General features: G+C 71.4%; 394 protein-coding genes, 1 tRNA gene, 3 rRNA genes and 10 pseudogenes (2 of these 408 cut by a window edge). 162 read left to right on the top strand and 246 right to left on the bottom strand.

The window, feature by feature from the left end:
* On the top strand, positions 1-348 hold the final stretch of the coding sequence (locus tag WBK31_RS09580) for a class I SAM-dependent methyltransferase (protein ID WP_378790055.1). 504 nt of this gene lie to the left of the window's left edge; the window shows 348 of its 852 coding nt (coding positions 505-852); its start codon lies beyond the left edge, outside the window; it ends in the stop codon at positions 346-348.
* Between the two features lie 131 nt (positions 349-479).
* A complete protein-coding gene (locus WBK31_RS09575) occupies positions 480-1,670 on the top strand; it encodes an FAD-dependent monooxygenase (RefSeq protein ID WP_364065271.1) in 1,191 nt (396 codons plus the stop codon).
* Here the strand turns inward: WBK31_RS09575 and WBK31_RS09570 are convergent.
* The 5 genes from WBK31_RS09570 to WBK31_RS09550 all read right to left on the bottom strand — a co-directional run bounded on the left by WBK31_RS09570 (position 1,636) and on the right by WBK31_RS09550 (position 5,618).
* The gene (locus tag WBK31_RS09570; protein WP_364065274.1) at positions 1,636-1,884 is read right to left on the bottom strand and encodes a hypothetical protein; all 249 of its coding nucleotides are present in this window, start codon (positions 1,882-1,884) and stop codon (positions 1,636-1,638) included. The two genes, WBK31_RS09575 and WBK31_RS09570, sit on opposite strands and share 35 nt — an antisense overlap.
* 62 nt (positions 1,885-1,946) lie before the next feature.
* Positions 1,947-2,174, bottom strand: coding sequence for a hypothetical protein (locus WBK31_RS09565; RefSeq protein WP_364065277.1), 228 nt, complete (start codon positions 2,172-2,174; stop codon positions 1,947-1,949).
* A 14-nt stretch (positions 2,175-2,188) separates the two neighbouring features.
* Entirely contained in the window at positions 2,189-3,526 is a 1,338-nt protein-coding gene (locus tag WBK31_RS09560; protein ID WP_364065280.1) for a TRAP transporter large permease subunit, read from the bottom strand.
* Between the two features lie 53 nt (positions 3,527-3,579).
* Entirely contained in the window at positions 3,580-4,434 is an 855-nt protein-coding gene (locus WBK31_RS09555) for an HpcH/HpaI aldolase/citrate lyase family protein (RefSeq protein ID WP_378790056.1), read from the bottom strand.
* Complete coding sequence (locus WBK31_RS09550; protein ID WP_364065938.1) at positions 4,431-5,618, bottom strand: CoA transferase; 1,188 nt, start codon at positions 5,616-5,618, stop codon at positions 4,431-4,433. The genes WBK31_RS09555 and WBK31_RS09550 overlap by 4 nt, the downstream gene beginning before the upstream one ends.
* Before the next feature lie 68 nt (positions 5,619-5,686).
* Between WBK31_RS09550 and WBK31_RS09545 the strand changes: the two genes are divergently transcribed.
* A complete protein-coding gene (locus tag WBK31_RS09545) occupies positions 5,687-6,340 on the top strand; it encodes a GntR family transcriptional regulator (RefSeq protein WP_364065286.1) in 654 nt (217 codons plus the stop codon).
* A 186-nt stretch (positions 6,341-6,526) separates the two neighbouring features.
* On the opposite strand, the gene WBK31_RS09540 is transcribed toward WBK31_RS09545, so the two are convergent.
* Complete coding sequence (locus WBK31_RS09540) at positions 6,527-7,363, bottom strand: Scr1 family TA system antitoxin-like transcriptional regulator (protein ID WP_364065289.1); 837 nt, start codon at positions 7,361-7,363, stop codon at positions 6,527-6,529.
* A gap of 135 nt (positions 7,364-7,498) precedes the next feature.
* On the opposite strand from WBK31_RS09540, the gene WBK31_RS09535 reads away from it, so the two are divergent.
* From WBK31_RS09535 to WBK31_RS09525, 3 genes are all read left to right on the top strand, one after another.
* Positions 7,499-8,224, top strand: a complete 726-nt coding sequence (locus WBK31_RS09535) for a hypothetical protein (protein WP_364065292.1) — start codon at positions 7,499-7,501, stop codon at positions 8,222-8,224.
* The gene (locus WBK31_RS09530) at positions 8,221-8,919 is read left to right on the top strand and encodes an HAD family hydrolase (RefSeq protein ID WP_364065295.1); all 699 of its coding nucleotides are present in this window, start codon (positions 8,221-8,223) and stop codon (positions 8,917-8,919) included. Before WBK31_RS09535 ends, WBK31_RS09530 begins: the two co-directional genes overlap by 4 nt.
* Positions 8,920-8,983: 64 nt before the next feature.
* Positions 8,984-9,724 (top strand): GntR family transcriptional regulator, encoded by a 741-nt coding sequence (locus WBK31_RS09525; RefSeq protein ID WP_364065298.1) that lies wholly within the window; start codon positions 8,984-8,986, stop codon positions 9,722-9,724.
* On the opposite strand, the gene WBK31_RS09520 is transcribed toward WBK31_RS09525, so the two are convergent.
* Entirely contained in the window at positions 9,698-10,315 is a 618-nt protein-coding gene (locus tag WBK31_RS09520) for a DedA family protein (RefSeq protein WP_364065301.1), read from the bottom strand. The two genes, WBK31_RS09525 and WBK31_RS09520, sit on opposite strands and share 27 nt — an antisense overlap.
* Before the next feature lie 159 nt (positions 10,316-10,474).
* Here WBK31_RS09520 and WBK31_RS09515 point away from each other — a divergent pair, with 159 nt between their 5' ends.
* The 10 genes from WBK31_RS09515 (at position 10,475) to WBK31_RS09470 (ending at position 21,148) form a co-directional block, all read left to right on the top strand.
* Positions 10,475-12,325 carry a glycoside hydrolase family 127 protein gene (locus WBK31_RS09515; RefSeq protein ID WP_406674649.1) on the top strand — a complete coding sequence of 617 codons (1,851 nt, stop codon included), beginning with the start codon at positions 10,475-10,477 and terminating at the stop codon, positions 12,323-12,325.
* A complete protein-coding gene (locus tag WBK31_RS09510) occupies positions 12,322-12,423 on the top strand; it encodes a hypothetical protein (RefSeq protein ID WP_406674648.1) in 102 nt (33 codons plus the stop codon). The genes WBK31_RS09515 and WBK31_RS09510 overlap by 4 nt, the downstream gene beginning before the upstream one ends.
* Positions 12,420-14,105 carry an ABC transporter substrate-binding protein gene (locus tag WBK31_RS09505; RefSeq protein ID WP_364065306.1) on the top strand — a complete coding sequence of 562 codons (1,686 nt, stop codon included), beginning with the start codon at positions 12,420-12,422 and terminating at the stop codon, positions 14,103-14,105. The genes WBK31_RS09510 and WBK31_RS09505 overlap by 4 nt, the downstream gene beginning before the upstream one ends.
* A 68-nt stretch (positions 14,106-14,173) precedes the next feature.
* On the top strand, positions 14,174-15,043 hold the full coding sequence (locus tag WBK31_RS09500) for an ABC transporter permease (protein WP_406675469.1): 870 nt from the start codon (positions 14,174-14,176) through the stop codon (positions 15,041-15,043).
* A 33-nt stretch (positions 15,044-15,076) separates the two neighbouring features.
* The gene (locus WBK31_RS09495; RefSeq protein ID WP_406674647.1) at positions 15,077-16,036 is read left to right on the top strand and encodes an ABC transporter permease; all 960 of its coding nucleotides are present in this window, start codon (positions 15,077-15,079) and stop codon (positions 16,034-16,036) included.
* Complete coding sequence (locus WBK31_RS09490; RefSeq protein ID WP_364065314.1) at positions 16,033-16,833, top strand: ABC transporter ATP-binding protein; 801 nt, start codon at positions 16,033-16,035, stop codon at positions 16,831-16,833. Before WBK31_RS09495 ends, WBK31_RS09490 begins: the two co-directional genes overlap by 4 nt.
* The gene (locus tag WBK31_RS09485) at positions 16,830-17,642 is read left to right on the top strand and encodes an ATP-binding cassette domain-containing protein (protein ID WP_364065317.1); all 813 of its coding nucleotides are present in this window, start codon (positions 16,830-16,832) and stop codon (positions 17,640-17,642) included. Before WBK31_RS09490 ends, WBK31_RS09485 begins: the two co-directional genes overlap by 4 nt.
* On the top strand, positions 17,639-18,916 hold the full coding sequence (locus tag WBK31_RS09480) for an alpha/beta fold hydrolase (protein ID WP_364065320.1): 1,278 nt from the start codon (positions 17,639-17,641) through the stop codon (positions 18,914-18,916). The genes WBK31_RS09485 and WBK31_RS09480 overlap by 4 nt, the downstream gene beginning before the upstream one ends.
* Positions 18,909-20,249: an aminopeptidase P family protein gene (locus tag WBK31_RS09475; RefSeq protein WP_364065322.1), complete on the top strand. Its 1,341-nt coding sequence runs from the start codon at positions 18,909-18,911 to the stop codon at positions 20,247-20,249. Before WBK31_RS09480 ends, WBK31_RS09475 begins: the two co-directional genes overlap by 8 nt.
* A complete protein-coding gene (locus WBK31_RS09470; RefSeq protein ID WP_364065324.1) occupies positions 20,246-21,148 on the top strand; it encodes a dihydrodipicolinate synthase family protein in 903 nt (300 codons plus the stop codon). Before WBK31_RS09475 ends, WBK31_RS09470 begins: the two co-directional genes overlap by 4 nt.
* Before the next feature lie 137 nt (positions 21,149-21,285).
* Here the strand turns inward: WBK31_RS09470 and WBK31_RS09465 are convergent, their stop codons facing one another.
* Complete coding sequence (locus tag WBK31_RS09465; protein ID WP_364065327.1) at positions 21,286-22,275, bottom strand: ACT domain-containing protein; 990 nt, start codon at positions 22,273-22,275, stop codon at positions 21,286-21,288.
* 98 nt (positions 22,276-22,373) lie between these two features.
* On the bottom strand, positions 22,374-24,446 hold the full coding sequence (locus tag WBK31_RS09460) for an alpha-galactosidase (protein ID WP_364065329.1): 2,073 nt from the start codon (positions 24,444-24,446) through the stop codon (positions 22,374-22,376).
* A gap of 172 nt (positions 24,447-24,618) precedes the next feature.
* Between WBK31_RS09460 and WBK31_RS09455 the strand changes: the two genes are divergently transcribed.
* Positions 24,619-25,515, top strand: coding sequence for a siderophore-interacting protein (locus WBK31_RS09455; protein WP_364065331.1), 897 nt, complete (start codon positions 24,619-24,621; stop codon positions 25,513-25,515).
* A 621-nt stretch (positions 25,516-26,136) separates the two neighbouring features.
* Here WBK31_RS09455 and WBK31_RS09450 read toward each other — a convergent pair.
* The 10 genes from WBK31_RS09450 to WBK31_RS09405 form a co-directional block, all read right to left on the bottom strand.
* The gene (locus WBK31_RS09450; protein WP_378790060.1) at positions 26,137-26,331 is read right to left on the bottom strand and encodes a hypothetical protein; all 195 of its coding nucleotides are present in this window, start codon (positions 26,329-26,331) and stop codon (positions 26,137-26,139) included.
* A gap of 937 nt (positions 26,332-27,268) precedes the next feature.
* On the bottom strand, positions 27,269-27,850 hold the full coding sequence (locus WBK31_RS09445) for a TetR/AcrR family transcriptional regulator (RefSeq protein WP_378790061.1): 582 nt from the start codon (positions 27,848-27,850) through the stop codon (positions 27,269-27,271).
* 560 nt (positions 27,851-28,410) lie between these two features.
* Complete coding sequence (locus tag WBK31_RS09440) at positions 28,411-30,156, bottom strand: ABC transporter ATP-binding protein (protein WP_406674646.1); 1,746 nt, start codon at positions 30,154-30,156, stop codon at positions 28,411-28,413.
* A gap of 585 nt (positions 30,157-30,741) precedes the next feature.
* Positions 30,742-33,465, bottom strand: a complete 2,724-nt coding sequence (locus WBK31_RS09435; RefSeq protein ID WP_406674645.1) for a DEAD/DEAH box helicase — start codon at positions 33,463-33,465, stop codon at positions 30,742-30,744.
* 90 nt (positions 33,466-33,555) lie between these two features.
* Positions 33,556-34,443, bottom strand: coding sequence for a YegS/Rv2252/BmrU family lipid kinase (locus tag WBK31_RS09430; RefSeq protein WP_364065343.1), 888 nt, complete (start codon positions 34,441-34,443; stop codon positions 33,556-33,558).
* A 39-nt stretch (positions 34,444-34,482) separates the two neighbouring features.
* A complete protein-coding gene (tatC, locus tag WBK31_RS09425) occupies positions 34,483-35,316 on the bottom strand; it encodes a twin-arginine translocase subunit TatC (RefSeq protein ID WP_378790062.1) in 834 nt (277 codons plus the stop codon).
* A 104-nt stretch (positions 35,317-35,420) separates the two neighbouring features.
* Positions 35,421-35,774, bottom strand: coding sequence for a Sec-independent protein translocase subunit TatA (gene tatA, locus WBK31_RS09420; RefSeq protein ID WP_364065348.1), 354 nt, complete (start codon positions 35,772-35,774; stop codon positions 35,421-35,423).
* 66 nt (positions 35,775-35,840) lie between these two features.
* A complete protein-coding gene (locus WBK31_RS09415) occupies positions 35,841-36,008 on the bottom strand; it encodes a hypothetical protein (RefSeq protein WP_364065350.1) in 168 nt (55 codons plus the stop codon).
* Positions 36,005-36,979, bottom strand: coding sequence for a helix-turn-helix transcriptional regulator (locus WBK31_RS09410; RefSeq protein WP_406674644.1), 975 nt, complete (start codon positions 36,977-36,979; stop codon positions 36,005-36,007). Before WBK31_RS09410 ends, WBK31_RS09415 begins: the two co-directional genes overlap by 4 nt.
* Before the next feature lie 61 nt (positions 36,980-37,040).
* Positions 37,041-38,003 (bottom strand): WYL domain-containing protein, encoded by a 963-nt coding sequence (locus tag WBK31_RS09405; protein WP_364065355.1) that lies wholly within the window; start codon positions 38,001-38,003, stop codon positions 37,041-37,043.
* A gap of 38 nt (positions 38,004-38,041) precedes the next feature.
* Between WBK31_RS09405 and WBK31_RS09400 the strand changes: the two genes are divergently transcribed.
* Positions 38,042-39,115 carry a DUF3866 family protein gene (locus tag WBK31_RS09400; RefSeq protein WP_364065357.1) on the top strand — a complete coding sequence of 358 codons (1,074 nt, stop codon included), beginning with the start codon at positions 38,042-38,044 and terminating at the stop codon, positions 39,113-39,115.
* Here WBK31_RS09400 and WBK31_RS09395 read toward each other — a convergent pair.
* The 9 genes and pseudogenes from WBK31_RS09395 to prcB form a co-directional block, all read right to left on the bottom strand.
* Positions 39,055-39,540: a DUF3291 domain-containing protein gene (locus tag WBK31_RS09395; RefSeq protein ID WP_364065359.1), complete on the bottom strand. Its 486-nt coding sequence runs from the start codon at positions 39,538-39,540 to the stop codon at positions 39,055-39,057. The genes WBK31_RS09400 and WBK31_RS09395 overlap by 61 nt on opposite strands.
* Positions 39,541-39,606: 66 nt before the next feature.
* Entirely contained in the window at positions 39,607-40,296 is a 690-nt protein-coding gene (locus WBK31_RS09390) for a helix-turn-helix transcriptional regulator (RefSeq protein ID WP_406675468.1), read from the bottom strand.
* A 24-nt stretch (positions 40,297-40,320) separates the two neighbouring features.
* Positions 40,321-40,671: a hypothetical protein gene (locus WBK31_RS09385; protein WP_364065363.1), complete on the bottom strand. Its 351-nt coding sequence runs from the start codon at positions 40,669-40,671 to the stop codon at positions 40,321-40,323.
* A 15-nt stretch (positions 40,672-40,686) separates the two neighbouring features.
* Positions 40,687-41,589, bottom strand: a complete 903-nt coding sequence (locus WBK31_RS09380) for an FKBP-type peptidyl-prolyl cis-trans isomerase (RefSeq protein ID WP_364065365.1) — start codon at positions 41,587-41,589, stop codon at positions 40,687-40,689.
* Between the two features lie 330 nt (positions 41,590-41,919).
* Positions 41,920-42,852 carry an FKBP-type peptidyl-prolyl cis-trans isomerase gene (locus tag WBK31_RS09375; RefSeq protein WP_364065368.1) on the bottom strand — a complete coding sequence of 311 codons (933 nt, stop codon included), beginning with the start codon at positions 42,850-42,852 and terminating at the stop codon, positions 41,920-41,922.
* Positions 42,853-43,017: 165 nt separating this feature from the next.
* Positions 43,018-44,375, bottom strand: a pseudogene (gene pafA, locus WBK31_RS09370) (Pup--protein ligase).
* A 355-nt stretch (positions 44,376-44,730) separates the two neighbouring features.
* Positions 44,731-45,255 (bottom strand): hypothetical protein, encoded by a 525-nt coding sequence (locus WBK31_RS09365; protein ID WP_406674643.1) that lies wholly within the window; start codon positions 45,253-45,255, stop codon positions 44,731-44,733.
* 1,088 nt (positions 45,256-46,343) lie between these two features.
* Positions 46,344-47,168: a proteasome subunit alpha gene (gene prcA / locus WBK31_RS09360; protein WP_364065941.1), complete on the bottom strand. Its 825-nt coding sequence runs from the start codon at positions 47,166-47,168 to the stop codon at positions 46,344-46,346.
* A gap of 21 nt (positions 47,169-47,189) precedes the next feature.
* Positions 47,190-48,038, bottom strand: a complete 849-nt coding sequence (gene prcB, locus WBK31_RS09355) for a proteasome subunit beta (protein ID WP_364065374.1) — start codon at positions 48,036-48,038, stop codon at positions 47,190-47,192.
* Between the two features lie 215 nt (positions 48,039-48,253).
* Here prcB and WBK31_RS09350 point away from each other — a divergent pair, with 215 nt between their 5' ends.
* The gene (locus WBK31_RS09350) at positions 48,254-49,360 is read left to right on the top strand and encodes a DNA polymerase IV (RefSeq protein ID WP_406674642.1); all 1,107 of its coding nucleotides are present in this window, start codon (positions 48,254-48,256) and stop codon (positions 49,358-49,360) included.
* 10 nt (positions 49,361-49,370) lie between these two features.
* On the opposite strand, the gene WBK31_RS09345 is transcribed toward WBK31_RS09350, so the two are convergent.
* The 8 genes from WBK31_RS09345 to WBK31_RS09310 all read right to left on the bottom strand — a co-directional run bounded on the left by WBK31_RS09345 (position 49,371) and on the right by WBK31_RS09310 (position 60,257).
* The gene (locus WBK31_RS09345) at positions 49,371-50,372 is read right to left on the bottom strand and encodes an endonuclease VII domain-containing protein (RefSeq protein ID WP_406674641.1); all 1,002 of its coding nucleotides are present in this window, start codon (positions 50,370-50,372) and stop codon (positions 49,371-49,373) included.
* A gap of 32 nt (positions 50,373-50,404) precedes the next feature.
* Positions 50,405-50,614 carry a ubiquitin-like protein Pup gene (locus tag WBK31_RS09340; protein WP_364065382.1) on the bottom strand — a complete coding sequence of 70 codons (210 nt, stop codon included), beginning with the start codon at positions 50,612-50,614 and terminating at the stop codon, positions 50,405-50,407.
* Positions 50,615-51,242: 628 nt separating this feature from the next.
* Positions 51,243-52,757 carry a depupylase/deamidase Dop gene (gene dop / locus WBK31_RS09335; RefSeq protein ID WP_364065384.1) on the bottom strand — a complete coding sequence of 505 codons (1,515 nt, stop codon included), beginning with the start codon at positions 52,755-52,757 and terminating at the stop codon, positions 51,243-51,245.
* An 86-nt stretch (positions 52,758-52,843) separates the two neighbouring features.
* Complete coding sequence (locus WBK31_RS09330; RefSeq protein WP_364065386.1) at positions 52,844-53,923, bottom strand: acyltransferase; 1,080 nt, start codon at positions 53,921-53,923, stop codon at positions 52,844-52,846.
* Between the two features lie 66 nt (positions 53,924-53,989).
* Positions 53,990-55,018: a pyridoxal-phosphate dependent enzyme gene (locus tag WBK31_RS09325; RefSeq protein WP_406674640.1), complete on the bottom strand. Its 1,029-nt coding sequence runs from the start codon at positions 55,016-55,018 to the stop codon at positions 53,990-53,992.
* Between the two features lie 10 nt (positions 55,019-55,028).
* The gene (gene hypF / locus WBK31_RS09320) at positions 55,029-57,287 is read right to left on the bottom strand and encodes a carbamoyltransferase HypF (protein ID WP_364065392.1); all 2,259 of its coding nucleotides are present in this window, start codon (positions 57,285-57,287) and stop codon (positions 55,029-55,031) included.
* A 150-nt stretch (positions 57,288-57,437) separates the two neighbouring features.
* Positions 57,438-59,201 (bottom strand): proteasome ATPase, encoded by a 1,764-nt coding sequence (gene arc, locus WBK31_RS09315; RefSeq protein WP_364065395.1) that lies wholly within the window; start codon positions 59,199-59,201, stop codon positions 57,438-57,440.
* Positions 59,202-59,405: 204 nt separating this feature from the next.
* Complete coding sequence (locus WBK31_RS09310) at positions 59,406-60,257, bottom strand: tRNA (adenine-N1)-methyltransferase (protein ID WP_364065398.1); 852 nt, start codon at positions 60,255-60,257, stop codon at positions 59,406-59,408.
* A 55-nt stretch (positions 60,258-60,312) separates the two neighbouring features.
* Between WBK31_RS09310 and WBK31_RS09305 the strand changes: the two genes are divergently transcribed.
* From WBK31_RS09305 to WBK31_RS09295, 3 genes are all read left to right on the top strand, one after another.
* Positions 60,313-61,404: a GNAT family N-acetyltransferase gene (locus WBK31_RS09305; protein WP_406674639.1), complete on the top strand. Its 1,092-nt coding sequence runs from the start codon at positions 60,313-60,315 to the stop codon at positions 61,402-61,404.
* A 273-nt stretch (positions 61,405-61,677) separates the two neighbouring features.
* Positions 61,678-62,181 carry a hypothetical protein gene (locus WBK31_RS09300; protein WP_406674638.1) on the top strand — a complete coding sequence of 168 codons (504 nt, stop codon included), beginning with the start codon at positions 61,678-61,680 and terminating at the stop codon, positions 62,179-62,181.
* A 633-nt stretch (positions 62,182-62,814) separates the two neighbouring features.
* Positions 62,815-63,576 carry a sugar nucleotide-binding protein gene (locus WBK31_RS09295; RefSeq protein WP_406675467.1) on the top strand — a complete coding sequence of 254 codons (762 nt, stop codon included), beginning with the start codon at positions 62,815-62,817 and terminating at the stop codon, positions 63,574-63,576.
* 557 nt (positions 63,577-64,133) lie between these two features.
* Here WBK31_RS09295 and WBK31_RS09290 read toward each other — a convergent pair.
* Together WBK31_RS09290 and WBK31_RS09285 are read right to left on the bottom strand one after the other, a co-directional pair.
* A complete protein-coding gene (locus WBK31_RS09290) occupies positions 64,134-65,627 on the bottom strand; it encodes an FHA domain-containing protein (RefSeq protein WP_406674637.1) in 1,494 nt (497 codons plus the stop codon).
* Positions 65,628-65,972: 345 nt separating this feature from the next.
* On the bottom strand, positions 65,973-67,067 hold the full coding sequence (locus tag WBK31_RS09285) for a site-2 protease family protein (protein WP_364065411.1): 1,095 nt from the start codon (positions 67,065-67,067) through the stop codon (positions 65,973-65,975).
* Positions 67,068-67,309: 242 nt separating this feature from the next.
* Between WBK31_RS09285 and WBK31_RS09280 the strand changes: the two genes are divergently transcribed.
* The 3 genes from WBK31_RS09280 (at position 67,310) to WBK31_RS09270 (ending at position 70,031) form a co-directional block, all read left to right on the top strand.
* Positions 67,310-68,083, top strand: coding sequence for a RecB family exonuclease (locus tag WBK31_RS09280; RefSeq protein ID WP_406674636.1), 774 nt, complete (start codon positions 67,310-67,312; stop codon positions 68,081-68,083).
* Positions 68,084-68,178: 95 nt separating this feature from the next.
* Positions 68,179-69,351: a sensor histidine kinase gene (locus WBK31_RS09275; RefSeq protein ID WP_364065944.1), complete on the top strand. Its 1,173-nt coding sequence runs from the start codon at positions 68,179-68,181 to the stop codon at positions 69,349-69,351.
* Positions 69,348-70,031 (top strand): response regulator transcription factor, encoded by a 684-nt coding sequence (locus tag WBK31_RS09270; protein WP_364065417.1) that lies wholly within the window; start codon positions 69,348-69,350, stop codon positions 70,029-70,031. Before WBK31_RS09275 ends, WBK31_RS09270 begins: the two co-directional genes overlap by 4 nt.
* A 36-nt stretch (positions 70,032-70,067) precedes the next feature.
* Here WBK31_RS09270 and WBK31_RS09265 read toward each other — a convergent pair whose 3' ends face one another.
* The 8 genes from WBK31_RS09265 to metH form a co-directional block, all read right to left on the bottom strand.
* On the bottom strand, positions 70,068-71,054 hold the full coding sequence (locus WBK31_RS09265) for an ABC transporter ATP-binding protein (RefSeq protein ID WP_378790272.1): 987 nt from the start codon (positions 71,052-71,054) through the stop codon (positions 70,068-70,070).
* Positions 71,055-71,086: 32 nt separating this feature from the next.
* Entirely contained in the window at positions 71,087-72,112 is a 1,026-nt protein-coding gene (locus WBK31_RS09260) for an ABC transporter ATP-binding protein (protein ID WP_364065420.1), read from the bottom strand.
* Complete coding sequence (locus tag WBK31_RS09255) at positions 72,109-73,122, bottom strand: ABC transporter permease (protein WP_364065422.1); 1,014 nt, start codon at positions 73,120-73,122, stop codon at positions 72,109-72,111. Before WBK31_RS09255 ends, WBK31_RS09260 begins: the two co-directional genes overlap by 4 nt.
* An 87-nt stretch (positions 73,123-73,209) precedes the next feature.
* A complete protein-coding gene (locus WBK31_RS09250; protein WP_364065425.1) occupies positions 73,210-74,970 on the bottom strand; it encodes an ABC transporter substrate-binding protein in 1,761 nt (586 codons plus the stop codon).
* Between the two features lie 50 nt (positions 74,971-75,020).
* Complete coding sequence (locus WBK31_RS09245) at positions 75,021-76,013, bottom strand: ABC transporter permease (protein ID WP_364065427.1); 993 nt, start codon at positions 76,011-76,013, stop codon at positions 75,021-75,023.
* Between the two features lie 238 nt (positions 76,014-76,251).
* Positions 76,252-76,749: a cellulose synthase gene (locus tag WBK31_RS09240; protein ID WP_364065430.1), complete on the bottom strand. Its 498-nt coding sequence runs from the start codon at positions 76,747-76,749 to the stop codon at positions 76,252-76,254.
* Positions 76,750-76,849: 100 nt separating this feature from the next.
* Positions 76,850-77,494: an HAD family hydrolase gene (locus tag WBK31_RS09235; protein WP_406674635.1), complete on the bottom strand. Its 645-nt coding sequence runs from the start codon at positions 77,492-77,494 to the stop codon at positions 76,850-76,852.
* Positions 77,495-77,599: 105 nt separating this feature from the next.
* Entirely contained in the window at positions 77,600-81,064 is a 3,465-nt protein-coding gene (gene metH / locus WBK31_RS09230; RefSeq protein WP_364065433.1) for a methionine synthase, read from the bottom strand.
* Positions 81,065-81,497: 433 nt separating this feature from the next.
* Between metH and WBK31_RS09225 the strand changes: the two genes are divergently transcribed.
* The gene (locus WBK31_RS09225) at positions 81,498-82,352 is read left to right on the top strand and encodes a PAC2 family protein (protein WP_364065436.1); all 855 of its coding nucleotides are present in this window, start codon (positions 81,498-81,500) and stop codon (positions 82,350-82,352) included.
* 220 nt (positions 82,353-82,572) lie between these two features.
* The gene (locus tag WBK31_RS09220; protein ID WP_364065439.1) at positions 82,573-83,058 is read left to right on the top strand and encodes a TetR/AcrR family transcriptional regulator C-terminal domain-containing protein; all 486 of its coding nucleotides are present in this window, start codon (positions 82,573-82,575) and stop codon (positions 83,056-83,058) included.
* 148 nt (positions 83,059-83,206) lie between these two features.
* On the opposite strand, the gene WBK31_RS09215 is transcribed toward WBK31_RS09220, so the two are convergent.
* Both WBK31_RS09215 and WBK31_RS09210 read right to left on the bottom strand, forming a co-directional pair.
* Positions 83,207-83,926, bottom strand: a complete 720-nt coding sequence (locus WBK31_RS09215; protein WP_364065441.1) for a CbiX/SirB N-terminal domain-containing protein — start codon at positions 83,924-83,926, stop codon at positions 83,207-83,209.
* An 83-nt stretch (positions 83,927-84,009) separates the two neighbouring features.
* Positions 84,010-85,176: a uroporphyrinogen-III synthase gene (locus WBK31_RS09210; protein ID WP_364065444.1), complete on the bottom strand. Its 1,167-nt coding sequence runs from the start codon at positions 85,174-85,176 to the stop codon at positions 84,010-84,012.
* Positions 85,177-85,405: 229 nt separating this feature from the next.
* Here WBK31_RS09210 and WBK31_RS09205 point away from each other — a divergent pair, with 229 nt between their 5' ends.
* Complete coding sequence (locus WBK31_RS09205; protein WP_406674632.1) at positions 85,406-85,885, top strand: peptide deformylase; 480 nt, start codon at positions 85,406-85,408, stop codon at positions 85,883-85,885.
* On the opposite strand, the gene WBK31_RS09200 is transcribed toward WBK31_RS09205, so the two are convergent.
* The 3 genes from WBK31_RS09200 to WBK31_RS09190 are packed head-to-tail and all read right to left on the bottom strand — an operon-like array spanning position 85,827 to position 87,655.
* The gene (locus WBK31_RS09200; RefSeq protein ID WP_364065449.1) at positions 85,827-86,105 is read right to left on the bottom strand and encodes a WhiB family transcriptional regulator; all 279 of its coding nucleotides are present in this window, start codon (positions 86,103-86,105) and stop codon (positions 85,827-85,829) included. The two genes, WBK31_RS09205 and WBK31_RS09200, sit on opposite strands and share 59 nt — an antisense overlap.
* A gap of 30 nt (positions 86,106-86,135) precedes the next feature.
* Entirely contained in the window at positions 86,136-87,065 is a 930-nt protein-coding gene (locus tag WBK31_RS09195; RefSeq protein WP_406674631.1) for a glycosyltransferase, read from the bottom strand.
* Positions 87,062-87,655 carry an HAD-IIIA family hydrolase gene (locus WBK31_RS09190; protein WP_364065455.1) on the bottom strand — a complete coding sequence of 198 codons (594 nt, stop codon included), beginning with the start codon at positions 87,653-87,655 and terminating at the stop codon, positions 87,062-87,064. The genes WBK31_RS09195 and WBK31_RS09190 overlap by 4 nt, the downstream gene beginning before the upstream one ends.
* A gap of 181 nt (positions 87,656-87,836) precedes the next feature.
* On the opposite strand from WBK31_RS09190, the gene WBK31_RS09185 reads away from it, so the two are divergent.
* The 10 genes from WBK31_RS09185 to WBK31_RS09140 are packed head-to-tail and all read left to right on the top strand — an operon-like array spanning position 87,837 to position 97,004.
* Positions 87,837-89,468: a carbamoyltransferase C-terminal domain-containing protein gene (locus tag WBK31_RS09185; protein ID WP_364065458.1), complete on the top strand. Its 1,632-nt coding sequence runs from the start codon at positions 87,837-87,839 to the stop codon at positions 89,466-89,468.
* Entirely contained in the window at positions 89,465-90,397 is a 933-nt protein-coding gene (locus WBK31_RS09180) for a glycosyltransferase family 2 protein (protein WP_378790076.1), read from the top strand. The genes WBK31_RS09185 and WBK31_RS09180 overlap by 4 nt, the downstream gene beginning before the upstream one ends.
* Positions 90,394-91,422: a glycosyltransferase family 9 protein gene (locus WBK31_RS09175; RefSeq protein WP_406674628.1), complete on the top strand. Its 1,029-nt coding sequence runs from the start codon at positions 90,394-90,396 to the stop codon at positions 91,420-91,422. Before WBK31_RS09180 ends, WBK31_RS09175 begins: the two co-directional genes overlap by 4 nt.
* Positions 91,419-92,606 (top strand): glycosyltransferase, encoded by a 1,188-nt coding sequence (locus WBK31_RS09170; RefSeq protein WP_364065466.1) that lies wholly within the window; start codon positions 91,419-91,421, stop codon positions 92,604-92,606. Before WBK31_RS09175 ends, WBK31_RS09170 begins: the two co-directional genes overlap by 4 nt.
* Before the next feature lie 2 nt (positions 92,607-92,608).
* Positions 92,609-93,178, top strand: a complete 570-nt coding sequence (locus tag WBK31_RS09165; RefSeq protein ID WP_364065468.1) for an SIS domain-containing protein — start codon at positions 92,609-92,611, stop codon at positions 93,176-93,178.
* Positions 93,175-93,705, top strand: coding sequence for a PfkB family carbohydrate kinase (locus WBK31_RS09160; protein WP_406674626.1), 531 nt, complete (start codon positions 93,175-93,177; stop codon positions 93,703-93,705). Before WBK31_RS09165 ends, WBK31_RS09160 begins: the two co-directional genes overlap by 4 nt.
* Positions 93,612-94,511 carry a D-glycero-beta-D-manno-heptose 1-phosphate adenylyltransferase gene (gene rfaE2 / locus WBK31_RS09155; RefSeq protein ID WP_406675466.1) on the top strand — a complete coding sequence of 300 codons (900 nt, stop codon included), beginning with the start codon at positions 93,612-93,614 and terminating at the stop codon, positions 94,509-94,511. Before WBK31_RS09160 ends, rfaE2 begins: the two co-directional genes overlap by 94 nt.
* A complete protein-coding gene (locus tag WBK31_RS09150) occupies positions 94,508-95,182 on the top strand; it encodes an SDR family oxidoreductase (protein ID WP_364065474.1) in 675 nt (224 codons plus the stop codon). Before rfaE2 ends, WBK31_RS09150 begins: the two co-directional genes overlap by 4 nt.
* Positions 95,173-96,045, top strand: coding sequence for a glycosyltransferase family 9 protein (locus WBK31_RS09145; RefSeq protein WP_364065476.1), 873 nt, complete (start codon positions 95,173-95,175; stop codon positions 96,043-96,045). Before WBK31_RS09150 ends, WBK31_RS09145 begins: the two co-directional genes overlap by 10 nt.
* Positions 96,042-97,004, top strand: coding sequence for a UDP-glucuronic acid decarboxylase family protein (locus tag WBK31_RS09140; RefSeq protein ID WP_406674624.1), 963 nt, complete (start codon positions 96,042-96,044; stop codon positions 97,002-97,004). The genes WBK31_RS09145 and WBK31_RS09140 overlap by 4 nt, the downstream gene beginning before the upstream one ends.
* Positions 97,005-97,186: 182 nt before the next feature.
* On the opposite strand, the gene mshC is transcribed toward WBK31_RS09140, so the two are convergent.
* The 5 genes from mshC to WBK31_RS09115 are packed head-to-tail and all read right to left on the bottom strand — an operon-like array spanning position 97,187 to position 101,108.
* On the bottom strand, positions 97,187-98,410 hold the full coding sequence (gene mshC, locus WBK31_RS09135) for a cysteine--1-D-myo-inosityl 2-amino-2-deoxy-alpha-D-glucopyranoside ligase (protein ID WP_406674622.1): 1,224 nt from the start codon (positions 98,408-98,410) through the stop codon (positions 97,187-97,189).
* 10 nt (positions 98,411-98,420) lie between these two features.
* Positions 98,421-99,071 carry an NRDE family protein gene (locus tag WBK31_RS09130; protein ID WP_406674620.1) on the bottom strand — a complete coding sequence of 217 codons (651 nt, stop codon included), beginning with the start codon at positions 99,069-99,071 and terminating at the stop codon, positions 98,421-98,423.
* 32 nt (positions 99,072-99,103) lie between these two features.
* Positions 99,104-99,868, bottom strand: a complete 765-nt coding sequence (locus WBK31_RS09125) for an SCO1664 family protein (RefSeq protein ID WP_364065488.1) — start codon at positions 99,866-99,868, stop codon at positions 99,104-99,106.
* Complete coding sequence (locus WBK31_RS09120; protein ID WP_364065491.1) at positions 99,865-100,413, bottom strand: DUF3090 domain-containing protein; 549 nt, start codon at positions 100,411-100,413, stop codon at positions 99,865-99,867. The genes WBK31_RS09125 and WBK31_RS09120 overlap by 4 nt, the downstream gene beginning before the upstream one ends.
* Entirely contained in the window at positions 100,308-101,108 is an 801-nt protein-coding gene (locus WBK31_RS09115; protein ID WP_406674618.1) for an MSMEG_4193 family putative phosphomutase, read from the bottom strand. The genes WBK31_RS09120 and WBK31_RS09115 overlap by 106 nt, the downstream gene beginning before the upstream one ends.
* 64 nt (positions 101,109-101,172) lie before the next feature.
* On the opposite strand from WBK31_RS09115, the gene WBK31_RS09110 reads away from it, so the two are divergent.
* Positions 101,173-102,120 (top strand): aldo/keto reductase, encoded by a 948-nt coding sequence (locus WBK31_RS09110; RefSeq protein WP_364065497.1) that lies wholly within the window; start codon positions 101,173-101,175, stop codon positions 102,118-102,120.
* A 148-nt stretch (positions 102,121-102,268) separates the two neighbouring features.
* Positions 102,269-103,126: a hypothetical protein gene (locus tag WBK31_RS09105; protein ID WP_364065500.1), complete on the top strand. Its 858-nt coding sequence runs from the start codon at positions 102,269-102,271 to the stop codon at positions 103,124-103,126.
* Between the two features lie 315 nt (positions 103,127-103,441).
* Here the strand turns inward: WBK31_RS09105 and fabI are convergent, their stop codons facing one another.
* Positions 103,442-104,206 (bottom strand): enoyl-ACP reductase FabI, encoded by a 765-nt coding sequence (gene fabI, locus WBK31_RS09100; RefSeq protein WP_364065503.1) that lies wholly within the window; start codon positions 104,204-104,206, stop codon positions 103,442-103,444.
* Position 104,207: 1 nt separating this feature from the next.
* A complete protein-coding gene (gene fabG, locus WBK31_RS09095; protein WP_406674616.1) occupies positions 104,208-104,903 on the bottom strand; it encodes a 3-oxoacyl-ACP reductase FabG in 696 nt (231 codons plus the stop codon).
* A 77-nt stretch (positions 104,904-104,980) separates the two neighbouring features.
* On the opposite strand from fabG, the gene WBK31_RS09090 reads away from it, so the two are divergent.
* Together WBK31_RS09090 and WBK31_RS09085 are read left to right on the top strand one after the other, a co-directional pair.
* Positions 104,981-106,474 carry a TldD/PmbA family protein gene (locus WBK31_RS09090; RefSeq protein ID WP_364065509.1) on the top strand — a complete coding sequence of 498 codons (1,494 nt, stop codon included), beginning with the start codon at positions 104,981-104,983 and terminating at the stop codon, positions 106,472-106,474.
* A complete protein-coding gene (locus tag WBK31_RS09085) occupies positions 106,471-107,841 on the top strand; it encodes a metallopeptidase TldD-related protein (RefSeq protein WP_378790082.1) in 1,371 nt (456 codons plus the stop codon). The genes WBK31_RS09090 and WBK31_RS09085 overlap by 4 nt, the downstream gene beginning before the upstream one ends.
* Positions 107,842-108,632: 791 nt before the next feature.
* Here WBK31_RS09085 and WBK31_RS09080 read toward each other — a convergent pair.
* Positions 108,633-108,845, bottom strand: coding sequence for a dodecin (locus WBK31_RS09080; RefSeq protein ID WP_364065515.1), 213 nt, complete (start codon positions 108,843-108,845; stop codon positions 108,633-108,635).
* 98 nt (positions 108,846-108,943) lie between these two features.
* On the opposite strand from WBK31_RS09080, the gene WBK31_RS09075 reads away from it, so the two are divergent.
* A complete protein-coding gene (locus WBK31_RS09075; protein ID WP_355429547.1) occupies positions 108,944-109,258 on the top strand; it encodes a DUF3099 domain-containing protein in 315 nt (104 codons plus the stop codon).
* A 306-nt stretch (positions 109,259-109,564) separates the two neighbouring features.
* Here the strand turns inward: WBK31_RS09075 and WBK31_RS09070 are convergent, their stop codons facing one another.
* The 5 genes from WBK31_RS09070 to WBK31_RS09050 form a co-directional block, all read right to left on the bottom strand.
* Complete coding sequence (locus WBK31_RS09070; protein WP_364065518.1) at positions 109,565-110,368, bottom strand: NTP transferase domain-containing protein; 804 nt, start codon at positions 110,366-110,368, stop codon at positions 109,565-109,567.
* 870 nt (positions 110,369-111,238) lie between these two features.
* Positions 111,239-112,228, bottom strand: a complete 990-nt coding sequence (moaA, locus tag WBK31_RS09065) for a GTP 3',8-cyclase MoaA (protein ID WP_364065521.1) — start codon at positions 112,226-112,228, stop codon at positions 111,239-111,241.
* A 999-nt stretch (positions 112,229-113,227) separates the two neighbouring features.
* A complete protein-coding gene (locus tag WBK31_RS09060; protein ID WP_406674613.1) occupies positions 113,228-113,731 on the bottom strand; it encodes a hypothetical protein in 504 nt (167 codons plus the stop codon).
* A 150-nt stretch (positions 113,732-113,881) separates the two neighbouring features.
* A complete protein-coding gene (locus WBK31_RS09055) occupies positions 113,882-115,168 on the bottom strand; it encodes a hypothetical protein (RefSeq protein WP_406674612.1) in 1,287 nt (428 codons plus the stop codon).
* 70 nt (positions 115,169-115,238) lie between these two features.
* On the bottom strand, positions 115,239-117,074 hold the full coding sequence (locus WBK31_RS09050) for an AMP-dependent synthetase/ligase (RefSeq protein ID WP_406674611.1): 1,836 nt from the start codon (positions 117,072-117,074) through the stop codon (positions 115,239-115,241).
* A gap of 146 nt (positions 117,075-117,220) precedes the next feature.
* Here WBK31_RS09050 and WBK31_RS09045 point away from each other — a divergent pair, with 146 nt between their 5' ends.
* Positions 117,221-118,702 carry a peptide MFS transporter gene (locus WBK31_RS09045; protein ID WP_378790085.1) on the top strand — a complete coding sequence of 494 codons (1,482 nt, stop codon included), beginning with the start codon at positions 117,221-117,223 and terminating at the stop codon, positions 118,700-118,702.
* Positions 118,703-118,713: 11 nt separating this feature from the next.
* Positions 118,714-119,322 carry a trimeric intracellular cation channel family protein gene (locus WBK31_RS09040; protein ID WP_364065535.1) on the top strand — a complete coding sequence of 203 codons (609 nt, stop codon included), beginning with the start codon at positions 118,714-118,716 and terminating at the stop codon, positions 119,320-119,322.
* Positions 119,323-119,354: 32 nt separating this feature from the next.
* Here the strand turns inward: WBK31_RS09040 and WBK31_RS09035 are convergent, their stop codons facing one another.
* Positions 119,355-120,788 carry a PLP-dependent aminotransferase family protein gene (locus tag WBK31_RS09035; RefSeq protein WP_364065538.1) on the bottom strand — a complete coding sequence of 478 codons (1,434 nt, stop codon included), beginning with the start codon at positions 120,786-120,788 and terminating at the stop codon, positions 119,355-119,357.
* Between the two features lie 63 nt (positions 120,789-120,851).
* Between WBK31_RS09035 and WBK31_RS09030 the strand changes: the two genes are divergently transcribed.
* Both WBK31_RS09030 and WBK31_RS09025 read left to right on the top strand, forming a co-directional pair.
* Entirely contained in the window at positions 120,852-121,454 is a 603-nt protein-coding gene (locus WBK31_RS09030) for a hypothetical protein (protein ID WP_364065541.1), read from the top strand.
* 80 nt (positions 121,455-121,534) lie between these two features.
* Positions 121,535-123,289, top strand: coding sequence for a glycoside hydrolase family 15 protein (locus WBK31_RS09025; protein ID WP_364065544.1), 1,755 nt, complete (start codon positions 121,535-121,537; stop codon positions 123,287-123,289).
* A 3-nt stretch (positions 123,290-123,292) separates the two neighbouring features.
* Here the strand turns inward: WBK31_RS09025 and WBK31_RS09020 are convergent, their stop codons facing one another.
* Positions 123,293-124,228, bottom strand: coding sequence for a transglycosylase SLT domain-containing protein (locus tag WBK31_RS09020; RefSeq protein WP_406674610.1), 936 nt, complete (start codon positions 124,226-124,228; stop codon positions 123,293-123,295).
* A gap of 307 nt (positions 124,229-124,535) precedes the next feature.
* Between WBK31_RS09020 and WBK31_RS09015 the strand changes: the two genes are divergently transcribed.
* Entirely contained in the window at positions 124,536-125,780 is a 1,245-nt protein-coding gene (locus WBK31_RS09015; RefSeq protein WP_364065550.1) for an AMP-binding protein, read from the top strand.
* Between the two features lie 679 nt (positions 125,781-126,459).
* Here WBK31_RS09015 and WBK31_RS09010 read toward each other — a convergent pair.
* A pseudogene (locus tag WBK31_RS09010) lies at positions 126,460-127,702 on the bottom strand (IS256 family transposase).
* Between the two features lie 423 nt (positions 127,703-128,125).
* On the opposite strand from WBK31_RS09010, the gene WBK31_RS09005 reads away from it, so the two are divergent.
* Positions 128,126-129,394 carry a serine/threonine-protein kinase gene (locus WBK31_RS09005; protein ID WP_406674609.1) on the top strand — a complete coding sequence of 423 codons (1,269 nt, stop codon included), beginning with the start codon at positions 128,126-128,128 and terminating at the stop codon, positions 129,392-129,394.
* Positions 129,388-130,530 (top strand): WD40 repeat domain-containing protein, encoded by a 1,143-nt coding sequence (locus tag WBK31_RS09000; protein ID WP_406674608.1) that lies wholly within the window; start codon positions 129,388-129,390, stop codon positions 130,528-130,530. The genes WBK31_RS09005 and WBK31_RS09000 overlap by 7 nt, the downstream gene beginning before the upstream one ends.
* Positions 130,531-130,567: 37 nt before the next feature.
* Here the strand turns inward: WBK31_RS09000 and WBK31_RS08995 are convergent, their stop codons facing one another.
* Complete coding sequence (locus WBK31_RS08995; RefSeq protein WP_364065556.1) at positions 130,568-131,824, bottom strand: cation:proton antiporter; 1,257 nt, start codon at positions 131,822-131,824, stop codon at positions 130,568-130,570.
* A gap of 559 nt (positions 131,825-132,383) precedes the next feature.
* Between WBK31_RS08995 and WBK31_RS08990 the strand changes: the two genes are divergently transcribed.
* From WBK31_RS08990 to WBK31_RS08930, 13 genes are all read left to right on the top strand, one after another.
* Positions 132,384-134,204, top strand: a complete 1,821-nt coding sequence (locus WBK31_RS08990) for an aldehyde ferredoxin oxidoreductase C-terminal domain-containing protein (RefSeq protein WP_378790088.1) — start codon at positions 132,384-132,386, stop codon at positions 134,202-134,204.
* A gap of 250 nt (positions 134,205-134,454) precedes the next feature.
* On the top strand, positions 134,455-135,213 hold the full coding sequence (locus WBK31_RS08985; protein ID WP_378790089.1) for an SDR family NAD(P)-dependent oxidoreductase: 759 nt from the start codon (positions 134,455-134,457) through the stop codon (positions 135,211-135,213).
* 2 nt (positions 135,214-135,215) lie between these two features.
* The gene (locus WBK31_RS08980; RefSeq protein ID WP_364065565.1) at positions 135,216-136,562 is read left to right on the top strand and encodes an adenylosuccinate lyase family protein; all 1,347 of its coding nucleotides are present in this window, start codon (positions 135,216-135,218) and stop codon (positions 136,560-136,562) included.
* Complete coding sequence (locus WBK31_RS08975) at positions 136,555-137,502, top strand: thiamine pyrophosphate-dependent dehydrogenase E1 component subunit alpha (RefSeq protein ID WP_364065568.1); 948 nt, start codon at positions 136,555-136,557, stop codon at positions 137,500-137,502. The genes WBK31_RS08980 and WBK31_RS08975 overlap by 8 nt, the downstream gene beginning before the upstream one ends.
* Positions 137,495-138,469, top strand: coding sequence for a transketolase C-terminal domain-containing protein (locus tag WBK31_RS08970; RefSeq protein WP_364065571.1), 975 nt, complete (start codon positions 137,495-137,497; stop codon positions 138,467-138,469). The genes WBK31_RS08975 and WBK31_RS08970 overlap by 8 nt, the downstream gene beginning before the upstream one ends.
* Before the next feature lie 37 nt (positions 138,470-138,506).
* Positions 138,507-138,968, top strand: coding sequence for a VOC family protein (locus WBK31_RS08965; RefSeq protein WP_406674607.1), 462 nt, complete (start codon positions 138,507-138,509; stop codon positions 138,966-138,968).
* Positions 138,969-139,002: 34 nt separating this feature from the next.
* Positions 139,003-139,848 carry an amidohydrolase family protein gene (locus tag WBK31_RS08960; RefSeq protein WP_364065577.1) on the top strand — a complete coding sequence of 282 codons (846 nt, stop codon included), beginning with the start codon at positions 139,003-139,005 and terminating at the stop codon, positions 139,846-139,848.
* The gene (locus tag WBK31_RS08955) at positions 139,845-140,933 is read left to right on the top strand and encodes a Gfo/Idh/MocA family oxidoreductase (protein WP_364065580.1); all 1,089 of its coding nucleotides are present in this window, start codon (positions 139,845-139,847) and stop codon (positions 140,931-140,933) included. Before WBK31_RS08960 ends, WBK31_RS08955 begins: the two co-directional genes overlap by 4 nt.
* On the top strand, positions 140,930-141,943 hold the full coding sequence (locus WBK31_RS08950) for a LacI family DNA-binding transcriptional regulator (protein ID WP_406674606.1): 1,014 nt from the start codon (positions 140,930-140,932) through the stop codon (positions 141,941-141,943). The genes WBK31_RS08955 and WBK31_RS08950 overlap by 4 nt, the downstream gene beginning before the upstream one ends.
* A 498-nt stretch (positions 141,944-142,441) precedes the next feature.
* The gene (locus WBK31_RS08945) at positions 142,442-143,401 is read left to right on the top strand and encodes an arabinan endo-1,5-alpha-L-arabinosidase (RefSeq protein WP_364065586.1); all 960 of its coding nucleotides are present in this window, start codon (positions 142,442-142,444) and stop codon (positions 143,399-143,401) included.
* Positions 143,402-143,548: 147 nt separating this feature from the next.
* Positions 143,549-144,574 (top strand): LacI family DNA-binding transcriptional regulator, encoded by a 1,026-nt coding sequence (locus WBK31_RS08940; RefSeq protein WP_406674605.1) that lies wholly within the window; start codon positions 143,549-143,551, stop codon positions 144,572-144,574.
* Positions 144,571-146,577: a beta-galactosidase gene (locus WBK31_RS08935; RefSeq protein ID WP_406674604.1), complete on the top strand. Its 2,007-nt coding sequence runs from the start codon at positions 144,571-144,573 to the stop codon at positions 146,575-146,577. The genes WBK31_RS08940 and WBK31_RS08935 overlap by 4 nt, the downstream gene beginning before the upstream one ends.
* Before the next feature lie 93 nt (positions 146,578-146,670).
* The gene (locus tag WBK31_RS08930) at positions 146,671-148,065 is read left to right on the top strand and encodes a GH1 family beta-glucosidase (protein WP_378790093.1); all 1,395 of its coding nucleotides are present in this window, start codon (positions 146,671-146,673) and stop codon (positions 148,063-148,065) included.
* A 27-nt stretch (positions 148,066-148,092) separates the two neighbouring features.
* Here the strand turns inward: WBK31_RS08930 and WBK31_RS08925 are convergent, their stop codons facing one another.
* The 4 genes from WBK31_RS08925 to WBK31_RS08910 form a co-directional block, all read right to left on the bottom strand.
* A complete protein-coding gene (locus WBK31_RS08925; RefSeq protein WP_378790094.1) occupies positions 148,093-148,926 on the bottom strand; it encodes an SAM-dependent methyltransferase in 834 nt (277 codons plus the stop codon).
* Between the two features lie 98 nt (positions 148,927-149,024).
* Positions 149,025-149,660: a nitroreductase family protein gene (locus tag WBK31_RS08920; protein ID WP_364065601.1), complete on the bottom strand. Its 636-nt coding sequence runs from the start codon at positions 149,658-149,660 to the stop codon at positions 149,025-149,027.
* A gap of 66 nt (positions 149,661-149,726) precedes the next feature.
* On the bottom strand, positions 149,727-150,830 hold the full coding sequence (locus tag WBK31_RS08915) for an arabinogalactan endo-beta-1,4-galactanase (protein ID WP_406674603.1): 1,104 nt from the start codon (positions 150,828-150,830) through the stop codon (positions 149,727-149,729).
* A complete protein-coding gene (locus WBK31_RS08910; protein ID WP_364065606.1) occupies positions 150,827-152,824 on the bottom strand; it encodes a beta-galactosidase in 1,998 nt (665 codons plus the stop codon). Before WBK31_RS08910 ends, WBK31_RS08915 begins: the two co-directional genes overlap by 4 nt.
* A 178-nt stretch (positions 152,825-153,002) precedes the next feature.
* On the opposite strand from WBK31_RS08910, the gene WBK31_RS08905 reads away from it, so the two are divergent.
* Genes WBK31_RS08905 through WBK31_RS08890 form a run of 4 tightly spaced genes read left to right on the top strand, consistent with a single transcriptional unit; the run spans position 153,003 to position 157,088 of the window.
* On the top strand, positions 153,003-154,319 hold the full coding sequence (locus WBK31_RS08905; protein WP_364065609.1) for a sugar ABC transporter substrate-binding protein: 1,317 nt from the start codon (positions 153,003-153,005) through the stop codon (positions 154,317-154,319).
* Positions 154,316-155,218 carry a carbohydrate ABC transporter permease gene (locus WBK31_RS08900; RefSeq protein WP_406674602.1) on the top strand — a complete coding sequence of 301 codons (903 nt, stop codon included), beginning with the start codon at positions 154,316-154,318 and terminating at the stop codon, positions 155,216-155,218. Before WBK31_RS08905 ends, WBK31_RS08900 begins: the two co-directional genes overlap by 4 nt.
* Entirely contained in the window at positions 155,215-156,096 is an 882-nt protein-coding gene (locus tag WBK31_RS08895; protein WP_364065615.1) for a carbohydrate ABC transporter permease, read from the top strand. The genes WBK31_RS08900 and WBK31_RS08895 overlap by 4 nt, the downstream gene beginning before the upstream one ends.
* Positions 156,093-157,088 carry a LacI family DNA-binding transcriptional regulator gene (locus tag WBK31_RS08890; RefSeq protein WP_364065618.1) on the top strand — a complete coding sequence of 332 codons (996 nt, stop codon included), beginning with the start codon at positions 156,093-156,095 and terminating at the stop codon, positions 157,086-157,088. The genes WBK31_RS08895 and WBK31_RS08890 overlap by 4 nt, the downstream gene beginning before the upstream one ends.
* Before the next feature lie 74 nt (positions 157,089-157,162).
* On the opposite strand, the gene WBK31_RS08885 is transcribed toward WBK31_RS08890, so the two are convergent.
* From WBK31_RS08885 to WBK31_RS08875, 3 genes are all read right to left on the bottom strand, one after another.
* Positions 157,163-157,540, bottom strand: coding sequence for a YchJ family metal-binding protein (locus WBK31_RS08885; RefSeq protein ID WP_364065621.1), 378 nt, complete (start codon positions 157,538-157,540; stop codon positions 157,163-157,165).
* Positions 157,541-157,545: 5 nt separating this feature from the next.
* Positions 157,546-158,379: an NAD-dependent protein deacetylase gene (locus WBK31_RS08880; RefSeq protein ID WP_364065624.1), complete on the bottom strand. Its 834-nt coding sequence runs from the start codon at positions 158,377-158,379 to the stop codon at positions 157,546-157,548.
* A 69-nt stretch (positions 158,380-158,448) separates the two neighbouring features.
* Entirely contained in the window at positions 158,449-161,481 is a 3,033-nt protein-coding gene (locus tag WBK31_RS08875) for a hypothetical protein (protein ID WP_406674601.1), read from the bottom strand.
* A 1,313-nt stretch (positions 161,482-162,794) separates the two neighbouring features.
* Here WBK31_RS08875 and WBK31_RS08870 point away from each other — a divergent pair.
* Positions 162,795-163,847 carry a PP2C family protein-serine/threonine phosphatase gene (locus WBK31_RS08870; protein ID WP_364065630.1) on the top strand — a complete coding sequence of 351 codons (1,053 nt, stop codon included), beginning with the start codon at positions 162,795-162,797 and terminating at the stop codon, positions 163,845-163,847.
* A gap of 206 nt (positions 163,848-164,053) precedes the next feature.
* Here the strand turns inward: WBK31_RS08870 and WBK31_RS08865 are convergent, their stop codons facing one another.
* Positions 164,054-164,416, bottom strand: a complete 363-nt coding sequence (locus tag WBK31_RS08865; RefSeq protein WP_378790096.1) for a YybH family protein — start codon at positions 164,414-164,416, stop codon at positions 164,054-164,056.
* Between the two features lie 113 nt (positions 164,417-164,529).
* Here WBK31_RS08865 and WBK31_RS08860 point away from each other — a divergent pair, with 113 nt between their 5' ends.
* Positions 164,530-166,833: an ATP-binding cassette domain-containing protein gene (locus tag WBK31_RS08860; protein ID WP_406674600.1), complete on the top strand. Its 2,304-nt coding sequence runs from the start codon at positions 164,530-164,532 to the stop codon at positions 166,831-166,833.
* 91 nt (positions 166,834-166,924) lie between these two features.
* Here the strand turns inward: WBK31_RS08860 and WBK31_RS08855 are convergent, their stop codons facing one another.
* From WBK31_RS08855 to WBK31_RS08845, 3 genes are read right to left on the bottom strand one after another with little or no spacing between them, the layout of a single operon-like run.
* Positions 166,925-167,806 (bottom strand): hypothetical protein, encoded by an 882-nt coding sequence (locus WBK31_RS08855; RefSeq protein WP_364065639.1) that lies wholly within the window; start codon positions 167,804-167,806, stop codon positions 166,925-166,927.
* Between the two features lie 32 nt (positions 167,807-167,838).
* The gene (locus WBK31_RS08850; RefSeq protein WP_378790098.1) at positions 167,839-168,741 is read right to left on the bottom strand and encodes an LD-carboxypeptidase; all 903 of its coding nucleotides are present in this window, start codon (positions 168,739-168,741) and stop codon (positions 167,839-167,841) included.
* Entirely contained in the window at positions 168,728-169,465 is a 738-nt protein-coding gene (locus WBK31_RS08845) for an NAD-dependent deacetylase (RefSeq protein ID WP_378790099.1), read from the bottom strand. The genes WBK31_RS08850 and WBK31_RS08845 overlap by 14 nt, the downstream gene beginning before the upstream one ends.
* Before the next feature lie 30 nt (positions 169,466-169,495).
* Between WBK31_RS08845 and WBK31_RS08840 the strand changes: the two genes are divergently transcribed.
* Entirely contained in the window at positions 169,496-170,380 is an 885-nt protein-coding gene (locus WBK31_RS08840; protein WP_364065646.1) for a sulfotransferase, read from the top strand.
* Positions 170,381-170,394: 14 nt separating this feature from the next.
* Here the strand turns inward: WBK31_RS08840 and WBK31_RS08835 are convergent, their stop codons facing one another.
* From WBK31_RS08835 to WBK31_RS08785, 11 genes are all read right to left on the bottom strand, one after another.
* Positions 170,395-172,287 carry an ABC transporter ATP-binding protein gene (locus WBK31_RS08835; RefSeq protein ID WP_406674599.1) on the bottom strand — a complete coding sequence of 631 codons (1,893 nt, stop codon included), beginning with the start codon at positions 172,285-172,287 and terminating at the stop codon, positions 170,395-170,397.
* A 387-nt stretch (positions 172,288-172,674) separates the two neighbouring features.
* The gene (locus WBK31_RS08830) at positions 172,675-173,490 is read right to left on the bottom strand and encodes an enoyl-CoA hydratase/isomerase family protein (RefSeq protein WP_364065652.1); all 816 of its coding nucleotides are present in this window, start codon (positions 173,488-173,490) and stop codon (positions 172,675-172,677) included.
* A 134-nt stretch (positions 173,491-173,624) separates the two neighbouring features.
* Entirely contained in the window at positions 173,625-173,840 is a 216-nt protein-coding gene (locus WBK31_RS08825) for a helix-turn-helix domain-containing protein (protein ID WP_020547488.1), read from the bottom strand.
* A 113-nt stretch (positions 173,841-173,953) separates the two neighbouring features.
* Entirely contained in the window at positions 173,954-175,555 is a 1,602-nt protein-coding gene (locus WBK31_RS08820) for an ABC-F family ATP-binding cassette domain-containing protein (protein WP_406674598.1), read from the bottom strand.
* 109 nt (positions 175,556-175,664) lie between these two features.
* Entirely contained in the window at positions 175,665-178,241 is a 2,577-nt protein-coding gene (locus tag WBK31_RS08815; RefSeq protein WP_364065658.1) for a Tat pathway signal sequence domain protein, read from the bottom strand.
* Positions 178,242-178,268: 27 nt separating this feature from the next.
* Positions 178,269-179,144, bottom strand: coding sequence for a carbohydrate ABC transporter permease (locus WBK31_RS08810; RefSeq protein WP_364065661.1), 876 nt, complete (start codon positions 179,142-179,144; stop codon positions 178,269-178,271).
* A 9-nt stretch (positions 179,145-179,153) separates the two neighbouring features.
* Positions 179,154-180,116, bottom strand: coding sequence for an ABC transporter permease (locus WBK31_RS08805; RefSeq protein ID WP_406674597.1), 963 nt, complete (start codon positions 180,114-180,116; stop codon positions 179,154-179,156).
* A 50-nt stretch (positions 180,117-180,166) separates the two neighbouring features.
* Positions 180,167-181,597 (bottom strand): extracellular solute-binding protein, encoded by a 1,431-nt coding sequence (locus WBK31_RS08800; protein WP_406674596.1) that lies wholly within the window; start codon positions 181,595-181,597, stop codon positions 180,167-180,169.
* 125 nt (positions 181,598-181,722) lie between these two features.
* Positions 181,723-182,352, bottom strand: coding sequence for a YesL family protein (locus WBK31_RS08795; protein ID WP_378790101.1), 630 nt, complete (start codon positions 182,350-182,352; stop codon positions 181,723-181,725).
* A gap of 932 nt (positions 182,353-183,284) precedes the next feature.
* Positions 183,285-184,304, bottom strand: coding sequence for a LacI family DNA-binding transcriptional regulator (locus WBK31_RS08790; RefSeq protein WP_364065669.1), 1,020 nt, complete (start codon positions 184,302-184,304; stop codon positions 183,285-183,287).
* Between the two features lie 181 nt (positions 184,305-184,485).
* Positions 184,486-185,058: a TetR/AcrR family transcriptional regulator gene (locus WBK31_RS08785; RefSeq protein ID WP_364065671.1), complete on the bottom strand. Its 573-nt coding sequence runs from the start codon at positions 185,056-185,058 to the stop codon at positions 184,486-184,488.
* Between the two features lie 88 nt (positions 185,059-185,146).
* Between WBK31_RS08785 and WBK31_RS08780 the strand changes: the two genes are divergently transcribed.
* The gene (locus WBK31_RS08780) at positions 185,147-185,965 is read left to right on the top strand and encodes an NAD(P)H-binding protein (protein ID WP_364065674.1); all 819 of its coding nucleotides are present in this window, start codon (positions 185,147-185,149) and stop codon (positions 185,963-185,965) included.
* A 133-nt stretch (positions 185,966-186,098) separates the two neighbouring features.
* On the opposite strand, the gene WBK31_RS08775 is transcribed toward WBK31_RS08780, so the two are convergent.
* Positions 186,099-186,755 (bottom strand): acVLRF1 family peptidyl-tRNA hydrolase, encoded by a 657-nt coding sequence (locus WBK31_RS08775; protein WP_364065677.1) that lies wholly within the window; start codon positions 186,753-186,755, stop codon positions 186,099-186,101.
* A gap of 121 nt (positions 186,756-186,876) precedes the next feature.
* On the opposite strand from WBK31_RS08775, the gene WBK31_RS08770 reads away from it, so the two are divergent.
* The 3 genes from WBK31_RS08770 to WBK31_RS08760 are packed head-to-tail and all read left to right on the top strand — an operon-like array spanning position 186,877 to position 188,185.
* Complete coding sequence (locus tag WBK31_RS08770; protein ID WP_406674595.1) at positions 186,877-187,335, top strand: hypothetical protein; 459 nt, start codon at positions 186,877-186,879, stop codon at positions 187,333-187,335.
* A gap of 32 nt (positions 187,336-187,367) precedes the next feature.
* On the top strand, positions 187,368-187,823 hold the full coding sequence (locus WBK31_RS08765; RefSeq protein WP_364065680.1) for a hypothetical protein: 456 nt from the start codon (positions 187,368-187,370) through the stop codon (positions 187,821-187,823).
* Positions 187,796-188,185: a CBS domain-containing protein gene (locus WBK31_RS08760; protein WP_406674594.1), complete on the top strand. Its 390-nt coding sequence runs from the start codon at positions 187,796-187,798 to the stop codon at positions 188,183-188,185. The genes WBK31_RS08765 and WBK31_RS08760 overlap by 28 nt, the downstream gene beginning before the upstream one ends.
* Positions 188,186-188,206: 21 nt before the next feature.
* Here the strand turns inward: WBK31_RS08760 and WBK31_RS08755 are convergent, their stop codons facing one another.
* The 6 genes from WBK31_RS08755 to WBK31_RS08730 all read right to left on the bottom strand — a co-directional run bounded on the left by WBK31_RS08755 (position 188,207) and on the right by WBK31_RS08730 (position 193,027).
* Positions 188,207-188,812 (bottom strand): response regulator transcription factor, encoded by a 606-nt coding sequence (locus tag WBK31_RS08755; RefSeq protein WP_364065686.1) that lies wholly within the window; start codon positions 188,810-188,812, stop codon positions 188,207-188,209.
* Between the two features lie 31 nt (positions 188,813-188,843).
* A complete protein-coding gene (locus WBK31_RS08750; RefSeq protein WP_378790103.1) occupies positions 188,844-189,983 on the bottom strand; it encodes a sensor histidine kinase in 1,140 nt (379 codons plus the stop codon).
* Positions 189,980-190,714, bottom strand: a complete 735-nt coding sequence (locus WBK31_RS08745) for an ABC transporter permease (RefSeq protein WP_406674593.1) — start codon at positions 190,712-190,714, stop codon at positions 189,980-189,982. The genes WBK31_RS08750 and WBK31_RS08745 overlap by 4 nt, the downstream gene beginning before the upstream one ends.
* Positions 190,714-191,598: an ABC transporter ATP-binding protein gene (locus tag WBK31_RS08740; protein WP_406674592.1), complete on the bottom strand. Its 885-nt coding sequence runs from the start codon at positions 191,596-191,598 to the stop codon at positions 190,714-190,716. Before WBK31_RS08740 ends, WBK31_RS08745 begins: the two co-directional genes overlap by 1 nt.
* A 258-nt stretch (positions 191,599-191,856) precedes the next feature.
* Positions 191,857-192,702 carry an ATP phosphoribosyltransferase gene (hisG, locus tag WBK31_RS08735; RefSeq protein ID WP_364065698.1) on the bottom strand — a complete coding sequence of 282 codons (846 nt, stop codon included), beginning with the start codon at positions 192,700-192,702 and terminating at the stop codon, positions 191,857-191,859.
* Between the two features lie 61 nt (positions 192,703-192,763).
* Positions 192,764-193,027: a phosphoribosyl-ATP diphosphatase gene (locus WBK31_RS08730; protein ID WP_345386086.1), complete on the bottom strand. Its 264-nt coding sequence runs from the start codon at positions 193,025-193,027 to the stop codon at positions 192,764-192,766.
* Between the two features lie 564 nt (positions 193,028-193,591).
* Between WBK31_RS08730 and WBK31_RS08725 the strand changes: the two genes are divergently transcribed.
* The gene (locus tag WBK31_RS08725; RefSeq protein WP_364065701.1) at positions 193,592-193,774 is read left to right on the top strand and encodes a hypothetical protein; all 183 of its coding nucleotides are present in this window, start codon (positions 193,592-193,594) and stop codon (positions 193,772-193,774) included.
* Positions 193,775-193,955: 181 nt separating this feature from the next.
* Here the strand turns inward: WBK31_RS08725 and WBK31_RS08720 are convergent, their stop codons facing one another.
* The 10 genes from WBK31_RS08720 to WBK31_RS08675 form a co-directional block, all read right to left on the bottom strand.
* Complete coding sequence (locus tag WBK31_RS08720; RefSeq protein WP_364065704.1) at positions 193,956-195,791, bottom strand: DEAD/DEAH box helicase; 1,836 nt, start codon at positions 195,789-195,791, stop codon at positions 193,956-193,958.
* 306 nt (positions 195,792-196,097) lie between these two features.
* The gene (locus WBK31_RS08715) at positions 196,098-196,460 is read right to left on the bottom strand and encodes a metal-sulfur cluster assembly factor (RefSeq protein ID WP_378790106.1); all 363 of its coding nucleotides are present in this window, start codon (positions 196,458-196,460) and stop codon (positions 196,098-196,100) included.
* Positions 196,457-196,897, bottom strand: a complete 441-nt coding sequence (sufU, locus tag WBK31_RS08710) for a Fe-S cluster assembly sulfur transfer protein SufU (protein WP_406674591.1) — start codon at positions 196,895-196,897, stop codon at positions 196,457-196,459. Before sufU ends, WBK31_RS08715 begins: the two co-directional genes overlap by 4 nt.
* Before the next feature lie 2 nt (positions 196,898-196,899).
* Positions 196,900-198,156 (bottom strand): cysteine desulfurase, encoded by a 1,257-nt coding sequence (locus tag WBK31_RS08705; RefSeq protein WP_364065713.1) that lies wholly within the window; start codon positions 198,154-198,156, stop codon positions 196,900-196,902.
* On the bottom strand, positions 198,153-198,899 hold the full coding sequence (gene sufC, locus WBK31_RS08700; protein ID WP_364065716.1) for a Fe-S cluster assembly ATPase SufC: 747 nt from the start codon (positions 198,897-198,899) through the stop codon (positions 198,153-198,155). Before sufC ends, WBK31_RS08705 begins: the two co-directional genes overlap by 4 nt.
* A gap of 4 nt (positions 198,900-198,903) precedes the next feature.
* Positions 198,904-199,224: a non-heme iron oxygenase ferredoxin subunit gene (locus WBK31_RS08695; protein ID WP_364065719.1), complete on the bottom strand. Its 321-nt coding sequence runs from the start codon at positions 199,222-199,224 to the stop codon at positions 198,904-198,906.
* Positions 199,221-200,345, bottom strand: coding sequence for a Fe-S cluster assembly protein SufD (sufD, locus tag WBK31_RS08690; RefSeq protein ID WP_406674590.1), 1,125 nt, complete (start codon positions 200,343-200,345; stop codon positions 199,221-199,223). The genes WBK31_RS08695 and sufD overlap by 4 nt, the downstream gene beginning before the upstream one ends.
* Positions 200,345-201,757 carry a Fe-S cluster assembly protein SufB gene (gene sufB, locus WBK31_RS08685; RefSeq protein ID WP_364065725.1) on the bottom strand — a complete coding sequence of 471 codons (1,413 nt, stop codon included), beginning with the start codon at positions 201,755-201,757 and terminating at the stop codon, positions 200,345-200,347. The genes sufD and sufB overlap by 1 nt, the downstream gene beginning before the upstream one ends.
* Entirely contained in the window at positions 201,754-202,452 is a 699-nt protein-coding gene (locus tag WBK31_RS08680; RefSeq protein WP_364065727.1) for a helix-turn-helix domain-containing protein, read from the bottom strand. The genes sufB and WBK31_RS08680 overlap by 4 nt, the downstream gene beginning before the upstream one ends.
* A gap of 92 nt (positions 202,453-202,544) precedes the next feature.
* Positions 202,545-203,801, bottom strand: coding sequence for a multidrug effflux MFS transporter (locus WBK31_RS08675; protein WP_364065730.1), 1,257 nt, complete (start codon positions 203,799-203,801; stop codon positions 202,545-202,547).
* 321 nt (positions 203,802-204,122) lie between these two features.
* Here WBK31_RS08675 and WBK31_RS08670 point away from each other — a divergent pair, with 321 nt between their 5' ends.
* On the top strand, positions 204,123-205,028 hold the full coding sequence (locus WBK31_RS08670) for an ABC transporter ATP-binding protein (RefSeq protein WP_406675465.1): 906 nt from the start codon (positions 204,123-204,125) through the stop codon (positions 205,026-205,028).
* The gene (locus tag WBK31_RS08665; protein ID WP_364065733.1) at positions 205,025-205,813 is read left to right on the top strand and encodes an ABC transporter permease; all 789 of its coding nucleotides are present in this window, start codon (positions 205,025-205,027) and stop codon (positions 205,811-205,813) included. Before WBK31_RS08670 ends, WBK31_RS08665 begins: the two co-directional genes overlap by 4 nt.
* A gap of 15 nt (positions 205,814-205,828) precedes the next feature.
* Here the strand turns inward: WBK31_RS08665 and WBK31_RS08660 are convergent, their stop codons facing one another.
* Positions 205,829-207,019 (bottom strand): MFS transporter, encoded by a 1,191-nt coding sequence (locus tag WBK31_RS08660; protein WP_364065736.1) that lies wholly within the window; start codon positions 207,017-207,019, stop codon positions 205,829-205,831.
* A gap of 122 nt (positions 207,020-207,141) precedes the next feature.
* On the opposite strand from WBK31_RS08660, the pseudogene WBK31_RS08655 reads away from it, so the two are divergent.
* A pseudogene (locus WBK31_RS08655) lies at positions 207,142-208,061 on the top strand (EamA family transporter).
* Positions 208,062-208,383: 322 nt separating this feature from the next.
* Here WBK31_RS08655 and WBK31_RS08650 read toward each other — a convergent pair.
* The 8 genes from WBK31_RS08650 to WBK31_RS08615 are packed head-to-tail and all read right to left on the bottom strand — an operon-like array spanning position 208,384 to position 215,829.
* Entirely contained in the window at positions 208,384-209,052 is a 669-nt protein-coding gene (locus tag WBK31_RS08650) for a GntR family transcriptional regulator (RefSeq protein ID WP_364065742.1), read from the bottom strand.
* Between the two features lie 13 nt (positions 209,053-209,065).
* Entirely contained in the window at positions 209,066-210,151 is a 1,086-nt protein-coding gene (locus tag WBK31_RS08645) for an ornithine cyclodeaminase family protein (protein WP_364065745.1), read from the bottom strand.
* On the bottom strand, positions 210,148-211,113 hold the full coding sequence (locus WBK31_RS08640) for a proline racemase family protein (protein WP_364065748.1): 966 nt from the start codon (positions 211,111-211,113) through the stop codon (positions 210,148-210,150). Before WBK31_RS08640 ends, WBK31_RS08645 begins: the two co-directional genes overlap by 4 nt.
* Before the next feature lie 10 nt (positions 211,114-211,123).
* On the bottom strand, positions 211,124-212,125 hold the full coding sequence (locus WBK31_RS08635; RefSeq protein WP_364065750.1) for a proline racemase family protein: 1,002 nt from the start codon (positions 212,123-212,125) through the stop codon (positions 211,124-211,126).
* On the bottom strand, positions 212,122-213,015 hold the full coding sequence (locus WBK31_RS08630; RefSeq protein ID WP_364065753.1) for a dihydrodipicolinate synthase family protein: 894 nt from the start codon (positions 213,013-213,015) through the stop codon (positions 212,122-212,124). Before WBK31_RS08630 ends, WBK31_RS08635 begins: the two co-directional genes overlap by 4 nt.
* Positions 213,015-214,424, bottom strand: coding sequence for an FAD-dependent oxidoreductase (locus WBK31_RS08625; protein ID WP_406674589.1), 1,410 nt, complete (start codon positions 214,422-214,424; stop codon positions 213,015-213,017). Before WBK31_RS08625 ends, WBK31_RS08630 begins: the two co-directional genes overlap by 1 nt.
* Positions 214,421-214,663, bottom strand: coding sequence for a (2Fe-2S)-binding protein (locus WBK31_RS08620; protein WP_364911482.1), 243 nt, complete (start codon positions 214,661-214,663; stop codon positions 214,421-214,423). Before WBK31_RS08620 ends, WBK31_RS08625 begins: the two co-directional genes overlap by 4 nt.
* Entirely contained in the window at positions 214,660-215,829 is a 1,170-nt protein-coding gene (locus tag WBK31_RS08615; protein ID WP_406674588.1) for an NAD(P)/FAD-dependent oxidoreductase, read from the bottom strand. The genes WBK31_RS08620 and WBK31_RS08615 overlap by 4 nt, the downstream gene beginning before the upstream one ends.
* An 87-nt stretch (positions 215,830-215,916) precedes the next feature.
* Here WBK31_RS08615 and WBK31_RS08610 point away from each other — a divergent pair, with 87 nt between their 5' ends.
* Both WBK31_RS08610 and WBK31_RS08605 read left to right on the top strand, forming a co-directional pair.
* Positions 215,917-216,903, top strand: coding sequence for a COX15/CtaA family protein (locus WBK31_RS08610; protein ID WP_406674587.1), 987 nt, complete (start codon positions 215,917-215,919; stop codon positions 216,901-216,903).
* Between the two features lie 221 nt (positions 216,904-217,124).
* Positions 217,125-217,850 carry a vancomycin high temperature exclusion protein gene (locus WBK31_RS08605; RefSeq protein WP_406674586.1) on the top strand — a complete coding sequence of 242 codons (726 nt, stop codon included), beginning with the start codon at positions 217,125-217,127 and terminating at the stop codon, positions 217,848-217,850.
* On the opposite strand, the gene WBK31_RS08600 is transcribed toward WBK31_RS08605, so the two are convergent.
* From WBK31_RS08600 to WBK31_RS08585, 4 genes are read right to left on the bottom strand one after another with little or no spacing between them, the layout of a single operon-like run.
* On the bottom strand, positions 217,826-219,016 hold the full coding sequence (locus tag WBK31_RS08600; RefSeq protein WP_378790111.1) for a PrsW family intramembrane metalloprotease: 1,191 nt from the start codon (positions 219,014-219,016) through the stop codon (positions 217,826-217,828). The two genes, WBK31_RS08605 and WBK31_RS08600, sit on opposite strands and share 25 nt — an antisense overlap.
* Positions 219,003-220,007: a cation diffusion facilitator family transporter gene (locus WBK31_RS08595; protein WP_364065773.1), complete on the bottom strand. Its 1,005-nt coding sequence runs from the start codon at positions 220,005-220,007 to the stop codon at positions 219,003-219,005. Before WBK31_RS08595 ends, WBK31_RS08600 begins: the two co-directional genes overlap by 14 nt.
* Complete coding sequence (locus tag WBK31_RS08590; RefSeq protein WP_364065776.1) at positions 220,004-220,387, bottom strand: metalloregulator ArsR/SmtB family transcription factor; 384 nt, start codon at positions 220,385-220,387, stop codon at positions 220,004-220,006. The genes WBK31_RS08595 and WBK31_RS08590 overlap by 4 nt, the downstream gene beginning before the upstream one ends.
* Before the next feature lie 53 nt (positions 220,388-220,440).
* Positions 220,441-221,385: a heme o synthase gene (locus WBK31_RS08585; protein ID WP_364065779.1), complete on the bottom strand. Its 945-nt coding sequence runs from the start codon at positions 221,383-221,385 to the stop codon at positions 220,441-220,443.
* Between the two features lie 434 nt (positions 221,386-221,819).
* Here WBK31_RS08585 and tkt point away from each other — a divergent pair, with 434 nt between their 5' ends.
* From tkt to pgl, 6 genes are read left to right on the top strand one after another with little or no spacing between them, the layout of a single operon-like run.
* Entirely contained in the window at positions 221,820-223,850 is a 2,031-nt protein-coding gene (tkt, locus tag WBK31_RS08580) for a transketolase (protein WP_378790273.1), read from the top strand.
* A gap of 6 nt (positions 223,851-223,856) precedes the next feature.
* Positions 223,857-224,948, top strand: a complete 1,092-nt coding sequence (gene tal / locus WBK31_RS08575; protein WP_364065783.1) for a transaldolase — start codon at positions 223,857-223,859, stop codon at positions 224,946-224,948.
* Positions 224,948-226,561: a glucose-6-phosphate isomerase gene (locus WBK31_RS08570; RefSeq protein ID WP_406675464.1), complete on the top strand. Its 1,614-nt coding sequence runs from the start codon at positions 224,948-224,950 to the stop codon at positions 226,559-226,561. Before tal ends, WBK31_RS08570 begins: the two co-directional genes overlap by 1 nt.
* 1 nt (position 226,562) lies before the next feature.
* A complete protein-coding gene (gene zwf, locus WBK31_RS08565; protein WP_364065785.1) occupies positions 226,563-228,200 on the top strand; it encodes a glucose-6-phosphate dehydrogenase in 1,638 nt (545 codons plus the stop codon).
* A gap of 1 nt (position 228,201) precedes the next feature.
* Positions 228,202-229,119 carry a glucose-6-phosphate dehydrogenase assembly protein OpcA gene (locus WBK31_RS08560; protein WP_364065788.1) on the top strand — a complete coding sequence of 306 codons (918 nt, stop codon included), beginning with the start codon at positions 228,202-228,204 and terminating at the stop codon, positions 229,117-229,119.
* A 5-nt stretch (positions 229,120-229,124) separates the two neighbouring features.
* The gene (gene pgl / locus WBK31_RS08555; RefSeq protein ID WP_364065955.1) at positions 229,125-229,898 is read left to right on the top strand and encodes a 6-phosphogluconolactonase; all 774 of its coding nucleotides are present in this window, start codon (positions 229,125-229,127) and stop codon (positions 229,896-229,898) included.
* A gap of 260 nt (positions 229,899-230,158) precedes the next feature.
* Here the strand turns inward: pgl and add are convergent, their stop codons facing one another.
* Complete coding sequence (add, locus tag WBK31_RS08550; protein WP_406674585.1) at positions 230,159-231,181, bottom strand: adenosine deaminase; 1,023 nt, start codon at positions 231,179-231,181, stop codon at positions 230,159-230,161.
* 144 nt (positions 231,182-231,325) lie between these two features.
* Entirely contained in the window at positions 231,326-232,096 is a 771-nt protein-coding gene (locus WBK31_RS08545; RefSeq protein WP_364065794.1) for a hypothetical protein, read from the bottom strand.
* A gap of 73 nt (positions 232,097-232,169) precedes the next feature.
* Between WBK31_RS08545 and WBK31_RS08540 the strand changes: the two are divergent.
* Positions 232,170-232,706, top strand: a pseudogene (locus WBK31_RS08540) (Clp protease N-terminal domain-containing protein); the annotation flags it as partial.
* 244 nt (positions 232,707-232,950) lie between these two features.
* Here the strand turns inward: WBK31_RS08540 and WBK31_RS08535 are convergent.
* A complete protein-coding gene (locus WBK31_RS08535; RefSeq protein WP_406674584.1) occupies positions 232,951-234,168 on the bottom strand; it encodes an ROK family protein in 1,218 nt (405 codons plus the stop codon).
* A gap of 63 nt (positions 234,169-234,231) precedes the next feature.
* Positions 234,232-235,254, bottom strand: a complete 1,023-nt coding sequence (locus WBK31_RS08530) for a GNAT family N-acetyltransferase (protein ID WP_364065800.1) — start codon at positions 235,252-235,254, stop codon at positions 234,232-234,234.
* A gap of 1,255 nt (positions 235,255-236,509) precedes the next feature.
* On the opposite strand from WBK31_RS08530, the gene WBK31_RS08525 reads away from it, so the two are divergent.
* Positions 236,510-238,111 carry an amidohydrolase gene (locus tag WBK31_RS08525; protein ID WP_406674583.1) on the top strand — a complete coding sequence of 534 codons (1,602 nt, stop codon included), beginning with the start codon at positions 236,510-236,512 and terminating at the stop codon, positions 238,109-238,111.
* A gap of 88 nt (positions 238,112-238,199) precedes the next feature.
* On the opposite strand, the gene WBK31_RS08520 is transcribed toward WBK31_RS08525, so the two are convergent.
* The 13 genes and pseudogenes from WBK31_RS08520 to WBK31_RS08460 all read right to left on the bottom strand — a co-directional run bounded on the left by WBK31_RS08520 (position 238,200) and on the right by WBK31_RS08460 (position 249,924).
* A complete protein-coding gene (locus WBK31_RS08520) occupies positions 238,200-238,556 on the bottom strand; it encodes an RNA polymerase-binding protein RbpA (RefSeq protein WP_364065805.1) in 357 nt (118 codons plus the stop codon).
* 71 nt (positions 238,557-238,627) lie between these two features.
* Positions 238,628-238,858, bottom strand: a complete 231-nt coding sequence (gene secG / locus WBK31_RS08515) for a preprotein translocase subunit SecG (RefSeq protein ID WP_364065808.1) — start codon at positions 238,856-238,858, stop codon at positions 238,628-238,630.
* Positions 238,859-238,957: 99 nt separating this feature from the next.
* Positions 238,958-239,737, bottom strand: coding sequence for a triose-phosphate isomerase (tpiA, locus tag WBK31_RS08510; protein ID WP_364065811.1), 780 nt, complete (start codon positions 239,735-239,737; stop codon positions 238,958-238,960).
* Between the two features lie 3 nt (positions 239,738-239,740).
* Positions 239,741-240,928: a phosphoglycerate kinase gene (locus WBK31_RS08505; protein ID WP_364065814.1), complete on the bottom strand. Its 1,188-nt coding sequence runs from the start codon at positions 240,926-240,928 to the stop codon at positions 239,741-239,743.
* 66 nt (positions 240,929-240,994) lie between these two features.
* Positions 240,995-241,999, bottom strand: coding sequence for a type I glyceraldehyde-3-phosphate dehydrogenase (gene gap / locus WBK31_RS08500; protein WP_364065817.1), 1,005 nt, complete (start codon positions 241,997-241,999; stop codon positions 240,995-240,997).
* 579 nt (positions 242,000-242,578) lie between these two features.
* Complete coding sequence (locus tag WBK31_RS08495; RefSeq protein WP_406674582.1) at positions 242,579-242,812, bottom strand: hypothetical protein; 234 nt, start codon at positions 242,810-242,812, stop codon at positions 242,579-242,581.
* 331 nt (positions 242,813-243,143) lie between these two features.
* Complete coding sequence (gene whiA, locus WBK31_RS08490; RefSeq protein WP_364065822.1) at positions 243,144-244,124, bottom strand: DNA-binding protein WhiA; 981 nt, start codon at positions 244,122-244,124, stop codon at positions 243,144-243,146.
* Between the two features lie 71 nt (positions 244,125-244,195).
* Positions 244,196-245,058, bottom strand: a pseudogene (gene yvcK, locus WBK31_RS08485) (uridine diphosphate-N-acetylglucosamine-binding protein YvcK).
* A gap of 155 nt (positions 245,059-245,213) precedes the next feature.
* Positions 245,214-246,080 (bottom strand): RNase adapter RapZ, encoded by an 867-nt coding sequence (gene rapZ / locus WBK31_RS08480; RefSeq protein WP_364065828.1) that lies wholly within the window; start codon positions 246,078-246,080, stop codon positions 245,214-245,216.
* An 82-nt stretch (positions 246,081-246,162) separates the two neighbouring features.
* Positions 246,163-248,073, bottom strand: coding sequence for an excinuclease ABC subunit UvrC (uvrC, locus tag WBK31_RS08475; RefSeq protein WP_406674581.1), 1,911 nt, complete (start codon positions 248,071-248,073; stop codon positions 246,163-246,165).
* A gap of 121 nt (positions 248,074-248,194) precedes the next feature.
* Positions 248,195-248,659: a Rieske (2Fe-2S) protein gene (locus WBK31_RS08470; protein ID WP_364065834.1), complete on the bottom strand. Its 465-nt coding sequence runs from the start codon at positions 248,657-248,659 to the stop codon at positions 248,195-248,197.
* A 46-nt stretch (positions 248,660-248,705) separates the two neighbouring features.
* Positions 248,706-249,182, bottom strand: a complete 477-nt coding sequence (locus WBK31_RS08465) for a Rieske (2Fe-2S) protein (RefSeq protein WP_406674580.1) — start codon at positions 249,180-249,182, stop codon at positions 248,706-248,708.
* A 337-nt stretch (positions 249,183-249,519) separates the two neighbouring features.
* Positions 249,520-249,924 carry a Rieske (2Fe-2S) protein gene (locus tag WBK31_RS08460; RefSeq protein WP_364065840.1) on the bottom strand — a complete coding sequence of 135 codons (405 nt, stop codon included), beginning with the start codon at positions 249,922-249,924 and terminating at the stop codon, positions 249,520-249,522.
* Between the two features lie 457 nt (positions 249,925-250,381).
* Here WBK31_RS08460 and WBK31_RS08455 point away from each other — a divergent pair, with 457 nt between their 5' ends.
* The gene (locus WBK31_RS08455; RefSeq protein ID WP_406674579.1) at positions 250,382-251,203 is read left to right on the top strand and encodes a DUF2306 domain-containing protein; all 822 of its coding nucleotides are present in this window, start codon (positions 250,382-250,384) and stop codon (positions 251,201-251,203) included.
* A gap of 175 nt (positions 251,204-251,378) precedes the next feature.
* On the opposite strand, the gene uvrA is transcribed toward WBK31_RS08455, so the two are convergent.
* On the bottom strand, positions 251,379-254,219 hold the full coding sequence (gene uvrA / locus WBK31_RS08450) for an excinuclease ABC subunit UvrA (RefSeq protein ID WP_364065846.1): 2,841 nt from the start codon (positions 254,217-254,219) through the stop codon (positions 251,379-251,381).
* A gap of 195 nt (positions 254,220-254,414) precedes the next feature.
* On the opposite strand from uvrA, the gene WBK31_RS08445 reads away from it, so the two are divergent.
* Positions 254,415-255,227, top strand: a complete 813-nt coding sequence (locus WBK31_RS08445) for a maleylpyruvate isomerase family mycothiol-dependent enzyme (protein ID WP_406674578.1) — start codon at positions 254,415-254,417, stop codon at positions 255,225-255,227.
* Entirely contained in the window at positions 255,224-255,880 is a 657-nt protein-coding gene (locus WBK31_RS08440; protein ID WP_364065852.1) for an MBL fold metallo-hydrolase, read from the top strand. The genes WBK31_RS08445 and WBK31_RS08440 overlap by 4 nt, the downstream gene beginning before the upstream one ends.
* 18 nt (positions 255,881-255,898) lie before the next feature.
* Here the strand turns inward: WBK31_RS08440 and WBK31_RS08435 are convergent, their stop codons facing one another.
* The 14 genes from WBK31_RS08435 to WBK31_RS08370 form a co-directional block, all read right to left on the bottom strand.
* Positions 255,899-256,174, bottom strand: coding sequence for a hypothetical protein (locus tag WBK31_RS08435; protein WP_364065855.1), 276 nt, complete (start codon positions 256,172-256,174; stop codon positions 255,899-255,901).
* 44 nt (positions 256,175-256,218) lie between these two features.
* The gene (gene pssA, locus WBK31_RS08430) at positions 256,219-257,058 is read right to left on the bottom strand and encodes a CDP-diacylglycerol--serine O-phosphatidyltransferase (protein ID WP_364065858.1); all 840 of its coding nucleotides are present in this window, start codon (positions 257,056-257,058) and stop codon (positions 256,219-256,221) included.
* Positions 257,045-257,656: a phosphatidylserine decarboxylase gene (locus WBK31_RS08425; RefSeq protein WP_364065861.1), complete on the bottom strand. Its 612-nt coding sequence runs from the start codon at positions 257,654-257,656 to the stop codon at positions 257,045-257,047. Before WBK31_RS08425 ends, pssA begins: the two co-directional genes overlap by 14 nt.
* A gap of 138 nt (positions 257,657-257,794) precedes the next feature.
* Complete coding sequence (locus WBK31_RS08420; protein WP_406674577.1) at positions 257,795-258,778, bottom strand: TerC family protein; 984 nt, start codon at positions 258,776-258,778, stop codon at positions 257,795-257,797.
* 940 nt (positions 258,779-259,718) lie between these two features.
* Positions 259,719-260,084, bottom strand: a complete 366-nt coding sequence (locus WBK31_RS08415; protein ID WP_406675463.1) for a glycosyltransferase family 4 protein — start codon at positions 260,082-260,084, stop codon at positions 259,719-259,721.
* The gene (locus WBK31_RS08410) at positions 260,024-260,776 is read right to left on the bottom strand and encodes a glycosyltransferase family 4 protein (RefSeq protein WP_406674576.1); all 753 of its coding nucleotides are present in this window, start codon (positions 260,774-260,776) and stop codon (positions 260,024-260,026) included. The genes WBK31_RS08415 and WBK31_RS08410 overlap by 61 nt, the downstream gene beginning before the upstream one ends.
* Before the next feature lie 125 nt (positions 260,777-260,901).
* The gene (murJ, locus tag WBK31_RS08405) at positions 260,902-262,509 is read right to left on the bottom strand and encodes a murein biosynthesis integral membrane protein MurJ (RefSeq protein WP_406674575.1); all 1,608 of its coding nucleotides are present in this window, start codon (positions 262,507-262,509) and stop codon (positions 260,902-260,904) included.
* An 87-nt stretch (positions 262,510-262,596) separates the two neighbouring features.
* Positions 262,597-263,457 (bottom strand): hypothetical protein, encoded by an 861-nt coding sequence (locus WBK31_RS08400; protein ID WP_364065870.1) that lies wholly within the window; start codon positions 263,455-263,457, stop codon positions 262,597-262,599.
* Position 263,458: 1 nt separating this feature from the next.
* Positions 263,459-264,439, bottom strand: coding sequence for a copper transporter (locus tag WBK31_RS08395; protein WP_364065873.1), 981 nt, complete (start codon positions 264,437-264,439; stop codon positions 263,459-263,461).
* A complete protein-coding gene (gene steA, locus WBK31_RS08390; RefSeq protein ID WP_364065876.1) occupies positions 264,436-265,632 on the bottom strand; it encodes a putative cytokinetic ring protein SteA in 1,197 nt (398 codons plus the stop codon). The genes WBK31_RS08395 and steA overlap by 4 nt, the downstream gene beginning before the upstream one ends.
* 73 nt (positions 265,633-265,705) lie before the next feature.
* Positions 265,706-267,415, bottom strand: a complete 1,710-nt coding sequence (recN, locus tag WBK31_RS08385) for a DNA repair protein RecN (RefSeq protein ID WP_364065879.1) — start codon at positions 267,413-267,415, stop codon at positions 265,706-265,708.
* A gap of 90 nt (positions 267,416-267,505) precedes the next feature.
* The gene (locus WBK31_RS08380) at positions 267,506-268,405 is read right to left on the bottom strand and encodes an NAD kinase (RefSeq protein ID WP_364065882.1); all 900 of its coding nucleotides are present in this window, start codon (positions 268,403-268,405) and stop codon (positions 267,506-267,508) included.
* Positions 268,402-269,214 (bottom strand): TlyA family RNA methyltransferase, encoded by an 813-nt coding sequence (locus tag WBK31_RS08375; RefSeq protein ID WP_378790118.1) that lies wholly within the window; start codon positions 269,212-269,214, stop codon positions 268,402-268,404. Before WBK31_RS08375 ends, WBK31_RS08380 begins: the two co-directional genes overlap by 4 nt.
* A complete protein-coding gene (locus WBK31_RS08370; protein WP_364065888.1) occupies positions 269,211-269,417 on the bottom strand; it encodes a hypothetical protein in 207 nt (68 codons plus the stop codon). Before WBK31_RS08370 ends, WBK31_RS08375 begins: the two co-directional genes overlap by 4 nt.
* A gap of 126 nt (positions 269,418-269,543) precedes the next feature.
* On the opposite strand from WBK31_RS08370, the gene WBK31_RS08365 reads away from it, so the two are divergent.
* Positions 269,544-269,891 carry an SCP2 sterol-binding domain-containing protein gene (locus tag WBK31_RS08365; RefSeq protein WP_364065891.1) on the top strand — a complete coding sequence of 116 codons (348 nt, stop codon included), beginning with the start codon at positions 269,544-269,546 and terminating at the stop codon, positions 269,889-269,891.
* A gap of 108 nt (positions 269,892-269,999) precedes the next feature.
* Here the strand turns inward: WBK31_RS08365 and WBK31_RS08360 are convergent, their stop codons facing one another.
* On the bottom strand, positions 270,000-270,971 hold the full coding sequence (locus WBK31_RS08360) for an HAD-IIA family hydrolase (protein ID WP_364065894.1): 972 nt from the start codon (positions 270,969-270,971) through the stop codon (positions 270,000-270,002).
* A gap of 161 nt (positions 270,972-271,132) precedes the next feature.
* A complete protein-coding gene (locus tag WBK31_RS08355; protein ID WP_406674574.1) occupies positions 271,133-271,555 on the bottom strand; it encodes a tetratricopeptide repeat protein in 423 nt (140 codons plus the stop codon).
* A gap of 71 nt (positions 271,556-271,626) precedes the next feature.
* On the opposite strand from WBK31_RS08355, the pseudogene WBK31_RS08350 reads away from it, so the two are divergent.
* The 3 genes and pseudogenes from WBK31_RS08350 to WBK31_RS08340 form a co-directional block, all read left to right on the top strand.
* Positions 271,627-272,610: pseudogene (locus WBK31_RS08350) on the top strand (DUF1015 domain-containing protein); the annotation flags it as partial.
* Positions 272,611-272,773: 163 nt separating this feature from the next.
* Positions 272,774-272,995, top strand: coding sequence for a hypothetical protein (locus tag WBK31_RS08345; RefSeq protein WP_378790293.1), 222 nt, complete (start codon positions 272,774-272,776; stop codon positions 272,993-272,995).
* A gap of 714 nt (positions 272,996-273,709) precedes the next feature.
* Positions 273,710-274,042: a hypothetical protein gene (locus WBK31_RS08340; protein WP_364065903.1), complete on the top strand. Its 333-nt coding sequence runs from the start codon at positions 273,710-273,712 to the stop codon at positions 274,040-274,042.
* A gap of 635 nt (positions 274,043-274,677) precedes the next feature.
* Here the strand turns inward: WBK31_RS08340 and WBK31_RS08335 are convergent.
* Positions 274,678-275,094 (bottom strand): single-stranded DNA-binding protein, encoded by a 417-nt coding sequence (locus tag WBK31_RS08335; RefSeq protein ID WP_364065905.1) that lies wholly within the window; start codon positions 275,092-275,094, stop codon positions 274,678-274,680.
* A 109-nt stretch (positions 275,095-275,203) separates the two neighbouring features.
* On the opposite strand from WBK31_RS08335, the gene WBK31_RS08330 reads away from it, so the two are divergent.
* Positions 275,204-276,133, top strand: a complete 930-nt coding sequence (locus WBK31_RS08330) for an MBL fold metallo-hydrolase (RefSeq protein ID WP_364065908.1) — start codon at positions 275,204-275,206, stop codon at positions 276,131-276,133.
* Positions 276,134-276,250: 117 nt separating this feature from the next.
* Here the strand turns inward: WBK31_RS08330 and WBK31_RS08325 are convergent, their stop codons facing one another.
* Entirely contained in the window at positions 276,251-277,288 is a 1,038-nt protein-coding gene (locus WBK31_RS08325; protein WP_364065911.1) for a hypothetical protein, read from the bottom strand.
* Here WBK31_RS08325 and WBK31_RS08320 point away from each other — a divergent pair.
* Both WBK31_RS08320 and WBK31_RS08315 read left to right on the top strand, forming a co-directional pair.
* Complete coding sequence (locus tag WBK31_RS08320) at positions 277,193-278,227, top strand: hypothetical protein (RefSeq protein WP_378790119.1); 1,035 nt, start codon at positions 277,193-277,195, stop codon at positions 278,225-278,227. The genes WBK31_RS08325 and WBK31_RS08320 overlap by 96 nt on opposite strands.
* A 343-nt stretch (positions 278,228-278,570) precedes the next feature.
* On the top strand, positions 278,571-279,341 hold the full coding sequence (locus WBK31_RS08315; RefSeq protein WP_406674573.1) for a methyltransferase domain-containing protein: 771 nt from the start codon (positions 278,571-278,573) through the stop codon (positions 279,339-279,341).
* 1,101 nt (positions 279,342-280,442) lie between these two features.
* Here the strand turns inward: WBK31_RS08315 and rrf are convergent.
* The 4 genes from rrf to WBK31_RS08295 all read right to left on the bottom strand — a co-directional run bounded on the left by rrf (position 280,443) and on the right by WBK31_RS08295 (position 286,977).
* Positions 280,443-280,559 (bottom strand): 5S ribosomal RNA (rrf, locus tag WBK31_RS08310).
* A 79-nt stretch (positions 280,560-280,638) separates the two neighbouring features.
* Positions 280,639-283,749: ribosomal RNA gene (locus tag WBK31_RS08305) — 23S ribosomal RNA — on the bottom strand.
* Between the two features lie 315 nt (positions 283,750-284,064).
* A 16S ribosomal RNA gene (locus WBK31_RS08300) occupies positions 284,065-285,588 on the bottom strand.
* The 16S, 23S and 5S rRNA genes sit together here, the layout of an rRNA operon.
* A 789-nt stretch (positions 285,589-286,377) precedes the next feature.
* Positions 286,378-286,977 (bottom strand): HAD family hydrolase, encoded by a 600-nt coding sequence (locus WBK31_RS08295; RefSeq protein ID WP_378784027.1) that lies wholly within the window; start codon positions 286,975-286,977, stop codon positions 286,378-286,380.
* A gap of 106 nt (positions 286,978-287,083) precedes the next feature.
* On the opposite strand from WBK31_RS08295, the gene WBK31_RS08290 reads away from it, so the two are divergent.
* Positions 287,084-288,604, top strand: coding sequence for a glycosyltransferase family 39 protein (locus WBK31_RS08290; RefSeq protein WP_406674572.1), 1,521 nt, complete (start codon positions 287,084-287,086; stop codon positions 288,602-288,604).
* Between the two features lie 98 nt (positions 288,605-288,702).
* Here the strand turns inward: WBK31_RS08290 and tyrS are convergent, their stop codons facing one another.
* Positions 288,703-289,971 carry a tyrosine--tRNA ligase gene (tyrS, locus tag WBK31_RS08285; RefSeq protein WP_364070281.1) on the bottom strand — a complete coding sequence of 423 codons (1,269 nt, stop codon included), beginning with the start codon at positions 289,969-289,971 and terminating at the stop codon, positions 288,703-288,705.
* Between the two features lie 86 nt (positions 289,972-290,057).
* Here tyrS and WBK31_RS08280 point away from each other — a divergent pair, with 86 nt between their 5' ends.
* A complete protein-coding gene (locus WBK31_RS08280; RefSeq protein WP_364070283.1) occupies positions 290,058-290,459 on the top strand; it encodes a PH domain-containing protein in 402 nt (133 codons plus the stop codon).
* On the opposite strand, the gene WBK31_RS08275 is transcribed toward WBK31_RS08280, so the two are convergent.
* The 12 genes from WBK31_RS08275 to WBK31_RS08220 form a co-directional block, all read right to left on the bottom strand.
* On the bottom strand, positions 290,399-291,088 hold the full coding sequence (locus WBK31_RS08275) for a DNA-3-methyladenine glycosylase (protein WP_364070286.1): 690 nt from the start codon (positions 291,086-291,088) through the stop codon (positions 290,399-290,401). The genes WBK31_RS08280 and WBK31_RS08275 overlap by 61 nt on opposite strands.
* Positions 291,070-292,500, bottom strand: a complete 1,431-nt coding sequence (gene argH, locus WBK31_RS08270; RefSeq protein WP_364070288.1) for an argininosuccinate lyase — start codon at positions 292,498-292,500, stop codon at positions 291,070-291,072. Before argH ends, WBK31_RS08275 begins: the two co-directional genes overlap by 19 nt.
* A gap of 159 nt (positions 292,501-292,659) precedes the next feature.
* Entirely contained in the window at positions 292,660-293,163 is a 504-nt protein-coding gene (locus WBK31_RS08265) for an arginine repressor (protein ID WP_364070290.1), read from the bottom strand.
* The gene (gene argF, locus WBK31_RS08260; RefSeq protein ID WP_406674571.1) at positions 293,160-294,080 is read right to left on the bottom strand and encodes an ornithine carbamoyltransferase; all 921 of its coding nucleotides are present in this window, start codon (positions 294,078-294,080) and stop codon (positions 293,160-293,162) included. Before argF ends, WBK31_RS08265 begins: the two co-directional genes overlap by 4 nt.
* The gene (locus WBK31_RS08255; RefSeq protein ID WP_364070294.1) at positions 294,077-295,243 is read right to left on the bottom strand and encodes an acetylornithine transaminase; all 1,167 of its coding nucleotides are present in this window, start codon (positions 295,241-295,243) and stop codon (positions 294,077-294,079) included. The genes argF and WBK31_RS08255 overlap by 4 nt, the downstream gene beginning before the upstream one ends.
* Positions 295,240-296,115 carry an acetylglutamate kinase gene (argB, locus tag WBK31_RS08250; RefSeq protein WP_364070297.1) on the bottom strand — a complete coding sequence of 292 codons (876 nt, stop codon included), beginning with the start codon at positions 296,113-296,115 and terminating at the stop codon, positions 295,240-295,242. Before argB ends, WBK31_RS08255 begins: the two co-directional genes overlap by 4 nt.
* Positions 296,112-297,263, bottom strand: coding sequence for a bifunctional glutamate N-acetyltransferase/amino-acid acetyltransferase ArgJ (gene argJ / locus WBK31_RS08245; RefSeq protein WP_364070300.1), 1,152 nt, complete (start codon positions 297,261-297,263; stop codon positions 296,112-296,114). Before argJ ends, argB begins: the two co-directional genes overlap by 4 nt.
* 67 nt (positions 297,264-297,330) lie before the next feature.
* Positions 297,331-298,353 carry an N-acetyl-gamma-glutamyl-phosphate reductase gene (gene argC, locus WBK31_RS08240; protein WP_364070303.1) on the bottom strand — a complete coding sequence of 341 codons (1,023 nt, stop codon included), beginning with the start codon at positions 298,351-298,353 and terminating at the stop codon, positions 297,331-297,333.
* Between the two features lie 251 nt (positions 298,354-298,604).
* A complete protein-coding gene (locus tag WBK31_RS08235) occupies positions 298,605-300,647 on the bottom strand; it encodes a bifunctional aldolase/short-chain dehydrogenase (RefSeq protein WP_406674570.1) in 2,043 nt (680 codons plus the stop codon).
* Positions 300,648-300,653: 6 nt separating this feature from the next.
* Positions 300,654-301,811, bottom strand: coding sequence for an L-rhamnose isomerase (rhaI, locus tag WBK31_RS08230; protein ID WP_364070307.1), 1,158 nt, complete (start codon positions 301,809-301,811; stop codon positions 300,654-300,656).
* Between the two features lie 10 nt (positions 301,812-301,821).
* A complete protein-coding gene (locus WBK31_RS08225) occupies positions 301,822-302,139 on the bottom strand; it encodes an L-rhamnose mutarotase (protein ID WP_378784035.1) in 318 nt (105 codons plus the stop codon).
* Between the two features lie 292 nt (positions 302,140-302,431).
* Complete coding sequence (locus tag WBK31_RS08220; protein WP_364070312.1) at positions 302,432-304,363, bottom strand: beta-galactosidase; 1,932 nt, start codon at positions 304,361-304,363, stop codon at positions 302,432-302,434.
* Positions 304,364-304,652: 289 nt separating this feature from the next.
* Here WBK31_RS08220 and WBK31_RS08215 point away from each other — a divergent pair, with 289 nt between their 5' ends.
* From WBK31_RS08215 to WBK31_RS08180, 8 genes and pseudogenes are all read left to right on the top strand, one after another.
* Positions 304,653-305,654, top strand: coding sequence for a substrate-binding domain-containing protein (locus WBK31_RS08215; RefSeq protein WP_364070314.1), 1,002 nt, complete (start codon positions 304,653-304,655; stop codon positions 305,652-305,654).
* An 82-nt stretch (positions 305,655-305,736) separates the two neighbouring features.
* Complete coding sequence (locus WBK31_RS08210) at positions 305,737-307,161, top strand: rhamnulokinase family protein (protein ID WP_364070317.1); 1,425 nt, start codon at positions 305,737-305,739, stop codon at positions 307,159-307,161.
* 105 nt (positions 307,162-307,266) lie between these two features.
* Positions 307,267-310,492, top strand: a pseudogene (gene fdh, locus WBK31_RS08205) (formate dehydrogenase).
* A 4-nt stretch (positions 310,493-310,496) separates the two neighbouring features.
* Positions 310,497-311,316 (top strand): annotated as a pseudogene (locus WBK31_RS08200) (4Fe-4S dicluster domain-containing protein).
* A 109-nt stretch (positions 311,317-311,425) separates the two neighbouring features.
* Complete coding sequence (gene nrfD, locus WBK31_RS08195) at positions 311,426-312,427, top strand: NrfD/PsrC family molybdoenzyme membrane anchor subunit (RefSeq protein ID WP_364070323.1); 1,002 nt, start codon at positions 311,426-311,428, stop codon at positions 312,425-312,427.
* The gene (locus WBK31_RS08190; RefSeq protein ID WP_364070326.1) at positions 312,424-312,552 is read left to right on the top strand and encodes a hypothetical protein; all 129 of its coding nucleotides are present in this window, start codon (positions 312,424-312,426) and stop codon (positions 312,550-312,552) included. The genes nrfD and WBK31_RS08190 overlap by 4 nt, the downstream gene beginning before the upstream one ends.
* Positions 312,553-312,573: 21 nt before the next feature.
* Positions 312,574-313,110 carry an NUDIX hydrolase family protein gene (locus WBK31_RS08185; RefSeq protein WP_364070328.1) on the top strand — a complete coding sequence of 179 codons (537 nt, stop codon included), beginning with the start codon at positions 312,574-312,576 and terminating at the stop codon, positions 313,108-313,110.
* A 129-nt stretch (positions 313,111-313,239) separates the two neighbouring features.
* Positions 313,240-313,707 (top strand): hypothetical protein, encoded by a 468-nt coding sequence (locus WBK31_RS08180; protein WP_406674569.1) that lies wholly within the window; start codon positions 313,240-313,242, stop codon positions 313,705-313,707.
* 60 nt (positions 313,708-313,767) lie between these two features.
* On the opposite strand, the gene WBK31_RS08175 is transcribed toward WBK31_RS08180, so the two are convergent.
* Together WBK31_RS08175 and WBK31_RS08170 are read right to left on the bottom strand one after the other, a co-directional pair.
* Positions 313,768-315,363: an arylsulfatase gene (locus WBK31_RS08175; RefSeq protein WP_364070333.1), complete on the bottom strand. Its 1,596-nt coding sequence runs from the start codon at positions 315,361-315,363 to the stop codon at positions 313,768-313,770.
* 232 nt (positions 315,364-315,595) lie between these two features.
* Complete coding sequence (locus tag WBK31_RS08170) at positions 315,596-316,480, bottom strand: MurR/RpiR family transcriptional regulator (protein ID WP_364070335.1); 885 nt, start codon at positions 316,478-316,480, stop codon at positions 315,596-315,598.
* 82 nt (positions 316,481-316,562) lie between these two features.
* On the opposite strand from WBK31_RS08170, the gene WBK31_RS08165 reads away from it, so the two are divergent.
* The 9 genes from WBK31_RS08165 to WBK31_RS08125 are packed head-to-tail and all read left to right on the top strand — an operon-like array spanning position 316,563 to position 325,857.
* Positions 316,563-318,110 carry an ABC transporter substrate-binding protein gene (locus WBK31_RS08165; protein ID WP_364070337.1) on the top strand — a complete coding sequence of 516 codons (1,548 nt, stop codon included), beginning with the start codon at positions 316,563-316,565 and terminating at the stop codon, positions 318,108-318,110.
* A 10-nt stretch (positions 318,111-318,120) separates the two neighbouring features.
* Positions 318,121-319,086, top strand: a complete 966-nt coding sequence (locus tag WBK31_RS08160; RefSeq protein ID WP_364070340.1) for an ABC transporter permease — start codon at positions 318,121-318,123, stop codon at positions 319,084-319,086.
* On the top strand, positions 319,083-319,907 hold the full coding sequence (locus tag WBK31_RS08155) for an ABC transporter permease (RefSeq protein ID WP_364070342.1): 825 nt from the start codon (positions 319,083-319,085) through the stop codon (positions 319,905-319,907). Before WBK31_RS08160 ends, WBK31_RS08155 begins: the two co-directional genes overlap by 4 nt.
* A gap of 8 nt (positions 319,908-319,915) precedes the next feature.
* Positions 319,916-320,815, top strand: coding sequence for an N-acetylmuramic acid 6-phosphate etherase (gene murQ / locus WBK31_RS08150; protein ID WP_406674568.1), 900 nt, complete (start codon positions 319,916-319,918; stop codon positions 320,813-320,815).
* Complete coding sequence (locus WBK31_RS08145; RefSeq protein WP_406674567.1) at positions 320,812-321,984, top strand: anhydro-N-acetylmuramic acid kinase; 1,173 nt, start codon at positions 320,812-320,814, stop codon at positions 321,982-321,984. The genes murQ and WBK31_RS08145 overlap by 4 nt, the downstream gene beginning before the upstream one ends.
* Entirely contained in the window at positions 321,981-323,105 is a 1,125-nt protein-coding gene (locus WBK31_RS08140) for a serine hydrolase domain-containing protein (protein ID WP_406674566.1), read from the top strand. The genes WBK31_RS08145 and WBK31_RS08140 overlap by 4 nt, the downstream gene beginning before the upstream one ends.
* On the top strand, positions 323,050-324,642 hold the full coding sequence (locus WBK31_RS08135; protein WP_364070354.1) for an ABC transporter ATP-binding protein: 1,593 nt from the start codon (positions 323,050-323,052) through the stop codon (positions 324,640-324,642). Before WBK31_RS08140 ends, WBK31_RS08135 begins: the two co-directional genes overlap by 56 nt.
* Positions 324,643-324,689: 47 nt before the next feature.
* On the top strand, positions 324,690-325,118 hold the full coding sequence (locus WBK31_RS08130; protein ID WP_364070423.1) for a helix-turn-helix domain-containing protein: 429 nt from the start codon (positions 324,690-324,692) through the stop codon (positions 325,116-325,118).
* A 4-nt stretch (positions 325,119-325,122) separates the two neighbouring features.
* On the top strand, positions 325,123-325,857 hold the full coding sequence (locus WBK31_RS08125; protein ID WP_364070357.1) for a carbon-nitrogen hydrolase family protein: 735 nt from the start codon (positions 325,123-325,125) through the stop codon (positions 325,855-325,857).
* 113 nt (positions 325,858-325,970) lie between these two features.
* On the opposite strand, the gene WBK31_RS08120 is transcribed toward WBK31_RS08125, so the two are convergent.
* The 5 genes and pseudogenes from WBK31_RS08120 to WBK31_RS08100 all read right to left on the bottom strand — a co-directional run bounded on the left by WBK31_RS08120 (position 325,971) and on the right by WBK31_RS08100 (position 332,939).
* On the bottom strand, positions 325,971-328,775 hold the full coding sequence (locus tag WBK31_RS08120) for a S8 family serine peptidase (RefSeq protein ID WP_406674565.1): 2,805 nt from the start codon (positions 328,773-328,775) through the stop codon (positions 325,971-325,973).
* An 88-nt stretch (positions 328,776-328,863) separates the two neighbouring features.
* Positions 328,864-329,454 (bottom strand): annotated as a pseudogene (locus WBK31_RS08115) (S8 family serine peptidase); the annotation flags it as partial.
* A gap of 394 nt (positions 329,455-329,848) precedes the next feature.
* Positions 329,849-330,670, bottom strand: coding sequence for a carbohydrate ABC transporter permease (locus tag WBK31_RS08110; protein WP_364070363.1), 822 nt, complete (start codon positions 330,668-330,670; stop codon positions 329,849-329,851).
* Positions 330,667-331,581, bottom strand: a complete 915-nt coding sequence (locus WBK31_RS08105) for a sugar ABC transporter permease (protein WP_364070366.1) — start codon at positions 331,579-331,581, stop codon at positions 330,667-330,669. Before WBK31_RS08105 ends, WBK31_RS08110 begins: the two co-directional genes overlap by 4 nt.
* Complete coding sequence (locus WBK31_RS08100) at positions 331,578-332,939, bottom strand: extracellular solute-binding protein (RefSeq protein WP_364070369.1); 1,362 nt, start codon at positions 332,937-332,939, stop codon at positions 331,578-331,580. The genes WBK31_RS08105 and WBK31_RS08100 overlap by 4 nt, the downstream gene beginning before the upstream one ends.
* Positions 332,940-333,026: 87 nt before the next feature.
* Here WBK31_RS08100 and WBK31_RS08095 point away from each other — a divergent pair, with 87 nt between their 5' ends.
* On the top strand, positions 333,027-334,196 hold the full coding sequence (locus WBK31_RS08095) for an ROK family transcriptional regulator (RefSeq protein ID WP_406674564.1): 1,170 nt from the start codon (positions 333,027-333,029) through the stop codon (positions 334,194-334,196).
* 7 nt (positions 334,197-334,203) lie between these two features.
* On the opposite strand, the gene WBK31_RS08090 is transcribed toward WBK31_RS08095, so the two are convergent.
* Positions 334,204-337,200, bottom strand: coding sequence for an alpha-mannosidase (locus tag WBK31_RS08090; RefSeq protein WP_406674563.1), 2,997 nt, complete (start codon positions 337,198-337,200; stop codon positions 334,204-334,206).
* A gap of 189 nt (positions 337,201-337,389) precedes the next feature.
* On the bottom strand, positions 337,390-339,015 hold the full coding sequence (locus WBK31_RS08085) for an endo-1,4-beta-xylanase (protein ID WP_378784057.1): 1,626 nt from the start codon (positions 339,013-339,015) through the stop codon (positions 337,390-337,392).
* A 299-nt stretch (positions 339,016-339,314) separates the two neighbouring features.
* Here WBK31_RS08085 and WBK31_RS08080 point away from each other — a divergent pair, with 299 nt between their 5' ends.
* From WBK31_RS08080 to WBK31_RS08070, 3 genes are all read left to right on the top strand, one after another.
* Complete coding sequence (locus WBK31_RS08080; RefSeq protein ID WP_364070378.1) at positions 339,315-340,976, top strand: class I adenylate-forming enzyme family protein; 1,662 nt, start codon at positions 339,315-339,317, stop codon at positions 340,974-340,976.
* A gap of 620 nt (positions 340,977-341,596) precedes the next feature.
* Positions 341,597-341,950: a nuclear transport factor 2 family protein gene (locus tag WBK31_RS08075; protein WP_364070382.1), complete on the top strand. Its 354-nt coding sequence runs from the start codon at positions 341,597-341,599 to the stop codon at positions 341,948-341,950.
* A gap of 101 nt (positions 341,951-342,051) precedes the next feature.
* Positions 342,052-343,356, top strand: a complete 1,305-nt coding sequence (locus WBK31_RS08070; RefSeq protein ID WP_364070385.1) for an MFS transporter — start codon at positions 342,052-342,054, stop codon at positions 343,354-343,356.
* 70 nt (positions 343,357-343,426) lie between these two features.
* Here the strand turns inward: WBK31_RS08070 and WBK31_RS08065 are convergent, their stop codons facing one another.
* Entirely contained in the window at positions 343,427-343,660 is a 234-nt protein-coding gene (locus WBK31_RS08065; protein WP_364070387.1) for a hypothetical protein, read from the bottom strand.
* 77 nt (positions 343,661-343,737) lie between these two features.
* On the opposite strand from WBK31_RS08065, the gene WBK31_RS08060 reads away from it, so the two are divergent.
* The gene (locus WBK31_RS08060) at positions 343,738-344,343 is read left to right on the top strand and encodes a Uma2 family endonuclease (protein WP_364070390.1); all 606 of its coding nucleotides are present in this window, start codon (positions 343,738-343,740) and stop codon (positions 344,341-344,343) included.
* Positions 344,344-344,393: 50 nt separating this feature from the next.
* On the opposite strand, the gene WBK31_RS08055 is transcribed toward WBK31_RS08060, so the two are convergent.
* The 16 genes and pseudogenes from WBK31_RS08055 to WBK31_RS07980 all read right to left on the bottom strand — a co-directional run bounded on the left by WBK31_RS08055 (position 344,394) and on the right by WBK31_RS07980 (position 362,793).
* Positions 344,394-346,946 carry a phenylalanine--tRNA ligase subunit beta gene (locus WBK31_RS08055; protein WP_364070392.1) on the bottom strand — a complete coding sequence of 851 codons (2,553 nt, stop codon included), beginning with the start codon at positions 346,944-346,946 and terminating at the stop codon, positions 344,394-344,396.
* Positions 346,946-347,983, bottom strand: a complete 1,038-nt coding sequence (gene pheS, locus WBK31_RS08050; protein WP_378790120.1) for a phenylalanine--tRNA ligase subunit alpha — start codon at positions 347,981-347,983, stop codon at positions 346,946-346,948. Before pheS ends, WBK31_RS08055 begins: the two co-directional genes overlap by 1 nt.
* A 131-nt stretch (positions 347,984-348,114) precedes the next feature.
* Positions 348,115-349,207: pseudogene (locus tag WBK31_RS08045) on the bottom strand (ATP-binding protein).
* Positions 349,208-349,256: 49 nt separating this feature from the next.
* Complete coding sequence (locus WBK31_RS08040) at positions 349,257-350,060, bottom strand: TrmH family RNA methyltransferase (RefSeq protein ID WP_406674562.1); 804 nt, start codon at positions 350,058-350,060, stop codon at positions 349,257-349,259.
* A gap of 112 nt (positions 350,061-350,172) precedes the next feature.
* Positions 350,173-350,556: a 50S ribosomal protein L20 gene (rplT, locus tag WBK31_RS08035; RefSeq protein WP_148031211.1), complete on the bottom strand. Its 384-nt coding sequence runs from the start codon at positions 350,554-350,556 to the stop codon at positions 350,173-350,175.
* 23 nt (positions 350,557-350,579) lie between these two features.
* Positions 350,580-350,774, bottom strand: coding sequence for a 50S ribosomal protein L35 (gene rpmI, locus WBK31_RS08030; RefSeq protein WP_026215152.1), 195 nt, complete (start codon positions 350,772-350,774; stop codon positions 350,580-350,582).
* 123 nt (positions 350,775-350,897) lie between these two features.
* Positions 350,898-351,485 (bottom strand): translation initiation factor IF-3, encoded by a 588-nt coding sequence (gene infC / locus WBK31_RS08025; protein WP_364070428.1) that lies wholly within the window; start codon positions 351,483-351,485, stop codon positions 350,898-350,900.
* A 265-nt stretch (positions 351,486-351,750) separates the two neighbouring features.
* Positions 351,751-352,626 carry a shikimate dehydrogenase gene (locus WBK31_RS08020; RefSeq protein ID WP_406674561.1) on the bottom strand — a complete coding sequence of 292 codons (876 nt, stop codon included), beginning with the start codon at positions 352,624-352,626 and terminating at the stop codon, positions 351,751-351,753.
* Between the two features lie 569 nt (positions 352,627-353,195).
* Entirely contained in the window at positions 353,196-354,353 is a 1,158-nt protein-coding gene (mltG, locus tag WBK31_RS08015) for an endolytic transglycosylase MltG (RefSeq protein WP_364070401.1), read from the bottom strand.
* A gap of 211 nt (positions 354,354-354,564) precedes the next feature.
* A complete protein-coding gene (mltG, locus tag WBK31_RS08010) occupies positions 354,565-355,770 on the bottom strand; it encodes an endolytic transglycosylase MltG (RefSeq protein ID WP_406674560.1) in 1,206 nt (401 codons plus the stop codon).
* Positions 355,771-356,512: 742 nt separating this feature from the next.
* On the bottom strand, positions 356,513-356,992 hold the full coding sequence (gene ruvX / locus WBK31_RS08005; protein WP_364070407.1) for a Holliday junction resolvase RuvX: 480 nt from the start codon (positions 356,990-356,992) through the stop codon (positions 356,513-356,515).
* Position 356,993: 1 nt separating this feature from the next.
* Positions 356,994-359,666, bottom strand: coding sequence for an alanine--tRNA ligase (gene alaS / locus WBK31_RS08000; protein WP_364070409.1), 2,673 nt, complete (start codon positions 359,664-359,666; stop codon positions 356,994-356,996).
* Positions 359,667-359,799: 133 nt separating this feature from the next.
* Complete coding sequence (locus WBK31_RS07995) at positions 359,800-360,018, bottom strand: hypothetical protein (RefSeq protein WP_364070411.1); 219 nt, start codon at positions 360,016-360,018, stop codon at positions 359,800-359,802.
* 8 nt (positions 360,019-360,026) lie between these two features.
* Positions 360,027-360,464 (bottom strand): DUF948 domain-containing protein, encoded by a 438-nt coding sequence (locus WBK31_RS07990; RefSeq protein WP_364070413.1) that lies wholly within the window; start codon positions 360,462-360,464, stop codon positions 360,027-360,029.
* An 85-nt stretch (positions 360,465-360,549) separates the two neighbouring features.
* Positions 360,550-361,416: an oxygenase MpaB family protein gene (locus WBK31_RS07985; protein ID WP_364070416.1), complete on the bottom strand. Its 867-nt coding sequence runs from the start codon at positions 361,414-361,416 to the stop codon at positions 360,550-360,552.
* Between the two features lie 75 nt (positions 361,417-361,491).
* Positions 361,492-362,793, bottom strand: coding sequence for a replication-associated recombination protein A (locus WBK31_RS07980; RefSeq protein ID WP_364070418.1), 1,302 nt, complete (start codon positions 362,791-362,793; stop codon positions 361,492-361,494).
* A gap of 342 nt (positions 362,794-363,135) precedes the next feature.
* Between WBK31_RS07980 and WBK31_RS07975 the strand changes: the two genes are divergently transcribed.
* A complete protein-coding gene (locus WBK31_RS07975) occupies positions 363,136-364,038 on the top strand; it encodes a peptidylprolyl isomerase (protein WP_364070421.1) in 903 nt (300 codons plus the stop codon).
* A gap of 165 nt (positions 364,039-364,203) precedes the next feature.
* On the opposite strand, the gene aspS is transcribed toward WBK31_RS07975, so the two are convergent.
* The 3 genes from aspS to WBK31_RS07960 are packed head-to-tail and all read right to left on the bottom strand — an operon-like array spanning position 364,204 to position 367,932.
* Positions 364,204-365,934 (bottom strand): aspartate--tRNA ligase, encoded by a 1,731-nt coding sequence (aspS, locus tag WBK31_RS07970; RefSeq protein ID WP_364065968.1) that lies wholly within the window; start codon positions 365,932-365,934, stop codon positions 364,204-364,206.
* Positions 365,935-365,989: 55 nt separating this feature from the next.
* Positions 365,990-367,252 carry a histidine--tRNA ligase gene (gene hisS, locus WBK31_RS07965; RefSeq protein WP_364065971.1) on the bottom strand — a complete coding sequence of 421 codons (1,263 nt, stop codon included), beginning with the start codon at positions 367,250-367,252 and terminating at the stop codon, positions 365,990-365,992.
* Positions 367,252-367,932 carry an MBL fold metallo-hydrolase gene (locus WBK31_RS07960; protein WP_406674559.1) on the bottom strand — a complete coding sequence of 227 codons (681 nt, stop codon included), beginning with the start codon at positions 367,930-367,932 and terminating at the stop codon, positions 367,252-367,254. The genes hisS and WBK31_RS07960 overlap by 1 nt, the downstream gene beginning before the upstream one ends.
* Before the next feature lie 138 nt (positions 367,933-368,070).
* Here WBK31_RS07960 and WBK31_RS07955 point away from each other — a divergent pair, with 138 nt between their 5' ends.
* The 3 genes from WBK31_RS07955 (at position 368,071) to WBK31_RS07945 (ending at position 371,553) form a co-directional block, all read left to right on the top strand.
* Positions 368,071-368,937 carry a peptidylprolyl isomerase gene (locus tag WBK31_RS07955; protein WP_364065977.1) on the top strand — a complete coding sequence of 289 codons (867 nt, stop codon included), beginning with the start codon at positions 368,071-368,073 and terminating at the stop codon, positions 368,935-368,937.
* Positions 368,938-368,999: 62 nt separating this feature from the next.
* A complete protein-coding gene (locus WBK31_RS07950) occupies positions 369,000-370,229 on the top strand; it encodes a DUF349 domain-containing protein (protein WP_364065980.1) in 1,230 nt (409 codons plus the stop codon).
* A 232-nt stretch (positions 370,230-370,461) separates the two neighbouring features.
* The gene (locus tag WBK31_RS07945) at positions 370,462-371,553 is read left to right on the top strand and encodes a cupin domain-containing protein (RefSeq protein ID WP_364065982.1); all 1,092 of its coding nucleotides are present in this window, start codon (positions 370,462-370,464) and stop codon (positions 371,551-371,553) included.
* A 115-nt stretch (positions 371,554-371,668) separates the two neighbouring features.
* Here WBK31_RS07945 and WBK31_RS07940 read toward each other — a convergent pair whose 3' ends face one another.
* The 21 genes from WBK31_RS07940 to pgsA form a co-directional block, all read right to left on the bottom strand.
* Entirely contained in the window at positions 371,669-373,858 is a 2,190-nt protein-coding gene (locus WBK31_RS07940; RefSeq protein ID WP_406675462.1) for a RelA/SpoT family protein, read from the bottom strand.
* 187 nt (positions 373,859-374,045) lie between these two features.
* Positions 374,046-374,564, bottom strand: coding sequence for an adenine phosphoribosyltransferase (locus tag WBK31_RS07935; protein ID WP_364065985.1), 519 nt, complete (start codon positions 374,562-374,564; stop codon positions 374,046-374,048).
* Positions 374,565-374,732: 168 nt separating this feature from the next.
* Positions 374,733-375,722 carry a protein translocase subunit SecF gene (gene secF, locus WBK31_RS07930; RefSeq protein ID WP_364065987.1) on the bottom strand — a complete coding sequence of 330 codons (990 nt, stop codon included), beginning with the start codon at positions 375,720-375,722 and terminating at the stop codon, positions 374,733-374,735.
* Between the two features lies 1 nt (position 375,723).
* Positions 375,724-377,550 carry a protein translocase subunit SecD gene (secD, locus tag WBK31_RS07925; protein ID WP_364065990.1) on the bottom strand — a complete coding sequence of 609 codons (1,827 nt, stop codon included), beginning with the start codon at positions 377,548-377,550 and terminating at the stop codon, positions 375,724-375,726.
* A 90-nt stretch (positions 377,551-377,640) separates the two neighbouring features.
* Positions 377,641-378,021, bottom strand: coding sequence for a preprotein translocase subunit YajC (gene yajC, locus WBK31_RS07920; protein ID WP_364065993.1), 381 nt, complete (start codon positions 378,019-378,021; stop codon positions 377,641-377,643).
* A 211-nt stretch (positions 378,022-378,232) separates the two neighbouring features.
* Positions 378,233-379,267 (bottom strand): Holliday junction branch migration DNA helicase RuvB, encoded by a 1,035-nt coding sequence (gene ruvB / locus WBK31_RS07915; protein ID WP_406674558.1) that lies wholly within the window; start codon positions 379,265-379,267, stop codon positions 378,233-378,235.
* Positions 379,268-379,777: 510 nt separating this feature from the next.
* Entirely contained in the window at positions 379,778-380,398 is a 621-nt protein-coding gene (gene ruvA / locus WBK31_RS07910) for a Holliday junction branch migration protein RuvA (RefSeq protein ID WP_364065999.1), read from the bottom strand.
* Between the two features lie 368 nt (positions 380,399-380,766).
* Complete coding sequence (ruvC, locus tag WBK31_RS07905; RefSeq protein ID WP_364066687.1) at positions 380,767-381,291, bottom strand: crossover junction endodeoxyribonuclease RuvC; 525 nt, start codon at positions 381,289-381,291, stop codon at positions 380,767-380,769.
* A gap of 90 nt (positions 381,292-381,381) precedes the next feature.
* Positions 381,382-382,524 (bottom strand): enhanced intracellular survival protein Eis, encoded by a 1,143-nt coding sequence (gene eis, locus WBK31_RS07900; RefSeq protein WP_406674557.1) that lies wholly within the window; start codon positions 382,522-382,524, stop codon positions 381,382-381,384.
* A 10-nt stretch (positions 382,525-382,534) separates the two neighbouring features.
* Positions 382,535-384,394, bottom strand: coding sequence for a hypothetical protein (locus WBK31_RS07895; protein WP_406674556.1), 1,860 nt, complete (start codon positions 384,392-384,394; stop codon positions 382,535-382,537).
* 259 nt (positions 384,395-384,653) lie between these two features.
* Positions 384,654-385,406 carry a YebC/PmpR family DNA-binding transcriptional regulator gene (locus tag WBK31_RS07890; protein ID WP_364066007.1) on the bottom strand — a complete coding sequence of 251 codons (753 nt, stop codon included), beginning with the start codon at positions 385,404-385,406 and terminating at the stop codon, positions 384,654-384,656.
* Between the two features lie 4 nt (positions 385,407-385,410).
* A complete protein-coding gene (gene pdxT, locus WBK31_RS07885; RefSeq protein ID WP_364066010.1) occupies positions 385,411-386,004 on the bottom strand; it encodes a pyridoxal 5'-phosphate synthase glutaminase subunit PdxT in 594 nt (197 codons plus the stop codon).
* Between the two features lie 152 nt (positions 386,005-386,156).
* On the bottom strand, positions 386,157-387,347 hold the full coding sequence (locus WBK31_RS07880; protein ID WP_364066012.1) for an MFS transporter: 1,191 nt from the start codon (positions 387,345-387,347) through the stop codon (positions 386,157-386,159).
* 49 nt (positions 387,348-387,396) lie between these two features.
* The gene (locus WBK31_RS07875) at positions 387,397-387,777 is read right to left on the bottom strand and encodes a MarR family winged helix-turn-helix transcriptional regulator (protein ID WP_378784076.1); all 381 of its coding nucleotides are present in this window, start codon (positions 387,775-387,777) and stop codon (positions 387,397-387,399) included.
* A gap of 162 nt (positions 387,778-387,939) precedes the next feature.
* On the bottom strand, positions 387,940-389,628 hold the full coding sequence (locus WBK31_RS07870) for an alkaline phosphatase D family protein (protein WP_364066018.1): 1,689 nt from the start codon (positions 389,626-389,628) through the stop codon (positions 387,940-387,942).
* Between the two features lie 202 nt (positions 389,629-389,830).
* Complete coding sequence (gene pdxS, locus WBK31_RS07865) at positions 389,831-390,745, bottom strand: pyridoxal 5'-phosphate synthase lyase subunit PdxS (protein WP_364066689.1); 915 nt, start codon at positions 390,743-390,745, stop codon at positions 389,831-389,833.
* Between the two features lie 129 nt (positions 390,746-390,874).
* Positions 390,875-391,897 (bottom strand): DUF3048 domain-containing protein, encoded by a 1,023-nt coding sequence (locus WBK31_RS07860; protein WP_364066021.1) that lies wholly within the window; start codon positions 391,895-391,897, stop codon positions 390,875-390,877.
* A gap of 62 nt (positions 391,898-391,959) precedes the next feature.
* On the bottom strand, positions 391,960-392,502 hold the full coding sequence (locus WBK31_RS07855; protein ID WP_364066024.1) for a hypothetical protein: 543 nt from the start codon (positions 392,500-392,502) through the stop codon (positions 391,960-391,962).
* Between the two features lie 61 nt (positions 392,503-392,563).
* On the bottom strand, positions 392,564-393,694 hold the full coding sequence (locus tag WBK31_RS07850) for a glycosyltransferase family 4 protein (RefSeq protein ID WP_406674555.1): 1,131 nt from the start codon (positions 393,692-393,694) through the stop codon (positions 392,564-392,566).
* Positions 393,691-394,602 (bottom strand): phosphatidylinositol mannoside acyltransferase, encoded by a 912-nt coding sequence (locus WBK31_RS07845; protein ID WP_364066030.1) that lies wholly within the window; start codon positions 394,600-394,602, stop codon positions 393,691-393,693. The genes WBK31_RS07850 and WBK31_RS07845 overlap by 4 nt, the downstream gene beginning before the upstream one ends.
* Entirely contained in the window at positions 394,599-395,243 is a 645-nt protein-coding gene (pgsA, locus tag WBK31_RS07840) for a phosphatidylinositol phosphate synthase (protein WP_364066033.1), read from the bottom strand. The genes WBK31_RS07845 and pgsA overlap by 4 nt, the downstream gene beginning before the upstream one ends.
* Before the next feature lie 255 nt (positions 395,244-395,498).
* Between pgsA and WBK31_RS07835 the strand changes: the two genes are divergently transcribed.
* From WBK31_RS07835 to WBK31_RS07825, 3 genes are all read left to right on the top strand, one after another.
* The gene (locus WBK31_RS07835; RefSeq protein ID WP_378784080.1) at positions 395,499-397,637 is read left to right on the top strand and encodes an elongation factor G-like protein EF-G2; all 2,139 of its coding nucleotides are present in this window, start codon (positions 395,499-395,501) and stop codon (positions 397,635-397,637) included.
* 165 nt (positions 397,638-397,802) lie between these two features.
* Positions 397,803-399,362, top strand: coding sequence for a glycoside hydrolase family 10 protein (locus tag WBK31_RS07830; protein WP_406674554.1), 1,560 nt, complete (start codon positions 397,803-397,805; stop codon positions 399,360-399,362).
* Between the two features lie 202 nt (positions 399,363-399,564).
* Positions 399,565-401,706: a hypothetical protein gene (locus WBK31_RS07825; RefSeq protein ID WP_406674553.1), complete on the top strand. Its 2,142-nt coding sequence runs from the start codon at positions 399,565-399,567 to the stop codon at positions 401,704-401,706.
* On the opposite strand, the gene WBK31_RS07820 is transcribed toward WBK31_RS07825, so the two are convergent.
* Positions 401,624-402,154, bottom strand: a complete 531-nt coding sequence (locus tag WBK31_RS07820) for an HIT domain-containing protein (protein ID WP_364066044.1) — start codon at positions 402,152-402,154, stop codon at positions 401,624-401,626. The two genes, WBK31_RS07825 and WBK31_RS07820, sit on opposite strands and share 83 nt — an antisense overlap.
* 252 nt (positions 402,155-402,406) lie before the next feature.
* Between WBK31_RS07820 and WBK31_RS07815 the strand changes: the two genes are divergently transcribed.
* Positions 402,407-402,544 carry a hypothetical protein gene (locus WBK31_RS07815; RefSeq protein WP_406674552.1) on the top strand — a complete coding sequence of 46 codons (138 nt, stop codon included), beginning with the start codon at positions 402,407-402,409 and terminating at the stop codon, positions 402,542-402,544.
* Positions 402,545-402,787: 243 nt separating this feature from the next.
* On the top strand, positions 402,788-403,513 hold the full coding sequence (locus WBK31_RS07810) for a PIG-L deacetylase family protein (protein ID WP_364066048.1): 726 nt from the start codon (positions 402,788-402,790) through the stop codon (positions 403,511-403,513).
* Between the two features lie 590 nt (positions 403,514-404,103).
* Here WBK31_RS07810 and thrS read toward each other — a convergent pair.
* The 3 genes from thrS to WBK31_RS07795 all read right to left on the bottom strand — a co-directional run bounded on the left by thrS (position 404,104) and on the right by WBK31_RS07795 (position 407,673).
* The gene (gene thrS, locus WBK31_RS07805; RefSeq protein WP_364066051.1) at positions 404,104-406,068 is read right to left on the bottom strand and encodes a threonine--tRNA ligase; all 1,965 of its coding nucleotides are present in this window, start codon (positions 406,066-406,068) and stop codon (positions 404,104-404,106) included.
* Positions 406,069-406,135: 67 nt separating this feature from the next.
* Entirely contained in the window at positions 406,136-406,732 is a 597-nt protein-coding gene (locus WBK31_RS07800) for a GH25 family lysozyme (protein WP_364066053.1), read from the bottom strand.
* Positions 406,733-406,791: 59 nt separating this feature from the next.
* Entirely contained in the window at positions 406,792-407,673 is an 882-nt protein-coding gene (locus tag WBK31_RS07795) for a TIGR03564 family F420-dependent LLM class oxidoreductase (RefSeq protein ID WP_406674551.1), read from the bottom strand.
* Between the two features lie 96 nt (positions 407,674-407,769).
* On the opposite strand from WBK31_RS07795, the gene pgm reads away from it, so the two are divergent.
* Positions 407,770-409,401: a phosphoglucomutase (alpha-D-glucose-1,6-bisphosphate-dependent) gene (pgm, locus tag WBK31_RS07790; protein ID WP_406674550.1), complete on the top strand. Its 1,632-nt coding sequence runs from the start codon at positions 407,770-407,772 to the stop codon at positions 409,399-409,401.
* 6 nt (positions 409,402-409,407) lie between these two features.
* Here the strand turns inward: pgm and WBK31_RS07785 are convergent, their stop codons facing one another.
* From WBK31_RS07785 to WBK31_RS07775, 3 genes are all read right to left on the bottom strand, one after another.
* Positions 409,408-410,103 carry an SDR family oxidoreductase gene (locus WBK31_RS07785; protein ID WP_406675461.1) on the bottom strand — a complete coding sequence of 232 codons (696 nt, stop codon included), beginning with the start codon at positions 410,101-410,103 and terminating at the stop codon, positions 409,408-409,410.
* A 98-nt stretch (positions 410,104-410,201) separates the two neighbouring features.
* Positions 410,202-410,897 carry a DUF2786 domain-containing protein gene (locus tag WBK31_RS07780; protein WP_406674549.1) on the bottom strand — a complete coding sequence of 232 codons (696 nt, stop codon included), beginning with the start codon at positions 410,895-410,897 and terminating at the stop codon, positions 410,202-410,204.
* Between the two features lie 57 nt (positions 410,898-410,954).
* Positions 410,955-412,196 (bottom strand): hypothetical protein, encoded by a 1,242-nt coding sequence (locus WBK31_RS07775; RefSeq protein ID WP_364066064.1) that lies wholly within the window; start codon positions 412,194-412,196, stop codon positions 410,955-410,957.
* A 456-nt stretch (positions 412,197-412,652) separates the two neighbouring features.
* Here WBK31_RS07775 and WBK31_RS07770 point away from each other — a divergent pair, with 456 nt between their 5' ends.
* Positions 412,653-413,834, top strand: a complete 1,182-nt coding sequence (locus tag WBK31_RS07770; protein ID WP_364066067.1) for a cytochrome P450 — start codon at positions 412,653-412,655, stop codon at positions 413,832-413,834.
* Between the two features lie 534 nt (positions 413,835-414,368).
* Positions 414,369-414,632, top strand: coding sequence for a DUF4031 domain-containing protein (locus WBK31_RS07765; RefSeq protein WP_364066693.1), 264 nt, complete (start codon positions 414,369-414,371; stop codon positions 414,630-414,632).
* Here the strand turns inward: WBK31_RS07765 and WBK31_RS07760 are convergent.
* A complete protein-coding gene (locus tag WBK31_RS07760; RefSeq protein WP_364066069.1) occupies positions 414,585-415,250 on the bottom strand; it encodes a metal-dependent phosphohydrolase in 666 nt (221 codons plus the stop codon). The two genes, WBK31_RS07765 and WBK31_RS07760, sit on opposite strands and share 48 nt — an antisense overlap.
* Before the next feature lie 88 nt (positions 415,251-415,338).
* Between WBK31_RS07760 and WBK31_RS07755 the strand changes: the two genes are divergently transcribed.
* The 3 genes from WBK31_RS07755 (at position 415,339) to WBK31_RS07745 (ending at position 418,767) form a co-directional block, all read left to right on the top strand.
* Entirely contained in the window at positions 415,339-416,505 is a 1,167-nt protein-coding gene (locus WBK31_RS07755) for an alpha-hydroxy acid oxidase (protein WP_406674548.1), read from the top strand.
* Between the two features lie 216 nt (positions 416,506-416,721).
* Entirely contained in the window at positions 416,722-417,141 is a 420-nt protein-coding gene (locus WBK31_RS07750) for a hypothetical protein (protein WP_406674547.1), read from the top strand.
* Positions 417,142-417,471: 330 nt separating this feature from the next.
* Positions 417,472-418,767, top strand: a complete 1,296-nt coding sequence (locus tag WBK31_RS07745; RefSeq protein ID WP_364066076.1) for a hypothetical protein — start codon at positions 417,472-417,474, stop codon at positions 418,765-418,767.
* Here the strand turns inward: WBK31_RS07745 and WBK31_RS07740 are convergent.
* Positions 418,745-419,359 (bottom strand): sigma-70 family RNA polymerase sigma factor, encoded by a 615-nt coding sequence (locus WBK31_RS07740; protein ID WP_364066078.1) that lies wholly within the window; start codon positions 419,357-419,359, stop codon positions 418,745-418,747. The two genes, WBK31_RS07745 and WBK31_RS07740, sit on opposite strands and share 23 nt — an antisense overlap.
* A gap of 179 nt (positions 419,360-419,538) precedes the next feature.
* On the opposite strand from WBK31_RS07740, the gene WBK31_RS07735 reads away from it, so the two are divergent.
* Genes WBK31_RS07735 through WBK31_RS07725 form a run of 3 tightly spaced genes read left to right on the top strand, consistent with a single transcriptional unit; the run spans position 419,539 to position 424,772 of the window.
* Positions 419,539-420,249: a Crp/Fnr family transcriptional regulator gene (locus tag WBK31_RS07735; protein WP_364066080.1), complete on the top strand. Its 711-nt coding sequence runs from the start codon at positions 419,539-419,541 to the stop codon at positions 420,247-420,249.
* A 22-nt stretch (positions 420,250-420,271) separates the two neighbouring features.
* A complete protein-coding gene (locus WBK31_RS07730; RefSeq protein ID WP_364066082.1) occupies positions 420,272-421,570 on the top strand; it encodes an oxygenase MpaB family protein in 1,299 nt (432 codons plus the stop codon).
* Positions 421,554-424,772 (top strand): ATP-binding protein, encoded by a 3,219-nt coding sequence (locus tag WBK31_RS07725; RefSeq protein WP_406674546.1) that lies wholly within the window; start codon positions 421,554-421,556, stop codon positions 424,770-424,772. The genes WBK31_RS07730 and WBK31_RS07725 overlap by 17 nt, the downstream gene beginning before the upstream one ends.
* A gap of 90 nt (positions 424,773-424,862) precedes the next feature.
* Here WBK31_RS07725 and WBK31_RS07720 read toward each other — a convergent pair whose 3' ends face one another.
* A complete protein-coding gene (locus tag WBK31_RS07720; protein WP_406674545.1) occupies positions 424,863-425,768 on the bottom strand; it encodes a hypothetical protein in 906 nt (301 codons plus the stop codon).
* 93 nt (positions 425,769-425,861) lie between these two features.
* Positions 425,862-426,608, bottom strand: a complete 747-nt coding sequence (locus tag WBK31_RS07715) for an SDR family NAD(P)-dependent oxidoreductase (protein WP_406674544.1) — start codon at positions 426,606-426,608, stop codon at positions 425,862-425,864.
* Positions 426,609-426,744: 136 nt separating this feature from the next.
* Between WBK31_RS07715 and WBK31_RS07710 the strand changes: the two genes are divergently transcribed.
* The 8 genes from WBK31_RS07710 (at position 426,745) to WBK31_RS07675 (ending at position 435,742) form a co-directional block, all read left to right on the top strand.
* Positions 426,745-427,515 carry a DUF4352 domain-containing protein gene (locus WBK31_RS07710; RefSeq protein WP_364066092.1) on the top strand — a complete coding sequence of 257 codons (771 nt, stop codon included), beginning with the start codon at positions 426,745-426,747 and terminating at the stop codon, positions 427,513-427,515.
* 377 nt (positions 427,516-427,892) lie between these two features.
* Positions 427,893-429,449 carry an NAD(P)-binding domain-containing protein gene (locus tag WBK31_RS07705; RefSeq protein ID WP_378784103.1) on the top strand — a complete coding sequence of 519 codons (1,557 nt, stop codon included), beginning with the start codon at positions 427,893-427,895 and terminating at the stop codon, positions 429,447-429,449.
* 284 nt (positions 429,450-429,733) lie between these two features.
* Positions 429,734-430,804 carry an alpha-hydroxy acid oxidase gene (locus WBK31_RS07700; protein WP_364066096.1) on the top strand — a complete coding sequence of 357 codons (1,071 nt, stop codon included), beginning with the start codon at positions 429,734-429,736 and terminating at the stop codon, positions 430,802-430,804.
* A complete protein-coding gene (locus WBK31_RS07695; RefSeq protein ID WP_406674543.1) occupies positions 430,798-431,250 on the top strand; it encodes a hypothetical protein in 453 nt (150 codons plus the stop codon). Before WBK31_RS07700 ends, WBK31_RS07695 begins: the two co-directional genes overlap by 7 nt.
* A complete protein-coding gene (locus WBK31_RS07690; RefSeq protein ID WP_406675460.1) occupies positions 431,229-432,371 on the top strand; it encodes a cytochrome P450 in 1,143 nt (380 codons plus the stop codon). Before WBK31_RS07695 ends, WBK31_RS07690 begins: the two co-directional genes overlap by 22 nt.
* Positions 432,328-433,668 (top strand): cation:proton antiporter, encoded by a 1,341-nt coding sequence (locus WBK31_RS07685; RefSeq protein WP_364066101.1) that lies wholly within the window; start codon positions 432,328-432,330, stop codon positions 433,666-433,668. Before WBK31_RS07690 ends, WBK31_RS07685 begins: the two co-directional genes overlap by 44 nt.
* Positions 433,669-433,760: 92 nt before the next feature.
* Positions 433,761-434,450, top strand: a complete 690-nt coding sequence (locus WBK31_RS07680; RefSeq protein ID WP_364066103.1) for a response regulator transcription factor — start codon at positions 433,761-433,763, stop codon at positions 434,448-434,450.
* Complete coding sequence (locus tag WBK31_RS07675; RefSeq protein WP_406674542.1) at positions 434,447-435,742, top strand: sensor histidine kinase; 1,296 nt, start codon at positions 434,447-434,449, stop codon at positions 435,740-435,742. Before WBK31_RS07680 ends, WBK31_RS07675 begins: the two co-directional genes overlap by 4 nt.
* A 76-nt stretch (positions 435,743-435,818) precedes the next feature.
* Here the strand turns inward: WBK31_RS07675 and aceE are convergent, their stop codons facing one another.
* A complete protein-coding gene (gene aceE, locus WBK31_RS07670; protein ID WP_406674541.1) occupies positions 435,819-438,275 on the bottom strand; it encodes a pyruvate dehydrogenase (acetyl-transferring), homodimeric type in 2,457 nt (818 codons plus the stop codon).
* Positions 438,276-438,337: 62 nt separating this feature from the next.
* Here aceE and WBK31_RS07665 point away from each other — a divergent pair, with 62 nt between their 5' ends.
* From WBK31_RS07665 to WBK31_RS07655, 3 genes are all read left to right on the top strand, one after another.
* Entirely contained in the window at positions 438,338-438,934 is a 597-nt protein-coding gene (locus tag WBK31_RS07665; RefSeq protein ID WP_364066695.1) for a GntR family transcriptional regulator, read from the top strand.
* Positions 438,935-439,136: 202 nt separating this feature from the next.
* Positions 439,137-439,457, top strand: coding sequence for a hypothetical protein (locus WBK31_RS07660; protein ID WP_364066110.1), 321 nt, complete (start codon positions 439,137-439,139; stop codon positions 439,455-439,457).
* Between the two features lies 1 nt (position 439,458).
* Positions 439,459-440,991 (top strand): hypothetical protein, encoded by a 1,533-nt coding sequence (locus WBK31_RS07655; protein ID WP_406674540.1) that lies wholly within the window; start codon positions 439,459-439,461, stop codon positions 440,989-440,991.
* Positions 440,992-441,091: 100 nt separating this feature from the next.
* Here WBK31_RS07655 and WBK31_RS07650 read toward each other — a convergent pair whose 3' ends face one another.
* The gene (locus WBK31_RS07650) at positions 441,092-441,703 is read right to left on the bottom strand and encodes a nucleotidyltransferase domain-containing protein (RefSeq protein WP_364066697.1); all 612 of its coding nucleotides are present in this window, start codon (positions 441,701-441,703) and stop codon (positions 441,092-441,094) included.
* A 725-nt stretch (positions 441,704-442,428) separates the two neighbouring features.
* Between WBK31_RS07650 and WBK31_RS07645 the strand changes: the two genes are divergently transcribed.
* On the top strand, positions 442,429-443,436 hold the full coding sequence (locus tag WBK31_RS07645; protein WP_364066114.1) for an endonuclease domain-containing protein: 1,008 nt from the start codon (positions 442,429-442,431) through the stop codon (positions 443,434-443,436).
* A 174-nt stretch (positions 443,437-443,610) separates the two neighbouring features.
* Here WBK31_RS07645 and WBK31_RS07640 read toward each other — a convergent pair whose 3' ends face one another.
* Positions 443,611-444,840, bottom strand: coding sequence for an XRE family transcriptional regulator (locus WBK31_RS07640; protein ID WP_406674539.1), 1,230 nt, complete (start codon positions 444,838-444,840; stop codon positions 443,611-443,613).
* Between the two features lie 101 nt (positions 444,841-444,941).
* On the opposite strand from WBK31_RS07640, the gene WBK31_RS07635 reads away from it, so the two are divergent.
* From WBK31_RS07635 to WBK31_RS07615, 5 genes are all read left to right on the top strand, one after another.
* Positions 444,942-445,190 carry a hypothetical protein gene (locus WBK31_RS07635; protein WP_406674538.1) on the top strand — a complete coding sequence of 83 codons (249 nt, stop codon included), beginning with the start codon at positions 444,942-444,944 and terminating at the stop codon, positions 445,188-445,190.
* 87 nt (positions 445,191-445,277) lie between these two features.
* Positions 445,278-445,679 carry a hypothetical protein gene (locus WBK31_RS07630; protein WP_406674537.1) on the top strand — a complete coding sequence of 134 codons (402 nt, stop codon included), beginning with the start codon at positions 445,278-445,280 and terminating at the stop codon, positions 445,677-445,679.
* Entirely contained in the window at positions 445,676-446,803 is a 1,128-nt protein-coding gene (locus WBK31_RS07625; protein ID WP_364066144.1) for an AAA family ATPase, read from the top strand. The genes WBK31_RS07630 and WBK31_RS07625 overlap by 4 nt, the downstream gene beginning before the upstream one ends.
* Positions 446,800-447,021, top strand: a complete 222-nt coding sequence (locus WBK31_RS07620) for a helix-turn-helix domain-containing protein (protein WP_364066146.1) — start codon at positions 446,800-446,802, stop codon at positions 447,019-447,021. Before WBK31_RS07625 ends, WBK31_RS07620 begins: the two co-directional genes overlap by 4 nt.
* Positions 447,021-448,169: a site-specific integrase gene (locus tag WBK31_RS07615; protein WP_364066148.1), complete on the top strand. Its 1,149-nt coding sequence runs from the start codon at positions 447,021-447,023 to the stop codon at positions 448,167-448,169. Before WBK31_RS07620 ends, WBK31_RS07615 begins: the two co-directional genes overlap by 1 nt.
* Positions 448,170-448,547: 378 nt before the next feature.
* Here WBK31_RS07615 and WBK31_RS07610 read toward each other — a convergent pair.
* Positions 448,548-448,622: transfer RNA gene (locus WBK31_RS07610), tRNA-Val, on the bottom strand.
* A gap of 463 nt (positions 448,623-449,085) precedes the next feature.
* Between WBK31_RS07610 and WBK31_RS07605 the strand changes: the two genes are divergently transcribed.
* The gene (locus WBK31_RS07605) at positions 449,086-449,502 is read left to right on the top strand and encodes an SsgA family sporulation/cell division regulator (protein ID WP_103958541.1); all 417 of its coding nucleotides are present in this window, start codon (positions 449,086-449,088) and stop codon (positions 449,500-449,502) included.
* A gap of 75 nt (positions 449,503-449,577) precedes the next feature.
* Here the strand turns inward: WBK31_RS07605 and WBK31_RS07600 are convergent, their stop codons facing one another.
* Positions 449,578-450,117, bottom strand: a complete 540-nt coding sequence (locus WBK31_RS07600) for a DUF305 domain-containing protein (protein WP_364066151.1) — start codon at positions 450,115-450,117, stop codon at positions 449,578-449,580.
* A 221-nt stretch (positions 450,118-450,338) separates the two neighbouring features.
* Here WBK31_RS07600 and WBK31_RS07595 point away from each other — a divergent pair, with 221 nt between their 5' ends.
* On the top strand, positions 450,339-450,926 hold the full coding sequence (locus tag WBK31_RS07595) for a hypothetical protein (RefSeq protein ID WP_406674536.1): 588 nt from the start codon (positions 450,339-450,341) through the stop codon (positions 450,924-450,926).
* Positions 450,884-451,942: an LVIVD repeat-containing protein gene (locus WBK31_RS07590; protein ID WP_406674535.1), complete on the top strand. Its 1,059-nt coding sequence runs from the start codon at positions 450,884-450,886 to the stop codon at positions 451,940-451,942. The genes WBK31_RS07595 and WBK31_RS07590 overlap by 43 nt, the downstream gene beginning before the upstream one ends.
* Before the next feature lie 6 nt (positions 451,943-451,948).
* Here the strand turns inward: WBK31_RS07590 and WBK31_RS07585 are convergent, their stop codons facing one another.
* The 4 genes from WBK31_RS07585 to WBK31_RS07570 form a co-directional block, all read right to left on the bottom strand.
* Entirely contained in the window at positions 451,949-452,419 is a 471-nt protein-coding gene (locus WBK31_RS07585; RefSeq protein WP_364066155.1) for a hypothetical protein, read from the bottom strand.
* Positions 452,420-452,656: 237 nt separating this feature from the next.
* The gene (locus WBK31_RS07580; RefSeq protein WP_364066157.1) at positions 452,657-453,487 is read right to left on the bottom strand and encodes an aminotransferase class IV; all 831 of its coding nucleotides are present in this window, start codon (positions 453,485-453,487) and stop codon (positions 452,657-452,659) included.
* Entirely contained in the window at positions 453,484-454,497 is a 1,014-nt protein-coding gene (locus WBK31_RS07575; protein WP_406674534.1) for a chorismate-binding protein, read from the bottom strand. Before WBK31_RS07575 ends, WBK31_RS07580 begins: the two co-directional genes overlap by 4 nt.
* Positions 454,464-455,381, bottom strand: a complete 918-nt coding sequence (locus WBK31_RS07570) for a LysR family transcriptional regulator (protein WP_378784133.1) — start codon at positions 455,379-455,381, stop codon at positions 454,464-454,466. Before WBK31_RS07570 ends, WBK31_RS07575 begins: the two co-directional genes overlap by 34 nt.
* Positions 455,382-455,439: 58 nt before the next feature.
* On the opposite strand from WBK31_RS07570, the gene WBK31_RS07565 reads away from it, so the two are divergent.
* Entirely contained in the window at positions 455,440-456,693 is a 1,254-nt protein-coding gene (locus WBK31_RS07565; RefSeq protein WP_364066164.1) for a Rid family hydrolase, read from the top strand.
* 3 nt (positions 456,694-456,696) lie between these two features.
* Here the strand turns inward: WBK31_RS07565 and hutH are convergent, their stop codons facing one another.
* From hutH to WBK31_RS07550, 3 genes are read right to left on the bottom strand one after another with little or no spacing between them, the layout of a single operon-like run.
* Complete coding sequence (gene hutH / locus WBK31_RS07560; RefSeq protein WP_364066166.1) at positions 456,697-458,247, bottom strand: histidine ammonia-lyase; 1,551 nt, start codon at positions 458,245-458,247, stop codon at positions 456,697-456,699.
* A 16-nt stretch (positions 458,248-458,263) separates the two neighbouring features.
* Positions 458,264-458,971, bottom strand: a complete 708-nt coding sequence (locus WBK31_RS07555; RefSeq protein WP_364066169.1) for a helix-turn-helix domain-containing protein — start codon at positions 458,969-458,971, stop codon at positions 458,264-458,266.
* 44 nt (positions 458,972-459,015) lie between these two features.
* Complete coding sequence (locus WBK31_RS07550; RefSeq protein ID WP_364066172.1) at positions 459,016-459,567, bottom strand: hemerythrin domain-containing protein; 552 nt, start codon at positions 459,565-459,567, stop codon at positions 459,016-459,018.
* Between the two features lie 124 nt (positions 459,568-459,691).
* Here WBK31_RS07550 and WBK31_RS07545 point away from each other — a divergent pair, with 124 nt between their 5' ends.
* Positions 459,692-459,722 carry the beginning of a hypothetical protein gene (locus WBK31_RS07545; RefSeq protein ID WP_378784139.1) on the top strand. 1,169 nt of this gene lie beyond the right edge of the window, so the window shows 31 of its 1,200 coding nt (coding positions 1-31); the start codon lies at positions 459,692-459,694; its stop codon lies beyond the right edge, outside the window.

Here is a 459,722-nt window from a genome sequence, read left to right as displayed (position 1 = left end):
GTCACCATGTACCTCACCGAGGAGGCCGTCGCCGCCACCCTCGCCGCGCTCGGCCGCCTGCCCGCGGGCAGCGAGCTGGTCATGGAGTACGCCCTGCCGCCCGAGCTGCGCGACGCGCGCGGCGCCTCGTACGCCGGCCACGCGGCCGGGGCGGCCGCCGAGCGCGGCGAGCCGTGGCTGTCGTTCTTCGCCCCCGACGACCTGACGGCCCTGCTCAAGCGGCATGGCCTGGAGGTGGCCGAGCACGTGCGGCAGGCGGACTGCGTCGATCCGGCGCTCTGGCAGCGCGGCGACGCGCTGCGCCCGTCGGACGTGTGCCGCCTCGTGCGCGCCACGGTCACCGCCTGACCTAAAAAAGCGGAAGGTCCAGAAAAGGTACGCGTTCGTCCTGGTGGGCGGCGCGGCGTCCGGCCGCACCGCCCACCTCTTGCTACTCTCTGCACCTGAATGGTGACGTTTAGTACGGTGAGGAGCTCGTTGTGAAGGTCGCCTGCGTCGGCGGCGGACCCGCCAGCCTGTATTTCTCCATCCTGATGAAGCGGGTGGACCCCTCCCACGAGATCACCGTCTACGAGCGTTACCCGGCCGGCGCCACCTACGGGTGGGGGGTGACGTACTGGGAGGAGCTGTTCGACTACCTGCACGAGGTCGATCCCGAGTCCGCGCGCGCCATCGGCGAGTCGTCCGTGCGGTGGGACAGCTGGGTCGTGCACGTGCAGGACCGCGCGACCGTCGTCGTCGAGCACGGCGACGAGGGGTTCGGCGTCGGGCGGCAGCGCATGCTCGACATCCTCGCCGCGCGGGCCACGGAGCTCGGCGTGCGCATCGAGTACGAGCGCGAGATCACCGCCGAGGCGGAATTCCCTGACGCCGACCTGGTGGTGGCCGCCGACGGCATCAACAGCGTGCTGCGCGAGCGGGACGCCGGGCATTACGGCACCGAGGTGTCGGTCGGCCGCAACATGTACATGTGGCTCGGCACCACCAAGGCGCTCGACGCGTTCACCTTCGCCTTCACCGAGACGCCGCACGGCTGGATCTGGGGGTACGGCTACGGCTACGACCCCGGCCACAGCACGTTCATCGTCGAGTGCGCCCCCGACACCTGGCGGGGCCTGGGGCTGGACACGGCGAGCGAGGCCGACGGGCTGGCCCAGCTGGAGAAACTGTTCGCCGAGGTGCTCGACGGCCACCCGCTGCTCACCAGCACGGAGGGCGGCGGCAGCGCGCGCTGGCTGAACTTCCGTACGCTGACCAACCGCAGGTGGTACCGCGACAACGTGGTGCTGCTCGGCGACGCCGCGCACACCACGCACTACTCCATCGGCGCGGGCACCGCGCTGGCGCTGGGCGACGCCGCGTACCTGGTGGAGGCGCTGCACGCCGAGCCCGAGCTGAGCCGCGCGCTGGCCCGCTACGAGCGCGAGCGCCGCGCGGCGATCCGCGTCTCGCAGCGGGCGGCGCGCAACAGCTCCCGCTGGTACGAGAACGTGCCGCGCTACATCGACCTGCCGCCGAAGCAGATGGTCGCGCTGCTCAACGAGCGGCATTCGCGGCTGCTGCCGCTGCTGCCGCCGCGCCTGTACTACTTCCTCGGCCAGTCGGCCGAGAACCTGTCGCTGCTGGCCGCGAAGCTCATCCCCGGGCGGCGCCCCCGGATATCGGAATGAGGTGACCCGGCCTGCGCTGCCGGCGCGAGGCCCGGCCGGCGAGGAACGCCGCCAGCAGCGCCGAGCCGAGCAGGACCGTCTTGGGCCGGGTCACGGCCTTCGTGACCCGCTTCTTGACCCGCGCGCCCATGCCGGGCTTGGGCGATGCGGCCGTCCTCGCCAGCATGACGGCCCGGTCCATGCCGCGCTTCCTGCTCCGCAGCTGCGTCTTCATGCTTCCCCCGCGTGTTCGGCGGCACGACTACCCAGGCCGTCGCCGTCCATGCGGGGCGCGGTTCAGTCCTCGCCGGTCTTCCAGTGGAAGACGTACGACATCACGAACCCGAGCAGGCCGGTCACCCCAGCCGCGACGGTCATGGGCAGGCCGAGCGCCGCGACCGCGCCCGACACCAGGCCGGGGCTGCCGGCGATGAGGCCGACGGCCTGCGCCAGCACGAGCACGACGCCGAGCGCGAGGAACAGCACGAGGCCGATCTTGAACAGGATCATGGTGAGCTGTCGCATGACGGGGGCTCCTCTCAGATCGGCAGCACGCCGGTGGCGATGAGCACGCCGATGACCAGGGTCGGGATGACGAACCACAGGATGAGCCGGCCGAACGTCCTGGCCGGGTCCACCTGGGCGATGCCGCTGGCGATGTAGATGGGGGCGGCTCCCGGCGGGGACGCGCCCTCGGTCGAGGCGAAGATGAGGATGGCGGTGGCCGCGGCGGCGGGCGCGACTCCCGCGGCGGTGAGCGCGCTGAAGGCGACGCCGCCGACGGCGGCGATCGTGGCGGTGCCGGTCAGCGGCGCGGCGATGACGACGAGCAGCAGGCCGACGATGGCGGCGATGACGACGGCGGGCGCGTCCACGCCCTCCATGATCGTGGTGAGCTGCTCGACCAGGCCCAGCTCGCCCAGGGCGGCCGCGGCGGCGAAGGCGAAGAACAGGGTGGCGCCGATGACGGCGTAGCGGGGCGCCATCTCGCCGAGCAGCTCGCTCCAGGCGCTCGCGGTGCGCGGCAGCCGCCGCCAGGCCACCGCGAACGTGGCCAGCACGGTCAGCACCGGGATCCACACGACGATGCTGATGCCGTCGGCCGCCTCACCGACCCGCGACTCCATCAGCGCCTTGCCGAAGTCCAGCGTCATCAGCACCGGGATGAGGATGCCGGCGTAGACCAGCAGCGAGGCCCATCCGGCGCGCAGCGCCTCCCGCAGCGGGAGGATGTCGGAGGCGTCGGTGGCGGCGATGCGGTTCCTGCGCACCCACAGGAACACCACCACGAACCGGTGCGCCACCGTCCACAGGCCGCCCACGAGGGCGGGCACGAAGAGCTGGTCGGCGCTCAGCACCGGCGCGACGGCGGCCGAGCCGAGCAGCAGGAACATCGACGAGCTCGGCGGGATCGAGATGCCGAGCCCGGCGTTGCCGGCGACCAGCGAGGCGGCGAGGTCGGGCCGCCAGTTCGAGCGGATCATCCAGGGGATGGTGACCGAGCCGACGGAGGCCGAGATGCCGGAGCCGGATCCCGAGGGGCCGCCGAGCAGCGCGGCGGCCGCGGTCGAGACGTATCCCGCGCCGCCGCGCAGCCGGCCGAACACCGAGTTGAGCACCGTGACCTGCTCCTGGATGAGCCCGAGCCGGGTCAGCAGGTAGCCCATGAAGACGAACGCCAGGGCGGCGAAGACGACCTCCTCGGCCATGGCGTCGGCGATGCCCGCCCAGGCCAGCTCGAAGAAGCGCCCGCCGCCGAAGAGGCACACGCCGGCGAATCCGATGAGCATCGCCTCACCGATGTTGCGTTTCAGCACGCCGTTCCAGACGACGATGATGACGATGTAGGCGATGAGCGCCCATACGGCGATTCCCATGGCGTGAAGTCCTCCAGGGGCGTTGGGGGTGGGGTGGTGCGGCGCCTGGGGGTTCAGGTGCCGGTCGGCGGGGCCTGCGCGGGAGGCTCGGCGAGATGGCGGGCGAGCGCGAGCGTGCGGCGGGCCCTGGCGACGATGGGAGCGTCCACGAAGCGGCCGTCGGGCAGCGCGACCGCGCCGAGCCCGGCCTGCTCGGCCCGCTCGGCCGCGGCGACGATCTCGGCGGCCCTGGCCGTCTCCTCCTCGCCGGGGCGGAAGGCCCGCCTGATCGCGGGGATCTGGCGCGGGTGGATGGCGGTCCTGCCGAACATGCCGATCGCGCGTCCGGCCCGGCAGGAGGCGAGCAGGCCCGCCTCGTCCTTGACGTCCGGGTAGACCGACATCGGCACCGGGGGCAGCCCGGCAGCGGCGGCGGCGAGCACGACCTGTAGCCGCAGGTGGTTCATGGCCTGCTCGTCGGTGATGCCGAGCTCGCTGGCGAGGTCCTGCTCGCCGAGCGCCACGCCGGCCACGCTCGGGTGCGCGGCGATCTCTCGGGCGTTGACGATCCCGGCCGCGGATTCGAGCAGCGCGTACGCGGGCGCGCCGGTCAGCGCGTCGAGCACGCCGGTGGACTCGACCTTCGGCAGCCGCACGGCGTCGGCCAGGCCGGCGACGGCGGCCAGGTCGTCGCGGCCGCGCGCGGTGGCGGGGTCGTTGACCCGCACGTGCAACACGCCGCCGTCGGGCCTTTCGCGCAGGTAGGCGACGGCGTTCTCCCTGGCCTCGTCCTTGCGGGCCGGGGCGACCGCGTCCTCCAGGTCGATGATGACGACGTCCGCGCCGGAGGCGACGGCCTTGCCGAACCGCTCGGGGCGGTCGCCCGGCACGTACAGCCAGGTCACCGGCGGGTGGGCGGGCGCGCTCACGCGATCACCCCGTCCTCGCGCAGCCGCGCGATGCGGTCTTCGGGGTAGTCGAGCTCGCCGAGCACCTCGTCGGTGTCGTGGCCGAGCGGGCGGCCCGGCCAGCGGATCTCGCCGGGGGTGTCCGACAGGCGGAACAGCACGTTCTGCATGGTGAGCGAGCCCAGCTCCTCGTCCGGCACCTCGACGAACGTGCCGAGCGCGGCGTACTGGGGGTCCTCGGCGATGTCCCTGACGTCGTAGATGGGGGCGACGGCGGCCTGCACCTCCTCGAAGGCGGCGATGACCTCGTCGGCGTCGCGCTCGGCGATCCAGGAGGCGACGGCCTCGTCCAGCTCGTCCACGTGCTGCACCCGGCCGTGCCCGGTGGCGAACCACGGCTGCTCGACCAGGTCGGGCCGCCCGACGAGGGTCATCACGCGCTCGGCGATGGGCTGGGCGCTGGTGGAGATGGCCAGCCAGCGGCCGTCGCGGGTGCGGTAGGTGTTGCGCGGGGCGTTGCTGCTGGAGCGGTTGCCGGTGCGCTTCGGCACGACCCCGAGCGCCTTGTACGCGGTCATCTGCGGCCCGAGCAGCCCCAGGATCGGCTCGATGATGGCCATGTCGATGACCTGGCCGCGCCCGGTGCGCTCGCGGGCGTGCAGCGCGACCATGATCGCGTACGACATGGCCAGGCCGGCGATGCCGTCGGCCAGGGCGAGCGGCGGCAGGGTGGGCGGCCCGTCGGGCTGTCCCGTCATGGCGGCGAAGCCGCTCATGGCCTCGGCGAGGGTGCCGAAGCCGGGCCGCTTGGCCATCGGACCGAACTGCCCGAACCCGGTCATCCTGGCGACGATGAGCCGGGGATTGAGCTCGAGGAGGTCGTCGGGCGAGAGGTTCCAGCGTTCGAGCGTGCCGGGACGGAAGTTCTCGATCAGCACGTCGGAGCGTTCCACGAGGCGGCGCAGGATCTCCTGCCCCTCGGGGCGCGACAGGTCGACGGCGGCGGTGCGCTTGTTGCGCGACAGGGTCTTCCACCACAGGCCCACGCCGTCGACCGAGGCGCCGTGCCCGCGCGAGGGGTCGCCCCGCTTCGGGTGCTCGATCTTGATCACGTCGGCGCCGAAGTCGCCGAGCATCATGGCGGCGGAGGGACCGGCGAACAGGGTCGCCGCGTCGATGACCCGCAGGTCGTCGAGGCTCGTCATGGGCATGTAACTTATAAGAAATAAGTCATAGGTCAACCATGTGACCATTTTGCGAGACACTTGGGGACATGTCAGCCACCGAGCCGCGGCCGCCGATGAGCAAGGCCGACTACGTCTACGCCGTGCTGCTGGAGGAGATCCGTTCGGCGCGGATCCCCGGAGGGACCGCGGTCAGGGCCGCGGAGGTGGCCAAGCGGCTCGGGGTGTCGGTCACGCCGGTGCGCGAGGCGCTGCGCAGGCTGGAGAAGGACCGGCTGATCAGCTACGAGCCGCACCACGGCGCGACCGTGGTGGACCTGGGCGACGAGGCGCTGGCCGAGTACTACGGGCTGCGCGCGGTCGTCGAAGGGCTGGGCGCGCGGCTCGCGGCGGCCAGGATCACCGCCGATGAGCTGGCCGAGCTGCGCGAGCTGCACGCCGCGATGGAACGCGACGCCGCCGAGGGCAGGAACGACCGGCTCGGCGAGCAGAGCCGGCGCTTCCACCTGCGCATCGTGGACATCGGCGGGCCCGCCTTCCTCGGCGGGCACGCCAGGTCGGTGCGCAACAGCTTCCCCGTGCCCGCCGAGGCGTCGCTGTGGCTGGACGAGACGCAGGTGCGGGCGCAGCTCGACGCGCACGAGGGCATCCTGGCTGCGCTGGAGTCCGGCGACGGCGCGGCGGCCGAACGCATCATGATCGACCATGTCCAGGCCGCCGGCTCCTACCGCCAGCACCGCTGACCGCTCCCCGGCCGATCCCCACGGCCGCACCGGCCGACCCAGGCCCCCACCGCGCCTTCGGCCGGGCCCCGACCGTTCCTCACGACCGCCCCGCACGCCCCGGGCCCCCACCGCGCCTTCCGGCCGGGCCGGGGCAGCCACGGCCGGGCGAGCGGCGCGCGCCCGGAAACGGGGTCGATCCTGGAATCAGCCGGGCAGGGCGTTCCTGATCTCGTCGAGCACGTCGGCGGTCGCGTCGACCGGCAGCGCCGACAGCGACAGCCGGGCGAACGCCTGCTGGTGCTCCTCGACCCGGCGCCGGTCCTCGATGACGACCGGCGCGTGCAGCAGGTGCAGCACCAGCGCGTCGGGCCTGTCGGGCTCGGCGAAGCGCAGCAGCGTGAACGGCGGCCCCTGGTAGAGGTAGCCGCTCTCGGCGACCGGCCGGGCCACCTGCAGCGCGATGTGCTGCTGCTTGGTGGCCGCGGTGAGCGCGTCGAGCTGGGCGCGGCGGTCCTCGGGCCGGCTGAGCGGCGGGTCGAGCAGCGCCGTACGGTCGATGACCGCCCACAGGCGCGGCCCGTGCTGCCGGTCGAGCAGCCGCTGCCGGGCCGCGATCAGCCCGGCCCAGGCGGCGGCCTGCTCGTAGGTGGCGCCGGGCAGCAGCCCGGCGAGCGCGGCCGACAGCGCGTAGGCGGGGGTCTGCAGCAGAGCCGGGATCTGGTGGGGGCAGTAGGTGTAGATGATCTGCGCCCGGTCCTCCAGCTCCAGGAACGCCGACAGCCGCAGCGGCACGCCGGGGGCGTCGTACCAGCCGGGCGCGCGCTCCTCGCGCAGCAGCGACAGCACGCGGGAGACGTGCTCGCCCTCGCCGTACAGCTCCAGCAGCGTGCGCACGGTGGCCTCGCGGGGCGCGACCAGCCCGTGCTCGATGCGGAAGATGGTGGAGGTGTTGAGCCCGGCGGCGTCGGCCGCGGACTTCATCGACAGCCCGGCCCCGACGCGCAACGCGGAGAGACGGGCCGCCACAACGCTCAACTGCATACGTCTGTCACAACCACCGATGACAAAAATCAGCGTTTACACCAGGTCTATTGCAACAGGGTGACGGGTGATGCACGATGGCCACTCTAGTGGCCCGACACCGAATGCATACGCCGATCCGAAAGGCAGGGACTGTTGGCGGACGCCTGGACACTCCATCCCGACTACCGGACTCCCCCGGTCCCCACGGAGACGGACGTCCCGCCGGGCCCGTGGCGCCACCCCGACGGCGGCCAGATCATGAACGGCACCTACGAGCGGCCGCTGCCCAAGCGCCAGATGGAGGTGGTGACCGTCTGGTACGGCTACGCGCTGAGCCACTGGCGCGGCCCCCGCATGCCGCGCTTCTCCAGCCCGATGGTGTCGGCCTGGAACCCGGTGCTGGCCCAGGGCATGGCCGTCGATCCCGGCGCGCCCGCGCCCTACCGCGACGAGCTGTGGTGCGACCGGTGGATCGCCGAGGCCCTGCTGTACGGGCGCAAGCCGTACGGCGCGTTCGCGCTGCCGGTGGACGAGGCGATGCGCTGGTTCGCCAAGAGCGGCGGCACGAACCTGGTCTACCAGGCGCGGGCCGAGGGCGACCTGGTGCGCGTGGTGGCGGGCACCTCCGAGCGCTACGGGCAGCTCTTCGACCTCGACGCGCTGATCGCCGACTACCGCGAGGCGCTGCCGGAGGACCTGGCCGACCGGGAGGCGGCGGCGCTGGAGGAGCATCGCGCGCTGTCGCCGGCGCTGTCGTACGTGCTGACCGAGCCGGCCGAGGAGCGCTTCGCGCAGGCGGCGCTGTCGGTGCGCGGGCTGACGCTGGGCTACCCGCCGCGCGAGACGGCGGCCAGGATCGTCGCGAGCGCCGCCGCATGACCGGGCCGGCGATCAAGGGCGTGCTGTTCGACCTGGACGGGACGCTGCTGGACCATCGCGGCGCGGCCGATGCGGCCATCGCCTCCTGGGCGGCCGAGCGTTATCCCGGGCATCCGCGGCTGGCGGAGGTGCCGGCGTTGTGGGCGGCGCTGGAGGAGCCGTACCTGGCGATGTGGCACGCGGGCCGCTGCACCATGGACGAGCAGCGGCGGCTGCGGCTCTCCGCGCTCTGCGCCGAGCTGGACGTGCCCGCCCCCGGCGATCTCGACGCCGCCTACGAGGAGTTCGTCGTCCGCTACCGGCGTTCCTGGCGGGCCTTCCCCGACGCGGCGGACGCGGTGGCGGAGCTCGCCGGGTTCACGCTCGGCGTGCTGACCAACGGCGGGCAGCGCGTGCAGGAGGCGAAGGTCCGCGCGATCGGGCTGGAGGGCAAGGTCGGCCCGGTGCTGACCGGCGAGGTGCTGGCCGGCTGCTTCAAGCCGAAGCCGGAGGCGTACGCGCGGGCCGCGGCGGCTCTGGGGCTGGCGCCGCAGGAGGTGCTGCTGGTGGGCGACGACGTCGTCAAGGACGTGACGGCCCCGGCCGCGACGGGCATGCGCTCGGTCTGGCTCGACCGGCTGAACGCCGGCGGCGGCCCCGAGGGGTTCCCGAGGATCACCTCGCTGGCCGGGCTGGCGCCGCTGCTGCGGTCCTGACCGGGCCGCCACGACAGCTTGACTCATTTGTCAGGACATTCTGACCTGGGTTAAGCTGATCAGCATGACCGCCAACCTGGCCATCGACCTCGACCGGTCAAGCCCCGTGCCGCTGTATTTCCAGGTGGCCGAGCAGATCGCCGAGGCGATCCGGCGTGGCGACCTGCCCCCGGGCTCGCGGCTGGACAACGAGATCCTGCTGGCCGACAAGCTCGGCCTGTCGCGGCCCACCATCCGCCAGGCCATCCAATATCTGGTGGACAAGGGCCTGCTGGTGCGCAAGCGCGGCGTCGGCACGCAGGTGGTGCACGGCCAGGTCAAGCGCTCGGTCGAGCTGACCAGCCTCTACGACGACCTGCGCAGGGCGGGCCAGGAGCCGGCCACGCAGGTGCTGGCGCTGGAGCCGCGCCCGGTGGATGAGGAGATCGCCGCCATCCTGGGCGTGGAGCCGGGCTCGCAGATCCTCTATCTGGAGCGGCTGCGCTTCGCGGCCGGCGAGCCGCTGGCGGTGCTGCACAACTGGCTGCCGCTGGGCCTGGCCCAGCTCACCGCGGCCGATCTGGAGAGCCGCGGCCTGTACGAGCTGCTGCGCGGCGCGGGCGTGCGCATGCGGGTGGCCAACCAGCGCATCGGCGCGCGGGCCGCCGGGCAGGCCGAGGCCAGGCTGCTGCAGGAGCGCAGGGGCGCGCCGCTGCTGACGATGGTCCGCACCACCTACGACGACCAGGGCCGGGCGGTCGAGCACGGCTCGCACGTCTACCGGGCCTCCCACTACTCGCTAGAGGTCACCCTCATCGAGCGCTGAGGCGGCGCGGCGGCGCAGGTAGAGCGTGGTGCACACGCCGATGACGACGGCCGCGCCGAGCCCTGCCCAGGAGAAACCCTTGAGCCACTTCTCGGCGACCAGCCCGAGGTAGTAGACAACCGTGGTGGTGCCGGCCGCCCACACGATGCCGCCGAGCACGTTGGCGACGGCGAAGCGCCAGTACGGCATGCGCAGCGCCCCCGCGAGCGGCCCGGCCAGGATGCGCAGCAGCGCCACGAACCGTCCGAAGAAGACCGCCCACATGCCGAAGCGGGTGAAGTAGTGCTCGGCCTTGCTGATGTGGCGGGGCCCGAAGTGGCGGGGGAAGCGGCGGCCGAGCCGGGCGAACAGGGCGGCGCCGCCTCTGCGGCCGATGGCGTAGCCGGCCGTGTCGCCGACGATGGCGCCGGTGCCCGCGCAGGCCGCCACCCAGGCCGGGTGCACGACGCCCTTGGAGGCCAGGATGGCGGAGCTCACCAGCACGATCTCGCCGGGCAGCGGGATGCCGAGGCTCTCCAGGCCGATGACGAGGGCGACGGTGGCGTACAGCCAGCCGGCGGGGATCGCCTGCAGCCAGTCATCGATGTGCATCTCGAAAACCCTAGCGCCGTCCGGGTGCTGCTCGGACCGTCCGCATGAACCGGAGGTTCCGGGGTGATTACGTTCGTTTCAGTGGGCCCGTAACCCTTGGCAAGGAACCGTCCCGACTTCTATGGTTCAGTGCAATGCCACACATTACTGGGATGGTTCATGACGTCTAAGCAGGTCACGCCGCCGGCCGGTGCCGTGCGTCTCACTCCGGGGGCCGCCTCCGGGGCGGTACGCCCGCTTCCGGGAGTGCGCATCACCGGCGGCCTGCTCCACCACTTCCGGGTCCGCAACAGCACGGCCACGATCCCGCACACCATCGAGCAGCTCCGCGCGGCGGGCAACGTGGCCAACCTGAGCCGGCTTCTGGAGCAGGACCCTCCGCCGTACCGGGGCCGCTACCCCTTCCTGGACACCGACCTCTACAAGACCCTGGAGGGGCTCGCCTACGACCTCGGCGACGGCACCGCGGAGGAAGGGGTGCGCGACTTCTACGAGGAGGTCGTCTGCCTGCTGGAACGCGTGCAGGCCGGCGACGGCTACCTCAACTCGTTCTTCCAGGACCCGGCCGCCGCCAAGAAACCGTGGGAGGACCTGGCCTGGGGTCATGAGCTGTACACGCTGGGCCACCTCATCCAGGCCGCCGTGGCCGCCAGCCGGCGCATGGGCGACGACCGGCTGCTGCGCGTCGCCCGCCGCTTCGCCGACCTGGTGACCGAGCGCTTCGCCGGCGGCGGCATCGACGGGCACCCCGAGGTGGAGATGGCGCTGGTCGAGCTCTACCGGGAGACCGGCGAGCGCGCCTACCTCGACCTGGCCGCCGCGTTCATCGACCGGCGCGGCTCCGGCCAGCTCACGCACAGCATCTTTCCCGGCGACTACTTCCAGGATCACGTGCCCTTCCGCGAGCTGCCGTCTGTGACCGGTCACGCGGTGCGGATGGCGTACCTGGCGGCCGGCGCCGCGGACGTGCTGCTGGAGACCGGCGACCGCACGCTGGAGAAGGCGCTCACGCGGCTGTGGGACGACATGGTCGCCACCAAGCTCTACATCACCGGCGGGCTCGGCAGCCGCCACTCCGACGAGGCCATCGGCGACCGCTACGAGCTGCCGTCCGAGCGCGCCTACGCCGAGACCTGTGCCGCCATCGCCCTCATGCAGTGGGCCTGGCGCATGTTCCTGGCCACCGGCGGCGCCTCCTACCTCGACGTGTTCGAGCGGGTGCTCTACAACGCCTACGCGGTCGGCCTGTCCGCCGACGGCCGCGCGTTCTTCTACGACAACCCGCTGCAGCGCCGCCCCGACCACGCCCAGCGCAGCGGCGCGGAGGCGGACGGCGAGCCGCTGCGCCGCGCCTGGTTCGGCTGCCCGTGCTGCCCGCCCAACATCGTGCGCTGGATGGCGCAGCTCGCCGACTACGTGGCGGCCGAGCGCGACGGCGCGGTGCTCATCGCCCAGTACGCCACCGCCCGCGTCGAGACGGCCGAGCTGGACCTGGACATGGCGACCGGCTACCCGTGGGACGGCGACGTGCGGCTCACCGTCCGCCGCGCCCCCACCGGCCGGTACGCGCTGGCGCTGCGCGTGCCCGGCTGGGCCCGCGGCGCCACCGCCACCGTCAACGGCGAGACGTGGACCGGCGAGCCGGACGGCGGCTGGCTCACCGTCGAGCGCTTCTGGTCGCCGGGCGACGAGGTGCGGCTCACCCTGCCGATGCCGGTCAGGGCGCACGGCTCACACCCTTACCTGGACGCCACCAGAGGCGCCATCGCGCTGGCCCGCGGCCCGATCGTCTACTGCGTCGAGCAGCACGACAGCCCGCAGGCGGCCGTGGACGACCTGCTGGTCGGCGTACCGGAGGCCCTCGAAGCCGAGATCGGGCGGCGTGACGACCTCGCGCCCGGCGCGGTCGTGCTGAACGTCACCGCGCGCACCGCTCCCCCTCCCCCGCCCGAGCTCTACCCCGAGCTGCCGGCCCCGACACTGCTCAGCCCGAGACGCAGGTTCCCGTGACCTTCGTCCCCTACTTCCTGTGGGGCAACCGCGGCCCCGCGGCGATGCGGGTCTGGGTCAGGACCCCGAACACGACCAACGGAAAGAAGGCGACATGAGACGACCGGCGGCGCTCGCGAGCGCCACGATGACCGTCGTGCTGGCACTGTCGGCATGCGGCGGCGGAGCGGCCCAGGGCCCCGGCGGCACCGGCGCTACCGGCACGTCCGCCACCCCCGCCACGGGCGGCATCGTGCACGTGCTGGCCAACGCGGACTTCTCCCACCTGGACCCGGCGCGCGGCTTCGACGGCGGTGTCAACAACTTCTACCGGCTCATCTACCGGGGCCTGACCACGTTCGGCGCCGGGCCCGGCGAGGAGGGCACGAAGATCGTCCCCGACCTCGCCACCGACACCGGCACGCCGTCCGACGACGCCAAGACCTGGACCTTCACCCTCAAGGACGACATCTTCTTCGAAGACGGCACCCCCATCACCAGCGAGGCCGTCAAGTTCGGCTTCTCCCGCGCCTTCGACCCCGAGGCCGGCATCGGCTCCCCGTACGGCAGGCTGCTGCTGGACGCCCCCAAGGACTACAAGGGCCCCTACCTGTCCGGCGACCTCGACACCATCGAGACCCCCGACGACAAGACCGTCGTCATCCACCTCAAGAAGCCGTACGCCGACTTCCCCAGCGCGCTGGCGCTGCCCAACTTCACCCCCTTCCCCAAGGGCACCGGCGCGGGCGGCGCCTTCGACAGCAAGCCCATCGCGAGCGGGCCGTACAAGGTGGCCTCCTACCAGCGCAACGTGTCGCTGAAGCTGGAGCGCAACCCGCACTGGAAACCCGAGACCGACACCGTGCGCTCGGCCAGGCCGGACGGCTTCGAGTGGACCTTCGGCCTCGACCCGGCCACCATCGACGAGCGCATGCTCGCCGGTCAGGGCACCGACGCCGACGCGATCGGCCCCAGCATCCAGGCCGCCACCGTCGCCCGCGTGCAGGCGCCGCAGATCAAGGCGCGCACGCTGTCCGGCCTCAACGGCTGCACCACTTATATGGGGCTGAACACCACCAAGAAGTACCTCAAGGACGTCCGCGTCCGGCAGGCCATCAACCACGCCATCGATAAGGACACCATCGTCGCCGCCCTGGGCGGCTCCACGCTGGCCGAGAAGGGCACCTCGATCCAGCCGCCCACCGTCGCCGGGCGCGTCGACTACGACCCCTACCCGTACGACGTGGAGAAGGCCAAGCAGCTCCTGGCCGAGGCCGGCCTGTCCGGCGGCTTCTCGCTCACCCTCGACACCAGGGCGCAGCCGAAGATGGCCGCCGTCTCGGTCGCCGTGCAGGAGTCGCTGAAGAAGATCGGCATCGACGTCAAGATCAACAACATCGACGCGTCCACCTTCTACGAGGTCATCGGCACCCCCGCCAAGCAGAACGACATGGCCGTCACCGGCTGGTGCCCCGACTGGGCGTCCGGCGCGACGTTCCTGCCGCCGCTGTTCGACGGCCGCAACATCACCGCCAAGGGCAACTCCAACATCGCCCAGATCAACGACAAGGCCATCAACGCCAGGATCGACGAGATCGCCGAGATGACCGACGTCAACGAGGCCAACGCCGCCTACGGCGAGCTGGACAAGCAGATCATGGAGCTGGCCCCGGTCGTGCCGCTGGCCTACGAGAAGCTCATCCTCGTCAACGGCGCCAACATCGCCGGCGCCTACCAGCACAACTCCTACTCCGGCGGCGTCGACCTCGTCTCCGTCGGCCTTGCGGACCCGACGAAGTAGATGACGGTCGCAGCGCATCCAGAGCAACAGGTGGCGGGCGGCGCGCCCGCCACCTCGGCCGGCGCGTCCTGCGCGTGCTGCTGCGCGATCGAGGCGCCGTGCTCAGCGGCGCCTACCTCGCGCTGATCGTGCTGATGGCGATCTGCGCCCCGCTCATCACCGCGATCACCGGCCACGGCCCCAACGACTTCGACACCGCCGCCGTCGACACCGACCTGGGCGGCGTCCCGTACGGCACGCTCGGCGGCATCAGCGCCGAGCACCCGCTGGGCGTCGAACCCCAGAACGGCCGCGACATCCTCGCCCGCATCGCCTACGGCGCCCGCGTCTCCCTCATCATCGCCGCCTCGGCCACCGCCCTGACCACGCTGCTCGGCGTCGTGCTCGGCATGCTGGCCGGGTTCTACCAGGGCTGGGTGGACCAGGTGATCTGCCGGGTCATGGACTTCCTCATGGCCTTCCCCGCGCTGATCTTCATGATCGCCATCCTGTCGGCGCTGCCCCAGGGCAACCGGCCGGTGCTGCTGGTCGTGGTGATCAGCGTGTTCGGCTGGCCGTACCTGGCGCGGGTGGTGCGCGGGCAGACGCTGACGCTGGTCAACCGGGAGTTCGTGGAGGCCGCGCGGGCCTGCGGCGCCTCCACCGGAGCGCTGGTGTTCAAGGAGATCCTGCCCAACCTGCGCAGCTCCCTCATCGTCATGACCACCCTGGCCGTGCCCGGGTACGTCGGCACCGAGGCCGGGCTGTCGTTCCTCGGCGTCGGCGTCACCCCGCCCACCCCGTCGTGGGGCCAGATGATCTCCAGTTCGGTCGGCTGGTACGCCGTCGATCCGATGTACTTCGTCATCCCCGGCGGCTTCCTGTTCCTCACCGTGCTGTCGCTGACCGTGCTCGGCGACCGGATCAGAGCCGCCTACGACGCGGGGGAGGCCGCATGATGGCCCGTTACGTGGCCTGGCCTGGCCGGCGTCGTGGTCATCCTGTTCCTGGTGTGCCTGTTCACGTTCGTGCTGTTCTTCACCCTGCAGCCCGACCCGGCCGTGATGATCTGCGGCAAGACCTGCACACCGGAGCGCATCGACCAGATCCGCGGCGTGCTCGGCCTGGACCGGCCGTTCTTCACCCAGTTCTTCGGCTTCCTCGCCGGCATCTTCGCCGGGCGCGACTACGGCGAGGGCGCCAACCTCGTCCACTGTCCCGCGCCCTGCCTCGGCTACAGCTTCCAGACCAATCAGTCCGTCATGGAGATGGTGGTGGAGCGGCTGCCGGTCAGCGCCACCGTCGCCATCGGCGCCGCCGTGCTGTGGCTGCTCGTCGGCATCGCCGCCGGCCTGCTCAGCGCCGTCAAGGAGGGCACCTGGATCGACCGCACCGCGATGGGCCTGGCGCTCGGCGGCTCCAGCATCCCCAACTACGTGCTGGCGCTCGCCCTGCAGTACGTGCTCGTCGTCCAGCTCCAGGTGCTGCCGTTCCCGCAGGCGGTGGCGTTCTCCGACGACCCGCTGACGTGGTTCCAGTCGTACCTGATGCCGTGGATCGTGCTGGCCACCGGCTACGCCTGCCTGTACGCCCGGCTCACCCGCGCCAACGTCATCGACACCCTGGCCGAGAACTTCATGCGCACCGCCAGGAGCAAGGGCCTGCCGCCGCTGCTCACCATGCGCAGGCACGCGCTGCGGCCCGCGCTCACCCCGATCGCCACGATCTTCGGCATGGACTTCGCCGGCCTGCTGGGCGGCGCGCTCATCACCGAGACCGTCTTCGGGCTGAACGGCGTCGGCAAGATGGCCGCCGACTCCATCGCCAAGAACGACCAGCCCGTCATCATGGCGGTCACCCTGCTGGCGGCGTTCTTCGTGGTGGTCGGCAACGTCGTGGTCGACCTCGTCTACACCCGGCTCGACCCGAGAGTGAGGATCACGTCGCCATGAGCGAGCTGCTGGAGGTGGAAGACCTCACCGTCACGTTCCCCACCACGCGCGGCCCCGTGGACGTGGTCAAGAACGTCTCCTTCACCGTCGGCAGGGACGAGACCGTCGGCATCGTCGGCGAGTCGGGCTCCGGCAAGTCGATGACCAGCCTGGCCGTCATGGGCCTGCTGCCCAAGGGCGCCATAACCAGCGGCAGCATCAGGCTCGACGGCACCGAGCTGCTCGGCCGCCCCGAGCGCGAGCTGCGCAGGCTCCGCGGCGACCAGATGTCGATGATCTTCCAGGACCCGCTGTCGTCGCTCAACCCGTACTACACGGTCGGGCTGCAGATCGAGGAGATGTACCGCGCGCACCGGGACCGGTCGAGAAAGGCCGCCAGAAAGGTCGCCATCGAGGCGCTCGCCCAGGTCGGCCTGCCCGACCCCGAGCGGCGCGTCAACCACTACCCGCATCAGTTCTCCGGCGGTCAGCGGCAACGCATCATGATCGCGATGGCGCTGGTGTGCCGGCCCAAGCTGCTCATCGCCGACGAGCCCACGACCGCCCTGGACGTCACCGTGCAGGCGCAGATCCTGCGCCTGCTGGCCGACCTGCGCAGCCAGAGCGGCACCGGCATGGTGTTCATCACCCACGACCTGGCCGTGATCAGCTCGATCGCGACCCGCGTGCTGGTGATGCGCCGCGGCGAGCAGGTCGAGTACGGCACCGCCGAGCAGATCTTCGCCGAGCCCCGCCACGCCTACACCCGCATGCTGCTGGAGAGCATCCCCCGCATCGACGACGAGGTGGCCCCATGACGCTGCTGCGCGCCAAGGACCTCACCAAGAGGTTCGTCACCCGCGGCCCGCTCGGCTCCAAAGCCGAGTTCACCGCCGTGGACCGGGTCAGCTTCGACGTACGGCTCGGCGAGACGCTCGCCGTGGTCGGCGAGTCGGGCAGTGGCAAGTCCACCACCGCCCGCATGATCGCCAAGCTGATGGACCCGACCTCCGGCACCCTGGAGTTCGACGGCGAGGACGTCACCCACGCCAAGGGCGAGGCGCTGACCCGCTTCCGCGGCAACGTCCAGGTCGTCTTCCAGGACCCGTTCTCCTCGCTCAACCCCCGCCACACCGTCGAACGCATCATCAACGCGCCCCTCATCTACCAGGGCCGCACCCCCAAGGGCGGCCGGCGGGCGTACGCCAAGGAACTCATGGAACGCGTCGGGCTCAACCCCGACCACTCGCTGCGCTACCCGGCCCAGTTCTCCGGCGGCCAGGCCCAGCGCATCGGCATCGCCCGCGCCCTGGCCGTCAACCCCAAGCTGGTGATCTGCGACGAGGCCGTCTCCGCGCTGGACGTCTCGGTCCAGGCGCAGATCATCGAGCTGCTACGGCGGCTGCAGCGCGAGAGCGGCTTCAGCTACGTGTTCATCGCCCACGACCTGGCCGTGGTGCGCCAGATCGCCCAGCGCGTCGCCGTGATGAGCAAGGGCCGCATCGTCGAGCTCGGCACCACCGAGCAGGTCTTCGGCGATCCCCAGGACGAGTACACGCGCACGCTGCTTGCGGCCATCCCCCGCATCAACCCCGAGTGGGACCGCCGCAGGAGGGAGAACAGTTGATCACCGCCACCTACACCATCCCCGGCATGCGGGTGCGCGACCACGTCGAACGCGTCCCGCTCGACTGGTCCGACCCCGGCGGCCGCACGATCGAGGTCTTCGCCCGCGAGCTGGTGGACCCGGCCCGCGACCGCGAGGAGCTGCCCTGCCTGCTCTTCCTCCAGGGCGGCCCGGGCGGCAAGGCGCCCCGGCCCGTCGGCACGTCCGGCTGGCTCGGGCACGCGCTGCGGACGTACCGGGTCATCCTGCTCGACCAGCGCGGCACCGGCCGCAGCTCCCGCGTCGACGGCCGGCTGATGAGCACGCTCACCGCCGAGCAGGGCGCCGCCTACCTCGCCCACTTCCGCGCCGACTCCATCGTGGCCGACGCCGAGCACCTGCGCACCGCCGTCTTCGGCGGCCGCCGCTGGTCCACGCTCGGCCAGAGCTACGGCGGCTTCCTCACCCTCACCTACCTGTCGCGCGCGCCGCAGGGCCTGAGCGCCTGCTACGTCACCGGCGGCCTGCCCTCGCTCGACCCCGACGCCGCCGAGGTCTACCGCCGCACCTATCCGCGGGTGGCCGCCAAGAACGCCGAGTTCTACCGCCGCTACCCGCACCACGTCGAGACCACCGCCCGCCTGGCCGACCGGCTCGCCGCAGGCGACGTGCTGCTGCCCGACGGCGACGTCCTCACCGTACGGCGGCTGCAGTCGCTCGGCATCGACTTCGGCATGAAACCCGGCTACGAGCGCATGCACTGGCTGCTGGACGAGTCCGACGGGCTGCCCGAGACGTTCCTGCACCAGGTGCTCGCCCGCTCCTCCTACGCCGACAACCCGCTGTTCGCCGCGCTTCAGGAGAGCATCTACGGCTCGGGCCCCGGCGCCACCGCCTGGGCCGCGCAGCGCGAGCGCGAGCGCCACCCGGCCTTCGCCGAGGACGCCAGGCCGCTGCTGTTCACCGGCGAGATGATGTACCCCTGGATGTTCGAGGAGATCCGCGCGCTGCGGCCCTTCCGCGGCGCCGTCGAGCTGCTGGCCGCCCGCGACGACTGGCCGCCCCTCTACGACACCGACCGGCTGGCCGCCAACGAGGTGCCCGTGGCCGCCGCCGTCTACTTCGACGACATGTACGTCGACTCCGGCCTGCAACTGCAGACCGCCGCCCGGGTCGGCAACACCCAGGCTTGGGTCACCAACGAGTACGAGCACGACGGCATCGGCGACGAACGCGTCTTCGCCCGCCTCACCGAGCTCGTCCGCCAGATGGGAGGAGGAATCACCGATGAGTGACCGCAGGCTGCCCCGGCTGTCGGAGATCCCCGCGTTCGCCGAGTACATCGCCCAGGGCTGGGAGTCCCCCGCCCGCACCCCCGACCTGGTGCCGGGGGCCGCGGAGGCGGCCGCCGCCCACCGCGCCCGCCTGGCCGCCGCGCTGCCCGGCCGCACCGTCGTGGTGGCCGCGGGCCGCGCGCCCACCCGCTCCAACGACACCGCCTACGGCTTCCGCGTCGACAGCGACTTCTACTGGCTGACCGGCTGCGCCGCCGAGAACGCGATCGCCGTCGTCCGCGACGGCGACGCCACCCTCTACCTGCCGCCGCCCGCCCGCCCCGGCGAGACCGGCTTCTTCGCCGACGCCGCCTACGGCGAGCTGTGGGTCGGCCCGTCCCCCTCGCTCGCCGAGTGGTCGGCCGCGCTCGGCGTGACGGTGCTGCCGCTGCCCGACTACCCGGGCACCCCCGACGGCGCGCTCACCGCCGACGCCGACGAGCTGCGGCAGGTGCTCGCCGAACTCCGCATGATCAAGGACGAGTGGGAGATCGCCCAGCTCCGCGAGGCCGTGGACCGCACCGTCGAAGGCTTCGCCGCCGTCGCCGCCGAGGTGCCCGCCGCCATCCGCGCCGGCGGCGAACGCTGGCTGCAGGGCACCTTCGACCGCTACGCCCGCACCTACGGCAACGGCCCCGGCTACGCCTCCATCGTCGGCAGCGGCCCGCACGCCCCCACCCTGCACTGGGTGCGCTGCGACGGCCCCGTCCTGCCCGGCGAGCTGCTGCTGCTCGACATGGGCGTCGAGACCCGCTCTCACTACACCGCCGACGTCACCCGCACCATCCCCGCATCCGGCGCCTTCACCCCCGCACAGCGGCAGGTGCACGACCTCGTCGAGCAGGCCCACCGGGCCGGGCTCGCTCAGGTGGGGCCGGGCAAGCCGTTCACCGCCTTCCACCACGCCGCGATGGAGGTCATCGCGCGCGGCCTGCACGACTGGGGCCTGCTGCCCGTCTCCGTGGACGAGGCCCTGTCGGATCAGGGCCAGCACCACCGCCGCTACCTCGTCTGCGGCATCGGCCACCACCTCGGGCTCGACGTGCACGACTGCGCCCAGTCCAGGCCCGAGGCCTACCACGGCGCCGACATGGCGCCCGGCATGGTGCTCACCGTCGAGCCCGGCCTGTACTTCCACGCCCACGACACCACCGTCCCGCCCGAGCTGCGCGGCATCGGCGTCCGCATCGAGGACGACCTGCTGGTGACCGCCGACGGCGCCGAGAACCTGTCGGCCGCGCTGCCCATCACCGCGAGCGGCCTGGAGATCTGGACCAAAGAGAGGACATCATGACCGCCCAGGCGAACGCTCCGGTCTGGCACGGCGTGCACGTCGCCACCGCGCTGCCCTTCCACGACGACCTGACCATCGACTACGACGCCTACGCCGAGCACGTCCGTTTCCTCGCCGACGGCGGCTGCGACGGCGTCTGCCCCAACGGGTCGCTCGGCGAGTACCAGACGCTCACCGCCGACGAGCGGGCCCGCGTCGTCCGCACCGCCGTCGAGGCCGCCCCCGGCGGTTTCCACGTGATGCCGGGCGTGGCCGCGTACGGGGCCGCCGAGTCGCGGCGCTGGGCCGAGCAGGCCGCCGAGGCCGGCGCCTCCTCCGTGCTGCTGCTGCCGCCCAACGCCTACCGCGCCGACCGGCGGGCCGTCGTCGCCCACTACCGCGAGGTCGCCAAGGTGGGGCTGCCGATCGTCGCCTACAACAACCCGTTGGACACCAAGGTCGACCTCACCCCTGAGCTGCTGGCCGAGCTGCACCACGAAGGGCTCATCGTGGCCGTCAAGGAGTTCAGCGGGGACGTGCGCAGGGCGTACGAGCTGGCCGAGCGCGCGCCCGGCCTCGATTTGCTGATCGGCTCCGACGACGTGCTGCTCGAACTGGCCATCGCCGGCGCGGTCGGCTGGATCGCCGGATACCCCAACATGATCCCCCGCGCCACCGTCGAGCTCTACCGGCTCGCGGTCGCCGGGGACGTCGAGAAGGCGCTGCCGATCTACCGCGACCTGCACCCGCTACTGCGGTGGGACTCCAAAACGGAGTTCGTCCAGTCGATCAAGCTGTCGATGGACCTGGCGGGACGCAAGGGCGGGCCCTGCCGCCCGCCCCGCGTCGCCCTCACCACCGAGCAGGAGGCCCAGATCACCAGGCAGACCCGCGAGGTACTCGCCAAGGGCTACCGCTGACGCCTGGCACGGTTCCATACCTGGCGCCGGGCCAGCTGAACCTGCTGGGCGGCGGGGCTACCGTCGAGTTTCACCGGGCGTGTAGCGGATGTCGCCGGCGTGGTAGCGGGCGCGAGCGGACTGGACCGCCCCCGGTGTCATCCGGAGTGGTAGCGGGCGTGGGCGGCCGCGGCGGCGAGCGCGGAGGCGCGGGCCGCCTCGGTCGGCGTGAACGGCAGCTCGGGCCGCCGGACGAGCAGCGCCCTGTCCGGGTTCACCGCGACCACCATGGTGGTGGCCGGGTCGGCGTCGTCGTCGGCGGTGTCGCCCGGCCGCCGCCACTCCACGTCGGGGGCGCGCAGCAGCTCGCCCAGCGCCTCCGGCAGCCGCGCCGGGTCGTCGCCGACGCGCTGCGCCAGCACCAGCGCGTGCACGCCCGGGTCGGTCAGGTCGGTGACCCTGGCGGGCACGATCACCACGTCCTGCCCGCCCGCCTCCTGCAGGGCTTCGGCGAGCACGGCGGGCGCGAGGTCGCGCGGCGCCTCGATGACGAACTCGTCCAGCGCGTCGCACCCGGCCGGTGTGATCGCACCGCCGCCGGTCGGCGCGATGTGCAGGGCCAGGATGTTGCAGCCGAGCCGTCCGAACGCGCCCGCCACGGTGGCCAGCCGCCCCGGCCGCTCCACCACCCGCATCCGGATCCGCCACAGCGTCATGACGCGCCCGCTCTCCTCTATCAGGGCCTCGGGCGTCTCCCGTGCCCTGCGCCGCGCCCGCCGCCGTACGGACGCCACCGGGCGGTGATGGGCGAGCCACCGGTGGACCGCCGATCCCGCGATCAACGCCACGCCCAGCCCGATGAGCACGACCGGCCCCGGCTCGTGGTGGCCGAGCAGGGTGGCGAGCAGGTGCGCCAGCCCGACCGCGACGAACAGCGCGGCGATCTCGACGAGCTCCCGCCACCAGGCCCGCCCGTGCCCGCCGGCGGAGACGGCACGCGTCGCCGCCCCGGGCCCGGCGGCCGGAACGGCGCGTGGCCCGGCCCCGAGCCCGGCCGCGTCGACCAGACCGGGCACGTCTCCGTCACCGGTCCGGGGCGTCGTGGCGGGCTCGGGGCGGGCCTGCGTCACTTTGGGTGCATCATCCATGACCGACAGTCTGCGGCACCCGTGTTACCTGGCCACGGGTGTCCGCGTTGCGGCCGGATTAAACCCCGTTCACCGACCCGCACTCCGCGGGCACCGGCTCAGACCCGCTCGACCTCGATGACGAGCGCGGAGGCGGGACGCATGGCGGGCGCGGGCAGCCCCAGCTCGCCCAGCACGGAACCGCGCAGCCGGACGGGCTCGGCGGCCCACTCGGGCAGCACGGTCCGCTCGGGGACGGGCCCGGCCAGGCGCACCTCGTAGGTGGCCTCCGGGTCGAGCCCGGGCAGCCGCAGCGGCGCCGGCCCGACGTCCAGCCGCGAGGTGAGCTGCACGTACGCGAACACGCCCCGCTCGGGCAGCACCACGCCGTGCAGGAACGCGGTCGGGTCGGGGTGGTCGGCCCGCACGACCCGGCCGGAGTGCAGCACCGGCCGCAGCCGCTTGTGCAGCGCGATCCAGGTGGCCAGCTCCTCCAGTTCTTCGGCGGTGGCGGAGGTGATGTCCCACTCCACGCCCATGTGCCCGAACAGCGCGGTCGCGGCCCGGAACGCCAGCGGCAGCATCCGCCCGGTGCTGTGGTCGCGGTTCGCGCCGACGTGGGCGCCCATCCGCTCCGGCGGCACCAGCAGCCCGGTCCAGCGCTGGATGGACTGCCGGTCGAGCGCGTCGTTGCAGTCGGAGGTCCACACCCGGTCGGTGCGCGCCAGGATGCCGTAGTCGATACGCGCGCCGCCGGACGAGCACGACTCGATCTCCAGGCCGGGGTGGCGCTCGCGCAGCTCGTCAAGCAGCCGATAGGTGGCGAGCGTCTGCGCGTGCACGCCGGGCGCGCCGTCGTGCACGGGCTCGGCGATGTCGCGGTTGTGGTCCCACTTGATGTAGTCGAGCCGGTATTCGCGCACCAGAGCGTCGATCCGCTCCAGCAGGTACGCGTACGCCTCGGGCCTGGCCAGGTCGAGCACCTGCTGGTTGCGCTGGGGCGGCGGCATGCGCTCCGGCCTGGCGAGGATCCAGTCGGGGTGCTCGCGGGCGAGGTCGGAGTCGGGGTTGACCATCTCGGGCTCGAACCACAGCCCGAACTGCATGCCCAGCTCGCGCACCCGATCGGCGAGCGGGTGCAGGCCGTCGGGCCAGACGCCCTCGTCCACGTACCAGTCACCGAGCCCGGCCCGGTCGTGGCGGCGGTGCCGGAACCAGCCGTCGTCGAGCACGAACCGCTCGATGCCGGCCGCGGCGGCCCGCTCGGCGAGTTCGAGCAGCCGGTCGAGGCCATGGTCGAAGTAGGTGGCCTCCCAGTTGTTCAGCGTGACCGGCCGCACCGGGAGCGGGCGGGCGCGCAGGTGCTCGTGCAGCCGGTGCGAGGCGTCGTCGAGGCCGCTGCCCGACCAGGTGAAGAACACCCACGGCGTACGGTACGTGGCGTCCTGGGCCAGCACGACCTCGCCGGGCTCGAGCAGCTCGCCCGCCCCCAGCAGCGACACGCCCTCGGGCAGCCGCTCGGCGTAGTGCACGTGGTCGCCGCTCCAGCCGGCGTGCACGGCCCACACCTCGCCGCTCCTGAACCCGAACCCACCGGTCCCGGCGATCAGCAGCCCGGTGCCGTCATGCCCGGTGCGTCCCCTGCGGTTCTCCCGCGACCACACCCCGCGGGTGAACTCCCTGCGCTGCGGCACCTTCTCCAGCGCCCACCGGCCGGTGAAGTCGAGCAGCTCGGCCGCGCGGGCGGGCACCGGCAGCGTGCACACCAGCCCTTCCAGCCGGTACGGCGAGGCGGCCGTGTTCATCACCGCGTGCCGCATCCGTACCAGGCCGCTGCCCTCCATGACCAGCTCGCACACCAGCCGCAGCCCGGCACGCTCGTCGGCGGCCGTCACGGTCACCGTGCCGCCGCCGCCCGGCTCGGCGGACACCTCCACGTTCTCCACGCTCCAGCGCACCGGCCAGTGCTCGCCGTCCCGCACGCCGGACAGGCCGGGCCTGCCGTACCAGGACTCCGCCTGGGCGGGCAGCAGCGACGGCGCGGGCGCGCCCGGCGACGGCGGCAGCACCGCTGCCAGGTCCTGTCCGCCGGCTCCGAGGTCCGCGCCGAAGTGCCGTACCCGGGGCAGCCCCGGGCCGGAGGTGTCGAGCACCAGCGCGGCACCCGCCGCGGAGAGGATCACGGAAGACAAGTTCGGGACTCCAATCTGGGGGGCGGGCACGGTGGCCCGGTTTTCACCGTTCACGATGCTTCACGACGCTATCGTCCCGAGTGGGGCCGATGCACTAACCCCGGCTCGCTTAAATCCCCGCGATCGTTTAGGTTAGGCTCACCTAATAAATCGCCGTTGGAGGATTCCGGGGATGACCGAGCCCTTTCGCATGTTCGACGTACGAGTAGACCGGCTCGACCGCCTCAGCCCGTCCTTCCTGCGCGTCACCTTCGCCGGCGACGACCTGCGCCACTTCGCCGACAACGGCTTCGACCAGCGGGTCAAGCTCTTCCTCCCGACCCCCGAGCACGGCATGGCGTACCTGCCGAAGGGGCCCGACTGGTACCAGCGCTGGCGGACGCTCGACCCCGGCAAGCGCAACGTGATGCGCACGTACACCGCGAGGACGGTCCGCCGGGAGGCCGGCGAGGTCGATGTGGACGTCGTCATGCACCCCGACGGCGGCCCCGTCGCCCGCTGGGCCGAACAGGTGCAGCCCGGCGACGTCGCCGCGCTCCTCGGCCCCAACGCCGACCACGAGGGCCCGCACGGCGGCCTGGAGTTCCGGCCGCCCGCCGGCACCGGCTGCGTGCTCATCGCCGGTGACGAGACCGCCGTCCCCGCCATCTGCGCCATCCTCGAACGCCTCCCCGCCCACCTGGCCGGCGAGGTGCTCATGGAGGTGCCCTTCGACGCCGACGCCCTGCCCATCGAGGCGCCCGCCAACGTCAAGGTCACCTGGCTCGCCCGCAACGGCGGCGAGCGCGGCGCCGAGCTCATCCCCGCCGTCCAGGCCGCCGCCGCCCGCCTGCTGCCCACTCCGGCCGCCGCACCCGGCTCCTTGGAGGACGTGGACGTCGACGCCGAGGAGCTGTGGGAGGTCCCGCAGGAGGCGCCCGAGCATGGTCCCTTGTACGCGTGGCTGGCCGGCGAGGCCGGCGTCATCAAGATCCTCCGCCGCCACCTGGTGGCCGAACGCGGCATGGACCGCCGCGCGGTCGCCTTCATGGGCTACTGGCGCCTCGGCCGCGCAGAGAACACCGGCTGACCTCCTCAGGCATCGAACCTCCCCCGGTGCCCGCCCACCGGCTCCCCTCTGCCGAGCCATCCCTCGCCTGGCCTAAATGAGCACGAGCACCGTCGGCAATGAGCACGAGCACCGTCGGCGTTTTTCGCGCGAGCCAGACCACCGGCCTACCGCCCCCTGCGCGACGATGCCTCCCCCGGCCCCACCCGCGACTCGCCCCCTGCGCGCCAGTGAGCGAGTCGCGTACCTGACGGCCGGCGGAGTCCGCGCGAGCCACCCCTCCAGCAACCTCCGCTGAACCGAGCGCCGGGCGGCCGATGCAGCATGGGCGAGCCCCGCCACCGACCGCCCGCCCCCACGCTGCCATTCCGCCCCACGACTCGCCCCTGGGCGGCGATGAGCGAGTCGCGCCCCGGGGCCGTTGGAGCAACTGGCGAGGCCGTCGGCCGCAGCTGCGCTGCGCCGGGGCAGTCAGGGAGGCTCGATCGAGGCCCGGCCGCGGGGCCGTGGCTACGCGCGGGACGCGGGACGCGCGACACGGGACGCGCGACGCGGTTGCGCGCGGGACGCGCGACGCGGCTGTGCCGGGGGCGCGGGGCGTGCGAATCAGCCCCCCGCAGGCCCTGGCCGGGTGCGGGGCGATCAGTGGAGCTCGGGTGGGCCGTCCTGGACCAGGCGGCGCTGGGCCGGGGTCGGCGGGCGGGCCCACGTCACGCCTGGGCCGTCGTCGGCGATCAGGCCCGTGACGGCCTCGCGCAAAACCTCCCCGGCCGGCGCGTCCGGACGCAGCTCGCGCGCCTCCCGATAGCGGTCGAGCACGTAGGCGAGGTCCAGCATGAGCGTGTTCGGCCGCTGTGCTCGTTACCGCGGCTTCGGCCGCCGTGTCCGTTACCACCGCTTCGGCGGCCGCGTCCGCGACCGCCGCAGAGGCCGCTGCCCCCGCCGGTCCCCTCACCAGCTCCGTCACGGTCTCGGCCACGGCGGTGGCGAAGCGTTCGGCGTCCATGCCGTCCGCAATTTCCGGGCCATCCGCAACCTTAGGGCCGCGCACCCCTTCCGGCTCGGCCGGCGGCCACTCGCCGCGCAGGTGCAGGACGCCGGGGCGCTCGGCCGTCGCCAGCTCGGCCATCAGCTCCGTGACCGTGCCCTGCGGGTCGTGCAGGGCGGCGTCCCCGCGGGCGGCGAAGGCGTCGGCGAGCAGGCGCAGGGAGATCGACCGCGGCGGGTCGTAGGCGACCAGCACCTCCAGCTCCTCGTGGACCCGCAGCGCGCTGCCGGAATCGTGGTACGCCCGCAGCCCCTCCACGAAGGCCGCCTCCACATCAGGTGGCAGCAACCCCCACGAACGGTCCACCTCGAACCTGTCGTCGGCGGCACCTTCCCCCGTCCCCCGGCGGAGCCACCAGACCACCGCGCCGACAACAGCGGCGGCCAGCACTGTGACTGCGATGAACACGTTGTTGCCCGCTTTCCCCTCGTACTTGGCAAGCGGTAGCAGCGTAGTGTGATCAATCCCCACAAACACTGGAATTTCCGCAAATAGCGATCAGCGGGCGCAGCGCGGCATACGACGACCAAGATGAGGTTTCTCCCATTTGGTAATCGACATTATTTGTCGCGAGGTCCGCACGCACCACGCGCCCAACTGTCAGGGACGGTCAGGCCGCACGCACCAGGCGCCTGACCGTCAGGGACGATCAGGCCGCACGCACCAGGCACCTGACCGTCAGGGACCGTCAGGCCGCACGCACCAGGCCCCTGACCGTCAGGAGCGTCAGAGCGACCGGGCCCGCATCCCGTCGCAGACCACGTCCGCCATCCGCACCGCCCCTCCCCTGGCCCGGGCTCCGCGCTCGGCGACCAGGCAGCCGCGCAGCAGGTCGAGGGCGTCCTCGGCGGTGAGGTCGGCGCGCACGGCCCCCACCCGCTGGGCCCGCGCCAGCAATCGGCCGAGCGCCGCGGCGAAGTCCCTGGCCAGCGTGGAGCCGGGCCGTACCGGCATGGCCGTGCCGCTGTCCAGCATGTCGCACAGCGCCTGGTTGCCCGACGCCTGCTCGACCACTGCGGCGAACCAGCCGAAGAACGCCCGACCGGCGTCCTCGGCGGTGGCCAGCGCGCGGGCGTCGGCCACGAACCGTTCGATCCGCCCGAGCAGCACCGCCTCGAACAGCGCCTCTTTGGTGGGAAAGTGCCGGTAGACGGTGCCGACCCCGAACCCGGCACGCCGGGCGATCTCATCGAAGGAGATGGTCAGGCCGTCGCTGGCCAGGGCCTGCTGGGCGATCTGCAGCACCCGCTCCCTGTTACGCCGGGCGTCGGCCCGCAGCGGCCTGGCGGCGCCGTGATCGTCGCCCATGATCTCCACCTGCCTTCGGCCTGCCGGCAGGCGGAAAGCGGGCCCGCGGCGACAAACGGAGAATGCTCTCCGATTCTATCCCGTGAGATTCCCCGACATACACCCCCAAAATCCCACCGCAACCCCTGAAACACCCCAGCAGCCGACCGCCGCCGATCCCGCAATATCCCGCTAAAACCCAACACCAGGTGGATGGGGCGACGATTCCACGGCAGTACGGCGTTCAGGGGGTTCCGCGGCGGCGGCAGCGTCCGTGGATCACGCAGTGATGGCGGCGTTCAGAGATTCCGCCGCGATGGCGTTCCGGGGATGAAAGTGATGGCTTTCCGGGGATGCGCGGCGGTGGTGGTGATTGTTCCGGGGGCGTCGCGCCGGAGCCGCCAGGGACCTTCGCGGCGCCGTACGCGAAACTCCGAAATCCTCCCGAGCGTCGCAGCAGTCAGCGCCACGACAACGACCCGCCGGCACAGCGGCGACCGGCGGCCGAGGGCGAACGGTCGCCGAAAGCCCGGCACCCGCCCCGGAGCGTCGGGACGGGTGCCGGGCCGGCGAGACCGGGGTCACGTGGACGTTCCCCAGCCGGACCGCGCGCCGACCCGCTTGAGCCGGATCCGCTCCTCCCGCGGAGCCGGCTCGATCTCGATCACCCGCGCCCCCTCCGGCACCTGCCGCAGGTCGTGCGTGATGAGCAGCGTGGTACGCCCGGCCATGAGCCGCCGCAGCGGCCGCATGACGTGGGCGGCGGTGGCGACGTCCAGTCCGGTGACGGGCTCGTCGAGCACCAGCACCGGCGTGTCGCGCAGGATGGCCCTGGCGATCGCGATGCGCTGCCGCTGCCCGCCGGACAGCAGCCGGCCGCGCTGACCGACCGGCGAGTCGTACCCCTGGGGCAGCAGCTTGATGAAGTCGTGCGCCCCGGCCACCTCGGCCGCCCTGACCACCTCGTCGAACGAGGCGCCGGGACGCCCGTAGGCGATGTTGTCGCGTACGGTGCCGGAGAACAGCAGCGTCTCCTGGTGCAGGACGGTGATGTTGTCGCGCAGCGACTGCCGTGTGATGCCCTGGACGTCGGTGTCGTCCAGCAGGATGCGCCCGGAGTCCGGGTCGTAGAAGCGCAGCAGCAGCTTGGCGATCGTGGACTTGCCCGCCCCGCTGGGCCCGGTGATCACGACGACCTCGCCGGGCTCTGCGGTGAACGACAGGTCGCGCAGCACCTGACGGCTCCGTCCCGGATAGGTGAAGCTCACCCGGTCGAAGACGATCCGGCCGCTGCAGCGGCCCATCGCGACGGCGTCCGGGGCGTCGCGTACGGCGGGCTTGGTGTGCAGGATCTCGATCACGCGATCCGATCCCGCCGCCGCCTCCGACACCGTCAGGGCCAGCTCGCCCAGGCTCTGCACGGCCGGGTAGAGCAGGGCCAGGTACGCCGCGAACGACAGCAGCCCGCCGATCGTCAGCCGCCCGGCCGCGATCTCCCACGCGCCGAACCCGAGGATGGCGATCAGGCAGATCGTCTCGATGACCTGCACCGCCGGGTTGTACAGACCCGACAGCCAGGCCTGCGACATGTTGGCCCGCAGCCAGGTGCGCCCCTCGCTGTGCAGCCTGCGGGACTCCTCGTCCTGCCGGTTGTACGACTGCACGAGCGGCTGGTTGGCCAGCCCTTCCTCCAGGACGCTGTTCATCGCCCCGTTGCTGGCCCGCTCGCGCGCCGCCGCCGTCCTGAACTTCGAGGCGAACACCTTCGAGGTGATCACGAACAGCGGGATCAACGCCATCGTCAGCAGTGCCAGGTCCCAGCGGATGAAGAACGCCGCCCCGGCGAAGAAGACGATGCCGGCCACGGTGGTGACGGCCTTGACCAGTCCTGAGCCGACCAGTTCCTCGATGGCCTCCACGTCGTCCGTCATGCGCGCCATCAGGTCGCCCAGCCGCCGCTTCTCGGAGAAGTCGGGGGCGAGCGTCTGTACGTGCGCGTACACGCGGTCGCGCAGGGCCAGCAGGAACCGCTCCGCGCCCAGCGCGGTGAGGTAGGCCCCCGCGAAGGACAGCGCGCCGGCACCGACGGCGAGCCCGAGCCAGATGGCCGCGGGAGACCAGAAAGCGTCAAGGTTCCGGGTCGTCAGCACCTCGTCGGTGATGTGCCCGAACAGGCGGATCGCGGCGACCTCACAGAGCGCGGCGAGGATGGCGAAAACCACCCCGGCCGCGAAATGGCGCCGCAACCCGCGGGTGTCCGGCCAGAACTCGCGGAACGTGCGGCGAATGGTGATCGCCGGCGCGAGTTCACGGCCGGAGGCGCTCAAAGGGGCCGGCGGCCTGGCCGCCGGCCCTCATCGGAGGTGTCTAGCACCCCCACCACCTACGACGGGCGCACCAGCCCCAGCCCCACCGGCGCCAGCGGCGGCGCCTGCGGCATCCCCATCCTTGCTTGAAGCCGACCGCGGACAGTTGCGTGTTCGCCATGATTCCTCCCCCGTTGGCTGAACACTGACAAATCGGACGCTAGCACCCGAAATGCGATAAATCAGCAGATAATCGTTGATTTCAGGAAGGCTTGACCGGTAAAAGCCGAGCGGAAAGGCGTTTCCGGCGAAGAAGTAAAGGCGCCCGCCCACCAGTAAAAACGTAAAACCAGCGTCATATGACGCCAAAAGGCGCCCCAGAAGCCACGCTTCCGGAGCGCCCTCAGACCGTCCGCCAACGGCCGTCAAGCGGCCTCACGCCGCAGGGCCGACCTCACGTGACGACGCGACCGCACCGGCCCGCGGCGGGTACCGAGCCGGCCACACGCGACCGACACGGGCCACACCGGCCCGCAGCGGGTTACCGAGCCGACATCAGCGCGCCGACCACACCGGCCACGCCGGGCCACAACGCCCGGCCGGGGGTCAGTTCAGCGACGAGTACGCCACCACACCCCGCCGCATCGCGTCCATCGCCTTCACCGACGTCTGCCGGATCTTGCTGCCCTCCGGCGCCGCGTTCCCCAGCTGGCCCAGCAGGTCCATCAGCTGCTTGATCCACCGCACGAAGTCACCGGCCGCCAGCTCGTTGCCGCCCACGCCGTCCATCAGCACCGCGTCGAGGCTGTGCCCCTTCGTCCACCGGTACGCCGCCCACGCGAACCCCAGATCCGGCTCCCTGATCGTGGACAGCCCGTGGTCCGACTCGATGCCCTCAAGCTCGCCCCACAGCCGGATCATCGCCGACAGCGCGTCCTGCGCCTTACCCGCCGGGATCTTCGGCCGCCGCGTGTCGTCGGACGCCCGCGACTCGAACACCAGCGCCGACACGCACGCCGCCAGCTCCGCCGGGTCGAGATCCTCCCACAGCCCGTTGCGCAGGCACTCGGCGGTCAGCAGGTCGAGCTCGGTGTAGAGGCGGCCGAGCCGCCGCCCCTCGTCGGTGACCGTCTCGCCGCGCAGGTAGCCGAGCTGCTGCAGCACCGAGCAGATCCGGTCGAACGTCCGCGAGATCACGTGGGAACGCCCCTCGACCCGCCGCCGCAGCCCCTCGGTCTCGCGCAGCAGCTTGTAGTAGCGCTCGGCCCAGCGGGCGTGGTCCTCGCGCTCGTCGCAGCCGTGGCACGGATGCTGCCTGATCTGCCGCCGCAGGTCGTTGACCTCGGGGTCCTCCACCGTGTGGTCGCGCACCCGCGGCGGCTTGCCGAGGTCCCGGTCGCCGATCTTCGCCATCAGCGTCGAGACCAGGTTCGCCCGCTCCTTCGGCGAGCGGGAGTTGAAGTTCTTCGGGATGCGCACCTTCTCCAGCGGCTCCACCGGCACCGGGAAGTCGGACGGATCCAGCTTCTTCACCTGCTTGCCGATGGTCAGCACCAGCGGGCTCGGCCCGTGACCGCGCGGATTGCGGCTCACGTCCAGCACGATCGCAAGGCCCGCGCGCCGGCCGCCCGGCACCCGGATCACGTCGCCCGGCTGCAGCGCCTCCAGCGACCGCGCCGCCGCCGCCCGCCGCGCCGCACCGCGCTGCCGCGACAGCTCCGCCTCGCGGTCGGACAGCCGCCGCCGCAGCGCCGCGTACTCGGCGAAGTCACCCAGGTGGCAGGTCATCGCCTCCTGGTAGCCCTCCAGCGCCTCCTCGTGCTTGCGCAGCTGCTTGGCCAGCCCCACGACCGCACGGTCCGCCTGGAACTGCGCGAACGACTCCTCCAGCAGCGCCCTGGCCCGCTCGCGGCCGAACTGCCCGACCAGGTTGACCGCCATGTTGTACGACGGCTGGAAGCTCGACCGCAGCGGATACGTACGGGTGCCCGCAAGGCCCGCCACCGACAGCGGATCCATGCCCGGCTGCCACAGCACCACCGCGTGGCCCTCGACGTCGATGCCGCGCCGCCCCGCCCGGCCGGTGAGCTGGGTGTACTCCCCCGGCGTCAGGTCGGCGTGCGTCTCGCCGTTCCACTTGTCCAGCTTCTCGATCACCACGGTGCGCGCCGGCATGTTGATGCCCAGCGCCAGCGTCTCCGTGGCGAACACCGCCTTGACCAGGCCGCGGGTGAACAGCTCCTCCACGACCTCCTTGAACGCCGGCAGCATGCCCGCGTGATGCGCCGCAAGGCCCCGCTCCAGGCCCTCGCGCCACTCCAGGTAGCCCAGCACCGCCAGATCCTCATCGGGCAGGTGCGCCGTGCGCTCGTCGACGATCTGCCGGATCTCGTGCCGCTCGCGGTCGCTCGTCAGCCGGATGCCGGCGTACAGGCACTGCTGCACCGCCGCGTCGCAGCCCGCGCGGGAGAAGATGAACGTGATCGCCGGCATCAGCCCCTCGGCGTCGAGCTTCTCGATGACCTGCACCCGGTCCGGCGGGCGCGAGCGCGGCACCCGGCCGTAGCCGCGCCGGCCACGACCCGCCATCAGCCGCTCCGCATCCCGCGTCACCCGCATCAGCGTCGGGTTGATCCGCGGCGTCAGATCGTCGGTGATGAACATGTCGTAGATGCGCTTGCCGACCATCATGTGCTGCCACAACGGCACGGGACGGTGCTCGTCCACGATCACCGTGGTGTCGCCGCGCACCGCGCCCAGCCACTCGCCGAACTCCTCGGCGTTGCTCACCGTCGCCGACAGCGCCACCAGCCGCACCGACTCCGGCAGGTGGATGATCACCTCTTCCCAGACCGCGCCGCGGAACCGGTCGGCGAGGTAGTGGACCTCGTCCATCACCACGAACCCGAGCCCGGACAGCGTCGCCGAGCCCGCGTAGAGCATGTTGCGCAGCACCTCGGTCGTCATGACGACGATCGGCGCCTCGCCGTTGATGCTGTTGTCGCCGGTCAGCAGCCCGACCTTGCCCGTGCCGTAGCGCTTGACCAGGTCGTTGTACTTCTGGTTGGACAGCGCCTTGATGGGGGTGGTGTAGAAGCACTTCAGGCCCTGCTCCAAGGCGAGGTGGACGGCGAACTCGCCGACCACCGTCTTGCCCGACCCCGTGGGCGCCGCCACCAGCACGCCGTCGCCGGCCTCCAGGGCGCGGCAGGCGTCGATCTGGAAGTCGTCCAGCGGGAAGTCGTAGAGACCTCGGAACGATCTCAGCGCGGCCCCGTCGTCCCCGAACTTCTGACGGAAGGCCGCATAGCGTTCCGCTGGCGTTGTCATAATCGCCAGCCTACCGAAACCGCCATTCCGGTCCGTCCAGGCAGCCGCCCGCGCCGGGCCTTCCGACCCGGCGCCTTCACAAAGTAGATCTCATACGATGACGCGCAACGCGCCCGGCAGCACCTCGCAGTGCAGCGGGGCCGGCCCGATGCGTTCGCCGTCGGCGTAGGCGATCACCTCGGGTGCCTCCACCCGGACGCTGCGCACCCGCCGCACCGACACCGCCGGGTGCGTGACGTGGGTGCCCCGGTAGACGCTCGGGAAGACCCGCACGAACTCCCCCGTGGACAGCGCGCCCACCATCACGACGTCCAGCAGCCCGTCGTCGGGCCTGGCGTCCGGGCAGACCCGCATCCCCGCGCCGTAGGAGGTGGTGTTGGCCACCGCGACCAGCATCGCCTCCCGCTCGACCGGCTCGCCGTCGTCGAAGGTGACGCGGTACGGGATCGGCCGGAACGCGCGCAGCTCCCGCGCGGTCGCCACCAGGTAGCGGGCCATGCCGGGCGGCCAGGTGAGGGTGTTGGCCCGCTCGTTGACGCGGGAGTCGAACCCGCAGCACGCCACCCCGGCGAACAGCTCCTCGGCACCGCCCGCCGCGATGCGGGCGGCGTCCACCGGCCGGGTCTTCATCCGCAGCACGGCCCTGGCCGCCGCGAGCGGATCCTTGCGCGGCACGCCGAGCGCGGCGGCGATGTCGTTGCCGGTGCCCGCCGGGATGATGCCGAGCGGCACGTCGGTGCCGGCGACCGCCTGCACCGCCAGGTGGACCAGCCCGTCGCCGCCGAAGGCGACGAGCGCGTCGGGACGTTCGGAGACGGCCGTGCAGGCGCGGGCGAGCGCGTCGGCGGCGTCGTCACCGACGATCACCGACAGCTCGGCCCCTCCGGCGCGCAGCCGGCGCGCCACGGGCTCGAGCAGGCGCAGCGTACGCCCGCCGCGGGCGGCGGGGTTGACGAGCAGGGCGATATGGGGGGACACGCCCGGAACCTATCGTTTCCGGGGCGGCACGGGAATGCCTCAGCGCTTGTCGGTGCCCGGCGGCTCCTCATCGGTCAACCCGGAGGGCTCGACCGGCGTGCTCTCCTCGGGCAGCGGCGAGGCCTCGTCGTCGGACAGGTGGGAGAAGTCCCCCTCGGCCGGCGCGCGCCTCTCGCGCAGGAAGATGACGCCCTCGGCGATGAAGTACAGCACGATCATCGGCATGGCGAGCGCCATCATCGTCAGCGGATCGCCGCCGGGCGTGATGACCGCGCCGAAGACGAACATGATGAAGACGACCGTGCGCCGGTGCTTCTTGACCGTGGCGTGCGACAGGACGCCGATGATGTTGAGGAACACCAGCAGCAGTGGCAGCTCGAACGACACACCGAAGATCACCAGCATGATGAGCACGTAGTTGAGGTACTCATCGATCTGGATGGTCGCGACGGTGTCGCTCGGCGCGAAGCCCAGCAGGATCGCCAGGCTGGTGTCCATGATGATGTAGGCGAGCGCGGCGCCGATGAGGAACAGCGGGACCGCGATCGACATGAACGTGATCGAATACCGCTTCTCGTTGCGGTAGAGGGCGGGCGTGACGAACGCCCAGATCTGGTAGAGCCAGACGGGTGAGGACACCACCAGGCCGACCAGCGCCGACACCTTCAGCGTCAGGAAGAACGACTGGAAGATGCCGCCGTAGGTGAGCGTGCACTGGCCGACGCGCAGCTGCTGCGCCTGCGGCGTGTCACAGAACGGCGCCTTGATGTACGCCCACACCGGATCGAAGAAGAAGAAGCCGATGATGATGCCCACGACCACGGCGGCCAGCGCGATGAGCAGGCGGTTGCGCAGCTCCCGCAGGTGCTCCATGAGGGGCATGCGACCTTCGGGGTCGCGTTCTCGCCTCGAATTGCTCGATCGTTTGAGCAGCGCCATCTAGCAGTCCAGATCAGGAAGAGGAGGAAGGGCGGAGATCAGGCGTGCTTGTTGTCGGTCTGGGCGGCACTGGCGCGCAGCTTGGCGGCCTGCTCCTCCAGCTGGCGGGCCTGCTCCTCCAGCGACAGCCCGGGCGTGGGGGCCGGCGGGGTGGAGGCCGGCAGCGGCTGCGGCTGGACGGGCTGGGGCTGAGGCTGGGCCTGCTGCGCGGGCGCCTGCTGGACGGTGTGCTGGACGTCGTCGTCGTCATCGCGCAGCTTCGCGGTCTCGGCCTTGAAGATGCGCAGGGAACGGCCGACGCCGCGGGCCATGTCGGGCAGCTTCTTCGCACCGAACAGCAGCACCAGCGCCAGCAGAATGATGAGGAGTTCGGGCACTCCGAGGTTCGGCATGAGAACGCCCTTTCTAGCGACACTTGCCTCTTTCAGCCACGATCGTACGCTGCCGGGGGCGTGGTCTCACCCCCCCTGGCCGGTCAATCTGGCCCGCCGGGGCTCAAGCTGGGCCTGCGCCTCGGCCACTTCCCTTCTCAGAGTACGTGCCGCCACCACGACGCGAGCACCGGCCACCACCAGCACGATCAGCCCGGCGACGCCGATCCCCACGGACACGAACAGCAAGGTCATGACCGGTGAGCGTACAGGGCCAGGGCGCGTTCGGCCTCGCGGCGCACGGCCTCGGCCATCTCAGGAGGCGAGACGACCTTGCCGGTGTCGCCGAGCCGCAGCGCCAGCTTGAGAATCCAGTCCTCGTCGCGGGCCCGCAGCGCCACCCGCAGCCGCCCCTCGCCCAGCTCGGTGACCCGCTCGCACGGGTAGTACTCGGCCACCCACCGCCCCGCGGCGCTCAGCTCCAGCTCCACCAGCTCGTCGGTGGGCGACGGACGGAACACCCCGTCGGTCACGTCGCGCGGCTCGGCCTCGGCCGGCGGGTCGGCGGGCACGTCCAGCACCTCCACGCCGAGCACCCGGTCCAGCCGGAACAGCCGCATCGCCTCGGCCCGGTAGCACCAGCCCTCCAGGTAGGCGCGGCCGTCCACGACCAGCACCCGCATCGGGTCGACCTCGCGCGGCGTCACCTCGTCGCGGCCCGGCACGTAGTAGCGCAGCGACAGGCGGCGGCCCTTGGTGAGCCCCTCGCGCACCCGCGGCAGCGCGTCGGGGGCGGCGTCGACGTCCACGGCGACCTGGCTGCTGACGGTGGCCGCGCCCTCGCCGGCGGCCCGCTCCAGCTTGGCCATCACCCGCGGCAGCGCGTCGGGCACCCCGCCTTCGGGCAGCGCCAGCTCGGGGGTGGCGGCCAGCGTGCGCAGCGCCACCAGCAGCGCGCTCGCCTCGTCGATGCCGAGCCGCAGCGGCCTGGCGATGGTGTCGGCGTTGTCGATGAGGATCTCGCCGCCGTCCCACGACACGTCGATGAGGTCGCCGGGGGTGTGGCCGGGCAGCCCGCACATCCACACGAGCTGCAGGTCGTCGATGAGCTGCTTCTCGCTCAGCCCGAACACCGCCGCGACCTCGCCGACCGTGGCCCCCGGATGGGACATCAGGTACGGCACCAGCGCAAGCAGCCGCGGCAGCCGATCGGCGGACCCGCTCACTTCCGTTCCCCCTCGCCTAGACGCCCGTTCACCTCGCGACGACCCCCGTGACCCGCCGTGCTCACGCCAGCGCCCCCTTCAGGCGGCGGATGACGGCCTCGCGGGCGTCCGGCGGCTCCACCACCTCGACGTCGGCGCCCAGGCTGGCCATCCATCCCGCCAGCCGCTCGGCGTCGGAGAACGACAGCTCCGCCTCGTCCCAGCCGTCGCGGCCCTCGCGTACGGACCTGGCCAGGCGGCGCAGCCCCTCGCACGCGCCCTGCCTGACCCGCACCACGGCCGTCCGCTCCTCGCTCGGCTCGTCGGGGAAGCCCACCATGGCCCGCAGATCGACATCGTGCGGCACCTCGACCGCGCCCGGCTTGCCGACCGCGGTCACCGCGCCGCTGATCCGGCTGAGCCGGAAGGCGCGCGGCGCGTTGCGGTCGCGGTCGAAGCCCGCGAGATACCAGCGGCCGCGCCTGCTGACCACGCCCCACGGCTCGACGGTGCGGCTGCGCACGGTCTCGCTGCCCGACGCCCGGTAGTCGAAGCGGACCACCCGCCGGTCGCGCACCGCGTTCCACAGCGCGGGGAAGGCCGGGTCGCGGGTGTCGACGCGCAGCTCCAGCGCGCTGCCGCCCATCGAGCCGCCGACCGGCTGATCGGTGGCCACGCCGCCCGCGCGCAGCTTCAGCAGCGCGCCCGAGGCCGCCTCGGCCAGGCTGGCGCGCTGCCACACCTGCGCCGCCAGGCCCAGCACCGCCGCCTCGTCGGGTTCCAGCGTGATCTCGGGCAGCTCGTACGCCTCCCGCTCGATGCGGTAGCCCGGCTCGTCCTCCCACGGGTCGCGCACCACGTCGATGGGGATGCCGATCTCGCGCAGCTCGTTCTTGTCGCGCTCGAACATGCGCTGGAACGCCTCGTCGCTCTCGCGGTCGTAGCCGGGGACGGCCTGGCGGATCTGCTCGGCCGACAGCGGGCGCCGGGTGGCGAGCAGGCAGATCACGAGGTTGAGCAACCGTTCCGTCTTCCGGCGCGACATCTGCCTCACTCCTCCTTCATCGACGCTACCCTGCCCCCGTGATCAGATGGCGCAAGGGCGAGGTCGTACGGATCCGACGCGAGTGGCCGGGAGCGGTGGAGCTGGACGTCACCGTGCCCGAGGGTGAGTGCAAGGCGCTGGCGTACCCGCCGTTGGTGGGCCGCCCGCAACCCGGCGACGAGGTGCTGCTCAACACGACCGCGCTCGCGATGGGTCTCGGTACGGGAGGTTACGCCATGGTGGTGGCCGTCCCTAACCGTTTGCCGGAAGATCCCTCCGGCCCCGGGCACCTGGTGAAGGCCCGGTACACGCCGCTGCAGGCCACGGTGCTGGGCGCCGACGAGCAGGACTCCCCGCATCACGACAGGCTGCGCGAGGCGGACTCCATCGACGGCATGCCGGTGATCGTGGCCGACCTGCACTCGGCCCTGGCGCCGATCCTGTGCGGCCTGTACGAGGCCAGGCAGGGCGTGCGGGTGGCGTACGTGATGCAGGACGGCGGCGCGCTGCCGTCGTGGTTCTCGATGTCGGCGGCCCGGCTGCGCGAGACCGGCTGGCTGGCCGGGGTGGTGACGGTGGGTCAGGCGTTCGGCGGCGACGTCGAGGCGGTCACCGTGCACACCGGGCTGCTCGCGGCGAAGTATGTGCTGGAGGCCGACCTGGCGATCGTCGCGCAGGGGCCCGGCAACCTGGGCACGGGCACCCGGTGGGGCTTTTCCGGGGTGTCGGCCGGCGAGGCGGTGAACGCGGCGGGCGTGCTGCTCGGGCGGCCCGTGGCGGCACTGCGGGTCAGCGAGGGCGACAAGCGCGAGCGCCACTACGGCGTCTCCCACCACTCGCTGACCGCCTACGGCCGGGTGGCGCTGACGCCCGCCGACGTGCCGGTGCCCGAGCTGCCCGGCGAGTTCGGCGAGCGGGTCAGGGATCAGGCGGAGCTGCTGGCCGTACGGCACCGCCTGGTGCCCGTCCCCGTGGACGGCCTGCACGAGGCGCTGCGCGAGTCGCCGGTGCGGCTGTCGACGATGGGCCGGGGGCTGGAGGAGGACCTGGCCTACTTCCTCGCCTCGGCGGCGGCGGGCAGGCACGCGGCCTCGCTGCTGGGCTCCGGGTAGGGGTCCTTGAACGTGAACGCCTCGGGGCCGGGCCCTTCGGTCCTGAGGCGTTCCAGCCGTTCCATGGCCTCGGCCAGGGACGGGATCGTGCCCTCGGGCACCCACCACATCACCATGTACGGCTCCGCCATGCGCAGGAACCACTCCCTGCGCCGGCGCAGCACGCCCAGATGAGGGCTGCGGTAGACGTAGTCCCACAGCGACTCCATCGACTCCCACACCGAGAAGTTGACCAGCAGCAGGTCGCCGTAGTCGTGCTTGACGGTGGCCGTGGGGTCGGTCTCGCTCTCCTTCAGCCGCCACACGAAGCCGGGGGCCTCGTCGGCGATGGCGTTGATCGGTTCGAGCAGGGCGACGAACTCGGCGATCTCGGGGCTGTCGACGGGTGCGCGCAGATGGGCGATGTTGAGCTGGGCGAGATGCATGGGCTCAGCTCACCATCGGGGGCACTTCTATGTCAATATGGATTTGTTTTAGAAGCCCGGGGCCGGTCACTCAGCGCCGGCCCCGTCCTGCCGTACCGGGGAATCGGGTTGCTCGAACCGCTTGACCTGCTTGAACGCGACACAGCACTCGCCGGGGCGCGGATCCAGCTCCGCTCTGGCCGGATCGTCGCCCAGCCCTTCCAGCAGGCCCTGGCACAGCGCCAGATTCATCGAGCACACCAGCAGCGGCTGCTCCCGAGCCGGCACGTGGAACGGGCAGTTGCGCAGCCGCAGCCGCCCGCCCTCCTCGTACGGCTCGTAGCCGCGCTCGCGCAGCACCCGCTCCACCGGCTCGCCCCGCCGCTTCCCGGCCAGCCGCGCGCCCGCCGCCCGCGCCGCCGCCTCCGCCCGCTCCTCCGCGCCCAGCCCGTCGACCACCTCGGCCAGGACGGAGGCGAGCGTCAGGTAGTCGCGCGGCGGCAGGCTCACAGAACGCTCGCTGCTCGCCCTGCGATAGACCTTGGCGGGACGGCCGCTGCCCGGGCCCTTCTTCTCCGGCCGGCGGAACCCGCTCTCCAGCAGGCCTGCCTCCACCAGCTTGTCGAGGTGGTGACCGGCCAGCGTCCTGGACACGCCCGCCGCCTCCGCCGCCTCGCCGCGGCCCACCTCACCGCCGTGCGAGGCGACGACGTCGTACAGGCTGCGGCGGACGGGGTCGTGCAACAGGGCCAGCGCCTCGAGGTCGCCGCCGCTCAGGGGCTCGCTACTCACACGCGGAGTCTAAAGCCGCCGCTCCACCCGCTTCAGCACGCAGACGCGGCTGGGCTCGCGGGTGCCCGAACCGTACTTCTTCCAGCATCCGCCCTTCTTCAGCACGCGGATGTCGATGTAGCGGGGCGCGCCGTAACGGCGGTGCACGGCCTTGGCGTTGCGCAGCAGGCGCGCGGCCGCCTTGTTCGCCTTGGCGCGGGACGAGGCGAAGGCGGTCACCCAGGTCACGCCGGGGTCGCCGCCGAAGTGGCAGTGTCTGACGCCCTTGCAGAACGGCGGGTTCGCGGTGGCGCTCGCGGCCGGTGCCAAACCCAGCAGAACGGCTAAGGCCGCAACCATCACGACAAGTGAACGGATCATGGGAAATATCCTGCCTTAGTAGGCCCCGATGACGTCCACGACGAAGACCAGCGTGTCGGACCCTTTGATCCCGTACTCGGGGCGGCCGGCCGGGCCGTACCCGTACGCGGGCGGCACCACCATCGCGACCCTGCTGCCCACCGGCACGCCCGCCAGCCCCTTCTCCCATCCGCTGATCACGCCGCCGTCGCCCAGCTTGAACGCCTTCGGCCCGCCGGACGTCCACGTCGCGTCGAACACCCTGCGGGTGCTCCAGACGGCGCCCGCGTACTGGGTCACCACGAGCATCCCCGGCCGCACCGGCGGGCCTTCTCCCCTGCGCAGCACCGTGGAGGCGAACGCGCGCGGCGGCGCGCCGCGCGGCACGCTCAGCGAGGGCCTGGGGCCGCCGCCGATCCGCACGCCCGCCAGCTCGCCGGGACCCGCCGCCACCGCGTCGTCCCGGTGATGTGCGCCGAGGACGTCCACGACGTAGAACAGCTCCTCCCCCGCCTTCAGGCCGCGCGGCGGGGCCGCGCCGAACCCCTCCTCAGGCGGGATCGCCACGGTCACCCTGCTGCCCACCCTGCGGCCCCGCAGCGCCCGCTCCAGCCCCGGCAGCAGCTCGCCCACCGGGAACGCGGCCGGGGTGCCCCGGGTGAAGCTGGAGTCGGCAAGGCGGTTGGCCGCGCCGTCCCAGACGTGCGCGGTGTACTGCACGATCGCCAGATCGCCGGTCTTCAGCGGCTCGCCCCTGCCGGCGACCGGCTCGCCCACCCGCAGCTCTGCGGCCGGCCTGGCGGCGGGGAAGACGATCGTCGGACGCGCCCCGAACGGCCCGCCCACCTGCGGCTCACGCTCGGCGTCGTCACCCGTGCACCCGGCGGCCGCCGGCAGCGCCAGAACGGCCGCCACCAGCATCCGCACAGGCGCGCTCACGAACCGGATCCGCAAGGCCCGGAGAGCCGGCACCGGCCCTCGCGGCGTCCACGGTGTCCACAGCGTCCACAGCGTCCCTGGTGTCCGTGGTGTCCCTGGTGTCCTTGGTGTCCATGGGGTCCGTGGTGTCCACGGCGTCCCTGGTGTGCACGGTGTATGGGTGGCGGCACGGCGGCGCATCGGCCCTCCCACGCGAAACGGCCCGGCGGCGCCATGCCACCGGGCCTCGCGATGTTACCGGGCCGCCCGCGGGCGAACCGGCGGAACGCCGATCTGGCGTCCCAGGGGCCGCCTGGCGGGCCCTCAGACCTGATGGGCCCGTTCAGCGACTCAGTAAGCGCCGAGGACGTCCACGACGAACACCAGCGTGCTGTTGGCCGGGATGCCCTGCTGCTCCTGACTGCCGTAGCCCATCTCCGGCGGGATGCTCATCACGACCCGGCTGCCGACCGGAACCCCGGCCAGACCCTTCTGCCAGCCCTGGATCACCTGAGCGAGCGGGAACTCGGCCGGCTCGCCACGCTCCCAGCTGGAGTCGAACTGCTTGTCCGTCCCCCAGATCTTGCCCGTGTAGTGCACGGTGAGCGTCTGGTTCGCGGTCACCTTCTCGCCGGTGCCCTTGATCAGCGTCTTGACCACGAGGTCCTTGGGAGCCTTCTCCTTGGTTTTCGTGGTCAGCGTCGGCGCCTTGTCACCGCCCGGGTTCTCGACCTTCACACCCTTGATCGACTCGCTGGTCTCCTCGCCGGTGGCGGCCTTCAGCGGCGCGGGCCGCGTACCGACCACGTCGAACACGAACACCTTCGTCGGCTCGGTCTGCGCGGCCTGCTGCTGGCCCTGCACCGAGTCGTTGGCCAGCACGGCCAGCAGCCGCCCGCCGCTCTTGACCTTGGTGAAGCCCTCCTGCAGCACCTTCGGCAGCTGCTCGGTCACCGGGATCGTCTCCGGCGCCTTCGTGTCGTACGACGACCCCTGGACCGCGTTGTCCTTGCCGTCCCAGTTGTAGACGGTCAGGTTCACGATCACGCGGTCGCCCGCCTTGACGCCCTCGCCGTTCCCTGGCTCGATCACCTCGTACGACGAGGTGGTCGCGGGCGAACCGGACGGGAACGTCACGTTGGGCTTGGCCCCGACGTTCCCCTCGACCTTGAGCCCGGACGATCCGCCAGTGGAGGCGGTCGTGCCGGAACCGTCGTCGGAGCCGCAGGCGGCGGCAAACAAGATCAATGGCACGGCGGCCAGTACGGCCAGAGCGCGGCGCATGAATTTCCCTCGGAAGAGACGTCAGATTCGCGTCACACTACCCGACTTCGCAGTAGGGCCGTGGTAAACGGCACCCCACATCCCGCCCTGGCCCGGCGCCCGCGCACGACCGGCGCGGCCCCGGCCCCCTCACACAGGGACACGGGCCGCGCCGGCGCCCTGCGCTCACATGCCGGCGATCAGCTTGTCGACCCGCTCGTCCACGCTCCTGAACGGGTCCTTGCACAGCACGGTCCGCTGCGCCTGATCGTTCAGCTTGAGATGCACCCAGTCGACGGTGAAGTCACGCCGCTTCTCCTGCGCCTTGCGGATGAACTCGCCCCGCAGCCGGGCCCGCGTGGTCTGCGGCGGCACCGACTTGGCCTCGAAGATCTTCAGGTCGGACGCCACCCGCTCCACCGAGCCGCGCTTCTGCAGCAGGTAGTACAGGCCGCGCTTGCGGTGGACGTCGTGGTAGGCCAGGTCGAGCTGGGCCACCCGCGGCGACGACAGCGGCAGGTCGTACTTGCGGCGATACCGCTCGATCAGCTGGTACTTCGTCACCCAGTCGATCTCGCGCGCCACCAGATCGAGGTTGCCGGTGTCGACCGCGGTCAGCGTGCGCTCCCACAGCTCAAGCACCCGATGGGTGATGGCGTCGCCGCCGCGCCGGTCGACGAAGTCCTTCGCCTTCGACAGGTACTCCTGCTGGATCTCCAGGCTCGACGCCTCGCGCCCGTTCGCCAGCCGCACCCTGCGCCGGCCCGTCATGTCGTGGGAGACCTCGCGGATGGCCCTGATCGGGTTCTCCAGCGACAGGTCGCGCATCACCGTACCCGACTCGATCATGCGCAGCACCAGGTCGGTGGCGCCCACCTTGAGCAGCATCGTGGTCTCGCTCATGTTCGAGTCGCCCACGATGACGTGCAGGCGGCGGAACCGCTCGGCGTCCGCGTGCGGCTCGTCACGCGTGTTGATGATCGGCCGCGAACGGGTCGTGGCGCTGGAGACGCCCTCCCATATGTGCTCGGCCCGCTGGGACACGCAGTAGACCGCGCCGCGCGGCGTCTGCAGCACCTTGCCCGCGCCGCACACGATCTGCCGCGTCACCAGGAACGGAATCAGCACATCCGCCAGCCGGCCGAACTCGCCATGCCTGCCCACCAGATAGTTCTCGTGGCAGCCGTAGGAGTTGCCGGCCGAGTCGGTGTTGTTCTTGAACAAGTAGATGTCACCGGCGATGCCCTCTTCGCGCAACCGCTTTTCGGCATCCACGAGCAGGCCCTCGAGGATGCGCTCCCCGGCCTTGTCGTGGGTGACGAGCTCGATGACGTTGTCACACTCGGGTGTTGCGTACTCAGGATGGCTGCCCACGTCGAGGTACAGACGTGCGCCGTTGCGGAGAAAGACGTTGCTCGATCGGCCCCAGGACACGACCCGCCGGAACAGGTACCGCGCGACCTCGTCGGGGACAGCCTGCGCTGGCCCCTGAACGTGCAGGTCACGCCGTACTCGTTCTCCAGCCCGAAGATGCGACGATCCATCACCTCACACTATGCCCACGGATCGGCGAGCGGGAGAGATCTTTCCCATGTGTTTTCCGGTTCGGGCCCCGAACGACTCCCCGACCGGGCCCGCAAGCCTGTCCAGGCCGGGCCTGGAGGTCTCCCGACCGGATGTCAAAACTGTCGCTGAACGCCTCCCTGACGGCGCTTCGAGGCTGTTCCCGCCGGTGCGCTGCGGGCGTTGCGACCGGACCCCGAGACTGTTCCTCGCCGGACCCTGCCCGCAGGCATTTCCCGCCGGACGTCGATGCCTTCCCCTGCCGGGCCTGCGGAGCGCCTGGGTTCGTACCCCCGCGCCCGCCCCCACGGGGCGCGGGTTCCGCCACGACGCAGGTCAGGGAGTGAAGATCTCCTGAACCTTGACGATCTTGCCTTTGTAGACGGTGATGAGCGAGGGGATCGGCGTCCTGCGGTGCCGTTTGATCAGCGTGGACCTGGAGCACCGCTTGCTGCCCAGGCTGCTGTTGCGGGTGGTGGTCAGCTCGCCCATCGAGGATTTGCAGCCGAAGGCCGACAGGTAGATCACGTCCTTGGCGATGGGCGAGGCGTAGGCCATCACGTTGCCCTCGGGCGGGCCCACGAAGTAGCCCTCGGTGTGCTTGGCGGGCTTCCACTTGACGGGTTCGTACTCGGCGACGTTGCCGCGGATGTGGGTGATCCGGCCGCGCAGGATGCCGTTGCGGCGGGAGTGGATGCCCTTGGTGAAGTCGTGCTTCGGGTCGGACTGGAAGGTGGTGCCGAAAATCTTCGGCGCCTTGAACTTCGGAATCTTCGGGGCCGCTTCAGCGGGCGCGCCCGAGGCCAGCATCACGGCCGTGGCGGCTCCTAACGCCACCAGGCCACGTAGTGGAGTTCTCACGGCTTTTAAGATCCCGGGGCGGCCTGGCAAGTTCGGACGTATCAGAGTGAAACAGGTCACACTCCCCGCCCTTCCCCACGGACAGGCCCCGCCCCTTGCCAACCTCCATTTCGCCCTGCGCAGCAAGCCCTTCCGCCCTCCCCTACCGGCGCGGAGCCCCCGAACGGAACCGCTCCCCCACCGCCCGGCTCACCCGTGACGGGGTCCGTCCCTCGCGGCGCGGGCCTCTCCGAACAGTCCCCTCCCCGCCCATCGCTCAGCCCCCACACACGAAACCCCCGAGGCGATAGCTCGGCCCGCGCCACGCAGCCCTCCTGACTACCCGGCCGCGCCAGGCAACCCCGCCGACTACCCGGCCGCGTCCGCCGACTACCCGGCCGCTCCACGCAACCCCGCTGACTACCTGGCCGTCCCACGCAACCCCGCCCTACCTGGCCGTCCCACGCAACCCCGCCGACTACCTGGCCGCTCCACGCAACGCCGGCCACGCAACCCCGGCCAGCCACTCGGCCAACGCCACGCAACCCCGGCCAGCCACTCAGTCCGCGCCACGTGGAACCCCTCACCGATCGGCCCCGCGCCAGGCAGAACCCTCCCCCACCGATCGGGACTGCCCCGGCTTGATCCCCCGGCGGCCGGCGCCTGTCCGCGTAACGGGACCTGTCCGCGCCCCTGAGCCCCCTCCCGCCCCACGGCGGGGTGATCAGCGCCACGAGGACACGACGCCTCCCAGAGGCCCGTAGCGGGCCGCTCACGGCCGGCACAAGCCCGAGCGACCCGCACGCCCGAACGGCCCACAGCTACCCGACGGCCGGGACAGCCCGCACAGCCGAACGGCCCGCACAGCCGAACGGCCCGCACAAGCCCGAACCATCCGCACAAGCCCGGACGATCCGCACACTCGAACGGCCCGCAGGTACCCCGACGGCCTAGACGACCCGCACCCGCCCCCTAGACGCCCGCACCCCCGGACGACCCGCACGTGGTTGAACGACACCCCTACGTGGCCGGACGGCCCGCACATGGCCGGACACGCCGGTGGGGCCGCCGAAGGACGGCAGCCCCACCGGAGCGGAACACCTGATCGCTTACAGCGGAGACGACCCGTCGTCCACCGGACCCTCAGGACCCGTGGGCGGCGGCGTGGAGGGCTTGTCACCCGACGACGCAGCACCCTCGCCGCCGGAGCCGGAACCGGAGCCGGAGTCGGACGACTCCGCGGGCGGCGTGGCGGACTGCGCGAGCAGCCGCTCGAGCCGCGCCCCGGTCAGCCGCTGGAACTTGCGGTGCTCGCGGTTACGGTCGAGCACCGCCACCTCGAGCTGGTTCACCGGCGGACGCTCCCCGCCCGGCTCGGTCAGCGCGGCCAGCGCCACCTCCAGCGCCTCGGCCAGCGTCATGTCCTCGCGGTAACGCTCCTTCAGCCGCGAGGCGACCGCCTCCGCCTGCCCGCCCATGGCCGCGAAGCCGTGCTCGTCGAAGACCGAGCCGTCGAAGGTCAGCCGGTAGATGGCGTCGCCGTCCTTGGTGTCGCCCACCTCGGCGACGACCACCTCGACCTCGAGCGACTTGATCGACTCGGTGAAGATGCGGCCCAGGTTGGAGGCGTACAGGTTGGCCAGGCCGCGCCCGGTGACGTCGGACCGGTCGTAGGTGTAGCCGTTGATGTCGGCGTACCGGATGCCGCCGAGCCGCAGCTCTTCGAACTCGTTGTAGCGGCCCACGGCCGCGAACCCGATGCGGTCGTAGATCTCGCTGATCTTGTGCAGCGCCCTGGACGGGTTGGGGGCGACGAACAGGATGCCGTCGACGTATTGGAGCACGACCACGGAACGGCCCCGCGCGATGCCCTTGCGCGCGTAGTCGGCCTTGTCCCGCATGATCTGCTCGGGGGACGCATATCCGAATGGCATGGACACAGTCATGATCCTTTGCTAGCGCAGCGGGGCGATGGGACCGTCGGGCGCGATCAGGCGGGCGTCGAGCATCTGCTGGACATAGCCGCTGACCTCGTCGTCGGACAGGCGGCGGAAACCGTCGGCGTCGATCACGGCCACCACCGGCCAGATCTTCCTCGCAACGTCGGGCCCACCGGTCGCCGAGTCGTCGTCGGCGGCGTCGTAGAGCGCCTGGATCAGCGTCATCACCGTGTCGTCGGCCGTCGCGCCGTCGCGGTAGAGCTTCTTCAGCGACCCGCGCGCGAAGATCGAACCGGAGCCGATCGCGTCGAACCTGTCACGCTCATAAGGCCCGCCCGCCACGTCGTAGCTGAAGATGCGGCCCTCGTCCTTGTCGGGGTCGTAGGCGGCGAACAGCGGCACCACCACCAGGCCCTGCATCGCCATGCCCAGGTTGCCCCTGATCATCGTGGCGAGCCTGTTGGCCTTGCCCTGGACCGACATCGTGCGGCCCTCGAGCTTCTCGTAGTGCTCCAGCTCCACCCGGTAGAGGCGGGCGAACTCAAGACCCGTGCTGGCCGTGCCCGCGATGCCCATGCACGAGTAGTCGTCGGCGCGAAACACCTTCTCCACGTCACGCTGCGAGATGATGTTGCCGGACGTGGCCCGCCGGTCGCCCGCCATGACCACGCCACCGGCGAAGGTGGCGGCCACGATCGTGGTCGCGTGCGGAACCTGGTCGCCGATCGGGGTGGCCAGCATCTCGTCGCGACGTGGCAGCAGCTCCGGCGCGTACGAGCTGACGAACTCCGTGAACGAGGAACTCCCGGTGTTCTGGAAAAGCTGATTCACCAAGCCGACGGGCAGATCCCTGTGCGATGCCACGCGACTCCCTCCAAACGTTCAGTGTTCCTAGGGCGACCCTACTCATGTTGGGTTGCTGTCTGCACTTCCCACGATCAGCTCACGGCGAACCAGGCTCCCCGTCCCGCCCGAAAGATGTTGTACGCCCGAGACGTAAGCAACCGCCCCTCCAGCCCCCCTTCCGTAACCGCATCCCGGCCCGCCCCGCTCCCCCGCCCGGCCGTCATACTGGCGGCATGGGCAGCACGTCCACCCCGTCACCTGGGGCCCGCCCCAGGGACTGGATCCTGCACCTCGACCTCGACCAGTTCATCGCCGCGGTCGAACTCCTGCGCCACCCCGAGCTCCGCGGCAAACCCGTCGTCGTCGGCGGCACCGGCGACCCCACCCAGCCGCGCACCGTCGCCGCCACCGCCACCTACGAGGCCCGCGCATACGGCGTCCACTCCGGCATGCCCCTGCGCACCGCGCTCAGACGCTGCCCCGACGCCGTCTTCCTCCCCACCGACCCGCCCGCCTACGAGGCCGCCTCACAACGCGTCATGGACGTCCTGCGCGAGCACCCCGTCCGCGTCGAGGTCTGGGGCTGGGACGAAGCCTTCATCGGCGCCGCCACCGCCGACCCCGAGGCACTCGCCGCCGCCCTCCAGCACGCCGTACGCGAACGCACCCGCCTCGACTGCTCCATCGGCATCGGCGACAACAAGCACCAGGCCAAACTCGCCTCAGCCTTCGCCAAACCCGCCGGGATCTACCGCCTCACCAGCGACAACTGGGCCGAGGTCATGAACGACCGCCCCACCGACGCACTCTGGGGCATCGGCGCCAAAACCGCCAGGAAACTCGCCGCACACGGCCTGCACACCGTCGCCCAGCTCGCCGCCGCCGACCCCGCCGACCTGGCCCGCCACTTCGGCCCCACCAACGGCCCCTGGTACCGCTACCTCGCACTCGGCAGAGGCGAAGCCGAAGTCGTCACCACCCCATGGATCGCCCGCGGCCACAGCCGCGAGACCACCTTCACCCGCGACCTCACCGACGCGGCCGACGCCGCCGCCCACGTCACCGCCCTCGCCCAGCAGGTCGCCCGCGACGCCACCGAAGCCGGCCGCGAGATCATCCGCGTCACCGTGAAGATCCGCTCCACGCCGTTCCTGACCCGTACCCGCCAGTCCACGCTCCCCGCCCCCACCACCGACGCCGCCGTCATCACCGACACGGCCCGCGCCATACTCGCCCGCCACGACCTCACCCGCCCCATCCGTCTCATCGGCGTGGCCGTCGACTACACCATGCCCGCCCGCGAGACGGAAACGGAGCCGGGCCCCACCCCCGGCCCCTGAACCGCGGCCCTCACCCCACCCGCGTCACCCGCGAGTAGAACTCCGACCGCGCCTCTTCCTCGGCTCTGATCAGCTCCTCCAGCTCTTCATCAGAGACCACCACCTCATCGAACCCATACTCCGCCGCCGCCTCCACATAGGAGAGCGCACGGCGCACCACCTCCGGATCATCACGGAACTGCCCGATCCCGGTATTGCACGGCAGACACAGCACATGCCGCACCGCACCGGACCGGTGGCAATGATCCACGTGCTCCGGCGGCCGATCCCAGCACACCACGCACAACCCGTGCTGATCCGAGATCATCCGCTCGACGTCCTCATGCCGCACCCGATAACGCCGCGACAAGTGATACGTCCGCGTCCGCGCCACCGGAGAATCGCCACGCCCCTCAGGAAGGACCACGAACTCCGGCCACAGCACCTCACCTTCCAGGTAGAGCGCGGCCAGCTCCAGCAACACCAGGTTGTCGGCGAAATGCCCCAGCCCGTTGTTGCAGTTGAAGCAGAGCACGCCCCGAACCCGGCCGGTCGTGTGACAGTGGTCGACGAACGTCCCGGGAACGACCCGGCAGATGGCGCAGAGCCCGCCCTGGCGGGCGAGCATGCGCTCGAAGTCGTCCTCGGTGATCCCGTAGCGGAGCTTCAGCTTGTAGTTGCGATCGCTCCCGTGGTTCTTGATCCGGTTTTCCAGCGTCACCTGCTTGTGACAGGACTTGCAGTAACTCGTGAGGCCGTCTCGCGCGGCGCGATTACGGCCGAACTCTTCCTTCGCCTTGACGGTCGAGCATCGAGGGCAGTACTTGCACCCTTCGGGGACCTCGACCCGCTCGCGCACGGTCTTGCCCTGCTCGGCTCTGCGCTTGCGGTAACTCGCGGTGGAACGCCGCCGGAAACAGACCTTGCAGTAGCGTGCCCGCCCGTCGGGCATGCGCTTGTTGGCCCCGAACTCCGAGAGCTCTTTGACCTCCCGGCAGTCGGGGCACCGCTTGAATCCGTCCGGCGCTTCCACCTGACTTGTCCCTTTTGCCTGTCCGTTTTGCCCTACTGTCCGCCCTTTTGCACGTACGAGCGCACGAACTCCTCTGCGTTCTCTTCGAGAACTTCGTCTATTTCGTCCAGAATGGAGTCGACATCGTCCGTGAGCTTCTCCTGGCGCTCCTGGACGTCCGGCGACACGGCCGCCTCGGTCTCCTCGACCTCGGTCTCGCGCCGTCCGGCCTGCTTCTGACCACCGGTGTCCTTGGTTGCCATGTCCTACCTCCAGTGGGGGACTGCCTCTAGGGATATCTTCCCCGAACGGGCCGACATTTCGCGCCGATCGCTCCGCGATCTTGTTTTCATGATCGGCCGGCCCGGTCGTCCGGGCCCGGATCCCCATATCCGCAGGCTATGGGAGATGTCCGACATGTCGCCGATCAGGACTGATGTGCTCCTCATCACAGTACCGCTGGTGCGCTTGTGACCGTCTGGGCGGGCGCAGGCGCGCCTGCACGGGGCGATCGAGGGACGGCAGGAAGCGCACACGCGCCTCCAGAGGCCGGGCACGAGGTACGGGCCGAGCGGTGCAGGGGCGGAACGCGACGCGCGGCTGGGCAACACAGAGGCCGAGCGAGAGGTACGCCCAGAGCAGGGCACGGTCACGCCGGAACCGGCCTGCCGCGAGCACGGCCAGCGCGGCACGCCGACGAGCCCCCGCTCCGGGAAGAGCGGACGGCTGTGAGCCCCCAGTGGAGCGGGGCGGGCCGCAGCCCGGCAGAGCGGGGCGGGCCGCAGCCCGGTGAAGCGGCGCACGCCGCAACCCGGTGAAGCGGCGGACGCCGCAGCCCGAAGAAGCGGCACAGGCCGCAGCGATCATGAGGGGCGGCCGGCCCGGGGTGCGTCACTCGCCGCCGGTGAGCGCCGAGACGAGGTCGGCGGCGGTGCGGCAGCGGTCGAAGAGCTCGCCGACGTGGGCCTTGGTGCCGCGCAGCGGTTCGAGGGTGGGTACGCGCTGGAGCGATTCGCGGCCGGGGATGTCGAAGATGACGGAGTCCCAGGAGGCGGCGGCCACGGATTCGCTGTATTGGCTGAGGCAGCGGCCGCGGAAGTAGGCGCGGGTGTCGGTGGGCGGGTGTTCGACGGCGCGCTGGACCTCTTCCTCGGTGACGAGGCGCTGCATGCGTCCGCGGGCGACGAGGCGGTTGTAGAGGCCGCGGTCGGGGCGGATGTCGCTGTACTGCAGGTCGACGAGCTGGAGCCTGGGGTGCGACCAGGGGAGGCCGTCGCGGCTGCGGTAGCCCTCGAGGAGTTCGAGTTTGGCGACCCAGTCGAGCTCGCGGGAGAGCTGCATGGGGTCTTCGGCGAGGCGGGTGAGCACGGACTCCCAGCGGTCGAGGACGTCCTTGTTCATCTCGTCCTGGGCGGTGCCGCGCTCTTCGACGTATTTGCGTGCCTGCTCGAGGTATTCCATCTGGAGCTGGACGGCGGTGAGCTTGCGGCCGTCGCGCATGGGGATCTCGTAGCGGCAGGTGGGGTCGTGTGAGACGGCGCGGAGTGCCTGGACGGGGTTTTCGACGGCGAGGTCGCGGGTGAGGAAGCCCTCTTCGATCATGGCGAGGACGAGGGCGGTGGTGCCGAGTTTCAGGTAGGTGCTGATCTCGGACATGTTGGCGTCGCCGATGATGACGTGGAGCCGCCGGTATTTCTCGGGGTCGGCGTGGGGTTCGTCGCGGGTGTTGATGATGGGCCGCTTGAGCGTGGTCTCCAGGCCGACTTCGACTTCGAAGAAGTCGGCGCGCTGGCTGATCTGGAAGCCTTCGCCGCGGGAGTCCTGGCCGATGCCGACTTTGCCGGCGCCGGTGACGACCTGGCGGGAGACGAAGAAGGGGGTGAGGTGGCGGACGATGTCGGCGAACGGGGTGGCGCGCCGCATGAGGTAGTTCTCGTGGCAGCCGTAGGAGGCGCCTTTGGCGTCGGTGTTGTTCTTGTAGAGCTGGATGGGCGCGTTGGAGGGGATGGCGGACGCGCGGGTGGCGGCGTCGTACATCACCCTCTCCCCCGCCTTGTCCCAGATGACGGCGGCCCTGGGGTTGGTGCATTCGGGCGAGCTGTACTCGGGGTGGGCGTGGTCGACGTAGAGCCTGGCGCCGTTGGTGAGGATGACGTTGGCCAGCCCGAGGTCCTCGTCGGTGAGCTGGGTGGGGTCGGCCACCTCCCTGGCCAGGTCGAAGCCGCGCGCGTCGCGCAGCGGGTTCTCCTCCTCGAAGTCCCATCGTGCCCTGCGCGCGCGGGCCGCCGAGGCGGCCAGGTAGGCGTTCACGACCTGTGAGGAGGTCACCATCGCGTTGGCGCCTGGCTGGCCGGGTACGGAGATGCCGTACTCGGTCTCGATGCCCATCACCCGACGCACCGTCATGCAACACCCTCTGTTCGTCCGGGTCTGTCTATCCGCCGTTTATATGCCCGAGCCTATGCCCTTCACAGTGCCCCAGGGTCACAGAGTTATGGCACCGACGCCTTTTCCACCTGTACGGCCGGAGCTGCTGGGGTTTGTGGGGTTCTGCGGGGCTTGAGTAGCCGCTGGATGGGGCGTTCGGCAAAGGAGTAGACGAGATACGACAGCACGACGGCGGCCAGGGTCGTCACCGTGGCGACGGCCCAGGGCGGCAGGTCCCCGGTGAGCACGGGGATGAGGGCCACCGCGATGACGCTATGGAAGAGGTAAAGCGGGTATGTCGTGCCGCCGAGCGCGGTGAGGATCTTGGAGGGCCGCAGCCGGAGGAGGCCGAGCGCGACGAGGGCCATCGCGAGGTAGATGAGGGTGATGGTGACGATGACGCTCGTGTCGGTGACGGGCATGTTCTTGAACCCGGCGAGGTCGATCCTGCTGTGCACGCGGCCGAGCGCGGCGGGCAGTGACAGGCCGTATCCGGCGAGTACGTAGAGCCACGGGAGCCAGGCGCTGCCGTGTTTGTGGATGAGGTAGAGGGCCATGCCGGCGATGAAGTAGGGGGCGTACTTCGGCATGACGATCTCGTCGAGCACGGGGTTCTCGAGGAGCCTGGCGGCGACGGTGGCGGCCAGCCAGAGGCCGGCGAAGATCAGGACGCGGCCGTAGGTGACGCCGGCGATGACGAGGATGGCGATGAGGAGGTAGAAGCGCAGCTCGGCCCAGAGCGACCAGTAGACGCCGCTGGCATCTGTGATCTTGAACAGGCGCTGGAACATGGTGGCGTTCACCAGGTACTCGCCTGGGGAAAGTTTTGGGTTCAGCGGCTTGGCGCCGGTGAGGGCGTACAGGGCGGCGATGGCGGCGAGGCTGAGCCAGTACGCGGGGTAGAGCCGCACGAGCCGGGAGCGGGCGAACGCGCCGAGCCCGCGTCCCCAGACGCTCATGAGGATGACGAATCCGCTGATGACGAAGAACAGCTCGACACCGAGGATGCCTAAGCCCGCGAAGGGGGCGAGCGCGGGGAACAGCTCGGCGGGGCGGTCTCCCCAGACGCTCGCGTAGGCGACGAGGTAGTGGAAGGCGACGACGGCCAGGGCGGCGAGGAAGCGCAGCAGGTCGAGTTCGGCCAACCGGCCGTTCCCCCGTGCGTGTCGTGACCGATTGGGTGCGTGCACGCCCCTTGGACGTCACATTGATCACTCTGGTTCCATCCGTCCCTCTGTTCCCACCAGCAACACGCGTGACGTGCCGTCGAGGGCGAGCGCGGCGCGGGCGGCAGAGCTGAGATGGAGCAGACCGGCGGCTCCCGCGGCGCCGCAGCCGGACAGGTGGACGCCGTGGCCGGCGAGCAGTCGTGCGGCCTGTTCGGCCTGCTCGTCGGTGACGGTGATGTAGAGGTCGGCGAGGGTGCGCAGGAGGTGGTGGGCGATGAGCGAGGGTTCGCGGCAGTCGAGCCGCCCGAGCGCGGTGCGGCTTGGGGGCAGCCGGACGGGTTCGCCCGCGCGGGCGCTTTCGAGCAGGCAGGCCGCGCTCTCGGGCTCGACGACGACGATCTTGGGCTGCTCGCCCCACCGGTCGCGTACGTATCCGGCCGCGGCGGCGGCCAGCCCGCCCACGCCGGCCTGGACGAACACGTGCGTGTACGGCCCGCCGGCGTCGGCGGCCTCGTCGACGAGCACGCTGTAGCCGCGCATGACCTCCAGGGGGATCTCGGTGTAGCCGGGCCATGAGCTGTCGGACACCAGCCGCAGGCCGTGCCGCTCGGCGTCCCGGCGGGCGGCGGCCATGCTGTCGTCGTAGTCACGGCCGCTGCGGCGCACCTCGGCGCCGAGGCCGCGCAGCCGGTCAGCGAACGTCTCGGGCACGCTCTCGCTGAGGTGGACGACGCAGGGGACGCCTGCTTCGGCGGCGCCGGAGGCGACGGAGATGCCGTGGTTGCCGGCGCTGGCGCAGACGAACGGGGCGCCGCCGGGTTCGCGCTCGGCGAGCAGGTGCACCGCGTACGCGCCGCCGAGCGCTTTGAAGCTGCCGAGCCCCATCCGTCCGCTCTCGTCCTTGATGTCGGCGGCGAGGGCGCCGGCGAGGCCGGGGATGGCGCGCAGGGGTGTGGGCCGGTAGCGGGGGTGGCGGGCGATGCGGGCGCGGGCCTGCCGGGCGTGCCCGGCCCCGATGAGCGCGCGGTCGTGCGCGGTGTACGGGGCGCGGGCGGGGTTGGCGAATTCCATGATCGCCATGCTAGGCGGGGGCGGCCGGGTGGTCTCGGGCGGCGGCGACGGCGGCCTGGCCGAGGCTGAGCCCGCCGTCTCCCGGCGGCACGCGGACGTGCCGCAGGACGCGGAACCCGGCCGCGCGCAGCCGCTGAAGGGTGCGGTCGAGGAGCAGCGCGTTCTGGAAGAGCGCGCCGGTGAGTGCGACGGCGGTGAGCCCGGTGGCCTGCCTGAGCGCGACGCAGGTGCGGGTGACGGCGGCGGCGAGTCCGTTGTGGAAGCGGCCGGCGATGGCGGCGGTGGCGGTGCCGGCGGCGAGGTCGTCGGCGGCGGCGCGGACGAGGTCGGCGGTCTCGACGACGAGCGGTCCCTCACCGGTGGTGAGCGCCGCGGGATAGGCGGCGGTTTCGGCCGGATCGGCGTGCTGTTCGAGCTCGGCGGCGGCCTGCCCCTCGTAGGTGATGGTGTCGCGCAGGCCGAGCAGCGCGGCGAGCGCGTCGAACAGGTGGCCCGCGCTGGAGGTGAGCGGCGTCTCGCGGCCGGTGCCGGCCTGCTGGAGCGCTCCGGCGAGCCGGTCGCGCAGGCCCGGGTCGCAGGGGTGGTCGCCCAGGTAGGCGGCGGCCATGCGCAGGGGGCGGCGGGCGGCGGCGGGCCCGCCGGGCATGGGGACCTGGGCGAGGTGGGCCAGGCGCTGGTAGCCGGTGAGGTCGGCGCGCAGGAACTCGCCGCCCCAGATGGTGCCGTCGGGGCCGTGGCCGATCCCGTCGAGCACGACGCCGATGACGGGGCCGAGGTCGCCGTTGTCGGCCAGGCAGGCGGCGACGTGGGCGTGGTGGTGCTGGACGGCGACGTGGCCCGCGGCGGTGAGCTGGAGCGCGTGGCGGGTGGCGAGGTGGCCGGGGTGCGCGTCGTGGGCGACGATCTCGGGCCGGATGCCGAGCAGGTCGCAGTAGTGGCCGACGGCACTGGCGAAGGCGCGCAGGGTGTCGTGGTCGTCGAGGTGGCCGAGGCGCTGGGACAGGTGGGCACGGCGGCCGTCGAGCAGGCAGAAGGTGCTGTCGATGGTGGCGCCGCAGGCGAGGACGGCGCGGGGTGCGGGGCGGCGCAGCGCGATGGGGTCGGGGGCGTGGCCGCGGCCGCGGCGCAGCACGGTGATCTCGCCGGCGAGGGGGCGCAGGACGGTGTCGTCGGCGCGGGTGCAGATGGCGCGGTCGTGGGTGAGGAAGGCGTCGGCGATGCCGGACAGGCGGGTGAGGGCGTCGGCGTCCTCGTACGCGATGGGCTCTCCCGCGACGTCGCCGCCGGTAAGCGCGAGGGGCTCGCCGAGCTCGGCGAGCAGGAGGTGGTGCAGCGGCGTGGCGGGCAGCGCGATGCCGAGGATGCGGTGGCCGGGCGCGACGGAGGGCGCGACGGGCGCTCCGGGGCGGCGGGGCAGCAGCACGACGGGCCTGGCGGGGCCGGTGAGGAGGGCCGCGGCGGTGTCGTCGATCTCGCAGCAGCGGCGGGCCTGGGCGAGGCCGGCGGCCATGACGGTGAACGGCTGCTCGGCGCGGTGCTTGCGGCCGCGCAGGGCGGCGACGGCGGGTTCGCAGGCGGCGGCGCAGGCGAGGTGGTAGCCGCCGGGGCCTTTGACGGCGATGACGCGGCCGGTGCGCAGCAGCGCGGCGGCGCAGGTGACGGGGTCGCCGCACAGCTCGGTGCCGCGGGCGTCGCGCAGCTTGAGCGCGGGGCCGCAGGCGGGGCAGCAGGTGGCGGGGTCGCCGAAGCGGCGGCTGTCGGGGTCGTCGTGCTCGCGGGCGCAGTCGGCGCACATGGCGAAGGGGGCCATGGTGGTGTGCGGCCGTTTGCGGGGGCGGGCGCGGGTGATGCCCAGCCGGGGGCCGCAGTTCGCACAGCCGGTGAAGGGGTAGCGGTGGCGGCGGCTCGCCGGGTCGGCCAGCTCGCGCAGGCAGTCGTCGCAGGGGGCGAGGTCGGCGAGCGCGGCGGCGGTCCGGAGGGCTCCGGGGTCGGCGGTGGCGATGGTGAAGCCGCGGTGTCCTGCGGGTTCGCCGCTGACGACGGTGACCCGTTCGATCTCCGACAGGGCGGGCGCGTCGCGTTCGAGCGCGGTGAGGAACTCCTCGACGCCGGTACGGGCGCCCTCGATCTCGATGTGCACACCGTTCACGTCGTTGCGGACCCGGCCGGACAGGCCGAGGCGGCCGGCCAGCGAGCACACGAAGGGGCGGAAGCCCACTCCTTGGACGATGCCTTCGACGTGCACGTCGACGCGTTTGAGCGTGGTCACACGGCCAGTGTGCGCCTGCAGGGGGTGCCGTGCATGTGATCGGGCGTCCTCGGCGCGCCGCGCGGGGGACGCATCACGTCTTTACGGGACGTAGGGGAACGCGGCAGGGCCGCGCGGTGGTGTCCGCGCGGCCCTGCCGTCTGGAGACTTCTACAGGTACTGGCCGGTGTTGGCGACGGTGTCGATGGACCGGCCGGCTTCGGTGCCCTGCTTGCCGGAGACCAGCGTGCGGATGTAGACGATCCGCTCGCCCTTCTTGCCGGAGATGCGGGCCCAGTCGTCGGGGTTGGTGGTGTTGGGCAGGTCCTCGTTCTCGGAGAATTCGTCCACGCAGGCCGTGAGCAGGTGCTGCACGCGCAGGCCCTTCTGGCCGGTCTCGAGGTACTGCTTGATGGCCATCTTCTTGCCCCGGTCGACGATGTTCTGGATCATCGCGCCGGAGTTGAAGTCCTTGAAGTAGAGGACTTCCTTGTCGCCGTTGGCGTAGGTCACCTCGAGGAAGCGGTTCTCCTCGCTCTCGGCGTACATGCGCTCGACGACGCTCTGGATCATCCCCTGGATGGTGGCCTCGCGGGAACCGCCGTGCTCGGCCAGGTCGTCGGGGTGCAGCGGCAGGTCGGGGACGAGGTACTTCGAGAAGATGTCCTTGGCGGCCTCGGCGTCCGGCCGCTCGATCTTGATCTTGACGTCCAGGCGGCCGGGCCGCAGGATCGCCGGGTCGATCATGTCCTCGCGGTTGGACGCGCCGATGACGATGACGTTCTCCAGGCCCTCGACGCCGTCGATCTCCGACAGCAACTGGGGAACGATGGTGTTCTCGACGTCGGACGACACGCCGGAGCCTCGGGTGCGGAAGATCGAGTCCATCTCGTCGAAGAACACGATCACCGGGGTGCCCTCTGAGGCCTTCTCACGTGCCCGCTGGAAGACCAGGCGGATGTGCCGCTCGGTCTCGCCGACGTACTTGTTGAGCAGCTCCGGGCCCTTGATGTTGAGGAAGAAGCTCTTGCCGGACTGGCCGGTCTTCTCCGCGACCTGCTTGGCCAGGGAGTTGGCGACGGCCTTGGCGATGAGCGTCTTGCCGCATCCGGGCGGGCCGTACAGCAGCACGCCCTTCGGGGGACGGAGCTTGTGCTCGCGGAACAGCTCGGAGTGCAGGTAGGGCAGCTCGATGGCGTCCCTGATCTGCTCGATCTGCCGGCCGAGGCCGCCGATCTCCTCGTAGGAGATGTCGGGGACCTCTTCGAGCACGAGCTCTTCGACTTCGGACTTGGGTATGCGCTCGTAGACGTAACCCGAGCGAGGCTCCAGCAGGAGCGAGTCGCCGGCCCTGATGGGCTGGCCGATGAGCGAGTCGGCCAGCCGCACGACGCGCTCTTCGTCGGCGTGCGAGATGACCAGGGCCCGCTTGCCCTCGTCGAGCAGTTCTTTGAGCATCACGATCTCGCCGACCTCTTCGTAGCCGAGTGCTTCGACCACGTTGAGCGCCTCGTTGAGCATGACCTCCTGGCCACGCCGCAGCTGGCTGATGTCGACGGACGGGCTGACGTTCACCCGGAGCTTGCGGCCCCCGGTGAACACCTCGATCGTGCCGTCTTCTCTGGCCTCGAGGAAGGTGCCGAAGCCGGATGGCGGCTGCGCCAGCCGGTCGACCTCCTCCTTGAGAGCGACGATCTGGTCCCGGGCCTCCTTGAGTGTGGCGACCAGGCGCTCGTTCTGGCCTGTCACGGCCGCGAGATTCGCCTGTGCCTCATGGAGACGCTCTTCGAGGACCCTGGCCTGACGGGGTGACTCGGCCAGCTTCCGCCTCAGCGCGGCGATCTCCTCTTGGAGGAAGGAGACCTGTGTTGAAAGATCAGCGACCTCCCGTTCGCGCTGCGCGGCTCGAGCCTCAGCATCATCGCGAGCTGCCACGCCCCGTCACCTCCTTCCCAGTCGAGGGCGACTACTTAGGACCTTACCTATCTCGGGCCCCTCCGTAACCTGGCCGGGCAGTGTTCGTAGAGTGACAATCAGTATTCGGTGAATAATCCCCAATAGGGCGTTTAATACTCCCAGCATAGGAACACGGCGATCTGTTCCCGTGTCACGCACCGGCGCACCCTCGTGGCCAAATTGTCATAGTTCCTCGGTCGTCCCCTTCGGTCGGCGGCGGCGCGGCGGCGGGGTCACGCCGTCGGCCATGCGGCGGGCGGTGACGAGGAACCCGGTGTGTCCGATCATGCGGTGATCGGGTCGTACGGCGAGTCCTTCGACGTGCCAGTCGCGAACCAGGGTCTCCCACGCATGCGGCTCGGTGAAACACCCGTGATCGCGAATGGCCTCGACCACTTTGGACATCTGCGTGGTCGTGGCGACGTAGCAGCAGATCACGCCGCCCGGCGTGAGCGCCTTGGCGGCGGCGTCGAGGCACTCCCACGGGGCGAGCATGTCGAGGATGACGCGGTCGACGTCGGCCTCGTCGATGGAGTCCGCCAGGTCGCCCACCACCAGGCGCCAGTTGTCCTCCATGGGGCCGCCGAAGAACTTCTCGACGTTCTTGCGCGCCACGCCGGCGAAGTCCTCGCGCCGCTCGTACGAGGTGACGCGGCCCTCGGGGCCGACCGCGCGCAGCAGGAAGCACGTCAGCGCGCCCGAGCCGACGCCGGCCTCGATGACCCTGGCGCCGGGGAAGATGTCGGCCATGCCGACGATCATCGAGGCGTCCTTGGGGTAGATCACGGCCGCGCCGCGCGGCATGGCGAGCGTGTAGTCCTGCAGCAGGTGGCGGAAGGCGAGGTATTGGGTGCCGCCGGAGGAACGCACCACGGAGCCTTCCGGCTGTCCGATCAGATCGCTGTGCGGGATGGCGCCCTTGTGCGTGTGGAAGACGCCGTCCTCTTTGAGCGTGATCGTGTGGCGCTTGTTCTTGGGGTCGGTGAGCTGCACCTGATCCCCCACCTGGAAAGGCCCATGCCTGCGGAAACCCATGGCGGCAAGGTTATAGGGCTTTCGGGGGCGTCAGGACGCACGATATCTATGGGGGATGCTCCCTCGCGATGTGATCTCCGCCGGCCCGCTGATCCTGCGTCCTCCCGTGGAGGCGGACGCGCCCGCGATCGCCGAGGCCTGCGGCGACGCGGTCACCGCGCGGTTCCTGCCGGGGCTGCCGTGGCCGTACTCGGTGGAGGAGGCCCGCGAGGAGATCAAGCGGGCGGCGATGCGCTGGGAGGACGGCGGCGCCGCCTTCGCGATCACGCGCGACGGCCGGTACGCGGGCGCCGTCTGGGTGAGCCCGCCCGACCACTGGGAGACGGCCGAGATGGGCTTCCTGGTGGCGCCGTGGGCGCGCGGTGAGGGCGTGGCGGCGACGGCGGCGCGGGCGGTGACCGACTGGCTGTTCGACCGCGGGGTGCGCAGGGTCGAGCTGCAGGCCGAGGTGGAGAACGTCGCGGCGCTGCTGGCGGCCTGCCGTGCCGGGTTCGTCGAGGAGGGGCGGCGGCGCGACGCCGTGCGGCTGCGCGACGGCCGCTGGGCCGACCTGGTGACGTTCGCCAGGCTCCGGGGCGAGGCGGGCGCGCGCACGGAGCCGTACCTGCCGTTCTTCCCCGGCGGCGAGCTGAGCGACGGCGTGGTGCGGCTCGCGCCGCTGACCGTCGAGGACGCGGGCGACTTCCACCGGATGATGGCCGAGCCGAGCGTGGCCGCGTACTCGGTGAGCCCGCCCCGGTCGCTGGAGGACGACGAGCGGCGCTGCCGCTACACCGGCTACTGGTGGGTGTCGGGGCAGCGCATCGAGCTGGCGATCAGGGACGCCGCCTCCGACGCCTTCGCGGGGCATCTGCAGCTCATGGAGGTCGCGCCTCCTTTGGGACAGGCGATGATCGGCTACTCGCTGCTGCCGGGCTTCCGCGGGCGCGGGTTCATGACACGGGCCGTACGGCTGCTGGTGGACTGGGCGTTCGCCGCCACGCCGCTGCACCGGATCGTGGCCGGGACCGACGCCGGCAACCTCGCCTCGCAGGCGGTGCTGGAACGTGCCGGGTTCCAGCGGGAGGGGCTGCACCGGGAGCTGCTGCCGCGCCCGGACGGCACGCGGGGCGACGACGTGCACTGGGCGGTCCTGCGCTCCTCCTGAGGGGTCTTGCCTGCCCTCCCAGGGGCCGGAAGAGGAGTTCGGAGCCGGCCGGAGGGATAGCGGCGAGGCCGGGGCGGCCTGAGGGCCTTTCCGTTTTGGGGACGTATGGTGCAGTTGCGGCAGGAAAGGCGTTAAGAGCGGGCAAAAATCCCGATTTCCTCTTGAGGGCTGGCCAAGTGCCGCATCGAGGGCGATAGTCAGGGAACCCCGCGGGCGAGTTTCGCGAACGGGCTGCGCGATCTCGCCCACTCCCCGCCTCGAGGGAGCACCGCGATGCCATACAACCGTGTCGATATCGCCGTGCGTGAGCTCATCACCGTGTTCTCCGGCGTGGAGCTCACCGACCTGATCGATCGGCTGGCGCGCGCCGCCGCCGCGGTCGCGGGCGCCGCGTACGCCGGGTTCGTCCGCGTGGACCCGCTGCGGGAGGAGGCGTGCTGCGTCCACGTGCACGGCCCGCCCGGCGATCCGCTGCGCCTGCGGCCGTGGCTGCACGAGTCGGGGGTGCTGAAGGAGCTGGCCGTCTCGGCGGCGGCCCTCCGGCTCTCTGCGGACCGGTCGGTGGGCGAGCCCGGTTTCCTGGCCGCGTCCGTGCCGGCGTCGGCGTGCGATCACGCCTTCGTGTGGGTCGCGGGACGGGAGTTCTCCGACGCGGACGAGCACCTGCTGAGCCGGTACGCCACCGCCGCCGGGAGGGCTCTGGAGGCGGCCAGCGGGATGGAGGCGGCGGTGCGGCTGTTACGCAGCGTACGGGCCTTCCGGCCGTCTCCGCGCTGATCCCGGCGGCGCTCTTGGGGACAGGCCGGATCACCGGATGCGGACGGCCGGTTCTCAGGCGCTTTTCCCGGAAAAGCAGTCGTCAATCGCATTCAGCCGACGAAAGATCTTCGATTTCTACTGGGCACGCAGACATATGTGAATTGCCGGGAGCGCGGAATTCGGCAGCCGATTCCTCCCTCCCCCGCGACCGCCGGATCCCCGTCCGCGCCCGGGGATCCGGCCCTCCCGGCCCGCCCCCTCGCAAGGGCACGGCTCCGCCGGAGGGACGCGCGCCGCCCCGAGAGCCTGCTGGGCACTTGAGCGGCTGTAGCGTGGCCGTCCATGAGGGTGCTCATCGTGGGTGGCAGCGGTCTTCTCGGCGGCGAGCTGGTACGGCTCTGCGCCGCCCAGGGCCACACGGTGGCCGCGACCCGCTTCTCATCGCCACCCGGCCCCGGCACGCCCCGCACGAACGGGCCCGCGCAGGACGTACGCCCGGGAAGCGACGGCCCGAGCCCAGAGCCGGTCACGGCGGACGGGCGCCCGGTGACCGGCGGGCCGAGCCCGGCGCCGGGAGCGGCAGCGACAGGCGGACCTGCGCCGGGTGAGCGGCTCGGGCCTGACCTGCGGACGCGGCCGAGCCCGACGACCGTGGCCGGTGGGCCGAGCCCGGCGCCGGGAGCGGCAAGCGGATGCGGGACGTGTGAGTGGTTTCGGCTGGACGTGCGGTCGCGGGCGGCTGTGCCGGCCGTGATCGGTGGCTTCCGTCCCGATGTGACGATCAATGTGGCGTACCGGTCGGGCGACTGGGCGACCACGGCGGATGGCGCGGCGAACGTGGCGGCCGCCGTCGCCGCCTCGGGTGGCCGCTTGGTGCACGTCTCCAGTGACGCCGTCTTCTCGGGCGACGCGCCCTCCTACGACGAGACGTGCCTGCCCGACCCGGTCAACCCGTACGGGGCGGCCAAGGCGGCGGCCGAGACGGCCGTGCGGGCCCTGGTGCCCGGGGCGGCGATCGTCAGGACGTCCCTGATCGTCGGTCACGGCGCCTCGGCGCACGAGGCCTTCGTACGCTCGCTGGCGACCGGCTCGGCCACGGGCGTGCTGTTCACGGACGACGTACGGTGTCCCGTCCACGTCTCGGACCTGGCGGCGGCGCTGCTGGAGATCGCCGAGCGGGGCCTGCCCGGCGTGCACCACGCGGCCGGGGACCAGGCTCTGAGCCGCTACGAGCTGGGCCTGCTCATCGCCCGCAGGGACGGCCTCGACGAGAAGCGCCTGCGCCCGGGGCTACGCGCCGCCGGCGGAGTGCGCGGGCCGCTGGAGGTCCGCCTGGACTGCTCGGCGACCCGCCGCAGGCTCCACACCCGCCTCCGCCCCGCCTCCGAGTTCCTGGCCCCCGGCCACTCCTGACCCGTCGCCATCGCCCGCCCAGGCACGTGCACAGGGCCTGGGGGATGCCCTCATGGCCGGGTGCCGGGCACACCGCCCGCTCCTCTCATCCGCAGCACGACGCTCCGGCCTCCGCTAACCGGCGTCCGGTCCGTCGCAGATGCCGCCGGCGAAAGCCCTGGATTTCGTGCCACGGGGTGTGAGCGTCCGTGCGGTCTTCCCGGAGAGCGGGACCCTGCACACCGCACCGATTCGAGGGTGCGGCGCGTCACGGGGTGCCGGGTCTGCAGCGGCGGCCCCGCGGACGTGGGCGTCCGCGCCGGCCACCCCCGAGACCATTCAAGATCAGCGCGGCGGTTCCGCGGGCGTGGGCGTCCGTGTGCCGCGCGGGTGCGGCCCTGCTCGATCTTCCTGCTCGAAGCCGCCGCCTCACGTCCCTCCGCGGCCGAAGGGCGACGTTCGATGCGCCGGGCGACGCCGGGTGACCTCGTGCCCTGCGCAAACCTAAGACCCCGTGCAGAGCGCGGACGCCCGCGTCCGGCGCTCAGTGCACTGGACGCGGGCGTCCGCGACGAGAGCTAGCCCCGGTGCGCCTCGAAGCGGAGCGTCCGGGAGACGCCCACCCGCACGGTGGTGCCGGGGGCGATGGTGACGGGCTCGTTCGGCGGGATGTCGTAGAAGTTGGGGTCGCCGGGCGGCTGGATCTGGGTGCCGTTGACGGAGCCCAGGTCCACCAGGTTGACGTCCCAGCCGTCGAGGGCGACGCGCAGGTGGCGCCGGGAGACCGAGCCGTCGGGGCTGGTCACCTTGGCGGGCCTGGCGCTGCCGCCGGCCACCTCGGGCGCGCGCTCGGGGTCGCGGCCGAGCAGGTAGTCGGTCTCGAGGGGCAGCGTGGTGCCGTCGTCGAGGATGAGGACGCCGAGCGAGGGGCGCGGGCCCTTATAGGGGACGAGCGTGCGCTGCACGAGGGCGATGCCGCAGACCGCGCAGTAGGGCGAGCGCGGGTCGTTGAAGTGGTCGTTCTTGCAGTCGACGCCGTAGACCATGGGCCGGTCGCCGTGCTCGGGCTGCTCCTGCTGCTGTGGGGGCTGGCCGGGCTGGTCGTAGGGGTCGGGGGTGCCCAGCACGGGCGGCGCCGGCTGGTCGTAGTGGTCGGGCGGGCCCATGGGCTGGGGCACCGGGTGGTCGCCTGAGCCGTTGCCCGAGGCGGGCTGCGGTTCGTCGAAGGTGGGGAACTGCTGCTGCTCGGGCTGGGGCGGCTGCTGCTCCTGCGCCGGCTGGAAAGGCGGCTCGGGCGGCGTGAGGTAGGCCGGCTGCTCCTGCTGGTAGCCGGAGTCCTGCTGCTGGTAGGCGGGCTCGGGCTGGAACGGGGGCTGCTCGGCGGGCGCGGGCTGCGGGCCCGACGGCGGGCCGGGCGTGACCGGCGGCTGGTCGGCCAGCGGGTAGGGGGGCCGCTGCTCGGCAGGCTGCGGCTGGGGCTGCTCGGCCGGCTGCTGGGCGGGCGGCTGGGCGGGCGGCTGAATGAGGTCGGGCTCCATGTGGAGGCCGGTGGCGGGCATCTCGCTGGTCAGCATCCTGGCCGGGGCGGCCTGCCGCGGCTGGTCGGTGAGGTCGCCGATGATGCCGCCGCCGTGGACGACACCGCCGTCGAAGCGGACGGCGGGGTGAGGACCGCCCGCGCCGGGCAGGCTGAGCTCGACGCGCTCGACCGGGCCGTTGACGAGGCGGTCGGCCCAGGTCAGGCTGTCGCTGCCGGCCAGGCGCGTCTCGCCTGCCTGGGTGGTGACGGTGGCGGATGCGGATCCGCTGACGAGGACGGCGACGCCGTCGCCGACCGGTCCCGCGACCGCGCAGGTGGCGGGGTCGCCCGCCATGTCGGCCGCCAGGACCTGCGCGGCGCGGCGCGCCAGCGCGCGGCCGTCGCCGCCGGACTCGGCGGTCTCGCGAAGCGCTTCGATCAGCGCGTCGGCGGCGGATTCTCCCGAGTCGCACACCAGCAGCAGCCCGCCCATGTAGGCGACGAGCCCGTTTCCAGGAAGCGGACGCACCACTCCGAATCCATGGTCGGTCATGCGTCCTCCCTCAAGACGACCGTGCTGCGCTCATTGGTGCCCTCGCTGCGCTCGGTCACTCAACTCTCCTCCCCGGAAGCCGGCGATGTTACGGCACCCCGCACTGCCGTGCTGGCCACCAGCCATACGCATACCCAGACGCAGAGGCCGTGTCGCGGCCCCGTCGTCTCGATTCGATGAACCGGTGGGCCGCAACAAACCTCTTAACTGTGCAAGTTTGGCCAAACAGAACACTATCGGCCAGTCGTCACATCGCAGTAATCGCACGGGGACCGGCGGTGAGCCGGTGCGAAACTGCTGGGCACGACCCTATCCATGGGCAGCCGGTTAAACGAGTGGGACATATCAGACGCCGATGAAAACCCTGTTCACATCGGACGTGGCGAGCACGCCGTAGATCTCTCCGGTGCGCTCGACCAGCAGGTACTCGCTGCCCGGGGCGTCGCGCATGGCCTCGATGAGGGCCTCGCCCGCCAGGTCGGCGTTCAAGATCATGGTGGGTTCGAGCGTCTTGGCCAGCGAGGCGACGTTCACCCAGGGGCGGCGGTGCTCCGGGGTGGCCTGGACGGCGGCCTCGCTCACGATCGCCAGCGGCTTGCCCTCGTGATCGACCACGACCAGCGCGCCGGCGCGCGCCTCGGCGGCCTGGCGCAGCGCCTCCGACAGCGGCGTCTCGGCGGTGACGGGGATCGCCCTGCGCGCCAGCGTACGGGCGTTGACCTGCGGAATCCTCTCCTTGATCTTGGCGACGCGCAGCGACTGGGTGGCGCCCATCCAGATGAACGAGGCGAGCACCATCGGCCACAGCAGGTCGACGGGGTCGAACTCGCGCTCGCTGGTCAGCGCGGTCACCAGGGGGAAGGCGATGAGCAGCACGGCCAGCACCCGCCCGCCCCAGGCGGCCACGACGGTGCCGGAGCCGGGGCTGCCCGCCACCTTCCACACGCCGGCGCGCAGCATCCTGCCGCCGTCGAGCGGCAGCCCGGGCAGCAGGTTGAAGACGCCGACGATGAGGTTGGCGAACCACAGCTGCCAGGTGAGCACCTCAAGAATGCCGCCGCCGTTGATCAGGAAGACGTCGGCGAGCAGGCCGAGCCCGGCCAGCCCGAGCGAGAGCATGGGGCCCGCGGCGGCCACCATGAACTCCTTGCCGGGCGTGGGCGGCTCCTTCTCGATCTCGGAGACGCCGCCGAGGAGGTAGAGCGTGATGCGGCGCACCGGCAGCCCGTACGCCTTGGCGAGCACGCTGTGCGCCAGCTCGTGCAGCAGCACCGAGACGTACAGCAGGACCGCGAAGAGGAAGGCGACGCCGTAGGCGGCGAACTCGTCGAGCTGCGGCAGCATCTGCCGCATCTGCGGGCCGAACATCATGGTGATGAAGCCCGCCACCAGGAACCAGGTCCAGGAGACGTACACCGGAATGCCGAAGGGTCTGCCCATGCGTAGACCGGAGAACTCCTGTCGCGGCCTCTGCTCGCTCACCGCACTCCTCGTCCCAAACGTGCTGTTGCTGCCTTGATGCTACGCGCCGGATCACGTGATCCTCGTTGCGCGAAGGTTATTCTGTCGGCGTCTTGACCTAGAGTGCGGTGCATGACCTTGACCGAGCCGGTGATCATCGGAGCTCTCTCCCGTCCCGGGCGGGCGATTTCATGACCTGCCCCCTGCTCTATCGCTTCCGGGTGATCGATCAGCTCCCCGAGAAGCCGTCGCAGGCGGCGGTGCGCGGCACGGTGGTCCACGCGGTGCTGGAGCGTCTGTACGACCTTCCCGCGCCGCGGCGTTCGGTTCAGGCGGCGCTGGAGCTGCTGGAGCCGCAGTGGCGGCGGCTGCTGGATGAGGAGCCTCAATACGCCGAGATGTTCGCCGACGAGGCGGAGCAGGCGGAGTGGCTGGCGCAGGCGCGCGGCATGCTGGAGCGCTACTTCACGCTGGAGGACCCGACGCGGCTGGAGCCGGCCGAGCGGGAGCTGTACGTGGAGGCGGTGCTCGACGGCGGGCTGATGCTGCGAGGCTACGTCGACCGGCTCGACGTGGCGCCGACCGGCGAGATCCGGGTCGTCGACTACAAGACGGGCAGCGCGCCGGGCCCGGAGTTCGAGGCCAAGGCGCTGTTCCAGATGAAGTTCTACGCGCTGGTGCTGTGGCGGCTGCGCGGCCAGGTGCCGCGGCTGCTGCAGCTGGTCTATCTGGGCGGTCAGGGCGAGGTGCTGCGGTACGCGCCCGACGAGGCCGACCTGCTGGCCACCGAGCGCAAGGTGACGGCACTGTGGGCGGCGATCGAGCGGGCGCTGGAGACCGGCGAGTGGCGGGCGCGCCGCAGCCGGCTGTGCGACTGGTGCGACCATCAGGCGCTGTGCCCGGAGTTCGGCGGCACCCCTCCCCGGTGCCCGACCGGCAGCCCGGCGACACCGTGCGCAGCACCCGGCGGTCGGCGACCGACGAGCTCTGACTGAGCGCCGGCCCCGCCGCACCGGCCCGGATGACGGTGCAATCCTCCCGAGGTAGGAGGTTGCGGGCTCTCACCTGGTCTTACAGTGAAGCGGTGCGGATGGATCGGAGCAGGCTCCACGACGCGGTGCTGGCCGGGGTGGTGGCCGCGGCATCCGTTTCGCTGTTCGTGCTGTACGGGCCCGAGCGGCTGCAGGCCGAGGGGCTGCCGGTGCACGGCATGCGGCCGCCCGACGCGTTCGGGGTGGCGCTGGTGGTGCTGTCGTGCGCGCCCATCGTGGTGCGGCGGCGCTGGCCGCTGAGCGCCCTGTGGGCGGGGCTGGCGCCCGAGGCGCTGCTGAGCGGGCTCGGCTACGGCACGGGCACGGCGAGCCTGTCGGGGATGGTGCTGCTGTACTCGGTGGCCTCGCATCGTGGCCTGGCGATCTCGCTGGTGGCGCTGGCGGTGGCGCTGACCGCGTACCTGACGGGGGCGGCGGCGGGCCCGGTCGGCCCGGTGGGCTGGAACGAGTACGTGATCGTCGTCGTGGTGCTGGTGGCGGTCTGGGGCGCGGGCAGGAGCCTGCGGCTGCGCCGGGCGTACATGGAGGAGCTGAAGGACCGGGCGGCGCGGCTGGAGCGCGCGCACGCGGCCGACACCAGGGCGGCGCGGGCCGAGGAGCGCTCGCGGATCGCCCGCGAGCTGCACGACGTGGTGGCTCACCACGTGAGCGTGATGACGGTGCAGGCCGCGGCGGCGCGGCGGGTGCTGGAGACCGATCCCGAGCTGGCCCGCGAGGCGCTGTCGGCGGTGGAGCACACCGGGCGGCTGGCGATGACGGAGATGCGCAACATCGTGGGCGTGCTGCGCACCGACGGGCAGGCCGAGCTGGGGCCGCAACCGGCCGTGAAGGACCTGCCTGCGCTGGTCGAGCAGATGCGCGAGGCGGGGCTGCCGGTGCGGCTGCAGGTGGAGGGCACGGAGGTGCCGCTGCCCGCGGGGGTGGACCTGGCGGCGTACCGGCTGGTCCAGGAAGGGCTCACCAACAGCCTGCGGCACGCGGGCCCGGGGGCCAAGGCGGTGGTGACGGTCCGCTACCTGCCGGGCGAGCTGGACGTGAGCGTGGAGGACGACGGCGTGGGCGTCAAGGAGGACCAGACGGAGCCTCCGGGGCACGGCTTGGTGGGCATTCGCGAACGTGTCACGCTCTATGGTGGAATCCTCAACATCGGTCCGCTGCCGGGGGGCGGTTTCGAAGTGCGGGCGAGGTTCCCGTTGAAGGACGGCCAATGACGATCAGAGTGCTGCTGGTGGACGACCAGCCGCTGCTGCGCACAGGCTTCCGCCTGATCCTCGAGGCCGAGCCCGACATCACGGTGGTGGGGCAGGCGGGCGACGGCAAGGACGCGCAGGAGCAGTGCCGCGCGCTGCTGCCCGACGTGGTGCTGATGGACATCCGGATGCCGGGGGTCGACGGCATCGAGGCGACCCGCAGGATCGTGCGGGAGGCGGCGCCGGCCGCGCACGTGCCGAAGGTGCTGGTGCTGACCACGTTCGACCTCGACGAGTACATCGTGGAGGCGCTGCGGGCGGGAGCGTCGGGGTTCCTGCTGAAGGACGTGCCGCCCGACGAGCTGGTGCAGGCGATCCGGGTGGTGGCGGCGGGCGACGCCATCGTGGCGCCGAGCGTGACGCGGCGGCTGCTCGACAGGTTCGCCACGAAGCTGCCGCCCGCGTACGAGCAGGCCGCCCCGGCGCGGCTGGACCGGCTGACCGAGCGGGAGCTCGAGGTGATGCGGCTCATCGCCAGGGGCATGTCCAACGCCGAGATCGCGGCCAAGCTCGTGGTGAGCGAGACGACGGTCAAGACGCACGTCGGCAACGTGCTGACGAAGCTGGGGCTGCGCGACCGGGTGCAGGCCGTCGTGCTGGCGTACGAGACGGGCCTGATCACGCCGGGCGCCGGCTCCTGAGCTGAGCGGCGCCCGGCGCGTGCGTGGAGGCCGTCGTCAGCCGGCGGCGGGCGCCGAGGCGGCGGACTCCTCGGGGGCGTTCTCCGGGAAGTGGCAGGCCACCTGGTGGCCGCCGGCCAGCTCCTGCAGCGGCGGCTCGACCTTCTTGCAGATCTCCTGCGCCTTCCAGCAGCGGGTGTGGAAGCGGCAGGCGGGCGGCGGGTTGAGCGGGCTCGGCACGTCGCCGGTGAGCCGGATGCGCTCGCGCTCCTTGCGCGCCTTGGGGTCGGGCACGGGCACGGCCGACAGCAGGGCGTTGGTGTACGGGTGCATCGGCGAGTTGTACAGCCGCTTGCGGTCGGCCACCTCGACGATCTTGCCCAAGTACATGACGGCGACGCGGTCGCTGATGTGCCGCACGACCGACAGGTCGTGGGCGATGACGACATAGGTGAGGTCCAGCTCGCGCTGGAGGTCTTCGAGCAGGTTGACGACCTGGGCCTGGATGGACACGTCGAGCGCGGAGACCGGCTCGTCGGCGATGATCAGCTTGGGCTTGAGCGCGAGCGTACGGGCGATGCCGATGCGCTGACGCTGGCCGCCGGAGAACTCGTGCGGGTAGCGGTTGTAGTGCTCGGGGTTGAGCCCGACCATCTCCAGGATCTCCTGGACGGCCTTCTTGATGCCGTTCTCGGTGCGCACGCCCTGGATGCGGAACGGCGCGCCGACGATGGCGCCGACCGTGTGGCGGGGGTTGAGCGACGAGTACGGGTCCTGGAAGATCATCTGCATGTCGCGCCGGAGCGGCCGGAGCTTGCTCTGGCTCATGTGCGTGATGTCCTGGCCCTCGAAGATCACCTTGCCGCCGGTGGGTTCCAGCAGGCGGGTGACCAGGCGTCCCGTGGTGGACTTGCCGCAGCCGGACTCCCCCACCAGGCCGAGCGTCTCGCCCTTGTACACGTCGAAGCTGATGCCGTCGACCGCCTTGACGGCGCCGACCTGCCTTTTGAACAGGCCCTTGGTCACGGGGAAGTGCTTCTCCATGTTCTGCACGGAAAGAAGCAGCTCGTTGTCGCTCACTGGGTCTCCAGCACTGGCTTGATCTCGTTGGCCCACAGGCTCTGCCGCTCGTCCCTGCTCATGTGGCAGCGCACCAGGTGGCCGCCCTCGGTCTCGGCGAGGGCCGGCACCTCGGTCGTGGCCTTGCCCTTGGTGCGCTCGGCGTACGGGCAGCGCGGGTGGAAGGCGCAGCCCGGCGGCACGTTGATCAGGGACGGCGGCGAGCCCTTGATCGGCAGCAGCCGCTCGGTGGGCTCGCGGTCGAGACGCGGCATGGAGCCCAGCAGGCCCCAGGTGTAGGGGTGCTCGGGGCGGTAGAAGATGTCTTCGGTGCTGCCGTACTCGACGCACTTGCCGGCGTACATGACGAGGATGTCGTCCGACAGCTCGGCGACCACGCCCAGGTCGTGGGTGATGACGATGAGCGCGGAGTTGAACTCGCGCTGCAGGTCGCGCATCAGGTCGAGGATCTGCGCCTGGACGGTCACGTCGAGCGCGGTGGTCGGCTCGTCGGCGATGAGCAGCTCGGGGTCGCACGACAGCGCCATGGCGATCATGGCGCGCTGGCGCATGCCGCCGGAGAACTCGTGCGGGTAGCTGTCGACGCGCTTGGCCGGCTCGGGGATGCCGACGCGGCCGAGCATGTCGATGGCGTGCTTGCGGGCGACCTGCTTGGAGACGTCGTTGTGGATCCGGTACGCCTCGATGATCTGGTCGCCGACGGTGTAGAAGGGGTGCATCGACGACAGCGGATCCTGGAAGATCATCGCCATCTTCTTGCCGCGCAGCCGGCGCACGTGCTCGGCGGAGGCGCCGATCAGCTCCTCGCCGTCGAGCCAGATCTCGCCGGAGATGCGGGCCCTGCCGCCCTTGTGCAGGCCGAGGATGCCGAGGCTGGTCACGCTCTTGCCGGAGCCGGACTCGCCGACGATGCCGAGGGTCTTGCCCCGCTCGACGCTGAACGACAGCCCGTCGACGGAGCGGACGAGACCGTCGTCGGTCGGGAAGTGGATCTTCAGATCCTTGACGTCAAGGAAGCTCATGCCAACCTCACCCTCGGGTCGACCACGGCGTACAGCAGGTCGACGACCAAGCTCGCGACCACCACGAAACCCGCGGCGACGAGCACGACACCCATGACCTGCGGCAGGTCCTGGTTCCTGATCGCCAGGATGGCGAACTGGCCGAGCCCGGGCAGAGTATAGGTGGTCTCGGTGAGGACGGCGCCGCCGATGAGCAGGCCGAAGTCGATGCCGAAGAGGGTCAGGATCGGGGTGAGCGCGGCGCGCAGGCCGTGCTTGACCACCACCTGGTTCTCCCGCAGGCCCTTGGCTCTCGCGGTGCGGATGTAGTCCTCGCCCATCGTCTCCAGCATGCCCGCCCGGGTCAGCCGCGCGTACGTGGCGGCGAACAGGAACGCCAGCGTGATCCACGGAAGCAGCAGGTTGTAGGCCCACTGCGCCGGGTTCTCGGTGAAGTCCGTCCACGCGCCGCCCGGCGGCGTCCAGCCGAGGCCGTAGCTGAAGACGACCAGGGAGATCATGCCGGTGAAGAAGATGGGCAGCGAGACGCCCGCCAGGGCGGTGCCCATGGAGAGCCGGTCGAAGAAGCTGCCTCTGCGCAGCGCCGACAGCACGCCGACGCTGACGCCGCCCACGACCCACAGCAGGGCCGCGCCGATGGCCAGCGAGAAGGTGACCGGCATGCGGTCGAGCAGGTCGGGCCAGACCGGCTGGCCGCTGATGAAGGAGTAGCCGAAGCAGGGCGCGGGGCACTGCTCGACGCCCGCACCGTAGTCGTACTCGGCACCGGCGACCAGGCCCTTGACGAACCTGCCGTACTGCACGACCACCGGGTCGTAGAAGCCGAGCCGCTCGGCCACCAGGTGGACGGTCTCCGGCGTGGCCGCCCGCCCGACGTACCGCGACGCGAGGGCCTCGGGTGTCGCCCCGGCCCACTGCGGCACGACGAAGAAGATGCCGAACGTGACCATGCTGATCAGGATGAGCATGGCGATCGCGCCGATCAGACGCCTGATGATGTATGTGACCACCGCTACCGGCCGAGTGGCCCGCCCGCGCTGGCGGGCGGGCCACTCCTGCCTTCACCTGCCTTCGTTAGATCCCCGAACCTCGCCTGGTCACTCGACGCCGAGCAAGATGTAGTCGTACATGCTCTGGCCTTCGTTGTAGGCGATGTTCGTCACGCCTTCACCGCGCAGGAGCAGGGACTTGGCCCACACCACGGGCAGGATGGACGCGTCCTCCATGACCTTCTTGTCCACCTCGACCCACAGCTTGCCGCGGGCGGTCGCGTCCAGCTCCGCGGAGGCCTGGTCGATCAGCTTGTCGACCTCCTCGTTCTTGACGCTGAGGTTATAGTTGCCGGCCTTGCGAATGGTGCGGCTGTCGACGATCGCCTGCATGAAGCCGTAGCCGTCGGGCCAGTCGGCACCCCAGCCGTGGGTGGCCAGGCCGATGCCGTTCTTCTTGACGTAGTCGACGTTGCCTGCGTAGTCGGAGAAGTAGCTGGAGGCCGGGAAGCCCTTGAGGGTGAGCTTGATGCCGACCCGGGCCAGGGCCTGCTGCATGGCCTCGGCGAGCGCCTTCTCACGCGGGCGGTCCGAGCGGTACGTCATGGTGGTGGAGAAGCCGTTCGGCTGGCCGCAGGCGGCGAGGGCCTGCTTGGCCTTCTCGACGTCGCCCTTGTTGTCGGGGCTGGCGTACAGGTCGAACTTCTCCTGGCCGACGATGGGCGGCGGCATCACGTTGGTGGCGATGTCGCCACCGGCGAGCGGGCCGCCGTAGGCGGTCTGGTTGGCGACGCGGTCGGCGGCGAACATGACGGCCTTGCGGCACTCGACGTTGTCGAGCGGCGCCGTGTCGGGGATGACCGAGACGTACCAGAGCCTGGGGATCGTCGGGTTGTCCGTACGGGCCTTGAGCTGCGGGTCCGGCAGCACCTTGCCGAGCGCGGCGGGCTGCAAGCCGGTGCCGGGGATGTCGAGGTGGATGTCACCGGCGATGAGCTGGTTGTCCAGGTCGTCGGCGTTGACGTTGAGCTGCACCTCGATGCGGTCCGGCAGGGCGGGCCTGATCGGGTCGGTCGCCGGGTCCCACTGGTCGTTGCGGACCAGGGTGAAGCGCTTGCCGATCTCGTTGGTCTCGAACTTGTACGGGCCCGAGGAGATCACGTGCTCCTTGTACTTGGCGCCCGTGTCCTTGTCCTTCGGCACCGGAGCCGTCATCGGCATCTGGACGATGTAGTCCATCGACGCGAACGGCTTCTTCAGGTGGAAGACGACCGTGGTGTCGTCGGGCGCCTCGACGGCGGAGCTGTAGTCGACGTCGGGGGTCTTGTAGACGCCCTTGAAGTCCTTCGGCCAGTCGAGCAGCTCGTTGAGGTAGGAGGGGCCGTGCGGGAAGGTCTCCTTGTCGAAGGAGCGCGCCACCGCGTAGGCCACGTCCTTGGCGGTGATCGGCGTGCCGTCCTCGAACTTCAGCCCGCTCCTGAGCTTGTACGTCCAGGTCTTGCCGTCGTCGCTGGGCTGGCCGAGCCCTTCGGCCAGGTCGGGGACGACGGTGTTGCCCTCGGGGCCGGGGCCCGGCTTGTACGTCGTCAGCGTCCGCCAGTAGAAGCGGCCGAAGTTGAACGAGTAGCCGTAGTAGGTGTCGCCCGGGTCGAGGCTGTCCCAGTCGGATGAGTGGGCCGCCTTGAGCGTCCCGCCCTTCTTGGTGGACGGGTTGTAGACCTGGGTCAGAGCGGCGTTGAACGCGGGTTGCGCGGCACCGCCAGAGGCCGACTGGGCGGGCTGGGAGGCGTTGCCACCTCCGCCGCCGCAGGCGGAGAGCACCAGGGCGGCCGCTGTCGCGGCTCCGGCCAGTGCGTGTTTCCTTCTCATTGACTAACCCCTTGGTGAGTGAGATGCGGGGGATGAAGCGTTGGCGGAACTCAGTGCGCCCGAGGGTCGAAGGCGTCCCGCAGCCCGTCGCCGAACAGGTTGAACGCCAAGACCGTAATGAAGATCGCCAGCCCCGGGAAGAGCACGAAGTGGGGCAGTGTGTAGAAGCGGACCGCCTCGGAGAGCATGCCACCCCACGTCGGGGTGGGCGGGTTGATGCCGACGCCCAGGAACGACAGCGCGGCCTCGAAGAGGATGTTGGTCGGGATGAGCAGGGTCGCGTAGACCAGGATGGGCGCCATCAGGTTCGGCAGCACCTCGCGGAAGAGGATGTAGCCGTGGCGCGCGCCGAGGCTCTTGGCCGCGTCGACGAACTCCCGCTCGCGCAGTGACAGCGTCTGGCCGCGGACGATGCGGCCGATGCTGGGCCAGCTGAAGAAGCCGATGATGAAGATCAGCATGGCGATGCGCAGCCCGTTGCCCTCCAGTCCGAATCCCTTGTCGGGGATGACGCCGGCCAGCGCGATGGCGAAGACCAGCAGCGGGAAGGCGAGGAAGACGTCCATGAGACGGCCGATGATCTGGTCGACCCAGCCGCCGAAGTATCCGGCGATGACGCCGAGCGTGGTGCCGATGATCACCGACAGCATGGTGGCGAGGAAGCCGATGAGCAGCGAGATCCAGGCGCCTGCGACGATGCGGCTGAAGATGTCGCGGCCGTTGACCGGCTCGACGCCGAGCAGGTATTCGCTGCTCATGCCGCCGAACGCGCCCTTGGGCAGGAGCGTGTTGGGGTCGATCTGGTCCTGGTGGAACTCCAGGGGCGGGTGGCCGAACGCGCTGATGATCGGCCCTTGGAAGATCGCGACAAGGATCAGCAGGATGACGACGATGCCGCCGCCGAGCGCGACCTTGTCACGGCGCAGCCGCATCCAGGCGATCCGGGTGAGAGAACGGCCCTGGATGGACTTGCCCGCTCCGGTGAGCACAGCCTCCGGGTTCGCCTCGGCTGTGGAACCGGGAACGTCAAGCGGTGCGGTCATTCCGTAATGCCCCCTGCTGACAAGACGACGCAGTCTCTGCGTAGTGAACTACAGACCGCATGACGCGACCTCAGGAGGCAGAATCTATGGCCTGAGCTGCGCTGACTAGTCCCTCCAGACGCGATGTGGCTAATCTGTGATTGTTGCGAAACTCATTCGTATCGATCTTGAACCGAATGTCTAGAGCGCGTTCCGGTTAAGTCTCGGAACCGTGACATAGCCGCGCGGCGCGCCGGCTTCAGCTGATTCCGCGCCGCTTCAGCAGCTCCTCGATGTCGGAGAAGTCGTCGTCGGCGGAGCTCGTCTTCTTGGGGCTCACGGCGGGCTGCGGCTTGGCGGCCGCGGTGGCCTGCTGGGCGGGCCGCGTGGCCGTCGCGGCGGCTCCTGCCTGCGGAGACTCGCCGCCCTGCTTCTTGCGGGCCCCTGCCAGCTTCCTGCCGCGCATCACGCCCGACACCACGAACAGCACCGCCGACAGCCCGGCCAGCGCCACGCCCGCCCACACCGAGGGGTTGAACACCAGGCCGGTCACGAAGCGCACCGCGGTGGTGCCGATCGTCCACAGGGACTGCAACGCGTCGGTGAGGTAGGCGGCCATCGGCAGCAGCGCCCACGCCGTCACGCGCAGGCCGGCGGCCGCGCCTCTGCGGCGGAACGCCAGGAAGGCCAGCACCAGCCCGGCGATGGTCACTCCTGCGCACAGCGGCAGCCAGGCGATCGCGTTGAAGGTCTCCATGTCAGACGTCCCCTAGTCCGTGGCTCGTGCTTTCCATCCTGGCACGCGGAGGCGTTCCCGCCTCCTCCGCGAGAACCACTTCTCCCCTAGGGGAACGTCCCTATGACCCCAGAAGTGCCCTGAGGTCCGCGACCCCGACGCGGGTCAGGGACGGCACGACGAGCCGCCCGGGGGCCTCCTCGACGGGCACCAGGCTCGGCACGGCCACCACGGCGCAGCCGGCGGCCGTGGCCGCGGCCACGCCGTTGGGCGAGTCCTCCAGCACGACGCAGCGCGCCGACTCGACGCCGAGCCGCCGGGCCGCCGTCAGGTAGGGCTCGGGGTCCGGCTTGGTACGGGTGACGTCGTCGGCGGTCACGACGAGGTCGAAGCGTTCCCTGCCCACGCTCTTGAGCACGGCGTCGGCGATCGGCCGGACCGACGAGGTGACCAGTCCCACCGGCACGCCCTCGTCGCGCAGCGCGTCGAGCAGCTCGGAGGCGCCGGGCATGACGGGGACGCCGTCCTGGAGCCTGGCCACCATGCCGTCGGTCATCCACGCGCGGATGCTCTCCGGCGGCACGTCGGCGCCCGAGACGGCCAGCATGTAGTCGACGGTGCGCTCCATGGAGCCGCCCACCAGGTTGGCCTGGTGCTCGGGCGTCCAGGCGGCGCCGAGCCTGGCCATCACCCCGGTCTCGATCTCCAGCCAGACGCGTTCGCTGTCCACCAGCAGGCCGTCCATGTCGAAGAAGACGGCGTCCATGTATCGCTCCCCGATCGGTTGGCGGTTCGTGCCGTGACGTCGCTGACCTGCCGCCCTGCGCGCACGGCGAACCGCCCGATGCCGGCGCGGGGCGGGACCGGGCGGTCAGACGTTGAAGTATTTCGCCTCAGGGTGGTGGGCGACGAGCGCCGAGGTGGCCTGCTCGGGGTGGAGCTGGAACTCCTCCGACAGCGTCACGCCGATGCGCTCGGGGCCGAGCAGCTCGAACAGCTGCTTCTGGTCCTCCAGGTTCGGGCAGGCCGGGTAGCCGAACGAGTAGCGGCAGCCCTGGATGTTGACCTTGAGCATGTCGTCGAGCGACTCGTCGCCGCCGATGCCGAGCTCGGCGCGCACCCGGGCGTGCCAGTATTCGGCCAGCGCCTCGGTGAGCTGCACCGACAGGCCGTGCAGCTCGAGGTAGTCGCGGTAGGCGTCTTTGGCGAACAGCTCGGCCGTGGCCTGGCTGATCTTCGCGCCCATGGTGACGACCTGGAAGCCGACGACGTCGGTCTCGCCGCTGTCCTTGGGGCGGAAGAAGTCGGACAGGCACAGGTGGCGGTCGCGGCGCTGGCGCGGGAACGTGAAGCGGGTGCGCTCGCCGCCGGACTCGTCGAGGATGATCAGCGAGTCGCCCTCGGAGACGCACGGGAAGTAGCCGTAGACGACGGCCGCCTCCAGCAGCCCCTCGGTCTGGATGCGGTCGAGCCACATGCGCAGCCGCGGCCGGCCCTCGGTCTCGACCAGCTCCTCGTAGCCGGGCCCTTCGCCGCCCCTGGTGGGCTTGAGCCCCCACTGGCCGAGGAACAGGGCGCGCTCGTCGAGGAAGGCGGCGTAGTCGGCCAGCGAGATGCCCTTAACGACGCGGTCGCCGTGGAAGGGCGCCTTCGGCACCCGGTTGTCGGTGGCGACGTCGGAGCGGGCCGGCAGCTCCTCGACGGGCGTGCGGACGAGCGTGGCGCCGGTCTTGACGCGCCGCTCGCGCAGCGGCGGCAGCGTCGCGCCCTCCTCGCCGCGCTTGACCGCCATGAACGCGTCCATCAGCCGCAGCCCCTCGAACGCGTCGCGGGCGTAGCGCACCTCGCCCTCGAACAGCTCGGCGAGGTCCTGCTCGACGTAGGCGCGGGTCAGGGCGGCGCCGCCGAGCAGCACGGGGTAGCGCTGGGCGAGGCCCCTGGAGTTCATCTCCTCCAGGTTCTCCTTCATGATGACCGTCGACTTGACCAGCAGGCCGGACATGCCGATGACGTCGGCCTTGTGCTCGTCGGCGGCCTCGAGGATGGCCGAGACCGGCTGTTTGATGCCGAGGTTGACCACGTGGTAGCCGTTGTTGGACAGGATGATGTCGACGAGGTTCTTGCCGATGTCGTGCACGTCGCCCTTGACGGTGGCGAGCACGATGCGGCCCTTGGTCTCGCCCTCGACGCGGTCCATGTGGGGCTCGAGGTAGGCGACGGCGGCCTTCATCACCTCGGCCGACTGGAGCACGAACGGCAGCTGCATCTGCCCGGAGCCGAACAGGTCGCCGACCGTCTTCATGCCGTCGAGCAGCACGTCGTTGATGATCTCCAGGGCGGGCCGCTGGCCGAGCGCGTCGTCGAGGTCGGCCTCCAGTCCCTTGCGCTCGCCGTCGATGATGCGGCGCTTGAGCCGCTCCCACAGCGGCAGCGCGGCCAGCTCCTCGGCCTTGCCCGCGCGCATGGCGGCGGCGTCGACGCCCTCGAACAGCTCCATGAACCGCTGCAGCGGGTCGTAGCCCTCGCGGCGGCGGTCGTAGACCATGTCGAGCGCGACCTGGCGCTGCTCGTCGGGGATGCGCGCCATCGGCAGGATCTTCGAGGCGTGGACGATGGCCGAGTCGAGGCCCGCGTTGACGCACTCGTTGAGGAACACCGAGTTGAGCACCATGCGGGCGGCCGGGTTGAGGCCGAAGCTGATGTTGGAGACGCCGAGCGTGGTCTGTACGCCGGGGTAGCGGCGCTTGAGCTCGCGGATCGCCTCGATGGTCTCCAGGCCGTCGCGCCTGGTCTCCTCCTGGCCGGTGGCGATGGGGAAGGTCAGGCAGTCGACGATGACGTCTTCGACCCGCATGCCCCAGTTGGTGGTGAGGTCTTCGATCAGCCGGGTGGCCACGCGCAGCTTGTGCTCGGCGGTGCGGGCCTGGCCCTCCTCGTCGATGGTGAGGGCGACCACGGCGGCGCCGTGCTCGCGCACCAGGCGCATGATCTTCTGGAAGCGGGAGTCGGGGCCGTCGCCGTCCTCGTAGTTGACGGAGTTGACGGCGGCGCGCCCGCCCAGCATCTCCAGGCCGGCCTGCAGCACCGCCGGCTCGGTGGAGTCGAGCATGATCGGCAGTGTGGAGGCGGTGGCGAAGCGGAAGGCGAGCTCCTTCATGTCGGCGACGCCGTCGCGGCCGACGTAGTCGACGCACAGGTCGAGCATGTGGGCGCCGCCGCGCGCCTGCTCGCGCGCCATCTCGACGCAGTCGTCCCAGCGGCCCTCCAGCATGGCCTCGCGGAACGCCTTGGAGCCGTTGGTGTTGCAGCGCTCGCCGATGGCGAGGTAGGAGGTGTCCTGCCGGAACGGGACGGTCTGGTAGAGCGAGGAGGCGCCCGGCTCGGGGCGGGGGCGGCGGGCGACGGGCTGCCTGCCGCGCACCTTCTCGACCACCTGGCGCAGGTGCTCGGGCGTGGTGCCGCAGCAGCCGCCGACCAGGGACAGGCCGTAGTCGCGGGTGAAGGAGTCGTGGGCGTCGGCCAGCTCCTGCGCCGTCAGCGGGTAGTGGGCGCCGTCGGCGGTCAGCACGGGCAGGCCGGCGTTGGGCATGCAGGACAGCTTGAGCCGCGAGTGGCGGGCGAGGTAGCGCAGGTGCTCGCTCATCTCGGCGGGACCGGTCGCGCAGTTGAGGCCCACGACGTCGACGCCGAGCGGCTCGATGGCGGTGAGCGCCGCGCCGATCTCGGAGCCGAGCAGCATGGCGCCGTTGGTCTCGATGGTGACCTGGGCGATGATCGGGATGTCGCGGCCCGCCGCCTCGATGGCCCGCTTGGCGCCGACGACGGCGGCCTTGACCTGGAGCAGGTCCTGGCAGGTCTCGATGATCAGCGCGTCGGCGCCGCCCGCGATCAGGCCGGCGGCGTTGTCGCGGTAGGCGTCGCGCAGGCTCGCGTACGGCAGGTGGCCGAGCGTCGGCAGCTTGGTGCCTGGGCCCATGGAGCCGAGCACGAAACGCGGCTGGTCGGGCGTGGACCAGTGGTCGGCGGCCTCGCGGGCGATGCGGGCGCCGGCCTCGGAGAGCTCGTAGACGCGGTCGGCGATGTCGTATTCGCCGAGCGCGGCGAGGTTGGCGCCGAAGGTGTTGGTCTCGACGCAGTCGACACCGACGGCGAAGTAGGCGTCGTGGACGCCGCGCACGATGTCGGGCCGGGTGACGTTGAGCACCTCGTTGCAGCCCTCGTGACCATGGAAGTCGTCGAGCGTGGGGTCCTGCGCCTGGAGCATCGTGCCCATAGCCCCGTCGGCCACGATGACGCGCTGGGACAACACTTCTCGAAAGGACGGGGAGATGCTCATGAGGTTCAGCTTATCGGGTGCGCCTCGAGCGCCGGTCGTGCGCCGTTTCCGCGCGTCGTAAGCGGCCTGAACTCGGGGTTTTCGGGGTGTTTGCGATGCGCTCGGTTTTATTCCCGATTTCGGGTGAATGGGGATGGGGTGCGCCCGTCGAGTTCGCGGGTCGCGAACGTGCGGCGCCCGCCCGCGCGCTCCGCACGCCCGCGCGCGAGGCCGCACGCGGGCCGCGCGCGAGCGTCCCGCGCCCGGCGGAAGGGCCTTCGACCTGGGGTTGCGCGTGCCGATCCGGCCCGTGGCGCCGCCGGACCCGGCACGCGCCCGCCACCCGGCCGTCACGTGGGCGAACGGGGCAGCGCGGCATTCGGGGGGAGATCGGTGACGGCGATGCCTCCTCACGGCATAGGCTTAGCGGGACGAAGGAGAGTGGAGGCGACACGTGATAGAGCTCGAAGGGCTCCCCGAGCTCGTCGACCCGGTGCTCATTGCCGCGTTCGAGGGCTGGAACGACGCGGGTGAGGCTTCCAGCGGCGTGATCGCCCATCTCGAGTCCGCCTGGAAGGCCGAGCCGCTGGTCGCGCTCGACCCGGACGACTACTACGACTTCCAGGTGACCAGGCCCGTGGTGGAGATGAGCGACGGGCTCACGCAGTCCATCGTGTGGCCCACGACGCGGCTGCTGCGCGCCAGGCCGCCGGGCGTCGAGCGCGACGTCGTGCTGCTGCGCGGCATCGAGCCCAACATGCGCTGGCGCTCGTTCTGCGACGACATCATCTACGTCTGCCGTGAGCTGGGCATCGAGCTGGCGGTCATGCTCGGCGCCCTGCTCAACGACTCCCCGCACACCCGCCCCGTGCCGATTCTCGGCGGCGCGACCAGCGAGGGGCTGGCCCGCTCGACCGGCCTGGAGCTGAGCCGCTACGAGGGCCCGACCGGCATCGTGGGCGTGCTGCAGCACGCGTTCGGCAAGGCCGGGCTCGATGCGATCTCGCTGTGGGCGTCGGTGCCCCACTACGTCGCGCAGCCGCCCAACCCGAAGGCGACGCTGGCGCTGCTGCGCCGTCTCGAGGACGTCCTCGACATCCCCATGCCGCTCGGCGACCTCGACGAGGAGGCCAGGGCGTGGGAGCGCGGCGTGGACGAGCTGGCCGCGCAGGACAGCGAGGTCGCCGAATACGTCAAGGAGCTGGAGGAGCGCAAGGACGCCGCGGAGCTGCCCGAGGCCAGCGGCGATGCGATCGCGGCCGAGTTCGAGCGCTACCTGCGACGTAGAGATCGCGACACGGACAGCTAACCCTGACGTATTAAATCCGCCAATTTTTCGCGGTTTCGAGTAATAATCGGGGTTCACCAGATCCCGACAGGCCGGGACTCCAGATTCACGCCGGACGGAGACCGTCCGGCTTCGCACGTGATGCCTACATCCACCGACCGCGCACGTTAGGCATGCCATGGCGACATCCCACGTAGACCCGCACCATAGGAGTCAGGACACCAGGCGGCGCGTCCTCGAGATGGCCGTCTCGCTCAGGGAGGACCGTGCCGGCGGCTCGGTGGATTACTTCCTGGCGCTGCTCCAGGACCGGCTCCCGCTCTGGCTGAGCATCCTGCACAACCTGACGCACCGCGCAGGGAAGGGGTCCGTGTCGGACAACCTCCACCCGGTCGCGCGTGCGGGCATCGACTACTACATCGATGTCCAGGGCGCGGCGCTGCCCGCCTTCACCTCCCCCGACGTCACCGTACGCTTCCGCCGGGCCATCAAGGAGGCGGGGCTCGGGCCGCGCACCGAGATCGCACCGCTGGCCGGCTATCTGGCGGACGAACAGCGGCTGGGCCGGGTCAGGGCCGACGCCGACCCGGAGGCCAGCGCACGCCTGATGGTCGCGGGCTGCTTCCACCGGGCCTTCATCGAGATGTTCGTCGGCTGCGACGACGCGCCGTCACGGGACGCGAGCGCCCGCGAGATCGTCCGCGAACTGCGCCTCGACCCCGCCTGATCCCTGGCACCCGGCCATCGGCGGCCGAGCCCGGCGGCGGCTCCCGGCACCGCCCGATCCGCGGCGTCCGATGCCCGGCGCGGCCTGATCCCCCGCTGCCGCCGGCGTCACGCCTGATCGCGGCAGGCCCCTCCCCCTGTGCGGTGCGTCATGCCCTGCGGAGGGTGCGCGGCCGGGCGGCCGGGCGGCGCAGGGCCTCGTCGAAGCGGCGCCAGATGAGGGCCGCCACGTCGGGGTCGGCGCCCAGGGGCTCGCTGACCACCGCGGTCCGGCCCGCGGCCGCCGCGACCAGCCGGTCGTGGAAGAAGCCGGGGGCCAGCACGTACGAGGCGATCGCCACCCGGGACGCCGGGGTCGCGCCGAGCCGTTCCATGGCCTCATCCAGCGACGGCGCGCCCGCCGATGCGAACGCGGCGGTCACCGGCCTGGCCAGCCGCACGGCGAGCTGGTGCGCCGCCGCGCGCACGTCGGCCAGCGCCGACGGGTCGGACGATCCCGCCGCGCCGAGCAGCACCGCGTCCGTGGCGCGCAGGCCCGCCCGTGCCAGCTTGCGCGCCAGCGCCGAGGTCAGCAGCCGGTGCGGCCCCAGCCAGCCGGCCACGATCGCGTCGGGCCGGTGCTCGGCCACGACCTGGGGCAGGTCGATGTGCGCGTGGTAGCCGCCGGCCAGCAGCAGCGGGACGACGACCACCGGGCCGCGTACGGCGGGCAGGACCTCCCGGAGCAGCGGCGAGGCCAGCTCCAGGTAGCTGAGCTCGACCCGGCCTCCCGGCCGCGCGGCCCTGACCGTCTCGGCCAGCGCGGCGAGCGTGCGCTGACCGGCCTGGCTGCGGGTGCCGTGCGCGGCCAGGACGAGGGTGGGGGTCATCGGCCGGCTCCTGCGGGAACGGGCCCGGGCATGCGGAAACTCCTCGGTGTGGGCTGATGTGACGGTCGGTGGTGCGAGGAGGCTCAAAGGCCGTCCTCGTACAGGCAGGCGAGCCGGTAGCCGCGTTTGACGACGGTCTCGACGATGCCGCTCGGGCCGAGGGCTCGGCGCAGCCGGGTGATGGCCATCTCCACGGCGTGCTCGGCCGAGTCGCGGGCGACGCTGCCCGGCAGCACCGTACGCAGGTCGGCCCGCGACACCACGTGGCCCGGCTTGTCGGCCAGGCGCTTGAGCACGGCCATCGGCGCCGGCGGCAGCGGACGCAGCTCGCCGTCCACGACCACGGCGTGGCCGCGGATCTCCAGGCGGTGTCCACCGGCGGTGACCCGGGTGACGCCGTGTTCCGGCAGGTGCCTGGCCAGGGCGCGGGCGAGCGCGCCGAGCCTGGAGCGGTCGGGCTGGAGTGTGGGCACGCCGCGCGAGGTCAGCGGGTCGGCGGTGACCGGCCCGACGCAGGCGGCCACGACGGAGCCGCCGAACGCGGCGAGCAGCGCCTCTTCCAGGCCGTCCGCGCGGGCGGTGTTCAGCATGGCGTGCACGGCGGGCGCGCTGGTGAAGGCGACCGCGTCGATCGCGCCGGAGACGGTCTGGCTGATGAGGCGGCGCAGCGGCGAGATGTCGCGGTACGGCAGCCACCGGTAGACCGGTATCTCGATCACCTCGGCGCCGGCGGCGCGCAGGTCGGCCACGAAGTCGCGCAGCGGCTCGCCGTGCTGCTGGACGGCGATGCGCCGGCCGCGCAGGTCCTGGGCGAGGAGGTACTCCTTGACCTCTTTGCACGACTCGGTGGAGGGCGTCCAGTGGTCGTTGAGCCCGGCGGCGCGCACCGCTCCCCTGGCCTTGGGTCCGCGGGTGAGCAGGCGGGCCCGTGACAGGTGCTCGCTCAGCTCGGTGGACAGGCCCCAGCCCTCGGCGGCGGCCATCCAGCCGCGGAAGCCGACGCCGGTGGTGACGACCACGTCGTCGAGCGGCGCCTCCAGGCTCTGCCGGGTGGCGGCGAGCAGGTCGGCGTCCTCGGCGAGGGGGACGAGGCGGATGGCGGGGGCGCTGACCACGCGGGCGCCGCGGCGTTCCAGGAGGGCGCCGAACTCCTCGCGCCGCCTGGTCGCGGTCACGCCGACGGTGAAGCCCGCCAGCGCGTCGGGGGCCGTCTCCGGGGAGGTTCCGGCCTCCAGGGAAAGCGCGCTCATGCGTGCACCTCCAGGTAGTCGGGGACGCCTGGCCGGACCCCGAGCACCCGGCCAGGCATCACAGGTGCTTGTGACGCAAGTGAGATCACCCTCCGATACTGCTTTCGGGTGGTTTCGCCCACGGGTCTCTTCTGTTACCGCTGTGCTACAAGGCCGCGCCCGCTGGATTGGCCCGGCGCGGGCGGGGGAAACGTTGTCCGTGATATGGCCGCCTATCGGGGAGTCACGGGTGTCGGTCCTGCCCATTCGCATGTTCGGCGATCCGGTGCTGCGCACGGTCGCGGAGCCGGTCCGGGATTTCGATCGGGAGCTGCGCCGGCTGGTGAAGTCGCTCACGGCGACGTTGCGGGCGGGCCCTGGGCGCGCCGGCCTGGCGGCTCCGCAGCTGGGCGAGCCGGTGCGGGTGGTGGTCTACGACTACGACGGCAAGTCGGGCCACCTGGTCAATCCGCGGCTGGAGCTGTCGGAGCGGCGGGTGACGGCCGACGAGGCGTGCCTGTCGGCGCCCGGCGTGTGGTGGCCACTGGAACGTTCCTACATGGTCACCGCGCGTGGCCGTGACATGTTCGGCAAACCGGTGACCGTCAGGGCGCTCGGCACGCTGGCGCGGGTGCTCCAGCACGAGACCGACCACCTCGACGGCGTGCTGTTCAGCGACCACCTCGAAGAGGCCGAGCGGGAGCGTTTCCTCGCGGCCCTGCCAGGCTGAGCTCGCGCCGCTGCCCGGGGTCGGTGCCGCCCCACACCCCGTGCGCCTGCCTGGTGCTCAGCGCGTATTCCAAACACGGCTCGCGCACAGGGCATCCTGCGCACACCTGCTTGGCCCTGTCCGCCTGCGACTGGCTCGGCCCCTCCATCGAGATCGGGAAGAACAGCTCGGGGTCGAGGTCCAGGCAGGCGGCCCTGCGTGTCCAGTCGAGCATCATCATGCTGTCCGCGCCTACCCATGGCGCGAGGCGTCATACCTGGTCGAGCAGCAGGTCCCAGTCGGCGAGGAAGCGGCTCAGCCCGTAGCGGGCCAGCGCGGCGGCCCTGGCGGCCTTGCCGGCCTGGCTCGCGCGCTCGGGGTCGGCGGCGAACTCCGCCAGCGCGTCGGCCAGCACGTGCACCTTGGTCGACAGCACGCCGGCCTCGGGCGGCACCGCCTCGATCGCCTCGGTGGCGGCGAGCGCGACGACGGGCATGCCGAGCGTCATGGCCTCGATGAGGGCCAGGCCGAGCGAGGTCCACCGGTACGGGTGCAGGTAGACGCGCCTTCTGGCCAGCTCGGCGTGCATGGCGTGCTGAGGCAGGTCCTCGTACGTGCCGTACGGCAGGCCGTCCACCTTCATGCCGAACACGTCGAGCGGCACCCGTTCGGCGAAGCGGGGCAGCAGGTCGGTGCCGGCGACGCGGGTGCGGCGCACGGGCTCGTTGACGACGACGCCGGCCCTGGCGAGTTCGCCGCTGTAGAGGTGGCCGGGGTCGGGGACGCCGTGCTCGATGACGCGGGTGGGGGCGCGGCCGTTGTCCCAGTACAGCTCGTTGAAGTGGGTGACGTGCACGAGCGTGATGCCGCTCTGCCCGGCCAGCGGGTGGCGGGTGCGGGGCACGTCGCCCGCGGGCGTGTTGTGCTCGACGTACACGGCGGGCAGGCGGGAGGCGCGCGGCCCGAGCCATTCGCGGGCCAGGTCGATCTCGTGCGGGCGCTGGTAGACGATGACGTCCACGGGCTCGTCGCGCAGGCGGTCCCAGGGCACCTCGCGGGCGCTGTCCGGCCAGTCGTAGGTGGCCGCCCGCCCCCGGCCGTCGGGTCCGCGGCCGGGAACGAGCGGCAGCAGATAGTCGTGCGGCCCCCTGATGAACGCGCTGGCCCAGGATCCGTGCACGTGCCAGAGCAGGATCCTCACCAGCGGCTCCAGCCCATCGCGCGGGCCCAGGGCGCCGAGACGGCGGGCACCGGGTCGTCGGCGCCGTTCAGCACGCGCTCGACGACGTCGGTCAGGTCGCCGGCGACCTCGGGGGCCTGGTCGATCTCCTCCTGACGTGTCTGTTCCGTGGGCACGAGGATGCCCCGCGCGCCGGCCGCCCTCGCGGCCTCCATGTCGCGGCCGATGTCGCCCACCACGACGCAGTCGCGGGGGCTGACGTCGAGCACGGCCGCGGCCCTGATGACCAGGCCGGGCGCCGGTTTGCGGCAGGTGCAGCCGTCGGCGTCGCCGTGCACGCAGATCGCCCATGCGTCGAACGGGCCGAGCAGTTCCTCCACCCTGGCGTTCACCTGGTCCATGTCGTCCGGCGACAGCAGGCCCTTGGCCACGCCCGACTGGTTGGTGACCACGGCCACCGGCACGTCGGCGCGTCTGAGCCGGCACAGCGCCTCGACCGCGCCCGGCATGGGCTCGACGAGGGCGGGGTCGCCGTTGTAGGGCACGTCCTTGATCAAGGTTCCGTCCCGGTCGAAGAGCACGGCCCCGGGACGCCGCTTTTCGAACACCATCCACCTCCGTCGCGCGTGAGCGGCAGCTACCCGTGGCCTGCCGGGACAAACAACTACGCAGCGTGAGCAACCCCAGGTGGCCGCAGGCGTTTTCGCAGCTCACGAAGGCGCTCGCGGTTGCGTCAGGTTTGAGAGCCGCTTCTCTCGGTAGCGGTTCTCGACATCCCCAGGGGGAGGAAGCATGAGATTTCTCGGCATCAACGCGATCTTCCACGACCCGGCCGCGGCGCTCGTGGCCGACGGCAGGATCGTGGCCGCGGCCGAAGAGGAACGCTTCAGCCGTCGCAAACACGGCAAGCGGCCCTTGGCCTTCTCCGCCTGGGAGCTGCCCGAGCTGGCGGCCGCCTGGTGCCTGAGCGAGGCGGGGCTCGCGCCGGAGGACATCGACGCCGTCGCCTACTCCTACGACCCGTCGCTGGTGCTCCAGCGGCCTGAGGGCGACTGGGAGGACCTGCGCACCCGGTACGCGGTGCGCGCCCCCGCCTTCCTCGCCACGGCGCTGCCGGGGCTCGACCCCGGGCAGGTCACCTACGTGCCGCACCACGTGGCGCACGCGGCATCGGCCGGGCTGGCCTCGCCGTGGCGCGACTGCGCGGTGCTGGTGTGCGACGGGCGCGGCGAGAACGTCTCCCACCTGGCGGGCCGCTACCGGGGCGGCGAGCTGGAGATCCTCGCCGCCCAGGAGCTGCCGCACTCGCTCGGCCTGATGTACGAGGACGTCACCCAGCATCTCGGCTTCCTGCGCTCCAGCGACGAGTACAAGGTGATGGCGATGGCCTCCTACGGCAGTCCCCGCCACCTGGAGGCGCTGCGCGAGGTGATCTACACCACCGGCGACGGCGGGTTCCGCGTCGAGCCGGTCGACTGGAACGTCTACGCCAAGGCGCTGAAGAAGGGCGCACCGTGGACCTCCGACCACGCCGACCTGGCCGCCAGCGTGCAGGCCCGGCTGGAGGAGGTGCTGCTGGAGCTGGCGCGCTGGCTGCACGAGCGCACCGGGGAGCGGCGGCTGGCACTGGCCGGCGGGGTGGCGCTGAACTGCGTGGCCAACACGCGGCTGCTGGACGAGGGGCCGTTCGACGAGGTGTGGGTGCAGCCGGCCGCCGGCGACTCCGGCACCGCGCTGGGCGGGGCGCTGCACCTGGCGCAGGTGTACGGCGAGCCGGCCGCGCCGATGACCTGCCCGGCGCTCGGCCGCGGTTTCACCGACGAGGAGCTGGGCGCGTGGCTGGACGTGGCGCGCGTGCCGTACACGCGGCCCGCCGACCTGGCGGCGGCGGTGGCGGCGGAGCTGGCCGCCGACCGGATCGTGGCCTGGTTCCAGGGCCGCGCCGAGTACGGGCCGCGGGCGCTGGGCCACCGGTCGCTGCTGGCCCACCCCGGCAATCCGCGTAACACCGAGCGGCTCAACGACGTCAAGGGGCGCGAGCAGTTCCGGCCGGTCGCGCCGATGGTGCTGGAGTCGCGAGCGCGGGAGATCTTCGCGCGGGGGCCGGTGCCGTCGCCGTACATGCTGTTCGTGCACGACGTGCACCCGGACTGGGCGCCGCGCATCCCCGCGGTGGTGCACGTGGACGGCACCGCCCGCATCCAGACCGTCTCGCCGGAGCGTCAGCCGCTGATGGCGCGGGTGCTGAGCGAGTTCGAGGCGCGCACGGGGCTGCCGGTGGTGGTCAATACGAGCCTCAACACGGCGGGGCGTCCCATGGTGGACGACCCGCGTGACGCGCTGGAGTGCTTCGGCTCGGCGCCGGTGGACGTGCTGGCGCTGGGTCCTTACCTGGTGCGGCGGCGGGAGGTGTTCGCCTCATGATCACCGTGGTGATCCCCACCGTCGGGCGGCCGACGCTGCACGACACGCTGGCCGCCGTGGGCCCGGACGTGCCGGTGATCGTGGTGGACGACCGCCGGGGCCATCCCGCCTCGCTGGCGGCGCTGCGCATGCCTCCGCACGTACGGTTGGTGCGCTCGGGCGGGCGCGGTCCCGCGGCGGCGCGCAACGCCGGCTGGCGGGCCGCCGACACGCCCTGGGTGGTCTTCCTCGACGACGACGTGGTCCCCGCCCCCGGGTGGGCGCAGGCCGTCTGGAAGGACCTGGTGGACCTGCCGCCCGAGGTGGCGGGCAGCCAGGGCAGGATCCGGGTGCCCAGGCCGGAGGGGCGCAGGCCCACCGACGCCGAGCGGCACACCGCCGGGCTGGCGGGCGCGCTCTGGGTGACGGCCGACATGGCCTACCGGCGCGAGGTGCTGCAGGCGCTCGGCGGTTTCGACGAGCGGTTCCCGCGCGCCTACCGGGAGGACGCCGACCTGGCGCTGCGGGTGACGCGGGCCGGGCACCGGCTGGTCAAGGGCGAGCGGGTGACCGTGCATCCGGTCCGCGACGACGGCTTCTGGGCGAGCGTGCGCCACCAGCGGGGCAACGCCGACGACGCGCTCATGCGGCGCCTGCACGGTCCCGGCTGGCGGGCGGCCATCGGCGGCGCGCCAGGACGGCTGCGGCTGCACGCCGCCACGACGGCCGCGGGCCTGGCGGCCGCGCTGCTCGCGACGGGCCGCCAGAGGACGGCGGCGCTGGCGGCGGGCGCGGTCTGGGCGGCGCTGACGGCGCAGTTCGCCTGGCGGCGCATCGCCCCGGGCCCGCGCACGCCGGACGAGGTGCTGCGGATGGCCGTCACCAGCGTGCTGATCCCGCCGGTCGCCTGCGCGCACCGGTTGCGCGGGGAATGGAGCGTGCGGCGATGACGGCTGCTGCAGACCGGGGGCGCGTGCTGGTGGCGCGGCTCGACGACGCCGGCGACGTGCTGCTCGCCGGTCCCGCCGTGCGCGCGGTGCGCACGCGGGCCGCCGAGGTCGTCTTCCTGTCGGGACCGAACGGCAGGGCGGCGGCCGAGCTGCTGCCGGGCGTGGACCGGGTGGTGACCTGGCACGCCCCGTGGATCGACCACACGCCGCCGCCCGCCTCCAGGGCCGGGGCCGAGGAGCTGATCGGCCTGGTGCGCGGGGTCGACGAGGCGGTGCTGCTCACCTCGTTCCACCAGTCGGCGCTGCCGCTGGCGCTGCTGCTCAGGCTGGCCGGGGTGGCGCGGATCAGCGCGATCAGCAACGACTATCCGGGCTCGCTGCTCGACGTGCGGCACGTGGTGGACGAGAGCGTGGACGTGCCGGAGGCGGAGCGGATGCTCGCGCTCGCGCGGGCGGCCGGGTTCGAGCTGCCGCCGGGCGACGAGGGCGGGCTCGCGGTCCGCCGGCCGCTGCCGGACGTCCGCCGGACGTTCGGGCACGCGCTCGGCCCCGGCTCGTACGTCGTCGTGCACCCAGGCACCTCGGCGCCCGCCCGCACCTGGCCGGCGGACCGGCACCGGGAGACGGTGCGGGAGCTGGCCGAGGACGGGCACCGCGTCGTCGTGACCGGCACCGAACGCGACCTCACCGCCTACGTGGCCGGCGGCGTCGCGGCCGACCTGGGCGGCGCCACCACGTTCGCCGAGCTCGCCGCCGTCATCGAGGGCGCCGGCGTGCTGGTGGCGGGCAACACCGGCCCCGCGCACCTGGCCGCCGCCGTCGGCACGCCGGTCGTGAGCCTGTTCGCCCCCGTGGTGCCGCTGGAGCGGTGGGCCCCGTACGGCGTGCCCACGGTGGTGCTGGGCGACCAGCACGCGCCCTGCCGGGGGAGCAGGGCGCGCGTCTGCCCGGTGTCCGGGCACCCGTGCCTGTCGCAGGTGACGAGTGAGCAGGTGGTCAAGGCAGTGAGGGAGCTGACGCAGTGAAGGTCGATCTCATCTCGGAGCACGCGGACCCGCTGGCGGCGGTCGGCGGGGTCGACTCCGGCGGCCAGAACGTCTACGTCGCCGCGCTGGCCGTCGCGCTCGCCGAGCGCGGGCACACGGTCGCCGTTCACACGCGGCGCTCCTGCGAGTCGCAGCCCGCGTCCGTGCGCCTGGCGCCGGGCGTCACGGTCGAGTACGTCACCGCGGGTCCCCCGGCCCCCGTGCCCAAGGACGAGCTGCCCCCGTACATGCCGGAGTTCGCCGAACGGCTGGCCGAGCGCTGGGCCGCACACCCGCCCGACGTGGCGCACGCGCACTTCTGGATGAGCGGGCAGGCGGCGCTGGAGGCGGCCGGCGGGATCCCGGTGGTGCAGACCTTCCACGCGCTCGGCACGGTCAAGCGGCGCTGGCAGGGCGAGGCCGACACCAGCCCCGCGCACCGCATCGACACCGAGCGGGAGATCGGCAAGCGCGCCGACGCGGTGCTCGCCACCTGCAGCGACGAGGTGGGCGAGCTGCTCGCGATGGGCGTTCCCCGGCAGCGCATCTCGGTCGTCCCGTGCGGGGTGGACCTGGCGGAGTTCCGCCCGGACGGGCCGGTGGCACCGCGTACGGACGGGCCGATGGTGCTGAGCATCGGCCGCATGGTGCCGCGCAAGGGCGTGGACACCCTGATCAGGGCGATGCGCCAGCTTCCCGGCGCGGAGCTGGTGATCGCCGGCGGCGGGCGGGAGGACGAGGAGGCGATCCGGCTCAGGAAGCTGGCCGAGGGCTACGGCATGGGCCACCGCGTCCACGTCATCGGCAGCGTGCCCAGGCGGCACGTGCCCGCGCTGATGCGGGCGGCCGACGTCGTGGTGACCGTGCCCTGGTACGAGCCGTTCGGCATGGTGCCGGTCGAGGCGATGGCGTGCGGGGTGCCCGTCGTGGCCTCGGCGGTCGGCGGCCACCTCGACACGGTGGCGGGCTGCGGCGTGCTGGTGCCGCCGCGCAGGCCGCGCGCCCTGGCCAGAGCGCTCAAGGACGTGCTGGGCGACCCGCGGCGGCGCGCGGAGATCGGCGCGGCCGGCGCCAGGCGGGCCCGCGAGCGCTACGGCTGGCCGCGCGTCGCCGAGCTCACCGAGGCCGTGTACGCGCAGGTCATCGACGGCAAGGTCGGCCGGCTGGCCGCCCTGGGGGGTTGATCATGGATGCTCATCTGGAAAAGCTCTGGAACGCCCTGGAGAAGCTCGATGACCAGGCGGCCGCCGTCCGGTCGTGGGGCGGGCGGCTGGCCGGCGTGCTGTCGTCCGGCGGCAGGCTGCTGGCCTGCGGCAACGGCGGGTCGGCGGCGGAGGCCCAGCATCTGACGGCCGAGCTGGTCGGCAGGTTCAGGGACGACCGGCGGCCGTACGCGGCGATCCCGCTGCACGCCGACGGCTCCTCGGTGACGGCGATCGCGAACGACTTCGGCGCCGAGCAGGTCTACGCCCGCCAGGTGCGCGCCCACGGACGCCCCGGCGACGTGCTGGTGTGCCTGTCGACCAGCGGCGGCAGCCCGAACGTGCTGGCCGCCGCGGCGGCGGCGCGCGAGTGCGGGGTGACGGCCTGGGCGCTGACGGGGCCGGGGCCGAACGCGCTGGGCGAGCTGTGCGAAGAGGCGGTCGCCGTACCGGGTGAGACGGCCACCGTGCAGGAGGTGCACCTGGCGCTGATCCACCTGCTGTGCGACGCGCTCGAGGACGCCCTTGAGGGGGCGCTGGAGGAGACGCTGTGAAGGCGGGGCCGCTGGTCGTCATCGGCGACACGCTGCTCGACGTGGACGTCGAGGGCGTGGCCGACCGGCTCTGCCCGGACGCCCCGGTCCCCGTCGTGGACGTCTCGTCGGAGCGGGCCAGGCCGGGCGGCGCGGGGCTGGCGGCGCTGCTGGCCGCCCGCGACGGCGCCGACGTGGTGCTGGTCACGGCGGTCGGCGACGACGAGGACGGCCGCCGCCTGTGCGGGCTGCTGTCGGAGGAGCTCGACCTGCTGCGGCTGCCGCTGCGCGGCGGCACCGTGCGCAAGACCCGGATCAGGTCGCGCGGCCAGACGCTCGTCAGGCTGGACACCGGCGACGGCACGGCCCGGTTCTCCCCACCGAGGAGGCGGCGCAGGCGGTCCTGCGGGCGGGCGCGGTGCTGGTGTCCGACTACGGTAGGGGCGTCGCCAGGATGGCCCGCGAGCTGCTGCGCGAGGTCTCCGTACCGGTGGTGTGGGACCCGCATCCGCGCGGCGAGCAGCCGATACCGGGCTGCGCGCTGCTGACGCCGAGTGAGGCCGAGGCGCGGCTGATGTGCCCGTCCGGCTATCAGGGGCCCGATCAGGCGGCCCGCCGGCTGGTGCGGGCGCTGCGCGCCGAGGCGGTGGCGGTCACCACCGGCGAGCGCGGCGCCGCGCTGGCCGTGGCGGGCGGCCCGCTGGTCACGGTGCCGCCGCCGGTGCGGGCGGGCGGCCAGGACGCGTGCGGCGCCGGCGACCGGCTGGCGGGGGCGGCGGCGCTGGCCATGCGTGACGGCGCGGACGCCGAGGAGGCGATCACGGTGGGCGTCGGCGAGGCGTCTCGCTTCGTCGAGCGCGGCGGCGCCGCCTCGGTGAAGGTGCAGGAGCAGCGGCTCGGCGACCGGCCGCGCACCGCGCTGGAGGTGGCCGCGCTGGTCCGCGCCCAGGGCGGACGGCTGATCGCCACCGGCGGCTGCTTCGACCTGCTGCACGCGGGCCACGTGAGCCTGCTGCGGCGGGCTCGGGCGCTCGGCGACGCGCTCGTCGTCTGCGTCAACTCCGACGATTCGGTGCGCCGGCTCAAGGGCCCGTCCAGGCCCATCGTGGACGTGCGCGACCGGGTGGAGGTGCTGCGGGCCCTGGGCTGCGTGGACGCCGTGCTGGTGTTCGACGAGGACACCCCGGCGGCCGCCATCGAGCTGCTCAGGCCCGACGTGTGGGTGAAGGGCGGCGACTACGAGGGGGAGACGCTGCCCGAATCCGAGGTCCTCGGCAGGCTCGGCGCGGAGATCGTCGTGCTGAGCACGCTGCCGGGGCGGTCCACAACCAATCTGATCAGGGAGATCCAGTGAACATTCTCATTACGGGGGGCGCGTCCGGGCTCGGCCTGGCCACCGCCGAGGCGGTGGAGAAGGAGGGCTGGAAGGCGCTCGTCATCGACGTACGCGCGCCCGGCCAGCGCTTCGAGCACGTGATCGCGGACCTGGCCGACCGGGGCGAGGCCGAGCGCGCGGTGCGCGAGCTGGCCGAGCGGGCGGGCGGCCTCGACGGCGTCGTCACCGCCGCGGGCATCGACGCCTGCGGGCGGCTGGAGGACGTGCCCGCCGACGACTGGGAGCGGGTCATCAAGGTCAACCTGCTGGGGACCGCCTCGGTGGTGCGGGCGGCGCTGCCGTACCTGAAGCACACCAGGGGCACGGTGGTCACCTGCGCGTCCACGCTGGGCCTGCGGCCGCTCAGCGACGCCTCCGCCTACTCGGCGTCGAAGTTCGGCGTCGTCGGCTTCACCCGGGCGCTGGCGATCGAGCTGCGCGGGGAGGTGGGGGTGACCCTGCTCATCCCCGGCGGCATGCGGACGAGCTTCTTCGACGGCCGTCCCGAGCAGTACAAGCCGGGGCCGGAGGCCGGGCTGAACGACCCGGCGGACGTCGCCCAGGCCATCGTGTTCGCGCTGCGGCAGCCGGCCGGATGCGAGGTGAGAGAGCTCGTCGTCTGCCCGTCCACGGAGACGTCATGGCCCTAGAGCTGGTGGCGCTGCGCGGGCTCGGCCTGGGCGACCTGCTCACGGCCGTGCCCGCGCTGCGGGCGCTGCGCCAGGCGTTCCCCGATCACCGCATCACGCTGGCGGCGCCGCGGGCGCTCGGCGCGCTGCTGCCGCTCATCGGCGCGGTGGACGACCAGGTGGACGTGGCGGGGCCGGGACCGGTGCCGTTCGAGCGGCCGGACGTCGCGGTCAACCTGCACGGCAAGGGCCCGCAGAGCACCGAGGCGCTGCGGCGCACCCGCCCGGGGCGGCTGCTCGGCTTCGGTGCCGGTCCCGAATGGCAGGACGGCGTGCACGAGGTGCGGCGCTGGTGCGGGCTGCTGGAGTGGTACGGCATCCCGGCCGACCCGGCGGACCTGACTTTGGGCATCTCCGACCGTACGGGGCCGGCGATCGTGCATCCCGGCGCCGCCTACCCGGCGCGGCGCTGGCCGCCCGAGCGGTTCGCCGAGGTGGCGGCCGCGCTGGACGACGTCGTCGTCACCGGCAACGCGGCCGAGGTGCCGATCGCCACCCGCGTCGCCGAGCTCGCGGGGCTGCCGCCCGAACGCATGCTGGCCGGGCGCACCCGCCTGGCCGACCTGATCGACCTGGTCAGCCGGGCCCGGCTGGTGGTGTGCGGCGACACCGGCGTCGCCCATCTGGCGACGGCGTTCTGCGTGCCGTCGGTGGTGCTGTTCGGCCCCGTCTCCCCCATGCTGTGGGGCCCGCCGCCGGGCTGGCGGCACATCGCGCTGTGGACCGGGCACCACGGCGACCCGCACGGCGAGCGGCCGGACCCCGGCCTGCTCGAAATCGAGGTGTCCGAAGTCGTCGAAGCGGCCATGGAGGTAACGTCATGAGGGCTCTGGTCACGGGGGGCGCGGGGTTCCTGGGCTCGTACCTGTGCGAACGGCTGCTGGACGAAGGCGCCGACGTCATCTGCATGGACAGCTTCCTGACCGGCGGGCCGCGCAACGTCGAGCACCTGCTGGAGCGGCCGGAGTTCCGGCTCATCGAGTGCGACCTGACCGGGTACGTGCACGTGCCCGACCGGCTCGACCTCGTCCTGCACTTCGCCTCGGCCGCCTCGCCCGCCGACTACCTGCGCTACCCCATCGAGACCCTGCGGGTGGGGAGCGTCGGCACGCTGCACGCGCTCGGCCTGGCCAGGGAGAAGGGCTCCCGGTTCATCCTGGCCTCCACCAGCGAGGTGTACGGCGACCCGCTGGAGCATCCGCAGAAGGAGACGTACTGGGGCAACGTCAACCCGGTGGGCCCGCGCAGCGTGTACGACGAGGCCAAGCGCTTCGCCGAGTCGCTGACCACCGCCTACCGTCACGCGCGCGGGACGAACACCGGCATCGTGCGGATCTTCAACGCCTACGGGCCCCGCATGCGGCCGTTCGACGGGCGGGCGATCCCGACGTTCATCCGGCAGGCGCTGACCGGCGAGCCGATCACGGTCACCGGCGACGGCTCGCAGACCCGCTCCATCTGCTACGTGGACGACACGGTCTCGGGCATCCTGGCCATGGCCGCCAGTGACTTCGCCGGGCCGGTCAACATCGGCAACCCCGACGAGCTGACCATGCTGGAACTGGCCACCCTGATCAAGAAGCTGACCGGGTCGTCGTCGGAGATCCGCTTCATCGACCGGCCCGCCGACGACCCGAAGGTGCGCAGGCCCGACACCACGCTCGCCCGGGAGCGGCTGGGCTGGCGGGCTCAGGTGCCGGCCGAGGAGGGGCTGCGCCGCACGATCGAGTGGTTCTCCGCGGAGCTGGCCGCGATCACCCGGCTCGAACGCGTCCAGGTCTGACACGCTCGTGCCCGGCCGTCCGAGGGGACGACCGGGCACACAACGCGTCCGGGTCTGACCCTCTTCATCAAGGATCCCCAGTCCACTGCCCGACCTGAAGACGGCACCTGGATCGGGCGGCGATGTCCGGTGTGGGAGATCGCGGAAGCCCGGGCCGGGGTGGCCCGGGCGGTGCGGGTTCGTCAGAGTGCGACGCCGAGCAGGGCGTCGGTGAGGTCCTTGACGAGGGCGGGGGCGGAGGGGTCGGAGCCGGGGCGGGCGAGCGCGTCGTCGGCCCAGGCGTCGATGGCGGCCAGCGCGCCGGGCGCGTCGAGGTCCGCGGCGAGCCGCTTGCGGACCGTGGCCAGCAGGTCGCCGGCCGGGGGGCCGCCGGGCAGCGCGACGGCGGAGCGCCAGCGGGCCAGCCGCCGCTCGGCCGCCTCGATCTGGTCCGGTGTGTACTCCCAGTCGGTGCGGTAGTGGTGGGCGAGCAGGACGAGCCTGATCGCCATCGGGTCGTGGGTCTGCCGCAGCTTGGAGACGAAGACGAGGTTGCCCCTCGACTTCGACATCTTCTCGCCGTCGAGACCCACCATGCCGGCGTGGGTGTAGAACTTGGCGAACGGCCACTCGCCGGTGGCCGCGTGCCCCTCGGAGGCGCCGCACTCGTGGTGCGGGAAGATCAAGTCCGATCCGCCGCCGGCGACGTCGTATCCGGCTCCCAGGTTGTCGAGGGCGATCGTGGTGCATTCGATGTGCCAGCCGGGCCTGCCGCGGCCGAGCGGCGAGTCCCAGGCCGGCTCTCCGGGGCGCTCGGCCCGCCACATCAGCCAGTCGAGCGGGTGGCGCTTGCCGGGGCGGTCGGGGTCGCCGCCGCGCTCGGCGAACAGGGTCAGCATCTGCTGCTCGTCGTAGCCGGACACCTGGCCGAACTTGGGGGCGTCGGCGACGCTGAAGTAGACGTCGCCGTCGAGGGTGTAGGTGACGCCCTTGGCCGACAGCCGGATGATCAGGTCGGCCACGCGGTCGATGATCTCGGTGACGCCGACGTACTCGCGGGGCGGCAGGATGCGCAGCGCCTCCATGTCGCCGCGGAACAGCTGGATCTCCCGCTCGGCCAGCTCCTGCCAGTCGACGCCGGTCTGCTCGGCCCGCTCCAGCAGCGGATCGTCCACGTCGGTGGCGTTCTGGGTGTAGTGGACCTCGTGGCCGGCGTCGCGCCACATGCGGCCGACGAGGTCGAAGGCGAGGTAGGTGTTGGCGTGGCCGAGGTGGGTGGCGTCGTACGGGGTGATGCCGCAGACGTACATCCTGGCCGTCGGCCCTGGATCGGTCTGCCGCACCTGCCTGGCCGACGTGTCGTAGAGACTCAGCGGAATGCTGTTACCTGGGAGTTTTGGAACGTTCTGGGCAGACCACGATCTCATGCCTTTGAGCCTATCTGTCCTGATCGGCGGTCAGGTCGGTGAAGTCGTACGTCACACCCTCAGGCGCGATGGAGACCCGCATCACCGACAGGGAGGCGAAGACGCGGCCGTCCGGCAGCTCGTGCCTGATGATGAGCGCGCCGCGGTCGTCGGACGGCGGCTCGGCGGTGAACTCGCTCCAGTCCTCGGCGGCGCGGAAGCGCGGCAGGTACGCGGCCACCCGCTCGCTTTCCGGGTCGAGGCCGGAGTTGACGACCATGCTGGTGCCCGCGGGCAGCCGTGAGGTGGTGAGCCGCTCGCCGTTCCAGCTCCACATCCGCACCTGGCCGAGGTCGGCGAGCACGAGGTGGAAGGGGTCGTAGCGGCTCAGGCCGGCGCCGGGCCCCTCCCCCGTGTACGCCGCGCGCAGCGCGAGGTCGCCCCGCGAGACCTTGGTGGTCTCATCGGCGGGCTTGCCGTGCCCGTTGAGCAGGGCGGCGGCACGGCGGGCCGCCGGGTTGACGGCCAGCCAGGTGCCGCCCGCCTTGAGGTCGCGCCCGCCGATCACTCCGGGATAGTCGGGCCAGTGCTCGCCGGGCCCCTCCCAGGGCCGGTCGGCGAACTCGTCCCTGACGCCCATGAGCGTCAGCTCCCGGCCGGTCCTCACGATCAGCGTGCACATGGGCAAAGAGTAATAAACCGGCGAGGATCGCCCTAGATCGGGGGCCAGGGTATTGCGGGCCAGCCCTCCGACGGGTAGGGGTGCACGCCGGTGTCGAGCAGCCGCCGCACCCGCTGCCAGGTGGCCTCGACCTCGGCCAGCGACAGCAGCTCGCGCAGCCGGCGGCCGAGCGGGCCTGACTCGATGTCGCGTTCGAGCTTGGCCAGCACCGCCACCGCCTCGCGGGAGAGCGGCTTGCCCCGCCACTGCCACAGGACCGTGCGGAGCTTGTCCTCGACGGAGAAGCACACGCCGTGGTCGACCCCGTAGACGTGCCCGGTGGGCAGCGGCAGCAGGTGGCCGCCCTTGCGGTCGGCGTTGTTGACCACCGCGTCGAAGACCGCCATCCGGCGTACGACCGGGTTGCGGCTCTTGACCAGCCGCATGAGGTCGATCTCGCGCTCGGTGTCGATCCACAGCTGGCACATGCCGGGGCCGAAGGGCCCGTCGCGGTAGACCGTGGGCGGCACGATGCGCCAGCCGGTGGCCTGGGAGACCTCGAAGGCGGCGACCTCGCGGGCGGCGAGGGTGCCGTCGGGGAAGTCCCACAGGGGGCGCTCGCCGCGTACGGGCTTGTAGACGCAGGCGGCCTGGCGGTCGCCCAGCCTGACCGAGCAGTAGAGCGTCATGTTGGTCGCCTCGACGAGGCGGCCCGCGACCTCCAGCGTCCCTTCGCGCAGCAGCGTGAGGGCTTCCTCGTCATGCACCGGGGGCGGCGGGGCGGGCTTGACGGCCGGTTCGCTCTCGGGAGCGGTCATGAAGCCGCCTCACCCCCGCGGTAGCCGTTGAGTCGGACGCATACGTGCCCCGTGGCGTCGAGGGGCTGGCCGCACAGCGGGCACGGGGGACGGCCCGCCGCGACGATCTGGAGCGCTCGCTGGGTGAAGGCCCGCGCGGCCCCGGCGCTGATGCGCACGCGCAGCACCGAGGGCTCGGACTTGTCGAGATCGTCTTCGTCGATGACCTCCTGCGCCTCGATCACCACCTGTGACTTCTCCGCATCCCAGGTCAGCGCCATGGTTCCGACGCGGAAGTCCTCCGCGACCGGCGTGTCGAGAGGACCGTCGTCGGCCAGGTCGGCGGGCGCGAGCGCGGGCACCTGGGCGGTGCCGCCGCTGAGCCGCAGGACCTCGTCGAGCAGCTCGTCGAGCCTGCCCGCCAGCGCCGCCACCTGCAGTTTCTCCAGTGCCACCGTGGTCAGTCTGCCCTCGGCCCTGGCCTGCAGGAAGAAGACCCGCGCGCCCGGCCGCCCCAGGGCACCGGCGACGAACCTCTCCGGTGGGTCGTAGTCGAAGACCGGCATAGCCTGACCTTACGTGGTTCCGGACCCGCCGCCGACGGCGGCATCGCTCCCGGTGATGTTTTCTCCCCGTCTTTCTCCTCCGAATCCTCGGACAGCTTCAATTCCCCCATATCGTTAATCCTGTGGACAAAGGGACGCAAGGGGGCATAGCGAATGACGGTGACGGCGGCCGGATCGGCTGTTATCCGCTGAAAGTTATCGAGGTGGAGCCCCAGCGCGTCGGCCACGATGGACTTGATCACATCGCCGTGACTGCACACGAGGTATATAGCCTTCTCCCCGAGACGTTCATTCCAGTCCCGGACCGCGGCGACGGCGCGATGCTGCATGTCCGCCACCGCTTCCCCGCCGGGGAACGTCGCCGCGCTCGGATGCGCCTGCACGACCGGCCACAACGGCTCCTCGGCCAGCTCTTTGAGCGGCCGGCCCGTCCAATCCCCGTAGCCGCACTCGATGAACCGCTCATCGACGGTCACCTCGAGTCCGCGACCTTCTGCGACGGCTTCCGCCGTTTCCAAGCAGCGCTCGAGCGGGCTGGAGACAATGGCGTCGAGCCTGACGCTCGCGACGCGCCCGGCGAGCGCGGCGGCCTGCGCCCTGCCCGCCTCGCTCAGATGCACCCCTGGGGTGCGGCCGGCCAGCACCGGCCCCGTGAGGTCCGTCAGCCCGTGCCGGACCAGAAGCAACGTGGTCATCCAGCAAGTGTCGCAGGCGTCGATCACGACGTTTCATCGGCCTGAACGGTAACCTGGCGGGATCATGGAGCAGCGCTATGTCGGCCACAGCGGCCTGTCGGTGTCCCGGTTGGGGCTCGGCACGATGACCTGGGGGCGTGACACCGACGCGGACGAGGCCGCGGCCCAGCTCCGCACGTTCCTCGACGCGGGTGGTAACCTCGTCGACACGGCCGACGTCTATACCGGCGGCGACTCCGAGCGGCTGCTCGGCCGGATGCTGCGCGACACGGTGCCGCGCTCGGAGCTGGTGATCTCCACCAAGGCCGTGGTGACGCCGCAGGGCCGCCGCCCGCGCGACGCCTCCAGGCGCCATCTCATCGCCGCCGTCGACGAGTCGCTCAACCGCCTTGGGCTCGATTACGTCGATCTGTGGCAGTTGCACACCTATGACGATGAGGTGCCGCTGGAGGAGACCCTGGCCGCGCTCGACGCGATCGTCTCCTCCGGCCGCGCCGTCTACGCCGGCGTCTGCGACTACACCGGCTGGCAGCTCGCCGCCGCGGCCGTCACCCAGAAGATGGTGCCCGGCCGCATCCCGATCACCGCCGCGCAGACCGAGTACTCGCTGCTGGCCCGCGAGCCCGAGCGGGAGCTGCTGCCCGCCGCCGCCCACCTCGGCGTCGGCGTGCTGGCCTGGTCGCCGCTCGGCCGCGGGGTGCTGACCGGCAAATACCGCACCGGCATCCCCGCCGACTCGCGGGCCGCGACACCCCACTTCGCGGACTTCGTCCGCCCCTATCTGGACGAGCGCTGCCGGCGGGTCGTCGAGTCCGTCATGACCGCGGCCGACGGCCTCGGCGTGTCGCCGCTGGCCGTGGCCCTGTCGTGGGTGCGCGACCAGCCCGGCGTCGCCTCGGCCATCGTCGGCGCCCGTACGCATGCGCAGCTCAAAGGCATCCTGCCCGCCGAGGACGTCGTGCTGCCGATAGAGATCCGAGAGGCACTCGATGACGTGTCGTCGATCGACTAGGACGGCGCGCCGTCACCGCCGGGAGGAACGTAAGCCTCCCTCGCGTATCACTAGTCGATACCGAAACGCAACTTCGGCCGCCAAAAGCCTGCGTCTTCCGCCTGATGTCCAGCAAGATTTCTCCCGGAAGCGACGCAGGAGGGGACGGATGGGGACCAGAACCGCGATCTCGGCTGGAGTTCTCGCGGTGGCGCTGGTGGCCGTCCCGGTGGGGGCTCCCGCCGCATCGGCCACCGCCCAGGACTGCACGCGCGACGGTGGCCTGCTCTCGGGGGTGACCAACACGCTGTGCGACGTCGTCCAGGCGGTCACCGGCACGGTCGACACACTGACGGGCGGCACGACCCGCAAGGTGACGGAAGGGCTCGACAAGACCACCGACGAGGTGCTCGGGCGCGTGGGCGAGGTGCTGCCCACAGGGCGGCCGAAGGCGGCCACCGACGAGGACGAGGATGAGGACGGACCGCCGTCCCGCAGGCCGGACACGCCGGAGACGGCCGGCCCGCCCGAGGGCGGCGATGACGACTGCCTGACGGCGCCGTCCTGCTCCGACCGCGGCAGCGTCGACCGGCTCACCCCGCGGCCCGACATCTCATCGGTCCCCTCCCCCACCCCCGAGCCCCCGGACGGCCTCATCTCCGCCACCGCCACCGCCCTCCCCCAGCCCCTTCCCTCCAGGCCGGAGCCGTCCAGGACCCAGCAGCGTCCTGACACGCAGCGGCCGGTGACGCAGAAGAAGACCGCGCACGCCGAGGAGCCCCGGGTCGATCTGCTCTGGCCCAACCCGTTCTCGCACGAGCTGGCCGTGCCGATGCAGGACCGCCGGGTGGTGCGGCCCAGCCCGCCGGCCTCCGACGTGATCGGCACGGTGCTGACCATCGCGCTGCTCGGGTCTGCGGTGCTGGCCACGCGGATCGTTCAGCAGCGGCGGCACCAGGGCGAGTCCACGGAGTCGATCCCCTTCGAGCCGGCCCGCGCCGGAAACGGCCGCCACCGCCTCGCCTGAACGTCCCCTCGCACGGTCACCCCTGGGCCCCAGCCCGCCCCGGTCGCTTCGCGTGAACGGCCGCTCCAGCGGGCCGCGCCCAGCCGGGCCGGAGCGTGCTCGCGCAGCCGGCCGCCGCGTCCACCAAGTGCCCCGCAGCCTCCTCACGCCGCTCTGGCGCGGGCCCTGCGCCGCCTCCGCCTGTCCCTGGGACCGCCTGCCGCCGCCCGGCTCGGGTCGCCCCGCGCGGCCCTGAAACGTGCGAACCCCGGCCCTGAAACGTGCGAACCCCCGGCCCGACGGGCGGGCCAGGGGTTCGGACGGTGGCAGGGGCGGTCAGCCGCCGATGGCGTGGACGCCGCCGTCGACGTGCACGATCTCGCCGGTCGTCGCCGGGAACCAGTCGGACAGCAGCGCCACGCACGCCCGCGCGGTGGGCGTGGTGTCGGCGAGGTCCCAGCCGAGCGGCGCCTTCTCCGGCCAGCTGTCCTCGAACTCCTTGAAGCCGGGGATCGACTTGGCCGCCATCGTGCGCAGCGGCCCGGCCGCCACGAGGTTGACGCGGATGTTGTGCTTGCCGAGGTCGCGGGCGAGGTAGCGGTTGCAGGACTCGAGCCCGGCCTTGGCCACGCCCATCCAGTCGTAGACCGGCCACGCCTTGGAGGCGTCGAAGTCGAGGCCGACCACCGCGCCGCCCTCCTTCATCAGCGGCAGGCAGGCCACGGCCAGCGACTTGTAGGAGTACGTGGAGACCTGCAGCGCCGTGGCGACGTCCTCCCAGGAGGTGTTGAGGAAGTTGCCGCCGAGCGCGGACTGCGGGGCGAAGCCGATGGAGTGGACGACGCCGTCGAGCCCGTCGACGTGCTCGCCCACGCGGTCGGCCAGCGTGTCGAGGTGTTCGGTGTTCTGGACGTCGAGCTCCAGCACCGGCGCGGGCTCGGGCAGCCGCTTGGCGATGCGCTCGACGAGGCTGAGCCGGCCGAAGCCGGTCAGCACGACCGTCGCGCCCTCCTCCTGGGCCAGCTTGGCCACCGCGAACGCGATCGACGCGTCGGTCAGCACCCCGGTGACGAGGATCCGCTTGCCGTCGAGAATGCCCATGTCAGTGCCCCATTCCGAGTCCGCCGTCGACCGGGATCACGGCCCCGGTGATGTAGGAGGCGTCGTCGCCGGCCAGAAAGCGCACGACGCGCGCGATCTCCTCGGGGGCCGCCTGCCGCCCGAGCGGGATGTTGGACACGATGGCGTCGTGGTCGAGCCCGGCGGTCATGTCGGTGTTGACGAAGCCGGGCAAGACGACGTTGACGGTGATGTTGCGCAAGCCGTACTCGCGCGCCAGCGAGCGGGCGAAACCGACCAGGCCCGCCTTGGAGGCGGCGTAGTTGGCCTGACCGGCCTGGCCGGTGAGGCCGATGACGGAGGAGATGAGGATGATCCGGCCGCGCTTGAGCCGCATCATGGGCCTGATGGCCCGCTTGGCGACGCGGTAGGCGCCGGTGAGGTTGGTGTCGATGACGTCGGTGAAGGTCTCTTCCTTCATCATCGCCAGCAGCGTGTCCTTGGTGATGCCGGCGTTGGAGACCAGCACCTCGACGGGACCCTGCTCGGCCTCGACCTTGTCGAAGGCGGCCTCGACGTCGGCGGTGCTGGTGACGTCGCAGCGCACGCCGAACAGGCCCTCGGGCGGCTCACCCGATCGGTACGTGACCGCGACGGCGTCGCCTGCCGCGGCGAGTTCTCGGGCGATCGCGAGGCCTATGCCGCGATTGCCCCCGGTGACGAGTACAGAGCGTGCCATGACACCTGACGGTATCTCCTACCGGCGGGTATCCGCTTGTCCGGGTGGCACAAGATCACAGGGTTAGGATCGTGGACATGCGCCAGATCGATTCCGACTTCCTGGAGCTGCCGCTGCGGCAGCTCGCGGACGCCGCTCTGCAACGCGCTCGCGACCTCGGCGCCGAGCACGCGGACTTCCGGCTCGAACGCATCAGGGCCGAGTCCCTCAGCCTCTACGACGCCCGGCTCGAAGGTTCCATGGACGCCGACGATCTGGGCTACGCGGTGCGCGTGGTCAAGAACGGCACCTGGGGCTTCGCCTCCGGCATCCACCTGACGCCCGAGGCCGCCGCCAAGGTGGCCGAGCAGGCCGTACGCGTGGCGGAGGTGAGCGCCCCCATCAACAGGGAGCGCATCGAGCTGGCGCCCGAGCCGGTCCACGCCGAGGCGGTGTGGGTGTCCGACTACGAGATCGACCCGTTCGAGGTGGCCGCATCCGACAAGGTGAGCCTGCTCGCCGACTGGTCGGCCGGGCTGCTCAAGGGCGCCGACCACGTCTCGGCCCGGCTGCTGCAGGTCAAGGAGCAGAAGTTCTACGCCGACACGGCCGGCACCGTGACCACCCAGCAGCGGGTGCGGGTGCACCCCACGCTCAACGCCATGAAGGCGGCCGAGAACGGCTTCGACGACATGTCCACGCTGGCGCCCCCGGCCGGCCGCGGCTATGAGTACCTGACCGGCGGCCACTGGGACTGGCAGGGCGAGCTGGCCAGGCTGCCCGAGCTGCTGGCGGAGAAGCTGGCCGCGCCCTCCGTGGAGGCCGGCGAGTACGACCTGGTCATCGACCCGTCCAACCTGTGGCTGACGATCCACGAGTCGATCGGCCACGCCACCGAGCTGGACCGCGCGCTCGGCTACGAGGCCGCCTACGCCGGCACCAGCTTCGCCACCTTCGACCAGCTCGGCGAGCTGGTCTACGGCTCGCCCATCATGAACGTCACCGGCGACCGCACCGTCACCCACGGCCTGGCCACCATCGGCTACGACGACGAGGGCGTCCAGACGCAGAGCTTCGACATCATCAAGGACGGCGTCCTGGTCGGCTACCAGCTCGACCGGCGCATGGCGCTGATGAAGGGGCTCGGCCGCTCCAACGGCTGCGCGTTCGCCGACTCGCCCGGCCACATGCCGATCCAGCGCATGGCGAACGTCTCGCTCGCACCGGCCCCCGACGGGCCGTCCACCGACGACCTGATCGCGGGCGTCGAGCGGGGCATCTACCTCGTCGGCGACAAGAGCTGGTCGATCGACATGCAGCGCTACAACTTCCAGTTCACCGCCCAGCGGGCCTACCGCATCACCGGCGGCAGGCTGGACGGGCAGATCAGGGACTTCGCCTACCAGGCCACGACGACCGACTTCTGGCAGTCGATGGAGGCGGTCGGCGGGCCCGGCACGTACGTGCTCGGCGGCGCCTTCAACTGCGGCAAGGGCCAGCCTGGACAGGTCGCGCCGGTCAGCCACGGGTGCCCGTCGGCGCTGTTCCGCGGCGTACGGATCCTCAACACGGTGCAGGAGGGCGGCAAGTGACGCCTCAGGAGATGGTGGAGAGGGCGCTGGAGCTCTCCTCTAACGACGGCTGCGTGGTGCTGGTGGACGAGGGCTCCACCGCCAACCTGCGCTTCGCGGGCAACACGCTGACCACGAACGGCGTCGCGCGCTCGTCCCGGCTGACCGTCATCTCGATCGCGGGCGACAAGGCCGGCGTGGTGTCGCGCTCGGCCGTACGCGACGACCAGCTCGCCGACGTGGTGGCGGCGGCCGACGCGGCGGCGCGCGAGGCCCAGCCCGCCGAGGACGCCCGGCCGCTCGTCGAGGCCGGCCCCGCCTCACCCCACTGGGCCGACGAGGTGGTGCCGACCGACATCGAGGTGTTCGGGCGCTTCGCGCCCGCTCTGGGGGAGGCGTTCGCGGCGGCGGAGGCCGGCGGCAGGAAGCTGTACGGGTTCGCCGAGCACTCGCTGACCTCCACGTTCCTCGGCACGTCGGCCGGCGTGCGGCTGCGCCACGACCAGCCGACCGGGCGGCTTGAGGTCAACGCCAAGTCCGCCGACCTCAAGCGGTCGGCGTGGGCGGGCGTGTCCACCGAGGACTTCACCGACGTCGACGTCTCCGCGCTCGGCTCGTCGCTGGCGCAGCGGCTCGAATGGGCGAAGAACCGCATCGAGCTGCCCGCGGGCCGCTACGAGACGCTGCTGCCGCCGAGCGCCGTGGCCGACCTGATGATCTACATGTTCTGGTCGGCGGGCGCGCGTGACGCGCTCGACGGCCGTACGGTCTTCTCCAAGCCGGGCGGCGGCACCCGCGTCGGCGAGCAGCTCGCCAGGCTGCCGGTCACGCTGACGAGCGACCCGGCGGCGCCCGGCATCGGCTGCGCGCCGTTCGTGACGGCCCACGCCTCCAGCCGGGAGAGCTCGGTGTTCGACAACGGGCTGCCGCTGTCGCGTACCGACTGGATCAAGGACGGCCGGCTTGAGGCGCTGCTGCAGACCCGCCACTCGGCCGAGCTGAGCGGGCTGCCCGTGACGCCCGCCATCGACAACCTCATCATGGCCGGGCCGGACGACGCGGCCTCGCTCGACGACATGATCGCCTCGACCCGGCGCGGGCTGCTGCTCACCTGCCTGTGGTACATCCGCGAGGTCGACCCCCAGACGCTGCTCCTCACCGGGCTGACCCGCGACGGCGTCTACCTCGTCGAGCACGGCGAGGTCGTCGGCGAGGTGAACAACTTCCGCTTCAACGAAAGCCCCGTCGGCCTGCTGGGGCGGATGACCGAGGTGGGCGAGGGGAGCCGCACGCTGCCCCGGGAGTGGAGCGACTACTTCCAGCGGGCGATCATGCCGGCGGTGCGGGTGCCCGACTTCAACATGTCCACGGTCAGCCAGGCGAGCTGACACGCGTTTCAGACGGGCCTTTCGGCCTTGTGGTTCTCGCGCTCGGACGGGTCTGCTACGCCCGCCCGAGCGCGAGCCGTCTTCGCTCGCGTTCGGCCGAGGGCTCAGGCTCCGTCGAGGGGCGCAAGTTCGATCGAGGGCTCGGGTTCGGTCGAGGCTCGCGGCGCGGCTTGCCTGGGCTTGCTCGGGCCTGCTCGGGCCTTACGCGGCTTGTTCGAGCCCCGCTTGGGCCCCACGTACATTGCACGGGGCTGTTCGGCGCAAGGGCTTGTTCGCGGCACGGGCCCGTTCGACTCCGCGCGCGGCTCAGCCGGGCTGGCGGCGCCGTTCCTCGCGCCTCAGGCGCGCTCGCTCAGGCCTCAGTGCGCTTACGCAGGTTAGGCGCGGGAGGGCTCAGGCCTCAGCCGCGTTCGCGCAAACCTCAGGCGCGGGATCGCTTGAGGCTCGGCCGCGCTTGCGCCGGCCGCAGGCGCGGATCGCTTGGGGCTCAGGTGCGGATCGTGTCGCATATGGGGCGCGGCGCGGCCGCGGGACGTTGCCTGTAACGCTGTACGCCTCTCCTGCGCCCGCAGGCCTTCCCGGCCGCCCGCACGCCTCCCCTGTCGCCCCGTACGCCTCTGGCGCGTCCACGCCCTCTCCCCCGCCTCCGGAAGGCCTCACCCCGCGCCCGCGCGGCTTCTCGGGGCTCTGGGCGGCCTGCTCCGGCCTTCACGAGGCTCTCGTACGGTCTTGGGCGCCGGAGCGGGACACGTGGGCGCGAGAGGGCGTGAGGGGGGCTCACGCAGACGGGCTCAGGCGTCTTCGAGGCGGAAGCCGACCTTCATGCCGACCTGGAAGTGGGCGACCTCGCCCGCGTCGAGGTGACCCCTGATCTCCGTGACCTCGAACCAGTCGAGGTGCCGCAGCGTCTCGGAGGCCCTCTTGAGGCCGTTGCGGATGGCCTGGTCGACACTCTCCCCAGAGGTTCCGACGATCTCGGTCACCCGGTACGTGCGATCCGTCATCTCCACATCCTCCTTACTAGAAGGCCATGGTCGCATGACCCCCTGTCCCCGCCGGGGCACGGTCAGGAGCTCGGCATGGCGGGACTACCGTGGAAAGCATGAAGGGGTGGCGCAGGAAGCCGGAAGTCCACCAGGTCACGGACGCCAAGCCGTCGCTGTCGGCGGACATCCACAAGCGGGAGATCAGCTATCTGATCAAGATGGGGATCCGCACGATCTGCCTGATCCTGGCGGTCGTGGTGCCGGTCCCGTGGCCGTACCGGCTGCTGTTCATCGCCGGCGCGGTCTTTTTGCCATACATAGCCGTAATCGGGGCCAATGAGAGGGGGAACCCTGGTCCGCCGCCTACCTTTCAGAGCCCGGAGGCTAACCAAACCGAGATACCGCTGCATCGACGCGAGATCGGGTCGTGACTAACTCTTGACGCATCCCATGGGTTGTAGGTGTACGCTTTAGCCAAGCGCTCCGGTCCCCCGTCGGAGTGCTGGTGCCGGCGTTCCGGGCCCCCGTCGGAACGCCGATGATGCGACGCCGGGTGGTTTGCCCCCGTAACCACCCGGCGTCGCCCTTTTCCCGGGTCGCGTTTCGATCAACGCGCGCCATCGGCCCCGGTTCGATAGGGCGGCTTTCCCGAAATCGTTTACACTCGCCCCTCCCCCGTTATTCACAGGAAATCTTCAGGTTTGGGGCGAGCTTGACTTCAAGAGTTCGTTCGAGTGTCAGTCGTCTGTCAGGGTCTCTTGGGTGGCGCGGCTCCAGTTCTTCGCCAATGTGGTCAATCGGGCGACGGCGTCTTCCGGGGCGGTGCCCGCGCCTTGAGCGAGCCCGAGCAGGTAGGCGGTAAGCGGCGCGGCGGGCCTCGCCACGCCGTGGGCGACCTCCTTGGTGAGGTCGAGGATCTGGTCGCGGTCCACCCTGGCCGGGTCGATGCCCAGCTCCTTGCAGGCCAGGACGGTCCATTCGTGCAGCACGTTCATGCGAGCCTCCTCCAGGTCGTCCATTGTGTCGCAGTCGAACCAGGGGCGCCCGGGCAAGGTGAGCCGGGCGCGTACGAGCGGGGCCAGCACGCCCCTGAGCGAACGTCCGTCGTAGGCGGCCATGCCCGCCTTCAGCCCGGCCGCCGGCCACGCGCCCGCCAGCCACTGCTCCCGTCCGCCGTCGTCGAGCAGGATGGCGCCGCCGCCCGCCTCCCGGGCCGCTTCGAGCAGCGCCGCCACGTGGCCAGGCCCCATGAACGGGAGATCTCCGGCCAGCAGGACCAGCCATCGGGACGTCACGTGGGGCAGCGCGGCGGCGAGCGCCGGGACCGGGCCGCTGCCCGGCGGGTTCTCACGGACGTACACGACGCCGGGGACGGGACGGCGCTCCGGGCCTGCCACGACGACGGTGCGGGCGCCTTCGACCGCCGCGATGACGTGCTCGATGAGGGACCTGCCGCCCACGGTGAGCGCCGGCTTGTCCGCGCCACCCAGCCGCCTGGCCCGCCCACCGGCCAGGATCACCGCATCGAACCCCTCGCTCACAGCCCCTCCCTGCCCGGTTTCGTGCTCTGGGAAGCCGCCCCAGCATCGCACGGGATGGCCCCGTGATCGTCGGAGGCCTGCCCAGGACCGAAGAGCGCCTGACCGCCGGGCCTCGCCGCCGCGCTCGCGAAGGCCATCGGAACGTCAGTCTCCCTCGCAGCGCAAAAGCTCCCTCGCAGCGCGAAAGGCACTACGCGCGTCAGGCACCAGCGCCATGCGCTCGGAGGACGCCCCGCGCGTCGCTCACCGCCGCCTCGGATACGAAGGCGGCCTGCACCTCAGGCTCTCCCGCGACGCCCACGTCCGGGGCGCCCGCCTTGAGTACCGGGCACCCGGAGCCGGAGGGCACCTGACACCGTCACCCGCCGTCGGCCCGATGGCGGCAGACGCCTGCGCGCCGGACGCTGTGACTGTGGTGGAGGGTGCGCCAGGCGCCGCCGCCATGGTGGAGGGCGCCCCGCACACCGCCACCGTGGCGGAAAATGCGCCAGGCGCCGCCGCCGCAGCGGAGGACGCGCCAGGCGCCGCCGCCATGGTGGAGGGCGCCCCGCACACCGCCACCGTGGCGGAGAATGCGCCAGGCGTCACCACCGCAACGGAGGACGCGCCAGGCGCTGCTGCTTTTGCGGCGGACGCTCCGATTTCCGGACCGTCTCGGCGCATGAGGACGGCCGAGCACCGGGAGCTGTCCCGGCGCTGGAGGCGGGACCGGAAGTGGGACGCGGGATGAGGGACGGTTCGCCGGGTGGGCGGAAACGTCCGGGGGCGGGACGGGAGTTGGGGCGGGGCGGGGGATGGCTCTTCGGGTGGATGGAGGCGTTCGTCGACGGGGGCGGGGTCGGAGGCGGCGGGCATGCCGGTCGCGGACCGTCAGCCGCCGATGGCGGACATCGGGCGGGCCGGCTGGAGGAACGACGGGTCGTCGATGCCGTGTCCGGCGCGCTTGCTGGCGACGGCGGCCACCCAGCGCTCGGCCAGCTCGTCATCGGAGGCCCCGGCCCGCATAGCGGTCTTCAGGTCGGACTCCTCGGTGGCGAACAGGCAGTTGCGCACCTGACCGTCGGCGGTGAGCCTCACCCGGTCGCAGGCGCCGCAGAACGGCCGCGTCACCGAGCCGATCACGCCGACCCTGGCCGGGCCGCCGTTCACGAGGAACCGCTCGGCGGGGGCGCTGCCGCGCTCTTCCCGGTCGTCGGGCGCGAGGTCGAAGTCGGTGGACAGCAGATGCAGGATCTCGTCGGCGGTCACCATGTCGGCGCGGCTCCAGCCGTGCTGGGCGTCGAGCGGCATCTGCTCGATGAAGCGCAGCTCGTAACCCTGGTCGAGGGCCCAGCGCAGCAGCGGCACGGCCTCATGGTCGTTGATGCCGCGCATCAGCACGGCATTGATCTTGACAGGGCGCAGCCCTGCGGCGTCGGCGGCGGCCAGGCCTGCGATGACGTCGGCATGCCGGTCGCGGTGAGCGAGCCGCTTGAACGTGTCGGGGTCGAGCGTGTCGAGCGAGACGTTGACCCGGTCGAGCCCGGCGGCGGCCAGCGGCTCGGCCAGGCGGGCAAGGCCGATGCCGTTGCTGGTCAGCGAGATCTGCGGGCGGGGCTTGAGCGCGGCCGTGCGGGCGACGATGTCGACCAGCTCACGGCGCAGGAGGGGTTCGCCGCCGGTGTAGCGGACCTCGGTGATGCCGAGGCGTTCGACGCCGATCGTGACCAGGCGGACGATCTCGTCGGCGGTGAGCAGCTCGGGCTTCGGCAGCCAGTCGAGCCCCTCAGGGGGCATGCAGTACGTGCAGCGCAGGTTGCATTTGTCGGTGAGGGACACCCTCAGATCTGTCGCCACCCGTCCGAACGAGTCTCGCAACACGGGGCGTCACCTCCTGTTCGTGTGCCAGATCGCCAGCCTACGTCGGGTTTGCGCCGGGCCGGAAATCCTCTGGTTCACGCCTCGAGAACACATTGTTCCCTAGATCGATTCCGAGCTCACGCCGGTGTAGGGGCCCTTGATCCCAGGACCCGCCGCCAAGGACCGGCCACCGCTCCCGTCCTGCGCCCCACCAGCAGCGCCCTGTCCGTGGCGGTCCGGCCGAGGCCGTATGCCCTGCTCACGATGCCCTGCTCACGGCGGTCTCGCCCGGGATGCGGCTTCACAGCGGGAGCGTGGTAAAGCCGAAGTGCGAGTAGAACAGAGGCGCGGGAAGCGCGGACGGGCCGCGCGGGCGCGGGAAGCCCGGACGGGCCACGCGGGCGCAGGAAGCCCGGACGGGCCGCGCGGGTACAGGGAGCGCGGGCGCAGGTTGAGCAGAGGCTGGGGTAGTGCCGGGGCGCGCGTAGGACGGCGGCGCAGGTGGCGGCCCGCCCGCGTTGAGCATCGCCCTCGCAGGCGGCGAACCGGACGCGGCAGGACCGTGCGGGCGGAATTCGCGGGCAAGGCATGGCAGCGCGGGTGGCAGGTCCGCACGGGGCACAGTCCCAAGAGCCGATTCGCACGGGACGCCGCCCTGCAAGCGACGCGTACGAGAGGGCAGGACCACGCAGAAGGCGGGTTCGCGCGGAGCCGGCCGCGCACGCGGCGAATGCGGGTCGAAGGGGCGGCATGACCGCGCAGGCGGCAGGTCCGCACGGGGCTCACCAGGCGGCGGGGTTCGGCGGGGTGTTCGCCGTAGACGGCCGGCCGGTGGCATGGAGCCGGACGGGTAAACGGCAAGCCGGTGTGGCATAGAGCCGGACGGGTAAACGGCCGGGCGGTGGCACAGAGCCGGACGGGTAAACAGCCGACCGGTGGCATAGAGCCGGGCGGGGTGTTGGGCAGAGGGTTGGGAACGGCGAACGCCCGGCCGCTGGGGCCGGGCGTTCGCGAAGGTGATCAGTGGTGGTGACGGTGGCGATGGCCGATGACCTTCACCCAGTCCTTGCCCTCGGACGGGGCGAGGTGCCGGCTGCCCTCGAACACCGCGCGCCACGTGCCCGACGTGCGGGCCGGCACCTTCAGGGCGAAGTTGCCGTTGCCGCGCGTACGGACGGTGTCCACGTGCTCCCAGCGGCCGCTGCCGGCGGGCTGGAAGAGGATGACGATCCGCTTCCAGGCCAGGCGGTGCCAGGTCTCCTGCTTCTTGCAGCGGTCGGAGTGGGTCACCGACACCAGGCCGCGGATGTAGTCCTCTTCGCACTTGACGGAGAGCTTGCCCCCGATGTGGAGAGGCCGGCCGCGGAACGCGGGCTCAGGGTTCACGTCGAGCTGGAGGCTGGTCTGGCCACCCGCGACATCCGGGTCGAGGCCCGGGTCCGCGAGCGCGGGCGTGGCGGCGGTGGTGGCCACCACCGCCGCGCCCATGGCGGCAGCCGCCAGGCCGGCGGCTAGACGTCGCATCTTCAGAGAGAAATCCTTCCCCGTTTGCGAGACGGCCCACGTAGCGGGGCACGTCAACGCCAATAGACGCGCCCGGGGAAGGAAAAGTTGCCGTCAGACCGATCACAAAAGAGCAACGACGCCATTGTTCGCGGCCATTAGCAGAATGGCCTATTGCGGGATTTGTTGCACTTTTGAATTGTCTGGTGCGTAATGTCCCGTTCCGGCGAAGCGGACGCGCCAGTAACCGCCCGTACGTCCCTGCACGGTCTGGACGAACGCGCCGGACGCGTCGGTGGTGGCCTGCCCCACCTTCTCCCAGGCCGAACTGGTGTCGGGACGCCAGAGGATGTCCAGGCGCTGCTTGGCGAACGGGCCGAAGTCGGTCAGGCCGCGTGGATCGACGCGGGTGAGCGAGCCGCGCAGGCGTACGCCGTCGCCCTTGGCCGCCTTCTCCACGCGCACGGAGGACAGCCTGCTCTCCCTCCTGAGCTGGAACGATGCGTACTGGGTGACGGTCTTGCCGTCCCTGCCCTTGGCGGTGGCGGTGATCGTCCAGGTGCCTGCCGGGTAGTAGCGGTTCAGGCGCTTGTCCGGCAGGAAGCGCCAGGTCTCCCAGCCGTCAGCCATCCTGGCGGGCGGCACGGGGATGCGGCGCCACACCAGCCGGGGCAGGATGGCTTCCGCGTTCCGGGGCGGCACGCCCACCTTCGGCGCGGTGACAGCACCGTCCTGTATTGATTGCGCGTTCTGTCCCGGCTGCTGGGGAACGCCCCACTGGGTGTTCTGGGTCTGCTGCTCGCCGACGCGGGCCTGGGTGAGGATGTGGTGCGGGCGGGCGGGTTCCCGGCCGGGCGCGAGGACGGTGACGGGAGCGCCGGCCTGAGCCGACTCACCGGCCGTGCCCTGAGCCGCCGGTTCCTGAACCGTCCCCTCCTGAGTCGCCCCCTGCTGGGACGTCCCCTCCTGAGTCGCCCCTTCCTGAGTCGCCTCATCAGCCGTCCCCTGCGGTGCGGGCTCCGCGTTCTCCTGGGGTTCGTCCTTGACGGGCGTCTGGGCGGGTGGCGTGTTCGGCTTCCGGGCGTCGTCGGGTGTCGCGGGGTCCTGGGCGGTGTCGGGCGCACCGGGGTTCTGGTCCTGCTCAGGCGTGCCCGGGGTGCCGTTCTGTCCTGGTGGGGGGTTCTGGGGTCCGGTGACGGGTGGGGTGGCGGGACGGGGTTGCGGGGCGTCGGCGGGCGGGGCGCCGGGTTCGACTTTGACGGTGACGCCGTCCTTGCCCTTCACCCCTCTGGCGATCACGTCGATCACCAGACGGACGGAACCGTGCGCGCCGACCACCGGCTGCGCGGGTCGTACGGTGATGGAACGGATGGCGGGCTCGGTCGCGGCGGAGGCGGGCGGTGCGGGCACCGTGAGCGCTCCCGCCGCGAGCGAGGCGAGAAGAAGGCTTCTGCTCATGATCAAGACGGTAGGAACCGGCCGGTAATGGGCACGGCCACAACACACGCCCCGAATGGCAAAGCCGGGATCAGCCTGAATAGAGCCCTTCGATGACGTCGGCGTACTTCGAGTGGATGATCCGCCTCTTCAGCTTGAAGCTCGGGGTGAGCTCCTCGGTCTCGGCGGTCCACTCCACGCCGAGTAAGGCCCACTTCTTGACCTGCTGCACGCGGGCGAGCTTGGCGTTGGCCGCGCGTACCGCCTCCTCGACCTCCTTGAGCACCTCGGGGTGCTGGGCCAGCTCGGCGAGCGAGCCGAAGGAGATGCCGCGCGCCTGCGCCCAGCCGGGCGCGGTCTCGGCGTCGAGGGTGAGGACGGCGACGGGGTGGGGGCGCCGGTCGCCGTAGGCGAGCGCCTGGCCGATGAGGATGTGCTGCTTGAGGTGGTTCTCGATCTCGGCGGGTGAGATGTTCTCGCCGCCCGCGGTGATGAACAGCTCCTTCTTGCGGTCGACGACGCGGAAGAAGCCGTCCTCGTCCACGGTGCCGATGTCGCCGGTGTGCAGCCAGCCGTCGGCGTCGATCAGCTCGGCGGTGGCCTCGGGCCTGTTGAGGTAGCCGGCGGTGTTGAGCGGGCTGCGGGTGAGGATCTCGCCGTCCTCGGCGATGCGCATCTCGACGCCGGGCTCGGCCCTGCCGACGCTGCCCAGGCGGTAGCAGGTGGGGCTGTTGCCGGTGCAGGCGCCGGCGGTCTCGGTCATGCCGTACACGTCGATGACCTTGATCCCGAGTCCGGCGAAGAAGTGGCGCACCTCGTCGGAGAGCGGGGCGGCGCCGGTGGCGGTCCACTCGGCGCGGTCGAAGCCTATCAAGCCGCGGATGGTGGAGAGCACGGCCGCGTCGGCCTTCTCGTACGCGGCCTTGATCTCGGGCGTGACGGTGCGGCCGTACTGGCCGGCCTCGACGTACGCGGCCCCGGCGGCCATCGCGGCGCGTACGGCGGCCTGCTGCTCCTCCGGCTGGGTGGCGAGCACGGCCCGCAGGCGGGCCATCATCTTCTCCCACACGCGCGGCACGCCGAAGAACGACATCGGCCTGACCTTGCCCAGCGTGGCGCCGAGACCGGCGAGGTCGGTGCAGAAGTGCACGTGGGAGGCCTTCACCAGCGGCAGGTAGAGGCTCAGGATGCGCTCGGCGATGTGGGCGTAGGTGAGGTAGGAGACCTGGGTGCCCTTCTCGGGCAGCCTGGTCAGCCGGTCGGTGGCGGCGACCTCGTAGAAGATGTTGGTGTGGGTGAGCGGCACGCCCTTGGGCGTGCCGGTGGTGCCGGAGGTGTACAGGACGGTGGCCACGTCGTCGGAGGTGACCGCGCGGTGGCGGGCCTCGACGGCGGCCGGGTCGGCGGCCAGGCGCTCGCGGCCCAGCTCCAGGAACTCCCGCCAGGTCATGAAGCGGTCGCCGGCGGGAGCGCCGTCCAGCATGATGATCTTGCGCAGGCCGTCGAGCCGGTCCAGGACGGGCGCCCAGCGGGCCAGCTCGGCGGGCCCGCCGAGCACCGCGATGCGGGCGCCGACGTCGCCGGCCACGAAGGCGATCTGGTCGGGCGCGAACGTCGAGTAGATCGTGCAGCCCACCCCTCCTGCGTGCACGGCGCCGAGGTCGGCGAGCACGTGCTCGCTGCGGTTGACCATCATGATCGCCACCGGCTCCCCCGGCCGGAGCCCGAGCGCGGTGTAGCCGGCGGCGATCTCCAGGACCCGCGTGCGGGCTTCGCGGTAGGTGAGCGTGGTCCATCCGTCGCCGTCCGGATCGGAGTACGCGGGCGCGTCGCCATGCTGCTCCGCCGCGTTCGCGAGCCGCTCGCAGACGGTACGGCCGGCGATCTCCCGCAGGATCTCCGCCCGGACTTCGAGGACATCGGCCATGGCACCCGCCTCCTGTCAGTAATCACTTATGTGAGTGGCATGCATCGCACCACAGCACGCCGGAGGCGACAAGAGCTTGCGGAGAAAGATCCATGTTGTTCACGTACAGTGATCGAGACAATGCGTGGAGTGTGCTGGGGGCGCGCATGAGCGAACACGGCGGCAGGACGTTCTTCGGGCATCCGTGGGGGCTGGCCACCCTGTTCACCACCGAGATGTGGGAGCGGTTCTCGTGGTACGGCCTGCGGGCCATCCTGGCCACGTTCATGGCCGCCTCGCCCGCACACCAGGGGCTCGGCCTGTCTCAGGAGACGGCGCAGGCGGTGGTCGGCGTCTACGGGGCGCTGATCTACCTGGTGGCGCTGCCGGGCGGGTGGATCGCCGACCGCATCCTGGGTGCGCGCAGGTCGGTGCTGTGGGGCGGGTTCATCATCATGCTGGGGCACATCAGCATGGCGATCCCGGTGACGACGCCGTTCTTCGTCTGGCTCGGGCTGCTGCTGATCATCTCCGGCACGGGCCTGCTGAAGCCGAACATCTCGGTCATGGTGGGCCGGCGCTATCCCGAGGGCGACGACGGGCGCAGGGACGCCGGGTTCTCGCTGTTCTACCTCGGCATCAACCTGGGGGCGTTCTTCGCGCCGATCGTGGTGGGCTGGCTGGCCGCGGACGACCGCTGGCATCTCGGGTTCGGCGCGGCGGCGGTCGGCATGGCGCTCGGCCTGGTGCAGTACGTGTGGGGGCGGCACAGCCTGCGCGGCGTCGGCGAGCGTCCCGGCCTGCGCCTGACCCGCCGCGAGCGGCACCACTTCCTGCGGCTGGCGCTGCTCGGCGTGGCGATCGTGGCGATCGCGCTGGGAGTGTGGGCGGCGACGGGCACGCTGACGATCGACGGGCTCACCGTGGCGATCACCGTGATCATCCTCATCGTGCCGATCGCCTACTTCGGCTACATCCTGCTGGGCAGCCACGACCTGACCGAGGACGAGCGGATCAGGATGAAGGCCTACATCTGGCTGTTCGTGGCGGCGGCGGTGTTCTGGATGATCTACGACCTGGCGCCGAGCAAGCTGCTGTTCTTCGCCGCCGACCATACGGACCTGTCGCTGTTCGGGCTGCCGATCCAGGCGGCCACCACGCAGTCGTTCAACCCGCTGTTCATCATGATCTTCGTGCCGGTGTTCGCGGCGCTGTGGGTGCGGCTCGGCACGCGGGTGAGCACGCCGCAGAAGTTCGCCTTCGCGCTGGTCATGGTGGGGCTGAGCTTCGTGGTCATGGCGCTGGCGGCCTCGCTGGCCGGCAGCGGCCGGGTGTCGGTGTGGTGGCTGGTGCTGGTCTACCTGATCCAGGTGTTCGGCGAGCTGTCGCTGAGCCCGGTCGGACTGTCGGTGACGACGAAACTGGCGCCCGAGGCGTTCAAGGGGCAGATGCTGGGCCTGTGGTTCATCGCCACGTCGGTGGGCGACGCGGTCGGCGGGCAGACCGGGCGGCTGAGCCGGGTGCTGTCGGATCCGGCGTACTACCTGGTGCTGGCGGCGTTGGCGATCGTGGCGGGTGCGGCGCTGTTCATGTTCACCCGCAAGCTGCGGATCATGATGGCCGAACACCACGAACCTGCCATGCGGTAGACATTCCCAACGTGTCCGAACTTCTTGACCTGGCCGGAATCTTCGTCTTCGCGCTGTCGGGCGCGCTCATGGGCGTGCGCAAGCGCCTCGACGTGGTCGGCATGGCGGTGCTCGCCGAGATCACCGCGCTCGGCGGCGGTCTCGTCCGCGACCTCATCCTCAACGTGCGGCCCGCGGCCTTCCAGAGCCTCGGCTACGTGCTGGTGCCGCTGGCCGCCACCGTGATCGTGTTCTTCTGGCATCCCCACGTCGCCAGGGTGATGCCGGCGATCCTGGTACTGGACGCGGCCGGGCTCGGGCTGTTCTGCGCGGTCGGCACGGCCAAGGCCATGGAGTACGGCCTCAGCCCCCTGCACGCCTCGCTGCTGGGCGTCACCTCGGCGGTCGGCGGCGGCATGCTGCGCGACGTGCTGGCCGGGGAGATCCCGACCCTGCTGTACGACCGGCAGCTCTACGCGGTGCCCGCCCTGGTGGGGTCGGCGGCGATGGCGGGGCTGTCGGCGTACGGGCTGCACGGCTGGCCGGCCACGTTGGCGGCGGCGGTGCTGGCCTTCGGGCTGCGCATCGCCGCGATGCGGCGCAACTGGCGGGCGCCGCTGGCCAGGGGCGTCGGCGACTGATCGGGCCCATCGGACGCCCGTCGGACCACGCCTCAGACCATCCCGATGAGCGACTCGCGGGGCCTCGGCACGGCCGACGGGCCCTGGTCGAGTGCGGCGCGCAGCCGGACGACCGCGTCGGCGAGCACCTGGGGCGGCTGGGTGAACGGCAGCCGCAGGTAGTTCTCCAGCGTGCCGTCCAGGCCGAACCACGGGCCGGGGGCCAGGCGCAGCCCCTGGCAGGCGGCCGCCTCGGCGAGCACGGCCGAGCTGGTGCCCTGCCCCAGGCGTACCCAGAGGGTGCCGCCGCCCTTGGGCGGCACGTACGTCCACTCGGGCAGATGCTCGCGCAGCCCCGCGAGCAGCGCCGCGCGTGAGGCGCGCAGCCCGCGGCGGCGCTCGGCGCGCGTCTCCTCCAGCCGGTCGAACAGCCGCGCCACGACGAGCTGCTCCAGCACGGGGCTGGCCAGGTCGGCCGAGGCGCGGAACGTGGCCAGCCGGCGGATCAGCGCCGCCCCCGCGCGGATCCAGCCGATGCGCAGCCCGCCCCACCACAGCTTGGACGCCGACCCGACGCTGATCACCCGGCCGTCGGTGTCGAAGGCGGCCATCGGCGAGGTCCGCGGCACCTCGTCCAGCGCCAGCTCGGCCCAGGTCTCGTCCACCAGCAGCGTGGTCCCCGCGCGGCGGGCGGCGCCGGCGAGCGCGGCGCGCACGGAGTCCTCCATGAGCGCGCCCGTCGGGTTCTGGAAGTCGGGCATCAGGTACGCCAGCCGCACCGACGACTGGCACATCGCCCCCGCCACCAGGTCCTGCTGCCAGCCCTCGGAGGAGACGCCGACAGGGACGATGCGGGCGCCGCGCCTGCGGGCGGCGCCGATGGCGTGCGGGTAGGTGGGCGACTCGATCAGCACCGGGTCGCCGGGGCCGGTGAGCAGGCCGAAGACGAGCTGGAGCGCGTGCTGGGAGCCGGTGGTGACGAGGATCTGCTCGGGCCTGGTGGCCGCTCCCCTGGCGGTGTAGCGGGCGGCGATGCGCTCCCTGAGCGCGGGCAGGCCCATGGGGTCGTAGCCGTTGCCCATGCCGTAGCGGGGCAGGTCGGCCACCGCCTCCGCCATGACCTCGGCGAGCCCGCAGGGCGCGGGCGGCGCGGCGGCGTGGAGCTGGACGAGACCGTCGCCGTCGGTGCCGAGCCACGGGTTGTCGGCGGTGGCGGCCGGGTCGGGCAGGGCGGTCCAGCTTCCCGAGCCCTGCCGGCTCTCCAGGTAGCCGCGCTCGCGCAGCAGGTCGTAGGCGGCGGTGACGGTGGTGCGGCTGACCTTGAGCGTCTGGGCGAGGTGGCGCTCGGCGGGCATGCGGACGCGTACGGGGATCTGCCCGTCCAGGATGAGCGCGCGCACCGCGTCGGCGAGCGCGCGATAGTAGGGCCGGGCGCCGGGGTCGAGGCCGACGAGCCGGGCCACCTGCGTGGCTGACAAGTGCCGCATGAGGCCACTTTTCGCTATTGGCCCTGTTCTTGGCAAGTCATGGCCTGCCACTGTGAAGCCATCATGAGTGAAACCACCGTCGCGCGGCCGCACTCCTTCCCGGTGCGCCTCCTCCGCCTCTTCGGCGGGCTCGCCCTGTACGGCTTCGGCCTCGCCTTCCAGGTCGAGTCGGGCCTCGGCAACGGTCCATGGGACGTCTTCCACCAGGGCGTCGCCCTGCGGCTCGGCCTGACCATCGGCACCGTCATCACCCTGACGGGCGCCCTGGTCATGCTGCTGTGGATCCCGCTGAAACAGAAACCGGGGCTGGGGACGATCAGCAACGTGCTGCTCGTGGGCGTGTTCGCCGACCTCGGCCTGTACCTGCTGCCCACCCCCGGCGACCTCGCCGTCCAGGCGGTCTACGTGGGCCTCGCGGTCGTGACGGTCGCCCTCGCCACCCTGTTCTACATCGGGGCCGGCATGGGCGCGGGGCCGCGCGACGGCATCATGACCGGGCTGGTGCGCCTCGGCATGTCCGTACGCCTGTCCCGCTTCCTCATCGAGGCCACCATGCTGGCCGCGGGCTGGCTGCTCGGCGGGCAGGTCGGCGTCGGCACCGTCGTGTTCGCGCTGGCCATCGGACCGCTGACGCAGCTGTTCACCCGCTGGTTCCCCCTGACGTGATCCCGGGCCGTCCGGGCCGGACATGACGCGACATGATCGGCCCGGGCCCGGGATCACCCCGCGCCGAGTACCGTCTAGGCATGCGGATCGAGGATTACGCCCTGATCGGAGACATGCAGTCAGCCGCGCTCGTGGCGCGGGACGGTTCGATCGACTGGCTCTGCCTGCCCAGGTTCGACTCACCCGCGTGCTTTGCGGCGCTGCTCGGCAACGAGCGCAATGGGCACTGGTGGCTCGGGCCGACGGGCCGCAAGCCGGCCACCCGGCGCCGCTACCGTCCCGACACGCTCATCCTGGAGAGCGAGTGGGACACTCCGACGGGCACCGTCCGCGTGATCGACTTCATGCCGCCCCGCGACCGCAACCCCGACGTCGTCCGCATCGTCGAAGGCGTCTCCGGCACCGTCGAGATGTCCACCCAGCTGCGCGTGCGCTTCGACTACGGCCGCATCGTGCCCTGGGTGCGCCGCCACAACGGCCACCTGCAGGCCATCGGCGGCCCCGACTCGGTGTGGCTGCACTCCCCCGTGCCGCTCAAGGGCGGCGACTACGCGCACCGGGCCACGTTCAAGGTCAGCGAGGGCGAGCGGCTGCCGTTCGTGTTCACCTGGCACCCGTCGCACGAGCCGATGCCGCCGCAGATCGAGTGCGAGAACCAGCTCGACGAGACCGAGTCGTTCTGGGCCGAGTGGGTGGCCAAGTGCACCTACTCGGGGCCGTACCGCGACGCCGTGGTGCGGTCGCTGATCACGCTGAAGGGGCTCACGTACGCGCCGACCGGCGGCATCGTCGCCGCCGCCACCACGTCGCTGCCCGAGGACCTCGGCGGGGTGCGCAACTGGGACTACCGCTTCTGCTGGCTGCGCGATGCGACCCTCACGCTGGACGCGCTCATCAGCTCCGGCTACCTGGAGGAGGCCGCCGACTGGCGCGGCTGGCTGCTGCGCGCCATCGCCGGCCGCCCCCAGGACCTGCAGATCATGTACGGCGTCGCGGGCGAACGCCGCCTGCCCGAGCTGATGCTCGACTGGCTCGACGGCTACGAGGGTTCCCGCCCGGTCCGCATCGGCAACGAGGCCGTCAAGCAGCTCCAGCTCGACGTGTACGGCGAGGTGATGAACTGCCTGTTCACCTCCCGCAGCCGCGGCCTGTGGCCGGACGACCGCGCCTGGACGATTCAGCGCCAGCTCCTCGACTACGTGGAGGACCACTGGGACGAGCCCGACGAGGGCCTGTGGGAGGTGCGCGGGCCGCGCCGCCACTTCGTGCACTCCAAGGTGATGTGCTGGGTGGCGCTCGACCGGGCCGTCAAGTACGTCGAGCAGTTCGGCCGCGTCGGGCCGGTCGACAAGTGGCGCAGGCTGCGCGACGCCATCCACGCCGAGGTCTGCGACAAGGGCTTCGACGCCCGGCGCAACACCTTCACCCAGTCGTACGGCTCGTCCGAGCTGGACGCCGCGCTGCTGATGATCCCCCTCGTGGGCTTCCTGCCCATCGACGACCCGCGCGTGACCGGCACGGTCGCGGCCATCGAGAAGGAGCTGATGTCCGACGGGTTCGTGCTGCGCTATCCGCTGGCCGCCGACAACGACGTGGACGGCCTGCCCGGCGGCGAGGGCGCGTTCCTTGCGTGCAGCTTCTGGCTGGTCGAGGTGATGGCCATGCAGGGGCGCAAGGAGGAGGCCAAGGAGCTGTTCGAACGGCTGCTGGCCCTCCGTAACGACGTGGGGCTGCTGGCCGAGGAGTACGACCCCCGCTACGGGCGGCTCGTCGGGAACTTCCCGCAGGCGTTCAGCCACGTGCCCTTGGTGCACGCGGCCCGCGCGCTGTCCTGAGCTTCAGGGCCCGGTGAGGCGGCGCTCGCCTTCCGTCGTGAGCACGAAGACCTGCCAGGCGTAATAGGCGTAGTAGGCGCGCGGGTCGCGCTTGATCTGGCGGGCGTGCAGCAGGATCGCGTCCACGTACGCCTGCGAGGGGTTGTAGGCGTGCAGGGCCCGCCGGTAGTCGCGCGGCGCGCCGGTGGCCTTGAGGTAGTTGGCGGCCCCCATGACGGCGTCGTGCGGGTCCTGCACGTCGCCGCCCAGCCCGTACGCCTTCCAGGTGGCCGGCATGAACTGCATCGGCCCCTGCGCGCCCGCGTGGCTGTCCGACCTGACCCGCCCGAACTTCGTCTCGGCGAACATCACCGCCGCCAGCACCTCCCACTCGACCCCGAAGCGGCGCTCGGCCTTCTTGAAGTAGCCGAGCAGCTCGCCGGCCGGGCGGGGGTCGCGGACCTTGAACACCTTGGACGGCTCGATCGGCCGGGTCAGCGCGAACAGCTCGCGCAGCGCCTCGGTGTTGTCCTCGGCCTGCGACCTGAGCTTGGCGGGCAGGCGGGCGAACGCCTTGGAGGCCAGGCCGGGGTGGCGGGCGGTGTAGCGGTAGAGGCGCTGCTGGTAGAGGGCGAGCAGCTCGACGTCCTCCGGCAGCTCCTCAGGGTCGGGCTCGCCGCCCTTCGTCCAGGCGTCGATCGCCTTGTTGAGCCTGGTGGTGGTGTCGCGGAGGGCGGCGGCCAGTTTGTCAGCATTTTTGGGGATTTTTGTGCCGGGTTCCGGCAGCCGTTCGACGTCCGGGGTCTGCGCGGGGGCCCGCTTTGGAACGGTCGGCGTGGCCGGTGGGGCGCTGCCCGCGTCCGCGCTCTGCGCCGGGGTGCCGCAGGCCGCCGTGAACAGGATCGCGGCGGCGGTGGCGAGCGCGGGCGCCCGGCGGAACTGCGTGTGGCGTGCCTCCATGGAGAGGCAACCTACCCGGTACGGCCCGGCGGCGGCTGAGGCCACGCCCGTGTCACCCGTACGGGGCCGGGAGCCGCTGACGCACCGATCAAGCGCCGACCCGGTCAGGGCCGTATGCAGCGACCCGGCGAGGCGGCGCCCCCCTGTCCGGCCGTCACCGAACCCCGTTACAGAAGTGGGAGCGCTCCCAACAAAGGGGACCCACATGTGAGCGCTCCCGCACTCCTCTCCGTGATGTTGCCAAAACGTTGTTTAGCGAAATTCCAGGTAGGAGCGTTCTTTTCAGCCGTTCTCCGGAGGCGGGCCCGTGGAGTCGCCGGTTTCGTTGACCGCGGCGCTTTCGCGTCCCTACCCTGGAAGTTGTTGGGAGCGTTCCCACGACTTCTGTTCGCGGGTGTTCGTAGCGGGCGTTCGGTCCGGTCTCCGCGTCGAGACCACCATGCCTGTCCGTACGAAGGATGGCGCGATGCGCGAAATGCCGCAGGTGGAGATTCCGATCCGGCACAGGGACGACGGCGAGCCCGACGGTCCCGCCCGGCCACTGCCCGGCAGGTCCGGGATGGTGCTGCTGTTCGAGGAGTGGGCGGCCAAGGCCCCGGACCGGGCGGCCGTGGTGGACCGCGAGGGCACCGTCTCGTATGGCGAGCTCAACGCCGCCGCCGACCTGCTCGCCCGCCGCCTCATCGAGGCCGGCGCGGGGAGCCGCCACGCGCGGGACCGCGGAGCGGCGACCCACGCGACGGTGAACGGTCGGGCGGCGGACCGGACCGCCCGCGCCATCGGTTCGCCTGCGGCGGGTGGCGCGGATCGCGCCACCGGTGGTGCCGGCGGCGCGTCGGTGGCCGGACGCACCGACGGCACCACCCCCGGCCAGAGGGCGAACGGCACGGGCAGCCCTGCAGGCGCGCCGGCACCCGGCGATGCGACCGCTGGGTGGCCGGCCGGTGACGCCGGCTACCACGCCGGCGCCACGGTGACGGGTGGCACCGCCGCTGACGAGGTGACCTACGGCACCGGCGGTTCGGTGACCGGCAGCGCGACCGGTCATCGCGCTGAGCCGGTGACCAGCGGCGCGACCGGTCACCGTGCTGAGCCGGTGAGCGGCAGCGCGACCGATCATCGCGCCGCGCCGGTGACCGACGGCACGACTGGTCACCGCGCCGCGCCGGTGACCGACGGCACGACCGGTCAGAACGGCGAGGCGGTTGCGGACGGCGCGGCCGGCACCACGTTCGCACCGAAGTCCAGCGAGATGAGCACCGGCGGCCACGGGGGCGCGGCCGGTGAGGTGGTGGCGATCCTCGCGGGACGTACGGCCGGGACCATGGCCGGGATGCTCGCCGCGATGAAGGCCGGCGCCGCCTACCTCCCGCTGGATCCGGAATATCCGGCCTCCAGACTCGAGCTGGTCCTGCGCGACTCGGGGGCCAGAACCGTACTCGTGCCCGACGGGCTGAGGGAGCGCCTGCCCGCTTTCGATGGCACGGTGCTGGAGCTACCGGTCTTCGGAAAGAGCCAGACACCCGACATGGCCAGAACCGCGGCCGGGTGACCGGGACACCGTCCGGCCACGTCTTGGTCCACTCCTGGCGCAGCCGAGACAGGTCGGTAACCGCCCCTTCCAGACACCGGTCGTGGGCAAGCGCCGCATCGGTGCTGCCGGGGACGCGACCTCCCGCCCGGCATGCCCTCGCGCCCGGCCGCACGGCCCTCCTCGGCGCGCGATCTCCTTCGACGCGCGGCCTCCTGCCCGGTGCACGCAGCCCCTGCCCGGTACATACGGCCCCTGCCCGGTGCACACGGCTCTTGCCCGGTGTACGGCCTCTGCCGGATGCGCAACCTCCCGCCTGACACCCGCACCTCCCTCCGCGCGTCACCGCTGGGATGGGGATCACGCCCAATCGGAGGGTCCCTTGCCGGAGTTACGTCCCGTCGAGTGGTGTAGAACCGGCCCTCATCAGCGCGTGGCGTCGCGCCTAAGCGCGGCGACTCTGGCCCGATGCGCGGCTCCCCTGCCCGATGCCCGACTCCCCTCCCCGACGCACGCCCGCGCCCGCAACAGCGCTCCCGGGTCGCGACCCCGGCCGGCAGCCCGACGGTGAGCGGCGACCGGGCATCGGCCGCGACCCGCCGCCGGCTCGCCATCAAGGCGGCTCCCCTGCTCGATGCGCGGGGTCACGTCCACGGACGTGGTGTAAGAACCGATCTTCGCGTGATCCTGTTTCTGCAGGTTAAGCGGTAAGTGTCTGTGGGAGTGGGTTCTGGGCGGGTGTGTCGCCGGCAACGACGCGGATGCGGGCTTTGGCGAGGATGTCCAGGCCCATGTAGCGGCGGGCTTCGACCCATTCGTCGGTCTGCTCGGCCAGTACGGCGCCGATGAGGCGGATGATCGCCGTGCGGTCGGGGAAGATGCCGACCACGTCGGTGCGGCGGCGGATCTCCTTGTTCAGCCGTTCCTGCGGGTTGTTCGACCAGATCTGCGGCCAGATCTCGCGGGGGAAGGCGGCGAAGGCCAGCAGATCGTCCCGGGCGGCGTCCAGGTGCTCGGCGGCGGTCGGATGCTTGGCTTCCAGCGTTTGCACGACCCAGGCGTGCTGGGCGCGCACCGAGGCGGCATCCGGCTGGTCGAAGATGGTGCGCACCAGCGTGGCCACGAACGGCTGCGCGGACTTGTTCACGCAGGTGAGCAGGTTGCGCAGGTAGTGGGTGCGGCAGCGCTGCCAGGACGCCCCGGCCACCGTGGCGCCGATCGCGGCCACCAGCCCGGCGTGGCAGTCGGAGATCACCAGCTGCACTCCGGACAGGCCGCGGGCGACCAGGCCGCGCAGGAAGGCCGGCCAGCCCGCGCCGTCTTCAGCCGAAGTGACGTCCAGGCCGAGGATCTCGCGCCGTCCGTCGGCGTTCACCCCGGTGGCGACCAGCACGTGGACGTTGACGATCCGCCCGCCCTCGCGCACCTTCTGCGTCAAAGCGTCCAGCCAGACGAACGTGTACGGCCCGGCATCCAGTGCGCGGGTGCGGAAGGCGTCGACCTGCTCATCGAGCGTCTTGGCCATCTGCGAGACCTGGCTTTTGGAGATGTGCGTGATGCCGAGCTGCTCGATCAGCTTGTCGACCCGCCTTGTGGAGACGCCGAGCAGGTAGCTGGTGGCCACGACGCTGATCAGTGCTTGCTCGGCCCGCCGCCTGCGTTCCAGCAGCCAGTCCGGAAAGTAGGAGCCCGACCGCAGTTTGGGGATGGCCAGCTCGATCGTGCCGGCCCGGGTGTCCCACTCACGCGCCCGGTAGCCGTTGCGCCGGTTGGTCCGCTCGGTACTGCGCCGGCCGTCAGCCGGCTCCGCACAGGGTGTCGGCCTCGGCCGACATCAACGCCTCGGCCATGGTCTTCACCATGGATCGCAACATGTCGGGGTCGCCGGACTGGATCTGCTGCGCCAGCCACTGCTCGGGCGTCACACTGTTGTCCGCGGCCATCACGTGTCCTCCTTCGATCTTGGACTAGCTACTCGAAGGATCACGCGATGGCCGTCACCATTTCACGGCACCACGCCAGCTGACCAGGTCAAACTCGTACACCACTCCCGTGGACGCAACCATGCGCGGCGACCGTTCGGTGCCCGGGCGCTCCCGTCCAGTGCCTGACCTCCCGCGCAGCGGGGAGCCCGCTTGAGAGGCGAGAGCCGGATCAGGTGGTCAGGCGGTGGGGTGCCGGTCGCCGTGAGGCGTGGCATCGGCCCCTTGGCCTCCGGTGCATCGGTCGCGATGGCGGCTGAGGACGTCTTCTCCCCCTGCGGTCATGAGGTTGTCTGACCGTGTCTGACAGGCGGGGGTTCGGGAGGAAGCGGCGCGGGCGGGCTTATCGTATTGGTCGCCAACAAAGGTCGTGAAAGGAGCGGGATGCCGGACATGCGCCCGCTCCGTCCCACCGACCCCGACCGTGTCGGCGGCTACCGGCTCCTCGGCGTGCTCGGCTCCGGCGGGCAGGGCACCGTCTATCGCGGCGTCGGCGACGAGGGGCGCGAGGTCGCCGTCAAGCTGCTGCACAGCCATCTCGCCCAGGACGGCGACGTCAAGCGCGGGTTCCTGCGGGAGGTGGAGGCGGCGCGGCGGGTCGCCGCGTTCTGCACGGCGGCGGTGCTGGACGTCGGCGTGCTGGACGACCGGCCGTACATCGTCAGCGAGTACGTCCCCGGCGACACGCTCCTGACCGTCGTACGGACCTCGGGGCCCCGCACCGGCGGTGCGCTGCACCGGCTGGCGATCGCGACGCTCACCGCGCTGGCCGCCATCCACCAGGCGGGGATCGTGCACCGGGACTTCAAGCCGGGCAACGTCCTCATGGGGCCGGACGGGCCCGTCGTCATCGACTTCGGCATCGCCAAGGCTCTCGACGCGACCTCCGCGACGTCGGGGGCGGTGGGGACGCCGGCGTACATGTCGCCCGAGCAGTTCCGCGGCGAGCGGGTGGGGCCTGCGTCGGACATGTTCAGCTGGGCAGGGACGATGGTGTTCGCGGCCACGGGGCACCCGCCGTTCCGCGGCGAGGCGATGGCCGTGATCATGAACAGGATCCTGAGCGGTGCGCCCGACCTGGACGGCGTGCCCGCGTCCCTGCGCGGCCTGGTAGAAGCCTGCCTTGCCAAGGACCCCGCTCACCGCCCCTCCCCCGCCGACCTGCTCAACACCCTGATCCGCCCGGCCATCTCATCCCCGGTCTCCTCGCTCTCCGCCTCCGCTCCGGACGCCGCCCCGCCAGCGCCCGGCACCGGCCCTTCAGGACGGCCCGCAAAGGGTGCGGCCGCCTCGGGCTCACGCCCCGCCGCGCCACCCGACGGCTCAGGTGTGTCTCCCGCCGTTCCGCCGCCCGCACGCGAGCCGGGCTTCTCAGGAGCGTCCCCTGTCGCGCCGTCTTCCGGGCACGGGGCCGGCGGGTCAGGAGCGCGGCCGGTCGCGTACGGACCTGGCTCGACCCCTGGCGCGGCACCGGCACCGGCACCGACGCCAGCGCCGGCGCCGCACGGGCCGGATGCGCCTGGTTCGCGCCCGCCGCGACCCGGCCGGCCCTCGCCCGAAGCACCCGGTCGCCTCTCCCCGAAGCGCCCGGCGAGGCCCCGGGGATCGACGGCGAGGAGAGCCGGGAGGGTGGGGTCAGTCGGCGGGTGCTGATCGGCGGGGTGGTGGCGGCGGCCCTCGGCGGGTCGGCGTTCCTGCTGCTGCGGCCGGACGGCGGTCCCGCGGGTCAGGACGACGGGCGGCCGGGCGGCGAGATGTCGCCGAGTCAGGCGGCGGACGGGCGTGCAGAAACCGGAACCCCGTCGGCCGAGACGACGGTGGAGCCGTTCGGGGCGGAGATCGCCGGCCCGGCGGCGCTGCCGCGCGGTAAGGACGGGGACCCGACGGCGCTGGCCGCGGCCGGGGGCACGGTGGTGTGCGGCACCGGCAAGGGCGTCCTGTTCGGCTGGGACATGCGCAGCCCCGCGGCGCGGCTGGGCGACGGCGGTGACGGGGTGACGTCGGTGGCGGCGGGCGCCCTGGACGGCCGGACGGTCGTGGTGTCCGGGCATGAGGACGGCCGGATGCGCCTGTGGGACGCCTCCGGCAAGCGGTTGGCCGATCACCGGGCGAAGGACCGGATCAGGGGCGTCACCGTGGCGGGCCGCGCGGTGGCGGTGTCGGAGCGGCACGACCTCGTCCAAGACCAGTACAGCCTGGTCCGCCTGTGGGACGTCGCCACCGGCGAGCAGATCGGCCCCGGCCTCACCGACCACTTCGGGGGCGTCAAGTGCCTGACGTTCGGCCACCTGGACGGCGAGGACCTCCTGGTGACGGGTGACGGCGCGAACCGGGTGCGGCTCTGGCGGCTGTCGTCGGGGACGTTGCTGCGCTCGTTCACGACGGGCGAGGAGGGCGGCATCGAGCTGGTGGCGTGCGCGCGGGTCAAGGGCGCGCCGGCGCTGGTCTCCACGCATTTCGACGCCACCCTGCGCGTGCACGATCTGGCGACCGGCGAACGCATCGGCAAGTGGAACTTCAGCTCTTGGAGCCCCGACGACCGGGGCGTGACGGCGCTGGTCGCGGGCCTGCTGGGCGACACGCCGATCGCGGTTGCGGCGCACGCTCCCGGCGGCAAGGTGACCGTACGGGTCTGGAACCTGGACGACGGCGAGGTCATCGGCCATCTCGGTCTCCGTGACGAAAGCGCCGTCTACCACGTGGCGATCGCCGAGCTGGACGGCCGGCCCGTCGTCGCCGGGGCGGACGAGCGGGGCAGGTTGCACGTCTGGAGCCTCGGCCCGCCTTGAGCACCCTTGGCGACCAGGCGCGAGGTCCCGGCCGGCGTCAGCCCTCTGACGCGGCGGCGCGGCGGTCGCGGATGGCGTCCACGCGCCGCATCACCGGCGTGGCCGTCACGCCGTGCAGCACCACCGAGACGACGATCGTGAACCCGGTCACCGCCCACAGCTCCTCGGCGGGTACGCCGAAGTCCGCCTCGCCCAGCGCGTACGCCAGATAGAACAGCGACCCGATCCCCCGGATGCCGAAGAACGAGACGGCCAGCCGCTCCCTGGGCCCCGCGCGGCCGCGCCACTGGCTCAGCCAGCCCGCCAGCGGCCGGATCACCAGCACGAGCAGCAGCCCGACGGCCGCGCCGCGCCAGGTGAGCGCCGCCAGCCCGCCGGTGGCGACGAACCCGCCGAGCAGGAGCAGCAGCCAGGCGGTGAACAGCCGTTCGAGCTGCTCGACGAACCCGTGCAGCACGTTGTTGTAGCCATGCCCGCGCTCGGCGTTCCTGATGGCGCAGGCGGTGACGAACACGGCGATGAAGCCGTAGCCGTGGATCAGCTCCGTCACCCCGTACGCCAGGAAGGTGGCCGCCAGCGCGACGAACCCGTCACGGCGCTCCGACAGGGGCCGCCCGCCCGCCGCGCCGTGGAAGAACAGCCTCCCGAGCAGGTACCCGATCAGCAGGCCCGACGCCAGGCCGGCGACGGTGCGGTGGAGCACGTCGGTCAGCGCCCACTCCCCCAGGCGGCCGGCGCCGGTGGACACGGCGACGGCGATGGCGGCGTACACGAAGGGGAAGGCGAGCCCGTCGTTGAGCCCCGCCTCGGAGGTGAGGGCGAAGCGGACCTCGTCGTCGGCGTTCTCGGCGTCCACGGGCTCGCCGACCTGCACGTCGGAGGCGAGCACCGGGTCGGTGGGCGCGAGTACGGCACCGAGCAGCAGCGCCGCCGCGAACGGCCAGCCGGGCAGCGCGACAGCCGCCGCGGCCACCATGAGCACGGTGATCGGCATGGCGAGGCCGAGCAGCCGCCAGGTCGTGGACCAGCGGCGCGCGCCGACCGGCCGGTTGATGGCCAGGCCCGCGCCCATGAGGGAGATCACGACGCACAGCTCGGCGATGTGCTCGAGCGCCGTACGGTGGACGATCGGGTCGGGGTCGGGCAGGCCGATGGGTAACGCGAACAGCAGCACGCCTGCCACCAGGTAGACCAGCGGCAGGGAGACGGGGCGGCGGGCCAGCACGTCGGGCAGGATGGCGGCGAGCAGCGCGGCCGCGCCGCCGAGGGCCAGCATGAGGTCAAGGGTGGGCATCACCCCGGACACTGCCCGGAAGATCACTGACTTATCACCTATGTCCGCTCCACGTTCGCCCGTCGGAGAGGCCGCGGCCCGGACGGCTCGGCGCAGGGTGCCTCGCGCGCGCCACGGCCAGGCGAGCGACGGCGCGCCGAACGGCCGAGCACGCGCGCTGGGAGCTCGGGCGAGAACCGGAGGGCACCGGCTTCGGGTGAAGGAACAGCAGGCCGGGGCGGTCCCGCCGGTGGCGCAGACCGGCTTCGGGTGAAGGAACAGCAGGCCGGGGCGGTCCCGCCGGTGGCGCGGACCGGCTTCGGGTGAAGGAACGGCAGGCCGGGGCGAATGTCCCGCCCGGTGGCGCGGCGGGCGAGGGTGCGGTGTCCCGGGTGGTGGCGGATGTACCGGGAGGCGAGCCGGCGAGCGCACTCAGGGAGTTCCGGCGGGCGCCGCCTGCCGAGGCGGGGCGCGGGACAGCCTGCCGAGACGGGGTTTCGGAGTGAAGGGTTGCGCTTTTTCCGCGTCATGTGATGTTGTGCCGCCCGATCCCCTCGTTTGACTCCAGGAGGCCGGGCGAATGCCGTTCATCGTTGATGTGACCAGCGGAGACGTCGAGAAGGAAGACCGGACTTCGGAGAAGGGACATTACGGCGGGACCGTGCTCGGCCTGCGGTTGCTGAACGAGCGGACGGTGCCGGGGCTCGACCCGTACGACCCGCGCACTCTGCTGTACGTCGCCGCGGGAATGCTCGGCGGGACGTTGGCGCCGGGGCTGGCCAAGGCGGTGTTCCTGGCGAAGTCGCCGTTGACGGGTGTGGCCGGTGAGGCGCACGCGCTTGGACCGTTCGCGGCGGGGATGCGGGCGTCCGGTGCGCGGGCGCTGGCGGTGACGGGGCGTGCGGAGCGGTTGTCGTACGTGCTGGTCGAGGACGGCCGGGTGAGCGTGCACGCGTGTCCCGAGCTGCGGGGGCTGGGAGTGGCCGAGACCACGGACGCGCTGCGCGCGAAGCACGGCGGCGAGGCGCACGTGGCGGCGATAGGCCCGGCGGGCGAGCACCTGGTGCGGTACGCCTCCGTGGTGACCGATCACGCCTTCGCGGCGGGCCGGTACGGGCTCGGCGCGGTGTTCGGGTCCAAGAACCTCAAGGCCATCGTGTGCGCGGGCGGCGGCGCGCCCGCCGAGGTGGCCGACCCGGGCAAGATAGCCGCGCTGGACACCTACTACCGCGGCGCGCTGGCCACGAACCCGCTCGCCGCGCTCCAGGCGAGCGTGCCGGGGTTCGCGGGCTGGATCGATCCGCTCGCCCCCGGCTACGCCTCGGTCCGCAACTTCTCCGAGACCGGCGAGCCCGGCCTGCGCGTCCCTGCCACCGAGGACTACGACGGCCGCGCGGTGTCCACCTCCGGCTGCTGCCCCGGCTGCCCGAACGACTGCATCAAGATCTTCGCCCCGCCCGGCGGCGGCGAGCGGCGGACCGGCGGGCTGGGCCAGGAGGCGTTCCTGTCGCTCGGCTGGAACCTCGGCATCGACGACCTCGACGCCGTGCTCGCCGCCAACGCCCGCTGCAACGACCTCGGCCTCGACGTGGTCTCGCTGGGCGGCACGCTCGCGTTCGCGATGGAGTGCGCGCAGCGCGGGCTGCTGCCGGACGGTCCCGCGTTCGGTGACACGGCGGCGCTCAAGAGCCTGATCGAGGACGTCGCCACCCGCTCGGGCGCCCTCGGCGACCTGCTGGCGGAGGGTTCGGCCAGAGCGGCGCGGCGCATCGGCCCCGAGGCGGTGCCGTACGCGATGACGGCCAAGGGCGCCGAGCTGCCGTGCTTCGACCCGCGCCCGCAGCCGGGGCTCGGGCTCGGGTACGCCCTGGCACCCGGCGGCCCGCGCTACGACGCCCTTGAGCACGACCTCGACTTCGACCCGGTCGCCGGGCTCGGCTACAGCTTCCCCGAGGCCGCCAGGGTCGGCGCGGCACCCGCGCCGGCCGGGCGGCTGAACGAGGAGCGGGGCCGGCGCAGCGCCCGGTTGCTGCGGCTGTGGAGCGCGCTGGACGCGCTGAACCTGTGCGTGTTCGCCTCGACGCCGACCCGCCCGCTCACCGTCGATCACCTGATCTCGCTGGTGACGGCCGTGCTCGGGGAGAAGTTCACGCTCAAGGACCTGCTCGCGGCCGGCCAGGCGAGGCTGGACGGGATGCGCGCGTACGCCCTGCGCGAGGGCCGCGACGCCGGGGCGGACGCGCAGGACTTCCCCGACCGGCTGAGCGAGGAGCTGCCGGCGCGGCTGCACGACGAGCCCATCGCGGAGGGCCCGTACGAGGGCGCCGTGCTCGACCGGGAGGCGTTCGCGCGGGCGCGCCGCGCCTTCTACGAGGAGCTGGGCTGGAAAGACGGCTCGTGACGAGGCGCGCTGCGGCGGCGGCGCGACACTGAGCCCCGCCGCCGCAGCGGCCACGGGACGCGCGAGGAAGCCGCCGCGGTCACCGGCCCGCCCCGCCGCCGTGACCGCTGACCGCGGCCACCACCGCGCGCCGTCAAACCGCCCATTCAGCGAAATATCCCGATAAAAACGATTGAACGCCCCCTTGTTCCATTTCCAGCCGCGCTGTTATCGTGCGGTCAATCGTTTGACCGAGGCAGAGGGAGAGGGGATGCCTGTCACGATCGACCTGACCGGCCGCACCGCGCTCGTCACCGGCGGCGCGGGCGGCCTCGGGTTCGCCTGCGCCCGCGCCCTGGCCGACGCGGGAGCCGACGTCGTGCTCTCCGACCTGGAGGGCCCGCGCCTGACCGAGGCGGCGGCCGAGCTCGGCGTCGCGGCGCGGCCCGCCGACCTGACCGACCGCGCCCAGGCCGTCTCCCTGGTCGCCGATCTCGACCGCATCGACGTGCTGGTCAACTGCGCCGGGATCATGCGCACCACGCCGCTGCTCGACATCGAGCCCGATGAGTGGCTGCGCGTCGTGGACGTCAACCTCAACGCCACCTTCTGGCTGACGCAGGCGGCCGGCCGCAGGATGGCCGGGCAGGGCGGCGGCTCGATCGTGACGCTGGCCTCGGTGGCCGCCCGCTCGGGACGGCCGAACGCGGCCCACTACTCGGCGGCCAAGACGGCGCTGCTGTCGCTGACCAAGTCGGCGGCGGAAGCGCTGGCCCCCGTCCGGGTGAACGCGGTCTGCCCCGGCGTCTTCCTCACCCCCATGTGGGAGGAGATCCTCAGCGACCGCGACCGCCGCTTCGGCCCGCGGGCCGGCGAGAGCCACCTGAAGGAGGTCAGCGGGCGCACGCCGCTCAAGCGCCCCGGGCGGCCCGAGGAGGTGGCGTCGGCGGTGCTGTTCCTGGCCAGCGACCTGGCGTCGTTCGTGACCGGCCAGGCCCTGAACGTCGACGGCGGACTGGAGATGAACTGACCTTGAGCAAGCAGACGTTCAAACTGCTGCCCGAGCTGTTCGGCGACGCCGCGATGGCCGAGATCTTCTCCGCCGAGCGCACGGTGCTGGCCTGGCTGCGCACCGAGGCGGCGCTGGCCAGGGCGCAGGCCGAAGCGGGCGTGATCGGCCACGGGGACGCGGCGGCCATCGCCGCGGCGTGCGTGCCGGCGACGGTGGACATGCCCCGCCTGTGGTCGGAGGCGGTCAACGTGGGCTACCCGATACTCCCCCTCGTACGGATGATCTCCGCGGCGCTGCCGGAGGGTCCCGACGGCCGCGTGCACTACGGCGCGACCACCCAGGACATCATGGACACCGGTCTGGCGCTACAGCTCGGCGAGGCGCTCGACCGGCTGGCGGAGCTGCTCGGCGCGTTCGGTGACGCGGTGGCGCGGCTGGTGGAGGAGCACGCCGGCACGGTGATCGCCGCCCGCACGCACGCCCAGCAGGCGGTGCCGACGACGTTCGGGGCGAAGATGGCGGTGCTGCTCGCGGAGGTGACCAGGCAGCGCGAACGGGTGGCGGCGGCGGCGCGGCAGGTGCGGGTGGTGTCGCTGTTCGGCGCGGGCGGCACCTCGGCCGCCATGGGCGGGCGCTCGTCGCAGGTGCGCGCGGCGATGGCGCGCGAGCTGGGCCTGCGCACGACCGAGGTGCCCTGGCACGTGGCCAGGGACGGCGTGGCGGAGTTCGGCGTGACGTGCGCGTCGCTGGCGGCGACGGCGGCCCGCTTCGCCCGCGAGGTCGTGGACCTGTCGCGGACCGAGGTGGGCGAGGTGCGCGAGGCGGGCGGCCATCACCGGGGCGCCTCGTCGACGATGCCGCAGAAGGCCAACCCGATCGGCTGCGAGGCGGTGATCGGCATGTCGGGCACGGCGGGCGCGCTCAGCTCGGGCCTGTTCCGCGCGATGGAGGCCGGGCACGAGCGGGCGGCCGGCGAGTGGCAGGTCGAGTGGTACGTGGTGCCGCTGCTGGCCGAGCTGGCCGCGGGCGCGCTGGCCACGGCCGCCGACGTGGCGGGCGGCCTGCGCGTCTATCCGGAGGCGATGCGCGCCAACCTGGACGCGGAGGGCGGCCTGATCATGGCGGAGGCGTACATGATGCGCCTGGCGCCCGCGCTGGGCCGCGAGCGCGCGCACGACCTGGTCTACCGGGCGGCGCACGAGGCGCGCGAGCACGGCAGGGCGCTGGCCGACGCGCTGCGCGAGACGGCCGGGCCGGGCGACCTGGAGAGCCTGGGCCCGCTGCCCATCCCGCCGGAGTCCTACATCGGCGACGCCGGGGCCATCTGCGCCGCGGCCCTGAAGGCCTGGAGGCACGAGCATGAGTGAGAGACGGCTGGCGGACCTGCTGGCCATGTGGCGGATCCGCGCGTTCGAGGAGCAGGTGCGGGAGCTGCGGGCGCAGGGCCCCATCGTCGGGTCGGTGCACCTGTGCATCGGGCAGGAGGCGATCCCGGTCGGCGCGTGCGGCGAGCTGGATCCGCAGGACGCGCTGTTCGCGACCTACCGGGGGCACGGCTGGGCGCTGGCCCGTGGGGTTCCCGCGCAGCCGCTGTTCGCGGAGCTGATGGGCCGGGCGGGCGGGGTCAACGGCGGGCGCGGCGGTTCTGCGTACTTCACCGCGGCCGACTACGGCTTTCACGGCGAGAACTCGATCGTCGGCGCGGGCGCGCCGCTGGCCTGCGGCGCGGCGCTGGCGGGCCGGTACGACGGCTCCGGCCGGGTCGCGGTGAGCGTGTTCGGCGACGGCGCGATGAACCAGGGCGCGGTGCACGAGGCGCTGAACTTCGCCGCCGCTTTCCGGCTGCCGGTGGTGTTCATCTGCGAGAACAACCGCTACTCGGAGCTGACGCCGATCTCCGGCATGGTGGGCAACCCGCGCCTGTCCGAGCGCGCCGCCGGATACGGGATGCCGGGCCGGCGCGTGGACGGCAACGACGCCGAGGCGGTGCGCTTCCACGTGCGCGACGCGATCGAGGTGGCCCGGGAGGGCGGCGGGCCGACGCTGCTGGAGTGCATGACGGACCGGCTGGTCGGCCACTACATCGGCGACGCCGAGACCTACCGGCAGCCGGGCGAGCTGGACCGGATCAGGAGCAGGGAGCCGATCGCGCGGCTGCGCGCGGGCCTGCTGGCCGACGGCGTGCCGGAGGCGGAGATCGACGCGGTGGAGCGGCGGGCCCGCGAGGAGATGGCGGCCGCGGCGGCGGCCGCGCAGGCGGAGCCGCTCGCCGACCCCGCCACAGCGAGGGAGCACCTGTATGCGTGAGCTGACCTACGGTGAGGCCGTGAACGCGGCCCTGCACCGGGTGATGGAGGAGCTGCCGGAGACGCTGGTCTACGGCGAGGACGTGGCCGTGCCGGGCGGCGTGTTCGGGGTGACGCGGGGGCTGCGCGGGCGGTACGGCGAGCGGGTCTTCGACACCCCGATCAGCGAGTCGGCGATCCTGGGCAGCGCGGTGGGCGCGGCGATGTTCGGCCGCCGCCCGATCGTGGAGATCATGTGGGCCGACTTCTCGCTGGTGGCGCTGGACCAGATCGTCAACCAGGCGGCCAACGTGCGCTACGTGTCGGGCGGCAGGCTGGCGGCGCCGCTGACGATCCGTACGCAGCAGGGCAACGCGCCGGGCGCGTGCGCGCAGCACTCGCAGTCGCTGGAGGCGCTGTTCCTGCACGTGCCGGGGCTGCGGGTGTGCATGCCGAGCACCCCGCAGGACGCCTACGACCTGCTGGTGACGGCGGTGCACTGCGACGACCCGGTGCTGGTGATCGAGAACCGCACGCTCTACTTCGGCCCCAAGGAGCCGGTCGAGACGGGCGGCGCGGTCAGGCCGGTGGGCGGGGCGCGCACCCGCCGCGACGGCTCGGACGTGACGATCGTGACCTGGGGCGCGATGACGCACCGGGTGCTGGATGCGGCGGGACGGCTGGCCGGGGAGGGCATCGAGGCGCAGGTGCTGGAGACGCCGTGGCTGAACCCGTTCGACCTCGACGCGGTGCTCGCGGGGGTGTCGCGCACGGGCAGGCTCGCGGTCGTCCACGAGGCGAACGTCACCGGCGGCTTCGGCGCCGAGGTCGTCGCCCGGGTCACGGAGGCGGGGGCGCCCCTGCTCGCGCCGCCGATCAGGATCGGCACGCCGGACGTGCGGATCCCGGCCGCGCCGGTGCTGGCCGGGGCGCTGGTGCCGGACGCCGCCAGGATCGCGGCGGAGGTACGGGGACTGGTCAAGGGCTGACGGCGGCGCGGCCGGCCGCCGGACAGGAGGCGATGCGATGAGAGGCGTCTGGCATTTCTCGTTCACGGTGGCCGACCTGGACAGGAGCGTGGCCTTCTACCGCGACCTGCTCGGCTTCACGCTCGTGCACACGCAGGTGCAGGACAACGACTACACCCGCCGCCTGGTCGGCTACCCCGACGCGGTGCTGCGGGTGGCCCAGCTCGCGGTGCCGGGACAGCCGCGCGGCGTCTCCACCCACGACCTGGAGCTGGTCGAGTACGTCCGGCCGCGCGGTGCGCCCCGCGACCCGGCCCGCCACCTGCCCGGCGCCGCCCACCTGGCGCTCACCGTCGAGGACGCCCGCGCCGAGCACGCCAGGCTGTCGGCCGCGGGAGTGCGCTTCGTCAACCCGCCCGCCGAGATCACCGCGGGCGTGAACAAGGGCGGTTACGCCTGCTACTTCCTCGACCCGGACGAGATCACGCTGGAGCTCGTCCAATCTCCTGCTACCTTGTGACGCTCAAACGATTGATCATGGGAAGGGGAGCTGGATGACCGTCATCGACGCCCACCAGCACTTCTGGAACCTGGAGACGGGTTCGTACCCCTGGCTGACGCCGGAGTCGGGGCCGATCTTCCGTACGTTCGAGCCGCCGGAGCTGCTGCCCCAGCTCACCGCGGCCGGGGTGGACCGCACGGTCCTGGTGCAGGCGATGGACTCCTATGAGGACACCGGCGCGATGCTCGCCCAGGCCGACGCCTACGACGTCATCGGCGCGGTGGTCGGCTGGGTGCCGCTGCTGCGGCCCGAGGAGGCGGCCGAGGCGCTGGAGCGGTACCGGCGGCATCCGAAGTTCGCGGGCGTCCGGCACCTCATCCACGACGAGCCCGACCCCGACTGGGTGCTGCAGGAGCCGGTGATCGAAGGGTTGAAGCTGCTGGCGGCGGCCGGGGTGCCGTTCGACGTGGTGGCGGTGCTGCCGCGCCACCTGGAGCACGTGCCGGTGCTGGCCGAGCGGGTGCCGGGGCTGCGCATGGTGATCGACCACCTGGCCAAGCCGCCGATCAAGGAGAAGGGCTGGGAGCCCTGGGCGTCGCTGCTGGCCAGGGCGGCGGAGTGCCCGGACGTGTACGCCAAGGTGTCGGGGCTCAACACCGCGGCCGACGCCGAGACGTGGACGGGTGAGGACCTGCGGCCGTACGTCGAGCACGCGATCGAGCTGTTCGGCCCCGAGCGGCTGATGTTCGGCAGCGACTGGCCGGTCGCCACGCTCGCCGGCGACTACGCCAAGGTGTGGCGGGAGACGCTGGTCGCGCTGTCGGGCCTGGACGAGGCCGGCCGCGCGCAGGTGCTCGGCGGCACCGCGGCCCGCTTCTACGGGATGGAGGAGCAGTGATCGACGTTTTCGCGCCCATCGCGGCCGCCGCCGATCTGACGATCCCGGCCGGGCACCGCCGGCCGGTCGCGATCGTGGGCGCCGGGGCCATCGTGGACGTGGCCCACCTGCCCGCCTACCGGCAGGCCGGGCTGGAGGTGACCGGCCTGTACGACCTGAACGCGGAACGCGCCGCCGAGGTGGCCGCCCGGCACGGGGTGCCGCGCGTGTACGGGTCGCTGGAGGAGCTGCTGGCCGACGAGCGGGCCGAGGTCGTGGACATCGCGGTCGCGCCGGCCGCGCAGCCCGGCATCGCGCGGCAGGCCCTGGAGGCGGGCAAGCACCTGCTGTGCCAGAAGCCGTTCGCGCCCGACGTGGCCACCGGGCGGGAGCTGGTGGAGCTGGCGGGCAAGGCCGGCCGCAAGATCGCGGTCAACCAGCAGCTCCGCTTCGACGAGGGCATCGCGGCCGCCCGCGCCATGGTGCGTCAGGGGTGGATCGGCGCGCCGACGGCGATGACGTTCACCGTCGACATCTTCACCGACTGGAGCGCCTGGGACTGGCTGGTCACCACCGACCGGCTGGAGATCGTCTACCACTCGATCCACTACCTCGACGCGATCAGATCCGTGCTGGGCGACCCCGAGCTGGTCTTCTGCACCGGCAGCCGCACGCCGGGGCAGGTCGCCAAGGGCGAGACGCGCACGATGAGCACGCTGGTCTATCCGGGCGAGGTGCGGGCGCTGGTGCACGCCACCCACGAGAACCGCACCGGCGACGGCGAGGCGACCTTCCGCATCGACGGCACCGAGGGCGCGATCAAGGGCACGCTCGGCCTGCTGTACGACTATCCGCACGGCCGCCCCGACACCCTGGAGGTGAACAGCCGGGTGCTGCCGACGGACGGCTGGCTGCCGTACCCGGTGACCCGGCGCTGGCTGCCCGACGCGGTGGCCGGGCCGATGGGGTCGCTGCTGCGGGCGATCGCCGAGGGCGGCGAGCCGGAGACCTCGGGCGCCGACAACCTCGGAACGCTGCGCCTGCTCGACGCGCTCTACCGGTCGATGGACAGCGGCCAGAGCGTACGCCCGGGATCGCCGTCATGAAGCGCGCCCGCGTGACGCTCGCCGACGTCGCCGCGGTCGCGAAGGTCGACAGGGCCGTGGTCTCGCGGGTCGTCAACAAGGACCCGACGCTCAACATCCGGCAGGAGACGCGCGAGCGCGTGCTCGCCGCCATCGAGGAGCTGGGCTACCGGCCGAACGTGGCCGCGCGCAGCCTGCGCACCTCGCGGGCGCACATGTTCGGGCTGTTCATCCCCGACTTCGCCAACCCCGTCTACGCCGAAATCATCAAGGGCGCGGAGGCGGAGGCGGCCGCGCAGGGCTACGTGCTGGTCACCGGCAGCGCGATCGGGGCCGGGCTCGGCGAGTACATGGACCGCATCGGGCAGGGCCGCATCGACGGGCTGCTGCTGGCCGGGACCGGCGACGACTCCGGCCTGACCGCGCAGCTCGACCGGGCGGCGATCCCGTGGCTGATGCTCAACAACCGCAGCAGGGGCGTCAAGCGCTACGTCATCCTCGACGACCAGCGGGCCGCCGCGCTCGCCGTCGAGCACCTGGTGCGCCTCGGCCACCGCCGCATCGCGCATCTGGCGGGCCCGTCCCGCGCCGACACGGCCGCGCGCAGGTCGGCGGGCTACTCGGCGGCCATGCGCGACGCCGGCCTGCCGGAGGGGCCGATCACGGCGGCCGACTACACGCCCGCGGGCGGGGCGGCGGCGATGGCCAGGCTGCTCGCGAACGCCCCCGAGGGCGAGCGGCCGACGGCGGTGTTCGTCGCGAACGTGGCCTCGGCGATCGGGGCGATGGACGCCGCGCGGGCGGCCGGGCTGGAGATCCCGCGCGACGTGTCGATCGTCGCGGTGCACGATCTCGACCTGGCCGGCTATCTCAACCCGGCGCTCACCACCGTCCGGATGCCGCTGGCCGAGCTGGGCCGGCGCGGGGTGACGCTGCTGGGCGGCCTCGACCCGGACGCGACGGTGGCCGAGGTGCTGGCCGGGCCGATCGAGCTGATCCAGCGCCGCTCCACCGCTCCCCCACCGAGCTGAGCCCGCCGCCGCTCCCCTGCCCCCACCGAGCTGAGCCCGCCGCCGCTCCCCTGCTCCCACCGAGCTGAGCCCGCCGCCCGGAGCCGGCCGCAGCGGGCCAGGCGCAGCGGGCCAGGCCATGGGGCACCGCGCTGAGACTGTCAGGCCGGATCACGGCCACGGCGGAGCCCGGCCGGACGCGGGGCCGTCCGGCCGGTGCGGGTGACGCGGCGCAGCTTCCGGCGGCGCTGATGCCGAGCGCTGATGTTAGCGCTAACATCACGGTTCGAAAGCGGCCCGAACCTACGAACGTCAAGCCGCCGCGTCAAGACCCGCCCCCGCGCCGCACCGCATCGCCGCAGCTCAGGAGCAAGCGACGGGAGCCGGTGCCATGTAACTTTCACGCCCGCGCACCCCAGGGTTGACGCTCGCGGAAAACCGCGCCTACATTGCCTGCGACGCAACCGGCGCAGCGTCCGGCAGGCGAAGCGGTCACCTTTCCCGTTCGAAGGAGGACCCTTGCGCCGCCTGTCCCGTCTCGTCGCCGCCGCCGCGGCGGCGCTCACGCTCACCGCGGCCGCGCTCGCCTATCCCGGCCCCGGCCGGGTCACCGGTGACGTGGTCGTGCACGACCCCACGATGATCCGCACCCCGTCCGGCTACGTGCTCTACTCCACCCACGGCTACCTGGAGGCCCGGACCTCGACCGACCGCATCCACTTCACCAGGGCGGGCAACGCCTTCGGCACGCCGCCGTCGTGGTGGCGTACGTACTCGTCGGGCAACGACCCGTGGGCGCCCGACATCTCCCAGCAGGGCGGGAGATACCTGATGTACTACGCGGTCTCCAGCTTCGGATCGAACAACTCGGCGATCGGCCTGGCCACCAGCTCGACCGGCCAGCCGGGCACCTGGACCGACCAGGGCATCGTCTACTCCACGACCACCGGCTCCGACCACAACGCGATCGACCCCAACCTGCTGGTGGACGCCCAGGGCCGGTGGTGGCTGAGCTTCGGGTCGTACTGGACGGGCATCAGGATGATCAGGCTCGACCCGGCGACCGGCAAGCGCCACTCCTCCGACCGCACGCTCTACCACCTGGCCACCCGGCCTGACGCGCCGTACGCGGTGGAGGCGCCCGCGATCATCCGGCACGGGAACTACTACTACCTGTTCGCCTCCTACGACCGGTGCTGCGCCGGGCTGGACAGCACGTACAAGATCAAGGTGGGCCGCTCGACCAGCCCCACCGGCCCGTACGTGGACCGCTCGGGCCGCCGGATGCTGGACGGCGGCGGCACGATGGTGCTGGAGACGCACGATCAGGTCGTCGGCCCAGGCGGGCAGAGCCTGATGTCGGACGTGGACGGCGACCTGCTCGTCTACCACTACTACGACCGCAACGACAACGGCACGCCGAAGCTCGGGATCAACCTCATCGGCTGGGACTCGGCCGGCTGGCCGTACGTGTACTGACCCGCGCACACCGGCAGGCGGCGGGCGCGATGGCGCCCGCCGCCCGTCCAGCGTTCGAGATGGCCGCGCTCCACCATTGACAACGCCGCAAATCGGACTTTAGGTTGTCGAAACGTTTCGATTTCTCATATCGACCGTTGGAGCGCCATGACCTCGTTGCGCGACGTGGCAGCACGCGCGCAGGTGGCCGTCAGCACCGTCTCGGCCGCGCTCAACGGCACCCGTCCGGTGGCGGCGGCCACCAAGCTGCGCATCGAGCAGGCCGCCCGCGAGCTCGGCTACCGGCCGAACCTGCTGGCCAGGGGCCTGCAGAGCAAGCGCACGAGGATCCTCGCGCTGCTGTTCCCGCCGCCGGCAGGCGGCTTCGGCCCGACGGGGATGGGCTTCGCCACCGCCGCGGCCGAGGCCGCCAAGGAGCTCGGCTACCACGTGCTGCTCTCCCCGGAGAGCGCCGCCCCGGTCGAGGAGCTGCGCCACCTGACCGGGCTCGGGCTGGTGGACGGCGTGCTGCTGATGGAGGTGCGGCTCGACGACGAGCGGCCGGCGTTCCTGGCGCGCGCCGGGGTGCCGTTCGCGATGATCGGGCGCACCCGCGACCCCGAGGGCATCGACTACGCCGACATCGACTTCGCCGCCACGGCGCGGCAGGCCGTGGCGCACGTGGCCGGGCTCGGCCACCGGGTGCTGGCCTTCGTCAACTCGCCCGCCGCCGCGTTCGAGGCCGGGTACGGCCCGGCCGTCCGCTCCTCCGCCGCGCTCGCCACGGCCGCCCGCGAAGCCGGGCTCGACTACGTGCACGGCGGCCACGCGGGCTCCCGCGAGGAGGGCGCGCGGGCGCTGGACGCGCTGCTCGACGTCCGCCCCGACGTCACGGCGCTGGCCGTGATGGGCGACCGGGCGGCGGCCGGCGTGCTCGCCGCCGCGGCGCGGCGCGGCCTGCGCGTGCCCGACGACCTGACGCTGCTGCTCGTGCTGGCGTCGGCGCGGGTCGCGGAGATCTTCCATCCCAGGCTGACCACGCTCGAGCCGCCCAGCGCGGAGCTGGGCAGGCTGGGCGCCCGCATGCTCATCGACCGGTTGGGCGGCGGCGGGCCGCCCCGGCAGCGCCTGGTGCCCTGCCGGCTGGTGACCGGCGACAGTTCCGCACCACCTCGTACGGGAGCCGCTTCGTGAAGCTCGGTATGCACACCCTCACCCAGAGACGGGGACTGCTGTTCGGCGGGGATTACAACCCCGAGCAGTGGCCTGAGGAGGTGTGGGCACAGGACGCCGCGCTGATGCGCGACGCCGGGGTCAACCTGGTCACGGTCGGCGTGTTCAGCTGGGCGCGGCTGGAGCCCGAGCCAGGCAAGCGCGACTTCGGCTGGCTGGACCGGCTGCTCGAACTGATGGCCGCGCATGACATCGGCGTGGACCTGGCCACGCCGACGGCCTCGCCGCCGCCGTGGCTGGGCCACCGCTGGCCGGAGACGCTGCCCGTGGACGAGCACGGCCACACGCTCTGGTACGGCGCGCGCAACCAGTTTTGTCCTTCTTCGTCCGTTTATTGGGAGCGCTCCCTCGATCTTGTGACCGCGCTGGCCGACCGCTACGCCGGTCATCCGGCGCTGGCGATGTGGCACGTCGGCAACGAGTACGGCCAGGTCTGCTTCTGCGACGCCTCGGCCGCCGCGTTCCGGAGCTGGCTGCGCGAGCGCTACGGCGGCCTCGACGGGCTCAACGAGGCGTGGGGCACGACGTTCTGGAGCCAGGGCTACTCCGACTGGGAGGAGGTGCTGCCGCCGCGCGCCGCCCCCTACATCGTCAACCCGAGCCAGCGGCTGGACTGGCGGCGCTTCTGCTCCGACCAGATGCTCGCGCACTTCCGCGCCCAGCGGGACGTGCTGCGCGCCCGCACCCCCGGCGTGCCGGTCACCACGAACTTCATGGGCCTGTTCAAGGGCATCGACTCCTGGGCGTGGGCCGAGGAGGAGGACGTGGTCGCCAACGACTGCTACCCCGAGCCCGGCGACCCGCTCACCCCGGCCAGGACCGCGCTCACCCACGACCTCATGCGCGGCCTGGCCAAGGGCCGGCCGTGGCTGCTGATGGAGCAGGCCACCAGCGCCGTCAACTGGCGCCCGCACAACCTGCCCAAGCCGCCGGGACAGTTCCGCCTGGAGTCGCTGCAGGCGCTGGCGCGCGGCGCGGACGGGCTCTGCTACTTCCAGTGGCGGGCCTCCCGCTTCGGCGCCGAGCGCTTCCACGCCGCGATGGTGCCGCACGCCGGGCCCGAGACGCGGCTGCACCGCGCGGTGCGCGAGCACGGCCGGGAGCTGCGCAGGCTGTCGGGCGTGGCGGGCACGGAGGTGCCGGCGCGGGTGGCGATGATGTTCGGCTGGGAGAGCTGGTGGGCGCTGGAGGAGCGCGGGCGGCCCAGCGACCGGCTCAACGCCGACGAGCAGCTGCTGCGCTACTACGTGCCGTTCTTCGAGCGCGGCGTCGCCGTTGACGTGGTGCCGCCGGGGGCGGACCTGGACGCGTACGCGCTGGTCGTGGTGCCGAACCTGTTCCTCGTCAGCGACGAGCAGGCGGCCGGTCTCGACGCCTACGTCCGGCGCGGCGGGGTGCTCGTGGTGGGCCCGTTCTCCGGGGTGGCGGACCCGCGCGCGCACATCCGCATCGGGCGCTTCCCCGCGCCGCTGCGCGAGGTGCTCGGCGCCTCCGGCGAGGAGTGGCAGCCCGTGGGCGAGCCCGTACGGTGCCGCTGGCAGGGCGGCGCGGAGTTCACCGCCGACACCTGGACCGAGCTGCTGGCGGCCGAAGGCGCCGAGGTGGTGGCCGAGTACGCCTCAGGCGGCCTGGCCGGGCTGCCCGCCGTCACCCGCCACCGGCACGGCGACGGCCTGGCCTGGTACGTCGGCACCATGCCCGAGCCGGCCGCGCTCGCCGCGCTGGCCGAGCGGGTGCTGGCCGACGCGGGCGTGACGGGCGTACTGCCCGCGCTGCCGCCCGGCGTGGAGGCGGTGCGCCGCGGCGAGGTGCTGTTCGTGCTCAACCACGGGACGGACACCGTACGGGTGGAGCTGCCGGAACGCGCCGACGACCTGCTCACCGGCGCCACCGCCGAGGGCTCCGTGACGCTGGCGCCCCGCGAGGTCGCCGCGCTGGTCCCCACGGGCGGCGCCGCAGGATGATCACCCGCCGCACAGGTCCCGGCGGAAGCCGCCGGGCCGCCGCCCCCTGAACCTCCCTCTTCCTGAGATCACCTTTTGCCCACAAGGAGTGACATGTCCACCTTTCCCGACAATTTCGTCTGGGGCACCGCCACCGCCGCCTACCAGGTGGAAGGCGCCTGGAACGAGGACGGCCGCGGCCCGTCCATCTGGGACACCTTCTCCCACACGCCCGGCCTGGTCGCCAACGGCGACACCGGCGACGTGGCCTGCGACCACTACCACCGGCTGGAGGAGGACCTCGACCTGCTGGCCGAGCTGCGCGTCGGCGCCTACCGCTTCTCCATCTCCTGGCCGCGCGTGCAGCCGGGCGGCAGCGGTCCGGTCAACGCCGCCGGGCTCGACTTCTACCAGCGGCTCGTGGACGGCCTGCTGAGCCGGGGCATCGCGCCGGTCGCCACCCTCTACCACTGGGACCTGCCGCAGGAGCTGGAGGACGCGGGCGGCTGGCCGAACCGCGACACCGCGCAGCGCTTCGCCGAGTACGCCAGGATCATGGGCGAGGCGCTCGGCGACCGCGTACGGACCTGGATCACGCTGAACGAGCCGTGGTGCTCGGCCTACCTGGGCTACGCCTCCGGCGTGCACGCCCCGGCGCGCACCGAGCCGGCCGCCGCGCTGGCCGCCGTGCACCACCTCAACCTGGGCCACGGCCTGGCCGTGCAGGCGCTGCGCTCGACCGCGGCCAAGGACGCGCAGATGTCGGTCACGCTCAACCTGCACCACATCCGCGGCGTGTCCGAGGCCGACGCGGACGCGGTGCGGCGCACGGACGCGCTGGCCAACCGGGCCTTCCTCGGCCCGATGCTGGAGGGCGCCTACCCGGCCGACCTGCTCGCCGACACCGCCGGGGTGACCGACTGGTCGTTCGTGCGCGACGGCGACACCGCGATCGCCAACCAGCCGCTGGACGTGCTCGGCGTCAACTACTACAACCCGACGCTGGTGCGGCACTGGGACGGCAAGGGCCCCAAGGAGACCGCCGACGGCCACCAGGACGGCGCGGCCTCGCCGTGGATCGCCTGCGACAGCGTGGAGTTCGTGCGCCAGCCCGGCCCGTACACGGAGATGGGCTGGAACATCGACGAGACCGGCCTGACCGAGCTGCTGCTGCGGCTGCACCGCGACTATCCGGGCCTGCCCGTCATGATCACCGAGAACGGCGCGGCCTTCCCCGACCCGGTCTCCCCCGACGGGCGCGTGCACGACAGCGACCGCGTCGACTACCTGCACCGCCACCTGACGGCGGTCGGCGAGGCCATCGCGCAGGGCGTGGACGTGCGCGGCTACTTCGTCTGGTCGCTGATGGACAACTTCGAGTGGGCGCACGGCTACGCCAAGCGGTTCGGCATCGTCCGGGTGGACCGCGAGACGATGGAGCGCACCTGGAAGGACAGCGCCTTCTGGTACCGCGACGTGGTCACCTCCGGCAAGCTGCCGGTCGGCTGAGCCGCGCGCCCGGTGGCCGTCCGGGGATCAGGGCTTGCGTGCCACGCCGCCCACGAAGGTGTGGTACGTGATCCCCGGCGCCGCCTGGTGGTCACCGGTCTCCGGCCGCCACTCGGGCAGCGGCACCAGGCCGGGCTCCAGCAGTTCGAGGCCCTCGAAGTAGGCCAGGATCTCCTCCCGGGTGCGCCAGCGGCCGGTGCCGAGGTGCTCGTTGAACAGCCGCTCCGCGGTGGCCGCCTGCTCGGACACCTCGGGCAGGGCCGGGCCCGGGTTGTGGAAGTGGGAGATCACCACGTGGCTGCCCGGCGCGAGCCTGCCGATGTAGCGGGCGGCGACGCCCTTCGGGTCGTCCTCGTCCCTGAGGTGGTGCAGGATGCCGAAGAGCAGCAGCCCGACCGGCTCGGAGAAGTCGATGAGGGCCCGCGTCCTCGGGTCGTCCATGACCTTCTCGGCCTCGCGGGCGTCGGCGTCGACGAACGTGGTGGTCTCGTCCACGGCCAGCAGCGCGCGGCCGTGGGCGAGCACGATCGGGTCGTGGTCGACGTAGACGACGTGGGCGCCGGGGCGTACGGACTGGGCCACCTCGTGCACGTTGCCCTGCGTGGGCAGCCCCGAGCCGATGTCCAGGAACTGCCGCAGTCCTGCCTCGCCCGCCAGGTAGCGGACGGTGCGCCGCAGGAACTCCCGGTTGGCCATCGCCGCCTGCGGCGCGTCCGGCGCGATCTTCAGAGCGGCGGCGGCCACCTGCCGGTCGACCTCGTAGTTGTCCTTGCCGCCGAGCATGTAGTCGTAGACGCGGGCGACGCTGGGCTTGCTCGTGTCGATCCCGCTGGGCGCGCTCTCCTGCTCACTCTCGGGCACTGTCGGCTCCTCTGGATCAGGGGTCTGGCGAAGATCCTAAGTCGAGAAGCCCGGCATCGAGCAGCGAATCTTGAAATATCGGGATTTGCGGTGAAAGGTCACCACTGGTCGATGTGCAGCACCGTGTCCAGCGGCTGCCGCTTGGCCCGCCCGAACGTCTCGCCCGTGTAGTAGGCGGTCGGGATGAGCACCCCCTGGCGCACGTCGCCCGGGATGCCGAGCAGCTCGGCGATCTCGTGCTCGTACGCCAGGTGCAGCGACGTCCACGCGGTGCCCAGGCCGCGGGCGCGGGCGGCGAGCATGTAGCTCCAGGCGGCGGGCAGCAGCGAGCCCCACAGCCCGGCCTGGTTGCCCTCGGGCAGGGCCGGCACGGTCAGGCAGCCGATCACCAGCACCGGCACCTCGCCCATGTGCTCGGCGAGGTAGGCGGCGCTTTCCGAGACCCGCTGCTGGACGGCGGCCCTGTCGGGGTCGTCGGCGAACAGCCGCCCTGCCGACGCCGCCGACTCGCGGTAGCGGCGCCACGCGCGCTCGTAGTAGCCGCCGATGGCCTTGCGCTTGTCCGGGTCGGTGACCACCACCCAGTGCCAGTTCTGCACGTTGCTGCCGGACGGCGCCTGGAGCGCGATGTCCAGGCACTCCTTGACCAGCTCCAAGGGGACCGGGCGGGTGAGGTCGAGGCGCTTGCGGACGCTGCGGGTCGTGGTGAGCAGCTCGTCTGCTGAGATCGTCATGCGCTTCATCATGCCCATCTCGGCGCGTCATCCCCCGCCCGGCTCGGGCCCTCAGACCCTGAGAGATCAGACGCTGCCGAGCACCGCGAGCGCGGGCAGCGCGCGGCCGTCGTAGCCGAACAGCGCCTGGTTCTCCCAGGCGTTGCCGGACGACGGGTCCGCCGGGTCCCAGCCGTTGCCGGGCACGGCGGTCCAGGTGGCCTCCCAGCTGTAGAGGCCGAGGCCGCGGCCGTCCGGGACGGCGCGGACGATGTCGGCGACCTTGGCCAGCATCGCCGACTGGCCCTGCGGCGTGGCGCGGTAGCCGGGGTACGGCTCGGCGCCGGTGATGATGTTGGGCCAGCCGTCGGCGTCGCCGGTGGTGAACGGGTAGGCGGTCTCGGCGACCAGCACCGGCTTGCCGTACCGGGCGGCCACGTCGTTGATGTTGGCCTGGAAGGTCTCCAGCGTGCCGTGCCAGTACGGGTAGTACGACAGCCCGATCACGTCGTAGCGGATGCCGTGGGATGCGGCGTTGTCGAACCACCACCGATACAGCCCGTTGTCACCGCCGTCGGCCAGGTGCAGCACGACCCTGGTGCTCGGGGAGACCGCCTTGACGGCGTCGTCGCCGGCGTTCAGCAGCGCGGCCGTGTTCGGCCAGGTGGAGTTGGCGCCGTCGGGCCACAGCAGGCCGCCGTTGATCTCGTTGCCGACCTGCACGAGGTCGGCGGTGGTGCCCTGGCGGCGCAGGGCGTCGAGCACGTCGTAGGTGTGGTCGTAGACGGCCTGCTTGAGCCGGTCGAACGGCAGCGACTGCCAGGCGGCGGGCTTGGTCTGCTTGCCGGGGTCGGCCCAGCTGTCGGAGTAGTGGAAGTCGACGAGCAGGCTCATGCCGAGCGCCTTGGCGCGCCTGGCGACCGCGAGGACCTGCGTCTTGGTGTTGTAGCCGTCGGCCGGGTTCACCCAGACCTTGAGCCTGATGGAGTTGACCCCGTTCTGCGCCAGGATGCGCAGGGCGTCGCCGGTGGTGCCGTTCGCGTCGCGGTAGACGCCGCCGAGCGCCTCCGACTTGGCCAGGCTGGAGACGTCCGCGCCTCTGATCGCGAGGGTGGCGGCCTGCCGCGCCTGAGCCGGTGGGGCGATGAGAAGGGCGGCGAATAACAGCAGTGCGGTGAGGATGCCTCTCATGGCGCTCTCCTAGGGTCGGGGGTTTCCTCGATGACCGTGACCGCCCCGGCCGCGACGGTGACCGGCCCGTCGTGCCGCACGCCGTCGAACACGCTCACGCCGCTCACCCCCTCGACCGTCACGGCCTGGTCGCCGTGGTTGATCAGGAACAGGTGGCGGCCTCTGCGCACGAGTTCGAGGGTGTCGGGCAGGCCGCGCGGCCTGGTCACCCCGGCGTGGTCGAGCACCTGGCCGAGCAGGCCGGGCAGGCCGGTGACGGGCGCGGTGGCGAGGTACCAGGCGGTGCCGGCGCCGAGGTCGTGACGGGTGAAGGCGGGGTGCCCCGCGTCGGGGCCGGTGGCGAAGCCGCGCACGGCGGTGGCGCCGGCCAGGCGGACCCGTTCCGACCAGATGCGGGCCTCACCGTCCGCGGTGAGCGCCACCGTCTCGTGCTCGCGCAGCGGGTGGAACTCCTCGATCGACAGGCCGAGCAGCTCGCGCAGCGCGCCGGGGTGGGCGCCGGGGTGGATGGTGTCGTGCTCGTCCACGATGCCGGAGAAGTAGGACACGAGGAGGTTCCCGCCGGACTCGACGTACCGGTGGAGGTTCTTGGCGGACGCCTCGGTCAGCAGGTACGAGCTGGGCGCCACCACCAGCCGGTACCGCGACAGGTCGGCGGAGGGGTGGACGAAGTCCACCGTCACGTGCTCGCGCCACAGCGCCTCGTAGAAGGCGTCCATCCGCTCGCGGAACGTCAGGTCCACCGACGGCCGCCAGTCGAGCTCCAGCGCCCAGTACGACTCCCAGTCCCACACCAGCGCCACCTCGGCCCGCACCCGGCTGCCGCGCACCCCGGCCAGCCGCCTGAGGTCCGCGCCCAGCCGCACGATCTCCCGCCACTGCTCGGAGTCGGTCCCGGCGTGCGGCACCATCCCGGAGTGGAACTTCTCCGCGCCGAAGCGCGAGGCCCTGAACTGGAAGAACAGCACGCTGTCCGAGCCGCGCGCGACGTGCGCGAGGCTGTTGCGGCGCATCTCCCCCGGCCGCTTGGCGAGGTTGCGCGGCTGCCAGTTGACCGCGCCCGCCGAGTGCTCCATGAGCATCCACGGCTCGCCGCCGGCCACCGAGCGGGCGAGGTCGGCCGACATGGCGAGGTCGATGTGGTTGTCGGGCCGCTCGGCCTGCAGGTAGTGGTCGTTGGCGACGACGTCCAGCTCGCGGGCCCACTGCCACAGGTCCGTCGACTTGCAGTTGACCGTGCCGGCGAAGTTCGTGGTGACCGGCAGGTGCGGGGTCGCCTCGCGCAGGATGTCGCGCTGCAGCGCGTAGTGCGCGCGGTGCTCGCCGTCGCTGAAGCGGGCGTAGTCGAGCCGCTGGGCCGGATTGACCGCCGTGTGGTTGGCGCGCGGGGCGTCGATCTGCGACCAGTCGGTGTAGGTCTGTCCCCAGAACGTGGTGCCCCAGGCGTCGTTGAGCGCGGAGATGTCGCGGTAGGTGTGCCGCAGCCACTCTCGCCAGGCGGCCACGCTGTGCTCGCAGTAGCACTCGCCGAGCGGGGCGCCGTACTCGTTGTGCACGTGCCACATGACCACGGCGGGGTGGTCGCGGTAGTGCCCGGCCAGCGCGCGCACCAGCCGGGCGGTGGCCGCGCGGAACGCGGGCGCGCTGGAGCAGGCGCTCTGCCGACCGCCGAACCCGATCCGCACGCCCTCCCTGTTGACCGGCAGCACGTCGGGGTGGCGGGCGACGAACCAGGCGGGCGGCGCGGCGGTGGGCGTGGCGAGGTCGACCGCCACCCCGGCCGCGTGCAGCCGGTCGAGGATCTCGTCGAGCCAGCCGAAGTCGAAACGCCCCTCCTCGGGCTCCATCAGCGCCCACGAGAACATGCCCAGGCTCACCAGGTTGACCCCGGCCTCGCGCATGAGCTCGACGTCCTCTTCCAGCACCTCGCGCGGCCACTGCTCCGGGTTGTAGTCGCCGCCGAAGGCGATCCCGGCCGGTCGCTCCGGATACATCCGTCCCCCCGCACCATCTTTCTGTGAACGTGCACAGTAAAGCCGATCCGCCCGGGGAAGAACAGTCACCGCCCGGACCTACTTTCTCCAGGCGCGCAACGAGAACGTAACAACCCTTGACGCTCGAATGTGGGCTGTTTCACTCTGTGCACGTTCACAGAACCTTCTGGAGGTACGCATGCGCGCCCACCGCCTTGGAGCAGCACTGGCCGTCGCGCTCACGGCCACACTCGCGAGCTGCGCGTCCGGCGAACCCGCCGAAGCGCCCGAGGCGGCGCAGAGCCCGGCGACCGCCGCCCAGGGGCCCGTCAAGCTCACGTACTGGACGTGGGCCCCCAACATGGACAAGATCGTCGAGGTCTGGAACAAGGCCAACCCGGACATCCAGGTGACGGTCAGCAAGCAGGCCGGCGGCGACGACGCGGCGGCCAAGTTCCTCACGGCGGCGAAGGCCGGCAACCCTCCCGACCTGGTGCAGGCCGAGTACCAGCACCTGCCGTCGTTCATCGCGGCCGACGCGGTGGCCGACATCAAGGCCGAGACCGCCGCGATCAAGGGCGAGTTCACCGACGGGCTGTGGGGCCTGGTGACGCTGGGCACCGAGGGCGTCTACGGCATCCCGCAGGACAGCGGCCCGATGATGCTCTTCTACCGCAAGGACCTCTTCGACAAGTACGGCATCGACGTCCCGAAGACCTGGCAGGAGTACGCCGAGGCGGCGCGCACGGTCAGGAAGAAGGACTCCAAGGTGTACCTGGGCACCTTCTCCAGCAACGATCCGGGAGCGTTCACAGGTCTGGCGCAGCAGGCGGGCGCCCAGTGGTGGTCGATCAGCGGCGAGTCGTGGAAGGTGAACATCGCCGACGAGGCCACCGTCAAGGTCGCCGACTACTGGGGCGGCCTGGTGAAGGAGGGCGTCATCGACGACATGCCGTACTTCACCCCCGAGTGGAACAAGGCGCTCAACGACGGCAAGCTGCTCACCTGGCCGTCGGCCGTGTGGGCGCCGGGCGTGCTGTCCAGCAACGCCCCCAAGGGCAAGGGCAAGTGGGCGGTCGCGCCGCTGCCGCAGTGGAACGCGGGTGAGAGCTACAGCGGTTTCTGGGGCGGCTCGTCCACCGCCGTGGCGGCCAAGTCGCCGCACAAGGCGGCCGCCACCCGCTTCGCCACCTGGCTCAACACCGACCCGCAGGCCATCGACCTGCTGGTCAAGGAGGCCGCGATCTACCCGGCGGCCACCAAGGCGCAGTCGGCGCTCGGCGAGGCACCCGAGTACTTCTCCGGCCAGGCCGACTTCTGGCAGCAGGCCGCCGAGGTCTCGAAGGGAGCGCGCGGCTTCACCTTCGGGCCCAACGTGGGCGTGGCGTACAACGCGTTCAGGGACGGCTTCGGCAAGGCGCTGCAGAACGGCACCCCGTTCTCCGACGCGGTGCGCGGCATGCAGGAGGCCACGGTCGCCGACATGCGCAAGGCCGGCTTCCAGCTCGCGTCATGAAGCGTCCCTCGATGAGCCGGCCCGAGCGGGGGCCGTGGCCGTACCTGTTCCTGGCCCCCGCGATCGTGCTGTTCACGCTCTTCCTCGCGGTGCCCATCGGCTACACCGTCTATCTGGCGCTGCACCGCACCCAGGTGTCCGGGCTCGGCCTCGGCAAGGGCGCGCGCAAGGAGGTGTTCGCCGGGTTCGGCAACTTCGCCGCCGCGCTCGGCGACGCCGAGCTGTGGGCCGGATGGCTGCGCGTGCTCGGCTACGGCACGCTGGTGCTGGTCGTGATGCTGGGGCTGGCGCTGCTGTTCGCGCTGCTGCTCGACACGGCGCGGGTGCGGCTCGCCCGCTTCTCCAGGATCGCGATCTTCCTGCCGTACGCGGTGCCGGGCGTGGCCGCCACGCTGCTGTGGGGCTTTCTCTACCTGCCCTCGCTCAGCCCCATCCGCCAGGTGCTGGACGTGGACTTCCTGAGCGCCACCACGGTCACGTACTCGATGGCGAACGTGGCGGTGTGGGGCGGCACCGGCTTCAACATGCTGGCGCTCTACACCGCGCTGCGCGCGATCCCCCGCGACCTGTACGAGGCCGCCCGCCTCGACGGCGCCTCCGAGCTGCAGATCGCGCTCCGCGTCAAGATCCCCATGCTGGCCCCGGCGATCATTCTGACCACGGTGTTCTCGATCATCGCGACGGTCCAGGTGTTCACCGAGCCCACCGCGCTGCGTCCGCTGACCAACACGATCAGCTCCACGTGGAGCCCGCTGATGAAGGTCTACCGCGACGCGTTCGTCACCGGCGACCTGTACTCGGCCGCCGCCACCTCGATCGTCATCGCGGCGATCGCGCTCGTGCTGTCCTTCGGGTTCCTGCGCATCGTCCGCGACCGCGCCTTCGGAGAGGGCCGATGACCACGCTCACCACCGCGGCCGCCACCGCCGCGCACCGCCGGCCCCGCGCCGCCGGCATGACCGGCCTGGTGCCGACGGCGCTGCTGCTGATCGGCGCGATCTACTGCCTGTTCCCCGTGGTGTGGGTGCTGATCGCGGCGACCAAGTCGCCCGCCGAGCTGTTCAGCACCGCCACGCTCTCCTTCGGCACCGGCTTCTTCGCCAACGTGGCCGAGCTGTTCGCCTACCGCGACGGCGTGTTCTGGCTGTGGGCGCTCAACACGCTCATCTACGCGGGCGGCGGCTCGCTGCTGTCCACCGCCGTCTCGGCCGTCTCCGGGTACGCGCTGGCGAAGTACCGCTTCCCCGGCCGCAGCGCGATCTTCAACCTGCTGATCGGCGGCATCCTCGTGCCGTCGGTGGTGCTGGCGGTGCCGCAGTATCTGCTGTTCTCGAAGGTCGGGCTGGCCGACAGCCACTGGGCGGTGCTGCTGCCGCAGATCCTCAACCCGTACGGCATCTACCTGGCCCGCGTCTACGCCACCGCGGCCGTGCCGGACTCGCTGCTGGAGGCGGGCCGCATCGACGGGGCGAGCGAGTGGCTGCTGATGCGGCGGGTGGCGCTGCCGCTGATGGTGCCCGGCATGGTGACGATCTTCCTGTTCCAGTTCGTAGCGATCTGGAACAACTTCCTGCTGCCGTTCATCATGCTCGGCGACGACGGCAAATTCCCGCTCACGGTGGGCCTGTACACGCTGCTCGCGGCCGGCGCGAACCAGCCCTCCCTGTACAACCTGATCCTCACGGGCGCGTTCCTGTCGATCCTGCCGTTGATCGCGCTCTTCCTCACCATGCAGCGATACTGGAAGACCGACCTGTCCTCCGGAGCCGTGAAATGAAACGCCCTACGATCCACGACGTCGCCGCCGCCGCGGGGGTCTCCCGTGGAACGGTCTCCCGCCTGCTCAACGGGGACAAATACGTGAGCCCGGCGGCGCGCGTGGCCATCGAAAGGGCGATCTCCGAGACCGGCTACGTCGTCAACAGGGCCGCGCGCAGCCTGGTCACGCAGCGTACGGGGTCGGTCGTCATGGTGCTGTCCGAGCCGCACGAGAAGCTGTTCGAGGACCCCAACTACAGCACGCTCATCCGGGTCGCCATCCGCATGCTGGCCGAGCGCGACCTGTCGCTGGTGATGATGCTGGCCGGGAACGAGGGCGACCGCGAGCGCGTGGTCCGCTACGTGCGCGGCGGCCACGCCGACGGGGTGCTGCTGGTCTCGACGCACGCCGGCGACCCGCTGCTCGACGCGCTGAAGGACGGCCCGCCCGCGGTCTCGTGCGGCCCGGTCATCGGCCGCGAGACCGTCATCCCGTACGCCGCCGCCGACGACCGGCTCGGCGCCCGCCAGATGACCGAATACTTCGTGCGGCTCGGCCGCAAGCGCATCGCGATGATCACCGGGCCGATGGACACGCCGGGCGGCATCCAGCGTCTGGAGGGCTTCGCCGACGTGCTGGGCCGCAGGGCCACCAAGCGGCTCATCGCCCACGGCGACTGGACCCAGGCGAGCGGCGAGCGGGCCATGAAGGAGCTGCTGGAGCGCACCCCCGACATCGACGCGGTGTTCGTGGCCTCCGACCTGATGGCGGCGGGCGCGCTCGCGGCGCTGCGCGCGGCCGGGCGGCGGGTGCCCGACGACGTCGCGGTGGGCGGCTTCGACGACTCCTCGGTGGCGGTCTCGACGCACCCGCCGCTGACCACGATCCGCCAGCCGCTTGCGGAGACGGCGAAGGAGACCGTACGCCTGCTGCTCGCCCTCATCGACGGCGCCGAGCACGTCGAGCCGGTGGTCCTGCCCACCGAACTGATCATCCGCGAGTCGGCGTAGGGTCCGGCGGGCGGCCCGGGCGGCGGGTCGCGGGCGGGCGCGTCCGGGGGGCGATGGGGCCGGGCGCGGCGGGGTCAGACGACGCCCGCGTAGACCCAGCGGCCGTCGAGGCGGACGAAGCGGCTGTGCTCCTCCATGTGCCCGGGCCGCCCACGCTCGGTGTAGTGGGCGCGGAAGCGGACGGTGCCCTCGGTGTGCACGACGCTGCCCCCGCTGGTCTCCAGCACCTCGAGGCGCACCCACGTGACGCGCTTGTCGAGCCCGAGCCGCCGCGGCCGGTCGGACGGGTGCCAGGTGCGCAGCAGGTACGCCTCGTCACCCACGCTGAAGGCGCTGAAGCGGGAGCGCATGAGCTGCTCGGCGGTGGTGGCCGTGGCCTCGCCCCGGTGCAGCCTGCCGCAGCAGTCGTGGTAGGAGGCGGGCAGGCCGCAGGGACACATGCGAGGAGGCATGGGCCCTATTGTGCCCCGAGCCGGGCGGTGAGGTCGGTCAGCGTCGGCCCGAGCGGGGCGTCGAGGGTGAGCGAGGCGTCGCCGTCGCCGCCGGTGGGGCCCTGGTTGACGATCGCGATGGGGATGCCGAGCTCGGCCGCCCTGGTGACGAAGCGCAGCCCCGACCTGATCGCCAGCGACGACCCGAGCACGAGCAGCGTCCTCGCCCGCTCGACCACCGCGAAGCACTGCTCCACCCGCGGTTTCGGCACGTTCTCGCCGAAGAACACCACGTCAGGCTTGAGCACGCCGCCGCAGCCCTCGCAGTCGACGACCTTGAACCCGGCGATCTGCTCGTCGGTGAGCACGGCGTCGCCGTCGGGGTTGATCGCGCCGCCCGCCTCCCAGCCGGGGTTCGCCTCGTTGAGGCGGCGCTCCAGCTCGGTGCGCGGGGTGCGCTCGCGGCACGCCAGGCAGACCACGCGGTCGAGCCCGCCGTGCAGCTCGATCACCTCCCGCGCACCGGCCGCCTGGTGCAGGCCGTCGACGTTCTGGGTGACGATCCCGGCCAGCAGGCCGCGCCGCTCCAGCTCGGCCACGGCGCGATGCCCGGCGTTGGGGCGGGCCGAGCCGATGTGCCGCCAACCGACGTGGCTGCGCGCCCAGTAGCGCTGCCGGGCCTGCGCGCTGCCGACGAACTTCTGGTACGTCATCGGCTCGGCCCGCCTGGACCGCCCTGTCGGCCCCCGGTAGTCGGGGATGCCGGACTCGGTGGACAGCCCCGCCCCGCTGAGCACGGCCACCCCGCCCTTGGCGACGAGTTCGGCAAGCTCGGCCACCTTCGTGGTGCTCGGTGTCACCTCTCTATGGTGCCTTCCGTCCCGCACCCCCGCGCCGTCCGCCGTCCGCCGTCCGCGAGAAAGGCGGGGTCACCGGCTGTAGCGGGTGGTCTCGCCGGGCCACGGGTAGGGGTGGACCGCGGACCGGCCGAACAGGCGGGCGGCGGGCTTCGAGACCGGTGCCCGGACGGCCGGGCCGGTCTCCTCGCGGCGGCTCGGGCCGGCCGGGCGCAGGTAGACGCAGCGCAGCTCGGCCGCGAACCGGTGCTCCCCGTCGCGCAGCCAGCACCCTTCGGGCCCCGGCAGCACCTCGCTCACCGTGATGCCCTCGCCTCCGGCGGCGAGCCGGGCGAGCCCTTCGAGCAGGGCGGGCGAGCGGGTGTCGACGTAGATGCGCTCGCGGGCGGTGGCGGCGTAGAACACGACGGGCAGCTCGTACGTCTCCCGCAGCCGGGCCATGCTCACCAGCAGGTCGCCGTCGCCGCCCGCCTGTCCGAGCGCCTCGAACGCGTCCGCCTCGAGATGCCGGCGCCGCCCGGCCAGCACGACGTTGTCCCAGGTCAGCCTGGGCATGCGGGGCAGGTCGTGGAAGCGGGGCAGCCGGAGCCTCGGCAGCGCGAGCGCCGTGTGCAGCGCGGTGTCGTGCTCGCCGTCGTTGAACAGCAGCGGCTCCTCGAAGCCCTTGGCGTGCAGGACGGCGCGGCGGCCGTCGCTGTGCACGTACAGCTCGTCGAGGCCGATCCTGCGGCGGCCGGGGTCGGCGGTCCCCCCGTTGAGCTCCAGCACAGGCCCTGGCAGGTCGGGCCGGGGCACGCCGTGCTCGGGCCTGGAGACGACGTTCAGCACCGTGAACCCGGCCAGCGCCCGCCGCACCTGCTCGTCGCGCTCGGCGAGGCAGGCGTCGCTCTCGTCGTGGAACTGCAGCGCCCACGGCGTGAGCAGCACCCCGTCGTGCAGGCCGGTCAGGACCAGCGGGGTGACGCCCGGCTCGTACGCCTCCAGCTCCGGCGCGGCCACCATCACATCCGCCGAGCACAGCACGGGCGCGGCCGGCGGGGCGGGTTCGTCGAGCAGGCCCGCGAGGTTCAGCACGGTGGCGCCCGGAGGGGCCGCGCGGACGAGCTCCGCGATGCGGGCGGACAGCCGGTCGCCGTGGTCGATCTCCAGGTCGCCGGTCATGCGCAGGGCGTCGGCCAGCGCGTACGTGCCGGGCCCGAGCCGTCCCGCCAGCAGCCGGTTGGTGCGCAGCCGGGTCAGCTCGGCCTCCTCGGCCAGCAGGTCGAGCACCCTCGGCACACGTTCCCGCAGGTCGGCGGCGAGCGCGTCGCCGATGCCGACCCGCAGCGTGCCCGCGGCGGCCTCGTGCACCACCGCCTGGTCGTCGCGGTGCCCGCCGAGTCCGGCCAGCGCCTCGATCCGCCGCTGCACGGCCAGCTTCACGTCGGGTGAGGCGGCGGGATACCTCGCGAGCAACTCGCTGATCTCCCCGACCCGCCGCCCCACCGGCAGCTCGGACCCGGACGCCTGGCCGGCGCCGCTCAGCCCGCGCTGCACGGGCACGCCCGCGGGAGCCACGAACCCCCGTCCGGACGTCCCCGACGCCCCCACCTGCCCCCGGCCCGGAGCTCCGGTGGACTGCCCCACCGGTCGCTCACCGGGGACGCCCTTCTCCCCCGCCCCGGCCCCGGACCGCCTGCCGGACCCGCTCCCGAGCCCGGACCCCGGCTCGCCCGCGAGACCGTTCGCGGACCCGCTCCCGCTTCCTGGCGCGCCAACGGAGCCGTTGCCCGGCTTGCCAACGGAGCCGTTGCCCGGCTTGCCAACGGAGCCGTTGCCCGGCTTGCCAACGGAGCCGTTGCCCGGCTTGCCATCGGAACCGGACCCGGACCGCCCGGACCCCGGCCCGCCGTTGAGCGCGCCCCCGGCCGCACCAGAGCCCCCGTGCCCGGTGAGGTCGTCGCGCTCGGCGGCGGGCCGGAGCCCGGTGCCGCCGGGAGGAGGGAAGCCCGCGTGCGCGGGGTGCGGCGGCAGCCGGCACTCACAGGGAGCGATCGGCTGGACGCTCCCCCGGTGCGGTGCGGGCCCGCCCGGCCCCGGCAGGCCCGGGGTGGGGTCGTCGCCCTCGTGGATCGGGACGCCGCGGGCGGTCAGGCGGTCGCGCAGCCAGGCGAGCGGGTCGCACGCACCGGCGGGCGGGCACAGGTCGTGGGTGAGCAGCCCGCGCCGTACGGCCACGGTCAGTGCCGCCGCGGCGCGTTCCATGCCGATGCCGGTCTCGGCGGCGATCTCGGCGAGCGTGCGGCGGCCGTCGCAGTGACCGGTGAAGGCCGCACCGTCGCGTACCTCGCCCACCAGGGTCCTGCGGCGCGGCACCAGCCCGGCCACCAGCGTGGGATCGGCCAGGATGCGCTGCTGCAGCGCCTCGTTCACCCGGCCGGCCGGGTAGGCCAGCCGCTCGGCGTACACGCGGTGCCCCTGCCAGGTGTGGCCGGAGGGGCCTGGCCGTACGGTGCCGTAATTGAGCGGCCCGTAGCAGCCGTCGGTCTCGCACGAGGTGGTCAGCCGCTGCAGGTGGGCGGCGAGCTCGCGGCGGGTCCTGCCGCCCTTGGCGCCGTGTCGCAGGTCGCGGTAGAGGCCGGGCGCGGAGCACACGAGAGCGTCGAGGAAGCGTTCGTCGGCGGTCAGCTCCGCCACGGCGCCCCTGGTGAGAGCGGCGTCCCCGCCGACGAGCGCGGTGAGCGTGAGCCTGGCACGCTCCAGGAGGCCGGTGACCTCGTTCCAGGCGAGCACCCAGTTGCCCGCGTCGCCGGCCCCGGACACGACGGCCCCCGACGGCAGCGGCCGCAGATCGCGCAGGCGCCCCCGCAGCCCGCGCGACGGCCGTCCCGTCCCCGTGTCCGTGCTCGGACCCGTGCCCGCCCGGCCGTTGGCTGTGCCGGCCGGGCGCGGGTCGGCGGCGGGAGCGTCGGCGAGCAGGTCGAGTGCCTTGCGCTCCAGGTGTACGACGACCGCGGCCGCCTCCGCCGCCCTGAGGTAGGCGAGTGACAGCACCAGTTCCCATGGAAACCCGGCGCTGCGGACGACCACGGCCGGCAGCAGGGTCCAGTCGTGCTCGATGTCCATATGGACCGCTCCCTTTCCTGACAAGAATTCGCCGCCGCACCGCGTCTCAACTCAGATGCTTACAAGATCATTTATTTCTGTCAATGCGTTTGGCGAGGAAAAGAAAAACAAGAATCGAGGCCACCCTCTCCCGCCTTTACCACATTTACCTAGCAACTCCAGCAAACCCCCATAAAAGGGACGCGACTGTTTACTTTCCGTAGCCGACGGGCCTATCCTTCCCGCACACAGAGTCAACGCTCCGTATCCACCCAGCACCTGAATCGAGCCGAAAACGCATCAACGGCGGCCTCTCGGGGCCGTCGTTTTCTCGCCTTTGAAAACGCTTACGAGCGGCGCGCGACTACTTATCCGGCCGCTCGGATAAACGCGTGAATACGTCCGCGCGAAAGATTCTCATTTACTTGCCGGGGCAAGGTGGGGTCAAGGACGCGCGCCGCGGGCCGGATAGGCGAAACGGCCTGATAGAAGGTGACATGGGGGTGCGGGAGACAGTGACGGAAGACGCGCGACGGGGGCGCGGGAAGGGACCGGCCGCCGAAGGCCCGGCCAACGACGGCCACGCAACCGGTCCGAGTGACGGCCAGGCGGCCGCTCCGGCGAACGGCCACATCGCGGCTCCGGCCGAGGGCCACGAGGGCGGCCCAGCGGACGCCCAGGCGTCCGCCCCGGCCTACGACCACGCGGACGGCCCGGCTGGCGGCCACGCGAGCGTTTCCACGGATGGGCATGCGAGCGGCCCGGCCGACGGCCATGCGAGCGTTCCCCCGGATGGCCATGCGAACGTCCCGATCGGCCGTCCAGGGGATACGGCCCTTTCGGACGGCGGGCCACACAGCGAGCCGCGCGGCGATGCGAACGGCAAGCGCGCCCACCGGGCCGGCGGCGGAGTGGGCCACGAGCCGGGCGATGCGGCGAACGGCAGGCGAGCCGACCGAGCCGACAGCGGAGCGGGCGCCGAGCCGAGCAGCGGGACCAGCAGGAGGCGAGCCGACCACACCGACAGCGGAGCCGGCGCCGAGCCGAGCAGCGGGCGAGCCGACCGAGCCGACAGCGGAGCGGGCGCCGAGCCGAGCAGCGGGACCAGCAGGAGGCGAGCCGACCGCGCCGGCGGGCGTAGAGCCGGTAACCAGGCGGCAGGACGCGGGGGTGCCGATCGGGGCGGAGGGCGCCGGGGCGCCGAGCCGGGCGGGGGACGCCGGGCCGGTGGCGCTGCGGGCGGCTGGTCGGGCGGTGGCGGGCCGGCGAGGTGGCCGGGCGGCAGGTCGAGCGGCGGGTCCGGCGGCGGTCGCTACCTGTGGACGCCGTTGTTCGTGGCGGGGCTGCTCGTCGTCACGGCCGTCGTGCTCGCGCTCGACCTGACCACGGGCACGGCCATCCGGCTGTACCCGTTGCTGATCTTCCTCCCCGCCATCGTCTCGGGTCTCGGCGACGTCAAGCAGACGATCGCCGCCTCGGTGTGGGTGGTGCTGGTGGAGGTCGGCATCGGCTTCTTCCTGGGTGCGGAGGTCGACGACCTGCTGCTCGCGGCCTCGTTCACGACGGTGTTCGGCGTGGTGAGCGTGCTGAGCTGCCGGTACCGGGTGTGCCGGGAGGAGGAGGTGCACCGGCTGCGCTCGGCGGCCTCGGCGCTGCAGCGGCTCATCGTGCGCCCGCTCCCCCTCCGTACAGCGGAGGTCGCCGTGGACGGCCTCTACCACCCGGTGGAGGAGGACGCCCTGGTCGGCGGCGACATGTACGACGTGGCGGTGTCCCGGCACGGCACGCGGGTGCTGATCGCGGACGTCCAGGGCAAGGGCCTGCCCGCGATCGGCATGGCGCTGGCCGTGCTGGGCTCGTTCCGCGAGGCCGCCTACCGCGAGCACACGCTGACCGGCGTGGTGACGGCCCTGGAGACGACGGTGGTGCGGCAGAACGTGTTCGCCGCCATGACGGGCGAGCCCGAGCGGCTGGTCACGGCCCTCGTGCTGGACATCGCCGGAGACACGGACGTGGAGGCGGTCAACTGCGGCCACATCGCCCCGTTCGTGATGTTCAACGGCACGGCGTACCAGGTGAACCTGGGCGAGCCCGCCCTGCCGCTGGGGCTCGCGTCGCTGTGGCCGGAGCCGCGCCGCTCCGCACGGTTCCCGTTCCCGCTGGGCGCGACGCTGCTGCTGTGCACCGACGGGGTGACCGATGCTCGCGACCCGCGCGGCGCCTTCTACCCGCTGGAGCAGCGGCTGCGGCAGTGGGCGCCGCAGCCGCCGGTGCCGCTCGCCCGCGCGCTGGGCGCGGATCTGCGGGCGTTCACGGGCTCCGACGCCCGAGACGACATCGCGATCCTGACGCTGCGCCGCATGGGCCCGCCGACCATCCCCCCGTGAGCCACCCTCAAGCGCACAGCCCGTCGCACTTCTCACTCCTGCGCGGCTCGTGAGGGGAGCGCGCCCCGGTGGACTTCCGCATCCCCGGCAACCCGCGCTTCCCCGCGTGACGCGGTTCCTGTGCTCCGGCAGCCTGCACGAAGTCCCCGTGATCGCGCTGCACCACCGCCAGGCCGGCCCGCTCTCGGCCTGGCGGGACGCCCGGCCTAGATCGGCAGGCTCGGCTGGTCGATCACCCACAGCCACGTGCCGTCCTCCTGGCGGCGGGCCACCTCGACGGTGACGCCGCCGCCGGGCAGGCGTACGGAGGTGAGCGCCAGGTCGCCGCTGACCAGCGTGGGCTGCTGCTTCCCCGCGGTGAAGACCGGCCGGTCGGCGACCAGGGCCGCGTACGCCCGGCGGATCTCGTCGGTCCCCCTGGCGACCCCGCCGTCCGGCAGCGCCAGCACCGCGTCCGGCTCGTACAGCGCCACCAGCCCCTCGACGTCACCCGCGTTGAGCCGCTCGACGACGAAACGGCTAAGGTCCTCGGGCCGGGCGGCGCGCTCCCGGACGTCCTCCATCGTCATGACTCCTCATTTCTGTCAGAGCCTCGCGACACAATCATCGCGAAGCCGGTGTACGCTGTCCCGGCCGTATCTCCTTACAGCATAAACAATTCGGCCGACGACGGAAGGATCCCGTGCTCACCAGCCCCGAGGCAAGCACCGATCACGCTCATCACGCTCTGGCGGACAGCCACGACCACATCCAGGTCCGCGGCGCCAGGGAGAACAACCTCAAGGGCGTCTCCCTCGACGTCCCCAAGCGGCGGCTCACCGTGTTCACCGGGGTGTCCGGCTCCGGCAAGTCCTCGCTCGTCTTCGACACGATCGCCGCCGAGTCGCGCCGGCTGATCGACGAGACCTACACCGCGTTCATCCAGTCGTTCATGCCGAGCCTCAGCCGTCCCGACGTCGACGCGCTGCACAACCTCAGTGCGGCGATCATCGTGGACCAGGAGCGCCTGGGCGCCAACCCGCGCTCCACCGTCGGCACCGTGACCGACGCCCACACGATGCTGCGCATCCTGTTCAGCCGCATCGGCCGCCCCTACGTCGGCCCCGCCTACGCCTTCAGCTTCAACCGGGCCGAGGGCATGTGCCCCGAGTGCGAGGGCCTCGGCAAGGCGTCGGAGATCGACGTGGACGCGCTGGTGGACCGGGAGCTGTCGCTGGACGACGGCGCCATCAAGATCCCGGGCTTCGCGGTCGGGAGCTGGCAGTGGCAGGTCGTGGCGGGCTCCGGCCTGTTCGATCCGGGCGTGAAGCTGAAGGACTTCACCGAGCAGCAGTGGCAGGACCTGCTCCACAAGCCCGCGGTCAAGCTCAAGTACAGCGCGGGCAACTTCACCTACGAGGGGCTCGTGCTCAAGGTGCGCAAGTCGTACCTGGGCAAGGACCGCGAGTCGATGCAGCCGGCGGCACGCGCGTTCGCCGACCGGGCGATCAAGCTCGCGACCTGCCCCTCGTGCGGCGGCAGCCGGCTCAACGAGGCCGCGCGCTCGGCCCGCGTCCAGGGCAGGAGCATCGCCGAATGCGCGGCCATGCAGATCGACGACCTGGCGGCGTTCATCCGCGGCATCGACGACCCGTCGGTCGGCCCGGTGCTCGAGGGGCTGCTGTCCACGCTCGACTCCCTGGTCGGCATCGGCCTCGGCTACCTCAGCCTCGACCGCGAGTCCGCCACGCTGTCGGGCGGCGAGGCCCAGCGGGTCAAGATGGTCCGCCATCTCAACTCCAGCCTCACCGACGTCACGTACGTCTTCGACGAGCCGACCGCGGGGCTGCACCCGCACGACATCCAGCGCATGAACACCCTGCTGCTGCGGCTGCGCGACAAGGGCAACACGGTGCTCGTCGTCGAGCACAAGCCCGAGCTGATCGCGATCGCCGACCACGTGGTGGACCTCGGCCCCGGCGCGGGCACCGCCGGCGGCGAGATCTGCTACCAGGGCGACCTGGCGGGCCTGCGCGCCTCCGGCACGCTCACCGGCCGCTACCTCGACCACCGGGTGAGCCTGCGCGAGGAGGTGCGCAAGCCCACCGGGCGGCTCCCGATCAGGAACGCCACCTCGCACAACCTGCGCGACGTGAGCGTGGACATCCCGCTCGGGGTGCTCACCGTGGTCACCGGAGTGGCGGGCTCGGGCAAGAGCTCGCTGATCCACGGGTACGTGGCGGGCCGCGAGGGCGTGGTCGTGGCCGACCAGTCGCCGATCCGCGGCTCGCGCCGCAGCAACCCGGCCACCTACACCGGCGTGCTCGACCCGATCCGTACGGCGTTCGCCAAGGCCAACGGCGTCAAGCCGGGCCTGTTCAGCGCCAACTCCGAAGGCGCCTGCCCGGCCTGCAAGGGCATCGGCCTCATCTACACCGACCTCGCGATGATGGCCGGGGTGGCCTCGGTGTGCGAGCAGTGCGAGGGCAAGCGGTTCACGCCCGAGGTGCTGACGTACCGGCTGCGCGGCAAGAACATCAGCGAGGTGCTGGAGATGCCGGTGGCCGAGGCCAGGGAGTTCTTCCCCGACGGGCAGGCGGGCGTCATCCTCGACCGGCTGATGGCCGTCGGCCTCGGCTACCTCGGGCTCGGGCAGCCGCTCACGACGCTCTCGGGCGGCGAGCGGCAGCGGCTCAAGCTGGCCATCAACATGGCGAAGACCGGCACCACGTACGTCCTGGACGAGCCCACCACCGGCCTGCACCTCGCCGACGTCGATCAGCTCCTGTCGCTGCTCGACCGCCTGGTGGACGACGGCAACACGGTCATCGTGATCGAGCACCACCAGGCCGTCATGGCGCACGCCGACTGGATCATCGACCTCGGCCCCGGCGCCGGTCACGACGGCGGTCAGGTGGTCTTCACCGGCACGCCGGGCGAGCTGGTCGCCACCGGCACCTCGCTGACGGCCGTCCACCTGCGCGACTACGTCGGCCGCACCCGCTGAGCGCGAGATCAGACGGCGAGGGTCAGGCGGCGAGGCGGGCACACGCAGCGGGCCTCCGACGGCGAGGCGAGACGCCCGCGAACGGCGAGGGTCAGACCGCGAGGCGGGCCAGGACGCGCGCGAACTCGGGCGGCGGCGCCACGACGAGCCTGGTCTGCCCGTCCTGGGCGACGATGTCGGCCCTGATCAGCGTCAGCCGCCCGTCGTGCCACCAGTAGACCTGGGGGCTGAGCCCGTCGGTGCGCACGGCGTGCACGCGCAGCCGTTCGAGCGCGCGTACCACGCCGATGCCGTCCACCGGGTGCACGAGCAGCGTGTACGGGTCGGGCAGCACCACGAGCACCCCGTCGCCGGGCACGGCCACGTGCTCGTCCAGCCAGCGCAGGTGGACGGCGGCCGACGGGCTCTCGGCGGTCAGCCGGATGACCGGGGTGCCGGACAGCTCGATGTGCTCGGTGGTCAGCGAGCCGTGCCTGCGGACGTTGGCCACCGCCCGGTCGAGCGCCTGCCCGCCGGAGACCGGCCAGCAGCCCGACTCCTCGGGGCGGACCAGCCGCGCGCCCACGGTGAGCAGCTCGACCAGGTCGGCGTTGAGGTGGCGGCCGACGACGCGGGTGAGGTCGGGCACCTCGTCCACCGACTCGACCCTGATCCGCAGCAGCGGCCCGGCCTGCTCCAGGTCGCACACGTCCACGCGCTCGCCGACGGTGGCGACGGCGTGCGCGAGATGCTCGGAAACCAGCACCGGCCAGTCCTCCCTGGCCCGCCGCGCGGCCTCGCGCCGCAGCCCGGTCAGCTTGACGACCAGCCCGGCGTCCGGCCCCGCCGCGCTGGTGAGGGTGAGGCGGGAGCCGTCGCCGGAGAACGAGAAGGAGTATCCGAGGGACTCCGCGACGAGCGCCAGCAGCGAATCGAGATCGACGTCCTCGACCGTACGGCCCGAGGGCTCGCGGTCACGTTCGAACCCATTCACGTGCTGTGTCCCTTTCTGCCGGATTTGTCCCTCTACCTTGCCTGGTCCCAGACCCCCGTCGAGCCAGTCAGCGAACACGATTCGGTATCGATAACACCAAGTGCCCCAAGCCACACGCTCATCTGGGGTGTCCCGTGTCCCACCGGCAAACCGGCCACGATGGGCACCCCCAGCGGGCGCAGCCGGTCTTCCAGCACCGGGTACGGATCTCCGCAGCCCACCCACGAGCCCAGCGCGACACCTCGTACGCCGTCGAAGACGCCCGCCTGCAGAAGCTGGGTGAGCATCCGGTCGACGCGATAGGGCTCCTCGCCGATGTCCTCGAGGAACGCGATGCAACCGTCGAACGACGGCTGCCACCTCGTGCCGCACATGGAGGCGAGCAACGACAGGTTACCCCCGCGCACCTCGCCCTCCGCCCGGCCGGGCGCCAGCACCCGGTCACCGGTGACCGGCACCGGCGCGCCCGTCTCGAACAGCGCCTCGCGCAGGCTCTCCCACGTGCGCGGCTCGGGACCGGCCTCATCCCCCGCGATCACGTCGCAGGCGGCCATCGGCCCATGCAGCGTCGGCACGCCCAGCTCGATGCCGAACGCGTTGTGCAGCGCCGTGATGTCGCTCGACCCGAGCAGCACCTTCGGCCCCGCGGCCCGCATCGCGTCCCAGTCGAGCAGGTCGAGCAGCCGGGCCGCGCCGTAGCCGCCACGGCAGCAGAAGACGCCGGAGACGGCCGGGTCGCACCAGGCGTCCTGGAGGTCGGCCGCCCGGGCGGCGTCCTCGCCCGCCAGGTACTCGAGGTTCTGCCGGTCGAGCGCGTGCGCCCCGGTCACCACCTTCAGCCCGAGGCTCTCCAGCCGCTGGACGCCGCGGCGCAGCAGCTCGGGATTGGGCGGTCCGGACGGCGAGACGATGGCGACGGTGTCACCTTGCCGCATCGATCAACTCCTTGACGAGCGCGGGTAGTGCCTGGCCGATCGGCTCGTTGACGACCCGATCGGCGTAAGGGTCGTAGGGGGTCGGCTGGGCGTTCACGATCACCAGCCGGGCGCCCGCGTCGAGCGCCTCGCCGCATAGCCCGGCGGCCGGGTGCACGGTCAGCGACGTGCCCACCGCCAGGAACAGCTCGCACGAGCGGGCCGCGTCGAGCGCCGCGGTCAGCACCTCCGGCCTCAGCGACTGCCCGAACGAGATCGTGTTGGCATTCTGGATGCCGCCGCAGCGCGGGCACGGCGGGTCGTCCTCGCCCGCGGCGACCCTGGCCAGCACCTCCTCCATGGGCGTGATCAGGTCGCAGGACAGGCACTCGGCGCGGCGCATGGTGCCGTGCAGCTCGATGACCTTCTCCGGCGACGACCCGGCGCGCTGGTGCAGCTCGTCGATGTTCTGGGTGATGAGCGCGCGCAGCAGCCCGGCTCGCTCCAGCTCGACCAGCGCCAGATGGGCGGCGTTGGGCTCGGCCTGCCAGGCGGGCGAATGCAGCCGGGCCTGCCAGGCGGCCCGCCTGACCTCGGGATCGGCGAGGTAGCGGTCGATCGTCGCGTCGGCCTCGGCGCGCGGGTTCTTCGTCCACACGCCTTGAGGCCCCCGATAGTCGGGAATGCCGGAATCGGTGGACACACCCGCTCCGGTGAGGACCGACACTGAGGTTGGCGCGTTCACCTGCCAAACGGTGTCACACTTGGCTGCTGTATGCGACTTCCGCCCCACATCCTCGTGGTCAACGGCATCAAGGTCCGCCGTCCGGTCTTCCTGCTCGGAGCGCCGCATTCCGGAGTGGACCTCTTGGCCCGCGCCCTCAAACGATCACCCGGCTTCCACGTGACGATGGGCCGCGCGAGCGTGGCGCACGTGGTCCAGGCCTTCGCCCGCAAACCGTCGCTCTCCCGTACGACCGGCGCCGTCCAGGTGATGCGCGACGCGCTCGCCGAATCGTGGCAGGTGCTCCCCCGCTCCTGCGGCGACTGCGCCGAGTCGTGCCGGGACGCCGGCGGGGTGACCGGCACCGGCCCGTGCGTCAGCGCCGCCGACGTCACCCGCTTCGGCGACGGCAGCCCCGACCTGCTCTACAGCGCGCCCGTGCTGCTCCAGGCGTTCCCCGACGCCCGCTTCGTGCAGCTCATCCGCGACGGCAGGGACGTCGTCGCCGGCATGCTCGCCGACCCCGCCTGCCTGGCCTGGTTCAAGCCGGCCATGGTGGCCGAGCACACCGAGTTCCCCAGCGCGTTCCTCGGCGTCAACAAGGAGGAGCACCTGGAGCGATGGAAGGCCATGCCCGCGGCGGGCAAGAGCGCGCTGCGGTGGCGCAGCGCCGTGCGGCTCAGCGCCGAGCTGCGCCGCACGCTGCCCGAACGGCAGCTGCTGACGTTGCGCTACGAGGAGCTGGTGAGCAGGCCGCAGCAGGCGGTGGCCGGGCTCTCGGAGTTCCTGGAGACGCGGGTGTCCAAGGTCGTCATGTACGACCCCGCCGTGCCGAAGGTGGGCGCGTGGCGTACCGCGCTGGGCCGCGACGACCTGGAGCTGGTGGAGAAGGTCGCCAGGCAGGAGCTGAACCGGCTCGGCTACCTGAAGAGCTGACCCGCCCGCCCGGGTCAGGTGGTGGCCGGGCTGCCGTCCGACGAGCTGAACTGCGTGCGGTACAGCTCGGCGTACAGCCCGCCGCGGGCCAGCAGCTCCTCGTGCCGCCCCCGCTCGGCGATGCGGCCGTCCTGGACGACGAGGATCTCGTCGGCCTCCCTGATCGTGGAGAGCCGGTGCGCGATCACCAGCGAGGTGCGGCCCTCCAGGGCGGTCTTGAGCGCCACCTGCACCGCCGCCTCCGACTCGGAGTCGAGGTGGGCGGTGGCCTCGTCGAGCACGACCACCCGTGGCGCCTTGAGCAGCAGCCTGGCCAGCGCGAGCCGCTGCTTCTCGCCGCCCGACAGCCGGTAGCCGCGATCGCCCACCACGGTCTCCAGCCCTTCGGGCAGGCCGGCGACCAGGTCGGCGATCTGCGCCGCCCGCAGCGCCTCCCACATCTCCTCTTCGCTCGCCCCCGGCCTGGCGTAGCGGAGGTTGGCCGCGATCGTGTCGTGGAAGAGGTGAGGGTCCTGCATGACCACGCCCACGGTGTCGCGCAGGGAGGCCAGCGTGGCGTCGCGCACGTCGAGGCCGTTGATGCGCACCGCGCCCTGGTCGACGTCGTAGAGCCGGGACACCAGCGATGTGATCGTGGTCTTGCCGGCGCCGCTCGGGCCGACGAGCGCGACGAGCCTGCCCGGCTCGGCGGTGAACGACACGCCCTTGAGCACCGGGTGCGAAGGACCGGTGTCCTGCCTGGCCACCGACTCCAGCGAGGCCAGCGAGACCTCCTCAGCGGCCGGGTAGCGGAAGTGCACGTCGTCGAACTCGATCGTGACCGGCCCTTCCGGCACCGGCACCGCGCCGGGCCGCTCGGCCACCATGGGCTTCAGGTCGAGGATCTCGAAGACGCGGTCGAAGCTGACCAGCGCGGTCATCACGTCGACGTGGACGTTGGACAGCGAGGTGAGCGGGCCGTACAGGCGCATGAGCAGCGCGGCCAGCGCGACGAGGGTGCCGAGCTCGAACGCGCCCGAGACGGACAGTACGCCGCCGATGCCGTAGACCATGGCCGTGGCCAGGGCGGCGATGAGGCCGAGCGCGACGCGGAAGACGGTGCCGTACATCGCGACGGTCACGCCGACGTCGCGCACCCGCGCGGCGCGGGCGCCGAACATGGCGGCGTCGTCCTCGGGGCGGCCGTAGAGCTTGGCGACCATCGCGCCCGCGACGTTGAAGCGCTCGGTGGTGACCGAGCTCATCTCGGCGTCGAGCTGCATCTGCTCGCGGGTCAGCGCCGACATGCGGCGGCCGACGTATTTCGCGGGCACGATGAAGATCGGCAGCAGCACCAGGGCGACCAGCGTCACCTGCCACGACAGCGCCAGCATCGCGCCGAGCACCAGGACCAGGCTGACGACGTTGGAGACGACCGACGACAACGTGCTGGTGAGCGCCCGCTGGGCGCCGATCACGTCGGTGTTGAGCCGGCTGACCAGCGCGCCGGTCTGCGCGCGCATGAAGAACGCCACCGGCATGCGCTGGACGTGGTCGAACACCTCGGTGCGCAGGTCGTAGATGAGGCCCTCGCCGATGCGGGCGGAGAACCACCGCTGCACCAGCGTCAGCCCGGCGTCGACCAGCGCGAGCGCGGCTATCGCCACGGCGAGGCCGATCACCACGCCGGTGCGCTTGAGCAGGATGCCGTCGTCGATGATGGCCTTCATCAGCAGCGGGTTGGCCACCACGATCACCGCGCCGGCCACCACGAGCAGCAGGAACGCCATGATCTGCCGGGTGTAGGGGCGGGCGTAGCGCGCGATGCGCCGCACGGTGCCGGGTCGCAGCCGCTGCTGCAGGACCGAACCGTCGCGTCGCAGTGACGCCCATACGTGCGGCCCGAAGCCGCCGCCCATCATCGCCATCCGGCATTCCCTTCCTCCGCCGGAGACAGCGCTCGGGCGGCGCGGGGAGATTCCCCGATCAGCTCACCGCGAAACCCACGCCTCAAACCCCGGCACGGGCAGCCCCAAACCCGGACGCGTCACCCTGAACCGGTGCTGATCGCCGCTGAACGCGCCGCTGAGAGCCTGTGAGGGCCCGCCTGGACCCATGGGGCACCCCCGCCGCTCAACGCGCGTCACGATGCCTCAGAGCGCGCCGCGGCGCCGCCGTCCCGCCGAGCGGCGCACGTCAGCGGGACGGCTCCTGATCTCCGGCTCAGCCGCCACTGATCCCCGAATCAGCCGGAACACCCTCGGGTCACGATCCGCCCCGATCGGATCACGACCTCGCCCGGCCCCCGAGCCGGATCAGCCGAAGAGCGCCTTGATCCGTGCGGCCTGTTCGATGCCCTCGGCCACACTCTGCTCCTCCAAGGTGCGTTGCCGCGCCCCCTGGAGGAGCCGCTTGGTCGCCACGGCCGCGTCCCTGTTGACGGACAGCAGCGCAGCGACCTTGTCACTTACCGCTTGCTCCAGGTCGCCACGGGCGACCACTTGCTCCGCGAGGCCGATGCGCATGGCCTCGTCGGCGTGCACGGTCCTGGCGGTCAGGCAGATGTCGATGGCCTTGGCCAGGCCGACCAGCTCGACCAGGGGCTTCGTCCCGGTCAGGTCGGGCACCAGGCCCAGTGCGGGCTCTTTCATGCAGAACGCGACATCCTCGGCCACGATGCGGAGGTCGCAGGAGAGCGCGAGCTGGAACCCCGCGCCGATCGCGTGCCCCTGAACCGCCGCGATGGAGACGATCTCCGGGCGGCGCAGCCACAGGAACCCCGCTTGGGCCTGTCTGATGCGCTGCTCGAAGCCGGCGTCGCCGATCTTGGCCGCCGTACTGAAGGAGCCCTGTCCTGGCACCCCCTCAGATGTGAACATTCGCAGGTCGATACCTGCCGAGAAGGACGGTCCCTCACCTTTCACGACGACGACGCGGACCTGCTCGGGCAGGCTCTCGCCGATGCGAGCCAGGGCCGACCATGTCGCGAACGTCTGCGCGTTGCGCTTTTCCGGCCGGGCCAGCGTGATCGTCGCTATCTCACCGTCCACCTCGTAGCGGACTCCGCTCTCCGCCTCGGCGAAGCCGTCGTCCGCGATCCCCCCGCGCTGTTGCGCCTGCGCTTCCGCCATCGCCCGCTCCCTCCGCTTCCGGAATGTCAGGAGTGCTGACCGTCGCGCCCGAGCCTACAGAATATGGTTCTGGCTCGGGCGCGACGCCGGCCTGCTGGGACGAGCGGCTGCGGTCGCACGTTCCGAGACGCCGGTCAGCGCTTGGACTTGCCCCGGGTCGCACCGCCGCGCCCGCGCAGAGTCACACCGGACTCGCTCAGGATGCGGTGGATGAACCCGTAGGACCGACCGGTCGAAGCGGCCAGGGCGCGGATGCTCTCACCCGCGGCGTAGCGCTTCTTGAGATCGCCGGCCAGTTTTTCCCGGTCGGCCCCGGTGACCCGGGTGCCCTTCTTCAGTGTCTCGGCCACGAGTACCTCCTGTAGTGCCGGACTTCCGCAGCGTTACTCCGCCATGATCAGTCATTTCAGCGGGATCGGCTACCTACTCCACGGGAAAAGATCCGTACCCACTCAAATTAAGATCAGGCGAGTGCCACAAGATCGGAAAATTCGTCGCTCCATGCGTCTTCAGTTCCGTCCGGTAGCAAGATCACCCTATCCGGTGACAGGGCGTCAACGGCACCCTCGTCGTGCGTCACTAGGACGATAGCTCCTGAATACGACCTCAGAGCATTGAGAACCTGCTCTCGGCTGACAGGATCAAGGTTGTTCGTAGGCTCGTCGAGAAGAAGAACATTAGCGCTGGAGAGCACCAAGATCGCAAGTGCGAGACGGGTCTTCTCGCCACCGGACAAGACTCCCGCGGGCTTGTCGACGTCGTCTCCGGTGAACAGGAACGAGCCGAGCACCTTGCGCAACTCGGTGTCGGTGAAGTCGCCGCCGCCGGCCGATCGCATGTTCTCCAATAGCGTACGGTCGGCGTCAAGAGTCTCGTGTTCCTGGGCGTAATAACCGATCTTGAGCCCGTGTCCCGCCACGATCTCGCCGGTGTCGGGCTTTTCCAGACCGGCCAGCAGGCGCAGCAGCGTGGTCTTGCCGGCGCCGTTCAGACCGAGGATGACGACCCTGTGACCTCGGTCGATGGCCACATCGACGTCGGTGAAGACCTCCAGCGACCCGTACGACTTCGACAGCCCGCGCGCCATCAGCGGAGTGCGCCCGCACGGCTGCGGATCGGGGAAGCGCAGCCGCGCCACCTTGTCACTCTTGCGCTCCTCCTCGGTGCCGGCGAGCAGGCGGTGCGCGCGGCGCATCATGTCCTGGGCGGCCTTGGCCTTGGTGGCCTTGGCGCGCATCTTGTCGGCCTGCGCGAGCAGCGCTCCGGCTTGTTTCTCGGCGTTGGCGCGCTCGCGCTTCCTGCGCTTCTCGTCGGTCTCGCGCTGGGCGAGGTACGCCTTCCAGCCGACGTTGTAGTGATCGATCGTGGCCCGGTTGGCGTCGAGGTGCAGGACCTTGTTGACCGTCGCTTCAAGAAGCCCGACGTCGTGGCTGATGATCACCAAGCCGCCTTGATGGCTGCGCAAAAAATCACGAAGCCACCCGATTGAGTCGGCATCTAGGTGGTTTGTCGGCTCGTCAAGAAGGAGAGTTTCAGCCCCGCTGAAAAGAATTCGCGCCAATTCCACCCGGCGGCGCTGGCCGCCGGAAAGCGTTTGCAGCGGCTGGCCGAGCACCCGGTCGGGCAGACCGAGGCTGGAGGCGATGGAGGCCGCCTCCGACTCGGCCGCATAACCGCCCAGCACGTGCATTTGATCTTCGAGCCGGCCGTAACGGCGCACGGCCTTCTCCCGGGTGCGGTCGTCGGCGGAGGACATGGCCAGCTCCGCCTCGCGCAGCTCGCGGAAGACCTCGTCGAGCCCGCGCGCCGACAGAATGCGGTCGCGCGCCAGCACCTGAAGGTCGCCGGTGCGCGGGTCCTGAGGGAGATATCCCACGCTGCCGGCGCGGGTGACCGTGCCGGCCGCGGGCAGGGCCTCGCCCGCCAGCACCTTGGTGAGCGTGGTCTTACCGGCGCCGTTGCGGCCGACGAGACCGATCTTGTCACCCGGGTTGACGCGGAACGAGGCTTTTTCGATGAGCAGGCGCGCGCCCGCGCGCAGCTCGATATCATTGGCAAGGATCATGTGACCGGACACTCCCGAGCTAGGAAACGAGGATTGGGCGTGGAACGCCGGTCAATCGGGAGCATGCATACCGATCAGTGTAGAGCCCCGAGCAGGGGCTCCACCTTCGCTATTTCTCCGGCAGGTGCTCCCCTATCAGGGCCAGATTGTGAATGGCCGCAAGGCCGTACTGCGCCGCGCTGTTGGTGCTGACGTAGGCCGCCTCGCGCACCGCGTGCGGCACTTCGGGGCCGTCCACCGTGGTGAGCTCCCACTCGTCCTGCTCCTGCAGCGGGTTGCGGTTGAGCTGGTCGCCCTCGCCGGTGAAGAACTTGTGCCAGGCCCAGGCCGCGAGCCCGGCGTCGCCGGTGCGCGCCGCCGCGTACGCGGTGAGCCTGCTGTGCGCCTGGATCAGCGAGATCCCGCTCAGCGCCACGCCCACCTCGGCCTTCTGCTGCTCGGGCGTGGCCAGGTAGAGGCGGCAGTACTCCAGCCAGGCCTCCTCGAAGCCGGGCACGTCCAGGCCGAGCCCGATCAGCTCGGCGCAGATCTCCGGCAGCCCGAACAGCGACGACAGGTGCGAGACGGAGATCCGGTCGCGTGAGGTGTCGAAGCGGCCGGTCTCCAGGTCGAGCCGGCCCTCGCCGGTCAGGAAGCGGCGCGGCATCGCGGCGATGTCGGCCATCGTGCCGAGCAGCCGGTCGCGGGCCCGCTCGTCGCCGTGCCGCTCCCAGCGGGTGAGCCAGGCGGCGGCCAGCGCACCCCAGTCGGTGCCGAGCCCGACCGACAGCGCCGACGGGTCGGGCGTGTAGACGTCGTCGCGCACCTTGCGCAGCGGGTCGATGGCGAGGAACGTCTCCTCGGGCGCGCTCAGCTCGTCCATCAGGTCGCCGGTGCGCTCGTCGGCGGTCAGGTAGTAGTAGAAGCGCCGGTAGGCGGCGTTGGAGATGCGCACCTGCTTGCAGCTGCACCCCCAGTGCTGCACGTTGTGCCGGCTGCCCAGTCCCTTCCACCGGCCCAGGTGGTAGACGTCCACCTCGCCGGTGTGGCGGGTCATGGCCTCGGCGAAGCGGAAGACGTCGGCCCTGCCGGTGCGCAGATACTGCAGCCAGAGCCACAGGTCGGGCGAGAGCTCGGAGTTGTCCCAGGCGTAGCCGCCCACGTCGTAGCGCCAGGTGTGCCGGTCGCCGTCGTAGGTGTGCATGACGTCGCCGTAGTCCCAGAAGCCGTACCAGCGGCGCTGCTCGCGTTCCCGTACGTAGTGGTCGAACAGGAAGTCCAGCCGGTCCTCGATGTCGGCGCGGGCCGGGGTCGAGCGGTCGGGCAGCGACCAGACGCCGAACACACCCGCCTCATGCACCCGCTCGGGGCTCGCGACCAGCAGGCCCGGCTCGTTCATCGCGGCGGCGTGCCCGGCCAGCTCCTGCGCGCTCGGCGTGGTCTCGTGGAAGCGCAGGCTCAGCTCGTGCGTACGCGCGATGCCCCGCGGGTCCCCGTATCCCGGCTCGTAGTCCTCGTAGGTGATCTCCAGCCCTTCGAGCTGCTCGGCGAAGGTGTCCTGGCCCATGCCGTCGTGGTAGAAGCGCAGGTCCATGGCCGGGGCCGAGGGCGACCAGAGCCAGACGGTGGCGGTGGCGAGGCCGGTGGCGGCGTTCCTGATGTCGAGGCGGGTGGGGTGCAGGCGCCAGAAGTCGCGCAGCCCGAAGCCGAGGCCGCCGCTCGTCCCGCCGACGTAGCCGTATCCGGCCGAGCGGGTGCCCGACGGGATCGTCACCCAGGCGTGGCCGTCCTTGGTGCGCTTGCGCAGCGTGTAGCCGTCGGCCGAGGTCTGGTCGAGCGTGTAGTCGCTCCAGGTGGGGATGAGGTGGAGCCGGGAGGCCACCCCTTCGGCGAGCGGTCCCGCGGGGCGGCCCTCGATCTGGTTGCGGCGGGGCGATTCGCCGGGGTCGATGCGCAGGCCGGTGAGCCCGCGTACCGCCTCGGTGAGGAAGCCGGTCTCCCCGGCCAGGCGGATGTGCCGGTCGTGCGGCTCGTCGCGCATGACCACGTCGGCGCGCAGCCCCAGCCCGGCGAGGAAGTCGTGCTCGGGGTCGCCGTCCCAGATGAAGGTGTGCATCACCCGTACGTGCTCGGCCCCGGCGTAGAAGTACAGGCGCACGGTGAACGGCAGCCAGTCGCCGTGCCTGCCCTCCAGCCGCACCACCGCGCGCACCGGGCCCTCCTGCTCCACGGCGACGCTCTCGACGACGCCGGCCGCCCGCTCGCGCACCACGTGCCCGCCCTCGTCGGGTGCGGGCTCGCGCTGGCGCAGGCTGACCAGGCGCACGTCCCTGGCGATCTCACGGCCCGCGCGCCGGACCGACTTGGCCAGCGTGCCGCCGCCGATGTGCCAGGTGATGACGCCGGTGCTCACCACCAGCTCGCCGCGCTCGCGGGCGACCGTGACGGGCGTCTGCGTGGCGGCCGGTTCGCGTCCCGGCTCCAGCCGGTACGCCTCCGCGTGCGGTCCCGCCCCGATCGCGTGCGCCGACCACTTGACCGAGCCGTCCGGCCAGGTCGCGGTCACCCAGCTCTGCACCGGCACCTGCCGTCCTTCGGCGTCGGCCAGCGCGAACGGCGTGCCGCGCTCGACCGCGCCGCGCGGCCACGGCACGCCCCAGGTCGTCCCCTGCTCGGCGGGCCGATCCAGCCAGCGCAGCTCGGCCATGTACCTCTCCTTCACGATGTGTTCGCGTTATTCCTTGACCGACCCGATGAGGACGCCCTTGACGAAGTGCTTCTGCAGGAACGGGTAGAAGCACAGGATCGGCAGCGTGGCGATGACCACGACGGCGAACTTCAGCCCCTGCGTCGGGAAGAACACCGTCTCCAGGGCCGACAGCGCGTTCTGCGCGTCCGCGCCGGTGAGCTGGCGCACCAGCACCTGGAGCGTCCACTTGCTGCTGTCGTCGATGTAGAGCAGCGGCGACATGTAGTCGTTCCAGATGCCCACGGCGTAGAACAGCGAGAACGTCGCGATGATCGGCTTCGACAGCGGCAGCACGATCTTGAAGAAGACGCCCATCTCCGTGCAGCCGTCGATGCGGGCCGCCTCCTCCAGCGCCTCGGGCAGTTCCTGGAAGAAGCTCTTGACGATGAGCAGGTAGAACGGGTTGATCGCGAGCGGCAGGATCAGCGCCCAGTAGCTGTTGAGCAGCCCCAGGTCGCGCACCACCAGGTACGTCGGGATGATCCCGCCGCTGAACACCACCGTGAAGATGACCATGTTGAGCGCCAGCGTCCGGCCCGGCAGGTAGCGCTTGGCCAGCGGGTACGCCATGGTCAGCGTCAGCATGAGCTGGATGACCGTGCCGACGGCCGTCACCCCGACCGTGGTCAGCAGCGCCCTGATGAACACATCGGTGGCGAAGATGTACTCGTAGGTGCTGGTGACGAACTTGTGCGGCCACAGGAAGAACGACCGCGAGGCGATCTCCGACTCCGAGGCGAACGAGCCCGCGAGGACGTACAGCAGCGGCAGAAGCGTGATCAGGCCCAGCCCGATCAGCACGATGATGTTGATCGTGTCGAAGATCCGGCTGCCCACGGAGCGGTACTGGTTGACGGACATGCGGCGCTCCTAGAACAGACCCCGCTGGCCGAGGCGCTTGGCCAGCCAGTTGGAACCGAAGATCAGCAGGACTCCCGCCACGCCCTTGAACAGGCCGACGGCCGTGGCGTAGCTGAACGCGCCCTGGTTGATGCCCACGTAGTAGACGAAGGTGTCGAAGACGTCGGCGGTGGCGCGGTTGAGGCTGTTGGTCATGAGCCAGATCTGCTCGAAGCTCATGTCGAGCAGGTTGCCGGACATGAGGATGGCCATGACGACGATCGTCGGGCGGATCGCGGGCAGCGTGACGTGCCAGAGCTGGCGCCAGCGGCCGGCGCCGTCCATCCGCGCCGCCTCGTACAGGTCGTGGTTCACGCCCGCCAGTGCCGCCAGGTAGATGATCGTGGACCACCCGGTGGTCTTCCACAGCGTCTGCAGGACGATGACCGGCCTGAACCACTCGGGCTGCGCCACGTAGTCGACCTTGGGCCCGCCGACGATGTCGTGGATCCACCCGGCCAGCACGCCGTAGTCGACCGAGAACAGGATGTACGTCAGCGACGCGACGATCGTCCACGACAGGAAGTGCGGGATGTAGATCAGCGACTGGACCGAGCGCTTGAGTATGTTGATCCGCAGCTCGTTCAGCATCAGCGCGACGATGATCGGCGCGGGGAAGACGAAGATGATGTTCAGCAGCGCCAGGACCAGCGTGTTGTACATCAGCAGGCCGAAGTCGGGCCCCGTGAACAGGTCCACGAAGTGCTTGAAGCCCACCCACTCGCTGCCGTTGTAGCCCAGGAACGGCACGAAGTCCTGGAAGGCGATCTGCAGGCCGCGCATGGGCACGTACTTGAAGACGATGAAGTACACCAGCCCGGGAACGAGCATGAGGTACAGCCATCGGAAGCGCCACAGATTGCGGGCCTTACCGGGCTTGCGCCCGTGCGACGTGACCGTCTTGACCGGTGGCGTCGCCAGGTCGGTGGCCACTCGGCCTCCTTTCCATGGGAGGGGCCCGGACGGGCCCCTCCCTGCTTGCGTCACTGGCCGAGCTTGGAGACCAGGTCCTGGATCTCTTGGGCGATCTGCCGGCCGCCGCTGTCATACCAGCGCTTGATCTCGGCCTTCAGCTGCTCTTCCGTGATCTGACCCGCGAGGTACTTGACCCGCGCGTCGGTGACGATCGGGTTGAGCGTCGCGCCCTTGGCCACCGCCGTCGGCGAGACCACCGGAGCGCTGACGTCCCACACGGCCGTCTTCAGGTCCTCCTCGACCCGCTTCTTGCGCTCCTCCAGGTCCTTGCGGTACGGCTCCTCCGGAGGCACCCGCTCGTACGCGACGCCGCCCGTACCGGTGCTGGCCCGCGTGCCGAGCTGGATGAACGCCTTGTCGACGTCGTCCTGGAGCTGCTTGACCTTCGGGTCGTCCTGGTTGATGAGCACGGCCACGCCGTCCTCGACCTTGAAGTTGCGGCCCTCGATGCCGTTGGCCAGCAGCACCTGGCCTTCCTTGCTTGCCAGCTTGTTGAGCGTGGCCAGCAGGTCGTCCAGCTGCTCCTCGGTGCGGATGCGCTGCTTGGAGATGGCGAGCACGTCCTTGTAACCGGTGAACGGCAGCGAGAACTTCTTGCCGTCGGGCCTGGCCAGGTTGCCGACCGTCAGAACCTTGTCGCCGTAGTTCTTCGGGTCCTGCTCCCTGAACAGGTCGAGCAGCTGCGTGGTGCGCACGTCGACGTCGATGATGATGCCGCCCTTGCCCTGGACGAACGGGTCGTTCCACTTGGCGGTGTCGAGGGTGTTCCAGTCGGGGTTGACCAGGCCCTCGTCGATCATCTTCTTGATGTAGCGCTGCGCCTCGAAGAACTCGGGCGTGTCGAACTCCGGCACCATCTTGCCGTCGCGGACGCCCCAGTTGTTCGGCGCGCCGAACCACACGTCGATCGCGTTGAACGGGCTGGAGGCGGCGAACACCGTGCCCGGCCACTTCGGGATGATGAGGCCGTAGGTGTCGTCCTTGCCGTTGCCGTCCGGGTCGTCCTCGGTGAACGCCTTGGCGATCTTGTAGAGGTCGTCGGTCGTCTTCGGCGGCTCCAGGCCGACCTTCTTCAGCCAGTCCTTCCGGATCTGGATGGCCGAGCGGAGCTGCGGCCTGATCCGGTAGATGCCGTAGATCTTGCCGTTGATCGAGGAGTTCAGCAGGACCTGTTCGTCACCGACGAGATTCGGGTACTTCTTGATCTTGTCGGTGAGGTCCCAGAACGCCCCGGCCTCGGCCGCCTTGCCGAACGCGGGCGACTTCGGGTCCACCACCATGACGTCGGGGATGTTGTCCGAGGCCAGGGTGACGTTGACCTTCTCCTGGTACTCGGCGTTCGGCACCCAGGTGACCTTGATCTTCTTGCCGAGGAACTTCTCGATCGCCTGGTGCAGCTCGCCCTGAGGGTCGGGCGCGGTGCCGAACAGCTGCGTCATGAACGTGATCGTGTTGTCGTCCGCCTGGCCTGAGTCGCCGCCGGCGCCGGTGCCGGAGCACGCGGAGGCCACCAGGGCGGTTGTTAGCGCTAACGCTCCGGCGAGGAAGCGACTACGGGATGCGCTCATGGGTTTCCTTCCGAATGCAGGCGCGCCTCGTTCTCCTCAAAGAAGCGCAGGCAGAGCCAGGTGTTGACAGAGATCCACGCACCGATGCTGACCAGTGGCGCCAGGACGGGCATCTCCGACGTCGCGTAGACGATCGCCCAGAGCGTGAACATCAGCAGCACGGTGGAGGCCGGCCGGGTCAGCGCGAGCAGCGACGCCTTCGGGATGTACGCCCACAGCGGCAGCTCGTAGTGCGTGTAGAGCGGGCCGATGTAGGACCCGACGGCCGCCAGCGCCAGCAGCGCCACGAACGTCGCGATCCGCAGCCCGCCCGCGTCCTGGCCGAGCACGGAGAAGTACAGGTAGTTGCCGACCAGTACGGTGCCGAGCACCACCGGCGGCAGGACGAGCAGCGAGCCGCGGACGAACTCCCGCCGGTAGACGGTCCAGAATTCGCCCCACGCCTGAAACGATTCATTCCTGGCGTGCCGCCGGGCCAGCGTGTACGCGGCCACAGTGGCGGGCCCGAGCCCGAGTATCACGCCTCCCGCGAGGGTGAAGACGAGCCACATCAGGTTGAGCTGAACCACCCAGATGACCTCTGAGCAGGCAGCTTGGATCCTGATCGACATGGCGGGATGATTCATCCGGCACCACCTTCTCGTGGCACGTGCACGAATGCGGGGGTGGAGTGTTGCACCGTGGTTCCTGCCCAGTTACAAGGTAGTGAACGGCGGTTGGTGCGAAAGTAGTGTTGAATCGACTCAAAGTCAATGATGCGGACGACGGAGATTTCGCCGCCCGGCCTCGCCCCGGCCGCCCGACCAGCGAGAACCCCCTTCCGGCCGGGCCCCCGAGACCAAATCGTTGGTTCCGAGAGGCTCACCAGCAACGTACAGGGAAGACCCCCGGACAGGCCACGCATCCAGCGACTTTTCCCTCAAGAAACACCAGACCACCCCAAACGGCACACCCGGCCTGGGGGTGGGACGGCGCATCCGGCCGCGCAGGCAGGCCTGCGCGCAGTCAGGCGCGCGGGCGATCGGGCAGGCCGGCGGGCGAGCGAGCGGGCAGGCAGGCGCGCGGGCAAGCCGGCGGGCGAGCGAGCGGGCAGGCAGGCGGGCAGGTAGGCGGGCCCCAGGCGGGTATCGCGCCACCACGGCAAAGCGCAAACGTTCAGGCGCGACACCAGGCACCGGCCGCCCTGCCCCGCACTGCGACACCCGGACCGCTGTGACCAGCCACGACGCAGCGGCAGGAGCCGGGCGAGGACACCCCGCAGCCGTCCGACCGGTCACGACCGGCGTGAGCGGGCGAGAGCACCCACACCAGTGCCACCGGACACGACACGACAGGCATGAGCGCCGCGGTAGCACCCGCACCGCCGTGAGCGGCCACGACACGGCCGCCGGGAGCGTGCGGTAGCGCCCGCACCGGAGCGACCGACCGCGCCGTGACCAGCGGGTACGGACGAGGGCGCGCGAGCCCCACGCGGTGGCTCACGGCGCTCCGGCAGCTCAAAGCGACACAAGCCGGGCCAGGAGCCAGCCGGGTCAGCGCCCAAGCGGAACAAGCCGGGTCAGGAGGAGCGGTATGGGGCGCTGGAGTCGCGGACGACCAGGTCGGGCTGGAAGATGACCTGGCGGTGGCGGTGCTGCTCGGGGTCGCTCACCTCCTCGAGCAGCAGGTCGATGGCCGTACGGCCGAGCAGCTCGCGAGGCTGCCGCACCGACGACAGCGGCACCGCCGCGGCGGCGGCGAAGTCGATGTCGTCGTAGCCGATGATGGCCATGTCGGCGGGCACCCGCAGCCCGTGCGAGGCCATGGCCTGCAAAAACCCGAGCGCCATCATGTCGTTCGCGCAGAAGGCGGCGGTCGGCCGCTCGGCGGGCGGCAGGGCGGCGACGCGTTCGCCGATGGCCCGTCCTTCGGCCACGGTGAGCGCGGGCGCGGTGGCGGTGAGCAGCTCGACGGCGCCCCCTGAGGCGGCGACGGCGCTGGTCACGCCGGCCTGCCGGTCGGCCACCTGTTTGATGCTCGGCGGCCCGCCGACGAAGACGATGCGGCGGTGTCCGCGTTCGATGAGGTGCGCGCCGGCGATCTGGCCGCCGAGCCGGTCGTCCACGGCCACCGAGCACTGCAACCCCGTGGCGGGGCTGTCGACCAGCACGACGGGGGTGCCGCGGGCGACGAGCTCCTCGAGCCAGGGGGTCTCGGCCTCGACCGGGGTGATGAGGATGCCCATCACCCGCTGCTGTTCGAGCTGGTCGAGGTGGCGGCGCTCGCGGCCGGGGTCTCCGGCGCTGTTGCAGAGCACCACCATGGTGTCGTGGTCGTCGGCGACGGCTTCGGCGCCCGTGGCCACGTCCACGAAGAACGGGTTGGCGACGTCGAGCACGACGAGACCGACCGTGCGGCTGCGGCCCGCCCGCAGGTGGCGAGCCACCTCGTTGCGGACGAACCCCAGTTTCTTGATCGCTTCGAAGACGCGTTCGCGGGTGGCCGGAGACACGATCTCGGGACGGTTGAGCACATTGCTCACCGTGCCGACCGAGACGCGCGCCAGCTGCGCGACCTCTTTGATGTTCGTGGTCGCCATCGATCCTCACGAGGCCGTGCTGCTGAAGGTGCGGGAGCGCCGCCCTGGGTGCGCGCCGGACACGGCGCACCGGCGAGAGGCGTGACCCGATGTCGTACGGTGTGCCGCTTAGCGCGGTCCACCGAGAACTCGGCTCATCATAGCGGCAAACTATTGAATCGTCTCAAGAGCCTGCTGCGCACTATGTGAGCGAGGTCGCGACTTCGGCGCTCATGCCGTCCAGCATCAACCGCAGATACCGCCCCGGATCGGCGGCCACCGGCGCGGGGAGCCGGTCGGGGTGGCAGGTGAAGACGTTGAGGAGGTGGACGAGGTCGTCCGTGCCGACGTCCTCGCGCATGGAGCCGTCGGCCTGCGCCTGGCGTACGAGCCGGTCGAGCCGCTCGACCCACTCCTGCCGCGCCCGCGCGAACTCGGCCCGCCCCACGACCACCTCGTCCGGCAGCTCGGCGAGCGCCGTGGACAGCGCGGTGCGGCCCGGCTCGGCGGCCCAGGAGACGAAGCTCCGGATGGCGCTCCACGCGTCGCTCTCGGCCGCGGCGTCGTCGAGCGCCTCGGTCATCGTGTGGACGTAGTGCTCGCCGATGGCCGCGATCAGCGCGTTGCGGTCGGGGAAGCGGCGGTAGAGGGTGCCGACGCCGACGCCCGCGCGCCGCGCGATGACCTCCATGGGAACGTTGACCCCGCGTTCGGCGATGGCCTCCGCCGCGGCTGCGACGATCTTGGTGAGGTTTCGCCTGGCGTCCGCACGCACGTTCCGGCTCCTAAGTGGACGATCCGATTCCGTCTAGTGTACCGTCCGGCTAACCGGAACCTTACTGTCCGCTTATGGAGGTACGCTCATGATCGTGGTGACCGGCGCCACCGGCTCCATCGGCCGCGAACTCGCCGCACTGCTGCGCGGCCGCGACGCCCTGGCCGCCGTCCGCCGTCCCGCCGGCGACCTCGGCATCCCGCACCGGATCGCCGACCTCGAGCGCCCCGAGACGATCGGCGCGCTGCTCTCCCCCGGCGACCGGCTCTTCCTCAACAGCTCGATCTGGCCCGGTTTCGCGGACGCCCACCGCGCCGTCATCGACCAGGCGGCGCGCGCCGGGGTCGCGCAGATCGTCACGGTGTCGGTACGCGGCGCCGCTCCCGGTGGCAGGCTCGCCACCGGCCTGCACGGCGTCGTGGACGCCCACCTGCGGGCCTCCGGCGTGCCGTACGCGATCCTGCAGCCGACCGGCTTCATGCAGAACCTGCCGCACGACTTCGCGGGCGGCGTCATGTACGGCTCGTACGGCACCGCCCCCGTCAACTACATCGACGCCCGCGACATCGCCGCCGCGGCCGCCGCCCTGCTGACCGGCCCCGCCGGGCCCAGCGGCGATCACGTACTGACCGGACCCGAGTCGCTGCCGCACGACCGGATCGCCGAGGAGATCGGCCGCGTGCTCGGCCGCCCCGCCCGCTACGTGGATCTGCCCGTCCCCGAGATGACCGCCCACCTCGAACGCCGCGGCATGCCGCGCCCGCAGGCCGCCGAGCTGGCGGCCCTCATGGCCGAGATCGGCGACGGCCGCTGGGCTTCGACCACGACGACGGTGGAGGACCTGACCGGCCGCCCGCCCCGCCCCCTGTCCGCCTTCCTGACCGACCACAAGGACGCCTTCTCCTGAACGAACGGCACATGGGTTGATCGGCGCCGGTCGGGCTCGCAGCTCCCACCGGACCCGATCGGAGGCTCGGGCCGGCCCCGCCGGGGGCTCACGCGGATCCGATCGGAGGCTCGGGCCCGCCCCCGTCGAGGGCTCACGCCGGATCGACGACCCGGATCCGTACCGCTCTGAACTGTGCGGGCGTCTCCCGCAGCACCACCAGCCGCGGGTCGGGCACCGTGAGGAACGGCTCGCGCTCCAGCGCGAGCAGCGGGGCGAGGCGGCGGTCCTGCCGCAGGGCGTCCACGGCGCGCCGGTCCCCGCCGAGCACCACCGCGTCCAGGTCGCCCAGGTGCGGCGTCAGCACCCGTACGGCCGTCGCCACCGCGTCCTCGAACACCCGCGCCGCCTGGTTCGCCCGCCGCCTGGCGTAGCGCTGCTGCGACCAGCCGCCGGCCGCCGTGCGCCCCTGCACCAGCCGCGAGCCCACCTTCGACGCCACCAGTTCCGTCCCGTGGAACACCCCGGCCGCGTAGCCGCCGAGCCGTACCAGGAACACCCCCACCCGCCGCGCCGCCCGCGCGTGCGTGACCAGCCGGGTGACGTGCGGCGGGCCCGGCGGCGTCATGGGCGGAAAGGGCACGTGCAGCTCGGCCACCGCCCCGTCGCCGGCCACCAGCCGCACCACCCGCTCGTCGCCGGACGCCGAGAAGGGGCCGTGGCGCCCGGCGAACCCGTCGATCCACGGATGCAGGCGCTCCGGCGGCACGCAGACCCACCGGCCGCCGCCCTTCGCCGGACGCCCGCCCATGCGGCGAACCCTACCGAACTCCGCCGCCCCGCCGCCCGCCTACCGCCGGCCGTCCCCGGAACGCCCGCAGCGGCAGCCACACGGCGGCCAGCGGGCTCGCGGCGCAGAAGCCGGGGGCGACGTGGTAGCCCGCTTCGAATGGCCGCGTCTCCGGCCGGCCGACGCCGTGGAGCCTGAGGATCAGGCGCTCCTCGCCGAGCCGGTCAGCCTGGCACTGCGCATCGTCCTGGAGGGCCTGACGCCCCGCGACGGCGATCTCGGCACCCTGCTCGCTCTGCCGCATCCCGAGATCACCTTCCACGCCGACGACGGTGACACCAGGCCCGCCGCGACCGCCCGGATCCGCGGGCCGCGGAACGTGGCGAGGCGCGTGGCGGCGTTCGCCGTCCGGGACTCCGCGTTCCAGCCGATCACGGTGAACGGCGGCGCGGCGGTCGTCGTCCGCGGCGGCCCGGAGCCCGGGGCGCGACGGGGTGAGGGCCGGGGCCGGGCGCGGGGAGGGGGCGGAACGGCGAGGGTTGCCCCGAAACCGGGAACCCTCACCGAAATGCCGGTGAATTCTCCCTTGCGGCCCTTCTGATGGCAGCCGTCTCAGGAGCACCATCTCCTTACGTGTCCGCCCTGCTCGCCAGCCCCTTGGTGGATCTCGACACCGGGGCCGTCATCGCGCATCCCGCCGTCGTGGACCCCTCGGGCGTCCTGCGCGCCACACCGCTGCCCATGGTGCTGGAGCTGCCGATCAGGGTGGTGCTGTCGGGCGCGGGCGCGCTGGCCCCGCTGCACGAGGCGCTGCGGCGGGCCGGACGGCACCCGCGCGAGGCGATACTGCTGCTCACGGGCACCTGCGGCGAGCAGGACCGCCCGCTGCTGAAGGTGGGCATCGACGGGCTGCGGACGATCGGCTACCTGCTGGGCTTCGCGGACGTCGGCATCGCGAGCCCGGGCCTGGACCTGATGGCGGGCGCGGCCCCGACGGCAAGGTACGGGTGCCGCTGCCGGTGGCCGACGAGCCGCCGGAATCGGCCATGCTCGGCCCCCGCGTGCAGGAGCTGCTGCTGCCCGCCGTGACGCTGCCCGCCGACGCCAAGGCGGAGGAGGCGGTGGCGGCCTTCGGCCAGGAGCCGACGGTCACGAGCGTGATCCTGGTGGACGAGTTCCAGCGGCCGACGGGCAGCCTGGACCGCAGCCGGTTCCTGCTGTCGCTGGCGGCCCGTTACGGCCATGCCCTGCACAGCACGAAGCCGGCCCGCCGCCTGGCCGACCCGCCGCGTACGGTGCCCCGCACGACCCCCGCCATCGCCGCCATGCAGGCCGCCGGCCGGGACGCGGCCCGCGTCTACGACGACCTGGTGGTCACCGACGAGCTGAACCGCTGCCTCGGCATCGTCCGCGTCGCTGATCTGATCAGGCAGGTCACGGCCCGGGCCTGACCGGGCGCGCACGAGGCCGGGTCAGACCCAGCCCTGCGCCTTGGCCCGCTGCACCGCCTCGATGCGGTTGCGTGCGTGCGTCTTCTGGATGGCCGACGACAGGTAGTTGCGCACGGTGCCCTCGGACAGGTGCAGCCGCGCCGCGATGTCCCCGATCGTGGATCCGTCGGCCGCCGCCGCGAGCACGTCGCGCTCGCGCCCCGACAGCGGGTTGGGACCGGCGCTCAGCGCGGCGGCCGCAAGGGCGGGGTCGATGACCCGCTCCCCCGCGTGCACCCGCCGGATGGCCGCCGCCAGCTCCCTGGCCGGGCTGTCCTTGACGAGGAAGGCCACCGCCCCCGCCTCCATGGCGGTGCGCAGGTAGCCGGGACGGCCGAAGGTGGTGAGGATCATCACCCGGCATCCCGGCACGTCGCGGACGATGTTCCGGCAGGCGGCGAGCCCGCCGGTGCCGGGCATCTCGATGTCGAGCAGCGCCACGTCGGGCCGGGTGGCGGCGGCGACGGCGAGCGCCTCGTCGCCGTCGGCGGCCTCGCCGACGACCTCGATGTCGCTTTCGAGGCCCAGCAGGGAGGCCAGCGCCCCGCGCACCATGGCCTGGTCCTCGGCCAGCATCACCCTGATCATGCGTACTCCACCGCAGGCGCCGGCGCCGTGATCATGCGTACTCCACTGCGGGCACCCGCACCCTGAGCCGGTGCCCGTGCCCGTGTCCGTCGGGACCGGCGGTGACCGTGCCGCCGGCGCCGGTCACCCGTTCGGTCAGCCCGCGCAGGCCGTTGCCCAGCTCGTACGGCCCGTCGCCGCCGTCTCCGTCGTCCACGATCTCCAGCATGGCAGTGTCACCCTCGACGGTCACCGTGATCTCGCACCGTGTGGCGTGCGCGTGGCGTACGACGTTGGTGACGCCCTCGCGCACGCTCCACCCGAACAGCTCGTCGAGCGCGGCGGGCGGCGGTCCCCCGGTGACGCGCACCTCGGCGGCGACCCCGGCGGCGGCCAGCACCGCGCGGGCACTGTCGAGCTCCTCGGCCAGGCTGCGCTGCCGGTAGCCGGCGACCGCCTCGCGCACCTCGGTCAGCGCCTTCCTGGCGACGGACTCGATGTCGGCGATCTCCTGGCGCACCCGGGGCGACTCCTCGGCCAGCCGCCCGGCCAGCTCGCTCTTGAGCACGATCAGCGACAGGCTGTGGCCGAGCAGGTCGTGCAGGTCGCGGGCGATGCGCAGGCGTTCCTCGGTGGCGGCGAGCCTGGCCACCTCGTCCTGGGCGATGCGGAGCTGGTGGCTCAGCGCGCGGGTGTTGCGGACGCTGATGAACAGCACGCCGAGCGTCACCACCTGGATGGAGAGCACGGCGAGGGTGTCCCAGTCGTCGCGGTGCAGGACGCCGCCGCCGATGACGACGAGCAGGCTGAGCGCCATGCCGGCCAGGGCGTGGGCGGGCCGCAGCACGAAGGCGTACAGGACGACGGTGTAGACCGGCAGCGACAGCCAGGACCCGCCGAAGGCGAGCGCGCCGGTCACGCCGAGCAGGGTGACCAGCGCGAGCAGCGGGTAGGTGAAGCGGCCCGCCTTGACCATGTTCGGCGGGCTGACGACGGTGGCGATGTAGGCGCCGATGTACGCCACCAGCAACAGCGCCGCCCAGACGGCCTTGGCTCCGGTGAAGGCGCCGGTCACGATGTCGGTGACCGGGAAGAGGAGGTAGACCATCCCGATGGAGACGCCCACCAGTCTCCTGGCGGGCCTCCCGCTCTCGTCGGGGCCACCGAAGCTGATCCGGTCGGCGAAGCTCATGCACGTACCGTAGCCCGCCGGTAGAGGAAGGCCGCCAGCCCGCCCAGCACGACCGTCCACCCGGCGACGGCCAGCACGTCCGCCATGGCCAGGCCGTGTCCCGCGGCGAGGCTCCAGCCGAGCCCGGCGTAGTGGTAGGAGGGCGTCAGCTCGGCCACGGCCTTCATGGTCGCGCCGAAGACCTCGGGCGGGAACCACAGGCCGCCCGCGATGGCCAGGGCGAACATGCAGATCATGGCGACCGGCTGGGCGGCGTCGGCGGTCAGCGCCGAGCCGATGGCCAGTCCGAGCGCCACGAACGGCGCCACGCCCAGCCACAGCGCCACCAGCAGCGCCGCCCATCTGCCCGGCGGCAGCGACACGCCCTGCTGCACGATCGCGACCAGGCTGACCAGCGCCAGCGACGGCAGCACGAGGGTCATCGCGGTGACGAGCTTGACGGCGATGACGGCGGAGCCGGGCAGCGGGGTGATCTGGAGCTGGCGCAGCCAGCCGGACTGCCGCTCGGTGGCCAGCGGCACGGCGGAGCTCATCATGGACGCCGCCAGCGCCCCGTAGGCGGCCATCGACACCATGAGCACGACGCTGTAGCCGACACCGTCCGGGGAGGTGTCCTGGCCGTAGATGTTGGCGTTGATCGCGTACAGCAGCACGGGAAAGGTCACCACGAACACGAGGTAGCGCCGGTTCCGCAGCATGCGCAGAATGTCGATCTTGGCGAAGGCGAGCATCAGGACTCCCTGGTCAGCTGGAGGAACGCGGCTTCGAGGCCGGCCCCGGTGAGCCGGAGGCCGCGCACGTCGAGGGTGGTGCCGCGGTAGAGCGCGTCGAGGGTGGCGTCGGGGTCGGAGGTGTGCAGGGTGGCCGTGCCGGCGACGACCTCGACGGCGCGGACGCCGGGCAGCCGGTCGAGCCCGGCCGTGGGCTGGGCGCCGAGGTCGAAGCTGACGGCGCTGCCGCCGGCGGCGGCCTTGATCTCGGCGGCGGTGCCGTCGGCGGCCAGCCGGCCCCGCGCGATGACGATCACCCGGTCGGAGTGCTCGTCGGCCTCCTCCAGGTAGTGGGTGGCGAAGACGACGGTACGCCCGCCCGCCGCGTAGTCGTGCATGCCCGCCCAGAAGCGCAGCCTGGACTCGACGTCCATGGCGGCGGTGGGCTCGTCGAGCAGCAGGATCTTCGGCGCCCCCGCGATGGCCAGGGCGAACCTGACCCGCTGCGCCTGCCCGCCGGACAGCTTGTCCGCCCGCCGCCCGGCCAGGCCGGTCAGGTCGGCCAGCTCCAGGACCTCGTCCAGGGCCAGGGGGCGGGGGTAGAGGCGGCGGACGCAGTCGACGAGCTCCTTGACGGTCAGCTCGGGGATGAGCGCGCCGTGCTGGAGCATGGCGCCCATCTCCCCGGCCCTGACCGCCTCGGCGGGGGTGCGCCCGTGCACGGCCACCGTGCCCTTGGTGGGCTGCAGGAGGCCGAGCAGCAGGTTGATGGAGGTGGACTTGCCGGCCCCGTTGGGGCCGAGCAGCGCGACCGTCGAGCCGGGCGCGACGGACAGCGACAGGTCGTCGACGGCGAGCACGTCCCTGTAGTGCTTGCTGACGTGGTCGAACACGATGGCGTTCATGACGTGAACGCTAGGTGCGGGCCGGTGGGCGGCGGCAGTGCGTTCCCTCCGGCCTTCGCCATGACATTTGTCAGTACGGACGCACCGTACGGGGAACCAAGACGGGCGGCACGCCCGGGACCAGGCGGGGCCGGCGCCCGGAATCAACCGGACGGCGCGGCCAGGACCAGAAAGGCGCGGCCCGAGACCAGGCGGGCCGGCGCGCCCGGGGTCAGACGGGCGCGCCCGCCCCATGACCGGCCGGGCGCGCCCCGAGGCTCACAGCCGGCAGGCGTAGATGTCGGTGACCAGGATGGCGCGCGCCCCGATGTCCCAGAGCTGGTCCATCACCTGCTGGTGCCCCTGGCGGCGGACCATGGCCCGCACGGCGACCCAGCCCTCGCGGTGCAGCGGCGAGACCGTCGGCCCCTCCATGCCCGGGGTGAGCGCGATGGCCTCTTCGATGCGCTCGGCGCGGATGTCGTAGTCCATCATGACGAAGTCGCGGGCGTGCACGACGCCCTGGAAGCGGCGGACGAGCTGGCCTTCGCCCGGCGTCTCCCCCGCGCCCTGCCGCTTGATGAGCACCGCCTCCGAGCGCATGATCGGCTCGCCGAAGACTTCGAGGCCGACGTTGCGCAGCGTGGTGCCGGTCTCGACGACGTCGGCGATGGCGTCGGCCACGCCGAGCCTTATGGCGGTCTCGACGGCGCCGTCGAGCTTGATCACGCGCGCGTCGACGCCCTGGTCGGACAGGTATTTGTCGAGCAGGCCGGGGTAGGCCGTGGCGATGCGGCGGCCGTCGAGGTCGGCGACCGAGGACATCGCGCCGGCCGGGGCGGCCAGCCGGAAGGTCGAGTTGCCGAAGCCGAGCGGCATGATCTCCTCGACCGGCGCGCCGGAGTCGATCAGCATGTCGCGGCCGGTGATGCCGACGTCGAGGGTGCCCTCGCCGACGTAGACGGCGATGTCCCTGGGCCGCAGGAAGAACAGTTCGCAGCCGTTGGCCTCGTCGACGACGACGAGCTCCTTGCTGTCCCTGCGGGGCCGGTAGCCGGCCTCTTTGAGCATGCTCTGGGCGCCCTCGCTGAGCGCGCCCTTGTTCGGTACTGCCAGGCGCAGCATGTCAGGTCCTTACGTGTCTCGCTCTCGCTGTCTCTCCTCGGTGGCCGGGCGCCGGAGCGCCCTAGAGATGCTTGTAGACCTGGTCGAGGCCGATGCCCCGGGCGATCATGAGCACCTGCACGTGGTAGAGGAGTTGCGAGATCTCCTCCGCTGCCCTGTCGTCTGACTCGTATTCGGCCGCCATCCAGCTCTCGGCGGCCTCCTCGACGACCTTCTTGCCGATGGCATGGACGCCGGCGTCGAGCGCGGCCACGGTGCCCGAGCCCGCGGGCCGGGTCCTGGCCTTCTCTGACAGCTCGGCGAACAGCTCTTCGAAGGTCTTCATGGTCTCTCTCGTCGGTCGGCTGGCGTGCCTGTTAAGCCTAGTCTGCGTCACGGGGTGACGCCGCCCTGCGTCCGCCACGCGAGACGAGCGTCATCAACAGTTCATGTACGGGCAGCGTCAGCGTACACATCGGATGGCTGCTTTCGCGCCTCCCCACATGGATGAACCGGAAAAGCCAGGCGTCCGAAACCGTAATGTGCCAAAGCAGCACGTCAACTGGTCATCGATGTAGCTCAAGCGGCCACGTGAAACTTTCATGACAAAAGTTGCCACTTACCGTTTAAGTGCAGAGATCCGCCCATCAAGCGGGCGAGAGATCGGACGTCCTTGACGCGACGACGAACGACGGCTGCGGGCAGCGCGATCTGCTCGCGTTCCTCACCTTCGCCTGGCCGCGCGTTGAAGGAGTTGTGATGGCCGCCCCGGTGGACACGCTCGCCCAGGCCGCGCCGGAACGGCCCCGCACCGCGCCGGCCGGCCACCGCCGCGCGGCGATGTCGATCTTCATCGTGCTCGCCGAGTGGAACAACTCCCCGTGGCCGCTCATCATCGTGCAGCGACGAGATGGCCAACCTGCCGGTCGCGCCGGCCCGGCTCGACTCCTACTACGCCGGACCCGACCACCAGGGCGCCATCATGGCGGGCGGGCTGCTCGCCTCGCTGCCGACGACCGTGTTCTTCCTGTTCTTCCTGTTCTTCCAGCGGTACTTCGTCCGCGGCATCGCGCTCAGCGGGCTGAGGGGCTGACCTGGAAACGCGAACCGCCCGCCGCATCTCGGGGGTGCGGCGGGCGGTTCCGTGTTCAGCTCAGGCGACGGTCAGCGCTCGCGGTGCGAGCGCGAACCTAGCGACCGGTCAGCGCTCGCGGAGCGAATATGCGCCCGAGCGGCCGGTCGGCACTCACTGAGACGAGTGTCCGAGCGGCCGGTCAGCGCTCGTAGCGGCGGCCGGAGCTCCGGCGGCCGCGCTCGTCCGAGCGCCCGGAGCGGTGACCCGCAGGGCGGTCGTCGGAACGGTAGCCGCGGTCGCGGTCACCCGAGTACGGACGGCCGCGGTCGGAGCCGTGGCGGGGGCCGCGCTCGTCCGAGCGCAGCGGGCGGTCGTCGGAGCGGTGGCCGCCCCGGCCGCGTCCCTCGCGGCGGCGGTCGTCGCCGAACGTCCTCGGCTCCTGCGAGCGCCCGAACGGCCGCTCGCCCTCACCGTGGCGGTGCGGGCGGCCCTCGCCGGACGGCGCGCTGAAGGGCCGCTCGCCCTCCTCGTGGCGGCGCGGACGCCGGTCGTCGAACGCGCGGGCGCCGTCGTCGTGCCGGCGCGGACGGCGTTCACCGTCGAACTCGCGGCGCGGCCTGCGCTCGCCGTCGAACTCGCGGCGCGGCCGCCGCTCCTCGCCGTCCTCGTGGCGGCGCGGGCGGCGCTCACCGTCGAAGTCGCGGCGCGGGCGGCGCTCACCGTCGAAGTCGCGGCGCCTGCGGCCACGGCGCTCGGAGGTGCCGCCGTCGCGACGCGGGCGCAGCGGCTTGCGGACGTCGGGCTCCCACACGGGGATGGCCTCGCCGCTCGGCGCGCGCGCCCCGGTCACCTCGGCGACCCTGGGGTGGCCCGGCGTGGCCTTGAGCCGGAACGGGTGGATACCGGCCCGGCGGGTGAGCGCCTCGGTCGAGCGGCGCTCGTTGGGCAGCACCAGCGTGACCACGGTGCCCTTCTCGCCGGCGCGCGCCGTGCGGCCGCCCCGGTGCAGGTAGCTCTTGTGGTCCTGCGGCGGGTCGACGTGCAGCACCAGGCTGATGTTGTCGACGTGGATGCCGCGCGCGGCGACGTCGGTGCAGACCAGCACGTTGATGGCGCCCTCGCGGAACTCCGACAGGATGCGGGTGCGCTGGTTCTGGCGCTTGCCGCCGTGCAGTCCGCCGGCCTTGACGCCGACCCTGGCGAGCTGCTTGCACAGCCGGTCGACGCCGTGCTGGGTGCGGACGAAGATGATCGTACGGCCCTCGCGGTTGGCGATCTCGGCCGTGACGTCGAACTTGTCGTCCCGCGTCACCTGCATGACGTGGTGCTCCATGGTGTCGACCGGCGAGGTCGCGGGCGCCACGGAGTGGGTGATGGGGTCCTTCAGGAAGCGCTGCACCAGCTTGTCGACGTCGCCGTCGAGCGTGGCGGAGAACAGCAGCCGCTGCCCGTCGGCCGGGGTCTGCGCGAGCAGCTCGGTGACGACGGGGAAGAAGCCGAGGTCGCACATGTGGTCGGCCTCGTCGAGGACGCTGACCTCGATGTCGGCGAGCGAGCACTCGCCCTGCCTGATGAGGTCGCCGAGCCGGCCGGGGGTGGCGATGACGAGGTCGACGCCGCGCCGCAGCGCCTCGATCTGCTTGCCCATGGACATGCCGCCGACGACCACCTTCATGCGCAGGCCGAGGCCGCGGCCGAGGGGTTCGAGGGCGTCGTGCACCTGGAGTGCGAGCTCGCGGGTGGGGACGAGGATCATCGCGCGGGGCCGCCCTGGGGCGGGCTTCACGCCGGCGATGCGGGCCATGGTGGGCAGGCCGAAGGCGAGCGTCTTTCCGGATCCGGTCTGCCCGCGGCCGAGCACGTCGTGGCCGGCGAGCACGTCGGGGATCGTCGCCCTCTGGATGGGGAACGGGCTGTCGAAGCCCAGTCTGGCCAGTCCGGAGACGAGCGGCTTCGGCAGGCCGAGCAGCTCGAACTCGGACGGGCCCGGCTCTGACGAGGTGTCGTCGAGCGTGGGCATGACAGCGTCAAGCATGGTCACGAAAGTCGTGCCTTTCCGTCGAAGTGGCACGTCACTTCTGCGAAAGGACGAGCCAAGGCATGCGGCGGGGCCGCACAGGGTAAGGGCACCCGCCGTCATGGGGGCGGGAAGAAAAGGGGGAGACGCACCTGGCACCGGCCGCAGGCGGTGCGTTACGCGCAATGAGACGTCAGGTACATCTGTTACCAACGCCGGGGATGTTATCGGATATTCCCCCGGCGTGCGTCCGGACTTTCCGGAAAATGCGCCGAACACGCTGAAACGGCTGACGATTTACGCCAGCCGTGACAGCGGAAAAGGTCAGACGTTGAAGCCTAGCATACGAAGCTGCTCGCGCCCCTCGTCCGTGATCTTGTCCGGGCCCCATGGCGGCAGCCAGACCCAGTTGATCTTCACGTCGGAGACCATGCCGTCGAGTGCGGAGTGCGCCTGGTCCTCGATGACGTCGGTCAGCGGGCAGGCGGCGCTGGTCAGGGTCATGTCGATGGTGGCCACGGGCTTGCCGCCGTTCTCACCGGGGTCGAGGTTGAGCCCGTAGACCAGGCCGAGGTCGACGACGTTGATGCCGAGCTCGGGGTCGACGACGTCCTTGAGTGCCTCCATGACCTCTTCGGGACTCGTCTCACCGTCGAAATCGGTCGGCGTCTCCACTGGCTTGCTCATTGGGCAGCGCTCCTCACAACCGCATCCTTATAGGCCATCCAAGAAAGCAACGCGCATTTAACGCGCGCCGGGAACTTGGCCACGCCCGCGAACGCGACCGCGTCGCCGAGGATCTCCTCGTCGGCCTCCACCTGCCCCCTGCCCTGCATCAGCCGGGTGAACTCGTCGACCACGGACAGCGTCTCGTCGACCGTCGAGCCGGTGGCCAGCTCGTGCAGCACCGAGGCGGCGGCCTGGCTGATCGAGCAGCCCTGACCCTCGTAGGAGACGTCGAGGATCTTGCCGGCGTCGCCCACCTTGACCCTGAGCGTGATCTCGTCGCCGCACGTCGGGTTCACGTGGTGAACCTCGGCGTCGTACGGCTTGCGCAGCCCCCGCCCCTGCGGGTGCTTGTAGTGCTCCAGGATCAGCTCCTGGTACATCGACTCGCCGATCATGGCTATGCGAACACCTTCTGAACGTGATGGAGGCCGCGCACCAGGGCGTCGATCTCGCCCGTGGTGTTGTACAGGTAGAAAGACGCCCGCGTGGTCGCCGGTATTCCGAAGCGCAGGTGCAGCGGACGCGCGCAGTGGTGCCCGACGCGGACGGCCACCCCGAACTGGTCGTCGAGGATCTGCCCCACGTCATGCGGATGGATGCCCTCCAGCGTGAACGACACCGTGCCGCCGCGCTCCTCCAGCGACTCGGGGCCGATGACGCGCAGCCCCGGCACCTCGCGCAGCGCCTGCAGCGCGTAGTCCGTCAGGGCGCGCTCGTGCGCCTCGATGGCGTCCATGCCGACCTCGGTGAGGTAGTCGACCGCCGCGCCGAGCCCGATGGCCTCGACGATGGGCGGCGTGCCCGCCTCGAACTTGTGCGGGATCGGCGCGTACGTCGAGTGGTCCATCCAGACCGCCTCGATCATCTCGCCGCCGCCCAGGAACGGAGGCATGGCCTCGAGCAGCTCCGAGCGACCCCACAGCACGCCGATGCCGGAGGGGCCGACCATCTTGTGGCCGGTGAAGGCCACGAAGTCGGCGCCCAGCGCGGTGACGTCGGTGCGGTGGTGCGGCACGGACTGCGAGGCGTCGAGCGCGATCAGCGCGCCCACCTCGTGGGCCCTGGCGGCCACCTGGGCCACCGGGTTGATCGTGCCCAGCACGTTGGACTGGTGGGCGATGGAGACGATCTTCGTGCGCTCGGTGATGAGCGAAGGATCGTAGGCGAGCCGGCCTTCGTCGGTGACGCCGAACCACTTCAGCGTCGCGCCGGTGCGCTGCGCGAGCAGCTGCCACGGCACGATGTTGGAGTGGTGCTCCATCTCGGAGATCACGATCTCGTCGCCGGGCCCCAGCGCGAAGCGGGGGTCGGTGGTGGCCGGGTTCCCGAAGGAGTAGGCCAGCAGGTTGAGCGCCTCGGAGGCGTTCTTGGTGAAGATCACCTCTTCGCGCGCCGGCGCCCCGATGAAGCCCGCGACCTTGTCGCGGGCGCTCTCGTAGGCGTCGGTGGACTCGGCGCCCAGCACGTGCATGGCGCGCCCGACGTTGCTGTAGTGCAGCGCCAGATGCTCCCGCATGGTCTCGATGACCTGGTTGGGCTTCTGTGAGGAGTTGCCCGAGTCGAGGTAGACGAGCGGGCGCCCGTCGGGCAGCTCGCGGGAGAAGATCGGGAAGTCCTTCCTGATCTTCTCCACATCGAGGCCGGTGGAAGTCATGCAGATGCCTTCGTGTACTGCTCGTAGCCCTCGGCCTCGAGCTTCTCGGCCAGTTCGGGTCCGCCCGCCTCGACGATCCGGCCGGCCGCGAACACGTGCACGAAGTCCGGCTTCACGTAGCGCAGGATGCGGGTGTAGTGGGTGATGAGGAGCACGCCGGTGTCGCCCGAGGAGCGGAAGCGGTTGATGCCCTCCGACACCACGCGCAGCGCGTCGACGTCGAGGCCGGAGTCGGTCTCGTCGAGCACCGCGATCTTCGGCTTGAGCAGCTCCAGCTGAAGGATCTCGTGGCGCTTCTTCTCACCGCCGGAGAAGCCCTCGTTGAGGTTGCGCTGCGCGAAGGCCGGGTCGATGGACAGCGCGTCCATGCCGTTCTTCAGGTCCTTGGAGAACTCGCGCAGCTTCGGCGCCTCGCCGCGGATCGCGGTGACGGCCGAACGCAGGAAGTTCGACACCGACACGCCGGGAACCTCGACCGGGTACTGCATGGCGAGGAACAGGCCGGCGCGGGCCCGCTCGTCGACCGACAGCTCCAGCAGGTCCACGCCGTCGAGCAGCACCTGGCCGCCGGTGATCGTGTATTTGGGGTGACCGGCGATCGCGTAGGCGAGCGTCGACTTGCCCGAGCCGTTGGGGCCCATGATGGCGTGGGTCTCGCCGGCCTTCACGGTCAGGTTGACGCCGCGCAGGATTTCCTTGTCCTCGACGGCGACCTGCAGGTCACGGATCTCAAGGGTGGACATGTGCTTAGGACTCCTTCGAGAGCGAGACGAGGACGTCATCGCCGTCGATCTTCACTGTGTAGACGTTCACTGGCTGGGTCGCGGGAGGTCCGGTCGGCTTGCCCGTGTGGATGTCGAAGCACGAGCCGTGCAGCCAGCACTCCAGCGTGCCGTCGTAGACCTCGCCCTCGCTGAGCTTGACCTCGGCGTGGGAGCAGATGTCGTGCAGGGCGAAGACCTCGTCGCCCTTGCGCACGAGTGCGACCGGGGTCTCCCCCACCTCGACGCCGATGACCCCCTCGTCGGGGATGTCGGCGAGCTTGCACACCTTCTCGAAAGCGCTCATCGCGAGAGCTCCGCCTCCAGGGCGTTCAGCACGCGCTCGCGGATCTCCGCCACCTCGATCTTCTCGACGAGCTGGCCGAGGAAGCCGCGCACGACCAGGCGGCGGGCCTCGTCGTGCGGGATGCCGCGGGCCTGGAGGTAGAAGATGTGCTCGTCGTCGAGACGGCCGGAGGCGGAGGCGTGGCCCGCCCCGGCGACCTCGCCGGTGAGGATCTCGAGGTTGGGGACCGAGTCGGCGCGGGCGCCGTCGGTGAGGATGAGGTTGCGGTTGAGCTCGTAGGTGTCGGTGCCCTCGGCCTCGACCCTGATGATGACGTCGCCGATCCAGACGGCGTGGGCGTCCTGGCCCTGCAGCGCGCCGCGGTAGTCGACGTTGCTCTTGCAGTTGGGCTGCGAGTGGTCGACCAGCAGGCGGTGCTCCAGGTGCTGGCCGGCGTCGACGAAGTAGACGCCCGTCATGTCGGCGTCACCGCCCGGGGCGGTGTAGCTGACGCTGGGCGACAGGCGTACGAGGTCGCCGCCGAGCGTCACCACGAAGCTGCGGAACACCGCGTCCTTGGCGAGCTGGGCGTGGTGGGCGGAGACGTGGACGGCGTCGTCGTCCCAGTCCTGCAGGCTGACCACCTTGAGGCTGGCGCCCTCGCCGACGACGAACTCGATGTTGTCGGCGTAGACGGCGCTGCCCTTGTGGTCGAGCACGAGCACGGCCTCGGCCAGCGGCTCGACCTTGACCACAATGTGGCCGTAGGCGGCGCCGCCGGCCTGCTCGCCGGTGAGCGTCAGCACGGTGGGCCTGGAGGTGACGGCCTCGCGCGGCACCGTGATGACGGTGGCCTTCTCGAAGCTGTTCCACGCCTGGGCGCTGACCCGGTCGGACGGCACGAACGAGGTGCCGAGCCTGGCGTCGTCGCGGCCGACCGTCTCGACGGAGACCTCGGGGGCCGCATCGACGTCGACGCGGACGTGACCGGCCGGCTCGGCCTTGCCGTTGTGCAGGCCCTTGAGGCGGGAGAGCGGCGTGAAGCGCCACGCCTCCTCGCGACCCGTCGGGACGTCGAAGTCGGCCAGGTCGAAGGACGACTTCTCGTGCAGGGTCGACACGGGCTTCTCGTTCAGGCCCATCAGCCGACGGCTCCTTCCATCTGCAGCTCGATCAGCCGGTTGAGCTCGAGCGCGTACTCCATGGGCAGCTCACGCGCGATCGGCTCCACGAAGCCGCGCACGATCATCGCCATCGCCTCGTCCTCGTCGAGCCCGCGGCTCATGAGGTAGAACAGCTGGTCCTCGCTGACCTTGGAGACCGTGGCCTCGTGGCCCATCGAGACGTCGTCCTCACGGACGTCGACGTAGGGGTAGGTGTCGGAGCGGCTGATCTGGTCGACCAGCAGGGCGTCGCACTTGACGGTGCTGGCGCTGCCGTGGGCGCCCTCCTCGATCTGCACAAGACCGCGGTAGGAGGTGCGGCCGCCGCCGCGCGCCACCGACTTGGAGATGACGCTGGAGCTGGTGTTGGGAGCCAGGTGCACCATCTTCGAGCCGGCGTCCTGGTGCTGGCCCTCACCGGCGAACGCGACGCTCAGCGTCTCGCCCTTGGCGTGCTCGCCCATGAGGTAGACGGCCGGGTACTTCATGGTGACCTTGGAGCCGATGTTGCCGTCGATCCACTCCATGGTCGCGCCCTCGTAGGCGACGGCGCGCTTGGTGACCAGGTTGTAGACGTTGTTGGACCAGTTCTGGATGGTCGTGTAACGGCAGCGGGCGTTCTTCTTCACCACGATCTCGACGACCGCGCTGTGCAGCGAGTCGGAGGAGTAGATCGGCGCGGTGCAGCCCTCGACGTAGTGGACGTAGCTGTTCTCGTCCACGATGATCAGGGTCCGCTCGAACTGGCCCATGTTCTCGGTGTTGATCCGGAAGTAGGCCTGCAGCGGGATCTCCACCTCGACGTTCGGCGGCACGTAGATGAACGAGCCACCGGACCACACGGCGGTGTTGAGCGCGGCGAACTTGTTGTCGCCGACCGGGATCACCGAGCCGAAGTACTCCTTGAAGATGTCCTCGTGCTCGCGCAGGCCCGTGTCGGTGTCGACGAAGATGACACCCTTCTGCTCAAGGTCCTCGCGGATCTTGTGGTAGACGACCTCGGACTCGTACTGGGCCGCGACGCCGGCGATGAGACGCTGCTTCTCAGCCTCGGGGATGCCGAGCTTGTCGTAGGTGTTCTTGATGTCGGGGGGCAGCTCGTCCCAGGAAGCGGCCTGCTTCTCGGTCGAGCGCACGAAATATTTGATGTTGTCGAAGTCGATGCCGCTGAGGTCGGAGCCCCACGTCGGCAGCGGCTTCTTCTCGAACAGGCGGAGGCCCTTCAGGCGAAGGTCGAGCATCCACTCCGGCTCGTTCTTCAGAGCGGAGATGTTGCGGACGACCTCCTCGGACAGGCCTCGCTTGGCCGCCGCACCCGCGGCATCCGGGTCGGCCCAGCCGAACTTGTAATTCCCGAGGCCTTCCAGCTCCGGGCGGTCGGTGACAGTCACCTTCCGGTCTCCTTGCTCTTGTCTTTATGTGCGGAATCGGCCAGGGACTGGGGGGACACGTGGGTGGTGCACACCCCGTCGCCGTGGGCGATCGTGGCCAGGCGCTGCACCGGCGTGCCGAGCAGCTGCGCGAACGCCTCCGTCTCGGCCTCGCACAGCTGCGGGAACTCCGCGGCCGCGTGAGCCACCGGGCAGTGGTGCTGGCAGAGCTGGTCGCCGCCGGACTTGGCCTTGCTGGCCGAGGCGGCGTACCCCTCCGCCGACAGAGCCTGCGCCAGCACCTGCACGCGCTGGTCCGCGGGCACCGTCCGCATGACCGGCTCCAACCGGTGAAGCAGGCTCGCGACCTGCTCGCGGGCGAAATCGGCCACGGCTTCGTCTCCCATGCGCCGGGCCAGGTAGCGCAGCGCGCTCCCGGCCAGGTCGTCATAGGCGTGCTCGAAAGCACTGCGCCCCGCATCGGTGATCGCGAACAGCTTGGCCGGCCGTCCGCGCCCGCGCTGACCGCGCGGGCGGATCGTGCGAGGCTCGATCATCCCCTCGGCCACCAGGGCGTCGAGGTGACGCCGGACGGCGGCGGGCGTGAGCCCGAGCCGCTCGCCCAGGGCGGCGGCCGCGATGGGACCATGCTCCAGGATCAGCCTGGCGACGCGGGCGCGCGTGCCGCGCTCGCTGCCGGGCTCCATCGTGGGCATGTTTTTCACAACATCAGTGTGCCGTAATTCCTTCCCGCTGCACAAACGGATCTGACCAGGGACGGGAATGGAATGGGTCACGCAGGGTAGGCTTACCTAACTTTGTCCGTCTTTGCCCGGCCCAGGATCGTGAACGCCAGCCCGGCGCACAGGAAGAGCCCGAGCATGACACATGCCATGGGCACCGCGGTAGCGGAACCGGCCAGCCCGACCAGCGGGGCGGCGGCCGCGCCGAGCGCGAACTGCAGGACGCCCATCAGCGCCGAGGCGCTGCCGGCCACCTGGGCGGGCTGGGAGCCGAGCGCCAGCGCGCCGGTGCCGGGCATGGTCAGGCCCTGGCCGAGCATGATGATGAACAGACCGGCCACGATGCCGGGCAGGCCGAACCCGGCCAGCGCGGCGGCCAGCAGCACCGCGGCGCCCGTCAGCGAGGTGCCGAGGCCGATGCTCACCAGCAGCACGGGAGGCACGCGGCCGGCCAGACGGCCGCCGACCTGCGAGGCGGCGACCAGCGCGAGGGCGTTGCCGCCGAAGATGAGCGAGTACTGCGCGGGCGTGGCGCCGTAGACCTCCTGGAGGACGAACGGCGAACCGGAGATGTAGCCGAACATCGCACCGAAGGCCAGGCCGCCGGTCAGGGCGAAGCCCATGAACCTGCGGTCGCGCAGGAGCTGCCAGAACGTGCGCAGGGTGTGCTTGAGCCCGCCGGACTCGCGCCGCTCGGCGGGCAGCGTCTCGCGTACGCCGGCCAGCACGGCCAGCAGCAGCACCAGGCCCATGATGCTGAGCGCCACGAAGACTCCGCGCCAGGAGGTGAAGGCGAGCAGCTGCGCGCCCGCGATCGGGGCCAGGATCGGGGCGAGGCCGCTGACCAGCATGAGCGTGGCGAAGATGCGGGCGATGGCGGCGCCGTCGTACAGGTCGCGGACGATGGCGCGCACGATGACCAGCGCGGTGCCGCCCAGCATGCCCTGCATCAGCCGGAAGGCGATGAGGGCGGGCACGGAGGGGGCGAACGCGCACAGCAGCGAGGCGGCCATGAACCCGGCGACGCCGATCAGGAGCGGCACCCGCCGCCCGCGTACGTCGCTCACCGGGCCGGCGATCACCTGGCCGACGGAGACGCCGATGAGACAGGCGGTCAGGGTGAGCTGCACCTGCGCGGGGGCGCTCAGCATCTCGGAGGTGATGGCGGGCAGCGCCGGGAGGTACATGTCGATCGACAGCGGGCCGATGGCCGACAGCGCGCCGAGGATCAGCAGCAGCAGCCCGCGGCGGCTTTTACGCTCCTGCCGTACGAGTGTGGGTGGTGCGGTGACGGCTGACGCGGCGGCTTCGGCCACGGACATGCGTGTTCCCCTTCTCCTGCGGTGGTGGCTGTGGCGGCTGGCCCAAGAGAACCGAGGACTAGCAACGGGGTTCTGATCCTCCGAATTCCCGGTCATCTGATAATTACATGTTTTCCGCGGTATTCCAGGGCCTGACGGCTTTTGCGGCGAACGTCACGTCGAACCGCCGCGCGCACCTGGCCGGGACGCGGCACAATGAGGCGCCCGCGAGGCCGCGACCGTCCCTTTCACCTGCGCGCTCACCTGCGCGGCGAACCGCCCCGGGGAGTCCCTAAACTCGTGGCCATGGAATCCCGAGCCGCCGAGCCGGCCCCAGGGCAGGTGCCGGAGCCGGCCGTCGAGATCGCCGGGCTGGTCAAGCGCTACGGCGCCACCACGGCGATCGACGGCCTCACGTTCAAGGCGGGGCGCGGCCAGGTCACCGCGGTCCTCGGCCCCAACGGCGCGGGCAAGACGTCCACGGTCGAGATCTGCGAGGGGTTCCGCACCGCCGACGGCGGCACGGTCAAGGTGCTCGGCCTGGCTCCCACGCGGCCCGAGCTGCGCGCCCGCGTCGGCATCATGCCGCAGGCGGGCGGGGTTCCTCCGGCCGTGCGCTGCGGCGAGTGGCTGCGGCTGGTCTCCCGGTTCTACGCCCATCCGCTCGACCCCGGCGCGCTGCTGGCCAGGCTCGGGCTGAGCGAGCACGCCCGCACCCCGTTCCGGCGGCTGTCGGGCGGGCAGCAGCAGCGGCTGTCGCTGGCCGCGGCCGTCATCGGGCGTCCCGAGCTGGTCTTCCTCGACGAGCCGACGGCCGGGCTCGACCCGCAGGCCCGCCACGCCTGCTGGGACCTCGTCGGCGAGCTGCGCGCGGCCGGGGTGTCGGTGGTGCTCACCACCCACCACATGGACGAGGCCGAGCGGCTGGCCGACCACGTCGTCATCATCGACAGGGGCCGCGTGGTGGCCGAGGGCACCCCCGCCTCGCTGACCGGGGCCGAGCGGCAGCTGCGGTTCAGGGCGCGGCCGGGGCTGGCGCTGGAGGAGCTGCTCAACGCGCTGCCCGCGGGCAGCGCCGCCAAGGAGTCGGCCGGCCACTACATCATCGAGGGCCTGGTCGGGCCCGAGCTGCTGGCGACGGTCACGGCCTGGTGCGCGGCCGAGGGCGTCACGGCCGACGACCTGCGCATCGAGCGGCGCACGCTCGAAGACGTCTTCCTGGAGCTGACCGGCAAGGAGCTGCGATGACCGCCCACACTCCGAGCCGGGGACCGCTCGACTTCACGCCCGCGCCCGGGGCCGCGCCGTTCCCGCGCATGGTGCTGGCGCAGGCCGGCGCGGAGCTGCGGGCGACGCTGCGCAACGGTGAGCAGCTGCTGCTCACGCTGATCATCCCGGTGCTGCTGCTGATCGGCTTCTCCCTCGCCCCGCTGATCGACGTGGGCGGCGGACGGCGGGTCGACTTCCTGGTGCCCGGCGTGCTGGCGCTCGCGGTGATGTCCACCGCCTTCACCGGCCAGGCCATCGCGACCGGCTTCGAGCGCCGCTACGGCGTGCTCAAGCGGCTGGGCGCGACCCCGCTGTCCAGGAGCGGGCTGATGCTGGCCAAGACGGCGGCCGTGGTGGGCGTGGAGGTCGTCCAGGCGGTGGTGATCGTGGCGGTGGGGCTGGCGCTCGGCTGGCGGCCGCACGGGTCGTTCCTGAGCGCGCTGCTGCTCGTCGTGGTGGGCACGGCGGCCTTCAGCGGGCTGGGCCTGCTCATGGCGGGCACGCTGCGGGCCGAGGCCACGCTGGCCGCCGCCAACCTGGTCTACCTGGTGCTGCTGGGGGTCGGCGGGGTGATGTTCCCGCTCAGCGTGTTCCCCGAAGGGGTGCGGCCGGTACTGGAGGCGCTGCCCATCGGGGCGCTGACCGGCGGCCTGCGCGCGGTGCTCGCCGAGGGCGCCGCGCTCCCCCTGGGGCCGCTCGCCGTGCTCGCCGCGTGGGCGGTGCTGTCGCTGGCGCTGGTCTCGCGGACGTTCCGCTGGGAGTGAGAGGCCGCCCGGTGGTCACTCCGGCGCGGCGGCGCGCAGGGCGCCGTAGCGGCGGCGGCTGAGCGCGGCCACCGCCGTCAGCGGCACCGCGGCGGCCGCGGCCAGGCCGAACAGCAGCGCGTACCTGCCGTCCTCGGCCAGCGGGCCGCCCGCCCACGAGGCGACCGCGCTGCCGACGAACAGCGCGCAGGCGAAGAACGCGATGGTGGTCCCCCTGGCCTCGGGCACCACGGCGGTGGCCCAGGTCTGCAGCGAGGAGTGCAGGAACGACCAGCCGCCGCCGAGCAGCAGCGCGGTGGCGGCCACCAGCGGCACGCTGACGTGCACGCTCACCAGGGCGAAGCCGGCGCAGAGCTGCGCGCCGCCGGTCAGCATGAGCGCGGGCGCGGGCCAGCGTCCCGCCAGCGTCTTGACCAGCCGGGAAAAGCCCCACAGGCCCAGCCCGTACGCGGTGATGGCCAGCCCGGCCACGGCGGCGGCGAGCCCGGTGTGCTGGAGCGCGGTGGCGAGGAACGGCATCGCGCCCAGCATGATGGCCCCCTCGGCGAAGGCCAGCCCGAACACCAGCAGCGCCCACGGCTGCCCGAGCACCGCCCGCAGGTGCCCGGCGACGCCCCGGCCCGCCCCGGCGTGCGCGGGCGGCTCCGGCAGCGCGCGCAGCGACAGCGCGCAGGCCAGCGCGCACGCGGCGGGCACGGTGAAGGCCACCCGCCAGTCCACCAGGCCCGCGACGGCCCCGCCGAGGCCGGTGGCCAGCGCGGTGCCGAGCGCGGCCGCGGCCATGAGATCGGTGAGCGCGCGCTGGCGCACGTCGGGCGCGACGGTGTCGCCCACGTACGTCAGGCTCGTGGGGATGACCGCGCCGAAGCAGGCGCCGGTGACGACCCTGGCCAGCACCAGCGCCCACAGCACCGGCATCAGCGCGGAGACCGCGCCCGCGGCGGCGGCGCCGGACAGCGCCCAGCGCATCACCCGCACCCGCCCGAACCGGTCGGACAGCAGCCCCCACAGCGGCTGCGTCAGCCCGTACGCCAGGTAGTAGCCGCTGGCGGCGGCGACCGAGGCCGACAGCGGGACGTCCAGGTCGGCGGCGATGAGCACGAGCATGGGGCTCACCGCGAACCTGTCGAAGCTGCTGACGAACGAGGAGACGGACAGTGCCAGCGGCGGCCGGGCGGGCTTCGCCGGCGTGGTGGGGGCTTTCATCGGTCCTTGGTGTTCTGTCCGGAAATTGCAGCCAACCGTCAGTAGTACCACCTCACGCAGGGACATGTCGTCTGACCTGGGTAAGCTCTGACGGTTGTCCCGTTAGGATCCCGAGGAGTTCCGTGACCGACTTCGCCCTCGACGACCCGCTCGACCGCGGACGCCGCCTGCCCGGCCCCGGCAACCTGCTGCGCACCGCCGCCGACGCCATCCCGCCATCGGGGCTGGTGCTGCTCGGCATCTTCTCGGTGCAGCTGGGCGCGGCGTTCGCCAAGGAGCTGTTCGCGTCGCTGCCGCCGAGCGCGGTGGTGTTCCTGCGCATCGCGGCCGGTGCGCTCATCCTGGGGGCGTTCGTCCGGCCGAGGCTGAAGGGGCTGAGCGCGCGCGATTGGGCCGTGGGCGCCGGCTTCGGCGTCACCCTCGCGCTGATGAACCTCGTCTTCTACGAGGCGCTGGCGCGGCTGCCGATGGGCATCGCGGTGGCGATCGAGTTCCTCGGGCCGCTCGGCGTCGCGGTGGCGGCCTCCCGGCGGCGCATCGACCTGCTGTGGGTCGCGCTCGCCGGGCCGGCGTGGTGCTGCTCGCGCCCTGGGGCGAGTCCGAGACCGTGAGCTGGGCCGGCATCGGGTTCGCGCTCATGGCGGGCGTGTTCTGGGCGGCTTACATCCTGCTGTCGTCGGCGGCCGGGCGGCGCTTCCCCGGCACGACCGGGCTCGCGTTCGCCATGATCGTCTCGACCGTGGTGATCGCGCCGGTCGGCGTCACCACCGGCGGCGCCGACCTGCTGCAGCCCGAGCTGCTGCTGATCGGGCTCGGCGTGGGGCTGCTGTCGTCGGTGATCCCCTACTCGCTGGAGCTGCAGGCGCTGCGGCGGATGCCCAAGCACGTCTTCGGCATCCTGATGAGCCTGGAGCCCGCCGCCGCGGCGCTGATCGGCGTGCTGCTGCTGGGCGAGATCCTGCACGTGCAGCAGTGGGCCGCGATCGTGTGCATCGTCGCCGCCAGCCTCGGCTCCACCAGGACGGGCAGGACGAGCGGCTGACGGATCGGATGATGGGGCCGCCGCGCGCCCGTGGGATGGGGTCTCTCGGGCGCGCGGCGGAGGGCTCGGCTCGGTGGGCGGGGTGCGCCGAGCCCGCGAAGGTCAGCGGAGTGCGGGAGTCCGCTTGACCAGGCATGCGCCACCGGCGGATGCGGGCACGGCCGATCCGTCGTGGTGAGAATGATGGGACCACCGGCGTGCACCGCTCGGGCGGCCCGCATCGAGATTACCTCGATCGGGGAGTGCTCGATCCCCGAATGTCAGAACTTGCGGCCAGTGCAGCGTTCGGGGGTGATTTCCCGCTCGTACGGATTCGCCCGGGTCAGTGCTCCGCCCAGATGCCGCGCACGTGGCCGATGTGCTCGGCCATCAGGCGTTTCACCGCCTCGCTGTCGCCGCTGCTGAGCGCGTCGAGCAGCTGGAGGTGCTCCCTGGCCGAGTCGGTCAGCGTGCCGCGCTCCGAGAGCTGCGACAGGCCGTACAGCCTGGCCCTGTTGCGCAGGTCGCGCACCACCGACACCAGGTGGGAGTTGCCGCTCAGCGACAGCAGTTCCACGTGGAAGCGCAGGTCGGCGTCCACGTACGCGAGCAGGTCGCCGCGCTCGCTGGCCGAGACGATCTCCTCGGCGATCGGCCGCAGCCGCTCGAACTCCTCGGCCCGGGAGCTGTCGGCCAGCCGCGCGACCGTCGGCACCTCGATGAGCTGGCGGATCTCCGTCAGCTCGTCGAGGTCGCGGTCGGACAGCTCGGTCACCCGGAAGCCCTTGTTGCGCACCGCCTCGACCAGGCCCTCCTTGGCCAGGTCGAGCATCGCCTCGCGGACGGGCGTCGCGGAGACGCCGAACTGGGCGGCCAGCACCGGGGCGGAGTAGACCACCCCCGGCCGCATCTCACCCGTGATCAGCGCGGCCCGCAACGCGTGCGCGACCTGCTCGCGCAGGCTCTGGCGCTCTCCCACCATCGGCAGATCCAGCCGGTCCTCGGCAGCCATCCGCCCATCCCTTCTATGTCCACGCCTCGTAAGCGGCAGCCGCGACCACGAGGTCCTCCCACGCCATGCCGGTGCTCTTGAACACGCGCGGCCCCGGGCCCGCGACGACCCTTCCGGCGATCAGGTCGGCGAGGTTACCGGCGAGATGACGAGAGGTGATGGTACCCCGGCCGATCGGGACGAGCAGATCTCCCGCTTCTTCCAGGGCCGCCGCCCTCGCCTCGACGACCACGGTGGCGCGCGCGACGAGGTCGCCGTCGAGCTCGCGGGCGTCCGGCTCGTGGGAGCCGACGGCGACGACGGTCACGCCGTCGCGGGCGAGCTTACCGGGGAACAGCGGGGTCCTGGCGGTGGTGCAGCACGCGACGAGGTCGGCCGCCGCGACCGCCTCGGCCACGGCGGCTTCCACCGCGATCTCGCCGTCGTCCGCCGGACCCGCCGCCCGATCCGCGGCGGAAGCCGCCGCCGGCTCCGGCGCGGCATCCGCCGCCTGACCGGCCGTGACGGCGGGGTCGCGGCCGGTCAATGCGCGGGCCTTCAGGCCCAGCTCGCGGCAGCGGCCCGCGAGCGCCTCCGCGCGCCCGGCGTCGCGGCCGATCACCGTGACCTCCTCGACCGGCCGTACCGCGCGCAGCGCCAGCACGTGCCCGTACGCCTGCGGCCCGCTGCCGAACACCACCAGCCGCCGCGCGTCCTGCTCCGCCAGGTGCCGCACGGCCAGGGCGGAGACGGCGGGCGTGCGCAGCGAGGTGAGCGCGATCCCGTCCATGGCCGCGAGCGGCGCCAGGGTGTCGCCGTCGAACAGCAGGTACGTCCCCTGGATCCGGGGCAGCCCGCGCCCGGGGTTGGCCGGGGCGATGGAGACGACCTTGACGCCCGCGTACGTGCGGGTCGCGGCGGGCATGAGCAGCAGCTGGCCCGCGGCCACGTCCACGATCGGCCGCTGCGGGGTGTCCTCGGGGTCGAGGCCCGCCCGCAGCGCCTCCTCCAGCACGTCCACGGCCCGCCCCATCGGCACCAGCCGCTCGACGGCGGCCGCGTCGAGGTAGGGCAGCCCGCCCATGGCGGCGCCCACCGGGTCGCCGGCCGGGCCGCTCATCGGAGCGTGAACCCGGTCGGGAACGGGTCGGCCGGGTCGAGCTCGAAGGTGTGCCGTCCCGTCCGGTACGCGGTGCCGTCGATCTCCACCACCACGCCGCCGGCCGTCCGCGCGGCCACGCGGGCGGTGAAGACGCTGCCGACGACGCTCTCGTGCACCAGCGTCGCGGTGCCGTCGGCGTCGTGCAGCAGCGCCATCCTGGCCGCCGTGCCGGAGCCGCAGGGCGAGCGGTCCACCTCGCCGTCGGCGAAGACGGTGACATTGCGCTGGTGCCTGACGCCGTCCACGTCCGGCAGCTCCTCGTGGAAGATCACGCCGTACACGCCGGAGAGCCGCTCGTCGGACGGGTGCCTGGTGGCGGGGTGCCCGGCCAGCGCGGCCTTGATGCGGCGGGCGTGCCCGATGAGCGCGTCCAGGTGCCGCGGCTCGACGGTCAGCCCGAGGCCGGCGGCGGGCAGCGAGGCGTAGACGGCGCCGCCGTAGGCGAGGTCCACGCGGACGTCGCCCGCCTGCACGCCGCGGTCCAGGACGAAGGAGGGGACGTTGACGAACGTCACCGCGTCCACGCGGCCCGCGACGGTGCGCACGCGGGCGGTGACCCGCCCCGACGGCACGTCGACCACCACGTCGGTCACCCCGTCGGGCGGCGCCGCCACCAGGCCCTCGTGCACCGCGTACGCGCCGAGCGCGATCGTGCCGTGCCCGCACGCGGTGGAGAAGCCGTCCTTATGCCAGAACAGCGCGCCCAGGTGCGCGCCGTCGTCGTCGGGCGGCACCGGGAAGCAGCCGTACATGTCGGCGTGGCCGCGCGGCTCGAGGCACAGCAGCCGCCGCACGTCGTCGAACTCGGCCATCGCGGTGGTGCGCCGGTCGAGCACGCAGGACCCGGCGATCTCCGGCACGCCGCCGGTGACGATGCGGAACGGCTCGCCGGCCGTGTGGTAGTCGATCGTCGTGATCACAGCGGCCGCCTCACAGCTCGAAACCGGCCGGGAACGGGTCGCGGGGGTCGAGGAAGTACTGGGCGGTGCCGGTGATCCAGGCCCGCCCGGTGATCGACGGCAGGACGGCGGGCCGTCCGCCCACCTCGGTCTCCTCCAGCACGCGGCCGATGAAGCGGGTGCCGATGAACGACTCGTTGACGAAGTCCTTGCCCACCTCCAGCTCGCCGCGCGCGTGGAGCTGCGCCATGCGGGCGCTGGTGCCGGTGCCGCAGGGCGAGCGGTCGAACCAGCCCGGGTAGATGGCCATGGCATGGCGGGAGTGCACGGCGTCGGAGCCGGGCGCGGCGAAGTACACGTGGTGGCAGCCGCGGATGCGGTCGTCCTCGCGGTGCACCGGCTCGTCGGCGGCGTTGATCGCCTCCATGGTCTTCAGGCCGGCGGCGATGATCTCGTTCTTGGCGGCGCGGTCGAACGGCAGGCCGTAGTCGTCGAGGTTGACGATGGCGTAGAAGTTGCCGCCGTAGGCCAGGTCGTACGGGATCTCCCCGAAGCCCGGCACGCTCACCTTGGCGTCCAGCCGGTCGCAGTAGGAGGGCACGTTGCGCAGCGTCACCGACATGGCCATACCGTCCTCGACGGCGACGTCCACCTCGACGAGCCCGGCGGGCACCTCCAGACGCACGGTCGTGACGGGCTCGACCACCTCGACCATGCCGGTCTCGACCAGTACGGTCGCCACGCCGATGGTGCCGTGGCCGCACATCGGCAGCAGCCCGGACACCTCGATGAACAGCACGCCGAAGTCCGCGTCCGGCCTGGTGGGCGGCTGGAGGATGGCGCCGCTCATGGCCGAGTGACCGCGCGGCTCGGTCATCAGCAGGGTCCTGATGTGGTCGAGGTTGTCGCGGAAGTAGACGCGCCGCTCGGCCATGCTCGCACCCGGGATGACGCCGATGCCGCCGGTGATGACCCGGGTCGGCATGCCCTCGGTGTGGGAGTCGACGGCGTGGAAAACGCGCTTTGTCCTCATCGCAGCCCTTCTGCCAGTGCCTTCTCCGTCGCCGCGCGCACCACGGCGGCCTGCTCCTCGGTGAGCGGCTGCCTGGGCGGCCGGCACGGACCGCCGTGACGGCCCGCCAGGTCCATCGACAGCTTGATGGCCTGGACGAACTCCGTCTTGGAGTCCCAGCGAAGCAGCGGGTGCAGGCTCCGGTAAAGGGGCAACGCCGTGTCGAGGTCACGGGCCACCGCCGCGCGGTAGAGGGCGGAGCTGGACTGCGGCAGCGCGTTGGGGTAGCCGGCGATCCACCCCTTCGCGCCGGCGATCGCGAGTTCGAGCAGCACGTCGTCGGAGCCGATCAGCAGGTCGAGCTCGGGGGCCAGCTCGGCGATCTCGTACGCGCGCCGCACGTCCCCGGTGAACTCCTTGACCGCCACGATCAGCCCCTCCTCGTGCAGCCTGGCCAGCAGCGCGGGGGTGAGGTCGACCTTGGTGTCGTAGGGGTTGTTGTAGGCCACGATCGGCACGCCCGCCCGGGCGACCTCGCGGTAGTGCTGCAGGACGGCCCGCTCGTCGGCCCGGTAGGCGTTGGGCGGCAGCAGCAGCACCGATCCGCAGCCCGCCGCGGCCGCCTGCTCGGCCCAGCGGCGGGACTCGGCCGCGCCGTACGCGCCCGCCCCCGCCATGACGTTGGCGCCGCCCACGGCCTCGACCGCGGTCTCGATCACCTTGATCCGCTCGCCGGGGGTGAGCGTCTGGTACTCGCCGAGCGAGCCGTTCGGCACGACGCCGTCGCAGCCGTTCTCGATCAGCCAGCGGCAGTGCTCGGCGTAGCGGTCGTAGTCGACCGACAGGTCCTCGCGCAGGGGCAGCGCGGTGGCGACCATGACGCCGTGCCAGGGCTTGCTGCGGTTGTCCATCAGGGCAGTCCTCCAGAGGGTCGGCGAGCGGTGCTCTCGTCTTGGTCGGTGGTGAGCTCGGCCAGCGCGCCCAGCGTCACCGGCTGGGCGATCGGGCGGCGCGGCGGCTGCGGCGGCTCCCCGGCCAGGCAGGAGACGGCGTAGCCGCAGATGCGGCCCTGGCACCAGCCCATGCCGGGGCGGGCCAGGAGCTTGACGGCGCGGGCGCCGGTGGCGCCCAGTGCCTGCGCTTCGCGTACGCGCGCCAGCGGCACCTCCTCGCAGCGGCACACGAGCGTGTCGTCGCGCAGCCACGTGCGCCAGCCCGGCATGACGGGGTACGCCCGCTGCAGCGCAGCCCCGAAGGCACGCCCGCGCTCGCGCCGCCTGGCGAGCACCGCGGGCACGCCGTCGGGCCCCGCCGTGGCAGGGCGGCCCGCGTCGGCGGCGATGGCGTACCCGGCGACGCGGCCCTCGGTCTCGGCGGGCCGCCATCCGGCCACGCCGGTGGGCTCGCCGGCCGCCCAGACGCCGGGCACGCTGGTGCGCAGGGCGGCGTCCACGGCGAGCACCGGGCTGCCGTCGGCGTCGTGCCTGGTGGCGCAGCCGAGCTGGGTGCCCAGCTCGATCTGCGGGACGAACCCGTAGCCGACGGCCACGGTGTCGCACTCGACGACGCGGGTGGCGAGCACGTTCCACGCGGCGTCGAGCCTGGCCAGGGTGACGGCCTCGACCTCGCGATCGCCGTGCGCGGCGACGACGGCCTGGCGGGTGCGGTACGGCACCCGGTGGCGGGCCAGCGCGGCGGCGTACCCGGCGGCCTCGCCCGCCTTGGACAGCGCGTGCAAGGGGTGCCTGGCCAGACCGAGCCCGCCGTTCGCCTCGTGCACGCCGAGCACCCGCGCTCCGGCGGCGGCCAGCCCGGCGGCGACCGGCAGCAGGAACGGCCCGGTGCCGGAGACCACGACGCGCCGTCCGGCCACCACGCCCGAGCCCTTGAGCAGCGCCTGCGCGCCTCCGGCCGTGAGCACGCCGGGCAGGTCCCAGCCGGGGAACGGCAGCGGCCTGTCGTGCGCGCCGGTCGCGATCAGCAGCCTGCGGCCGCGCAGCTCGGCGACGCGCTCGCCGTCCCCGTTGCGCGTGACGCAGCGCAGGACGAGGTCGCCGTCCGGCTCGCGGGAGACGTTCCACGCCTGGTGGCGCGTCAGCACGTCGGCGCGCGCCTCCAGGGCCCGCGCCTGGCGCAGGAACCTCGCGAGATCCGGCTTCGCGCCCGGCCCTGTCTCGTCCGCGGCGGTGTGGCGGAAGTACTGGCCGCCGAGCCGCCGACCGGAGTCCACCAGGGCCACCCGCAGCCCGCCCAGGGCCGCCGTCAGCGCGCCCGCCACGCCGGCGGGCCCGCCGCCGGCCACGAGGAGGTCGTACGTCACGCCGTCGTCACCTCGTCTCCCGGCGCCGCCTCCAGCAGGCACGCCCGCTCGGGCGGCCGCCCGTTGACCGAGATCAGGCAGTCGAAGCAGACCCCGATGCCGCAGAACAGCCCGCGCGGCCGCCCGCCGAACCTGGTGCTGCGCCACGACCGCACGCCGGCCGCGTGCAGGGCCGCGCCGATGGTCTGGCCGGGCACGACCGGCACCTGCCGGCCGTCCACGGTGATGTGGAACGTCATGCGGCCTCCTTCGCGAAACGGTCGGGGCGGAAGGGGTGGAGGTCGAGCGCGGGCTTGTCGCCGGTGAGAAGCTGGGCGAGCAGGTGCCCGGTGGCGGGTGCGAGCCCGATGCCGGCGCCCTCGTGCCCGCACGCGTGGTAGAGCCCTGGGACGCGCGGGTCCGCGCCGATGACGGGCAGGTGGTCGGGGCAGTACGGCCGGAACCCGCAGTAGGACCTGATGGCCCGGATCCCGCGCAGCGCGGGGAACAGCTCGACGGCCTGCCGCGCCAGCTTGGCGAGCACGGGCACGGAGGTGGTGCGGTCGAAGCCGACGCGCTCCCTGCTGGCGCCGATGAGCACGGTCCCGGCGGGGGTGCCCTCGATGACGGCCGAGGTCTCCAGGCCCGCGTTGTCGCTGGCGACGTTGGTGACGTAGGCCGCGGTGTAGACCTTGTGCCTGATGAGCGGCTTGCGCAGCGGCTCGGTGACGAGGATGAAGCCGCGCCTGGGCAGGATCGGCAGCTCGACGCCGGCCAGCGCGGCGATCTCGCCGCCCCAGGTGCCCGCCGCGTTGACGACGGCGTCGCCGAGCACGTCGCCCTTGGTGGTGCGCACGCCGGTGAGCCGGTCGCCGGAGCGCAGGAAGCCGGTGACCTCGGCGCCGAGGTGCAGCCGTAGCGTGCCCTCGCCGAAGCTCTCGGCGGCGTGCCTGAGCAGGCGTGCGGCGGCGAGCATGGGCTGGACCTGCGCGTCCTGCGGGTAGAAGACCCCGCCGGCCAGCTCCGGCGTCAGGTGCGGCTCGTAGTCGCGCAGCTCGGACGCCTGGACGAGGGTGTGCTCCACGCCCTGCTCGGCGGCCAGCTCGGTGAGCGCCGCCATGACCTTGCCGGTCTCGGCGACGACGAGCCCGCCCTTCGGTTCGAACTCGAAGCCGCCGTACCCGGCCAGCTCGCGCCACAGCCCGTTGGACAGCACGGCGAGCTCCAGCTCCGGCCCCGGCTCCTTGTCGGAGACCAGCACGTTGCCCTCGCCCGAGCCGGTCGTGCCCGCGGCCACGGAGCCGCGGTCGATCACGGTCACGTCGAGGCCCGCGCGCGCGGCGTAGTAGGCGCAGGCCGCGCCCACGACTCCGGCGCCGACGACGATGACGTCGGACATCACCACCTCCTTCCAGTAATATGTCACATACCTTGTAATGGTGAAAGACCGGGACGGCGAGCCGCCCGGTGGCCGGTGGCGGGACCGCCTGTCATGGCCCCTACCATCGATGGCGTGAAGCTACCCGCCGACAGCACCAACCCCTTCGTCCGGCTGCTGCGCTCCTTCCTCGCCCCGACCGAGCGGTCGATGCGGGCCTGGGCGCTGGCGTCCGTGGTGGTCAACGCCGGCATCACGGTCACCGGGGCCGGCGTGCGCGTGACCGAGTCGGGGCTGGGCTGCCCGACCTGGCCGCGATGCACTCCCGACAGCTTCGTCCCGGTCGTGCACGCCGATGTCGACCCGCTCAACATGGCGGTGGAGTTCGGCAACCGGCTGCTGACGTTCCTGGTGCTGGCGGTGGGCGTGGCGTGCGTGCTCGCGGCGCTGCGGCTGTCGCCCCGGCGCTCCTCGCTGGTGCGGCTGGCCTGGCTGCAGCCGGTCGGCATCGTCGCCCAGGCGCTGTGGGGCGGGCTGGTGGTGGGCACCATGCTCAACCCGTTCACGGTGGGCATGCACTACCTGATCTCCAGCGGCCTCATCGCGGCCTGCTGGCTGCTGTACGCGCGCTCGGGCGAGGGCGACGCCCCCATGCGGCGCATCACGCACCGCGACGTCAGAAGGCTCGGCCACGTGCTGCTCGCCGCCGTGTTCGTGCTGCTGGTGGTGGGCGTCGGGGTCAGCGGCACCGGCCCGCACTCGGGCGACGAGCTGGCCTCGCGCTTCGACTTCGACATCGAGGTCATCGCCCGGCTGCACGCCGACATCGCCTACGTCGTGGTCGGGCTGACGTTCGCGCTGCTGTTCGCCCTCCACGTGACCAACGGGCCCCGGCCCGCCCGCCGTGCCGCGCTCGCGCTCTTCGGAGCCGAGCTGCTGCAGGGCCTGATCGGTTACACGCAGTGGTTCCTCGCCGTGCCGGCCCTGCTGGTGCTGCTGCACGTGCTCGGCTCGACCCTGGTGTGGATCGCCACGCTGCGGGTCGTCACCTCGCTGCGCGCCCGCGACCGCGAGCCCGCCCCCGTGACCCGCTCCCCCACCGAAGCAGCCGCCACCCTCTGACCGCGACCCACTCCCACCGGAACGGCCACCACCCTCTGACGGCGACCCACTCCCACCGGAACGACCACCACCCTCTGACCGGAACCCACTCCCCCACCGGAAAGACCGACGCCCTCTGACCGGAACCCACTCCCCCACCGGAAAGACCGACGCCCTCTGATCGGATATGCCAGGGTTTATGGGAGATGTCCGCCACTCCCCCGGTCCTGGAAGGGTGCGATTTGCTGGGAAAAGTCCGCCTCTCTCGAAAGACGCTGCGCCGGGCGTACCAGGGGCTGGTCCTGGTCAGCGTGCTCGCCCTGGCGCCCATGACGTGGGCCTGGCTGAGCAGTTCGGGACATCGCGCGACGGCGGAGGAGCCGGGCTGGCAGGCGCGGGTGCCGCAGGCGCAGGCCGCGCTCGTGCTGGGCGCGGGCCTGTACGACGGCGTCCACCCCAGCCCGATGCTGGCCCGCAGGCTCGACATCGCCGCCGAGCTGTACCGGGCGGGCAAGGTGCGGGCGCTGCTGCTGTCGGGCGACAACAGCCGCGCGGACTATGACGAGCCGACGGCGATGCGCGACTACCTGCGCGCCAGGGGCGTGCCGGACGCCGTGATGGTGCTCGACTACGCCGGGTTCGACACGTGGGACTCGTGCGTGCGGGCGCGCCGGGTGTTCGGCGCCGAGAAGGTGACCGTGGTGACCCAGGAGTTCCACATTCCCCGTGCGGTGACGCTGTGCAGGGCGGCGGGGCTGGAGGCGTTCGGGGTGGGTGACGACTCGGTCAGGCGTTACGCCGTCACCACCTACGCGAGCGCCGCCCGCGAGGTGTTCGCCGCGGGCAAGGCGTTCGTCGACGCCGTGGTCCTGCACTCCGACCCCGTCTACCCGGGGCCGCGCAAGGTCTCGCTCACCGAGATCCTGGCCCGGCCCGGCGGCGCTCAGGTGGGGGCGCCCGGCGCGTAGCCGGGCGGCGGCGACCCCCTCGCCACCGAGCGCGCGTGCATCGACGGCACCGGGAAGTCGGCCCTGGCCGTGCTCATGCATTCGAGCAGCGCCCGCTGCTCCTCGTGGAAGGTGTGCTCGTCGACCATGTGGCGGGCGGCACGCTCGTGCAGCAGGCCCAGCTCGGTGGCGGCGAGCTGGTAGTCGCGCATCGCGCGCACGCCGGCCTTGCCGCCGTGGGCGCGGGCCCACTGGCGCGCCTGGCGGCGGCGGGAGAACGTCGAGAGCATGTAGATGTCGGCCGGGGTGACGAGCTTGGTCGGCTCGTACGGCGGCAGGTAGCGCTGGATGAGCGCCACGATGCGCCGCCGGTCCCTGAACACTACGCCGATGAGCACCACCAGCACGACCAGCAGCGCCAGGTAGGCCACCACGAGCCCGGGGAAGCCGCCGTAGGAGGCCAGGCCGTTCCACAGGCCGTGCAGGATCATCGCGCCGGTCCAGCCCGCCAGCACGTACGTGGTGCGCTCGGGCCCGCTGCGCTGCGCCGCGTACGCGACCGCGACCCCGATCATGGAGCTGAACAGCGGGTGGGCCAGCGGCGAGAGCACCCCGCGCAGCACCACGGTCACGGCCAGCCCCTTGACGCCCGAGGTGGACAGCGCGCCGAGGTAGTAGCTGACGTTCTCGCTCATGGCGAAGCCGAGACCGACCATGCTGGCGTAGATGACGCCGTCGGTGGGCCCGTCGAGCTCGGCTCTGCGGAAGCGCAGCAGTCCCAGCAGCACCAGCCCTTTCATCGTCTCCTCCACCACCGGCGCGCCGAACGTGGCCGCGATGTTGCGGGCGCTGGCCTCCGACAGCTTGGCGGTGTCGATGATGTAGTGCAGGTTGAGCGAGTTGATCACGCCGGCGACGAGGACGGCGATGCCCGCGCCCCACGCGAAGGCGAAGATGAGGTTGCTGCGCGGCTCCGGCTCCATGCGGTCGAGCGCCAGCACCGCGGCGAGCAGCAGCGGCACCGGCGCCAGGGCCAGCATGAGCGCGATGAAGAACTGCACCGGAGCGCCGTTGATCAGGTCGAAGGAGAACGAGACGAAGGCGCAGATGCCGGTGATGACCAGCCCGATGATCAACGCGAACGACGGGCGGTCCTTCAACACCCAGCGTGGATCACGGGTCGCCATACGGTGACTTTAACGGATCGCAGTGCCGGGGTCCGTGTGGGTCGGCGCAGTGCCGGTCGAGCCCCGGCACCCCATGATCGACCTGCAGCGTCGTGTGGCCGATCGCGAACCGCTCGTGCAGCAGGTCGGCAAGGCGCGTGCGCACTTTGTGACAATCCGAGCCGCGGCTGACGAGTACGTGGGCCGAGAGCGTGGGATAGCCACTCGTCACCGTCCAGACATGCAGGTCGTGCACCTCCTCGACGTCGGCGTCCGAGGCCAGCAGTCGGCCGATCTCGTCGGGGTCGAGGTCGCTGGGCGCGGCCTGCAGCAGCACCCGGCAGGAGTCGCGCAGCAGCCCCCAGCCGGCCTTGAGCATGAGCGCGGCGACCACGAGCGCGGCGATGGCGTCGGCCTGGCGGAAGCCGGTCAGCCAGACCACGAGGCCGGAGACCGCGGTGGCGACGAAGGCGTACATGTCGTTGAGCACGTGCTGGAAGGCGCCCTCGACGTTGAGGCTGCGCCGGTTCGCCTTCGACAGCAGCCAGGCGGCGCCCGCGTTGACCGCGATGCCGGCCACGGCGGTGACCAGCACGACCGGGCCGTGCACGTCGGGCGGCTGCAGGATGCGCTGCACGCCTTCGTAGGCGAAGTACGCCACGAGCAGGAGCAGCGTCACCCCGTTGATCTGCGCGGAGAGTATCTCGGCCCGCTTGTAGCCGAAGGTGTAGGCGCCCTTGGCCGGGCGGGCGGCGATGCGCATGGCGAGCAGCGCCAGCGCGATCGCGCTCGCGTCGGTCAGCATGTGGGCGGCGTCGGAGATCAGCGCGATCGAGTTCGCGACCACGCCCGCGACCACCTCGGCCACCATGAAGCCGCAGATGAGCGCGAGCGCGCCCCACAGGTACCGCCTGTCGGCGTCGGGGCTCAGCGCGTGCCCGTGCCCGTGCCCGTGCCCATGAGCGCGGGCATGTCCGTCAGCATGGGTGCGGCCGTGCTGCACACCGCTCATCCCGTCTCCTTCAGATGCTCCCGGCTCAGGTCGAGCAGCATGCGGACGTGGGCGTCGGCCAGCCGGTAGTAGACCGTCCTGCCCGCCCTGCGGCTGGCCACGATCCCGGCCGTGCGCAGCAGGCGCAGCGCGTGGGAGACGGCGGTGTCGGACACCTCGACGGCGTCCGCCAGGTCGCACACGCACAGCTCGCCCGCCTCCAGCAGCGCGTACAGCAGGCGGGCCCTGGTCGGGTCGCCGAGCAGGCGGAACAGCTCGGCCAGCCGGGTCGCCTCCTCAGGTGTCACGAGCCGGTCGCGGGTGGCCGCGACCCGCGCGGCGTCGGTCTCCGGCACCGCGCATCCGTCCAGGCCCGTGACAACATCTGAAGAGGTGTTCATATGTGCATGGTACGAACGTGAAAAAGCCCGGCGCAACGGCCGGGCCAGAAAAGTCAGGACAACAGCGGGTCGATCGCCACGGCGAGGAAGAGCAGCGCCAGATAGGCGTTCGACCAGTGGAAGAAGCGCATGGGCCGCAGATGCACGCCCGTCTTGCCGGCGTTGAGCCTGGACAGCAGGCGGTGCACCTCCCACAGGCACATCACGCCCAGCACGGCCGCCACGATCGGGTAGAACAGCGTGGTGCCCGCCACCGGCCACAGCGCCAGCGAGCACAGCACGGTCGCCCAGGTGTAGGCGATGGACTCCAGCACCACGCGCCGCTCGGTGGCCACCACCGGCAGCATCGGCACGTTGGCCGCCGCGTAGTCCTCCTTGTAGCGCATGGCCAGCGTCCAGGTGTGCGGCGGCGTCCAGAAGAACACCACCCCGAACAGCACCAGCGGCGCCCAGTCGAGCCGCTCGGTGATGCCCGCCCAGCCGATCATCACCGGCATGCAGCCGGCGATGCCGCCCCACACGATGTTCTGGGCCGTGCGCCGCTTGAGGATCATCGAGTAGACCAGCACGTAGAACAGGATCGCGCCGAGCGACAGCAGCGCGGCCAGCCAGTTGGTGGTCAGCCAGAGCCCGGCCGTGGACACCACGCCGAGCACGATGCCGAAGATCAGCGCGTTGCGCGGCGACACCTGGTGCCTGGCCAGCGGGCGCTTGCGGGTGCGGCGCATCTTCTGGTCGATGTCGCGATCCACATAGCAGTTGAGCGCGTTGGCGCTGCCCGCCGATAGGGTGCCGAACACCATGACCGAGATCGACGTCCACAGCGGCGGAAGGCCGCCCGCTGCGAGGAACATCACCGGCAGCGTCGTGATCAGCAGCAGCTCGATGATCCGCGGCTTGGTGAGTGCGATGTAGGCCTTGACGACCACGCCGAACGTGCGCGGCGCCTCCACCTTCGGTGACGGGGCCGTCGCCTGCCTGTTGGTCAGCACCGTCAAGGCGCTTCCAGCCTGTCGGAAGTCAACGCGTAACCTCTGATTAGAGCGGATCCTTGGGCGGGCGCCGGAACGCCCCTGCGAACAAACAAACTGTAGTCGCAGGGTGAGCCGGTCCGGCCAATGGGGGGCTTGAGCCGTACATGGACACGCGAGGGTGGAATGGGAATCGATCGCCGTCCCTACTCGGTTAGTGTCCCGTGTAGGCGCGGGCCACGCGATCTCGCGGCCGGCCCTACGCACCACCGCGCGCGCGACCTGCGACCGGCCGGCAGGCCGGGCGCCGGACGGCGCCAGGTGACCGGCCGCGGGCGGGACAAGCCACAACCAATGACAACTAGATTCCGGAGATCGAGCACTTGAGCACCGAACTCGTGCCAGCCCTTGAGTGGACCGACCTCGACAAGAAGGCGGTCGATGTCGTCCGGGCACTGGCGATGGACGCAGTGGAGAAGGCGGGCTCGGGTCACCCCGGCACCGCCATGAGCCTGGCCCCCGCCGCCTATCTGTTGTTCCAGCGCGTGATGCGTCACGACCCCACCGACCCCGGCTGGATCGGTCGTGACCGCTTCGTGCTGTCGTGCGGCCACACCAGCCTGACGCTCTACATCCAGCTCTTCCTGTCGGGCTACGGACTGACGCTTGACGACCTCAAGCGGCTGCGGCAGTGGGACAGCCTCACTCCCGGCCACCCCGAGCACGGCCACACGGCGGGCGTCGAGACCACGACGGGCCCGCTGGGCCAGGGCCTGGGCAACGCGGTGGGCATGGCGATGGCCGCCCGCCGTGAGCGCGGCCTGTTCGACCCCGACGCCGCGCCCGGCGCCTCGCCGTTCGACCACCACATCTGGTGCCTGGTCAGCGACGGCGACATCGAGGAGGGCATCAGCCACGAGGCCAGCGCCATCGCCGGCCACCAGAAGCTGGGCAACCTCATCGTCATCTACGACGACAACCACATCTCCATCGAGGACGACACCCAGATCGCCAAGTCGGAGGACGTCGTCGCCCGCTACCAGGCCTACGGCTGGCACACCGAGAGCGTCGACTGGACCGCCGGCGGCGAGTACGTCGAGGACGTCCAGGCCCTGTACGAGGCGCTGCAGAAGGCCAAGGCCGAGACCGACCGCCCGTCGTTCATCCGGCTGCGCACCATCATCGGCTGGCCGGCGCCCAACAAGCAGAACACCGGCAAGATCCACGGCTCGGCCCTGGGCGAGGCGGAGGTCGCCGCCACCAAGCAGGTGCTGGGCATGGACCCGAGCAAGACCTTCGACGTGCCGGACGAGGTGCTGGAGCACGCCCGCGGCATCGTCCAGCGGGGCCGCGCCGACCACGCCGAATGGGAGAAGAGCTACAGCGAGTGGCGCCTGGCCAACCCCGAGCGGGCCGCCGAGCTCGACCGCATCTCGCACCGCGAGCTGCCGGCCGGCTGGGCGACGGCGCTGCCGTCGTTCGAGACGGGCGCCTCCATGGCCACCCGCAAGGCCTCCGGCGAGGTGCTGAGCGCGCTCGCGCCGGTGCTGCCCGAGCTGTGGGGCGGCTCGGCCGACCTGGCGGAGTCCAACAACACCACGATGAAGGGCGAGCCGTCCTTCATCCCGGAGGAGTACCAGACCAAGGAGTTCCCCGGTAACCGCTACGGCCGCACGCTGCACTTCGGCATCCGCGAGCACGCCATGGGCGCCATTCTCAACGGCATCGCGCTGCACGGCGGCACCCGCCCGTACGGCGGCACGTTCCTGGTGTTCTCCGACTACATGCGCCCGGCGGTGCGGCTGGCCGCGCTGATGAAGCTGCCGGTCGTCTACGTCTGGACGCACGACTCCATCGGTCTCGGCGAGGACGGCCCCACCCACCAGCCGATCGAGCACCTGTGGTCGCTGCGCGCGATCCCGGGCCTCGACGTGGTGCGCCCGGCCGACGCCAACGAGACGGCCTACGCGTGGAAGGCCGTGCTTGAGCACACCGACCGGCCGGCCGCGCTGGCGCTGACCCGCCAGAACCTCCCGGTCTACGAGGGCACCAGCGCCGACGGCGTGGCCCGCGGCGGTTACGTGCTGCGCGAGGCATCCGACGGCCAGCCGCGGGTCATCCTCATCGCCACCGGCAGTGAGGTGCAGATCGCCATCGAGGGCCGCGAACTCCTGGAGTCGCAGGGCATCCCGACGCGGGTGGTCTCCATGCCGTGTGTCGAATGGTTCAACGGGCAGGATCCGGCATATAAGCAGACGGTTCTGCCCTCGTCGATCAAGGCTCGGGTCGCGGTCGAGGCGGGCGTCGCGCTCGGCTGGCACGAGTACGTCGGCGAGCACGGCGAAGTGGTCAGCCTCGAACACTTCGGCGCGTCGGCCCCGTACAAGACGCTGTACGAGCAGTTCGGGCTGACGGCGGAGCGCGTCGCGGCGGCGGCCAGGGCGAGCCTGGCCAAGCTCGGTCAGGACAAGGGCGAGACGACGGGAAACTGAAGAAGAATGAGCGAGATCCTCAACAAACTGTCCGGCCAGGGCGTGGCCATCTGGCTCGACGACATCAGCCGTGAGCGGCTGCGCAGCGGCAACCTCGAGCAGCTGATCCGCGAGAAGAACGTCGTCGGCGTGACGTCCAACCCGACGATCTTCGCGAACGCGCTCAGCAAGGGCGACGCCTACGACTCCCAGATGCACGACCTGGCGGTCCGCGGCGTCGACGTCGGCGAGGCCGTGCGCGCCATCACCACCTACGACATCCGGTGGGCGGCCGACGTGCTGCGCCCGATCTACGACTCCAGCGGAGGCGTCGACGGCCGCGTGTCGATCGAGGTGGACCCGCGCCTCGCCCGCGACGGCGAGCGGACGATCGCCGAGGCCAGGGCGCTGTGGTGGCTGGTCGACCGGCCCAACCTGTTCATCAAGATCCCGGCCACGCTGGAGGGCCTGCCCGCGATCACGCAGGCGCTGTCGGAGGGCATCAGCGTCAACGTCACGCTGATCTTCTCCCTCGAGCGCTACCGCGCGGTCATGGACGCCTGGCTCGCCGGGCTGGAGGCCGCGCAGGCCAAGGGCATCAACCTCGCCACGATCGAGTCGGTGGCCTCGTTCTTCGTCAGCCGCGTCGACACCGAGATCGACAAGCGGCTCGACAAGCTGGGCAAGCCGGAGCTGAAGGGCAAGGCGGGCGTGGCCAACGCGCGCCTGGCGTACGCGGCGTTCGAGGAGGTCATGAACTCCGAGCGCTGGCAGCGCCTGCGCGAGGCCGGCGCGCGTCCGCAGCGGCCGCTGTGGGCCTCCACGGGCGTCAAGAACCCCGAGTACCCCGACACGCTCTACGTCGACCAGCTCGTCGCCCCCGGCACCGTCAACACGATGCCGGAGAAGACGCTCGACGCCGTGGCCGACCACGCCACCATCACGGGCGACACCGTGCGCCCGTTCTACGAGCAGGCGTGGAACACCATGGCCGCGCTCAAGGACGCCGGCATCGACTACGACGACGTCGTGAAGGTGCTGGAGGACGAGGGCGTGGAGAAGTTCGAGGCGTCCTGGAACGAGCTGCTGGAAAGCGTCAGCAAGAACCTGGTTCCGTGATGTACGTCTCTTACCGCGAGGAGGGGGTGGCCGCTGCCGCCTCCTCCGTCGCGGGGCGCCTCGTCGCCGACGGCGTGCCCGCGCGGCTCGCCGACGGCGACCCCACGCTGTGGGGTGAGGACGCCGAGGCGGAGGCGGCGGCCCGGCTCGGCTGGCTGTCGCTGCCCCGCCACTCCCGCGAGCTGCTGCCCGTGCTGGGCAGGCTCGCGGACCGGGCCCGCGCCGCGGGCCTGACCAACGTGGTGCTGGCCGGCATGGGCGGCTCGTCGCTCGCGGCGCAGGTCATCTGCGACACCGCGGACGTGCCGCTCACCGTGCTCGACACCACCGACCCAGGCCAGGTGCGCAGGGCCCTGGCCGAAGGGCTTTCCTCCACGGTCGTGGTGGTGGCGGGGCGCAGCGGCTCGACGGTCGAGACCGACTGCCTGCTGCGCGTCTACGAGCAGCGCTTCGCCGACGCCGGCCTCGACCCGGCCGGCCACATCGTGGTCGTCACCGCTCCAGGGTCCCCGCTGGAGCGGCACGCCGTGCGGGCCGGCGACCAGCTCGTGCCCGCCTCGCCCAGCGTGGGCGGCCGCTATTCGGCGCTGTCGGCGTTCGGGCTGGTGCCCGCCGCCCTGGCGGGTGCCGACGTGGAGCGGCTGCTCGACGACGCCGGCGAGGTGCTGCCGCTGCTGTCGCGCGAGGACGGCAACCCCGGGCTCGACCTGGGCGCCGCGCTCGCCGCCTCGGCGCTGGCCGGCCGCGACAAGCTGGTGCTCGAAGACCGGCTGACGGCCATCAACGGGCTGCCCGACTGGATCGAGGAGCTGGTCGCCGAGTCCACCGGCAAGCAGGGCAAGGGCATCCTTCCCGTGGTGGGCGCCGACCCCAACGGCGCCTCCGACGAGCTGGTCGTCGCCATCGACTCCGACGACGGCGACGTGCGGGTCGACGGCCCGCTGGGCGCGCAGTTCCTCGTCTGGGAGTACGCGACCGCGCTCGCCTGCGCGGTGCTGCGGGTCAACCCGTTCGACGAGCCCAACGTCGCCGAGTCCGCCGCCAACACCGACACCCTGCTGTCCCTGCCCGACCTGCCGACCGGCGCGCCGTCGTTCGTGGACGGCCCGGTCGAGGCGTACGGCGCGGCGACGGCCAGGGACCTGCCCGGGCTGTTCGCCGAGCTGCTGCACACCATCCCCCGCGACGGCTACCTCGCGATCATGGCGTATCTCGACCGGCTGGCCGCCTTCGACGCGCCGGTGCCCGAGGGCGCCGACTTCGACCAGATGACCGACGCCTGGATGATGGCCGACCCGCTGACGCTGCGCGCGCTGCTCGCGCAGCGCACCGACCGGCCGGTCACGTTCGGATGGGGGCCGCGCTTCCTGCACTCGACCGGGCAGTACCACAAGGGCGGGCCGCAGAACGGGGTGTTTCTGCAGATCACGGGGGCAGTGGAGGAAGACGTCGCCGTTCCCGGCCGGCCCTACACGCTGGGCCGGCTTCAGCTCGCGCAGGCGCTGGGCGACCTGGGGGCGCTGGAGACCCGCGGCCGCCCTGCCGTACGCCTGCATCTGACCGACCGCGCGGCGGGAGTCGCGCGTTTGCTCGCAGCCGCACAGGAGGCTTGAGATGACTGACCGCGCTGACCCCGCGGCACCTGAAGAACCCGCGGCGCCGGGCGCGCCCGCGGAGGAGGCCCTCACCGTGGCGTCCGCCGTCGCCGGCACGTCCACCACCGAGGCGGTGGCCGCGGCCAATCCGCTGCGCGACCCGCGCGACAAGCGGCTGCCCAGAGTGGCGGGGCCGTGCGTGATGGTGTTGTTCGGTGTGACGGGTGACCTGGCCAAGCGCAAACTGCTGCCGGCGATTTACGACCTGGGCAACCGGGGGCTGCTGCCACCCGGCTTCTCGCTGGTCGGCTTCGCCCGGCGCGATTGGAAGGACCAGGATTTCGCCCAGTTGACGTACGAGGCCGTCAAGGCGCACGCCAGGACGCCGTTCCGTGAGGAGGTCTGGAAGCAGCTTCGCGAGGGCATCCACTTCGTGCCCGGCGAGTTCTCCGACGACGGCGCCTTCGATGCGCTCGCCATGGCGTTGGCCGAGATCGACGAGACCCGGGGCACCGGCGGAAACTACGCTTTCTACCTGTCGGTGCCGCCGAAGTTCTTCCCCGTGGTGGTGGAGCAGCTCAAGCGCACCGGCCTGTCCGACGCGCCCGAGGGCTCCTGGCGGCGCGTGGTGATCGAGAAGCCGTTCGGCCACGACCTGAAGTCGGCACACGAGCTGAACGAGATCACCACCTCGGCCTTCCCCGAGAGCTCGATCTTCCGGATCGACCACTACCTCGGCAAGGAGACGGTCCAGAACATCATGGCGCTGAGGTTCGCCAACAACCTCTACGAGCCGATCTGGAACCGCAGCTTCGTCGACCACGTGCAGATCACGATGGCCGAGGACATCGGCATCGGCGGCCGGGCCGGCTACTACGACGGCATCGGCGCCGCCCGCGACGTGATCCAGAACCACCTGCTCCAGCTTCTCGCGCTCGTCGCGATGGAGGACCCGACCTCGTTCGAGGCGGCCTCGCTGCGCCGGGAGAAGGAGAAGGTGCTCAAGGCCGTGCGGCTGCCGGCCAACCTGGCGCTCAACACCGCGCGCGGCCAGTACGCCGCCGGCTGGCAGGGCGGCGAGAAGGTCGTCGGCTACCTCCAGGAGGAGGGCATCTCGCCCGACTCCACGACCGAGACGTACGCGGCGATCAAGCTGGAGATCGCCAACAGGCGCTGGGCCGGGGTGCCGTTCTACCTGCGCACCGGCAAGCGGCTCGGCCGCCGGGTGACCGAGGTGGCCGTGGTGTTCCAGCGGGCGCCGCACCTGCCGTTCAGCGCCGACGACACCGAGATCCTCGGCCAGAACGCCCTGGTCATCCGGGTGCAGCCGGACGAGGGCATCACCGTGCGCTTCGGCTCGAAGGTGCCGGGCACGGCGATGGAGGTGCGCGATGTGTCCATGGACTTCGCCTACGGCGAGTCGTTCCTGGAGTCGTCGCCCGAGGCGTACGAGCGGCTGCTGCTCGACGTGATGATCGGCGATCCGCCGCTCTTCCCGCACCAGCGGGAGGTGGAGCTGTCGTGGAAGATCCTCGACCCGATCGAGGAGTTCTGGGCCACGCAGGGCCAGCCGGAGCCGTACGAGTCGGGCTCGTGGGGTCCCACGTCGGCCGATGCGATGATGGCCCGCGACGGCCGCGTGTGGAGGAGGCTCTGACATGACGACCTTCATGCTGACCGACACCACGGCAGGCAAGATCGCCGCCCAGTTCACGCACCTGCGTCACCAGATGGGCGCGCCGGCCATCGGCATGGTGCTCACGCTCGTCGTGGTCTGCGAGGAGCGCCACCAGTACGACGCGCTGCGGGCGGCCACCGAGGCGGCCCGCGAGCACCCGTCGCGCATCATCGTGGTGATCAAGCGCGAGGAGGACGAGCCGATCAGGCTGGACGCCGAGCTGCGCATCGGCGAGAACACGCCCGGCGAGGTCGTGGTGCTGCGCCTGTATGGCGAGCTGACCGAGCACGCCGACTCCGTCGTCAGCCCGCTGCTGCTGCCCGACACGCCCGTGGTGGCCTGGTGGCCGGGCGCGGCGCCCGACGTGCCGTCCAAGGACGCCATCGGGGCGCTGGCGCAGCGGCGCATCACCGACGCCAAGGGCTTCGACGACGGCGGCGTCAAGTCGCTGGTGACCCGCGCCAAGGGGTACGCCCGCGGCGACACCGACCTGGCCTGGGCTCGGATCACGCCGTGGCGCAGCCTGCTGGCGGCCGCGTTCGACCAGCCGGTGGGCAAGGTGCGCAAGGGCACGGTCGAGGCCGCGGCCGGCCACCCGAGCGCGCCGCTGCTCGCGGCCTGGCTGTCGGAGCGGCTGGGCTGCTCCGTCAAGGTCGTCGACTCGGCGGGTCCCGGCCTGACCGCCGTGCGCCTGCAGCTCGCCGCGGGCGGTGAGCTGTCGGTCGTGCGCAACGACGCCCGCGTGGCCACGCTCTCGCGTCCCGGCCAGCCGGACAGGACCGTGGCGCTGGCCCGCCGGCAGACCTCGGAGCTGATGGCCGAGGAGCTGCGCAGGCTCGACAGCGACGAGATCTACGAGGCCGCGGTCAAGCGTTTCGCGAGGACGTTCAAGGGATGAGCAAAGTGAGCGTGCCCACCATCGTCGTGCACCGTGACGCCGAAGTCCTGGCCAACGCCGTGGCGGCGCGCATCATCACGCGGCTGGTCGACGCGCAGGCGGCCAAGGGCTCTGCGTCGATCGTGCTGACCGGCGGCACGATCGGCACCGCCACGCTGGCCGCCATCGCGGCCACGCCGGCCAGGGACGCCGTCGACTGGCGGCGCCTGGACATCTGGTGGGGCGACGAGCGGTTCCTGCCCGACGGCGACAAGGAGCGCAACGAGACCGGCGCCCGCCAGGCGCTGCTCGACCACGTCGACGTCGATCCCGAGCGGGTGCACGTCATGCGCGGCCCCGACTCGGGGATGACGGCCGAGGAGTCCGCCGACGCCTACGCCGCCGAGCTGCGCAAGGCCGCCAGGCCCGAGGATCACGGGCCGGTGCCCGCCTTCGACGTGATGCTGCTCGGCATGGGGCCGGACACCCACGTGGCGTCGCTGTTCCCCGGCATGCCGGCCCTGTACGACACCCGCCCGGTGGTGGCCGTGCACGGCTCGCCCAAGCCGCCGCCCACCCGTATCTCCCTGACCCTGCCCGCCATCCAGGCCTCGCGCGAGGTGTGGGTGGTCGCGGCGGGCGAGGAGAAGGCGGGCGCGGTGCGCATGGCGCTGTCCGATTCCGGGCCCGTGCAGGTGCCGGCGGCGGGGGCGCGGGGGCGCGGGCGGACGCTGTTCCTGCTCGACCGCGCGGCGGCGGCCAAGATCCCGCCGGGTCTCGGCCGCCTCGCATCCCCGTGATCCGCCGCGTCCGGGAAGCCTCGTGCCCGGCGGCTTCCTGAGACCCGGTCAGACCCTTTCAGAGGCCCCCAGAGCCCACCTTGCGCGAGGTGCGGCCTTGGGGGCCTCGGCTTTGCCGCCAGAGCCTTCGAGCGTCCCTGAGAGCCTTGTGGAGGGCTTCCGCGGCTCGCTCCCCTCGCGGGGAGCTCCCTGCTCCGCCCGGGCGACGTGTGGCTCACTCCCCGTGGCGCCGGACGCCGGGCGGCCGACGTGGTGCACGCTCAGCCGGGTGCGGCCGCGAGGGTGTCGATCTCGGTGAGCAGTGCCTGCTTGCGCTCCTCCGCCAGGTACGACGCCCGCACCCCGTTCCGTGCCAGCTCGGCGAGCTGCTCCCGGCCGAAGCCGAACACCCGGGCCGCGACCCGGTACTCGTCGGCCAGCGTGGTGCCGAACATGGGCGGATCGTCGCTGTTCAGCGTCACGTACAGCCCCTCTTCCAGCAGCCGGGGCAGCGGGTGGTCCTCGATACGGGCGATCTGTCCCGTGCACAGGTTGGACGTCGGGCAGACATCGAGCGGGATCTGCGTCTCCCGCAGATGCGCCACCAGCCGGGGGTCGGCCAGGCAGTTGATGCCGTGGCCGATGCGCTCGGCGCCGTAGTGCTCCACGACCTCCCAGATCGTCTCCGGCCCGGTCATCTCCCCGCCGTGCGGGACGCTGTGCAGCCCGGCCGCCCGCGCGGCGGCGAACGCGGCGCGGTAGGCGTCGCGGTACTTCGGGCGTTCCTGTTCGATCCCGCCGATGCCGAAACCTACCAACGCGGTGGGAGGTTCTTCGAGCGCGTGCTTGAGCGTCACCTTGGCGGCCTCTTCGCCGTACTCGCCGGGGATGTCGAAGATGTAGGCGATCTCGACGCCGTGCTCGGCGAGCGCGTCGCGGGCGGCCAGGTCGAGCGCCTCGGTGACCGCGCGCATCGGCAGGCCGACCACGTGCTGGGCGTACGGCGTGACCTGCAGCTCCGCGTACCGCCCGCCTTGGGAGGCGAGGTCGCGGGCCAGGCCGAGCACGAGCGCGGCGACGTCCTCGGGCTCGCGTATGAGCGCGTTGACGGCCGCGTACACGCGGGCGAAGTGCGGGAAGTCCCGGAAGGTGTAGAAGCGGCGCAGCTCCTCCTCCGTGGTGGGGACGCCGCTGCCCGGGTGGCGGCGCGCCAGCTCCAGCACGGTGGGGACCGAGGCGGAGCCGACGTGGTGAACGTGCAGCTCGACCTTGGGCAGGGCGTCGATGAAGTCGTCGAGGGTCATGCGGACGACCATAAGACCGGCGTATCCCGAAAGGACAGGTTTTAGCGCTGAATCTCACACAAGTTTGTCAGATTATCGGGCCGAGTCGCGCTGAGGCGGTGACCAGCACCGACGTGCATGATCGCGGGCCGCCGCGCCGCCCGCTCACCGCTCCAGCCGTTGCCGGGCGTGGCGTTCCTCGCGGCGCGCGACTTCGAGCCGCTGCCTGGCGTCCTCGAGTTTCTTACGCGCCTTGGCCAGCTTCCTCTCCAGCCGAGCCACCTTCCCCGCGCGCTCGTCGTGCTCCTTCTGGGCGGTCTCCAGCTGCGCCGCCCACTCCCGGTGCGCCGCCTCGGCCTCCTCGCGCTCCTTGGCCTTCCTGGCGGTCTCCTCCTCCCGCCTGCGCGCCTCCTCGGCCGTGTCCGCCTCGTCTCCGCCGCTCTTCTTCCTTCGCGGCGGACGCTCGCGGGTGACGGGCGCGGGGGCGAAGCCGCTGTACCGCAGGGGCTTGGCCAGCCGCCCCCGCCGTACCTCCTCGGCCGCCTCCCCGTCCACCAGGGCGGCGTCCAGGGTCTGGTCCACCTCGGTGGCGGCGGCGGCCGACAGGTCACCCGCCCGCCTGGCCAGCCGGCCCACCTTGGCGGTCACCTCACCCCTGAGCCGGGCCAGCTCGGCCAGCGCGTCCGCGTCCTGCTCCCGCCAGGCCGCGCGCAGCCGCTCCCCCACCTCCAGCAGCTCGCGGAGCTCGTCGGGATGCTCGCGGGAGAGCCGGTTCACCGCCCACGCCGACACCGTGGGCTTGCGCAGCTTCGCGATCTCGCGGGAGAGCCGTACGTCGCCCGCCTCCTTCGCCGCGCGGGCCTCCTCCGCGCGGGCGGCGGTGAACTCCGGCGGCGGCACCCCGTACAGGCGATCGGCCACCTCATCGAGATCCACACAGGACAAATACCCTCCGCCGCCGATTTTCTAGCGCATAGTGGAGACAGCCCCAGCCGAACGGAGGCCCCCGGTGTTCGAGCGATTCACCGACCGTGCGCGCAGGGTCGTCGTCCTCGCCCAGGAGGAGGCGCGGATGATGAACCACGACTACATCGGCACTGAACACATATTGCTCGGTCTCATCCACGAGGGCGAAGGGCTCGCGTCCCTCGTGCTCACCGAGTGCGGCGTGCAGCTGGAGCGCGTACGCGCGTTCGTGGAGCAGGAGATGGGCCACGGTGCCAAGGAGCCCCACGGGCACATCCCCTTCACGCAGCGCGCGAAGAAGGTCCTGGAGCTGTCGCTGCGCGAGGCCCTGCAGCTACGCCACAACTACATCGGTACCGAGCACATCCTGCTGGGCCTGATCAGGGAGGGCGAGGGCCCGGCCGCCCAGGCGCTCGCCGACGCGGGCGTGGAGCCCGCGGACGTACGCCGGCGCGTCCTCGACCGGCTCAGCCGCGGCTCCAGGGAACGTCCGTCCGAGATCTTCGCCGCAGGCGGCTCGACGCTGCAGGAGCAGCTCACCCAGATCCAGGAGAGCCTCGATCGGATCGAACGCCACCTCGGCATCAAACGCGACGAGCCGCCCGCACCAGCGAGCCGGGAGGGCACGGCGAGGGACGACGAGAGCCGGGACGACGCGAACGGCGAGGACGCCACCGGCACCGGCTGACGCCCATCCGGCCGAGCACCGGCTGCCGGCCCGCCACCGGACTGCCGGCACCTCCCGCGACCGTAAGGCGCCATCCACCCACGACCGGCGACCCCCATCACGCCACCACGGGAACCGAACATCGACGCCCCGAAGGTCAGCGGAGGGCGGCCAAGGTGTCGAGTGGGTTCTCCAGGAGGTTGGCGAAGGCCAGCTCGGCGGCCCCGGCGAGCGTGGTGTCGTCGCCGAGCGCGGTCACCGCCAGGCGGACGCGTTCGCGCGACACCGGCAGCACGTGGGCGTCCACGCGCTCCCTGACCCGGGGCGCGGCGCCCGGATAGACGTCGCGCAGCATGCCGCCGAAGACCACCAGCGCCGGGTTGAACAGGTTGATGAGGTTGACGATGCCGACGCCGAGCCAGTCGCCGACCCGGTCGAGCGCGTCCCGCGCCCGTGCGTCACCGGTGGCGGCCAGGGCGACGACGGCTCTGATACCCTCGCGGCCGAACAGCTCGCCGGCGCGTCCGGCGTACCCGAGCAGCGCCTCCTCGCCCACCTCCGCCTCCAGGCAGCCGCGCGACCCGCACAGGCAGGGGCGCCCGTCGAAGGGGTTGACCAGCATGTGCCCGAGCTCGCAGCCGTAGCCGCCGTCGCCGTCGAGCAGCCTGCCGCCGACGATGATCCCGCCGCCGACGCCGACGTCGCCGTGCAGGTAGATGAGGTTGTCGACGTCCCTGCCCGCACCGCGTACGTGCTCGGCGACCGCGCCCAGGTGCGCCTCGTTGCCCACCTCGACCGGCAGCCCGAGCCCGAGCCCGGCGGCGAGCTCCGGCCCGAACGCCTGGTCCACCCAGCCGAGGTGCGGCCCGTAGCGGACCGTGCCGTCGGCTCGCCTGATCAGCCCGCAGTACGACGCCCCGATGCCCACGCACAACGCGTCGGGACCTGCCTCCGCCACCAGCTCGCGGCCGAACGCGGCGAGGACGCCGACGACGTCCTCCAGGTCCACGCCCGCGCGGGCGCGTACGGCCTCGCGCCGGGCGAGCACCCGTCCGCCGAGCCCCACGCGGGCCGCGATCAGCCGGTCCACGGCGACGTCGAACGCGAGACCGTACAGGCTCTCCTGCTCGGGCATGACGACGATGGACGGCCGCCCCGCGCGGCCCCTGCGGTCGGGGACGCCCTCGCGGACGAGCCCGGCAGCGGCGAGTTCGGCGGTCAGGTCCATGATGGTGCTGCGGTTGAGGCCCATCCAGCGGCTCAGCGCGGCCCGCGACACCGCTCCCTCTTTGTGCACGCGCCGCAGCACCTCGCTCAGGTTGCGCTGCCGCAGCTGCTCCTGTGTCCGCGCGCCCGCCGTCGTCGTCGCCGTCACCCTCGCCAGCTTAGAACCTGTCCTCGCCCGCGCCCAGCGGGACGGAGTCCGGCGGCCCGGGTGTCAGACGGGCACCACCGCGCCCACAGGAAGCCGGGCCTCCACCACGCCGGGGTCGTCGGTGTAGCCGAGCGTCGCGCCCAGCGAGATCATCAGCCGCCGCATCCTCGCGTTGTCCGACAGCATCGAGGCCTTGACCTCGGCGTAGCCCAGGTCGGCCGCCGCGCGTACGAGCATCCTCGCCATCGCCGTCCCCAGGCCGCGCCCCTGCCAGCGGTCCTCGACCAGGAAGGCCATCTCCGCGATGCCCGGGTCGGGCGTGAACAGCAGGTTGGCCATCCCCACGACCTGCCCGTCGTGCCCGGCGACCAGCGAGTAGCCCTTGCTCCTGTCGCACAGCCGGTCGAACATGCGCGGCGGCAGCGTCGGCATGGCGGTGAAGTAGCGGAACCTGCGCGATTCGGGCGAGCAGCGGTCGTGCAGGTCGCGTACGGCCTCGCGGTAGATGGAGGTGAGCGGCCGCACGGTCACCTCCACGCCGTCGGACAGCTTGATCGCGCGCTCGGGGGCGGTCTGCTCGGGCGCGGGCTGGGCGAGCCTCGCGAAGGCGGCCGCCCTGGCCGCCTCGGTCAGCGTGAACGGCAGCTCGGCGCGCCGCAGCCGCACCGCCCGCTTCGGCGCGACCGGCACGACGAGCTGGGTCGGGTCGGGTAGATCACTCACGGCCTCACCATAGATCCACCGCGCGTCGTCCGCGCGCAGCAGCTCGGCCAGCAGCTCCGGCAGCCGCCACGGCATCGAGCGCAGCCTGGAGGCCAGCAGCAGCGCCCGGGTGGGCTCGTCGGTCAGCTCGTGGGCGGTGGCGGCCACCACCTGGACGCGGCGGCCACCGGCCGCCTCCAGCGCCTCGCGCACGGTCTCGGGTGCGGCGGGGATGTCCGTGACGAACTCGTCGACGGTGCCTTCGGCATCGGACTGGACGCTCAGGCCGAGGATGTTGCCGCCCCTGTCGGCCAGGGCCGCCGCCAGCGAGGCCAGGCGTCCGGGCCGCTCGTCCACCGTGGTGCGAATGCGCAAGAATCCCATGCGTCAGAGCATGACGGAAAGCTGTTACGCGGCCGCTACCGATGTGTTTACATCGCGTGATTCATCGCGAGATGTCCGCTTATATCGCGCAATGTCATCCTTATCCCACCCGCGCCAGCTTCCGGACCAGCGCCACCCGCCGGCCGCACACCACCGTCGGCACCCACAGACCGGCGGGCCCCGACAGACCTCGCGACCCCTGTGGCACCACCGGCGTCACCGACATGTCGGCATCCCACCACCGACCACCCACCACCCATCACTGACCGAACCGAAGCACCACCGACCACCGGCCACCGGCCACCGGCCACCGACACGAGCCGATCCGATCCGACTGCCCGGCGCCGAGCCGCAGCCCGCCCGACCGCGCGGCACCACAGCCCACCTCGCCGCGCCGCCCCTCCCCCAGCCGCGTCACCCTCCCGTGACGGCGGCGACCGACCCCACGAACACGTCTCCGGCACAGCCACCTCCCACGCCAGGGCTCGCCGACAGCACAGCCTCAGCCGCCAGAGCCCCAGCACGGCCCCAGCCGCCGCTCCTCGCCGACCATCTACGCCGGCGCGCCACCACCCTGGGCCACCGCCGCCAAGCGCGCACCAGAAGCAACTCCACCCCCTCCGCACGCGAGCCGGTCGGCACCCGCAGCCGGTGCAGCATCCCTGGCATGGGGCCCCGCGTCGCAACCAGGCACCTCCTCGATCCCCCTGGTCGCCATGCACCCAGCCACCGCCAACCGCCTGCCTGTCCTTCCGCGCCCGACTCCCGACCAGCACCCGCGCTCACGCCTCTTGCCTCGTGACCGTCGCGGGCCGGCCCTCTGGGATCTACCTGCACCAACGCTTTAGAGCTCATTTTGTGCCCCACCGCTCCCCCATGCTGCGCTGCACCACTCCCTCTAGCAGCGCTCCAGCCCTGTCTCCCCGCTCCAGTCCCGTCCCCGCACCGCGCTTCGGGAGCTCATTCCGTGCCCCACCGCTCCCTCATGCTGCGCTGTACAGCCCCCTCTGACAGCGCTCCAGCCTGCGCCTCCCCGCATCGCGGGCCCACTCGGACCGCCCTGCCTCTGCCCTTCCCAGACGCCGGAAGCGAGACCTCAACCGGCTCCCCCTCGCTCAGATCGTCGCCCAGAGCGGCCCTCCTCCCCTGCGAGCGGGGGCAAGATCGCGCCGAACGGCCCGGCAACGCCGACGAAACGCTCCTCCCGATGCCGGCGGGGGCAAGATGGAGCGACTGCGAGAAAGGACGACGCTCGATGAACATCCTCTTCCGAGGCGGCCGGGTCTTCACCCCCGACGGTGTCGTGGCCGAGGCCGTGCTGGTGCGGGGCGGCGTGATCGCCGCCGTGGGGCCGGAGGGGGAGCTGGCGCGCGGGCCGCACGAGACGGTGGATCTCGACGGCGGTCTGCTGGTGCCGGGTTTCACGGACGCGCACATGCACCCGATTCAGGCGGGCCTTGAACGCGCAAAGTGCGACTTGTCCGAAGATTTCGGCCTAGACGCGTACAAAGAAAAGATCGCCGACTATGCCGCGAAAAATCCGGAGAAAGAGTGGATCGATGGCGGCGGATGGGACATGTCGGCTTTCCCCGGCGGTCTCCCCCACCGCGATCATCTCGGCTTCCTCGACCGCCCCGCGTACCTGATCCAGCGCGACCACCACGCCGCCTGGGTCAACACGCGGGCCCTGGAACGCGCCGGCATCACCCGCGACACCCCCGATCCCGCCGACGGCCGCATCGAGCGGGACGCGAACGGCGAGCCGACGGGCGTCCTGCACGAGGGCGCGATGAACCTCGTCGGCCTGCTCACCCCGCGCCCGACCGCCCAGGACCTGCAGGACGCGCTGGCGGACGCCGAGCGGCACCTGTTCTCGCTGGGCGTCACCGGCTGGCAGGACGCCATCGTGGGCTCGTACGCGGGCTCCGGCGACCCGCTGCCCACCTACCTGGCGGCGGCCCGCTCAGGACGCCTGCGGGCGCGTGTGGTGGGCGCCCTGTGGTGGGACCGCACGCGCGGCCTGGAGCAGATCGAGGACCTGGTGGCGCGGCGCGCGTCGGCGGAGGGGCTGGAGCGGTTCAGGGCCACCTCGGTCAAGATCATGCAGGACGGCATCACGGAGAACTTCACCGCCGCCACGCTGGAGCCGTACTGCCTGTGCGGGGGCACGGGCCTGTCGTACGTGGACCCGGCCAAGCTCAAGGAGTACGTCGCCGAGCTGGACCGCCTCGGCTTCCAGGTGCACTTCCACGCCATCGGCGAGCGCGCGGTGCGCGAGGCGCTGGACAGCCTGGAGGGCACCGATCCGGCCAACCGGCACCACATCGCGCACCTGCAGATCATCGAGCCGTCGGACGTGCCGCGCTTCGCCGCGCTCGGCGTCACGGCCAACCTGCAGCCGCTGTGGGCGACCCATCACGCGCAGATGGACGAGCTGACCCTGCCCTACCTCGGGGAGCCGCGTTCGTCGTGGCAGTACCCGTTCGCGGACCTGGTGGCCTGCGGCACCCGGCTGTGCGCGGGCAGCGACTGGCCGGTCTCCGACGCAGACCCGCTGCAGGGGATGCATGTGGCGGTCAACCGTACGGAGCCGGGCGGCTCGGTGCACGCCGGCTACCCGACGGCGCAGACGCCGTTCCTGCCCGAGCAGCGCATCGACCTGGCGACGGTGATGACGGCGTACACGGAGGGTTCGGCCTGGATCAACCGCTCACCGGCCGGGCGCATCGAGCCGGGACGGCCATCCGACCTGGTGGTGCTCGACCGCGACCCGTTCGAGCTGCCGCCCGGCGACATCTGGACGACCAGGGTGCGGATGACGTTCGTGGACGGCGAGGCGGTCTACGAACGCGCCTGAGCCCGCACCCCGGCCCGTGCCCCGGGGCAAGCGCAAGCCGGGCAAGCGGAAGGGGCCCCGGCGTTCGCCGGGGCCCCTTCGCCCATCGTCAGGAGGAGAAGGAGGAGGAGGACTTGCTGCTGCGCAGGCGCTCCAGTGCCTCTTCGAGGATGGCCTTGCCGTCCTTGTCGCTCCTGCGCTCCTTCACGTACGCAAGGTGCGTCTTGTACGGCTCGTTCTTCGGCGGGGCGGGCGGCGCCTTTTCGTCCTGGCCGGCTGGGAGACCACAACGTGGGCAATCCCACAGCTCGGGGACCGCCGCGTCGCTGGCGAAACTGGGGCGCGTCTCGTGCATGTTGGCGCACCAGAACGAGACCCGCACTCTCGGAGCTGCCTCGCCGCGCTCGGCCTCCCCCATCGGGCCGGCGCCGACTCGGCTGCCACGGATCGCGTTGCCACTACCCACGGATGAACTCCTCGCTCGATCGCCCCGTGTGCGGACACGGGGGAGAATCACTGTCACGCGTCAACGACAACTCAGGACCGCAGGAGCAGGCCCAGAGCGATGATGCAGACGAACCAGACCACGCCCGTGATGACGGTCAGCCGGTCGAGGTTGCGCTCCACCACCGAGGAACCACCGAAGTTCGACGAGAAGCCGCCGCCGAACATGTCAGACAGACCACCACCCTTGCCCTTGTGGAGCAGGACGAGCAGGATCATGAGAAGGCTCGCCAGGATGAGGGCGATGGAGATTCCGATTTCCACGGTATGCCTGTTCCTTCGATGCTCTGTTACGCGTGACGATTCAAACTTGCCTCTTGAGGGTACGACCTGATGTCAAGTCGCACCCCCAGAACGGCCGAGTTAGCCGGGTATATCAGAGAAACGGCAGATCTTCACGAACTCTCCGGCGTCGATGCTGGCACCGCCGACGAGCGCGCCGTCGACGTCCGGCTGAGCCATGATCCCTGCGATGTTCCCTGACTTGACCGAGCCACCGTAAAGGATACGGATCCCCGAGGCCACTTCGGCGTCGTAGAGCTCAGCGAGTCTAGCCCGCAACGCCCCGCAGACCTCCTGCGCGTCCTCGGGGGTGGCCACCTCGCCGGTGCCGATCGCCCACACCGGCTCGTAGGCCACCACTATCGATTTTGCCTGTTCGGCATCGATTTTGCGCAGCGCGCCGTCGAGTTGGCCGAGACTGTGCGCGATGTGGCGGCCCTCTTGACGCACTTCAAGGCCCTCGCCCACGCAGAGGATGGGCGTCAGCGAGTGGCGGTAGGCCGCCTGCACCTTGGCGTTGACGATGTCGTCGTCCTCGCCGTGGTACTGGCGGCGCTCGGAATGCCCGACCACCACGTACGTGCAGCCGAGCTTGGCGAGCATGGCGCCCGACACCTCACCGGTGTAGGCGCCGCCGTCGTGCCTGGACAGGTCCTGGGCGCCGTACACGATCCTGAGCTTGTCGCCGTCGACCAGGGTCTGGACGCTGCGCAGGTCGGTGTACGGAGGCAGGACGGCGACCTCGACCTTGTCGAAGTCCTTGTCGTTGAGCGCGAAGGCCAGCTTCTGGACCAGCGCGATGGCCTCGAGATGGTTGAGGTTCATCTTCCAGTTGCCGGCGATGAGCGGCTTGCGCTGCAACTCTCAGTCCTCCAGGGCCGCGAGTCCGGGAAGGGTCTTGCCTTCGAGGTATTCGAGGCTGGCGCCGCCACCCGTGGAGATGTGCGAGAAGCCGTCCTCGGGCAGGCCCAGCCTGCGTACGGCCGCCGCCGAGTCGCCGCCGCCCACCACGGTGAACGCCTCGGAGGCGATGAGCGCCTCGGCCACCGCCTTGGTGCCGCCGGAGAACGCGTCGAACTCGAACACGCCCATCGGGCCGTTCCAGAACACGGTCTTGGCGTCGGCGATCTTGCTCGCGAACAGCTCGCGGGTCTTGGGACCGATGTCGAGCCCCTCGCGGTCGGCCGGGATCGCGGTGGCCTCGACCACCTGGTGCTCGGCGTCGGGCGCGTAGGTGACCGCCGCGAGCACGTCGACGGGCAGCACCAGCTCGACGCCACGCCGCCCGGCCTCCTCCAGGAAGCCGCGCACCTGGTCGAGCTGGTCCTCCTGCAGCAGCGAGTTGCCGACCTCGTGGCCCTGGGCCTTGAGGAACGTGTACGCCATGCCGCCGCCGATGAGCAGCCTGTCGACCTTGGTCAGCAGGTTGGCGATGACGCCGAGCTTGTCGGAGACCTTGGCGCCGCCGAGCACGACCACGTAGGGCCGCTCGGTGTCCTCGGTGAGCCGGCGCAGCACGCCGACCTCGGCCTCGACCAGCCCGCCCGCCGCGTGCGGCAGCAGCTTGGGCACGTCGTAGACGCTGGCGTGCTTACGGTGGACGGCGCCGAAGCCGTCGCCGACGTACAGCTCGGCGAGTGCCGCGAGCCTGGCCGCGAACGCGCCGCGCTCGGCGTCGTCCTTGGACTCCTCGCCCGGCTCGTAGCGGAGGTTCTCCAGCAGGGCCACCTGGCCGTCCTGGAGGGACTCCACCGTGCTCACGGCGCTGTCGCCGACCACGTCGGTGGCGAAGGCGACGTCCTGGCCCAGCAGCTCGCCCAGGCGGGCCGCCACGGGGCGCAGCGAGTACTTCGGCTCCACCTTGCCCTTGGGCCTGCCCAGGTGGGCGCAGACGACGACCTTGGCGCCCCGCTCCAGCAGGGTCTTGATCGTCGGGACCGACGCGCGGATGCGGCCGTCGTCGGTGATCGTCTCCCCGTCGAGGGGGACGTTGAGGTCGGCGCGCACAAGCACGCGCCGCCCCTTCACGTCGAGATCGTCGAGCGTGCGCATGTCATGCTCCCGTTCCTGCGGGGCACGCGGACGGCGCGCCCCGGTGTGTACGCGTCCGCCCGGGCATCAGAGCCCGCGGCCCACCAGCTCGACCAGGTCGGCCAGGCGGTTGGAGTAGCCCCACTCGTTGTCGTACCAGCCGACGACCTTGACCTGGTTGCCGATCACCTTGGTGAGCTGGGCGTCGAAGATGCAGGAGGCCGGGTCGGTGACGATGTCGCTGGAGACGATGGGGTCCTCGGTGTAGCTGAGGATGCCCTTGAGCGGGCCCTCGGCGGCGGCCTTGACCGCGGCGTTGACCTCCTCGACGGTGACCTCGCGGCTGACGTCGACGGTGAGGTCGGTGGCCGAGCCGGTCGGGATCGGCACGCGCATGGCGAAGCCGTCGAGCTTGCCCTTCAACTCGGGCAGGACCAGGCCGATGGCCTTGGCGGCGCCGGTGGACGTGGGCACCACGTTGAGCGCGGCGGCGCGGGCGCGGCGCAGGTCCTTGTGCGGGCCGTCCTGCAGGTTCTGGTCCTGCGTGTAGGCGTGGATGGTGGTCATCAGACCCTTCTCGATGGTGAAGGCGTCGTGGATGACCTTGGCCATCGGGGCCAGGCAGTTGGTGGTGCAGGAGGCGTTGGAGATGATCGTGTGCTTGGCCGGGTCGTACGCGCTGTCGTTGACGCCCAGCACGACGGTGACGTCCTCGTTCTTCGCCGGGGCGGAGATGATGACCTTCTTCGCGCCGTTGTCGGCGTGCACCTTGGCCTTGGTGGCGTCGGTGAACAGGCCGGTCGACTCCACCACGACGTCCACACCGAGGTCGCCCCACGGCAGCTTGGCCGGGTCGCGCTCCGCGAAAACCTTGATCGACTTGCCGTCGACCGTGATCTCGTCGGCGGTGGCCTTCACCTCGTAGGGCAGGCGGCCGAGGATGCTGTCGTACTTCAGCAGGTGCGCGAGCGTCGCAGTGTCGGTCAGGTCGTTGACCGCGACGATCTCGATGTCCTTGCCGCTGGCGGCGACAGCGCGCCAGAAGTTGCGACCGATGCGGCCGAAGCCGTTGACGCCTACGCGGATGCTCACGGGAACCGATCTCCTCGAACAGATGCGGGCTGGAAACCTCAATCACGAACCTTATCGGACCCAAATTGGTTTAGACCACTGCAGGTACCGGCGTGTGAATCGGCGTTCCTGCGACACGTTTTGCGAGGTTCGAGTAAAGTGCCCGACTCGTCGGAGTAAATTCGTGCATTCTCTGGGGGCTGAGATGTCACATAAGCGGTCCGGCCTGCTACCCGGGCTCTTCTTCGGCCTGCTCGCCGCACTGATCTGCGCGGCGGGCCTGGGGGTGGCCGTGCTGTACCAGGAGAGCCTGCCGGAGGCGGTGACGGGCTTCGGGGGCGGAGTGCCCGTCTCGCTGGCGCTGGCGCTGCTCATCGCCGTCATCGTCGCGCTGGCCATGGGCGCCAGGCGGCCGCGCAGCCTCCTGCTCCTGCCCTTCGCCTTCCTGTACGGCGGCGCCGCCGTCGCGGCCGGCCAGATCACCGGCTCCTCCGTGCTGATCGGCGCGGGCCTGCGCGCGCCCGGGGACCGCGCGCCCGCCGGGTTCTCCGATGTCGACCTGCCCACCTTCAACGAGGGCCTGCCGCACGCGCTGCGCGTCTACCGCGAGCCGCTGACCGAGACGACGGCCTGGCTGTACATCGCGGTCGCCGCGCTGGCCGCGTTCGCCCTGCTCACGCTGCGGGTCCTGCGCGTACGCCGGGCGCAGCGCGCCGAGGCCGCCGAGTCGCCCGGCGAGCCGGGGCAGCCCGGGGACTCGGACAAGCCGGAGTACCGCGCGCCCTTCGAGCCCGCCCAGCCGCCCACGCCCAAGCCCACGACCGACCTGTTCACCCCCGCAAGCCGGCCCGCGACTGAGCGGCGGACCACCTCGACACACCCGGCCGCGCAAGCAGCCGCACCCTCCCAACGCCACCCGCCGCACGCACCTCCAGCTCCGCCGGCCACGCAGGCATCCACCCGCCCGCACGGGTCTCCAGCACCGCCGCCCGAACGCCCCTTCAGCACCCCCGCCCGCACAGGCTTCCGGCACCCTACGGACGCCCGCCCGAGCAGCCGCCCGTCCGTGCATCTCCGCCGCGCGGGCGGAACCCGCCCTGAACCGCCGCGGCAGGGGGACGGGCGGGACCCCGTCCCCGCAACGACCGGCCGCGCCGGCACCGCCTCACGGAGCCAGCATGTCCACGGTGAGATTGGCCTCAGTGTTGGGGATGCCCAGGTCGGACGCCCGCTTGTCGGCCATCGCCAGCAGCCGCCTGATGCGCCCGGCGATGGCGTCCTTGGTCAGCGGCGGGTCGGCGATCTGGCCGAGCTCCTCCAGCGACGCCTGCTTGTGCTCGACCCGCAGCCGCCCGGCGATCACCAGGTGCTCGGGGGCGTCGTCGCCGAGGATCTCCAGCGCCCGCTGCACCCGGGCGCCGGCCGCGACGGCGGCCCGCGCCGAGCGCCGCAGGTTGGCGTCGTCGAAGTTGGCCAGGCGGTTGGCGGTGGCCCGCACCTCGCGGCGCATCCGGCGTTCCTCCCAGGCCAGCACGCTGTCGTGCGCGCCGAGCCGGGTGAGCAGCGCGCTGATGGCGTCGCCGTCGCGGACGACCACACGGTCGACGCCGCGCACCTCGCGCGCCTTGGCGTGGATCTTCAGCCGCCGCGCCGAGCCCACCAGCGCCAGCGCCGCCTCCGGCCCCGGGCAGGTGACCTCGAGCGACATCGACCGGCCCGGCTCGGTGAGCGAGCCGTGCGCGAGGAACGCGCCGCGCCATGCGGCCTCGGCGTCGCAGGCGGCGCCCGCCACGACCTGGCGGGGCAGCCCGCGCACGGGGCGGCCGTGGTTGTCGATGAGACCCGTCTGACGGGCCAGCGCCTCACCGTCGCGGTAGACGCGTACGACGTAGCGCGAGCCCTTGCGCAGCCCGGCGGGAGCGAGCACGAGCACCTCGGCCTTGTGCCCGAACACCTCGCCGATGTCCTTGATGAGCCGCCGCGCGGTGGCGTTGGTGTCGAGCTCGGCCTCGATCACGATCCGCCCGCCCACCAGGTGCAGGCCGCTGGCGAACCGCAGCAGCGTCGATACCTCCGCCTTGCGGCAGCACGGCTTCAGCACCGGCAGGCGGCTCAGCTCGTCCTTCACCACACCTGTCATCGCCATGCGTTAGTCCTCTCCCCCATTCAGACCGGCTCCTTCGAGTCTCTCGCACCTTCGCGCCACGCCGACCAGGATCAACGCTTCTGGAGGAAAATCTCGTCCAGGACGGAGGCAAGACGTCGTGGGTCATGCCGTGGCGAGCCGTCGGCGGCGGCCACGTCGTCCATGACGAGCCGGGCGCCGAGCGCGCCCGCCGCCTTCTCCAGGGCGTCGGGATCGTCGACCACCCCGGTGTCGGCGAGCACCACGTCGATCCGCAGGTCGGGAGCGTGTTGGCGAAGCACCTCCAGATGTTGCTGGGGGAGAAGTCGTCGGTCTCGCCCGGCTGCGGGGCGAGATTGAGCGTGACCAGCCGCTTGGCCCGGGTGGCGTGCAGGGCCCTGGCCAGCGCGGGCACCTTGAGGTGCGGCAGCACGCTGGTGAACCACGACCCGGGCCCGAACACCACCCAGTCGGCGTCGCGCACGGCCGCGACCGCCTCAGGACGGGCCGGCGGGTCCTCTGGCACGAGCGAGATCGCCTGTACGCGGCCGGGGGTCGAGGCGCAGGCCACCTGCCCGCGTACGGTCGAGATGACGCCGTCGAGCTCCACCTCGGCCACGATGTCGAGCGGCACCGACGCCATCGGCAGCACGCGCCCGTGCGCGCCGAGCAGCCGCCCGACCCAGTCGAGCCCGGCCACCGAGTCGCCGAGCAGCTCCCACAGCGCCACGATCAGCAGGTTGCCGACCGCGTGGCCGTGCAGCTCACCCTCGCTGCGGAAGCGGTGCTGGACGACCTCGCTCCAGGTGCTGCCCCACTCGTCGTCGCCGCACAGCGCGGCCAGCGCCATGCGCAGGTCGCCGGGCGGCAGCACGCCCAGCTCGCGGCGCAGCCGCCCGCTGGAGCCGCCGTCGTCGGCCACCGTCACCACGGCGGTCAACCGGTCGGTCACCATCCGTAATGCCGACAGGGACGCATAGAGCCCGTGGCCGCCGCCCAGCGCCACGACGGCGGGCCCGATCCCGGGCCGCCCGACGCCGAGCACGTCCGGCCTGTCGCAGGGCAGGCCGTTCATCGGTGGCGGCACGACCCCTTCGGCACTGTCATCGGTCACTCCCGCCCCACATCCCGGTGGCTCACCTGGACTTCCATGCCGCGGTCGCGCAGCCGGGCGGCGATCTGCTCGGCCATCGCCACGCTGCGGTGCTTGCCGCCGGTGCAGCCCACCGCGAGCGTCGCGTAGCTCTTGCCCTCGCGCGCGTATCCGGCCGCGACGACCTGCAGGACCTCCTCGTAGGCGTCGAGGAACTCCTTGGCGCCCGGCTGGCCGAGCACGTAGTCGCTGACCGCCGTGTCGAGGCCGTTGAGCGGCCGCAGCTCGGGCACCCAGTGCGGGTTGGGCAGGAACCGGCAGTCGACCACGAGGTCGGCGTCGACCGGCAGGCCGTACTTGAAGCCGAACGACACGACGTTGAGCCGCAGGCCGGGGCGGTCCTCGCCGCCGAAGAAGTCGACGATCTTGGCGCGCAGGTCGTGGACGTTGTGGGTGGAGGTGTCGATCACCAGGTCGGCGTTGGCGCGCACCTCACGCAGGATGCCGCGCTCGCGGGTGATGCCGTCGACCAGCCGCCCCTCGCCCTGCAGCGGGTGCGGCCTGCGGACGTTTTCGAACCTGCGCACCAGCTCCTCGTCGCTGGCCTCGAGGAAGACCACCCGCACGCGTACGCCGCGCCCTTCGAGCTCCTCGATCGCGGCGTTGAGATCGGTGGTGAAGGCCAGGCTGCGCACGTCGACGACGGCGGCCACCTTGTCGGCGGCCAGCTTGACCTTGCCCGCCTCCTCCGCCATGGCGAACAGCAGACCCGGCGGCAGGTTGTCGATGACGAACCAGCCCAGGTCCTCCAGCGCCTTGGCGGCGGTGCTGCGCCCCGCACCGGACATGCCGGTGACGATGACGAACGCCGGCTCGGTGCTCATCGCCCCACCTCTGCAGCGGGCCCGCCTCTCAGCGCGGGCCGGTAGGAGTGTGCGGCATGGGCACCCTGGCATCCTGGCGAGATCAAGGTGACTCTCCCTTCAGCGTCGACACGATGACCTCGGCGATGGACGGGCCGATGCCGGGAACCTCGCAGATTTCAGCGGCAGTGGCCTCGCGTAGCTTTTTCACGGAGCCGAAGTGTTTGAGCAGCGCCTGCCTTCGCGCCTGCCCGAGGCCGGGCACGCCGTCGAGCGCGCTCTCCTTCACCGTCTTGGACCTCTTGGAACGATGGTAGGTGATGGCGAACCTGTGCGCTTCGTCTCGCACCCGCTGCAGAAGGTAGAGACCTTCACTTGAACGAGGCATGATCACCGGCTGGTCGTCGCCTGGCAGCCACACTTCCTCGAGGCGCTTGGCCAGCCCGCACACGGCCACGTCGTCGATGCCGAGCTCGTCGAGCGCCCGCTGCGCGGCGGCCGCCTGCGGGCCCGCGCCGTCGACCACGACGAGGTTGGGCGGGTAGGCGAACTTGCGCGGCTTGCCGGTGTCGGGGTCGATGGGCCCGCCGCCCGCGGCCGCGTCGTCGTCGGCCGCCAGCTCGCCGGTGGCCGAGCGCTCCTCCAGGTAGCGGCGGAACCTGCGCATGATCACCTCGTAGATCGAGGCGACGTCGCCCTCCTTGGTCTTGACCGAGAAGCGCCGGTATTCGCTCTTGCGGGCCAGGCCGTCCTCGAAGACCACCATGGACGCCACGACGTTCTCTCCCTGCAGGTGGGAGACGTCGTAGCACTCGATGCGCAGCGGCGCCTGGTCGAGGGCGAGCGCGTCGGCGATCTCCTGCAGCGCCTTGCTGCGCGCGCTCAGGTCGCTGGCGCGGCGGATCTTGTGCTGGGCCAGCGACTCCTTGGCGTTGCGCTCGACGGTCTCCAGCAGCGACTTCTTGTCGCCGCGCTGCGGCACCCGCACCTCGACGCGGGCGCCGCGCTGCTCGGTCAGCAGCTCGGCCACCGCCTCGACGTCGGGCGGCAGCGCGGGCACCAGCACCTCGCGGGGCATGGACTCGGCGTTCGCCTCGGCGTACATCTGCAGCAGGAACTGCTCGACCAGCTCGCCGGGCGAGGTCTCCTCGACCTTGTCGACCACCCAGCCGCGCTGGCCGCGGATGCGCCCCCCGCGTACGTAGAACACCTGGACGGCGGCTTCGAGCGGGTCTTCGGCCAGGGCGATGACGTCGGCGTCGGTGCTCTCGCCGAGCACGACCGCCTGCTTCTCCAGCGCCCGCTGCAGCGCCTGGATGTCGTCGCGCAGCCGGGCGGCGCGTTCGTACTCCTGCTCGGCGGCGGCCTCGCGCATCTCCTTTTCGAGACGCTTGATGAAGCGGCTGGTGTTGCCCGCCATGAAGTCGCAGAAGTCCTCGGCCAGCTCGCGGTGCTCCTCCGGGGTGACCCGGCCGACGCACGGCGCCGAGCACTTGTCGATGTAGCCGAGCAGGCACGGCCGCCCGATCTGCCCGGCCCGCTTGAACACCCCGGCGCTGCACGTGCGCACCGGGAAGACCCGCAGCAGCAGGTCGACGGTCTCGCGGATGGCCCAGGCGTGGGAGTAGGGGCCGAAGTAGCGGGTGCCCTTGCGCTTGGCCCCGCGCATGACCTGGACGCGCGGGAAGTCCTCGCTCATCGTCACCGCGAGGTAGGGGTAGGACTTGTCGTCGCGGTATTTGACGTTGAAGCGGGGGTCGAACTCCTTGATCCAGGAGTATTCGAGCTGCAGCGCCTCCACCTCGGTGCCGACGACCGTCCAGTCGACGTCGGCGGCCGTGGTCAGCATCGACTGCGTGCGGGGATGCAGCGTGGAGAAGTCGGCGAAGTACGAGTTGAGCCGCTGGCGCAGGCTCTTGGCCTTGCCGACGTAGATCACCCGGCCGTGCGCGTCCCTGAACCTGTAGACACCCGGGGACTCCGGGATCGACCCCGGCCTCGGCCGGAAACTCAAGGTGTTAGCCGCTGATCTCGCCACGCCTGTCAGCCTAGTGGCCCGCACCGACAGAGTCGCCCGCCGTACTCTTCGCGCACGTACGGCGGGCACCCCACCCGGCTACGGCGGCTATGGGCGGCTACGCCAGCAGGATGTCGTCGCCCTCGACCTTGATCTCCTGGGCGGCCAGCGGCTGCTGCGCGGGCCCGCCGGTCACGGAGCCGTCCGCGATCGCGAACCTGCTGTTGTGGCACGGGCACACGATCGCGCCGTCCTCGACGCTGGAGACCGGGCAGCCCTTGTGCGTGCAGATCGCGCTGAACGCCTTGAACTCGCCCTCCGTGGGCTGCGTCACGACGACCTTCTGGTCCTTGAAGACGGTGCCGCCGCCCACCGGGATGTCGGCCTTCTTGGCCAGCGCGCCGCCACCGGACGCGCTGGACTGCGTCGCGCTCGCCTCGGGGGCGCCGGACCCGGCGGTGGAAGGCGCCGTCTGCGCCGTGTCGGTACCGGAGTCGCCGCTGCACGCGCTGATCGCCAGCGCCAGGCCGCCTGCGCCGACGCCGGCGAACACCGCTCTGCGGGTGTGAAGCTCATCTGCCATGCGCCTCACCCAAGCGCACTCAGGTGAGAAAATCATGAAAGCTTTCTCAGGCGAGTCTGATCTTCTGACCGTCCACTTGGATCTGCTTCTCCTCCAGCGGACCGCCCGCGGGGCCGTCGGTCACCGAACCGTCGGCGATGCTGAACTTGCTGCCGTGACAGGGGCAGTTGATCGTCTGGTTCGAGACGGAGGCGACCGTGCAGCCCGCGTGGGTGCAGACCGCGCTGAACGCCTTGAACTCGCCCGCCGCCGGCTGCGTCACGACGACCTTCTGGTCCTTGAAGACCTTGCCGCCGCCCTCGGGGATGTCGCTGACGTCCGCCAGGGCCGCATCGGCCTTGGCCTCCGCCTTCGGCTTGGCCTCGCCGCCCTCCTCGGGCTGGGACGACGTCGCCTCCTCAGCGGGAGCCTCCACGTCCGCCTCGGTCTCCGGTACGCCGTAGCTCGCGCAGGCCGTCAGCACGGCCGCGAGCCCGGCCGTTCCGGCACCGAAGACAACCGTCCGCCGCGTCGTTTCCGTCATCGTGCGTCCTCCCAGATCGGCTTTCACTTGCAGGTACGGCCCGGGCCCTGGCAGGGGTTCAGCCTGCCGGAGCCCAATCCGGGCGACCACGCACAATTACCGGTTCGCGGAAGGCCGTTCTCAGAGAACCGCCGCTTGTGACTCTCGCGAAACGGCCGCTCTCGACAGGACGACCGCTCGTGACGAAACGGCCGCTCCCACCCGCCGGTCGACGAGATGACGGTTCACGTACCCGGCCCGCCCCTGAGGCGCGCTGCAACGCCCGCCCTGGGGGGACTGAGGCGACCACCATGGGAGGACTCAGACGGCCGCCTAGGGAGAATTCAGACGGGAGGGCTCAGACGACGACGATGCCGTCGCCTTCCACCTTCACCTGGAACGAGGCCAGCGGCGCGGTGGCCGGCCCCTTCGTCGCCTTGCCGGTGTCGGCGGTGAACTCGCTGCCGTGGCAGGCGCACCTGATGACGTTGTCCTTGGGAGTGCCGACCTGGCAGCCCTTGTGCGTGCACAGCGAGCTGAACGCCTTGAAGACGCCTGGCTCCGGCTGCGTCACCACGACCTTCAGGTCCTCGATGAGCTTGCCGCCGCCCACCGGCACCTCGGCCGTCTTGGCCAGCACCTTGCCCTTGAGGCTCGGCTGGGCCTGCGCGCCCCCCGAACCGCACGCGGCCAGCGCCAGGCCGCACGCCGCGACCCCCGCCGCGCCCAGCATCTCCCGCCGTCCCAATCCGTTTCCGGACATGGCTCCGCCCCGATCTGTCCTCGGTGTTCTCGCCCCGCAGGCCTGATGTTCCATCTCGCGCGTCGGCCGCGCGTTATCCGTACGTCGCCGGCTGCTGGTGACGCCCCCGATTGCGGCCATCGTCGTGAAAACAGCTTATTGACGGTACCCCTCGGTCCGGTCAGCGGGTGGTAGGCGGACGGTCAGCGACCCCGCCCACGCTGCCCTCATGCCCCTTCCGCCCAACTCTTCCCGAACCGACCCACACCCCACGACCACTCCACCCGGCCCTTCCCGAACCGACCCACACCCCACGACCTCCGCCGACTCCAACGGGCCACCCCCTGGCGCTCAGAACTCCGCCGCCCCCGGCCCTGGCACCTCGGGCCGGACCACCCCCGGGAACACCCCCGGCGACCTCGGCACCTCCGCCCTCACCGCCCCCGCCCCGGCCGCCTCGGGTGCAGTGCCCTCCGGCGTGACCACCGCCGGACAGCCCGCCCCCGGCGTGACCACCGCCGAGCAGCCCGACCCCGGCGATTCGGGAGCGGTTTCCTCCGGCGCGGCCGGGTCCGGCGTGACGGTACAGCCGCGGTCCGGCGTGACGGTACGGCCGCGACGCTGGTGGCGGCGGCCGTGGGTGGCGCCGCCGGCCGTGGTGGCGGCGGCGTTCCTGGCGTTCTCGCTGCCGCCGTACGTCTCGTTCGACCCGGCGCAGTCGCGCGTGCCCGCGCCGGACTTCCTCCCGCCGCACTATGCGGTGCTCTCCCTGCACGTGGTGTTCGGCTCGATCGCGATGATCACGTGCTGCCTGCAGATCTGGCCGTGGTTTCGCGCACGCCACCCCGTTGCGCACCGCAGGATCGGCCGCGTGTACGTCTTCGCCGGCTGCCTGCCGAGCGGCCTGCTCGGCCTGACCGTGGGCATCGCGACGCCGTGGGGACCGGTCACGTCCGTCAGCAACGTGATGCTCGCGCTGCTCTGGCTGGGCTGCGCGTTCGCCGGGTGGCGGATGGCCAGGCAGCGCCGCTTCGTCGATCACCGCCGGTGGATGGTGCGCAGCTTCGCCCTGACGATGTCCATTGTCACCAACCGCCTCTGGGGCGCGGTGTCCGTGATCGTGCTGAGCCCGTACATCGACACCTTCTTCCAGGGCGACGAGCAGGTGATGGCGCAGTCGATCGCGGCCTTGAGCACCTGGCTGGGCTGGACGCTGCCGCTGCTGCTGGCCGAGTGGTGGCTGGAACGCGGCGACGCCGCCAAGCGCCGCGCCCGCGCCCTGGCCCGCCGCACCGCCTGACGGCGAGGCACCCTCCGCTACCGCCCCCACCGGCCCGGGCACCACACCCACCGGCCTGCCAAGCGCCACGCCCGAGCAGCCCGGCACCTGGCACAACGCCCACCCGGCCCGGCCCAGACGCAGCGAGGCCGACCCACCCCCGAGTCCGGGGGGCGGATCGGCCTCACCACCAGGGTCAGAGCGAGAGGATCTTGCGCAGGAAGCGCCCCGTGTGGCTCTCGTCCACCAGCGCGACCTCCTCCGGCGTGCCGGCGGCGACCAGCGTGCCGCCGCGCGAGCCGCCCTCGGGCCCCATGTCGATGATCCAGTCGGCGGTCTTGATGACGTCGAGGTTGTGCTCGATGACGATCACCGTGTTGCCGCCGTCGACCAGCCGGCCGAGGACGCCCAGCAGCCGCCGGATGTCCTCGAAGTGCAGGCCGGTGGTGGGCTCGTCGAGGACGTAGATCGTCCGCCCGGTCTGCCGCCGCTGCAACTCGGAGGCGAGCTTGACGCGCTGCGCCTCGCCGCCGGACAGCGTGGTGGCCGGCTGCCCGAGGCGTACGTAGCCGAGCCCCACGTCGTTGAGCGTCTGCAGGTGCCGCTTGATGGCCGGGATGGCGTCGAAGAAATCCAGCGCCTCCTCGATCGGCATGTCGAGCACTTCGGCGATCGTCTTGCCCTTGTAGTGGACCTCCAGCGTCTCCCGGTTGTAGCGGGCGCCGTGGCAGACCTCGCAGGGGACGTAGACGTCGGGCAGGAAGTTCATCTCGATCTTGATGGTGCCGTCGCCCGAGCACGCCTCGCAGCGCCCGCCCTTGACGTTGAAGCTGAAGCGCCCCGGCTGGTAGCCGCGCACCTTCGCCTCGGTCGTGGCCGCGAACAGCTTGCGGATGTGGTCGAAGACCCCGGTGTACGTGGCCGGGTTGGAGCGCGGCGTGCGCCCGATCGGCGACTGGTCGACGTGGACGACCTTGTCGACCTGGTCCATGCCGTTGATGCGGGAGTGGCGGCCGGGCACCGTGCGGGCGCCGTTGAGCTCCTTGGCCAGCGCGTTGTAGAGGATGTCGTTGACCAGCGTCGACTTGCCCGACCCCGACACACCGGTGACCGCCGTGAACAGGCCGAGCGGGAACTCGATGTCGACGCCCTTGAGGTTGTGCTCGCGCGCCCCCTTGACGACGATCTGCCGCTTCTTGTCGCGCTTGCGGCGCTTGGCGGGGATGGGGATGCTCTTGCGCCCCGACAGGTACGCACCGGTCAGCGACTCCTCGCTGGCCAGCAGGTCCTGTACGGTGCCGGAGACGACGACCTGGCCACCGTGCTCGCCCGCGCCGGGACCGATGTCGACCACCCAGTCGGCGGCGGCGATGGTGTCCTCGTCGTGCTCGACCACGATCAGCGTGTTGCCCATGTCGCGCAGCCTGATCAGGGTGTCGAGCAGCCGCATGTTGTCGCGCTGGTGCAGGCCGATGGACGGCTCATCGAGCACGTACAGCACGCCGACCAGGCCGGAGCCGATCTGCGTGGCGAGCCTGATGCGCTGCGCCTCGCCACCGGCGAGGGTGGCGGCGGCGCGGTCCATCGTGAGGTAGTCGAGGCCGACGTCGAGCAGGAAGCCCATGCGGGCGTTGATCTCCTTGACCACCCGCTCGGCGATCTGCATGTCACGGTCGGAGAGCTTGAGCCCGGCGAGGAACTTCGCGCACTCGCCGATCGACATCGACGACACCTCGGCGATCGACTTCCCGGCCACCGTCACCGCGAGACTGACCGGCTTGAGCCTGGCCCCCTTGCAGGCGGGACACGGGATCTCGCGCATGTAGCCCTCGAACCGCTCGCGCGCGGTGTCGCTCTCGGCCTCGGCGTGCCTGCGCTGCACCCACGGGATGACGCCGTCGTAGGTGGTGTAGTAGGCGCGCTGCCGGCCGAAGCGGTTGCTGTAGCGCACGTGGATCTGCTCGTCGTGGCCGTACAGCAGCGACTTCTGCGCCTTCTTGGGCAGGCGCTCCCACGGCGTGTCGAGGCCGAAGCCCATCGCGTGGCCGAGCGCCTCCATCAGCCTGGTGAAGTATTCGCTGGTGTGGCCGCCCGACCACGGGTGGATGGCGCCTTCGCGCAGGGTGCGCTCGGGGTCGGGCACCACCAGCTCGGGGTCGACCTCCATCTTGGTGCCGAGACCCGTGCACTCGGGGCAGGCGCCGAACGGTGAGTTGAAGGAGAACGAGCGCGGCTCCATCTCCTCGAACGACAGGTCGTCGTAGGGGCAGTAGAGGTGCTCGGAGAAGAAGCGCTCGCGGTTGGGGTCGTCTTCCGGCAGGTCGACGAACTCGAGCGTGATCGTGCCGCCGGACAGCTGCAGCGCCGTCTCCACGGAGTCGGTGAGCCGCCGTCGCGACGACTCCTTCACCGACAGGCGGTCGACGATGACCTCGATGTCGTGCTTTTCGTACTTCTTCAGCGTCGGCGGCTCCTCCAGCCGCACGACGGTGCCGTCGACCCGCGCCCTGGCGAAGCCCTTGGTCTGCAGCTCGCGGAACAGCTCAGCGTATTCGCCCTTACGGCCCCTGATGACCGGGGCGAGCACCTGGAACCTGGTGCCCTCCTCGAACTCCATCACGCGGTCGACGATCTGCTGCGGCGACTGCCTGGCGATCGGGCGCCTGCACACCGGGCAGTGCGGCTTGCCGATGCGGGCCCACAGCAGTCGCAGGTAGTCGTAGACCTCGGTGATGGTGCCGACGGTGGAACGGGGGTTCTTACTGGTGGCCTTCTGGTCGATGGAGACCGCGGGCGACAGGCCCTCGATGAAGTCGACGTCGGGCTTGTCCATCTGGCCGAGGAACTGGCGGGCGTAAGCCGACAGCGACTCGACGTAGCGCCGCTGGCCCTCAGCGAAGATCGTGTCGAAGGCCAGGCTCGACTTGCCCGAGCCGGACAGGCCGGTGAAGACGATCAGTGAGTCTCGCGGCAGGTCGAGCGAGACGTCTTTGAGGTTGTGTTCTCGTGCACCACGCACGATCAGGCGGTCAGCCACGGCGATCCCGGATGTCGAAAAGCGGATAGGTCCACGGGGATGGTAGAGGGCGGCTCCGACAATTTCGGCGGTCCGACCGGCGGCCCCCGAAAATCCGTCCCTCACAGGTTACGACCATCTCCCGGCAGGGGAGGACCCCTCGAACATGCAACCGGCTGACCTGGGGTTTTATGCCCCCGCACGCTAGGTCACCCCATGGTGAAATATCCGTACATGACCATCCTGCCCGCGGTGCAGGCCGAGCTGACCACGGCCACGAACCGGCTGCTGGCCACGGTCGCGTCGCTCTCCGACGCCTGCCTCGCCGCTCCCTCCCTGCTGCCCGGCTGGACCAGAGGCCATGTGCTCGCCCACATCGCCCAGAACGCCGATTCCCACCTCAACCTGCTGACGTGGGCGCGCACCGGCGTACGCACCCCTCAATACGCCTCGCTCGCCGCCAGGTCCGCCGCCATCGAGGCCGCCGCGGCCCATTCGGTGGCCCGCCACCTGGCCGAGATCGAGGACGGCGCCGCGCGCCTGGCCGCCGCCGTCCGCGACATGCCGCAGCACGCCTGGTCGGCGCTGGTGGAGGGCATGCGCCCGCCGCCGCACCCCGCCTGGTACCTGCTGGTACGCCGGCTGCGCGAGGTCGGCTTCCACCACGTGGATCTGAACGCCGGTTACACCCCCGCCGACTCGCAGGCCTCCTTCGTACGCCGTGAGCTGCACGACTGCCTGGCCTCCTGGCCCGGGAACCACCGCACCGTGGGCCGCATCGAGCTCGTGGAACCGGGCGAGACAGAGGTCGTGCACGTGCTCGGCGACGGCCCCACGGTCCGCGGCACGCCGCGCGACATGCTGGCCTGGCTCACCGGGAGGTCCCGTGGCGAGGGGGTTAGTCTGGTGCCCATGGGGCGGTTGTTCACTTCCGGCCACGCAGGCGCGGGTCTTCCTGATCCGCCGCCGTGGCTCACGATGCCGGCCCCCGCTGATCTGCCCACGACGCCCCCTAAGGACTACCCATGACCTACACCGGTGACGTCCAGGTCGGCGGCCCCGCCGACGTCCGCGAGCTGTCCGCGCTCACGATCTCCAAGCTCGCCGTAGGCCCGTTCGACAACAACGCCTACCTGCTGCGCTGCAACGCGACCGGCGAGGCGGTGCTCATCGACGCGGCCGCCGAGCCCGACCGGCTGCTCGCCCTCATGGCCGACAAGCCCGTCGCCGCGATCGTCACCACCCACCAGCACGGCGACCACTGGCAGGCGCTCGAGCAGGTGACGAAGGTGACCGGCGCGCAGGTGATCGCCCACCCGCTCGACGCGCCCGCGCTTCCCGTCCCCGCGGACCGCACGGTCGAGCACGGCGACAGCATCACGTTCGGCGAGGTCGCGCTGGAGGTCATCCATCTGCGCGGCCACACGCCCGGCTCGATCGCCCTGCTGTACGACGGCGGCCCCGACGGCTACCACCTGTTCACCGGCGACTCGCTGTTCCCGGGCGGCGTGGGCAACACCCAGAAGGACCCCGAGCGCTTCAACCAGCTCTTCACCGACGTGGTCGAGCGCATCTTCGACCGCCTGCCCGACGAGACCTGGGTCTACCCGGGCCACGGCAAGGACACCACGCTCGGCGCCGAGCGTCCCGCGCTGCCGGAGTGGAAGGCGAGGGGCTGGTAGCGCCCGGCTCCTAGGGGATCAGCGGCGGGCGGCCAGCACGTGCGCGATGCGCTCGGCCGCCAGGGCGGGATCGTCGGCGAGCCCGACGAGCTCGCCCCACGACCATCGGAAGAACCAGCCGTCCGGCAGGGCCGCGCAGTCCACGGTCTCGGCCATCAGCGCCGCGTCGGGGTGGCTGACGCGCAACGCGGGCGGGTCCGGCCGCAGCACGGCCGTCAGCCCGCGTTGTTCCAGCTCCGTGGCCAGCTTGCCGAGATAGTACGTACGCGTGTGCTCGCGCGGCGCAGCCGACATGGCTCCATCAAAGCCGAAATAAGACGAAAAATCCCGTCAGCCGCTCATTGCAGGCCGGAACGGCCGAGACGAGCGGCTTCCTTGCGCTGCTCGCGCTTGTAGAACAGCACCCGCAGCGGGATCGCCGCGACGAGCGCGATCTGCATGGTGGCCCCGATCTTGATCGGCATGTCGCCGCCCTCGGGCCAGGCCACCCAGAACGTCAGGAACGCGACGTTCACCATGATCCAGCCGAGGACCACCGCGGCGAGCTGCCCCTTCGGCTTGGGGTACTCGATGCGGCTGACCATCAGCCAGGCCACCCCGAGCACGGCCAGCAGCGACCAGATGCTCGGCTGGAACAGCAGCACGATGGAGATCACGGTCATGGCGCCCATCGGGATGGGCAGCCCCATGAAGTCGCCGCTCTTGGTCTTGACGCAGGCGAACCTGGCCAGGCGTACGACGCCGGCGACCAGCACGGCCGCCGCCGCGGCCAGCACGGCCGTGAACGGCACCGACTCCGGCACGCCGATGCCCCAGATGACGACCATGAAGGCGGGCGCGAAGCCGAAGCTGATGACGTCGGCCAGGTTGTCGAGCTCGGCCCCCATGGCGGAGGCGCGGAAGCGGCGCGCCACGAGCCCGTCGAACAGGTCGCAGGTGGCGCCGATGAGCAGCAGCACGATGGCGGTGGCGAAGTAGCTCGGCGCGGGCGTGAACCGGCCGCCGTCTACCTGGAGCTGCTGGATGGCGGAGTAGGCCAGCACGCAGACCGCGAGGAATCCGCAGACGGCGTTGCCCAGCGACAAGGAGTCGGCAGCGGACAGACGGAACGCCTTGCCGACGGGTCCGCGAGGTTCTTCCTCTTCAGCTCGCCAGCTACCGGCGTCAGCCGTGGTCAATTCTGGTCACCCCCGCAACCGTCTTGTCGCCCACGGACACCGCGGGAGAAATCCCTTCGGGAAGGTAGATGTCGACCCGGGACCCCAACCTGATCAGCCCGATCCGCTCGCCCTGCTCGACCGTCGCACCGGCACTCAGGTACGGCACGATCCTGCGCGCAACGGCGCCCGCGATCTGCACCATCTCGATGTCGCCCAGCGCGGTCTCGAAATGCCACACCACGCGCTCGTTCTGGTCGCTGTCCTTGTTGAACGCCGGCAGGAACCCACCTGCCACATGCTGCACGGAGGTGACTTTTCCCGCAAGAGGGGCACGATTGACGTGCACGTTCAGCGGGTTCATGAAAATGGCGACCCTGGTGCGGCCGTCGGGCCACGGATCGATGCTCTGCACCACGCCGTCGGCGGGCGACAGAATGCGACCCTCGCCGATCGTACGGTCCGGGTCGCGGAAGAACCAGAGCATGCCTCCGGTGAGCGCGCTCAGCGGCACCGCCGCGAGCGCCCATCGCCGGTCTCGGAGCGTCAGCAGAGCGGTGGCGGCCGCCGTGGCGGCCGTCGGGAGGAGCCACGGGGAGACCCCGCGCGCGAGCCTCATACGGCCCGGCTTAGCAGAATCGTCTGACACGTACAACCTTTGGTGGTGACTGGATTGGGCGCTTTGCCGTGATGCTACAGAACTAGCAACTATTACACGGCATAACTACACAAGCAAAGCGCCTCGAAGCCCCACGCGCTAGACCTGCTCCGGGTGCGACTCCTTGCCCTTTCGTGCGTCGATACGGGCTTTGATCAGGCTGGCCACGGTGGTAATGACCATGGTGGTGCCGATGACCGAGAGCGACACCCAGATGGGAATTTCGGGCGCCCAGGAGACATCGCTGGAGTGCAACGCCTCCAATACGAGCTTAACCCCGATGAACCCCAGGATGAACGCCAAACCGTAGCTGATGTAGACGAGCCGCTGCAGCAGACCGCCCAGGAGGAAGTAGAGCTGACGCAGCCCCATCAGGGCGAACGCGTTGGCGGTGAAGACGATGAAGGGGTCCTTCGTGAGACCGAAGATCGCCGGAATCGAGTCGAGCGCGAAGAGCAGGTCGGTGGTGCCGATGGCGACCATGACGATGAGCATGGGGGTGACCATGCGCTTGCCGTCGATTTTGGCGGTGATCTTGGAGCCGACGTAGCCCTCGGTGGTGGGGAAGGCCCGGCGCACCCAGCGCAGCAGGATGTTCTCGTTGAACTCCTCTTCCTCGCCCTTGAGATGCTGGCGGACGATGTTGACCGCCGTGTAGATGAGGAACGCGCCGAACACGTAGAACAGCCAGCTGAACCGCTCGAGCGCGGCGGCACCGAGCGCGATGAACACGCCGCGCATCACGAGCGCGAGCAGGATGCCGACGAGCAGCACCTTGTGCTGATACACCTTCGGCACCGCGAACCGGCTCATGATGATGAAGAAGATGAACAGGTTGTCGACGCTCAGGCTGTACTCGGTGATGTAACCGGCGAAGAACTCACCCGCGCGATCGGGGCCGGAGGTGAACCACAGCAACACGCCGAACAACACGGCGAGGATCACATAGAAGGTGACCCAGTAGCCGGCTTGGCGCATGGAGAACTCGCGGGCTTCACCACGGTCGACGATCCACAGGTCAACGGCGAGGACCAGCAGCAGACCACCGATCACGGCGATCCAGGCCCACAAAGGTTCAGTCACAAAGACCCTCCGGCATGCACGCTTCATTGCCGGAGGTCTCTCCCGCCCGCGTTCGCCTGCGGACCGGCAGCCCCGGGGGCCCCGTGGAGTGGGGCTGCACCGTGATGACGAGGCTGTCGCGAAGGGATACTCCCCTCCCTAACCCACGCAGTATACGAGAACGCCTCGACCGCACCTAATCCTCCTCCGCCCCCACTCCCACCCCGCCCGCTCACCAGCGCACCTCTCGAACCCCACCTCCACCAAACCTCCCACCGAACGGCACCGCCACTGCCCCCAGAGTGACGCCCCCTTCACGGAGGGCCACATTTTCCGACCATGTGACTCTCACCACGCCGCGACGGGCACCGTTGGCACACGGGTGAAGCCGGTGGTCACGTCCAGGGGCGCGAGCGCAGCCCGCGGACGCAGACGCAGGTTGCGGACGCGGACACAGCCTGCAGGCCCAGGGCACGAGCCCAGCCCGAGGCACAAGCTGACTCCACGGCGCGGGGACCGACCCACGCAACACAAGCGATCCCACAGCGCGGGCCGACCCGCACGAGACGGGCCGGACCCACAGCACACACAGCCGCAGCCCAAGCGGGCCCAGCCGCGCAACGCGGCACGCTCACAGCGCGCGGTTCCGACGCCGACAGCCCAACAGGGGCACTCAGCCTCACCGCAGAGACCAGCGCCGCGACGCAAGCGGGCTCCACGGCGCCAGCCGCCGCCTCTCTAACGCGGGTGAGCCCCACAGACCGCTCCCTACGACACGGAGTGGAGCGACGGCACGAAGGAGGAGCGGAGAGCACGAGGTACTCCTCGCAGCCGGACTGGCCGTCTCCTTCGACGCGGTGTCGAGCCGCAGGGGCGCGGGCCCAGGCTCGCAGCGCGGGCCCAGGCTCGCAGCGCGGGCCCAGGCTCGCAGCGCGAGCGAATTCGGCGAGCGGTCCGCCCCTCAGGGCTCGTAGACCGCGAGCACGCTCTCCACCACGTCGTCCGCACCCGGCATCTCATCCCCGCGCCGCCGCGCCGCCTCCGCCAGCGTCCGCGCCTCCTCCAGCGAGGCGAGCAGCCGCCGCACGGCGGCGCGGAAACCGGCCACGTCTCCGTACGGCACCAGGATCCCCGCGTCCCCCAGGATCTCGGGGATGCCGCCGACCTTGGAGGCGATGGCCGGCGTGCCGGTCATGAGCGCCTCCCTGAGCGTGAGCGGCTGCCCTTCCCAACGGCTCGGCATCACCAGTGCCGTGGCGGCGCGCATCAGGTCGGGCACGTCGTCGCGGTTGCCCAGCAGCCGTACGGGCAGGCTCTCGGCGTCGATCCGGCGCTGCAGTTCCCCCGCAGCGGCCCCTCGCCCGCCACCACGAACAGCGGCTCGCCCTCCCACGGCCCCGCCGCCACGTCGAGCAGTGTCTCCAGCCCTTTCTGCTGGGCCAGCCGGGCGACGGTGAGCAGGATGGGGCGATCGCCCGCGCCCAATTCGTCTTTGATCTCCTGAACGGTCCGCTTGGCCGGAGCGGGTGGGGACGCGGCCACCAGAGCCGGCCGTACGTCACGGGCGCCCAGCCGGGTCATGCGCTCGCCGAGATCGGGCGAGACCACCAGCACCACCCCGGCGCGCCGCGCGACGATCCGCTCCAGCACGCCGTAGACCAGCCCCACGAACCCTCCGGCGGTCAGCGCGTTGTGCAACGTCACGATGAGCCGTCCGGGCCCACCGGGCAGCCCGGCCAGGGCCCCGGCGCGCAGGCCATGGGCGTGGACGACATCGGCGCCCCTGGTCAGCCGCCGGACGGCGAGCACGGCACGCGAGTCGTTCAGCGGATGCGGCCGGTCGGAGACCGCCACCTCGGCGAAGCGAGCGCCCGCGGCCCCGAACGAGAACTGCTCCTCGACGCTGCGCGGCCCGATCACCAGCACCTGGTGCCCGCGCCGTACGAGCCCCTCCACCAGCATCAGGACGTGCCGCCCGGTGCCACCGGACGTGGTGCCCAGCACGAAAGCCACCCGCACGACAAGCTCCTCCCTCTCACTCACACGCCCGGCCCAGACCCCTCGCTCACACCCCAGGCCCGAAGCCGTCGCTCACACGCCCGGCCCGGACTCCTCACTCACGCGCCAGGCCCGAGCCTCGAAACTCACACGCCCGCGCCGGACCCGCCGCGCCGCAGCATCCCGGCCACCGAGGCGGCGTCAGGCCGGTCGACGACGGCCACGACCGCCACCCCGGACACCAGCGCCACCACCGCCCCGAGCACGGCGGCCCCAGCGTTCGCCCAGAGGGAGACGGCCCCCAGCAGGCCGACGACCGCGGCCCCGGCCAAGAACCCGGCCACTCCCCCGGCCACCGCCGCCCCCAGCGCGCGGGGCAGTCCGGCCGCCGCCGCACCGCCCCTGGTGCGTACCACGAACGCCAGCAGCAGCCCGCCGCCCACGCTCATGCCGATGCTCATGCCGAGCGCCATCGCCGCGATGCCCCACCCGGCGGGCAGCACGAGCACGAGCACGGTCTGGGCCACCATGACCACGAGCCACCCGGCGACGGTGCCGGTGGCGACCGCGCGGCCCTGACCGGCGGCGTACAGGACGCGGCTGAGGTGGGCGATGAGCCCGTAGCCGATGAGGCCGGGCGCGAACAGCGCGATGGCGGCGGCCAGCTCGCCCGCGGGCACGTCGCTCTTGTCGGCGAGGAACACGACCGCGCCGGGCCCCGACGCCGCCGCGAGCACGCCGGCCGCCAGCCCGGAGACCAGCACGACGGCCCTGGTGGTGCGGGCGGCCAGCGCCGCGAACGCCTCCGGCTCGCCGGCCTGCGCGGACAGCCGGGGGAACGCGCTGGTGGCGATGGGCACGGCGAGCACCGCGTACGGCACCAGGTAGATCGCCCACGCGTAGTTGTAGGCCGCGATGGCCCCGCCGCCGACGACCTTGTTGGCCAGCAGCAGCGCCACGGCCATGGCCGCCTGCTGGGCCAGCAGCCCCGCGATGCCGGCCAGCGCGAGCCTGCGCACCTGCCCGGCCACCCCGGCGGGGAACCGTAACGTCGGCCGCCACCGCAGCCCCAGCCGCCCGACGGGCCCGATGACGGTCAGCACCAGCGACAGCACGCCGAGGCTGGTGCCGACCGACAGCACCAGCTCGCCCGCCATCGGCAGCCCTTCGAGGTCGCGGTGCCCGCCGCCGAGCGGCACGAACAGCAGGTACGCGACGATGACGACGATGCTCGACACCAGCGGCGCGACGGCGGGCCCGGCGAAGCGGTCGCTCGCCTGGAGCACGCCGTAGAGCACCACGGCCACGCCGTACAGCGGGATCTGGGGTGCGAAGACGACCAGCATGCGGGTGGCGACCTCGCCGAGCGCGGCGAGCTGGCCGGTGCAGCCGTCAACATCACCGCCGAGGAACAGCCCGACGACCGGGCCCGCGAGCAGCGCGATGAGCACCGCGACCGGGACGAGCACGACCAGCACCCAGGTCAGCAGCGCCGACCCGATGCGGCCGGCCCGCTCGCGCGGCACCCCGGCGAGCACGGGCACCACCATGCCCGCGAGCGCGCCGCCGACGACCACCTCGAAGACGATGTTGGGGATCTGGTTGGCCGTCATGTAGGCGGTGGCCAGGCAGTTGGTGCCGACGGTCTGGGCGAAGGCGTACTGCTTGGCGAATCCGGTGACGCGCGCCAGCACGGTGATCGCCCCGATGAGCATCGCGCCGCCCGCGACGCCCCTCGCCGTCACCAGACCCACCCGGCCTCCCCCGAACGCGCAACCGAACCAACGTACGCAGACATCCTGGCAGGCCGGACCGACAATCGCGTCTTCAGGGAAGGGACCTCAGGCGGGGTCGACGGGGCGGCGGCCGAGCATGTCGATGCGGTTGAGCACCGGGTTGCCGGCGATGACCTTGGTGAAGCTGACCTTCTCCGCGGCGGCCGTCAGGGCGACGACGGTGCCGAGCAGGACGTACCGGCCGGGCTTGCCGAGCTTGGTGACGGCGGCGAGGCCGAGCAGCGCGCCGAGGGCGTTGGCGCCGGCGTCGCCGAGCATGGCGCGCTCGCCGAGGTCGTCGGGCAGCAGCGCGGCGGCGGCGCCCAGCGGCACGGCGGCCAGCGCACCGGCGGCGGGCTGGTCGCGGAAGAGCGCGGCGGCCAGCAGCGGGCCGCCGGTCAGCAGGCCGACCTTGATGGCGCGGCCGGGACGCAGGTCGAAGAGGTTGGCGAGGTTGGCGGAGCCGGCGATGGCCGCGCCGTTGACCAGCGTGTCGACCGGGCCGCGGGAGACGAGCGCGGCGGCGCCCAGCCCGGTCGCGCCGATGCCGAGGATCTTGACCGCGCCACTGGTGACCTCACCGCGGGCCAGCGCGCTCAGGTGACCCTTGAAGCCCTTGGACGCGGTGGTGCCGTAGAGGTCGTCGTACGCGCCGAGCACGCCGCTGCCGGTGCCCGCGAGCAGCGCGGCGGCGCGCTGGCGCGGGGTGAGGCCGGGCGTGAGCGCGGCGGCGGCGCCGGCACCGGCCACGAACGCGGGGCCTTCGAGCAGCGTGATGGGCTCGCCGCGGTGGTTCTTCCTGGTCCAGCGGCCGGTCAGGTCGGCGGGCCGGTTACGGGTGAAGGCGGTGTAGGCGACGCGCGCGGCCACGGCGCCGATGGCGGCGCCGGCCAGCGCACCTAGCAGGCCACGAGCCCGGCTGGGCATGTCAGCTCCCTGATTCGGTGGTGGGGGATGGGGTGGGGGCCGCCGCCTCGGCTGGGATGGGGCCAGAGGCCCCCTTGCCGTTGCCGTACTGGCCGGCCCGCCCGGACAGCTGTTCCTGCAGAGAGTAGACGATCGCGACCCGCCCGAGCGGCATGTCGGCCGTGTCGACGCCGCTCACCCGCTTGGAGATCTCGCTCTCGTCCCGCAGGGCCGTGATGACGTCGCCCGGCGTGACCGTGGCGGCGACGGTGCCGGCCAGCACCGCGCCCTTGCCCGCGCCGTCGAAGCCGTTGGCGACGGAGACCAGCGCGCCCGCCTGCGTCTCGGCGCTCTCCCCCTCGTACGGCCGCTCGGGCGCGAACATGACGGCGAGCGTGGCCCGCTTGCCCGGGTCGCCGTCGACGGTGAGCAGCCCGCCCGCCTCGAACGCGCCGACGACGTCGGCGGTGGCGGTGTTGGCCGTGCCGGCCTGGGCGGGGTCGTTGGTGACCAGCGCGGCGGCCAGCAGCGCGGCGGCTCTGTCCCAGGCGGTGGCGGTGGCGGGGAAGACCATGTTGACCGGCTTGAGCTGGTTGACCAGGCCGTCGAGCACGCCGGTGCCCTTGGGGTCGAGGAACTTCTCGGTGAACGTGATGCGGCCGGAGATCTCCGCCCCGGCCTGGCCGAGCACCTGCTGGGCGGCCTCGCGCCAGGCGGTGCTGGAGCCCGGCGTCTCGATCAGCAGCACGCGCTGGCCGGTCAGGTCGCCGGCGACCAGCTCGGGCGTCACGGCGGTGATGAAGGCGTCGTTGCCGGCCTCGCGGCCCTGGAGCGTGTCGATCTGGGCGCGCAGCTCCTCCTTCGTCTTGGTGAGCTGCGCGGTGAGCTCCTGGGCGGACTTGACCGCGGGCTCCTGCAGCAGCGTCGTGCCCAGCACGATGCCCACCGCGAGCGCCAGGAAGATCGCGACGATGGAGACGAGGTGATAGCGGAAATCGATCACGAGAAGAGTCCGACCAGCCAGAAGATGAACGCGTTCCAGACGTCTTGCAGGCCGTTCAGCCAGGTCTGGCCGAGTGGCGACATGAAGAGCGCGACCCCCATGGTGATCAACGCGGTGATCACCAGCAGGAGCAGTTGTGATGTGGTGATGCGGCTGCGGTAGAGCCGGCTGACGCCCTTGGCGTCGATGAGCTTGCTACCGATGATAAGGCGGGTGAGGAACGTGCTGGCCATGCCCGAGCGGCCCTTGTCGAGGAACTCCTCCAGCGTGCCGTGGGTGCCGACGGCGACGATCAGCTCGGCGCCCTTGTCGTCGGCCAGCAGCATGGCGATGTCCTCGCTGGTGCCGGTGGCGGGGAAGATCACCGCTTCCCTGCCGAGCTGGTGCACGCGCTCAAGGCCGGGGGCCCGGCCGTCGCGGTAGGCGTGCACGACCAGCTCCGCGCCGCAGGTCAGCGCCTTGGTCGAGACCGAGTCGAAGTCGCCGACGATCACGTCGGGCATGTAGCCCGCCTCCAGCAGCGCATCCGCGCCGCCGTCGACGCCGACGAGGACGGGACGGTATTCGCGGATGTACGGGCGGAGGGTGGCGATGTCCTCCTTGTAGTGGTAGCCGCGCACCACGATGAGGACGTGGCGGCCCTCCATGGACGTGCGGATCTCGGGCACCCCGACGCCGTCGATGAGCAGCTTGCCCTCGCCGCGCACGTACTCCATGGTGTTGACGGCGAACGCCTCGATCTGCACGGCCAGCCCGGCGCGGGCCTCGGCCATGGCCGCCTCGACGGTCTCGAGCGTCTGCTCGACGCCCTTGCCGATCACGTCGTCGTCCAGATAGACGACGCCGTCGCAGACGCGTACGACGTCGCCGTCCTTGACCCGCTCGAACAGCTCGGGGCTGGCGTTGTCGATGAACGGCACACCGGCCTCGAGCAGGATCTGCGGACCCAGGTTGGGATAGCGGCCGCTGATGCCGCTCGCGACGTTGACCACGGCGGAAGCACCGCACGCGACAAGCGCCTCCGCGCTGACCCGGTCGACGTCGACATGGTCGATGATCGCAATCTCGCCGGGCTGGAGGCGTTTCGTCAGCCTCTTGGTGCGCCGGTCGATCCTCGCCACTGCCGTTATACCGGGAAGGTCCCCGACCTTCCTGCCGCGGAGGCCCGGCCTCTTGCTTCCCGGAACCTTCATCAAGACCATCCTGCCAGAGGGAAACACCACGGAGGCCACGCATGACGCGGCGTGTCCGCTATGTCACCCAGCATCACCTGTCCGCCGCGGCCAGGCCGAGCAACTCCTCCGCGTGAGCTCTGCCCAGCTCCGAGTCTTCCATGCCCGCGAGCATGCGGGACAGCTCGCGTACGCGGCCCTCGTGGTCGAGGGTCACCACGCCGCTGCGCACGATGCTGCCGTCGCTCGACTTCTCCACCACCAGATGCTGGTCGGCGAACGCGGCGACCTGCGGCAGGTGCGTCACCACGATGACCTGCGCGGTGCGGGCCAGCCGGGCGAGCCTGCGGCCGATCTCGACCGCCGCCTTGCCGCCGACCCCCGCGTCGACCTCGTCGAAGACGAACGTCGGCACCGGGTCGGCGCCCGCGAACACCACTTCGATGGCCAGCATGACGCGGCTCAGCTCGCCGCCCGACGCTCCCTTGGTGAGCGGCAGCGGCGGCGCGGCCGGGTGCGCGGCCATGCGCAGCTCCACCTCGTCGCGGCCCTCGGGGCCGAACTCCGCGCTCTGCGTCACCTCGACCACGACCCTGGCGTGCGGCATGGCGAGCGCGGTCAGCTCTTCCGTGACCGCCTTGCCGAACCGCTCGGCGGCCGCCTTGCGCACCTCGGTGAGCCGGTCGGCCAGCTCGGTGAGCCGCTCGGTCAGCTCGTCGTACTCGCGGGTCAGCTCGTCGATGCGCTCGTCGTCGCCCTCCAGCTCGGCCAGGCGGGCGGCGGCCTGCTGCGCCCAGGCCAGCACCGCCGCGCTGTCCTCGCCGTACTTCCTGATCAAGCCGGACAGGACGGAACGCCGCTCCTGCACCGCCGCCAGCCGGGCCGGGTCCGCCTCGACCGACTCGGCGTAGGCCGCGAGGTCGGTGGCCACGTCGGAGATGAGGTATCCGGCCTCGGCCAGCCGGTCGGCCACCCCGGCGAGCCTGGGGTCGAAGTCGCGTACGGCCTCCACGGCCGCCCGCGCCTCACCCAGCAGCCCGATCACGTCGCGCGGGCCGCTCGCCGCCTCCATCGGGTCGCCGAGCAGCGCGGTGTGCGCGGTCGTCGCGGCGCTGCGCAGCGCGTCGGCGTGGGAGAGCCGCTCCTCCTCCTCGCGCAGCTCCTCGTCCTCGCCCGGCTTCGGATCGACCTTCTCGATCTCTTCCAGCCCGAAGCGCAGCAGGTCGGCCTCCTGCGCCCGCTCGCGCGCCTTGGTCGTCAGCTCCTCAAGCTGCGCGGCCACCTGCTTGTGCCGCTTGTACGTCTGCGCGTACTCGCGCATCGGCTTGACCAGCTCGTCGCCGGCGTAGCGGTCGAGCGCGGCGCGCTGCCTGGCCGGCTGCAGCAGCCGCTGCTGGTCCATCTGCCCGTGCACCGCCACCAGGTCGTCGGCCAGGTACGTCAGCGTGCCCACCGGCACCGTGCGGCCACCCAGCCAGGCCCTGGACCTGCCCTCGGCCGAGACCGTACGCGAAATGATCAGCTCGCCGTCCTCGACCTGGCCGCCGATGTCCTCCACCTGCTGCGCGACGCGCCCGCCCGGCTCGATGATCAACGTGCCTTCGACAGTCGCGCGGTCGGCTCCAGGCCGCACCCGCGCCGGGTCCGCCCGGCCGCCGAACAGCAGCCCGAGCCCGGTCACGACCATCGTCTTGCCCGCGCCGGTCTCGCCGGTGACCACGTTGAAGCCAGGCGAAAGCTCGAGCACGGCCTCGTCGATGACGCCGAGCCCCTGGATGCGGACCTCCTCGACCCTGGGTCGCACTGCCCACTCCCGTTCACTGCCGTGTCTGACGCCGCTGTCGCGGTCGATCGTGCTGACCACGCGATCCTACGCGCTCCGCACTCCATTCACTCAGGGTCGAGCCCTTCCGCGCCACCCCTGGACCGGCAGCTCGAACTTGGCGACCAGCCGATCGGTGAAGGGCGCGCCGGTGCTCTCCACCCCGTGCAGGCGGGCCAGCCGTACGGGCTCGGCGCCCCTGCGCACCTCGACGCGGGTGCCCGACGGCACCTCGAACTTGCGGCGTCCGTCACACCACATGACGCCGCCCGGGGTGTCGGGCAGGATCTCCACGGCCAGCGTGGAGCGCGGCGAGACGACCAGCGGCTTGGCGAACAGCGCGTGGGCGCTGATGGGCACCATGAGCAGCGCCTCGACCTCGGGCCAGACGACCGGCCCTCCGGCGGAGAACGCGTAGGCGGTCGAGCCCGTCGGGGTGGCGCAGATCACGCCGTCGCAGCCCCACCGCGACAGGGGACGGCCGTCGATCTCGGCGACCACCTCCAGCATGCGCTCCTGCTTTTCGACGGTGACCTCGTTGAGCGCCCAGGTGTCGGCGATCAGCCGGCCGTTCTGCCGGGCGATCACGTCGATCGTCATCCGCTCCTCGACGTCGTAGCGGCCGGCCACGACGGCGTCGACGGCGGAGGCCAGGTCGGCCACCTCGGCCTCGGCCAGGAACCCGACGTGGCCGAGGTTGACGCCGAGCAGCGGCGTGCCGGCCGGCTTGGCCAGCTCGGCGGCGCGCAGCAGCGACCCGTCGCCGCCCAGCACGATCATCACCTCGGCGTCCTTGGCGGCGCCCGGGTCGCCGTGCACCGCCTCGATGCCGTGGCAGCCCAGCTCGTCGGCCTCGGTGTCGAGCACCTTGACGGTGATGCCGGCATCGATCAGCCGCTCGATGACCAGGCGGGCGCTGTCGACGGCGGCCTCGCGCCCGGTGTGGACGGCGACCAGCACGGTGCGGTTCATTGCGGCCCTTCCGCGACGGCACGCCGGATCTCGGCGTCGAGGTCGGCGACCTCCGGCTCGCCCTCCCCCTTGCCGAGCCACAGCAGGTATTCGACGTTGCCCGACGGGCCGGGCAGCGGGCTGTAGGTCACGCCGCGCACGCTCAGCCCCAGCTCCTTCGCCTTGGCGGCGGCGCCGCGCACCGACTCGGCGCGCAGCTCGGGGTCGCGTACGACGCCGCCCGCACCGACGCGCTCCTTGCCCACCTCGAACTGCGGCTTCACCAGCAGCACGAAGTCGGCCACGGGGGCGGCGACCGCGGCGAGCGCGGGCAGCACCAGCCGCAGCGAGATGAACGACAGGTCGCCCACCACCAGCGTGGGAGGCTCGCCGACCATCTCGGGGGTGAGGTCGCGGACGTTCACCCGCTCCATGACCGTCACCCGCTCGTCGCTGCGCAGCGACCAGGCGAGCTGGCCGTAGCCGACGTCGACCGCCACCACGTGGGCGGCGCCGCGCCGCAGCAGCACGTCGGTGAACCCGCCGGTGGAGGCGCCCGCGTCCAGGCAGCGCCGCCCCTCCACCTTCAGCGAGGTGAACGTGTCGAGCGCGCCGAGCAGCTTGTGCGCTCCGCGCGAAACGTAGTCGGGGCCGTCGTCCGACTCCGCGACGACGATGGCGGCGGCGGTGTCGACCTGGGTGGCGGGCTTGCGCGCCCGCTGGCCTCCGACGCTCACCCGCCCTGCCTCGATCAGCTGGACGGCCTGCTCACGCGACCTGGCCATGCCGCGGCGGACCAGCTCGCTGTCGAGGCGGATCCTGCGGCTCACGGGCGTCCCACGGCGGGCGGCACGGGGACCGCGGGCCTGCCCGCGTCCTGCTCGTCAACGGCGGCGAGCGCGCTCTCCAGCCCGGAGAACGCCTCTTCGAAGACGGCGACGTGCTCGCTCACGGGCAGCTCGCCCAGCCTGGCCAGACCCGCCACGATGGCGTCGACGCGCGCGTCGCCGCTCTGCTCCGGCAGCTCACTCATGACTCGACCGTAACGCCTCCCGCGAGCGGCCGGGACCTTGGCAGGCGTGTCAGACGTTGAAGCCCATACGAGGGTGCTACTGATGTGGAACGCTACCGTCCGCAAAGGGATGAAAGGATACGCATCATGGCAAGCGTCGAGGAGTGCCGGGCGGCACTGGCCAAGCTCGTCACCCAGTTCGACGAGATCGACGAGGCCGACCGTGCCAAGCACGTGGTCGAGCGCACAGTCAGCTGCCGGGTGTCCGACCTCGACGTCACGTTCTACGGGCGGCTGCACTACGAGGGGCTCGATCCGTTCGTCGAGACGCCGCCGGGCGACGGCAGGCCCACGGACGTCAAGCTGACGATCGTCAGCGACGACCTGGTGGCGCTGGTCAACGGGGAGCTCGACCTGGCGCGGGCGCTGCTCGGCGGCCGGGTGAAGGTGGACGCGAGCTTCGGCGACCTGCTGCGGCTGCGCCGCCTGCTGTGAACGTCCCCCGCCAGCCGGCGAAAGCCCCGCCGAGCGCCGCGCGCACCCTTCACGCGGAAGACCCTTTTCACGCGCCGCGCGAACCTGCGGAAACGGCCCCCATCGTGGTCAGCTGAGGCGGTCGAGTGCGGGCTTCACGGCGTCCTCCTCCAGGCGCCCCTCCCCCGCGACCGCCCAGGCGACGTCGCAGGCGGCCCTCAGCCCGTCGATCCTGCTGCCCTCGCCCTCGAGCCGCAGCGCGCCGTCCTGCCACCGGGCCCGCCATCCCCCGCAGGCGCCGTCGCGCACCTCGGGGCAGGGCTGGAGCAGCGTCCGCAGGTCCTCGCCCACGTACGTGGGACGGTGGCGCGGCTCGGCCGTCAGCACGTCGGCCGGCGTCGTGACCCCGGTGAGCACGAGCAGGCTCTCGACCCCCGCGTTCGTGGCCCCCTCGATGTCGGTGTCGAGCCGGTCGCCCACGACCAGCGGGCGGCGCGCGTTCGTCCTGATCATCGACTCCCGGTGCAGCGGCGGCTCGGGCTTGCCCGCGTAGATCGGCTCGACGCCGGTGGCCGTGGCGATCACGCGCACCAGGGAGCCGTTGCCGGGCAGCTCGCCACGCGGGCTCGGCATCGTGCTGTCGCCGTTGGAGGCCACGAACAGCGCCCCCTGCCGCACCGCCAGCGCCCCTTCTGCGAGCAGTCCGTACGACAGCTCGTACGCGAACCCCTGCACCACCGCCACAGGCGACTCGGCGGCCGTCGAGACGGGCCTGAGCCCGCGATCACGTACCGCGAGCCGCAACCCGGAACCGCCGACCACCAGCACCTTCGACCCCGGCGGCACCCGCTCGGCGACCACGCGGGCGGCGGCCTGGGCGGAGGTGACGACGTCGTCGGCGGTGGCGGGCGCGCCCAGCCCGCGCAGGTGGGCGGCGATCGCGGCGGGGGTGCGGGAGGCGTTGTTGGTGACGTACGCGAGCCGGGCCCCGCGCCGCCTGGCCTCCTCCAGCGACTCGGGGGCGCCGGGGATCGCCTGCCTGCCCAGGTAGACCACGCCGTCGAGGTCGAGCAGCAGGGTGTCGAAAGCGTCGATCAGCACAGTGCCTCTTCCCGTTCGCCTGTCACGCCGCGTGCGACTCTAGCGCCGCCCTCGTACCCGCTCGCGGGGAGGCCGACCACCCTCGGGAAGACCGACCGCCCTCGGAGCCACTCGCGGGGGACAGAACGCTCGCGGCGAGACGCCGACGGCGGACGAACGGATCACATCTCTTTGCGCGCCTTCAACGTCGCGCGCACACTCCGCAACGCCGACACGTAATTACGATCGTCGGGACGCATGGCCACCGCGATGGCCAGCGGTTCCTGAGCTCCTTCCACATCCCCGGTACGCCACAATGACAATCCCAGTCCGAAATACGCGTAGTCCTCGGTCGGGTTGGCGTCCACGATCTGCCGGAAACTCTCGGCGGCCTCGGCATAGTGGCGGGAGTTGAACTGGGCCCGTGCCAGCGCCTCCAGAATGCTGCGCGAGTCCGGCTGCGCGGCGGCGGCCCGTTCCAGCAGTGCCGCGGCGGCGGCCGGGCTGCCGTCGTTCAGCAGCTTGACCCCGCGCTGGTACCAGTCGTAAACACCACCTCTGGGAGCTCCCGAATTCTGGTCATGGACGTTTCCCTCGTGAGCCATGGGTGAGAACTCCTTCATCGCTGTACGGGTGACCCCGCCACGCCTGCCGCGGTGCGGGCACGACTGCAACCATGGGCCGGTTTTCGGAAGGAACGGGCATTTATGGCAGCATGCCCGGTATGGGGACTCCTGAACTGCCGATACCAGATGGACTGGTGCTACGGCCCTTCCGCGGCGTGCGTTTCGCTGTCGAAGATCCCGCCAAGGTGACCTCCCCGCCGTACGACCTCATCTCCGACGCCGACGTCGAGGTCCTCCTTGACGCTCACCCGAACAACGTCGTCCGTCTCATCCTTCCCTGTACGCCTTCGGGTGATTCCTCTGGCACCACGAGCCTCGCCGCGGAACAGCCGTCACCCGGCCGGTACGCCGAGGCCAGGGAGACGTTGCGGGCCTGGCTCGACTCCGGCGTCCTGGTCCCCGACGAGGTGCCCGCCCTTTACGTCTACGAGCAGAGCGGCCCCGGCGTCCTGCAGCGCGGCCTCATCGGCGACGTCGCGCTCGCCGACCCCGGCCGGCGCGTCATCCTGCCGCACGAGGACGTCATGCCCGGCCCGATCGCCGACCGCCTGGCCCTCATGAGCACCACCCAGGCCAACCTGGAGCCGATCTTCCTCCTGTACGACGGCGACGGCGGCGCCGCCACCCGGCTGGTCGACGGGGTGGCCACCACCCGTGACCCCCTGGTCACGGCGCACACCGAGGACGGCCTCACCCACCGCCTCTGGGCCATCACCGACGAGTCCGAGATCGCCGCCGTCAACGCCGACCTCCACCCTCGCCAGGCCCTCATCGCGGACGGCCACCACCGGTACGCGACCTACCGCGTCCTGCAGCGGCAGGAACGCGCCACCCGCGCCGCGCCCGCCTCCGGCCCCTGGGACTTCGGCCTGGCCCTGCTCGTGGACTCGGCCGCGTACCCGCCCGACCTCAAGGCCATCCACCGCGTCATCCCCGGCCTGCCGCTCTCCGAAGCCGTCGCCAAGGCCAAGGGCGCCTGGCGGGTCCAGGACTACGCCGACCTCGCCGCCGGCCTCGCCGCGCTCCAGGACGCCCCCGAGCCCGCGTTCCTGCTGGCCGACGGGCACACCGCCCACCTGCTCACCGGCCCCGACCCCGTACAGCTGGCCCGTGCCATGCCAGGCCGACCATTCCGACCGCTGGAACGCGCTCAACACCTCCATCCTCTCGGAGTTCATCCTCCCCGTGGTGTGGGGCATGCAGGACAGCGACCAGGCCGTACGCATCGTCCACCACGACGCGCAGGCCGCCGCCGGCCTGGCCGCCCGCATCGGCGGCACCGCCGTCCTGCTGAAGCCGCTCGCCGTCGAAGACGTCCTGGCCGTCGCCGCGGCCGGCGAACGCGTCCCCCGCAAGTCCACCTCCTTCGGCCCCAAACCCCGCACCGGCCTCGTCCTCCGCACCTTCGCCATCGACTGACCGCGGGCCGGTCCCACCGGCAGCAGGCGGGATGCCCGAACCCCCGTACGGACAGGGCGGCTTGCGCAACGTCCCCAGAATCGTTCAGGACCGCCTCACCCGCCACCCGAATGGTTGCTGAGCCTTCTGGCCCGAAGAGCCACCGCAGAATGCCTGACAGCCACAGAGCCGCGCTCCGGCCCCCGCCGGATCGGAGCCGGGCCAGACCCTGAAGACCGAACCCGCGCGTGCGATGACCAGGAACACAAGCACACGCTCACTGCGCAACCCGAGCCACAAGCACACCACAGTGGAGAGCCACAAGCACGCCGCGGTGGAGAGCCGGCAGCACACCACAGTGGAGAACCGACAGCACACCACAGTGGAGAGCCAGGAGCATGCCGCGGTGGACCCGACGGACCTCAGGAACGGAACCGGAACACATCGGAGGGCAGACCATCACGAGCACGGGTGAGCTGAGTTACGGACCGTCCACGTGCATACACCGGATCGAATCTCGGCCGCCGGGAGAAATTCTTCTACCGGCAAGTGAGATCAGGCCATGATTCATCCCGCCTTTTCCACCCGGCCCGGACTGCCCGGCCGGGAGAAGAAATCACACCACGGCTTTGAACCGTGCGCACGCTCACGTCCAAGTCCTGTCACCATAGGCCGCAGTTCATTTGGCTCGGCATAAGGCCTGGCCACAGCACTATTGCTACTGAGGTAGGTCGGATGGACCTCGAAGAAGAGATCACCAACCTCAAGCAGCGCCTCCAGGCGCTCGAGTCCGGCTCGTCCTCCGATGAGGACGAGCCGGCGACACCGGTCGCCGCCGGCGCTCCCGTCGTCGCTCAGTACCCCGAGGGGCTGGCCGACGACCTGGAGGCCCTCAACGTGGAGATCACAGGGCTCCGCTGGCAGGCACGGGAGTACTTCACCTCCGGCCAGGCCCAGCTGCAACAGCAGCTCGACGATCTCCGCATCGGCGTGTACCTGCTGGACTGCAAACTCGACGAGCTGCTCAAGCGAAGCATGACCTGGGGAGGAGACGAGGGGCCGCTGTAAGGGGGTCAGGGCCTCATGGGAGCCATAAGGTCCTGACCTTCGCCCGCCAAAGGTTGGGTTCCAGCCCGGCATCGGCGCCCAGAACGAGCATCCGGAGCCCTCCGGCCGACCCTGCTTTCCGAGCCTTGACGGCCGGTGCGACGGCAGAGCCCCGGACGGGACAAACAACAGGACAAAGCGATAAGGCACGGCAGAAGGGGCTTCGCCGCTCGTTCCTACCGGCAGGCCCCTTCTTCCTTCTCCGGCTACGCACTCCTGTCGTCCTCTGCCATCGCCACGAGACGAACAGACGGAAAGTGGTGCCTACTCCCGGCTGTGGGCAGGAAGACACGCGGGCCCACATCACCGCCCGCCCTACCGGTATCGCCTCGATCGGCGAGCCATGGCGCCTGCAAGCGCAGGTAAGGGAAAGGCATGAGGAGTGTGGTCCCCGTGGCCGGTCTTCGCACTCATGGCCCTCGCACTTGGCTTGCGGCGCGGCGTCACCTCGCCAACACCCTGGCGACCGCCGACGGCCGGCACCCGGACTGCCCGGCCCCAGCCGTCGGTCCCTCCAGTCTCGGAATCTGCGTGCCGCCCACGGCGAGCACGAACGGCCCACGCCGTGACCGTCCACCAGCCCCGCCAAGCCGCCCTCACCCCGTAGGCGCCAAGTACTGCACCTGTCTCGGCACCAAAGCCGCCACCTGCCCCGCCGAGCCCACATCATCCGGGGCCCCGACATCCGGGGCCACAAGTGACACCTCGTACGGCTTGACGCTGCTCACCTCCACCTCGTACCGCCAGATCTTGGCCGCCGCCGGCCCGAAGACGCGGCAGCGGAACGCCCCCGTCACCTCCATGTACTCGCGAGGCTTGAGAGCGCGCACCACGGCGGCCGTCTCCGGGTCGAACGTGACGCAAGGAATGCTGTCGGTCAGGGCGGCACCCCGGCGGTGGCGACGGCGGCGGACGATGATGCGCCATTTCGTCGCGGTGTCGCCGCTCGGCAAGGGGTGCTCCTCGGCGGGCGCGGACAGTCTCCCCACCAGCAAGACTTCGTTTCGGTCCACGGTCGTCCTCCCATCGGTGCTCTGGTGGAGATCACTCTCTACGATGAGGAGGACGCCGGATCGGCTCGAATGCCGTTCTGGGGACAGCGGCGGACGATCGGGAGTGCCTGTGGACAACATCAAAGCACTGGGCGGCGACGTCTATGAGATCGACACCAAGATGGCCGGATACTCCGGCATCACGGCCGGCTACCTGATCCTCAGCGACCGCCCATGCCTGGTGGAGACAGGGACATCGACCTCCGCCCCCGTGGTGCGCGACGCGATCGCCTCGCTCGGCGTGGGCCCCGACGAGCTCGCCACGGTCGTGGTGACCCACATTCACCTCGACCACGCCGGCGGAGTGGGGGACATCGCCAGGTTCTTCCCGTCCGCGCAGATCGTCGTACACGAGAAAGGCGCGCGCCACCTCGCCGATCCGTCACGCCTGATGGCCAGCGCCCGCATGGTGTGGGGCGACAAGCTCGACACGCTCTTCGGCGAGCTCTCCCCGACCGAGGCCGAACGCATCGTCGCCCTCGGCGACACCGGCGCCATCGACCTCGGCAACGGCCGCACGCTGAGCAGCCACTACTCCCCCGGCCACGCCAAGCACCACGTGGGCCTGGTCGACTCCGCCACCGGCGACCTGTACGTCGGCGACGCCGCCGGCGTCTACCTGCCCGAAACGGGCGATCTGCGCCCCGCCACCCCGCCGCCGGACTTCGACCTGCAGACCGCGCTCAACTCGATCGCGCTGTTCGGGGCCCTCGACCCGCAACGACTGCTCTTCAGCCACTACGGCCCGGTCGACGCGGTCAAGGAGACGCTTGAACGGTCCGCCGAAGAGCTCCGGGTATGGGTGGATCTGACCCGGCAGGCCCACGCCGAGGGCATGGACCTCGATCACGCCGTCGCCATGGTCAGGGACCGTACGAAGGCGCGCTACACCGAGCCGGCGCCCGACGACGAGCGAGCCGAGCAGTTGGAGCTGCTCAGCGGCGCCCAGTCCAACGTCGCGGGCATCCTGCACTGGCTCGACCGCGTCTCCCCCCGATGACGCAGCGCGCGCCCCGGTGACCCGCGTACCGGCATCCGGCTGCGGAACGAGGAAACGAACAAGCGGCGGGCACGCGCATTCCGCGTGCCCGCCGCGTCAGGTCAAACGGCCGCGCCGTCAGCCGTCCGACTTGCCAGGCTTCTTGTCGTCGCCGGGCTCGTCCGGCCCATTCTGTACGTCCTCGAACTGCGGTTCGATGAATGCCGGCGTGATGCCGGGAGCCTCCTCGGCCTGAGCCCGGGCATCAGTACTGGACTCGACCTCAGCCTTCTCGGACTCCGCCTTCTCCGAGGATCCGTCGGCGGGCTCCTCGGCCGGCTCGACCGCTTCGGGAGCTTCGTCCCCGGCATCCCCCGGTACGTCGTCCCGATCGCTCAGCAGGTCACCCGCCTCGGCGAGCGCCTCCTCGTCGTCCGGCTCATCATCCGCCTCGGGCGCGACACCGGCGTCGTCGAAGTCGTCCTCGTAGTCGAGGTCCTCCTCGACGTCCTCGATGACGGCTCCGGTCAGCTCGGCGTACCGCTCGGCCGCGTCCGTCTCGCCGTCCTCGTCGAACGCCATCGCGCGGCCGAACCAGTCGGTCGCCGCCTCGTGGTGCCCGGCTTCGGCCAGCGCGTCCGCGTACGCGAAGGCGAGCCGCGCCGACCACGGCCGCGGCTTCGGGTCGCGCAGCTCCGGCAGGCGCTGCAACGTGATCACAGCCGCGTCGTGCTGGCCGAGGTCGCGGCGGGCGCCGGACTCGACGATGGTCAGCTCGATGCGTCCGGCCCGGTCGAGACGCTCTGCCTCAGGCGAACGGATGAGGTCGATGGCCCGCTCGGGACGGCCGAGACCGCGCTCGCAGTCGGCCATGATCGGCAGGTACGCCTCCGAGCCCGTCATCCTCCTGGCCGCGCGCAGGTCGCTCAGCGCCTCGGAGTAGTGCCCGGCGCGGTAGGCGACGATGCCGGCGGCCTCGCGTACGACGCCGATGCGCGCCGCGAACCTGCGCGCCACCTTGGTGTGCTCGTGCGCCCGGTCGGGGTCGTCCTCCTCCAGCGCCCGCTCGGCCGCGACGAGGTGCCGTCCGACGAGGTCGGCGAGGTCGCCGGGGAGCGAACGCAGCTCCTCCAGCACCTCCTTGTCGAGCTCGTCGATGGTGATGTCGGGCGCCACCTCGGGCAGCTTCTCCCGCTGCGGCGCCTCGGCGGCGGCGTCGCGGTCGCTCCTGCCGTAGCGGGCGCGGGTGCCTGCGGGCCTGTCGTCGCGGCGGCCGTCACGGGAGAACGGACGGGACTCGCCGCGCCCCCTGTCACGCGGGCCGCCCTCGCGAGCCGGCCTTCTGTCGTCCCGATCACGGTAGGGACGGCGCTCGTCCCAGTCACGGCGGGGACCGCGCTCGTCCCGGTAACCGCCGTCACGACGCGAGGAGTAGCCGCCCTCACGACGAGGACCGCGATCGTCGCGGAACCCGCCCTCACGACGCGAGCCACGGTCGTCCCGGAACCCGCCGTCACGGCGCGAACCGCGATCGTCGCGGAACCCACCTTCACGGCGCGGACCCCGGTCATCCCGGAACCCACCATCGCGACGCGGACGATCATCCCGCGACCCATACTCCCGCCGCGACCCCCGATCATCCCGATCGCGATAGCCGCCCTCGCGACGCGACGAGTAACCACCCTCACGACGAGGACCGCGATCGTCGCGGAACCCGCCCTCACGGCGCGGACCCCGGTCATCCCGGAACCCACCATCGCGACGCGGACGATCATCCCGCGACCCATACTCCCGCCGCGACCCCCGATCATCCCGATCGCGGTAACCGCCGTCGCGACGCGACGAGTAACCACCCTCGCGCCGGTCACCGTAGCCGCTGTCGCGACGCGGCCCGCGATCGTCGCGATCCCGGTAGGGACGGCGGTCGTCCCACTCGCGCCGAGGACCCCGATCGCCCCGATCGCCGCGGTATCCGCCCTCGCGGCGGTCACCGTAGCCGCCGTCACGGCGCTGGCCGCGATCGTCGCGATCCCTATAGGAACGACGGTCGTCTCGATAGTCGTCGCGCCGCGGCCCTCTATCTCCCCGGTTGCCGTAGCGCGACCTGTCGTCTGAACGGAACGGACGGTCGCCGCCAGAATCACGCCCGCGGGATCCGTACCCGCCGCTTCTGCCCCCTCCGCCGGAGCGCCTGTCCCCGTAGTCGCCGCGCCCGCGCTGTCCGCCGTCCGATCCGTTATCTCTGTTCACTTCTGGTCCATTTCGTTGACTCACCCAGCGGACTCACAACGACGGTCCACCAGGCTGGTCGCCGCCCGCCTGCGGGCCTTACGCGACGAAGGCCACCCCTGGGGTGGCCCGGTGTGCTCCCAGCCTAGCAAGCCGTGGAACGTCCACGAGCCCGCCGCAAACCGATATTGAGTGGACCCCGGACGCCCAGGCCGAGAGACTGCCTGCCATGTCTCTTCGCTTCCACGAAATCGCCGAGTCACGTCACCGCATTCTGAACCCCCTGACGGACGACAAGCTCAACCTCCTGGGCGAGATCTGCGGTTTCACGCCGGGCACGCGCATCCTCGACCTGGCCTGCGGAAAGGGCGAACTCCTTTCCCGCTGGGCGCACGAATACGCCATCGAGGGCGTGGGCGTCGACGTCAGCGAAGTGTTTCTGGACGCCGCCAGGAAACGCGCGGAAGAGCTGGCCGTCGCGCATCGCGTCGAGTTCGTGGAGGCCGACGCGAGCACGTACACCGACGCTCCTGAGTCGTACGACGTCGTGTCCTGCATCGGCGCCACCTGGATCGGCGGCGGCCTGAAGGGCACGCTGTCGCTGATGCGCCGCTGGCTGCGCCCCGGCGGCCTGGTACTGGTCGGCGAGTGCTACTGGCAGTCGCCTCCGCCGCCCGAGGCCCTCGCCGCTCTCCAGATCGGAGAGGACGACTTCACCTCATTGATCGGCACGGCCGACCGCGCGGAGGAAGCCGGCTTCGAACTCGTGGAAATGGTGCTGGCCGACCCCGACAGCTGGGACCGCTACATGGCCCCCCAATGGTGGGCGATCAGCGACTGGCTCCGCGCCAACCCCGACCACCCGGACGTCCCCGCCCTGCGCGACTTCCTCACCCGATCCCGCCGGTCGCACCTGGAGTACGGCCGCGACTACCTCGGCTGGGCGTCTTCGTCCTCCGCCCCCTCCGAACCGTCACGGAAACCACGGCCTGAGCGGTAAGCCCCGGCCAACAGCCTCGTTGCACGCCGACACCACACCTTCCGCCCGCATGACGAGGGCTATCAGAGACACTTCCGAGGCGGCGAACAGCGACGCGCCGAGCTTTCCAACCGACCGGTGCGGAGCTGTAGAGGAGCAATTCCGGGTGTGGTGCCAACCCACGGAGGAGCAGCTACAGATATCCGCGCCGCAACCGGCTTGACGATGCGCTCGCGGCCTTTCACGCGCGGTGACAGAAGGCGCCTCTCGGATAGCAGCCGGTTTCTGTTGGCGAGCTCCCACTGTCCTCGGTAACGAGCCCGCCGTAGACCCGCGAAAACCGACACTCCACCGATCCGGCTACGGGGTAGGCCCGTGCGAGACAAGCCCCGGAGCAGCCTCATGCAGCTCCGAACGACCAGCGAAAGCGACCGCCACGGCCCTACGCCCGGCCGCGAAAACGGCTCCAAGGCCACGACCCGGTCGCCGAGCTCCTGCACGCAGAACAGACCACCCGCCCGGAACGAACGTCGGGAACACCCAACACACCCGGTGAGCAAAACCCCCGGCCCAGACCGCACAGAGCCCGAAGCACCAGCCGAGCCGACCACCAACAGCCCTAAAACCCCGAAAAGCGATTCCCTCGCCTAACCCCCGGCACCGACCTGCACCACCCCGAACAGGCCACCCTTTCCCAGCACACCCTGAGCAGCGCCGGCGAAAGCGGAACCTCCAGCCCAACCGCACACGCACAAGACACTTCGCGTCACGCGGTAAGACCTCCGAGCAGGCCGGCAGCAGCGGAAGTCCCGACCGAGCAGGGCCGGCAACAGCGGGCTTCCCGACCCCGCCCACACAAACAAACAGCACCCTAGACGCGTGAAAAAGCCCCGAAAGCAGAGCCGGCAACCAGCAGCAGATGAGGCCGGACCGCGGCAGCGCTGGGCGAACACGTCACTGAGAAACCACCCAGCCACACGCGCACGCAACCGCCCACGAGGGCGGGGCGGAGGCATGAAGGCCAGCACACACAAAAAAGCCCGGGCATGCGAAAAGCCCGGGCATACAAAAGAGGGGCCCCAACACCCAAAACAAGTGTCAGAACCCCTCAATTGAAAGATTGTCCGGCGGTGACCTACTCTCCCACACCCTCCCGAGTGCAGTACCATCGGCGCTGAGAAGCTTAACTTCCGGGTTCGGAATGTAACCGGGTGTTTCCTTCCCGCCATAACCGCCGTAACCCCACGAAACAGCACACCATTTGCTGTCTCAGAATTGCCTAGTGAACGCGAGCACACGACCCAAAAGAGTCTGCTTTGTGGTCAAGTCCTCGGCCTATTAGTACCGGTCAGCTCCACACGTTACCGCGCTTCCACCTCCGGCCTATCAACCCGGTCATCACCCGGGAGCCTTACCCCACAACGTGGGTGGGAGACCTCATCTCAAGGCGAGCTTCCCGCTTAGATGCCTTCAGCGGTTATCCCTTCCGAACGTAGCCAACCAGCCGTGCACCTGGCGGTACAACTGGCACACCAGAGGTTCGTCCGTCCCGGTCCTCTCGTACTAGGGACAGCCCCTTTCAAGTCTCCTACGCGCGCAGCGGATAGGGACCGAACTGTCTCGCGACGTTCTAAACCCAGCTCGCGTACCGCTTTAATGGGCGAACAGCCCAACCCTTGGGACCTACTCCAGCCCCAGGATGCGACGAGCCGACATCGAGGTGCCAAACCATCCCGTCGATATGGACTCTTGGGGAAGATCAGCCTGTTATCCCCGGGGTACCTTTTAGCCGTTGAGCGACACCGCTTCCACACGCCGATGCCGGATCACTAGTCCCAGCTTTCGCTCCTGCTCGACCCGTCAGTCTCACAGTCAAGCTCCCTTGTGCACTTACACTCAACACCTGATTGCCAACCAGGCTGAGGGAACCTTTGGGCGCCTCCGTTACCCTTTAGGAGGCAACCGCCCCAGTTAAACTACCCACCAGACACTGTCCCCGATCCGGATCACGGACCAGAGTTAGACGTTCAAAACGACCAGAGTGGTATTTCACCAACGACTCCACCCGAACTAGCGTCCGAGCTTCCCAGTCTCCCACCTATCCTACACAAGACGCTCCAAACGCCAATGTCAAGCTGTAGTGAAGGTCCCGGGGTCTTTCCGTCCTGCTGCGCGTAACGAGCATCTTTACTCGTAGTGCAATTTCGCCGGGTCTGCGGTTGAGACAGCGGGGAAGTCGTTACGCCATTCGTGCAGGTCGGAACTTACCCGACAAGGAATTTCGCTACCTTAGGATGGTTATAGTTACCACCGCCGTTTACCGGCGCTTAAGTTCTCACCTTCGCCCAATCCGAAGACTGAGCTAAGCGGTCCCCTTAACGTTCCGGCACCGGGCAGGCGTCAGTCCGTATACATCGTCTTACGACTTCGCACGGACCTGTGTTTTTAGTAAACAGTCGCTTCCCCCTGGCCACTGCGACCCCCACCAGCTCCCACCGCAAGGATGTTCACCAGCAGAGGTCCCCCTTCTCCCGAAGTTACGGGGGCAATTTGCCGAGTTCCTTAACCACAGTTCACCCGATCGCCTTAGTATTCTCTACCTGACCACCTGAGTCGGTTTAGGGTACGGGCCGCCACAACACTCACTAGAGGCTTTTCTCGGCAGCATAGGATCATCCACTTCACCACAATCGGCTCGGCATCACATCTCAGGATCACACGCGGCGGATTTGCCTACCGCGCTCCCTACATGCTTACCCCAGGACAACCATCGCCTGGGCTGGACTACCTTCCTGCGTCACCCCATCGTTTACCTACTACCCAATCAGGCCGAGCGTTCAGCCTCACCCCAATCCCGAAGGACCGAGGGACTTAAGGACTCTTAGTATCAAGGGGTTCAGTATGGGCGCGTTGAAGCGGGTACGGGAATATCAACCCGTTGTCCATCGACTACGCCTGTCGGCCTCGCCTTAGGTCCCGACTTACCCTGGGCGGATTAACCTGGCCCAGGAACCCTTGGTCATCCGGCGCGAGGGTTTCTCACCCTCGATTCGCTACTCATGCCTGCATTCTCACTCGCACAGCCTCCACAACTAGATCACTCTGCTGCTTCACCGGCTGCACGACGCTCCCCTACCCACCAACAGGCTCAGTGTCCTGTCAGTGCCACGACTTCGGCGGTGTGCTTGAGCCCCGCTACATTGTCGGCGCAGAATCACTTGACCAGTGAGCTATTACGCACTCTTTCAAGGATGGCTGCTTCTAAGCCAACCTCCTGGTTGTCTCTGCGACTCCACATCCTTTCCCACTTAGCACACGCTTAGGGGCCTTAGTCGGTGATCTGGGCTGTTTCCCTCTCGACTACGAACCTTATCGCCCGCAGTCTCACTGCCACGCTCTCACTTACCGGCATTCGGAGTTTGGCTGACGTCAGTAACCTTGTCGGGCCCATCGGCCATCCAGTGCTCTACCTCCGGCAAGAAACACGCAACGCTGCACCTAAATGCATTTCGGGGAGAACCAGCTATCACGGAGTTTGATTGGCCTTTCACCCCTACACACAGATCATCCCCCAGGTTTTCAACCCTGGTGGGTTCGGTCCTCCACCCAGTCTTACCTGAGCTTCAACCTGCCCATGCGTAGATCACCCCGCTTCGGGTCTACAGCATGCGACTCAAACGCCCTCTTCAGACTCGCTTTCGCTACGGCTCCCCCACACGGGTTAACCTCGCCACACACCATAACTCGCAGGCTCATTCTTCAAAAGGCACGCAGTCACATCACAGCTGAGCAAGCCCAGCTAAGCTCCTACGGCTTGTAGGCACACGGTTTCAGGTACTCTTTCACAACCCCTCACCGGGGCACTTTTCACCTTTCCCTCACGGTACTCGTGCACTATCGGTCACCAGGGAGTATTTAGGCTTACCAGGTGGTCCTGGCAGATTCACACAGGATTCCTCGAGCCCCGTGCTACTTGGGATCCCCTCCAACAGTCCATCCAATTTCGCCTACCCGGCTCTCACGGTCTACGGCGCCCCTTCCCAGAGGCTTCAGCTATCAGACGGATTTATCACTGCTCGTGGCTCCGGCAGAAGCCACCGGAAGGTCCCACAACCCCGAACATGCAACGCCTGCCGGCTATCACACACGCCCGGTTTAGCCTCATCCGCTTTCGCTCACCACTACTCACGGAATCACTATTGTTTTCTCTTCCTACGGGTACTGAGATGTTTCACTTCCCCGCGTTACCACCAACCGCCCTATACATTCAGGCGGAGGCAACACCACATGACTGGTGCTAGGTTTCCCCATTCGGACATCCCCGGATCAACGTCTGGTTGGCGACTCCCCGAGGCTTATCGCAGCCTCCCACGTCCTTCATCGGCTCCTGATGCCAAGGCATCCACCGTGTGCCCTAAAAAACTTGGCCACAAAGATGCTCGCGTCCACTATGCAAATCTCAAACAACAAACAGCGACTCCAGACCCCACCACACAAACCCGTGCAGTGTTCGCTGGCCCTGTCTCCAAGGAACCGGTCGCCCGTTTCCTCAGGACCCAACAGTGTGCCCAAGCTCACCAAGCCCCCGCACGCCCGTTCCCACTCCCAACCATCCCCACAAGAGAGACCGCTGGGCGGTACTAGCACGCCGGCAACCCGGCAAACCTGAATAACCAGTGCTCCACTCGTGAGCTGTCACCACCCCACCAGACACTCGCCGGTGAAGAGTGAAGATGCTCCTTAGAAAGGAGGTGATCCAGCCGCACCTTCCGGTACGGCTACCTTGTTACGACTTCGTCCCAATCGCCAGCCCCACCTTCGACCGCTCCCCCCACAAGGGTTGGGCCACGGGCTTCGGGTGTTGCCGACTTTCGTGACGTGACGGGCGGTGTGTACAAGGCCCGGGAACGTATTCACCGCAGCATTGCTGATCTGCGATTACTAGCGACTCCGACTTCATGGGGTCGAGTTGCAGACCCCAATCCGAACTGAGACCGGCTTTTAGGGATTCGCTCCACCTCACGGTATCGCAGCCCTCTGTACCGGCCATTGTAGCATGTTTGCAGCCCAAGACATAAGGGGCATGATGACTTGACGTCATCCCCACCTTCCTCCGAGTTGACCCCGGCAGTCCCCCATGAGTCCCCAACCCTCCGAAGAGGTTGCTGGCAACATGGAGCAAGGGTTGCGCTCGTTGCGGGACTTAACCCAACATCTCACGACACGAGCTGACGACAGCCATGCACCACCTGTCACCCAGCCCAAAAGGGAAACCCCATCTCTGAGGCGGTCCGGGTGATGTCAAACCTTGGTAAGGTTCTTCGCGTTGCGTCGAATTAAGCAACATGCTCCGCCGCTTGTGCGGGCCCCCGTCAATTCCTTTGAGTTTTAGCCTTGCGGCCGTACTCCCCAGGCGGGACGCTTAATGCGTTAGCTCCGGCACGGAGATCGTGGAAGACCCCCACACCTAGCGCCCAACGTTTACAGCGTGGACTACCAGGGTATCTAATCCTGTTCGCTCCCCACGCTTTCGCTCCTCAGCGTCAGGTAAGGCCCAGCAAGCCGCCTTCGCCACCGGTGTTCCTCCTGATATCTGCGCATTTCACCGCTACACCAGGAATTCCACTTGCCCCTACCTACCTCTAGCCGGCCCGTATCCACCGCAGACCCGCAGTTAAGCTGCGGGCTTTCACGGCAGACGCGACCAGCCACCTACGAGCTCTTTACGCCCAATAATTCCGGACAACGCTTGCGCCCTACGTATTACCGCGGCTGCTGGCACGTAGTTCAGCCGGCGCTTCTTCTGCAGGTACACGTCAACTTCGTCCCTGCTGAAAGAGGTTTACAACCCGAAGGCCGTCATCCCCCACGCGGCGTCGCTGCGTCAGGCTTCCGCCCATTGCGCAATATTCCCCACTGCTGCCTCCCGTAGGAGTCTGGGCCGTGTCTCAGTCCCAGTGTGGCCGGTCGCCCTCTCAGGCCGGCTACCCGTCGTCGCCTTGGTAGGCCACTACCCCACCAACAAGCTGATAGGCCGCGAGCCCATCCCCAACCGAAAAAACTTTCCACCACCAGACCATGCGGCCAGAGGTCATATCCGGTATTAGACCCAGTTTCCCAGGCTTATCCCAGAGTCAGGGGCAGGTTGCTCACGTGTTACTCACCCGTTCGCCGCTCGAGTACCCCCGAAGGGGCCTTTCCGCTCGACTTGCATGTGTTAAGCACGCCGCCAGCGTTCGTCCTGAGCCAGGATCAAACTCTCCAAACAATGTCTGGAAAACAATCCCAGCCGACATCAACAACATTGATGCCAACTAAAAGGAATCCACGTCATGGAAACATGACGGGGTAATGCATCATGCACTGGCTTTTAACACACTGTTGAGTTCTCAAGAAACGGACGCGTACACCCGGCTGAGACCCACTTTCGGTGGGCCTCGCGCCGTGAGGCGCTATCTCGTTCACCGCAATCTTATCAGTTCGCCTCGCCTCGTGTCGACTCTCGCGACTTGACGAGAAGCGAATCGGACTTCCAAGATTGTCTGCCCCGATCTGAGGCAACCCCCGCAACGTACCGTGTCACTGTGGTCATGTCGAATCAACCGAATTTTCGGTGATGTCGACACACTCCAGGACAACCCGTGCGAGAACACGCCGAAGCGGCCTCGCCGAGTGGCTCGTTACTTCAAGGGGTTTGCCCTGGGGCCCGTCCGCCTGTCCGGCGTCCGGCTCACTCCCGGGGCGAAGTGAAAGATTAGGTGCCGATCCACGACTCGTCAAATCGCCCCGCCCTACGCGACGAAACCCGCCCCAACGCGGTGACGCCCACCCCAACGCCGCTGCCTCCACCCCGACACGGCCATGCCCGACCCAACGCGACAACCGCCGGTCTATCGCGACAGGGGCGACCTACGCGGTAAGAAACAGCCGTGAGCGTTCCGGGTCACGCATCAGCCCAAGCCATCGGCTAGAGCACCCCAGGTCAAGCCCGAGGCCAAGAAGCAGAGTGAGGCAGGTGCGGCGTGCCAGATCCCTGCGGAGCGGCATGCCCCCGCCGTCACAGGGCGACGGTCTTGGCAAGTTCGCGCACCTGCTCGACCGACCGGAAGACCTCGGCCGTCATGCCCGCCTCCCGCGCCGCCACCACGTTCTCCTCGCGATCGTCGATGAACAGCACCTCCCCCGGCGCCACGCCCATCCGCTCCGCGCAGATCTCGTACGCACGCCGATCCGGCTTCGCCACCCCCTCCCGGCACGAGAACGTCAGCGCGGCGAAGCGGCTGAGCAAGGAGCCGTGGCGCGACTCCCAGACGGGCACCAGGTCCGCGATGATGTTCGACAGCAAGCCGAGGCGGTGTCCCTGGTCGGCGAGTTCGTAGATCAGGCCGGCCATGGCGGTGTCGACGCGCGACCAGCTGTCGAGGTCGGCGGCGATCAGCGCGGGGACATCGGCGAAGCGTACCCCGAGCCGGTCGGCCACGGCGTTCCAGTAGGCGGTGCTGTCCTGGCCGGCGTCGTACGCCGGGCGGCAGGCCCAGTACGCCTCCCAGAACGGCTCTGCCTCGGCCCCGGCCAGCTCGACGATCCGCTGCCGCGCCTCATCCGCCTGGTTGAGGGCGATCACCCCATAGAGGTCGAAAACGATCACGTTTGCCATGTCCCCGACCATAACCGCACGTATCCTGCCTCGGGTGAACTCTGTCGCCACCCGTGTCGCTCCAGCACGTCCGGCCACGCGCCGGCGCGCGTTCGCTCCTTGGTGGATGGGGTTGCTCGGCGCGATCGCCGCGTTCTCGGGCACCGGCGCCAGCACCCTGAACGGCGACGAGCTGGCCACCATCAGCGCCGCCGAACGGTCGCTCGCCGGACTGTTCGAGCTGGCCCGCCACATCGACGGACACTTCCTGCCCTACTACCTGTTCATGCACTTCTGGGTGAAGGCGGGTACGGCCGAGCTGTGGCTCCGCCTGCCGTCGGCGCTGGCCATCGGGGTGGCGGCGTGGCTGCTGGCGGACCTGGGCCGGCGGGTGCACAGCACGCGAGCCGGAGTGGTGGCGGCGGGGGTGTTCGCGATCCTGCCGTCGGTGTCCTACTACGGGGCTTTCGCCAGGTCGTACGCGTTCGCCGCGGCGGCGGTGGTGCTCGCCTTCTGGACGCTGCACCGGGCGCTGGAGCTGCCGAGCGGGCGCAGGTGGGCGGCGTACGGTGCGGCGGTGGCGTTCGTGTGCTGCACGCACCTGTTCGCGGTGCTGGTGCTCCCCGCCCAGATCTTCCTGATACGGCGGGACGTGCTGCCCAAGATGGCGGCCGCGCTCGCCGTCGGATGCGTCCCCGCGGCGGTGCTGGGGCTGATCGGGTTCGGTGAGCGGCACGCCATCAGCTGGATCCCGCAGCGCGGCCCCGAGGTGTGGCTGAAGTTCCCGAAGATGGCGGCGGGCTCGGAGCCGCTGGGCATCGCGTTGTTCGCGATCGCCCTGGCGGGCGCCGTGCTGCTGTGGCGGGCGGCGGGCGAGCGGAGCTGGGCGGCGGCCCTGGCGGGATGGCTGGTGTCTCCGCCCGTGCTGCTGCTCGCGGTCTCCTGGCTCGTCACTCCCGTGTACGTGGACCGCTACCTCTTCGTGACCGCCCCCGCGCTCGCGCTGCTCGTGGGCATGGCGGTCGCCTGCCTGCCGCGCTTGCAGGTGGTGGCCGGAGTGCTGGTCGTGGTGGTGGGCTGCCTGGTCGCCCTGCCCGAGCACGTGGACGTGCGCGAGGAGAACGGCCGCATGGAGAACATCCCGTGGGCGCTGCGGGTGATCAAGGCGAAGCCGGACGACGCCATCGTCTACGGGCAGAGCCAGCTGCGTACCGGCTTCGACTACTACGCCGACTCCCTCATGCCGGTCGACGTCCTGCGCACGGAGGACGCGCCGGCCGCCACCGGGTTCGGCTACCGGGAACGGCGGGATGTCGCGGCGGCGCTGGCCGGGCGCGAGCGCGTGTGGGTGGTCTGGCGCGGCACCAAGCAGACGGGCCTCAAGGGCGACGGGCTCCCCCGGGTCGAGCAGGTACGCGAAGCCGGGTTCGAGCTGGAGCTGGCCAAGCACTCCGGCGATCTGCCGGGGCTGACGGTCGCGCTGTTCACCCGCCCCGAGGAACCGCAGCGGCCGGCGACGCCGCGCGTCACCCGGCGAACCTCCACGCAAGAGGGCGCCCAGCGGCGCAGGGCCGGCACGCCGGATCCGGCTGCGACCGCTCCCGGCAGGCGGGACACGCGCCGGGACGCGCCCGGCACCCAGCGGTAGCGCGGGCATGCGTAAGGGCGGGCGACTGCCACACAGTGCCCGCCCTCGACAGGCAGGCACGGCCGCTTCAGCAGGCGGCGCCCGCCCTCAGGGAGACCTCAGCCGACGACCTCGACGCCGCCGATCGACTTCTTGCCGCGCCGCAGCACCATGTACCGCCCGGCGAGCAGGTCCTCGGGGCCGGGCACGTACGCCTCGTCGGTGATCTTCCGGTTGTTGAGGTAGGCGCCGCCCTCCTTGATGACCCGGCGGGCCGCGGACTTGGACTCCACGATGCCGCTCTGCGCGAGCAGATCGACGTACGGCACCCCGAGCGCCGGGATGTCGGCCTTGGGCACCTCGGCCAGCGCGGCGCCGAGCGTGGAGGCCGGCAGCTCTTCGAGCGCGCCCTGACCGAACAGCGCCTTGGAGGCGGCGACCACGGCGTCCAGCTCCTCCTTGCCGTGCAGCAGCTCGGTGAGGTCGGCGGCGAGCACGCGCTGGGCCTCACGGGCGAAGGGCCGCTCGGCGACGGCCTTCTCCAGCTCCTCGATCTCCTCGCGGCTGCGGAACGTGAACACCTTCAGGTAGTGGATCACGTCGCGGTCGTCGGAGTTGAGGAAGTACTGGTAGAAGGCGTACGGGGAGGTCATCTCCGGGTCGAGCCAGAGGGCGCCGCCGGCGGTCTTGCCGAACTTGGTGCCGTCGGCCTTGGTGATCAGCGGCAGCGTCATGACGTGGACGTGGCCGCCCTCGACGCGCCGGATGAGGTCGGCGCCGGCGGTGATGTTGCCCCACTGGTCGCTGCCGCCGATCTGCAGCGTGCAGTTGTAGCGGCGGTAGAGCTCGAGGAAGTCGTACGACTGCAGGATCTGGTAGCTGAACTCGGTGTAGCTGAGGCCCTCACCGGCCAGCCGCGCCGAGACGGACTCCCTGGCGAGCATGCGGTTGACCGGGAAGTGCTTGCCGATGTCGCGCAGGAACTCGATGGCGCTCAGCTTGCCGGTCCAGTCGAGGTTGCTGACCAGGAGCGCGGCGTTGGGCTGGGCGTCGAAGTCGAGGAAGCGCCCGACCTGGCCGCGCAGCCGCTCGACCCAGCCGGCCACGACGTCGAGGTCGTTGAGCGAGCGCTCGGTGTTGCGCCCGCTGGGGTCGCCGATGAGGCCGGTGGCCCCGCCGACCAGGCCGATCGGGCGGTGGCCCGCCTGCTGGAAGCGGCGCAGCGTCAGCAGCGGCACGAAATGACCGACATGCAGGGACGGCGCGGTCGGGTCGAAACCGCAATAAAGCGTGATCGGTCCCTTGGCCATGGACGCACGCAGCGCGTCGAGGTCGGTGGACTGGGCGATCAGGCCTCGCCACGCGAGGTCGTCAAGGAAGTCGGTCACGGTGATCTGGCTTTCCTGTCGGATGTCGGTGCCTTTAGCCTGCCCGATCAGGCCGGATGCGCGCCACTTGGATACGCTGGGTGCCCATGTGGAGGGTCCGTCGCGAGCTGGCCGTTTTCAAGATCTTAGGGGCTCTGACGTGTGCCGGGCTCGGGGTCTACTGGTGGTCGGCCGGCGATGTCCGCGGCGTGATCCTCGCCGTTCCCGCGACGGTTCTGCTGGGGGCGATGGGGCTGCGCGACGTGCTGGTGCCGGTGCGGCTGGCGGCCGACGAGAGCGGCATCACGGTGGTGCACGGGTTCGCGGGGCGGCGGCACGTGCCGTGGGAGTCGATCGAGGAGATCAAGGTGGACGTGCGCAGGCGGTGGGGGCTGCGCAGCGAGATGCTGGAGATCGACACCGGCGACTACCTGCACATCTTCAGCGCTCATGAGCTGGGTGCCTCTCCGACGGAGGTGGCCGCGGCCCTGCGGCGCCGGGGCACGTGAGCCCGGTACGGGGAGACGGTCGGATCGCCGTCGATCCAGAACCGCCACGGCGTCTCCTTGGCCGTCGACACGCCGGTGCGCGGGCCTGACCTGATCGTCGCGGGATCGGCGGGACGGCCTTCCAGCACGGCGGCCGACTGCCGGGGACGGCCGGCGGGCGAGCCTTCGAGCACGGCGTCGATGCCGTTGTGCTCGCGCAGCAGGCCGAGCGCGACGGCCAGCCTGGCGGGCCCGCGCGCCAGGTCGCGGTCGGGGACCGGACGGCCGCCCGAGCGGCGGGCGCGCGCCTCGGCCACGCCCTCCACCACCTCGCCCGCGCGCAGCAGCACCGCCGAGCCGAAGCCCTCGGGCAGGCAGACGAGGTTGGCGCAGAAGTGCATGCCGTAGGTGAAGTACACGTACAGGTGGCCCGGCGGGCCGAACATGACGGCGTTGCGCGGGGTCTTGCCGCGGTAGGTGTGGGCCGCGGGGTCCTCGCCGGGGCCGCCGTACGCCTCGACCTCGGTCAGGCGTACGGCGACGGAACCGTGCACGAGCACGCGCCCGAGCAGGTCGGGCGCGACCTCGTGGGACGGCCGGTCGAAGAAGCTCCGCGGCAGCGGTGCGGAGCTCAGCCGCCCGCCGCCCATGCCGCCTGCGCGTCGACGACTTCGCGGAGTGCGATGAGCTGGTCGCGTACGCGGTCGGGCGCGGTGCCGCCGTACGCCTTGCGGGCCGCGAGCGCGCCGGGCACGCTCAGCACGTCGCGGACGTCGGGCGTCAGGTGCGGCGAGACCTTGGCCAGCTCGTCGTCGGTCAGCTCGCCGAGGTCCTTGTCGTTGACCTGGCACCAGACGACGAGGTGGCCGACCGCCTCGTGCGCCTCGCGGAACGGCACACCGCGCCGCACCAGCAGCTCGGCGAGGTCGGTGGCCAGGGCGTAGCCGTCGGGGGCGGAGGCCTCCAGGCGGGCGGTGTTGACGCGCATGGTGGCGACCAGGCCGGCCATCGCGGGCAGCACCAGCAGCAGGGTGTCGACGGCGTCGAAGACCGGCTCCTTGTCCTCCTGCAGGTCGCGGTTGTAGGTCAGCGGCAGGCCCTTAAGCGTGGTGAGCAGCGACATCAGGTTGCCGATGAGGCGGCCCGACTTGCCGCGGGCCAGCTCGGCCACGTCGGGGTTCTTCTTCTGCGGCATGATCGACGAGCCGGTGGAGTAGGCGTCGTCCATCTCGATCCAGCGGAACTCCTGCGAGGCCCACAGGACGATCTCCTCGCCGAGCCGCGACAGATGCACGCCGATCATGGCCGCGTCGAACAGGAACTCGGCGGCGAAGTCGCGGTCGGCGACGGCGTCCATCGAGTTGGGCGCGGCGGCGGCGAAGCCCAGCTCGTCGGCCACGGCCTGCGGGTCGAGCGGCAGCGACGAGCCGGCCAGGGCGCCGGAGCCGAGCGGGGAGATCGCGGCGCGCTTGTCCCAGTCGGTGAGCCGGTCGACGTCGCGGGCGAACGCCTGCACGTGGGCGAGCAGCTGGTGGCCGAACGAGACCGGCTGCGCGTGCTGCAGGTGCGTCATGCCGGGCGCGGCGGTATCGGCGTGCTGCTCGGCCTGCGCCATGAGCGCGGTCTCCAGCTCGACCAGGCGGGAGACGATCGTGCGGGCGTGGTCGCGGAGGTAGAGCCGCAGATCGGTGGCGATCTGGTCGTTGCGCGAGCGGCCGGCGCGCAGCTTGCCGCCGAGCGAGCCGAGCCGTTCGAGCAGGCCGCGCTCGAGCGCGGTGTGCACGTCCTCGTCGGCGACCGTCGGGCGGAACTCGCCGGACTTGCACGCCTGCTCGAGGTCGTCGAGCGCGCCGATCATGCGCTCGAGCTCCTCGTCGGTCAGCAGGTTCGCCCGGTGCAGCACGCGGGCGTGCGCCCTGGACGCCGCCAGGTCGTACGGCACCAGCCGCCAGTCGAAGTGGACGCTCACCGACAGCCGGGCCAGCGCGTCGGACGGGCCGCTCTCGAAGCGTCCGCCCCACAGCCGCATCGGCTTGCCTTCACTCACCGTTATGTCCTCCATATACGTTTTGGGCTGGCCGCGCCCGCGTCGGTGCTCGCCGGCATCGTGCCTCGCGCTCCCCCTAGCTCCTGCGCGACATTAGTGCACGTCGGCCCCTCGTGGTGTCCCGGGCAGCCGTGATCTTAGCCGGGGAGCGGGCCTGAGCAGGTACGGCGCGGTCTAGGCGCGCCGGTCGGCGATCTTGAGCAGGGCGTCGGCGACGGCCTGCCCGCCGGTGGGGTCGCGGCTGATGACGAGGATGGTGTCGTCGCCCGCCACCGTGCCGAGGATGGACTCCCAGTCGGCGTGGTCGATGGCGGAGGCGAGGAACTGCGCCGCCCCCGGCGGCGTGCGCACGATGACCAGGTTGGCCGACGCCTCGGCCTCGACCAGCAGCTCTTCGGCGATGCGGCGCAGCCGGGCGGCCGGGGTCTCGCCGGTGCCGGTGCGGGTGAGCGGGATGCGGCCGCCGCCCTCGCCGGGCAGCGCGTAGACGAGCGAGCCGTCGTCGGCGCGCAGCTTGAGCGCGCCGAGCTCGTCGAGGTCGCGCGAGAGCGTGGCCTGGGTGACCTCGACACCGCTCTCGGCCAGCAGCTTGGCCAGCTCGGGCTGGGAGCGTACGGCCTTGCGCTGCAGCAGCTCGGTGATCTTGGCCTGCCGGGCCGCCTTGGTCATCGGGATCATCGCTGGGACACCAGCCAGTGGAGCAGCGCCTTCTGGGCGTGCAGGCGGTTCTCCGCCTGATCCCACACGACGCTGCGCGGGCCTTCGAGGACGTCTTCGGTGATCTCGTACCCGCGGTAGGCGGGCAGGCAGTGCAGCACGATCGCGTCGGGCGCCGCGTGTTCGAGCAGCTCGGCGTTCACCTGGTACGGCGAGAGCGCGGCGACGCGCTGCTCCTTGCCGTCCTGCCCCATCGACACCCACGTGTCGGTGGCGACGACGTGGGCGCCCTGGACCGCGGCCTCGGGGTCGGACAGCGCGACGACCGAGCCGCCGGTCTGGGCGGCGATGGCGGCGGCCTTGTCGAGGATGACCGCGTCGGGCTGGTCGCCGGCGGGCGCGGCGATGCGGACGTGCATGCCGGCCGTGGCGCCGCCCAGCAGGTAGGAGTGGGCCATGTTGTTGGCGCCGTCGCCGAGGTAGGTGAACGTGACGCCGGCGGTGCGGCCCAGCCGCTCCCTGACGGTCTGCAGGTCGGCGAGGATCTGGCAGGGGTGGAAGTCGTCGGTGAGCGCGTTGACCACGGGCACCCGGGAGTGGGCGGCCATCTCCTCGATGAGCTCCTGACCGGTGGTGCGCCAGACGATGGCGGCCACCTGGCGTTCGAGCACGCGGGCGATGTCGGCGGTGGGCTCGCCGCGGCCCATGAGCACCGAGACGTTGTCGACGACCAGCGGCAGGCCGCCCAGCTCGCCGATGCCGGTGTGGAAGGAGACGCGGGTGCGCGCCGACGGCTTGTCGAAGAGCACGGCGACGGTCTGCGGGCCCTCGAAGGGGCGGTAGCCGAAGCGGTCCTTCTTCATGGCGGCGGCGAGGTCGAGCACCTCGGCCTGCTCGGCGGGGCTGAGGTCGTCGTCGCGCAGGAAGTGCCTGGTCACTTGGCCGCCTCCGCGAGGATCGCGGGGAACGCGGCCACGAACGCGTCGACCTCGTCGGCGGTCACCACGAGGGGCGGCGCGATGCGCACGGCGTCCGGCTGCAGGGCGTTGACCAGGAAGCCGGCGTCGGCGGCGGCCTGCTGCACCTGGGCGGAGCGCGGCTCGGCGAGCACGGCGGCCAGCCACAGGCCGCGGCCGCGCACGCCCTTGAGCAGCGGGTGCGCGACGGACTCAAGGCCGGTGCGCAGCCGGGCGGCGACGGACTTGACGTGGTCGAGGTCGAGGTTGTCGAGCACGGCCAGCGCGGCGGCGCACGAGACCGGGTTGCCGCCGAACGTCGAGCCGTGGTCGCCCTTCTCGAACAGCCTGCCGACGTCGCCGAAGCCGATGCAGGCGCCGATCGGCAGCCCGCCACCGAGGCCCTTGGCGAGCGTGAGGATGTCGGGGGTGACGCCTTCCGCCTGGTGGGCGAACCAGTGGCCGGTGCGGCCGATGGCCGACTGGATCTCGTCGGCCACCAGCAGCGCGCCGGTGGAGTCGCAGATCTCGCGGGCGGCCTCGAAGTAGCCCTCGGGCGGCGGCACCACGCCGGCCTCGCCCTGGGTGGGCTCGAGGAAGACGGCGATGCAGTCGCCGGTGACGGCCTCCTTGAGCGCGGCGGCGTCGCCGTACGGGACGAACCGCACGTCCACCGGGAACGGCCCGAACTGGTCGCGGATGGACCGCTTGCCGGTCAGCGACAGGGCGCCGATGGTGCGGCCGTGGAAGCCGTTCTCGGCGGCCACGAAGTAGGAGCGGCCCTCGCGGCGGCCGTACTTGAGCGCCAGCTTGTAGGCGGCCTCGTTGGCCTCGGTGCCGGAGTTGGCGAAGAAGACGCGGCCGGGCGCGTTGAGCAGGTCGAGCAGCTTCTCGGCCAGCAGCACCTCGGGCTCGTGCAGGAACAGGTTGGACGTGTGCGCGATCGTGGCGACCTGCCGGGAGACCGCCTCGACCAGCGCGGGGTGCGCGTGGCCGAGCGAGCTGGTGGCGATCCCGGCGATGAAGTCGAGGTATCGCCTGCCGTCGACGTCCCAGACGCGGGTGCCCTCGCCGCGGGCCAGCGCGATCGGCGGGACGCCGTAGTTGGGCATGAAGGCGTTGCCGAAGCGCTCGTGCAGGTTCATGACGGGATCACCATCGTTCCGATTCCTTCATTGGTGAAGATCTCCAGCAGCAGCGAGTGGGGCACCCGGCCGTCGAGCACGTGGGCCTGCGGGACCCCGCCTTGCACGGCCGTCAGGCACGCCTCCATCTTGGGCACCATACCGCTGGACAATGTGGGCATCATCGCCGCCAGCTCGTCGGCGGTGAGCTGGTCGATGACGTCGGTGTCGTCGGGCCAGTTCGCGTACAGGCCCTCGACGTCGGTCAGCACGATCAGCTTCTGCGCCTTGAGCGCCACGGCCAGCGCGGCGGCCGCGGTGTCGGCATTGACGTTGTAGATCTGTCCGTCGTCACCCCTGGCCACGCTGGAGACGACGGGGATGCGGCCGTCGTCGAGCAGTGCGCGCACGGCGCCCGGCTCAACCTTGATGATCTCGCCGACCTGGCCGATGTCGACGGGCTCGCCGTCCACGATCGCGTGCTTGCGCACGGCGGTGAACAGGTGGGCGTCCTCGCCCGACATGCCGACGGCGAACGGGCCGTGGTGGTTGATCAGGCCGACGATCTCGGGGTTGACCTGGCCGGTGAGCACCATCCTGACGACCTGCATGGCCTCGGGCGTGGTGACCCGGAGCCCGGCGGTGAAGGTGGACTCGATGCCGAGCCGGTCGAGCGCGCTGCTGATCTGCGGTCCGCCGCCGTGCACCACGACCGGGCGCAGGCCGGCGTGGTGGAGGAAGACGACGTCCTCGGCGAAGCGGTGCTTGAGCGACTCGTCGGTCATGGCGTTGCCGCCGTACTTGACGACGACGACGGCGCCGTGGAAGCGGGTGAGCCAGGGCAGCGCCTCGATCAGCGCCTGGGCCTTGCTCTGTGCGGTGGTCAGCCTCATGAGGAGTACGCCGAGTTCTCGTGGACGTAGTCGGCGGTCAGGTCGGTGGTGTGCACGGTCGCGGTGTGCGGGCCCGCCGACAGGTCGATGGTGATGGTGACGTCGCGGGGGCGCATGTCGACCTTGGAGCGGTCGTCGCCGACGGCGCCGCCCCGGCAGATCCAGATGCCGTTGATGGCGACGTTGAGCCGGTCGGGCTCGAACTCGGCGTCGGTGGTGCCGACGGCGGCGAGCACGCGGCCCCAGTTGGGGTCCTCGCCGTGGATGGCGCACTTGAGCAGGTTGGAACGGGCGACCGCGCGGCCCACCTTGACCGCGTCGTCCTCGGAGGCGGCGCCGACCACCTCGATGGCGATGGCCTTGGTCGCGCCCTCGGCGTCGACGAGGAGCTGCCTGGCCAGGTCGGCGCAGACCTCGGTGACCCGCTCCTCGAACTCGGCGAGGTCGGGCCGCACGCCGGCGGCGCCGCTGGCGAGCAGCAGCACGGTGTCGTTGGTCGACATGCAGCCGTCGGTGTCGAGCCGGTCGAAGGTCTTGGACGTGGCCGCGCGCAGCACGGTGTCGAGCTCTTCTGCGCTGACCTCGGCGTCGGTGGTGATGACGCAGAGCATGGTGGCCAGGGCGGGGGCGAGCATGCCGGCTCCCTTGGCCATGCCGCCGACCATGTAGCCGGTGCCGCGCTTGAAGGAGATCTTGGAGACGGTGTCGGTGGTGCGGATGGCGTCGGCGGCGGCCAGGCCACCGTCGCGGGAGAGCTGTCCTGCCGCGGTCTCGACGCCGGACAGCAGCGCGTCCATCGGCAGCCGCTCGCCGATGAGGCCGGTGGAGCAGACGGCGACCTCGCCGGCGGAGTCTTCGAGCACCTCGGCCACCTTCTCGGCGGTGGCGTGGGCGTCCTGGAAGCCCTCGGGCCCTGTGCAGGCGTTGGCGCCGCCGGAGTTGAGCACGACGGCGCGCAGCCGGCCGCCGGACAGGACCTGCTGCGACCACAGCACCGGGGCGGCCTTCACGCGGTTGGCGGTGAAGACGCCCGCGGCGGCGCGGCTCGGCCCGTCGTTGACGACGAGTGCCAGGTCACGGGCGCCGCCGGGCTTGATGCCCGCGGCGACACCGGCCGCCCTGAACCCCAGTGGAGCGGTGACGCTCATGCCGCCTCCTTCGCCGCCGGCATGGATGCCGGGCACCCCTGCTTGCTGATCTCTACGCTGCGCTCTCTCACGGAGCAACTCCTGTCGTGGGGAGGCCGAGCTCTTCCGGCAGGCCGAGGGCGAGGTTGACGCTCTGGATCGCGCCTCCGGCCGTGCCCTTGGTGAGGTTGTCGATGGCGATGACGGCGACCACGCGGCCCGCGCGCTCGTCGAGCGTCACCTGTAGTGCGGCGGTGTTGGCGCCGTAGGTCATGGAGGTGGCCGGCCAGACGCCCTCGGGCAGCAGGCGGACGAACGGCTCGTCCTTGAGCGCCGTCTCGTACGCCGAGCGCAGCGCCTCCTTGGTGAGGCCGGGCGTGGCCGGGGCGGTGCAGGTGGCCAGGATGCCGCGGCTCATGGGCGCGAGCGTCGGGGTGAACGAGACGCGGACCGGCTGCCCGGCGACGGCCGACAGGCCCTGCTCCATCTCGGGGGTGTGGCGGTGGACGCCGCCCACGCCGTACGCGCTGACCGAGCCCATGACCTCGCTGCCGAGCAGGTGGGGCTTGAGCGACTTGCCGGCGCCGCTGGTGCCGCTGGCGGCGACCACGACGACCTCGGGCCCGGCCAGGCCCGCGGCGTAGGCGGGGAACAGCGCGAGCAGCACGGAGGTCGGGTAGCAGCCGGGCACCGCGATGCGGGTGGCGCCCTTGAGCACCTCGCGCTGGCCGGGCAGCTCGGGCAGGCCGTAAGGCCAGGTGCCGGCGTGCTCGCCGCCGTAGAACTCCTGCCAGGCGGCGGGGTCGGCGAGCCGGTGGTCGGCACCGCAGTCGACCACGATCGTCTCGTCGCCGAGCTGCGCGGCGACGGCGGCGGAGTGGCCGTGCGGCAGGGCGAGGAAGACCACGTCGTGCCCGGCGAGCGCCTCGGGAGTGGTCTCGTCGATGACGCGGCCGGCGAGCGGGGCGAGGTGGGGCTGGTGCGCGCCGAGCCTGGTGCCGGCGCTGGAGGCGGCGGTGAGCGCGCCGATCTCGAACTCGGGATGAGCGAGGAGGAGGCGGAGCAGCTCCCCTCCCGCGTAGCCGCTGGCTCCCGCGACCGCTGCCCTCATGCGACACCCTCCCGCTGCATGATTATGCATCATAGCTTATGACTTTGCTTGTGAAGATGATGCACTCTAGAGGATGAACATGCAAGCCAGGCCAGGGCTGATGACCGCATCGTGAGACTTGCCGACTGCGGACACGTGCCGGAAACATGCGGGCGCGTTGCAAGTCATGCACCAGTTCTTGTCCGTTTTCCGGTCCGCCACACGTAAAAAGCCCCGAGCCGTATGGCTCGGGGCCATGAGTGAGCGTGCGCTCAGCGCAGGAAGGCCGCGGCGACGCCCGCGTCCACCGGGATGTGCAGGCCGGTCGTGTGGGTCAGCTCGCCGCCGGTGAGCGCGAAGACGGCCGCCGCCACGTGCTCGGGCAGCACCTCGCGCTTGAGCAGCGTGCGCTGGGCGTAGAACTCGCCCAGCTTCTCCTCCGCCACGCCGTACACCTTCGCCCGGTTGGCGCCCCAGCCGGAGGCGAAGATGCCGGAGCCGCGTACGACGCCGTCGGGGTTGACGCCGTTGACCCGGATGCCGTGAGCGCCCAGCTCGGCGGCCAGCAGCCGCACCTGGTGCGCCTGGTCGGCCTTGGCGGCGCCGTAGGCGACGTTGTTCGGCCCGGCGAAGACGGAGTTCTTGGAGGAGATGTAGACGATGTCGCCGCCCATGCCCTGGCCGATCATGACCTTGGCGGTCTCCCTGGAGACCAGGAACGAGCCGCGCGCCATCACGTCGTGCTGCAGGTCCCAGTCCTCGACCGTGGTCTCCAGCAGCGAGCGCGACAGCGACAGTCCCGCGTTGTTGACCACCAGGTCGATGCCGCCGAAGGCGAGCACGCCCGCGCGCACGGCGGCGGCGATCTGCTCCTCGGAGGTGACGTCCACGCCGATCGCCACGGCCACGTCGGACGGCCGGTGCGCCTGCGCGCCGATCTCGGCGGCCACCTTCTCGGCGGCGGCGAGGTCGCGGTCGGCCACGATCACGCACGCGCCCTCGGCGGCCAGCCGGCGCGCGGTGGCCGCGCCGATGCCGGAGCCGCCGCCGGTGACCAGCGCGATCCTGGTGGCCAGCGGCTTGGGCTTGGGCATGCGGCGGAGCTTGGCCTCCTCCAGCTCCCAGTACTCGATGCGGAACTTCTCCGACTCGGGGATGGGCGCGTAGGTGGAGACGGACTCGGCGCCGCGCATGACGTTGATGGCGTTGACGTAGAACTCGCCGGCCACCCGCGCGGTCTGCTTGTCCTTGCCGAAGGAGAACATGCCGACGCCCGGCACCAGCACGATCGCCGGGTCGGCGCCGCGCATGGGCGGCGAGTCCGGCTGTGCGTGCCGCTCATAGTAGGCGGTGTAGTCGGCGCGGTAGGCGGCGTGCAGCTCGCGCAGCCGCTCGGCGGCCTGCTCCAGCGGCGCGTCCGGCGGCAGGTCGAGCACCAGCGGCGCGACCTTCGTCCGCAGGAAGTGGTCGGGGCAGGACGTGCCCAGCGCCGCGAGCCTCGGGTGCTCGGCCCGCGAGACGAAGTCCAGCACCTCGGGCGTGTCGGTGTAGTGGCCGACCACGCGCGCGTCGGTGGAGGCCAGGCCGCGCACGATCGAGAACAGCGCGGCGGCCCGCGCGTGCCGCTCGGCCTCGGGCAGCGTCTCGTAGACGACCGGGCCGAACGGGTCGGGGCGGCCGTGCTCGGCCAGGTACGCCTCCGCGGTGCGGATGATCTCCAGCGAGCGCTCCTCGCACTCCTGGGACGTCGAGCCCCACGCGGTGATGCCGTGGCCGCCCAGGATGCAGCCGATGGCCTGCGGGTTGGCGTCCTTGATGGCGGCGATGTCCAGGCCGAGCTGGAAGCCGGGCCGGCGCCACGGCACCCACACGACGCGGTCGCCGAAGATGCGCCTGGTCAGCTCCTCGCCGTCGGCGGCGGTGGCCAGCGCGATACCGGCGTCGGGGTGCAGGTGGTCGACGTGGGCGGCGTCCACCAGGCCGTGCATGGCGGTGTCGATCGACGGGGCGGCGCCGCCCCTGCCGTGCAGGCAGTAGTCGAAGGCCGCGACCATCTCGTCCTCGCGCTCGACGCCCGGATAGACGTCCTTGAGCGCGCGCAGCCGGTCGAGGCGGAGCACGGCCAGGCCCGACTCCTTGAGCGTGCCGAGGTCGCCGCCGGAGCCCTTGACCCACAGCAGCTCGACGTCGGAGCCGGTCACCGGGTCGGTCGCGGTGCCCTTGGCGGAGGTGTTGCCGCCTGCGTAGTTGGTGTTGCGCGGGTCCGCGCCCAGGCGGTGGGAGCGGTCGAGCAGCTCGTTGATGACGTTCGACATGTCGGTTCAGGCCCCCCAGCCGGCCTGCTGCCCGCCGACGCGCTCGGCGGCGATCTTCTCGAAGTATCCGGACGCGGCGTAGGCGGCCATCGGGTCGGGCGCGAGGCCCATCTCCTCGCGCAGCTCGGCGAGCAGCGGCCGCACGTCGGTGTTGTAGGCGTCCATGAGGACGGCGTTGGCGCCCAGCACGTCGCCCGCGTTCTGCGCGGCGGCCAGCGCGTCGCGGTCCACCAGCAGCGCCTTGGCGGTGGCCTCCTGGACGTTCATGACCGAGCGGATCTGGCCGGCGATCTTGGGCTCGATGTTGTGGCACTGGTCGAGCATGAACGCGACATTCGCCTCGGGGTCGAGGCCGCCGCCGCGCACCACCTCGAACATGATGCGGAAGAGCTGGAACGGGTCCGCGGCGCCGACCATGAGGTCGTCGTCTGCGTAGAAGCGGGAGTTGAAGTCGAAGCCGCCGAGCTTGCCCTCGCGCAGCAGGAACGCCACGATGAACTCGATGTTGGTGCCCGGCGCGTGGTGACCGGTGTCCACGACGACCTGGGCCTTGGGGCCGAGCTTGACGCAGTGGGCGTACGCGGTGCCCCAGTCCGGCACGTCGGTGGCGTAGAAGGCGGGCTCGAACAGCTTGTACTCCAGCAGGAAGCGCTGGCCGTCGCCGAGCCGGTCGTAGACCTCGGCGAGCGCCTCGGCCAGGCGGTCCTGGCGGGCCCGCAGGTCGTCCTGGCCCGGGTAGTTGATGCCGTCGGAGAACCACAGTTTGAGCGTGTCGGAGCCGGTGGCGTCCATGATGTCCACGCATTCGAGCAGGTGGTCGGTGGCCTTGCGGCGGACGCGCGGGTCGGGGTTGGTGACGCTGCCCAGCATGTAGTCGTCGTCCTGGAAGACGTTGGAGTTGATGGCTCCGATGCCGACGCCCAGGTCGCGGGCGTGCCGGGCGAGGTCGGCGTAGTCGTCCACCTTGTCCCACGGGATGTGCAGCGCGACCGTGGGCGCGACGCCGGTGTGGGCGTGCACCTGGGCGGCGTCGGCGAGCTTCTCGTACGGGTCGCGCGGCACGCCCTTCTGCGCGAACACCTTGAAGCGGGTGCCGCTGTTGCCGTAGGCCCAGGACGGCGTCTCGATGTGCTGCGCCCGCAGTGCGGCCTTGATGTCAGTCATTACTCCCCGATCAGTCCAGGTGGAACACTTCGGTCAGCGGCGTCATGCCCTCGTCGGGCAGGCCGTCGAGGTCCTCGAAGAACGGCGCCATCTCCGCCTGCCAGCGGGCGTTGACCTCGGTCTCGGCCATCGCCTTCTTGGCGGCCTCGAAGTCCTCGGTCTCCAGGTAGCCGACGAGCAGGCCGTCGTCCCTGAGGAAGAGCGAGTAGTTGTGCCAGCCGGTACGTGACAGCGCCTCGCGCATCTCCGGCCAGACGTCGCGGTGGCGTTCGCGATACTCCGCCAGCCGATCCTGGCGGACTTTCAGCAGGAAGCACACGCGTTGCACTGACACTCCCTTCAAAACGTTTTAATGTTCTGGGCAGGAAACTATGATTCCCGCTGGCCGCTGTCAATGCGCGGCCGGGGCCCCGGCCCTGCGTCGCGGGGCCGTGACCGGGCTCTGACACGTTTCGAACCGCGCGCGTTTCCCCGGCGCCGTCTCAGCAGGGCCCGCCCCCGCATGGGCGCGGGCCGCACGGGGACGCCCCCGCACGGGCGCGGGCCGCATGGGCGCGGGCCGGCAGCGCGGGATCCGGCGGCACCCATCTCGGGCGGGGCCCGGTTCGGCAGCGCGCGGCTCAGCCGGGGACGACCACGGCGTCTCCCGCCGCGACCGTGACGGTACGGCCGTCGCGGGTGGTGACCGCGGCGTCCTCGCCGGTGTGGTTGATCGCGAACAGGAAGGAGCCGCCGTCTGCGCGCGTGCGGCGCACCACCTCGACGCCGGGCACGGTATCGGCGGCGGGCTCGACCCCGGCCTCCCTGCACACGGTGCCGATGACCTCGGCCAGCGCGGCGTCGTCGAGCAGGGTGGTCAGGTAGTGGGCGACGCCGTCGCCGAACTCGTTGCGGGTCCAGGCGGGCTCGCCGCTGGCGTACGTGTCGAGCACCTTCGCCGTCGTGACCCGCGCCGCCTCGCTCCAGAGCCTGCCCGTCGCGCCCGATGCCAGCCTGATCGGCTCGGCGAGCGGGAAGAACTCCTCGACGGTCACGCCCAGCAGGTCGCGCCAGGCGCCCGGGTAGCCGCCGAGCCGCACCCTGTCGCATTCGTCCACGATCCCGCTGTACGGCCCGACGAGCACGACGCCGCCCCGGCGCGCGAACTCCTCCAGGTTGGCCGCGCCCGCGTCGCTCACCAGGTAGAGCTGCGGCACCAGCACCAGCCGGTAGCCGGTGAGGTCGCCTTCGGGGTGCGCCAGGTCGCAGGTGACGCCGGCCCGCCACAGCGCCGCGTGCCAGCGCTTGGCCTCCTCCACCGGGTCGAGCTCGGAGCTGGGCTGGGCGGGGTGGTCCTGGGCCCACACGCTGGAGTGGTCGATGAGCAGCGCCACGTCGGCCTCGACCCGGCTGCCCGCGACGCCGGCGAGCCCGGCCAGCTCCGCGCCGAGCGCCTTCACCTCGCGGAAGATCTTGGTGTCGGTGCCGGCGTGCGGCAGCATCGCCGAGTGCCACTTCTCCGCGCCCGCCCTGGACTGGCGCCACTGGAAGAACATGATGCCGTCGGCGCCCCTGGCCAGGTGGGCGAGGGAGTTGCGGCGCAGCTCGCCGGGGGCCTTGGCGAGGTTGCGCGGCTGCTGCCAGTTGACGGCGCTGGTGGAGTGCTCCATGAGCAGCCAGGGCCGGCCGCCGTTGAGCGAGCGCGCGTAGTCGGCGGCGAAGGCCAGGTCGATGTGCGGTTCGGCGCGGGCCCCGATGAGGTAGTGGTCGGTGGAGACGATGTCCAGCTCGGCGGCGAAGGCCCAGCAGTCCATGTCCCAGTGGGCGCCGGCCATGAGGTTGGTGGTGGCGGGCACGCCGGGGGTGATCTGCTTGAGCAGCTCGCGTTCCGCCAGGTAGAGCTCGACGAGGGCGTCGGAGCTGAACCTGCGGAAGTCGAGGAGCTGGCCCGGGTTGGCGAAGCTGGGCGTGGCGCGCGGCGGCAGGATCTGCGCCCAGTCGCTGTAGTGCTGGGACCAGAACGCGGTGCCCCAGGCGTCGTTCAGCGCGTCGAGCGAGGAGTAGCGCGAGCGCAGCCAGGCGCGGAAGGCCGCGGCGGAGGCGTCGCAGTAGCAGCGGGCGTTGTGGCAGCCGTACTCGTTGTGCACGTGCCACAGGGCGAGCGCCGGGTGGTCGCGGTAGCGGACGGCGACCTGTTCGGCGATGCGCAGCGCCTTCTCCTTGTAGATCGGCGAGCTGGGGCAGAACGCCTGCCTGCTGCCGTGGTACAGCCGCCGGCCGTCGGCGTCCACGGGCAGCGCCTCGGGGTAGGCGTCGGCGAACCAGGGCGGCGGCGAGGCGGTGGGCGTGGCCAGGTTGGCCCGGATGCCGTTGGCCGCCAGCAGGTCCATGGCCCGGTCGAGCCAGCCGAACTCGAAGACGCCCTCGACGGGTTCGAGCAGCGACCAGGAGAAGATGCCGAGGCTGACCCTGTTGACTCCGGCCTCGCGCATCAGCGCGACGTCCTGCTCCCAGGTCTCCTCGGGCCACTGCTCGGGGTTCCAGTCGCCGCCGTACGCGATGACATCCGGCATGAAGCCTGCCTTTCATGGATCGTTTACTGGGGGATTAAAACGTTTCCACACGTCGGCACACAAGTCCTGACAGCCGCCCGCCACCGGTCTCCGCTGCTCAGGCGGGGGTTCGGGCGGCGCGGGGCGACCCTGAGCGGTCACTCAGGCACGCCGAGCCACGCTGCGGAGCGTCTGCAGTTGAACGTTTTTCATCTCACTGCCCAATGGGCGGCGTTCTGCGAACGGGAACCGGGCTCCTACCGGTGGTGTGACTGGCCAAGCGTCCGTTTGTACGTTTTAATTGGTCTTCATGGCCATGGTCAGCATCAAGGACGTCGCCGCGCTCGCCGGCGTCTCCCCGGGCACGGTCTCCAACGTACTGAACCGGCCGGGCAAAGTCGCGCCGGCCACGCGCGAGCGGGTCGAGGCCGCCATCAGCGAGCTGGGGTTCGTCCGGCACGGCTCGGCCTCCACGCTGCGCGCCGGGCACAGCAGGACGATCGGCCTGAGCGTGATCGACATCGGCAACCCGTTCTTCACCGAGGTCGCCGCCGGTGTCGAGGACGTGGCCAGCGAGCTCGGCTACGCGGTGATCCTCGGCAACTCGGCGGGCTCCACCGACAAGGAGGACCGCAACCTGCGCGTGCTGGCCGAGCAACGCGTGCGCGGCGTGCTCATCACGCCGTCGGGCGAGGACCCGGCCAGGCTCGACCGGCTGCGCGAGCACGGCATCAGCGTGGTGCTGGTCGACCATCCCGCCCACCGCCCCGACCAGTGCGCGGTGGCCGTGGACGACGTCGCGGGCGGCCGCGCGGCCGTGGCCCATCTGCTGGGCAAGGGCGCGCGGAGCCTGGCGTACGTGACCGGGCCGCTGACCATCCGGCAGTGCGTCGAGCGCCGCGAGGGCGCCAAGATGGCCATGACCGCCGCCGGGCTCGACCCCGCCGGCCTGCGGGTGGTCGAGGCCGCCACGATGACCGCCAAGGCGGGCGAGAAGGCGGCGGGTGAGCTGGTCGCGGACGGGCTGCCCGAGGCGATCTTCTGCGCCAACGACCTGCTCGCGCTCGGCGTGCTGCGCGCGCTGCTGCGCTCGGGGGTGCGGGTGCCCGAGGACGTCGTGCTGATGGGCTACGACGACATCGACTTCGCCGCCGCCTCGACGGTGTCGCTCACCTCGATGCGGCAGCCGACGTACCAGCTCGGGCGCATCGCCACCGAGCTGCTGCTGGACGAGTGCGACAACCCCGACACGCACGCGCACCAGCACATCATGTTCCAGCCGGAGCTCGTCGCCAGGGAGTCCACCCAATGAGCCGCACGCCAGGGACGCCAGGGACGCCAGGGACGCCAGGGACGCCAGGGACGCCGGGAACGCCGAGAACGCCGAGGACCGCATGACCAGCAGCACCAGTCATCGATTCGCCGCCGTGGACCTGGGCGCCTCCAGCGGGCGGGTGATGCTCGCCGATCTGTCCGACGGCCTGACGCTGACCGAGGCGCACCGTTTCCCCAACGGCCCCGTACGCGTGGCCGGCCGCCTCTACTGGGACGTGCTCGGCCTGTACCGGGAGATCCTGGCCGGGCTGCGCGAGGCGGGCCCGGTCTCCTCGATCGGCATCGACTCCTGGGCCGTCGACTACGCGCTGCTCGACGAGTCCGGCCGGATGCTGGGCAACCCGGTGCACTACCGCGACGACCGCACCGCCGGCGTGCCCGAGCGGGTGGCCGCCGAGGTCGGCGCGGAGGCGCTCTACGACGTCAACGGCCTGCAGGTGCTGCCGTTCAACACCCTTTACCAGCTCCTGGCCGACCGGCTCGACGGCGCCGCCACGATGCTGCTGATCCCCGACCTGATCGGCTACTGGCTGACCGGCGAGATCGGCGCCGAGGTGACCAACGCCTCCACCACGGGCCTGCTCGACGTGCGCACGAGGTCGTGGGCGTTACCGCTGGTCAAGCAGCTCGGCCTGCCCTCGGGGATCCTGCCGCCGCTGCGGCAGCCGGGCGACGAGGCGGGCGGGCTGCGGCCCGACGTGGCCGCCGAGATCGGCTGGTCGGCCCCCGTCATGGCGGTCGGCTCGCACGACACCGCCTCCGCCGTGGCCGCCGTGCCCGCCACCGGCCCCGCGTTCGCCTACATCTCCTGCGGCACGTGGTCGCTGGCCGGGGTCGAGCTGCCGGAGCCCGTGCTCACCCCCGAGAGCCGGGCCGCGAACTTCACCAACGAGGCCGGCATCGACGGCACCGTACGCTACCTGCGCAACGTCATGGGCCTGTGGCTGCTACAGGAGTGCCTGCGCGCCTGGCCGGGCGCCGACCTGGGCGAGCTGCTGGCCGCCGCGGCGAAGGAGCCGGCGTTCGCCGCCGTCGTCAACCCCGACGAGCCGGTCTTCCTGCCGCCGGGCGACATGCCGGGCAGGATCGCCGCCGAGTGCCGCCGCACCGGGCAGCGCCCGCCCGCCTCCCCCGCCGGGTACGTGCGGTGCGTGCTGGAGAGCCTGGCGATCGGCCACCGGCGGGCGGTGCGGCAGGCGATGGAGCTGTCCGGCCGCGACGTCGAGGTGGTGCACCTGGTCGGCGGCGGGTCGCGTAACGAGCTGCTGTGCCAGTTCACCGCCGACGCCTGCGGGCTGCCGGTGGTGGCCGGGCCGGCGGAGGCGACCACGTTCGGCAACGTGCTGGTGCAGGCGCGCTCGGCCGGGCTGGTCTCCGGCCTCGGCGAGATGCGGGCGCTGGTCGCCGAGACCCAGCCGCTGCGCCGCTACGAGCCCTCCGGCGACCTGCGCGCCTGGGACGAGGCGGCCTCCCGGCTGTTCTGACCTGTTTCTACCAGGAGCCGGGAGATCGTCCCGGCCGTTGTGACCTGCCGGTTTTCCCCCGCTCGTCCCGGGCAGGACTCGGGCCGGGGACATCGGGGGGATGCCATGGATCTCGCGTGGCCGCTGCTGCGGCAGCTCACGGGGGCGGACCGCACGGCACGGGGCCGGCGGCCAAGTCGGCGAGGACGGAGACGCTGAAGGCCCGCACGGCGACGGCGGACCGGGTGGTCAAGTCGGTCTGCCCGTACTGCGCGGTGGGCTGCGGCCAGAACGTCTACGTCCGGGATGAGAAGGTCATCCAGATCGAGGGCGACCCCGACTCCCCATCAGCCTGGGCCGGCTGTGCCCGAAGGGCGCGGCCAGCCTGCAGCTCACCACCGGGCCCGGCCGCATGCACAAGGCGCTCTACCGGCCGCCGGGCGGGGCGGACTGGCGGGAGATCGACCTGGCCACGGCCATGGACATGATCGCCGACCGGATCATCGCGACCCGCCGCGCGACCTGGGAGCAGGAGAAGGACGGCCGGCGGACCTCGCGCACCATGGGCATCGCCAGCCTGGGCGGCGCGACCCTCGACAACGAGGAGAACTACCTCATCAAGAAGCTGCTGACGGCGCTCGGCGTGGTGCAGATCGAGAACCAGGCGCGCGTCTGCCACAGCTCGACCGTGGTGGGGCTCGGCACGTCGTTCGGGCGCGGCGGTGCCACCACGTTCATGCAGGACCTGCAGCACGCCGACTGCATCGTCATCCAGGGCTCGAACTTCGCCGAGTGCCACCCGGTGGGCTTTCAGTGGGTGATGGAGGCCAAGGCGCGCGGCGCGGTCGTCATCCACGTCGATCCGCGCTTCACCAGGACGAGCGCGCTGGCCGACCTGCACGTGCCCATCAGAGCGGGCTCCGACGTGGCGTTCCTCGGCGCGATCATCAACCACGTCCTGGAGAACGAGCTGTACTTCCACGAGTACGTGCTCAACTACACCAACGCGGCGACCATCCTGCGCGAGGACTTCCGCGACGCCGAGGACCTCGACGGCCTGTTCTCCGGCTTCGCCGAGGAGAGCCGCACCTACGACACCGACTCCTGGCAGTACGAGGGCATGTCCACGGTCGCCGCGTCGGGCGACAGGGACGAGGACTTCGACCGGCGCGAGGGCCGCACCCCGCCGGGCCGCCCCGAGGTGCAGGGCAGCGCCGGGATGCCGCTCGACGGCGTGCCCGAGCGCGACGAGACGCTGCGCCACCCGCGCTGCGTGCTGCAGGTGCTGCGCCGCCACTTCGCGCGCTACACGCCGGAGATGGTCGAGCGGGTGTGCGGGGTGCCGCGCCACCTGTTCGAGCAGGTGTGCCGGCATCTGACGGAGAACTCGGGGCCGGACAAGACCTCGGAGTTCGTCTACGCGGTCGGCTGGACGCAGCACAGCGACGGCTCGCAGTTCATCAGGACGGCGAGCATCCTGCAGCTGCTGCTCGGCAACATCGGCCGGCCGGGCGGGGGTATCCAGGCGCTGCGCGGGCACGCCAGCATCCAGGGGTCGAGCGACATCCCGACGCTGTTCAACCTGCTGCCGGGCTACATCCCGATGCCGCACGCGCACGAGAACGACCGGCTGCGCGACTTCCTGCTGGCCGACGCCCCGCATAAGGGCTTCTGGGCCAACATGCCCGCCTACCTCATCAGCCTGCTCAAGGCGTGGTGGGGCGACTCGGCGCAGCCGGACAACGACTTCCGCTTCGGCTGGCTGCCCCGGCTGACCGGCTCGCACAGCACGTACGACACCGTGCTCGCGCAGCTCGAGGGCACCTGCAAGGGCTACATCCTGCTGGGCGAGAACCCGGCGGTCGGCTCGGCCAACGCGAAGATGCAGCGGCTCGGCATGGCCAACCTCGACTGGCTGGTGGTGCGCGACTTCAGCCTGATCGAGAGCGCCACCTGGTGGAAGGACGGCCCGGAGATCGAGACGGGCGAGCTGAAGACCGAGGACATCCGCACCGAGGTGTTCTTCCTGCCGGCGGCGAGCCACACCGAGAAGAACGGCAGCTTCACCAACACCAACCGGCTGCTGCAGTGGCATCACCAGGCGGTCGAGCCGCAGGGCGACGCCCGCAGCGACCTGTGGTTCATGTACCACCTCGGCCGCATCATCAGGGAGAAGCTGGCCGGTTCGACCGACCCGATGGACGCGCCCGTGCTCGACCTCACCTGGGACTACCCGACCGAGGGCGAGACGGAGGAGCCGTCGGCCGAGGCCGTGCTGGCCGAGATCAACGGCTGGGACGAGCGCGGCCGGCCGCTGCCCGGCTATCACGCGCTCAAGGACGACGGCTCCACCGCCTGCGGCTGCTGGATCTACTGCGGCGTGTACGCCGACGGCGTCAACCAGGCGGCCCGGCGCAAGCCGGCGTCCGAGCAGAACTGGATCTCCGCCGAGTGGGCGTGGGCCTGGCCCGCCAACCGGCGCATCCTCTACAACCGCGCCTCGGCCAAGCCCGACGGCACCCCGTGGAGCGAGCGCAAGCGGCTGGTGTGGTGGGACGCCGAGGCGCAGCGCTGGACCGGATACGACGTGCCGGACTTCGAGGCGGACAAGAGCCCCGGCTACCGGCCGCCGCCCGGCGCGCAGGGTGTGGAGGCGCTGTCGGGCATCGACCCGTTCATCATGCAGGCCGACGGCAAGGGCTGGCTGTTCGCGCCGAACGGGGTGGTGGACGGGCCGCTGCCCACCCACTACGAGCCGCAGGACTCGCCGGTCGCCAACCCGCTGTACGGCCGGCAGCGCAGCCCGGTGCGCAAGGTCTATCCGCACGAGCACAACCGCTACCAGCCGAGCGGGGACGAGCCGGGGTCGTCGGTCTACCCGTACGTGGTGACGACGTACCGGCTGACCGAGCACTTCACGGCGGGGGGCATGAGCCGGTTCACGCCGTACCTGTCGGAGCTGCAGCCGGAGATGTTCTGCGAGGTCTCCCCCGCGCTGGCCGCCGAGCGCGGCCTGGTGCACGGCGACTGGGCGACGATCATCACGGCGCGCAACGCCATCGAGGCCCGGGTGCTGGTCACCGACCGCATCCCGTCGCTGCGCCTGAACGGGCGGGTGCTGCACCAGATCGGGCTGCCGTTCCACTTCGGGCCCAACGGTCTCGTCACCGGCGACGCGGCCAACGAGCTGTCGTCGATCTCGCTCGACCCCAACTCCCACATCCAGGAGGTCAAGGCGCTGTCGGCGGACATCCGCCCGGGGCGGCGGCCACGGGGGCCCGCGCTGCCCGAGCTGGTCAGGTCGTACCAGCGGCGGGCCGGGATCGACGCCCGTACCGGAACGGAGGTGTGAGGCGGTGGCCTTCGACCTGAGGGAGCAGCTCGACGGGCGGCGCGTCGGCTTCTTCACCGACACCAGCATCTGCATCGGCTGCAAGGCGTGCGAGGTGGCCTGCAAGGAGTGGAACGCCGTGCCGGACGACGGCATGGAGTTCACCGGCATGTCCTACGACAACACGGCAGGGCTGGGCGCCGACACCTGGCGGCACGTGGCGTTCGTCGAGCAGCGGCGGCCGCTCGGCCACCAGGAGCCGGGCGTCGGCGACATGGACTTCCGCTGGCTGATGGCCTCCGACGTGTGCAAGCACTGCACGCACGCGGCCTGCCTGGACGTGTGCCCGACGGGGTCGCTGTTCCGCACCGAGTTCGGCACGGTGGTGGTGCAGGAGGACGTCTGCAACGGCTGCGGCTACTGCGTGCCTGCCTGCCCGTTCGGGGTGATCGGCAAGCGCGGGAGCAGCGGCACGGCGGCCAAGTGCACGATGTGCTACGACCGGCTCGGAGCCGGGCAGAGCAGCCTGCGCCAAGACCTGCCCGACGGACTCGATCCAGTTCGGCGACCTCGACGAGCTGCGCGAGCGCGCCGAGCGGCGGCTGGCGCAGCTTCATGAGGCGGGCACCACCTCCGCCCGCCTGTACGGCCACGACACAGGCGACGGCGTGGGCGGCACGGGCGCGTTCTTCCTGCTGCTCGACGAGCCCGAGGTGTACGGCCTGCCGCCCGACCCGGTGGTGACGACCAGGGACCTGCCGGCGATGTGGCGGCACGTGGGCGTGGCGGCGCTCGGCCTGCTGGCGGGCGTGGCGGCGCTGACGTGGAAGGGGCGGCGCAGGTGACGGCGGACCTTCCGGCGGGACTCTTCGCGAGGCGAGCGGACGCGACGGGAGCGGCGCAGGTGACGGCGGATCTTTTCGACGAAGAGCGGATGCGACGGGGGCGGCGCGGATGAGCCAGACAGACGTGCGGATGGACGGCTCGGCGGAGCTGCGCAGTGAACGGGAGGCCACGCCGGGCTCGGCGGGCCGCAGGCGCGAACGGCTGCTGGTGCCGAAGGCGGAGTTCGACTCCTATTACGGGCGGCCGGTGCTGAAGGAGCCGACCTGGCAGGCCCCCGACATCGCCGGTTACCTGTTCCTCGGCGGCCTGGCGGGCGCGTCGTCCACGCTGGCCGCGGCCGCCGAGCTGACCGGCAGGCCGGGCCTGGCCAGGGCGGGCAAGGTGGGGGCGCTGTGCGCGCTGGGCGGCTCGCTGTACGCGCTCATCCACGACCTGGGCAGGCCCGAGCGGTTCGTCAACATGCTGCGGGTGTTCAAGGTGACCTCGCCGATGAGCGTCGGCACCTGGATACTCACCGCGTACGGCCCGCAGGCCGGGCTCGCGGCGGCCTGCGACGTCACCGGCGTCGCGCCGGGCGCGGGCAGGGCGGCCACCGTCGGCGCGGGGCTGGTGGGGCCGGCGGTGGCGACGTACACGGCGGCGCTGATCTGCGACACGGCGGTGCCGGCCTGGCACGAGGGCCACCGGGAGATGCCGTTCCTGTTCGCCGGGTCGGCGACGGCGGCGGCGGGCGGGCTCGGCCTGCTGGCCGCGCCGCTGGAGGAGGCGGCGCCGGCCCGGCGGGTGGCGCTGCTGGGCGCGGCGGTGGAGTGCGTGGCCGCCCTGCGGATGGAGCGCCGTCTCGGCCCGCTGGCCGAGCCGCTCAAGCGCAGCAGGCTGCTGCGCCTGGGCGAGGCGCTGTCGCTGGCGGGCGCGGTGGCGGGGGCGACCGTGGGCCGGCGCAGCAGGGTCGCGGCGATGGCGGCGGGCGCGGCGCTGCTGGCCGGGTCGGCGTGCACCCGGTTTGGGATCTTCCAGGCGGGGATGGAGTCGGCTCGCGATCCCCGCTACACCGTCCAGCCGCAGCGCAGGCGGCTGGCCAAGGCGAAAGCGGAGCGTGACCTCAGATGAAGCGGAAAGTCGCGGAGTATCTGCCGTTCTTCGGCATCGTGCTCGTCGTCTGCACGGCCTCGTGGCTGGCGGGCCGGACCCCGCCGCAGGCCGTCCTGTGGGGCAAGGCCACGGTACGGCGCTGAGCCTGGCCTTACGATCAGCAGATGACCGAAAAGACCGAGACGACGCCCGCCTGGCTCGCACCCGAGGAACTGGAGTCGGTGCGGGGCAGGATGCCGATCCTCTACATCGACGCCGTGCCGGTGCGCGTCGATGACACCGGTGTGGTCACCCACGTCGGCCTGCTGCTGCGCATCCTGTCGGACGGCACGGTCAGCCGGGCGCTGGTCTCCGGCCGGGTGCTGCACCACGAGCGGATCCGCGACGCCCTCATGCGTCACCTGGAGAAGGATCTGGGTCCCGTGGCGCTCCCGCGCATCCCGGCCTCGCCGCAGCCGTTCACGGTGGCCGAGTACTTCCCGACGCCCGGCGTCACCCCCTACCACGACCCGCGCCAGCATGCGGTCTCGCTGGCCTACATCGTGCCGGTGGCCGGTGACTGCAGGCCCCGGCAGGACGCGCTCGACCTGGTGTGGTTCACACCGGAGGAGGCGGCCTCGCCGATGGTGCAGCAGGAGATGGCGAACGGTCAGGGCGTGCTGCTCAAGCAGGCGCTGGCCCACGTGGGCCGGCTGGTCTGAGACCTGTCTGGCTCCGCCGGGGACGTCAAGGGCGCTCCGCCCCGGCCTTGACCCAGCGGTAGAGCGGGTCGCCGGGGCAGGAGGTGCTGTAGCCGTCGCGGTGCCCCTTGACCTCGGGCCGGCGTCGCCGTGCTCGCGCAGGTATTCGATGGCGTCCACCAGGGCGTGCAGCAGGTCGTCGTTGGGCTCGGTCAGCCCGGAGCTGCCGACCAGCGCGAGCACCGCGTAGTGGCCGGAGTTGAGCCCCGCGCCGTTGGCGGCCGGCAGGGCGTGCGGGCCGCGCCCGGCGAAGGTGTGCCGGTGGGGGCAGCACACCATGTTGTAGCCGAGGTCGATGTAGCGCTCGCCGCGTCCGCCCGACATGTGCATGCGCTGGATGTCGCGGACGATGCCGGCGCAGCGGTCGTGGTTCGCGGGCTCGGCGAGGTCGGCGGGCACCGCGCCGCCGGTGTAGTGGATCTTCACGCCTTTGGTCGCCCGCAGGCGGGTGTAGGGGCTGGTCGGCTTCTTGGCGCCCCATTCGGCTCTGGTGACCAGGTTCATACGTTCCTCTTCTCGCAGGAGTGTCCTGGTCACAAGAATGTCAACTATCTGTAGTTGTGCCATCACTCTTCGTCATTAGAGTGTGCTGCCGTCCAGGTGAGGTGTCCCTGGAGGTCAGCCGGTGGTGAGCGCCCGGTGGGCGCGCCGGAAGACCTGCTTCCTGCCGCCCGCCCTGAAGTCGGCGCGCGCGGTGATCCCGCCGGATGCCGGGACGGTGAAGCCCACCGAGATCGACATGCCGGGGGCCAGCGACGCCACCTTGCGCGACCGCGCGCCCCGCTCGCCGTCGAGGCTGAGCCGCACGTCGCGCCAGGGCTCGGCGGAGCCGTTGTGCAAGGTCACCACGATCTCGCCGGCCCGCACCTGCGTGCGCAGCCCGTACGGCAGGCGCGGGTCGGGGCCGATCGACCGGTCGAGCCTGGCCAGCAGTTGTTTCGCCAGGTCGGGGCGGGCGGCGGCCAGATTCCTGCGTTCGTACGGATCGGTGCGCAGGTCGTACAGCTCGATCCTGCCGTGCGGTCCGGCCCCGGCGATGTGCGGGTCGAACCTGATCGCCTTCCACCGGCCCTTGCGGATGGCCTGCATCTTGCGCGGCCGGTTCCACACCAGGTGGTCGTGCTCGGGCGCGCTGCCGCCGGTGAGCAGGCCGCGGAAGGACAGGCCGTCGATGCGGGCGGGCACCGGCACCTCGGCGAGGTCGGCCAGGGTGGGCAGCACGTCCCAGAACGCGACCGGCCGCCTGACCACGCGGTGCCGCAGGCCGGGCGACCAGGCGATCATGGGGACGCGGATGCCGCCCTCGTACAGGTCGCGCTTGTCGCCGCGGTAGGGGCCGTTGCTGTTGAACAGCTCCGGCGTCACGCCCTTCTCGTGGTGAGGGCCGTTGTCGCTGGTGAACAGCACCAGCGTGCGCTCGGCCACGCCCGCGTCGCGCAGCGCCCTGATGAGCGCGGCGACGTCGGTGTCGAGCCTGGTCACCTGCGCGGCGTGCCGGCGGTTGGGGCCGCTCCACGGGCGCTTCTCGTACGGTCCCGCATCGCCGGGGACGGCGCTCGGGGCGTGCGGCAGGTTGGTGGGGAAGTACAACAGGAACGGCCTGTCGCCGCTGTCCTTGATGAACTCGACGGCGCGTTCGCGGAACAGGTGCGGCGCGTACGAGCCGCCGTTCAGCCGCACCTTCTCGCGGTTGTGCCACAGGTACTTGGGGAAGTACTGGTGGGCGTGCTTGTGCCCGATGTAGCCGTAGAACTCGTCGAAGCCGCGCGCGTTCGGGTGGGAGACGTGGTCGGGGTCCTCGGGTCCGAAGCCCCACTTGCCGATGCACGCCGTACGGTAGCCCGACATCCGCAGCAGCTCGGCGAAGGTGAGGTCGTCCGCGGTCAGCGAGCGCTGCGGGCCGCCCGCGGGGTTCTCGCGTACGGTGCCGTGCCCGGCGTGCAGCCCGGTGAGCAGCGCGCAGCGGGACGGCGCGCACAGCGGCGCCCCCGAATAGGCGCTGGTGAACTGCACGCCCTCGGCGGCCAGGCGGTCGAGGGTGGGGGTGCGGATGGCGCGCTGGCCGTTGCTGCCGATCTCCCCCCATCCCAGGTCGTCGGCCAGGATGAGCACGATGTTCGGCCGCTCGGGCAGCCGGCCGCGCGCGGCGGCGGTGTCGGCGGTCGCGAGCGTGGCGGCGCTCGCCGGGGCGGCCGCCGAGGTGGCCGCGGGCATGGCGAGGCCGGCGAGAGTACCGGCGAATAAGGCTCGGCGCGAAGGCCCGTTGATCACGAAGGGCAAGATATCGGAGGTCACGGCGAATGGTGGGCGAAAGACCGGCGGACTCTCTCCGGCGCGCAGAAAAGGTGACCCCTACGCGCGGCAGATGCCGTGCAGCTCCCCGGAGGTCCAGGAACGCGCACAGTGCCGCCGGGATGACGGCGCGCTCTCGCAGCGGGACGGGGGCTCAGTCGCGCGTGACGCGCCGGTCGTGCACCACCGCGTACGTGTTGCGCAGCGCCTCCATCGACTCGTCGTAGGAGGCCTGCGCGACACCGGTGAACAGGCAGTCCACCACCATGAGCTGGGCGATGCGGCTGCCCAGCGCGCCGGAGCGGAACCTGGTCTCCCGTGCGGCGGTCGTGAGCGTCACGTCGGCCGCGCGGGCCAGCGGCGACTCGCGGAAGTTGGTGAGCGCGATCGTGGCGGCCCCCGCCTTGCCGGCGATGGCGAGGAACTCGACGGTGTCCACGGTGGCGCCGGTGTGGGAGACCGCGAGCGCCACGCAGCCGGGGCCGAGGGTGGCGGCGGAGGTCCACGCCGAGTGCGAGTCTGGCCAGTTGATGGCGGTGCGCCCGATGCGTGAGAGCTTCTGCTGCAGGTCGAGCCCGACGAGCGCGCTCGCGCCGACGCCGAAGGTGTCGATCCTGCGGGCGCCGAGCAGCAGCTCCACGGCTCGGCCGAGGGCGTCCATGTCGAGGAAGCGCGCGGTGTCGGCGATGGACAGCGTCTCGTTCATCGCGACCTTGGTGACGATGCCGGCCAGGCTGTCGTTCCTGTCGATGTCGCCGGAGACCTCGGGCAGGCTCGCGGTGGCCAGCTCCTCCCTGGCGACGGCCCGGGTGAGGTCGATCCTGAAGTCCCGGTAGTGGGCGTAGCCCATGCGGCGGTAGAAGCGGACGACGGAGGTCGTGGAGGTCTGGCAGCGGGCGGCCAGCTCGGCGATCGACAGGTTGGCCGCGGCGGCGGGGGCTTCGGTGAACTCCTCGGCGATGCGGCGCTCCGAAGGACGCAGGGCGGGCATGGCCGCGCGGATCCGGATCAGCAGCGTCTCGGCGTCCTCGCCCGTCATCACTCATCCCCGTCGACGGAAAATAAATACCCTGATGGTAGGGTCTGTGTAATTTTATGACCTACTGCACCAAGGAGAGCACATGCCCCGTGGCGCCTTCTCCGCGGTCGGCGTCGCCGCTGCGCTGTCCGTCGCGTTGACCGCCTGCTCGTCCTCCGGAGGTACCCCCGCCGCCGCGCCGGGGAACGCCCAGGGCGGCGGTTCGCTCGTCGTCGGCGTCACCTCCGACCCCGACACGCTCTTCCCCTGGAAGGCCACCCAGTTCACGGCCGTCAACGTGCTGCAGAACCTGTACGGCACGCTCACCGAGTTCGACAAGGACCTCAACGTCGTCCCCGGCCTCGCCGAGTCGTGGGAGACGAGCAAGGACGGCAAGACGCTGACCTTCAAGCTGCGCCAGGGCGTGACGTTCGCCGACGGCAGCGCGTTCGGCTCCGAGGACGTCAAGGCATCTCTCGAGAAGATCATGGACGAGAAGACGGCGGCGGTGGCCCGCGCCTCGCTGTCGTCGGTCGAGTCGGTGAAGGCGCCCGACGAGAACACCGTGGTGCTGGAGCTGAAGAGCCCCGACGCCGCGCTGCCGGCCAACCTGGCGACCGTCAACATGGCCATGCTCTCCTCCGACGACACCGAGGAGAAGCTCACCACCACCCCCAACGGCACCGGCCCGTTCACGCTCGGCAAGCGGGTGCCCAGCCAGTCGATCACGCTCACCAGGAACGACAAGTACTGGGGCCCGGAGAAGCCGAAGGTGGGCTCGGTGGAGTTCCGGGTCATCCCCGACGAGTCGTCCATCGTCTCGGCCATGCAGTCGGGCAACGTGCAGCTCGCGGTCTTCAACGACCCGCTGGTCGCGCAGACCGCCGAGGGCGGCGGCACGATCACCGTGACCAAGACGCCGCAGCTCAACTACCACGTCCTGCAGCTCAACGCGCGGCGCGGCGACCTGAAGGACGTCAACGTGCGCCTGGCCATCCAGTGCGCGATCGACCGCAAGCAGGTGCTCGACACCGCCGCGCTCGGCGAGGGCGAGGTGACCGGCCCGATGACCGCGCCCGCGTTCAAGTCGGACCCGGACAAGCGCCCCTGCCCCACCCGCGACCTGGCCAAGGCCGCCGACTACCTCGCCAAGGCCGGCAAGTCCGGCGGCGTGACGGTCAAGACGATCGTCTCCCAGGGCGAGTACGCCACCTCCGTCAACGAGGCGCAGAACCTCAAGGCCCAGCTCGCCGAGGCCAAGATCAACCTGGACCTGGAGGTGCTGGAGTCCGGCGCGTACGTGGACCGCTGGGTCGCCGCCGACTTCGACGCGGCGGTGGCGCTGAACGGCGGCCGCCCCGACCCCGACGGCTCCTACGGCCGCTACTTCACCAGCGACGGCAACCTCAACAAGGTCGCCGGCTACAGCTCGCCCACGCTGGACAAGCTGTTCGCGCAGGGCAAGGCCACCACCGACCAGGCCGAGCGCAAGGCCATCTACGACCAGGTCGCCGCCGAGCTCGAGGACAACGCGGCCTGGATCTGGTTGTTCGCCGGCTACACCTACACCGCGACCACGTCGAACGTGCAGGGCTTCGTGCCGATGGCCAGCGGCTCCCTGCAGTACCTGCGGACGACGTCCGTCGGCTGAGGCGCCACCGATGAGGTTCGTACGCAACCGGGCGCTGCGCCGCGTCGCGGAGACCGTCGGCATCCTGTTCGGGGTGGCCGTGGTGGTCTTCGTGATGCTCAGGGCGCTGCCCGGCGACCAGATCACCGCCGGGCTCGGCACGGAGGCCGCCGCGCTCACCCCGGCGCAGCGGCAGGCCCTGGAGCAGTACTACGGGCTGGACCAGCCGCTGGTCACGCAGTTCTTCTCGTGGCTCGGCAACATGTTCACCGGCAACTTCGGCTACTCGGCCCGCTCCCAGCAGAGCGTGCTGGAGCTGACCCTGCACGCGCTGCCGGTGACGTTCGAGCTGGCCGTGCTGTCGATCCTGCTGGCGCTGCTGATCGGGGTGCCGCTGGGCATGCTGGCCGCCTCGCGGACGAACTCGCTGCGCGACGCCGCCGGCCAGGTGGTGAGCCTGGCCGGGCTGTCGATCCCGGCGTTCCTGCTGGCCACCACGCTGCTGTCGGTGTTCGCCGCGTCGTTCGGGTTCAACCCCAACGGGCAGGGCTTCGCCACCTTCACCGAGGATCCGCTGCTCAACCTGCAGCAGATGTTCCTGCCCGCGCTCGTGCTGGGCTTCGGCATCGCGGCGCCGATCCTGCGCACCACCCGTACGGCGGTGCTGGAGGTGCGCTCGGACGACTTCGTGCGCACCGCCCGCGCCAAGGGCGTGCCCGAGCGGCGGCTACAGGTCAGGCACGTGCTGGGCAACGCGCTCGTCCCCATCGTCACCATGACCGGCCTGCAGTTCGGCTACCTGCTCGGCGGCGCGGTCGTGGTGGAGCAGATCTTCTCCGTGCCGGGCATCGGGCGGCAGGTGCTGCTCGGCATCCAGCAGAAGGAGTACGCGGTCGTGCAGAGCACCGTACTGGTGATCGCGCTGGCGTTCGTGCTGGTCAACCTGCTGACCGACCTGCTCTACCGGGTGATCGACCCGCGGGTGAGGGCGTCATGAGGCGCAGTCCCGCCGCCGTCGCGGGCATCGTGATCCTGGCGCTGCTCGCCGTCGTGGCCGTGCTGTCGTACCTGGACCTGCTGCCCTACGACCCGATCGCGCAGAACCCGCCGTCGCGCTTCCTGGGGCCGTCGGGCGAGCACCTGTTCGGCACCGACCAGTTCGGGCGCGACGTGTTCTCCCGGGTGGCCGCGGGCGTCGGCAACTCGGCGCTGATCGCGGTCGTCGCGGTGGCGTTCGCGACCGTGGTGGGCACGCTGGGCGGGCTGGTGTCGGGCTTCTACCGGGGCTGGGCCGACGGCGCGATCGGCGGGGTGACGAACGTGCTGTTCGCGTTCCCGCCGCTGCTGCTCGCGCTGTCGCTGGCGTCGGTGCTGGACCGCAACTGGTTCACCATCGCCGTGGCCATCGCGATCGTCTACGTGCCGATCTTCATCCGGGTGACGCGCGGGCCCGTGCTCTCGCTCAGGGAGATCGAGTACGTCAAGGCGGCCGTCTCGACCGGCCAGAGCCGCTGGCAGATCATGCTGCGCCACGTGCTGCCGAACATCACCTCGATCATCGTCGTCCAGGTGGCGCTCTCGCTGTCGTGGGCGGTGCTGACCGAGGCGTCGCTGAGCTTCCTGGGGCTCGGCACCCCGCCCCCCGCGCCGTCGCTCGGTTCGATGATCTTCGAGGCGCGCAGCCTGGTGTTCATCGCCCCGTGGACGCTGATCGCCCCAGGCGCGGTCGTCGTGCTGCTCGTGGTCGGGCTCAACCTGCTCGGCGACGGCCTGCGCGACACTCTCGACCCCAGAAACCGCGGACACCGAGGAACCTGAGGAAAGCGGTGAATCTCTCCGAACTGACGACCGAGTCGGCCGACCCGCGCTTCGCCGGCATCGACACCATGAGCGTGGGCGAGCTGGCGGCCACCATGAACGCGGCGGACGCCACCGTGCCCGGCGCGGTGCAGACGGCGCTGCCCAGCATCACCGCCGCCATCGAGGCCGCCGCCGCCCGCATGGAGACCGGCGGGCGGCTGGTCTACGTGGGCGCGGGCACCCCGGGCAGGCTGGGCGTGCTGGACGCCTCCGAGTGCCCGCCGACGTTCTCCACCCCGCCCGGACAGGTCTTCGCGATCATCGCGGGCGGTGCGAGCGCGATCGTCTCGCCCTGCGAGGGCGCCGAGGACGACGAGGAGGCCGGCGCCGCCGCCATCGACGCGGCGGGCATCGGCCCGCTGGACACCGTGGTGGGGATCGCCTCCAGCGGGCGCACCCCGTACGTGCTGGCCGCCGTGCGGCGGGCCCGCGAGCTGGGCGCGCTGACCGTCGGGCTGTCGTGCAACGCGGGCACCCCGCTGAGCGCGGCGGCCGAGCACGCGATCGAGGTGCTGGTCGGGCCCGAGGTGATCAGCGGCTCGACCCGGCTCAAGGCGGGCACCGCGCAGAAGCTCGTGCTCAACATGTTCTCGACGATCGTGATGGTGCGGCTCGGCAAGACGTACGGCAACCTGATGGTCGATGTGAAGGCCAGCAACGGCAAGCTGCGCGAGCGCGCCGTGCGCATGGTCCGCGCGATCACCGGGGCCGGCCGGGAGGAGGCGCTGGCCGCGCTGGACGCCAACGGCTTCAACGTCAAGCAGGCGGTGGTGGCCTCGCGCTTCGGCCTGTCGCCGCAGGACGCCGCGGCCCGGCTGGCCGCGGCGGGCGGGCGGCTGCGGGTCGCGCTGGGAGAGACCGCATGAAGGTCCTCGGGATGATCTCCGGCACCTCGCACGACGGCATCGACGTGGCGGTGGTGGACTTCGAGCTCGTCGGGAGTGTGCTCGAAGGCCGCCTCGGCCACACCGCCAGCACGCCGTACCCCGACGAGCTGCGGGCGCGGCTGATCGCGGCGCTGCCGCCCGCGCCGGCCACGCTGGCCGAGGTGTGCGAGCTGGACACGCTCATCGGGCAGAGCTTCGCCGAGGCCGCCGCGCGGGCGATCGAGGCGGGCGGGCCCGTCGACCTGATCGTCTCGCACGGCCAGACCGTCTACCACTGGGTGGAGGGCGCGCACGCGCGCGGCACGTTGCAGATCGGCCAGCCCGCCTGGATCGCCGAGCGCACCGGCACGCCCGTGCTGTCGGACGTGCGCATCAGGGACATCACCGCAGGCGGGCACGGCGCGCCGCTGGTGTCGGTGCTGGACGGGCTGCTGCTCGGCGCGCACGAGGGCGGCGCGGCGGCGCTCAACCTGGGCGGCATCGCCAACATGACCGTGGTGCGCGGCGGTCCTGGACAGGACCTGTACGCCTACGACATCGGCCCGGCCAACGCCCTGATCGACGCCGTGGTGACGAGCCGGGGCCTGCACCCGCGCGGCTTCGACGAGGACGGCCGCATCGCCGCCTCCGGGCGGGTGCACGAGGGGCTGCTGGCGGTGCTGCTGGACGAGCCGTACTACCGGCTGGAGCCGCCCAAGAGCACCGGCAAGGAGCTGTTCCACCTCGGCTACGTCGAACAGGCCCTGGCCAGGACCGCCGCGCCGGTCGGCGACGCCGACCTGGCGGCCACGCTGACCGAGCTGACCGTGCGGACCGTCGCCCGCGACGTGCGCGCGTCCGGGGTGGGCGCGCTGGTCGTCTCCGGCGGCGGCGCCCGCAACCCCGTGATCATGGAGGGGCTGCGCGCCGCGCTGCCCGGCGTGCGGGTGGCGCGCTCCGACGAGTACGGCGCGCCCTCCGACGACAAGGAGGCCATCGCGTTCGCGCTGATCGGCTGGCTGACCGCGCACGGCCTGCCGGGCACCGTCCCGGGCGGCACGGGCGCGTCGGCCGCCCGCGTCCTCGGCACGCTCACCCCCGGTGCGGGGCCGCTGGTGCTGCCCGCGCCGCTCGCGCAGGGGCCGCGCTCGCTGGTGCTCACCCGATGACCGCGACGACCGCCCCACGCCCCGGAGAGCCCGCGCCGGAGCCGCCGCCCGGCCTGGTCATGGCGGCCCGTACGCCGTGGTTCGAGCTGACCGAGGTCACCGGCCACCGCACCGTGCAGGCCACCGGGAACGGCCTTGAGTGCCTGGCGCGGATGACGCTGGAGACCTACCACGACCTGGCCTCGGTGACCAAGGTCATGGCCACCACCACGATGCTCATCCGGCTGGTCTCCGACCGGCTGGTGGACCTGGACGCGCCGCTCAGCGCGTACCTGCCGCGCTCCTACGAGGCGATCACGGTGCGCGAGCTGCTGCTGCACCGGGGCGGCCTGTGGGAGTGGTGGCCGCTGTACATCAAGCCGGACATGCCGCCGCCGCGCTACCGTCCCGGCCGCGCCCGCCACTACTCCGACCTGGGCTTCATCCTGCTCGGCAGGATCGTCGGCGCGGTCACCGGGCTGCGTCTCGACCGGGCGCTGGCCGAGCTGGTCACTCGGCCGCTCGGCCTGACCTCCACCACCTACGCCCGCCCGGCCGGGGCCGAGGTCGCCATGAGCGCGCTGGACGACCGGGTCGAGATGACCATGCTGGACACCGGCCGCCCGTATCCGGTGCCCTACCGCAGCGCCGACTTCGCCGGCTGGCGCACCGGTCCGGTGCTGGGCGAGGTGGCCGACGGCAACGCCTTCCACGCCTTCGAGGGCGTGTCGGGGCACGCGGGCCTGTTCTCGACGGTGCCCGACCTGCTCAAGTTCGCCACCGCCATGGCCAGGTACGAGGAGTACGACCACCTGTGGCGGCCCGAGGTCGTCCGGGAGTTCTTCACCCCCGGCCCGGACCCCGAGCAGGCGCTGGGCTTTCGCAGGTACGCGCTCGACCTGCCCGGCGAGACGGTCACCGTGCTCGGCCACCCCGGCTACGTCGGCTGCGCGGTCGGTTTCGTGCCCGGCCGCGACATCGTGCTGGCCCTGGCGAGCAACCGCCTGCTCGTCGAGGGCGCCCCCACCCCCACGGACGCCCTCTGGCAGGCCTGCTGCAGGCCGTCGAAGACCGATCGAGGACCGCATGACGACCCCGCTCCTGGAGATCGACGACCTCTCCGTCGCCTTCCGCACCCGTAAGCAGGACGTGACCGTCGTCAGGAACGTCTCCATGCGCATCATGCCGGGCCAGACCGTCGCCGTGGTGGGCGAGTCCGGCTCGGGCAAGTCCACCACGGCGGCGGCGGTCAACCGGCTGCTGCCCGACAATGGCCGCATCACCGGCGGCCGGGTCGTCTTCGACGGCCGCGACCTGGTCAAGGCGACGGCGCGGGAGATGACCGCGATCCGCGGCGCGGGCATCGGCCTGGTCCCGCAGGACCCGATGTCGAACCTGAACCCGCTGATGCGCATCGGCGACCAGATCGCCGAGGCGCTGGAGGTGCACGGCCTGGCGAGCGGCAAGGCGGCGCGCGAGCGGGTGGTCGAGCTGCTCGACATGGTGGGCATCCAGGAGCCGCGCCGGCGCGCCCGGCAGTACCCGCACGAGTTCTCCGGCGGCATGCGGCAGCGGGCGCTGATCGCGATGGGGCTGGCCTGCCGGCCCAAGCTGCTCATCGCCGACGAGCCGACCTCCGCCCTGGACGTGACCGTGCAGCGGCGCATTCTCGACCAGCTCGAGCAGCTCACCGCCGAGATGGGCACGGCCGTCTTCCTCATCACGCACGACCTGGCGCTCGCGGCGGAGCGTGCCGACGAGGTGGCGGTCATGTACAAGGGCGAGATCGTGGAGACCGGCCCGGCGGCGGGCATCCTGAGCGACCCCGGGCACGAGTACACCCGCAGGCTGCTCGGCGCGGTGCCGAGCCTGTCGTCGGCGCGGGTGTCCGAGCCGCCCCGCGACGCGCCCGACCTGGTCGTGGTGGAGGGGCTGCGCAAGGTGTTCCCCGGCAGGGACGGCGACCCGGACTTCACGGCGGTGGACGGCGTGTCGTTCTCGATCCCGCGCGGGCAGACGGTCTCGATCGTGGGCGAGTCCGGCTCGGGCAAGTCCACGACCGCGAACCTGCTGCTCGGCCTGGACGAGCCCACCGCGGGCAGCATCCGCTTCGACGGTACCGACCTGGCCGGGCTGGGGCGGCGCGAGCTGTTCGCCTTCCGCAGGCGGGTGCAGCCGGTCTTCCAGAACCCGTACGCCTCGCTCGACCCCCACTACACCGTGGAGAAGTCGATCACCGAGCCGCTGCGCGTGCACCGCGTCGGCACCCCGGCCGAGCGGAAGAAGCGGGCCGCCGAGCTGCTGGAGCGGGTGTCGCTGCCCGCCTCGATGGCCGGGCGGCTGCCGCACGAGCTGTCCGGCGGGCAGCGCCAGCGGGTGGCCATCGCCCGCGCCCTGGCGCTCTCGCCCGAGCTGGTGGTGCTCGACGAGGCGGTCTCGGCGCTGGACGTGCTGGTGCAGGCGCAGATCCTGGAGCTGCTCGCCGAGCTGCAGCGGGAGCTGGGGCTGAGCTACCTGTTCATCAGCCACGACCTGGCCGTGGTGCGGATGATCTCCCACCGGGTGCACGTCATGCGCGGCGGGCGCATCGTGGAGAGCGGCACGGCGGCGGAGATCTTCGACAGTCCCGCCGACGGCTACACGCGGGAGCTGCTCGCCGCCATCCCCGGCACCCGGTAAGTTGGAATTTCAGACTTACCTGAAGGACGCGGCAGGAGGCGGGTGTGATGCCCAGGGAATGCTCGATCGCCAACGCGCTCGAGATCGTCGGCGAGCGGTGGAGCCTGCTCGCGCTGCGGGAGATCTTCCTCGGTGTGCGGCGCTTCGACCAGATCGCCCGCAACACCGGCGCCAGCCGCGACATCCTCACCGCCCGGCTGCGCAAGCTGGAAGAGTACGGCCTGCTCGAACGCCGCCCCTACGAGACGCGCCCGCCGCGCTACGAGTACGTGCTCACCGAGTCCGGCAGGGCGCTGAACGAGGTGCTGCTGACGCTGATGTCGTGGGGCGACCGCTACGTCACCCGTGGCGAGCCGCCCACAGTCTGGGGCCACGCCTGCGGCGCGGAGCTGGAGCCGGTGATGGTGTGCGCGAGCTGCCGGGAGCCGGTGCGGATCGAGGACATGGCGGCGCTGCGCGTGAGCGAGCCACAGTAGTCCCGTGAAGATCCTTTTAGTTCAGCCGCCGCACTGGTCCCCCGACGGCCACGCCAACTTCGACGCCGTCGAGGCGCTGCTCGGCGGTTTCTCCGGTGACGTGGTGCTGCTGCCCGAGCTGGCCGGCTCCAGCCTGCCCCGCGCCGACTACCTGGCCAGGGTGCGCGAGCTGGCCGTCGGGTCCGGCATGGCCGTGGTCGGCGGCTCGCACTACGACGGGCCCGTCAACCGGGGCGCGGTCTTCGACGCGGGCGGCACGCTGCTGCTGGAGTACGACAAGGTGCACCCGTACGGGCTGGAGCTGCGCTCCGGCATCAGGCCGGGCCGCCCGAGCGCCGGCTTCGAGCTGGCCGGCCGCCGCCTGCACGTGCTGCTCTGCGCCGACCTGTGGTACTCGGCCAGCCTGGCGGGGCGCGACGGCCTCGACGCCGTGCTGGTGCCGGCCTTCTCCGTGACCCGCTGGGACGGCCCCGCCCCGGCCAGGACGCTGTGGCAGCACATGAGCGTGGCGCGGGCGTACGAGTTCATGACGTACGTGGCGGTCAGCGACTGGCACCACGAGACCACCTACCACGGGCATCCCTGCGCGGGCGTCACCGGCCTGGCCAACCCGTGCCCGCAGACGCACGACGGCTTCTTCACCGGCCCGCCGGACGAGCCGGTCTCGGTGCACGAGCTGGACTTCGGCCGCCTGGACGCCTTCCGCTCCGACCGCGCCGACCGCGGCTTCCGGGCATGACGGACGGGGGAGCGCCGGTGCGGCGCTCCCCCGTCGCACGCGCGCGGGCCCAGCAGTGGCGGGGGCGGTCCGGGAGGAACGCCCTTCCCTCCCCTCGTCTCACGCGCGCGGGCCTAGCGCAGGGCGTAGGCGCGGATCACCTCCTGCGTCACGCTGTTGCCCCGCACGTCGGACGCGCGCAGCCGCAGGGAGACGAACCCGGACGGCGAGCGGCCGAGCGTCGTCTCGTAGCGGCGATCGCCCTTGGCGCGCAGCCGGGCCTGCGTCCAGGTGCGGCCGTCGTCGTACGACACCTCGAGGGAGACGTCCTTGACGGCGTTCTGCTCGGCGCCCTCCTGGTTGCGCAGGGTGAGGGCGAGCTTGCGCGACCCTGCCCGGTTCTTCAGGTCCACAGGCGCGTCGAAGCTCGCGAGCAGCAGCGGCACGATCGTGGTGCCGTCGGTGTGCTCGGAGGTGAACGTCCACTCGCCGCGCGCGCGGACGGCGAGCTTCGCCCAGACGGCCTCGTTGGCGACGTCGTAGGTGATCCGGTACGTCGCCTTCTCCGGCGGCAGATCGCCCGACCCCGACGGCAGGTAGTTGGTCTGCCACAGCAGCGTGTCCCCCTGGTAGAGCCGGAAGTCGGTCTTCAGGCCGTGCTCGAACTGGCTGGTGTACGCCTCGCCGAAGTTGCCCTGGGCGTCCACGAAGCCCTGCGGGGTCAGGCGGAGCCTGTCGCCCTCCCTGCGTGTCGGGTTACGCGGGTTGAAGCCGGGCATCATCGGCTGCTTGAACACGGTGTGGCTCACCCGCTCGCCCGCCTGGTAGGGCCGGAACTCCGGCGAGGCCACGGCCACGTGCGGCGTGTCGGGGTGCGGGAATGTGTTGCTGTACGGCCGCTCCGGCGTGATCGCCGACGTGTTCCACCGCACCTCGGGGTCCGGGGTGACGTAGTCGGTGCGAACGCGCGGCGTCTTGGCCATGGGGTGGTTCGCCGAGTAGGACACGGTGTCCCACGGCTCGAAGACGAAGCGGGCCTCGTTGATGATCACATCGTCGGCGAGCTGGCTGTGGTAAGCGGTCTCGATCCTGGCCAGCGACTTGGCCCGCACCTTGTACGTCAGCCGGTCCGGCACCTTGCCCTTCTCGCGCAGGTACAGGTCGTAGACGTACGGGCTGGCCACGACGCCCTTGGCGACGACCGGCACGGGCAGCAGGCGCGCCCGCTCGACGAGCTTCAGCCCCTCCTCATGGGTGAGCCGCACTGTCGGGACGTTCAGCTTGACGCCGCTGCCGCCGGTGGTGGCGTCCGGTCCCGGCTTGTCGCTGTAGACGGCCACCATGGCCGCGCCGGCCGCGGCGGCGGCGTTGGCCTGCGTGGCGACCGGCACGCCGTCGGTGCGGCGGATGACGGCGAGCCTGCCGCGCAGGTTGCGGGCCTTGATCTCGGCGGGGGTGCCGCGCCCCGCGTCCACGGCGAGGAGCACGCGGGTGCCGTCGAGGCGCGGGTACTCGGTGGCGAGGTCGCTGAACTGGACGGGGTCGACGTACTGGGGGTCGAGCTTCAGTCCCGGCGTGGAGAAGGTGATCTCGGGCGCGGTGAGCCGCCAGCGGGTGGCGACGACGAACGTGCCCTTGGTGACCTTCCTGGTCGGCTGGACGAACAGGCGCTCCTCGACCTGCCCGCCGGGCAGGATCGTGGTGCCGCCGCGCAGCGCCGTGCCCTGCTCGCCCGCCCGGTACCACATGAGGGCCGCGGCGGCGCCGGGGTTGCGCTTGGTCTCGTGGTCGGGGGTCTCGACCTTGACCTCGACGGCCTTGCGGGCGTCCAGGACGACCTCGGTGTCCTTGGTGATCTTCATTTCTGGGTCGCCGAGCAGGCTCTCGTGGAGCGGCGTGCCGGTGCCGGTGCTGTCCTGCGCGGCGGGCATGGTGAAGATGTGGCCGAGCACCGAGTAGGTGCCGGGCTTGACCAGCAGGCAGGTGCCGGAGCCGTACTTGGCGTCGGTGCAGGGCTCGGAGGGGTCGCCGGGCAGCACGCGGCCGACCAGCGTGCCCTCGTCCAGGTTGAGCACGGTGAAGCCGCCGCGGCCCGGCCTGCCGTCCCTGGCGATGCCGCGTACCCGCAGCTCGACGCGCTCCTCCTCGACGCTGCCCGTCAGCAGCGTGCGGGCGCCGCCCGCGACGAGCTCCTGGCGCAGCACGCGGGGACGGTCCGCCTTGAGCGTGACCTTGGCCTCGGCGGTGCCGCCCGCGGGGACGGCGAGCCTGGCCGGTTCGACGGTGAACGCGTCACCGGCGCTCAGGTCGAGCTCGGCGGGCTGGTCGCCGAGGTTGCGGTAGCCGATAGTGAGCGTCTTCTCCTCGCCCTGGGCGAGGCGGCCGAAGTCGAGCGCGCCCGTCGAGGCGACGACCGTGCCGGCGAGCGCGGCGGCCACGTCGATGCGGCCCGCGCCCTGGGCGTCCACGGGGATGTCCTCGCCCGGCTTGGCGGTGGCCATGAGCAGCGCCTTCAGCTCGCCGCCGGTGAGGTTCGGGCGGGCCTGGCGCAGCAGCGCCGCCGCGCCCGCGACGTGCGGGGTGGCCATGGAGGTGCCGGACATCGCGACGAGCCCGCCGCCCGCCTTGGCGGCGGTGATGTCCACGCCGGGCGCGGTCACGTCGGGCTTGACCGCCTGGGTCGCGTTGATCGGGCCCCGGCTGGAGAAGGGGGCGAGCGCGTCCTGCTTGTCCACCGCGCCGACGGTCAGCGCCTCGGGGGCGTCGCCGGGCGAGCCGACGCAGGACTCGCAGCCGTCGTTGCCCGCCGCGACGACGAACAGCGTGCCGTGCTCCCTGGTCAGCGTGGCGAGGGCGTCGCTGATCGGGCCGCCGGGCTCGGGGCTGCTCAGGCTCATGTTGACGATCTGGGCGTGCTGCTCGGCGGCCGCCCACTCCATGCCGTCGATGACCCACGAGCCGGCCCTGGCCGGAGGCGTCCAGGACGCGGCCGTCCACCAGCCGGGCGCCGGGCGCGACGCCCTTGCCGCCCTCGGCGCCGGCTCCGGCGATCGTGTCCGCGACGTGGGTGCCGTGGCCGTGGGGGTCGCCGGTTGCGTCCTGGCCGGTGAAGTCCTGCCGGGCGGCCACCTTGCCGGCGAGGTCGGGGTGGGTGGCGTCCACGCCGGTGTCGAGGACGGCGACGGTGGTGCCGCTGCCGTCGTACCCGGCGGCCCACGCGGCGGGTGCGGCGATCTGCGGCACGCTGTCGGTCAGCGCGGGCTCGACCTTGCGGTCGAGCCAGATCTTCTCCACGCCGGCCAGCGCTCCGGCGGCGCGCGCCTGCGGGGAGGCCGACGCCAGCGCGGCGAGCTGCGCGCCGAACGCGGCCGCGCCCGACTCGGCCACCGTCACGCCGGCGCCGCCGATGCTCTCCAGGGTGCGCCGCTGCTCGACGGCGGGCAGGGCGGTCAGCGCCGCCTTGGGCGCGTTCTCCGCGAAGGTGAGGATGAGCGGGATGGCGTCGCCGACGTCCTGCTCGGCCAGCGTCGTCACGTCGAACAGCGCCGGGTCGAGCCGCTGCGGCACCAGCGCGGCGACGTCGTCGGGGATGACCGTGACGGCGCGCCCGGTCTGCATCACCTGGAACGTCGGCACGGAGCCGTCGGCGCGCGGCGCGGGCGTGACGGTGACCGCGTGGTGGCCGCCGTCCACGGCGCGCACCCGCACCCGGTCTCCGGTGATCAGGGTGATCTCGTCGCTGTCCGCCGCGGCCGTGAAGGCGGCGGCCGGGGCGTCCTCGGCGTACGCACCGGGAGCCGCGAGCAGCGCGGCCGCCAGGGCCGTGGGGACGGCGAGCGCCGTGCCCCGCTTCAGGCCCCTTCTCAGGTGCTGCCTGAGCAGGCTTAAGCCACGCGGCATGGGACGACCTCCAGAGAATCGGTAAGCACGAATACCGATTTCCTAGCCGTCCAGAACGGCGGTGTCCATGAGATCGCCGTGGCCACATCCCGACTTGTCGTGTTCCCGCCAGCTAGCCCTTCGTCGCGCCGCCGAGGTTGAACGACCCCGCCAGGTACTTGTTGACCGCCACGTACAGCACCACCGCGGGCGCCGTGTAGAGGATGGAGAACGCGGCGAGCTGGCCGTAGGCGACCTGCCCGTACTGGGAGAAGAACGTGTAGATCGTCACCGCGGCCGGCTGCTTCTCCGGCGCGTCGAGCAGCACGAACGGGGCGAAGAAGTTGCCCCACTGACCCACGAACACGAAGATCGCCACCACCGCGATGCCGGGCGCCATCAGCGGCCCCACGACGGCGCGCAGCGACTGCACCCATCCGGCGCCGTCCACCCAGGCGGCCTCCTCCAGGCTGACCGGCACGCCGTCCATGAAGTTCTTCATCATCCAGATGGAGAACGGCAGCGAGCTCGCGGTCAGGAACAGCACCATCGCCGGCACCGAGCCGTACAGGTTGAACCTGAAGAACATCGCGTAGACCGGCACCAGGATGGCCGTCATCGGCAGGCCCGTGGTGAACAGCAGCGTCAGCATGAAGTGCCGCCGGTAGCGCAGCTGGTAGCGCGAGAGCGGGTAGGCCGCAAGGCCCGCCACGATCACCGTCAGCAGCGCCGTCGAACCCGAGATGATCACCGAGTTGATCAGCGGGAGCACGATCGTCTCCCACGTCAGCACGGCCTTGAAGTTGTCCAGGGAGAACTCGAACGTCGGTGCGGCCGACAGCGTGGCCTCCGGCTGCACCGAGGCGATGAGCACCCACAGGAACGGCCCCAGGAACGCCAGCGCGATCACCAGCAGGGCGAGGTTGGCCGCGCCGCGCGCGGCGAGTCTGGTCATGCGTCCTCCACCTTGATCAGGCGCAGGTAGATCAGCGAGAACAGCGCCCCGATGACCAGCAGGACCAGCGCGATCGCCGAGCCGTAGCCGATCTCGAAGTAGCGGAACGCCTGCTCGTACATGTAGAGCGGGGTGGTCTGGCTGGCCGTGCCGGGGCCGCCGCCGGTCAGCGCGTAGATGAGCCCGAAGCTGGCCAGCGTCTGCAGCGTGATCAGCATGAGGTTCGACATGATCGAGCGGCGGATCAGCGGGAGCGTGATGTGCAGCAGCCGCTTGCCGGGCCCCGCGCCGTCCACCGCCGCCGCCTCGACCAGGTCCTTCGGCACCTCCGACAGCGCCGCCGAGTAGACCAGCATCGAGAACGCGGTGCCGCGCCAGACGTTGGCCAGGATCACCGCGAACATCGGCGCGGTGTAGAGCCACTCCTGCTCGATGCCGAGCACGGTGTTGAGCGTGCCCTCCTCGGCCAGGAACGAGAACCAGCAGGCCGCCGCCACGATCTCGGGCATCACCCAGGCCGCGATGACCACGCCGTTGACGACGCTGCGCGTCACCCGCCCGCGCCCGCGCATGAGCAGCGCGATGATCAGGCCCAGCGTGTTCTGGCCGATGACGGCCGAGCCGATCACGAAGACGAACGTGAGCAGGAACGAGTTGATGAAGTTCGGGTCATCGAAGAGCCTGGCGAAGTTGTCGAACCCGACGAACTGCGAGTTCACCGAGGCCGAGCCGGTCAGGGTCTCGTTGGTGAAGGCGATGTAGACGCTCCACAGGATGGGCCCCGCCATGAAGAGCGCCAGCAGGATCAGCGCGGGCCCGAGGGGCAGCAGCCAGCGCAGGACCCGCCGCCGTGACGGGCCGCCCGGAGGCGTGCCCGTCACGGCGGGCGATGGCGCCGTGGCGACCGTCATTTGGCGACGACCTTGTCGGGGCCTCCGACCGCGCCGGGCAGCGCCTTGGCGTAGGCCGCGGTGGCCTCCTCAGGCGTCTGCTTGCCCGTGGTGACCGCCTCCATGGCCTCCTGGATCTGCGCGGAGACCTTCGGGTACGCCTCGTACGCCGGCCGGTAGTGCGTCACCTCGGCCAGGTCGGTGAAGAACTTGACCGACGGGTTGTCGGCGGTGTACTTCGGGTCGGCCGCGACGTCCTTGCGGACCGCCAGGTCACCGGTGCTCACGGAGTACGTCATCGCGTTCTCCTTGTTCATGGCCACGGTGATGAAGTCGAACGCCTCCTGCTTGAGCTTGGTGTAGGAGCTCATCGCCATGACCCAGCCGCCCGACATGCTGACCCGGCCGGGCTCCTCGCCGTTCTGCGTCGGCATGGCGGTCCAGCCGACCTTGTCCTTCCATTCGGGCCAGGGCTTGGTGCTGGTCTCCTTCCAGGCCGCCGGGGTCCATGCGCCGTCGAGCGAGATGCCGATCTTGCCGGCCGGGAACCACTCGTTGTTGACCTTGTCGGCGAGCTTGGCGTTGTGCGCGTCGGCCTGCTTGGGGCCGAGCTCCTCGCGGTAGATGGTGTTGATGAAGGTCAGGGCGTCGGTGAAGTTCTTGCCGCCGGCGATCCACTTCTGCGAGGCGTCGTCGTACAGCGTGCCGCCGGGGGTGCCGTACAGGAGCATCTCGAAGCCCTGCATGGTGGCCGCCTCGCCGTGGACCTTCGTGGAGTACATGCTGAACGGGACGGCGTCCGGCACCTTCTGCTTGATCGTGCGGGCCGCGTTGAGCACGTCGTCCCAGGTCTTCGGCTCCCACGGCACGGGCAGGCCGGCCTTGGCGAAGACGTCCTTGTGGTACCACAGGCCGCGCGTGTCGGTGCTGATCGGCACGCCGTAGATCTTGCCGTCGGCGCCCTTGGCGGCCTGCTTGACCGAGTCGGGGAACTGCGTCTCCCAGTCGGGCCACTTGGTCAGGAATTCATCCAGCGGGGCCAGCTTGCCCGCGGCGACGTCGGCGTTCACCTGGAAGGTGTCGTGGTAGTAGATGTCGGGCGCGGAGTCCGCCGAGCGGTTCAGCAGCGCCAGCTTGGTGTAGTAGGCCTCGTTGTTGCCCTGCACCGGGGTCAGCTTGATGGTGACGCCGGGGTGTGACGATTCGTACTGCTTCTTGGCGTCGTTGAGCATCTTCTCCAGGTGCGGCCACGTCGGCTCGACCTTGTAGAGGACCTCGAGTTCCTTGCTTGATGAGGACTCCTCGGCGGCGCCACCGCCGCAGCCGGCTGCTGTCAGCGCTGTCAACAGCAGGAGGGATCCGGCCAGCCTACGTGTCATCTCGGCCTCCCCTAGTTTCCTGTGGGTTGCGGAGAACGTAAATCTTTTTGATTTACTAAGTCAACACTCTGTGGTGATATTACTCACATGCAGCAGGGCACCAACCTGCCCAAGGTCGGCAGCTACAACCGGGCCGTGGTGCTGGAGGCCATCCAGGCCTCCGACGGGATCAGCCGCGTCCAGGTCGCTTCTGTGACGGGGCTGACGGCGCAGACGGTGTCGGTGATCGTACGCAGGCTGCTGGAGGAGGGCCTGGTCGTCGAGGACGGCTCCGCGCCGTCGCGTGGGGGAAAACCGGCCACGATCCTGCGGGTCGACGCCCGCGCCGGCGACGCGGTCGGCGTGCACTTCGATCCCAAGGCGCTGTCGTGCGTGCTGGCCGACCTCGCGGGCCGGCCCGTCGCCCGGCTTCACCTGCCGGTGCGCCCGCAGGCCAGGCCGGACGCTGTGGTCAGGCAGATGGCCAGGGCCGCGCGCCGCATCCTGCGCGAGGCCGGGGTGCCGGACGGCAAGGTGCTCGGGGTGGGTCTCGCCTGCCCCGGGCCGCTCGACGCCGACGGCGTGATGGTGAGCCCGCCCCGGCTGCCCGCCTGGGCCGGCACGCGGATCAAGGAGTTACTGGAGGAGTACACCCGCTTCCCGGTGACCGTGGACAACGACGCCACGGCGGCGGCGATCGGCGAGCGGTGGGCGGGCATCGCGCGCTCGGCGCCCAGCTTCGCCTACCTCTACCTCGGCACCGGCGTCGGCGGCGGGCTCTTCCTCGACAACCAGGTCTATCGCGGCAGGTCGCTCAACGCCGCCGAGTTCGGCCACATCACGGTCGAGCCCGACGGGCCCGAGTGCTACTGCGGCAACCGGGGCTGCGTGGAGGCGGTGTGCTGCCCGAGCGCGATCGAGGCGGCCGCGGGCGGCATCGACCACGCGGCCGTGTGCGCGGCGGCGGCGCGCGGCGAGCCGGAGGCGCGCGCGGTGATCGAGCGCGTGGCCGAGCGGCTGGCGGTGGCCGCCGTCAGCGTGGTGAACATGCTGGACATCGACCTGCTCGTGCTCGGCGGCCCCGCGCTCAGGGAGGTGGGCGGCATCTACCGCGAGGCGATCGCGGGGGCGGTGGCGGAGCGGTCGATGGCCAGGCGGCTGCACGCCGTGCGCGTGGAGACCTCACCGATCGCGGCCGACGCCGCCGCGATCGGTGCGGCCTCCCTGGTCTTCCACGCCACCTACGCGCCCCGGCTGGGCACGCTGCTCAGCGGCTGACGGCCGGTCAGGCGGCCCGCTTCATGCGCAGCGTGACCAGCTCGAACGGGCGCAGCGACACGGGGATGGCCGCGCCGGGCCGCTCGGGCTCGCCGGTCGGCCGTTCGAGCAGGTCGGTGGTGACGACCTCGGCGACCGGGAAGTTCGGCCGCAGGGTGGCGCGGGCCCGGCCGCCGCGCGACTCGTGGAAGCGGACCACCACGTCGCCGCTGCCGTCGTCGGCCAGCTTCACCGCGGTCACCACCACGGCGTCGTCGTCCACCGTGACCAGCGGCTCGACCGGGGCCGATCCGGGCACCCGGCGCTCCGGCTGGTTGATGAAGTGGCCCTCGCGCACCGCGTCGCCGATCGACGCGCCCGGCACCAGCGCGTGGCGGAAGCGGTGCGCGCCCTGGTCGGTCTCCGGGTCGGGGAAGCGCGGCGCGCGCAGCAGCGAGACGCGCAGCGTGGTCGTGGTGCCGTGCTCGTCCACGTCGCGGGTGACGTCGTGGCCGTAGGTGGAGTCGGTCACCATGGCCACGCCCCAGCCGGGCTCCTCCAGGTGCACGAAGCGGTGGTTGCACGCTTCGAACTTGGCGGCCTCCCAGCTGGTGTTGGTGTGGGTGGGGCGGAAGGTGTGGCCGTACTGGCTCTCGGCGGCGTACCGGTCGGCGCGCACGTCGAGGGGGAAGGCCAGCTTGAGGAACTTCTCGGTCTCGTGCCAGTCGACCTCGGTGTCGATCTCCAGCCGGCCCTCGGCGAGCGTGAGCCGCTGGACGAGCGTCGACTTGCCGAACGAGCGCTCGACCACCACCGTGGCCCCGTCGAGGCGCACGTCGTCGGCCTCGGTCAGGTCGGTCACCGTGTTGCGGTAGAACTCGTCCACATCCCAGGCGTCCCACTTGTTCGGGAAGTCCTGGTGGAGCTGCGGCAGGCAGGCCGCCCGCCCCGGCGGCACCGTCTCACGCCCGGCCCGCAGGTCGTAGGCGGAGACGACCAGGCCGCGCCCGTCGATCTCGACCCTGAGCCGCCCGTCCTCCAGCACGAACCCGCCGCCCTCGCGGGGGCCCGCCTGCACGGGGTCGACCGGGGCCTCGGGGGCGGCGCCGCCCGCGGGCACGCCGTGGCGGGCGTGCGGGGCGCCGTTGAAGACCAGCGTGCCGCCGGTGGGCTCGCCGGCCAGCGCGCGCTGCGCGGTGTCGATGATCCCGTTCAGCTCCTCGATCACCAGCTCGTACGTCCTGCGCGCCTCCCGGTGCACCCACGCGATCGACGAGCCGGGCAGGATGTCGTGGAACTGGTGCAGCAGCACCGTCTTCCACAGCCGGTCGAGCGCCTCGTACGGATACTCGGCCCCGGTCCGCACGGCCGCCGTCGCCGCCCACAGCTCGGCCTCGCGCAGCAGCGCCTCGCTGCGCCGGTTGCCCTGCTTGGTCTTGGCCTGGCTGGTCAGCGTGGCGCGGTGCAGCTCCAGGTACAGCTCGCCCACCCAGACCGGCGGGTTGGGGTATTCGGCCTCGGCCTTGGCGAAGAACTCAGCGGGCGTCTCCCATGTGACGGTGGGCGAGCCCTCCAGGTCGCGCAGGCGGGCGGCGCGCGCGACCATCTCGCGGGTGGTGCCGCCGCCGCCGTCGCCGTGCCCGGTCGGGGCCAGCGAGTGCCTGGCCACGCCCTTGTCCTTGAAGTTGCGGGCCGCGTGCGCCAGCTCGCCGCCGCGCAGCGAGGCGTTGTAGGTGTCGATGGGCGGAAAGTGGGTGAAGATCCGGGTGCCGTCGATGCCCTCCCACAGGAACGTGTGGTGCGGGAACGTGTTGGTCTGGCTCCACGAGATCTTCTGGGTGAGCAGCCGCTTCGACCCGGCCGCCTTGATGATCTGCGGCAGCCCGGCGGCGAACCCGAAGGTGTCGGGCAGCCACACCTCCTCGTTGTCCACCCCGAACTCGTCGATGAAGAAGCGCTTGCCGTGCACGAACTGCCGGGCCATCGCCTCGGAGCCGGGCATGTTGGTGTCGGACTCCACCCACATGCCGCCAGCGGGCACGAACCTGCCGGTCGCCACCGCCTTGACGACCTTGGCCCACACCTCGGGCCGGTGCTCCTTGAGCCAGGCCCACTGCTGGGCCTGCGACATCGCGAAGACGAAGTCCGGCTCCTCCTCCAGCAGCGCGGTCATGTTGGACGCGGTGCGCGCCACCTTGCGCACGGTCTCGCGCAGCGGCCAGAGCCAGGCCGAGTCGATGTGGGCGTGCCCGACGGCGCTGATGCGGTGCGCCGACGGCACGGCGGGCGAGGACAGCACGCCGGTCAGCTCGGCCCTGGCCGCGGCGGCGGTGCCGTTCACGTCCTGCAGATCGAGTGCGTCCAGCGCGCGTTCGATGGCGCGCAGGATCTCCCAGCGGCGGCCGCTGTCCACCGGCAGCTCGTGCATGAGCTCGCCGAGCACCTCAAGGTCGATGACCAGCTCCCACACCGTCTTGTCGAAGACGGCGAGGTCCATGCGGGCCAGCCGGTAGAGCGGCTCGGTGCCGGCGGTCTCCTTGTCGCCGAGCAGCGTCGGCTTGAAGGGCTGGTAGTCGAGGATGATCGGGTTGGAGGCGGCCTCGATGTGCAGGCACACCTCCTCGCCGCCCTGGGCGGGGTTCGCGATGCGGACCCACTGCGTACGCGGGTTGAGGCTCTTCACCGGGGTGCCGTCGGGCCGGTAGACCAGCCCCTCGCATTGGAAGCCCGTCTTGTCGGGGTTGAAGCCGAGGTCGAGCACCGCTTCGACGATCTTGCCGGTCCACTCCATCGGCACGGTGCCGGTCACGGTGAACCAGCTCGTGCCCCACGGCGGGCCCCAGGGCGTACCGACCGCGATCGGCTCGCGCGGCGCGGCCAGGCCCTCGGCCACCGGCACGGGCTCGCCCGGCGCGTGCCACACGCCCACCTCCAGCGGCACCGACTCGGGGTAGATCGCGGGGCGGATCCGCTCGGTCAGTACGCGCTTCAAGCGGGCTTCGACCAGCGTGCGGTCGTCATGCATCAGGCAGGCTCCTCAGCAGATGGGGACGTAAGCCACCGGTACGCCGCCGGTAACGCGGGTACCAGCAGCACGTTATGCATCCCCATCATTTCCGGCAAAGCCACCCCCTCTTCACCAAAAGGGAGGAATCCCCTGGGGCGGTCACCGCTTGCCGGGCGGGCAGTCGGGCAGGCCCCAGGGGATCCCCGATCAGGCGCAGGTGTAGCCGGAAGGCGTCTGCGTGTCGCCGTTCGGGCGGTTGACCTGGAATCCGAAGGTGGTGCTCGCGTTCGGGGCGAGGTTGCCGTTGTAGGCGGCGTTCGTGGCGGTCACGGTCTGGCCGCTGACGGTCAGGGTGGCGTTCCACGACCCGGCCAGGGTGTGCCCGGCGGGCAGGGTGAAGGTGACCGTCCAGCCGTCGATGGCCGTGGTGCCGGTGTTGGTGACGGTCACCGGCTGCACGACGTAGCCGTTCTGCCACTCGGTCTGCACGGTGCCGGTGGCGGTGCAGCCACCGCCGCCGCTCGGACCTTCCTCGGTCGTGAACGTGGCGGTCGGCGAGTTGCCCGACAGGTTGCCCGCGCCGTCACGTGCCCGCACGTACACCTGGTACTCCGTGTCCGGCGTCAGCCCCGTCAGGGTGATCGAGTTGGTCGAGGTCTGCCCGAGCAGCGTGTCCGTCGAACCCTGCTCGCGGTAGACGTTGTAGCCGGCCAGGCCGCTGCCGCCGCTGTCGGTCGAGGCGCTCCACGACAGCGTGGCCGAGTTGGAGGTGATGTTGCTCGCCGTCGGCGTGCCCGGCGTGGTCGGCGGCGTCGTGTCGTCCGTGCCGGAGCCGCTCGCCAGCGTGTCGTGCACGGCGTCGTAGGAGCTCTTCTTCTGGTAGTTCTCGTCGTAGATCAGCGCCGCGCCCTCACCGCCGAAGGTGTCGGGCACCCACGAGTGCTTGTCGGTGAAGCCCCAGATCGTCACGCCGGCGCAGGCCTCGACCGCCAGGCAGGCGTTGACCACGTTGCGGTAGTAGGTGGCCTGGGTGGCGTCCTTGGAGGAGTCGCGCGGCATCTGCATGCGCACGTCCAGCTCGGTGATGCGCACCTGCACGCCGAGGTCGGCGAAGCGCTGCAGATTCTGCTGCAGGTCGTTCGGGAAGCCGTACTGGATGGCCAGGTGGCTCTGGAAGCCCACGCAGTCGACCGGCACGCCCTGCTGGCGCAGCGAGCGGACCAGGTTGTACATCGCGGTGCTCTTGGCGTTGATGCCCTCGACGTTGTAGTCGTTGATGCACAGCCGGGCGTCGGGGTCGGCGGCGCGCGCGGCCCTGAAGGCGTCGGCGATGTAGCTCTGGCCGAGCGTGTTGTACCAGAACGACGTGCGGAAGTTGCCGTTCTCTTCGAAGACCTCGTTGACCACGTCCCACGAGACCACGGCCGGGTTGTCGGCGTAGCGGCCGACGACCGTCGAGATGTGGCGCTCGATCGCCTCACGCATGGCGCTGGCGCTCAGGCCCTGCACCCAGCCGGGGGTCTGCTGGTGCCAGATGAGCGTGTGGCCGTGCACCTGCTGGTCGTTCTGGACGGCGAAGTCGACGATGGCGTCGGCGCCGGAGAAGTTGAACTGGCCCGGGTTGGGTTCGGTGGAGTCCCACTTCATGGCGTTCTCGGCGGTCACCTGGTTGAACTCGGTGGCCGCGATGTTGCGGTAGGCGGTCTCGTTCGACAAGGGGCCGGTGGCGAGCGCCGCGCCGATGAACTTGCCTTTGGCGGCCGCGTGCGTACGCAGGGGCGCCGACGCCTCCGCCGAGACGGCGGGAAGGAGGAAGGTTGCGAGTAACCCCACTAACGTGAGGGCTCTGAGGAGCGAGGACGAATGCACGGACATCTACCTCCGGAGGCAGGCACTCGATTCCGAAAGTTTCGGCCCCGTGGGGACCGCTGAGCAGACGGTATTGACATGCTCGTCAGCCGGTCAATAAGGCGGTTGAGCCGGAGCTGAATGAGCAGTTGGCGGGCAGAAATTATCGGCCATGCAATGAAACTTTCATTGCCAAAGGACCGGCCATTCGCCGTCTAGCGCGACGTACCGGCCGGTCGGTACTGTGAGGACCGGAACAATCGTCCACTGCGGGAGTACTGCGGATGTCTCTTTCGCATGACCAGGTCCAGGCGCAGCTCACCGGCCCCGGCCAGCTCTTCGAGATGGAGGAGATCGACGGCACCGGCGTACGCACGTGGAAGCACGCCCCGCCGGACTTCCGGGCGCTGCTGGAGATGAGCAGGAACCACGGCGACCAGGTCTTCCTCGTGTACGAGGACGAGCACATCACGTTCGAAGAGCACTTCCGCCGCGCCGCCGCCCTCGCCCGCCGCCTCGTGGACGACTACGGCGTGACCAAGGGCGACCGGGTGGCGGTGGCCATGCGCAACTACCCGGAATGGGTGATCTCCTTCTCCGCCGTGCTGGCGACCGGAGCCATCGCGGTGCCGCTCAACGCCTGGTGGACGGAGTCCGAGCTGGCCTACGGGGTACGCGACTCCGGCGCCAAGGTGCTGATCGCCGACGGCGAGCGCGCGCCCAGGCTGGCCTCGACGGGCGTACCGATGATCGTCACCAGGGGCGAGCCGCCGGCCGGTGCGCGCGCGTTCGCCGACGTGCTGGGCGAGGTGCCGGCCGACGCCGCGCTCCCCCAGGTCGAGCTGGCCCCCGACGACCCCGCGACGATCTTCTACACCTCCGGCACCACCGGCAGCCCCAAGGGCGCGCTGGGCAGCCACCGCAACATCGGCCAGGCCCCCATGACGGTCGCCTACGGCCTCATGCGCGCCGTCGCCCTGTCCGGCAAGGACGTCTCCCAGGCCGCGAGCACCCGCAGGATCACCCTGCTCACCGTGCCGCTCTTCCACGTCACCGGCTGCTTTTCGGCGATGACGACCGCCATGTTCAGCGGCGGCGGGCTGGTGCTGATGTACAAGTGGGACCCCGAGCAGGCGCTGCGGCTCATCGAGCGCGAGCGCGTCACCACCATGATCGGCGTGCCCACCAACGCCTGGCAGCTCATGTCCCACCCCGACTTCGGCAAGTACGACCTGTCCTCGCTGGTCAACCTGGGCTACGGCGGCGCGCCCGCACCGCCCAAGCTGCTGGAGCGCATCACCACGAACCTGCCCGACCGCGCACCCTCCAACGGCTACGGCATGACCGAGACCAGCGCCCTCGCCATCGGCAACGGCGGCGCCGACTACCGCGCCAAGCCCGACAGCATCGGCCTGCCCTCGCCCGTGGTGGACGTGCGCGTGGTCGATCCCGCGGGCGTGGAGCTGCCGCCCGGGGAGGTCGGCGAGCTGTGCGTACGCGGCCCCAACGTCATCCTCGGCTACTGGAACAAGCCGGAGGCGACCGCGCAGACGTTCGTGGACGGCTGGCTGCACACCGGCGACCTGGCCAGGATCGACGAGGACGGCTTCGTCTACATCGTGGACCGGGCTAAGGACATGGTGATCAGGGGCGGCGAGAACGTCTACTGCGCCGAGGTCGAGGCCGCCCTGTTCGAGCATCCGGCGGTGGACGACGCGGCCGTGATCGGCGTGCCGCACGACGAGCTCGGCGAGGAGGTCGGCGCGGTGCTCCGCCTGACGCCCGGCGCCTCCGTCACGCCCGGCGAGCTGCGCGAGTTCCTGTCCTCCAGGATCGCCAAGTTCAAGATCCCCGTGCACTACTGGTTCCGCGACACCGAGCTGCCCCGCAACCCCGGCGGCAAGATCCTCAAGACCCACCTGCGCCGCGAGGTCCTCGGCCTGTGACGTCTGGTGCCGGCGGCTCCCCTCGCGGGGGCCGCCGGGCGCTGTGACGGGCCTCACAACGTGTGCTTCTCCCCTGGTCGGACGGCCTGTCCCCGCTCCCGCTTACCTGGCGGGTAATCGCGGCGGCTACCCGCGTCCTGGCATCGTCCTCGGTGTCAGCACGAACGAGGTCACCGCCGAAGGAGCCGCCATGACCGCCCTTCCGATCACCACCGGCCGTACGAAGTTCCTGCGCCTCGCACTGGCCGCCGACGCCGCCGTCACGGGCGTCAACGGGCTGGCCTACCTCGCCTTCGCCGCCCCCATCGGTGCCCTGCTCGGCCTGGACGCGGCGCTGTTGCGCGGTATCGGCGCCTTCCTGCTGGTCTACGCCGCGGCCGTCGCCGTCCTGGCCACCCGCCGCGCCATCAGCCCGGCCGGCGCCAAGGCGGTGATCGCCGTGAACGTGGCCTGGACCCTGGGCAGCGTCGCCGCCGTCGTCACCGGCGCCGGCCGGCCTCACCACGATCGGCGCGTTCTGGGCGATCGCCCAGGCCCTGGTGGTGGCCGCGTTCGCCGAACTGCAGATCACCGGCCTGCGCAAGAGCCGCTGAGATCACCCGGACAAGGAGAGACCCGTCATGAGCACCCTCATCGACCGCTATGTCGCCTGCTGGAACGAGACCGACCCCGAGGCCCGCGCCAAGGCCGTGGCCGAGCTGTGGACCGAGGACGGCACCTACACCGACCCGCTCGCCGACGTCTCCGGCCACGCCGGGATCGCCAGGGTGATCGAGGCCGCGCAGGGCATGTTCCCCGGGCTCGTCTTCACCCCCGGCGACCTGTACGACAGCCACCACCACATCGCCCGCTTCACCTGGCACCTCGGCCCCGAGGGCGGGGAGCCGGTCGCCGTCGGGTTCGACGTGGTGGAGCTGGCCGAGGACGGCCGCATCCGCAAGGTCCTGGGCTTCCTGGACAAGGTCCCGTCCTGACACGACCTGGCAACGGCCGGCGGGCCCCAGGGACGCACTCCCGGAGCCCGCCGGCTTAATCATTTGCCCAGGCCACGCGCGATAACGGACAATTTCCACTCGTGCCATCAGCATTGAAGCGCCTGCTCCGCCACCTCGCGCTGGACGTGAGCCCGCTGCGCGACTCCCGCGACTACCGGCTGCTCTTCGGGTCCGGCGTCATCACCATGTTCGGGACGATGATCTCGATGGTCGCGGTGCCGTACCAGATGAAGCAGCTCACCGACTCCTACGTCGCGGTCGGCCTGGTGAGCCTGGCGGAGTTCGTGCCGATGGTGGTGTGCGGGCTGTGGGGCGGCGCCATCGCCGACGCCCTCGACCGCCGCAAGATCATCGTGATGAGCGAGCTGGGCCTGCTGGTCACCTCGGCCGCTCTCATGATCAACTCCATGCTGCCCAGTCCGCAGATCTGGGTCCTGTACGTCATCGGCGCCGTCTCCACCGGCATCGGCTGCCTCCAGCGTCCGAGCCTGGAGGCGGTGATCCAGCAGGTCGTCAAGCACGATCAGCAGGCCGCCGCGGCCGTCCTGTCGAGCCTGCGCTGGAACTTCGGCGCCATCGTCGCCCCCGCGCTGGGCGGCCTGATGATCACGGCCTGGGGCGTGGCCTCCGCCTACGTCCTCGACACGCTGTCCTTCCTGCTGTCGATGCTGCTGCTGTGGCGGGTCAGCTCGCTGCCCCCGGCCGCCGACGCCGCGCCCGCGTCGCTGAAGTCGCTGGTCGAGGGCATGCGGTACGCGGTGAGCCGCAGCGACCTCGTCGGCACGTACCTGGTGGACATGGCCGCCATGATCTTCGCGATGGCGACGGCGCTGTTCCCGTTCATCGCCGAAGAGCTGAAGGCGCCCCAGGCGCTCGGCCTGCTCTACTCCGCCTCCGCGATCGGCGCGTTGATCGCCTCGCTGACCGGCCGCTGGACGGCCCGCGTACGGCGGCACGGCCTCGGCGTGATCGTGGCCGCCGCGCTCTGGGGCGTCGCCGTGGCGCTGACCGCGCTGGCCCCGAACATCTGGATGATCGTCGTCTTCATCGCCTGCGCGGGCGCCGCCGACATGATCAGCGGCATCTTCCGCATGACGATGTGGAACCAGACCATCCCGCCGGAGCTGCGCGGCCGCCTGGCGGGCATCGAGCTGCTCTCGTACGCCAGCGGCCCCATGCTGGGCAACGCGCGGGCCGGCATGATGGCCCAGCTCGGCGGCACCCGCTTCTCCCTGGGCGCGGGCGGCGTGCTGTGCGTCGCCGCCGTGCTCGGCCTGGCCGCCGCCCTGCCCGGATTCCGCCGCTACGACGCCACGACCGACGAGCACGCCCTGGCGGAGAAGGCCCGCCGCGAAGCCTCCGCAACCGCCGACGCCCCCGCCTGACCTCGCCGGGGGCGCAGGCACTGCCTCCGCGTTCCACCGGAGCGGCCGAGGCGGGCCGATGGGGGTCGCCTCAGCCCGCCTCGCGCCACCCGTCGTACCGCTCGACCAGCTCGTCCACCTTCGCCAGCGCCGCCTCGTCCAGTCCCTCGGCCACGACCACCCACTGCGCGTCCTCGGCGTCGTCCTCCCCCGCCAGGGTCTCCCGCACCACCCGCGGCACCCCCAGCTCGGGAAACCACTCCCCCAGCGTCTCGGCCACCTCCTCGGCGTCCTCACGCTCGGCGAACACCAGCAGCTCCGCCATCTCCGTTCCTCTCGGGCTCCTCGACCGTGTCACGCTTTTCACCTGGCTCGATCACACTAGGTTGGTAGCGTTGGACCATGACTGCCGAAGCGGTGATCGCTGTGATGACGCCTTCCTCGCTCCCCGACTGGGTCTTTCCGCCACCGCAAGGCTTCTCCGCAGAAGATCTCGATCACATTCCGGAATTGCCCGCGCACACAGAGTTGATTGATGGAAGCTTGGTCTTCGTGAGCCCCCAGACCTCCTTCCACATGCGGGCCGTGTCGCTCCTCGAGGCCGAGCTGCGTGGGGCCGCGCCCGCCGGCGTTCGGGTCCGCCGCGAGATGAGCGTGGTCCTCGCCAAGGACCAGCGGCCCGAGCCGGACCTCTGCGTCGTCACGGAGGAGGCAGTGCGGGGCGGTGCGGAAACCTACTACGACGCGAAGGACGTCGTGCTCGCCGTCGAGGTGGTCTCCCCCGAGTCCGTCACGCGTGACCGCGAGCGCAAGCCACAGCTCTACGCGCAGGCCGGCATCCCGCACTTCTGGCGGGTGGAGGAGGACTCCGGCAAGCCGATCGTGTACGTCTACGAGCTCGACCCGGCGCTGCGTTCCTACGCCCGCATGGGCGTGCACCGCGACCGGCTGAAGGTGACCGCTCCCTTCGACCTCGACGCCGACCTCGCCGCGATCGACCGCATCTGAGCGCACGCACCGGGGCCGGAGCGGCGAAGCTCCGGCCCCGGGCGAACGGCTCAGCCGCGGAGCTGGGCGCCCACGCGGTCGGCGGCCATGGCCACCGCCGCGTCCCTTGCCGCCGTGGTCTCCTCCACGGTCAGCGTACGGTCGGGCGCGCGGAACCGCATCGAGTAGGCGAGCGACTTGTTGCCCTCGCCCACCTGCTCGCCCTCGTACACGTCGAACAGCCGGATCGACTCCAGCAGCTCGCCCGCGCCGTCGCGCAGCGCCGCCTCGACGTCGGCGACCGGCGTGAAGTCGGGCACGATCAGCGCGACGTCCTGGGTGGCGACCGGGTAGGCCGACACGGCGGGCGTCTGGACCGGACCCGGCATGGCGGCCTCGAGCCGGGACAGCTCGAGCTCCATCGCCGAGGTGCGGGGCGGCAGCCCGTACGCCTCGATGACCCGCGGGTGCAGCTCACCGGCGTGCCCCACCAGCGTGTCGCCCACGTAGAGCGCGGCGCACCGGCCCGGGTGCCAGGGCTCGTGCTGGTCGGCGCTGATGGACAGCTCGAGCCGTGCCTCCTCGGCGACCAGCCGGGCCGCCTGGACGGCGTCGGCCCACGAGGCCGCGCGCCCGCGACCCCACCAGCCGGACCGCTCGAACTCGCCGGCCAGCACCACCGCGACCCGCAGCGGCTGGTCGGGCAGCGCCGACTCGATGGTGGCCAGCTCGTCAGCGGTGGGCCGCCGCTCGACGCCGAGCACCGGGGCGACCTCGGGCGCGCCCTCGCGGGGCCGGTAGACGGCGCCCGACTCGAACAGCGCGACGTCGGTGAAGCCGCGGCCGACGTTGCGTACGAGGGTCTTCAGCAGGCCCGGCAGCAGCGTCGTCCGCATCAGCGGCTCGTCCTCCGACAGCGGGTTGGCCAGCCGGACGGCGCGGCGGCGCGCGTCTTCGGCGGGCAGCTGCATGCGGTCGAAGTCGTCGGGGCTGACGAACGGGTAGCTGAGCACCTCGACGTAACCCGCCTCGGCGAGCGTCCTGCCGACCCGCCTGCGCAGCCGCTGGCCCTCGGTGAGCCCAGCGCCGGCCGGGGCGGAGGGCAGCACCGACGGGAGGTTCTCGTAGCCCTCCAGCCGGATGACCTCTTCGGCCAGGTCGTTGGGGTCGGTGAGGTCGGGCCGCCAGGACGGCGGGGTCACCGTGATCATGTCGTCGCCGGTGATGGCCAGCTTGGCCGCCAGCTCCCCGCCGGTGACCACGCCGGTCGGGTCGACGCCGCCCTGCCGCACGGCCGGATCGGCGCCGTCGGTGACGACGCAGCCGACCTGCCGCAGGCGCTCGACCACGGTCTCCTTGGAGTAGGTCACTCCGGCCACCCGGCCCGGATAGCCGGCCGGGATCGCGATGCGGGCGGGCGTCACCTCGACGTCGGCGTGGGTGACGCCGGGCTGCACGGTGGCGCCGCCCAGCTCGGCCAGCATCTGCACGGCCCGCCACGAGGCGACGAGCGGCAGCTCGCGGTCGACGCCGCGCTCGAACCGCTTGGACGCCTCGGAGACCAGCCCGTGCCGCCGCGAGGCGCGGGAGATGCCGGTGGCGGAGAAGTGGGCGGCCTCGATGACGATGTCGGTCGAGGTGTCGGAGATCTCGGTCTCCAGGCCGCCCATGGTGCCGGCGATGGAGATCGGCCCCGACTGGTCGGTGATGAGGATGTCGTCGGGGTCGAGCTCGCGCACCACGTGGTCGAGCGTCTCGAGGCGCTCGCCCGCGACGGCCCTGCGCACCACGATCTCGCCGTTGAGCTTGCCGCGGTCGAACGCGTGCAGCGGCTGGCCGAGCTCCAGCATCAGGTAGTTGGTGATGTCGACGGCCAGCGAGACCGGGCGCATGCCGACGCGGTGAAGGCGTACGCGCATCCACAGCGGGCTCTTGGCCTGCGGGTCGAAGCCGCGCACCTCGCGCAGCACGAACCGGTCGCAGGCGGTCGGGTCGGCGATGGACGCCGGCCACGACGGCTCGGTCTCGGCGGGCGGCTCGACGTCGGCGGGGTCGCGGAAGGCCACCCCGAACGCCGTGGCGACCTCGCGCGCCACGCCGCGGATCGACAGCGCGTAGCCGATGTCGGGGGTGATCTCCAGCTCGATGACGTCGTCGCGCAGCCCGAGCAGCTCGACCACGTCGGTGCCGATGGGCGTGCCGGCCGGCAGCACCATGATGCCGCTGTGGTCGTCGCCCAGGCCGAGCTCGCGCTCGGAGCAGATCATGCCCTCGGACATGCGCCCGTACGTCTTGCGCGCCCCGACCTCGAACCCGCCGGGCAGCACGCCACCGGGCAGCACGACCGGCACCCGGTCGCCGGCGGCGAAGTTGGTGGCGCCGCAGATGATCATGCGCGGCGTCGCCTCGCCGACCTCGACCTTGCAGTGCCTGATCGGCTTCTTGAAGCCGGTCAGCTCCTCGATCTCCAGCACCTCGCCGACGACGACGTTCTTGACGTCGTGGCCGTGCGAGGTGATCGACTCGAGCTTGAGCCCGGCGGCCGTGAGCTTGTCGGCCACCTCGTGGGCGGTGACCGCCGGGAGATCGACATACTCCCGCAGCCAGGAAAGCGGGACCTTCATCAGATCTCCATTCCGAACGGGAGCGTGAAGCGCACGTCTCCCTCGACCATGTCACGCATGTCCTCGGCGTTGTGGCGGAACATCAGCGTCCGCTCGATGCCCATGCCGAAGGCGAACCCGGAGTACCGGGACGGATCGACGCCGCAGGCGACGAGCACGCGCGGGTTGACCATGCCGCAGCCGCCCCACTCGATCCAGCCCTCCGACTTGCAGGTGCGGCAGGGCGGGTTGCCGGGCACCGCGGAGGCGCCCCGGCAGACGAAGCACTTGAGGTCCATCTCGGCGGACGGCTCGGTGAACGGGAAGTAGTTGGGCCGGAACCGCGTCGTGATGCCCTTGCCGAACATCACCTCGGCGAACCGGTCGAGCGTGCCCTTGAGATGGGCCATCGTCAGGCCCTCGTCGACGGCCAGGCCCTCGGTCTGGTGGAAGACCGGGGTGTGGGTGGCGTCGAGCTCGTCGGTGCGGAACGTCTTGCCCGGCGAGATCACGTAGACCGGCAGCTCGCGCTGGAGCAGCGCCCGGATCTGCACGGGCGAGGTCTGCGTGCGCAGCACCATGCCGGAGTCGGTGGAGCCGACGAAGAACGTGTCGTGGTCGGAGCGCGCCGGGTGGTCCTTGGCGATGTTGAGCGCGTCGAAGTTGAACCACTCGCCTTCGAGCTCCGGTCCCTCGGCCACTTCGTAGCCCATGGAGACGAACGCGTCGGCGATGCGTTCCTGAAGCGTGGTGAGCGGGTGACGGGCGCCGCGCGGCCGACGGTCCCACGGCAGGGTGACGTCGACGGTCTCCTCGATGAGGACGCGGGCGTCGCGCTCGGCCTCCAGCTCGGCCTGGCGGGCGGCGAGCGCTTCGTTGATGGCCTTACGGGCGGCACCGACGCGCCTGGCCTCGGCGCGGGCGGCCGGCGGCAGTGCGCCGATCTCGCGGTTGGCCAGGGCGATGGGCGAGCGGTCACCCGCGTGCGCCAGCCTGGCCTGCTTGAGTTCGTCGAGGTCGCCGGCCGCCTTGATCGCCGCGATGGCGTCGGCCTCCATCCGGGACACCTCGTCGGCGTGCAACGGTGTCACCTCGACGGGATCGTAGTCAGACAAGAGTGAGCTCCGTATCCAGGGCTTGAGCGGAAGAGAGTCTAGTGGGGCCTGCCCACCGGGCCCGAACGCGACGACTAGACGCCGGCGAAGTCGGGCGTGCCGGTGGGCAAGGTAAATCGGAACTCAGCTCCGCCCTCGGGCGCGCGCTGCACCGTGATCGTGCCGCCGTGCGCCTCGACCAGGCCCTTGACGATGAACAGGCCGAGACCCGTGCCGCCCCGGCGGCGGCTGTTGCCGCCCCGCCAGAACTGCCTGAAGACGCGCGGAGCCAGCTCGGGCTCGATGCCCTCGCCCTCATCGCGCACCGACACGGCCACTCCCCATTCGATGGACTCGATCTCGATTGTCACAGTGCCGCGCCCGTGGCGCAGCGCATTTTCCACCAGGTTACCCAGAATCTGGTCGATCTTGTCCTGGTCGAGCCACATCTCGGGCAGGTCGTCGCCGACGATCAGCCGGAAGCGGTCCTCCGGCTCGCCGGCCGCGACCCGGCCCGCGATGAGGCGGCGCGCCCTGGCGGGCAGGTCGACGACCTGGCGGCGTACTTCGAGCCGCCCCGACTCGATGCGGGAGACGTCGAGCAGCTCGGTGATGAGCCGGGTGACGCGGTCGGCGTCGTTGTTGACCGTCTCCAGCATGACGAGCTTCTGCTCTTCGGTGAAGCGGCTCCACTTCGCGAGCAGCGTGGCCGTGAAGCCCTTGACGCTGGTCAGCGGCGAGCGCAGCTCGTGGGCGACGGTCGAGACCAGGTCGGCGCGGCTGCGCTCGAGCCGGGCGCGCGCGCCGCCGTCGCGCAGGGTGATCGTGACGCGCTCGACCTCGCCGCCGCGCTCGGGCTCGCGGACCAGCCGGGCCGCGACGTAGAGCTCCTGCCAGGCCGGGCAGGTGCAGCGGCCGCTCGGGCACCCTGATCCGGGTGCGCAGCCCGCCCTCGGGGTCGAGGGCCTTCCACCAGTCGCGCCCGTCGTGGTCGCGGAACGGGAAGACGTCGTTCATGTGCCGGCCGACGGCGCGCTCTGCCGGGATGCCGGTGAGCCGCGTGGCCGCCCGGTTGACGGCCAGCACGCGCCCGTATCGGTCGGTCACGATAAGGCCGTCGGGGAGATCGTCGATGGCTATCGTGCACGCGGCCGCGACTACTCGCCCGTCGGTGTCTGCGCCGTGCACGCCTCGCCTCCTCCGCCTACAACGCCGACAATAGCGGGTTTCCGGTCGCCTAGGGCACCCGCTGCGCCCTGGCCGAGGAGTAAAGGCACACCGCCGCGGCGGTGGCCAGGTTCAGGCTTTCCGCCTGTCCGTAGATGGGCACCCTGACCACATCGTCCGCCTCGGTGAGTATCTCCTCAGGCAACCCCCAGGCCTCGTTGCCGAAGATCCACGCGGTCGGTCCCGAGAGATCGACATCGTCGAGCGTGTGCTTGCCCGCGCCGTCGGCCGCCAGCACGCGCAAGCCCCGCTCCCTGAGTTGACGCACGGCGGGCCTGACCGGTGCACCGATCGTGACAGGTAGATGAAAAAGGCTTCCGACGCTGGCGCGCACGCACTTGCCGTTGTACGGGTCCACCGACGCGTCGGTGAACACCACCGCGTCCGCCCCCGCCGCGTCCGCCGCCCGCATGACGGTCCCCGCGTTGCCCGGGTCGCGCACGTGCGCGAGCAGCGCCACCAGCCGCGGCTCGCCCGCCAGCGCCTCGTCCAGCGGCACGTGGACGAGCCGGCAGACGGCCACCAGCCCCTGCGGGGTGACGGTCTGCGACAGCTCGGACATGACCTCGCCGCTGGCCCGGTGCACGGGGATGCCCTTGAGCGTGGCCTCGGTGATCAGCTCGGAGTGGCGCAGCTCGGCCTCGGCGGTGCTGAACAGCTCCAGCGTGACCCCGTCGAGCTTGAGCGCCTCGCGCACCGCCTGCGGCCCTTCGGCCAGGAACTTCCTGTCCTGCTCGCGGAAGGCGCGCTTGGTGAGCCGCCGGGCGGCCTTCACCCGCGGCGATCTCACGTTGGTCAGCTCGGACCCGGCCATCGTCTCCCCCAAGTCGTACGGACGCTGCAGCCCGCTGGTTCAACCGCAGTGCGTGCAGACAGCAACAAAGGGCCCACCGTCATCGGTGGGCCCCTCGGTCAGGTCAAGCGCTTCAGCCCGCGGCCGGAGCGTTCACGTTCGCCGGGAGCGCCTTCTTGGCGGCCTCGACGAGCGTGGCGAAGGTCTGGCTGTCGTTGACCGCGAGGTCGGCGAGGATCTTGCGGTCGACCTCGATGTTGGCCAGACGCAGGCCCTGGATCAGACGGTTGTAGGTGATGCCGTTCTGCCGGGCGGCGGCGTTGATGCGCTGGATCCACAGACGACGGAACGCGCCCTTACGGTCCTTACGGTCCCGGTAGGCGTACGTCATCGAGTGGAGCATCTGCTCCTTGGCCTTGCGGTAAAGGCGAGACCGCTGGCCACGGTAACCGGTCGCCCTTTCGAGAACGACCTTGCGCTTCTTCTTGGCGTTGAGCGCCCGCTTCACGCGTGCCATGTTTCTTCTCCCCGGGGTTCGCGCTACTTGGCGAGCAGCTTCTTGATCTTCTTGGTGTCGGCGTCGGAAAGGACGACCTCGTTCTTGAGACGGCGCGTCAGCGTGGACGACTTCCACTCGTTGTAGTGCGCGCGGTTGGCACGGCGACGCTTGATCTTGCCGGAACCGGTGAGCCGGAACCGCTTCTTCGCACCGCTGTGCGTCTTCATCTTCGGCATGATCGCCGTCTCTCCTCGTTTCGGTCGTGCCGGTGGCCGGGCCGGTGCTTTCCGACCCGGTCGCGGCGTCTTGGTCTACCGGTGGCTGGCTGGGGTGTTTGTAAGGCTAACCCCAACCGAAGGTCACGCTTCCCGTGTGGAAGAGCCCTCGTTGCCACGTTGCGCCTTGGCGGCGGCCTTTTCGGCCTTGGCCTCGGCCTTCTTCTTGTGCGGACCGATCACCATGATCATGTTACGGCCGTCCTGCTTGGCGTGGGATTCCACGAAGCCGAGGTCCTGGACGTCTTCCGCGAGCCGCTGCAGCAGCCGGAAGCCGAGCTCAGGCCGGGACTGCTCACGCCCGCGGAACATGATCGTGACTTTGACCTTGTCTCCCGCCTTGAGGAACCGCACCACGTGACCCTTCTTGGTCTCGTAGTCATGCGGGTCGATCTTCGGCCGGAGCTTGATCTCCTTGATGATCGTGTGCGCCTGATTCTTGCGCGCCTCGCGCGCCTTCATCGCGGACTCGTACTTGAACTTGCCGTAGTCCATGAGCTTGCACACGGGCGGTCGAGCCGTGGCCGCGACCTCGACGAGGTCGAGGTCGGCCTCCTGGGCGAGCTTCAGCGCGTCGTGAATGGAGACGATGCCGACCTGCTCGCCGTTCGGGCCCACGAGGCGAACCTCGGGAACTCGGATACGCTCGTTGATGCGGGGCTCAGTGCTGATGGGGCCTCCTAGGTTTGCGATCCCTACGTGCTCGTCGTTACGGAGCTTTTCACGAAAACGCGAAAAGCCCCGCACGTCGCGCATGCGGGGCCACTGAGCTCTTCGGCTTTCGTGGCCTCGAGCTCCCCGGAGAAGTCCGGCGTGATCCTGGACCCGGCCACCTCGCGGCGACTCAGGTGGGAGGGAGACCTCCGCTTGCGCGTCCAGCAAGGCATGCCGGACCGATCAGAGAGCTACACTACCACAACGCCGGAGCGTTCTCGAATCATCCCGCCGGGCCGTCCGCATGCGCGGCGGCCTCCTGGCGGCGGCGCAGCTCGGCCTCTCCCGCGGCACGCATGGCCTCGACCGGCACATCGGTCATCCCGGTCATCAGCTCCACCTGCCGCACCGCCTGGTGCAGCAGCATCTCGAAGCCTCCGATCACGATGCCGCCCGCGTCGCGCACGGCCGTCGCCGCGGCGGTGGGCCAGGGCGCGTACACCACGTCGAACAGGGCCGGCACGCGCGCCAGCCGGCTCGCGTAGGCGTCGGCCGCGCCGCCCGGCAGCGTGGAGATCACCAGATCGACCTCGATGCACGCGTCGAGCTTGGCGAACGTCTCCACCGCCAGCGCCACGCCGAGCCGCTCGGCCACCGCGGCGGTCTCCCCCGCCCTCGCGGGATCGCGGACGAGCAGCGTCGCGGAGTAGAGCCCCAGGCCGCGCAGCGCCGCCAGCGCGGAGGCCGCCGTCGCGCCGCCGCCCAGCACGGTCGCCGAGCGCGGCGCGGGCACCCCGGCCTCGGCCAGCGCCCGCTCGATGCCGTAGACGTCGGTGTTGTCGCCGTGGCGCCGCCCGTCGCGGAAGACCACCGTGTTGGCCCCGCCGACCTCGACGGCCAGGTCGGAGACCGTGTCGAGCAGGGGCAGCACGGCCCGCTTGAGCGGCATCGTGAGCGACAGCCCCGCCCAGGCTCGGTCGTCGCCGCCGCCCTGCCCGCGTACGGGGGTCAGCTCGGCCAGCAGGCCCGGCAGTCGTTCCTCGTCACACTCGAACGCCTCGTAGCTCCACCCGTCGAGCCCCATCGCCCGGTAGGCGGCCCGGTGCAGGTGGGGCGAGAGCGAATGGCCGATGGGCGACCCCATCACGGCAGCTCGCATCACGCACGTCCTTTCCAACCAGGCAGCACCCTACCGCCGTCCGGCGGCCACCCGGAGGCACCACGTCGCCCTGCCCTGGAGCACCCGTGCCGAGCCGCCCCGGACCGCCGCTTCAGGTACCGCCCGCACAGCTCGTCGGACCGCGTCGCATCGTGCCGAGCCGCCCCGGACCGCACATCCGGCCACCGCCCGCACAGCTCGTCGGACCGCGCCGGATCATGCCGAGCCGCACCTGGCCGCGGATCCAGGCACCGCCCGCGAGACGTCCGGCACACCCCGACCGCTCGCGCCGCCTTCTAGCGCGCGCCCGCAGGAGGGCCGCTTCGGGCATCCGCGCGCCGCGTGGAGTGCGCGAGCGACGGGAGGCCGCCCCGGGCCGCACCGACGCGTCCCGTGAAACACGCGAGCGCCAAGAGAGCCGCCTCCAAGCACGCCGGCGCGTCCCGTGAAACGCACGAGTGCCGGAAGGCCCGTCTCCGGGCGCCTGCCCGCGCGTCCCGTGGGGTGCGCGGGCGGGTGCCCGGAGGTGAACGACCCGGCCTTCGGCCGTCCGTAAGTGAACGGCCGGGTCAGCCGCCGCAGCCGCCGTTCGCCCTGCACTTGGCGACCAGCGCCTGGTGCTCGGTCTCGGTCTCGGCGAACTCGGTGACCTGGCTCTTGGGGTCGGTGGCCACGAAGAACAGCCACTGCCCCTTGGCCGGGTTGAGCGCCGCCTCGATGGCGTGGTCGCCGGGGTTGGAGATGGGCCCTGGCGGCAGCCCCAGGTACTCGTAGGTGTTGTACCGGGACTTGGTCTTCAGGTCGGCGCCGGTGGCGTACGTGCCGAACTTGTTCAGCGCGTACATGACCGTGCTGTCCATCGACAGCTTCATCGGCGGGTTGCGCGAGAGCCGGTTGTAGATCACGCGGGCGATCTTCGGCATGTCCTCCTGGCGGCCCGCCTCGGCCTGCACGATGCTCGCGATCGTGATGATCTCGTGCGGCGTGTAGCCCAGCTCCTTGGCGCCCGCTTCGAGGTCGAGCTTCTCTGCCGTCTGGTTGAACCTCTTCACCATGGCCGCGAGGATCTGCTTAGCCGTCGACTTGGGCTGGAACTCGTACGTCGCCGGGAAGGCGTAGCCCTCCAGCTTGCCCTTGGCGTACTTCGGCAGGTCGAGGCTCTCGGTGTCCTTGGCCGCGGCTTTGAAGTCCTTGAGCGGCCTGCCGGTCTTCTCGGCGAGCTGGGTGAGCGTCTGCGACAGCCGCAGGCCCTCGGCGATGGTGAAGGTGTCGCGCAGCCGCTTGTCGTGGTCGAGCAGCTTGACGGCCTCGGCGGCGGCCATCTTCTTGCGCATCTTGTACTCGCCCGGCTGGAGCGAGCCGCTCTTGTTCGCGTTCGCGATCGCGTTGGTGAACGCTCTCGCGCTGGCCACGACGCCCTTGCGCTCCAGCTCCTGCGCGACCTCGGAGGCGCTCTGGCCGTCCTTGATCTCGATGATCACCTCGCCGGTGCCGGCTCCGGTGTAGTCATCGGGTACGAGAGCGTCGTTGATCCAGCGGTAGCCGTAGTAGCCACCGCCGCCGATGATGCCGGCCAGCACGATGAAGGCCAGCAGCGGCGCGAGGAAGCCACCGCGGTTGCGGCGCCTGCGACGGCGGCGACCGCGTCTGCCGCCCCGGGAACGGCGCCGAGGCGAGCCTTCGTCGTCCTCGGGGCCGAGCAGAGTGTTGAGATCGAGATCGTTCATAGATGCGCTGGCCAATCTCCCGGCACTGCCCGCCAGGCGTCAAGCGGATCTGCCCAACCGGCTGGTATCACCGAGCGAAACGGGGGTAGCCGCCGGACGCACCAGGACGACCGACGGGGATCACTCTGGGTAGCCATGCTAGGGGACGGAAAGAGGACGCATGCCCCATATGGGGACATTTGCGCCGGGACAGTGCGGGTCCCATCGAACATCAGCTCGTCCCGAGGTTCTTGTTCAACTCTTCCCGGTATCTCACGAACTCGCTCTCTTTGTTGGTGAATTTGGTGATTCTATGCGCGGGATCCGTGGTAACAAACCAGTGCCAATCGCCTTCAGCCGGGTTCAGAGCGGCCATCAGTGCCTTCTCGCCGGGGTTGGCGATGGGCCCTGGGGGCAGCCCCTTATGCCGGTAGGTGTTGTAGGGAGAGTCCACCTTGGTGTCACTCTCCGTCACTCTCAGTGTCCTCCGGTTCTGCGCGTACAGCACCGTGCTGTCGATCTCCAGCGGAGTGCCTTTCGCCAGCCGGTTGTAGATCACCCTAGCGATCTTCGGATAGTCCTCGTCCGTGCCGCCCTCTGCCTGGATCATGCTGGCGACCGTGACGACCTCAAGCGGTGTCAGGTTCACCCGCTTCGCGCCCTCTTCGAGGCCCACGTGGCGGGCCGCGGCGGCGAACCGCTCGACCATCGCCGCCAGCACGTCCACGGCGGTGTCACCGGGCTCGATCTCGTACGTGGCGGGGAACAGGAAGCCCTCCAGTCCCGGGGCGTACTTGGGCAGGCCGACGAGGGCCTTGTCCACCTTGCGCAGCTCCTCGATGGGCAGCCCGGCCAGCTTGGACAGCCGGCTGAACACCTCCTGGACCCGCAGCCCCTCGGGCACGGTCACCCGCCGCACCACCCGCGATCCGGGCTTGAGCAGCAGGTCGAGCGCGGCCACCGCGGCCATGCCCCTGCGCAGGCGGTAGTGGCCGGGCCGCAGCCGGTCGGTCACCGCGCGCTCCTCCGCCGCCCGTACGAACGACTGCGCGCTCGCCACCACCCCGGCCTCGGCCAGCGCCGAGCCGATCGTGTACGCGCTCGACCCCGGCGTGATCCGCACCGTCACCGAACCGCTGCCCGGCCCTTCGAAATCGGCGGGACTGAGGTACGGCTTCATCACCGTGATCGCGCCCAGCCCGAGCGCCAGCACGCCCGCAAGCAGCCCGGCCGACAGCAACCCGGCCTTCCGCAACGCCTTCTTCCGCCGCCCAGGCTCCTCCTCACCGCCGGCTGCGGAACGGCCCTCGTCCGCACCTCCGGTACCGCTTCCGGGCGGCTTTTCGTCTCCGGCTCCGGTTAGGGCCTCAGCTCCCGCCTCGGTCGCGCCCTCGGCCTCCTCGCCCTCAGCCGTGGCCTCGGAAGCGTGATGAGCCACGGAGGCACGCTCCGCCCCGGAAGGGGCTTGACCCGCCGTAGCGGGCTCTGCCCCGGAAGCGCCTTGACCCGCCGTAGCGGGTTCTGCCCCGGAAGCGCCTTGACCCGCCGTAGCGGGCTCTGCCTCGGAAGCGGCTTGAGCCGCGGAGCCGGGCTCTCCCTCGGAAGCCTCCCGCGCCTCGGCACCTGCCCGCTCCCCTGCTGAAGCGGGCGGCCCACCAGGCGCGGCCGTCCCACCGGAGGCGGCACGAGCCGCCGAAGCGGACTCCGGCCCGAAGGCGGACTGAGCCGCGGAGCCGCGCGCGGCCTCGGCAGCAGCCTGGGCCTGCGCGGGCTTCTGGGCCTGCGCGGGCCTCTGGAACTCCGACTCGGCCCGCGACGTGGGCTCCAGCCCTTCAGCAGCCGCGTCCGAGCCGGCCTCGGCCGGTCCTTCAGCCTCAGTCCGTGTTCCGGGTGTCGGCGGGTGGCCGGAGGAGGAGCGGTCGGAGCTTTCGGGCTCGTCCTCCTCCGGCAGGAACGGGATCACGTCGCCGAGGTCGTCCTCGTCGCCCGGTGTCCTGGTCATGCGACCACCTCACCGGCCGCGCAGGACGCCGGATGCGCGCCCCGGACAGGACGACCGCACCGGGCAGGACCGCACCGGGCAGGGCGACCGCACAGGCCGGGAGGACCGCCCAGAGGGAAGCCGGTCACAGCGGTCCGAAGTGAGGGCCGCCGGCGCTGTGGTGCGAAGGCCGGCGCGCTCATTGGGCAGGTCCGTCGGCCGCGCGTGGCGGTTCGACGGGCCTGCCTGGTGGTCTTTCTGTGGCGCGCTCGGAGTCGAGCGCGTCCTGCAACAGCACGACGGCCGCCGCCTGGTCGACGACGCCGCGCTGCTTCTTGGCCCGCACGCCGCTGGCCCGCAGGCCGTGCTGCGCGGTGACCGTGGTCAGCCGCTCGTCGAACAGGCGGACGGGCGTGGGCGCCAGCCGCGCGGCGAGCTTGGCGGCGAACTCGCGCGCCAGCCCGGCGGCCTGGCCCTCGCGCCCGGACAGCGAGGTGGGCAACCCGACCACGACCTCGATCGCCTCGTGCTCGGCGACGATGGCGGCGATGCGGTCGAGGTCGCCCTTGCCCCGCTTGACAGTCTCGACCGGCGTGGCCAGCAGCCCTGACGGGTCGCTGCGGGCCACGCCGATGCGCACCGAACCGACGTCGACGCCGATTCGTGAACCGAACCTCATGTCAGCCGAGCTGCCCCGAGATCGCCTCGTCAACCAGGCGCAGCGCGTCGTCGATCGCCTCCGGCCGCGAGCCACCGCCCTGTGCGACATCGTCCTTGCCGCCACCGCCACCCCCAAGAGCCTTGGCGGCGACGCCGACCAGCTGTCCGGCCTTGAGCCCCCGCTCGCGCCCCGCCTCGTTCACCGCGGCAACCACCACGGGCCGGTCGGAGGGGACGCCGACGATCACGATGACCGCCGGCCGGTCGGCCGGGAACCTGCCTCGTACATCAAGCGCGAGCTTACGCAGGTCATCGGCGCCGGTGCCATCAGGCGCGCGGTGTGTCACGACGGAGACGCCCCGCAGGTCGCGGGCCTGCGACACCAGGTCGCCCGCCACCTGGAGCACCTGGGCGGAGCGGAGCCGCTCCAGCTCCTTCTCGGCGGTGCGCAGCCGGGTGACGATGCCCTCGATGCGCTCGGGCAGCTCCTCGCGGCGCGCCTTGAGCTGCTCGCTGAGCTGGTTGACCAGCACGCTCTCGCGGGCGAGGAAGCGGAAGGCGTCGAGGCCGACGAGCGCTTCGACGCGGCGCACGCCCGCGCCGACCGACTGCTCGCCCAGCACCTTGACCAGGCCGAGCTGGCCGGAGCTGTGGACGTGGGTGCCGCCGCACAGCTCGCGGGAGTAGTCGCCGATCTCGACCACGCGGACCTCGTCGCCGTACTTCTCGCCGAACATGGCGAGCGCGCCCATCGCCCGCGCCTCGGCCTGGGAGGTGTAGAAGGCGTTGACCTTGAGGTCGTTGATGAGCACGGCGTTGACCTCGTCCTCGACGTCGCGCAGCACGCTCGGCGGCACCGCGCCCGCCGCGGTGAAGTCGAAGCGGAAGCGGCCCGGGGAGTTCTCGGAACCGGCCTGCGCCGCCGTCTCGCCGAGCGCGTTCCTGAAGCCGCGGTGGACGAGGTGGGTGGCGCTGTGGCTGCGCGAGATCGCGCGGCGGCGCTCGATGTCGATCTCCGCCTGCGCCTCGTCGCCGACCCGCAGCTCGCCGCTGCGGACCTTGCCGCGGTGGACGATGAGGCCCTTGAGCGGCGACTGCACGTCGACGACCTCGACCTCGGCCCCGCTGGTGCGGATGACGCCCTGGTCGGCGAGCTGGCCACCGCCCTCGGCGTAGAACGGGGTGCGCTGCAGCACGACCTCGACCGTGCTGCCGGCGCCCGCCGCGGGGACCGGCGCGCCGTCGACGAGGATGCCGACGATCTGGGTGTCGGTCTCGGTCTCGTCGTAGCCGAGGAACTCGACCTTGCCCGCGGACTCCAGCAGCTGGCCGAACACCGAGATGTCGGCGTTGCCGGTCTTCTTCGCCGCCGCGTCGGCCTTGGCCGCCGCCCGCTGCTCCTTCATCAGCCGGCGGAAGCCCTCTTCGTCGACCTTGAGGCCGTGCTCGGCCGCCATCTCCAGCGTCAGGTCGATCGGGAAGCCGTAGGTGTCGTGGAGCTTGAACGCCTGGTCACCGGAGATCGTGGTGCCCTTCTTGCGCTTGGTCTCCTCCACGGCCACGTCGAAGATCGCGGTGCCGGTGCGCAGCGTGCCGAGGAACGACGCCTCCTCGGCGTCGATGACCGCGTGGATTTGCGGCGCGTCGGCCTTGAGCTCGGGGTACTGCTCGCCCATCACGTTGATCGCGACGTCGGTCAGCTCGTGCATGTAGCGCTCGTCGCCGGAGCCGAGCAGGCGCAGGTTGCGGATCGAGCGGCGCAGGATGCGGCGCAGGACGTAGCCGCGGCCCTCGTTGCCCGGCAGCACGCCGTCGGCGACCAGCATGGTGCCGGTGCGGACGTGGTCGGCGACGACCCGCAGGCTGACGTCGGCGCGCGCGTCGCGGCCGTAGCGGGTCTTGGTGAGCTCGGCCGCCTTGTCGAGGATCTTGTACGTGGTGTCGATCTCGTAGATGTTGTCGACGCCCTGCAGGATCGCCGCCATGCGCTCGAGGCCCATGCCGGTGTCGATGTTCTTGCTGGGCAGCTCGCCGGAGATGTCGAAGTCGGTCTTGGACCGCACCGCGCTCAGCTGGTACTGCATGAACACGAGGTTCCAGACCTCGAGGTAGCGGTCCTCGTCGGCGACCGGGCCGCCCTCCTTGCCGTATTCGGGGCCGCGGTCGTAGTAGATCTCCGAGCAGGGGCCGCCGGGGCCGGGCACGCCCATGTGCCAGTAGTTGTCCTCCAGGCCGCGGCGCTGGATGCGGTGCTCGGGCAGGCCGACCTTGTTGCGCCAGATGTCGAACGCCTCGTCGTCCTCGACGTAGACCGTCGCCCACAGCCTGTCCTCGGGGAAGCCGAAGCCGCCGTCGGACTCGGACCTGGTGAGCAGCTCCCACGCGAACGGGATCACCTCGGCCTTGAAGTAGTCGCCGAAGGAGAAGTTGCCCAGCATCTGGAAGAACGTCGCGTGCCGGGTGGTCTTGCCGACCTCGTCGATGTCGGGCGTGCGGACGCACTTCTGGACGGTGGCCAGCCGTGACCCCGGAGGCCTGCGCTGCCCCAGGAAGTACGGCTTGAACGGCACCATACCCGCGTTGACCAGGAGAAGCGTCGGGTCCTCAGCGATCAGGCTGGCCGAGGGCACTATGGTGTGCCCACGCTCCTCGAAGAAGCGCAGGAAGCGGCGCGCGATCTCTGCCGACTCCATGGTGGCCATCCTTTGCTGTAGTCGATCTTGTGTTGTAGGTGGTCGATGAGCCCGTGAACGGCCGGTGTGACCGCCGGTCCACCGGCTCGGGGCCGCACTCCGGGCCGTCCACTGTAGCCGCCGGCCGAGGCCGTCAGGCGACGTCTTCAGCCTTGTCGAGGCCGAAGCGGGCGCGCAACTCGGTTTCGCGCGCCGCGGCCTCGCCGAGTGCGTCAGAAGTAAAGTCTCTCACTCGCCGGAGCATGCCCGCGGCGTTGTCGGCCGTCCGGCGGGCGATGTGGTCGGGCTGCAGGGCCTGCAGCCGGCGCATCACCCAGAAGGCGAGGAACGCGCCGAGCGAGATGTAGAACATCCGGCGGATCATCGGGCCCGCCCCTGCGCGTGCTCGGCGACCCTCTGCCCATTCGCCTGCGCCTGGGGCCGCTGCTGAGTCCGTACGGGGCGGCGCGGCCTGCGCGCCTCGATGGCCCTGCGCACGCCGTAGGTCAGCGAGGACACCTTGATGAGCGGCCCGGTGAAGATGGTCTGCGTGACCGCGCTCAGCTTGGCGGCGTGGCCGCTGACCTGCTTGACGTCCTTGGCGATGGCCTCGACGGCGACGAGCTGCCTGTTGGTCTCGTTGACCGTCACGCTCACGTCGTCGAGCAGCGGCGCCAGGCGCTTGTTCAGGTCGGAGACCGCCTTGGTGGTCTCGGTGAGCAGCCTGGCGAGCTTGACGAGCACCATGGCCATGACGCACACCAGGACCACCCAGCCCGTGGCGGCGATCAGCCCGGCGACCTCTCCAGCGGTAAGCATCCGCGCATCTCCCTCGTACGCTGGGCCGGAACGTCAAGACCCTATCGCGTTCGGGTGACAACGTTAGTGCGGAAAGCTCCCCCGTTCAGGCAGCCACGTCGGCTTCCGGCGTCCGCGCCGCCGCTCTCATGAGGGCGCGTGCGGCTCTGATCTCGGGCGCCACCAGTCGTTGCGGCATGGCCGAGGCCGCCGCGCGCAGCGCCTTGAGCGCGGTGGCCGCCGCGTAGCGGGCCGCCGCGTCGCCGGGGCAGCCGTACATCCGCCTGGCCCATCCCGGCAGCGTCGCGAACGCGAGCGCGCCCACGGCGGGCAGCGAGCCGGGGCCGAGCGGCGGCGCGAGCAGCGCGGGAGGCCGCAGCGACGGCCGGAGGTTGACGAGGAGGCGCAGGACGGCGCGGGCCTCGCCGGTGACCGACAGCCCCGGGCGCATCCGCGCGATGTGGTCGTCCAGCTCGGCGGCGCTGCCCGGCACGTCGTCGAGGCCCATGAGGCGGGCGGCGCGGCGCTGCTCGGCCACGTACGCGTCCCGCTCCCCCGGCGTCAGCGGCACCCCGGACAGCCGGGCGATCTCCAGGTGGGAGGCCACCTCGGCGCAGTGGGACCAGCGCAGGCACTCGGGCTCGTCGAGCCGGAACAGCGTGCCGGTGCCGGTGTCGAGGCCGACGAGCCTGGCGTGCACCTCGCGGGCCTGCCCGCAGGCGTGCTCGGCCTGCTCGCGGGTGCCGAAGGCGCGCAGCGCGATGAAGCCGAGCCGGCGCTTCAGCCAGGCCCCTGCCGACTCCTGGTCGTCGAGCAGGAAGTTCTGCACGATGCCGCGGATCGTACGGGGGTGCAGGGCCTGGAGCTGGACGGCGCGGACGACGGCCGGCCAGGCCGGCGCCTCGGTGTGGATGCGCCAGGTGATCGATCGGGGGCCGAAAAGGCCGCCGCCGGGGGTAACGGTCGCCTTCACAACGATCGTGATTCCCGGTGATCACCGATTTAGTACGGCTTTGGATGATTCGATGGCGCAAGTGACCGGATGCGGTCACGACCCCCGCAGGAAGTCGCGGATCTTCGCCCACCGCTCGGCCACCGGCGCCTCGGCCCCGTGGCGGGTCGGCTGGTAGTAGCGCCGCCCGCGCACCTGCTCGGGCGCGTAGTCCTGGCGCACCAGCCCGTGCTCGAAGTCGTGGGGGTATTTGTAGCCCTCGCCGTGGCCCAGCTTGCCCGCCCCGGGGTAGTGGGCGTCGCGCAGGTGGTTCGGCACCTGGCCGATGAGCCCGCGGCGTACGTCGCCGATCGCGGCTCCGATGGCCTTGACGACGGCGTTGGACTTGGGCGCGGTGGCGCAGTGGATGACCGCGTGCGCGAGGTTGATCTGCGCCTCCGGCAGCCCGATGAGCTGCACCGCCTGGGCGGCGGCCACCGCGGTCTGCAGGCAGGTGGGGTCGGCCAGGCCGACGTCCTCTGAGGCGAAGATGACGATGCGGCGGGCGATGAAGCGCGGGTCCTCGCCGGCCTCGATCATGCGGGCGAGGTAGTGGAGCGCCGCGTCGGCGTCGGAGCCGCGCATCGACTTGATGAACGCGCTGATGACGTCGTAGTGCTGGTCGCCCTGCCGGTCGTAGCGTACGGCGGCCTTGTCGACGGCCTTCTCCACCACCTCGACCGTGATGTCGTCGGCCAGCAGCGCCGCCGCCTCCAGGTAGGTGAGCGAGCGCCGCGCGTCGCCGCCGGCGAGGCGGACGAGGTGGTCGAGCGCCTCGGGCGCGAGCGTGTTGCGCCCGCCGAGCCCGCGCGGGTCGGACACGGCCCGCCGCAGCACCGCGCGTACGTCATCGTCGGACAGCGATTCCAGCGTGAGCAGCAGCGAGCGCGACAGCAGCGGCGAGATGACCGAGAAGAACGGGTTTTCGGTGGTGGCGCCGATGAAGGTGACCCAGCGGTTCTCCACGGCGGGCAGCAGCGCGTCCTGCTGGGCCTTGTTGAAGCGGTGGACCTCGTCGACGAAGAGCACGGTCTGGCGGCCGGTCATGCCGAGCTCGCGCCGCGCGGCGTCGATGGCGGCGCGGACCTCCTTGACCCCGGCGGAGACGGCCGAGATCTCGACGAAGCGGCGCTTGGTGACGTTGGAGACGACGTAGGCGAGCGTGGTCTTGCCGGTGCCGGGCGGCCCCCACAGGAACAGCGACATGGGGGCCTCGCTCTCGACCAGGCGCCGCAGCGGGGTGCCGGGTCCGAGCAGATGCCGCTGGCCGATGACCTCGTCGAGCGTGCGGGGGCGCATGCGCACGGCGAGCGGCTGCGGAGTGGCCTCCTCGGCAGCCGAATCGAACAGGCTATCCACAACGCGAGATTACACGCTGCGGCACGCCCGCCATGACCGGACGGCCCTGCCCCCGGAGTCTCCGGCCCGGAAGACGCGGCAGCCCGCCACGGCCGGCGCGACCGTCGGCACCGCCAGGACGACCGTGACGGGCCGGCCGTAGCGGTGGCCGGGCAGGGCGCCGCGGGCGGGGCGGGTGGCTCCTTGGTCTACCTTTCACCTACGACCGGCTTGGCCTTATGGTTCGAGGTCCCAAAGGTCGCTTGCTTCGGCTTTCGTCACTTACGTCCGCCACATATCGAAGGCCGGTAGCATTCGCGAAGTTGTTTGGTCATACCTTGGCAAAGACGAGAGGACATAGCGGTGAGCGGCGACGACCGCCAGAGCGAAGAGGACCGCCAGAGAGAGCTGGCGCGGGAGCACAAGGAACGGCAGGCGAAGCGCGCTGCCGAGCAGACCGCCAAGGCGAGGCGGAACACCCTCATCGGCGCGGCCGTGGCCGTCGTCGTGGTCGCGGGCGGCATCTTCGCGGCGACCACCTTGGTCAACAACGATCCGGGTGAGGCGACGGCGCAGAGCGACCCCTCCGCCAGCACCGGGGTGCTGCCCGAGCCGACTCCGACGCCGACCAGGACCGGCCCGGTGACGTGCGAGTACAAGCGCGACAACTCGGTGCCCCACAAGTTCGTGGGCCTGCCGCCGAAGAGGCCGAGCAAGAGAGTCCTGAAGTTCCAGCAGATGACGATCCAGCTGAACCGCGGCAAGGTCGTCGTGGACCTGATGACGGACGCGGCTCCGTGCGCGATCAACTCGCTGCACTTCCTGTCGCAGAAGAAGTTCTACAACAACATGAAGTGCCACCGCCTGGTCACGCCCGACGTCTCCGGCGTGCACATGCTGCAGTGCGGTGACCCGCAGGCCAAGGCCGACGGCAAGAACCCGACGGACGGCCAGGGCACCGCGGGCTACATCTACGCCGACGAGAACATCGACATCCCGGTCGGCAAGGGCGTGGTCTTCATGACGCAGCCGGGCGACGCGGCCGGGCTGAACAACAGCCAGTTCGCCATCTCGCTGTCCGACGAGAACATCCAGATCGGCGCCGGCTACTCGGTCGTCGGCATGGTCAGCGAGGGCATGGAGATGCTGCAGGGCCTGGCCAAGGACGGCTCCGACCTCATCGTCAACGAGGCCGACATCACCGGCGACGGCGGCACCACCGCGCCGCGCGACCCGGTCATCATCAAGCGCATCACCTTCTCCTGAGCCGCGGGCCGGCGCGGCCCTCCGGCTCCGCGCCGGCACGGCCCTGTCGGAACCTGCGCCGGCACGGCGACGGCCCGGGTGCCCCGCGCGGGGCACCCGGGCCGTCGTCCGTTCTGCAGGCCGGGCGCCCCTCACGAGGGACGCCCTGGCCGCCGAGCCCGCCGGTTACGGCTTGGGCGTGGCGTCCACGCCCGCCTCCTTGCGCTGCTCCGCCGTGATCGGCGTGGGCGCGCCGGTCAGCGGGTCGAAGCCGGAGGCCGTCTTCGGGAACGCGATGACGTCGCGGATCGACTCGCCGCCCGCCAGCAGCATGCAGATGCGGTCCCAGCCGTAGGCGATGCCGCCGTGCGGGGGCGGGCCGTACTTGAACGCCTCCAGCAGAAAGCCGAACTTGGTCTCCGCCTCCTCCTTGGAGATACCGAGGACGTCGAAGACGCGCTGCTGCATCTCGGCCCGGTGGATACGGATCGAGCCGCCGCCGATCTCCATGCCGTTGCAGACCATGTCGTAGGCGTAGGCGAGCGCCTCGCCCGGGTGGTCCTGGAAGTTGTCGGCCCACTCCGGCTTCGGCCCGGTGAACGGGTGGTGCACGGCCGTCCAGCCGCCCTCGCCGTCCTCCTCGAACATGGGCGCGTCGACGACCCACAGGAACGACCACTGGGACTCGTCGATCAGGTTGCAGCGCCTGCCGATCTCCAGGCGGGCCGCGCCGAGCAGCTCGCGGGAGGCGTTCTTGGCGCCGGCGGCGAAGAAGATGCAGTCGCCCGGCTGCGCGCCGACCTTGGCAGCGAGGCCGGACAGCTCCTGCTCGGAGAGGTTCTTCGCGACCGGGCCGCCGAGCGTGCCGTCCTCCTGGACGAGCACGTAGGCCAGGCCCTTGGCGCCGCGCGAGCGGGCCCACTCCTGCCAGCCGTCGAGCTCCTTGCGGGTCTGGGAGGCCCCGCCGGGCATGACGACGGCGCCGACGTAGTCGGCCTGGAAGACGCGGAAGGAGGTGCCCGCGAAGTAGTCGGTCATCTCGACGAGCTCCTGGCCGAAGCGCAGGTCGGGCTTGTCGGAGCCGAAGCGGGCCATCGCGTCGGCGTACGTCATGCGCGGCAGCGGGTTGGGCAGCTCGTAGCCGACGATCTCCTTCCACAGCCGGCCGATCAGCTTCTCGCCGACCGCGATGACGTCCTCCTGGTCGACGAAGGACATCTCGATGTCGATCTGGGTGAACTCCGGCTGCCGGTCGGCCCGCAGGTCCTCGTCGCGGTAGCACTTGGCGAGCTGGTAGTAGCGCTCAAGGCCGGCCACCTGGAGGAGCTGCTTGAACAGCTGGGGCGACTGCGGCAGGGCGTACCAGTTGCCCGGCTGCAGGCGCACCGGCACCAGGAAGTCGCGCGCGCCCTCGGGCGTGGAGCGGGTCAGGGTGGGCGTCTCGACGTAGACGAACCCGAGCTCGTGCATCACCTCGTTGGCGAGGTAGGTCGCCTTGGAGCGGATGCGCATCGCGTCGGCCACCTGCTGGCGGCGGATGTCGAGGTAGCGGTACTTCAGCCGCGCCTCCTCCGACACGCCCACGTTGCCCTCGATCGGGAACGGCAGCGGCGCCGACTCGCTCAGCACCTCGACCTTGTCGGCCACGACCTCGATGGCGCCGGTGGGCAGCTCGGGGTTCTCGTTGCCCTCGGGCCGCTTCCTGACCTCGCCGACGACCTGCACGCAGTATTCGGCGCGCAGGTCGTGGGCGTGGTCCTCCTCGCGGAAGACCACCTGCGCCGAGCCGGAGGCGTCGCGCAGATCGATGAAGACGACACCGCCGTGGTCACGGCGGCGCGCCACCCATCCTGCGAGCGTCACCTTCTGCCCGGCGTGCTCCTCGCGGAGCGACCCGGCGGTATGCGTGCGGATCACTGCACTTTCCCTTCATACGGATGAGTGAGGGGAGGCAGCGGCCCTGGCTCGCCGGTCACTGCACCTTCCCCTTCAAGACGTCGACGACCTTGGCCAGCGGCACCTCGGTCTGCTCGGCGGTGGCCAGGTCCTTCACTTGCACGGCCTCGGCGGCCAGGTCACGCTCGCCCAGGATCAGCGCGAACGCGGCGCCGGAGCGGCCGGCGCCCTTCATCGCGCCCTTGAGTCCCTTGCCGCCGAAGGCCATGTCGGCGCTGAGGCCCGCCGCGCGCAGCTCGTCGATGAGCAGGAACATGCGGCGCCGGGCGTCGTCACCCAGCGGGACACCGTACACCTGCACGCGCTCGTGTGCCGCGTCGTCGCCGAGCAGTCCCTCGGCCTCCATGGCGAGGAACGTGCGATCGACGCCGAGCGCCCAGCCGACGCTGGGCAGCGGCGGCCCGCCGAGCATCTCGCTGAGCCCGTCGTAGCGGCCGCCGCCGCCGACGGCCGACTGCGAGCCGAGCCCGCCGTGCACGAACTCGAACGTGGTGCGCGTGTAGTAGTCGAGGCCCCGCACCAGCTTGGGGTCGTCCTCGAAGGCGACGCCGGCCTCGCGCAGCAGGGAGCGCACCTCGTCGTGGTACGCCTTGCACGCCTCGCACAGGTGGTCGACCACCAGCGGGGCATCGGAGAGCTGGGCCTGCACCTCGGGGCGCTTGTCGTCCAGCACGCGCAGCGGGTTGATCTCGATGCGCGCCCGCGTGTCCTCGTCGAGGTCGAGCCCGCGCAGGAAGTCCTGGAGCGCGGCGCGGTAGGCGGGCCGGCAGTTCTTGTCGCCGAGCGTGTTGAGCAGCAACCGGACGTTCTTCAGCCCGAGCGAGGCGAAGCCGCGGGTGGCGAGGACGATCAGCTCGGCGTCGAGCGCGGGGTCCTCGGCGCCCAGCGCCTCGGCGCCGACCTGCCAGAAGTGGCGGTAGCGGCCCTTCTGGGCGCGCTCGTAGCGGAACTGGCTGCCGGAGTACCACAGCTTCACCGGCAGCTGCCCCGCGTGCAGGTTGTGCTGGAGCACCGCGCGGACGACCGAGGCGGTGCCCTCAGGGCGCAGCGTCAGCGAGCGGCCCGCCTTGTCGGGGAAGGTGTACATCTCCTTGGTGACGATGTCCGTGGACTCGCCTACGCCCCTGGCGAACAGCTGGGTGTCCTCGAAGACCGGCGTCTCGATGTAGCCGTAGCCGGCGAGTCGCAGCGGCGCGGCCAGCGCCTCGCGTACGGCGAGAACCCGCTCGGAGCGGGGTGGCAACCAGTCGAACGTGCCTTTCGGTGCTTGGAAGCTCATCAGATCCCTCGTGTGGGACCGGCGTGCGGCGCTGCTTCCTTCAGGTATGGGTTGGTCGCGCGCTCGCGGCCGATCGTGGTTTGTGGTCCGTGGCCCGGCAGAACGACCGTATCGTCAGGCAGCGGCAGGCACTTGGTAGCCAGGCTGCGCAGAATCGTGGCGTAGTCGCCGCCGGGAAGATCGGTGCGGCCGATGGAGCCGGCGAACAACAGGTCGCCCGAGAACATGATCTGGTCACGGGGCAGCCGGAAGCTCACCGACCCCCTGGTATGGCCCGGCGTGTGGTCGACCACGAGCTCGAGCCCCGCGAGCCGCAGCACGGCGCCGTCGGACAGCTCGCGCACGTCGTCGGGCTCGCTCAGCGTGATGCCCCCGAACAGGTTCGCGCTGGTCTGCGACCAGCCGGCGGCCGGGTCGCTCAGCAGGTGGCGGTCGTCGGGGTGGATCCACGCGGGTACGTCGCGCGCGCCGCAGACGGGGGCCACCGACCAGACGTGGTCGAGGTGGCCGTGGGTGAGCAGGACCGCGACGGGCTTGAGCCGGTGCTCGCGCAGCAGCTCCTCGACCCCCTCCGTGGCGTCCTGACCTGGGTCGACGATGACGCACTCCTCACCGGCCGCGGGCGCGACTACGTAACAATTGGTCTGGAAGGCCCCTGCGGGGAAGCCGGCGATGAGCATCTGCCTCAGGTGATCTCGTCGAAAAGCCAATGGGAATGTAACCGAAGGGTACCGGTGCGGGTCGCCGGGCTGCGAATCATCACCCGTTGGCCGATACGATTCGCCCACCTCAGTTGATTGACTACGGGAGGCAAAGCGGTGGCCACGGGCAAGGACCGGCAGAGGCAACTGGCACGCGAGCACTACGAGCGGCAGATGCAGCGCCGCCGGGAGCGTGAGCAGAAGGCCAAGCGCACCGCGATCATCGGCTCCACGGTGGGCGTGGTGGTCGTGGTCGGCGGCATCGTGGCCGCGGTCGCGTTGCTCGGGGGCAACGACCCTGGCACTGAGGCGGCCGCCTCGCCCTCCGCGTCCGCCGGGCAGACGGCCCAGGCGTCGGAGAGCACGGGGCCGAAGCCTTACGACGCGGCCACGGGCACGTGTGACTACGTCAAGGACACTTCCGGGAAGGTCAAGGACGTCGGCATGCCGCCGACGAAGGTGAAGACCGAGCCGGCCACGAAGAAGATGACGATCTCCACAAATTTGGGGGACATCGTGGTCGAGCTGAACAATGCCAAGGCTCCGTGCACGACCAACTCGCTGGAGTTCCTGGCGAAGAAGAAGTACTACAACGGCAGCAAGTGCCACCGGCTCGGCAACGATCAGTTCCCCATGTTGCAGTGCGGTGACCCGACCGCCAAGGCCGACGGCAAGAGCCAGGACGGATCCGGTGGTCCCGGTTACCGCATGGCCGAGGAGAACCTCGAAGGAGCCCAGTACAAGCGCGGTGTGATGGCGATGGCCAAAACCTCCGCGCCGGGCACCACGGGCAGCCAGTTCTTCCTCGTTTACGGCGACATCGGACTCACCCCGGATTACACACCTGTGGGTACGATCACCAAGGGTCTGGACATCCTGGACAAGGTGAACAAAGCAGGCGTGATCAACGACTCGGGAGACGGGACGGGAGCACCTAAGCAAACCGTCGAAATCAAAGACGTGACAATCGCCGGCAAGAGCTGACGTAATACAAACTAGGGACGAAGTAGTCCCGAAGGGTCTGATGGATAGTGCGGGAGGACACGGTGAGCACCGACCCGTGGGGCCGGGTAGACGACGACGGCACCGTCTACGTGCGTACGGCTGAGGGAGAACGGGCCGTCGGCTCCTGGCAGGCCGGTGAACCCGAAGAGGCACTGGCCTACTTCCATCGCAAGTACGACGAGCTGGCCGGCCAGGTCCAGCTCCTCGAACAGCGCGTCAGGGGCACCGACCTCGCTCCGGCCCAGGCCGAGGCCAGCATCGCCAAGCTGCGCGAGGCCGTGGCCGACGCCCACGCCGTCGGCGACCTCGATGCCCTGACGGCCAGGCTCGACGGGTTGAGCGAGCTGGTGGTCCAGCGCCGCGAGGAGATCAAGGCGGCCCGCGAGCGCGCGCGGGCCGAGGCCAGGGCGGTCAAGGAGCGCATCGTCGCCGAGGCCGAGCGCATCGCCGAGGAGACCACCCACTGGAAGTCGGGTGGCGAACGGCTGCGCCAGCTCGTCGAGGAGTGGAAGGCCGCCGACCGCATCGACCGGGCCACCGAGGCCGTGCTGTGGAAGCGGCTGTCGGCGGCGCGCACGGCGTTCGCCAAGCGGCGCAAGGCGTACTTCGCGGGGCTCGACGAGCAGCGCGAGCAGGTGCGCGCCGCCAAGGAGCGCATCGTCGCCGAGGCCGAGGCGCTGGCCGACTCCACCGACTGGGGTCCCACGGCGGCCATCTACCGCGACCTGATGCAGCAGTGGAAGAGCGCGGGGCGTGCCTCGCGCGAGGCCGAGGACGAGCTGTGGGCGCGCTTCAAGGCCGCCCAGGACCAGTTCTTCCAGGCCCGCTCCGCGGTGTTCGCCGAGCGCGACGCCTCCCTGGCCGCCAACGCGGTGGTCAAGGAGCAGCTGCTCGCCGAGGCCGAGAAGATCCTCCCGGTCACCGACGTCCGCGCGGCCAGGACCGCCCTGCGCAGCATCCTGGAGCGCTGGGAGGCCGCCGGCCCCGTGCCGCGCGACCAGCGCGACCGGCTCGAGGGCGGCCTGCGCCGGGTGGACGAGGCCGTGCGCAAGGCCGAGGAAGCGGAGTGGAAGCGCTCCAACCCCGAGGCCAGGGCGCGCGCGCAGAGCGCCGTCGACCAGCTGCGCACCTCCATCGAGCAGCTGGAGAAGCGCCTGGACAAGGCGCAGGCGGCGGGCCGGGTCAAGGACATCAAGGAGACCGAGGAGGCCCTGACCGCACGCCGCTCCTGGCTGGCCGAGGCGGAGCGCACGCTGGCCGAGTTCAGCTGATCCCGGCGCGGAGCCCTGGCGGGGCCGGCTGAACTCGATCTGGCCGAGCCCGGCGCGGAGCCCTGGCGGGGCCGGCTGAACTCGATCTGGCCGAGCCCGGCGCGAGGCCCTGGCGAGGGCCTCATCGCCGATCTCGCCGAGCCTTGGAGAGGCCTCATCGCGGGCCTTCATGCGGGCCGCCGTCGCCGAATCGGGCGGCGTGCGACGGGGCCCGCGATCTAGGCTGTGCGGCATGGATCCCGTGACCGCCGCGCGCGCCTTCGTCGAGGAGACGTTCCCCGGCGCCCTGTACGCCTTCGTCGGCGGCAGCGTGCTCACCGAGCGCCGCACCAGCACCTCCGATCTGGACATCATCGTGGTGCTCGACGGCCTCGACCGTCCCTATCGCGAGAGCCTGCGCTGGCGTGAATGGCCGATCGAGCTGTTCGTGCACAGCGAGACCAGCCTGACGGCCTACATCGAGCGGGACTTCGCGGTGCGCAAGCCGACGCTCGCCCGCATCTGCTCCGAGGGCGCGGTGCTGACCGACAGGACCGGCGGCCGGGCCAGCGACCTGCAGGCGGAGCTGGGCGAGCGGGTCTCGGCCGGCCCCGGCGGGCAGCGTGCCGACCAGTCGGAGCGGGCCCGCTACGTGCTGTCGGACCTGCTCGACGACCTCGCGGGCGCCACCGATCCCGGCGAGCGTGCGTTCATCTCCTGGGAGCTCGTGCAGGCCACCGCGGTCACGGCGCTCGGGCTGGCGGGCAGGTGGCAGGGCACCGGCAAGTGGCTGCTGCGCGAGCTGCGCGCCCACGACCCTGAGCTGGCCGACGAGCTGCTGAAGGTGCACGACGACCCGGAGAAGCTGACCGCGGTCGCCTCAGGCGTGCTCGAACGGGCCGGAGGGCGCCTCTGGGAGGGTTACCGGGCCCAGGGTGACCCGTTCCACCAGACCCTGCGTCACGTGCCCGCAGGAGAGCTCTCGGGCGAGACGGCGCAGAGCGCGGGCATGCGCAGGCTCGCCGCCGTCAGCGGCGCCACCACCGGCTCGTCGCGGCTGTGGATGGGGCAGACGCACGTCCCGCCCGCCACCCGTTCCTCCGACCACCACCACGGGGCCTCCGAGACCGGCATCTACGTCGTCTCCGGCACGCCGTCGTTCGTGTTCCTTGAGGACGGCAGGGAGCGGCGCATCGACGCGCGGCCCGGCGACTACGTGTTCGTGCCGCCGTACGTTCCGCACCGCGAGGAGAACCCCGACCCCGCGCAGGAGGCGGTGGTGGTGATCGCGCGCAGCACGCAGGAGGCGATCGTGGTCAACCTGCCCGGCCTGCACGCCCGCTGACCCCCGGTACGCGCACCCTGGACGGCCGGCCCCGGCGGAAGGCGGCGCGCTCGCCGGCGAAGGCCACGCGCCCGGCCGGCCGCCGCGCGCCTCGGCACGCCGCCCGGCGAGGCCGTCAGTTGCCGGCGCCGCTCACCCGGTAGACGTCGAAGACGCCCTGGATGCTGCGCACCGCCTTGAGCACGTGGCCCAGGTGCTTGGGGTCGCCCATCTCGAAGGTGAACTTGCTGATCGCCACCCGGTCGCGCGAGGTCGTGACCGAGGCGCTGAGGATGTTGACGTGCTGGTCGGACAGCGTGCGGGTGACGTCGGACAGCAGCCGGGGCCGGTCGAGCGCCTCGACCTGGATGGCCACCAGGAACACGCTGTCGTCGCTCGGCGACCAGCTCACCTCGACCAGCCGGTCGGGCTGCGCCCGCAGCTGCTGGACGTTGGTGCAGTCGCTGCGGTGGACCGACACGCCGTGGCCGCGGGTGACGAAGCCGACGATCTCGTCGCCGGGCACGGGCGTGCAGCACTTCGACAGGCGTACCCAGACGTCGGCGTCGCCCGCCACCACCACGCCGGCGCCGCCACCGCCGCGCGGGCGGCCGCGCAGCCGGGTGGGCAGCGAGGTCTCGGCGATGTCCTCTTCGGCGCTGTCGACGCCGCCGATCGAGGCCACCAGCTTCTGCACCACGGCCTGGGCCGCGATGTGGCCCTCCCCCACCGCCGCATACAGCGCGGAGACGTCGGGGTAGCGCAGGTCGCGGGCCAGCGCCAGCAGCGCCTCGCCGGACATCAGCCTTTGCAGCGGCAGGCCCTGCTTGCGCATGGCCCGGCCGATGGCCTCCTTGCCCGCCTCGATCGCGGTCTCGCGGCGCTCCTTCGAGAACCACTGCCGGATCTTGTTACGGGCCCGGCCCGACTTGACGAACTTCAGCCAGTCGCGCGACGGCCCCGCATCCGGCGACTTGGAGGTGAAGATCTCGACGGTGTCGCCGTTGCCGAGCCGCGACTCCAGCGGCACCAGCCGCCCGTTGACGCGGGCGCCGATGCAGCGGTGGCCCACCTCGGTGTGCACCGCGTAGGCGAAGTCGACCGGCGTGGCGCCCTCGGGCAGCGCGATGACCTGGCCCTTGGGGGTGAAGACGTAGACCTCGGAGACCGACAGGTCGAAGCGCAGCGACTCCAGGAACTCGCCCGGGTCGGAGGTCTCCTTCTGCCAGTCGAGGAGCTGGCGCAGCCAGGCCATGTCGCTGCCCGGCTTGACCTTGCCCGTGGGCCCGGAGCCGACCTCCTCCTTGTACTTCCAGTGCGCGGCCACGCCGTACTCGGCCCTGTGGTGCATCGCGTGGGTGCGGATCTGCAGCTCCACCGGCTTGCCCTCGGGACCGATCACCGTGGTGTGCAGCGACTGGTACATGTTGAACTTGGGCATCGCGATGTAGTCTTTGAACCGGCCTGGCACCGGGTTCCACCGGGCGTGGATGGTGCCGAGCGCGGCATAGCAGTCGCGTACGGAGTCGACCAGCACGCGGATGCCCACAAGGTCGTAGATGTCGTCGAAGGCGACATCGCGGGCGATCATCTTCTGGTAGACCGAGTAGTAGTGCTTCGGCAGGCCCTTGACGACCGCGCGGATCTTCGCCTCGCGCAGGTCGCCGGAGACCTTCTCGATGACCTCCTGCAGGAACAGGTCGCGGCGCGGCGCCCGCTCCGACACCATGCGCGCGATCTCGTCGTAGCGCTTGGGGTAGAGCATGGCGAAGGCCAGGTCTTCGAGCTCCCACTTGATCGTGTTCATGCCCAGGCGGTGGGCGAGCGGGGCGAAGATCTCCAGCGTCTCGCGCGACTTCTGGTGGCGCTTGTGCTCGGGGAGGTAGCGCATCGTGCGCATGTTGTGCAGCCGGTCGGCCAGCTTGATGATCAGTACGCGGATGTCGCGCGACATCGCCACGACCATCTTGCGCACGGTCTCGGCCTGCGCGGCGTCGCCGAACTTGACCTTGTCGAGCTTGGTGACGCCGTCGACCAGGGACGCGATCGTGTCGCCGAAGTCGCCCCGCAGCTCGTCGAGTGAGTAGGCGGTGTCCTCGACGGTGTCGTGCAGCAGCGCCGCGCACAGCGTCTCGTCGTCGGTGCCGAGCTCGGCCAGGATCGTCGCGACGGCCAGCGGGTGGGTGATGTAGGGGTCACCCGACTTCCGCTTCTGGTCGCGATGGTGATAGGCGGCCACGTCGTAAGCACGCTCGATCAACCGCAGGTCCGCCTTGGGGTGCGTAGCGCGGACCGTACGGAACAGCGGCTCCAGCACCGGGTTCATCGCCCCACCCCCAAATCGCCTGCGGCGCACCGACGGCACACCGGGCGTCTCCGCGTTGCCGGAGTCGGTTACGTCGGGCGCGACCACATCACGGGGCACACAGACTCCTCACGCAGTGGCTCCTCACGTTCGAGTCCAGATCCCCCCAGTGTATCCAGGCAGCGAACCTGGGCCTGCGCGGGCGGGCTCAGACGGTCACAAGGGAGTGCAACCGCTCTCCCTGGAGGCGTTCGCGTCCCTTGAGGAAGGCCAGCTCCATCAGCACGGCGATGCCGACGACGTCGGCTCCGGCCCTCCTCACCAGCTCCACGGTGGCCTTCGCGGTGCCGCCCGTGGCCAGCACGTCGTCGACCACGAGCACCCGGTCGCCGGGCGCGAACGCGTCGCGGTGCACCTCGATGACCGCGGAGCCGTACTCCAGATCGTAGGACTCCTCGAGCGTGGCGGCGGGCAGTTTCCCCTTCTTGCGCACCGGCACGAACCCGGCGCCCGCCCGGTAGGCCACCGGAGCGGCGAGGATGAAGCCGCGCGCCTCGATGCCCACGATCTTGTCCACCTGGTGCAGCCCGGCGAGCTCGTCCACCACGGCCGCCATCGCCACCGGGTCGGCGAGCAGCGGGGTGATGTCCTTGAACAGGACCCCCGGCTTGGGGTAGTCCGGCACGTCCCTGATCCGGTCCAGGATCATCGTGCGCAGCTCCGTCATGGTCGTCCTTTCTCACCGGGCCGTGTGCCGCGCTCCATGATGGTGCATATCGGGCCATGACACGTACCCGGAGCGCTCAGAAGCCCGCCTGACCCGCGGCCGGACGAACGGAAGCGCCCCCGCCCCTGCAAGGGGCGAGGGCGCTCGTGAGCCCGTCGTGCCGGACGGCTAGCTCTTGGCTACGGCCGCGCTTTTGTGGCCCTTCTTGCCGCCTCCGGTGGAGGCCAGGCGCTTGGCGATGGCCTGGTACTTCGGCTCGCGCTCCTTCAGCGTCACCAGCAGCGGCGTGGCGACGCACAGCGAGGAGTACGTACCGACGATCATGCCGACGAACAGGGCGAGCGACAGGTCCTTCAGCGTGCCCGCGCCGAGCAGCGTGGTGCCGATGAACAGGATCGCCGCCACCGGCAGGATCGCGACCAGCGAGGTGTTGAGCGACCGGATCAGCGTGTGGTTGAGCGCGTCGTTGGCCGCCATCGAGTACGTCTGCTTCGAGGTGTGGCCCAGCTTGGCCGTGACCTCCTTGATCATGTCGAACACCACGACCGCGTCGTAGAGCGAGTAACCGAGGATGGTCAGGAAGCCCAGCAGAGTGGCCGGGGTGACCTCGAAGCCCGACCAGGCGTAGATGCCGGCCGTGATGACGAGGTCGTGGAAGAGCGCGACGATCGCGGCGAAGGCCATCTTCGGCTCGAACGCCATCGACAGGTACAAGATGATCGCCAGCATGAACACGGCCAGGCCGATCCACGCCTTCTGCGACACCTCACCGCCCCAGGACGGGCCGATGGCCTGGATGCTGACCTGATCGGTCGGGACGTTGAAGTCCTTCGCGATCGCGCTCTGCACCTGCGAGCGCGTGCTCTCCTCCAGGCTTTCGGTGGTCGCCCGCCAGCCGTTCTCACCGGCCTGCTGGACGATCACCTGGTGCGCGCCCTGGTCCTGGACGGTGGCGCGCACCTGCTCGACGGTGGCGTGCTGGGCCTTGAACGAGAAGATCGTCCCGCCCTTGAACTCCACGCCCAGGTTGAGGCCGTGGAGGATGAGACCGGCCAGCGACACCGCGAGCAGCAGGCCGGACAGGCTGTACCACAGGCGCCACTTGCCGACGAAGTCGACGTCGATCTCGCCGCGATAGAGGCGACGTCCCAGTCCCATGTCAGGCCTCCTGCGGAGTGGTCTTGTGGCCGGTGGAAGGCACCTCGCTCATGCGCTCGGAGTCGAGCCCCGACAGCGGGTGGCCCTTGGCGAAGAACTTCAGCCGCGCCAGCAGGGCGATGAACGGCTTGGTGAACAGGAACACCACCAGGATGTCGATCAGCGTGGTCAGGCCCATCGCGAACGCGAAGCCGGCCACACCGCCCACCGCCAGGAAGTACAGCACGATCGCGGCGATGAACATGACGGCGTCGGCGATCAGGATCGTGCGGCGGGCGCGGACCCAGGCCACCTCGACGGCCGCCCGCAGCGAGCGCCGGCCCTCCTTCATCTCGTCACGGATGCGCTCGAAGTAGACGATGAAGGAGTCGGCGGTGATACCGATGGAGACCACCAGACCGATGATGTGCGGCAGGGAGAGCCGGAAGTTCGCGTTGTGGCCGAGCACGACCACCGCCGTGTACGTCAGGATCGTCGCCACCACGAGGCTCAGCACCGCCACGATGCCCAGGCCCCGGTAGTAGAGCATGCTGTAGATGACCACCAGCACCAGGCCGATGAGGCCGGCGATGAGACCGCCCTCGAGCTGGTCCTGGCCGAGCGTCGAGGAGACGGTGTCGACGGAGCTGCGGTTGAACTTCAGCGGCAGCGCGCCGTACTTGAGCTGGTCGGCCAGGGTGGTGGCGCTGGCCTGGTCGAAGCCGCCGGTGATCTCCGCACGGCCGCCCGGGATCGGGCTGATGATGTTGGGGGCGGTGATGACCACGCCGTCGAGCACGACCGCGACCTTGTTGCGCGGCTCGGGCGAGTTGTAGGCGGCGGTGGTGAGCTTGCTCCACTCGCCGGCGCCCTTGCTCTTGAAGTCGAGCTGGACGACCCACTCGGTGGTGCCCTGGCGGACGCCCGCGGAGGCGGTGTCGATGTCGGTGCCGACGACCTTGGCGACGTCGAGGACGTACTTGAAGCTGCCGTCGCTCTCACACGCGGCGTACTGCTTGTTGGGGTCGTCCTGGACGCCCTGGCCGCGGTTGGCCGGGTCGGCGCAGTCGAGCTTGTTGAACTGCTCGAGCACCTGCGGGTCGATGCCCGTGGTGTCGATGTTCGGGTTCGTGATGGCCGGCGTGCTCGCGGTCGGGGAGGCCGACGGCGTGGCCTTGGCGTTCTGGCCCCTGGTGTTCTGCGCCCTGGTGTTCTGCGCCTTGGCGTCGCCGTTGTCCTGCTCGCCGGGGTCCTGTTGCCGGGCTTGGTCATCGCCTTGGGCCGACTGTCCGTCCTTTTGCCCGTCACCGGACTCCGTGGATCCCCGTGGCGCACCCGCCGACGGGGCCGTCGTGGGGGACAGCAGTGCGGACGAAAGCGCCTTGCCGGTCGGGGACGCGCTCGGGGTGGCGGCCGACTGCGACGGCCTGGCGGACTGCTTGCCGCTCGGCTGAGCCGAGGGGCTGCCGGACGGGCTGGGCGTCGGCGGGTTCGTGGCCAGGTCGGCGGGCGGCTGCGTGGCCTCCATGGCCAGCACCTGGCGGAAGCGCAGCTCCGCGGTCGTCGCGACCAGTTTGATGGCCTCGTCCTGGCCCACGCCCGGGATGGAGATGATGATGTTGTCGCCGGACTTGGCGACCTCGGCGTCGGAGATGCCTGTGCCGTTGACCCGGTCGCGGATGATGTTGACCGCCCGGTCGAGGATCTCATCGGGCGGCGCCGCGTTGTTCTGGGTCACCGGGGACAAGGTCACCGTCGTGCCGCCCGCTAGGTCGAGCCCCAGCTTGGGCGTGTACGCCTTCTGCAGGAACATCGTCCCGCCCAGGGCGAGGATGAGTGCCAGCAGCACGAGGAGCGTTCGCCCCGGTCGGCTGTGGCGGCTGGTCGGTCGGGCCACTGGTCGTCAGTTCTTTCAGATAGAGGTTTAGGCAGAGCTTAGTCAGGACTTCTTGGTGCTGGAGTCCTGGTCACCGTTGGGCTCCGCGGTGCCGTCGGACTCCTTCTTGCCTTCCTCGCCGAGCTCGGCCTGGTCAGCGGCCTGCTCGTCCGCCGGGGCGTCACCGGGGGCGACGACACGGCCGATGGCGGCCTTCACCCAACGGGTCTCGACACCCGGCGCGACTTCGAGGATGACGTCCTCATTGTCTATCGCGGTGACGGTCCCGAACAGTCCGGTCGTGGTCATGACGCGGGTGCCAGGCGTCAAGGAGTTCTGCATCTGGATCGCCTCTTGCTGGCGCTTGCGCTGAGGGCGGATCAGCAGGAAGTAGAACACCACCACCAGAAGAATCAGCGGCAGGATGCTTCCGAGTTGTTCCATAAGGGGCGACCTTCCATAGTCGTACAAGGAGTTGACACCGGCCCCGCGCCGGAAATTCCGTGCGTTGCGTCGGGCCGCGCCGCTCAGCCCGTCAGCCTACACAGCCAGCCAAGCCACGGAGTGTAGGCGCTTGTTGATAAAGGCGGCAACGAAGCAGCGTTTCGGCACGCGGGGAAGTTCCCATATTGAAACGGTTGCAACCGATTCGTGATCAGTCGAAAAGCGACGCTCCGAACGCATCGGGCGGAGGCTCCATCCCCAGGTGGACCCACGCCGCCGCGGTCGCCACCCGTCCGCGCGGGGTCCTCGCCAGCAGACCCTGGCGTACGAGGAACGGCTCGGCCACCACCTCGACCGTCTCCGGCTCCTCCCCCACCGCCACCGCCAGCGTGGACAGCCCCACCGGTCCGCCGCCGAACTTGCGCAGCAGCACGCCAAGCACCGCCCGGTCGAGCCGGTCGAGGCCCTCGCCGTCCACCTCGTAGAGGTTGAGCGCCGCCGAGGCCACGTCGCGGTCGATGACGCCGTTCGCCCGTACGTCGGCGAAGTCGCGCACCCGGCGCAGCAGCCGGTTGGCGATGCGCGGCGTGCCCCGCGAGCGGCGGGCGATCTCGTGCGCGCCCTCGTCCGGCAGCGTGACGCCGAGCAGCTTGGCCGACCGGTGCAGCACCTGCTCCAGCTCGGCGACCTCGTAGAAGTCCATGTGGGCGGTGAAGCCGAACCTGTCGCGCAGCGGCGCCGGCAGCAGCCCCGCCCTCGTCGTGGCGCCCACCAGCGTGAACGGCGCGATCTCCAGCGGGATCGCGGTCGCCCCCGGCCCCTTGCCGACGACGATGTCCACCCGGAAGTCCTCCATCGCCATGTAGAGCATCTCTTCGGCGGGCCTGGCCATCCGGTGGATCTCGTCGATGAACAGCACCTCGCCCTCGGTCAGCGTGGACAGGATCGCCGCCAGGTCGCCCGCCCGCTCCAGCGCCGGGCCCGAGGTGATGCGCAGCGGGGCGTTCAGCTCGGCCGCGATGATCATGGCCAGCGTGGTCTTGCCCAGGCCGGGCGAGCCGCTCATCAGCACGTGATCCGGCGGACGCCGCCTGCGCAGCGCGCTCTCCAGCACCAGCGACAGCTGCTCGCGTACGCGGCTCTGGCCGATGAACTCGCTGAGGCGCTTGGGTCTGAGCGCGGCCTCGATCTGCAGCTCGTCGCCACCGGCGGCGGGCGAGAGGATCTCATCCCGCTCGAACCCCATGCCTGCGCCTCCTCTCCTCCATCGGCTTCACGGTCATGTGTGCAGTCGGCCCTGCGCTTGGTCGCCGCGCCGACTCGACGGCCAGTCGCCGCCGCGGCTCTTTCCCGGGCTCTCGCGACTTCCCGGCCTTGTGCGGCCGCTGGATTGGCGGCCCCTTCACCACCGACCGGACGTCTCCGCGATCGCCTCGGACCGCCACGATCTCACGTATCACCGACAACCGCTCCCTCGTGCCCCGCAACCACCCGGTACGGGCAGTGCGCGGAGCGGGCGTTACGGACGCCGAGCACGCAGCAGACGGCGCGAGCGCCGAGCGGACCGTAAGGGCTGTGGGCGCTGCGGACGCCGTTCCCGCGGTACGTGCTTCGGGCTGCACGCGGGCCACGGGCGCCGCAGGCCCCGCGCGGGTCTCGAGGGCCGGGCGGGGCGCAGCGGCCGTCGGCGCTGCGAAGGCCGGACGCGCGCTCCGCACCGTACGAATCGGCGGACGGCAGAGGGCGGTCGGGTGGGTCATCGGACGCTCAGGGAGCGGAGGGCTGCCTTCAGGAGGGCGGCGATCTGGGGCTGGCGGCCGGCGGCGATGTCGGCCTCCGCCTCCGGCTCGATGGCGGCGATGGCCTCGTCGGCGTCCTTGCTGGAGTAGCCGAGCCCCACCAGACCCGAGTGGACCTGCTCGCGCCACACCGCCGCGCGGCGGTCGCCGTTGAGCGCGGCGTTGACCGTCTCCTCCGGGGTGCCGAGGCGGTCTTTGAGCTCCAGCACGATGCGCTGGGCGCCCTTCTGCCCGATGCCCGGCACCTGGGTGAGCGCCTTGAGGTCGGCGCTGGCGACGGCCATCCGGAGCGCGTTGGGGCTGTGCACGGCGAGCATCGCCAGCGCCAGCTTGGGACCGACGCCGCTGGCCGTCTGGAGCAGCTCGAAGACGGCCCGCTCGTCGTCGGTGGCGAAGCCGTACAGGGTGAGCGACTCCTCGCGCACCACGAGCGACGTGGCCAGCCGGGCCTCCTCGCCCACCCGGAGTGTGGCGAGCGTGCTCGGGGTGCAGTGGGTGAGGATGCCGACGCCGCCGACCTCGATCACGGCCCCGTCGGGGGCGATCGCCGTCACCTTGCCCGTCACCGACGCGATCACGCTCGGCCTCCCGTCTCCGTCACCACTGTCAGCACCGTCACTGTCAGCACCGTCACTATCAGCACTGCCACTGTCAGCACCGCCACTGTCAGCACTGCCACTGTCAGCACTGCCACTGTCAGCACTGTCACGCCTGGTCCCCTGTCATAGCGCAGATACGCCCTCTCCCCGCCCCCGCCACGCCGATCGCGACCCGCAGGCCTCGATACGGCTCGTTGCACAACCGGCTCGCGGACCTAACCCGATTCGTCGCGCAGCCCGCTCGCTCGCGGTCTCATGGACGCTTGCGACCGGCCGGAGGGCGTGGCCTCTCGGAGCGGATGCGGCTGCCTCGCAGAGGGCGGTGGTCCGCCGGGCCCGGCCTGTCGTCATCGGCGGGGGTTTCTGGCCTTGGCCAGGGCGTCGGCGAGGCGGTGCTGGGCGCCGCCGCGCCAGACGTGGCAGATGGCCAGCGCGAGGGCGTCGGCGGCGTCGGCGGGCCTGGGCATCTCGGTGAGCCGCAGCAGGCGGGTGACCATGGCGCCGATCTGCTTTTTGTCGGCCGTGCCGCTGCCGGTGATGGCGGCCTTGACCTCGGACGGCGTGTGCAGCGCCACCGGGAGGCCGCGCCGGGCCGCGCACAGGACGGCGATGCCGGCGGCCTGCGCGGTGCCCATCACCGTGCGTACGTTGTGCTGGCTGAAGACGCGTTCGACGGCCACCGCGTCGGGGCGTACGTCGTCGAGCCACTGCTCGATGCCGGCCTCGATGCCGACCAGCCGCGCCCCCAGCTCCTCGTCGGCGCCCGTGCGGACCACACCCACGGCCACGAGCGTCAGCGGCGCTCCCGGGCGCCCTTCGACCGCGCCCAGGCCGCACCGGGTCAGCCCCGGATCGACGCCCATCACCCGCACCGGCATGCCCTCCCGAGACCGCGCCGCCGAACACCTGTTCGGCACGAGACTTTACCGTGACCGGAGAGGGCGCGCACCGGGAAGCGAGAGTCAGAAGTAGTCCAGCATGTACGGCTTGGCGGCGAAGGCCGCGTCGAGCGCCTCGTCATATCGGTCATCTCCGGACATGAGACCGCTGAGCCGCAGCGTCGAGGAGGGGACACCGGCGTACAACGCGGACAGGCCGTTCACTGAGAGCGTGACGCCGGGCTCGTCGCACGGAGTGGCGGTGCCCGTTCCGCCGGAGATGTCCAGCCGCCAGGTGCCTCCGCCGCGCACCGGGTCGTCCACGGTCACCACGGCCTGGCAGCTCGCGTGCGCCGGATAGCCCCTGCGCTCGACGGCGGCGGCCACGTCGAGCACCCTGAACATCCACCGCACCTGCGTGACCCGCTCCTTCGAACGCTCGCGCAGCATCCACAGCACCGGGTCGTCGCGCGCCACGGCGGCGACGACCTCGCGGGCCACCGAGGAGGCGCTGCCGATCAGCCCCCACAGCGCGCGCAGGGTGCCGGACGAGCCGGCGACGACGTTCTCGACCTCCATGTCGTCGCCCTTCCAGCGGTAGATGGCGTAGCCGTCGTCGGCCAGGTAGAGGAAGTCGTCCTCGTTGGCGAGCCACAGGTTCCAGGTGTCCTCGCCGTAGGAGACGGGGCCGCTGGCGCGGGTCGCGCCGTGGACGCGGTGCAGCACCGAGATCAGCTCGGCGGCGTCGCCCGGCCCCATCCTGCGCAGCTTGACGTGGCCGGACGGGCGGATCTCGCGCAGCGCCTCGGCGGGCAGGCGGATGAGGTGCCGCGCGCCCGCGTGTTCGTACCCGAGCTTGCGGTAGATGGCGGTGGTGGCCGGGTAGAGCGCGGAGACCGCGTCGCCCAGCGCGGCGGCGCGCTCGATGACGGCTCGCATGATGCCGGTGCCGACGCCGCGACCGCGGTCCTCGGGGGCGACGGTGACGCCCGCGACGGCGGCCATCGGCTGGGGCCTGCCGTGCCACCACTGGGTGAAGCGGCGCAGCCTGGCCGAGGCGGCGAGCCGGTCGCCGTCGAACATCCCCAGGTAGCGCCGCTCGGCCAGGGCGGGCAGCACGGATTTGCGCCACTTCTCCTTGCCGCTCTCGCTCACCGGACCGAACGCCCGGCGGCGCAGGTCGATGACGTCGTCGAGGTCGTCGGGCGTTATGTCGCGTATTTCCACAATCAGCAACCTACGGAACGGCCTTGCGTACGCGCGAACCGGCCGTCGTGACGGTGAGCCTGTCGAGGTAGAGGAGCTGGGCGGCCACCAGGGCGGCCAGCGCGACGGCCACCACGAGCAGCGGCGTCGCGCCCCCGATGTCGACCGCCACCCGGGCGTGGGTCCCCGCCTCGATCATCTGGGCGACCGGGGCGGTGTGCAGCTCAGGCTTCTGGACGACGAGCAGCGGCCAGAGCACGTCGTGGGCGTTCACCAGCGTGACGGCGCCGGTCAGGATGCCCGCCATGGGCAGCGAGGGCAGGAACACGCCGGAGAAGAAGTCGCGGTCGGTGCGTTCCGCGAGGCCCTTGCACAGCAGGGTCAGCACGAGCAGCGCGGGGACGCTCACCAGCAGCGGCGGTATCAGGGCCGCGAAGGTGTCGATGAGGCCGAGGCTGCGGGCGTTGTGCCAGTTGGCGACGCTGAGCGGGCCCGAGCCGACGAACAGCCAGGGCGCGAAGATCAGCAGCAGCCACTCGCTGGCCCGGCCGAGCGGGCGCAGACCGCCGATGCCGAGCGCCGCGAGGTACGCCACGCCCACCGAGACCAGGGCGCCGACGAGGGCCGGGAGCCAGGTGTTGATCTGCGTTCGCAAGGTGCCGGCCTCGCCCGCCCTGGAGGCGAGCGCGCCGTCCATCCACGGCCAGGTGAGCAGGAACGCGGCCACCGCGGCCGCCGCTAACGCGGCGATCCCGATCGCCATGCCCGCCGGCGCCGGACTCGTTCGCTTCTGTCCGGCCTCCACGACCTGCTCGCCGGGCGAGGCGGCCTGTCCCTGTCCGGTCCACGCGGCCTGTCCCTGTCCGGTCCACGCGGCCTGTTCCCGTCCTGCCCGCGCGGGCTGACCGCCGCCCTGCAGGTAGGGGGACGGCTGCCCGTCCGGGGGGCCGTACGCGCCCGCCCCGCCATCATGACCGGCGGCCGGTTGATGTCCGTAGCCGGCCGCCGCGCCCACTGCCATGGGAACGGCCGTGCCCTTCGCGCCGAGGGAGCCGGCCGGTGCGTCCTTGCGCGTCAGCGTGATGCGCAGGCCGGAGGCGACCGCGATCACCGTGGCGGCGATGCCCAGCACGCCCAGGACGGCCCCCGTGAGCGTCGCCACGGCCGCACCGAGGCCGAACTGGGCCTCCCTGAAGGCGTAGTCGTACTGGAGCCCTGCGAGCGTCTGTGTGGCGCGCTGAGCGCCGGTGAGCACCTGCCCCAGGGCGAACGTCTGCAGCCCGGCCGCGACGACGGCCAACGCGACGAGGACGCCCACCACGACCGCCGCCGCTCTCGGGGTGCCGCCGCGCAGCGCGGGCAGGAACGCGATCACGGCCAGCGCGCACACGAGCCCGAACGTGGCGGCGGCCACGATGAGCCGGAGCGCTCCAGGCGCGGTGGCGGGGTCGCGCAGCTCCTGAGCCAGGGCGACCAGGCCGGACGACTCGGGCAGCAGCCCGCGCAGCCAGGACGTGGCCACGGCCACCGGCGAGAACGTGACCACCGCCAGCGACAGCAGCACCCGCCCGGCGCGCCGCACCCACGTGCCCGCCCGGTCGAGTGCCAGGGCCAGCAGCGGGCCCACCACCAGCGCCACCAGCAGCGGGAAGCCGATCAGGGACACCGTGAGCCCCAGCGCCCGCCAGGAGGCGTCGTCGCCGAACAGCTTGGCGTAGTTGGCGGTCCCCGCGTACGAGATCTCGCGGAGCACGCCGCCGCTCTGGAAGCTGAGCCAGATCGTCTGCGCGGTCGGCAGCACGAGCGTGATGAGGGTGCCGACCAGAGCCGGTAAGACGAGCAGCAAGCCGAGCGCCCTGGCGCCGGTCCGAGGGGGAATGGGGGAACTCACGTCGCCCGACCCTACGCGGCCGGGCCTCTCCCGCGCACGCGACACATGCGGCAACGACCATCGGCCGTCAGCGAAAACAACGCGGCGCGCCGTCCGTCCGCGTACGGAACGCGGCCCGCTCCTTCCGGGCGTCCCGACCGGAATGCGCACGCCTCTGCAGGCGGCCCACCTCTTCGAGGGCGTCCCGACCGGAACGCGGCCCGCTGCCGCCGTACGGAACAGGGCCCGGCGGAAACACCACCGGGCCCTGTCGCGACGATCAGTCGAGGGCGGCGAGCACCTCGTCGGAGACGTCGAAGTTGGCGAAGACGTTCTGCACGTCGTCGCTGTCCTCCAGCGCCTCGATGAGGCGGAAGACCTTCTTGGCCCCCTCCTCGTCGAGCGGCACGGTCATCGAGGGCACGAAGCTGGACTCGGCCGAGTCGTAGTCGATGCCGGCGTCCTGGAGGGCCTTGCGCACCGGCACGAGGTCGCCGGCCTCGCAGATCACCTCGAAGCTCTCGCCGAGGTCGTTGACCTCCTCGGCGCCCGCGTCGAGGACGGCCATGAGCACGGTGTCCTCGTCGAGCCCGTCGGTCTTGGGGACGATGACGACGCCCTTGCGGTTGAACATGTAGGAGACGGACCCGGGGTCGGCAAGGGAGCCGCCGTTGCGGGTGAGCGCGACCCGGACCTCGGACGCGGCGCGGTTGCGGTTGTCGGTGAGGCACTCGATGAGCACCGCGACGCCGCCGGGCGCGTAACCCTCGTACATGATCGTCTGGTAGTCGGCGCCGCCGGCTTCGAGACCGCCGCCGCGCTTGCGCGCCCGCTCGATGTTGTCGTTGGGCACGGAGTTCTTCTTCGCCTTGAAGATGGCGTCGAAGAGGGTGGGGTTGGCGTCCGGGTCAGGGCCACCGGTCCGTGCCGCCACCTCGATGTTCTTGATGAGCTTGGCGAACAGCTTGCCGCGCTTGGCGTCGAGTGCGGCCTTCTTGTGCTTCGTCGTCGCCCATTTTGAGTGGCCGGACATTTACCTAGAGCTCCCTCACCATGTCTACGAAGTAACGGTGCACGCGTACGTCCCCGGTGAGCTCGGGGTGGAACGACGTAGCGAGCAACGGACCTTGACGGACCGCGACGATCCTATCCCCAGGCTCGCACCTGCCCAGCACTTCGACGTCCGAGCCGACGGATTCGACCCAGGGAGCGCGGATGAACACCGCGTGCACCTGCTGTCCGGCGAAGTCGAGGTCGGATTCGAAGGAGTCGACCTGGCGGCCGAACGCGTTGCGCCTGACCACCATGTCGATGCCGCCGATGGTCTGCTGACCTGCGACGCCGTCCTCGATGCGGTCGGCCAGCATGATCATGCCGGCGCACGAGCCGTAGGCGGGCATGCCTTCCTTGACGCGGACGCGCAGCGGTTGCAGCAGGTCGAAGCTCTCGGCGAGCTTCCACATGGTGGTCGACTCGCCGCCGGGGATGACCAGGGCGTCGACCGCGTCCAGCTCGGCGGGGCGGCGTACGGCGACGGCCGTCGCGCCGGCCTCCTGAAGCATGCGCTGATGCTCGCGCACGTCTCCCTGGAGGGCGAGCACACCGATCGTGGGCACGGGCGATCCTTTCATCCGGGTACGGGTTTCCGACAATTCAACACCAGAACGGCCCGCCGTCTTCCGACGGGGGCCGTTCGAGAGGCGTTGCGCGGGGTCAGGCCGTAGTGGCCATGACGGCGTCACGGGAGGTCAGGCCGTAATGGCCGCGGCGGCGGCGCCCGGGGTCAGGACGTGGCGACCGGGGCGGCGTCGCGCACGCCGAGATCGGCGTCGACCTCGATCAGCGAGCGCAGGTGGTGGCGGCGCAGGTAGAGGACGGCCATGCCGATGAGACAGCAGGCGGCGCCCAGCGCGTACGGCACCGCGACCCCCACGTCCTCGCCGAGCTTGGTGGCGATGAACGGGGCCAGCGCGCCGCCCATCCAGCGCACGAAGTTGTATCCGGCGGAGGCGACGGGCCTGGGCGCGTCGGAGACCTCCATGGCCGACTCGGTGAAGACCGTGTTGTTGAGCCCGATGGGGACGCCGGTCAGGACGGTGAAGGCGATGACCCCGGCCTGCCAGGAGCCCTCGTACGCGGACAGGCCGATGCCGAGCTGGAAGACGGCGAGCAGGGCGAGCGACAGGTGCAGCACCTTCACCGAGCCGAGCCTGCGCTGCAGCGGCGGCGCGCCGAACACCGAGGCGAGCGCGACGCAGACGCCCCAGCCGAAGAAGACCGCGCCGATGCCGTACGGCGACATGCCGAGGATGAACGGCGTGAAGGCGAGCACGGTGAAGAACGCGAAGTTGTAGAACAGCGCGGTGAAGGCCGTGGTGGACAGCCCGCCGTGGGCGAGCGCGCGGATCGGGGCGCTGAGCCGGGTCTTCTCCCGCGGCCGTGGCGTGGCCTTGAGCAGGGTGAGGATGAGGACGAGGCCGGCGGCCATGAGCGTGGCCGTGCCGAAGAACGGGGCCCGCCAGTTCCAGTCGCCGAGCAGGGCGCCCACCAGAGGTCCTGCGGAGATGCCGAGGCCGAGCGCGGCCTCGTACAGGATGATGGCCGACTCCGCGCCGCCGCTGGCGGCGCCGACGATGACGGCGAGCGCGGTGGCCACGAAGAGAGCGTTGCCGAGGCCCCAGCCGGCGCGGAAGCCGACCAGCTCGGCGACGCTGGTGGAGGTGCCCGCGAGCGCGGCGAACACCACGACGAGCGCGAGCCCGGCGAGCAGGGTGCGCTTGCCGCCGATGCGGCTGGAGACCCAGCCGGTGACGAGCATGGCCACGGCGGTGACCAGGAAGTAGCTGGTGAACAGCAGGGAGACCTGGCTCGGGGTGGCGTTCAGCCCCTGGGCGATGGACGGGAGGATGGGATCGACGAGCCCGATCCCCATGAAGGCCACGACCGCGGCGAACGCGGTGGCCCAGACGGACATGGGCTGGCGAAGGATGCCGCCGCCGGTTTGCATACTGCTCCTTGGCTGCTTACGAGCGGCCGAGCCTGCCCAGGACGGGCAGCGCGGCCGCGAGTGCGGAACGCTCGTCGTCGGTGAGCGCCTCCAGTTCACGGGTCAGGCGGGCGATCCTGGCCTGGCGTCCGGCGTGCAGCCGTTCGCGGCCTTCGGTGGTCAGCTCGACCGTCCTGACGCGGGCGTCGTCCGGGTCGGTGCCGCGGGCGACGAGACCGGCGTCTTCGAGCCGGTTGATCTGCACGGTCATGGTCGGCAGCTGGACGCCGTGCTCTTCGGCCAGCGCGGTCATGCGCCTGGGGCCGCGTTCGAGCGAGGCGAGCACGCCGAGCTGCTGGCTGGTGACCGGCTGTCCCGCGACGGTGCGCCGGAGCAGGAGCACCAGGTCGCGGAGCACGGCTGAGACCTGTTCTGCCAGGTGAGAGGGATCGTCCTGCATGGACGGTGAACAAACTTAGCCTGGCTAATATTCCGGACGAAAGCGGCCCGGCCCCTGGTCGGGGGCCGGGCCGCGAGGGTGCACCGAGCCGGGGAAGGCGGCCCGGCATCGGGGGTGGTGTTAGGGGCGCTCGGTCTCCAGGCGGACGGTGTCCTCGATCGTGGGCGGCTGGATCCGCAGCGCCGGGTCGAGCGGCCGCAGGTACGTCTGCTGCACCCCCGGCACCCGGTCCTCGATGACGAACGTGGCGCGGGTGTAGACCTCGGCGCCCGGCGTCTGGACGCGCGGCACGACCTTGAAGTCCGCCGTGAGCAGGTCGCGCTCGATCTTGGTGAGCACGTAGCCGCGCTGGTTGTTGTAGAACTTCAGGTGCGGGTTGATCTTCAGGAACGGGTGCGCCGCGGGGTCGGAGTCGGCGCCGTCGCCGCCCGAGGTGATCGACGTGGTCACCAGCTCCGAGCCCACGCTGGGCCCGGTCGGGTCGTCGTAGTCGAGCTTGAGGTCGCCGGCCCAGTGGGCGTGCACGTCGCCGGTGAGCACGACGGGGTTGCGCACCTTCGCGTCGATCCAGCCCTGGGTGATGCGCTGCCGGGAGGCGACGTAGCCGTCCCAGGCGTCCTGCGAGGTGACCTTGGCGGGCCCCTCGTTGTTGTCGCGCTGGCCGAAGAAGACCTGCTGGCCGATGATGTCCCACTGCGCCCGCGACGTGTGGAAGCCCTCGATCAGCCACTCCTCCTGCTCCTGGCCGGTGATGGAGCGCGCGGGATCGACCGAGTCGGGGCACTCCTTGTAGCCGTCGCCGCAGCCCTGGTCGTCGCGGTACTGGCGGGTGTCGAGCATGTGGAAGGTGGCCATCCTGCCCCAGCGGATGCGCCGGTAGAGCTGCATGTCCACGCCGCGCGGGATGGAGGTGCGGCGCAGCGGCATGTTCTCGTAGTACGCGCGGAAGGCGGCCGCGCGCCTTTGCATGAAGTCCGGCTGGGGGATCTCGGGCTTCTCCGGCACCTCGCCGGCCCAGTTGTTGTCCAGCTCGTGGTCGTCCCACACGACCAGCCAGGGCGCGGCGGCGTGCGCGGCCTGCAGGTCGGGGTCGGTCTTGTACTGGGCGTGGCGCTGGCGGTAGTTGGCCAGGGTCTCGGTCTCGGGGCCCTCGTGGTGGCGGACGTTGCCGCCGGGGATCGTGTAGGAGTTCTTGGTGTACTCGTACTGGTAGTCGCCGAGGTGCAGCACCAGGTCAGGGTGCTCTTCGGCGAGGCGGCGGTACGCGGTGAAGTAACCGTGCTCGTACTGGGCGCAGGAGACGAAGGCCATGGCCAGGGCGCCGCCGTACGACAGGGGGTGCGGGGCGGTGCGGGCGCGGCCGAGCGGCGAGACGTACGGCCCGACGCGGAAGCGGTACCAGTACTCGCGGCCGGAGCTCAGCCCTTGCACCTCGACGTGCACGCTGTGGCCCCATTCCGGGGCGGCGACGGCCACGCCGGAGCGCACGACGCGGCGGGCCCGCTCGTCGGCGTAGATCTGCCACTGCACGGTGAAGGGCCGCTGCGGCATGCCGCCGAGGCCGTCCTCGGCGAGCGGCTCCTGGGCGAGCCTGGTCCACAGCACGAAGCCCTCGTGGTCGGGGTCGCCGCACGCGACGCCGAGGGTGAAGGGATCGGTGCGCAGCCCGCGCGAGGCCAGGCTCTGAGCGGTCTCGGCGGCCGGGCCGGGGCCGGCGTGCGCGGCGGCGGGGGTGACGCCGGGGATGGCCGAGGCGGCGCCCGCCGCTAACCCCGTGACGAGGAAGTGCCTGCGGTTCAGCTTGGACACTGGGGCTCCTTGACGATCAAGGGTGAGGACCCCCGTAGCTTGACCGAGCAGCGTGACCGTTCGGTGAACACGGATCAACAGAAAAGGCGACATCCTTCGCGGATGCCGCCTTTTCCGAGATCTTCGTCGCCGCGCGTGCCGGTCACCCGGAGGTGATCGTCTCACGCCCGCGGGTCACGCCTGCGGCGACCCGCCGAGGGGTCTACCAGCCGCGCTCGGCCAGGCGGTGCGGCTGCGGGATCTCGTCGACGTTGATGCCGACCATGGCCTCGCCCAGGCCGCGCGAGACCTTGGCGATGACGTCGGGGTCGTCGTAGAAGGTGGTGGCCTTGACGATGGCCGAGGCCCGCTTGGCCGGGTCGCCCGACTTGAAGATGCCGGAGCCCACGAACACGCCCTCGGCGCCGAGCTGCATCATCATCGCGGCGTCGGCCGGGGTGGCGATGCCGCCCGCGGTGAACAGCACGACCGGCAGCTTGCCGGTCTTGGCGACCTCGGCGACCAGCTCGTACGGGGCCTGCAGCTCCTTGGCCGCGACGTACAGCTCGTCCTCGGGCAGCGAGGTGAGCCGCTTGATCTCGGCGCGGATCGTGCGCATGTGGGTGACGGCGTTGGAGACGTCGCCCGTGCCGGCCTCGCCCTTGGAGCGGATCATGGCCGCGCCCTCGGTGATGCGGCGCAGGGCCTCGCCCAGGTTGGTGGCGCCGCACACGAACGGCACGGTGAACTGCCACTTGTCGATGTGGTTGGCGTAGTCGGCCGGGGTCAGCACCTCGGACTCGTCGATGTAGTCGACGCCCAGCGACTGCAGGACCTGGGCCTCGACGAAGTGGCCGATGCGGGCCTTGGCCATGACGGGGATCGACACGGCGTTGATGATGCCCTCGATCATGTCGGGGTCGCTCATCCTCGACACGCCGCCCTGCGCGCGGATGTCGGCGGGCACGCGCTCGAGGGCCATGACGGCCACCGCGCCGGCGTCTTCAGCGATTTTGGCCTGCTCGGGGGTGACGACGTCCATGATGACGCCGCCCTTGAGCATCTCGGCCATGCCGCGCTTGACGCGCGCGGTTCCGGTGACGGGGGTGCTTTCTGGCGTGCTGCTGGACACGGTCATCCTCACGGGCTCTCAACGGCGATTCTGTAAGTTATCAACCCCATCGTAGGTCCTGAACGACCCCTCCCCCGACATGCCAAGATGTCAGGATTTATCGCCGTACATCTACAGAGTGGTGCGGACGTGGGGCTAGGGGATGACGGGCTTGCGGCTGGCGAGAGCCACCCAGACCTGGCCGGGGGCGAAGTTCATCGGCTCGCCGCTCTCCGTGGTGAACGTCGTGCCACTGTCCTCTGATTCCCGCTCCCACCTGGCCTTGTACGCCTTGCCGTCGCGCAGCACGATCGCCGAGCCCTTGCCCGTGGTGTGCACGAGCGGCGTGTAGCTCTGGTTCTTGTCGTGGAACTGCGAGCGCTCGGTCTTGGTGTACTGCACGACGATGGTGGGCGCGCTGAGCTGGCCGCCCTCGGCCGCCATGTCCTTCTTGCCGTCCTGCCAGATCAGCCACTCCTGCTTGGCCTCGGACCAGGTGAAGGTGAAGCGCGCGGCGGGCCACCTGACCGTGTACGACTTGCGCGGCACACCGCCCTCGGCGGGCGGGTCGCCGAAGGTGAAGCCGATGTCCTTGGCCTTGCTCGCCTTGGGCGCCGCGGCCAGCAGCTTCTTGGTGTGGGCGAACAGGTTGTACGGGGCGAAGCGGCCCGGCTGGCGGTAGTAGGCGCCGGGGTTGCGCGTGTCGCCCACGTCGTACAGCGAGGCCTCGGCGATGAGCGGCAGCATCTTGGTCTGCGCGCCCGAGTAGGAGAAGGCCGGCTTGCCGAACTGCGGGGTGATGTGCAGGTCGGAGATGCGCGCGCTGCGCACCGGGCCCACCTTGGCCGGCAGCTTGGAGGAGAAGATCGCCATGAGCCGGGTCAGCCCGGCCTCGACCTGCTCGATGTAGACGATGTCGGCGCTCTTGAGCCCGAGCTGCGGCTTGCCCGCCGCGGTGTTCTCGATCTTGACGGCGAGCACCGGCTTGAGCGTGTCGTACGGCTTGCCGGTGAACGGATGCGCCTTGACCTCTTCCTCTTCCTGAGGCGTCTCGCTCGGCGCGTCCGTGGCCGCCTGCGGCGCGGAACCCGCGGCCGGCTCCTCGGACGAGCAGGCCGCGACAGGCAGCAACACGGCCGCTCCGGCCAGCCAGAGGGTGATCAACCGGGGTAGCCGCACGTGTACATCTCCTCGCTTCAGCCCAAAATCGGGATGAAGCTTACTGGCTTCCCCAAATTAGGTCATTCGGTTGCCATAGCTGCCGGCGGATTGTCATCAATCTCGAAGAATTGGGGGTATTCGGTGTGCCCGGCCAGCCGGAGCGTCCTGGCCAGCCAGCGGCGCTGGGCGGCCCGCGTGACCGCCACGTGGTTGTTGTAGAACCGGCGCGAGTAGACGACCTTGGCCACCGCCGCGTCCAGCTCCTCCAGCAGCGCCCGGCCGCCCGGCGACTCCGACAGCTTCTCCCTGAAGCGCTCCTGGTCCACCACCGCGCGCAGCGTCCGCGACAGGTCGCTCTCGGCGTGCTCGCGCTCCTCGGGGCCCGCGGAGCGCGCCTCGTGCGCCGCCGCGGCCAGCACCAGCGACGTGGCGGGGTCGAGCAGGCGGGAGCCCGCCAGCTCCAGCACCACCGCCCTGCGCCGCATGAGAGCGGCGTCCAGCGCCTGCTGGGCCAGCTCCAGGCGCAGGTGCAGGCGGTCGAGCCGGCCTGCCCGCCAGGAGATGTACACCGCCGTGAGCACCACCACGATGCCCACGATCAGCACGATCATGGTGGTCGTCACAGGTCCTCCTCGGCGAACCGGGGCGGCGCGGCGGCCGTGTGCGCCGCGCTCGCGACGCGTCTCACAGGTCCTCCTCCACGCGGCCGGCGCCGCTCATGGTGACGGTCTCGTAGACGCGTACGACGTCGCGCGCCACCGTCGACCAGTCGTACTTGCGCACCGCCACCAGCGCCTCGGCCGCCAGCTTGGCCCGCCGCTCGGGCGCGTCGAGCAGCGCGGCGGCCTCGCGCGCCAGCGAGGCGGGGTCGCCGTTGGTGAACAGCGCGCCCGCCTGGCCCTCGCCCAGCACCTTGCGGAACGCCGGGATGTCGCTGGCCAGCACGGTCGCCCCCGACGCCATGGCCTCGGCCAGCACGATGCCGAAGCTCTCGCCGCGGGTGTTGGGCGCGCAGAACACGTCGACCGAGTGGTAGGCGCGGATCTTGTCGGTCTCGCTCACCATGCCCAGCACGGTCACCCGGTCCCTGAACCGCTTCGGCACCCGTTCGTAGACGTCCTTCTCATCGCCCGGCCCTGCGATGAGCAGCTTCACGTCGGGCCGCCGCTCGGCCAGGATGGCGAACGCGTCGAGCAGGATCGGCAGGCCCTTGCGCTCTTCGTCCATGCGGCCGAGGAAGCCGATCGTGGCGCCGTCGGGGCCCCAGCCGTCGAGCGGCTCGGCGTCGGTGTAGCGGGAGACGGTGACGCCGTTGGGGATGAGCACGGTGTCGCCGCCGAACTGCTCGACCAGGCTCTTGCGCGCCGCGTCGGAGACCGCGATGCGGCCGCTCAGCTTCTCCAGCGCGCTGCGCAGCAGCGGCTCGGCCACCGCGATCGCGCGCGAGCGGTTGAACGAGGCATGGAAGGTGGCCACGATCGGCCCCTTGGCCGCCCAGCAGGCCAGCACGCCCAGGCTGGGGATCAGCGGCTCGTGGATGTGCAGCACGTCGAACTCGCCCGTACGCACCCAGCGCCGCACCCGCGCGGCCGACAGGAAGCCGAACGACATCCTGGCCACCGACCCGTTGTACGGCACGGGCACGGCCCGCCCCGCGCCGGTCACGTAGGGAGGCAGCTCGTCGTCGTCGGCCGCCGGGGCGATCACGGATACCTCGTGCCCCTGCGCCATTAGCGCCTGCGCCAGGTCGTCGATGTGCTGTTTGACCCCGCCCGGCATGTCCCACGAGTAGGGGCAGACGATGCCGACTTTCATCGGGGATCCAGGTCGTCCAGCCAGAGCCGCTGCATCATGTGCCAGTCCTCCGGATGCTCGGAGATGCCCTTCTCGAACACGTCGGCGAGGCCCTGCGCCAGCACCGCGACCTTCTCCTGCCGGGTGCCCTCGGCGGGCACCGGCAGCTCCTCGTGGATGTGGATGCCCCAGTCGTCGCCCACGAAGTAGACGGTGGCGGGCAGCAGCGCGGCCCCGGTCTGCACGGCCAGCAGCGCGGGCCCCGCGGGAATCTTGGTGGCCGCGCCGAAGAAGCGCACCTCCACGCCGTTCTTGGTGAGGTCGCGCTCGGCGGGCAGGCAGACCACGCCGCCCTTGCGCAGCCGCGATGCGAGGATGCCGAAGTTGTGGCCGTCGCCGCCGGTCAGCGGCAGCACCTCCATGCCGAGCCCCTCGCGGAAGGCGACGTAGCGGCGGAACAGCGACTCCGGCCGCAGCCGCTCGGCGACGGTGGTGAACGGGTGGCCCACGCTCACCAGCCAGGCGCCCGCCTGGTCCCAGTTGCCCATGTGCGGCAGCGCCAGCACCACGCCGCGCCCGGCCGCGACGTTGTCGTGGATGTGCTCGGCGCCGATGACGTGGGTGCGCCGCACCAGCTCGGCGCGGTCCATCCTGGGCAGGCGGAAGATCTCGTGGAAGTAGCGGAAGTACGAGCGGATGCCCGCCTTGGTGAGCTCGCGCAGCTCGCGGCCGCCCGGCTCAAGGCCGGTCACCCGCGCGAGGTTCGACTCCAGGCGGCGCACCGACTTGCCGCGCCTGGCGTGGACCCGGTCGGCCAGGAACCGGAAGACCGCGGCCGTCGGGCGCTCGGGCAGCAGCGGCACGAGTGTCCAGCCGGCCGCGAACCCGGCGGCCACGATGCGGTCGCCGAACGATGCCTTGTCGCTCATCTCTCCCTCGTCTGCCCAGTCTGCTGTCTGGTCTGCTGGTGCACGGCCATCACGCGCTGGCCCACGGTGATCAGGCTGGCGACCGCGAGCAGCCACATGCCGGCCGGCAGGACGTACGGGACGCCGAGCCCTTCGAGGAACGCCGCGACCAGCGCCACCACCAGCCGCTCCGGCCGCTCGGCCAGCCCGACGTCGGCCGTCAGGCCGAGCCCTTCCGCCCTGGCCTTGGCGTAGGAGACCAGGGCGCCCAGGATCAGGCAGGCGAGCGTCACCGAGGCCGTCAGAGTGTCGTCGCGCTCGAAGAAATACAGGATCAGGCCGGCGAAGATGGCGGCGTCGGCGACCCTGTCGAAGGTCGAGTCGAGGAAGGCGCCCCAGGTGCTGCCCCCCTTTCCGCCGAGCCGGGCGACCACGCCGTCGAGCAGGTCGAACAGCACGAAGACGGTGATCACGAGCGCCCCCCAGGCGAGCTGGCCAAGGGGGAAGAAGAGCAGGGCGGACACGACCGTGCCGAGGGTGCCGACCGCCGTGACGGCGTTCGGGCCTATCCCGCGGCCGGCGAGGGCCCTGCCCAGCGGGGTGAGTATCCGGGTCACGGCCGGGCGCAGGAGTTTGAGCATCGCGGTCCGATCGTAGGCCATGCGGGGGCTGACAACTTTCTTTGCCCCGGACCCCTTGTGATATCCGCCACACGGGTATTTGGTGAACACACCGCGTCCATGCGGTTTCCGGCACCCTCCGCGCGGGCGCGGCGTTGGCAGACGGACCAACGCGAAGGGAGCGACGCCGCCTGGGCCGAGGAGCGACGGGAGCGAGCTACCGGACGCGGCTGGACGGCGTCCCCCCATCGACCGAGCCGTCTCACGAGGTGAGACGAAAGATTAGCGGGAGGCGATGTGGCGGAAAGGCACTCTGGCGGCGCCGCAGGAGCCGCGGGCAGGGCACCCGCGGCCGACAGGGCGGATGCGATTCGCAATGTCGTGCTGGTCGGCCACTCAGGAGCAGGCAAGACGACCCTCGTCGAGCAGTTGCTGGCCGCGACGGGCACCATCCAGCGCCCGGGACGCGTCGAGGACGGCAACACGGTCACCGACTTCGACGAGGTCGAGGTCAAACAGCAAAGATCCGTCAACCTCGCCGTCGCACCCCTGGTGCACAACGGCATCAAGATCAACCTTCTCGACACTCCCGGATACGCCGACTTCGTGGGCGACCTGCGCGCCGGGCTGCGCGCGGCCGACGCGGCGCTGTTCGTGGTCTCGGCCTGCGACGGCGTGGACGGGCTCACCCAGATGCTCTGGGAGGAGTGCGCCCAGGTGGGCATGCCGCGCGCGGTCGTCATCACCAAGCTCGACCACCAGCGCGCGAACTTCGACGAGGTGCTCGCCACCTGCCAGGACAAGTTCGGCGACGGCGTGGCGCCCCTCTACCTCCCCGTCGTCACCAACGGCCACGTCAACGGCCTGATCGGGCTGCTGACGCAGAAGTTCTACAACTACGCGACCGGCGAGCGCACCGAGAAGGAGCCGGGCGCCGAGTACGAGGCGCAGATCGAGGAGTACCGCGGCGCCCTGATCGAGGGCATCATCCAGGAGAGCGAAGACGAGTCGCTCATGGAGCGCTACCTCGAGGGCGAGCCGGTCGACACCGGCGTCCTCATCGAGGACCTGGAGAAGGCCGTCGCGCGCGGCAGCTTCTACCCGGTGCTGTGCAGCGGGCTGGGCGTGGGCGCCCAGGAGATCCTGGAGCTGATGACCCAGGGCTTCCCCTCCCCGCTCGAACACCCGCTGCCGGAGATCACCGACCTGTCGGGCAAGCCGGTGCAGGGCATCGCGTGCGACCCGGACGGGCCGCTCGTGGCCGAGGTCGTCAAGACCACCAGCGACCCGTACGTGGGCCGCATCAGCCTCGTACGCGTCTTCTCCGGCACGCTGCGCCCCGACATGAGCGTGCACGTCTCCGGCCACGGCCTGGCCGACCGCGGGCACGAGGACCACGACGTGGACGAGCGCATCGGCACCCTGAGCTGCCCGCTGGGCAAGCAGCAGCGCACCGCGCCCAAGGCGATCGCGGGCGACATCGTGGCGGTGGCGAAGCTGTCGCGCGCCGAGACCGGCGACACCCTCTCCGACGTGGACCGCCCGCTGCTGATGACGGCGTGGAGCATGCCCGAGCCGCTGCTGCCGGTGGCGATCAAGGCCAAGTCGAAGGCCGACGAGGACAAGCTGTCGCAGGCCCTGGGCAGGCTGGTGGCCGAGGACCCGACGCTGCGGCTGGAGAACAACGCAGAGACCCGCCAGCTCGTGCTGTGGTGCATGGGCGAGGCCCACACCGACGTGCTGCTCGACCGGCTGGCCAAGCGGCACGGCGTCGAGGTCGAGCGGGTCGAGCTGCGGGTGCCGCTGCGCGAGACGTTCGGCGGCAAGTGCCAGGCGATGGGCCGCAACGTCAAGCAGACCGGCGGACACGGCCAGTACGCCATCTGCCACCTGGAGGTCGAGCCGCTGCCGTCGGGCTCGGGCTTCGAGTTCGTCGACAAGATCGTGGGCGGCGTGGTGCCGCGGCAGTTCATCCCGTCGGTGGAGAAGGGTGTGCGCACCCAGATGGAGCGGGGCGTCGTGGCCGGCTACCCGATGGTGGACCTGCGCGTCACCCTGTACGACGGCAAGGCCCACTCGGTCGACTCCTCCGACATGGCCTTCCAGATCGCGGGCCAGCTCGCGCTGAAGGAGGCGGCGTCCAAGGTGCCGACGCTGCTGCTCGAACCGGTGGACGAGATCTCGGTGCTGGTGGCCGACGACTACGTGGGCGCGGTGATGTCCGACCTGTCCTCGCGGCGCGGGCGCGTGCTCGGCACCGAGCCGGTGGGCAAGGGCCGCACGCTGGTCAAGGCGGAGGTGCCGCAGCTGGAGATCACGCGCTACGCCATCGATCTGAGATCCATGTCACACGGGACGGGGACGTTCACGCGGACGTTCCTGCGCTACGAGCCGCTGCCGCCGAACCTCGCGAGCAAGGTGACCGCCGCGGATTGACCGGCGGGCACGGCGATCGCGACCGGACATGACGCGCCGGGAGGGCATGCACCTGGGCATTTGTCCCTCCCGGCACAGCTCGCGGCAATTGTCACAGACACGTCACGGTATGATTGCGGTTTTCGTCGCGAGCATGCCTGAGAAGCTGCCACACTGGGTGGCACTATGCGAACTGCACGCCCACTTCTCGCCGCCACCGCTCTCGCGATCGCGACCACGTCGGCCGCCTACGTCTGGGGCCCCGACGCCAAGCCGGGCAAGGCGGCGAGCGCGAAGAAGCCGGCCGCCGCCGCGCCCGCCGCGGCCTGCAAGCCCGACGCCCGCTATCCCAAGCGTGAGCTGCGCGGAGTGTGGATCGCCACGACGACCAACCTCGACTGGCCGTCGAAGGCGGGCCTGAGCAAGGCCAAGCAGCAGGCCGAATACGTGAAGATCCTGGACAGCGCCGCCAGGCGCAACCTCAACGCGGTCTTCGTCCAGGTGCGGCCGGCCTCCGACGCGCTCTACAAGTCCTCGCTGGAGCCCTGGTCGCAGTATCTGACCGGCACGGCGGGCAAGGACCCGGGCTGGGACCCGCTGCCGTTCCTCATCGACGAGGCGCACAAGCGCGGCATGGAGTTCCACGCCTGGTTCAACCCCTACCGCGCCTCCTACAGCGACGACATCGCCAAGCTGCCCGCGGGGCACCCGGCGAAGAAGCACCCGGGCTGGACGGTCAAGTACGGCGGCCGCCTCTACTACAACCCGGGCCTGCCCGCCGTGCGCGACCACGTGACCAAGGTCATCACCGACGTGGTCGGCCGCTACGACGTCGACGGCGTGCACTTCGACGACTACTTCTACCCGTACCCGGAGGCCGGGGCGACGTTCGACGACGCCGCGGCCTTCAAGAAGTACGGCAAGGGCCAAAAGCTCGCCGACTGGCGCAGGTCCAACGTCAACAAGCTGGTCGAGCAGGTCGACCAGGCCGTGCACCACACGAAGAACCACGTCAAGTTCGGCATCAGCCCGTTCGGGATCTGGCGTAACACCTCCAACGACCCGCGCGGGTCCAAGACGTCGGGCATGTCCGCCTACGACTCGATCTACGCCGACGCCCGCGCCTGGATCAAGGCCGGCACCGTCGACTACGTCCTGCCGCAGCTCTACTGGCCGCGCGGCCACAAGGCGGCCGACTACCGCACGCTGGTGCGCTGGTGGTCCGACGCGGTCAAGGGCAGCGACGTGCAGCTCTACATCGGCCAGGGCCTCTACCGCGTCGGCAGCAAGGACGACAGGGCCTGGACCAAGCCCGGCGAGCTGGCCGCGCAGATCGGCCTCAACCGCGACAGCAAGGAGATCGACGGCGCCGTCTACTTCAGCGCCAAGCAGCTGCTGACCAACCCGCTCGGCGCGATGGACCGGCTCGCCAAGACCTACTACGGCCGTCCGGCGCTGCTGCCGCTGATGGAGGAGCGCGGCGGCAAGGCTCCGGCCATGCCGGCGGGCGCCAAGGCCGACGGCACGCGCCTGTCGTGGAAGCCGTCCGACGGCGCCCGTTCGTACGCGATCTACCAGGTGCCGAAGTCCGGCAAGGACTGCCGCACCACCGACGCGCGCAACCTGGTGGCCGTGGTGAGCGACCCGTCCTACACGGTGAAGTCGCCGGGCACCTACCTCGTCACCGCGCTCGACCGGCTGCACAACGAGAGCAAGGCGGTCAAGGTGAAGGCGGACGCGCCCTGACGCCCGCCGCCTGACCTGAACGCGCAGGGGCCGGTCTCCGTCCGAGGAGACCGGCCCTCCGCCGTTCCGGGGCCGCGATCGGGGCGAGTCGGCCTCGCACGGGTCTGACGCATGAGAGGGTGGTCGCGTCCTGTGGCGGGCCGGGCTGGGGCTCCGGCGCCGCCGCGCCGCGCGAGGGCAGCGAGCACGGGAGGTCGTCGGCGTGAGGCGCGTGTTGGTCGTGCTGGCCGTGGTGGTCGCTCACGCGCTGGTGGGTCTGGCGGCTCCCGCCGCCGCCTCCGGCCGGGCGTCCGTGAGGGACGCGGCGGAACCGGCCGGGCGGGTGGCGCTCATCGGGGTGCCGGGGTTGCACTGGGACGACCTCACCCCGGGCGACACGCCCAACCTGTGGGAGCTGGCCGGGCAGAGCGCGATCGGCTCGCTGTCGGTCCGTACGGTCGGCAGCGTCACCTGCCCGTACGACGGCTGGCTGACGGTGTCGGCGGGCACCAGGTCGGCCGTCGGCTACGCGTGCGGCGCTCCCCCCGTCCCCCGGCAGGCCGGCGAGGGCGCCGTCATCCCCCACTACCGCTACCTCATCGACGTGGCCGGGCAGCAGGAGGCGGGCACGCTCGGCGAGACGCTCAAGGCGGCCGGCCGCTGCTCGATCGCGATCGGTCCCGGCGCGGCGCTGGCGCTGGCCGACCGGCAGGGCGCGGTGGCCCGCTACCACGACTCGCCGCTGCGCGTCAGGAGCACGGACCTGGCCCGCTGCCCGCTGGTCGCCATGGACGTCGACGACCTCATCGAGCCCTACCTGGCCCGGGCGGGCGGCCGCCTGCCCCGGGTGCCCGACGAGCTGCCCGCCGCCGAGCGCCGCGACGCGCTGCGGCTGGCCGACGCCAAGGCGGGAGCGCTGCTGTCGGTGCTGCCTCCGGGGACGACGGTGCTGCTCGCCGGGCTGTCCGACCACGGCTCCGTACCGCACCTGAGGGTGGCCGCCATGCGCGCGCCGGACGCGCAGGGGCGGCTGCTGGGCGCGGCCTCCACCCACCGCGAGGACATCTCGATCATCACCGACTTCACCGCCACCGTGCTGAGCGAGCTGGGCGTGCCGGTGCCGGCCACGGTCGTGGGCACGCCGCTGAAGGCCGGCTCCGCCGGGGCCTCGATCGCGGAGCTGCGCAGGGACGACGCCACCGCGCAGGCGATCAGGTCGGTGAAGGGCGGCTACTTCACCGTGATGGCGGTGCTGCAGGTGTCGTTCTACCTGGTGGCGTTCCTGCTGCTGCGCCGCCGCAAGGGTTTGTCTCCGGTACGCGTGGCCGCCGTCGCGCTGGCCGCCCTGCCCGTCTCCAGCTACCTGGTCAACCTGCTGCCGTGGTCCGGCCTGCCGCAGCTCGTCGGCGGCGTGCTGGCGTGGACGGCCGCGGTGACCTTGCTGGCGTTCGCCGGGCCGTGGCGGCGCCGTCCGCTCGGCCCGCTGGCGGTCGTGGCCGGGGTCACCGCGCTCACCCTCGCCGGTGACCTGCTGACCGGCACCACGCTGCAGCTCAACAGCGTCATGGGGTACGGCGCCGACGTCGGAGCCCGCTACTACGGGCTGGGCAACATCCCGTTCGCACTGCTCGCGACCGGCACGCTGCTGGCCGCCACGGTGATCGCCCACCGGTGGCCGGGCCGCGTCGGCGTCGGCGCGATCGTCGCGCTGGGCGCGTTCGCGATGGTGCTGGGCGGCTCCGGGCTGGGCAGCGACTTCGGCGGCGTCATCGCGTTCGTGCCCGGCATCGCGGTGACCGCCCTCATCCTGTCGGGACGCCGGGTCTCGCTGGTGAAGCTCGGGGCGTTCTGCGCGGCCGGCGGCGTGATCGTGATGGGCTTCGCCTGGCTCAACTACCTGCGCCCGCCGAGCGAGCAGTCGCACCTCGGCAGGTTCGTGGGGCAGGTGCTGACCGGGGAGGCGTTCGACGTCATCTGGCGCAAGCTGCACGCCATGCTGGCCACCCTGCTCAGCCCCAACCTCATGCCCATCGTGATCGCCGCCGCGGCGTTCCTCGTCTACGCGATCCTGCGGCCCGAGCAGGCGTCGGCGGGGGTCGTGCCAGGCCGCGTTCGAGCACTCCCCCGCGCTGCGCGCCGGCCTGATCGGCACGCTCGTCAGCGGCGTCATCGGCATGCTCGTCAACGACTCGGGCGCGGCCGTGCTGTCGATGGCGCTCGCGCTGGCCGTGCCGCTGCTGCTGGCCACCGGCATCGGCGCGCTGCCCAGGCCGCGGCGCGCGTCAGTCCCAGGCGTCGGCGAGCAGCTGGCGGGTGTCGCGAAGTAGCTGCGGCAGCACCTTCGTCCGCGCCACGACCGGCATGAAGTTCGTGTCGCCGCCCCACCTCGGCACCACGTGCTGGTGCAGGTGCGCCGCGATGCCCGCGCCCGCGACCTGGCCCAGGTTCATGCCGACATTGAAGCCCTGCGCGCCGCTCGCCTTGCGCAGCGCCCGCAGCGCCCGCTGGGTGAACTCGCCCAGCTCCGCCACCTCCGCCGCGTCCAGCTCGTCGTAGCCGGACACGTGCCGGTACGGCACCACCATCAGGTGGCCCGAGTTGTACGGGTAGAGGTTGAGCACGGCGTACACCAGCTGCCCGCGCTTGACGATCAGGCCGTCCTCGTCGCTCATCTTCGGAATGGCGTCGAACGGGCACCCGTCGTCGGGACCGGTGCCTGTCGGCTTGTTCTCACCCTTGATGTAGGCCATCCGATGCGGGGTCCACAGCCGCTCGAAGTTGTCGGGGGTCCCGGCTCCTGCCTGATCGTGCATATCTAGCAGCATAGGACCCCGGACAAACCGGGGCCTCTTCCGGCGCAATCCTGATCGCCCCCGACAGGAGGACGCCATGCGTGAAGCCCTGGCCGAACAGTCCGTCCCGCCCGCCGACGCCTCCGAAGAACCCGCCGACGGCACCTCGCCGGAGGACTCCGCTGAGGACTCCTCTGGGGCCGCGCCGTCCTCCATCGAGGCCCCACCGAGGGTGCCGCCGTCAAGGGGCGGATCAAGGTCGCCGACGAGGTCGTGGAGAAGGTGGCCGCGCCGGCCGCCCTGGAGGTGCCGGGCGTCGCCGACCTGGGCGGCGACCTCGTGCGGGCCTTCGAGTCCGTACGCGACCGCATCGGGCTCGGCTCCCGCCGCGCGGACTCGTCGGCGTCCTGAGTCCTGAGCACGGCCGCGTCCCTGGGACGACCGCGTCCCTGAGAACGGCCGCTTCAGCGCTCTGAGAAGCCCTCAGACCGCTCCTCGAGTCCGGCGGCGTGTCCGGGAACCCCGGTGCGCCGTCCGGCGAAACGCCGGTACGCCGTCCCGGGAAACGCCGGTACGCCGTCCGGCGAAACGCCAGTGCGCCGTCCCGGGAAACGCCGGTGCGCCGTGCCGTCCCGGGCTGTCAGGATGGCAGGCATGACCGAGCAGCTTGAGCCCATGCCCGACGACTGGCAGCGCGCGCTGGCCATCGTGGCCCACCCCGACGACCTGGAGTACGGCTGCGGGGCGGCGGTCGCCGTGTGGACCGATGCCGGGCGTGAGGTCACGTACCTGATGGTGACCAGAGGTGAGGCGGGCATCGACACGCTCTCCCCCGCCGAGGCCGGACCCGTGCGGGAGCGCGAGGAGCTGGCGAGCGCGGCGGTCGTCGGCGTGACGGCCGTGGAGTTCCTCGACCACACCGACGGAGTGATCGAGTACGGCACCGCGCTCCGCCGCGATCTCGCCGCCGCCATCCGCCGCCACCGGCCGGAACTCGTGATCACGCTGAACTTCGACGACACCTGGGGCGGCGCGCACTGGAACACGCCCGACCACCGCGCGGTCGGCCGGGCCACCATGGACGCCGTCGGCGACGCCGGCAACCGCTGGATCTTCCCCGATGCCGGCCCCGGCCCCTGGAACGGCGTGCGCTGGGTCGCCGTGGCGGGCTCCAATGCGCCGACGCACGCCGTGGACGTCACCGACGGCCTGGAACGCGGTGTGCGCTCCCTCATGGAGCACCGCGCGTACATCGAGGCGCTGCAGCCCGGCGCGGACCCGGAGGTGTACGCCCGCGAGCTCATCGAGGGCTTCGCCCGCGAGGAGGCCAAGCGCTTCAACGGCCGCCCGGCCGTCTCCTTCCGCCTCTACCCCCGCTGACCCCCACCCCGTTCACCCGCAGCGCCCGCCGACCCGCGCGCGCCCCTCGGCGCCCGGCACCCCACGCGCGCCCTCGGGCGACCCACGCACGACCTCAGCGCCCCGCAGCCCACGCACCCTCGGGACCCCGTCGACCCACGCGGCGCCCTCGGCACCCCGTCGACCCACGCGCGCCTTCGACGCCCCGCCTGCTGCATAGGCGCGCCGAGTTCTCCTCTCCCCTCCCGGCCCACCGCCCCACGGGGGTCGCGAGGGGAGAGGGGGAGACGCGAAAGGCCCGGCCACGTCCGAAGCGTGGCCGGGCCTTTCGAAGCGCGTACCGCCGCCCGAGGAGGCGTGGACGCCGCTCGGAAGCAGGCGCGTGCCGCCGCCGCCCCGCAACGCGAGCACGCCACGCAGAAAGCGGACGCGTGCCGCCGCCTCGGAACGGGAGCGCCCCGCTCGGGACGCGGGTGCGTGCCGCCGTCTCAGAAGACGAGCGCACCGCCCGGGAGGCAGGCGCGTACCGCCGCACTGGCAGCCAGCGTGCCGCCCGGGGAGCGGGCGCGTGCTGGGCATCCGGGAAGGCCCCGGCGACGGGGCCGGGTGGGTCAGACCTGGACGCGGCGTTCGACGGCGCTGACGATTTCGGCGATCGCGTCGTCGATCGGCACGCCGTTCTTCTGCTCACCGCTGCGGTAGCGGAACGACACGGCGCCGTTGGCGATGTCCTCGTCACCGGCGAGCAGCATGAACGGCACCTTGGCCTTCTGCGCGTTGCGGATCTTCTTCTGCATGCGGTCGTCAGAGGCGTCGACCTCGACCCGGATGCCGCTCTCCCGCAGCCGCTTGGCGACGTCCTGCAGGTAGGGCACGTGGGCGTCGGCGATCGGGATGCCGACGACCTGCACCGGGGCGAGCCAGGGCGGGAAGGCGCCGGCGTAGTGCTCGGTGAGCACGCCCAGGAAGCGCTCGACGGAGCCGAACAGCGCCCGGTGGATCATCACCGGGGTCTGCCGGGAGCCGTCGGCGGCCTGGTATTCGAGGCCGAACCGCTTCGGCTGGTTGAGGTCGAGCTGGATGGTCGACAGCTGCCAGGTGCGGCCGATCGCGTCCTTGGCCTGGACGGAGATCTTGGGGCCGTAGAAGGCCGCGCCGCCCGGGTCGTCCTTGAGCGTGAGGCCGGACTCGGTGGCCACCTGGCGCAGCGCCTCGGTGGCCTCCTCCCACTCGGCCGGGTCGCCGATGAACTTCTCGGAGTCGTCGCGGGTGGACAGCTCGAGGTAGAAGTCGTTGAGGCCGAAGTCGCGCAGCACGCTGAGCACGAACCGGAGCAGCGACTTGATCTCGTCGGCCATCTGCTCGCGGGTGGTGTAGATGTGCGCGTCGTCCTGCGTCATGCCGCGCACCCTGGTCAGGCCGTGGACCACGCCGGACTTCTCATAGCGGTAGACCGAGCCGAACTCGCACAGCCGCAGCGGCAGCTCCCGGTAGGAACGCCCGCGCGCCCTGAAGATCAGGTTGTGCATCGGGCAGTTCATCGGCTTGACGCGGTATTCGGTGCCCTCGAGCTCGAACGCCGGGAACATGTCGTCGGCGTACCACGGCAGGTGGCCGGAGGTCTCGAACAGCGACGACTTGGTGATGTGGGGCGTGTTGACGAACTCGTAGCCCGCCTCGGCCTGCCGCCTGCGCATGTAGTCTTCCATCTCCTTGCGGATGATCCCGCCCTTGGGATGGAAGATCGGCAGGCCGCTGCCCAGCTCGGGTGGGAAGCTGAACAGGTCGAGCTCGGCGCCCAGCTTGCGGTGGTCGCGCTTTTCGGCCTCTTCGAGCAGCTTGAGGTATTCGTCCTGCTTGTCGCGGGACTCCCAGGCGGTGCCGTAGATGCGCTGGAGCTGCGGGTTCTTCTCGCTGCCCCGCCAGTAGGCGCCGCCGGAGCGCATGAGCTTGAACGCCGGGATGGACCGGGTGGAGGGCACGTGGGGCCCGCGGCACAGGTCCTTCCAGCGCAGCTCGCCGGTCTTGGGGTCGAGGTTGTCGTAGATGGTGAGCTGCCCGGCGCCCACCTCGACGGACTCCTCCTGGTCGGCGCCGCCCTTGAGCCCGATCAGTTCCAGCTTGTACGGCTCCGCCGCCAGCTCGGCCCGCGCCTCGTCGTCGGAGACGGGCCGGCGGGAGAACAGCTGGCCCTGCTTGACGATCTCGCGCATGCGCTTCTCGATGCGCTTGAGGTCGTCGGGGTTGAACGCCCGGTCGACGTCGAAGTCGTAGTAGAAGCCGTTTTCGACGGGCGGCCCGATGCCCAGCTTGGCCTCGGGGAACAGCTCCTGCACCGCCTGCGCCATGACGTGGGCGGTGGAGTGGCGGACGATGGCCCGGCCCTCTTCGCTGGAGATGTCGATCGGCTCGACCACGTCGCCGTCGGACAGCGGGTGGGTCAGGTCGCGGGCCTCGCCGTTGACCTTGGCGGCGATGACGGTACGGCCGTCGGCCTCGAGCGCCTCACCGGCCGTCGTGCCCGCCGCCACCACACGCTCGGCTCCGGCGAGGGTGATGCGTAGCTCGGCTGACACGGTGTCTCCTCATGGATCGCGCTCGATGCCCGGCACCGAGGCAGGGTTCGGTGGATGGACACCGATGCTATCGCGGGTGAAACCCCAGCTTTGTCAGCTCCTGCCGCGATCCGTGGAAGACGTTGCGATCGACGGGGCTGTTGGCGTACTGGTGGATGGTCCAGTCGCGCCATGGCCTGGGCACCGGCGGACGGCCGCGCGGGCTCTCCGGGCTGGCGATCCACAGCGGATATTCGCCCAGGCCCGCGCAGTGACCGCCGCGCGCGAACGCGTTGAAGGTGTAGATGAACGGCCGCACGCCGCCGTGCCGTTCGACGTAATGGCACCAGCGGCGCGCGAAGCGGGCCACCCGCTCGGGCCGCGCGCCGTCGTTGGTCTCCAGGTCGAGCGCGACCAGGTCGCCGCGGCGCAGCCCGCCCGCCGAGGCGATCACCCGCAGGAAGTGGCGCGCCTGCTCGATGGGGTCGCCTTTGGGCCGGGCGAAGTGGTACGCCCCGCAGACGATCCAGCTCTCCCGCATGCCGTTCCAGTTGCGGGCGAACCATTTGTCGGTGAAGTCGCCGCCCTCGCTCGCCTTGGCGAAGGCGAAGGCGACTCCGGCCTCGGCATGTCCGGCCCAGTCGACGGTGCCCTGCCAGTTGGACACATCGATGCCATGTAGCACGTGCTTCACCTTGTCGGATCTTATGGGGACGTCCTGCGCTCAGCCCTTCGCCGCGCCGGTCAGCAGGTCGAGCGTGCGCCGCGCCAGGCGAACGGCGCGCCGACGAAGTCGGTCACCCCGGCCTGCCTGAGCGTTTCGAGCCTGGCGAGCACGGTCTCCTCGTCGCCGACGACGGCGACGTCGCCGGGCCCCGCCGCGCCCTCCCTGTCGAGCATCGCACGGTAGCTCGGCAGCGTCCCGTACATGGAGAAGATCTCGTTGGCGCGGGCGACGGCGCCTTCCGGGTCGTCGGTGACGCAGATGGGCAGCGAGCAGACGATGCGCGGCGCCTCGCGGCCGGCCTCGGCGGCGGCCGCCTTGATGGTGGGCGCGATGTGCTCGGCGATCGTCTTCGGCCCCGTCATCCAGAGCACGGTGCCGGCGGCGAGCGTGCCCGCGAGCTTGAGCATGCGGGGGCCGAGCGCGGCCACGAGCACGGGCAGGCCCGCTCCGGGCGTGGTCAGCCGCAGGCCGGCCTGGAGGGTCTCGCCCCGGTACGACACCTTCTCGCCGCGCGTGAGCGGCACCAGGATCTCCAGGTACTCCTTCATGTGCCGGCCGGGACGTTCGAAGCTGTAGCCGTAGACGTCCTCGATGACGACCTTGTGCGACAGGCCGACGCCGAGCGTGAACCGGCCGCCGAGCGCGGCGTTGGCGGTCATCGCCTGCTGGGCGAGCGCGGCGGGGTGACGCGGGTAGGTCGGCACGACGGCGGTGCCGAGCTCGATGGGCGGCGCCTGCACGCCCGCGGCGGTCAGCGCGGCGATGGCGTCGAGCCCGAAGATGTTGGACATCCAGGCCGAGGAGAAGCCGCGATCGGCGGCGTCGGCTATCTGGTCGCGCAGGCCGGTGATGGGGTCGCCGTCCTTGGCGTTCTCGGAGAGCAGGATGCCGTATCGCATGAAACAGAACTCCGTTCTAGTGGCTGAGGCGAATGTATCCCCCACGCCGCCGCGCGGTCACCCGCCGGGCCGGTCCGCGTTTGTAAAGTGACCTACATGACCCACGAACGCGCAGGACAGCCCGCCAGGCCCTCCGATCTGGTCGACGTCGCCAGGCTGGTGACGTCCTACTACGCGCTGCATCCCGACGCCGGTGAGGCCGGGCAGCGGGTCGCGTTCGGCACGTCGGGGCATCGCGGCTCGTCGCTGAAGGCCGCGTTCAACGAGGACCACATCCTGGCCACCAGCCAGGCGATCTGCGAATACCGCCGCGACCAGGGCACCGACGGTCCGCTGTTCCTGGGCATCGACACCCATGCGCTGTCGGAGCCCGCGCGGGTCTCGGCGCTGGAGGTGTTCGCGGCCAACGGCGTGGACGTGCTGATCGACTCGCGCGACGGCTACACGCCGACGCCCGCCGTCTCCCACGCCATCCTGCGCCACAACCGCGGCCGCACCACCGGCCTGGCCGACGGCGTGGTGGTGACGCCGTCGCACAACCCGCCGTCCGACGGCGGCTTCAAGTACAACCCGCCGCACGGCGGCCCCGCCGGCACCGAGGCCACCGGCTGGATCCAGGACCGCGCCAACCGGCTGCTGCAGGACGGTCTCAAGGGCGTGCGCCGGGTCCCCTACACGACGGCCCTGGAGCGGGCCTGCCGCTACGACTTCCTCGGCACGTACGTCGACGACCTGCCCTCCGTCGTCGACCTCGACGCGATCAGGTCGGCCGGGGTGCGCATCGGGGCCGACCCCCTCGGCGGCGCGAGCGTGGCCTACTGGGGTGAGATCGCCGAGCGGCACGGGCTGGCGCTCACCGTGGTCAACCCGGAGGTCGATCCGACCTGGCGGTTCATGACGCTCGACTGGGACGGCAAGATCCGCATGGACTGCTCGTCGCCGTACGCGATGGCCTCGCTCATCGCCGGGCGCGACGAGTACGACATCGCCACCGGCAACGACGCCGACGCCGACCGGCACGGCATCGTCACCCCCGACGGCGGCCTGATGAACCCCAACCACTACCTCGCCGTCGCCATCTCCTACCTCTACGCCCACCGCGACGGCTGGCCCGCCGGCGCCGGGGTGGGCAAGACCATGGTCAGCAGCGGCATCATCGACCGCGTCGCGCAGTCGCTGGGCCGGCGGCTTTACGAGGTGCCGGTCGGCTTCAAGTGGTTCGTGCCCGGCCTGCTCGACGGGTCGCTCGGGTTCGGCGGCGAGGAGAGCGCGGGCGCGTCGTTCCTGCGCCGCGACGGCTCGGTGTGGTCCACCGACAAGGACGGCATCATCCTCGCCCTGCTGGCCTCGGAGATCCTGGCCGTCACCGGCGAGTCGCCGAGCGCCTGCTACCGCAAGCTGACCGAGCGGTTCGGCGAGCCCGCGTACGCCCGCGTCGACGCGCCCGCCACCCGCGAGGAGAAGGCCGTGCTCGGCAAGCTGTCGGCCGCGCAGGTGACGGCCACGTCGCTGGCCGGCGAGCCGATCACGGCCGTGCAGACGACCGCGCCGGGCAACGACGCGCCGCTCGGCGGGGTGAAGGTCTCCACGGAGAACGCCTGGTTCGCGGCCCGCCCGTCCGGCACCGAGGACGTCTACAAGATCTACGCCGAGTCCTTCAAGGGGCCCGACCACCTGGCCAAGGTGCAGGAGGAGGCCCGCTCGCTCGTCACCGCCGCCCTGAGCTGACCGGCCCTACCCCCGATCCGGGCGCGGGGCCGGGGCGGGCCCCGGGGGCCGGGAGCGGGCTGGGGCCCGCGCCGGGGTCCGAGCCTGGGGCCTGCCACCCAGACGCCCGCCAGTCAGACGCCCGTTGCCGGACGCCCGCCACCCGAGACCCGCCGCCCGGACGCCCGCCACCCGAAACCCGCCACCCGAAACCCGCCGCCCGAGACCCGCCATCCGAGACCCGCCACCCGAGACCCGCCACCCGAGACCCGCCACCCGAGACCCGCCACCCGGACGCCCGCCGGTCGTGAACCGGCGGACCGGAGACCCGCGGGCCTTCCGCGAAGCCTGGGGCCGGGTCAGTAGCCGAGGCCGCGGCCGCCGTCGCCGACCAGCACCTCGCCGACCAGCACCTCGCCCGTCACCATGCCCGGCTCCAGCAGCGCCCGTCACCATGCCCGGCTCCAGCAGCGCCGTGACCATCTGGGCGATGTGCTCGGGCCGGGCGGTGCGCCGCAGCGGCGCCTTCAGTTCCTCCGTGGCCGCCATCTCGGAGAACACCTGCTCCCCCACCCGGTCGATGTGCCAGCGAGTGGCGACGATGCCGGGCGCGACGGCGTTCATCCGCACCTTGGGGCCGAGCGCTATCGCCGGGTCGCGGGTGCGGTGGATGAGCGCCGCCTTGCCGGCCCCGTACGCGATGGACGAGCCGGTGGCCTGCAGGCCGGCGATGGTGGCCTGGCTCGGTTCGGCAGGACTGCGTTCCGTGTGCGCGCTTGTGCCCCATCGGCCGGGCGATCAAAGGACCGGCCGGAAAGGGCTCACCGCTGGAGCTCCAGGGCCGTTGCGGTGGTCATCTCCGTACGTCCGAGGTCGGCCTTGCGGCCCGCGGCGACGCCGTCGCGGTAACCGGTGCCGCTGGTCCTCGGCACGCTCATGCGGATGCGGGGGTAGCGGGCCGCGACCGCCCGATCGACCTCGGCCCTGCGGTCGGCCAGCACGAGCGCCGTGCCGGTGTCGGCCGAGGCGGCCTCGGACTCGGCCTCGGCCTCGGCCGCGCACAGCAGCCGGTAGACCTCGTCGGTGAAGCCGAGCAGCCACGAACGCCGGTAGGCGCGTACGGCGGCGCCGGGCGGCGGCACGGCCTTCGCCAGCCCGGAGGCCATCTGCAGCAGCAGCGAGGTGGCCAGCAGGTCGGCCCGCTCCAGGTCGGCGGCGAAGCCGAAGACGTGGACCCGCTGGCCGCCGTCGCCGCGCCCGATGAGCAGCGGCCGGCACCGCACGGCCTGCGCCACCAGGCTCACCAGCCGGGCCTTCTCCCTCGCCCACGGGGGCGGCAGGGTGACGATGCGGTCGCCGGGGGTCTGGCGGGTGCCGGCGGGCGGCAGCGAGTCGATGCCGTACTTGGCCATCAGCGCCGACGCGGCGGCCATGAACGTGGCCCGCTCGTGCTCGTTGTCGGTGCGTTCCGCCTTGGCCAGCAGTTTCCTGACGCGGTCGAGCGTGCGCTCCCGCAAGCGAGCCCCCTCTCGTGCCCGGTCACCTGCGGGCACGATGCTAGCCGCGAACGGCGGCTAGGACTTGGTGGTCAGGACCCGCCCGTCGTCGTTGATCGCGGGGAAGGCGCCGGTGTCGACGATGCCGTGCTGCTGGTAGAGCGCCTCGATGAGGGCGTGCGCCCGCGGCTCCAGCTTCCACAGGGCGCGGAACTCGCGCGCGGTGGCCAGCGGGATGCCGATCTCCTGGGCGATGTCGATCGTGCGGGGCACGATGCCCTTGGCGATCTGCCGGTCCCAGTATTCGCGGGCGGCCCGCATGCGGGCGGCGCGCTCGGCGGCACTGAGCACCTGCGGGGTGGTGTCGAGCACGGTGACCTCCTCGTCCTCCTCGCGCACCAGCTCGGCGATGGCGGGCGGAAGCTCGGGGCGGGCGGGCACCGGCTGCTGCTCGGCGTCGCGCTCCCAGGGCACGCGGGGGTCGGCGTCGATGAGCGCGGAGGTGTTGTAGAGCGCGGCGATCTGGGCCAGCAGGGCCTCCTGCCGCTGCGGGTCCACGGCCAGGCCGGTGTGCTCGACGGCCTGGTCCATCGCCTTGTCGAGCTTGGCGAGCGCGGCGCGGATCTTGCGCTCGGACGCGCCGCCCTCGCGCAGCGCCTTGGCCTTCTTGGCGGCCAGCGCGACCCTGGTCAGCCTGCGGTGCGCGTCGACCTCGCTGGCGGTGCGGTCGCTGACCTCGGCCAGACCCAGCCTGACCAGCATCCGCTCGGGGGTGATGCGCCAGTTGATGCGGCCGGTGCCGCGGATGCGGTGGCGCTCGATGGCCATGCCGCGCTCCCACAGCCACGCGGCGACCAGCGGGGCGGCCAGGCGGAAGACGGCCTCGGGCAGGCTGCGCGCGTCCATGGACGACAGCACGGCGGTCAGGCAGGTCAGGGCCCACACGGCGATGCCGTCGATGCCGGCGGAGTAGTTCTCGCGCATGTTGCGGCGGGCGCGTACGGCGCTGGTGATGATCGCGACCTCGATGAACGCGAACAGCAGTAACCGCAGGGGACCGTCGAGCCCCAGGACGTCACCGGAGAAGCGCCACATGCCCTGGGCGGACACGCCGGTGGCGATGGAGGCCGCCACGATGGTCAGCACGTCCTCGACGGGGCGCGGGGCGACGTACCTGGCCCACAGCCAGGAGACGACGCGCCAGACCAGCCTGAGCGCGAGGAACGCGAGGCCCAGTCCGGCCAGGCCAAGCAGCGCGTAGATGGCGGTGGCGAGCGGGTTCTCGGTGATGAAGGCTGTTATTTCATCAAATGTCGGCATCTGTCACTATCCGTGAGGGCTCAAACTCCGGCTCTATGCGACGAGATCATTGCAGAATGTCGCTATCTTGTACGCCAAACGCCGTCTGCTGCCCCAGTTTGCCCAGGTTTCACGGCAGTTCTGTGACCTTGACGCAACGTGCACGACCGCGACCGACCACCCCGCTGGCCCGCTTCCCCGGGGATGAGGAGACACACGCAAGGGCGGGCGAGCGCTCAGGGGTGGGGCACGTTCAGAGGCGGCCGGGAGCCCCAAGGGTGGCAGCGGCGGGGTCGGTCAACGCACAATGAGAGCCGGGAAGTGGCAGCTCAGCCAGGTGACCCCGCCGAGGTCACCGGTCAGTCGGAGGGATAAATTCCTCCTTTCGGAGGGCGAACATCCACCCACATGGATGGGAGCATCGATGGAGGGATTTATCCCGACTTGGTGTGATGCATCCCAGCAGGACGGATATCGATGTCAGAGACAGAAGAGTTCCCGCTCGTCCAGTTCATGCGTGACGGGTTCGACCCGGTGGGCGAGCTCGCTCGCATCAGGAACGAGCACCCGGTCTACCCGATGGAGATCCCCGGAGGGCAGACCGTCTACCTCGTCACCCGCTGGGAGGACGTCCGCGCGGTGCTCGGCGACCACGAGCGCTTCAGCAACGACTTCGCCGGCGTGATCGGGCTCGGCTCCAACCAGGAGGATCCGGGCGGCCTGGGCTTCCGCGACCCGCCCGAGCACACGCGGCTGCGCAAGTTCCTCACGCCCGAGTTCACCATGCGCCGCCTGCGCCGCCTCGAGCCGCGCATCGAGGCCATGGTCCAGGAGTACCTCGACCGGGTGGAGGCCAAGGGCGCCGAGGGCATGCCGGTGGACCTCATGGAGGAGTTCTGCCTGCCGATCCCGTCACTGGTGGTGTGCGAGCTGCTCGGCGTCCCGTACGAGGAGCGCGCCGACTTCGTCAAGATCAGCAAGGACCGGTTCGACTTCACCAGCGGCCCCGAGGCGTCGCTGCAGGCGATCAACGACGCGATGACGTACCTCGTCGACCTGGTCGCCCGCGAGCGGCAGAACCCCGGCGATGGCCTGCTCGGGCAGCTGCTGCGCGACCACGGCGACGAGCTGGACGACCGCACGCTCGCCAGCATGGCCGACGGCCTGCTCACCGGCGGCCACGACACCAGTACCAGCATGCTCGCGCTCGGCACCCTGTGGCTGCTGCAGAACCCGGAGCAGGCCGCGAAGGTGCGCGAGGTGGACGGCTACATCGTCGACGTGGTCGAGGAGCTCCTGCGCTACATGACGGTCGTGCAGGTCGCCTTCCCGCGCTTCGCCCGCGACGACATGGAGCTGCACGGGGTGCCGATCAAGAAGGGCGAGATGGTGCTATGCTCGCTCAGCGGCGCCAACCGCGACCCCGCGCTCGGCGAGAACATGGACGAGGTGCGCCCTGGCCGCGAGACCGCGGGCTCCCACATGGCCTTCGGTCACGGCATCCACCGCTGCATCGGCGCGCCGCTGGCCCAGATGGAGATGCGCATCGCCTTCCCCGCGCTGCTGCGCCGCTTCCCCACCCTGCGCGTGGCGGGCGAGGTGCCGTTCAGGGAGCTCGCCATCGTCTACGGCGTCAAGGAGCTGCCCGTCGCCTGGTAGGGCGGTCACGTTCGCCATGTGGGCGAGCACGTCATCGACCTGACCGTGATCGGCGCCGTCGTCTTCGACAGCGACGGCGTGGTCACCGTCACCGCTCGGGTGCACGCGGCCGCCTGGGAACACGTCTTCGACGCGTTCCTGGCGCGGCCGCCCGGCGCCGTCCGGCATCCGCGACGACTACCTGCGGCACGTGGACGGCCGCCCGCGGCTCGACGGCATCCGGACCTTCCCGGCCGCGCGCGGGATCACCGCCCGCCCGAGGGCTCGCCCGACGACGAGCCGTGCGCTCCGACCGTGCACGGGCTCGGCCTGGCCGAGGACCGCTCCTCCCTGGAGCAGGTCGACACGGACGGGGTCGCCGCCCTGCAGGCGGCACGCCGGGGGCGGCGGTCGCGCCCGCCCTGGCGGGCGCGCCCGCCCTGGCGGGCGGGGTCGCCGTGGTGGGCGGGGTCGTGTGGTGGGCGAGCTGAGCGAGCAGGAGGTGCGCGGGCGGGGCGAGCTGGAGGTGCGCGGGCGGGTCCTACCCTTGAGAAGGTGACCGTACTGATCGATCCGCCCAACTGGCCGGGACCGCGCGGCTTGATGTGGTCGCACCTCGTCAGCGACAGCTCGCTGGAGGAGCTGCACGAGTTCGCGCAGCGGCTGGGGGTGCCGGCGCGGGCGTTCGACCGCGACCACTACGACGTGCCGGAGACCGTGCACGCGCGGGCGGTGGCGCTCGGGGCGGAGGCGGTCAGCTCGCGTGAGCTGTTACGGCGTCTCGTCGCGGCCGGGCTGCGCCGGCGCAAGCGCCGCTAGCTCGGCGGTCATGTTGGCCCTCGCGCGTTCCTCCCACAGCTTCCTCCCCCGCGCCGTGCGGAACAGCACGGGCGTGCCGAGCAGCCGGCGCAGCACCTCGGCGCGGCCGGCGGCGAAGAGGTCGTCGGGTACGTGGACGTACTCCTGGCGGACGGCGCGGGCGTAGTCGTCGTAGCCGGGTCCGGCGAGCACCGCCAGGTCGGCGTCGCAGAGCACGGCGCCGTCGCGGTCGCCGGGCGCGAGCGCGTCGTGCGCCGCCGTGAGCCGTACCAGCCTGGCCGTCTCCGCCACCCGGCTCCCTGGCACGCCGCAGCGGGGCAGCCTCGACTGCGCGAGCTGGGCGCTGCGCTCCTCGTCCCATCCCGGTCTGCCGTCGTAGACGGCGTCGTGGAACCAGGCGGCCAGGCGCACCGCCGTCTCGTCGTCGGCCTCTCCGTGCAGCAGGTCGATGGCGGACAGGACGGCGGCCAGGTGAGCGCGGTCGTGGTAACGGCGGTGCGGCTCGGACCAGCGGGCCAGCAGCTCGGCGTGCACGGCCCGCGAGGCGCGCGACTCCCCCGCGAGCGCCGCCCACCGCTCGAAGGCCGTCGCCGGATCTCCTGCAGCGCGGTCGATCATGCTGACACCGTAGTGGTAGCGTGCCTGCATCGGTACGACAGGCGGTGACGCTCGGCGCCTGCCCCGGTGGCGGGAGCTGCGAGCCGTCATGCCGGAACGCCCCCGGTGGTCGCGCGCCGCCCGGGTGGCGGCCGCCGCCGACGTCTGGGATCTGCGGCGGCTGGCGGCGAAGCGGGCCCCGCGCATGGTGTTCGACTACGTCGACGGCGCGGCCGAAGGCGAGGTGTCGCTGGCCAGGTCGGTGGCGGCGTTCCGGCGGGTGGAGTTCGCGCCCAGGGTGCTGCGCGACGTGTCGGAGGCGCCGACGGCGGTGGAGATCCTCGGCAGGCGTATCTCGATGCCGGTCGTGCTCGGGCCGACCGGGTTCACCCGCATGATGCACCGGGCAGGTGAGCGGGCGGTGGCGCGGGCGGCGCAGCGCGCGGGCGTGCCGTACACGCTGTCCACGATGGGCACCACCGCCCCGGCCGGTGTGGCCGCGGCCGCCCCGGCGGGCTGGAACTGGTTCCAGCTGTACGTGGTCCGCGACCGCGCCCGCAACCTGGAGACGCTGTCCATGGCGTCGGAGGCCGGCATGGACGTGCTGGTGGTGACCGTGGACGTGCCGGTGGCGGGGGCGCGGCTGCGCGACGTGCGCCACGGGCTGACGGTGCCGCCCACGCTGCGCTGGCGCGGCGCGCTGGAGGCGGTGCGGCATCCGGCGTGGTGGCTCGACTTCCTGACCAGCGAGCCGCTGAGGTTCGCCACGGTGGACGGCGCGCCGGAGGACCTGGCGGGGCTGACGAACCTCATGTTCGACCCGTCGGTGACGTTCGCCGACCTGGAGTGGATCAGGTCGGCGTGGCCGGGGCGGCTGCTGGTGAAGGGCGTGCAGCGGGCCGACGACGCCAAGGAGCTGGCCGCGCTGGGCGTGGACGGCGTCGTGGTGTCCAACCACGGCGGGCGGCAGCTCGACCGGGCGGCCACTCCCCTTGAGCTGCTGCCCTCCGTCGTGGAGGCCGTGGACGGGCGCAGCGAGGTCTTCCTCGACGGCGGCGTCCGCAGCGGGGCCGACGTGGCGGCGGCGGTCGCGCTGGGCGCCCGCGCCTGCTTCATCGGCAGGGCCTACCTGTACGGGCTGATGGCCAGCGGCGAGGCGGGCGTGGACCGGGTGCTCGAGCTGCTGCGGGCCGGGCTCGTACGGACGCTGCAACTGCTCGGCGCGGGCGGCGTGGACGGGCTGGGCCCCGACCTGGTCAGGCTCAGAGACCGCTAGCTCTCGGTCCCCCGGTCCGGCTCGGAGACCGCTGCCTCCGGCCCCCGGTCCGGCTCGGAAACCGCCGGCCCCACCGCCGGGTCAGGCTAAGAAGGCACTGCCATCGGTACGCCGGGCGCACCCTGTCATACCTCCCTGCGAAATGCGGGTATTTCGCCGCCGCCGTCGTCGCTCTGCTCCTCACACGGGGACCCGTCCCGCGGAGAGGAGCGCGTAATGGCGACCGGAGAATTCCAGGTGATGAAAGTGCCGCCCGAGCAGCTTGCCGGCATTCTTCACGGCCAGGTGGTCGATCCCGGGGCGCAACCCACGAACGTCGTCCATCGTGACGAGGGCTGGACCGTGGATGTGAGCTGGGAGGTCACCGGTGAGCTTGTCGACTGGCTGACGGGCCGCTGGCGCTTGGAGATCATCGCCGACCGGATGGGCGGCGGCGAGTCGCGGCACCCCGCGCCGCCTGTCGAGATGACGTTCACCCCGGGCTCCGGGCGATATACGGCCTCGATCCCGATGCGGGGGCAGCTCGCCCCCGGAACCTATGACCTCGTGGTCAACCTCACCACCACCACGGCCGCCGGCACGGCGGGGGCGCTCGGCGGCTTCGTGGTGCTCAGCAGGATCACCGTCAAGGAGTGAGCGGCCCGCCCCGGGCGACGCGCCCAGGGCGGCCAGGACGGCAGGCTCAGGGCCGGCGCGCGCACAGGGGCGATGCGGCGCGGACAGGACGACCCGGGCAACACGCACGGAGCGGGCGGAGCACCACGAACGGCATGGCCTCTGACAAGCACGGCGGTCAGATTGCAAGTCCTCCGCAACCGATCGCTTCTACGCTCCGGCCCTGGCGGCCTCGGGGGCGAAGCAGGCCGCCGGCTGTCACTGACGTCCTGTATCTGACGCCGCCGGGGAAGACTCTGTACCCGATGAGCACGCCCCGGGGGCGACGGGATCGGCATAACGGGAGACTTGATGTCCGACACTCCGATGACCGCCGATGACGTGCTGCGCATCGCGGCGTACAAGGACCGGAGCGCGGCGCTCGAAGCGATGGTCATCGCCTACAGCTACCATCGCGTGGCCTCCGACCTCGCGGTGCGCCTCGGCCGCGCGGCCAACAACTGGTACTGCTACGCCACCTGGACCTCCAAGGCCATCGGCAGGAGCCTCGACCTCGGCCCCGGCTCGCCGTTCATCGAGGACTTCGGCCGCCGCCTGCGCGTACCGCAGCGTTTCCGCCGGCTGTTCAGGGCCGCGCTGCTGACGCTGCTCGGGCCGAGCTACCAGCTCGGGCTGTCGCTGGCCAACCGGGCGATCTTCCTGGAGACGGCGAGCCTGGCGGTCAACCTGTGGAACGACACGCCCGACCGCTACCTCAGGGTCAGCCCGGAGTCGGATCTGACGCCTCAGCCGCCGGAGTTCCTCACCGGCCTGCTGTCGCCGGCCGACCCGCGCTACCTGAAGGACGCGGCGCAGCTCATGGTGCAGGCCGCGCGGACCGAGGACGCCGAGGAGCGGGCCGAGCTGCTGCTGGGTGCCAACATCGCGCTGTCGGCGTACGAGCAGGCGCGCGCCCAGGCGGCGCTTGAGCTGGTGCTGTACCGCCCGGTGCGCTGGCTGACGAGGGTGTCGTGGCGCTCGCTGCGCTCCCTGATCACCCGCCGCCCGTTCCCCCGCCTGCGCCTGTACGCCGCCGCGCACGAAGACCAGCCCTGGCCGACCCGCGTCCTGGAGAGCCTGTGGTCCTCGCTCTACACCCGCCACCTGTTCGCCGTGGCCACCCCGCTCAGCGACATCAAGGTCGGCAAGCCGCTGACCCCGCCGCCCGGCGTGAGCCTGGACGAGGTGTGGGTGCCGATCCAGAACGAGAAGGTGCGCAAGCTGGCCGAGGAGTTCATCACCGAGGACCGCGACGCGTCGCTCGCCGGGGTGCGCGACTGGGTGTCCTACCGCGACAGGATGCGCTTCATCGTCAGCTACTTCCGCGTCTACCACAAGGTGGACGCCCTCTTCCGGGTGCCGTTCGACCCGGAGGTGGCGGACGGGCTGGCCGAGGAGATGCGCAAGGGGCTGGTGCCCCAGGCGATCAGCCAGATGTTCGCCGACCGTCCCGGGCTGCGTCCGCGCAGGCTCTACCGGTACCCGTCGGAGACCGACCCCGACGTGTACGAGATGGCGCACTTCGATTTCGAGCCGTTCCTGGAGGCGATTCCGCTCGACCCGCCGGGCGAGCGCGGCGACTGGCTCAGTCGAGGAAGTCGCGCGTGATCTCGCGGGCCTGCAGCAGGCCGCGCAGCTTCGCGAAACAGCGGGCTCGGGTGGGCCCGATGCTCCCGACCGGCCTGCCCAGCCTGCGCGCCACGTCCACGTAGTGGGGCTCGGAGGTCTCCGTGAGCGCTCTGAACAGCGTCCGCTGGGCGGCGGGCAGCTCCTCGACCAGCTCTTCGAGAGTGCCGGCCAGCCAGATCCTGGCGAGTTCCCTGTCGACGTCGTCGGTGCTGCCCAGCGAGTCGAGGTCAGGGGTGCAGATCTCCTTGGTACGGCGGGTGAGCTTGAGGCATTCGCGGAAGGCGATCGTGGCGAGCCAGCCCGCCATGCGCTGGCCGTCCTCGACGCTCTTGAGGTTCTGCCAGGCGAGCAGCCAGGTCGTCTGGAGCACGTCCTGGGCGTCCTCGTGGCTGAGCCTGAACTTGCGGATGCGGGCCTTGAGCATGGGGCTGAACTCCGCGACCAGCCGCTCCCACGCCTCGGCGTCGCCCTCCTGGGCGGCCGCCACCAGCGCGCCCGTGTCGAATCTGCCGTCGGGGCAGGCGCCGGCGACGGGGCGGGTGTCGAGTCGTTCCATGGTGTCCACGTGCATGTCGTTCTCCCTGCCGGCCCGGACAGTAGGGGGGTCGGCTCCGGCCGGCTCACCCACCGTGCGCCGGATGATCAGGAATGGCTGTTCCGGACGTGACAACCTGGGTGTGTCGCTGGTCACATTTCAAAGATCGCTTTCCGCATGCTGCCCGGCGGCCGGATGCGGCCTAGAGTTCTTGCATGAGCGGGCGCAGCGGCCTTCCCCACGACGTCGAGCCGGTCGTCGCCGTGCTGGCGGAGATCCCGTTGTTCCAGGTGCTCGGCGAAAGCGGCATCCGCGACACCGCGCGGGCGGGCCTGACCCGCCGCTACCGGTCGGGCCAGATCATCTTCCATCAGGGCGACCCGGGAGAGTCGCTCTACGTGCTGCTGGACGGTCTGGTGAAGGTGGTGTTCACCACCGAGCACGGCGACGAGATCGTCCTCAACATGCTGGGCCGCGGCGACACGTTCGGCGAAATGGCGCTGCTGGACGACTCGCCGCGCTCGGCCTCCATCGTGACCGCGCGGCCGTCCTGGGTGTTCGCACTGCCCAGGGCGCGGCTGCTAGAGCTCATGCGCGAGCATCCGGGGCTCGCCGACGAGTTCCTGCGGATGCTCGGCCGCATGGTGCGCAGGCTCACCGACCAGGCCGCCGACCTCGCCTTCCTCGACCTCGGCGGGCGGCTGGCCAAGCTGCTGCTGCAGCTGGCCGAGAAGCACGGCCAGCCGGGCGAGGTGGTGGACCTGCCCGGATTGACCCAGTCCGACCTCGCCGCGCTGATCGGCGCCTCGCGCCCGGCCGTCAACCGGGCGTTGCAGTCGCTCGTGGCGCGCAACCTCATCGCCGTCGAGGGCCGGACGATCAGGCTGCTGGACGTCGCCGCCCTGCGGAGAAGGGGCGGCCTCTGACCGAATCTGGAGTACGGGGCATATGAACGATCTCGACGAGCGCTGGCCGCAGGAGCGGTTCCGGCGGCTGCGGCAGTCGGCCGATCCCGACGTCGACAAGGTGGTCGCCGAGTACCTGCAGGCGCAGCCCCCGGGCCGGGACGCGCTGGAGCTGGTCAAGGCGGTGGTCGCGGAGCTGGGGGCGGCCAAGCGGGCGGCGCGCGACCCCGAGGCGGAGCCGCCGGCCACGAAGATCTTCGACGCGCTCGACTTCGCCAAGGAGCTGCCGGAGTGGGGGAACGACCGGGAGCTGCTGGCCAGAGGGCAGGCCGTCTTCGCCGACTACGGGCTGTATCAGTCGGCGGCGCTGTTCTTCGCCTGCCTGCCCATGGCGTACGCGGAGGTGTCCAGCGCCAAGGTGCTGGCCGGCGTCTCGAACCTCGCCACGCACGCCATGACCCGCAGGGTGGCCGAGACCGGGCAGATGCTGGTGGACGTGATGGGGCTGAAGACGTCCGACAGCCTCCAGCCCGGCGGCCCCGGGCACACGACGGCGATCGGGCTGCGCATCCTGCACTCGTTCGTCCGCGCCCTGGTCGACGAGCGGTACGGCGACACGTGGGACACCGAGCGGTTCGGGCCGCCGGTCAACCAGGAGCTGCTGCTCGCCACGCTCTTCGACTTCTCCGTGGTGACCTGGGAGGCCATGGAGACCATGGGCGTGGTGCTGACCGACGAGGAGCGCGCCGCCAACCTCTACACCTGGAGCGTCTTCGGCCACCTCATGGGCATCGAGGTCTGCCGCGAAGGGCCGCTCACGCTCGACGACGTCGAGCCGGTCAGCGCGCGCCTGGGCCGCCTGCTGGAGGCCAGCGACGAGGGCCGGCTGCTGATGTCGGTGATGCTGCGGGAGATGGAGGCGTTCATGCCGCTGGGCTGGCGCAAGATGCCGCGCAGCCTGGTCCACTGGATCTTCAGGGACGCCCCGTACGGCGCGCACCGGGTGCCCGAGCTGCTGGCGGTGCCCGCGCCCGCCTGGTGGTTCACCGCGCTGTTCGCCGCCGCGCGCGCCGCGCACCGCGCCTCGTGGCTGGCCGGGCCGGTGGACGGTGTGATTCGCTGGCTGGTACGCAAGGCCGGGCGGCACATCGTGGTCGCCATGATCGACCGCCACTCCGACGGGCAGGCGGCGTTCAGGATCCCGGATGAGCTGGCCCGCGCCTGGCGGATCAGGCAGTCGCGCGCCGCGGTGAAGGCCCGCGCGATGCGCAGGAACGTACGCACGAGGCTACGAGCGCCCGCCCGCGGGCGGAAAGGGCCGCACAGTGACAGCCCCACATGAGCCGGGCACGCTCACCACGGCGACCATCCTGTTCACCGACGTGGTGAGCTCCACCGCACTGCGCATCAGGCTCGGCGAGGAGCGCGCCAACGTCGTCTTCCGCCGCCTGTACGAGCTGCTGCGCTCGGTCGTGACGGCGAGCGGCTCGTCGTTCACCAAGAGCCTGGGCGACGGGCTCATGGCGGTGTTCGACTCGGCCACGGCCGGACTGGACGCGATCATCGCGGTGCAGCAGGCGGTGGCCGACGAGAACGAGCGGGCGATGGAGAAGATCTCCATCAGGGCGGCGCTGGCCGCGGGCGACGTGTGCTGGGGGCACGACGATGTGAGCGGGCTGCCGACGGTGGAGGCGGCCCGCCTGGTCGCGGTGGCCGAAGGCGGCCAGGTGCTCTGCACGGACCTGGTGCGGCGGCTGGCACAGGGGCGCAGCCGGCACGAGTTCAAGGACCTCGGGCGGCTGCCCGGCAAGGGCCTGCGCGAGCCGCTGCACACCTACGAGCTGCACTGGCAGAGCGCCGACCACCATCTCGGCGGCGGGCTCGCGCCGTGGCTGGAGTACGGCGACGCGCTGCCGTTCGTGGGCCGCGAGCAGGAGCTGCGGGCGCTGGACGGCGAGCTGGCGGCGGCCGAGTTCGGCGGCAAGCTGGTGATCCTGGAGGGCGAGCCCGGCGTGGGCAAGACCCGCCTGGCCTCCGAGGTGGCGCGGCGGGCGCTCAAGCGGCAGTTCACGGTGCTGGCCGGACGGTGCACCGATCCGGCGCGCAAGGCGTACGAGCCGATCGCGGGCGCCGTGGAGCGGCTGGCCCGCACCTCGCCCGCGCTGCTGCTGCGGGCCGGCATCGACCAGCAGTGCGGCCAGCTCGTACGCCTCGCGCCGTCGCTGGCCGCGCCGCCGCTGTCGCTGCAGGTGCCGCCGGCCACCGAGCCCGTCTCCGAGCGCTACCAGCTCATGGCCGCGGCCCGCACGCTGATCGAGCGCCTGGCCACCGTGCGCCCGGTGCTGCTGATCGTCGACGACCTGCAGTGGGCCACACTGGAGTCGCTGCAGATGCTCAGCGCCCTGATGTGGGACTCCGACGCGCTGCCGCTGCTCGTCCTCGCCATGTCCCGCCCGGTGCCGGTCGACTCCGCGCCCTCCCAGACGCTGCCCGAGCTGCACAAGCTCACCGCCGACGCGCGGGTGATCCCGGTGCCGGCGTTCGGGGTCGACGAGGTGAGCGACGCGCTCACGCAGTCACGGGCGCGCGCCGACGCCGAGCGGCTGCACCGCATCACCGGCGGGAACGCGTTCCTGCTCAGCGAGGTGATCAGGGAGCTGGCCGCGGGCAAGGACCTCGACGCGCTGGCCGTGCCCGATTCCGTCACCCGGATGGTGACGGCCCGCCTGGCGCAGCTCCACCCCGACGCCCGCGACCTGGTGAGCCTGCTCGCGGTGGGCGAGCGGATGGACTCGGCCGAGCTGCGCGGCGGTCTCGGCCTGGACGAGCCGCGTTTCGTCGCCGCCGTCGAGGAGGCCATGGGCACGGGCCTGGTGACCATGCTGGACAACGGGTTTTGCCAGTTCTCCCACGAGCTGACCAGGACCGCCCTGTACACCACGTTCTCGGCCCCGCGTGCCGCGCTGCTGCACGGGCGGGTGGCCGACGCGCTGCTCGCCACCGATCCCGACGCGATGCGGACCAGGCCGTACGTGGTGGCCGCCCATCTGCTGGCCGCCGCCGAGCAGGGCCGCGACCCGGCCCGGATGAGCGCGGCGGCCGACGCGGCCGTGCACGCCGCCCAGCACGCGCTGGCCGGGCTGGCGCACCGCGAGGCGGTCACCTGGTACCAGCGGGCGCTCGGCCTGCTCGCCGACTCCCCCGGCGCCACCCGGGAACGCCGCGCCGAGCTGCTGGTCGAGTGCGGCAGGGCGATGTGGCTGGCCGGGCACCCCGACGCCCGCCGCACCCTGCTGGACGCCGCCGACCTGGCCAGGGAGTGCGAGCGCAACGACCTCATCGTCACCGCGGCGCTCGGCGGCGACCGGGGCAGCAGCATCTCGGCGGCCCCCGACCTGGAGCGCATCGCGCTGCTCACCGAGGCGCGCAAGGTCGTCGACTCCACCGACGTCAGCACCAGGGCGCTGCTGGCCGCGCAGCTCGCCTCCGAGCTGATCTGGGCGCCCGACGGCGAGCGCCGCTTCGCGCTCAGCGACGAGGCGGTGGCGCTGGCCCGCAAGTCGGGCGACCCGCGCACGCTGGCCAGCGTGCTCGGCATGCGCAGCCTCACCATCATCCCCGCCGACCCGCTGCATCAGCGCCACCGCGACGGCGACGAGATGCTGGAGGCGGCCCGCCGCACCGGCGACGACCTGGCGCTGTTCCACGCGTACGTGCAGCGCACCCCTCCCGTGCTCGACAGCGGCGACGTGGAGCGGGCGGCGGCGCTGCTCGACCAGGCCGACGAGCTGGCACACCGCCTGGGCCAGCCGCACCTCACCTGGCTGATCGGCTACTCCAAGGCCGGGCTGACCCTCATGCAGGGCGACCTGGCGCAGGCCGAGGCCGAGGCGGAGGCGGCGCTGCGGCTCGGCTCGGAGATCGGCCGCCGTCTTGAGGCGGTGGCCATCTTCTCCGAGCAGATCGCGGAGATCCGGCGGCTCCAGGGGCGGCTGTGGGAGCTGCGCGACCGGCTGCGCAGGGCCGGGCAGGGCCCCCGCGTGGACCCGGTGCACGCGGTGCTGCGCTACCTGTGCGAGCTGGACGACGAGGAGGCCGGGCCGCTGCTCGACCGCATACTCGCGGGCGGCGGCGAGACCCCGCCGCGCAACATGGCCCACCGGCCCGCGCTGGACAACCTCGCCGTGGCCGCCGCCCGGCTGGGCCGCGCCGAGCTGGCGGAGCGGCTGTACGACCGGCTCGCCGGCGGTGGTGAGACGTTCGGGCACGGCACGGTCGCCCACCACTGCGGGCACCACTACCTCGCGCACCTGTGCGTGGCGATGGGCGACAAGGAGCGGGCCGCCGGGCACTTCGAGGCGGCGGCCGAGGTGCACGAGCGGCGAGGGGTGCCGCTGATGCTGGCCGAGTCGCTGCTCGACTGGGCCGACCTGCTCGACACGGGTGAGGTGGACGGGCCGAAGGCGGCGGACCTGCGCGGCTGGTGCCGCACGCTGCTCGCCGGGCGGGGCGCGCTCCTGCTGGAGCGGCGCGCCCGCGTCTGATCGCCGCGCCCGGCGAACCCTAGGCAACGGCCTGGCAGGCGGCCCGGCGCGCGGGGTGCGGCCGGCATGGTCAGGGTGCGGCCGGCATGGTCAGGGTGCGGCCGGCATGGTCAGGGTGTGGCCGGCTTCGGCGGCCTCGCGGACGCTCCTGGCCAGCGTCTCCTCCAGCGCCTCCGCCTGGGCCTCCAAGGCGGCCGGCCCTTCGGCGTCGTCGGTGCGCGCCAGCAGCGCGCGGTACTTGTGGTTGGCCGCCAGCGCGTCGCGGGCCCGCAGCGCGGCGTCGGCCTCGGCGACCCGGCGGGCGTAGCGCTCCAGCCGTTCCACCCGGGCCTTCACGGCCGCCGCCGAGCGGCGCAGCGCCTCCTGCTGCGGTTCGAGCACGGCCCGCAGCTCGGGCGTCACGACGCCGCTCATGGCCCGTTCCTGCTCCTGCCACAGCCGCGTCTGGGCGCGCAGCAGCAGCGCGATCTCCCAGATCTGCCGGGGCAGCAGCATCTCGTTGGCCGGCCCGTCGAGCAGCCGCAGGCGCATGGCCCGCGAGGCGTAGACGGAGGTGACCGCCCGCCGAGCGCGTTCGAGCAGGGCGCGGGCGGGCGGTGACAGCTCGGAGACGATCACGTACCGGACCGTGAACGGGTCCTCGTGCGGGTCCGGGTACCGGTCCTTCTGCCGGTCCCGCACGCGACGTACGCGCGGGATGAGCGCGTCGATGACGGCCAGCCGTTGCTGCTCGGTCAGGTCGGGGTCGGCGATGAAGTCGACCGTGCGGCGGACGTGCTCGCGCTCCCCGGCCAGCCGCCGCCGTTCGGCCGCCGCCGCGTTCCTTCGGCTGAGCACGTCGTGCGCCACGATGAACACGGCCAGGCCCATCGGGATGAGCAGCACCGTGTACAGCAGGCCCACCTCGCCGAACACGCCGTGCAGGAGGAAGGCGGAGAGCACGATCGCCACGCAGATCGCCAGTGACGACCACGCGTAGCCGCGGCGAGTGGCCACACCGACCCCCTCACGACCGGGTCCCGAGGTGTCCTGAAACCTCAAGATAACCCTGAAATGCCGACAAATCACGAGATCCCCGGCATATCGGCATCAGCGCAGGTATGAGGCTCCGTTGAGGTCCAGGACTGCCCCGCTGGCCCACTCGGCCTCCGGCGAGGCCAGGTACACGATGGCCGCGGCGATCTCCTCGGGGCGCGCCACCCGGTTGAACGGGCTCTGCGCCTTGATCGCGTCGCCGCGCGGGGGCTTGAGGTGCTCGTTGGTCATGTCGGTCTCGACGAACCCGGGGGCGACCGTGGCCACCGCGATGCCGCGCGGGGCCAGGGCGACGGCCAGCGACTGGCCGAGGGCGTTCAGACCGGCCTTGCTCGCGCCGTACGCCGGGCTGTCGGGCTCGCCGCGGAAGGCGCCGCGCGAGGAGACGTTGACGATCCTGCCGCCCTCGCCCATGTGCCGCAGCGCGCACCAGGCGGCGTTGGCCGCGCCGATCAGGTTGACGCCGAGGGTGCGCCGCCAGGCGTCCTGCCACTCCTCGTACGACAGCTCGGTGATCGGGTGGTGCAGGAACACGCCCGCGTTGTTGACCAGGACGTCGATCCGGCCGCCCAGCTCGCCGGCCGCCGCGTCCACCATGGTCCTGACCGCCTCGGGGTCGGCCAGGTCCGCCTGGACCACCACGTGCCCGTCGCCCGGCAGCGATTCGAGGAGGCTCTGGGCCGCCTCGGCGGAGTCGCGGTGGTGGATCGCGACCCGGTCGCCACGTTCTGCGAAGGCCGCCGCGACGGCCCGTCCGATGCCTCGCGACGCCCCTGTGACAAGTACTCCACGTCTGCTCATCCCCCGCACGATATGGGACGCTCGGCAGCGGCCGTCCGGCGGCCTAGGATGGACAGCGCCCCCGGAAACCGATCAAGGACAACCGGATGGCCGGGTGGAACGTCCCATCTCTCCCGTCGCCTACCAGGAGTCACCCGTGGGATACCCGCCCCCGCCGTACTGGCAGCCGCCGCGTTACGGCCCTCCGCCGCCGTACTGGCAGCCGCACCACGGGCCGCCCACGGCTCCGCGCAACGAGAACCTTCCGCTGATCGTGCTGCTCGTGGTCGGGCTTCCGCTGCTGCTCGCCGGCGGCGGCGCGTCCTTGGCCATCGTGCTGACGGAGGACGGCGGCCCGGACACGCGCGGGTCGGCCACCATGGTCATGCCGTCCAGGGAGCCGCTGGCCGGCACCCAGGAGCCCGGCCCTGCCCAGTCCTTCCACGACCCCGCGCAGGCCCAGCCCACGGACCCGGCCGCTCAGCCTCAGCAGACGGTGCAGGGGCAGGGCACCGCGGGCCTGGGCGGCTCCATCGCGCTCCAGGCCACCGACCCCGGCCTCAAGGTCACCGTGACCGTCGGCCGCGTCATCGACCCGGCCACGCCCGCCAACGACTTTCTCAAGCCCGCGGCGGGCAAGAAGCTCATCGCGGTGGAGCTCACCCTCGCCAACACCGGCCAGACCGACTACAGCGACTCGCCGCTGACGAGTGTCTGGCTCATCGACCACGAGAGCCGTCAGTACACGCCCAGCTTCAAGCAGATCAGCGAGGGCCAGGACTTCGGCGGCACGGTGTCGATCAGCGGCGGCGACTCGCGCAAGGGCGTGGTGGTGTTCGAGGTGCCGCAGACGGCGCGGGCGGCCAAGCTGCAGTACGCGATCAGGGGCGGCCTGGGCTCGCAAAGAGCCGAGTGGACCCTCGCCTGACGCCCGCCCCGCGCTAGCCGAGTGGACCCTCGCCCGACGCCCGCCCCGCGCTAGCCGAGTGGACCCTCGCCCGACGCCCGCCCCGCGCTCAACCGCCTGACACGCACACGGCCCGTCCCAGACGGGGATCGTCGGCGGAGTCCCGCAGGAAGGCCGCGCGGCCCCGGCCCTGGGGGCCACGCCTGCTGCCGCGCCGGGGTCGCGGCGCGCGGCCTCGGCCGCGCCGAGCTGCGGGCCGCGCACCCTCACGCATCGAACCCCGCACGCCGGGGCGGGCCGGAGAAGGAACGGGCGGACGATGCTCTGAGCATTCTCTGAGATTTCCTTGCCAAAAATGTCGATCGTCCTGTCAAGCACTTTGTCTGACGGAGGCGGCAATGGCGGACAAATCCCTGGACTACCTGGTGATCGGCGCCGGCCCCGCGGGCCTGCAGCTCGGTCACTTCCTGCAGCAAGCCGGCCGCGACTACCTGATCCTGGAGGCGGGGGCGGAGCCCGGACAGTTCTTCCGCACGTTCCCGCGCCACCGCACGCTCATCTCGATCAACAAGAAGCACACCGGCTGGGACGATCCCGAGCTCAATCTGCGGATGGATTGGAACTCCCTGCTGTCGGACGATCCGGAGCTGCTGTTCACCCGCTACAGCGACCGATATTTCCCGCATGCCGATGACATGGTCCGCTATCTCGGCGATTTCGCGCGGGCGCGCGATCTGCGCATCGCGTACGGCACCCGCGTGGCCAGGGTGGAACGCCCGGGACCGTTCGTGGTGACGGCCGAGGACGGCCGTACGTTCGAGGCGCGGCACGTCATCGTGGCCACCGGGGTGAGCAAGCCCAACATCCCGCCCATCCCGGGCGTCGAGACCGCCGACCTGTACGGCACCGCCTCCCTCGACCCCGCCGACTACACCGACCAGCGGGTGCTCATCGTCGGCAAGGGCAACTCCGCGTTCGAGACCGCCGACAACCTGATGGAGACGGCCGCGGTCATCCACATCGCCGGCCCCCGTTCGCTGCGCCTGGCCTGGCGCACCCACTACGTGGGCCACCTGCGCGCGATCAACAACGGCATGCTGGACACCTACCAGCTCAAGTCCCAGAACGCCGTGCTCGACGGGCACATCAGGAACATCCAGCGGCAACCCGACGGCACCTACCTGGTGACCGTCGCCTTCGTCCGGGTCAACGAGGTCACCAAGGACATCCCGTACGACAAGGTCATCCTGTGCACCGGGTTCCGCTTCGACTCCTCGATCTTCGCAGGCGACTGCCTGCCCATGCCGGCGGCGAACGGCAGGTTCCCTGAGCTGACGCCCGCGTACGAGTCGGTGAACGTGCCCGGCCTGTACTTCGCGGGCACCCTCACCCAGTCGCGCGACTTCAAGCGCGGCACCAGCGGCTTCATCCACGGCTTCCGCTACGGCGCGCGGGCGCTGCACCGCGTGCTGGAGCAGCGCTACCACGGGGTGCCGTGGCCGAGCCGGGAGCTGCCCGCCGACCCGGCGGCGATGGCCGACGCGGTGATCGCCAGGATCAACCGCACCTCGGCCCTGTGGCAGCAGTTCGGCCTGCTGGCCGACGTGATCACGGTGGACGGCGGCACCGCGCGCTACTTCGAGGAGGTGCCGTACGACCTCCAGGAGGACCCGATCGGCGCGCACGGCCATTTCTCGATCACCCTGGAGTACGGCCCCGACCACGACAAGGTGGACCCGTTCGACATCGAGGTGAGCCGGCCGAGCCAGGGTGACGCGGCCCGCGCGCACGAGGGCCATTACCTGCATCCGGTCGTCCGCCATCACCTCCCCGGCGAGCCCGTCGCCGTGCACCACGTGACGGAGAACCTGGAGAACGAGTGGGACTCCCCCGAGGTGCACGTCGAGCCGCTGCGGGCCTTCTTCGCCCGGCGCGCGGCCGCGGTCCCGGCGTGATGCGCACGACGATGGCCACCCCCGTCGACGACCGGGCCCCCGCCCCGCACCCGGAACCCGCCGCACGCCCTGAACCCACCGCACATCTGGAACCCGCCGCACGCCCAGAACCCGTCCCACGCCCTGAACCCGCCGCACACCGGGAACCCACCGCACACCAGGAACCCGCTCCACGCCCGGAACCCACCGCACACCGAGAGCCCGGTCCGCTCGGTCCGCATGGCCCGTCGGAGCACCGGACGGCCACCGAGGCGCACCCGGCGGCCACCGAGGCGCGCGGCCCCATGAGCGGCTGGCGGCTGTGCGACTACGAGGCCGCCGCCCGCGAGCGCCTCGCCCCCGCCCACTACGACTACTTCGCCGGCGGCGCGGGCGAGGAGATCACGCTGCGCGCGAACGTGGCCGCCTTCGACCGGCTCGCGCTGGTGCCGAGGGTCCTGCGCGGCGCGGGCCGCCCGGAGACCGGTGTGACCCTGCTGGGCTGCCGCGCGTCGATGCCGGTGCTCATCGCCCCGACGGCGTTCCACCGCCTCGCCGACCCGCAGGGCGAGCGGGCCACCGCGCGGGCCGCGGCCGCCGCGGAGACCATCATGATCGTGAGCATGGCCGCCACGGTCGCCGTCGAGGAGGTGGGCGCCGCCGCGCCGGGGGCGACGCTGTGGTTCCAGCTCTACGTGCAGCCCGACCTGGCCTTCACCGAGCGCATCGTGCGCCGCGCCGAGTCGGCGGGCTGCCGGGCGCTGGTGGTCACGGCGGACTCGCCGGTCATGGGCGTGCGCCGGCGCGACATCCGCAACCGCTTCCTCGACCTGCCCGCGCACTTGCACTGCGAGAACCTGCGCGACGGCCCCGGCGGCCCGGTGCGGCCGATCGCGATGTGGCCGGAGCTGTCGTGGGAGCACCTGGCCGTCCTGCGCCGCATGACAGACCTGCCGATCGTGGTCAAGGGCGTCACGCACCCGGCCGACGCCCGTCTCGCGATCGAGCATGGCGCGGCCGCGATCATGGTGTCCAACCACGGCGGCCGGCAGCTCGACGGCGTGCCCACGGCGATCGACCTGCTGCCGGAGATCGTGGCCGAGGTCGCGGGCCCGGACGGGAGCACGGTACCGGTACTCGTGGACGGCGGGGTGCGGCGCGGCACCGACGTGGTCAAGGCGCTGGCGCTGGGGGCCGCCGCCGTCGCGGTCGGCAGGCCGGTGCTGTGGGGCCTGGCCGCGGGCGGCGAGCCGGGCGTGGCCGGCGTGCTCGGCCTGTTGCGGGCGGAGGTCGAGCAGGCCATGACGCTGTGCGGCTGCGCCGGCGTCGGCGACCTGACCCCCGACATGGTGCGGAGCGTGGTGCCGCCATGCTGACCGTCGCCGTGCCGATCGCCGTGCCGATCGCCGTGCCGATCGCCGTGGCGCTCGCGGTGGTGGCTGTGCTGGTGAGCCTGCCGTACTGGCTGCCGCGCCGGGTGGTGGCGCTGCGGGAGCGGGTGTTCGCCAGGATCAACGGCGACGAGGGCATCCCGGTGCCGGGCGGCCTGGCCGGTGTGGACCGCTTCCGCGAGCTGTACTCCCATCCGGCCGCGAACGGGCGCAGCAGGGGCGCGGCCCTGTCCGACCTGTTCTGGTACTGGCTGTCCCCGGCCCTGAGATGCACCAGGAGCACCTGGAGCCGGGCGAGCGGTACGACGCCGTGGCCCGCACCACCCGTTCCCTGCTCGCGGTGCCCAAGGCCGAGGCCGAGGAGCTGGCCCGCCGCTGCGCGGCCCGCCGTCTCGAGGGCGTGCGGGGGATGGTCAGGCTGCGGGATCTGATGATGCCGCTGTGGGCGGAGTTCGCGTACGAGCTGGTCTTCGCCGAACCCTGCCCGCGCGAGGCCCGCGACCTGATCGCGGCCAACGCCGACGACGTCGTCACCTCGCTCAAGTGCACGGGCCTGCGGCACATGGACCGCCGTGACCGCCTGACCCGCTACCTGCTGCCCCGCCTGGACAAGGTCAGGGTGCCGTTGCCTGACGGGCTGACGCCGCTGGAGCAGGCGTACTACCTGCAGGGCGCGTTCTTCAACACCGCCGTCGTGCAGCTCTCCGAGGGCATGGCGCACCTGCTGCTCGTCCTCGCCCGGCATCCGGAGGAGCAGGAGCGCGCGCGGACGTCCGACGACCGCCACTTCGACCGGGTGATCAACGAGACGCTGCGGCTGTATCCGCTGTTCGGCATCGCCCACCGGATCACCAGCGGGGACATCGCGCTGGACGAGCACACCACGATCCCGGCCGGCTCGGTGCTCTGCTTCAACTATCCGGAGTTCCACCGGGCGGGGTTCGCCGATCCGGATCGCTTCGATCCCGGCCGGTTCGACCGGCCCGCCAAGGAGCTCAACCACATCCCCTTCGGCGTCGCGGCCAACCGCCCCTGCCCGGCCTGGCGGCTGGCGCCGATCGTCATGCGCGTGGTGGCGCGGGAGGTCCTGGACCGCTACGTGCTGGACTCGTCCGTCTCCCACACCAGGTCCCTGCCCAGCCGCGGGCCCTGCCTGCTCACCCCGCGCGGCGCCCCGCACCGGCCCCGTCTCGCGCTCGCCTACATGCGGGTGCGCGACCGCTGGGAGGACGTCTGGCGCAGCCTCGTGCAGCTCGTGCTCGGCACGTACATGGTCTGGGACGCGCACCGGCTGCGGCTGTGCGAGCGCCACTTCGCCGAGGCCGCCGCCCGTGACCCGGCCGAGGAACGCCACCCGGCCGAGGAAGGCGACCCGGCCGAGACGGAGGCCCCGACGGCCGCCGAAGCCCCTGACCGCACCACCGACGCCCCCGACCGCGCCACCGACGCTCCTGACCGCACCACCGACGCTCCTGACGCTTCCGACGCCTTCGATGCGGAGAACCGGTATGCACACCATGGTCGTCACCCTGGCTCACGCCGCACCCGCTGACCCCAACCTCGCCCTGGTGCTCAAAGTCCTGCCCGCGCTCGTCGTCATCCTCGTCACGGCGGCGATCTGCGGCCGGCTTGCCCAGCTCGTGATGCAGCCGCGCGTGCTCGGCGAGATGGTCGCCGGCGTGCTGCTCGGCCCCACGCTGTTCGGCTGGCTGTTCCCCGAGGCGCAGGCGGCTCTCTTCCCGCCCGACGTCCGGCCGGTCCTGTACGTGCTGAGCACCATCGGCCTGACCCTCTACATGTTCCTGGTCGGGGCCGGCCTCGACCACAGCGCCGGCACGCCCGGCGAGGCCCGCAAGGCGTCGGTGCTCGCGGCGTCGGGCATCCTGCCGTCGCTGCTGCTCGGCGCGGGCGCCGGTCTCGTCCTGTACGACCTGCTGTCCCGCCCCGAGGTGCCGCCGATGCAGTTCGCCCTGTTCGTCGGGGGCGCGCTCTCGCTGACCGCCTTCCCCATGCTGGCCAGGATCCTGTACGAGCGCGGCCTGGAGAACTCGCCGCTCGGCCGGCTCTCCCTGCTCGGCGCCTCCATCGACGACGCGCTCGCCTGGTGCCTGCTGGCCGTGCTGACGGCCATGCACCTGGGCGACGGCGTGACGGGCGCGCTGCCCACCATCGCGCTGACCGCGGTGTTCGCGATCGTGATGCTGAAGGTCGTGGCCCCGCTGCTGCGGCCGCTGGGCGAGAGCGTCGCACGCACGGGGCGGCTCGGCCCGACCGGCATGTACGTCGTCATCCTCGTCCCGCTGGCCGCCGGCTGGATCACGGACTGGATCGGCGTCTACTCCGTCTTCGGCGGCTTCTTCGCGGGCCTGGCGATGCCCAGGAACGCCGCCTTCCGCCAGATGCTGCACGGCCGCATGATGGACGTCGTCTCGACCCTGCTGCTGCCGGTCTTCTTCACGTTCTCCGGCCTGAACACCCAGCTCGGCGGCATCGCCGGCGGCTCGATGGTGCTGGCGTTCCTGCTGATCTTGGCGGCCGGGTTCGCCGGCAAGTACTTCGGGTGCTCGCTGGCGATGCGAGGGCTCGGGTTCTCGTGGCGGGAGTCGTACGCGGTGGGCGGGCTGATGAACGCCCGCGGCCTGATGATCCTCATCTTCATCAACATCGGGCTCGCGCAGGAGATGATCACCACGGAGCTGTTCTCGATGCTGGTGCTCGTGGCCGTGCTCACCACCGCGGGCGCGATGCCGCTGTACAAGCTCGCGCTGCCCGAGCGCCTGGAGCTCAGCACCAGGAAGACCGGCGCGCCCGCGCCGCAGCCCGTGGAGTTGCAGTCCAATTCCTCATGATCGCCCAGGTCGGCCGCTGCAGACACGACTTCTGGGACTCCGGAGGCGAAGTGGACCTGGTTTTTCCGCCACAGTGGTGTAACCGTGGTGCCGTGGCTGGGACTACAGGCACGGCCGGCTCGCCCTCCCGCCGGCTGCTGCTCGTCGAGGACGACCGCGAATTAGGGCAGATGCTGGTCGACCTGTTCACCGAGCAGGGCTACACGGTCGATCTGGCGCCGGAAGGGCAGCGAGGGCTGCATCTGGGGCTGAGCCGCCCGTACGACGTGCTCATCGTCGACCGCGGGCTGCCCTCGATGGACGGGATCGACCTGCTGCGCCGGCTGCGGCGGCAGGCGATCACCACTCCGGTGCTGCTGCTGACCGCGTTCGGCTCGGTCTCCGACCGGGTCACAGGGCTCGACGCCGGCGCGGAGGACTACCTGGTCAAACCATTCGACATCGACGAGCTGCTGGCCAGGGTGCGGGCGCTGCACCGCCGCAATCTCGACATGGCCACGCTGCTGCCGCTGGGCGACGGCTGGCTGGACGCCGAGGCGCACATCGTCCGGCTGCCCAGCGGCGAGCAGGTGACGCTGTCGGGGCAGGAGTGCAGGCTGCTCAGCGCGCTGGCCGCGCGCCCGCGGCAGGTGCACACCCGCAGGGCGCTGCGCCAGCAGGTCTTCGACGGGGCGAAGAAGGAGTCGATCGTGGACACCTACGTGTACTACCTGCGCAGCAAACTGGGACAAGGTGTGGTGAGCACCGTACGGGGCGTGGGCTACCGCCTGGGCTCGCTGTGAGCGTCATCGCGCCGCTGCGCCGCCCGGCGGACCCCGGCAGGCCGCCCGGCCCCGATCCCGATCCCGACCGCCGCCTGCTGGCCCGCGCCAGGCGGCGCATCACCTTCCAGGTGGCGGGCGCGTTCTCGGTGGTGCTCGCGCTGGTCGGCGTGCTGGTGTGGTGCGCGATGGTGCACAGCCAGGGCACCGCCGCCCTGCGCGACCTGACCGTCACCGCCGCCCGCTCGCCGGTCGCGTACCCGCCGCCCTGCGTCTGGCTGTACGAGCTGCGCGCCGACGGCACGATCGCCGCCTCGCCCGGCGCGCCCGCCGAGCTGCCCGTCCGCAGCTCGCTCAACCACGTCGCGGGCGGCGGCGAGAGCGAGGAGACCGTCGAGGTCACGGTGGCCGGGCAGGAGTACCTCGTGCACACCCGCCGCCGCGGCGACACCGTCGTGCAGGCCGCGCTCGACCTGCGCTACCAGGTGTCGGAGCGGCAGCGGCTGCTGCACACGCTGATCGGGGCCGAGGTGGCCGGGCTGCTGGCCGCGCTGGTCGTCGGCCACGTCGTGTCCCGGCGGGCCATCGCGCCGCTGGGCGAGGCACTGGCCAGGCAGCGGCGCTTCGCCGCCGACGTCAGCCACGAGCTGCGCACCCCGCTGACCCGGCTGAACACCCGCGCCCAGCTCCTGTCGCGGCGGCTGCGCGGCGGCACCGACCCGATCCTGCTCATCGACGAGGTCGATCACCTCGTGACCGGCACCAGGCAGCTCGGCGAGGTGGTGGAGGACCTGCTGCGCTCGGCCCAGTTCCAGCAGTTGCGGCGGCCGTTCGGGCCGGTGGACCTCGCCGTGCTGGCCGCCGAGGCGGTCGCGGCGGAGAGCCCCAGGGCCGCCGCCCGCGGAGTGGACCTGCAGGTCCGCTGCGACGGTCCCGGCGACCACGTCGTACGCGGGGTCGAGTCGGCCCTGCGCCGGGTCGTCTCGGCGCTGCTGGACAACGCGCTCGGCCACACCGGGCCCGGCGGGCACATCCGCGTGCGGCTGTCCGGCGAGCCCGGCGTCGTGCTGCTCACCGTCGAGGACGACGGCGTGGGCCTGGACCCCGGGGACGCCGAGCGGCTGTTCGGCCGGTTCGAGGGGACCGGGTTCGGGCTCGGGCTGGCGCTGGTGCGCGAGGTGGTCGAGGGCCACCACGGCACGATCACCGCGGACGGGCGGCCCGGTGAGGGCGCGACCTTCACCGTACGCCTGCCCGCCCACGCGCCGGGACCCGCCGTCGAGCCCCGCCCGGAACCGGCCTGGAAGCCGTGAGAGCGCCGCAGAGCCGGGCGGGGGACTCCCCGCCCGGCTCTTGTTCACATACGGCCTGACGATCGCGCGTGAGGGCTCAGGAGGCGTTCCCCTGGACGGCCTTGAGCACGGCGTCCGCGATCGAGCGGGGGTCGACGCCGAAGTGCTCGCGCACGGACTCGCGGGTGCCCGACAGGCCGAAGCCGTCGGTGCCGAGCGAGGTCCACGGCTGGCGTACCCAGGGGGCGATCTGGTCGGGCACCGCCCGCATCCAGTCGCTGACCGCGATCACCGGCCCGTTCGCCCCGGCGAGCGCCTCCTGGACGTACGGCACGCCCGTCGCCGTCATCGCGTCCCTGCGCAGCTCGCTCCACGAGGTGACCGACCAGACGTCCACGCCGATGCCGTACTCCTCGCGCAGCAGGTCCTGCGCCGCCAGCACCCAGTGGATCGCGGTGCCGCTGGCCAGCAGGTGGGCCTGCCCGCCGCCCTCGCGGAAGCGGTACATGCCCTTGATGATGCCCTCCTCGACGCCCTCCGGCATGGCGGGCTGCGGCTTGGGCTCGTTGTAGACGGTCAGGTAGTAGAACACGTCCTCGCCCTGCTCGCCGTACATGCGCCGGAGCCCTTCGCGGACGATCACGCCGATCTCGTACGCGAACGCCGGGTCGTACGCCAGGCAGGCCGGGTTGGCCGAGGCGAGCAGCTGGGAGTGCCCGTCGGCGTGCTGCAGGCCCTCGCCCGTCATGGTGGTGCGGCCCGCCGTGGCGCCGATGAGGAAGCCCCGGCCGAGCTGGTCGGCCAGCGCCCACATCTGGTCGCCGGTCCGCTGCCAGCCGAACATCGAGTAGAAGATGTAGAGCGGGATCATCGGCTCGCCGTGGGTGGCGTAGCTGGTGGCCGCGGCGGTGAACGACGCCATCGAGCCGGCCTCGGTGATGCCCTCGAGGAGGATCTGCCCCTCCGTGGACTCGGTGTAGGCGAGCAGCAGGTCGCGGTCCACCGCGTCGTAGCGCTGGCCGAGCGGCGAGTAGATCTTCGCTGAGGGGAAGAGCGACTCCATGCCGAACGTACGCGCCTCGTCGGGCACGATCGGCACCCAGCGGCGGCCCGTCTCCGGCTCCCGCATCAGGTCCTTCAGCAGCCGCACGAGCGCCATCGTGGTCGCGACCGGCTGCTGCGAGCCCTTGGCCAGCTTGGCGAAGTTGCGGTCGGCGGGGACGGGCAGCGGGTGGTACGACACCTTCCGCGCCGGCACCGGGCCGCCGAGCGCGCGGCGCCGCTCGAGCACGTACTGGACCTCGGGCGAGTCGGGGCCGGGGTGCGCGTAGGGGGGCAGCTCGCCGGAGAGCGCCTCGTCGCTGATCGGCAGGCCCAGGCGGTCGCGCAGGGCGCGGAACTCGTCCTGGGAGAGCTTCTTCATCTGGTGGTTGGCGTTGCGCGCCTCGACGCCCGCGCCGAGCGTCCAGCCCTTGACCGTCTGGGCCAGGATCACCGTGGGGGCGCCCTTGTGGTCGACGGCGCGGCGGTAGGCGGCGTACACCTTGCGCGGCTCGTGACCCGCCCGCGAGCCGCCCACGATGCGGCGCAGCTCCTCGTCCGAGACCGGCGCCTTCAGGCCGTGGAACAGCTTCTCGCGGATGTACTCGCCGGAGGAGGCGGCGAACGTCTGGAACTGCCCGTCGGGCACCTCCGCCAGCCGCGCCACCAGCTCGTCGTCCTGCAGCAGCAGGTCCCAGTCGCGGCCCCACAGCGCCTTGACGACGTTCCAGCCCGCGCCGCGGAAGACGCCCTCCAGCTCCTGCACGATGCGGGTGTTGCTGCGTACGGGGCCGTCGAGCCGCTGCAGGTTGCAGTTGATCACGAAGGTGAGGTTGTCGAGACCCTCGCGCGCGGCCAGCGTCAGCGCCGCCGTGGCCTCCGGCTCGTCCATCTCACCGTCACCGAGGAACGCCCATACGTGAGAGGCCGAGGTGTCCTTGATGCCACGGTTGTGCAGATAGCGGTTGAACCGTGCCTGATAGACCGCGTTGAGCGGCCCCAGGCCCATCGACACGGTCGGGAACTGCCAGAACCCCGGCATCGCCCGCGGGTGCGGGTAGGACGGCAGGCCGCCCTCCGGCTCGCGCCTGAACAGGTCGAGCTGCTGCTCGCTCAGGCGGCCCTCCAGGAACGCGCGGGCGTAGATGCCCGGCGAGGCGTGCCCCTGGAAGTACACCTGGTCGTGCTCGCCGTGGAAGAAGTGGTTGAAACCGACCTCGTAGAGCCAGGCGGCAGAGGCGTAGGTGGACAGGTGGCCGCCGAGCCCCAGCTTGCTGCCCCTGGTGATCATCGCGGCGGCGTTCCAGCGGTCGTATGCCGCGATGCGCTCTTCCAGCTCTAGATCGCCCGGGTACTCGGGCTCGTCCTCGGTCGGCACCGTGTTGACGTAGCGGCTGCTCGTGGCCAGCCGCCGCAGCAGGAACTCGGCCCGGTCGGGGCCGGCCTCCCGGCGGACGGCTTCCAGCGACTCAAGCCATTCCGCCGTCTCTTGGGGGTCCCAGTCTGTCTCCATACATCCATCCTATGATCGATCATCCGATGTGCGAAGGCGGCTAGGATCGTGGCGTGAAACCGGTGGTGAGGGTCCCGTTGCGCGAACAGATCCGCACCTCGATCGTTGAGGGGCTGATCAACGGCCGATGGGCGCCCGGCGATCGCATCGTCGAGCGCCGGCTGGCTGCTGAGCTCGGCGTGAGCCAGGCCCCGGTACGCGAGGCGCTCCGCGAGCTGGAGACACTGCGGCTGATCGAAACCTCCCCTAACAAGGGCGCGCAGGTGCGCGGCTTCACCGAGGCCGACCTGCGGGAGGTCTACCAGGTGCGAGCCGGCCTCGAGGAGACGGCCGTCCGTCTTGGCCGCCCCTCCCCCGACGCGCTCCGAGACAACCTACGCCACCTGCGCCGGGCCATCGCCACCGGCTCCCGTACTGACCAGGTCCGCCACGGCGTGGCCTTCCACCGCGAGATCGTGGCGGCGGCGGGAAACGAGGTATTGCTGTCGGTGTGGGAATCGCTGGGGGTCGAGGTCTGGACCCACCTGTCGATCCGCCTGCTGGGGCTGCGGCCGTACGACAACGCGTGCGACCACGAGCCGCTCGTGGAGGCGATCGAACGCGACGACCCCGCCCTGCCCGCCCTCCTTCGCGACCACGTCCTGGCGTATGTCCCCTGACGCGCCACCGGCCCGATCTGTGGCGCACGGGCGTAATCCGGCATCTCATCGAGAACGGCTATCCATCCGGATACTTTTACCCGATTCCCGGTATTCCGCCGCGGCGCGCAACGCTCTTGCTCCCTGGAACGATATACGGCCGGTGCCGCCTTGATTCTTCATTCGACGAGGAGATGGGCACGCCGAACCGACAGGAGGCGTCGTGCAGGTCAACAATTTCGGGCCGGTGACCAACCAGACCAACATCGACCGCAGCTTCTCCTTTCCCAGGGACGATATTCAGGATGGAATCGCACAGCTCAGGAAGCTGATCGCCGCCGGGGCTATTCCGCAGGTCATCGGGACGGAGGTCGTCACCGAAGCCGAGGAGAGCTTGAACGGTGCGGACGGGCGACCTACCGGCCGACTCAAAGCGTCGCTGCAGAGACTCCGAGACATGCTCGCGGTCGGAGGAGCCTCCGCCGACGAAGTAGCAAAGATCGCCGCCGCGATCACCGCGATATCGGGGATCGTCGGCGGATGAGATGACCGATCTCGCCAGCGGCAGTGATACCGCTGTTCCCGATCCGGGCGAGATGCATGTCAACAACTTCGCCCCGGTCGAGAATCAGCACAACAATTTCTACGCGGAGAGCCGCACGCCACAGGATCATCTGGACGCGGCTCGGCGGGCGCTGGCCGAACGCCAATGGAAACAGGCGTGCAAGAATTACGCCGCGTACCACGAGCGCGAACCACCGGGCACGCCGAGGACGATGTCCGAGACCCGCACGGAGGAGGCTTTCGCGAAACTACAAGGACGACGCCCTCGCGCCCATCATGATCAAGTCCAGGACGAGATTTACTCGCTCCTCATCAAGGCACGTGAACTCGATCCGGAGTCACCTGCGGCCGTCGTTCTCATGGCCATCTGCGACGAAGATCTTGATCACGCTTTCGCGAGCGAGGGCGGCCCTTCGGCGGAGGCTCAGGAGGCGAGCGCGAACCTGGACTTGGAGTGGGCGCGGCGCATCGTCACGACGCTCAGAGTCCACGAATCACCGACATGGCAGGCGCTCGAACGGCGGGTGAACCCTACCGCCACCGTACCGCTTCGTGTTCCTGCGCTCAGCGATGAGGAACAAGCCGAACGCGAGCATCGCATGAGGACCCTGTTCACGCCGCCCCCGACGGTGCCCGTACCGGAGCAGCGGCTGAATCCGCTCTACGGAGTTCTCCCGCTGGCGGGCGGCGGCATGACCATCTGCGTGGCCATTACGCTGCTGACCGTTTACGCGCATCCCCTCCGCTCGCTGCTTTCGCCGGCTCCGTACATCGGCATCATCGGCCTTGCCACAACCATTCTCGGCGGCTGGCTGACCTGCGGAGCGGCGTTCGCCAATTGGAGGAACAACCGCGCGTTCAACCGTGCCATGAACGACTACCAGGACAAGCTCCGCGTCTATGAGGACGCTCTCCCTTCTGATGCGCAGATCAGCCGATGGCTGCAGCATGACGTCAAGGTGATCGTCGATCGCGCGCTCACCCGCTTGGGCATTGTGATGGAGGAGCTGCACACCACCGGACGCATCACCGAGCCGTTGGTGATCGTCGGCCCCGCCGATCCTCCGAAAACAAAACTGGTCCGGCATCACCGGGTTGGCAACGGGTATGTCGCCTCCCGCTACACGGTCTTCGTCGTGTGCATGGCGGATCAGAAACTCGGCGCATACCGTACGGTGCTGGACTCGGTGACCGGCAGGCGTGAGCGGGAAGAACAGACCAGCGAATATCGCTACCGGGACATCGTCTCGGTGAATGTGAAGACGGTCCGGCTGGATCTGCCTCCGGACGCGAAGAAAACCGAGGACGCCGAACCGACCTACGCGTTTGTGGATGCTCCGGAGAAGAACACTGTGGCCGAACGGTTCACGCTCGTCGTACCAGGAGACCGTTTCACGGTGACAACCAAGGTCAGCACGGATGACGGGCAGGGATCGCGCGTCGATTTCTCCCGGGCCGATCGTGCGCTGGCCGCCATACGGCGGCGCATCGCGGCCAGTACCGGGCGGACGTGATTCGAGTGAACGGAGCGGCCAGAGGCGAGAAGGGTACGGACACCGCGTCGAGCAGGCCAGGCCGCTCGACGAACAAGCAGCGTCGTGGGCGACCGATCTGTCAAGCCATGTGGCGCAGGCGCTCGCGCCAGGGATGTGCGTCGTGCCCGACCTCTAGCGCCGCCTCCAGCCAGCACCGTTGGCCTTGCGTCAACCGGGGGAGAATCGCCTCGAAGTCCACCTCGTCCTTTCGCCGCGTGCCCTTGGCCTTGTAGAGCAACTGCACCTCAGGGGCGACCAGACGAAGACCGTCCGCCTCGACGGTCAGCTCCGCCAGCGGGCGGCGGATCCGACGGTCGCGCCGGTAGATCCACTCCTGACCATCGACGTCCTCCAGCAGGAGTTCGAACCGCCACGGTCCGCCGGGGCGCTCGCGCACCCAGACGTTGTGCGCCTGCCCGGGCAGCACCTCGTCCAGTGCCCACGGCCGCAGTCCGTCGGTGAGGCCCGGGACGTGGAAGTCCCAGCCGTCCAGCAGCCGCCGCACCTCGAGCTGATCCCGGCGCAGCAGCACGATGTCCACGTCCTCATGCTCGCGATAGGCGTGGCCGACAGCCAGCTGGATCGCATACCCACCGCCCACCCACCACGGCGCCGCCAGCCCCCGCATCAGGGCGACGACCTCGCCCAGCGGCGCAGCCTCCCAGCGCCCCCACGAGTCCTCAAGCTCCATCACCCGGGTTCCTCTCCCATCAGCGTGGTGGTGGGCGTCGCCATGGGTACGCATCAGGTGATCATCCTCACCGCCGCCCCTGGAGCACTCGCCACTCGCGCCTGTTCAGTACCGGATGGCTTCGACCTAACCGCGTGATGGGCCAAGCCTCACCGCGGGCGTCCGAACCGAGGAAGCCTGAGCGCTGCGCTGGGAGCGTAAGCCGAGGATCATCGAGGAGGCCCAAAGGATCAACACCATGCTCAGCGCAAGCCGTCTCCGACAGGGAGCCGGAGTGGGATGGCGCCCCGATCGGCTCCCCAGCGCCCCCAGATACGAGGAACGGGGCCTCGGATCAGCTCCGAAACCCCGTCTACCTGCGTCTTTGTGGTGGGCGATACTGGGATCGAACCAGTGACCTCTTCGGTGTGAAGCAAATCGAACACCGCATGCGATGGGGGGATGTACGCTCTCTGACCTGCCGAAAGAGTGCGTCTGCGTCTGTCAACGTTCGTGATCGACCACAGCGATTGTCACTCAGCCTGTCACTCAGCCCAGTTCTGACTGGACAGGTGCACGATGGCATCACCTCTCTTCGACAGCCGGAGCCAGCTGCATGCACTGCACAGCACCCTCGGGCAAGTCATAGCGATGCCGCCGCTCCCGCCAGCATCGGCCTGAAATGTCACACTCGGTCACTACGATCAACCATTGACCAGGGGCACAGTGAGCTTCGGAGGGCGGCAGTGCAAGGTAGAAACTATTCATTCCACATCGAAATCAACGGTCATCGTTATGACAATTCGACGCTGACATCCTTAACCTCTGGCCGAGTTGAATACTGGCAGATCGACATACCGTCGGTTCTCTGGATTCTCGAGCGCATTGCAGCCGGAGATATAGACGCGAGGGTGGCACGAAAATACCTTCTCGATGCGACGACGCGAGAAAGTGGCTGCTGCGAATCTTGCGACCGAGCAATGTCGCATTACGACGAAGCCCGCGAAATATATCACAGCATCGCCCGAGAATGGACAGAAAGTCACGAACGGCTTGATCCAGACGACTTTCCATATATCCTCAATAAGGGAAAGATTCATACACTTACTTGTCGACACCCGCCCAAGGCTTCCCTTCGACCGTTCCCCGAAGACCTACACACCTTCGGCATAATGTTCGAATATCACAACGAAAATCTGGAAGCCTTCTTCGAGGACTTGATTCAGCAGTCCTCTCGCAACCCACGACGAGTCGGCCTCGACTACGTACGCGAAATAATGATCTGGCGCGGAACTGCTGCTGCTCAAGCCAAGATGTGCGGATCATGCAAGCCACCGCTCCCCGATCTCGATCCTTCCTCAGCCACTCTGCAACCAGCCTGCTGGTCATGGGAAGCCGATGAGACATTTCTGAAGCAACTGAGAATTCAAGCTGCTCAGCACCCACAGAGTACCTCCAGCGTCTTGCCGGAACATGCGGAAGCCTTCAGGATGCTGGAGCTATGGCACAACGGCAGGTGCGGGGTCTGCGGCCAGGGGCCATCGAACGGCACCCTTGTACGAGATCACGATCACAAAACTGGCTGGATTCGCGGCCTCCTATGTGATCGATGCAATAGACTAGAAGGCACCTCCACAAGCTTACTTTTCGAGAATTATCGCCAGCAGCCCCCTAGTCAGATTCTGGATATCAAAGTTCTTTATTTGCCTTCGACGTTTCGCTCGGCGGCAATTATAGAGACCATAGACGAATAGGCGCCGATGCTGACCCTAGTTGCATGCGCTGAAACACCGGGGGCATCACTCGAGCTGGTGTTTGTGAACGGGGGACACCACCATCAGCACTGCCCCCGTCCGTCCACGCCCTGGTCCCGTTGATACCGCATTTCGAGAGTGGCACGGGGACAGAGGGACAACGGGGACACTTATCTATGACTTGGAGCCTGCCAAGGAACTTCTGATCACCTCGGCACCAGGAGCGCCTCTTGCAGCGAGGTCATGGGCGGTGCGGTGAAGTTCGGTCACGGCGTAGGCGTTGACTTCCTTGGCGTCCGGGGCGACGGCCAGGGCGGTGGCGATGGCGGCTTCGGCGTCGCCTTGCATGAGGTGGGCGCGGGCGAGGCAGGCTCCGTACCAGGCGCGGTCGCGGCGGTAGTGCTCGGGCAGGGTGGACAGGCCGCGTTCGAGGTAGTCGGCGGCGCGGCGGCCGTCGCCCAGTTCGAGTTCGGCCATGCCGCGTTGCATGAGGAACCAGCCTTCGTCGTAGAAGTACATCCAGGGTGGTTCGTCTTCGGGGTGTTCGGCGGCGGTGCGGATGAGTTCTTCGGCTTCGGCGAGGCGGGTGCGGGCAAGGTTCGCCTCGCCCATCTGGGCGTGGCCTCGGCCGGCCATCTGAGCGGCCATGCCCTGGACGCCGGGGGTGGTGCGGCCGTCGTGCCAGCGGGAGGCTTCGGCCAGGCGGACGCAGCGGGGTGCGTCGCCGAGGCTCCAGGCTTGGTGGGCGCGCATGTTGAGGGTGGTGGCGGCCAGGGCGGCGTCGCCGGCCTCCAGAGCCCAGGCGTGGGAGCGGTCGTACCAGGCCAAAGCGGCGGCGTGGCGGTGGGAGTCGTGGCACATCCAGGCGATGAACTGGGCGTACTGCGCCAGCACGGCCACGGCCCGGTCGGCGAGCGGCCCTCGGACTCCCCGGGCGAGGTCGGCCACGGTGGACAGCTGGGCGTGGATGAGCGGGAGGAGGGGGCGGCTGCCGATGGTGTCTTCGACGCGGCGGTGTTCGGCCAGGCAGTGTTCCAGCCATTGCACGGTGGCCGCGTCCACGCGGGAGGGTTGATCGATGGCGCGGGTGATGCGCTCGTACAGGTCGGCGTCGGGGGCCAGGGTGGGCAGGGCGATGGCGGGGACGGGCTTGGTGACGGTGCCGAAGAGCTGGTCTTCGGTGAGGCCGAACGCCTTGCAGTAGAGCTGGGTGTAGAAGGCGTCGGGGCGGTGTTCGCCGGTCTCGTGGCCCCGGATGCGGCGGATGAGGTTGGGCAGCTCGGTCAGCGGCTTGTCGGAGGCTTTGATCAGCTCGCGGGCCAGGTCGCGCTGGGACCAGCCGCGGGCGTTGCGGGCGGCGAGCAGACGGGCGGCCCAGGCGGGGGTCTTGGTGGTGCCGGTCATCTGGTGCTCCTGCGGGGACGGGAGGACACGAGGGGCGGACAACACGGTCGCCTCTGGGTGTCCTCTACAGGGGTGGTACCGCTGGTGGCTGTCATGTAGTCGTGCGTTTCGACAGCGATGGCTTCTACTCGTGGACGGCTGCTGACGACGAGGGCCGGGGATCGTGCGGCATCACCGGTGAGCTGGAACGTGCCGCGACGCTCCTGCGCGAGGCCCTGGAGTCGCTGGCGCCCGGCGCCACCGGCGCGGTCCAGCACGTACGCCTCGACCGCTACGCATCCGACCCCGCCTACATCTACGGCGCGACCCTGCTGCGCCTCCGCTCGGAGAAGACCTCCGCGTGCGACTGACGCCGGCCACGCCACACCAGCACGCACCACCGGGGGCGGCGCGCACATGCGTCGCCCTCGCCGTCTGAGCCACCGGAAGCACGCCGCATGTACCACTGGGAACCGCACATCCCGTGCAGCAACCGGCCGGTCCGTGTGACCGAGACCTCGTGCTGCGGCGAGTACCTGCGCCCGGCCCCGCTGCCACCCCAGAAGCCCATCACCGTGCCCCTCGCCACCGACCGCCACGGCGCGTACATCCGCGCCGCCGTCCTCGGCGAGCTGCGGCGCGTGACCGACTCGCCGCCGCACGGCCACAACAACGCGCTCTACCTGGCATCCGTCGCGCTCGGCCAGCTCGTCGCCGGAGGCGAGCTAGACGCCGCCGCCGTCACTTCGTGGCTTACGGAGGCAGCCACGCAGGTCGGCCAGCCCTGGCGCGAGGCCCAGCGCACCATCGCCTCCGGCCTGCGCGCCGGAGCCCGCCGGCCCCGGACGGTGGCCGCATGACCAACGACCGCAGCACCCACCTGCGCCTGGTCCACGGTGATGCCGTCAACGCGCCGGGCCGACCTGTGCCGTTCCGCACGTCCTGGACCGCCGACGAACTCATGGCCATGACCTTCCCGGAGCCCCGCTGGGCCGTCCCCGGCATCATCGCCGAAGGGCTCAGCCTCCTGGCAGGCCCGCCGAAGGTCGGCAAGTCCTGGCTCAGCCTCGGCCTGGGCATCGCCGTCGCCAGCGGCGCCAAGGCCCTGGAGTCCATCGAGGTGGAGCCCGGCCCGGTCCTCTACCTCGCCCTGGAGGACACCGCCCGCCGTCTCCAGAACCGCATGGGCAAGATCCTGAGCGGCCGTCCCGCGCCGAAGGACCTGACCCTGGCCACCACATGCCCGACCATGCCTGCGGGCGGGGAGGAGGCCATCGCCCGCTGGCTGGAGCGCAACGACAACGCCCGCCTGGTCGTCATCGACGTCTTCGCCAAGATCCGGGGCACCGCACCGCCCGGCCTGTCCGCGTACGACGCCGACTACGCCGCCATGGGCCGCGCCAAGCGCCTGGCCGACACCTACGGCGTGGCCGTCGTCCTGATCCACCACGTCCGCAAGATGGCCTCAGAAGACTTCCTGAGCGAAGTCTCCGGCACCAACGGCCTGGCCGGGGCAGCGGACGCCACCCTCGTCCTCAAACGCGCCAGAGGCACCGCTGACGGCGTCCTGCACGTCACCGGACGCGACGTCGAAGAGGCCGAGTACGCCATGGCCTTCCAGCCCGCCACCGGCACCTGGCACCTGCTGGACGGCCCACCGGAAGACCACGCCCTGTCCGACACCAGGGCCACCATCATCCGCCACGTCCGCCGGCACCCCGGAAGCACGCCCAAGGCCATCGCCGAGGCCACCGGCCTGTCGTACGAGAACGTCCGCAAGACCTGCCAGCGAATGAACGCCGACGGCCAGCTCTGCGTGAACGCCACCGGCCACTACCGCCTACCCGGCACGCGTGGGGACGTCCCGGCCGTCCCGAACGTCCCAGCGCAGCCCACGACCAGCACCAACGCCCACACTCAGGAGGGACAACCGACCCTCCTGCCCGTCACCACTGTCCCCGCCGACGAGGAGCACCACCTTTGACCACCTCAGCGCCGGACAGTGTCCGGCTCACCGACACCCAGCTCTACCGCGTCACCGACGTCATGTCCCTGCTCCGCATGAGCCGCACCGTCATCTACGAGCAGATCCGCACCGGCCGGCTCCGCTCCGTCAAGCAAGGCCGTGCTCGCCTCATCACCGCCCAAGCCATCCGCGACTACATCGCACTCCTGGAGAAGGAAGCAGAGGAGGCAGCCTGATGCCCAAGCGACGCAGCAGAGGAGACGGCGGCCTCCACTGGGACGCCAAACGCCAACGCTGGATCGCCACCGCCAGCCTGGGCTACGCACCCAACGGCAAGCGCATCGTGAAGCGAGGCAGCGGCAAGACCAAGACCGAAGCCAAGGAGAAGCTGAAGCAGGTCCTCCGAGACTACGAGGACGGCCTGGCCATCGCCCCGGCCGACTACACCGTGGAACGCGCGATCAACGACTGGCTTGCCCACGGCCTGAACGGTCGCGATCCGGCCACCGTGAAGACCTGCACAATCCTGTGCAGGAACCACATCATCCCTGCTCTAGGAGCCCGGAAGCTGCGCGACCTGAGCGCGGAAGACGTGGACAAGTGGCTCGCGGCGAAGGCGAAGACGCTCAGCACTCGGACCCTGCAGAGTCTGTACAGCTGCTTGAACCGCGCGATCAAACGAGCGATGGCGCGGGACAAGGTCAAGCGAAACGTCGTAGCCCTATGTTCGGTGCCTAAGGGTAAATCCGGTCGCCCGTCCAAAGCTCTGACATTCGCCCAGGCGGAGGCCGTTCTCAAAGCGGCTGAATGCTCCCGCATGTACGCCTACATCGTGCTCTCGCTGCTCACGGGTGCCCGTACGGAGGAACTGCGGGCGCTGACGTGGGATCACGTGGACCTGGACGGCGCTCCGGACGCCGACCCGCCCGTCCCTCCGCACGTCGCCGTCTGGCGCTCCGTACGTGCCGGAGGCGACACCAAGACCCGCAAGTCCCGCCGTACTCTTGCCCTTCCGAAGCGCTGCGTGGAGCTGCTGCGCCGGCACCGTGAAACTCAGCAGCGGGAGCAAGGCGACGCATGGTCGGAGAACGGGCTGGTGTTCGCAACGGCCACGGGTAAGCCGCTGGACGCCGCCAACGTCCGCCGCGACTTCCGCAACGCCATCAAGGACGCGGAAGGCGTGGACCCGAAGGAGTGGACACCCCGCGAACTCCGCCACAGCTTCGTCTCACTGCTCTCTGACAACGGCGTTCCGCTGGAGGAGATCTCCAGGCTTGTCGGCCATCGCAGCACGGCCGTGACCGAGACCGTCTACCGCAAACAGATCCGCCCTGTTCTCCAGAGTGGTGCGGTGGCGATGGACCGGATATTTCGAGAAGAGTAGGCCTCTGTATGGCGGTCTGGCCCGCTATGGCCGGCCGCCATCGTTGCTCGTGATCCCTAGCCAGGGGACGTGCTGCCCATTACACCAGCAACCGCCAGGGAGACCCGAAGACGCGTACCGCTTGCGCTTCAGAACCTCAGAGACCATCCGCTTACCTCTCTTCCAAAGATCGCGGAACTCTGGAGCGACGAGAAGACAAGCAGCGACGGCCCCGCCTGTGAAAGCCCCGGACTCGAACCGAGACCCTCCCCAACTAGGGATCACGAACACGGCCATCCGAGGCTGCTCCGACAGAGCAAGATCCGGAGGCGTAGTCACTCAGATAGTCACGCAGAAAGCAAGAGAGGCCGCTTCCCAAGCGGGAAGTGGCCTCTGAGCTGGTGGGCGATACTGGGATCGAACCAGTGACCTCTTCGGTGTGAACGAAGCGCTCTCCCGCTGAGCTAATCGCCCGCCCTGCCGGTCCCTCGCGGTTCCGACGGGGAAAACCATACCGCACTCCGGCACCTACAGCGAACCAATAGCCCCCCGGGGCCCGGCCCGGGGAGGCCGAGCCAGAGGGATTCGGGTGAAACGCGGCGGTTGCCCACCGGCGGGGCGGGCGTGTGGCATACCATCGTCCTGTCCGGGAAGCATCGGCCACGATCTTGGGTCAGGATCTTGGTCCTGGGACGTTCATGGACGGTGCGTCCGGGGCAGGCTCCACAGCACGCAAAACCCTTGTAAATACGACCCGATTGATGCCGTTTAGCCTGGTAGATGCCTAAATGTCCAGCTGTGATGTGCGTTACAGAAGGCCCCTGGGGCGGAATCTTTCCTACGGGTTTCTTCGTTCCGCGTCATAGCTCAGGACGAAGTCCGTCAGAGCAGTGAAAGCCCCGAAGAGGGGACCTACGACGAAAAGGTTTGGCTGACGATGAACAGCACCACCGTCTCCGCCGAGCTTGGCCTTCGGCTTGTGGTCCCCGACCGTACGACCGTCCCCCTGCTCGCCGGGCTGAGCTATACAGCCGACGACCCGTACGCCATCCGCATGGCCTTCCACGTAGGGAACGACGAACCGGTCGAGTGGATCTTCGCCCGCGAGTTGCTGACCGTGGGCATCGTGCGGCGTGTCGGCGACGGCGACGTGCAGGTGTGGCCTGCGCGCGCCGACGGCGAGCGCACCCTGCACATCAGCCTGACGTCCCCCTTCGGGCAGGCGTTGTTCGAGGTGCCGCTGGCCCCGCTCACCGAGTTCCTGCACCGGACGTACGAGAAGGTGCCGGCCGGGCGGGAGACCGACTACATGGACCTGGACGCCGAGCTGACCAACATGCTCTGGCCGTCCTGACCCCGCATACCGAAGACCTGAGACGTCCGGCGCTCTCCCCCGGGAGCGCCGGACGTCGCTCGTGCATGAGGTCGATCAGGCCGGCAGCGACTCCAGCAGGCGCCGCATCCGCGCGATCTCGATGCTCTGGCCCGAGTACACGTCCTTGGCCATCATCCGCATGCGCTGGTCGCGGCCGTCGGCGAGCTGCTCGCCCGCCATCTTGACCGCGCCCTCGTGGTGCCGGGTCATGAGCTGCAGGAACAAGCGGTCGAAGGCGCCGCCCCTGGCCGCCCGCAGTGCGTTGAGCTGTTCCTGGGTGGCCATCCCGTACGCGGCCCCCTGCGCGTGGTCGTGACCGGCGGGGGCCTGGCGGCCGAGTCCGGCGAGCCAGTTCGTCATGGCCCTGATCTCCGGCGTCTGCGCGGCGGTGATCTGGCGGGCCAGCGCGCGGATGCTCTCGGTCGTCGTACGCTCCTCGACCAGCGCGGTCATCTCCAGCGCCTGCCGGTGATGCGGGATCATGCCCTCGGCGAAGCGCACGTCGGCGGCGACCACCCCGGACGGCGTGCGCCCCACCCGCTCCCCCGGCCTCGCGGTACGCGCGGGCTCCCCCGGGCGGCCCGGCACGATCACCGGCGCCTCCGTGCCCACGGGTGACGGCCCCGCCGGAGCGGCGGGCGATTGCAAGCAGCCTGCAAGGGCGAATGCCACCATAAGCGTGACGATTACCGCACGCGTCCCCAAACCTGCTGACATAGCTTCCATAGTGAGCTACGAGACAAAGGGGATGCGCGTTGATCTTCGCCGAATCGCGCGAGACCAAAGTGCGCTTAATCAAGGGGGGTAAGGCCGAAGTGCGTGACGCCACGCGCAGTGACGCCACAGCAAGTAAGGCCGAGGTCATAGCGGGTGCCACGACCGGGGCGCACAGGTCCGCGAGCGGCGAATCGACCGCGCCCAGGCGCGAACGCCGGCCCGCAGACCACGGGCCGCCCGGCCGCGCGGCCGGCGGCCGCGGGGCGACCGCGTCCGAGCCCGCATCGCGCGGCGGGGCGTCCCGTAGGCGGGCGCTGCGGCGCGGCACCCTGCGGGCCACGCTGCTGAGCGCCGTCCTGGCGCTGGTCGCCGCCTGCGGCGCGGCGCCCGCCGAGGAGCGCGGCGCCTCCGAGCCCGCCTCGCCGGGCACGCAGCAGAACAACCCGCCCAGGACGCAGCAGAGAGGCGGGAACGGCCCGCAGACGAGCCCCAATGTCCGGCATGTCGCCAACATCCCGCGGACCGCCCCGCTGAACGGCGACGAGGACTTCAACACCGACCTGGCCTTCCAGGGCGACTACGCGTACGTGGGCAACTTCGGCGGCTTCTCGATCGTCGACATCAGCCTGCCGAGCAGCCCCGGGTGGTCAGCCAGGTCTCCTGCCCGGCCCAGCAGAACGACGTGACGATCCACGGCGATCTGCTGGTGCTGTCGATCGACGAGCCGCGCAGCGGCCCCGAGTGCGACGCGGCCGACAGCCCACGCGCGTGGGAGGGCCTGCGGCTCTTCGACGTCAGCGACAAGAACAGCCCGCGCTTCATCGGCGCCGTCCAGACCGAGTGCGGCTCGCACACCCACACGATGGTCCCGGCGGGCGAGACGCTCTACGTGTACGTCTCCTCCCCCGGCCCCGAGCCGGACTCGCCGACCTGCCCGGCCCCGCACGAGCTGCTGCAGATCGTGGAGATCCCGCTGGGCGCGCCGGAGACGGCCAGGGTGGTGGCCAAGCCGGACCTGTTCCCCGACCGCGCGAACAGCGACTACGACTCCGGCTGCCACGACATCACCGCCTACCCGGAGAAGAACGTGGCGGCGGCAGCCTGCTTCGGCGACGGCGTGCTGCTCGACATCAGCGACCCGGTGAATCCGCGCGTGACGCAGCGGCTCACCGACACCGAGAACTTCCAGATCTGGCACTCGGCGACGTTCAACAACGACGGGACGAAGGTCGTCTTCAGCGACGAGCTGGGCGGCGGCAACCAGGCCACCTGCGACCGCAACACGCCGCCGACCAAGGGCGCGAACGCGGTGTACGACCTGGTGAACGGCCGGCTGGAGCGGCGCGGCTACTTCAAGATCGCTCGCGAGCAGCAGCCCAGCGAGAACTGCGTCGCGCACAACGGCTCGCTCATCCCGGTGCCCGGCAAGGACGTCATGGTGCAGTCGTGGTACCAGGGCGGGGTGTCGATCTGGGACTTCACCGACTCGTCCGCCCCGAAGGAGATCGGCTTCTTCGACCGCGGCCCCTACCCGGGTGAGGGCATCGCGGGCTCGTGGTCGGCGTACTACTACAACGGCTACATCTACTCCAGCGACATCCGGGCGGGCCTGGACGTGCTGAAGATCGACGACCCGCTCACCGACCCGGCCGCGAAGGTCCATATGGACGACTTCAACGTCCAGACGCAGAAGTCGTACTGAGGCGGTCTAGGGCGGCCAGCAGGGCGAGGAGCGCTTGGCGGCGCGGGCGATGGCGGCGCCGTCCAGCGTGACGGCCGTGGGCTCGATGCGGGCCCACGGCCACTCCAGGGTGAGCAGCAGCTCCTCGGCGGGCGGCACGGGATGCAGCCACAGCGGCATGTGGTAGAGCGTGTGAGCGGCGTCGCCGCGTACGCCGCCGGGGAACCAGGACAGGTTCGGCGGCGCGCAGTCGCGGTCATGGTCGGAGTGGACCTCGACGCCGCCCGGGTAGCGCAGCACGATGTGCATCGACGTGCTCCCCTCGCCGGAGAACGCCGAATCGAGCTGGAGCGCGAGCCCTGGAGGCGCGGTGGCGTTACGGGCCACGACGTCGAGGTTCAGCAGGCAGCCGACGTCGTAGACCTGGATCATCGGTAGCAGCACGGCGAGCGCGGGCGTGCGGGCGAGCACCCGCTCCACGGTGACGATCGCGCCCATTTTCGCAATCGGCGGCACGCAGGCGCCGCCATCCCCACTCATAGCGAACCCTCATCGCTTCGGGCGTCATCTGCAACGAAAGCGTAACGCCGTGCGAGCGCGCCGCCGAGCGGTCATGCGAAAACGGTGCGTATTCGGGAATATCCGAAAGCCCCCGATGTCCGACAGCCCGTGCCAAGGCCCGATCGGGCCCCGCCGCCGATCGCGGCAGGGGCCGTCGAAAGGCAGGGCCCTACGTCACGGGTCGAGGTCGGCGGCCGAGCGCTCGGCGAAGATCCGCATCGCCTTGGTGGTGATCGGGCCGGGGGCGACCGGCAGCTCGGTGTCGTCGACGAGCCTGATCGGCTGCACGTCGCGCGTGGTGGAGGTGAGGAACGCCTCGTCGGCCTCGTACAGGGCCTGGAGGGGGACGTCGGCCTCCTCGGCGCCGCACCATTCGAGCACCAGCGCACGCGTGACGCCGGCCAGGCAGCCGGAGGCGAGCGTGGGGGTGATGAGGCGGCCGTCGCGGACGATGAACACGTTGGAGCCGGTGCCCTCGCACAGGTTCCCCGCCAGGTTGCCGAAGATCGCCTCGCCGCCGCCGCGCTGCTTGGCGTACGCCAGGGCCTTGGCGTTGTCGCCGTACGAGGTGCTCTTGACGCCGGCCAGGGCGCCGCGCTCGTTGCGCGGCCAGGGGACGACGGTGACGTTGGCGGTGGCGGGGAACGGCTTCTGCTCGTCCACGATGACGACGGTGGTGGTGCCCTGATCACCGCGGTCGGAGCCGAGCGGGCCGGGGCCGCTGGTGTAGGTGACGCGGATGCGGCCGAGCTCCCAGGCGGGCGCGGCGTCGAGCAGCTTGCCGATGCCGGCGGCGATGGCCTCGACGTCGGGCTCGGGCAGGTCCATGCGCTGGGCGGAGAGCGTGAGCCGATCGAGGTGGCGGGTGAGCGCGAACGACTTGCCGTTGACGATCTTGATGGTCTCGAAGACGCCGTCGCCGACCATGAGGCCGTGGTCGAACACCGAGACGGTGGCCTGAGCGGGGTCGATCAGCTCCCCGTTGACCCAGACAGGGACGTTCATGCAGATTCCTCCTGTGATGCCAGCGCGATCAGCCTGGCTGCTTTGAGCTCGGTCTCGAGCCATTCGCGCCCGGGGTCGCTGCCCCAGGTGATGCCCGCTCCCGTGCCGAACCGGATCTCGCCGGACGAGATCCAGAATGTTCTGATGCCTACGGCCAGCGCCGCCCTGCCACGGTCGGCGTCGACCCAGCCCACGGCCCCACAGTACGGGCCTCGCGGCGCTGGTTCGAGCTCATTGATGATGCGCACGGCGGACGACTTGGGCGCGCCCGTGACGGATCCGGGCGGGAACGTCGCCGCGAACAGCTCAGGCCAGCCCGCTCCCGCCTGGAGGCGGGCGCGCACCGTGGAGACGAGGTGGACGAGACCCGGGTGCTCCTCGACCGCGCAGAGCGCGGGCACCTCGACCGAGCCGACCTCGGCGACCCTGCCGAGGTCGTTGCGGACGAGGTCGACGATCATGACGTTCTCCGCGTAGTCCTTGTCGAGCAGGTCGTCGGCGGTGACGCCGGTGCCCTTGATCGGGCGGGACTCCACGACGTCGCCGTCGCGCGACAGGTACAGCTCGGGCGAGGCGGTGACCACGCTCAGACCGGGCAGGCTGATCACGCCCGCGTACGGAGCCGGGTTGCCCGCGGCGAGCCTGGCCGCCAGCGCGAGCGGGTCGGCGTCGTGCGCGATGGGCGCGCTCAGGACGCGGCAGAGGTTGGCCTGGTAGACCTCGCCCTGCTCGATGAGGGCGCGGATGGTCTGGACGACCCGCTCGTAGGCGGCGCGGTCGAGCGAGCTGCGCCACTGGTCCGGGCGTGGACCGTGCCAGGGCCTGGTGGGAGCGGGCAGGGGCGCGGGGCGTACGTGGTCGAAGCGGGCGCACGTCACCTTGCCCTCGTAATCGACGACAACGGCCCACCAGCCCTCGCCGTCGAGTGCGGCGAGGTCGGAGGTCACGTCACGCAGTCCGGTGGCGAGGACGTGCCCTAAGTGGGCGTAGTCGTGGTGCACATCTCCCATTCTCCCAGCATTTCCACCAGTTCCAGCGCCGCGGGCAGTGGCGTATCGGGCAGGGCCGCGTAGACCCGGCGTGCGGGCTCCGTACCCCTGAGGGGTTTCAGCACCAGCCCGGCCGGTACGGCCTCCGCCGCCAGCTCCGGCACCAGCGTCACCCCGAGCCCGGCCAGGACGAACCCGAACTTGCCCGTCCATTCGGCCACCCGCAGCCCGCCGCGCGGCGTGAACCCGGCCGCCGCGCAGGCTCTGAGCAGCAGCGTCGGCTGGCCGCGCGGCGCGGCCTCGATCCAGGTCTCGCCGGCCAGGTCGCGCAGGTCCACGTCCGGCTCGGCGGCCAGGCGGTGCCCGGCGGGCAGGGCCACGAGCAGCCGGTCCTCCAGCAGCGGGACGACGCGCGTCTCCTCGGCCGGCAGCCCCGCCGGGTAGTCGCTGATGACGGCAACGTCGAGCGCTCCGGCGTGCAGCCGTTCGACCAGGGGCGCGCTGAGCCCCTCGATGAGGCGCAGCTCGACGCCCGGCCGCCGCTCGGCGAACCGCTTGAGCGCGCGCGGCACGAGCGCGACGTTGGCCGTGGCGAACGAGCCGACCCGCAGCTGCCCGCCCGCGCCCCGGTGGATGGCGGCCAGCTCCTCTCCGGCGCGGGCGAGCCGGTCGAGCACGGCGACGGCGTGCCGGTGCAGGGCCGCTCCCGCGGGGGTGAGGCGGACGCCGCGCGGCAGGCGTTCGAACAGCGGCCCGCCCGCGGCGCGCTCCAGGGCGGCGATGCGGCGCGAGAGCGCCGACTGGGTGTAGCCGAGCAGCTCGGCGGCGGCGGTGATGGAACCGCTGCGCACGACCTCGTCGAACAGCCGCAACGTGCCGGTGTCAAAGGCATTCGGCTCATGCATGGCAGCCATGCAATCAAGTTGTTGGTGGAATACCAAGCCGTCGGTTTGACTCGCGATTGTGATTGCTTTTCTCGGACAGGGACGCATGGGCGTCCCCATGGCCCGGCGGCTCGTGGAGGCCGGGCACAAGGTGACGACGTGGCGGCGCGCGGACGGTGTCCCGGTGGCCGCCGCTGTGGAGCAGGCTGAGCTGGTGATCACCATGCTCAGCGACCCGGCCGCGGTGCGCGAGGTGCTGACGGCGGCGCTGCCCGGGCTGCGGCCGGGCGCGACGGTGGTGGAGATGTCCACGATCGGGCCCGAGGCGGTGCGCGAGCTGCGCGCGCTGCTGCCGCCGACGGTGGGCCTGGTGGACGCGCCGGTGCTGGGCAGCGTGGGCCCGGCGGCCGACGGGACGCTGACGGTGCTGGCCGGCGGCGACGTGTCGGGCTGCCGCGAGGTGCTGTCGGTGTTCGGGCAGGTGCGCGAGCTCGGCCCGCTCGGGTCGGGCGCGGCCATGAAGCTCGCCGTCATGAGCGCGCTCGTGCCCGCCCAGGTGCTGCTCGCCGAGACGTTCGCGTACGCGCGGGCGCACGGCGTGGACCGCGACGCCCTGGCGGACGTGCTGGGGGCGACCCCGCTGGGCGCGCTGGCCGAGCGGCTGCGCACCCCGGCGCAGGAGACCCGGTACGCGCTCGCGCACGCGGCCAAGGACCTGGGCTTGGCCGCCTGGCCTGAGGCCACGCTGGCGACCGCCGCCCGCGCCCGGCTGCAGGAGGCGCAGGCGGCCGGGCTCGGCGGGCACGACCTGACGGCCATCGCGTCCCACCTCACGGGGCCTGCCGGCGAAGCGGCGGCCCCCTCAGCGAGCGGACCCGCGAGCGGCTCGGCGGGCGTTCCCGCGAGCCCACCGGATGGCGAACCGGCGAGCGGCCACGCCGCGCGCCGGACGGTGCCGATCAACCCGCCGACGGTCCCGCAGACGAACGGCGCCTACTCCCACGCCGTCCGCGTCGGCGACATGCTCTACATCTCCGGCCAGGCCGCCTTCGACGAGCGCGGCGAGGTGGTCGGCGAGACCATGGCGGAGCAGGCCGAGCACGTCTTCCAGGTCATCTCGCGGATCCTGGCCGACCAGGGCGCGAGGTGGGAGGACGTCGCGTTCATCCGCTCGTACCTGACGGACTTCTCGGACCTGCCCGCCTACCGCGACGTGCGCCGCCGCTACATCACCGGCACTCCCCCGGCCAGCACGACCGTGGAGGTGTCGAAGCTGTTCATGCCGGGGCTGCGCCTGGAGGTGGACCTGATCGTGGCCCTGCCGCACCGATAGCGGTCAGTCCAGCGGGCCGGTGACCGACTCGGCGGCGGCGACCACGCCGCCCTCGGCGACCAGCCGGACCGCGGCCTCGATCTCGGGGGCCAGGAACCGGTCGGGGCCGGGCGCGGGCACGGTCTCGCGCAGCGCCCGCACCACGGCGGCGGTGGCGGGCGCGGGCTCCAGCGGGGCGCGCAGGTCGATCGCGCGGGCGGCGGTCAGCACCTCGACGGCCAGCACCCTGGTGAGGCCGTCCACCGCCTTACGCAGCTTGCGCGCCGCCGACCAGCCCATGGACACGTGGTCCTCCTGCATGGCCGAGCTGGGGATGGAGTCGACGCTGGCGGGCACGGCCAGCCGCTTCAGCTCGGAGACCAGGGCGGCCTGGGTGTACTGGGCGATCATGTGTCCTGAGTCGACGCCGGGGTCGTCGGCGAGGAACGCGGGCAGGCCGTGGTTGCGGGCCACGTCGAGGAACCGGTCGGTACGCCGCTCCGACATCGAGGCCAGGTCGGCGGCCACGATCGCGAGGAAGTCCAGCACGTACGCGAGCGGCGCCCCGTGGAAGTTGCCGTTGGACTCCACCCGGCCGTCGGCCAGCACGGCCGGGTTGTCCACGGCGCTGGCCAGCTCCCGCTGGGCGACGGTGGCGGCGTGCGCGATCGTGTCGCGGGCCGCGCCGGCCACCTGCGGGGCGCAGCGCAGCGAGTACGCGTCCTGCACGCGGGTGCAGGCGGCCGGGTCGCGGTGGCTGGCCATGATGCCGGAGTCGCGCAGCACCTTGACCATGTTGGCGGCCGAGAGCGCCTGGCCGGGGTGCGGGCGCAGCGCCTGCAGCTCGGGGGCGAAGACGCGGTCGGTGCCGAGCAGCGCCTCGACGCTCATCGCGGCGCTCACGTCGGCGGTCTTGACGAGCCTGGTGAGGTCGTCGATGGCGAGGATGAGCATGCCGAGCATGCCGTCCGTGCCGTTGATCAGCGCCAGGCCCTCCTTGGCGGCCAGCTCGACCGGCTCGATCCTGGCCTGCTTGAGCGCCTCGGCGGCGGGCTGCACCGCGCCGGATGCGTCCCTGACGACGCCCTCGCCCATGAGCGTCAGCGCCACGTGGGCCAGCGGGGCGAGGTCGCCGGAGCAGCCGAGGCTGCCGTACTCGTGCACGATCGGCGTGATGCCTGAGCTGATGAGTGCGGCCAGCGTCTTGGCGGTGGTCGGCCTGATGCCGGTGTGGCCGGTGGCCAGGGTGTGCAGGCGCAGCAGCATGAGGGCGCGCACCACCTCGGTCTCCACCTCGGGGCCGCTGCCTGCGGCGTGCGAGCGTACGAGGGAGCGCTGGAGCTGGGCGCGCAGCGCCGGGTCGATGTGCCGGGTGGCGAGCGCGCCGAACCCGGTGGAGATGCCGTAGTGGGGGACGGGGCTCTCCGCCAGCTCGTCCACCCGCTGCCGGGCGGCGGCGATGGCGGCGACGGCGTCGTCGCTGAGGCGTACGGGGGCGCCGTGGCGGGCCACCTTGATGACGTCGTCGAAGGTCAGCGGTTCTGGGCCGACGGTCACGACTTCGTTGTCGCGCATGGTGCGTCTCTCTCGCTTAGGTAACCGGCGTACCCGATGTTAGCTCCTTACTTCCGAAGAGTTCCGCGAGCCCCTCCCGTCCCGCGTCGGTCACGATCACGGCCCTCGGGACGCTGCCCCTGCGCAGCCAGCCGCGCTCGAACAGCGCCTCGGTGACGGCCGCGCCGAGCGCGCCGCCCAGGTGCGCCCTGCGCTCGGTCCAGTCCAGGCATTCGGGCGCGAACAGCCGCCGCGACCTGCGCGCGCGGGCCACGTCCACGCCGAGCCGGGACATCAGCGACTCCCCGGAACCGGTGAGGCCGTGGCCGTCGAAGTGGCCACCGCGCTTGAGCCCGTCGAGCAGGCCCACCCCGGCGCGTCCGGCGAGGTGGTCGTAGCAGGTGCGGGCCTCCTCCAGCAGCCTCGCCTGGCGCGACTGGCGCAGCGAGCGCACCGGCGGGCGGGTGCCGACCCTGGCCAGCGCTTCGAGCACCTCGGCGATCTCGTGACCGGCCAGGCGGTAGTAGCGGTGGCGGCCCTGGCGTACGACGTCGACCAGCCCGCCGTCCAGCAGCCTGGCCAGGTGGGCGCTCGCGGTGGCGGCGCTGACCCCGGCCATCCTGGCCAGCTCGCCCGCCGCCAGCGCGCGGCCGCCGAGCAGCGCGGTCAGGATCGCGGCCCGCGCGGGTTCGGCGATGAGCGCGGCGACGGGTGCGATGTCGGCGTCAGCGGCGATGTACTCCATGTCCGCGACGCTAGTACGCCGACATTTCGTCGCACGTCGAAGGGTCAGCGCTTGCCCAGCGCCTTGCGGATCATGTCGCGGGCCCGGTCCATGACCGCCATCGGCGTGCCGAGCAGCATGTTCCTCGTCATCGACTCGGTGCCGGGATGCGGACGCGTGGGCGCCATCGACTCGGCCGCGCGCACCGCCGCCGCCATCGTGCGCCGCTCGGCCACCGACGTCTTGGCGCGCAGCTTGGTGAACTCGTAGCGCTCCTCGCTGCGGGCGTGCGCCGTGACCGCGGTGCGCAGCTCCGCCAGCCCCTCCCAGAACCCCGGGTCGTCCACGCCCGCCTTGTGCAGGTCGAGCAGCAGCCGCTTGGCCCTGTTCTCCTCGGCCAGCCGGTCGGCCACCACGCCCTGGCCGTTGTCGAGCTTCCTGCGCGCGTACGGGTGGACGATCTCCTCCTCGGCGGTCTCGTGCACCGACAGCAGGCGCATCAGCCGCTCGAACGCCTCCCCGATCTTGTCGGGAGGCGCCTGCTCCACCTCGTCGAACAGGTCCCTGATCCGCCCGTGCTGGGCCATCAGGAGATCGATGACATCGTGTTCAACCACGCGTTCAGCCACGTCGAGCGGCCTACCCCGCCCCCGCGCAGGCACGCGCCGCCTTACCGAACGCGGGCGTTTCGCGCACCGAACGCGGAGGTTGCCGGGCACCGGCGCGGGTACGCGCTGCGACATGGCCTTCGACCCACTCCAGGAGCGGGGTA

Origin of the sequence: Nonomuraea sp. N2-4H (assembly GCF_045291505.1) — a bacterium.
In the GTDB taxonomy this organism is placed as follows: Bacteria; Actinomycetota; Actinomycetes; order Streptosporangiales; family Streptosporangiaceae; genus Nonomuraea; species Nonomuraea fastidiosa.
Note: the sequence above shows the minus strand (reverse complement) of the source record. Positions and strands in the feature narration are given on the sequence as shown.

What these genes read in the sequence shown, in the direction of transcription:
- WBK31_RS08875 (WP_406674601.1), bottom strand. Translation starts at nt 161,481, where the DNA reads ATGGACATCGAGCACGACTGGACCCTGCTGCCGGCCGTGGTCGTCCGC.
- sufC (WP_364065716.1), bottom strand. Translation starts at nt 198,899, where the DNA reads ATGTCCACCCTTGAGATCCGTGACCTGCAGGTCGCCGTCGAGGACAAG.
- WBK31_RS09405 (WP_364065355.1), bottom strand. Translation starts at nt 38,003, where the DNA reads ATGTCGCGCCGGAAGACGGAACGGTTGCTCAACCTCGTGATCTGCCTG.
- WBK31_RS08445 (WP_406674578.1), top strand. Translation starts at nt 254,415, where the DNA reads ATGGTGAAATATCCGTACATGACCATCCTGCCCGCGGTGCAGGCCGAG.
- WBK31_RS08725 (WP_364065701.1), top strand. Translation starts at nt 193,592, where the DNA reads ATGGCCAACCTGCCGGTCGCGCCGGCCCGGCTCGACTCCTACTACGCC.
- hisS (WP_364065971.1), bottom strand. Translation starts at nt 367,252, where the DNA reads ATGAGCTTCCAAGCACCGAAAGGCACGTTCGACTGGTTGCCACCCCGC.
- WBK31_RS09240 (WP_364065430.1), bottom strand. Translation starts at nt 76,749, where the DNA reads ATGGAGACCTTCAACGCGATCGCCTGGCTGCCGCTGTGCGCAGGAGTG.
- tatA (WP_364065348.1), bottom strand. Translation starts at nt 35,774, where the DNA reads ATGCCGAACCTCGGAGTGCCCGAACTCCTCATCATTCTGCTGGCGCTG.
- WBK31_RS07615 (WP_364066148.1), top strand. Translation starts at nt 447,021, where the DNA reads ATGCCCAAGCGACGCAGCAGAGGAGACGGCGGCCTCCACTGGGACGCC.
- WBK31_RS08505 (WP_364065814.1), bottom strand. Translation starts at nt 240,928, where the DNA reads ATGCGCACGCTCGACGATCTCGACGTGAAGGGGCGGCGCGTGCTTGTG.
- whiA (WP_364065822.1), bottom strand. Translation starts at nt 244,124, where the DNA reads ATGGCGATGACAGGTGTGGTGAAGGACGAGCTGAGCCGCCTGCCGGTG.
- WBK31_RS08915 (WP_406674603.1), bottom strand. Translation starts at nt 150,830, where the DNA reads ATGAGAGGCATCCTCACCGCACTGCTGTTATTCGCCGCCCTTCTCATC.
- WBK31_RS08970 (WP_364065571.1), top strand. Translation starts at nt 137,495, where the DNA reads ATGCGTGAGCTGACCTACGGTGAGGCCGTGAACGCGGCCCTGCACCGG.
- WBK31_RS08840 (WP_364065646.1), top strand. Translation starts at nt 169,496, where the DNA reads ATGCGACTTCCGCCCCACATCCTCGTGGTCAACGGCATCAAGGTCCGC.
- WBK31_RS09565 (WP_364065277.1), bottom strand. Translation starts at nt 2,174, where the DNA reads ATGCGACAGCTCACCATGATCCTGTTCAAGATCGGCCTCGTGCTGTTC.
- WBK31_RS09560 (WP_364065280.1), bottom strand. Translation starts at nt 3,526, where the DNA reads ATGGGAATCGCCGTATGGGCGCTCATCGCCTACATCGTCATCATCGTC.
- WBK31_RS07990 (WP_364070413.1), bottom strand. Translation starts at nt 360,464, where the DNA reads ATGCTTACCGCTGGAGAGGTCGCCGGGCTGATCGCCGCCACGGGCTGG.
- WBK31_RS08715 (WP_378790106.1), bottom strand. Translation starts at nt 196,460, where the DNA reads ATGAGCAAGCCAGTGGAGACGCCGACCGATTTCGACGGTGAGACGAGT.
- WBK31_RS07745 (WP_364066076.1), top strand. Translation starts at nt 417,472, where the DNA reads ATGTCCGACACTCCGATGACCGCCGATGACGTGCTGCGCATCGCGGCG.
- WBK31_RS07650 (WP_364066697.1), bottom strand. Translation starts at nt 441,703, where the DNA reads ATGGAGCTTGAGGACTCGTGGGGGCGCTGGGAGGCTGCGCCGCTGGGC.
- WBK31_RS08020 (WP_406674561.1), bottom strand. Translation starts at nt 352,626, where the DNA reads ATGCGAGCTGCCGTGATGGGGTCGCCCATCGGCCATTCGCTCTCGCCC.
- WBK31_RS08790 (WP_364065669.1), bottom strand. Translation starts at nt 184,304, where the DNA reads ATGGCGACCACGAACATCAAAGAGGTCGCGCAGCTGGCGCGCGTCTCG.
- WBK31_RS09185 (WP_364065458.1), top strand. Translation starts at nt 87,837, where the DNA reads ATGAGATTTCTCGGCATCAACGCGATCTTCCACGACCCGGCCGCGGCG.
- WBK31_RS08865 (WP_378790096.1), bottom strand. Translation starts at nt 164,416, where the DNA reads ATGACGATGGAGGACGTCCGGGAGCGCGCCGCCCGGCCCGAGGACCTT.
- WBK31_RS07945 (WP_364065982.1), top strand. Translation starts at nt 370,462, where the DNA reads ATGGATCCCGTGACCGCCGCGCGCGCCTTCGTCGAGGAGACGTTCCCC.
- WBK31_RS09545 (WP_364065286.1), top strand. Translation starts at nt 5,687, where the DNA reads ATGTCAGCCACCGAGCCGCGGCCGCCGATGAGCAAGGCCGACTACGTC.
- WBK31_RS09540 (WP_364065289.1), bottom strand. Translation starts at nt 7,363, where the DNA reads ATGCAGTTGAGCGTTGTGGCGGCCCGTCTCTCCGCGTTGCGCGTCGGG.
- WBK31_RS08190 (WP_364070326.1), top strand. Translation starts at nt 312,424, where the DNA reads ATGAAGCGGAAAGTCGCGGAGTATCTGCCGTTCTTCGGCATCGTGCTC.
- WBK31_RS08380 (WP_364065882.1), bottom strand. Translation starts at nt 268,405, where the DNA reads ATGAACCGCACCGTGCTGGTCGCCGTCCACACCGGGCGCGAGGCCGCC.
- WBK31_RS09200 (WP_364065449.1), bottom strand. Translation starts at nt 86,105, where the DNA reads ATGATGATGCTCGACTGGACACGCAGGGCCGCCTGCCTGGACCTCGAC.
- WBK31_RS08595 (WP_364065773.1), bottom strand. Translation starts at nt 220,007, where the DNA reads ATGAGCGGTGTGCAGCACGGCCGCACCCATGCTGACGGACATGCCCGC.
- WBK31_RS08135 (WP_364070354.1), top strand. Translation starts at nt 323,050, where the DNA reads ATGACGACCCCGCTCCTGGAGATCGACGACCTCTCCGTCGCCTTCCGC.
- WBK31_RS08920 (WP_364065601.1), bottom strand. Translation starts at nt 149,660, where the DNA reads ATGACGATCTCAGCAGACGAGCTGCTCACCACGACCCGCAGCGTCCGC.
- zwf (WP_364065785.1), top strand. Translation starts at nt 226,563, where the DNA reads ATGACTGACCGCGCTGACCCCGCGGCACCTGAAGAACCCGCGGCGCCG.
- WBK31_RS09060 (WP_406674613.1), bottom strand. Translation starts at nt 113,731, where the DNA reads ATGCGACGTCTAGCCGCCGGCCTGGCGGCTGCCGCCATGGGCGCGGCG.
- WBK31_RS07845 (WP_364066030.1), bottom strand. Translation starts at nt 394,602, where the DNA reads ATGAGCGACAAGGCATCGTTCGGCGACCGCATCGTGGCCGCCGGGTTC.
- steA (WP_364065876.1), bottom strand. Translation starts at nt 265,632, where the DNA reads ATGAAGGTTCCGGGAAGCAAGAGGCCGGGCCTCCGCGGCAGGAAGGTC.
- WBK31_RS08905 (WP_364065609.1), top strand. Translation starts at nt 153,003, where the DNA reads ATGCGCGCCCACCGCCTTGGAGCAGCACTGGCCGTCGCGCTCACGGCC.
- WBK31_RS09570 (WP_364065274.1), bottom strand. Translation starts at nt 1,884, where the DNA reads ATGAAGACGCAGCTGCGGAGCAGGAAGCGCGGCATGGACCGGGCCGTC.
- WBK31_RS07740 (WP_364066078.1), bottom strand. Translation starts at nt 419,359, where the DNA reads ATGCACGTGGACACCATGGAACGACTCGACACCCGCCCCGTCGCCGGC.
- WBK31_RS08120 (WP_406674565.1), bottom strand. Translation starts at nt 328,775, where the DNA reads ATGGAGTGGGCGGCCGCCGAGCAGCACGCCCAGATCGTCAACATGAGC.
- WBK31_RS08215 (WP_364070314.1), top strand. Translation starts at nt 304,653, where the DNA reads ATGGCCATGGTCAGCATCAAGGACGTCGCCGCGCTCGCCGGCGTCTCC.
- WBK31_RS08950 (WP_406674606.1), top strand. Translation starts at nt 140,930, where the DNA reads ATGAAGCGCGCCCGCGTGACGCTCGCCGACGTCGCCGCGGTCGCGAAG.
- WBK31_RS08460 (WP_364065840.1), bottom strand. Translation starts at nt 249,924, where the DNA reads ATGTCCGGAAACGGATTGGGACGGCGGGAGATGCTGGGCGCGGCGGGG.
- nrfD (WP_364070323.1), top strand. Translation starts at nt 311,426, where the DNA reads ATGAGCCAGACAGACGTGCGGATGGACGGCTCGGCGGAGCTGCGCAGT.
- WBK31_RS09290 (WP_406674637.1), bottom strand. Translation starts at nt 65,627, where the DNA reads ATGACCGACCATGGATTCGGAGTGGTGCGTCCGCTTCCTGGAAACGGG.
- WBK31_RS08600 (WP_378790111.1), bottom strand. Translation starts at nt 219,016, where the DNA reads ATGGCGACCCGTGATCCACGCTGGGTGTTGAAGGACCGCCCGTCGTTC.
- WBK31_RS08060 (WP_364070390.1), top strand. Translation starts at nt 343,738, where the DNA reads ATGACTGCCGAAGCGGTGATCGCTGTGATGACGCCTTCCTCGCTCCCC.
- WBK31_RS08165 (WP_364070337.1), top strand. Translation starts at nt 316,563, where the DNA reads ATGCCCCGTGGCGCCTTCTCCGCGGTCGGCGTCGCCGCTGCGCTGTCC.
- WBK31_RS07605 (WP_103958541.1), top strand. Translation starts at nt 449,086, where the DNA reads ATGAACAGCACCACCGTCTCCGCCGAGCTTGGCCTTCGGCTTGTGGTC.
- rapZ (WP_364065828.1), bottom strand. Translation starts at nt 246,080, where the DNA reads ATGAGCACCGAGCCGGCGTTCGTCATCGTCACCGGCATGTCCGGTGCG.
- WBK31_RS07775 (WP_364066064.1), bottom strand. Translation starts at nt 412,196, where the DNA reads ATGCCGACATTTGATGAAATAACAGCCTTCATCACCGAGAACCCGCTC.
- WBK31_RS09325 (WP_406674640.1), bottom strand. Translation starts at nt 55,018, where the DNA reads ATGGAATTCGCCAACCCCGCCCGCGCCCCGTACACCGCGCACGACCGC.
- WBK31_RS08890 (WP_364065618.1), top strand. Translation starts at nt 156,093, where the DNA reads ATGAAACGCCCTACGATCCACGACGTCGCCGCCGCCGCGGGGGTCTCC.
- WBK31_RS09385 (WP_364065363.1), bottom strand. Translation starts at nt 40,671, where the DNA reads ATGATCCGTTCACTTGTCGTGATGGTTGCGGCCTTAGCCGTTCTGCTG.
- WBK31_RS08665 (WP_364065733.1), top strand. Translation starts at nt 205,025, where the DNA reads ATGACCGCCCACACTCCGAGCCGGGGACCGCTCGACTTCACGCCCGCG.
- WBK31_RS08590 (WP_364065776.1), bottom strand. Translation starts at nt 220,387, where the DNA reads ATGAACACCTCTTCAGATGTTGTCACGGGCCTGGACGGATGCGCGGTG.
- WBK31_RS08800 (WP_406674596.1), bottom strand. Translation starts at nt 181,597, where the DNA reads ATGACGCAGCTGTTCGGCACCGCGCCCGACCCTCAGGGCGAGCTGCAC.
- WBK31_RS08780 (WP_364065674.1), top strand. Translation starts at nt 185,147, where the DNA reads ATGATCGTGGTGACCGGCGCCACCGGCTCCATCGGCCGCGAACTCGCC.
- WBK31_RS08095 (WP_406674564.1), top strand. Translation starts at nt 333,027, where the DNA reads ATGCAGCAGGGCACCAACCTGCCCAAGGTCGGCAGCTACAACCGGGCC.
- WBK31_RS07770 (WP_364066067.1), top strand. Translation starts at nt 412,653, where the DNA reads ATGTCAGAGACAGAAGAGTTCCCGCTCGTCCAGTTCATGCGTGACGGG.
- WBK31_RS07655 (WP_406674540.1), top strand. Translation starts at nt 439,459, where the DNA reads ATGACCGATCTCGCCAGCGGCAGTGATACCGCTGTTCCCGATCCGGGC.
- WBK31_RS07735 (WP_364066080.1), top strand. Translation starts at nt 419,539, where the DNA reads ATGAGCGGGCGCAGCGGCCTTCCCCACGACGTCGAGCCGGTCGTCGCC.
- WBK31_RS08635 (WP_364065750.1), bottom strand. Translation starts at nt 212,125, where the DNA reads ATGAGGACAAAGCGCGTTTTCCACGCCGTCGACTCCCACACCGAGGGC.
- WBK31_RS09090 (WP_364065509.1), top strand. Translation starts at nt 104,981, where the DNA reads ATGCGCCAGATCGATTCCGACTTCCTGGAGCTGCCGCTGCGGCAGCTC.
- metH (WP_364065433.1), bottom strand. Translation starts at nt 81,064, where the DNA reads ATGAGCATCTCCCCGTCCTTTCGAGAAGTGTTGTCCCAGCGCGTCATC.
- WBK31_RS09475 (WP_364065322.1), top strand. Translation starts at nt 18,909, where the DNA reads ATGAGTGACCGCAGGCTGCCCCGGCTGTCGGAGATCCCCGCGTTCGCC.
- WBK31_RS09115 (WP_406674618.1), bottom strand. Translation starts at nt 101,108, where the DNA reads ATGACCACGTTGCTTCTGGTCCGGCACGGGCTGACGGACCTCACGGGG.
- WBK31_RS08895 (WP_364065615.1), top strand. Translation starts at nt 155,215, where the DNA reads ATGACCACGCTCACCACCGCGGCCGCCACCGCCGCGCACCGCCGGCCC.
- WBK31_RS08745 (WP_406674593.1), bottom strand. Translation starts at nt 190,714, where the DNA reads ATGCTCGCCTTCGCCAAGATCGACATTCTGCGCATGCTGCGGAACCGG.
- WBK31_RS09340 (WP_364065382.1), bottom strand. Translation starts at nt 50,614, where the DNA reads ATGGCAACCAAGGACACCGGTGGTCAGAAGCAGGCCGGACGGCGCGAG.
- pheS (WP_378790120.1), bottom strand. Translation starts at nt 347,983, where the DNA reads ATGGAGGCCGACGCCATCGCGGCGATCAAGGCGGCCGGCGACCTCGAC.
- dop (WP_364065384.1), bottom strand. Translation starts at nt 52,757, where the DNA reads ATGACGGTGCGTCGGGTGATGGGCATCGAGACCGAGTACGGCATCTCC.
- WBK31_RS09140 (WP_406674624.1), top strand. Translation starts at nt 96,042, where the DNA reads ATGAGGGCTCTGGTCACGGGGGGCGCGGGGTTCCTGGGCTCGTACCTG.
- WBK31_RS08155 (WP_364070342.1), top strand. Translation starts at nt 319,083, where the DNA reads ATGAGGCGCAGTCCCGCCGCCGTCGCGGGCATCGTGATCCTGGCGCTG.
- WBK31_RS08975 (WP_364065568.1), top strand. Translation starts at nt 136,555, where the DNA reads ATGAGTGAGAGACGGCTGGCGGACCTGCTGGCCATGTGGCGGATCCGC.
- WBK31_RS09105 (WP_364065500.1), top strand. Translation starts at nt 102,269, where the DNA reads ATGGGGACCAGAACCGCGATCTCGGCTGGAGTTCTCGCGGTGGCGCTG.
- WBK31_RS09245 (WP_364065427.1), bottom strand. Translation starts at nt 76,013, where the DNA reads ATGACCGCACCGCTTGACGTTCCCGGTTCCACAGCCGAGGCGAACCCG.
- WBK31_RS09110 (WP_364065497.1), top strand. Translation starts at nt 101,173, where the DNA reads ATGGAGCAGCGCTATGTCGGCCACAGCGGCCTGTCGGTGTCCCGGTTG.
- WBK31_RS08100 (WP_364070369.1), bottom strand. Translation starts at nt 332,939, where the DNA reads ATGACACGTAGGCTGGCCGGATCCCTCCTGCTGTTGACAGCGCTGACA.
- aceE (WP_406674541.1), bottom strand. Translation starts at nt 438,275, where the DNA reads ATGGAGACAGACTGGGACCCCCAAGAGACGGCGGAATGGCTTGAGTCG.
- WBK31_RS08965 (WP_406674607.1), top strand. Translation starts at nt 138,507, where the DNA reads ATGAGAGGCGTCTGGCATTTCTCGTTCACGGTGGCCGACCTGGACAGG.
- WBK31_RS08295 (WP_378784027.1), bottom strand. Translation starts at nt 286,977, where the DNA reads ATGGCAAACGTGATCGTTTTCGACCTCTATGGGGTGATCGCCCTCAAC.
- WBK31_RS07760 (WP_364066069.1), bottom strand. Translation starts at nt 415,250, where the DNA reads ATGATCGACCGCGCTGCAGGAGATCCGGCGACGGCCTTCGAGCGGTGG.
- WBK31_RS07630 (WP_406674537.1), top strand. Translation starts at nt 445,278, where the DNA reads ATGTACCACTGGGAACCGCACATCCCGTGCAGCAACCGGCCGGTCCGT.
- WBK31_RS09350 (WP_406674642.1), top strand. Translation starts at nt 48,254, where the DNA reads ATGGGCAGCACGTCCACCCCGTCACCTGGGGCCCGCCCCAGGGACTGG.
- WBK31_RS08630 (WP_364065753.1), bottom strand. Translation starts at nt 213,015, where the DNA reads ATGGACAACCGCAGCAAGCCCTGGCACGGCGTCATGGTCGCCACCGCG.
- WBK31_RS09120 (WP_364065491.1), bottom strand. Translation starts at nt 100,413, where the DNA reads ATGCCGGTCTTCGACTACGACCCACCGGAGAGGTTCGTCGCCGGTGCC.
- WBK31_RS09020 (WP_406674610.1), bottom strand. Translation starts at nt 124,228, where the DNA reads ATGGAGGCACGCCACACGCAGTTCCGCCGGGCGCCCGCGCTCGCCACC.
- WBK31_RS07695 (WP_406674543.1), top strand. Translation starts at nt 430,798, where the DNA reads ATGCTGACCGTCGCCGTGCCGATCGCCGTGCCGATCGCCGTGCCGATC.
- secF (WP_364065987.1), bottom strand. Translation starts at nt 375,722, where the DNA reads ATGGGACTGGGACGTCGCCTCTATCGCGGCGAGATCGACGTCGACTTC.
- rplT (WP_148031211.1), bottom strand. Translation starts at nt 350,556, where the DNA reads ATGGCACGCGTGAAGCGGGCGCTCAACGCCAAGAAGAAGCGCAAGGTC.
- WBK31_RS08235 (WP_406674570.1), bottom strand. Translation starts at nt 300,647, where the DNA reads ATGTCGAACGTCATCAACGAGCTGCTCGACCGCTCCCACCGCCTGGGC.
- WBK31_RS09130 (WP_406674620.1), bottom strand. Translation starts at nt 99,071, where the DNA reads ATGTGCACGCTGATCGTGAGGACCGGCCGGGAGCTGACGCTCATGGGC.
- WBK31_RS09210 (WP_364065444.1), bottom strand. Translation starts at nt 85,176, where the DNA reads ATGAGCGCGCTTTCCCTGGAGGCCGGAACCTCCCCGGAGACGGCCCCC.
- prcA (WP_364065941.1), bottom strand. Translation starts at nt 47,168, where the DNA reads ATGCCATTCGGATATGCGTCCCCCGAGCAGATCATGCGGGACAAGGCC.
- WBK31_RS08170 (WP_364070335.1), bottom strand. Translation starts at nt 316,480, where the DNA reads ATGACGGGCGAGGACGCCGAGACGCTGCTGATCCGGATCCGCGCGGCC.
- WBK31_RS08075 (WP_364070382.1), top strand. Translation starts at nt 341,597, where the DNA reads ATGAGCACCCTCATCGACCGCTATGTCGCCTGCTGGAACGAGACCGAC.
- WBK31_RS08910 (WP_364065606.1), bottom strand. Translation starts at nt 152,824, where the DNA reads ATGTATCCGGAGCGACCGGCCGGGATCGCCTTCGGCGGCGACTACAAC.
- WBK31_RS09550 (WP_364065938.1), bottom strand. Translation starts at nt 5,618, where the DNA reads ATGACGAGCCTCGACGACCTGCGGGTCATCGACGCGGCGACCCTGTTC.
- WBK31_RS09075 (WP_355429547.1), top strand. Translation starts at nt 108,944, where the DNA reads ATGAAGGGGTGGCGCAGGAAGCCGGAAGTCCACCAGGTCACGGACGCC.
- WBK31_RS08740 (WP_406674592.1), bottom strand. Translation starts at nt 191,598, where the DNA reads ATGAACGCCATCGTGTTCGACCACGTCAGCAAGCACTACAGGGACGTG.
- WBK31_RS07820 (WP_364066044.1), bottom strand. Translation starts at nt 402,154, where the DNA reads ATGCACGATCAGGCAGGAGCCGGGACCCCCGACAACTTCGAGCGGCTG.
- WBK31_RS09275 (WP_364065944.1), top strand. Translation starts at nt 68,179, where the DNA reads ATGGATCGGAGCAGGCTCCACGACGCGGTGCTGGCCGGGGTGGTGGCC.
- WBK31_RS09050 (WP_406674611.1), bottom strand. Translation starts at nt 117,074, where the DNA reads ATGGCCGATGTCCTCGAAGTCCGGGCGGAGATCCTGCGGGAGATCGCC.
- ruvX (WP_364070407.1), bottom strand. Translation starts at nt 356,992, where the DNA reads ATGAGGTTCGGTTCACGAATCGGCGTCGACGTCGGTTCGGTGCGCATC.
- WBK31_RS07730 (WP_364066082.1), top strand. Translation starts at nt 420,272, where the DNA reads ATGAACGATCTCGACGAGCGCTGGCCGCAGGAGCGGTTCCGGCGGCTG.
- WBK31_RS08080 (WP_364070378.1), top strand. Translation starts at nt 339,315, where the DNA reads ATGTCTCTTTCGCATGACCAGGTCCAGGCGCAGCTCACCGGCCCCGGC.
- WBK31_RS07700 (WP_364066096.1), top strand. Translation starts at nt 429,734, where the DNA reads ATGAGCGGCTGGCGGCTGTGCGACTACGAGGCCGCCGCCCGCGAGCGC.
- pgm (WP_406674550.1), top strand. Translation starts at nt 407,770, where the DNA reads ATGACCCACGAACGCGCAGGACAGCCCGCCAGGCCCTCCGATCTGGTC.
- WBK31_RS07795 (WP_406674551.1), bottom strand. Translation starts at nt 407,673, where the DNA reads ATGCGATACGGCATCCTGCTCTCCGAGAACGCCAAGGACGGCGACCCC.
- WBK31_RS08660 (WP_364065736.1), bottom strand. Translation starts at nt 207,019, where the DNA reads ATGAAAGCCCCCACCACGCCGGCGAAGCCCGCCCGGCCGCCGCTGGCA.
- WBK31_RS08990 (WP_378790088.1), top strand. Translation starts at nt 132,384, where the DNA reads ATGCCGTTCATCGTTGATGTGACCAGCGGAGACGTCGAGAAGGAAGAC.
- WBK31_RS09490 (WP_364065314.1), top strand. Translation starts at nt 16,033, where the DNA reads ATGAGCGAGCTGCTGGAGGTGGAAGACCTCACCGTCACGTTCCCCACC.
- hisG (WP_364065698.1), bottom strand. Translation starts at nt 192,702, where the DNA reads ATGCTGCGCCTGGCAGTACCGAACAAGGGCGCGCTCAGCGAGGGCGCC.
- WBK31_RS09450 (WP_378790060.1), bottom strand. Translation starts at nt 26,331, where the DNA reads ATGCTGGACCTCGCCTACGTGCTCGACCGCTATCGGGAGGCGCGCGAG.
- WBK31_RS07585 (WP_364066155.1), bottom strand. Translation starts at nt 452,419, where the DNA reads ATGGGCGCGATCGTCACCGTGGAGCGGGTGCTCGCCCGCACGCCCGCG.
- WBK31_RS07880 (WP_364066012.1), bottom strand. Translation starts at nt 387,347, where the DNA reads ATGTCCGTCTGGGCCACCGCGTTCGCCGCGGTCGTGGCCTTCATGGGG.
- WBK31_RS09025 (WP_364065544.1), top strand. Translation starts at nt 121,535, where the DNA reads ATGCGGATCGAGGATTACGCCCTGATCGGAGACATGCAGTCAGCCGCG.
- WBK31_RS09375 (WP_364065368.1), bottom strand. Translation starts at nt 42,852, where the DNA reads ATGCGCCGCGCTCTGGCCGTACTGGCCGCCGTGCCATTGATCTTGTTT.
- WBK31_RS08160 (WP_364070340.1), top strand. Translation starts at nt 318,121, where the DNA reads ATGAGGTTCGTACGCAACCGGGCGCTGCGCCGCGTCGCGGAGACCGTC.
- WBK31_RS09235 (WP_406674635.1), bottom strand. Translation starts at nt 77,494, where the DNA reads ATGGACGCCGTCTTCTTCGACATGGACGGCCTGCTGGTGGACAGCGAA.
- WBK31_RS08175 (WP_364070333.1), bottom strand. Translation starts at nt 315,363, where the DNA reads ATGCCCGCGGCCACCTCGGCGGCCGCCCCGGCGAGCGCCGCCACGCTC.
- WBK31_RS08650 (WP_364065742.1), bottom strand. Translation starts at nt 209,052, where the DNA reads ATGGCTGCCGAGGACCGGCTGGATCTGCCGATGGTGGGAGAGCGCCAG.
- WBK31_RS08275 (WP_364070286.1), bottom strand. Translation starts at nt 291,088, where the DNA reads ATGGGCGGCGGGCGGCTGAGCTCCGCACCGCTGCCGCGGAGCTTCTTC.
- hutH (WP_364066166.1), bottom strand. Translation starts at nt 458,247, where the DNA reads ATGCGCGACAACGAAGTCGTGACCGTCGGCCCAGAACCGCTGACCTTC.
- WBK31_RS09445 (WP_378790061.1), bottom strand. Translation starts at nt 27,850, where the DNA reads ATGGGCGACGATCACGGCGCCGCCAGGCCGCTGCGGGCCGACGCCCGG.
- WBK31_RS08755 (WP_364065686.1), bottom strand. Translation starts at nt 188,812, where the DNA reads ATGATCAGGGTGATGCTGGCCGAGGACCAGGCCATGGTGCGCGGGGCG.
- WBK31_RS09165 (WP_364065468.1), top strand. Translation starts at nt 92,609, where the DNA reads ATGGATGCTCATCTGGAAAAGCTCTGGAACGCCCTGGAGAAGCTCGAT.
- WBK31_RS09300 (WP_406674638.1), top strand. Translation starts at nt 61,678, where the DNA reads ATGCCATACAACCGTGTCGATATCGCCGTGCGTGAGCTCATCACCGTG.
- pgsA (WP_364066033.1), bottom strand. Translation starts at nt 395,243, where the DNA reads ATGGCCTACGATCGGACCGCGATGCTCAAACTCCTGCGCCCGGCCGTG.
- tatC (WP_378790062.1), bottom strand. Translation starts at nt 35,316, where the DNA reads ATGGAGCACCTGCGGGAGCTGCGCAACCGCCTGCTCATCGCGCTGGCC.
- WBK31_RS07580 (WP_364066157.1), bottom strand. Translation starts at nt 453,487, where the DNA reads ATGAACGTCCCTGTCTGGGTCAACGGGGAGCTGATCGACCCCGCTCAG.
- WBK31_RS09055 (WP_406674612.1), bottom strand. Translation starts at nt 115,168, where the DNA reads ATGAGCAGAAGCCTTCTTCTCGCCTCGCTCGCGGCGGGAGCGCTCACG.
- WBK31_RS08940 (WP_406674605.1), top strand. Translation starts at nt 143,549, where the DNA reads ATGACCTCGTTGCGCGACGTGGCAGCACGCGCGCAGGTGGCCGTCAGC.
- WBK31_RS08750 (WP_378790103.1), bottom strand. Translation starts at nt 189,983, where the DNA reads ATGAGCTTCGCCGACCGGATCAGCTTCGGTGGCCCCGACGAGAGCGGG.
- WBK31_RS07890 (WP_364066007.1), bottom strand. Translation starts at nt 385,406, where the DNA reads ATGTCCGGCCACTCAAAATGGGCGACGACGAAGCACAAGAAGGCCGCA.
- pdxT (WP_364066010.1), bottom strand. Translation starts at nt 386,004, where the DNA reads ATGAAAGGATCGCCCGTGCCCACGATCGGTGTGCTCGCCCTCCAGGGA.
- WBK31_RS08400 (WP_364065870.1), bottom strand. Translation starts at nt 263,457, where the DNA reads ATGCCCAGCCGGGCTCGTGGCCTGCTAGGTGCGCTGGCCGGCGCCGCC.
- WBK31_RS08340 (WP_364065903.1), top strand. Translation starts at nt 273,710, where the DNA reads ATGGACCTCGAAGAAGAGATCACCAACCTCAAGCAGCGCCTCCAGGCG.
- WBK31_RS09485 (WP_364065317.1), top strand. Translation starts at nt 16,830, where the DNA reads ATGACGCTGCTGCGCGCCAAGGACCTCACCAAGAGGTTCGTCACCCGC.
- tkt (WP_378790273.1), top strand. Translation starts at nt 221,820, where the DNA reads ATGGACGCAGTGGAGAAGGCGGGCTCGGGTCACCCCGGCACCGCCATG.
- add (WP_406674585.1), bottom strand. Translation starts at nt 231,181, where the DNA reads ATGACCCTCGACGACTTCATCGACGCCCTGCCCAAGGTCGAGCTGCAC.
- WBK31_RS08885 (WP_364065621.1), bottom strand. Translation starts at nt 157,540, where the DNA reads ATGCCTCCTCGCATGTGTCCCTGCGGCCTGCCCGCCTCCTACCACGAC.
- WBK31_RS08775 (WP_364065677.1), bottom strand. Translation starts at nt 186,755, where the DNA reads ATGGGCGGGCGTCCGGCGAAGGGCGGCGGCCGGTGGGTCTGCGTGCCG.
- WBK31_RS07555 (WP_364066169.1), bottom strand. Translation starts at nt 458,971, where the DNA reads ATGGAGTACATCGCCGCTGACGCCGACATCGCACCCGTCGCCGCGCTC.
- WBK31_RS08620 (WP_364911482.1), bottom strand. Translation starts at nt 214,663, where the DNA reads ATGACGTTCCACATCACCGTGGACGGCCGGCAGGTGCCGGTCGTGCCC.
- sufU (WP_406674591.1), bottom strand. Translation starts at nt 196,897, where the DNA reads ATGATCGGCGAGTCGATGTACCAGGAGCTGATCCTGGAGCACTACAAG.
- WBK31_RS07940 (WP_406675462.1), bottom strand. Translation starts at nt 373,858, where the DNA reads ATGAACCCGGTGCTGGAGCCGCTGTTCCGTACGGTCCGCGCTACGCAC.
- WBK31_RS07690 (WP_406675460.1), top strand. Translation starts at nt 431,229, where the DNA reads ATGGTCAGGCTGCGGGATCTGATGATGCCGCTGTGGGCGGAGTTCGCG.
- WBK31_RS08140 (WP_406674566.1), top strand. Translation starts at nt 321,981, where the DNA reads ATGACCGCGACGACCGCCCCACGCCCCGGAGAGCCCGCGCCGGAGCCG.
- WBK31_RS08065 (WP_364070387.1), bottom strand. Translation starts at nt 343,660, where the DNA reads ATGGCGGAGCTGCTGGTGTTCGCCGAGCGTGAGGACGCCGAGGAGGTG.
- WBK31_RS08995 (WP_364065556.1), bottom strand. Translation starts at nt 131,824, where the DNA reads ATGCCCACCCTTGACCTCATGCTGGCCCTCGGCGGCGCGGCCGCGCTG.
- WBK31_RS08110 (WP_364070363.1), bottom strand. Translation starts at nt 330,670, where the DNA reads ATGACCAGACTCGCCGCGCGCGGCGCGGCCAACCTCGCCCTGCTGGTG.
- WBK31_RS08680 (WP_364065727.1), bottom strand. Translation starts at nt 202,452, where the DNA reads ATGCCCACGATGGAGCCCGGCAGCGAGCGCGGCACGCGCGCCCGCGTC.
- WBK31_RS08315 (WP_406674573.1), top strand. Translation starts at nt 278,571, where the DNA reads ATGTCTCTTCGCTTCCACGAAATCGCCGAGTCACGTCACCGCATTCTG.
- WBK31_RS09035 (WP_364065538.1), bottom strand. Translation starts at nt 120,788, where the DNA reads ATGCGGCACTTGTCAGCCACGCAGGTGGCCCGGCTCGTCGGCCTCGAC.
- WBK31_RS07995 (WP_364070411.1), bottom strand. Translation starts at nt 360,018, where the DNA reads ATGTTCTACATCTCGCTCGGCGCGTTCCTCGCCTTCTGGGTGATGCGC.
- WBK31_RS08850 (WP_378790098.1), bottom strand. Translation starts at nt 168,741, where the DNA reads ATGCGGCAAGGTGACACCGTCGCCATCGTCTCGCCGTCCGGACCGCCC.
- WBK31_RS09175 (WP_406674628.1), top strand. Translation starts at nt 90,394, where the DNA reads ATGACGGCTGCTGCAGACCGGGGGCGCGTGCTGGTGGCGCGGCTCGAC.
- WBK31_RS08560 (WP_364065788.1), top strand. Translation starts at nt 228,202, where the DNA reads ATGACGACCTTCATGCTGACCGACACCACGGCAGGCAAGATCGCCGCC.
- WBK31_RS08090 (WP_406674563.1), bottom strand. Translation starts at nt 337,200, where the DNA reads ATGCATGACGACCGCACGCTGGTCGAAGCCCGCTTGAAGCGCGTACTG.
- WBK31_RS09080 (WP_364065515.1), bottom strand. Translation starts at nt 108,845, where the DNA reads ATGACGGATCGCACGTACCGGGTGACCGAGATCGTCGGAACCTCTGGG.
- WBK31_RS08645 (WP_364065745.1), bottom strand. Translation starts at nt 210,151, where the DNA reads ATGAGCGGCCCGGCCGGCGACCCGGTGGGCGCCGCCATGGGCGGGCTG.
- WBK31_RS07570 (WP_378784133.1), bottom strand. Translation starts at nt 455,381, where the DNA reads ATGCATGAGCCGAATGCCTTTGACACCGGCACGTTGCGGCTGTTCGAC.
- WBK31_RS09515 (WP_406674649.1), top strand. Translation starts at nt 10,475, where the DNA reads ATGACGTCTAAGCAGGTCACGCCGCCGGCCGGTGCCGTGCGTCTCACT.
- WBK31_RS09310 (WP_364065398.1), bottom strand. Translation starts at nt 60,257, where the DNA reads ATGGGTTTCCGCAGGCATGGGCCTTTCCAGGTGGGGGATCAGGTGCAG.
- tal (WP_364065783.1), top strand. Translation starts at nt 223,857, where the DNA reads ATGAGCGAGATCCTCAACAAACTGTCCGGCCAGGGCGTGGCCATCTGG.
- WBK31_RS08345 (WP_378790293.1), top strand. Translation starts at nt 272,774, where the DNA reads ATGCAGGACAGCGACCAGGCCGTACGCATCGTCCACCACGACGCGCAG.
- WBK31_RS08185 (WP_364070328.1), top strand. Translation starts at nt 312,574, where the DNA reads ATGACCGAAAAGACCGAGACGACGCCCGCCTGGCTCGCACCCGAGGAA.
- WBK31_RS08730 (WP_345386086.1), bottom strand. Translation starts at nt 193,027, where the DNA reads ATGAAGACCTTCGAAGAGCTGTTCGCCGAGCTGTCAGAGAAGGCCAGG.
- WBK31_RS08530 (WP_364065800.1), bottom strand. Translation starts at nt 235,254, where the DNA reads ATGGGATTCTTGCGCATTCGCACCACGGTGGACGAGCGGCCCGGACGC.
- WBK31_RS08055 (WP_364070392.1), bottom strand. Translation starts at nt 346,946, where the DNA reads ATGAAGGTCCCGCTTTCCTGGCTGCGGGAGTATGTCGATCTCCCGGCG.
- WBK31_RS09525 (WP_364065298.1), top strand. Translation starts at nt 8,984, where the DNA reads ATGACCGCCAACCTGGCCATCGACCTCGACCGGTCAAGCCCCGTGCCG.
- fabG (WP_406674616.1), bottom strand. Translation starts at nt 104,903, where the DNA reads ATGGCACGCTCTGTACTCGTCACCGGGGGCAATCGCGGCATAGGCCTC.
- WBK31_RS08370 (WP_364065888.1), bottom strand. Translation starts at nt 269,417, where the DNA reads ATGAGTGAGCTGCCGGAGCAGAGCGGCGACGCGCGCGTCGACGCCATC.
- WBK31_RS08255 (WP_364070294.1), bottom strand. Translation starts at nt 295,243, where the DNA reads ATGAACCTGCACGAGCGCTTCGGCAACGCCTTCATGCCCAACTACGGC.
- WBK31_RS08355 (WP_406674574.1), bottom strand. Translation starts at nt 271,555, where the DNA reads ATGGCTCACGAGGGAAACGTCCATGACCAGAATTCGGGAGCTCCCAGA.
- WBK31_RS07830 (WP_406674554.1), top strand. Translation starts at nt 397,803, where the DNA reads ATGCGAACTGCACGCCCACTTCTCGCCGCCACCGCTCTCGCGATCGCG.
- alaS (WP_364070409.1), bottom strand. Translation starts at nt 359,666, where the DNA reads ATGGAGTCGGCAGAGATCGCGCGCCGCTTCCTGCGCTTCTTCGAGGAG.
- argC (WP_364070303.1), bottom strand. Translation starts at nt 298,353, where the DNA reads ATGAGGGCAGCGGTCGCGGGAGCCAGCGGCTACGCGGGAGGGGAGCTG.
- WBK31_RS09395 (WP_364065359.1), bottom strand. Translation starts at nt 39,540, where the DNA reads ATGCATCTCGCCCAGCTCAACATCGCCCATCTGCGCGCACCCGTCGAC.
- WBK31_RS08705 (WP_364065713.1), bottom strand. Translation starts at nt 198,156, where the DNA reads ATGACTTCCACCGGCCTCGATGTGGAGAAGATCAGGAAGGACTTCCCG.
- rpmI (WP_026215152.1), bottom strand. Translation starts at nt 350,774, where the DNA reads ATGCCGAAGATGAAGACGCACAGCGGTGCGAAGAAGCGGTTCCGGCTC.
- WBK31_RS07685 (WP_364066101.1), top strand. Translation starts at nt 432,328, where the DNA reads ATGCACACCATGGTCGTCACCCTGGCTCACGCCGCACCCGCTGACCCC.
- WBK31_RS08570 (WP_406675464.1), top strand. Translation starts at nt 224,948, where the DNA reads ATGTACGTCTCTTACCGCGAGGAGGGGGTGGCCGCTGCCGCCTCCTCC.
- WBK31_RS07640 (WP_406674539.1), bottom strand. Translation starts at nt 444,840, where the DNA reads ATGACCGGCACCACCAAGACCCCCGCCTGGGCCGCCCGTCTGCTCGCC.
- WBK31_RS09455 (WP_364065331.1), top strand. Translation starts at nt 24,619, where the DNA reads ATGACCGAGCCCTTTCGCATGTTCGACGTACGAGTAGACCGGCTCGAC.
- WBK31_RS09215 (WP_364065441.1), bottom strand. Translation starts at nt 83,926, where the DNA reads ATGACCCCCACCCTCGTCCTGGCCGCGCACGGCACCCGCAGCCAGGCC.
- WBK31_RS08675 (WP_364065730.1), bottom strand. Translation starts at nt 203,801, where the DNA reads ATGTCCGTGGCCGAAGCCGCCGCGTCAGCCGTCACCGCACCACCCACA.
- WBK31_RS08810 (WP_364065661.1), bottom strand. Translation starts at nt 179,144, where the DNA reads ATGTCCGTCAACCAGTACCGCTCCGTGGGCAGCCGGATCTTCGACACG.
- WBK31_RS09270 (WP_364065417.1), top strand. Translation starts at nt 69,348, where the DNA reads ATGACGATCAGAGTGCTGCTGGTGGACGACCAGCCGCTGCTGCGCACA.
- WBK31_RS09435 (WP_406674645.1), bottom strand. Translation starts at nt 33,465, where the DNA reads ATGACAACGCCAGCGGAACGCTATGCGGCCTTCCGTCAGAAGTTCGGG.
- WBK31_RS09260 (WP_364065420.1), bottom strand. Translation starts at nt 72,112, where the DNA reads ATGAGCTTCCTTGACGTCAAGGATCTGAAGATCCACTTCCCGACCGAC.
- WBK31_RS07750 (WP_406674547.1), top strand. Translation starts at nt 416,722, where the DNA reads ATGGCGACCGGAGAATTCCAGGTGATGAAAGTGCCGCCCGAGCAGCTT.
- WBK31_RS09285 (WP_364065411.1), bottom strand. Translation starts at nt 67,067, where the DNA reads ATGGGCAGACCCTTCGGCATTCCGGTGTACGTCTCCTGGACCTGGTTC.
- WBK31_RS08835 (WP_406674599.1), bottom strand. Translation starts at nt 172,287, where the DNA reads ATGGCGATGATGGGCGGCGGCTTCGGGCCGCACGTATGGGCGTCACTG.
- WBK31_RS07715 (WP_406674544.1), bottom strand. Translation starts at nt 426,608, where the DNA reads ATGAGCAGACGTGGAGTACTTGTCACAGGGGCGTCGCGAGGCATCGGA.
- WBK31_RS08830 (WP_364065652.1), bottom strand. Translation starts at nt 173,490, where the DNA reads ATGGCGGAAGCGCAGGCGCAACAGCGCGGGGGGATCGCGGACGACGGC.
- WBK31_RS08960 (WP_364065577.1), top strand. Translation starts at nt 139,003, where the DNA reads ATGACCGTCATCGACGCCCACCAGCACTTCTGGAACCTGGAGACGGGT.
- WBK31_RS09145 (WP_364065476.1), top strand. Translation starts at nt 95,173, where the DNA reads ATGGCCCTAGAGCTGGTGGCGCTGCGCGGGCTCGGCCTGGGCGACCTG.
- argB (WP_364070297.1), bottom strand. Translation starts at nt 296,115, where the DNA reads ATGAGGCTGACCACCGCACAGAGCAAGGCCCAGGCGCTGATCGAGGCG.
- WBK31_RS08470 (WP_364065834.1), bottom strand. Translation starts at nt 248,659, where the DNA reads ATGGCAGATGAGCTTCACACCCGCAGAGCGGTGTTCGCCGGCGTCGGC.
- WBK31_RS08465 (WP_406674580.1), bottom strand. Translation starts at nt 249,182, where the DNA reads ATGACGGAAACGACGCGGCGGACGGTTGTCTTCGGTGCCGGAACGGCC.
- fabI (WP_364065503.1), bottom strand. Translation starts at nt 104,206, where the DNA reads ATGGGCATTCTCGACGGCAAGCGGATCCTCGTCACCGGGGTGCTGACC.
- WBK31_RS07850 (WP_406674555.1), bottom strand. Translation starts at nt 393,694, where the DNA reads ATGAAAGTCGGCATCGTCTGCCCCTACTCGTGGGACATGCCGGGCGGG.
- WBK31_RS07575 (WP_406674534.1), bottom strand. Translation starts at nt 454,497, where the DNA reads ATGGGAGATGTGCACCACGACTACGCCCACTTAGGGCACGTCCTCGCC.
- WBK31_RS09250 (WP_364065425.1), bottom strand. Translation starts at nt 74,970, where the DNA reads ATGAGAAGGAAACACGCACTGGCCGGAGCCGCGACAGCGGCCGCCCTG.
- WBK31_RS07705 (WP_378784103.1), top strand. Translation starts at nt 427,893, where the DNA reads ATGGCGGACAAATCCCTGGACTACCTGGTGATCGGCGCCGGCCCCGCG.
- ruvB (WP_406674558.1), bottom strand. Translation starts at nt 379,267, where the DNA reads ATGGGGTTCGAGCGGGATGAGATCCTCTCGCCCGCCGCCGGTGGCGAC.
- WBK31_RS09125 (WP_364065488.1), bottom strand. Translation starts at nt 99,868, where the DNA reads ATGACCGCTCCCGAGAGCGAACCGGCCGTCAAGCCCGCCCCGCCGCCC.
- WBK31_RS08265 (WP_364070290.1), bottom strand. Translation starts at nt 293,163, where the DNA reads ATGATCCCGATGACCAAGGCGGCCCGGCAGGCCAAGATCACCGAGCTG.
- WBK31_RS08280 (WP_364070283.1), top strand. Translation starts at nt 290,058, where the DNA reads ATGTGGAGGGTCCGTCGCGAGCTGGCCGTTTTCAAGATCTTAGGGGCT.
- yajC (WP_364065993.1), bottom strand. Translation starts at nt 378,021, where the DNA reads ATGGAACAACTCGGAAGCATCCTGCCGCTGATTCTTCTGGTGGTGGTG.
- WBK31_RS07755 (WP_406674548.1), top strand. Translation starts at nt 415,339, where the DNA reads ATGCCGGAACGCCCCCGGTGGTCGCGCGCCGCCCGGGTGGCGGCCGCC.
- WBK31_RS07935 (WP_364065985.1), bottom strand. Translation starts at nt 374,564, where the DNA reads ATGACGGAGCTGCGCACGATGATCCTGGACCGGATCAGGGACGTGCCG.
- WBK31_RS09030 (WP_364065541.1), top strand. Translation starts at nt 120,852, where the DNA reads ATGAGTGAAACCACCGTCGCGCGGCCGCACTCCTTCCCGGTGCGCCTC.
- WBK31_RS08440 (WP_364065852.1), top strand. Translation starts at nt 255,224, where the DNA reads ATGACCTACACCGGTGACGTCCAGGTCGGCGGCCCCGCCGACGTCCGC.
- rhaI (WP_364070307.1), bottom strand. Translation starts at nt 301,811, where the DNA reads ATGACTGACATCAAGGCCGCACTGCGGGCGCAGCACATCGAGACGCCG.
- WBK31_RS08040 (WP_406674562.1), bottom strand. Translation starts at nt 350,060, where the DNA reads ATGGCCGGGTCCGAGCTGACCAACGTGAGATCGCCGCGGGTGAAGGCC.
- WBK31_RS08815 (WP_364065658.1), bottom strand. Translation starts at nt 178,241, where the DNA reads ATGGCCGAGCTGCGCTGGCTGGATCGGCCCGCCGAGCAGGGGACGACC.
- WBK31_RS08145 (WP_406674567.1), top strand. Translation starts at nt 320,812, where the DNA reads ATGAAGGTCCTCGGGATGATCTCCGGCACCTCGCACGACGGCATCGAC.
- WBK31_RS08900 (WP_406674602.1), top strand. Translation starts at nt 154,316, where the DNA reads ATGAAGCGTCCCTCGATGAGCCGGCCCGAGCGGGGGCCGTGGCCGTAC.
- mltG (WP_364070401.1), bottom strand. Translation starts at nt 354,353, where the DNA reads ATGAACGATCTCGATCTCAACACTCTGCTCGGCCCCGAGGACGACGAA.
- WBK31_RS09505 (WP_364065306.1), top strand. Translation starts at nt 12,420, where the DNA reads ATGAGACGACCGGCGGCGCTCGCGAGCGCCACGATGACCGTCGTGCTG.
- WBK31_RS09305 (WP_406674639.1), top strand. Translation starts at nt 60,313, where the DNA reads ATGCTCCCTCGCGATGTGATCTCCGCCGGCCCGCTGATCCTGCGTCCT.
- WBK31_RS08105 (WP_364070366.1), bottom strand. Translation starts at nt 331,581, where the DNA reads ATGACGGTCGCCACGGCGCCATCGCCCGCCGTGACGGGCACGCCTCCG.
- WBK31_RS08720 (WP_364065704.1), bottom strand. Translation starts at nt 195,791, where the DNA reads ATGCTTGACGCTGTCATGCCCACGCTCGACGACACCTCGTCAGAGCCG.
- WBK31_RS07625 (WP_364066144.1), top strand. Translation starts at nt 445,676, where the DNA reads ATGACCAACGACCGCAGCACCCACCTGCGCCTGGTCCACGGTGATGCC.
- WBK31_RS08365 (WP_364065891.1), top strand. Translation starts at nt 269,544, where the DNA reads ATGGCAAGCGTCGAGGAGTGCCGGGCGGCACTGGCCAAGCTCGTCACC.
- rfaE2 (WP_406675466.1), top strand. Translation starts at nt 93,612, where the DNA reads ATGGCCCGCGAGCTGCTGCGCGAGGTCTCCGTACCGGTGGTGTGGGAC.
- WBK31_RS09180 (WP_378790076.1), top strand. Translation starts at nt 89,465, where the DNA reads ATGATCACCGTGGTGATCCCCACCGTCGGGCGGCCGACGCTGCACGAC.
- WBK31_RS08820 (WP_406674598.1), bottom strand. Translation starts at nt 175,555, where the DNA reads ATGATCCTTGCCAATGATATCGAGCTGCGCGCGGGCGCGCGCCTGCTC.
- WBK31_RS09190 (WP_364065455.1), bottom strand. Translation starts at nt 87,655, where the DNA reads ATGGTGTTCGAAAAGCGGCGTCCCGGGGCCGTGCTCTTCGACCGGGAC.
- WBK31_RS08210 (WP_364070317.1), top strand. Translation starts at nt 305,737, where the DNA reads ATGACCAGCAGCACCAGTCATCGATTCGCCGCCGTGGACCTGGGCGCC.
- WBK31_RS08695 (WP_364065719.1), bottom strand. Translation starts at nt 199,224, where the DNA reads ATGAGCGCTTTCGAGAAGGTGTGCAAGCTCGCCGACATCCCCGACGAG.
- WBK31_RS08290 (WP_406674572.1), top strand. Translation starts at nt 287,084, where the DNA reads ATGGGGTTGCTCGGCGCGATCGCCGCGTTCTCGGGCACCGGCGCCAGC.
- WBK31_RS09045 (WP_378790085.1), top strand. Translation starts at nt 117,221, where the DNA reads ATGAGCGAACACGGCGGCAGGACGTTCTTCGGGCATCCGTGGGGGCTG.
- WBK31_RS09220 (WP_364065439.1), top strand. Translation starts at nt 82,573, where the DNA reads ATGGCCGTCTCGCTCAGGGAGGACCGTGCCGGCGGCTCGGTGGATTAC.
- WBK31_RS09530 (WP_364065295.1), top strand. Translation starts at nt 8,221, where the DNA reads ATGACCGGGCCGGCGATCAAGGGCGTGCTGTTCGACCTGGACGGGACG.
- WBK31_RS09465 (WP_364065327.1), bottom strand. Translation starts at nt 22,275, where the DNA reads ATGGATGATGCACCCAAAGTGACGCAGGCCCGCCCCGAGCCCGCCACG.
- sufD (WP_406674590.1), bottom strand. Translation starts at nt 200,345, where the DNA reads ATGGGCCTGAACGAGAAGCCCGTGTCGACCCTGCACGAGAAGTCGTCC.
- WBK31_RS07960 (WP_406674559.1), bottom strand. Translation starts at nt 367,932, where the DNA reads ATGCTCATCGCCGGCTTCCCCGCAGGGGCCTTCCAGACCAATTGTTAC.
- WBK31_RS08130 (WP_364070423.1), top strand. Translation starts at nt 324,690, where the DNA reads ATGCCCAGGGAATGCTCGATCGCCAACGCGCTCGAGATCGTCGGCGAG.
- mshC (WP_406674622.1), bottom strand. Translation starts at nt 98,410, where the DNA reads ATGAGATCGTGGTCTGCCCAGAACGTTCCAAAACTCCCAGGTAACAGC.
- argH (WP_364070288.1), bottom strand. Translation starts at nt 292,500, where the DNA reads ATGGAGGACATAACGGTGAGTGAAGGCAAGCCGATGCGGCTGTGGGGC.
- WBK31_RS09005 (WP_406674609.1), top strand. Translation starts at nt 128,126, where the DNA reads ATGCCGGACATGCGCCCGCTCCGTCCCACCGACCCCGACCGTGTCGGC.
- WBK31_RS08930 (WP_378790093.1), top strand. Translation starts at nt 146,671, where the DNA reads ATGTCCACCTTTCCCGACAATTTCGTCTGGGGCACCGCCACCGCCGCC.
- WBK31_RS09520 (WP_364065301.1), bottom strand. Translation starts at nt 10,315, where the DNA reads ATGCACATCGATGACTGGCTGCAGGCGATCCCCGCCGGCTGGCTGTAC.
- WBK31_RS09265 (WP_378790272.1), bottom strand. Translation starts at nt 71,054, where the DNA reads ATGGAGAAGCACTTCCCCGTGACCAAGGGCCTGTTCAAAAGGCAGGTC.
- WBK31_RS08425 (WP_364065861.1), bottom strand. Translation starts at nt 257,656, where the DNA reads ATGAGGCTCGCGCGCGGGGTCTCCCCGTGGCTCCTCCCGACGGCCGCC.
- WBK31_RS09415 (WP_364065350.1), bottom strand. Translation starts at nt 36,008, where the DNA reads ATGACCTTGCTGTTCGTGTCCGTGGGGATCGGCGTCGCCGGGCTGATC.
- WBK31_RS08795 (WP_378790101.1), bottom strand. Translation starts at nt 182,352, where the DNA reads ATGAATCATCCCGCCATGTCGATCAGGATCCAAGCTGCCTGCTCAGAG.
- WBK31_RS07810 (WP_364066048.1), top strand. Translation starts at nt 402,788, where the DNA reads ATGACCGAGCAGCTTGAGCCCATGCCCGACGACTGGCAGCGCGCGCTG.
- WBK31_RS08220 (WP_364070312.1), bottom strand. Translation starts at nt 304,363, where the DNA reads ATGCCGGATGTCATCGCGTACGGCGGCGACTGGAACCCCGAGCAGTGG.
- WBK31_RS08435 (WP_364065855.1), bottom strand. Translation starts at nt 256,174, where the DNA reads ATGTCGGCTGCGCCGCGCGAGCACACGCGTACGTACTATCTCGGCAAG.
- WBK31_RS08525 (WP_406674583.1), top strand. Translation starts at nt 236,510, where the DNA reads ATGAACATCCTCTTCCGAGGCGGCCGGGTCTTCACCCCCGACGGTGTC.
- WBK31_RS09470 (WP_364065324.1), top strand. Translation starts at nt 20,246, where the DNA reads ATGACCGCCCAGGCGAACGCTCCGGTCTGGCACGGCGTGCACGTCGCC.
- WBK31_RS08985 (WP_378790089.1), top strand. Translation starts at nt 134,455, where the DNA reads ATGCCTGTCACGATCGACCTGACCGGCCGCACCGCGCTCGTCACCGGC.
- pdxS (WP_364066689.1), bottom strand. Translation starts at nt 390,745, where the DNA reads ATGACCGTGTCCAGCAGCACGCCAGAAAGCACCCCCGTCACCGGAACC.
- argJ (WP_364070300.1), bottom strand. Translation starts at nt 297,263, where the DNA reads ATGAGCGTCACCGCTCCACTGGGGTTCAGGGCGGCCGGTGTCGCCGCG.